Raw genomic sequence first — 416,743 nt, 5'->3', positions numbered from 1 at the left:
ACCGTCTGATGATGCACGCCAAGTCGTCGTCCCACCGCAAAGAACGACGGGTTCTCGCGGTAGGCCAGCAGCATGGCTGCCCGCGATACCCGGCTCGCCGGCTCGGTTCGAGACCGCGAAAGAGCTGTCAGCGTTTCGATCTCTTGCTCGCTCATCGCCAGCTCAATGACTCGCCGCCTTGGTGCCATGATGAAACTCCTCATTTGAATAATCTCAAACCAGGAATCCACCAGCGCACGTCAGGTTCCATCAAACGCCGCTTTCATGGAATCGGTCGTCTAGACACTGCCACCAAGCGAGGGCGAATGAACTTACGGATCTCATCACTTTCGTCAGCAATGGAACCCAGGCGTAGACAAACGAGCCCGACAGGCTCATCAGCAAACCATAGAAATACTCTTGATGCCGCGTGCCCGTACCCATCACGTCGGTCGTCAGCACCAATCCAGCGAATGCCAAGAGCGCCGCGCCCACCTGCTTTCGGGACACCTTTTCCCGAAGAAGCCACACACCGAGCGCCATCGTCCAGAATGGCTGGATATGGAATACGACAGTGGAAACGCCGATTGACGTACGTGGAATCGCGGCGAAATGGAGCGCCCAGCTAATAATCATCAGAACGCCCGTCGCGACAGCGCCGAGTAGGTCCCGTGCCTGCAGCCTGGTTTCAGCCAACCGCCCACTCAACGCGCCCCACGAAAGCAGAGCAAGAAACCCAAAAAAGCATCGAAATGCTACCGTAGTGAGCGGGTCTTGGTTCGCCTGGAGCACGAAGATGCCCACCGTCCCAAGGATCAGCCCGCCAAGCACAATAAGGATCGTGCCCTGGCGTTCCCGTGAGTCACCCGGGACGGCCAAACCGGCAGATGTTGCAAGTGATGTGAGACCCCGTGTGTCCATCGGAAAATAATGGCGCTGGATCGATATCCAGAAAAGCGAATATCTGTTACAAGTATCATTCGATAATCGAATGGACGGTGAGATGAACGATCTCCAGATTGATTGGCTTAGAACCTTCGTGGCAGTTGTCGACACGGGCTCCATCACGGCAGCATCCCGTCAGGTTTCCCGCTCCCAGTCGGCAGTCAGTATGCAACTCAAGAAGCTCGAGGAATGCGTAGGGAGTTCCTTGCTAAACCGGGGGCCACGCCACCTGTCTCTGACCCCTCCCGGCTTCGATTTACTCGCTTACGCCCGACAACTGATCGAATTGCACGGCCGCGCCCAGATCGCGATGCGCGGATCAACGGTTTCTGGGAAGGTCGCCGTCGGTGTCCCTGACGACTACGTCGCGAGTTACTTCGCGCCAATTTTGCGGACCTTCGCCAACCGTTTTGCCGAAGTAGAAATATCAGTCGTTTGCGAGCCATCGAGTTCGCTATTGCCAAGGATCGACCGTGGTGATTTGGATTTGGCACTCGTGACACGCGATATGGCGACCCGAGGGGAGCCAAATCGCGGCATATTCCTTTTCTACGAACCCTTGGTGTGGGTTGCGTCAGACCAACATGAGGCATGGCGGAAAAACCCGCTGCCCTTGGCTTTGCACGAACTGGGAAACCGCTTCCGTGGCGAAGTTTTGGCAGGCATCGCGGCACTTGGGCGGGACTACCGTGTAGTCTATAGCTCACATAACCTAACGGGACAGTTGGCGGTAGTAGAGGCAGGTTTGGCCGTTGCCGTGCTCGCACGATCCAGCGTTCCCAGCCATTTCAAGTTACTGGATACTCGCCATGGTCTGCCGGAGCTGCCTAAAATGGAGGTAGCCTTGGTTCGCAGCAAAGACTCTAAGCGCTCTGCGGCGGTCGACGCTATGCACAGCGAGGTCCTTCAAGTGTTGAATTTCCAGCCTTGATTTTCCGTGTCCGTTGGCAGCATGGCGCCAGGATGACGCCCCCGAGAGGTGCTGTGGCTCGATGGCGGCATTTTCCGATATGGCTGGATTGTTTAACCACAACTTGATCGAAGGACCATCGATAACCATGACATGATGGACCCGCTTGCCTGTTGACCAAAGCCTCAAGAAGCGTGTGAGACATGGTCGTTTCCGGGGCAACTTTCGTGATGACCGGAGACCACCCATAACGCCAGGTCAGAGCACCGCTTGCCTCCCCGCGATTGCCACGCCTTATTGAAAACGGCGTTCAAAATCACAATCTCAAAGTGATGATTGGAGCCTGACGGATGCTATACCTAACTCTCGCCCTCAGCTTTTGCATTTTAACCAGCACATACTTCGTCGGACGTTTGTACGCCGCAAAGACCCGGTTGGTCGAAAAGGCAATTGAGGAAACGATTGAGCGCAAGCTGTCGACATCCCCGATAAGCGCCGAGCTGCACCGCCTGCGGGAAGAGAACGGAGTGATGCGCAACCTTCTGATCGACATGGTGGAAAACGAGGCTTCGCTAGCCGACGCAACCACAATGTCAGAGGTGGAAAGGACACGCGCGGCAAACGCTCGAACACTCCGGCGCCGGGAGGTTTTCGGTGAGGCGATACTCGTGCTTCAGCAGACCAATGGAGGGCGACCCCCAAGCAGACAGCCGACTGAACGGGCCTAAAGGCAGGCCTGGTGTGAACGTCATCCATCCGCCAATCTAAAAGGGTGGCTCTCACTTGGAAGCCAATCGTCATACCCCGGAAGATGGGCGATAAACTGTCAGGCCTATCAGCCCGTCCAGGCGTATACGTCCGCTGGCTCTGCCACACCCTTAAGCACGAATGAACCAACATTCCTAAACCCTTTCGGTACCTGTGCTGCGAATGGCCTTGATGCCAGAAGGCTGTAGCCGACCGTATCTGCAACTTTTTCGATCCGGGCCGCTTCGTTGACTGCGCGGCCGATCGCCGTGAAATCGAGGCGGCGGGAGGCACCTATGTTGCCGTAGAAAACCTCGCCAACGTGCAGAGCGATATCGACCAACAGCTGCGGCTCCTCTTCATCGTTGCGCCTTGCATTCAGCAATTGATTGGCTTTCATGGCCATCCGAGCCGACGACAAAGCACGGCCACAAGCCTCGGAGGGATCGTCGATGTCAGCAGGGAAAATCGCCAGCAGGCTATCACCCATAAATTTGAGGATCTCGCCACCATTCTCCTCCACCGGCCCGGCGATCGCCTCGAAGTGTTCGTTCAGCCAGCCGACGATCCTCTCCGGTGGCCACCGCTCGTTCAAGGACGTGAAGTCTTTTAGATCGGCAAGCAGGATTGCTGCGTATATCGAGGCGCCATCTCCACGACGGGTCTGTCCGCTGAGAATGCGGCCACTGGTTCGCGTCCCGGTGTAGACGGCAAGCATGTCGGTCGCAACGCGGGTGGTTGCAACTCGGCAGCAAGTCAGTGCCAACGCGGGCATCAAGCGTTCGACGTCTGCAATTTGCTGTTCTGAAAATCCGCCGGGTCCATCGACTGCTATCGAGAAGCCCACGCCACCAAGGGCAGTCTCTCCAGGAAACTCCGCAAGCTTGATCAAGTACTCAGTCGCGCCGAGCTGTGCCAATTCGTCAAACAACGGAAAGCTATTGGTTTCGTTCGCCGGCAGGCTCCACCGGCCGTAGAGAAGGTTATTCGACAGCAGATGGAAGATCGGTGAGCGCTCGAACATCTCCTGTCCCGCGTCATCGTGCCCTTGGATGTCAACGGACATGACCGAGTGTGGCGACCACGCGACCGAAAATCCCTTCTGCATCGGGTCGATGGATGGCATTGCAATCGAGGCGCGGACAATCGGATAACCTAAAGCGACCAATCTTGGCCCAAGTCCCTCCATGATCTGCTCGACGCTCCGGCTGGATAGGCCCTCCCCGATGATCCAGTCGATCAGCTCCTGCAAACCCTGCACGAAAAATCCTCCATCATCGCGCATCCACCATAGGCTGGCACTGGATGCCCGGTCGAGAAGGCAAACGAAATCCAAAAGAAAAAAAGGAGGCTTTCCGACGAGGCGGGCGGTCGTAGAAGCTACCTTCGAAAGTTCTCCGCGCTTGCGGGCCTTTACCGTCGTGGAAGGCCAGAACCAGGTTTCCTCGCCTATTGCTGCCGCCTCATAGGGATGCGCGCCTCTTCGCGAGATTGATTGGCGGGTCGCGGTTTGCGAATGGCTGCGCGGTCGGCCAAAGCAAAAAGGCCGACGCGTCTTTCGCGTCGGCCCCAGTCTGCCGGTTAAGCCGTCGTGAACGGCACGGCTACGAAGGTCGTGTTATTGCCGCGCTGTATCAGCAGCAGCACTGACTTCTTCTTGGCCTTCGCAACATCCGCAACTGCGTTCTTGGCTCCACTGGCATTCTGGATTGTCTTGTCGTTGACTGACAGAATGACGTCACCGGCTTTCAGCCCCGCCGAGGCTGCCGGTTTGTCAGGCGATACGTTGGCAACGACGGCACCTTGGACGTCCTGGGAGAGGTCCAGCCGCTCACGAACTTCCGGCGTCAGGTCGACAAGTGCGACACCAATCCGCGGACCGGCTGGGATCGCCTGTTCGGAGCCTTTGGGAGCAGCAAGCTGAGCCATTCCGTCGTCGCTGCTGCCGATCTCGACCGTGAGGTCGACGCTCTTACCAAAACGCCAAACCGTAACGGTTTTCTTGTCACCAGGGGTAAGATCCGCCACGAGCTGCGACAGGTCCTTCGGTGTCGACACCGGCTTTTCGCCAACCGCCGTAATGGCATCGCCCTGCTTGATACCGGCGCGAGCGGCGGGCGAGTCTTTCGAGACGTTTGCAACAAGCGCACCAGCCGGATTTGCCAGATCGATCGCGTCGGCAACTTCCTGCGTCACCGGCTGGATCTGGACACCGAGGTAGCCGTGGTCGACGGAACCGGCGTTCTGAGAATTTGCGACAACCACCTTTGCCTGATCGGCCTGAATGGCGGATGCGGCAAATGCAGATGACGTTTCGAGGGAGATGGAGGCCGCGCCGATCATAATGGCTACGCCCAGAAGAGCCGCAGATCTGCGGCGATTGACAATGCTTGTCACGATTTCAGTCCTATTAAATTGCTTCACTGCGTAAAGCCTCTCAGTGAAGCTCAACGCTTGGCGAGGATATGAAGCCAGCCAATTATGTTTTCAAATTAAAAGTATATTACAATTTCATTGCCAATAAGTAATGTATTAAAATAATTTAATACTTGATCGCAAGCTTTTGCAACTGTAGCGATGTATTAGCCTTTAGGGAGCTGGCGCTGCATCGTCCGCCCTGGTCGCAAGGGTTTCGCCACAAGGGGGCGGTCACCTCCAAGAAGCTGCGGTCGCCGTTGACCGCGCACGGCCAAGGGCGAAATGACCTCCCGCTGCCTCCTGGTCCTGATCCGCGCTGCACGAGTTTCGCCGAATTCACGGAACCGGGACTTCCAGTCCACTCTTGATGCGGTCCATCGCGACAAACGTCCGGAAACGTTTGACGTTGTTGTTTCCGAAAAAGAGCCGCCGGGTCAGGGATTCATATGCCTTCATGGATGGTACGACGACGACGAGGACAAAATCCGCTTCGCCCGTGACATAGTAGCACTGCTGGATTTCGGGGGTCGCCGCGAATTCCCGCTTGGCGCTTTCGATTTGTTCTGCGGTCTCGCTGATCACCTCCACTTCAACGAAGATTGTGATCGGATGCCCCAGCGCTGCGGGATCGACGATCGCGACATTTGCCTTGATCACACGGGCTTCCGTCATCTTCTTGATCCGGCGCTGAACCGCTGGAGCCGACAGATTGACGGCTTCGCCGATCATTCTCTGCGGCGTGAGGTTGTCCCTCTGGAGGAGGGCGAGGATTTTGCGGTCGAAGTCATCCAAAATGATCTTCTGCGCCAGCGCACCCATACTTTTTCGCTCCCTTGACGAAACAACCTTGCAAATCAGTCCCCAATATTCAGCGCACGATGCGGAGGCAATGCAATATATTTTCCCCTCGAACCCGAGCGAGGCCCCCATGTTTCTCATAAATTCGAATAGCGCCTACAAGTCTCCACTTGACCCACGGGACGCGGAAGCTCTTGGACCGGTGGCTGCCGCGGAGGTCGAGAGGTTCCTGTCGCACCGCCAAAAAAACGCGAAGACGCCCTTGGTGTCCCTCGGCGGCCTTGCCCGCAAACTCGGGGTTTCGAGCATCCATATGAAGGACGAAGGCTTCCGGTTCGGCCTTGGCAGCTTCAAGGCGCTTGGCGGTGCCTACGCGGTGATGCGTCTTGTGCTCGAGGAGGCAAGCAAACGCCTTTCCAGGCAAGTCGATGTAACTGAACTTGGTTCACCGGAGGTCCTGGCCGTGGCAAAAACCATGACGGTTGCCTGTGCCACCGACGGCAACCACGGACGTTCCGTGGCCCAGGGGGCGCAGACCGTCGGCGCACGTGCCGTGATTTTCGTTCACTCGGGCGTCAGCGACCAACGGGTGGCGGCCATCGCAGGATTTGGCGCCGACGTGTGCCGCGTCGAGGGAACCTACGACGACTCTGTCAAGGAAGCGTCCAAGGTTGCGATCGAGCGTGGCTGGACAATCGTGTCGGATACGTCCTGGCCTGGCTATGAGCGCATTCCAAGCCTTGTAATGCAGGGCTACACCGCGATATTCCGCGAGGCACTCCGGGAGTTGCAGGACCCGCCGACCCATGTTTTCGTTCAGTCAGGGGTTGGCGGCATCGCTGCTGCGGCAGCCGGCTATCTCGCGCTTGTCATGGGGGACACACGCCCGATCTTCACAGTTGTTGATCCCGAACGTGCAGCATGCATCGTCGAGAGCGCCAGGGCCGGGCATCCAGTGACGGTTGACCACGGTGAGCCGACAATCATGGCCATGCTCGAATGCTACCAGCCGTCCCTGGTAGCCTGGCGCATCCTTTCGCGTGTGGCCGACGCGTTCATGACCGTAGACGAACACGACGCAGTCACCGTCATGAAGAGGCTGGCCCACCCGGTCGGGGGAGACCCCGCCGTCGTGGCGGGCGAAAGCGGTGGCGTTGGCCTGGCCGGATTGATCAGGGCCATCGGTGATCGGCAGATCAAGGCTCATTTGCGGCTTGGAGATCAATCGCGTGTCCTTGTGATCAACACCGAAGGAGCGACCGATCCGCTCAAGTATGAGGCGATCGTCGGGGAAACACCCGGATCTGTTTTGTCGAGAAACGCAGGGGCGGCGGCATGACTGGATCATCGGTAAATGAGGAACGCTTGCTCGGACGTCTGCGTGAACTCGGCTCCATTGGCAGAGACATGGATTGCCGCCTTGTCAGGCTCGCGGCGTCCGACGCGGACAAGCACGGCCGGGATCGCTTGATCGCCTGGATGCAGGAAGCCGGGCTCGATGTCGCAGTCGATCGCATCGGCAACATCTTCGGCATCTGGGCGCCGATACAGGCCGACGATAAAGCAAAACCGCTGATGCTGGGGTCTCATATCGATACTGTGATCAATGCAGGGGTGTTTGACGGCTGTTACGGTGTCCTTTCGGGACTGGAAGTCGTAGAAACTCTGAAATCGGAGGGCTTCAATCCAAACCGACCTATCGCGATTGCTGCATTTACCAACGAAGAAGGCGTGCGTTATGCGCCTGACATGATGGGGTCGCTGGTCCATGTCGGCGGACTTGATGTCGATGAAGCGCTTGCCACCGTAGGCACCGATGGCTCTGTCCTTGGTGAGGAGCTTGCCAGGATTGGCTATGCCGGACCACATCAGCCCGGCTTCCTGCAACCGCACGCCTATATCGAACTCCACATTGAACAAGGGCCGATCCTCGAGCGCGAGGAGACCACGGTTGGGGCCGTCGAGAACCTGCAGGGCATTTCCTGGCAGCGAGTAACCATCGAGGGAGATGCCAACCATGCAGGCACGACGCCCATTTCGCTGCGCCGCGATGCCGGCTTGGCAGCAGCGCGCATCATCACCTTTCTGCGCGACCGGGCGAAGGCCTCTAACACCCCTACGGTCGCCACAGTCGGGTGCATGGAGTTCGAGCCGAACGCAATCAACGTGATCCCCTCGAAAGCGACTTTCACGGTTGACCTGCGCGATCCCGATGAGGAGAAACTGTTGGCGGAAGAAGCTGCCTTGGCAACATACCTCGATACGGTTGCGGACGATGAGCAGGTCACAATCACCACGAAATGTCTGGCAAGATTTCAGCCGGTGACTTTCGACAGCGGCATTGTGGCGGCGGTCGTGGAGGCTGCGACGGCCCGCGGATTGAAATCGAAAAGGATGACCTCAGGTGCAGGGCACGATGCTCAGATGATCGCCAGGATCGCACCCTCGGGGATGATTTTCGTACCCAGTATCGGCGGCATCAGCCATAACCCCAAGGAATTCACGCCCAACACCGATCTGGTCGCAGGAGCCAATGTGTTGCTTGACGTGGTCCGCAATCTCACCGCACCGGAGAACTGATCTCATGACCGACATTGAGACGCTCCATGCCGAAATGAGCGAGTGGCGGCGACACCTCCATGCCAATCCAGAATTCGGTTTTGCGGAGCAAGCCACGGCTGCGTTTGTCGCCGACAAACTTAGAGCATTTGGCCTCGATGAGGTCGCCGAAGGCGTCGGTGGTACCGGGGTTGTCGGAACCCTCAAGCGAGGGACCGGCAACCGCGCCATCGCCTTGCGAGCCGACATGGACGCCCTGCGCATTACCGAGCAGGGTGACATGCAACATAAATCCCGCAACTGCGGGCTCATGCACGCCTGTGGTCACGACGGTCACACCGCTATGCTCCTCGGAGCCGCGAAGATGCTTGCCGCAGAAGGCGGTTTCGACGGGACGGTCCGCTTCATTTTCCAGCCGGCCGAGGAATGGGGCAAAGGCGCACTCGCGATGATGTCCGATGGTCTTTTCGAGAAATATCCGTTTGATGAAATCTATGGCATCCACAATATGCCGGGTCTTCCTGTTGGCTATTTCGAGACAAAACCCGAAGAATTCATGTCGGCGGAGGACAATTTCGAGATCACGCTCAAGGGCGTCGGGGGACACGCCGCCCGACCGCACTGGGGCAGCGAAGTCCTGGTCGCCGCCTGCGCCATCGTTACCAATCTGCAGACGATCGTCGCGCGGCGCATCGACCCGGCCGACATCGGCGTCGTATCCGTCACTGAGCTCATCACCGACGGCACCAGGAATGCCCTGCCCGGCATGGCACGCATTCTCGGTGATGCCCGCAGCTTCCGCAGGGAGATCAGCGAGCGCATCGAGCAGCAGATGCGGATTATCGCGCAAGGCACTGCGCTTGCCTATAATGTCGAGGCCGATGTCCGTTACACGCGTGAATTCGTTCCACTTATGAACGACACCGCCTTGGCTGCCGAAGCCATGGCCGTGGCGGTGGAATTATATGGCGCGTCGAACGCAAGGGTCGCATCAAAACCGATGACGGGATCAGAAGATTTCGCGCAGTTCCTCAGCCGGGTGCCTGGGTGCTTCGTCTTCCTCGGCAATGGCGAGACATCGGCTCCGCTCCACAATCCGAATTATGACTTCAATGACAACGGCCTTGTCCATGGCATGCGATTTCATGCAGCAATAGCGCGTCGACGCCTAGCAAATTGACCAAAGCGACGGCAGTTGCAGGCAAATTTTCGGCATCCAGGATCTAGCGCCTTGCCACAGAAGACGATCATCGCAACGTGCGACGAAGTGACGTTGGTCCGCCGGTCTTTCTGGGCCCAACGCGGGCGACCTCAATCTCAAAATCGAGCCAAGTACCCTGCGGTCGTTCTCTGCCTGGACCGCGAAAGGGTCGGTGAAAAGTGCGCTTGCGCCATGTGCGAGGTACGATGAACCCGGCGCGCAATTTTCTCGCCCGTTCAAGTCGGCTCGCTTCCCTTTCTCACCAATTCGTCACCGAGCCATCCCGGCGTTTCAGATGAGGCGCCTCCCAGAATTCAAAGCTCTGCCTGGCAATCAACTCCTCGTTCACTTCGACCCCCAGGCCGGGCGCATCGGAAACTGGATAGCAGGCAGCCTCAAGCCGTGGCTGGACCGGAAAGAAGTCAGAATTGTCAAAACCCAGATGCGTCTCCGCGGGGCTCGCCCGCGTTTCCAACCAGGCAAAATTCGCAACCGCGGCGCAGAAGTGGATCGTGGCAGCCGTGCATACCGGGCCGAGTGGATTGTGAGGCATCATGTCGACATAGTGAGCCTCGCTCCAGCCGGCGACCTTCATCGATTCAGTCAGACCGCCGACATTACAGACATCAAGGCGATTGAACTGGTGAATGTCGCGCTCGATGAAGGGCAGGAACTGCCACTTCGACGAGAACTCCTCGCCGATCGCAAACGGAACATCGGTCATTCGACGCAGCGCCTCGTAGGCGCCCGGTGTTTCGTCGCGGATTGGCTCCTCGAGGAAGTCCAGTGTGCCCTTCGGCATCTTCTGGCAGAAGCTTGCAGCTTCAGCGACCGTCAGGCGGTGGTGATAGTCGATGCCTAGCACGATTTCCTCGCCCAGTGTTTCCCGAGCTTTGACGCACCATTTCGCTGTCATCGCGATATGTTCGCGGGGCTCGTAAATCTCCTTGTGCTCGTGACCCGAGGGCGAAAGTCGCATGGCCCTCCATCCATGCTCGACCAGCATCTGTGCCTGCTCGATCATCGCTGGCCCCGGCTCCGCGAAGGTCGTCGCAAAGGTTGGTATCCGGTCGCGCTGCTTGCCGCCGAGCAACTCGTAGACGGGCACGCCAAGCGCTTTGCCCTTGATGTCGTGGAGCGCGATGTCGATCGCCGAGATCGCAGCCTGCAATACGCGACCGCCCTCGAAATACTGGCTGCGATACATCTCCTGCCAGAGCGCTCCGATCTTGAACGGGTCGCGGCCACGCAAGAATTCCGCATAATGTTCCAGCGCACCGACGACCGCCTTCTCGCGGCCGGAGAGTCCACTTTCGCCCCAGCCGAAAATCCCGTCATCGGTCTCGACCTTCACCAGAAGCTGGTTGCGAATGCCAACCTTGACGGCGTAGCTCTTGATTGCTGTGATCTTCATGTCCGTTCTCCGGTTACCAGTGCCAGAGCGTGCCGTCTTCGAGACGGTTCACAGGCAGATAGGCGCGCTGATATGGATATTTCTCGGCAAGCTTTTCATCGATATCGACACCGTGGCCGACCGCATCGCCCGGATGGAGATAACCGTCATCCAGGCTCCAGGCACTCGGGAACACCTCAAGGATTTCCGGCAGGTAGCCCGAATATTCCTGGATGCCGAAATTCGGCACCCAGAGGTCGAGATGCAGGTTGGCGCCGAGGCAGATCGGCGACATGTCCATTGCGCCGTGGCAGGCAGTGCGGACATTGTAGACGCTGGCGAAATCCATGATGCGCCTTTGGGCGGTCACACCGCCGGCATGTACCGTGGTCGTCCTGATGTAGTCGATCAGCTGCTCTTCCATCAATAACCGCGCGTCCCAGATGGTGTTGAAGACTTCACCCACGGCAAGCGGTGTCGTGGTGTGTTTGCGGATCAGACGGAAGCCCTCCTGATACTCGGCCGCCACCGTGTCTTCCAACCAGAAGAGCCGTGCAAATTCGAGGTCTTTACCCAACCGCGCCGCTTCGATCGGCGTGAGGCGATGGTGGCTGTCATGCAGGAGCTCAATGTCCCAGCCATGCGCCTCGCGGACCGCCTTGAAGAGTTCGGGAACATAGCGCAGATATTTCGACGTCGACCATGTTTCTTCGTGGGGAATGGCATCGTCTGCAGCGTTGTTGGTGACCGACTTCTTGCCGGTGCCATAGACGTCGGGCAGGCCGGGAATGCCGACCTGAACACGGATCGCCTTGTAGCCCTGCTCTATCCGCTTGCCGACCGCTTCGACCGCTTCGGCAATATCAGTGCCCTGCGCGTGTGTGTAGCACAGCACCTTCTCGCGGCTGGCGCCGCCCAGCAGCTGGTAAAGCGGCATGTTGGCGGCTTTCGCCTTGATGTCCCAAAGTGCGGTATCGATACCGGCGATCGCCGCCATCGTCACAGGACCGCGGCGCCAATAGGCTCCCTTATAGAAATACTGCCAGATATCCTCGATGCGGCTTGGATCGCGGCCGATGAGCAATGGTGCAAGATGATCCTGAAGATAGGCTACGACGGCCTTTTCACGACCGTTCAGAGTGGCGTCGCCGACCCCTGTCAGCCCCTCGTCGGTGAAGATCTTGACGGTGACGAAATTGCGTCCGGGCGAGCAGACAATGATTTTGACGTCGGTAATTTTCATGACTTATCCGTTGGCTGAAACTGTACGTGCGGGGTCGTAGCGGAACCGGTTGTGGATGCGCCGGTTGCGCGGGTCGGGATGAGGAATGGCGGAGAGCAGCGCGCGGGTATAGTCATGCGCCGGATTGTTGACGACCTGATCGGTGTCGCCCGCCTCGACGATCTTGCCGCGATACATCACAGCAACGCGGTCGCACATGTAGCGGATAACCGACATATCGTGCGAGATGAAGACGTAGGAGAGACCGAGCTCGTCCTGCAACTTCATCATGAGGTCAAGCATCTGTGAGCGCAACGACACATCGAGTGCCGAGGTTGCTTCATCGGCAACAATCAGCCGCGGCTTGAGCGCAATCGCCCGCGCAATACCGATACGCTGTCGCTGACCGCCGGAAAAAGCATGCGGGTAGCGTTCACGCCAGGCCGGTTCGAGGCCGACCTGCTGCATAAGTTCCGAGACCCGATCATCGAGGGATCTGCCCTTCACGCCAGCGAGCTTCAGCGGCTCGGCAATGATCTGGCCGACCGTCTTGCGTGGGCTGAGCGATCCGACCGGGTCCTGGAAGATCATCCGGATATCGTGGCGAACATCCTTCAATGTCGTTTTGTCGGCCGAGCAAAGATCGACCGTGCTGCCGTCAGCGCGGCGGTAATTCATAGCGCCGGCTTGCGGATCGTAAATGCGCAGCAAGCAACGTCCCATTGTCGTCTTGCCCGAGCCGGATTCACCGACGATGCCGAGGGTTTCACCGGCACGAACGATCAGCGACACGTCGTCCACTGCCTTCAGGCCGGATGGGAAAGTCAGCGAGAGGTTCTTGACCGCGAGTAGCGGCGGCGCGCCAACGGGGATTTCGGATCGTGTCAGCCGAACTTCCGCCTTCTTCTCCAACTTGACGACCGAACCGATCAGGCGGCGCGTGTAGTCGTCCTTTGGTGCGTGGAAAATCTGCTCCACGGAGCCACGCTCCATCACCTTGCCCCGATACATCACCAAGACTTCGTCGGCGATTTCGGCAACGACACCCATGTCGTGGGTAATGAAGAGCACGGCCATGCCGTGGCTGTGCTGCAGTCGTTTGATCAGATCGAGAATTTCGGCCTGGGTGGTGACGTCGAGTGCTGTCGTCGGCTCATCGGCGATCAGAACCTGGGGATTGCAGGCGAGCGCCATGGCGATCATGACCCGCTGGCGCATGCCTCCTGAGAATTCGAAAGTGTAGCGGTCGATTGCGGTTTCAGGGCGCGGTATTTCGACCTGGCGCAGCAGCTCGAGAACGCGGTCGCGCTGCGCCTTGCCGCGAACGCCGAAATGTATGCGCAGCGCTTCGCCGATCTGCGCGCCGATACGATGGACGGGCGACAGTGAACTCATCGGCTCCTGGAAAATCATGGCGATCTCCTTGCCGCGAACGCCGCGAATTTCCTTGCCGCGCGGGTCGAGCTTGGCGAGATCCACCGATGTGCCGTCTCCCCGCGTCAATACGATCGAACCATCCTCGATACGACCGGGTTTATCGACGATCTGCAGGATGGAGCGCGCCGTAACCGACTTCCCGGATCCGGATTCGCCGACAACACAGAGTGTCTTTCCGCGTTTCAGCTCGAAGGACACGTCGTCGACCGCCTTGAACAGACCCGTGCGCGTCGGGAAGTAGGTTTTCAGGTTGTCGACCTTGAGGAGTGTATCGTTGTTCATGGTCATGACACCGACTCGTAGGGATCTGCGGCATCGCGGAGGCCGTCGCCGAGGAAGTTGAGGGAAAGCACCGAGATGACAATTGCGGCAGCCGGCGTGAACAGGAGCCAGGGCGCTTGAGCGACCGCACGGATGTTCTGCGCCTCCTGAAGGAGCACGCCCCAGGAAATGATCGGCGGCTGTAGACCGACGCCGAGGAACGAGAGTGCGGTTTCAGCCAGGATCATCGAGGGGATCGCCAGCGTCAGCGTGGCGATGATGTGGCTCATGAAGGACGGCACCAGATGGTGGAAGATGATGCCGAGCTCGCTCATGCCGTCGAGACGTGCGGCAATCACGAAGTCCTCATTGCGCAGAGAGAGAAACTTGCCACGCACCTCCCGCGCCAGGCTCGTCCAGCCAATCAGCGAAACGATCAGGGTGATGACGAAATACGTCCTGAGCGGTGGCCAGCCAACGGGGATTGCTGCCGCCAGCCCCATCCATAGCGGGATCGTTGGGATCGAGCGCAACAGCTCGATGAAACGCTGGATGGCGATATCGGCCCAGCCCCCGAAAAATCCGGATATGCCGCCGATCGTGACGCCAAGGATCAGGCTCATGAAGACGCCGACAAGGCCGATCGAGAGGGAGATCTGTGCACCATGGACCACGCGCGAGAAGATGTCTCGTCCGAGGCGATCTGCGCCAAAGATGTACATGCTGTCTCCCGGCATCGGGTTGGTGAGGCCAAAGAGCTTGGTCCTCATAGGGATGAAGCCGAGGAGAGTGTATGGTTGCGCCGCAGGTACGAAAAAGCCGACCGGGATCGGCTTGGCAGGATCCGGGGTGAACTCACGCCGCATGGATTCTGTGTTCAACGTCATCTTCAGCTGATTGACGTGTGGGCGCAAGGAGCCGTCCAGCAGAAGCGATATACCCTGTGGAGGGGCGTAGGTGAAACGCGCATTGGTCGCGTTGGGATCGAACGGTGCGATGAAATCCGCGAAGGCAGCGACGAGATACATGAACACGATGACGACAAGGCTTGCCAGAGCGATCTTGTGCTTCTTGAATTTCAGCCAGAAGAGCCGCCATTGGCCGGCAACGGCAATATCACTGCGGTGAAGGTCGATCGATGTGCCGGTCTCCGGCGGGAGCTGAGTGATGTCTGTCATTGGAACCGGATCCGCGGGTCAGTGATGGCGAGCAGGATGTCGGAAATCAGCGTGCCGATGATGGTAAGCACCGAAATCAACAGGATGAGCGAGCCAGCGAGATACATGTCTTGTGCAAGCAAGGCGCGCAGCAGCAGCGGTCCCGTCGTCGGCAAGCTCATGACAACCGAGACAATGATCTCACCCGAAATAACGGCGGGCAGGATCCAGCCGAGCGTCGAGATCAGCGGATTGAGTGCAAGGCGCACCGGGTAGCGAATGAGAAGCTCGAATTCGGACATGCCCTTGGCGCGGGCCGTCGTCACGTAGGGCTTGGACAATTCGTCGAGCAGGTTGGCGCGCATGATGCGAACGAGTGCTGCAAGCGAGCCGAGGCCGATGACGAGCACAGGCAGCCAGACGTGTTTGGCAAAATCGCCAAGCTTGGCAAAACTCCAGGCCGCGTCGACGAAAGCGGGCGAAAACAGGCCGCCGACACTTTGGCCGAAATAGGCCGACATGACGTACATCGCCGAAAGCGCCATCAGGAAGTCAGGCACGGCCAGAAAGAAGAAGGCAAGGAAGGTCGCGGAATAGTCGGAGATCGAATACTGGCGCACGGCCGACAGGATGCCGATCGGAATGGCGATCGCCCATACGAAGCAGAGCGTCAGCAAGGACAGGAGGAGAGAGAAGCCAAGGCGGCCCCAGATCAATTCGGTGACCGGCTTGCCGAGCTCGAATGAAATCCCGAAATCGCCATGCATGAGGATCCCGGCCATCCATTTGTAATATTGGAAATACATCGGTTGATCGAGACCGTAGCGCTCACGCATGGCGGCAACCGTGCCCTCTTCGACCGCCCCACCCTGGCTTGCCCAGTCGGCCATCAGAGTCGTGAGATAATCACCGGGCGGGAGTTGGATGATGACGAAGGCGATGATGGAAACGGCAAGGAGTGTCGGTATCGCGAACACCAGCCGTTTGGCGATATAACGGAGCATGATTTCTGACCGCTCGATAGGATCGAAGGGGCGGACCGGGGGGAAGTTTCCCCGCCGGCCCGGAGGAGTTTAGTTAGCCGGCTTGTCGAAGTACCACTGGGTCAGCGTCGGGGCCGGATGCCAGAGATTGCCGGTGATCGGAATGCCGTTGACGACATTCTTCAGGTTCTTCGACACCATCATGTATTTCGGCATGGGGCGCGAAATGCCGATGTTGAGGAAGTTGTCAGCGGAAAGACTGAGGAATTCCTTCATCTTCTCGCGGCGATCGTTGTCGCCTACGGCAGCGTTGACCTTGTCGTAGGCTGCCATGAGAGCCTTGATCTCGGCTGGAGGTTCCTCGCCCGTGGCGTGGTTCGAATACCATTCGCTCCACTTCATCGCGAAGAAGATGTCTGCCTTCTGGAACGGCATGTAACAACGCGGGTCGGTGTAGACTTCAGACAGGCCGCCAACGCAGTTCCAGATATAGGCGTCCTGCTCGTTTGCTGCCCACATGGTGTTCAAGCGAGCGCGATCCGTGGTCCGCAGCTGGATGTCGAGCCCGACGTCCTTGGCGTATTTCTGCACCATCTGCATCACGTCGGGATAGGAGAGCCCGAAAACGTCCGCCACCATGAAGTTGATGGTGAAGCGCTTGCCGCTGTCGTCGAGACGGAAACCTTCCGCGTCTTTCTTCGGCATGATCTTGTCGAGCATGTCGTTGGCAAGCTTCGGATCAAATTCCGTGTATTGCTTGGCTTCACGCTCGTTGAAAAGCTCGTGCTCGGGCTGCGTCGCCACCTGCGCCGGGGCGCCCTGGCCGACATAGACGAGATCGATAATCTCCTGTCGGTTGATTGCGTGGCTGAGCGCGATGCGGAAATCCTTGTTCTGGAAAAGCTTGCGCTTGGTGTCGTCGGTCGAGTTGAGATTGAGCAGGATGACGGCATCATTCGCCGGCAGGTCCTTCACGTCGACAAAGCGATAATTGCCGCTTTCCTGGCCATCGAAGAGCACCGACTTGAAGGTCGAATTATTGATGTGGCGGAACGCGAAATCGAACTCGCCCGAGGTCATCTTCAGCGCCATCAGCTGTGGGTCGTCGAGCTTTGCCCAGGTGACGCCGTCGATATAAGGCAGCTGGTTGCCCTCAGGATCCACCTTCCAATAGTAGGGATTGCGGGTCGCGACGACGCGTTCGCTGTCGGCATAGGGTACCGTCAGGATCCAAGGGTTCATCGTTGGCAGCTCAAGGTTTTGCCAGTAAGGCGGCTGGAAGGTCAGGGAGACCTTCGAGTTGAACAGCGCCACCCAATCGCCTGCAGCCGGATTGGCTTTCAGCAGAGCGGGGATGCCGTCCTTGTTATACTTCTCGTGGAACTGGCTGAGGTAGTGCTTGGGGTAGATGACCGGCAGATGACCCTGGCCGTAGGCGAGTTGCTGCAGGAACAGGCCATAGGGGCTGTCGAATTTGAATTCGACTGTCAGGTCGTCGATCTTGCGCACTTTTACCGGTTTTCCCGCGACCGTAAAGGTCGGGTTCTTGGCCGGCGAAAGCGCGTCGTTCATGAACACGTCTTCGTACCAGAACATGATGTCGTCGGCCGTGAAAGACTGGCCGTCGCTCCACTTCAGCCCCTTGCGAAGCTTGAAGGTATAGGTGGTGGCATCATCCGATGCGGTGAATTCCTCCGCCAGCGAAGGTATCACCTTCTGCCAGGTCGGATCCCAACGAACGAGCAGTTCATTGGCGATGGTGCGGGTCAGATTGTACTGGTCGCCATTGGCGAGAATGGTGGTGCGCAGCGTGCCACCGTATTTGCCTATTCCATCAACCATAGCTTCGACGAAGGGATGCTCAGGAAGGCGATCGGCAACGGCTGGCAGCTTGCCGGCCTTCACTTGCTCGTCGAGCATTGGCGCCTGTTTGAAATCCACCGCAAAGGCAGGAGCAATCGCTCCCAAGAGCGCCGCACTCAACAACCCCGTCGATAGGACGAGGCCACGCAGCTGTTGCTGGTAACCCATTCTTTTCCTCCTGATAACCGGCCCTCTCCGCCGACTGAAAACGAAAGCCAGGTCGGCTATCGCGTGGAGCGAAAACTTTCAGATCGTACATTATATGTCAATCGGAATGTACAAACAATTTGAAGAGGTATTGGCAAACCGGGGGAAAGTGTATTAAAAGCAGTCTTATGACCACGATAACGCGAATGCCCCAGACAATGCCTGACGGTGACGAGTTGACCGAGGAAAATGGCGCGTCGATCTACGAGCGCCTGCGCGATGACATCATCCATGGCCGCGTCAAGGCTAACGAGCGCCTGAAGGTCGCCGAGCTTGCCGCGCGTATGGGCACCTCCACCAATCCGGTGCGAGAAGCATTGCAGCAGCTGCGCGGCGAGGGTTTCGTGGTCATGATGCCCAATCGCGGCGCCCGAGTGCGGCCGATTGACGAGGAGTTCGTCAGAGATATCTGCGAAATAGAGGTGTTGATCGAGCCGGCGCTGACGCGCTGGTTTGTCGGGGTTGCGACGCGAGAAGATGTCGATGAACTGGAGCGCATTCAGGCCGAGATCGAAGCCCTGAATTTTTCGGATGAGCTGAAACACTCAAATCTGGACATGCAGTTTCATCGGCTGATGTACGACCGGCACTACAACAGGCACGCTGTCGATCTCTGGATTCGCCATCGTCAGATTTTGTGGGCGATAAGTCGCGGCTTTCCCACCTCCCTAAGCCGCCAGTCGAACGTTCTTGAGGAGCATCGCGAGCTCATCGGATGCATCAAGGAGCAGGATGCGGACGGGGCGGCGAACGCTATTGCCAAACATGTTGGTGGATCAGGACGGCACATCATCGAGCGCATGCGGCTCAACAAGCAGCGGTCCTGATTTGTCCGAAGCTCGCGCAATCGCACCGGGCCGGGGCCGTCATGGTTGTCGCGCCTTTCGATGATGGGAAATGGCCCTCTCAGCAATTGCGATCGGGGCGCTGACCTTGTCCACGCGCCGGCCGTTCGTCGCCTTGCAGCAGACCATGGCTGTGGCTCATGATGCGAGGCGCCTTCCGCAATACAGGGCAAGTCCTTGATGCACGCGTGATCACGAGATAACGTATACCTCACCGAAAACATTCCTGAAGTCCAATGTCATCGAATTCCGACCGGGTAGACGTTGCCCATCGCACTCTCCGACAGGCCATAATCGAACAGGCGCTGAAAGCCGGAACCAGGCTGCCAGAAGACGAGATTGGCAGGCACTTCGCAATGAGCAGAACCTTGGTTCGTGCCGTGCTGGCGAAACTGCAGGCCCAGGGGCTCGTCGACACCTACCACAAGCGAACTGCCACGGTTGCCCAGCCGAGCCTCGACGAGGCGCGCAATGCCTTTGCTGTTCGGCGCGCGCTTGAACGGGAGGTGATGAAGGCGGTGATCGCGCGTTGGAGCCCGGTAGTCGAGAAGATCCTCTCCGATCACGTACAGGAAGAAGAGGCCGCCCATGCCAAGGGGGATGTGCGCCTCTCGACCCGGCTAGCCGGCGAATTCCACCTCAAGCTTGCGGAACTCTCGGGTAATGCGCTGCTCGAACGATATCTCTCCGAACTCGTATCCCGCTGTTCGCTGATCCTGGCCATGTACAGCCGGCCGCACTCAAGCGAGTGCGCCATCAGCGAACATTCCGGACTGATCGGCGCGCTCAAGAAGGGGGATATCGCTGCGGCTGAGCATCTGATGGACGACCACCTGTCATCGGTTGAAAGCAGGGCCCTGCTCGAAGACGATACCGCGGCGGAGCTGGATCTCGGCTCGATCCTGTCGCGCTTTTCCGCCCGTGGCAGCGGTTAGGCTGCCGCTTTTTCAATCATGTATACATGATTGTGCATTTTATGTAGACGTTCGAAACCGGCGACGACACGCGTGTGCGGGATGGTGTCAGCGGCTTTCCTCGAACGAATCCAAATATCTAGCCACTCTGTGCGGCCCGGAAACTTTTTCCGATACAATCTGGCACCATTGTTGCATACATGATTACGGATATCATGTAGCCAAGAAGCGGGTGGATATGCCAAGATGACGACCTGGAATCCGGACCTGCCCGAGCCGGTCGCCGCCGAAATGAAGGCCGCAGAAGCGTCGATCATCAGCGGCAAACTGAAGCCGTTTGGCGGCGAGACCAAGGACCAGAAAGGCACGGGTAAAGTGACCAAGGGCCAGGAACTGGCGGATGCCGATATCAGGGGCATGACCTGGCTGATCGAAGGCGTGCAGGGCGCCTCCCCGATCCCGCCGGCGAGGTTATTGATGATACAACAAAGAAATCAAGGGAGATCCCGGTGACCGAAACACTTTTTACAAACGCCAAGCTCGCCGACGGCACGCTCAACGACATTCTGGTCTCCAACGGCCGCATCTCTACCATTGCTGCTGCTGGGTCGAGCCCCGGCTCTGCGCGCACGCTCGATATTGCCGGTGCGCTTCTCGTTCCGGGCTTCGTTGAGGGCCACATCCATCTGGACACGAGCTTCTACGGCGACAAGTGGATCCCGCATAAACCCTGCACCAACGGGTTTGACGTGCATGAGCGCGTCGCCTTCCAGGCCGAGAACCTGGCAGCCGCCGCACCGATGGACGAACGTGCCCGCAGCCAGCTCGACCTGTGCATTTCGAACGGCGCGCTGCAGATGCGCAGCCATGTCATGGTCGATGGCTCGGTCGGGCTGAAATCGCTCGAAACCATCCTGGCCGTCCGCGAAGAATACAAGGACATCATCGACATTCAGCTCGTGGCCTTCCCGCAGAGCGGTATCCTGAAGAGCCCCGGCACGCGTGACCTGATGGACGAGGCGATTGGCATGGGAGCCGATCTGGTCGGCGGGCTCGATCCGCTGTCCTTCGATCGTGATATCAAGGGGCATCTCGACGTGGTCTTTGGAATTGCCGAAAAACGGGGTGTCGATGTCGACATACATCTCCACGATGCCGGGACGATGGGGGCCATGACGATCGAGGAGATCTGCGCGCGGACCGCAGCACTCGGCATGCAGGGGCATGTCGCCGTCAGCCACGCCTACGGGCTTGGGGACCTCGCCCCGGATGCCGCAAAGAAGATCGCCGCTGTCATTGCAGAAAGCGGCGTCTCGATCATGACCAACGCTCCAGGAAATCACAATTTCCCGCCGGTCGCATTGCTGCGGGCCGCCGGCGTCAATGTTTTTTCAGGCAATGACAATATCCGCGATTCGTGGTGGCCCTTCGGCGATGGCGACATGCTCCGTCGGGCAGAGATCATCGCCTATCGCTCCGGCTTCTATACCGATACCGAGCTCTCCGCCGCTTTCGATGTGGTTACGACAGGAGGCGCCAAGGCGCTCAATCTTGAAGGCTATGGCATCGCCGTCGGCGCCAAGGCTGATTTCGTGACACTCGCCGCCGACCATATTCCAGAGGCAGTCGTCGCCGTCCCCAAGCCGCGACGCGTCTTCAAGCAGGGTCGGTTGGTGGCCGATAACGGCGCAGTGGTCCGCTGATGCAACTTTCAAGCAGGCAGACCAAAACGGGCGGCGCGCGATCGCGTGATGGCATGGTGACAACACCGCATTGGCTGGCGAGCGAAGCCGGTGCCCGGGTGCTTTCACGCGGCGGGAATGCGATCGAGGCGCTGGTCGCGGCTGGAGCAGCACTTTCGGTCGTCTACCCGCATTTCTGTGGCCTCGGTGGAGACGCCGTCTGGATGGTCTCCGACGAGGCCGGCGATGCACGGACGTTCCTCGGCATAGGGCAGGCGGCAGATGTTGCCGTCCCCGGCAACACGATCCCATTGCGCGGCGCTGCCTCGACCTTGACCACCGCCGGCCTGGTCGACAGCTGGGACAAGGTGCTCAGCTATTCCGCAACCGCTTGGGGTGGCACCGAGAGCCTGTCGGGATTGCTGGACGATGCGATCGCCCTGGCCGGAAACGGTTATGCCGTGAGCGCGTCGCAGGCATTCTGGTTCGATTTTCGCGCCGCCGAATCCGTCGCGTGGCCGGGATTTCGCGACCTTTTCAGACGGGACGGCATCCAGTGCCAGCCGGCCCTGGCGAGGAGCCTCGAAGCGATCGCCAGCAACGGCGCCCGCGAATTCTACGAGGGGGCGCTCGCCGGCCGCATCGCAAGCGGTCTTGCTGCCGCCGGCTCGCCGCTTACTGCTGCCGATCTTGCAGCGACAAACACCCAGGTCGTTGCGCCCCTGCGACTATCCTATGGTGAAACAGTGCTTTTGGCGCCGCCACCCCCGACCCAGGGCGTGACCACACTCGCTATCATGGGCGTGCTCGCTCATCTGTTACCGGCAGACAAGGCGGTCGACAGTGCATCCTATTATCACCTGCTGGTAGAGGCGGTGAAACAGGCATTTCGCGACCGGCATCTGATTGCTGATCCGGCATTCGGTCACGATGCCTCCGGGGCACTCCTTAATCCCGATCGACTTTCCGGGAAGGCCGCCGCAATTGACCCCAGCCGTGCTGCCGCCTGGGCGCATCCCTATCGGCAGGGCGACACGTCCTTCCTGGCCGCGGTCGATTCCAGGGGGCGGGCAGCCTCGATGCTTCAAAGTATCTATTTCGATTGGGGCAGCGGCGTCCTTGCCGGCGATACAGGCATTCTCTGGCAGAACCGCGGCGCCGCCTTCAGCATTGATCCCATAAGCCCGAACCGCTACGGGCCTGGAAAGCGTCCATTCTACACCCTCAATCCCGGCCTGGCGCTGAAGGGCGGCCGCCCGCATCTGGTTTATGGCACGCAAGGTGCCGACGGTCAGCCGCAGACGCTGGCACTGCTGTTGAGCCTCCTCATCGACCATGGCCTTGATCCCCTGGCGGCCCTTTCCAGGCCACGCTTCCTGCTGGGCCGTACCTTTTCCGATAGCCGCGACAACCTGAAGATCGAGGAGAATATTGGCAGTGAGGTGATCGCGGCGCTTGCCTTGATGGGCCATGAGGTCACGACCATCGCTCCGCTCAGTCCGCTCGGCGGTCAGGCAGGTATCATCCGCATCAGTGGTGACGGCATGTTGGAAGCAGCTCACGACCCTCGCAGTGACGGCGGGGCAATCGGCCTATGAGCACTGCAAGCGACAGTCCGCTCGACCTGCTTATCCGCAATGTCCGGGTGAAGGAGCATGGCGGACTCGTCGATATCGCTGTTCGCGGCAACCGGATCGTAGCGATCGAGCCCGGGTTTCGTTGCGAGGCCGTCGAGGACTTCGAAGGCGATGGCGCTTTTGCGTTTGGTGGATTCGTCGACACGCATGTCCATCTGGACAAGGCCTGCATCCTCGATCGTTGCTCGATCTGCGAGGGAACACTTGCTGAAGCCGTGCGACAGACCTCCAGCGCCAAGGCAGACTTCACCGAGGCGGACGTCTATGATCGCGCCGCCCAGGTCGTCGAAAAGGCGATCTCGCACGGCACTGTACGGATGCGAACCTTCGTCGAGATCGATCCGCGCGCAGGCTTTCGCTCCTTCGAGGCAATCAAGCGCATCAAGACGGAATACGCTTTTGCGATTGATATTGAAATCTGCGCGTTCGCGCAGGACGGTCTCACGAACGAGCCTCAGATGCTGGACATGCTCGAGCGGGCGCTCTCAGAAGGGGCTGATCTCGTCGGTGGCTGCCCCTACACTGATCCCGATCCAGTCAGGCATGTGGACCTGATCTTCTCCCTCGCTGTCAGGCACGGAGTCGCAGTGGATTTTCATCTCGATTTCCATCTGGATCCCGGCCAGAGCGATTTGCCGGCTGTTATTGCGGCCACAGAGCGCCATGGCTGGCAAGACCGGGTCGCAATCGGCCACGTCACCAATCTTTCGGCCATGCCGCTGGCCGATGTCATTCATATCGCCGACAAACTTGCTGCAGCGGGCATCGCGCTTACCGTTCTTCCGGCGACAGATCTTTTCCTCACTGGCCGCGGGCACGACCGACTGGTGCCGCGGGGCGTCGCACCGGCGCATGTCATCGCGCGGCGGGGCGTCGTCACCTCAATCGCCACCAACAACGTCATGAACCCTTTCACTCCCTATGGCGACGCCTCGCTGATCCGCATGGCAAATCTCTATGCCAATATCGCACAGCTTTCGCGGGACGACGACATGCGCTCGGTTTTTGAAATGGTAGGGCAATCGGCAGCGAGGCAACTCGGCGTTCCGCACGGCCTTTGGGTCGGCGGTGACGCGACCATCGTGCTTGTCGATGCGGTCGGCCCGATGGCGGCTGTGCGCGAGGTCGGCCGTGTCCTCGCCGGCTGGAAGAATGGCCACATGAGTTTCAACAATGGTCGAGCTCGGATCCGCAGACGTTCACTTGTGTGAACGCGGTACCAACGCCGACCGTGTAACCGTCTTGTGCCTGTGTGGCTCTGAGCCTGCTGGCCTGCAAACAAATCAGACGGAGGGTTCAAGGGGACGCCGTTCCGGCGCCAATGTGCCAGCCATTGAATCACAGTGAAATTGACGCTATATAACGTCAGTATCAATGGCATGTATGGGAGTTTTGGATATCATGGGTCTTGCTCGGTATGCAGACGGCGGCCTGTTCTCGCCCCGCAAGATCGCGCAAGCATTGCGCACGACCAGCGAGGAAATCGCGCTGACCGCTGGACTTGGCAAGGATGCCATCCAGCGTAAGGATCGCATTCGTTCCGACAAGACGCAGCGGCGACTACGCGAGGTCACAGAAGTCATCAACAAGGTCGAGCCCCGGTTCGGTTCGGCTCTGATGGCTTATGCCTGGTATCGCTCGGAGCCTTTGTCGGGATTTTCTGGTTTGACGGCAATGCAACTGGTGCGTGATGGACGCGCGAACGACGTCCTTGACTACATCGATGCAGTCGATGCGGGCGTTCACGCCTGACTTGCCGATGCACTTTAAGGGCACCCTTTATCGCGCGCTCAACCCGATCTACGCGCAAGACGCGTTGTCCGGGCGTGGAGCGGAACTCTATGGCGGACGGTTCAACCGAAAAGGAACCCCGGCGCTCTATACGTCTCTTTCCGTAATTGCCGCGCTACGCGAGGCCAATCAGGTCGGCAGCTTGCAGCCGACCACGCTGGTATCTTACGACGCTGTCATTGAGCGTGTTTTCGACTGCCGGGACGAGGTTGCTCTGCGAAGCGAAGGAATGGACGCCAGCATGCTTGCTGATCCGGCATGGCGCGATCAAATGAGGAAACACGGGGAGGCATTGACGCAGGCGTTCGCCCGCGCACTCAGCCAAGCGGGTTTTCACGGATTGCTAGTGAGGAGTTTTGCGCACGGGGCAACTGACAATGATCTCAACCTTGTCCTCTGGCAATGGAGCGTCGCGTTACCCAGTCGGGTGACGCTCATCGACGACGAACATCGTCTGTCGCCTTAGCTAGGCTCAGCTGATCGCAATCGCATTGGTGTATGACTTGAACGTCGCAACGTTCGATCGGGCTCAATAGCGGATCCGCCGCCAACCGGCTTCAGGTCTTCTGTCGGCCATAGAGCAAAAGCATGCTCACGATCACTACGCCGTAGATCAGCTGGCGACCCGCTTCTTCAATTTGCATTACCGAGAGGATCGACTGCAGTAGGGTAATAAGGATCACACCTGCTACCGTACCGAGGTAGGTCCCTTTTCCACCAAGTACATGGGTTCCACCAAGGACCACGGCCGCGATTGACGGCAGAAGATAGGCGTCGCCCATCGACTGTGAGGCTTTCGACGCATAACCGGCCAGCAAGACTCCACCAAGTGCGCTGAGCGAACCCGAGATGACAAAGGCGATCATGGTAACACGCCGGGTATCGATGCCCGACATATAGGCCGCCCGTTCGCGGTTTCCGATCGCATAGAGCGATCGACCGAAGGTCGTTCTGGTCAACAGGAAAACCGCCAGTATGCCAACGGCAAGCCAGACAAGAACGCCGTTGGGGACAGAGGGGATGGTGTATCCGGTCGCGAGAAATCGCATCGCCCGAGAGGCAGAATCCTGCGGCGAGAACCCGCCCGTGTAGACGACCATCAGTCCCTGCACGACGGCGTTGGTCGCAAGCGTGATGATCATAGAGGGAATGCGCAGGTAGGCGACGGCAAGTCCGTTGACCAGACCAATCGCTGCCCCGCACGTAATTCCGAATGGAATTGCCAGGAGTGATCCACCTGCGCCATAAGCCGTCGCGGCACAGGCCATCATCGCGCCAGCGGTCACGGTCCACGGAACGGACAGATCAATCTGCCCGAGCAGGATTACCATCATCATCCCCGTCGCGATCACGCCGAGGAAAGAGGCCACCTTCAACTGTTGCAGGAGGTAATCGGGCGAGAGAAAATTCGAAGAATAGATCGATCCGCCAAGCAGCAGGAGCAGGATGCAACCGAAGGCGATCGCCACCGCGGGATCTCTTCCCCGCAGCCGACGAGGAATGATTGAATGCCGCATGCCGAAAGCATCTTCGCTCATTGGAACCATTCCAGTCGATTGCGTACACGGGCCAGCCCGATCGAGCCAATGCCGATCGCCAGCATCAACACGATGCCCTGGAACAGAGGCTGCCAGAGTGGGTCGAGATCAAAGACGAAAAGAAGATCGCCGATCGTGCGGAAGGCAAGCGCCCCGAACACGGCGCCGACGGCACTGCCCTTTCCCCCCGCCAGAGACACGCCTCCAAGGACAACTGCGGCAATCGAGTAGAGCGTGTAAGCATTGCCGCTCGCAAAGGCCGCCTCGCCTGTATAGGAAAAGAAGGTGAGATAAAGTCCGCCAATGGCCGACAAGAGCCCCGCAAGGGCATAGGCCAGAAGCTTAGCCCGCTTGAGCGGCATGCCAGACATATAGGCAGCATATTCCGAAGACCCGGCGGCGTAGGCTGCGCGCCCATAAACCGACCTGCTGAACGGGATCCAGACCCAAAGTATCGTGGCAGCGAGAACGATCAGGCTGGTGGGCAACACCCCGAATATCTTGGAGGTAAAGACGTCAGCAAGTGTCTCGTTAACAGAGCCGCCCGGCGTTGGGCGCAAAAGTAGCGCAAGCCCGAAAAAGATAGCACTGGTGGCGATTGTCGTGACGATCGGCTGCAGTCTGCCGAAGATGATGATCAGACCGTTCAAGGTGCCGCAGGCGAGACCCGCCGCCAGCACGGCGACGATGCCGAAGCCCGTCTGCAGCGGTGTGCCGACGACAAGCCAGGATGCGAGACAGTTGCACAGAACCAGAACCATCCCGGCCGAAAGGTCTATGCCCGCCGTGATCACCACGAGACATTGCGCCATCGCGACGAAGGCGAGGAGCGTTGCCTTGTTGGACGCTGTCTGCACAACGTTTGGTGTGAAGCCGGCTGGATGGTTGGAAACATAGATGGCGAACATCACCACAAAGAGGGCCGCGGCAAGAAGCGTTCCTTTATGAAGCTCGTACCGGAATCGCCATTCACCGACCTTTCCCGTGTTCACAGTGTTGGCCCCCGCTCCACCTGTTTGCCAGCGATGTTCAACGCACTGCCAATCAACGCGCGCTCGTTGATATTGTCACCTTCAAGCATGCTGGCGATCGTGCCGTCGTACATCACAAGGACTCGATCACAGCAACCAATCAGCTCGTCGTAGTCGGTGGAATAGAAGATAATTGCCGCGCCACCGTCCGCAAGCTTTCGCAGCAGCTGGTAAATCTCCTGTTTGGTCCCGACGTCGATGCCGCGTGTGGGATCGTTCAACAGTATGATCCGGGGCTGGTTCATCAGCCATTTGGCAATGACAACCTTCTGCTGGTTTCCACCGGACAGATTGCTGACCGGCATGTCGATGTTCGCCGCTTTGATGGCAAGGAGCTTCAAGAGTTCGTTAACGCAAGCGGCCTCTGCGCCGCGATCGATGACACCTTTCCGCGAAACGCTGCCAAGGGCTGCTATCGAAAGATTCTCCCGCACTGTCATGGGCAGCATCAACCCCTCGGTCTTTCGATCTTCCGGGATGAGAGCAATGGAGGTTGCCTGCGACTTCGCCTCCTTGGGACTGGTCAATCGCACACTGCGACCATCGATCCGCACGTCGCCCCTGACGTCGCGAAGCACGCCGAAAAGCGCCAGCAGGAGCTCGCGTTGACCCTGCCCGTCCAGGCCGCCCACGCCCACAATTTCGCCCGGGCGCGCATCGAATGTAATGTCAGTCAGACGATCCCCCCAGCACAAGCCAGAGCAGGAAAGGACGGGCGGCCTCGAAATCTCGACGCCCGGCTTGGCTGGAAACACACTTTTGTATTCCCGACCGATCATCAGCTCAACAACCTGCTGATCGGTCTTTGTCCCGGCCTTGTAGGATTCGATGCTACGCCCGTTCCGGAACACGGTACAGTCGTCGGCGAGTTCTGCAATTTCATGCATGCGATGCGAAATATAGACGAGCGCCAATCCCTCCGATCGCAGTCGCTTCAGGACACTGAAGACCTTGTCGACATCTGACTTGCTCAAGGCGGAGGTCGCCTCGTCCAGGATCATCAGCCGAGGGCTGCGCGCGAGAGCCTTGGCAATCTCGACCATTTGCCGACGGGAAAGCGGAAGGTCCTTGACCAGCGATGACGGATGAATGTCGAAGGCGCCGGCGCGCGAAAGCGCCTCCTCGGCGATCCGTCGCTGGGCGCCGCGGTCGATCATCCCGAAACGCGTGGGCGGATTGCTGATGACGATGTTGTCGGCGACCGAAAGGTCGGGAATGAGCGACAGCTCTTGAAAGACCGAAACGATCCCTGCCGCATTCGCCACCGCAGGCGACGAGAAAGATACCGCCTTGCCATCCAGCAGCATTCGGCCGTCGTCGGGTGCCGTCACCCCGGCCATGATTTTGATCAGCGTCGATTTTCCTGCACCGTTCTCGCCGAGGACGGCATGGATCGCGCCGGGTCGAATTGCAATATCGGCTTCGTTGAGGGCTATGACGCCGCCGTAGCGTTTCGATATGCCTTCCATGCGCAACAGTGGTTCTGACAAGATCACCCTCCCATCGGGTGCATTTCGCCTGTGACTGCGAGCACGCATGCCCGCAGTCAATCCCATGAGCACTTGCTGCTATTGGTTTTCCTTGGTCTGCCCCATGATTTCTTGCGCCGTGAAATTGATGCCGCAAGTTGGGAAGGAGTTGCCGACGAAAAAGTTGTCGGACTGGTCAGGGTAATAGTCCTGATCCTTCTTAAAGTCGGGATGCGACACGAGTGCCGTCGGCAACTTGACGGCTTGCGGGACCACTTGGCCCTCAAGAGCTGCGATGGCAGTCTTTATGGCGACAGCAACCTGAGCTGGCCCTGTCCCGGCTGACGAGCAAACTAGCCCCTCGCCCGCATGAGCGGCGCAAAGCTTTCGGAAGCCATTTTCGGTCTCGCCGCCGAACGGAACGAAGGGGTGCTTCGCGTCGATCATCGCCTGAACGACACCGGTGTCGCCACCCTGGGCGGTAATCCCGTCAAAGGGTCCATTTGTCGCTATAGCATCTGCTGTGGCCTTCTGGGCAACGCCGTCATCCCATTTGCCGACGACTTCGGTCACGTCGAACTTCTTGCCGGAGGCTGCCAGTGTTTCCTTGATGCCATTATGGCGGTCGGTATCAACGGACGTGCCAGCGACACCCCTGACTTCCAAAATCTTGCCGCCGTTCGGCAGGTGTTTGACAAGCCACTCGGCCCATGTGACACCAAGGCCCTTCTGATCGACGTTGACGTTGATCGCGTCTTTCGTGTCCAGTGTGTTGTCGAATGCGACGAGCACGACGCCAGCTTCCTTGGCTCTCTTGATCACGGGGCCAAAGGCTGTCGGGTTTTGGGCATTGACGACGATCGCATCATAGCCGGCGTCGATGAAGTTGTTGATCGCTGAAATCTGTGCCGGCACGTCTTCTCCGGTTGAGACAACCTTGAACTCCTTCAACTTCGCCTTGACGTCCGGTTGCGCCGCATAGGCCTTTGCGGTCTGGACCATCTGGATGCGCCATGTGTTGGCAATGTAGCCGTTGGCGAGCGCGATGCGGTAAGGACCTTCCTTTTTCGGATACTGCAGAAACTGAGTATCGGAAGCCCAAGGCGTCATGCAGCCTGGATCTGCTGCTGGTCCGTTCACAACTTTCGGTTCTGCATATGCAGCGCCGCACAACAGCGCAAGGATCGGTGCGGAAACCGCAACGCGCGCAGAATTCGCTTTCACGTTTTTAAGCATGGATGTCCTCCTCCAGAGGCGGACGCAGCCGCCCTCCAATATTCTTAACCTCCAGTATTGTCATTGGTACGCTTGGCCCGAAAAGGCTCCACCCTGCCCTTTGCGGAACGATCGAAACGTTAACATACATGACAGCGCTGTCAAATTCTATTTGATAGCGCTGTCAATTGTGGAGTATCACTTTGTTATGCTTGTTTCTCGCTGCGCTGTGACCTTTTGTATTTGGACAATGCTTTAATGCGCCGAATAACTCTCGACGATGTTGCGAGCCTGGCGGGTGTCAGCCCGATCACGGTTTCGCGCGTGCTCCGGAAGCCGGCCACGGTCTCGGAAACCTTGCGGCTGCGCGTTATCGAGGCCGTCCAAAAGTTGGGCTATGTGCCGAATGTGGCGGCAAGCAGACTTGCCTCGTCGCGCACCCACACGATCGGCGTGATCGTCCCGACGCTCTATAATGTCATCTTTGCGGAATACCTGTTTGCGCTGCACGAAGTTCTAATCGCTGCAGGTTTCCAGGTCGTCGTGGTCAACAGCAGATACTCGGAAGTGGAGGAGGAGAATGCGATCAAGGCGCTCCTTGGTCAGCGGGTGGAAGCGATCATCATTGCAGGTATTCACCATACGGCACTGTCACGCCAGCTTTTGGTCCAGGCGCGACTTCCGGTTGTGCAAACTTTCGAATTGTCCGACGATCCAATAGATCTCAACATCGGCATGTCACAGGAGCATGCGGGCCACGTTGCAACCCGCCATCTCATTGATTGCGGGTTCCGACGGATTGCGTTCCTGACAGGCAATCTCGACCATCGCGCCCAGTCACGCTTTGACGGGTATCACAATGCGATGCAGGAAGTTGGCCTGAAAAGTCTGGAAATGATTGCGCATAGACCGCGCCACAGTTCGGTGGCGCTCGGATCCGAGCTCTTTGGCGAGATGGATGACCGCGGCGATCTGCCCGAGGCGATATTTTGTACGGACGACAACCTGGCTCTTGGCGCAATGCAGGAGTGCAGGAAGCGACGCATCCGCGTGCCGGACGATATTTCGATTATCGGTTTTCACGACCTCGAATTCTCAGCCTGCGCAGCACCGTCCCTTTCCTCGATCGCCACCCGCCGTTACGAAACCGGCAGGCTTGCTGCCGAGAAGGTTCTCCTGGCGCTCGATGCAGCAACAAAATCCGGACCCGAACAAATCGACATGGGATTCGCGCTTGTCGTGCGCGAAAGCACTTCTAGCGACCTTGTCTTCACGAACCGGACGAGCAATTCGAGTGCCGGCGCGATCAGGCCACCCAACGAGGGCGAGCAGTCCGACGATTGAATCGATGCAAATTGCATCCCAACGCCGTTTTCGGGTTTTGCAGCAGTTGGCCCGTTACGGCAACTGATCGAGCTATAAGGTCTTGGCAGAAACTTATAACGGCAATCCGAGCGGACTTGCCAACGAGAGGCCGCGGCGCGGATACGGAACGTCAACAATGAAAGAGATCGACATCAGCTATCGATTCATGTTCGCTGAGCTTACTCAGCGAACGCTCGACGCGCAATTTGTGGCGGATTTCCCGTTGGAGGGATGGTTGCGTGAGGGGGCATCGCCACGCAGGAAGAGCGAGGCGATGCTCAACCTTGGGCTAATGAAGAGCACCAGCCGTGGGCGCATTGACATATGTGACAGGCGCTCCGGGAAACCGAGCAATCAATATCCGGGTCAGTTCCTCCTGAGTGCGATGACCGCGATTGAAGAGGTCGACTGCCGCGCTGCAGATTACTTCCGACGTTCTGTCATCTGGTTTGGCCCGGTAATGTCGGTACCAGGATTGAACGGACAGCGAGAGCACGGCCAAATCGGCTTCGAGGATACACGAGACTAGCATTCCTTACCTCCCCCCAAGAGTTACACGAGCTGCTCGGCCAGAACCTGTGCGAGCATCTCCAGGCTCCGGCCAGTTCGAGTGGCGACCGTCAAGGCGCGCCCGGGCGCTCATTGCGACGTGATGGTCTGTCGTCCGTCGCTCGCAAGATGCGCAACAATCGCGCGCCGGATTTCGCTAATCGTATCGAAGACCATGTTGTCCAGATCAATGACGCTGAACCGGACAGCGATGAACTTCAGACGAGTTTCTACGGGAACAGCGATCCCGACTTCCTGACCATTGAAAACGACAGCCTGTTTCTGCATGACAAACCCCGAGGCACACACCATCGCGCGGACCATAAGCAATTTTCGGTGATGGATTTACGACGGGTCAGACCGACGGTGCGGCTCGATATCGGGTTGAAACGCGATGGCGCACCCGCTGCACAATTGCGAATAAAGAAACGCTCGGACGCAATGTCTTATCCTCCTCAAGCGTCGTCAACCAACACTGAGTGCAAGTACCAAATTTTGATATTGGGCACCTCTCCCATAACAAGACTTATTCGAGAAAAGTCAGATAAGCAACTGAAATAGTGTAATTTTTAGCGGGTTGAATTATATGATAATTGCCGCATCTGCGAAGCAGAAATGACGTACGTGCGTCCAAGTGCGGTGGCAATATTGTCGGAGCGGCCGTATGTGTCACCGCGTCACCGAGCAAAACTGCTTCCTGAGGGCGCGACGCGGATTGAGCTCCCGAAGGCTCCCGTAGTCTTGCGGATCGCCGGCAACTTGTGCTGAGCTAAAATGCAGACGCACCTACCAGTATTGACGAAAGTCACCCGTGGCTGACTGTAGCAGTGTGAGCGGATATCGGCCGGGGTGATGGACAAGCGCAGTCATGTTGATTGGCCGGTCCCGCTCGTCAAAGGCGATTTGATCGACAGTGAGCACGGCCGAAGGTGACGGGAGTTCGAGCATCGCAGCTTCGGCTGGATCCGCCAGTCGCGCACTGAGTGTCGTTTGCCCCCGCCGCGGCTGGATACCGTAGACTTCGCGCAGCTCGGTATAGAGCGAGCGATTTGCGACCGTCCAGTCCATGCCGGTCAATCCCGGCGCGCGGGAGGCCGCTATCCAGTCGGTCTGGAGGACGACCGGCACGCCGTCAAGTAGCCGCAGGCGCGACAGCACGATCACATCCGATCCGGGAGGCAAGAGCAGCGGCCGGGTGATGTCAAGCGACGCCTTTACGACCTCCATCGCAAGCAGGCGATGTCCGGGCACGCGACCACTTGCCAGTGCGGTGCTCGTAAAGCTTCTGAGGACCTCGAGTTCAAATCCTCCTCCATTTTCCGCAACATACAAGCCCTTGCCCGGCTGACTTTGAACAACGCCCTGGCGGATCAGTTCGCGCACCGCATGCCGCACCGTGATGCGACTAACATCGTAAAGTGAAACGAGTTCACGTTCGGAGGGCAGCTTGCCGCGCAATGGCACCTTCCCTTCCCGGATCGTAGCCAGCAAGTCTTCGTAGACCTGCTGATGAAGCGGACGAGGGTCGGCCCGATCGATTGCCGCATGCCTCTTTCGCGCTGCCACCGGTTCACGGGTCTTCACGTTGCGTTCGCTCCCTTGGTCGGTGCTTGTATTTGCTTTTGCATCTTTGCCCACAAGGGACAAAAGAGTCCAGTTGACATGACTGGTCATAACCAGTCCTACTAGGTCAGGAACCAGAGAGTTCCGCACCGCTCAAGTGTGATAAAGACAGGAACAGCCCATGTTGAAGAAATGCCTTACTGCAGTTGCAGTCTATGCCGGCCTATGGGCCAGTGCCGCGCATGCGGAAAGCATCTCCGTATTCTGCGCACCAACCGAATTCGAACTTTGCACCAAGGTTGCCGACGCCTGGAAGACAAAGACAGGCAACGAAGCAAAAATTAACAAGATGCCGGCTCTCCTCGACGACGCGATCCCGCTCTATCAGCAATTGCTGGCGGCAAAGTCCAAGGATATCGACGTTCTGTTTCTCGACGTCATCTGGCTCGGGATGTTCAAGGCCAACCTGCTTGATTTGAAAACCATGATTCCTGCGGCCGACCAGGACAAGCATTTCACTTCCACGCTCAACGCTGCCAAGCTGGACGGCAACCTGGTCGCGATGCCTGCCTACATGGACGTGGGCCTGATGTTCTATCGCAAGGATCTCCTGGAAAAGTATGGCAAGCAGCCTCCCAAGACCTGGGATGAGCTTGCTGCGACCGCAAAGGAAATCCAGGACAAGGAGCGCGCCGCCGGCAACGCCAAGATGTGGGGCTACGCCTGGCAGGCAAAGAGCTATGAGGGCCTGACCTGCGATGCGATCGAACTCATTGCATCAAATGGCGGCGGCACGATCATATCCGACGACGGCAAGGTTACGATCAACACGCCGCAAGCCGCCGAAGCCATCGAGAAGGCCAGAGGCTGGATCGGTTCGATCAGCCCGGAAGGCGTTCTGAACTACGATGAGGAAGCGTCACGGGCAGTTTTTGAATCCGGCGACGCGGTATTCCATCGCAATTGGCCCTATGTCTGGGGTACATCGCACAAGGAAGGCAGCTCGATCATCGACAAGGTTGGCGTCATGCCGCTTCCGGTTGGCAAGGAAGGCCAGAAGTCCAGCGGCTGCCTGGGGCCCATGTATTATGGCGTCTCGAAATACAGCGCCAAACCTGAGGTCGCAGCCGACTTTGTGAACTTCATCACGGGTCCGGAGATGCAGAAGATGCGTGCCGTGGAGGCGACCCTCAACCCTTCGATCCAGTCGCTTTATAGCGATCCGGAGGTGCTGGAAAAAATTCCGTTCCTGAAAGACAACCAGCAAGCCTTCGCCGATAGTGCGGTCCGTCCGTCCGGCTACACCGGCACCAGCTACAACCGTGTCTCTCAGGCCTTCTATCGCGCCACCCATGACGTGCTGTCGGGCAGTGGCGATGCCAAAGACAGCTTTGCATCGCTGGCCAAGCGCCTGGAAAAGCTCAAAGAAAGCCGCTGATTGAAGGAAAGTTGCGGGAGCCTCAGCTCCCGCAACCTTTGCAGCCGGCGCTCTGTGCCGGTCGAGCCCCCATGCGCAAGCCAAGGTGAACGATGGCATCGGTTTCGATGGAGTCCGTTTCGAAGAGTTTCGGAACACACAGTGTCATTCATGATGTAGACTTGAAGATCGACGATGGTGAATTCGTTGTCTTTGTCGGCCCCTCCGGATGCGGAAAATCCACGCTGCTGCGCATCGTGGCGGGCCTGATCTCAGCCTCGTCTGGAACGGTCAAGATTGGTGGCGACGATGTCACCGATGTCCCCGCTTCGAAGCGCGGTGTTGCCTTTGTTTTTCAATCCTATGCGCTCTACCCGCATATGACGGTGGCGCGCAACATTGGTTTCGCACTCGAGACCATGGGCATCCGACGCGATGCGATTGCTCAAAAGGTGCAACAGGTCGCGCGTATGCTCAAGGTTGACCATCTCTTGAGCCGGCGACCGAGAGAGCTGTCTGGAGGTCAGCGCCAGCGCGTGGCGATTGGACGGGCATTGGTGCGCCAACCCGAGATTTTCCTGTTCGACGAGCCGCTTTCCAATCTGGATGCGGACCTGAGAATGGAAATGCGCATGGAGATCGCCAAGCTTCATGACGATCTCAAGACGACGATGATCTACGTCACGCACGATCAATCAGAAGCCATGACGCTTGCAGACCGGATTGTTGTCCTCAATCACGGCAGAATAGAGCAGATCGGCACACCTTCGGAGCTGTATCGTCAGCCCGGCAATCGGTTTGTTGCGGGTTTTATCGGCAGTCCGCGCATGAACTTCCTTGCCGTCGAGACACAGCCAGAGCATGACGATGAGCACATCGTCGGCCCGGGCGGCCTGGCAATTGGGCGATCGCCAAGCGATGCAATTCCGGTTGCCGAGATAGGCATTCGGCCGGAGGCGTTGCGCCTGGTACCAACGGGAACCGGGCGTCTCGATTGTATGCTCGAGCGGGTCGAAGACCTCGGACACGAACACTTCGCCTATTGCCGGGTAGGGAGCGGCACACTCTGGGTTGTTCGCCTGCCCGCGGCACCAGATACCGACGCTATCGGCAAGCCGGCTGCACTGACTTTCGACGATCATTCGCTGTTTTTCTTCGCCGCCGACGGCAGACGACTTTTGCCGTCGGCCGAACCATTCGGTGTCAGGAGCGCTCTATCATGAGTGCACGCCTTGCCCGCCGCGATCACCTTGCTGCCTGGCTCTTCCTCGTGCCGGTCATTGCCTCAATGCTGCTTGTCGCCGTATGGCCGTTAGGACGGACATTCTTCTTCGCTTTTACGGACGCCTTTCTCGACGATCCCAGCGTCTACTCCATGGTGGGCATCGACAACCTCATCGAGGTTTTCAATGACCACACCTGGTGGCTTGCCGTCAGGAACACACTGACCTTCACGGTCATCTCGGTGGCAATTGAAACAGCGCTGGGATTGGCTATCGCTCTCCTTATCAACGAGGCCATACCCGGCCGGGGACTTGCCCGCGCTGCGATCCTTGTCCCGTGGGCCATTCCGGTCGTGGTGTCCACCAAGATCTGGGAATGGATGTTGAACGACCAGTTCGGTGTCATCAACAAGCTACTGGAAGCCCTTGGGTTCATCGACCATGGTGTGGCATGGACTGCGAGTGGTTCGCTGATCATGGGGGTGGTCATTTTCATTGACGTATGGATGACGACCCCTTTCATGGTTTTGCTCATTCTCGCGGGCCTGCAGATGATCTCCCAGGAAATATTCGAAGCCGCCGAAGTGGACGGCATTCCTGCCTGGAAACGCTTCTGGTCGATCACCCTCCCGATGCTGCGACCCGCGATAGGAGTAGCCGTGTTGTTTCGCACACTCGATGCCCTGCGCATGTTCGACCTTTCCTACGTTCTGGCGGCCAGCAATGAAAAGGTCATGACAGTGTCGATCTACGCACGCGACCGTCTGATCAGCTTCCAGGAACTCGGTGTCGGCTCCGCGGCCTCGACCTGGGTTTTCCTGTTGGTTGCGCTGGTCGCGATCATCATCATCGGCGCCTTGCGCCTCGACAGGGCAGCGGGGCATTGATCATGACCGACCTTTTTCTTGTACGCCCGGCCCGAAAGTCGAGCGCCTATTACAGGGCCCGGCGCCAGGTGTTGCGGGTACTGCAAATCCTTGCCCTATCGCTGGTGCTGATCTACACGCTGTTTCCCTATTACTGGGCCTTCGTTTCGTCGACGAAACAGGGCGCGGCACTCTACCGTTCGGTCCTGCTGCCAGCGCTCGACTTCACCTATTACCGGGAGTTGATCAACAACCCGGTGTTCATCGGATCACTCCTGAACTCCGCCTATGTCGCCGTGGCAACGACCTGCCTGTCCCTTGTGATCGGTATCAGTGCGGCCTATGCGCTCGGACGCATCGACTTTCCGCAGCGTCGGGCTGTTTTGATGATTATCCTGATGATCTCGATCTTTCCGCAGGTGGTCGTGCTTTCGGGCATGTTTGAGCTCATCAACTGGCTCGGGCTCTTCAACCGTCCAAGCGCGCTCATTCTGACATACCTTCTGTCAACGGTGCCGTTTACGACGTGGATTCTCACAACCTTCATTCGCGAGTTCCCGCGCGAGTTGGAGGAGGCCGCGATCGTTGATGGTTGTTCGCACCTTCGTATCCTCCTGAAGATACTGCTGCCGCTGATGGGACCGTCACTTGCAAGCACGGGCATCCTCGCCTTCATTCTTGCATGGAACGAATTCCTCTTTGCCTTGACTTTCACGCTGACGGACGAAAATCGCACCGTGCCGGTCGCGATCGGATTGATCGCCGGCACCAACCGTTACGAATATCCCTTCGGACAGATCATGGCTGCCTCGGTGACAGTCACGTTGCCGCTGATCGCGGTCGTGCTCATTTTCCAGCGGCGCATCGTTGCGGGGCTGACGGCCGGTGCCGTGAAGGGATGACGATAAAGGGACCAATTACATGGATATGCTTGTCAAGCTCTACGATCTCAAACCGGACACCTCCCTCGATGCGAAAATGGAACGGCAAGGTGTCACGATCCGTCGCGTCTTGCCGCCTGAACTGAAGGCTTTGACCGATTGGATTACGCCCCGCTTTGGAGCCGGGTGGTCTTGCGAAGCGACCACGGCTGCAATGCGGCAGCCGCCGACGTGCTTCATCGCAATCCAGAACGGAAGACTGATCGGCTTTGCCTGCCACGACGCAACAGTGAAGGGCTTCTTCGGCCCGACTGGCGTCGATAGTGCAGTCCGTGGCCAGGGGGTTGGCCATGCGCTGCTTTTGACGACGTTACTTGATATGTATGCACAAGGGTATGCCTACGGCGTCATCGGTGGGGCAGGACCCATGGACTTCTACCGCCGAAGCGTTGGCGCCGTTCCGATCGAAGGATCCGTCCCTGGAATATACAGGGGCATGTTGGCCGAGGCAGAGCCAGATGAAATCTCGCAATCGCACGGCCAACCTTCATAGATGCGCGCCCAAAGTCCTTGAGCGGCTCATGCAAGCCAGGGTGTGGGCCGCCCCAAGGTTACATGAACTCCCTTGAACTGGGAATATTCGTCGAAGCCATAGCGGCCAAGTTCGCGTCCCAGTCCGCTCTTCTTATAGCCACCGATCGGCAGCTCCGGCGTCCCGTCGATAACACTGTTAATCCAGCAGCGACCAGCGCGAATGCGGCGGATACTTTGCAGCGCGTTTTCGAGGTTGGTTGACCAGACGCTCGCTGACAGGCCGAATTCGGTACTATTGGCAAGTGCGATCGCCTCTTCGGCTGTCTTGAAGGTCAGTGTTGAAAGCACGGGCCCAAAAATCTCCTCACGAGCGATCGACATGTCCGGCTTGACGCCTGCAAAGACCGTCGGTGGGTAATACAGTCCAGTCCCCTTGCCTACCCTTTCGCCGCCAAGAAGCAGTTCCGCGCCGGAGGCAATCCCTGCCTCGACGTAAGCATGCACCTTTTGTGCATGCGCCTCCGAAATCATCGCGCCGATCTTGGTGCGCTCGTTCAACGGATCCCCGAACGTGACGTTCCGTGAAATGCCGAGCAACCGATCCATCAAGGCATCCCGGATATCCTCCTGAACCAGCAGCCGGCTCCCGGAAATGCAGCATTGGCCGGCATTGTGATAGACGCCGTAAGCGATGCCGTCGGCCGCCGCCTCGAGGTCCGCATCGGCAAAGACAATCTGCGGCCCCTTGCCCCCAAGCTCCAGCCCCACCCGCTTGACGCTACGAGCGGCGATTTCACCGAGCTTCTTGCCAACGCGCACGGAACCAGTGAACGCCACCATGTCGATGCCTGGATCCTCCGCGAGCACCTGGCCAGCCGGATCGCCAAAGCCTGTGACAACATTGAAGACCCCGTCCGGAATGCCAGCTTCGCGCGCAAGTTCCGCCATGCGGATCGAGGTGCCGGAGGTGAATTCCGAGGGTTTCAGGACGACCGTGCACCCAGCGCCGATCGCCCACGGCACGCGCTCCGAGGCAATGATGAAGGGAAAGTTCCACGGCGTGATGATGCCGACGACGCCTGCCGGTTCGCGCAACACGAGGCCAAGCCGGTCGTCGCCAATATTATTGTGCGTCTGTCCCTCAAGCGCCCGGGCCTGGCCAGCTGCATAGGACCACAGATCCGCGCAAAATCCGATCTCGCCCCGAGCCTGGGCGATTGGCTTGCCGACCTCGAGGCTCTCGATCAGCGCAAGTTCTTCCTGGTGGGCAAGAATGAGATCCGCCACCTTGAACATCAGTCGCGACCGCTCGGCGCCCGACATGCGCGGCCAAGGACCGGTGTCAAACGCCCGCCGCGCTGCTGCGATTGCCAAGCGAACGTCGTCCGCCGACGCTTCCGGCCATGTTGCGACCACGATACCGGCATGGCCGGGGCTCACCCGATCGATGGTCTTGCCCGAGGCAGCATCAACAGACTTGCCATCAACGAGCATGCGGTAACGATATTTGGATCCCAGCCGCGGATCACTGGAATCAGGCGCGATAAAGTTAGACAGCATCATTTCTCCCCGGCCAGACATCACGGTCGGCCTTTTCATCCGCTTCCGGTCTTCAATGACCCGGACGCATTGGTTTAAGTCGTATGGCGCAGCATGGAATGGCCCCGCTGCTCTAGTCCTGACGTGCAACCACCGGCAGCGAACCGTCGTCGTGCAGGCGGCCCTCAGTCTGTCGAGCTGCTGCCACGAGGCGGCGCTGTGCCCGGATCGCATGCCATTGCTGGTCGATAAGGACGCCGATGAGGATCACGCCACCCATCACGGCAAAGTTCAACGACGACGGGATGCCGAGCAAGTTCACAAGGTTCTGCAATTCCTGAAGCAAGACTGTACCAAGCACGACACCGACGATCGATCCCTCGCCGCCGCGCAGCGAAAACCCGCCAAGCACGGCAGCGGCGATGGCATAGAGCTCGTAAAACTGTCCATGGCTCGCCGGTGAGATCGAGCGCGTATACATGGCAAAATAGATCGCCGAGAGCGCCGTGAGCAATCCGCAGATGACATAGGCCGACATGATCATTCGGCCGGTCCGGATGCCTGAATAACGGGCCGCTTCCTCGTTCTTGCCGATTGCGTAAAGATAACGCCCGAAGACGGAGCGGTGCAACACCACCCACATGACCACCGTGATGATGGCGAGCGCAATGAAGGTGTTTGGAACACCATAGAAGCGGCCCGCGGTCAGGAATTCGAGGTCGGGGAAATTCTGGCCGAAGGCAAATCCCGCCGTCCCGTCGGCAGTATAGAAGCGCGCGGCCCCACGATAGATCAGCAAGCCGCACAAGGTGACGACAAAGGGTTGCAGATTGAGCCTGGTAATCAGCCAGCCATGAATGGCACCGATGACCGCCCCAAGCACGAGGATGAGCGGCAGCGCCAACATCCAGGACATGTCCTGGACAGCAATGAAATCGATGAAAAGGACGCCAAGAAGCGCGACGAGCGAACCCACGGAAAGCTCGATGCCACCGGTAATGATGACAAAGGCCTGGCCGATCGAAAGGATGCCAAACAGTCCGATCAGGTTGGCGGTGTTCGCCAGGTTGATCGGCAGCAGGAAGCGCGGATTGATGATGGCGACGACGATGCCGACGACGACAATCAAAAGCAGCAGTCCAAGGTCTTTCTTGATCATTCGAGATCCGTTCCCCGATACCTATGATGGCCGCAGCCGCTATTTTACTCTCTTGCCGACGGCAAGCAAAAGGACGCTTTCCTGGCTGAAGTCATCCTCTTCCAGAATCCCGGCGATCTGGCCCTCATGCATGACGGCAATGCGGTCGGAAACGCCGATCACCTCTTCCATGTCGCTTGAGATCATCAGGATGGCGACGCCAGCATCGGCAAGGGCCCGCATCAGCCCGTAAATTTCATTCTTCGCCCCGATATCGATGCCGCGCGTTGGCTCGTCGAAGATCATCACCTTCGGGTTCATCGATAGCCATTTGGCAAGCACCACCTTCTGCTGATTGCCGCCCGACAGAGTGCCGGTCCGGGTCGAAACCGAGGGCGCCTTGATGCCAAGGCGAGCGCGTTGCTTTTCAGCCGCCGCCGTTTCCCGGTCGGCAGACAGCATGTGGCGGTTGGCAAGATTTGGAAGGTCGGCAAGGGTAATGTTCTGGGCAATCGGGAAATCAAGAAGAATGCCGTTGCGCTTGCGATCCTCCGGCACCAGGAAGATCCCGCGAGCCACGGCAACACGCGCGGAGCCGACCGCGATTTGCTGTCCGTCCTGCAGAATGGCTCCGCCGTAACTCCGGTCAATGCCGAAGAGCACCCTTGCAAGCTCGGTGCGCCCCGAGCCGACAAGGCCGGCAAGTCCGAGGATTTCTCCATACCTGATGTCCAGATCGACAGGGCGGGATGGATAGGCCTCGGTGCGCACGCCGCTTGCCGTCAGCGCAACCGAGCCGGGCGCGCGTTGCGGTTTGGCGGTGCGCGCCGCAAGCACCCGGCCAATCATCAGCTTGACCATCTGGTCGTGCCCGATCTCGGCCTTTGCAAGCGTACCGGCGAGCGTGCCATCGCGTAGCACGACCACGCGGTCGGCGACGCGCTCGACCTCGTGGAGGCGATGCGAGATGAAAATGACGCTGATGCCATCTGCCTTCAGCGACTTGATGATGCTCAAAAGCCGCTCGGTTTCGGCCAAGGGAAGGCTGGATGTGGGCTCATCGAAGATGACGAGCCTCGCGTTGATCGACAATGCCTTGGCGATCTCCACCATCTGCTGCTCGGCAAGCGAAAGCGACGCCACGGGCGTGTCGGCGGAAAAATGCGCCCCCACACGCTTCAGGAGCGGCCTTACCATCTCCCTCAGTCGATCACGATCGACGAGCTTGAGAGGCCCGGCCTTCAGTGGTTCGCGGCCCAGGTAGATATTGGCGGCGACGTCGAGGTTTTCGAAGAGATTGAGTTCCTGGTGGACGAAGGCGATGCCGGACGAGATGCTCGATTCCACGGTAAGCGAACGAAGCTCCGCCCCGTCGAGCAGGATCGTGCCCCGGTCGGGCGCGATCACGCCGCCGAGGATCTTCATGAGCGTCGACTTTCCTGCCCCGTTCTCGCCGACGAGGCCGATCACCTCGCCCGGCATGATGTCCATTGACAGGCCGTCAAGTGCGACGACGCCCGGATAAGTCTTGCCCACACCGGAAAGCGAAAGGAACGGTGTCGCGGGCGCGTCCGGTGACGGGATATCGGAGCTGTGGTTCATCGCCTGTCCATGGCTGCTAAATGCTGTCGGCACAACACGTCACTTGCGGCGGCGACTGGCACCACCGCCGCAAGGAAGGATTACTTGCCGGCCATGGCCTTCAGGTTGGCGGCATACTTGTCGACATCATCCTTGCCGATGATGACGGTCGGGATGATGATCAGACCGTTGGCTGGAACGCCAGACTTGTCGCCCTTGAGATAGGCTGCCATCAGCTTCATGCCCTGATAGGCCCATTCGAACGGCTGCTGCACGACGGTCGCCGCAATTGTGCCTTCCTTGACGCCACCAAGCGTGATCGGATCGTCATCGAAGCCGACGACGGTGATCTGGCCTAGTTTGCCTGCGTCACGCAGCGCCTCATAGATGCGTGGCGTGTTGTAGGAATAGAAGCCGACCATGCAGGTCACGTCGGGGCTGGCAACCAGCGCATCCTCGACGTTCTTCTTGGCACGGGTCTGGTCGATGTCGTCGCCGCGAACGTCCGTCAGCTCGATCTTCGTTCCCTTCAGCCCGTCCTTCATGCCCTGGATGCGTTCCTTGGCATTGTCGGCGCCAAGAAGTCCGACGAAGCCGATGCACTTACCGCCATCAGGCATTGCCTTCTTGGCGATTTCAGCGGCCTGCTTGCCAGCGTCGACGTTGGACGAGCCGATATAGGCAACACGGTTGGTCTGGGGCGCGTCGCTGTCGGTGGTAAAGAGTGCAGTCTGCGAACCGATCTTGTTCAGGCCGTCCGTCTGGGTCTTAGGATCGACGGCGGAAACCATGACGCCTTTGACGCCAGCGCTCACAAGGTCTTCCATCAGGCGCTGTTGAACGGCGACTGACGCCTGTTCAGGATATTTCAGCTGCATGTCGTAGTCTGGCATCTCGCCCTGGGCCTTCTTCACGCCGGCCTCGGCAGCCTTCCAGAAGTCGGAAGCCCCGTTGACCACGAAGGCCAAGGTCGGCTTGTCGGCGGCATGGGATACCGCAACAGGCGCGGCACTCAGCATCAATCCGGCGAAAAACAAGGCTGCATTGCGTTTCAGCTGATTCATAATACACCTCCCGAAGGGCCGCAGTAGCAAGGGCCCGATTGCAACTTGCGGCCGGCCGGATGCGCGCCCCCTCCTAGGGCGGTCGCGAAGCGACGAATGGCATAGGGTTCCGATCGCTCCATGACGGTATACAAGAATTTTAATTAGTAAATAGTATTATCAATGCAGATCAAAACATTTCATAGAATGGCAGCGGAAATGCATTTTCGCGTTCGGATATGGCCAGCAGCGGCGCACAAGTATGTCACTTCATGCGATTGCTAACGCAGACTGATCAGTGGTAATATTAATTACCAATGGTGAGCAAATTAACACCTTGACCAAATATGGGTAACGGACCTCCACGGATGCGAAAAACCAAGATCTTGGACGAACACGAGCCCGCGGCAAGGAAGCCTGCACGCAACCGAAAGGCCGCTCGCCCCGAGCGCGTGACAATGATGGATATTGCCAAGGCGGCCGGTTGCTCGCAGGCGGCCGTTTCCTTCGTGCTCAACAACACGCCCGGCACCCGCATCTCGCAGTTGACCCGCGAGCGCGTGTTTGAGGCAGCGCGGGCACTTGGCTATATGGGAGCGACATATGCAACGCCGACCTCTTACTCGGGCCTGGACAATGTGATCGGGTTTGCCGTCGACCAGCTCGCGACCAGCCCGGAAGCAATCGTTGCGATTGAAGGCGCGCGGCAAGCCTCATGGAACGCCGGCAATGTCCTGTTGGTGACGCAAACGCTCAGCGATCCCGTCATGGAGCCGAAGGCCATAAAAGCGTTGACGAGCGGCGGCATATCGGCGCTCATCTACATGACGATCTATACGCGCGAGGTTGAGCTTCCCGCCTATTTTTACAAGCTCAACATCCCGACGGTGCTGCTCAACTGTTATACGGCGGATTACGCCTTCCCTTGCGTTGTGCCGAGCGAGATTGCGGGAGGACAGAGTTCCACCCGACATCTGATCGCCCATGGACACCATCGCATCGCCACGATCACCGGCGAAATCTGGATGCAGGCTGCGCAGGATCGTCTAACCGGATATCGCCGCGCGCTCGCGACAGCCGATATTCCCTTCGATCCCGAACTGGTCATCGAAGGCGACTGGTCGGCCAGCGCCGGCTATGCTGCGACAATGAAGCTGCTGGCTCTGAAGGAGCCGCCAACAGCGATCTTCTGCCAGAATGACAGAACTGCGATCGGGTGCTACGAAGCCCTCAAGGATGCGGGTCTTCGCATTCCCCAGGACATGTCGGTTGTGGGTTACGACGACGAAGACATATCGCGACATCTCGTTCCCCCGCTGACGACGTCTGTCCTTCCCCATCTCGCCATGGGCCAATGGTCGATCGAACATCTCAATCCGGAAAGCCTTCCTGGCAAGAAGCGGTATCCGATTACGAAGCTCGAATGCTCTCTCGTCAAACGTCACTCTGTCGCGGCACCTCCGGTCAAAAGGGCAAAAATCCACCACAGCGAGCAAAATGCGCAATAGCGCAGTCGGCGGTGCAATCCCAGCAAATGTGGTCAGATACCTTCACCCGCTCACATAGGCTCCTCATCGAGGCGGTTATTGCGCGACGACAGCCACGCAATCCCCCGGTTTGACCAACCCTGGAAAGTGGCGGGCGGTGAGGATACCATCCATCTTGCGACGAGCTCGACAGGCGCTTCGCCGGAACGGGCAAGTTCCTGTCCGGTTATGGACTGTCTGCCGGTCCCGGTCCGGCTCCGGCTTCGCCGTTGCCGATCTCGACCGGTTGAAACAGGTTCCCAATCTCGTTGCCGACACCACCACTTAAGCCGTACACCAACATCGTCAGGTTTCCGGCTCAGGCCCGCCGGCGCAGCAGCCTGGCTTCTGCCGCACCGGCGAGCCTGTTGAGTGAAAACCCGACAAGGCCGAGAATGATGACGCCGACCATGACCAGTGCCATGTCGAAGCGCTCGCGTCCAGCAATGACCAGACCGCCGATGCCTGGACCGACCGCAAGGAAATACTCCGCCCCGACGGTCGCCAGCCACGAATAGATGAGGCCGAGATGGATGCCGGTCGCGATCGCCGGGAGAGCTGACGGCAGGTAGATCCTGGCAACGCGCTGCCAGGGTCGAAACCGCAGCGCCCGACCGACCTCCACCAGCTCTGAAGGCGCGTCCTTGATACCGTCATAAGTGTTGAGGGCGATGGGAATGAAAGCTGCAAGAGCGACAAAGACCACCTTCGCCTGCTCGCCGAAACCGAACCACACCGAAATGAGCGGTATCCAGGCAAGCAGAGAAATTTGCTTCAGGCCGTTGAAGGTCGGCATGACCAGCCTGTCTCCGATCCTCGTCACGGCAACGAGCGTGCCGAAACCGACGCCGAGGACGCAGCCAATCAAAAAACCTGCGATATTGCGCAACAGACTGGCTGTGAGCTGGCCCGTCAGACCATTGTCGATGATCTCGCGCTTGGCGGTCAGGACGACATCTTCGATCCCTGGCAGAAAGCGGGGATCAACGAGCCCGAGGCGGCTGGAGGCCTCCCATACAGCGAGAAGAAGAAGAGGAAGGGTGAGGCCACGTCTGATAGGGACAAGCCTCGTTGACGCTTCGGCCATCGTCAAAGTCCTTCTTTCTTCCAGCGCTGGATGAAGACCTCGGCGCCATTCAGGCCCTTGTCCATGGCAAAGCCTATGAGGCCGATCACGATCATCGCGATGATCACGGTATCAAGCCAGAACATCTGTCTTCCCCACACGAGCAGGTAGCCGAGCCCTTCGGATGACGCCAGGAGCTCGACCCCGACAAGCGAAGTCCATGCGTGCGTAAGGCCATAGCGGATACCGGTAAAAATGGAAGGAATTGCGCCCGGCAGTACGATCAGGCGAAGCGTCTGCCACCGGCTGAAACGCAGTGCCTTGCCGACTTCCACGTATTTGCCGGGAACACTGCGGATGCCGGAGAAGGTATTGAGCGTGATCGGCACGAGAGCGCCCTTGGCGATGATGATGATCTTCAGTGTCTCCTCGATGCCGACCAGCAGCATCAGAAGCGGGATCCATCCAAGCGTCGGGATCTGTGCGAAGGCTAGGAACGTCGGCTTGATATAGTCTTCCAGGCGCGCAGACAGGCCCATGGCGATGCCGAGACCCAATCCCAACCCCGCGCCGATGGCGAAGCCGAAGACAACGCGGCGCAAGCTGACTGCGGCATGGTAAAGCAGCTCCCCGCTCATGATCATGTCACCGGCGGTCTGCAGTACATAGGACGGCGCCGGAAGGATCTGCTCTGGCAGCCAGCCTCTCGCGGAGGCGAGCCACCAGAGGGCAATCAACAACATGGGAAGAAGCAAGGCCGAGAGCGAAGAGAACCGTCCCTTGAAAAACCTGCGCGCGTTCGGGATGCCGTCATCACCGGCGATTTCAAGAGGGATTGCCATCAGCCTGCTGCTCCAATGCTCTGCTTACGAGGCGACCGGCTTGCCGTCAGCGCCATAGGCTTGCCAGAAGTGCTGCAGGTTGAGCCGTTCAATGGCGCTTTTGAGGTAGCGAGGTTCGAACCAGCCCTCAAGATCGACATCACGGCGGATGAGGCCGAATTCCTTGCTCTTCGCCGCCTGCTCCTTGTATTGCAACACAAGCAGGTCATCGATCAGCGGCGAGTTGCGGTAGGCGAGCGTGTCACCCTTGAAGTACTCCTCCAGAATTGGAACTGGCGTTCCCGACTTGTGCCACAGCTCGAGAAGTGCGGTGCGGTTCGGCTCGTCCGACGACCATTGCGCCGCCTTGACGAAAGCATCGACGACCCGCTGGGTTATGTCGGGATGGGCATCGATGAACGCCTGGCGGCCAATGACGCCGGCATTGCGGCCGAAGCGCGGATCGTCCCCCTTGGTGGTATAGATGATATCGGCTGCACCCTTGGTGGCGAGGTTGATCAGCTGCGTATCGCCGAATGCGGCGTCGATGTCCTTGCTGGTCAAAGCAGCAACCGTGCCTGCGCTGTCGAGATTGACGACCTGAACGTCGCGCTCCGTCAACCCATTGGCCTCCAGCACCTTGATGGCAGCCAGATGACCGTTCGTGCCGCGCTGGAGGGCTATCTTGCGGCCCTTCAGATCCGCGATAGATTTAATGCCGCTATCTTTGGCGACGGCGAGATAGAGCGGCTTTCTCGCTCCGCTTGCCAGGAGATACCTGGTCTTCAGCCCGTTGGCACGGCCGATCAACGAGGGAAGATCACCCTGGTAGGCGAAGTCGAGCTGATCATTCGCAAAGCCTTCGTTGACGGCAGGGCCTGCGCCCTTGAAGAAGGTCCATTCAATCTTGATGTCCGGATCCTTGGCAAATTCCTTCTCCAGAAATTCGCCCGCCCGGGCGGTCGCGGCAGACGTGCCTTCCGCGTAAGGACGATTGTCGACGCCAATGGCGGCATAGCCGACATGAATGACCAGCGGTTCCTCGGCGTGGACCGTGGCCGGGGCGGTCGCGAGCATCAGTGCGAGGCCGGCGACCACGCGTGGTAGAAATGCGCGTTTCATAGTTTCTCTCCGTTTTTTGAAGCTTATCTGGCGAGTGCGACTGCACGTTCGACGTGGCTGCCGTCATCGGCTGATTTCAACCCCTTGGGCTGCGTGCTTTCGCCCGTCGCATGAAGGCTCTTCAGGACCCGATCGCGCACCTTGGCAATATCGCTGGATGTACGCCGGCGTGGGCGCGCCAGCTTGACCGGAACCACTTCGCGGATGCGGCCAGGACGCGGCGACATGACGACGACGCGATCCCCGAGATAGACCGCCTCTTCCACGTCATGCGTCACCAAAACCATCGTGATGTTTTCCTTCGCCCAGATCTCCTGCAGCTCGTCCTGCAGGCGTGCCTTGGTGATGGCGTCGAGTGCCCCGAAAGGCTCGTCGAGCAGAAGGACGTTCGGCCGGCTGACGAGGCCACGGGCAATGCCGGCACGCTGCGCCATTCCCCCGGACAATTGATGCGGGTAGACATTGGCAAAACGGGAAAGCCCGACAAGCTCCAGATGTTCGCGCACAAGCTCGGCCTTTCGCGCCTTGGTCAGCTTGCTGTTCAGAAGGCCAAGAGAGACGTTTTTCTCGACCGTCAGCCAGGGGAAGAGGCGCGGTTCCTGGAAGACGATGCCCCGATGAAGGCTGGGTTCGACCACTTGCTCGTCCGCATGGCGGATGGTGCCGGATGTCGCGATATCCAGGCCTGCGAAGAGACGCAACAGCGTCGACTTTCCGCAGCCGCTGGCACCGACAACAGTGACAAACTCGCCCTGGGCAATATCCAGATTGATGTCGTCGAGCGCGATCAGCGGCTCCCCGTCGATCTGGAACTGCCGGGTTATGTGCTCGGCTGTGAGATGGGGGCGGTTCATGTCGATCACCCCTACTCTGCCGCGGCCTGAACGCGCGCCGGGTGCCGGGGTGTGCTAAGGCCAAGATTTTCGCGCAACGTCCTGCCCTGGTATGCAGTGCGGAACAATCCGCGGCGCCGCAGTTCCGGCAACACGAGCTCCACGAAGTCCCTTAGTCCGACGGGCAGATGCGGCGGCATAACATTGAAGCCGTCTGCCGCCCCGGTCGTGAACCAGTGCTCCATCTCATCCGCGATCCTGCTCGGCGTGCCGACGACCTGCCAATGGCCACGCGCGCCTGCGATCCTCAGATAGAGCTCGCGGATCGTCAGGTTTTCGCGCCTTGCAAGATCAAGAAGCAACTTTTGCCGGCTCTTGCTTGCGTTCGTGTCCGGGAGGTCCGGGATGGGACCGTCCAGGGGATATTTCGAGAGATCAACGCCACCGGTCATGCCGTTCAACATCGACAGGCCGACCACCGGATGTATGAGATCCTGAATTTCCTGGAATTTCGCCTCAGCCTCTGCCTGTGTCCGGCCGACGACCGGGAAGATCCCCGGCATGACCTTCAACTCTTCCGGCCCGCGTCCGTATTTGGCAAGTCGGTTCTTGAGATCCTTATAGAAGCCGCGAGCATCCTCGATTGTCTGATGCGCGGTGAAGACAACCTCTGCGGTACGCGCGGCAAGCTCCTTGCCCGGTTCCGACGAGCCTGCCTGTACGAGCACTGGCTGACCCTGAGGCGCGCGGGCGACGTTCAGTGGCCCGCGAACCTTGAAGAATTTGCCCTTGTGATTGAGGATATGCTGCTTGTCCGGATCGAAGTAGATGCCGCTTTCCTTGTCGCGCAGGAATGCGTCGTCCTCCCAGGTGTCCCACAGTCCGCGCACGACATCGGCAAACTCTTCGGCCCGCTCGTATCGCTCCGCATGTGCATAATGCTCATCACGACCAAAATTATGCGCTTCGTGCTCGCTGGACGAAGTGACCAGGTTCCAGCCGGCTCGGCCGCCGCTGATGTGATCGAGCGAGGCGAATTTCCGCGCGATATGGTAGGGCTCGTTGTATGAGGTGGAAGCTGTAGCGACAAATCCGATGTGCTTGGTCACCGCCGCCAGAGCCGACAGCAAGGTAATCGGCTCGAACTGCGCCACATAGCGGACAGCTGTCCTGCTTAATGCCTCTATGTCCGTCCCGCGCGTTCCAACGCCGTCAGCCATGAAAACGAGATCGAATTTCGCCGCTTCAGCCAGCTGCGCAAGCTCGATGTAGTGAGCAATATTGGAACCGGCGTCCGCCTGCGCTTCCGGGTGGCGCCACGCGGCCACGTGATGGCCCGTCGGATAGAGGAAGGCGCCAAGTTTGAGCTGTGGTCGCGCGGCACTCATGTGTGTCTCCTTGGTGAGGGAGACGATAGGCTAGCAGCAACAATTAATATCTATAGAAATAGTATTCTATTTCCTGTGTCGTTGCGAGATTTTTGCCGCGTGCAATGGCGCCTTTTGAATGACGACGTTCTGCCGTGGCACCGGTCGGAAAGATATTGCGTCGATAGCGCCGCTGGCGCAATTGTCGCCTTCGAAAAGAATTTCTCTACGTAAAATCAATCAGATATTTCGGGACCTGAAAGCCAGCCAGCGGCGAGCGGGCGCAGAAGTACCTGCGCCTGGGCCATTGCGGCGCTCTCCTTGGCTTCGAGTTGACCGACGGCCGCGAGGCCGGCCGCCGCTTCATTGACAGCCTTCAACTGCTCTATCCCGTCGCCGATACGGTGACGCGGGCTTTTTTGCGACAGGGACGGGGGCTAGTTCCGTGCTCGGCAGGTTCGTCCATGAACCATCAGCCATGTATAGGGGGCGGCGTCCCTGCCCCGGACAGATCCGGACCAGCATCCATTTTTGCACCTGAGGTGCAAATGCGATGGCTTGGAAGCCGGTCGTTTAGCGTGACGACTTCGCAGTATCTTCCGAAATGCGCATGTCCTTGCAGGGACCGGCCGAGCGGCGCTCGATAATGCGCGAGGCGATATTGATGCGGCGAGCGGGGTCGCCTGGTCGCCGCGGCGTCTCGATGCGCTCAAGCAGGAGGCGCAGGCCGACCGCCCCACACTCCTGACCCTCCATTCGCACGGTGGTTAGCGGCGGCGAGATTTGTGTTGCCGGGGAAAAGTCACCGAAACCGACGACAGAGACGTCGTCGGGAATGCGATAACCCTGACCGAGCAATTCGGAGACAACGGTCAGGGCAAGACCGTCATGGGCACAGAAAAACGCCGTCGGCCGCACGCCGCTCTCCTTCAGCGCGCGAAAAGCATCGGCGAAGGCCCCCTGTTCGTCGAACTGCATCACATGAAGCGCGACATCGGGATGACTTTCGGCGATCTCGCGAGCGCCATAGAAGCGCTCACGGCGTCCCCTGTATCCGGGCGCACCGGACACGTAGGCAATCGAGCGATGGCCGAGATTGATCAGATACTGAATGACCGCCTGGCCTGCCTCATGGTCCGTGCCAGTGATCTGATCGGCCTGCTCCAACGGGTCGATCCAGCCGAACCGGACGATCGGAATGCCGGTCGCCGTGGCAGCCGCAATCGCCTCGCGATCATGGGGGCCGACGAGAAGCAGCCCGGCGCAGGCAAGGGCCAGATCTTCCAACTGACGAGCGCTATGCGTCCAGTGCACGCGCAAACCCATGCCGAGCCTTTGGGCTTCGCCCTGCATTCCATTCTGGACCTGCATGTAGAGCTCGCTGTTGACTGGATCGAGATCGTGAAAAACAACGGCGATATCGTTGGAACCCGCCTGGGCCGCCGGTTTGGCATAGCCAAGACGTACGGCCATCTCGCGAATGCGCTCGCGCGTTTCCTCGCTGACGCCGCTCTTGCCCGCCAGTGAACGCGAGACCGCATATTTCGAGAGGCCTACCTCCCGCGCGATCGTCTGCAACGTTACTCGTCCCCTGCTCCCCACTCCGCACCTCTGCGTTGTCGTTCCATCTTCGCTTCGCCTACACTGCCTCAGCTGAAAAAGCAAACTTCATCGATAACGAAACATAACGCTTTACCTAACAGTATCCAAGTGTAATCTTCCCGTCATCCAAGCCTGGGAGCAGAACAACAATAAAGGGGCGCGGATCTTTGGAGGAGATATCCATGATCAAGCTGAAACGTCGTGCGTTTCTGGCCGGGACCTCGGCCGTTCTGATTTTGCCTGCACTGCCGGCGCTTGCGACCGGCTACACGGAAGCGGACGTCCTCAAGGAAAAGGTTTCGAGCGGCGCGCTGCCACCGGTCACGGATCGGCTGCCGGCAAACCCGCTCGTCGTAAAACCGGTAGAAAGTGTCGGAAAATACGGCGGCGACTGGAATATGGCACTGGTCGGCGGTGGATCGCTCTCCATGCTCTTCCGCTATCAGGCCTATGAGCCGCTGCTTCGTTATACGCCGGATTGGTCAGGCGTCACCCTCAACGTCGCGGAAGCCTTCGATGGCGATGCCGAATCCAAGGTCTATACGATTCGCCTTCGCAAGGGCATGAAGTGGTCGGATGGCCAGCCCTATACGACGGCCGACGTCAAGTTCTGGTATGATACAGTCCTGACGGACAAGCGCGTCGCCGTTACCAGCCAGGGCCACTGGAAGACAGCCGGCAAGCCGGCCAAGCTTGAAGTGGTCGACGAACAGACCTTCAAGGTGATCTTCGAAAAACCTAACGGTATGTTTCCGCTCCAGGTGGCCTGGGCCAACAACGACCACACGACCCGCTGTCCGAAACACTATCTCGAACAGTTCCATATTGACTACAATCCGAAGGCCGACGAACTCGCCAAGCAACGCGGTTTCGAAAGCTGGATCGCAGCCTTCCAGGCGGCGTCCGGGTTTCAGGATGACAACGCATTCTTCCTCAATTCCTCGAAGAAGCCCTGCCTCAACGCCTGGATGTTCACAACCGCGCCCGGCGAAAATACCGAACGCGTCATTGCTGAACGCAACCCCTTCTATTGGAAGGTCGATACCGCGGGCAATCAATTGCCCTATATGGACCGGATCGTCTACCAGATGGTGGCGGATCCGCAGGTATTGCTTCTCAAGGCCATGCAAGGCGAGATTGACCTGATGGACCAGTACATCGCGACGCCGAATAATAAATCGGTGCTTTACGATGCCCGTGAGCAGGGCGGCTACGACTTCTACACGCTTTCCTCGACAGAGGCCAACGTGATGAACTTCATCTTCAACCTGAACCATAACGACGCGACCAAACGGAAGCTTTTCCGGAACAAGGACTTCCGCGCGGCTCTTTCGACGGCGCTTGATCGCCAGACGCTGATCGATGCCGTCCTCGTCGGCCAGGGTGCGCCGGCCCAGCCCTCGATCAAGCAGGGAGATCCGCTCTATAACGAGCAGCTCGCCACGCAGTTCACCTCGTATGATGTCGACAAGGCGAATGCCATGCTCGACCAGATCATACCGAAGCGCGATGACCAGAACTTCAGGTTGGACGACCAGGGTCGGCGCCTGACGATCATCTTCGAGATCGACCAGGCTCGTGCGATCTTCCTCGATCTCTTCCAGTTGGTCATCCCGATGTTCCAGGCAGTCGGTATTGATGCGCAGATGCGCACGATGGACCGGTCGCTTTGGGAAACACGCGTCCGCCAGGGCCGCGACTTCGATGCCACGGCCCACCAATTCGGCGCCAATGGCGGTGTCGCCGCAATGCTCGACCCGCGCTACTACGTGCCGACGGATTCAAACGCGATGTATGCCCCGGCCTGGCAGCTCTGGTATCTCGACCGAAACAATGAAAATGCCGAAGAACCGCCGGAAGAGACCAGGAAGCTGCTCGAGCTTTACGACAAGCTGAAGGCGACCGCCGACCCCGCAGGTCAGCAGGAAGTCATGAAGAAGATCCTGCAGGGTGCTGCCGACAACTTCTACGTCTTCGGTATTTCGCAGCCCCCGGACGGCTACGGCATCGTCAAGAACAACATGAAGAATATCACGCGGACCATGCCGAATTCCTTCGGTTGGCCCACACCCGCTCCCACCATGCCGGAGCAATTCTACAAGGCCTGACGGTCTTTCAGGATCAGACATGTATCCGACGCCGGCCGACCTGGGCCGGCGGCAGATCCCTCGTTGACTTTTTGCCAAACGATTGGATGAACCGATGCTCGACGCCAGAAGACAAAACACCGGAACGCTCCGGACACCGGACTGGTTCAAGGACGCGACCCGGTGGACCCAGCTGACCTTCGTCGAGGACGACCCCGAGAAGTACGACCCCGCCTTCTGGGTCGACGTCTTCAAGCGCACGAGATCCAATGCAGTCTGCCTTAGCGCCGGCGGCTACATCGCCTACTATCCGAGCGAAGTGCCCTATCACTATGTCAGCAAATATCTCGGCGACAAGGATATCTTCGGCGCGCTCGTCGATGCGGCCCGCAAGCTCGACATGCATGTCATGGCTCGTGTCGACCCACACGCAATCCATGACGATGCCGCCAGGGCCCATCCGGAATGGGTGATGATCAACGCCGACGGGACGCCGCGCCGCCATTGGGCCTATCCCGATGTCTGGGTGACCAATGCCTATGGCGACTACAATACCGTCTTCATGCCCGAGGTCGTCAAGGAGATCGTCCGCAAATACGATATTGATGCGGTCTTTGCCAATCGCTGGCAGGGGCATGGCGTCGACTATAGCGAAGACAGTGCCCGCCGCTTCAAGGACATGTTCGGCCATGACCTGCCAAAAAAACCGGATGCGGAAGATCCGGCTTGGCAGGCCTGGGTTCAGTGGCGCCGCCGGGTCCTCACCGACATGATCGCCCAATGGGACGATGCGGTAAAGGCGATCCGCCCGCATGCGAGCTTCATTCCGAACATGGGCGGTGCCTCGCTGATGGAATTCGACCTGTCGGTCATTGCCCGGCATTGCCCCTTCCTCGTTGTTGACCACCAGGGCCGCAAGGGCCTGGAACTCGGCTGGTCGGCCGGACGCAACGGCAAGCGCATCCGCGCCACCTTTCCGGATCGTCCTGTCGTCCTCATCACCTCCATCGGTCCGGAGGAGGAATATCGCTGGAAGGATGCCGTCACGTCCGGCGAGGAGATGCAGCTCTGGATCAATGACGGCACAGCGCATGGCCTCTATGCCTGGTTCACCAAGTTCAACGGGGTGGTCCCGGACGAGCGCTGGGTCGAGCCTGTCGCCGACGCCTTCGCCCTGCAGGCGGCAGTCGAGCCCGTGCTCGAAAGCATGAAGCCCGCCGCCGAAATCGCCGTCATCGACCCCTCCACGACCTTGCGCCACTGGGCACCGGAGGAGCGGCCCAACGCCGAAAAGCACGATCTCGGCTTCTACCACGCCCTGGTCGAGGCCCGCCTGCCCTTCGAGCTTCTCTCGGACCAGGTTCTGACGAAGGAAAATCTCGACCGTTTCAAGCTCATTATCCTCGCCAACGCCTCCTGCCTGTCGGACGAGCAGAACGCTGCGATCCGCGCCTATGCCGAACGCGGCGGCAGCGTGATCGCTTCCTACGAGACCTCGCTGCGCGACGAAACCGGCAGGCAGCGCCAGGAATTCGGTCTCTCCGAGTTGTTCGGCGCCAAATTCGTCTCCGGACCGCGTGGCATCGTCAAGAACACTTATGTGGCTCTCTCCGGTGATCATCCGATCAACGAAGGCTACGAAGGCGCCGAACGCATCATGGGCGGTACACGGCTTCTCCACGTCGAGGCCACGAACGGCTCCAAGACCCCGTTCCTCTACGTGCCCGACTTCCCGGATCTGCCGATGGAAGAAGTCTATCCGCGCAAGGCGCCGGAGGGTGCCGCGGTCATTGCGCGCGAGACAGGCACGGGTGGCCGCGCAGTCTATATTCCCTGGAACATCGGCGAAATCTTCTGGGAGGTCTTTGCCGTTGACCATGCCCGGCTGATCGCCAATGCCGTCCACTGGGCACTCGGCAAGACGCCGCGCGTCACTGTCATGGGTCCTGGTGTCGTTGATCTGGCCCTTCGTGAAAATTCCGACGGCATCGCGCTTAGCCTCTTCAACCTCACCAATCCGATGATGATGAAGGGACCGATCCGCGAAAATTACCCTCTGGCGGCGCAGACCGTTTCGGTGGAAATTCCTGCCGGCAAGTCAGTGGCGCGGGCCTGGCTCGTCGTTGCCGACCGTGCCGCAAACGTCAGCGTCAAGGATGGCCGTGCACAGGTGGAGGTGCCGGGGATCGAGCGGCTGGAGGTGCTGCACCTCTCCTGGAAATGAGGTGCAGCGCGCAGAGGAGCGCTTTCGGCCGCTGCCGGCCGGGAGCGGATGAATATCCGACGAAGGCGCAGGGGCGCTCTCAACGGGAGGAGATACATTCCGATGCTTGGCTATATCTTCAGGCGCGTGCTGTACATGATACCGACCCTGTTCGGCATGTCGCTGATCTCGTTTCTGATCATCCAGCTACCGCCGGGTGACTATCTCACCTCGATGATCGCGACGATGAGTGACAGCGGCCAGGCCGTCGATCCGGCGCAGATCGAACGGTTGAAACAGATCTACGGCTTCGACGACCCCTTCTACGTCCAGTACCTGAAATGGATGTGGGGGATTATCAGCCGCGGCGACTTCGGCTGGTCCTTTGAATGGAACCAGCCCGTCTCGGGCCTGATCTGGGCGCGCATGGGCTCAACGCTGGTCATCTCGCTGCTGAGCCTCCTCTTCGTCTGGATCGTATCACTGCCGATCGGAATCTATTCTGCCGTGCGCCGCCATTCCATCGGTGATCACGTCTTCACTTTTTTCGGCTTCATCGGGCTTGCCGTGCCAAACTTCATCCTGGCGCTGACGCTGATGTATATTGCCTACAAGTATCTTGGCCTGAGTGTTGGCGGGCTGGTCTCGCCCGAATATGCAGAGGCACCCTGGAACCTCGCCAAGATCGGCGATTTTCTCACCCATCTCTGGATTCCGATCATCATCATCGGCGCATCCGGAACGGCGGCGATGATTCGCATCCTGCGCGCCAACCTGACGGACGAACTGCACAAGCCTTACGTCATTACCGCCCGCGCCAAGGGCCTGCCGGAATACAAGGTCATCCTCAAATATCCCGTTCGCATCGCGCTCAACCCCTTCGTGTCGGCGATCGGTTGGGTGCTGCCGCATCTTGTCTCGGGCGTGACGATCACGGCTATCGTTCTCAACCTGCCGACCTCTGGCCCCCTGCTTTTCCGGGCGCTGGTCGCGCAGGACATGTACCTCGCCGGCAGCTTCATTCTCCTGCTCTCCGCGCTGACCCTCGTCGGCATGCTTTTGTCGGATCTGCTGCTTGCGCTGCTCGATCCGCGCATCCGGTTCGATTGAGGAGAAGCCGATGAGCACGCACGAAACGTTCGGAACCCATACCGGCCCTCTTCATATCGTTGCCGATGGTCCGTCGATCAGCCCACTGAAGCAGGGCAAGACGGTCTCGACCGCCGCAGTCGGTCCCTGGCGGTTGATCGCCGGCAAGCTGATCCGCCAGAAGGTGGCGATGGTCGCCGGCGTTATCATTCTCCTGCTTTATCTCGTCGGCCTCTTCGCCGAATTCCTGGCCCCCGGGCTGCCTTCGACCTCCAGGCCGCAATTTACCTATGCGCCGCCGCAGGGCCTGAGTTTCTTCGTGACGAGGCCCGACGGCAGCTCCGAGTTCAACTTTCATGTGAAGGGCTACAAGGTCGAGATCGACAAGGTGGCGCTCAGGCGCACCTTCGTCGTCGACGATACGAAGGTCGTGCCGATCGGCTTCTTCGTCAAAGGCCCGGCCTACAAGCTCTGGGGCCTCATCCCGATGAGCAGACGACTGATCGGTCCGATCAACCCGAACGATCCAATGTATCTCCTCGGCGCCGACCGCCTCGGCCGCGACGTGCTCTCGCGGCTGATCTACGGCACCCGCGTCTCCATGTCCATCGGGCTTGTCGGCGTTGCCATGTCGCTGATCCTGGGTGTCGTACTTGGCTCGATCTCCGGCTTTTTCGGTGGCTGGGTCGATACACTGATCCAGCGCATCATCGAGGTTGTAAGTGCCATGCCGACCATTCCGCTCTGGCTTGGACTCGCGGCGGCGATCCCGCTGACATGGTCGCCGGTCAGTGTCTATTTCGTCATCACGATCATCGTCTCGCTGCTCGGCTGGACAAGCCTTGCCCGCGAAGTGCGCGGGCGTTTCCTGGCCCTGCGCAGCGAGGATTTCGTGACTGCGGCAAGGCTCGACGGATCAAGTGAAGCGCGGCTGATCTTCCGCCATATCCTGCCATCGCTGACGAGCCATATCCTCGCCGTCGTGACGCTCGCCGTGCCGACGATGATCGTCGCGGAAACATCTCTCTCCTTCCTTGGCATCGGTCTGAAGCCGCCTGTGGTCAGCTGGGGCGTGCTGCTGCAGGACGCTCAAAACATCCGCACGGTCGCCACCGCACCCTGGCTGTTGATCTGGCCGTCGCTGGCAGTGGTCGTCGCGGTGCTCTCGTTCAACTTCTTTGGCGACGGCCTGCGCGACGCCGCCGACCCCTATGACAATTGAGGAGGAAGCAATGACCGACCTTCCCGATGACGTTGTCCTGTCCGTCGAAAATCTCTCGATAGATTTTCGGCTGCGCACCCATATCCTGCACGCCGTCGAAAATGTGAGCTTCCAGCTCAAGCGGGGCCAGACACTTTGCCTCGTTGGTGAAAGCGGCTCCGGCAAGAGTGTCACCGCCCGCTCGCTGCTGCAGATCGTCGATAGCCCCGGACGGGTCGTCGGCGGCCGGATCCTGCTTCGCAATGGCAGCGCCATCACCGATATCGCGACGCTTTCACCTGGCAGCAACGCCATGCGGGCAATTCGCGGCCGACGCATCGGCCTGATCTTCCAGGAGCCGATGAGTTCCTTGTCACCGGTTCACACTATCGGCTCGCAGATCGTCGAAGCCGTACGCCTGCACAGCAACCTCGACAAGGCGGCGGCGCGCGCCCGTACAGTCGAACTGCTGCGCCAGGTCGAAATCCCGAATCCCGAAAAGATGGCCGATCGCTATACGTTTGAATTCTCGGGCGGCATGCGCCAGCGCGCCATGATCGCCATGGCACTTGCGGGCAATCCCGATATCCTGATCGCCGACGAGCCGACGACGGCGCTCGACGTCACGACCCAGGCTGAAATCCTCGATCTCATCAAGCGCCTGCAGGTGGAGCGTGGCATGGCGATGCTGCTTATCACCCATGACATGGGCGTGGTCGCCGAAGTCGCCGACGAGGTCGCTGTCATGCGTTTCGGAAAGATCGTCGAGCGCGGCCCGGTCGACCCGATCTACCATGCGGCGGAACATCCCTATACGCGCCAGCTCCTCGCCTCGACAGTCAAGCTCACCCATCACGTCGAAGGCAGGTCGCCGGCAATCGCGCTGTCGGCTGAGGCGCCGAAGCCGGTCCTTTCGGTGCGCAATCTCGGCAAGACTTTTGGCTGGCACGGCAACGCCAACACGCTTCGTGCCGTCGACGACGCGCATTTCGATCTCTATCCGGGCGAAAATCTCGGCATTGTCGGCGAAAGCGGCTCCGGCAAGACAACGCTCGGCCGGCTCATCCTGCGCACTGTCGAACCGACCACTGGCAGCGTCATCTACCGCGGCAAGGGCGGAGAGGAGGTCGAGGTCACGAAGCTCGGCAAGAAGGAACTGCGCGGGTTCCATCGCGAGGTACGGTTGGTCTTCCAGGACCCCTTCGCCTCGCTCAACCCGCGCATGACGGTAAAGGAGGTGATCGGCGATCCCCTCATCGTCAACGGGCTCGCCAAGGGCAAGGCGCTGGAACAACGGGTCGCCGAGCTCATGCGGCTCGTCGGCCTCGATCCATTGGGCATGGAGCGCTATCCGCATGCGTTCTCCGGCGGTCAGCGGCAGCGTATCGGCATTGCCCGCGCACTGGCGCTCGATCCGCGCATCATCATCGCCGACGAGGCGACATCGGCGCTCGATGTCTCCATCCGCAGCCAGATCCTCGATCTGCTGCTCGATATCCGCCAGCGCCTGAACCTCAGCTTCATCTTCATCTCGCACGACATTTCCGTGGTTCGCTACTTCTGCGACCGCGTCGCCGTCATGCATCGCGGCAGGATCGTCGAACTCGGCGAAGCCGAGCAGATTTGCACCGCTCCGCGGGAAGCCTACACCAAGAGCCTCATCTCCGCCGTTCCCAATCCCGATCCACGCGACAAGCGCATGTTGCACCGGCATCGTTTCATCGCGCCTGCCAATGCATAAGGACCTTCCAGTGCCGAAATTCTCCGCCAATCTCTCCTTTCTTTACCAGGAACTTCCCTTCCTCGACCGCTTTGCCGCCGCCGAAAAAGACGGCTTCTGCGCGCTCGAATATCTCGGTCCCTACGCCGAGCCGAAGGAGAAGGTCGCAGACGCCCTGAAGGCAAGCGGTCTGAAGCAGGCGCTCTTCAACGTGCCCTCCGGCGACTGGGCTGGCGGCGAGCGCGGCATTGCCTGCCTGCCTGATCGCATCGACGAATTCCGCAACGGCGTCGCGCTCGCACTCGATTATGCCAAGGCTCTCGACTGCCCGCAGGTGAACGTCATCTCCGGTCTCGTGCCGAAGGGTGCCGAACCCCAAGTGCTGGAGAGGGTTCTGGTCGACAATCTGAAATATGCCGCCGCACGCGCCGCCGATGCCGGCGTGAAGCTGCTGATCGAGCCGATCAACCTGCGCGACATGCCCGACTTTTTCCTGTCGACGACGGAACATGCCGAACGGATCCTCGACAAGGTCGGCTCCGGTAATCTCTACATCCAGTACGATTTCTACCACATGCAGATCATGCAGGGTGACCTGATCCCGACCTTCACGCGGCTGCGTGACAGGATCGCGCATGTCCAGATCGCCGACAATCCCGGCCGCAATGAACCGGGCAGCGGGGAGATCAACTACCGTTTCATCTTCTCTGAACTCGACCGCCTTGGCTACGACGGTTGGGTCGGCTGCGAATACAAGCCGAAGGCCACCACCAGCGAAGGCCTCGGCTGGATGAAACCCTATCTCGAGTCAGGCGAAGTGGACATGATATGAATATCGGATTTATCGGACTGGGTGTCATGGGCCGCCCGATGGCGGAGCACCTGATCGATGCCGGCCATACTCTGCATCTGAGCCGAGTGAAGGAAAACTCCCAAAAGCTCGTCGCCAGGGGTGGCAAGTCCGCAGCCAGCGCAAAGGCGGTAGCGGAAGCCTCCGACATCGTCATCCTCATGCTGCCGGATACGCCCGATGTTGAGGCGGTGATTTTCGGTCCAGACGGCGTGGCATCAGGCCTGACCGAGGGCAAACTCGTCATCGACATGAGCTCGATCTCGCCGGTGGCCACCAAGGCTTTTGCCCGTCGCATCGAGGCACTCGGCTGCGACTATCTCGACGCGCCCGTTTCCGGCGGCGAAGTCGGCGCCAAGGCCGCCTCCCTGACGATCATGGTCGGCGGTCAGCAGCATGTCTTCGAGCGCGCTCGACCGCTGTTCGAGAAGATGGGCAAGAATATAACATTGATCGGTGGTGTCGGCGATGGCCAGACGGCCAAGGTCGCCAACCAGATCATCGTTGGACTGACAATCGAGGCGGTTGCTGAAGCCCTTCTCTTTGCCCGGTCCGCCGGTGCCGATCCGGCCAAGGTTCGCTCTGCTCTGATGGGCGGCTTTGCTTCCTCACGTATCCTCGAGGTACATGGCGAACGCATGGTCACGGAAGCCTTCGAGCCGGGGTTCCGCATCCGTCTGCACCGCAAGGACATGACACTGGCCGTCGACGCTGCCCGCGCCCTTGACCTCTCGCTACCGAACACCGCTGCAACGCAGCAACTGATGAACGCCGCGATTGCCAATGGCGACGGCGAGCGTGACCATTCCGCCCTCATCCGAACGCTCGATCTTCTTGCCGGAGGTCCGCGCTAAAGGAACCGCTCAAAACCAACCCCGGACATCATCGTCGTTTGCCCTGACCGGAGCGGGTCTCCGGACGCCGAAGGCATGTCCGGACGTGATTGAAAAGGACAGGACAATGCTCAGAAACGATATCCAGTTCCCTTATGGCGCCGTCTATTTCCGCAAGTCCAACCCGCCCCCCGAAGATTGGGAGCGCGACTACACGACGGCCCGTGAAGACGGCCTCAATATCTTCCGCCACTGGTTCATGTGGAGCGCGATCGAAACCGCACCCGGCATCTACGACTGGGAGGAATACGATCGCCAGATGGACCTTGCCGCAAAGAACGGGATCAAGACGGTCATTGCCGAACTGATCCATGCCGTGCCCGACTGGGCGGTGCGCAAATACGCCGATGCGCTTCAGGTCAATGCCGACGGCACGAAACTCGGATCCTACATGGGCGTCTCGGCGGCAACCGGCGGCTTTTCCAACAATGGCGGCGGCGCGGGCGCCTTGACGCTCAATTGCCCGGAGGTGAAGGAAGCGGCCGGCAAATTCCTGACGGCGCTTGCCTCCCGTTACAAGGATCATCCAGCGATCTACGGATACGATGTCTGGAACGAGTGCAACTATTCCGCCGATGTCGATTACAGTTCCTACGCCAAGGCTGCCTTCCGCATCTGGCTGGAGAAGAAATATGGCAGCCTGAAAGTGCTGGCGAAGGCGTGGAATCGCTATAGCTATGCCGATTGGGCGGATATCGAGCCGCCGGCTCATATGGCGCCCTACCCCGAATGCATCGACTGGCTGCAGTTCAAGCGCGACAATTTCTACGACCAGATGCAGTGGCGCATCGACACCATCCGCGCCGTCGACCAAAAGAACGTCATCGCCGCACACGGCATCTCCGGCTCGATCCCCAACATGGCGTCGAACGGCTGCGACGACTGGCTTGCCGCCTCCAAGGTCGAGGTCTACGGCTTCACCTGGATCCAGGCCCGCAAGGGCACTGAGCCCTGGAAGACCTGGTACGGTGTTGACATCAATCGGGCCGCGGCCCGCGGCAAGCCCTTCTGGCACGCCGAGCGTCAGGGCGGGCCGCTCTGGCTGCAGCCCCAGGTGATCGGTCGCGACAAGGAGGACGGCCGCGTTGCCGAGCCCGAGGATATCCGCATCTGGAGCATGACTTCGCTTGCCGGAGGCGCGCGCGGCGTGCTCAACCTGCGTTGGCGCCCACTGCTCGACGGTCCGCTGTTCGGCGCCTTCGGCGCCTATGGCATGGATGGTTCGCGAACGTCCCGCTCGGACATGCAAAGCGCCATGGCAAAATGGGCGAACGACCCGGCGCGAGCCGCTCTCTGGGAAGCCAAGCCGATACGCGGCGAGATCGGCATCCTCGTCGTGCGCGAGACCCAGGAATGGGATTATCTGCTGAATTACGACCGCAAGGAAAAGCCCTATCCGGAGGCCATGTGGGGCGCCTATCGCGCCTTCCTCGACAGCGGACTCCAGCCGGACTGGGTACACATCGACGATATCGACGCCTATGATTTCCTCTATTTCTCCTACCCCATCATGTTCACCGCGAAACAGGCGGACCAAATGAGAGCCTGGGTGGAAAAAGGCGGTACGCTGATCGCCGAGGCGTGTCCCGGTTATTTTGGCGATCGCGGTCGTGTGGGCACCGTGCAACCGAACCTTGGCCTCGACGCGGTCTTTGGTGTGCATGAGGAAACAGTCGAGTTCATGCCCGATATCGGGGACCGCATCCATTTCGACATGGACGGCCTTCCGGTTGACGGCGGCGGCCTTCTGCAATCCTACCGCCTGACCGGCGGTACCGGCCGCGGCCATTTCACGGACGGCCGCCTTGCCATCGTCGAGAACAGATACGGCAAGGGCCGAACGCTGTTGATCGGTACCAATCCCTCGGTCGCCTATTACCGCACCGACGGAAAGAAGAACGGCGCATTCTTCGCCACCCTGCTGGCCTGGAGCGGCCGCGCGAAGCACGTGACACTCGATAACAGCAATCTTTTTGCCAGAGTACACAAGGGTGAGAAAGGCAGCTTCCTCTGGCTGGTCAATCCAACACGGACATCTCAGTCAACGAGAGTGAAGCTCGCCGAAGGCCTGGGCCAGCCCGACTTCGCCGGACCTGTCTGGCCGGTCGACCAAATCCATGGTGACGGCAATATCGAGGTAGCGGCTCGTGACGTGTTGATCCTGCCTCTCCGTCCGAATTCCGTTTCGCAATGGTAGCCGGGTCATTGGCTACCGCGGGTCGGCCAGCAGTTCGAGGAAGTCGCACGGTTGGCCTGTTGTATATCGGCCCATGACGATCTTGCCCCCGCGTCTTTTCGCTGGTCGGAAGGACGCGCCGGTGCCCTATCGAACATCGGCGCGATCGCCGTCCTTCTCTACGACCTATAGTCTGGCGCCGTCACATCAAGTCTGCGCTTGAGGCTTTCCAGGTGCAAGCGGGCGCTTTCTGGGTCGCCTTCCCGCATCTGCTTTGCAGTGGCAGCGGCAATTTCCGGCTTCACCGGCAGCAAGGGTCGTCCTGTGCTCATGGCCTTCAACTGAGCCTCCGCCGCCCGCTCGAGATAATAGAGATCGTCCCAGGCCTCCGCGATGTTAGGCGCGCAGACCATGACGCCATGGTTTTTCATGAAGAGAATATCCTTGTCGCCAAGAACGGTTGCCAGACGATCGCCTTCCCGCTCATCGAGCGCAAGACCGTGATAGTCCGTGTCAACCGCGGTGCGTCCATAGAACTTCAACGCGGTCTGTCCGGCCCAGACAAGCGGTTCCCCCTCGATCATGCTGAGCGCCGTCGCATTCGGCATATGGGTGTGAAATGCCGCGCCAATGCGCGGCGCCATCTTGTGCAGGCGGGCATGAATGAAAAAGGCCGTCGCCTCCGGTTCACCATCGCCGGACAGCACATTGCCGTCGAAATCGCAAATCAGGAGACTGGAGGCCGTTGCCTCCTCGAAGGCCCAGCCGAGCCGGTTGACAAGAAAGAGGTCGGCATGTCCCGGCACGAGAGCGGAGAAATGATTGCATATCCCCTCTTCGAGGCCATGCCGTGCGGCTGCCCTCAGACAGGCGGCCAAATCCACGCGCGCCTGCCATACCTCCTGCGTGTCGAGGTCGGTGTTTCGCAGTATTGCCGGCGCCGACTGTCCGCGCTTGAGTTCATGGGCCATGACAAAATCTCCCTAAAAACAATTGGCCCTATTCCATCCAGCCTGCGGCGGAAAGCAAGTCGGGAAGCTCGTCAAGTCGGGCAATAATTGCGTCTGGCGCGTAGTGGGCAAGCGGCTTGCGGCCGGTTCCGCGGTCGACCCAGACCGTTTTGAAGCCAAGCTCCCTCGCCGCAGCGAGATCGAGATGAGGGCTCGCACAAACATGAACCAGTTGTTGCTTTTCGACACCAAGCTCTTGCCAGGCATATTGGAATATCTGTTTTGTCGGCTTGTAGGCTCCGGCCTGCTCCGCCGTGATCACCCGATCGACCCAACCGCCGAGTTGCGCGACATTTCCGGCTATGATCGCATCGTCCGTATTGGAGATAATGGCAAGTTTGAACCCCGCCGCCTTCAGTCTGGCCAATGTCTCAACCACCTCTGGAAAGGGCGGCATGCGGCTGATGGATGAGGTGAGAAGATCCGCGTCGCCGGGCGATACCTCGAGGGAGAATTCCTTCATCGCGAGCGCAAGTGCGGCCGCGCTTACATCCTGGAACGAACGGTGTGGGCGCTCCGTCTCGAGCCGATGCTCGTGCCGGTCGTACACGGCAATGAAGGCATCCCGGTCGATTGATCGCCTATTTCCTGCGAGAATCCTGTCCATTGCCGCAAGCAACCCTTCGTCCCACTGGATGAGGGTGCCATAGCAATCGAAGGTCAGCCATTCCGGGTGCGGTCCTGAAAATGTCATCTCGGTCTCCTGGTTGTTTCCAAGCAGGATTGACATCTGGCGCGATCATTTGGAAATTAAATGTCACCATATTTATTATTGGAAATTCAAATGAGCTTCGGTTTCGACCTCGACCTTCTGCGCACTTTTGCCGCCGTCGTCGAGACAGGCGGGTTTACACGGGCGGCTGAGCGCGTTCACCTCACGCAATCAACGATCAGCCAGCAGGTCAAGAAGCTCGAGACCAATCTTGGACGCACGCTTCTCATCCGCGACCGCGCCTCGGGCCGTGTGCGAACGACGGAGGAGGGTGAACTGCTGATGAGCTACGCCCGGCGGATACTGTCGATCTTGGCGGAGGCAGACGAAGCTCTGGGCCGCTCGGTCCCGGTTCCGAAGACCGTGCGGCTCGGCGTTCCGGAAGACTTTGCCGGGCGGCGGATGATTGACCTGCTCTCCGGCTTTGCGCGGACCACTTCACATACGAGGCTCGATACGATCAGCGGCTGGAGCTTCGAGTTGCGAAGGCTTCTTCAAGCGGGAGAGCTCGATCTAGCCCTTATCAAGCGCGAGCCGGGCGATGGCAGCTGTATTGCCAAGTGGGAGGAACCGCTAAGTTGGGTGGGTAGCCGAACCCTTTCCGGCGGGACCGATCCGATTCCGCTTGCGGTGTTCCCACCCGGGTGCATCTATCGCGAAAGGGCCATCCGGGCAATTGAGGAAAGCGGACGACGTTGGCGTATCGCCTATTCGAGCCAAGGCCTGATGGGAGTTCAGGCGGCCGTTGCATCCGGCCTCGGCATCAGCTTGCTTCCGGTCGATGCGATACTGCCCGAGCATCAGCCGTTGAACGGTGCTGACGGTTTTGCGCAGGAACCTGCGTCCGAACTTGCGCTGATCGCGGCCACAAGGAAGCTGGAACCGGCGGTCAAGGAGACGGCCGATTTTCTGATAGCGAACCTGACCGCGCTGAGGCGAAGCACCAAAACGCCGATCGCCCGCGTGAACTGATTTCGGCCCTGATTGCTGGGAGCACACACAAGGCCGTTTCGCAATGACCAAAACCCCGGCAACGTCGCACTTTGCTGCGCAGGATCGAAGACGTTTCAACTAGCAAACAAGCTCGAACACCTCGATCTGTTCGAAGCGGCCCTTGGCTTGCGCCAGTCCCAGAGACCGAAAACGGAACGCGTCTCCTGCCTTTGCGCTGATCGCCCCGCTTGCGAGGATAGAGGTGCCGAACTGCTTGTTCATGCCTTCCAGACGGGACGCCACGTTGACCGTATCGCCCATAGCCGTGTACTGGCGACGGGTCCGCGCACCAACACTGCCGACAACCGCCGGCCCGGTATGAAGACCGAACCGTGTGATGAATTCCGGGCGCCCCGAGGCTCGGTTAGCCATATTGAATTCGTCGATCGCCGCCTTTAGTGCCAGGGCGCAACGACAGCCGTTCTGCACGTGTTGAGGATCCGGCACCGGTGCGTTCCACATGCCGAAAATCGAGTCACCCAGATATTGGACGATAACTCCGTTGTGCTGCTCCACGATATCGTTCATCAACTGAAAATAGGACGAGAGCAGCGCAGTAACGCTTTCCGGCGAATACTGCTCCGAAATTGTCGTAAAATCCCGGATGTCGGTAAAAAGCAGGGTGACGTCCTGACGCGAGGCAACCGCGGTTTCGACTTTCCCGGCGCTGACGATCTTGCGTACAAGTTCCCGCGGCACATAGAGAGAAAAATTACGGATCGCGTCACGTGCTGCGGCAAGTGCGTTTGCGAGAATGTTGATCTCGGCGATCATGGAGCGGTAGGCTCCTTGTCCCTTGAAATCCAGATCCCCAATCTGCCTGGCTTCGGCAGCCAGAGAAAAGAGCGCATTGCTGATGAGCCGCGCGACGACGAGCGCTGCCACAATACCCGCAACAAGAACGGCACCGGCAATCATCAGTGTCTTGATCAGCAAGCGGTTGCTTGGACCGACAAAATCGTCGACAGGTGCCGCAATGACGAGCGTGTTGCCCTTGAGTAGCCCGGAAAACTCGACCGGCGAGATCTGGGCCATGTATGGCACCCCCGCAACCGAAAAATGCGCCACGCCTCCCCTGGTGCCGGCTTCCGTCAGCAGCAGTTGCCTGACTGCGTCGAAAGCCGGATCCCCTGAATACGGTGCAGCAACTTCATCGCGCGACGTATTGGAGAGCGTTTCGAGGATTAGAGCCATGATCGTCGGGTCAGAGTGGACGATCAGGCGCCGGTGATCGTCGAAAACATAGCCACGTGCATGTGCCGATATTGCTTCCTCGTTCAGCAGGCTGCTGATGGTTTCCAGAAGCACGTCTGCGCCCGCCACGACGCGCCTGTCCTTTTCCATCGGCGTGGCGAGGTCAGGCTCAGTGACTGCGTCGCGGCGGTGACATACGGGCCAACCGAGGCGGGCCCATCTTTTGCAACGGCAGCGCGATACCAGAGCCGTTGCCGAGGGTCGTAAGTCACGTTTTTGCTGTCGCGCTCGGCGAGCAGGTTGCCGTTGACATCCAGGAACCTCCAGGCGGACGTCATCCCTTCAGCGGATAGCCCAATGGTGATCAGCGCAAATGCTGTGCCGGACGGTGCTGAAAGGACTTGGCTCCATTTCGGATTGGTGAGGACACTGGCAGCCTGAATAAAGGAACCGTCCGGATAGCCGGCATACAAGCTGTCCAGTTTCGGTGACCCCTGCAGCGCCTTCAGCAGGAAGTCGCGCTTTGCGTCGAGCTCCGCCGGCGGCGCCGATACCATTGGTGCCAGGGCGGAGCTTGTCTCGATGGCGGAGTAGCCGCTGTCGAAGACGCTGCGATAGTGATCGAGCGCATGCAAGCTCAACAGCCGCATCTTCTCCTGCGCGGCATCGATCGCGGATGACCGCCCATCTTGGTATGTAAGCCACATCAGCGGCGTGCAGACGCTTACGAGCAGGAGTACGATCACGATGCTGAGGTGCAGGCGTAGCGGCTGGGACCAGGGCATCTCGGGATCGCTTCGCGAGGAAGACACTTTCACTTCCTCCACCTCAGGCCAACCTTTCTAAATCCTGTCGTGTCTTTGCCCTTGGCCATTCCTGAGGTCGCCGTATCCGTTTCACGGCCTTATCTTTCACCGATTTCGGGCCTGAGCAAGATGGATCGGCCACAGCTTCTCAGGCGTTCTTCGCGGTGGCGAATGTTATGCTCGCGTCACTCACATTGGCAACGTGTGAATAGGCTGCCTGCCCGGCCGCCGCCACATCTCCACGCATGATCGCCGTCACGATGACATCGTGCTCATCATAGGATTTGGCCAGGCGGCCGGGCAGGCGGAACTGCGCCCGGCGGAACGGTGCCAGTCGTGCGCGGGTTTGCGTCGCCAATTCGAAGATGTGCTCGTTATGGGCCCCACGATAAAGGCGAGTGTGAAACTCCGTGTTGTGCGCAGCATAGCCTTCTTCGGCTCCAGCGTGCACCAGTTTTGCCGAGGCCCGATGCTCGAGTTCGAGGGAGCGCCGCTCATCGACCGTCATGCGTTCGGCCGAGAGCCGTGCGCAGATGGCCTCCAATTCCGACATCGCCTCGAACATCGAATGCAGATAAGTCTCCGTCACGTTCGCGACGACGGCACTGCGGTTGGGCTCACGATCGACCAGCCCCATGGCGCCAAGTTCGCGCAGCGCCTCCCGGACCGGCGTGCGGGAGACATCGAAGCGGGCGGCCAGCGAGATCTCATCCATTCTCTCGCCGGGAACGAAAAGGCCGGTCACAATCATATCCGCGATGGCGCGAACCATCTGCTCGACGGTTGTGCCCGCCCTGATTACCTGCCTGCGCTTGATCTCTGCCACGATCCTGATTCTTGCTGCATCAACTGCATACAGATGCGGCCAGTTTGCCGACAAGTCAATTATCTTCTTGTTTCTAGAGGCATGGTGTTCCCCAGCGAGCTTTTGTGAAGGGCCAGACGACAAGGCGGATGAGTGAATAGTAATCAAAGACTAAATTTTGGTCATTCTGGCGGTAAAACTGCATACAGTTTGGACAAGCAAAACAGTGCGGCCAATATTGGTTACGATAATTCAATAACTTAGAATATGGCACAGTCATTGCATACACTTTTCTGCAACGTTTTTTTTCGAACCGGCCCTGGCCGCAAGGAGCATTCCGATGACCAAACTCCTTTCCATGAACCGCCGCCACTTCCTGCAGGTTTCCGCCGCCGGAGCACTCGCCTTGACGCCAGGCCTGCTGTCGGGCCGCGCTCTCGCCCAGACCGCACTCACCGTCGGCTTCATCTATGTCGGCCCCAAGGACGACTACGGCTACAACCAGGCCCATGCCGAAGGGGCGGCGGCGCTGAGGGCCCTGCCGGGCGTTACGATCGTAGAAGAAGAGAATGTCCCCGAAACCGTCGATGTCCAGAAGACGATGGAGTCGATGATCAACCTCGATGGCGCGGCACTGATCTTCCCGACGTCGTTCGGCTACTTCGACCCGCATATGCTGGCGATGGCGGCAAAGTACCCGGATGTGCAGTTCCGCCATTGCGGCGGCCTCTGGCAGGAGGGCAAGAACCCTGCAAACACGGGTTCGTATTTCGGCTATATCTTCCAGGGCCAATACCTGAACGGGGTCGCGGCTGGCTACACGTCGAAAAGCAAGAAGCTCGGCTTTGTCGCGGCCAAGCCCATTCCGCAGGTGCTGCAGAACATCAACGCCTTCCTGCTCGGGGCACGCTCGGTCGATCCCTCGATCACCTGCCAGGTCATCTTCACGGGCGAATGGTCGCTTGCCGTCAAGGAAGCCGAAGCGACCAACGCGCTGATCGACCAGGGCGCGGATGTTATCACCTGCCATGTCGACAGCCCGAAGGTTGTTGTCGAGACGGCAGCCGGTCGCGGCGCCTTCGTCTGCGGCTACCACGCAAACCAGAGCCCGCTTGCTCCTGAAAAATATCTGACCGGCGCCGAATGGGCGTGGGGCAACGTCTACACCGATTTTGTCAAGAAGGCCCAGGCCGGCGAGAAGCTCGGCAATTTCGTGCGCGGTGGCCTCAAGGATGGCTTCGTCAAGATGAGCCCGCTCGGACCTGCCGTGCCAGCCGAAGGACGGACGAAGTTCGACGCAACGCTCGCCGAAATGATGACCGGCAAGTTCTCCGTCTTCAAGGGGCCGATCAAGGACAACAAGGGCAACGTCGTCGTCACGCCCGACAAGAGCTATGCCGAAGATGCCATCGAGCTCGAGAGCATGGCGTATCTCGTGGAAGGCGTCGTCGGATCCACGGCCTGATCCGGAGGGAGAAGCGTCATGACAGTCGAGGCGAATACCTCAGCAATAGCCATCGCTTCCCAACGATCGTCCGCAGTAAGACCCATCCTTGAGTGGGTCGCACGGCGCGCAGAACCTGTCGTCATCAGTTGCGGCGCGATCCTGATCGGGCTGGCGCTCTTCTCCATCTTCATTCTCGTGATCGGCAAATCGCCGGTCACCTTGTTCCAATTGATGTACACAGGCGGCTTCGGCAGCTGGTTCTCGATCCAGAACAGCCTCAGCCGGGCCGCCCCCATTCTCCTGACGGCGCTTTGCGTCGCCTTGCCGGCGCGTCTCGGGCTCGTCATCATCGGCGGCGAGGGCGCGGTCGTATTGGGTGGCGTTGCTGCGGCGGCGGCCGCATTGCCGTTAGTCGGAACGCTGCCCGCCTTCCTTGTTCTGCTGGTGATGGCGGCGGCGGCGATGCTCGTTGGCGGCATCTGGATCGGTCTTGCAGGCTTCCTGCGGCACTATCGCGGGGTCAACGAGACCATTTCCTCGCTGCTGCTCGCCTATATCGCCATCGCCCTCATGAACCAGTTCGTCGAAGGACCACTGCGCGATCCGGCGAGCCTTAACAAACCTTCCACCACCCCCCTGCCCGCTGAATACATGCTCGGCAAGATACCCGGAATGGATGTGCACTGGGGGCTCGCAATCGGCGTCGTCGCCTGCATCATCTCGTGGGTGCTGATCGAGGTCACGAGCTATGGCTTCGCGGCGCGCATCGCCGGCGGCAATGTTCGCGCCGCGCAGATACAGGGGTTGCCGGTCGGCCGCCTGATCGTCGGCTTCACGGCGATCGCCGGCAGCTTCGCCGGTCTTGCCGGCATGATCGAGGTCGCCGCCGTCCAAGGCAGCGCCAATGCCTCGCTGGCGGCGGGCTACGGTTATACCGGCATCCTCGTCGCCTTCCTGGCGCGGCACAATCCACTGGCGATCATTCCGGTCGCCTTCCTGCTTGGCGGCATCGATGCGTCGGGTGGCCTCATCCAGCGCCGGATGGCCTTGCCTGACGCAACGGTCCTGGTGCTGCAAGGCACGCTATTCGTCGTCATCCTCTTTTGCGAGACCTTCTACGGTCGCTTCAAGATCTTCAATCCCGACCTCTGGAAAAGGAGCCCATGATGGAAGCGAGCGGCATCGGCATCTGGGGTGTACCCCTCGCCATCTTTGCGGGCGCGATCCGCGTCTCGACACCCTTCATCTTCGTCAGCCTCGGCGAGACCATCACCGAACGCTCTGGCCGCATCAACCTTGGCCTCGAAGGTACGCTGGTCTTCGGGGCGATGACGGCCTACGCGGTCGCCGTGCTGACCGGCTCGCCCTGGCTCGGCGTGCTGGCGGCCATGGGCTCCGGCACCGTCTTCGGCCTCGTGCACGGATGGATCTGCAAGTGGCCGAAGGTGAACGACATCGCGATCGGCATCGCGATGATGCAATTCGGGCTGGGACTGGCCTTCTTTCTCGGCAAGCCCTTCATTCAGCCGGCAGCACCGCATCTGCCGTCGATCCCGCTCGGTGCGTGGTCCAATCTTCCGCAGGTTCAGGCGGCACTGAACATCAATGTGCTCTTCATCGTGGGCGGCGCGCTGGCACTCTTCCTGTGGTGGGGGTTCAAGAAGACCCGTGTCGGTCTCGTATTGCGCGTTGTCGGCGACAGCACCGATGCGGCACGGGCGATGGGGATCGATCCGGATCGTGTCCGGCTGCTCGCCACCGGCGTCGGCGGATCGCTCGCCGCCTTGGGCGGGGCCTATCTCTCGCTCTACTATCCCGGCTCCTGGAACGAAGGCATTTCTTCCGGACAGGGCCTGATGGCGGTGGCGCTGGTGATCTTCGCGCGCTGGAACCCGATCGGCTGCTTCCTGGCCGCCCTTCTCTTCGGCGGCGCGGGCGCACTGGGTCCCGCCTTGCAGTCGGTCGGCGTCACGCAGGGCTACTACCTGTTCTATGCGGCTCCCTACGTGCTGACGCTCGTCATCCTCATTGCCACGTCCTCACCAACACGTTCGCTTGCCGGTGCCCCCGGCGCATTGTCGCTCACGAAATAGGGGATCTGCCATGAATGGTCTCGGCGGCCTTAACAAATCCGAACATGGCGTCGGTATCGGCCTGGTCCAGCTTCAGCTACCCGTTACGGTCACCAGGGAGGACCTTGCAAGGCAGACAGAGGTTATCGTCGACCTCGTCGGCAAGGCCCGTCGCAACCAGGCAGGCATGGATCTCGTCGTCTTCCCCGAGTATGCGCTGCATGGCCTGTCGATGGACATCAATCCCGAGATCATGTGTTCACTCGACGGGCCGGAGGTTGCTGCCTTCAAGAGAGCCTGCCGCGAAAACCGCATCTGGGGCTGTTTCTCGATCATGGAATTCAATCCGGATGGGATGCCGCACAATTCGGGCATCGTCATCGACGACAGAGGCGAACTGAAACTCCATTATCGCAAGATGCATCCATGGGTGCCGGTCGAGCCCTGGGAGCCTGGCAACTTCGGCATTCCGGTGATCGAGGGACCGAAAGGCGCGAAGCTCGCACTGATCATCTGCCATGACGGGATGTTTCCGGAGATGGCCCGGGAGTGCGCCTACAAGGGCGCGGAGATCATGATCCGGACAGCGGGCTATACCGCTCCGATCCGCGACAGCTGGAAGTTCACCAACCAGTCAAACGCCTTCTGCAATCTGATGGTGACCGCCAGCGTCTGCATGTGCGGTTCGGACGGCACGTTCGACTCCATGGGCGAAGGCATGATCTGCAATTTCGACGGCACGATCATCGCCCACGGCACGTCCGGTCGCCCGAACGAGATCATCACCGCCGAGGTCCGGCCTGACCTGGTGCGTGAGGCGCGGCGCAGCTGGGGCGTCGAGAACAATATCTACCAGTTCGGCCATCGCGGTTATGTCGCCGTCGCCGGTGGCGCGGGGGACGCGCCTTACAGCTACATGCACGATCTCATCGCGGGCCGGTACCGGTTGCCCTGGGAAGATGAGGTCAAGGTCGTCGACGGCACGTCCTGCGGCTTCGACAAGCCGGCGCGGCGCTATGGCGAAACTTTCAAACTTGCGGGCGAATAGGAGAAGACGATGGATGCGATGGTCGAAGCCAGGGGACACTACATCAATGCCGATCCCTATGCCTGGCCCTACAACGGCGCGCTGAGGCCGGACAACACGGCGCTCGTCATCATCGACATGCAGACGGATTTCTGCGGTCAAGGAGGCTACGTCGATCATATGGGCTATGATCTTTCGCTCGTGCGCGCACCGATCGAGCCGATCAAGCGGGTCCTTTCGGCCATGCGCGCCAAGGGCTATCACATCATTCACACCCGGGAGGGTCATCGGCCCGATCTCGCCGACCTGCCGGCGAACAAGCGCTGGCGCTCGCAGCGTATTAACGCTGGCATCGGCGACGCCGGCCCTTGCGGCCGCATCCTCGTTCGCGGGGAGCCGGGCTGGGATATTATAGACGAGCTGAAACCGATCGAGGGCGAGACGATCATCGATAAGCCCGGCAAAGGCTCTTTCTGTGCCACGGATCTGGAGTTGATCCTCAATCAGAAGCGGATCGAGAACATCATCCTGACAGGCATCACCACCGATGTCTGCGTTCACACGACGATGCGCGAGGCCAACGATCGCGGCTTTGAGTGCCTGCTGCTCGAGGACTGCTGCGGCGCCACCGACTATGGCAACCACCTCGCAGCTATCAAGATGGTGAAGATGCAGGGCGGCGTATTCGGATCTGTGTCCAACGCGGCTACCCTGATCGAGGCCCTTCCCTGATGCCCTCCTTGCGTGCTCATGTCTTTCGCGTCCCGGCAGGCAGTCCTGATGATGTTTCCGGTGTCGAAGCCCTGTTTGCCGGCCGAGTTGACGCCTCCGACGTGGTCGCCGTGCTTGGCAAGACCGAGGGCAACGGCTGCGTCAACGACTTCACCCGCGGCTACGCCACACGCAGCTTCGAGCGGCTGTTCGATGAGCAGAATGTGGAAGGCGTCTCAATCGTCATGTCCGGCGGCACGGAAGGCGGGCTCTCGCCTCACTGGACCATCTTCACGCGCAAACAGGTCGAGGAGCCCGGAGAAGGGGCTCTGGCAATCGGCGTGGCGCGCACCCCTGCCCTGCCGCCTGAACAACTCGGCAGGCGAGAACAGGTCCGCGTGGTGGCGGCGGCGGTTAAAGCCGCCATCCGGGATGCCGGGATCGAGGACACCGCCGATGTCCATTTCGTACAGATCAAATGCCCGCTGCTGACCTCTCAGCGGATTGCCGATGCGGAATCAGCCGGCAAGACGACGGCGACGCGCGATACGCTGATATCAATGGCGCTGTCACGCGGCGCGTCGGCACTTGGCGTTGCCGTTGCACTTGGCGAGGTGGATATCGACGCCATCGACGACAGTGAAATCTGTAGCCGCTTCGATCTCTATTCCCGATGCGCCTCGGCTTCTTCAGGCGTCGAGCTCTTGGATCATGAGGTCATTGTACTCGGCATGAGCGCAAAATGGTCCGGGCCTCTCACCATCGACCATGCCGTCATGCGGGACGCGATAGACACTGGATCCGTCCGCGCTGCCTGGGATCGTCTGCCGGCGGAAGGAAGGCTCTCGGCCGTGCTGGCCAAGGCCGAACCGGATCCGTCCGGTCACGTTGGTGGCAGGCGCCATACCATGCTGAACGATTCCGATATTGCCGGCACACGCCATGCCCGCGCGTTTGTTGGCGGCGTGCTCGCCGGCGTCTTCGGCATGACCGACTTATACGTATCGGGCGGTGCCGAACATCAGGGACCGCCAGGTGGCGGGCCGGTCGCAATTATCGTCGAAAAAGGAGACCTGAAGTGAGTATCGTACGCGACACGCCTCTTCCCCAGGCTGGCAAGGCCGTCGGCATCCAGACGCTCGACATGACGATGCGGTTTGCCAGCTTCACGGCGCTCGACCACGTATCGATCGATATCCCGGCCGGAACCTTCCATGCGCTCCTCGGGGAGAACGGCGCCGGCAAGTCAACGCTCGTCAAGTGCATCATGGGCTTCTACCATCAAACCTCGGGTTCGCTCTCGGTCGATGGGCGCGAAGTGGCGATCACCTCTCCCAGGGATGCGGCAACCTATGGGCTCGGCATGGTCTACCAGCATTTCACGCTGGTGCCGTCGCTGACGGGCGCCGAAAACCTCGTCATCAGCCGGGCTGCCGTGCCCGCGGTGATCAACTGGGCCAAGGAGCGCAGGGATCTTGCAGCCTTCATGGAGCACATGCCGTTCAAGATTCCGCTCGATCGCCCCGTCAGCGAGCTGGCCGCTGGCGAAAAGCAGAAGCTCGAAATCGTCAAGCAGCTCTATCTCGGCCGCAGTTTCCTGGTGCTCGACGAACCGACATCCGTGCTGACGCCAGCCGAGGCGGACGAAATGCTCGGACTGGTGCGCGGCATGACCGATCGCGGCGAGCTGACCGTGCTGATGATCTCACACAAGTTCCATGAGGTTACGAAGTTCGCCGACGCGGTTTCGATCCTGCGGCGCGGCAAGCTGGTCGGCGGCGGAGGGGTCGACCAGCTGTCGGCCGCAGAGATGGCATCGATGATGATCGGCGACGTCAAGCTCGCCCAGCTCGACACACGCGTGCCAGTGTCTGAGATGGCAAAGCCTGTTCTCAAGGTGGAAAAGGTCAAGGCACCGGATCGCTCGGGGTTGAAAACCATTGAGATCGAGACCCTGACGGTTCGCTCCGGTGAAATCGTCGGTATCGCCGGCATATCGGGCAACGGCCAGAAGGAGCTGACGGAGATCCTGGCCGGCCAGCGGCCGACCGAGTCTGGCAGCGTGCTGGTCAATGGCGACGCCTACGGCGCGACCCGGCCGGAGACGCGCCGGAACAATGTGCGCTTCATTCCCGAGGAGCCCCTGCACAATGCCTGCGCGCCCCGCATGACGGTCAGCGAAAATCTTGCCTTCCGTACATTCGATCTCAAAAACGACGGAAAAGATGCGATCTGGCTCAACAAGGGCAGGATGAAGAAACGCGCGACGGATCTGATCACCGATTACAAGGTCAGGACCGCTTCCTCCGCCTCGCCGATCGCAGCCCTTTCCGGCGGCAATGTGCAACGCGCGGTGCTGGCGCGTGAACTGACCGGCGAAGTCGATCTCCTGATCGTCGCCAATCCTTGCTTCGGCCTCGATTTCTCAGCTGTCGCGGAAATCCGCGCCCGCATCATGAGGGCGCGCAACTCCGGTGCGGCCGTGCTGCTGCTGTCGGAGGATCTCGACGAACTGTTGGAGATGTCCGACCGGATCATGGTCATCTCGGACGGCAAGCTGGTCTACGAAACCCCGGCGCGCGCTGCCGATATCTCGGTCATCGGCGCGCATATGGCAGGACATCACTGATGCCAGACATCAAGGCACAACCTTTTGCCTTTCCGGCCAGGCCCGACCAACTGGCACTGATCGTCATCGACATGCAGCGTGACTTTGCCGAGCCAGGCGGTTTCGGCGCAAGCCTCGGCAACGATGTCAGCCGCATCACCAGGATCATTCCCGACGTCAAACGGCTGATTGAGGGATTTCGCGAGGCCGGCCTGCCTGTCATTCACACTATGGAGTGCCACAAGCCGGATCTTTCGGATCTGCCTCCCGCCAAGCGCAACCGCGGCGCTCCAACCCTTCGGATCGGCGATGACGGGCCGATGGGACGGATCTTGATTGCCGGAGAGGCTGGCACGGCGATCCTGGCGGAGCTCGCCCCCGTCGACGGCGAAATCGTGATCGAGAAGCCGGGCAAAGGCGCATTCTACGCGACCGAACTCGGCGACATCTTGAAAGCGAGGGGCATCAGCCAGCTTGTCTTTGCCGGCGTCACAACCGAGGTCTGCGTTCAGACGACCATGCGCGAAGCCAATGATCGCGGGTACGAATGCCTTCTCGCCGAAGAAGCAACCGAGAGCTATTTTCCCGAGTTCAAGGATGCCGCCATCGCCATGATCCGCGCCCAGGGCGCGATCGTTGGATGGACTTCACATGTGGACGACATATTGGAGGCGATTGGTCATGCCTGAGACGACACGCGAGCTTCTGACGCTAGGTGGCTGGAAAGAGCTAACTTTCTCTCCATTTCGTGAGGACGTTACGATCCACTGGATCCGCCCTTTCGAAAACGATCAGCCGGGGGTCGCCCTTTTGAAATACGAGGCCGGAGCCTCCGTGCCGCGGCATCGACACGAGGGGCTCGAAACCATCCTGGTCCTGGAAGGCACACAATCCGATGAGGCCGGCGACTATGGGCGCGGCAGCTATGTCGTGAATGCGGCTGGAACCGAGCATTCCGTCTGGAGTGACACCGGCTGCGTGGTGCTGATCCAATGGGATCGGCCCGTAAGGATACTGGAAGAGGAAATAGCATGACCGGCGCACCGGCTTTCGACATCGCATCGCTGCACGCATTCTACGCTTTGGGTGGAAGCCCCGACACGATCATTGGCCGGGTGTTTGCGCGCCTGGCCGAAGTCAACGATCCTGGTATCTTTCTTCATCTCTCAGATCGCGAAGCGCTGCTTGCCGAAGTGGAAGCGCTGGGTCCGTTTGATGCCGAGGCCAAGCCGCTCTGGGGCATCCCCTTTGCCGTGAAGGACAACATCGATGTCGCCGGCATGCCGACAACGGCTGCCTGCCCTGACTATTCCTATGTAGCGGCTGTTGATGCGACCGTCGTTCGCTTGCTCAAGCAGGCCGGGGCCCTCGTCATCGGCAAGACAAACCTTGACCAGTTCGCAACAGGCCTCGTGGGCGTCCGCTCGCCCTACCCGATCCCTCGCAACGCCATCGACGCCAACCTCGTTCCCGGTGGCTCCAGCTCCGGCTCGGCCGTCGCCACCGCCCAAGGGATCGTCAGCTTCGCGCTCGGAACGGATACGGCCGGCTCCGGCCGTATCCCTGCGGGACTTAACAACATCGTCGGCCTCAAGCCGAGCGTCGGCGCCCTTTCGACGGCGGGGGTCATACCGGCCTGCCGCACGCTCGACTGTGTTTCCATATTTGCCCTTACCGTCGATGATGCATGGCGTGTCTTCGACACCACCGCGCGCTACGACGCGGCGGATGCTTACTCGAAGGATGTAGCCGCATCCGGCTATGGTTCTCTTCCGCCGGTCCTGAGCATCGGGGTTCCTTCAAAGGCAGACCGCCAGTTCTTTGGCGACGCCCGCATGGAGGCTTCGTACGAGGGCGCGCTCGCGATGTTGACGATGCTCGGTCATCGCGTGGTCGAAGTGCCGTTCGGAGATTTTTACAAGGTTGCCAATCTGCTCTACGAGGGCGCCTGGGTGGCGGAACGCTATGCCGCGGTGAAGGCCTTCTTCGATGCCAACGAAACGAGCTTCCATCCGGTCACACGCAAGATCTATGGTGGCGCGAAGGCGCTGAGCGCAGCCGATGCCTTCAATGGTCTCTACGCCTTTCAGGCTCTGAAGCAGACAGTGCAGCCGATCATCGATTCTGTCGATCTCTTCTGTGTGCCGACGGCCCCGAGGCACTATACGCTGGCCGACCTTGCTGCCGAACCGATCCGCGAGAACTCGCGGCTTGGGACCTATACCAATTTCGTCAATCTGCTCGATATGTGCGGGATCGCCGTGCCGACTGGCAAGCGTGGCGACGGCCTCCCGGCGAGCGTGACCCTGTTGGCACCGTCCGGACGGGATGGCCTGGCGGCCTCCCTTGCCCGAGAGATCCACCAAGCAGCCGGTGTCAGTCTGGGAGCGACAAGCTGGTCTCTGCCACCGACTTTTCCGAAACCGGCGAGAATTGATGAGGATGGGATGATCGATCTCGTTGTCGTCGGTGCGCATCTCTCCGGCATGCAACTAAACGTCCAACTGCGCGACCTCGACGCCGTGTTCTCTCGGCAGGCGCAGACATCGGATTCCTACAGGCTCTATGCCCTTGCCGGCCAGGTGCCCGCCAAGCCGGGGATGATCCGTGTCGAGGCCGGCAGAGGCGGCCGCATCGACGTGGAAGTCTGGCGCTTGACGCCCGCTGCCTTCGGGCAATTCGTGGCGGCAATACCCTCGCCGCTTGGAATCGGCTCAATCAGTCTGTCAGACGGAACTGTGGCTAAAGGCTTCCTTGTTGAACCCGCAGGGATAACAGGGGCCACCGACATCACCAACTATGGCGGCTGGCGCAACTATGTGGCGGCGGACACCGACCGGAGAGCGCGAAGCGCAGGCTGATCAATCCCGGCAATTGTGAATCGCAGTGCCGGGGAGTTCTCACCATCTGTTACGGCAGCGCCAGCTGCCAAGATAACCGGCTGCGTTGCCACGACGCCAATGCGGCCGCGCTCTGGCTCCGTTTCTAGGGTAACCGCGGTCGGTTCAACCGGCAGCAATGATCTTGTGGCCACGGGCGCCCCGCAATTGCTGCGGAGCAACAACGATTGCCACTTGCAATGTTTAGAAAAATAACTATCACTAAACATATTGCTAAACATGAGAGTTGAGGAGTTCATGTAGGCATTCTCGCAAATGGGTGAACTTGCGCGGTCGGCGGGGAGCCGGCCTTTGGTTCTGGGAGGAACTTATGCAAAAGAAATCGAAAGCCCTTCTCGGGCTGGCCTCGGCGTTCATCATCTCGTCGGCGCTGCCCAATCTCGCCAAAGCCGACCAATTGACGCTCTGCTGGGCCGCATGGGATCCGGCAAACGCACTGGTCGAGCTCTCCAAGGATTTCACCGCCAAAACCGGCACTGAAATGAAGTTCGAGTTCGTACCGTGGACGAGCTATGCAGACCGCTTCCTCAATGAACTGAACTCCCATGGCAAGCTCTGTGACCTGATCATCGGCGACAGCCAGTGGATCGGTGGCTCGGCTGAAAACGGCCATTACGTCAAGCTCAACGACTTCTTCGACAAGGAAGGCATCAAGATGGATGACTTCGTGCCGGCGACGGTTGTCGGCTATTCGGAATGGCCGAAGAATACGCCGAACTATTGGGCGCTGCCCGCCATGGGCGATGTGGTCGGCTGGACCTACCGCAAGGACTGGTTCGAGCGGCCGGAACTGCAGAAGGAATTCAAGGCAAAGTATGGTCACGATCTCGCGGCGCCAAAGACCTACGACGAGCTGAAGCAGATCGCCGAGTTCTTCCAGAAGCGCGAGATCGATGGCAAGACTGTCTACGGCGCCTCGATCTATACGGAGCGCGGCTCTGAAGGCATCACGATGGGCGTGACCAACGTCCTCTACGACTGGGGCTTCCAGTACGACAATCCAGACAAGCCCTACGAGATGGAAGGCTTCGTCAATTCGCCCGATGCGGTCAAGGGACTGGAGTTCTACAAGGCACTCTATGACTGCTGCACACCGCCCGGCAGTTCCAACGTTTACATGGTTGAATCCGCCGACGCCTTCAAGTCCGGTCAGGTGGCCATGCAGATGAACTTCGCCTTCACATGGCCGGGTCTCTACAAGGATGAGAAAGTCGGTGGCGACAAGATCGGCTTCTTCCCCAACCCGGCGGAAAAGAAACATTTCGCCCAGCTTGGCGGACAGGGTATCTCGGTCGTCTCCTACTCCGACAAGAAAGACGCGGCACTGCAGTACATCAAGTGGTTCGCCCAGCCTGAAGTGCAGGCCAAGTGGTGGCAGCTCGGCGGCTACTCGTGCCTGAAGTCAGTTGTGAACGCCCCAGACTTTGCGTCCAGCCAGCCATATGCCCAGGCATTCCTGGACTCGATGGCGATCGTCAAGGATTTCTGGGCCGAGCCGAGCTACGCAACCCTCCTGCAGGACATGCAGAAGCGCGTTCATAACTATGTCGTGGCCGGCAACGGCACGGCTCAGGAGGCGCTCGATGGCCTCGTGAAAGACTGGACCGAAGTCTTCAAGGACGACGGCAAGATCTAGTGTCCGGCTGGACGCAAAACATTCTTGCCAGAATGGCGGCCCGGATCGCCAAGACTGCCGGGCCGCCACGTGTCTCACATACGCAAAGACCAGGTGACACCTTGAACATTTCATCTTCCTCCATGGTCGAAAAGGCAGCTGACGCGACAGCGAGGGCGACGCCGATATCAGTCGCACGCCGTGTCCGGGGACTTTCCGACCGAGCGATTGCCTGGTTGTTCATTGCACCGGCCATCATCCTGCTTCTCGCCATCAACATCTTCCCGCTCATCTGGGCGATCTATCTGTCGTTCACGAACTATCGTGCCAACCGCCCGAATGCGCCTGTTCTGAACGTCGGATTTAGCAACTACCAGCGTGTCCTGAACGACCCCGATATCTGGCAGGCCATGCAGACGACGGCGCATTTCGTGTTTTGGACGATCCTGCTGCAGACGGTTATCGGCTTTACGCTCGCCTATCTGATCGACCGCAAGTTTCGTGGCCACGCGTTCTGGACGACGCTCATCCTGATACCGATGATGCTGTCTCCGGCTGTTGTCGGAAATTTCTGGCGCTTTCTCTACGAGCCGCAGATTGGTCTTTTTGCCTACGCGGTTTCGCTCATCACCGGCATTCCGACCGCCGACATCCAGATGCTCGGCAGTGTCACGCTGGCGCCTTGGGCCATCATCATTGTCGATACCTGGATGTGGACGCCTTATGTCATGCTGATCTGCCTCGCGGGCCTGCGATCCATCCCGGACTACATCTATGAGGCAGCCGAGGTCGACCGCGCCTCCCCCTGGCGGCAATTCTGGTCGATCACGGTGCCGATGGCCTTGCCTTTCATCATGCTCGCCGTACTGTTCCGCGGCATCGAGAACTTCAAGATGTTCGACATGGTTACACTGCTGACCGGTGGCGGCCCGGGTTCGACCACGGAAGTGGCCTCGATCACCTTGAAGCGCACGGCCTTCGAGAGCTGGGCGACAGGGCGGGCGTCTGCCTTCGCCATTATCCTCTTCGTTGCCGTGTTCGGCCTCGCCAACATCTACGTCAAGGCACTCAACAAGGTGAAGCAACGATGAGCTCCGTCACCTCAGCCCATTCCGTCGTCGAACCGAGCCGGGCCAACAAGCGGATCGCCGGCACCATCGTGATCCTTTACGCCCTGATCACCATGATCCCTCTCGTCTGGATCTTCCTGACCAGCATCAAGTCCCCGCCGGACTCCATCAGCTATCCTCCGAAGATCATCTTCACCCCGACGCTGGAAGGCTACTGCAACCTCCTGACAACAAGGACGCGGCAGACGCCGGAATATATCGCCTCCCTGCCCGCGCCGACCGGCACCTGCGACGAGGTCACCCGCAAGCGCAACATGGTGATCGCCGGTCCCTCGAATTTCCTTCCGCGCTTTGCCAACTCGCTGGTGATTGCCTTCGGCTCGACATTCCTGGCCGTCTCATTGGGAACGCTGGCCGCCTATGGCTTCTCGCGTTTCAGGGTCCCCCTTGCCGACGACCTGTTGTTCTTCATCCTGTCGACACGCATGATGCCGCCGATCGCCGTCGCCATCCCAATCTATCTCATGTACCGGGAGCTTGGCCTTTCCGACACGGCGCTGGGCATGATCCTGCTTTACACCGCGGTCAACGTCTCTCTTGCAGTCTGGCTCCTGAAGGGCTTCATCGACGAGATCCCACGGGAGTACGAGGAGGCAGCGATGATCGACGGCTACACGCGGCTGCAGGCTTTCTGGAAAGTCGTCCTGCCGCAAGCAACGACCGGCATTGCCGCCACCGCGATCTTCTGTCTGATCTTTGCCTGGAACGAGTATGCCTTTGCGGCACTGCTGACATCGGGCGAAGCCCAGACGGCACCGCCCTTCATTCCGACCATTATCGGCGAAGGCGGTCAGGACTGGCCGGCGGTCGCGGCGGGAACAACGATCTTCCTGATCCCGATCCTCGTCTTCACCATTCTCCTGCGCAAACAGCTCTTGCGTGGCATCACCTTCGGAGCGGTCCGCAAATGACCCACCTCGTAGAAACACCGCGCCGCCCATCCCACCCGAAGCGCCCGTTCTTTCTGCGTCGCGGCCCAATGGAAAACATCGCAACCGCGTTGATTGCCATCGGCTTTCTCATGCTCTTCCAGCCATTCCTGTTGGTGCTCTACACCTATTCGCTGGTGACGCTGCTCGCAGGCACGGCCATGTTCATCATCGTCTCGAAGTTTCCGGAGTGAACCATGGCGGACATCAGAATAGAAAATCTCCGCAAGCAGTTCGGCAGCTTTGTCGCTGTGCAGGATTCAAGCTTCACCATCCACGACGGCGAATTCCTGGCACTGCTCGGTCCGTCCGGTTGCGGCAAGACGACGACGCTGCGCATGATCGCCGGTCTGGAACTGCCGACCAGCGGCAAGATCTATCTTGACGGCGAAGACGTCACCTTCAACCGCGCCAGCGCGCGCGATATCGCTTTCGTCTTCCAGCTCTTTGCGCTCTACCCGCATATGAACGTGCGCAAGAACATCGGCTTTCCGCTGCTGTCGCAAGGCATGCCGAAGGCCGAGATCCGCCAGCGCGTCGAGGAAACCGCGCGGCTGTTGCAGATCGATCATATCCTTGACCGATCGGTCTCCGGACTTGCCGGCGGCGACCGGCAGCGTGTGGCGCTCGGGCGCGCCATCGTACGCCGTCCCAAATGCTTCCTGATGGACGAACCGCTCGGGACGCTCGACGCCGAATTTCGCGAGGTCATGGTTCACGAACTTCGTGAACTGCACAACCGCATTCAAGCGACGACGGTGTACGTCACCCATGACCAGCATGAGGCGATGGCGATGGCCGACAAGATTGCCGTCATGAACCATGGGGTCATCGAGCAATTCGGTACGCCCCAGGAAATCTACAGCAAGCCCGCCACCATGTATGTCGCCGATTTCATCGGCTCGCCGTCGATGAATTTCATGCGCTTCACCTCGGGGCTGCAGACGGGCGCGCGATCCGTCTCGCTGCATGGGGTCGATGTCGCCGTTCCCGAGGTGCACCAGGACCTGGCCGAGGCCGAATTGGCACTCGGGGTTCGGCCTGAGCATATTCGCCTGAGCGATACGTCGCCCTTGAGGGGAGCGGTTTATGGCAGCGAATACCTCGGGACCAATCAGGTCGTGACGATCGAGACGTCGAGCGGCGTCATCAAGGCGCGAGTTCCGGCAAACCGCAACTTCCGGATCGGCGAGACGGTCGGTCTTGACTTCAATTCGGCCAAGCTCGCGCTGTTTGACTGCCAGTCGGGCCGCGCCATTGCTTCGGCACTCTACTCGGAGGCCGAGCATGGCTGACATCGTCCTCAAGGGCCTCGACAAGCGTTTTGGCGATACGCAGGCTCTGTCTGATCTCAACCTTTCCATCCGCGATGGCGAGTTCGTCGTCCTGCTTGGGCCGACCGGTGCCGGCAAGACAACGACGCTGCGCCTCATTGCCGGCCTGGAAAGACCGGATAGCGGTCGCATCGAGATCAATGGTCGCAACGTCTCGGGCGAAGCGCCCGCCGAGCGCGACGTTGCCTTCGTCTTCCAGCAATATTCGCTCTATCCGCACATGACGGTTTACGACAACCTCGCCTTCCCGCTGCGAGCGCCTGTGCGCAAGCTGGGGGCTGAAGAGATCGACCGTCGCGTGCGCGAAATTGCGCGTATGGTCCGGATCGACCACAAGCTCGAGAACCGTTCGACGCGTCTGTCGGGCGGCGAAATGCAGCGTGTCGCGATCGGCCGGGCGTTGGTACGTCGGCCCGCCATCTACCTGATGGACGAACCCCTCTCGTCGCTCGATGCGAAGCTGCGCGCCGAACTGCGCCTGGAACTCAAACGGATCCAGAAGGAACTCGGTTCCACGTTGCTTTACGTGACCCACGACCAGGTCGAAGCCATGACGATGGCGGATCGGATCGGCATTGTTGCTGGAGGCAGGCTGTTGCAGGTCGGAACGCCGCGTGAAATCTACGGCAATCCCACCAGCCTCGATGTCGCTGCCCGGCTTGGCCAACCGCATATCAACCTGCTGCCCGCCGATCTCCTGCCAGGCGCCCATCCGCCGCCAGGTACCAGGACGATCGGTGCGCGAACCGAGCATCTCGATATCATGGTCGAAAAGAATGCCAATGCCGAAATCGACTGGATCGAGCACCTTGGCGACCAGAACCACCTTCACATCCGGGTGCGCGACCACAAGCTCGTCACACTTGCCGATCCATATCTCGCAATCCGGCCGGGTGATCGAATCAGCCTCACGTTACGCGATCCGCTCTATTTCGACGCCAGCGGCCAGCGTCTGGGCTAGAATTGAACGATACAAAACACACTGCATAAAAGACGGGTCTCTCTCCATGAAACATTTCTTCAATCGCCGGGAAACCATTGTTACCGAAGCCCTCGATGGTCTGCTCCTGACAAGCAGTGCCGGTCGGCTTGCCCGTCTCGATAGCTTCCCCGACATCAAGGTGATCCTGCGCGCTGATTGGGATAAGTCGAAGGTCGCGATCATCTCCGGCGGCGGCGCGGGTCACGAGCCCTCGCATGCCGGTTTCGTCGGCAAGGGCATGCTGACAGCGGCTGTATCGGGCGAGATCTTTGCTTCGCCGAGCGTCGATGCCGTGCTGACGGCCATCCGTGCGGTAACAGGCCCCAAGGGCGCCCTGCTGATCGTCAAGAACTATACGGGCGACCGGCTCAACTTTGGGCTCGCTGCCGAAAAGGCCCGCGCCGAAGGCTTCGATGTCGAGATGGTGATCGTTGCCGACGATATTGCGATCCCCGGAATCAACCAGCCCCGTGGCGTTGCCGGTACCTTGTTTGTACATAAGATCGCCGGCTACCACGCCGAAGCAGGAGCCGGCCTGAAGACGGTCGCCGCACAAGCGGCTGCCGCAGCCCGAGATATCGTTTCACTCGGCATGTCGCTTTCGACCTGCAGCGTTCCCGGTCAGGCGCATGAGGATCGGCTCGGCGCCAATGAAGGGGAGCTTGGCCTCGGCATCCATGGCGAGCCCGGTGTCGAGCGGATCGCCTTGCAGCCGGTTGTCGACCTTGTCGCGACGATGACCGAGCGACTGGCCGCAAGACTGGATGGTGCACATGACCAGGCACTCTTGATCAACAACCTTGGCGCCGTGCCGCCGCTTGAGATGGGCGTCATTGCCAATGCCGTGTTGTCCTCGCCGGTCACGCGTCGCGTGCGCCTGATCGTCGGACCGGCACCGATGATGACCGCGCTCAACATGAACGGTTTTTCGCTTTCGCTCATTCGGCTGGACGCTGCTCGCGAGGCCGCGCTGAAGGCGGCAGTCGGGCCGCATGCCTGGCCACCCGTCGCCGAACGGCACGACATCGCCATCGTTCCCGCCCCGGATAAGATATCTGGCCGGGATGAAGTGGCCTCGGCTAGCAATGACAGCCGGAGCCGTCGCCTTTTGACGGCGGTCTGCGAGCATCTGATTTCCCTCGAGAGCGAGTTGAACCGCCTCGATGGCCGCGTCGGTGATGGCGATACCGGGTCCACCATGGCAACAGGGGCGCGCAGCGTTCTTTCCCGCATCGACACACTGCCACTCAAGGATGCTGGCGCCACCATGGCCTCGATCGGCGAGATCCTGAGTACGAGCATGGGCGGTTCCAGCGGCGTACTGCTCTCGATCTTTTTTACGGCTGCCTCCAAGGCCATGGCGGAAAAGGCTGATATAGCCGCTGCCCTGCTTGCCGGGCTCGATCGGATGACGTTCTATGGAGGTGCCGGCATCGGCGATCGTACCATGGTCGACGCGCTGGCGCCCGCACTCGCGGCCTTGGCATCAGGTGATGTCGCGGCCGCGGCGAAGGCTGCGGCTACCGGTGCTCAATCGACAAAGGCGATGCTGAAGGCGAGGGCCGGCCGGGCCTCCTATGTCGGTGAGAAGGATCTGGAGGGAGTGCCGGATCCGGGGGCTGTCGCTGCGGCGGGCGTGTTCGAAGTCGTTGCAGCGCTGGCATGAATTGGCGATTGGAGGATATCGGATGCAGGCAGAACCGGTTCTTCTTACGGGATTGATCGAGACTTGCCGGGCAACGATTGCGGCAAACAGCGAACATCTCTGCGCGCTTGATCGGGCGATTGGGGACGGTGACCACGGAACGAATATGCGCCGTGGCTGCGACGCAGTCAGCGCCGAGGAAGCCTCTGTTGCAACTCTTCCCCTGCCCGACGCGCTTGAAAAGATCGGACTGACGCTCGTTATGAACATCGGTGGAGCGGCCGGCCCTCTCTATGGCACACTGCTCATGGAGATGGGTCGCGAGCTCCGTGCATTGCACCAGAACCAAGATTTTCCAGCGGTACTGAGGCAGGCAATTGATGCGGTCGCCCGTCGTGGCCGCTCGCATGCCGGGGACAAAACCCTTCTCGATGTTCTCTATCCGGTTCAGGACGCACTCGCGCATCGTTCATCTTTGACGGACATCGCACGTCAAGCCGAAGTTGCTGCCGAGCGGACGTCAGCCATGAGGGCGATGCGCGGACGCGCTTCCTATCTCGGCGACCGGTCAATCGGCCATGTCGATCCGGGCGCTTCAAGTTGTGCGCTTCTGACAACCGCGATCTGCCGCTATCTCGAGGAGCACCGCAGCGCATGAATGCGAAGACGCCAAACGTCGGAATTGTAATTGTCTCCCACTCGCCGCTGATTGCGCGTGGCACCGCCGATATGGTGCGGCAAATGGTGGGCGACAGCGTGCCGCTGGCCTGGTCCGGTGGCAACAGTCATGGCGAGTTGGGAACGGATGCCGGCGGAATTCTCAAAGCCATCGAGGAGGCCTGGTCGGACGCCGGCGTAGCCGTCTTCGTCGATCTGGGTGGGGCTGAAACCAACAGCGAAATGGCAATCGAAATGCTCGGCTCGCCCCGGTCCAAGCGGGTATCGATCTGCAACGCCCCTATCGTTGAAGGAGCCGTTATCGCCGCTGCCGAGGCCTCCGGTGGCGCATCACTGACCAAGGTGGTCGCAACGGCAGAGGAGCTCTCACCCTGATGAGCAGTGGATTGCGCATAGGAACCCATGAGGCCGGGCAGGTCCATGCCAGCTGCGAGACGGAGGTCGAGGTCAAGCATGGGGTCGGGCTACATGCCCGGCCTTCGGTGACGTTCACGCGGCTGGCAAAGTCGTTCCCCTGCTCCATCGAGGTCGCTGTCAATGGCAGCGACGTCTGGCTGAACGGCAAGAGCATCATCAAAATCATGGGCGCCAAGATCCGCAAGGGCTCGGTGCTTAAGATCCGCGCCGACGGAATCCTCGCCGAAGAAGCGATCCGGGCATTGAAGGGCCTCGTCGAGCGCAATTTCGATGAGGAAAAGAAGCATGGCCGCCCCGCTTAGATTGAAAGGCACGAGCGCGGCGCCAGGCGTTGCCAACGGACCGGCCTTCGTCGCCGAACCAATGGCCCCTGCCCCGTCACCGCCATCAAGCGTCTCCGGCCATGCCGAACTCGCCAGTGCAATCGACACCGCCATCCGCGAACTACAGGACCTTGGCACCGGGGCAGACCCCGAGGGCGGCGACATCGTCGAGTTTCAGATTGAGGTGCTCCGCGATCCAACGCTGACCGAGATGGCCGGCGCGCGCATCGATGCGGGTGAAAATGTAGCGTTCGCCTGGATCGGAACCCTCGATGGATACATCCGGGAACTGGAATGCTCGGAAGAAGATCAACTAAGGGCGCGTGCCGTCGACATTCTGGACATCAAGAACCGCGTCCTCTCCGTACTCACCGGAACGCCGGTCGACGACTTTCCAGCCGGGTCCATCTATGTCGGAAAGGACATGGAACCCAGCCGCTTCCTCGCCCATGACTGGTCGGCAGGCGGCGGTATCGTTCTTTTTGCAGGGAGTGCCGTCGGCCATGTCGCCCTGCTCGCCAAATCCCGGTCCGTTCCGATGGTGATTGGTACCGGCCGCTTCGCGACGGAAGGAGGGCAACACATGGGAGTCGACGGTGATTCAGGTGTTGTCATTCTAAAGACAGCCAGGGACCATGCGACGTCGACGCAAGTCAGCCGTGCGCCAACAAGCACCGCACCGCCACTCGACAGCGGAATCCTGCATACCGCGGACGGAGCGCAGGTCCTCTTGTCCATCAATGTCAATGCTCCCGACGAAATCGATGCGATCCCGGTCGCGACAACCGCCGGCATAGGGCTGATGCGCTCGGAGTTCGCGGTGACGTCGGTCGGTGATGCCGCAAACGAAGATAAGCAATTTGAGATCTATCGCCGCCTCCTGGATTGGGCGGATGGCCGGTCCGTGACAATCCGTATGTTGGATATCGGTGGCGACAAGCCGCTCTCCGGCCTCACGGAAATGTCCTCGTTGCGCGGCATTCGTCTTCTTCTTGCCCGGCCCGAGATTGCGCGTGTTCAAGCGCGAGCGCTTTTGCGCGCCGCCGTCTTCGGCAATCTTCGCATCATGCTGCCGATGGTGACATTTCCATCTGATGTCTACGATATCAGGCAGATCTATCGCGAAGAATCCAGCCTGCTCGCAAGCCGGGGTGTGCCGCACCGTATTCCCCCGATCGGCATGATGGTGGAGGTCCCGGCGGCGGCCCTCATGCTCGATCAATTCGAAAACGCAGACTTCTTTTCGTTTGGCACAAATGACCTTTCGCAATACCTCGTCGCTTCCGCACGCGAGCAGGCCGACTTTGCTCGATATCAAGCCCGCGCAGTGCCCGCAGTGCTGCGCCTGGTGGCACATGCGGTCAAGCTTGCCGGCGGCAAACCAGTCAGCATTTGCGGAGACATGGCCGGCGATCCATCCCGTATCCCTGATCTTCTGGCCGTCGGTCTGCGGCATTTTTCCGTGGCGCCAGATCGGCTTCCCACGATAAGATCGGCTATAGTCGGCCTGAATGCCGATGGGACAAGGGCAGCCGGAGAATAGGAATGGCGCGCGAAGACACCGAAGACGCCATTATCGCCTATAAGAATATTCTGGCGCAGATCATCGAAAACCGGCCTTCGGGAACCCGTCAGCGGCTGGCGACGGAACTCGGCAAGCATCGCAGCTTCGTCACCCAGATAACCAGCCCAATTTATGCGACGCCTCTTCCGGCGCGTCATCTTGCGACGATCTTCCGGGTTTGCCATTTCAGCGCCGCCGAACAGGAACGCTTTCTCGACGCTTATCAGACCGCCCATCCCGGCAAACTGCCGGAATTTGGCGCCTCGGAGAAGTTGCGTCACCTTTCCATCATGGTGCCTGACTTCGGTGACGAACGACGCAACCGGCTGCTTGAAGAGGCCATCACCGACTTGGTGCATAAGATCGCTGCAATTTCGGGATCGCCGGATTGAACGGACCATTGCGCGCGACGAGACGCTAGATGATCATCGCCTTGGGAGGGGCTTGATGAAGAAATTCATGAATACAGCGGAAACAATGGTCGCCGAAAGCCTCGACGGATTTGTGCGCGCCCATGAGGACTTCGTTGTGTTCGGAGCTGATCGCAGATTTGTCCGACGTCGTCACCTCGTTCCGGGCAAGGTGGCAATCATCTCCGGCGGTGGCGCGGGTCACGAACCAATGCATATTGGCTTCGTCGGCCGCGGCATGCTCGATGCGGCATGTGTCGGGCATATCTTCACCTCTCCTACTCCGGACCAGATCGTTGGCGCGATCGAGGAAACGGATACCGGCGCTGGCTGCCTGCTCGTGGTGAAAAACTACGACGGCGATGTCATGAATTTCGAAATGGCGGCAGAGATGGCATCGAGCCGCCACAAGATTGAAATGGTGATCGTGAGCGACGACGTCGAAACGGCGCGGACGCGGGACGGGCGCGGCCGACGCGGTGTTGCCGGTACCGTGATCGTTGAGAGACTTCTCGGCGCTGCAGCCGAAAAGGGAATGGCGCTCGCCGAATTGAAAGCCCTTGCCGGTGATCTTTCGCCCCGCATCAGATCGATGGGTGTCGCATTGACTGGCGTAACGGTTCCTCACACGCAGCGATCAACCTTTGCGCTCGGCCCGGGTGAGATAGAAATGGGCGTTGGCATTCACGGGGAACCAGGCCACGAGAGAGAGCCCTTTTCCAACGCAGATGCCATCATCACGCATCTGAGCGAAACAGTCTTCAACGAAGTCGCCCCGGTTGCGGATAAGGCATTGCTTTTCGTGAATGGACTTGGCGGTACGCCACCGGCCGAACTCTATCTCGCCTACAATACTGCCCACCGCTTCATGACGGATCATGACCTGAGGATCGTACGCTCGCTGGTCGGCACTTACGCCACCTCCCTCGACATGCAGGGCCTTTCCGTCACGCTCGCCATCCTCAGGGAGGACGAACTCCTCCTCTGGGATTCGCCCGTTGCGACGGCGGCATTGCGCTGGGGGTGCTAGGGCGGTCACCTATCGCAAGCGCGAGCCGACCCTGCCGCTACCCATGCAAACAATGGCATGCGGTGACAGGAGCGAGCTTGGTCCCACCAAACGCGTCTGGCGTCATCCAGTCGGCGTGGAGCGAACGCTCGATTGGCGGCAGTTGTCTTCTTGTCCAGCATGACGGTCTCTTGGTCGCACTGCCGAAAGCCACACCGGAGAGAATCATGGATGCCAAAGCTAAGGATGTTGCCCTTTTCAGGCCTGGTTAACAAACCCTTGTCACCTAATCTTGTACGACATTTCGAAGCGGCAGTCCGGGAGAATATGGAAGGGTGCGGAAACTATCTCCGTGTAGGCAGCATGCGATGCAGTCGCCGCGGCCAACTCGGAACTGCTGGAAAACCACGATTCTGGCTTCAGAAGGGCAACTTGGCTGGGGCGCCAGGAGTCTCGGTTGGCTTGGTGGAACACCTCGTAGGCTATAAAAGCGTCAGCTTTTTACGGGACCCGAACGTTGTGTCCGTCGAAGAAGTGCAGTCTCTCTGCCTTGGCGGCAATCCGCACCGGGGCGTCGATGGCGATTTTTGATCGGCCCGCGACACGAAAGACGACATTGTCGCCGGTCGGCAGCGTTGCGTGAACGTAGCTTTCAGCGCCGATCAGCTCGACAGCGGCGACGCGCGCCTCTGCGGTAAGGGCCGCGGGTTCTGCGCCTTCCGCCAGATAGAAATCCTCTGGGCGGATGCCGATGGTGGCGGTCTCGGCTGGAAGAAGGTCCGGGTTGCTCAATGTCAGGCTCGGATTGTCGGTCGAGAACAGGTTCATCGCCGGCGAGCCGATGAAGGTCGCGACGAAGGTTGTTGCGGGTTTCTCATAGAGCTCGATCGGTGTGCCGACCTGCTCGATCAGGCCGCCGTTCAGGACGACCAGCCGGTCGGCGAGGGTCATCGCCTCCATCTGGTCATGCGTGACGTAAACGCTGGTGGTTGCAAGTGACCTCTGAAGGCGCTTGATCTCGACCCGCATCTGTACGCGCAGCTTGGCGTCGAGGTTGGAGAGCGGCTCATCGAAGAGAAAGGCGGCGGGCTCGCGAACGATCGCCCTGCCCATCGCCACACGCTGGCGCTGGCCACCCGAAAGCTGGCGCGGCTTGCGCTCAAGGTAGGGCGCGATCTCGAGCGAAGCAGCCGCCTTGGCAATGCGCCTGTCGATCTCGTCCTTGGGCGTGTTGCGGTTCTTCAAGCCATAGGCGAGGTTCTGGCGCACCGTCATATGCGGATAGAGCGCGTAGTTCTGGAAGACCATGGCGATGTCCCTCTCGGAGGGCTCCAGCTCGTTGACCCTACGCCCACCGATCCCGATCTCGCCTGCAGAGATACGTTCCAGCCCGGCGATCATACGCAGCAGCGTGGACTTGCCGCAGCCCGAGGGGCCGACGAGGACGAGGAGTTCGCCGTCGGCGATGTCGAGCGACACGCCCTTGATCACGTCGATGCCGCCGCCATAGGACTTGCGGACGTCGTTAAGCTTGATTCCGGCCATTATTTCTCCGTTTCCACCAGACCTTTGACAAACCAGCGCTGCATGAGCACGACGACGAGGACTGGCGGGATGATTGCCAGGATCGCCGTCACCATCACGAAGTTCCACGGGGTCGCCGCATCAGCAAAATCCACCATCTTGCGCAAGCCAATGATGATCGTCGTCATGCGCGCGTCGTTGGTCACGAGCAGTGGCCAAAGATATTGTGTCCAGCCGTAGATGAAGAGGATGACGAAAAGCGCGGCGATATTGGTGCGCGATAGCGGCAGCAGGATATCGCGCATGAAGCGGAAGGGACCGGCGCTATCGATACGTGCCGCCTCGACCAACTCGCCCGGGATCGTCAGGAAGAATTGCCGGAACAGGAAAGTCGCCGTCGCTGACGCCATCAGCGGCAGCGTCAGACCGGCGTAGGTGTCGATCATGCCGAGATCGACGATCACCTTGTAGGTCGGCAGGATACGGACTTCGACCGGCAGCATCAGCGTGATGAAGATCATCCAGAAGAAACCCATGCGGAAGGGAAAACGGAAGAAGACGATCGCAAAAGCCGACAGAAAGGAAATCGCGATCTTGCCGACCGCGATGACGAAGGAAACGACGAAGGTGTTCCAGAGCATCCGCTCGAGACTGACACCGACGGTGCGCTCGACACCACCGAAGAGCGCTTCGCCGTAATTTCCGGAGAAGTGCGCACCCGGCAGCAGCGAGATCGGCGGTCGCAGGATCTCCGCCGAGCTCATCGTCGAGGCGACGAAGGTGTAGTAGATCGGAAAGGCGACGATGACGATGCCGAGGATCAGCATCAGGTGGCCGAGAAGCGTGGCCAGGGGACGTTTTTCGATCATCAGCCTGCCTCACCCATAATGAACGCGGCGTTCCACGAAGCGGAACTGGAAGGCGGTCAAGGCAATCACGATTGCCATCAGGATGACCGATTGTGCCGCCGAGGAGCCGAGGTTGAGATTGACGAAGCCATCGTTGAAGACCTTGTAGACCAGCGTTTCGGTCGCCCGTGCCGGACCACCTCCGGTAACCGCGTGGATGATGCCGAACGTGTCGAAGAAGGCGTAAACGGTATTGACCACAAGCAGGAAGAAGGTGGTCGGCGCCAAAAGCGGGAAGACGATCGTCCAGAAGCGCCGGCTGCCGCGCGCACCGTCGATCGCCGCCGCCTCGATCAGCGATTTCGGGATTGCCTGCAGCCCGGCGACGAAAAAGAGGAAATTATAGCTGATCTGCTTCCAGGCGGCTGCGACAATCACCAGCAGCATGGCCTGGTTGCCGTTCAGCAGTGGATCCCAGCCGAAGCCGTTCCGGCGCAGCAGATAGGCAAAGGTGCCCATGGCGGGATTGAACATGAAGAGCCAGAGCATGCCGGCAACGGCGGGCGCGACGGCATAGGGCCAAATCAGCAGCGTCCGATACAAGCCCTGCCCGCGCACCACCTTGTCGGCGGCGGTCGCAAGCGCCAGCGCCAGGACCATGGACAGCAACGCCGTCGCGATGCTGAAGACAACAGTTACCTGCAGCGAGTTCAGATAGTTCTCGTCAGAGAGAACCGCCCGGAAATTGGCGAGGCCGACAAAACCGCTCTTGAGTCCGAAGGGATCCTCGCGCTGCGTCGACTGGTAGAGCGCCTGGCTTGCCGGCCAGAAGAAGAAGACCACGGTAAGCACGATCTGAGGCGCGACCAGGAGATAGGGAAGGATCTTGTTTGGAAAAACAACACGCTGCAAATGAGGCTCCTGACAAACGGTAGTAACCGCCCGCGGCTTCGACCACGGGCGGCAGGTGACGTCTGTTAGTTGCCCAGGGCTTGCTGGATCGCCGCATTGCCTCGCTCGACCGCCTTGTCAAGCGCCGCTTTGGCGTCCTGCTTGCCGGCGAGCATCGCCTCGAATTCCTCGTTCATAATGTCGCGGACCTGAGGCAGGTTGACGAGACGAACGCCCTTGGAATTTTCGGTGGGCGCCTTGCCCATCATCTGCAGGATCGGCGTTTCGCGAGCAGGGTTCTTGTCATAGAAGCCGGACTTCTTCGTGTCCTCGTAGGCCGCCATGGTGACCGGCATGTAGCCCGAAACCTGATGCAGTCGCGCCTGGATCTTGGTCTGGGAGAGGAAATGGAAGAACTCGGCGATGCCCTTGTATTCCGCATCCGACTTGCCGGCGAAGACCCAGAGGCTCGCGCCGCCGGGGATCGTATTCTGCGGCCGCCCCTCGCCATCATAGTAGGGCAGTTGACCGATGCCGTAGTTCATCCCCGACTTGACGATGTCGCCGAGGCCACCCGAGGATTCCGTCATGATGGCGCATTCGCCGGAGGTGAAGAGTTGCTTTGCCTCCGAGGTCCTGCCGCCGTATCGGAAGGTGCCGTCCTTGGCGAGATCGGCGATCGCCTGGAAATGCTGGACGAAGAGTGGCGAGTTGAATTCGAGCTTCACATCCGTGCCGCCAAGCCCGTTTTCGTTGGTGCCGTAGGCGACGTTGTTCCAGGCGGCAAGGTTTTCCGTCTGGATCCAGGTCAGCCATGTTGAGGTGAGTCCGCAGGGGGCTGCGCCGCTCGCCTTGATCTTCTTGGCTGCCTCGAAGACATCAGGCCAGGTTTTCGGCGGCGTCTCCGGATCGAGGCCGGCCTTCTTGAAGACATCCTTGTTGTAGTAAAGGATCGGCGAAGAGGAGTTGTAGGGGAAGGACAGCATCGTGCCGTCCGGCTTCGAGTAATAGGCGACGATGCCGGGCAGATATTCAGACTTGTCGAACTTGTAACCGCCCTTCTCCAGCACCTGGGCAGCCGGCATGACGGCGCCCTCTGCCCCCATCATGACGCCGCTACCGGCGTCAAAGACCTGCAGGATTGCCGGTGGCTGCTTGGCGCGGAAGGCAGCGATGCCGGCGTTCAGGGCTTCCGGATAGGTGCCCTTGAACACCGGGACGATCTTATACTCGCTCTGGCTCTCGTTGAACTCCTTGGACAGCTTTTCGACGACCTCGTTATTGGCGCCTGCCATGGCATGCCACCATTGCAGTTCGGTCACCGCAAAGGCGTGCTGGGCACCGGCCGAAAGGGCCGCGGCTGCGACGGAAACGAAAAGTAGACGTTTGGACATAATTCCTCCCTGTGGTTTTGGCGATCGTCTGCGACCTTTTCCGGACGATCCTCCTCGATCGTTCCGGAAATCCTCTTTTGTCTTTTCCCGAAAGCGGCGAACTCCCGATGCAAAGCTGTGCAATCGAGGAGAACTAGGACGCTTTCGCAATCTGTCGAGCATCGGAGCGAAGATCGCCTCAAAGGCCGGCGATACTCCTCAAATCCTCGATCGCGCCTGGCGCTGCGGCAAGCACCGGGGCGCCTTTCGTGAGCATCTCGCCCTGTGTCGGGAAAGGGTGGTACCAGCCGCCCGCTTCTTTCACCAGGCAATAGCCGGCCATGCAGTCCCAGGCATGCATGTAGGGCTCGTAATAGCCAACCAGCCGGCCCGCCGCGACATAGGCGAGCATCAGCGCGCCGGAGCCGTTGCGCACGAAATTGCCGCCGGCGTCCAGCAGGCTTTCGACCATCTTCCCGACAAAGGCCGGCGCGACGTAGTTGTTGGCACCGATTCCCGTCACCGCATTGCGAATGTTGCGCGAGGGGTCGAGCGTCAGCGTCTTGCCATTAAGCGTCGCTCCCATGCCGAGTGCCGCGGCATAGAGTTCGCCGTGGCAGGGCGCGGAAATGACGCCAAGCACGGGAACGTCGTCGTGCAGAAGGCCGATCGAAACACACCAGTTCGGCATGCCGTTGACGAATGGGCTTGTGCCGTCAATCGGATCGACAACCCAGGTGAAGCCCGAGGAGCCATGTTCGAGCCCATACTCCTCGCCGAGGACACCGTCGCCCGGATAGGCTTGATGAAAGCGGGCGCGGATCAGGTTCTCGACTTCGCGATCGGCGATCGAAACGACGTCCTGGGGGTCGCGCTTGGTCTCGATGACGAGGGTTTCGCGCTTCCTGAAATAATCGAGCGCCACTTCGCCTGCCTCACGGGCAACCGCCTCCGCAAGCGCGAGACGGGCTTCGAGACCGGAGATGACATGCGACGTCATGAACTAATATCCTTCTTGTCAAAACGGGTTTGGGGTCAACCGATAATGGCGATGCCACGATTTTTGAAGCCGATCGTCACTTCCGTTCGCGGCGCGAGCGCCTGTTCGACAGCCGGGTCGACGACGAAAAGCGTACCGTTGCTCGTCTTGACCTCGTATTCGACACGGTCGCCAAGATAGGCGGCATGGGTGATCTCGCCATTGAACGATCCATCGGAGGTACGCGGCGCAAGGGTGATGGCGTTCGGACGAATGGCGAGCTGCGCCGGTCCGGTGCGGATGTTGCGGCCAGCAACCCGATGCTGTAGCCCCTCGACGCTGATCGTCGCGCTGTCGCCCTCGACGCCGACGATGTCGCAGGGCAGCACGTTGGCCTCTCCCATGAAGTCGGCGATGAAGGCGGAGGCCGGCGCGTCGTAGAGGTCGCGCGGCGCACCTGCCTGTGCGATCTGGCCATCCTTCATGACAATGATGCGGTCGGAAACGGCAAGGGCTTCGTCCTGGTCATGCGTGACATAGACCGCGGTGAAGCCGAGACGCTGCTGAAGATCGCGGATCTCGGTGCGCACCCGCCGGCGAAGGCGGGCGTCGAGATTGGAAAGCGGCTCGTCGAGCAGCAGGACCTGCGGCTCCAGCACCAGGGCGCGGGCGACGGCGACGCGCTGTTGCTGGCCACCGGAAAGCTCGGCCGGGAGGCGCTGGCCCATGCCGGCGAGACCGACCAGCTTCAGCCCCTCCTCCGCCCGCTCGCGGGCCTCCTTGCGGCGAATGCGGGAGGATTCGAGGCCATAGGCGACATTATCGAGCGCCGTCATGTGCGGAAACAGCGCGTAGGACTGGAATACCATCGAGACGTCGCGCTCGTTAGCCGGAAGGGCCGTGACATCCTTGCCGCCGATCAGGATCCGCCCGGCCGAGGGATGTTCCAGTCCGGCTAGCATGCGCAGCGTCGTCGTCTTGCCGCAGCCCGATGGTCCGAGCAGCGTGACGAGCGTACCCGGCTCGATGGTCAGCGAAAGATCAGGGATCGCTGTGAAGGCACCGAAGGTCTTGCGGACATTTTCGAAGACGACGGAGCCGGCGGCGGTGATGCTCATGCGGTTTTCTCCTGACCGAGAGGCGCGGAAGCGGCTTTACCGGCAAGCGCGACGCGGTTTTCGCGCCGCAGCCGGCGCTCGCCGACGAGAAGCTGGAAGCCGGCGATGATGACGATCATCACCAGGATAAGCGCCGAGGAATAGGCGATCGCCACGCCGTATTCGCCGTTTTCGACAAGGCCGACAATATAGGCGGTGGACATGTTGTACTTCGCGCTGACCAGAAAGATGACCGCGCTAATCGAGGTGATGGCACGGACGAAGGAATAGACGAGTGCTGCGGTGATTGCTGGCCGAAGCAGCGGCAGGATAACCCTGCGGATGGTGCGGAAGCTGTCGGCGCGCAGTGTCAGCGACGCCTCGTCGAGGCTCTTGTCGAGCTGGCTCATGGCCGCCACGCCGCCGCGCACGCCGACCGGCATGTTGCGGAAGACAAAGCAGGCAACGAGGATCAGCGCCGTGCCGGTCATTTCGAGCGGCGGCAAGTTGAAGGCCATGATGTAGCTGATGCCGATAACGGTGCCGGGAATGGCAAAGCTCATCATCAGTGCAAATTCGAAGAGGTTGCGGCCGACGAACCGCTGACGAACGATCAGATAGGCCGTCAAGAGGCCGACGGCTGCTGTCAGCGGCGCGGAGATCAGGGCGATCTCCATTGTCGTCCAGAAGGAGTTCCAGGCGACGCCCGTCCAGGCAATGCCACCATCGTCGCGCCAGCCGATCGAGAAGGCCTTCACGTAGTGCTCGACGGTAAGCGTGTTGTCGAGGCCCCAGGTGCGGACAAAGCCGCCGAAGAGGATCATCGCGTAGACGACGATGGTGAAGATCATCCAGGGAATGACGATCGCATGCACGCCGATCGAAAGTCCGCGCGGCAGGGCGATATGGGCGCCCGAATCCCCCTTGCCCGTCACGGTCGCGAAACTCTTGCCGGCGAGCCAGAAGCGCTGCGCGATGAAGGCCGACATGGTGAAGAGAAGCAGGATCATCGCAAGGACGGCGGCCCTGGACGGATCGTTCTGCGAGCCGACGACGGCGAAGAAGATCTCCGTCGACAGCACGCCATGGCTGCCACCAAGCACCATCGGATTGCCGAAATCCGCCATGCTCTCGATGAAGGCGATCAGAAACGCGTTGGCGAGACCGGGCTTCATCAGCGGCAGCGACACCCGCCAGAAGGTGCGCCAGCGGTCGGCACGCAAGGTTTGAGACGCCTCCTCCATCGAGGGGCTGACGCCTTCCACCACGCCGATGAGCACGAGGAAAGAGATCGGCGTGAAGGAAAGAACCTGGGCGATCCAGATGCCCGTCAGTCCATAGAGCCAGCGGCCCGGTTCCGCGCCAAGAAGAGTTGCCACCGTTTGGGTGACAACGCCGGCACGCCCGAAGAGCAGCGTCAGCGCCAGACCGACGACGAAGGGCGGCGTGATGATCGGCAAGATCGTCAGCAGCCTTAACCCCTTCTTGAAGGGAAATCGCGTGCGCGTCGCAACCAGCGCAAAGCAGAGGCCGAGGAGCGTCGCGCCGCTGGCCGTCAGGATCGCGAGCCAGAGCGTGCGCCAGGCGACGCCGCAGCGGTCGCCACCGACCAGGCAGTCGAGACTCCAGACGGACGCGTCCTGAATATTGGTCACGAACCCGCTCGGATCAAAGGACCCGTCGAAGGCCTGAAAGGCGCCGACGAACATGCTGCCTACCGGGTAGAAGACAAAGATTGCGACCAGCACGATCAACATGACGATGGCGCCGACAAGAAAGGCATCGCCTTTCATGACGCCGCGTTCGGCAAGCCCGAAGGAGAAGAGAAGCACGAAAACGATGCCGGCAAGGATGGCGCCGGCACCCATCGAGGGCTGCCCATCGTTGAGCGTACCGAAAAGCATTTCGCTGATCGTCCAGCTCCAGCCGGAGAAGGTAATTGCCAATCCCTGCAGCGCCAGCAAGGCAAAGCCGAGGCCACCTGCCAAGGCAAGCAGCCGACCGCGGCGGATCGGATCGGTCATCAGGCGCGCCGAGCCGCCCACGAACAGGAACGCAAGGGCGCCGGCAAGCCACCAGCGTCCGTGCATCAATATCTGCAAAACGCCAGGCGCGGCGGCAGGGTCAGCCGGAAAGCCGGAAAGCCAGCCGAAGCTGTAAAAGCCACCTTCGATCCGATACCACGGAAGGAGAACGAAGGCAGCAAGGCCGAGAAGAAGAGCGACATCGAGCCGTCGATTGCTATGTGTCATGGTCGGGTCCGCGTCTTCATCCGGTTTCAGTTGTGCCTTCGGGCCGAACATAGTCCGGCCCGGGCACGGGCGAAGTCAGATTCAGTTCGCCTTGGCGCCGATCTCCTTGTCCCAGCGCGCAAGAAGCGCCTTGCGAACATCGGGATCGCCGTATTTCGCGAAATCGTAATCGATGAGCTTGATGTCCTCGAACTTTGGCGCCTCCTTCGGCACCTCGGCGGATTTGTTGGACGGAAGCTGATAGGACTTCGCTTCCTTCATGTGCGACTGCGCTTCGGCGGAAAGCGCCCAGTCGTACCATTTCTTGGCGTTCTCAAGGTTCTTGGCGCCCTTGACGATCGACATCGAACCGATTTCGTAGCCCGTTCCTTCGCATGGCGCGACGGCCTTGACCGGGAAGCCCTCGACGGTCTGGGCGACCGCGTCGTGCATGAAGACGATACCGATGGTGGATTCACCGCGCGCGGCCGCCTTTACCGGCGCCGAACCGGACTTGGTGTATTGAGAAACATTGGCGTTCAGCTTCGAGAGGTAATCGAAAGCCTTGTCCTCGCCCATGATCTGCACCAGCGTGGCAAGCGTGTTATAGGAGGTGCCGGACGAATTCGGATTGGCGATCTGGATCTCACCCTTGTAGCTCGCATCGAGCAGGTCAGCCCAGCATTTCGGCTCCTTCAGCCCCTTCTTGGCAAGGATTTCGGAGTTGTAGCCCCAGCCGAGCGCGCCGGCATAAACGCCGACCGTGCGGAACTTGGCGCTCTCGGCCTGCTTCTTGGCCCAGTCCTGGAGCTGATCGAACAGCGGCGACTTGTATTCCTGGGTCAGGCCTTCGGCGGCTGCCTGAAGATGGGGATCGCCGGTGCCGGCCCACCAGATATCCGTCTTCGGGTTGCGTGCCTCGGCACGGATCTTCGCATAGGTCTCGCCAGCCGACAGGCGAACCATGTTCACCTTTATGTCGGTCTGCTTCTCGAACAGACCCTTCATCAGGTCGCAGACCTGCGAATCCGCCGAGCAGATGACATTGAGATCGCCGGCGGCATGAGCCGAAAAGGCAACAAAGGATACACCCGCGGCAAGCAGTGCCGCGGCCAACTTGACCGGTCGCATGATTTCCTCCTGGTTGTGACGGCGCCTCCACGCCGGTCGCTCTTGCAAGCGTGTGCAGAGCTTGCATACGGGCAAAATAACTGTCAACTCGTTTTTCGCAAAACTGTCATAAAAGTCTCGTGCAAGACCGCTTGCACGCACGTGCAACAAACGGCTAAGAAAGACCGTGCGGGAGGGAAAGGTGCGGTCGAAAATTTTCGTTAGTGCACAGGAAGTCGCCGAAAGGGCCGGCGTATCGCGTTCCGCCGTCTCGCGAACCTTCACCCCGGGAGCGAGCGTTTCGGCAGAGACGCGCGAACGGGTGCTGCAGGCGGCAGAGGAGCTCGGCTACCACGTCAACCATCTTGCCCGAGGCCTGATGCGCAACGAAAGCGGCATCGTCTGCCTTATCGTTTCCGAGGTCGCGACGCCGTATCGGTCGGCGCTGCTCAGGGAGCTGACGCTGCAGCTGCAGAATGCCGGCAAGGTGGCGATGTTCATCAACACGGATCGCTCCGACGGCAGCGTCGACCGGGCGCTGCAACAGGCCATCCGTTATCGCGCCGATGCATCGGTCATTCTTTCCGGGCTTCCCGACAAGTCGATAACGCAGCTTTGTCTGCGCAATGGCCAGCGCCTGGTGCTGATCAACCGCGACGACGATCAGCCTGGCCCGCTCCGGATCAATCTCGACGACGACGAGGCCGGCGGACGCATCCTGACCGCCTTCGTGCGGGCCGGCTGCCGCCGGCTTGCCTTTGCCAATTCCGAAGCGGGGACGCCTAGTCTCATGGGGCGCGAGCGCGGATTCGTTGCCGGCGCGCGCGCGCTTGGAATGGATGTCATCGTCGAACGTCACGGCTGGACGGGCTATGAGGCCGGGCGCGTTCTCGCCCATCGCCTGCTGACGGCCAAGGAGCGGCCCGACGCCGTCTTCTGCGCCACTGACCTCCTGGCTTGCGGTTTCATGGATGCGGCACGCCACCAGTTCGGCATATCCATTCCGGACGAACTCTGCGTCGCCGGCTTCGACGATATCGAGCAGGCGTCCTGGTCATCCTACGAACTGACGACATTCGCACAGCCGGTCGCCGAAATCGCTTCAAGGGCCGTCGAGTGGTTGACCAAGTTCGAGCGGGAGGACGGCCAAGGCGAGGTTCAGTCCATCAGGTTGAGGGCCGAACTGCTTTGGCGAAAGTCTATTCGCGCCAGGAAATCATAACACCGCTACCGGCACAGCGAGCATGCTGCGCAGACGCGCAACGTCGTCCATACCGGCTCCGGGCTGGTGCCGCGACATGACGTCCTGACCACGCCGGATGGCGAAGGTCGACAGCGACGAGGACGAGATGTGTCCGACCAGGCGAGAGGCAAGGGTCGGCCATGCCCATTGGCGCAGAACCGTCAGCTGATCACGAGATGTCCTGGCGAAACGGTTCGATATTCGCGCCGTCCAGCCTCGTATTCGACAGGCCGGATCGGGCTCCTCAGCTCCTCGACGACAGCCATTCGTTTCTGGCGGCGACGGTCCGGGTCCGGCACCGGAACCGCGGCCATGAGTTTCTTGGTGTAGTCGTGTTGCGGGTTGCCGAAGACTGCCGCGCGCGGGCCGATTTCGACGATCTCGCCAAGATACATGACCGCCACACGGTGGCTGACGCGTTCGACGACCGCCATATCATGCGAAATGAACAGGAAGGCGAGATCGAGGCTCTGCTGCAGATCGAGCATGAGGTTGATGACCTGCGCCTTGATGGACACGTCGAGTGCCGAGACACTTTCATCAGCGACGATGACCCTGGGTTTGAGTGCCAGGGCGCGGGCGATACAGACGCGCTGTCGCTGGCCGCCCGAGAATTCATGCGGGTATCGTCGTGCCATATCGGGTGTCAGCCCGACCTTCAGGAGCATGTCAGCGACAACGTCCTTTGCCTCTCTTGCTGTGCCCATCTTGTGTTCGAGGTAGGGCTCGGCAATCGCCTGACCGACGGTCATGCGCGGGTTGAGCGATGCAAACGGGTCCTGAAAGATCATCTGCACTGACTTGCGCATATCGCGCATCCCGCGCTTGTCGAGAGCGAGCACGTCGCGTCCCGCGACCAGCAGGGATCCCGAATCCGGTTCGATCAGCCGCATGATGGCGCGCCCTGTGGTCGATTTGCCACAACCGGACTCGCCGACCAGCGACAGCGTCTCGCCGGCGAAAAGGTCGAAGGAAACGTTCTCGACGGCATGCACGCGGCCGCTCAGTCGTCCAAACAGCCCCGAGTGGATGTCGAACCGCTTGGTGAGCCCCTTCACCTCAAGGATCGGCTTGTCCTTGGATACGGTGTCAGGCACTTCGACCTGCTTGTCCGTTTCACCGGTTGCGGTGTTGACAACAGGAAAGCGCAATGGCCGGGCATAGGCCTGCATTGATCCAAGCACCGGGACGGCAGACAGCAGGGCGCGGGTGTAGGGATGCTTTCCGCGGTGGAAGATGTCGGCGGTGGCACCGGTCTCCACCTGCTCACCGCGATACATGACGACTGTGCGGTCGGCAATTTCGGCAACGACGCCCATGTCGTGAGTGATGAACAGGACCGAGGTCCCCTGCTCGTCCTGCAGCATCTTGATGAGATCGAGGATCTGCCCCTGGATCGTTACGTCGAGTGCCGTCGTCGGTTCGTCGGCGATCAAGAGCTTTGGCTTGGAAGCCAGAGCCATGGCGATCATCACGCGCTGGCGCATGCCGCCGGAGAAGCGATGCGGGTATTCATCGAAACGAGATGCGGCGGACGGGATGCGGACCTTTTCCAGCAACCGGATCGTCTCCGCCTTCGCGTCGGCCTTCGACATCGCCTGGTGGCACAGCAATGCCTCCGAGATCTGGTCGCCAATGGTAAAGAGCGGATTGAGGCTCGTCATCGGTTCCTGAAAGATCATCGAGACGTCGTTGCCGCGGACCTTTCGCATCTCATTTTCTGAAAGTGACAGCAGGTCGCGGCCGCCCAGCATGATTTTGCCCTCGATGCGGCTCGAATCGGGCTGCAGGAGCCGCATGATCGAGAGCGACGTGACACTCTTGCCCGAGCCGCTTTCGCCGACGATCGCGACCGTTTCTTGCGGTGCCACAGAGAAGGAAACATCCCGCACGACGGGTTTTAATCCGCCATCCACCAGAAACGAGGTGGTCAGGTTCTGGACAGACAAAACCGGATCGACGGACCTTGCAGTGCTTGTCTCTGTGGCGCTCATGATCGTTCCCTTCCTTCTATCGTTTGTCGCCTGTCGGTCCTCAGTCCGGCCAGCGCAGCATGCCGTCAAAGCGATGCTTGCTGCGGTTTTCGAACGGGGTGGCGATGATTTCGTTCGAGGCACGAGCCTTGTTGAGCTCTTCTGCAAGACGGACGGCGACGATCTCTTCGTGGCCAGGGTGCAGGTTGCAGGGATCGAGATAGAAATGCTGATGCTCGACCTCATGGTCGCGCACGATGACCGGCGGGTTGCCTTGCGACAGAGCGGCAGCGAGATCCCAGGCGGTGATGTGGGCCTCCGTCGGCGATATCACCACCCGCAAGCGGTCAAGCGGATTGTTGGTAGGATCGGGCTCGATCAGTGCCGTCACGCCCGGGCGATCGTCCAGTTCGTTCTTCCAGAGGTTCAGGCAGGCGGTCTCACGTTCCCGGATGGCCGCATGATCGCGCTTTTCCCAAGCTTCTAACGCAGCCATGACGCCATAAACGCTTTCCTTGCCGACTTTCATGCCGCGGCCGATCCCCATGTTCTGCAGGAAGGCGCTGCGCACCAATTCCTTCTTGCCAGCGACGATGCCGGAGGTCGGACCGCCGAGGAACTTGTGGCCGGAGTAAAGCGCGATATCGGCTCCTTGCGCCAGGAAGAGCTTGAGATCGTATTCGGAGGCCGCATCAACGATCACCGGAACGCCCTTCGCGTGGGCGATCTCGACAAATTCGCTAAGATGAAGCAAGCCGTAGTCGACAACATGATGCGACACGACATAGACGGCTGCCGCCGTTTTCTCGGTAATGGCATTTTCCATATGGAAGCGATGCGTCGAGGTTGCCTGCCCAATCAAGACGACCTTGCCCCCGGCGAGGCGAATGGCCTGATCAACCGGCGCGCCGTAACTGACAACATGGCCCATCTGCACGAGGACTTCGTTCTTCTCGGGAGAGACATCGGGCAATTTCTCGATGGCCAGGAGATTGTCGCCGGTGATGGCGCCGGCGACGGCGAGGCTTATGCCGGCCGAGCACGATGCGGTGACAAAGCCAGCTTCACCACCAGTCAGCCGTGCGATGACGCTGCTTGCCTTGCGTTGCAGGTCGTTGATCTCGACGAACTGCGGCAGGATCGCTGCCATCGCCTCTATCGCTTCCGGCACGACGATCGATGCGCCGAGGCTTGTCATGGTGCCGGACACGTTGATGACCGGGCGCAGGCCGATCTTGGTGCGGATATCATCGGACATTCTATTTCTCCAGAGTGGCGGCAGGTTGCAGATTGCCATCGACAGTTATGCCATAGTAATGTAATAGCTTCTCGTTATCAGACGAGGAGCGTAGAATTGGACACCAAGAGCTCATCCGCAGCCCCCCTCCATGAGGCCGCATCGATCGAGGCGGCCGACCCTAAAGGCGCGCGGCGCTCTCGCGTCAGCGGTATTGACCGTGCCTTGCAGGTAATTGATTATCTTTACGAAACCGGTTCTCCAGCGGGTGCTTACGCAATTGCCAAGGCAGTCCGGGCTCCGCTTTCCACCGTCTACGTTATCATCGACGACCTGGTCGAAAAGAACATGCTGGCTCGCAACTCGGATGGGTCGATCTGGCTTGGTTCGCGCCTCTATCATTATGGCCTCGCCTATGCCCGGTCGCTGGACTTCATGAGCGTTGCCACGCACGAGATGCACGATCTCTGCCGGCAAGCCGGCGAAACCGTGCAGGTCTGCGGTCGCGACGGCGATTACATGCTTGTGCTTGCGATGGCGGACGGCCCAAGCCATTTTCAGGTTGCCTCGCGTGTCGGCACGCGCGTGCCATTGAACTGGACGGCGTCCGGCAGGCTTCTTGTCGGCCACCTGCCCGAGAACGAGCGGGTAGAATTGTTCAAGCGCTGCGCCCGCACCTCGCCGACCGGGCGCGCTGAGATCGATGCGCGCACGCTTTCCGATGCCGCAGGCAAGGCTTTCGGGGAGCGACTGTCTATCCAGGTCGCCGAGTCGGACTACGCGGTTGCCTGCATCGCGTCGCCGGTCTGCGACCGGGAAGGCCAATGCGTTGCCACCATTTCGATCGTCCTGCCCGAACAGAAGGTTCTGTCCGACGAAAGCCATTACACCGAACAGGTGCGAGCTTCGGCGGAGCGGATCGAGAAGTTGATGGGATGGCGCAACCACTGACCTGACCTCCTCAGTCGTTGAGCGAGACGATCGCCTCGATCTCGACAGTGATGTTGCCTGGCAGGGAGCCGAGGCCAACGGCGGAGCGAGCATGCTGGCCGGCCTCGCCGAAAACCTCGATAAGGAGGTCCGAGCATCCATTGATGACGCTCGGATGGTTTTCGAAGTGCGGCACGGCGTTGACCATGCCGAGCAGCTTGACCACCCGCTTCACCCGGGAGAGGTCGCCGAGCGCATCATGCATGACGGCCAGCAGGTTGATGCCGGTGAGCCGTGCATGCTGATAGGCTTCTTCCGTGCTCACTTCGCTGCCAACCTTGCCGGCGTGCAGATGACCGTCCGCTTCCCGCGGGCCCTGACCCGACAGATAGAGGATGTTGCCTTCGCGAACATGGGTAATGAAGTTGGCGATGGGCGGTGGAGCTGATGGCAGCATAATGCCGAGCGCCGCGAGGCGCTCGTAGGGTGTCTGTACCGCTGCTGCGGCCTCTGCTGGGGACGTGTCCACGTCTGCTCCTATCATGCGGTTTGGACCTTCCGTTCAGCGCCACGAATAGCCGTGGCTGTGACGGACGAGCTTGCGGGCACGCGGAATATAGCGGCTGGCCGCGATCGCCTCCGATCCGATCACCGCGTATCGCGGGTCAAACAGCTTCTGCAGGCGGGAAACGTCGCCGTTGGAGTCGGTCGCTTCGAGATCGGCATCGATGAGATCGAAGATCGTGAAATCCGCCCTCTCGCCAACGCAAAGACGGTTTTCCATCGACAGCTTGATGACCGAGGCCGGTGCGTGCGTCACACCCTCCACGACCTTGTCGAAGGGCATGCCGACGGACAGGAGCTTCGACATGGTGGTCGCGAGATCCCAGACCGGGAAATTCATCGAATGACCATGCAGGTCGGTCGAGATGGAGAACGGCAGAAGGCCGCGTGCGATGGCTGCTTCCGCCACCTTGAAGGAGAAGGATGCGCCGCCATGGCCAATGTCGAGGCGAATACCTTCGCCAGCGCAACGTTCGGCGAGATTGAAGAGGTCCTCGTCTTCCATGATGCTCGACCCGGCCTTGCCGTTGAAGCAATGGGTAACGACGTCTCCGGGACCGAGGATCTCAAGCACTTCATCATAAAGCGCTGGCGGCTCGCCGACATGGACCATCATCGGGATCTTGAGGATCTTGGCGATCTTCTTGCCGAGCTTGACAGGCGTGACACCCCAGGAACCGGTGATGACATGGCTCGCCCGTACCTTCAGGCCGACGATGTGTTCGCTGTTCTCAGCATAGCATTCGAGAATGCGGTCGAGGTCGATGTCACTGATATCGCGCAGTTCGGCAACGCGGTTGCAGGCGACAAGGCCGATCGAGCCAAGATTGAGGAAAGCCTTGATGCGCTCTCTCGACGGCTCGATGATATATTCGCGGAAGCCGTGGAAGTTGGCTTCCCCCGCTGATCCGGCATCAACCAGCGTCGTGACGCCTCGCTCGGCGCCGCATTCCGACGGACGGATCGAAATGTCGGTGCCGCCATGCCAGATATGGACGTGAAGATCGACCCAGCCGGGCGAGATCCAGGCTCCGTTGGCGTCGAGGCGCGCGGCATCTGCTGGCGCGGCAAGCGTCGGGCCGATTGCGGAGATCCTGCCGTCGGCGCCGACTAGGATGTCCGTCGTGCTGCTGGAGGGGAAAGCCGCGCCGAAAGCCATAGGCTTTACATTGGTGATGAGGAGCGGCTTGCCCGCTTTTTCACCGGTCATTCTAAATGTCCTTTCGAAGTCTTGGATCGAGCATGTCCCGGAGACCGTCGCCAACCATTTGCAGCGACAGTACGGAGAGGATGATGGCGAAGCCCGGGAAATAGGTCATCCAGTCGGCCTGGCCGATATATTGACGGCCGGCTGCGATCATGGTTCCCCAGGTCGGGATTTCAGGGCTGACGCCGAGGCCGAGGAAGGAAAGTCCGGCTTCGGCCAGCATGGCGCTGGCAAACAGGAAGGTGCCCTGCACCAGGATCGGCGACAGAAGATTGCGAAGCACGTGTCGCGTCATGATATGGAAGGTGGAAATGCCGAGCGCCTGCGCCGCCTCCACATAGGGTAGCTCGCGTATGACCAGGGTCGAGGCGCGAACGATACGCGCCAGGCGCGGCGAGTAGACGATCGACAGGGCAACGATGACCGTCGTCAGCGATGGCCCGAGAGCTGCGACAAGCGCGATAGCCAGGAGAATGTCCGGAAACGACATCATCGCGTCGATCAGGCGGGCGATCGGCGTATCGAGTTTCTGGAAGAAGCCGGCAAGCAGACCGAGCGTGACGCCGATCAACGCGGAGAGCACGACAACGGCGGCGCCAACCAACAGCGACAGCCGCCCGGCATAGATGGTGCGTGAAAACACATCGCGGCCGAACTCGTCGGTGCCAAACCAGAACATTTCACTCGGCGGCTTGAGCCGGTTGACGATCGACAGCTTCGAGGGCGAGTACGGCGCAATCCAGGGCGCCAATGCCGCCAACAGCACGAAGATGGTGAGCACGATGATGCCGGCGGCGACCGTCTTGCGTCTCAACAGGCGGCGAAGGAATTTGCTGCGCTCGGCTGCGGCGGGACTCTCGGTGGTGGTTAAGATATCAGCCATCAGTAGCGCACCCTTGGATCGACCAGCAGATAGAGCATGTCGATTGCGAAATTGATGAGGACGTAGAGGCCGGCAATGACCAGCAGTGCGCCCTGGATGACGGGGTAGTCGCGTCTGAGAACGGCAGAGACGACGAGATTGCCGACCCCCGGAAGGCCAAACACGGTCTCCGTTACAACAGCACCTGAAATCAGCACGGCGGCAGTGAGGCCAAGCACTGTCAGGATCGGGATCAAGGCATTCTTCAGCGCATGCTTGAGGACAACCTTGCGTTCGACCAGCCCCTTGGCGCGCGCGGTGCGAATGTAATCGTCGCCGAGCACATCAAGCATCGAGGCGCGCGTGAAGCGCAGGATCAGCGCCGAGGAGACAAGGCCGAGGGCGAAGGAAGGCAGCGTAAGGTGGTACATGCGCTCAAGAAAGGACGCGCCGGGGCCGCCGTATCCGGAGACAGGAAACAGGTTCAGGCGCACGGCGAAGAACTGCATGAGAATGAGTCCGAGCCAGAAGCTCGGGATGCTTGCGGCCAGCATGGCGGTGGTTGTCGACAACTGATCTATGAACGAGCCGCGTCGGTAGGCGGCATAGATGCCGATCGGCAGTGCCACGACACTTGCAATCAGGAGCGAGAAGATCGTCAGGAAGAAGGTCGGTTCTGCGCGTTCGAGAAGCGCCGAGGTCACCGGCATGTCGAGGAAGATCGACTGGCCAAGATCCCCCTTCAGAAGCTGTCCTATATAGAAGAAGTATTGAACAACGATCGACTGGTCGAGACCGAGGCGCGCGCGCAATTCGGCAACGTCCTGTGTGGTTGCATCAGGGCCGAGCATGACTGCGGCGGGGTCGCCGGGCGTCACACGCACGATCACGAAGACAATCGTGACGACGAGAAACATCACAACGATCATGCCAAGAAGGCGCTGAAGGATGTAGCGTATCATGGAAAGCGGCTCCTGTGTCCAGGCAGAGCACGATCGTGGACGGATGCCGGCCTCAGGACCAGCACCCGGCACGCGGGGTTACTTCTTGATCGATGCGTTCCAGAAGTACGGCCAAGGGGCGGGATCGACACCCTGAAGCTTCGTTGACATGGCCGAGACGGCGTTGAAATCGCCAATCTTCATGAACGGCACCTCGTCGTACATCGTCTTCTGGACCTTGGCCCAGAGTTCAACGCGCTTCATTGGGTCGATCTCGGTGGTGAACGCATCGACGGCACTCTTTCGCGCCGGCGTGTCCCACCATCCAGGCGAGCTCGGAGACAGGGAGCCGATCAGGGCCGGTTCCGGAAGGAACGGGCTGTGGCTGATATAGATGTCCCACAGCGCCTTGTCGGTGCGGCGCTGTGTCAGCGTCGCCCAGTCGACGACCTGGAGGTCCACCGTAAAGCCCGCCAGCTTCAGATATTCGGCCGCCACCTGGGCCATCTTGTAGTGGAACTCGTACTGGCGGCTGGTCAGGATGCGGATGGGCTCAGCGTTGTAGCCTGCCTCCTTGGCGGCCGTGGCTGCGCCTTCCGGATCCGCGACATTATAGTTGCCTTTGACACCTGCGTCCGTGCTCCAGGCGAAGTTGCCAGGATAGACGTTGCCATCCGCTGCGTAGAAGTCCGTACCGCCGAAGGCGGCTCCCATCATGTCTTCCATGCTGAGCGCCCGGCGGATTGCCTTGCGGATCGCAACGTTCTTTGTAACGCCGGCAGCGGTGTTAAAGACGAATACCGGATAGCCAAACGGCTTCAGGAGCAGCGGCTGGGTTGCCGTTGAGGACTTTAGTTTGTCGTAAGATTCGACCGGCAGGGAGTCAATATAGTCGTATTGGCCAGAGATGGCGGCCTCGACGCGGGTGTTGGCATCCGGCACCGGTACGAAGCGGATTTCGTCGAGATACTGATGGCGGGCGCCGCCATAACCATCACTGTCGCCGGAGCGCGGCTTGTAGTCATTGAAGCGGACGAGCTGGATATATTGGTCAGCCTTACGCTCCTTCAGCATGTATGGGCCGGTGCCGATGAAGTCCGTCATCGTGTCGGCCTGCTTTTCCGCGGGAATGATGATCGCAGCGGAGTTGTTGAAGGCAAGCAGCGAGACCAGTGGAGCGTAGGGCTGTTTCAGCTTGATCGTGACGGTCGATGCGTCGGTTGCAGTGATCGATTCGATAAAGCCAGCAGCCTGTTTCCCGCGCGAAGCAAGCTTGGTCCAACGATTGAGCGAGGCAACGACGTCGTCTGATGCCATGTCGCTGCCGTCATGAAACTTGATGCCCGTGCGCAGCTTGATCGTGTAGGTCTTCCCGTCGGCGCTGACCTCAGGAAGGCTTTCGGCCAATAACGGCGTTACGGCCCACTTCTTGTCGAACGTATAAAGCGTCTCGAAGATATGCTGTGTGACGATACCGACAAGGTCGGCTGTCGACGTCATCGGATCGAGTGTCGGCGGTTCGCCAATCGTAGCGACATTGATCACGCCGCCTTTTTCCTGCGCCAGCAGAAAAGACGGCGTTGCGATCAACGCCGTGGCGACAATGAATGCGAGCTTCATTCTCATATCTATCTCCCGTTTTGTTCCACAATTATGTTATATGCACTTTTATAACAGAATACATGGAGTGATGGTGGTGTCAATGGCGGGACGCGACACGAGTAGCGTGAATGCGTTCGGGAAGGTGAGCGGAGCAAGTCGACGGACGCCGGCAGTTGGAACCAGAGACCCGGCTGCGCCGACCATCAACCGGTACACTGACGCCGCAAGAGGCTTCCTGCGTCATATTGGGGAAGGTGGGCACTTTCTTACCGGAGGTGCAGCAACGCGATGCTTCCGTGCTCTTGGCTTCGTTACAAACCTATAATATCGGATTGCAAAAGCCATAGGATAGATAATGAGCGGAACGGGAACAATCACACCATATTCCGGCGATCTCGTCGCAGGCGCCGTCGCGCAGATCTCTTCTCTCATCCGCGAAAGCAGGCTGAAGCCAGGGGATCGCCTACCCTCCGAGGCAGCCCTGACGGAAAGCCTCAGCGTGTCCCGTACCGTGGTCCGTGAAGCTCTGCGTTCGCTTGCTGCCATGCGTCTGATCGATCTCGGCGCCGGCAAGAGGCCCACCGTCGCTGAACTTGACGACAGTTCCATCGCCATGACCTTCCGACATGGCCTGTTCACCCACCAAATCGACATCCGTCAGATCTATGACGCACGCCGCACCATCGAGGGGCGTACGGCAACACTTGCGGCGCTGCTGCGCACAGAGAAAGAGGCGGACGAGATCCTCGGCTTCGCCCGCGCCATGCAGAACCGCCTCGACCAACCGGCCGTCGTCATGGAAAACGACCTCGCCCTCCACCTGGCGATCGCGCGCGCCTCGAAAAACCCCGTCTTCGCCCTGATGATAGGCGCCTTTCAGGGCGTGATCGTCGAGTGCTGGCCGATCGGTTGGAAGGTGCGTGCTACCGACGACGAACGCGAAGCCATGAACCGCCTGCATCTCGACCTTGCCGAGGCGATCGCCGCCTCCGATCCTCAGGTGGCCTCGACGATCATAGACCAGCATTTCGACCAGAGCCTCAGGGCTCTCGCCCGTGGCGGCCTGACCTGAAAACAAAACTGGAGTTCCCATGAAAATTACCCGTCTCGAAACGGTGCGTATCGCCGAGCGCCCCAATCTTCTTTGGCTGCTGGTGCACACCGACGAGGGCCTCACTGGCCTCGGGGAAACCTTCTTCGGTGCAGAAACGGTCGAAGCCTATATCCACGAATACATCGCGCCGCGCGTCATCGGACGCGATCCACTGGAGATCGACCGGCTCGCGGCCGATCTCGTCGGCTATCTCGGCTTCCGCTCGTCCGGTGCGGAAGTGCGCGGCAATTCCGCCTTCGACATCGCGCTCTGGGATCTGTTCGGCAAGGCAACTGGCCAGCCGATCGCGCAGCTGCTCGGCGGCTTCACCCGAAAGGAGATCCGGACCTACAACACCTGCGCCGGCACCGAATACATCAAGAAGGCGACCGGCCAGACGACGGCAAATTACGGTCTCGCCGAAGGGCGCGATTACGACGACCTGAATGGCTTCCTGCATCGCGCCGACGAGCTGGCCCACTCATTGCTGGAAGAGGGCATCACGGCCATGAAGATCTGGCCCTTCGATGCGGCAGCGGAGAAGACACGCGGGAACTATATTTCCATGCCCGACCTCAGGGAGGCGCTCATACCGTTCGAAAAGATCCGCGCCGCCGTCGGCGACCAGATGGACATCATGGTCGAATTCCATTCGATGTGGCAGCTCTTACCGGCGATGCAGATCGCCAAAGCACTGACGCCATATCAGACCTTCTGGCACGAGGATCCGATCAAGATGGACAGTCTTGCCAGCCTGCGGCGATATGCCGAGGTTTCGCCGGCCCCGATTTCCGCTTCGGAAACGCTGGGCTCGCGCTGGGCGTTTCGCGACTACCTCGAGACCGGCGCGGCCGGCGTGGTGATGCTCGATATCAGCTGGTGCGGAGGCTTATCGGAGGCGCGCAAGATCGCGGCGATGGCGGAAGCCTGGCATCTTCCTGTCGCGCCGCATGATTGCACCGGCCCCGTCGTCCTGTGCGCCTCCACTCACCTTTCGCTGAATGCGCCGAACGCGCTGGTGCAGGAGAGCGTGCGCGCCTTCTACCGAACCTGGTATCGTGATCTGGTGACCGCCCTTCCCGAGGTCCGCAACGGCATGATAACCGTGCCGCCCGGCGCGGGTCTCGGCATGGAACTCAATCCGGAACTCGAGCGAGCCTTCACGGTCAGCCGCAGGATCTCCGACCGAGAGAGCATCTGACATGCCGCCGGGAAACGGCGCCGATTCGGGGAAATCGATGACAGACATGAGTGAGACAGACGGGACCGGTAGTAGCTTTATATTGGTCGCCGGACCAGCGGCGATGCTGCTCGGGATGTTGATGTTTGCGCTGAACGACGCAATGGGGAAATGGCTGGTCGCCAATTATGGCCTCGGCCAGGTGATCCTGATCCGCAGCCTGGCCGCGTTGCTCATTCTTTCGCCCTTCATCTGGCGCGGCGGATGGAAGCCAATCACGCAGGCGGAGAGACCGCTGATGCAGGCGCTACGCGTCCTCTTCTCGACCCTGGAGGTGTTCTGCTTCTACTATGCGGTCACCTATCTGCCGCTTGCCGACGTGATGACCTATTGGCTGGCAGCCCCGATCTATGTCGCCGCTGCGTCACCGCTCCTGCTTGGTGAGAAGGTTGGCTGGCGACGCTGGACGGCGATCTTCGTCGGTTTCGTCGGCGTCGTCATCACCCTTGAACCGTCAAGGGCAATGTTCACCATGCCGGCCTTCATTTCGATCGTCGGCACCTTCGCCTTCGCCTTCATGCTACTGTCGGGCCGCAGCCTGCGTTCCACGCCGGACAAGACGCTGGTGCTTTTCCAGCTAGGCGGCGCCGGTCTTGCCGGGCTTATCATCGCCCCGATCGACTGGACGCCGCTAACCTCCGTCCCGGAAATCGCCCTGCTTTGCCTTCTGGGCGTCGTCGCCATGGGCGCCCATATGCTCGTCAACCGCGCGCTTAAGATCTCCGACGCTGCGACCGTTGCGCCGCTTCAGTATACGCTTCTTCTCTGGGCGATCGTCTTCGGCTGGATGTTTTTCGGCGACATACCGCGCCCCACCATGATGGTCGGCGCGAGCCTGATCATCGGATCCGGCTTGTTCATTTTCTTCCGTGAACAGCAGTTGAAGAAGGGCCGGTCCGATCGTCCGCCTGAGGTCCCCTGAGCGAATATGCCCTCGAATGGCAAAAGGGCCCGTGGCTGACGCCGCGGGCCCTTTTTTGAACTCAGGCCTTTCGCTTACTTACGGATCTCGGCGAGCTTGGCGAGAATGCCGTCGACGACGGGGGCGCCGATCTCGGCCTTGTGCTTTTCGTAAACGACCATGGACTTCTCGCGGATGCGCGCCTGCTCTTCCGCAGAAAGGACGTTCACTTCGAGGCCGGCAGCCTTGATCTTCTCGAGCGACTTCTTGTTCAGGTCGCCGATGACCTGACGCTCGACATCACGACCAACGGTGGCGCACTCTCGCAGAGCCGCCTGCTCGTCGGGAGTGTAGGTGTCGAAGATAGCCTTCGAAAAGAGGAAGAGGAACGGCGTGTAGGCGTGGTTGGTCTCGGTGATGTACTTCTGCACTTCGAAGAACTTCGAAGTGTCGATCGTCACATAGGGGTTTTCCTGAGCGTCGATCGTCTTGGTTTCCAGAGCGGAGAAGACCTCGCCGAAAGCCATCGGAGTGGCGTTGGCGCCAAGGTTCTGGAACGTGTCGAGGAAGACGTTGTTCTGCATGACGCGAACCTTCATGCCCTCGAAGTCCTCCCACTTGGTGACGGGATGCACCGAGTTGGACAGATTGCGGAAGCCGTTTTCCCAGTAGCCGAGGTTCACGAGGCCGACGGCCTCGAGCTTCTTGTTCATCATCTCGCCGAAGTCGCCGTCAAGAACCTTGTAGGCTTCCTGGGCGTTGGAGAACAGGAACGGGAGGTCAAAGACGCCGAGCGACGCTTCGATGCCGACGAGCGGGGACGATGAGGTGACAACGGCCTCCTGAACGCCCGAGCGAAGGGCCTGGGTTGCCTGCAGGTCACCGCCAAGCGCGCCGCCCCAGAATGCCGTCAGCTTGAGCTTGCCGCCCGACTTGTCGTCCAGGCACTTCTGCATCGCGTCGATGCCGTTGCCGACGGGGTGGTCGGCATTGATGCCGTTTGAAACGCGAATGGTGCGTTCATTGAATTCAGCGAAGGCCGGCGCCGACATCGTGCATGCCAATGCGATGGCGGTGGTGGTCAAAAGCAATTTTCTCAAAACTTATCCTCCCATGGATTGCTGAGTGAGACGGTTTGCGGGCTGTCAGTGCAGCCAGCGGGCAGGCACGATCACCAGGTCCGGGAACAGGACCAGGAGAAAGAGCACGATCGTTTGCGCCGCCAGGAACGGCCAGACTCCAGCCGTCACCTTGCCGAGCGGTATTCGGCCGACGCCGCTGACGACGTTGAGGACAACGCCAACCGGCGGGGTCAAAAGGCCGATGCAATTGTTCATGATGAACAGCACGCCGAAGTAGACCGGGTCGATGCCCGCCTGCTTGATGATCGGCATCAATACAGGGGTGAGGATCAGGATCGTTGGCGTGAGGTCCAACGCTGTACCGACGATCAGTACAAGGATCATGATCACGAACATCAGCAGAATCGGATGGCCGATCAGTGGTTTGATGAGGCCGGTAATTTCGGATGGAATGTTCGCAGCGGTGATTAGCCAGGCCGAAACGAGTGCGGCACAGACCAGGAACATGATTACCGATGTCGTCTTCGCCGCCTGCAGGATCACGTGCGGGAGTGTTTTCGGCGTCAGCTCCCGATAGATGAACATGCCAACGAAGAGAGCATAGGCGGCGGCAATAACCGCCGCTTCCGTCGGAGTGACGACGCCCGCCTTGATCCCGCCAAGAATGATGACCGGCATGCCAAGTGCCCAGAGTGCCCGGCCCGTCACCTGAAGGCGTTCCTTCACCGGAGTCCGCGCAAGCGGCTCGACCTTGTCCCGTCGCACCACGATCAGCCAGGTGGCGACCAGGGCCAAGCCCATCATGAGGCCGGGCACGACGCCCGCCATAAAGAGCTGCGTGATCGAAACGTTGGCAGCGACGCCGAATACGATGAAGGCCATCGATGGCGGAATGACCGGCGCGATAATGCCGCCTGCGGCGATGAGGCCCGCAGAGCGCGGGATATTGTAGCCGGCCTTGGCCATCATCGGAATGAGGATGGCGGCGAGCGCGGCAGTGTCGGCGGCGGCGGAGCCAGAAATGCTGGCCATGATAAGCGCGGCCACGATAGCCACGATGCCGAGGCCGCCTCGAATGTGTCCGACCCAAGAGATGGCGAAGTCGATGATCCGCCGCGACAGGCCCCCGGCGTTCATGAGTTCGCCGGCAAGAATGAAGAAGGGGATGGCGAGCAACGTGAAGGTGTCTGCCCCCGCGATCATGTTCTGGGCGATGATCTGGGTGTTGAACATACCCATATACCACATGAGCACGACGCCGCAGAACATAAGCGAAAATGCGACCGGCACTCCGATCGCCATGGCTCCGAGAAGGGAGCCAACGAAGACGAAAAGTGTCATCAGCTGCGCTCCGCCATCTGTTCAAGAGTGAGGTTTTCGCCAGCAAAAGCCTCGATTTCCTCCTGTGTCGCACGACCGGCAAGCAGGCGGACGAGACGTTCAAGCGCAATGATTGTGCAGCCGGCGCCGGTGAAGAAGCCGATGCCGTAGACAAAGCCCATCGACAGGCCGGTGACGGGCGCCTTCATGCTCCAGTTGATTGGAAACTGCTTCCAGGTACCCCAGAAGAAGATCGCCGAACAGGCGATGATCACCAGGTTGCTCAGGACCATGCAGACGATGCGGCCCTTTCGGCCGAGAAGCGCGACCAGCGTTTCGACACCCAGGTGACCGTGTTCGCGAAATGTCACCACGGCGCCGATGAAGGTAACCCAGACGAAGAAGTAACGCGCAAGTTCGTCCGACACGGTAATGCCGGAATTCATCGTGTAACGCATGACAACGTTCACGAAGACCATGATCGCCATTCCCGACATCAGGACGATCAGCAGGATTTCGAGAACCCTGTAGAATAGATCGATTGCCTTTTGCACTCGTTCCCCTCCCCATTAGTTTTACAAGAGGCCGCGCGTGGCAGGACTCCGCACGAGAGCACCGAGAAGCAAGCTTCCGTCAGGCGGAAATGCACAGCAGGCGCCATGAACGGCGTTCGACCATCCAAGCCCGACCCGAAAGGGCTGCACCGCGTCTTCCGGCAAAACAGGTACGGCTAGCGAATGCTTGGCCACCAAGTCATTCCCCCTCTTGAATGTCTCCCAGGCGGCAAACCTCCTCCCGCCTTGCCTTATTGTCAGGATGTCTGACAACGCCTCGCCAGCCTTTTAGTCAGACTCGGGTTTGCTGTCCAGCGCCCAAATGGCGGGTTCGTCAAAAAGCCCCTACGAACGACGTTCGTGCCACCATTTCCACAGGCGTTGGGCGATACTTGCAACTTGTTTGGTCAAGCACGATCAATAGGTCTCAAGCGTCAGGTCGAGGCGCCTCGCCGCTCCCAGCAAGTGCATCTTCATCGCCTCCCTCGCCCGCTGCGGATCCCGGCTTGCAATGGCGTCGCGCACGACGGCATGTTCCTCGATCGTCACCTCGACAATTTCCTCAAGGACGGCGGTCGCCCGCGCCGCATTGATCGCGAGGCTAATGCGCTCTGCGATGAACCCGATAAAGACCGAGAAGTACTCGTTCCCAGTGCCAGCGGCGACCGAGCGATGGAACGCAAGGTCGGCGACGATGCCCTCCGCCGTCCACTTTTGCGCGCCGTTCATGCTCGCGAGCGCCTCGTCGATGCGCGCAAGATCGCTTGCCGTATGGTGCAGCGCAGCCAGGCCCGCCGCCTCGATCTCCAGCGGTACACGCAACTGAAAAAGGTCGCGGAAACTTTGGCGATTGGCAAGGTCGTCCTGCTCAATGCGGATCGTGCGGGCCTGCGGCTCGGTTACGAAGGCTCCGACACCCTGGCGGGTTTCGACCAGCCCTTCGTTGCGCAGCTGGGCGATCGCCTCGCGCACCACGGACCGGCTCACGCCGAGCGCCTTGGCTAAAAAATGCTCGGTCGGCAGCTTTTCTCCGGGACGCATTCGACCCTCGGTGATGTCGCGGCCAATCTGATCGGCAATGCGTGCCGGAAGATGTTCAGTTCGCCTGATATGTCCGAATTCCATGGTCGATACGCCCCGCCTGCTCCACGTCACCTTGAGGTTGTCTATCAATCCATCGCGAAACTCAATTGGCAACCAGGGTTCATCCGAAGATCCGGATCGATCGCTGTCTTCGCCGCGGCAAGGAGCTTGCGCCGAACCTCGGAAAGACGCGTGTCGAAGTCGGACCGCTTCAACCGACCAATGCCATGCTCGGCACTGATCGAGCCGTGATAACGGTCAAGCACTTCGTTGATAATCGTCTTCGCCTTGTAGATCCGCGCATCGATCTCACTACGCGGAAGATCGCCCGGAGGCAGCACATTCAGGTGGACGTTGCCGTCGCCGACATGGCCGTAGGAGACACAGACGCATTCCGGAAGCGCGTCATAGACAGCCTCTTGCGCATCGCGCACGAAATCGGCAAGGCGCGACAGCGGAACGGAAATGTCGGTGCGCAAATGCGGACCGCGTTTGGCCTGTCCCTCGTTCATGCCCTCTCGGAAAAGCCAGAGATTGCGCGACTGCGTCTTGGACGTGGCGACCACACCGTCGATCACCAGACCGTCACCCATGACTCCTTCGAGAAAGCGCTGCATCAAATCCGACACGTCGACCAGCCCTGAGCCGGAGACTTCAATGAGCGCATACGCCGCGTAATCCCCTGACATTGGCACAGTGAGGTCCGGCATGGCCTCACGTGCCAGCGTGAAGGCAATCGGCGGCATGAACTCGAAGGCCGACAGAAGGTCGCAGCAGTCGCGACGGGCGCGGCGGTAGAGTGCGATCACGTCATCGAGTGCATTCAATCCAACAAGGGCGGTGGCCACCTGATCTGGCATCGGCACGAGTTTCACGGCGACCGCCGTGATGATCCCGAGCGTACCTTCAGCTCCGATGAACAATTGCTTCAGATCAATGCCGCGATTGTCCTTGCGCAGCGTTGACAATCCGTCGAAAACGGAACCGTCAGGCAGAACCACTTCCAGTCCCAGCACCAGTTCGCGTGTCATGCCGTAGCGCAGGACATTAATCCCACCGGCATTGGTGGAGACATTGCCGCCAATGCGGCAGGACCCCTGTGCTCCGAGCGCGAGGGGGAAGAACAGTCCTACTTCCTCGACCTTTTCCTTGAATTCGGACAAGATAGCGCCTGCCTCGACGATTGCCGAGAAATCGTCGGCATCTATGCGGCGGGTCGTATTCATGCGCTCGAGACTGAGCACGATCTGACTTTGAGGTGCATCCGGAGTAGCACCTAGCACCAAGCCGGTGTTTCCGCCCTGTGGCACGATCGCAACGCCGAGTTCGGCGCAGACGCGCACAGCTTTTGCGACATCGTCAGTGGAGCGCGGACGAAGGACAGCGATCGCTCCGGTGGTCACATCCCCGTGCCAGTCGCGACAATAGCGCTCCACCTCTTCCCCGAGGAGGACCATATCCGCCCCGAGGGCAGCCACGAATTTCTGCTGATATGACAGGATACTCACGCTTACGTGTTTCCTTTCGGCCGGGGCGCTCCAGGGGCCAGTCCGAAGCCCAGGCAACCTGTGCGTGACGCAACTATTCTGTTTCCAACTGCATCATATACGGTTATCAGACAACCTTACAATGTCTTTTTCCGACTGAGTGGTTTGCATATTCGTCGGAAGGGGACCGAAAGCATGGAGGAGGTAATCACATGCACATCCTGATCATTGGCGCTGCCGGCATGGTTGGTCGCAAGCTCGCGGCACGTCTTGCAAAGGACGGAAACCTTGACGGCCGTGCCATCGAGGCGATGACGCTGATCGACGTCGTTACCCCGGAAGTGCCAGCAGGCTTCACCGGCAAGGCTGTCCTCGAGAGCGGCGACGTTTCGGCCGCCGGCGAAGCTGAGCGCATCGTTGCCAAACGGCCGGACGTGATCTTCCACCTCGCCGCCATCGTGTCAGGTGAAGCCGAACTCGACTTCGACAAGGGCTACCGCATCAACCTCGACGGCACCCGTCACCTGTTCGACGCGATCCGTGTCGCCCACGTCCAGGATGGTTACAAGCCTCGTGTCGTCTTCACCTCGTCAATCGCCGTCTTCGGTGCACCGCTTCCCTATCCGATCCCGGACGACTTCCACACGACGCCGCTGACGAGCTACGGCACCCAGAAGGCGATATGCGAACTCTTGCTGTCGGACTATTCGCGTCGCGGCTTCTTCGATGGCATCGGCATCCGCCTTCCGACCATCTGCATCCGTCCGGGTATGCCGAACAAGGCTGCCTCCGGTTTCTTCTCGAACATTCTGCGCGAGCCGCTGGTCGGCCAGGAAGCCGTACTTCCGGTCTCCGAGGACGTCCGCCACTGGCACGCCTCGCCGCGTGCAGCCGTCGGCTTCCTGATCGACGGCGCGACAATTAGCATCGAAAAGGTCGGCCCGCGGCGCAACCTTTCCATGCCTGGTCTCAGCGCCACTGTTGGCGAACAGATCGAGGCTCTGCGCCGTGTCGCGGGCGAGAAGGCCGTGTCACTCATCCGTCGTGAGCCTGACGAGATGATCATGCGCATGTGCGCTGGATGGGCACCCGGTTTCGAGGCGAAGCGCGCCATCGAACTCGGCTTCACCGCTGAGACGTCCTTCGACCAAATCATCAAGGTCCACATCGAGGATGAACTGGGCGGCACGCTCTTATCTTAGATAACGACGGCGTTCTGGCGCGCTCTGTTTTCCTGGCCGCCTGCCTCATCGGCGCGCCCTCCGTTGAAGGCGGCTTTCCTTGTTCCGGCTGGACCCGTGACGGCCCGCCCGGGCCGAAGCCTTGGCGACCGACGGCGCGCGTGGCGGCAATCGCATGGCCGAGAAGGTCGTCACCTACTGTAAGGCCATGTGGAAACGGATGAAGCCGCACCATCCGGAGCTATTCCGCACCGATACGCCGAATCCGTGGCACGGCGTGACGGTGAAGCGCCGGAAGAAGCTGACCAAGGGCCATGTAGACCGGGAAGCGGTCTATCAGTTCGCCGATGGCGCGATCGAGAAAGGGCGTGGGGAGTTGGCAGCCGCCGCAGTGCTGGCCTTCGAGTGGCTGATGCGACCATCCTCCAGCGGCGCCGGCTATGCGCCCTGGACCGGCTGCCGGGCTTCCGATGAACCGGACAGGATCCGCCTGAAACACCGGAAGACGGACGAGCTTGCGCTGCACCCTCTCGAATTCGTCGACGAGGACGGCAGTCTCGTGAAGCTTTACGAGGATGCGGAGGCGGTTCTGAGCAAGACGCCGCGTTATGGCACATCGATCGTCTGCAAGAAGAACGGCGTCCTTTTCGGCGACGGTACGTTCCTGGCTCACGAGGTCCGCGAGATGGCGGATCTGCTCCGGAGTGAAGGAAAGCTCGATGCACCGTCCTTCAGCCTGGACAAGTGCAGGCATGGCGGCATGACCGAATTAGAAGAGAGCGGGCTGACCGAGGGACAGGGGCGAGTGCTGTCAAAGCATAAGACGGCAGCGGCTTATCGCGGGTACGCCAAAGAGACGGAAAAGCGCGTTCTGGAGGCTACGAAGAAGCGTTTTGGCCATTCTGAACAGCCGGAATTTCCGAATAAACACAATGGTCAAAAAACGAAAAAAGAAGCCTGAAGGCTCTTATTCAGAATGATCGTTGATTTTGTTGGAAGTGCCGTGGATTTGTAGTCCTCTGCGTCACCACTCCGCCACGAGGCCTCACGCGGTCGAATAATCAAACCGTGGCAGCCGTTTAGAACCATCCTAGAGAAATCGCAAGAGGGTTCATTCTGAATAATGTCCTTTTTCCATTCTGAATAAGCGTATCCGGAACGTTCTTCCACAGGAGAGAATCTGAGGGCCATCCATCACATTATAAAAGCGGCGAGACCCACCCCATTGGAGGCGCGACGCGTCTTTCATCCGGACAGTTGCCATCAGGAACAACTTGTCAGCCCCGCGGTTTCTCCAGAACAAATCGCGGAGGTTCGTCATGCGTGCTCGCATCCCCCCAGCATTCATTATGGCACTGACGGTCGTCACGCCCGCACTGGCACAGTCTCTCCCTGAAGAGGCAGGTCCGTCGCTCGGCTGGAAGGACTCTACATCTCAGCAGGAGAGCATCACAAACCCAGGTGGTTTCGGAAAGTCCCGAAGCATACAGGCAATCGACCCTAATCGGACCGACTCTACCGGCAAACTCGACTGCAGACAGCAGAAGGACGTCAGGACCGAGAGAGGAAGTAGGGTCAACAAGAACATGGATTGCGTGCGCTAGCCTGCGTGCTCAGCCGCCACCTCAAACACCGCCGCATTATCCTGAACCTCCCGCAGCCCCTTATAGGACGCATGGCGCAGCTTGCCGTCGTGCGTCCAGGCACCGTACTCGATCTCGGCAATCAATGTCGGCTGTACCCATACGAGGTTCTTCCGCCTCCCCTCATATTTTACGGGTGGTGTCTTCTGCTTGATCCGGTCCATCGTCTTTCGAAGGTATTCGGCGCTGCGCTCGTTGAAGCCCGTGCCGACAGAACCGACATAGATCCAATCATCGCCCTTCCGAGCGGCCAGCAACAGGCTACCAATCCCCGATCGCGCCACCGTGGAGTGCTCGTAGCCCACGACTATGAAGCTGTCTGACTGCGTGCACTTGACCTTGATCCACTCGCCGAACCGGCCAGAGCGATAAGGGGCGTCCTTGTACTTCGCAATGATGCCTTCGAGACCATGCTCGCAGGCCGCTTCGAAGATATCGCGCCCGTCGCCATCAATGGTCTGAGATAGACGGATAGCGCCCTGCTCGTTCTTCAGGAGGGATTGGAGGAAATATCGCCGAGACGTCAGTTCCAGGCTGCGGATATCGTGGCCGTCGAAGTATAGCAGGTCGAAGGCGAACATGATGGCGTCGCCGGCAGACAGCTTCCCTCCCCGGCCGCCCAGAGAGTTCTGCAGCTTGCCGAAGTGTGGCCGCCCCTCCTCATCGAGAACGACTGCCTCGCCGTCGAGGATGGCGGTCCCGACGCCGAGATGTTTGGCAGCATCCTCAATACCGGGAAAGCGATGCGTCCAGTCATGCCCGCCGCGGGTGAGAATACGGACTTGGCCGTTGTTCAGGTGGACTGCGATCCGATACCCGTCCCATTTGATTTCATAAAGCCAATCCGGCCCGACTGGCGGTCGCGGCTTTAGCAGCGCAAGGCAAGGCTCAACGCGGTCAGGCATTGGATCAAAGGGAAGTCGCGGCTGCGATGGGTCGCGCGGCTTTCGTGCACGCGAACGAAGCGGCTTTTCGTCTGCCAGGAGAGGCTTGGAAGGCGGTGATTTGGCCATCCGGTGATTAAATAAGGGAAAGCTTACAAAGACAATTAACCCGATATGACGATGGGCGGGGATAGGTGGTTGACCGGGGCTTAACGCCGCGAGCCCCAAGGCCACATATCTCTGCGCTCGGGCGGGAGCAGGAACCAAAATCCTCGACAACATGCGGCTGTCGGCAACCTCTTCAAGGAGAGGCGCTATGCGCATGGCCTATTACCCCCGACTTCATCTGGCATGAACTCCGATACTCCTGCGTAAAATGCCAGAAAAGCGGCTCAACGGCTGCGGCGGATGCCCTCGGCCGCTACGGCAACAAGCCCATGCCGGAACTGCGCTATGACTTTGCCAAGGCTCGCGGCCATAGGCCTCAGTCCTTGAGTGTCTTGGCCGCCGTATCCGCCTCTTGCTGAAGGCGCATGGCCTTTAGCTGCGCGGTCTTCTCATTCCTCGCTCTGACGACGGGGTCGATTTTCGAGTCCATGCCAGTGCGGGAAAGAAATTGTGTCTGGGTCAACCCGAATTCGGCTTCCGCGCGTTCTCGGCTTTTGCTCATCCGTTCATTCATTATTGGATTCCTACGGTTGTGAAGTTATGAAACCACTGTCCTTCCGGCTGCTATTTAAAGTCCGCCAGCGTAAGAACGATCAGGTTTTTGGGTTTTGACGTGTACATGCGCTCGGCCACCCCAAGAATTCTAGCTCGAAGCCTGTCAAATGCCGCGAGACAGTCGCGTTCCGACGTCGCCATCTCGCACGGTCCATTTGCCAATACGTCGATATCGACGAAGAAGCGAATTTCGAACATGCCATCGTGACCGAGGAAGCGAACCCGCCTCGTGGACCCGTCATAGCTTCTGGCTCGGTTGGGAAACACAATTGCCACGGAAGACCTCCCAATCTCCTGGTCGCGAAACAGGCGCTGTCTACGAGGTGCCAACAACTACCTCAGACCCGAGGCTGCTGCATCGGGGCCGCGTTTTTTAAAGCCTTGCGCCTACCAGAAGACACCCTTGAACGTGAGATAGACAATGAACGCGAGGCTTATTGCTGGTGTCGATTTGACGAGAAATTCCAAGTAGCGAAACCGTAGAGCGGCTCGCACGAGATTGTCCTTGGAGAAGAAAATAGAGGCGGAAGACATGCCGTCCTCCTTTGTTGGGGTGGAACGCTTGCTGCGTCCACACCGGGCAGCGCCCGTTTCAGAAGCTGCCTATATTCTACAAGTGGTGTGCCAACAGAACAATTGCAATGCCTATCTGCATTCTTGGTCGGCAAAACGACGGTGCATCTTTAATCATGCTGCGCTATAGGGTGTGAGCCGAATTGACTCGCTATTGTCCTGCCTATGTGACCAACTGCTTATTGCCCGGTCGTAGTTCTGTTCCTGGGATCGACCTCTGAGCTTTTTGGAGTCCGCTTCCACCCCTTAGCGGACTCCTTCTGCGAATGGTGCTAGGGGGGCGCCTATTCGGCCTTTTGGGCCAGCCACTGCTCTTTACTCATTCCGTGCCGTCGGGCTGATCGATGGCGAATGCCAAGCCACACTCGTCGGCCCCATGCGCTGCAAGCGTGCATAAGGGTGCCCGCTTGATGGTGAGGCATTTGTCGCGAGACTGAGCGCGGGCGGAAGGCTTCTGGTCTCGTCAGATGCGGTCCGGTGGTGGATCGAGATCCAAATCGAAGGGTCTTGAATCTCGAAAATCGACAAACCATCTCGTTTTCCGTCCACTTCAACAGAGGAGGAAAACTGAAATGACCGGGAGATTTCATCGGCACGACGAGCCGTTGACGTCGGAGGATCTATCGAAATGCCAAGCTGCCCTTGAGCAGTACTGTCGTCAGAACCACATTGAAGCTGCGTCCGATGAGGGCCAGCGAGCGGCCTCAATCATTATCGAACTCTATCGGCAAGGCATCCACGACGAGCACCAGTTGAAGCTGCTGGTAGACGCTGCGCGCGGATATCGCGCTGGCTGAAACGGAACAAGGCGCTCGTACATACGTTCCCTCGTACAGATCGCGCCAGATCACCCTTCTATGGCGCGACCTTTCCGTCGAAGAACTTGCCCCGCCGGCAACACCGTGCGGGGCTCTTTTATGGGAACATCGATATGCCTAGCTACAATGCGCGGAACAAAGATTGAAGTCGCTCGTTAAGAACGCGGAACGGCATTGCCCCTCCTTGCTGCTCCTACTCAAACTCAAACTGCCCAAGAGCCCCGCTTGGCCTCCACTCCGGCGGGGTCTCTTTTTGTCTAATGGTGGATTGTCGCGGTGTCGCGGGTGGAACCGTTAAGATTTCACGTGCCGCCTCTTGAGCTGGCGCGCACCGAATATTAGATTCGTCTTACGTTGTCGTTGTAAGAAAAGGAGGAAAAAATGACGACGTCAGATGTTCTCTGGAATATCCCTGTTAACGTTCGACTCCAGAATGGCACCGAGAAGTCTTTTCAGAGTGTTCACGACACCTTGGACTTCCTCGAAAATGAATGGCCCACCCCCCGCGGAGCCTATCACGATGCAGCGGTCATTAGCTGTCGAAAGGCCCTCAATCACCAGACGCCACCCGCGGTCAGCAAGGAACTCTTTCTTGCGGCATGTCTAGAGGCTGGCCTTGCGGCTCGAAACACGATGCGACCAGATAGCCATCACTCTTCACCGACAGTTCATCGAAGGCTTATTGCCAGACCGCGTAGTTGATCCGCTGAAATGGCGTGCCTATTCCCGTTTCGCTGTCGACCCCTGCCCCGCTTGTGCCCAGGCGGGGTCATTTTTTCCGCGTAGACCCAAAAAATACGACATTTTACGAATATCTTTTCGGTGCGGGAGAGGTCATCGTGGGCGGGCATCGAACACGGATTTGACGGCCGCGGCGCAGGGTCGAAAGGTCCTTGGCCAAGGGCTGCGTAGAATCGGGCCTTGGCCGAACCCTTCTTCCAACAATACCTGAGTAGCGTGAGACATCTAGAAAACAAAAAAGGCCGGGGCGAAACCGCACCGACCTTCCTCACATCGCTACTCATACCAGTGCCAGTACATCCGTGGTCAAAAGCAGAAAAAGCGATCGCGGCAATTGCGAGCGACAGATGCTTTCCAGCGCTCATTAGCAATGCCGATGGAACCCATATAGGTACCCGCTGCACAAAGCGCAATCGCAATTTTTGGTTTTATAAAATATATCTTATAAAAATAAAACTTGCACAATTTACATTGCATCCGCAGTCGCGCTCAGGCATGCTCATTTCGTCAGCAGCCAATGTTACGGGCGCTGCTGCATCAGGGCTTTCAGCCCTCGCCCCAAATGGAAGGAGGACCGAAAGTGTCTTCCGAACGCGGCTATATCTTACATTCAAAAGACCTCACAATGCTGCAAGACGTCTTAGATGCGGCTGGATACAACTCCGCCAGAAGCGTTGCCCATCCTGAGCGGTACAGCGCTGCAGCGAAGCTGCTTATCGAACGTTTCCAACGCGGTATGACGTCCGCCTACGACCTATCCAAGGAACTGGAAAGGTGTTTTGGCAAACCAATGTCGGCGAAGTCTCCGCCAAGTTTCCAGCGGACGCGCGCCTCCATTCAGGGGCGACCACCCGGTTAAAGCATCCGAGGAACCACAGAACTTCTCCGGCTTTGCGATGTAGCAGGCCGGGATGAAATAAGGCGAGTTAAGATGAGGATTGTTTTGCCACACGCTGGCTGTGATGACCATCCTGGAATGCGGAATCGGAGACATTGTGTCGATACCGGGTTGGGTGATCTTGGTCGTTGAACGAAACCGGGTGCCGCATACCATTGCATCCGCAGACGACGCTCTAGATATGCTTTTTAGGAACTGGCCCGTTACGAACGGCCGCGCCTTCTTCTCGGCACTTGAGGCCTGCGCCGGTACGGTGACGGGCGCAACTACGCAGAAAGACGCGCACTCCGCGTTCCTTGCCGCGGCCCTTGCTGCAAAGGTAATAGTCCGGCTCGCCTAGGCACCGTTCCATTGATGAATACGACTTTTGCGCTAGTGTCTTTCTGTTCTTTGTTTTGGTGCATCCTTCTAGTTGTTCCCCAATTGTGCCCCGCTAGGTCGCGGGGTTCTTTTTTAGGCAGGTTTATCGGACGCGCGGTCCATCCAATCCAGCGGGCGTTGGTGGGCCCCTATTGCGTTTCCAACGCTGCCAAGGGATGTACCGGCAGTTGTTTTTGAGATGCATGCATCGAGGAAGTCCGGGTGACACCCCTCGTTCCGGCCTTTCTTTTTCCGCGACCCTCGTGCGAATAAGGCGTATGATGTGTCGTTGGACCAGATGCACGGCACGGTCCGATTGAGAGACCCCCTCAGCGCTCTTGCCATTATCGGAGGAGCGTTACCATGCAATTCCCCTTCAACAGATTAGATGACATAGAGGTTGAAGTTCTCACCTCCGTTATCAGCGAATGGTGCCGAGCCAACCAAACCGACCCGGAGAGCGAGTGCGCGCGCGCTGTAACCGCCACAGCACTCGACCTGATGGAGGCCGGCTTCAACACCCGCGAAAGCCTGTCGACTGCGCTCGCCAATGCATTGGCGCCTGGCACTGGATCGGAGGCAGGAGGGTCTTTGTGGCGTTGAGATCAGCCTGAAACTGGTGAAGGGTATCGCTCGTCTCGGATACCTGCTTTTGCAGATCGGAAACGTCCCTCGTCAGGCTCACCCAGATCCCGCCTGCCGTAGCATTCAGGGCAGATAAAAATGCGTCGGGTCGCCGAGCGAAGTTGAGTGGAACTGTCGCAAAATGGGTAATGGCGGACGGTAAAGTGGCGTCTTCGATCCCGAACCCGCCGGTGCCGAACGTCCCTGGTCCAGTAGCTTCACCTTTCGCCCGTACCACATTCCGGTTTATCAGATTAGTGACCGTTGGAACATTGCTCGAATTGGTGATGATGCGGGCGCAAAGCATGTCGTCATAGGTGCTGTCGAAGGTCTCGATGGTTTCGGCGAGTGTGGACGGGTTGTAGACCACGCTCGCGAGTCCTTGAGGGCGAAACCGTCGGTCGGACTCCAACGAAGGTGATAGGTCTTGCTCGGATCAGTCGCGAGGTCCGTTTGAACCGACGTGATTGGAAAGATGCCACGGTGCTGGAAAGTCACGCCGGCAGGAATGCGGATCTGACGTGTACAAAGGAAGCTGTTACGACCTCGACAGAACTTCGGCCAGTCTCAGCCTGCGCTAGATGCCCAATGGCGACTTCGGAGACAACGGCAACCTGATCGCCGACATCAACGACCGGCGCCGGATATTCCTTCGGTGCCGGGACCGAATGAATGCCAGGGTCGATCTGGATCACCTCCGCACTGGCGGGCGCGATCGCGATGGCGCACAGCATGACGGCCGCGGCGAGGCAGCCGATGGTTGAAAACCAAATGATCGACGCCTACGTGTTTGGCGCCCGCGATCTCATCGTTTTTCTGGCTTTCATGGTTTTTTGGAGCGGGCTTTCAACGAAGCCGGGAAGCCATGCGATGAGGCGTGTAACTCACGACAACCATCTGCCTTTAGGGTTCCCTGAAACGAAAGGGACCGCCCAAATGCAGACAGCCTCTGACATTCTCAAATTTCTTGGCACGGCGTTCAGGTAGAAGCATCGGGGCAATTCGCCATCGCCGCCATTCTCCTGATAGCTATCGCCGATATTTTTAACCAGCGGACGCCGCGATGAATCGTGGGCCGCAGCGTTCTCGCTGGTCACGAGGTACATTTTTCCTATCGCGGAAGGTGGATGGTCTCCCTGCTGGGCCGCGAGTATTCCCTTTGCCGTTGGCAAGGTCCGACAGATTTCTCTTGCTATTCAGCGGCCAATGACAGCTAGGTCTGTTCTCACGAGGAGACTGCGCAAATGGCCAAGGGTCAGGTACGAGGCAACGAGGAAGCCAGGAAGCCTAAGCAGGACAAGGCCGCTCACAAAAGCGCCCCGCCCACTCTGGGTTCTCAGGTCAAGGACAGCCAAAGCGGCTTTAAGAAGAAATGAGATACGGGAAGGCGATCGACAGCGCGAGCGCTCCCCGTCTCATTGGGTGAACAGCGAATAAATGGGCCCTTAAACTGGCGAAGCGGGTACCTCACCACTTTCGCCGGGGCGGTCTGCAAGTACCATAATCAAAGCATCGCGCTCTGGTCCGAACGGGCGCCGCGTTAAAAACGAACTGAGGGTAGTTGTTGTTTCATGACCGCCCGAAGAGGGGTTCCCTCGATGAACGACGACCTCTGTATCAGTCACCTCGTCGCGGCCCAAAAACCACCGATCACCATTGGTGCTTGAGGCAAATTCTCGTAGATTTTCCAAGTTGACGCTCCTTCTTTGAAGAAGGAACTAGAGCTATACAGCGGGATTGCGACAAAATACTTCGTAACATCTGATTGCAAGCCGAGAAGCAACTTCCCGATCTCTGTCTCGCTGTCTGCGACTCAGAAGGTCGTCATCTCCGAGTAGTCGACGTGGACCTCTCCGATCTCCTCGCCCCGCTCGTCGTTGATCTTCTCAAAACCGTCCTCAGAGTCATCCTTTTACCAGGCTATTGGCGTAAGCGGCCAAAACGTAGACCCGGAAGCGTGGTGATGGTCCCTGTCGCCCTGCCGCAATACACCTCATTCAAGAAACTAGCGAGCGGTGCGACCGGCTATTACTGGACCTGCCCTACAATCTATCGCAAAGCCGATTGCCCACGTCGTCTCCCCAACTATGTCCGAACAAGACATAGAAGCTCTGGTCGATCATCTGTCACAGAACCCTGATGCAGGAGGGTTTTACCGATCGCAGTAGGAGAATGACAATGAGCAAGAAGGTATTCGATCAAATCGCAGAGGGCTTGAATGAGGCTTTGGCCGTTGCTCGCGACGAAGCCGAACCTTACAAGCTCCATGTGCCGGCCGAGATCGATGTCAAGGCCATACGTGTGCGCACGGGTCTGACGCAGAAAGATTTCGCGTCGACGTACTCAAGCAGTGGGAACAGGGCCGTTCGCGGCCTGTGCAGGCGATGAGGGCATATCTCCTTCTGATCAATTCTGAGCCGCACAAGATGGTTCAGGCTCTCAGGGAGATCAATATCGCATCGCACGACGTCCCTATGAGACGCGCTGCCTGCTGAGTAAGCTGGGCAATACACAACCAATTAGGAACGAGTCATACCCCGCCTCCTGGCGGGGTATTTGTTTTAAGGCCGATAGCGACTTTTCGCTCTTCCCGTTGGCTCGTCGATCTTGCTGGACAACACCTCTACTCGGGTAGCGATCTTGTTGATGGTGTCGAGGACCTTATCCAGCTTGCCGCCGAAGGACTCAACGACGCGATCAATCCGCTTGTTTGAGCGATGCTGGTCTTGTTCTCGCTGACCTTGTCAAGCATTTGAGACTGCTGGTACTGAAGCGGAGCAATCTGGGTATTCATCCCGTCCATGGTCACTTGGTAGATCTTCTCACGCTCCTTGCGATCGTGAGCTTCGCGGTCGAACCGGTCTGCAAGCTCGCGCTGAGTTTGCTTCAGATCGTGCACGGTGTTGTTAAGATTGGCCCATACCACGCCGATACCCGCCGCGTTCACCATGTATGCCAATGGTGAGAACAACGGCAGAACCAAGGATGACAACCAAGGCCCGCCAGTCGAAGCCAGAGAAGGCAGCAAGACCGAACGAACCGCCACCGAATGCCGTGCTAGCCCAGCCGAGGATGTTGGATTTCTTCCTTGTCCACCGCGACCGGTACAGTCTCCTTCTCCTCGACGACAGGAGCCGCGGAGAATGCCGCCATCTTCGTCGAGACACTTGGGAGGGCCAGAAGGGCTCTATGCAGTGTCGCGCCGAATGCTGCCTTACCACGGGCCCTACGCCACGACGGCCTGGGCAAGACTATCAGACCCTGGCGAACGGCTTGACTATATCCTCCTCGAACATCCGGAGGCCTCTAGAGGCCTCCGTTCCTGTCGTTCGAGGCTCCTTGTATGCAGATGGGAGGGCAGGCTCCTGCAGCCGAAGCCCGGGCCCAGGCCTGTCCCGGCATGCCCTCCCAAGGACGCCTTCAACACGTTCACATCGGCGGCACGATACCGTGGGTGCCGACAACGACGCGAAGAGTGGACATCGAGCCGTCGGCAGCCCGTTCTGACGGAATGAACACTGTTGCACCGCTCTTGATGTCGCTCTCGGTCGCCGGAGCGAAGGTGACGACGGGCGTGCCGTCCGGGATGGAGATTTTCTTCTCACCGCCCTTGTACTTTACCGTCACGGTTCGGCTGTCGACCGATTTGACCGCATCGGCCACGGTCGCGTTGGTCATCGAACTGTTCGGCTTCAGGTCCCAGGCATAACTGCCCTCGCCGGTGCCTTTCATGGCGGCAGGGAATATCAGCACTTCGAGTGCGCCATCACCACCGTCGGCGGTGGGCAGGGACGCGATGCCGACAAAATCGCCTGGCTTGATGTCGTCAATCGACGCCTTGGCGACACTCGAAACCTTCCAGCCATCCTTGAGCATGATCTTGGCATCGGTGCCTTCGCGTGTCTTCACCGACAGCGTGCTGCCCTCGAGGCTTTCGACCGTGCCACGGACGCGGATCGGGTCCGCAGCCTTTGCCGAAAAGCCCACGGTGACAGCCATCAACGCGCCTGCAAGCAACGCAAAGCCGGTTTTGGAAATGGGGGACATCTGCTCTTCCTTCTTGAAACCCTGACATCGAAACGACCGGCGGATGCGGGTTGAAACCGTCGGCTTCCTCGAGGCGCTGCCATCAGGCCGGCCCCGCGAACATCAAATTCCGGCGTACCATTCGTAGCCGCGGTCTTCCCAGAAACCCCCATTGCCGCCATAAAGACCAGACAGATCGGCAAGCGCCTCGATGCGCATGAGGTATTTTGCATGCTTGTAACCGAGCTGACGCTCGACCCGGAGCCTGAGCGGCGCGCCATGCGGTACCTCGAGGTCCCGGCCATTCATCGCATAGGCGAGGATGGTTTGCGGATGGAAGGCATCGACGAGATCGATGCTCTCGTAATACCAGCCGCTGTTGTCGAGTGTTTTCTCGTATTCGTCGGCGCAATGGAAAACGATATAGCGCGCCTCTGGCTTCAGGCCGACCTGATGCAACAGGGCGCCGAGCGGAACGCCGGTCCACTGGCCGATGGCGCTCCAGCCCTCGACGCAGTCGTGCCGGGTGATCTGGGTTTTCGACGGCATCGCTTTCAATGCGGCGAGCGAGAAAGCCGCCGGACGCTCGACCAGACCGCCGACCTGCAGCTGCCACGTCTGGAACCTCCGGCCGAGCAGCTCCTGATATTGCGCCCCGTCCGGCATGCTCGTGCCATTGGCTCGAAAGGTCGGCGAGATGTCCGCCATGGTGAATTCCCGCGCGAGTGTATCATCTCCGATCAGCAGGCGTTGCGTGCGCATCGTCAGGCCCTCGGCGATCTTCAGGACCGACTGCACTTTCGGGTTTTCGACCAACATGTCGCAGCCGCTGAGACCAAGCGCCGATGCGCCAAGCGTCGAGCCAATCAGAAATCGGCGGCGGGTTATGAGGCGGCTCATGGCTTTGGCTCCGTCTGGATGGCGTAGCGACCGGTGATCATCGAACGCATGTTGTTAAAGACGCCGGACACCAGAACCATCGCAACGTGGACGACAACGAAGGCAACGAGTGAGCTGGCGGTAATGAAATGCAGCGTCCGGGCCGACTGACGACCGCCAAAAAGATCGATGAGCCATGGTGCGAAAGCATCGAACCCCGGTGACATGGAGAGGCCCGTTGCAATCATCAGCGGCAGAGCCACGAAGATTACCAGCAGATAGGTCAGCTTCTGAAGGACATTGTAGCGGCGGGCTTTTTCGCCCCTGGGGAAACGCAGTCGGGCATGGTCGACAATCTCCTGAGCCAGATGCGCGGGCGCCAGTTCGTCGGTCGTCGGCAACAGGTCGCGGCGGAAATGGCGGGTAAGAAGACCGTAACCCAGGTAGACCAGGCCGTTGACGACGAACAGCCATGCAAAGAAAAAGTGCCACCGGCGCCCGGTTGCGAGATCCTGGTAGCTCGGGAGCGTGATCCAGGCGGGGAACCCGCGCGCCGTGGGTTCGCCATCGACATTCGATACCCCGAGCGTTCCGGTGGTGTCGAAGGAAAGCCCGCCGACGCGAGTGACACCCCGGATGGCATCCCCCTCTTCCACCGCCTCGAGGGAGAGGAAGGATGGATCGCTGTCAGCACCATATTGCCCCCAGTAAAGGGCCGGATGGGCATTGAAGATCTGCAGCCCGCTGAACAGCAGGACCGTCATGCACAACACGTTAAGCCAGTGCGACAGGCGCACAGTCAGGCTGTGGCGACGGATCAGCCTTCGTCCGCTCGTCATGCCAAGATCAGCAGTTTCCATTGATCGCGTCCTCACAGCAGTCGTCATCTTGCTATACGGCGCCACCCCCGCCGGAGTTTCACCGGCAAAGGCGCCACCTGATCACTTCATCGCATCGCAGCTCTTCATCATTTCGGTCTTCTTCATGCTGTCCTTCTCCATGCCGGCCTTGTGCATGCAGTCGGCCTTGCTCATGCCCATCTTCATGCTGTCTGTTTTCATGGAGCCGGTCTTCATGCTGTCCATTTTCATCGTGTCGGACTTCTTCATCGTGTCCGTGCCCGTCTGTGCGCTGGTCCCGCCAGCGGCAAGGAAAAGACCGAGAAAGACCGTGCCTGCAGTGACGGCGAAAGGACGAATGCTCATGCTGGTTCTCCCAGGTTGCGTGGTCGCCGCAGGATGCGACGACGGTCACATCGGCTCCTTCGTCCGCAGCGCTGACCGGTTACAGGCATCACGGTCATGTGATCGTGAAATTTCTATCGCTTCAGTTTTCTCGCTTTTCCATTCGCCCGCGTGTAACGGTTTCCTCATCCGGCCGTATGAGTGCTCATAGACATGAAGCAATTGACCGAGCCCGAGCTGAAAGCCCTGATGCTCTTGTCCCTCGATGGCGACGAGGCGGCATATCGCTGTCTGCTCGAGATGCTGCGGCATCTGCTTGCAAGCTACTACACGCGACGGCTCTACCGCTCAGCCTCGGCCGACGTTGAGGACCTTGTCCAGGAAACACTGCTCGCCCTGCATCAACGCAGGATCACCTATGATCGGGGCAGGCCGTTCACGGCATGGTTCTTCACCATCGCGCGCCACAAGCTGGTGGATCACCACCGCAGGACGGGTGGACGTTCCTATCTCGGACTGGAGATGGTCGAAGACATGGTGGACGCCTATAGCGAGGATGCGATCGCCGCGGGCATGGATATCGACCGGCTACTGAAAAGCCTGCCGGCATGGCAGGGCGAGATGATCCGGGATGTAAGGCTCAAAGGACATTCCGTCGCCGAAACTGCGGCAAGCAGCGGGCGCAGCGAAGCCACGGTCAAGATCAGTGTGTTCCGCGGCATACAGGCAATGGCGGCGAAATTGAAAGGCGAAGGTAAGTGACGACCGATGACCTCATCAACGCTTTGGCAAGAGACCTGCGGCCGGTTTCGCCGGGTGCGCTCGGGCGGCTGCTGGCATTGGCTCTGGCGCCTGGTCTTGTGCTGTCGGCGGCCCTGATATTCTTTGCGCATGGCTTGAGGCCCGACCTGTCGACAGCGCTTCATCTGCCGGCCTTCTGGGTCAAGTCCTTCTATCCGCTGTTGCTGGCGCTAACCGGCATCGGCGCGCTGATGATCGTCGCTCGACCGGGTGGCGTTCCACGCAGCTGCGGTATTGCCGCTCTTATCATCTACCTGATCCTGGTCGCACTTGGCCTGTGGCAATTACATGCATCTCCGGCAAGCGACTATCCGGCATTGATATTCGGCATTTCCTCCTGGTTTTGCCCGATAATCATCCTTGGTGCGGCCCTTCCGGTCTTCGCCGCCAATATCTGGTTCCTGCGCCGCGCGGCCCCGACCCATCTTCGTCTGGCGGGATTTGTCGCCGGCATCACGGCTGGGGCCGTCGGTGCCTGGACCTATTCCTGGGGCTGCATCGAAAACGGACTGCCTTTCGTAGCGCTCTGGTACACGCTCGGCATCGTCCTGTGCGGTATCCTCGGCGCGTTGACATCGCGGTCGCTACTGCGCTGGTAAGCCAAGGCAGACTGGAGGTTTAGGAAACTTCTTAGTGCGATGGAACCGGCGAGAAGCAATCGCGCGGGGGCTTAACAGGAATTCGAAGGCTCCAGATCGGCCCCGGGCAAGCGCTGCACCGCTATTCCTGCGTCTGTGTGTGCGGCGAAGGAAAACTGCCGCAACTTAATCCCGGCCTTTGAGCGAGACATGGCCCAAAAGCAAAAAGCCTGCCGCGGGAGGAGGTGCGGCAGGCTTTTCGAAAAGAACCGAACAGCGACTGGGAGGAGGAGTGTCGCTGTTCCTTCAGACGTCCCTGGGAGGAGATTGGCCGTCTGAAACTCGAAGCTTTGCGGGAGGAGGTGCATTGCTTCGACAGCTCCAACACTACATCGTTCGGCGGCAGTTTCCATGTCTTATGTTGCACTGCAGCTATGCAAATAGTGCAAGCTGGTAAGACTGGCGATGAGTACACGGCCTGAACCGACCTCGGCTATCGCGACCGACGCAAAAACGCCCGCGTTACCAGCGGGCGTCGGGCAGTCTTGGAGATGGAAGGTGTGCGCGGTCAGCGGGCGACCGCTGCGCGGGCAACGCTGCGGATGTCGGCGCGGTCGATGCCAAGGTCCTGCAGTTCGCGGCTGGACATACGGCCGAGTTCGTTAACAGTCTGACGGAACTTGCGCCAGTTGTTGAAAGAGCGTGCTACGTTCATGATAATCCCCTTTCCTGAGGGCTAATGACGTCAGCAACCTTGCTTGGCTCCGGCGTCGTTTCGATGGTTGAGATATAGGTGGTTCAATCGGTTTAAAGCAGTGACAATACCTCACCTCACCTATGCGTGTGATGCATAGGATGATCTTTCGCTTTCAGAATATGCTTGGTTTTTAACCCCATGGGCGAGCCCGTTTCGCTGGAAGACGCCAGGCACGATGGTCGCTTTTTCAGGCCGCCGAGCCAGCTGGCAAATATGCCTGCTGCCCATTAAAGAGGCTGCGCGCCCTGATCGACTGTCCTCGGCTCCTCATGCCAATCTCGGTTCGCAAAATCGGTGGAAGTGATCCTGTGGGAGTGCTCGAAGGGCGCTCCTTGGACCACGCCGGAGGCTCCCGCTGTCCGCTGACGAGGTCAGCGATCTTCGTGGACATGAAGCCTGGTTGAATTGCCCTGGCGGTGACCGGCTACGGCGCGGTTTTCTCCTCCAGGACATACCGGAAGTCACAATGTGTCGCGCCTTGCATGATGGTCTGCGTTCGAGACATTTTGATGCGGGCATCGTAGCCTTTGCAGAAGACGGCATCCCGGTTACAGGACAGGAGATGGCCTATGTGGCCGAGCCCCATCTCGCGGTAGGTTTCGGCATAACGACAGCGCAGGACGTTGTAGTCAAACACCTTGTCATCCGCCCGCACGACCTCGATTTCAAGCGCGTCATCTTGCGTCCAAAGGCTTTGCAGCGCCTGAAACGTCAACAGACTGGTGCCTTCCTCCGTCGCGTCTGCGAATTCACGGGCGGCCCGCATCGCCGCCTTGCTTACAGCCGCATCGATGATCGCCTGTGCCTCCGCTTCGCCCAGCCGCTGCCTCAACTCATCATAGATCGGCGCGATAATGGCCGCTTCGATCTTGCGCCGCTGGAGGATGCCCATTGGTTTTGGCGCTTCTGCAGTCGCTGGGTCCGGGCAACTTGTCTCTTCATTTGGAAAATCCGACATGCCGGGTGCCCTTTGCTTCGTCTGTCTAGGGTGGTGGGCGCAACCTTGCCACACGCTGCCAATCACGTTCAAGGCTCGATGTGGCAGTCAGGGCAGCGTCGAGCGCTGTACGTGGCAATGAATGTGCGCGGTTTCGCCATCGGTTCTGTAAAGCGCTGCGCGCGATTTCCGCGGCAACGACAAAAATTCAAGACGGAGCGATTGCCGATGCCGTCCGCGGTGCCGTCATGACCAAGGCCTACCTCGCCGTCAAGCTCTTGCAAGTGCTTGCAAATCTTGACGCGACGGTGCTCTCCTGGTTTGGCTGCCCCTTCCCCCGATGATACTGAAATTACTCGAGTGATGGTATCAAGGGCAGTTTTCGGGCGTCAGCGTCAGATGAGGTGGGAAAGGAGCAGGCTCATCGCAGCTTCAGGCCGCAAATGGCGTATGGCGGACCTGCGGCAGACTACATCCGCGTTTGAAGCCCGAGCACGAACTTCCGGAGCACCGCCGTCGCGGTGTTTGGCTCGGCCTACTCGCAAATAATACTCTGCTAATATGATGTGGCCTGCGCCAGAAACCCATGTTAGGTTTTTGCGAGAAGCAACGGAGCAGGACATGGGCATCTTCGATAATGTGATTTCCGGGCTGACTGCGCTTGAGGCAAGCATCGCAGCGATCAACGCGAAGCCGCTTCTGGTCGATGCGCAATCGATTCCATCGCGGATAAGCCTGCGAAGTCGGTCGCGGTCGAATCCCGGCAAGGGCGGAAAACGCAAGCGAGCTTCGTCAAAGAAGCCCGCCGAGGCCCGTCGCTCCGATTAGATCTGGCCAGCCCAGGTGTTTGCCTGACGGCAGTTCGAGCACTTACCCAAAGTGTACCCATGTCGTGTACGCATGTCGTTTGCCCTCGCTATTTTGATCTATAACGAGGCGCGTAAAGCGAGTAGATTTCCGATACATGGGCATCCTCGACGTTGGTGATCGTTCGTATCGGCAGTCTATCCGCGATTGGCTTCGTCGCCTCGAAACGAGCGATGACGCCAAGGCGATGGCGGTGCAGGCTGCTTTTATGGCTGTCGACATAGCCATCCTCGCGTTTTTCGTCCTCGGGCCCTATCTGCGAACGGGACCGTCATACCTGATCATCGATTACGCGATTGCGGCGTGGATCATTCTCGAGATGGTGGCGCGCGCAGTCGCAGCCCCCTCAGTCGGCGCATGGGTCGTTCGACCGATGACATGGGTCGACCTGATCATTCTGGCGACCCTGCTCTTCCCGTCCCTTCTCTTCAATTTCGCCTTCCTCCGGGTCATGCGCCTCTGGGCGCTCGGCCGTAGCCCCCTTCTTCTGGCAGGATTGCGTCGGATTGGTTGCAGCGAATTCGTTGAGGTTCTGCGCGCGATCCTGAACTTCCTGGTCTTCCTCTTCCTGATCACGGGATTCGTTTACACGTCGTTCTTCTACGACAGAAATGGTGAGGAAGGATTCGTCGACGCCCTCTATTTCACGGTCGCCACTGTCACAACGACCGGCTTCGGCGACATCACGCTGCCCGGAACCCTCGGAAAGCTCACGTCGGTGGTCACCATGATCGTCGGCGTCTCGCTTTTTGTACGGCTGGCGCAGGCGGTCGTGCGTCCGCACAAAGTCACGTTCCCGTGCCCCAGATGCGGCCTGCAGCGGCACGATACCGATGCCGTGCACTGCAAGGCCTGTGGGGAGGTGCTGAATATCCCCGACGAAGGAAACTGAAGGGACTTACCGATGGCAGGGTTTCGAGGCGGATTTCGACCCCGGGGCGACATGCGGGCGATGAGTGTCCGAGAAAGGACGAGACGAGGTCAGTCCGAGGCGATCTCGATCGAGGAGAGAAGCGTTGAGCGGGCGGTCTTCAGATGCTCGGCGCAGGCATGCCGCGCCTGTTTGAGGTCGCCACTCTGAAGGGCAGCGATATAGGCCAGATGTTCCTCGACCGCGACGTGATTGCGCTGTCGCTCGTCTTTCTTGCTCCATTGATAGTGATAGTGGAAAATGACCGACATCACGCCCTGGATGTTGATGAAGAACCGGTTGGGGGCGACGCCGTGGACCAGCTTATGGAACCGGTGGTCGAGATCGGAGAAATCGCGGTAGCGCCAGCTGATTTCGGCCAGCATCTCCCGATGCTCCTGTTCGAGGAACGCAAGCGTGCGCCATGCGGCATGGTCTGGCGGTAGCGCCATGAAGCGCTCCACTGCCCGGATTTCCATGAATTCGCGCATGTCGAAAAGCTCGGCCACGAAGTCCACCGTCAAACCGAGGGCCTTCCAGCGTCCGCTACTCTGCCGCTCCAGCAGGCCGAAATGGCTGAACGTGTTGAGGCATTCGCGGATGGCAGACGTGGAGACCCCAAACTGGCGGGCTAGATCGAGCGCATTGATGCTCTGGCCAGGACTGCAATCGGGCCCCACCATCCAGGTCATGAACTTGCGCTCCACGATCTCCGCGAGGGGCCCGAGATCAGTGCCTGCCTGATAGTCCTTGGCGCACGGCAGGCGCAAGAGCACTTTGGAGCGCCCGTCGAGCGCGACGATACCGCAGCTCGAAAGCTCCGCGAGCACGGCGCGCAGCGTCGTCCGGCTGACGCCGAGTTCGGCCGCCAGGACCGGCTCAGACGCCAGCTTTGATCCCGGCGACTTGCGTGCGAGTACGTCAAGACATTGATTGAGCGTCCGTTTGTAAAGCGTGTTCGTCTTCATGCCGCCCCCCCGACGCTTTGTCTTTTACAATGATTTTTTTATAAAAAAAACAGATTGCCCGCCCAAATAATGTCTTTTATACAAAAAAAACAGACTAGCTGTGTGGAAGGAGGAGTTCATGCACGCGGACAATGGATGCGAAGCGCATCCTCACACCCTTTTCTGTTGCTGTCCTCTACTGGGCACCGGCCGCCTCCCGGTGTTCGGCCTATGACGGGGCTCATCCTTCAATTCGGCACGAGCCGCTTCCTTCAGGCGCATGTGGATCTGTTCCTGCACGAGGCACGGGAAGCAGGTCAGGACGTGCCATCGGTCGTCATCGTGCAGACCTCGGGCTCTGCCGAGCGGGCCGGTCGGCTTGCGGCCTTTTCCGATCCGGCGGGCTTTCCTGTCGTTCTTCGCGGCCTTGAGAACGGCATGGCCACCGAGCGTCGCGTGGCGGTGAAAAGCGTATCGCGCGGCCTTTCGACCGCCGGCGGCTGGGCCGAGATCGTCGATCTCTTCGCTCACGAAGCCGATTTTGTGGTCTCCAACACCGGTGACTCAGGCTATGCGGTCGCTCCCGGCGAGGCGTCCACCGGCCTTTTTGCTGACACGCCGCTTGTGTCGTTTCCCGGCAAGCTCCTTCAGCTTCTCCATGCCCGCTGGCAGCGCGGCGGGCGTCCGCTGACGGTGCTGCCCTGCGAACTCGTCAACCGCAACGGACCGGCGCTAAGGGCCATTGTCTGCGACCTTGCGGCGACGGCCAGCGCCTCAGCGGATTTCCTGAGGTTCCTCGACCAGGAGGTGGTTTTCGCCAACACCCTCGTCGATCGCATCGTCTCCGAGCCGCTGCAGCCCGCGGGCGCGGTGGCTGAGCCTTATGCGCTCTGGGCGATCGAGCGGACGCCGGGCCTGCGCCTGCCCTGCACGCATCCGTCCATCGTGCTGACGGACGACCTCGAACCCTACGAGCGGCTCAAGCTGCATATTCTCAATCTCGGCCACAGCGTCCTCGCCGATATCTGGCAGCGCGACGGACGTCCGGAGCATGAGACCGTTCGTGCCATCCTGGCAGACCCTGCCGTCAACACCCGCCTCGACGCGATCTATCGCGGCGAGGTCTTGCCCGGATTCTCCGCACGCGGGATGGAGGATGCGGCGCGCGCCTATGTCGCCACCACCATGGACCGCTTCCGCAATCCCTATCTCGACCACCGCATCGCCGACATCGCTGGCAATCACGCGCTGAAGGTCGAACGGCGTATCGCGGCCTTCCTCGACTGGGCCGGTACGCCAGCGCCGGTTCTTTCCTCGATCGTTTCCCGGCAGAAGGCGACGGCATGAGCTATACATTCGACTTTTCCGCCCTCCTGCCGTACTGGCCGGTGTTCCTGCAGGGGGTCTGGCTTACGCTGAAGCTTTCTGCGCTCGCAACAGTCCTGGGTTTCGTTGTCGGCACGCTCTGCGCCATCGCGCGGGCGGACGGTCCTTCCTGGCTGAAATTTCTGGTAGCGGTCTACGTCGAGACGATACGCAACACACCGCTGCTGGTGCAGATCTTCCTGGTCTATTTTGGCTTCGCCTCGATGGGCTTGAAGGTATCGGCGAACACGGCAGCCGTCGCAGCCCTTGTTGTCAATGTCGGTGCCTATACCTGCGAGATCGTGCGGGCGGGCCTCGAATCCATTCACAAGTCCCAGTTGGAAGCCGCCGAATGTCTTGGGCTGACGCGCACCCAGACCTATTGGCACGTCATCGTGCGTCCTGCGATCGAGCGTGTCTATCCGGCACTGACCAGCCAGTACGTACTGCTGATGCTCGCCTCGTCGATCACATCACAAATTTCCGCCGAGGAACTGACGGCTGTGGCAAACCGCATCCAGTCTGACACGTTCCGCTCCTTCGAGACCTATATCGTCACGGGCGCTCTATACATCGCCTTGTCCTTCGTGGTGCGGGTAGCCTTCATCTTGTTCGGCCTCGTTATTTTCCCCCGTCGGCGCAAGCTGGGCACGGCCATCTGAGGAAGGAACAGGAGATGTCGCTCACGCCCGTCCACATCGAATTCATCGCCGTCGGGGTGCTCTGGACCATCGGTCTTTCAGCAATCGGCTTCATCGGGGGTTCCGTCCTGGGCTTTTCCATGGCGCTCGCCCGGATTTCGCCAAGCCCGCTGCTGCGGCGACTTGCCAGCGGCTATATCCAGATCGTGCAGGGCACACCGCTGCTCGTCACGCTCTTCCTCTTCTATTTCGGCCTTGCCGTCATCGGCCTCGATAGCCTGCCGGCCATTGTCGCCGCCGGCCTTGGCCTTGTCATCTACTCTTCTGCCTTCCTTGCGGAAATCTGGCGCGGCTGCCTGGAATCTGTGCCGAAGACCCAGTGGGAGGCGGCCGAATGCCTGGCGCTCAGCCGCTGGCAACGCATGACCCGGGTGATCCTTCCGCAGGCCATGCGCATCGCCACGGCGCCGACCGTCGGCTTCCTCGTGCAGATCGTCAAGAACACCTCGCTGGCCTCGGTTGTCGGCTTCGTCGAACTCGCCCAGGCCGGCAAGCTTGTCAACAACACGATCTTTGAGCCTTTCACGGTGTTCATCGTCGTCGCCGCCTTCTACTTCGCCATCTGCTACCCGCTCTCGGCCTGGAGCCGCAGCCTTGAAAGGAAACTCAATGTCGGCCGTCGTTAGCCTCAGCAACGTGCACAAAAGCTTCGGGGCCGTGAAGGTCCTGAAGGGGGTCAGTTTCGATATCGGTGCCAGCGAAGTGATCGCGGTGATCGGTGCTTCGGGCTCAGGCAAGTCGACTGCGCTACGCTGTGTCAACGCACTCGAGACCATCGACAGCGGTGAGATCCTCGTTTGCGGCCACAAGGTCCACGACGCTGCACTCGATCGGCGGGCGCTGCGTCGCGACGTCGGCATCGTCTTTCAGAGCTATAACCTCTTCCCGCATCTGACGGTGGCACAAAACATCATGCTCGCGCCTTCCTGCGTGAAGAACATGGGCAAGGCTGAAGCGCGCGCGCTTGCCGAGCAGGTGCTGGCGAAGGTCGGCCTCCTGGAGAAGGCCGACAATTACCCCGAGCAACTTTCCGGCGGCCAGCAGCAGCGCGTCGCCATCGCCCGTTCGCTCGCCATGCAACCGAAGCTGATGCTCTTCGATGAGGTGACCTCGGCACTCGACCCGCAGCTCACCGGCGAGGTGCTTCGCGTCATGGAGGATCTCGCCCGCGCGGGCATGAGCATGATCCTCGTCACCCACGAAATGGCCTTCGCCCGCAAGGTGGCGAGCAAGGTGATCTTCATGCACCAGGGCAAGGTTTGGGAAACAGGCCCCGGCGCGATGCTGGATAATCCGCAGACCAAGGAACTAAGCGAGTTCCTGAGCAACGGCCTCTAATTCGATCGAAATGTCTCAAGGAGGAGATTAAATGATGAAACGCAGAACCCTGATGACCAGCGCTTTGGCGCTCGCTCTCTTTGGTGCCGTCCCGGCAATAGCCATCGCCGATACGCTTGACGACATCAAGGCACGCGGCACGTTGCGCGCGGCCATCGACCTCGGCTCACCGCCCTTCGGCATGCAGGACGCCAACATGCAGCCGACGGGCTCCGAGGTGGAAAGCGCAAAGCTGCTCGCCGATCACCTCGGCGTGAAGCTCGAAATTATCGAGGTGACCAGCCCGAACCGCATTCCCTTCCTGCTCACAAACAAGGCCGACGTGGTCGTCGCTTCGCTCTCCATCAGTGAGGAACGCAAGAAGGTGATCGATTTCGCCGATCCGCACGGCGTCATCCAGGTCATCGCAGCTGCTCCGAAGGGCCTTGAGATCAAGGGCTTGGAAGAACTGGTGGGCAAGGATGTCGCAACAACCCGCGGTACGACCAACGACAAGGTAGCCACAAGCCAGGCAACGGGAGCCAACATCGTGCGTTATGACGACGACGCGACCCTCGTCACCGCACTCGTCTCCGACCAGAACAATATCATGATCTCCGCTCCGCAGATCATGAATGCCGTCAACGAGCGCCGGACGAACGACCCGCTCGAGGTCAAGTTCGTGCTCAAGGTCAATCCCTATGCCGTTGGCCTGCGCAAGGGCGACGATGCGCTGAAGACGGCGGTCAACGACTGGGTCAAGACCGATCTCGCCAACGGAAAGCTGAACGAGATCTACAAGAAGTACAACAACGTCGACCTGCCGGCGGAAATGCCGAAACCGTAAGCGGACAGCGGGGCGGCCGACCCACGGTCGCCCATGCACCTCCCTCGTCCGGTCGGGCTGCCGACTGATGATGAGGCGTAAGGACCTTGTCGATATGCCCGGCGGCTCTGTGGTGCCGTCCAAACCTTCAGACAATCAGGATGAACTTCATGAAAGCGCTTCTCTGCGAAGAACCCGGCCGTCTTTCGCTTGTCTCCCGTCCGGCACCCGCACGTGGCGCTGGCGAGGTTCTCGTGCGCATCCGCCATGTCGGCATCTGCGGGACCGATTTTCACATCTTCGCCGGCAAGCACCCCTTTCTCGAATACCCGCGCGTCATGGGCCACGAACTTTCCGGTACGGTCGAGGAAGCCCCTGAGGGCAGCCGTCTCAAGACGGGCGAACACGTCTATATCGTGCCCTATCTCTCCTGCGGTACATGTCATGCCTGCCGGAAGGGGCTGACGAATGCCTGCCAGTCGATCCGCGTGCTGGGCGTGCACTGCGACGGCGGCATGGCCGAATATGTTTCGGTGCCCGAGGCCAACGTGGTGCCGACGGGCGGTATCGCGCTTGAAGATGCGGCGATGATCGAATTCCTGGCGATTGGCGCGCACGGCGTCAAGCGCGGCGCGATCAACGCCGCCGACCGCGTGCTCGTTACCGGATCCGGTCCGATCGGCATGTCGGCAATCATTTTCGCCAAGACGCGCGGAGCGCATGTGACTGTCATGGACACGCGCGCCGACCGGCTCGCCTTTGCCACAGACCGGCTCGGCGCTGACGCTGCAATGCTCGCCGATGCCTCCGCCGAGGCGGAAGCGGAGCGCCTGACCGGCGGCGACGGTTTCGATGTGGTGATCGACGCGACCGGGAGTGCCGGCCCCATCGAGCGGGGTTTCGGCTTCCTTGCCCACGGTGCGCGCTATGTGCTGCTCTCCGTCGTACGGCAAGACATCACCTTCTCCGACCCTGAATTCCACAAGCGTGAGGCGACGCTTCTGGCCAGCCGCAATGCCCAGCCGGACGACTTTGCCGAGGTCGTGCGCCAGATCGAGGCCGGCAAGGTGCCGACCCGTGCCCTCAATACGCATCGGGGACGCCTGGAAGATGGCGCTTCGCTGCTGGTGGAATGGGCCCGTCCCGAGGCGGGCGTCATCAAAGCGATCCTGGACGTCTGAAAGCATCGACGAATTTCAAGCGAGAGCTCGGGTCCCCGACGGGCTGTCGCCGAAGCATCGAATGCCTGCGACAGCAGCTGTCAGGCAGCGACAAGATCATGGGCGCAACCGCATTGGACTGCGTCGCAGTTGTATCTGCGACCTGACAGGTGCAGAGTACGCAATGAATAGCCGGAGATAAAAACCGGCCATGTGTTTCAACCCGTGAACAAGCAGCCGCGGACCATGGAACTCGTACTCGCCACCGGATTGATCGTCTTCAAGGTCGCGTTGCTGATTGCGATGCTGCTGCTGCTGCCTCTGCCTCTCACCTGGCTGGAACGCAAGATCGCCGGACACATGCAGCAGCGGATGGGGCCGATGCGGGTTGGGTGGCATGGGCTGCTGCAGCCTATGGCGGACGGAATCAAGCTTCTGACCAAGGAGGACCACATTCCCGCCGAGGCCGATCGCTTGCTGTTCAAAATGGCTCCCATCCTGGCGCTCGCTCCGCCCTTTGTCGTCTTCGTCGCGATCCCCTTCGGCGAATCCGTCTCGGTGCTCGGCAACGAGATTTCCCTCTATGTCTCCGACATGAATGTCGCGCTTCTCTTCGTCTTCGCGGTGCTTGGGATCGAGGTCTATGGCGTTATCTTCGGTGGCTGGGCGGCCAACAGCAAATACGCCGTCCTCGGCAGCCTCAGGACTTGCGCGCAGATGATCAGCTACGAGATCCCGATGGGGTTCGCGGTGATCGGCGTGGTCATGCTGGCGCAATCCATGAGCCTGTTGGAAATCGTGCGTGCGCAGGCCGATGTGTGGAACATCGTTTACCAGCCGATCGGCTTCTTCGTGTTTTTTGTCGCCGGCCTGGCCGAGGCCCAGCGCATTCCTTTCGACCTGGCGGAAGCGGAAGGCGATCTCGGTGCCGGGTTCCATACCGAATACAGCGGCATCCGGTTTGCGTTGTTCATGGTGAGCGAATATGCCATCGTCCTTTTGGTGTCGGTCCTGGCGGTGATCCTCTTCTTTGGCGGCTGGAACGGCGCGCTCATCCCCTTGCCACCGCTCCTGTGGTTCGCGCTCAAGGTCGCATTCTTCGTCTATATGTTTATCTGGTTCCGTTTCACCTTCCCACGCTACCGCTACGACCAGCTGATGGCGATCGGATGGAAAGTCTTGCTTCCTCTCTCGATGGCGAACATAATTATCACGGGTCTTGTCTTCCTTTAGGGGCCAGAGCGGCTCGGTAGTGAGGCAGCGATGTCGCACGCGCAGGACAGAATTGGCACATGGATCGGCTGGGCGTTCTTCGCCGACCTGGCGAAGGCTTTGGCTCTGACCTTCGGTTACATGTTTTCCAAACCGGTAACCATGCAGTACCCGGACAAGGAAAAATGGCTTCCCTATTCACGCTACCGTGGGCATCACTTCCTGAAGCGTGACGAAGAGGGTGAGATCAAGTGCGTGGCCTGCGAACTCTGCGCGCGCATTTGTCCATGCGACTGCATCGAAGTCGTCCCCTACGAGGATGAGAAGGGCAAGCGTCATCCGGCGAAATTCGAGATCGATACGGCACGGTGCCTCTTCTGCGGCCTGTGCGAGGATGCCTGTCCAGCAGACGCGATCGCGCTTGGCCAGCAATACGAATTCTCCAGCTTCTCTTCGCGCGAGCTTGTGATCGGGCGTGACGATCTGCTTGCCAAGCCGGGCAAGGCAGCGACTGGCGGCAGCGTGGTGGCTGCGCGCCTCAGTGTCGAACCGAAGGTCCTGGTCGAGACCGGCGGGCGGCAGGGGTACAATTGGTGGCGTAATATCCGACGAACGTGAAAATGCGCCAGCCGTCAAGGCAAAGCGCGCAGAGAGGAGGCCCACATGCATGTGCGCCAGATCTTGAACAGCAAGTCTCCCGAGATCGTCTCGGTTACACCCAACCACACGATGGTGGAGGTCCTGAGGTTGTTTCGAGAAAACAACATCGGCTTCGTTATCGTCGCCCGTTACCCGGGGGAATGCCTCGGAACGGTGTCTGAGCGGGACTGCTGCAATGCCGTCGCCAAATATGGCACCCAAGCACCCGCCATGCGCGTCAGCGAGATCATGAGCCAGCGTGTGGCGACCTGCTCCACAGACGATTTACTGCCTCTCGTGATGGCGATCATGACCGAGCGGCGGACGCGCCACGTTCTCGTCATGGAAGGCGACAACATCGCCGGCATCGTCAGCATCGGCGACGTGGTCAAGTACAGGCTCGAGGAAGCGATGCGCACGGAGCAGGATCTGCAGGATTACATCTGCGGGGTCAGCTATCATTGACAAGGCACGCCAGGGCTAGAGCGGATCATTGCTTATCGGAATCGGTGCGCGATTCCCATATGTGGAACGGCTCTGCGGTCAAGGTGTTCAATCGTTGATATTCCGAGGGCTGGTGCGCCCATATGTCCGGCCTTTTCGCGCAGCAATTGGGCTACTGGCCTTGATGACGTTCGCGACTGGAGTGACCTAAACAAATCAGCGAGCTCGAAGCACGTTGGGAATCACGGTCTTGATCCAATCCGGATGTCTTTCCTCGGGGTCATCATTGATCTTGCACCTTGGACTTCAGCTTGTCAGCGACGACAAGCGATCTGCACTCGGTCCTAGGCGGCCATTGCTTCGTTCGCCGTGCTGTGGAATTGCCCCCCTCTCACTAGAAGAGCCCAAACAATGCGCGCCATCTTGTTGGCCAGCGCAATGGCGGCGACCTTGTATGGCCTGCGCCTCAGCAACTCAGTCAGCCAAGCTGAGACCTTTGCGCCTCGACGTGCGTGCTGGATAACGGCGGACGCCCCCACAACCAAAAGAGATCGTAAGACCGGGTTTCCCATTTTTGAGATTCTTCCCAATCTGGTTTTCCCACCTGTGGAATTTGATTTCGGGGTCAGGCCTATCCAAGCCGCAAAATGACGCCCAGACTTGAAGGCCTTTGGGTCGGGTACAAATGCCGCGATGGAGCTGGCAGTGATTGGACCCACACCTGGAATTGAGGTCAGCCGGCTCAATGTCGCATCCTGTCGGCTTTCGCGGATCATGTGCTTCTCCAACTTTACGATCTCCGACGTGTAGGCCTCTATCTGATGGGTCAGGGGCAACAGGGCGATGCGGGCCAAGGGTGGCAAGCGGGCATCATCCTCGTCACGGACGATTGCGGCAAGGTCGTCGACCTTGCCCACACCTCTGGATATGGTAATGCCCAGCTCGGTAAGATGACCGCGCAAAGCGTTGATCGTTTGGGTGCGCTGTCGAACCAGCAGGTCCCGTGCCTTCAAGAGCATAGCCGTCGCTTGCTGGTCGACGGTCTTGAGCGGCACGAAACGCATCGACGGTCGGCCTACAGCTTCGCATATCGCCTCAGCGTCTGCCGCGTCATTCTTGCCTCTTTTGACATAGGGCTTCACGTAAGCAGGTGGGATCAACCGAACTTCATGTCCGAGAGCCTTGATCTCTCGTGCCCAGTAATGAGCGCCTCCGCATGCCTCCAATCCAACGACACACGACGGGATCTTCCTGAAGAACTTCAAAACCTCAGAGCGTCGAAGCTGCCTACGAAGGTTTGTCGTCCCTTCGTTGTCTACCCCATGCAACTGAAAGACTTGTTTGGCCGTGTCGAGACCGATTGTCGTGATCAAAGTCATAAGAACGCTCCAAGCTGTTTACCGAACAGGATGCTCGGCCTCTTTTCAGGATAGGGTGGGAGCAGCGCCGTTCCACAACATCAAATCAGCAGATTTGTGATTCATCATGGATGCTGGAATGGAGGCCAGCATCCATGACGCGACCCTATTCGAATGATCTTCGTGAGCGAGTCGTTGCAGCGGTTGTGGACGGTCAGAGCTGCCGGGTGGTGGCGGAGCGGTTCGACATAGCTGTCTCATCCGTGGTGAAGTGGTCGCAGCGTTATCGGACCACCGGTAGTGTGTCGCCCGGCAAGATGGGCGGCCTCGCCGACGTGTGCTAGAGCCGCACCGCGCCTTCATCGTCAAGCAGATCGAGCAGACATCACATCTGACGCTACATCGGCTGAAGGATGAGTTGGCCGCCCGCGGCGTGAGCGTCTCCCACAATGCCATCTGGCAGTTCATGCGCCGCGAGGGCTTGAGCTTTAAAAAAAACGCTGTTCGCCCTTGAGCAGGGCCGCGTCGACATTGCCCGGCGCAGAGCCCGCTGGAAAACCTGGCAAGAGCGCTTCGATCCGAAGCGGCTCGTCTTCATCGACGAGACCTGGATCCGCACCAACATGGCGCCGTTACGCGGGTGGGGGCCGAGGGGCAAAAGATTGCGCGGCTTTGCCCCGCATGGCCGCTGGCGCACCCTGACCTTCCTCGGCGCCCTACGCTGCGACAAGCTCACTGCTCCCTGCGTCTTCGACGGTCCCATTAATGGCGAATGCTTCCACGCCTATGTCCGCCAGCAGTTGATCCCGACCCTCAAACCTGGCGACATCGTCATCCTCGATAATCTCGGCTCTCACAAAGCCAAGGCCATCCGCGATGCCATCAGGGCCGTCGGCGCCAGGCTATGGTTCCTGCCGAAATATTCCCCCGACCTTAATCCGATCGAGCAAGCCTTCGCCAAGATCAAGCACTGGATGCGCCAGGCTCAAAAGCGAACCATCGAGGAAACGTGGCGCCATCTGGGCTTACTCGCCGACACCATAAAGCCAGAGGAATGCGCCAACTACTTCTCAAATGCCGGCTACGCTTCCGTCAAAACATGAAAGGCTCTAGAGGCGGCCACCGGTCCTGCCCTGGGCGTTGTCTTCGGGGCCAGGTGCGAGGACGGCGGCTGCGGTTCCATTGGCCACCCGCGCCTTTCGAACCTCCACCGGACACGGGTATTCGCCCCGCTGCATCAGGCTGTTGAGGCGCAACGCGCTGTAGTTTTCAGGAACGAACACAAGGTTCTTTGGAAAGCGCCTGTTGACCTTGAGCTTTGCAGTCAGCTCGCCCCGGGCTGAGCGAACGACAAGCTGATCGCCATCGGAAAGGTCCAACTCCTCGGCATCCTGTGCGCCCATCTCGACATAGGGGTCATCTGCGACCGTATTCAGGATTTCCGATCGTTCGGAAAGATATCCATTGTGGAACAGGCAGTTGCCGGTGACCAGCATGAGACGGGCGGATTGAGCGGAAGCAGGCGCCGGGGCGAAGAACCCGCCAGCCGGTGGCGCAAGTCCCCCTTTGGTGAACGCTCCGTCTGCGCCAAGGCCGTCCCAGTTCAAGCCCTCGTAAGCAGGAACCAGCCTGGCAATCTCGTCGAAAATCTCGCGTTGGATCGATGGTCGCAGTGAGTGGCCACGAAGTGCCGCGACGAAGTCGAAGATCGCCAGATTGCCGCGTGCCTCGCCGACGGGTTCATGGAACTTGCAGACCTTCTGGAGCCGGCCCTCATTGTTGGTGAAGGTCCCGGGCTCCTCGCCGTAACTCGCGGCCGGAAGCACCACCTCGGCCATGCCGACAGTCTCGGTGAGAAACGCATCCTGCACGATCAGGAGCTCGGCGGCACGAAGGGCCTGCTGTACGTACGCACGGTCGGGATAGGACCCAAGCGGGTCGCTTCCGGCAATATAGAGCGCGCCCATCTGCCCCTTGTCGCAGAGGCCGAGCATCCCGTCGAAATCCGAGCCGCGTTCGGACGGTATCTCAGTGCCCCAGCTCCGTTCGAGTGTTGTGTGTGTCTGATCGTCAGCGACCGGGCGCAGCCCCGGCAGTGTTGCCGGCAGCACGCCCATATCCCAGGCTCCAAGCTGGTTGGCGCGGTCGAAGAGAAACTGCATCGCCAGTCTTTTGCCAAGCAGGCGGACAAGCTGCATAAGGTTTGAGAGTTGCTGCAGTGTGTCACGTGCTGTCGACGACCTCAGGAGCTCGGCGCTGACAAGCAGTGTGACGCTCTGCGCGTTGAGCAATGCCCGCACCAGACGAGATACCTCATCGCCAATGGCCGCCGGCGATCCGCCGAGGTTCGCGGGAACGGCGCCCAGCAGGTTCGGATCAGCCGCTGCCATGAGCCCAACCACCACCCCAGCGAGACCTGGCCCCTCACCGCCCGGTGACACGCGAACGACCGCCCTGGCATCGGCGTCCAGACGGGATGGCCGGGCCGAAAGCATGAACAATCCGGTCTGTCGCCGCCGCGCAGCGTCCCGCAGGAGGTATTCGGTGACCGGGTTTTCCTCGGTCGGGTTACCACCGATGACAAGCACGCAATCGTTGCCGATCACGTCCGTCAGCGGCGCGCGGCTGTAGTGGCCGGTGACCAACGCACCGAGCGGATCGTAGGGTGTCGACCAGCGCGAGGAGCAGTCCATGTTGTTGGTCCGGAAGACCGTGCGCATCATTTTCTGGAATTGATAAAGCGTCTCGTTTGGAAGGCGTGGCGAGGCAAGCCCGCCTGCGGCCTTTCCTTCCACCGCCGAAAGGCGCCGTTTCAGGTGGTCCCCGGCCTCTTCCCAGGAAACTGCGACAAGGGCGCCATCACGGCGGACCATCGGTCGCCTGATCCTCTCCGGGCTTGTGACGAAATCGAGGCCAAAGCGCCCGCGCACGCAGAGCGTTTCGCGGTTGACCCCCTGGTCCCATTTTGAGCGCACGCGCATGAACTCGCCCTTGCGCGTGCCAACTGTCAGCTGGCAGCCGGTACCGCAATGCGGGCAGATGGTGTCGGTTTCGGCCAGATCCCAGGGCCGCGCTTTGTAACGATAGGGGAAGCTCATCAGCGCACCGACCGGGCAGACTTCGATGCAATTGCCGCATTGGTCGCAGCTCGCGAGACTGCCCTCAAACCCGGTTACGGCAGTATCCATGCCTTTCTCGACCGTCCCCAAGGCGACCGCGCCGACCACCTCCTCGCACATCCGCACGCACCGCTGGCACTGGATACAGCGATTGACATTCATGATGACGACGGGGCTCAGACGGATATCTTCGGAATGGAACACGCGTTTGGCATCGCGGAAACGGCTTTCGCGTGGCCCATAGGCCATCACCTGGTTCTGCAGTTCACACTCGCCGCCCTTGTCGCAGATGGGGCAGTCGAGGGGGTGATTGGCGAGCAGCATGTCGAGCATGGACGAACGTGTTTCGTCAATCAGCGGCGTGTTCGTTCGCACGACCATGCCGTCTGTGACCGCGGTGGCGCAGGACGGCTGCAGCTTGCGCTGTCCTTCGATTTCAATCAGGCACATCCGGCACGAGGCCAGTGGCGGCAGCCGCTTCATATAGCAGAAAGTCGGAATGTCGATGCCCAGACGCTGAGCCGCCTGCAGAACCGTAGACCCGGCCTCCACGTCCAGTGTCTGGTCATTGATCGTGACGCGAACCATGGCTTCCTCGCGGTCTTCTTCCGATGCACCCTAGTGGTACGGGCACCTGTGCTCCTTGATATGGACGGCGAACTCGTCGCGAAAATGCTTGAGCGCAGCCCGCAGTCCCATCGCCGCGCCGTCACCCAGCGCGCAGAACGTATTTCCGAAAATGCCTTTGCACAGGGCGTCGAGCTGCTCCAGATCACCGGGCTCACCTTGGCCCGCCTCGACCCGGCGCAGTACCTTCACCGCCCAGTCCAGCCCTTCGCGGCATGGGGTGCATTTGCCGCAGGATTCGTGATGGAAGAACTCGACGATCCGTGTGGCGACCTTGACCATGCAGGTCGCATCATCGATCACGATCACGCCGGCCGAGCCGAGCATCGAGCCGGCGGCAGCAAGCGAGTCAAAATCCATCCCCACGTCAAGCCCGCTCTCCGGTATGACCGGCGCCGAGACCCCGCCCGGGATCACCGCCTTGATCCTGCGTCCCGGCAACGGGCCGCCGGCGTGGCTCTCGACGAGTTCCCGCAGCGGTATGCCCATCGGCAACTCATAGAGACCGGGTTTCAACACCTGTCCGCTGACGCAATAGAGCTTCGGGCCGGGGCTCTTGTCCGGTCCGATCTCCCGAAACCACCTCGAGCCACGCATCACGATATGCGGCACGCAGGCAAGCGTCTCGACATTGTTGATCACCGTGGGGCTGGCATATAGCCCCTCGACTGCCGGAAACGGCGGTTTCAGGCGGGGCTGGGCGCGTTTACCCTCGAGCGAGTCGAGCATCGCAGTCTCCTCGCCGCAAATATAGGCGCCAGCACCGCAATGGATATGCACGGTGAAATCGAAATCGGTGCCCAGGATTTTCCGCCCGAGGTAGCCTTTATCGTGGGCCTCGGCGATCGCCTGCTCCAGGCGACGGATCGCTGTCACATACTCTCCGCGAACATAGACATAAGCGGTCTTGGCGCCAATTGCGTATGCGCTCACCGCCAACCCCTCCACGAGCTGGTGTGGGTCGCGCTCCATGATGATGCGGTCCTTGAAGGTACCGGGCTCGCCCTCGTCGGCGTTGCAGCAGAGATATTTCGGCTTGCCGGTTTGCTTCGGGACGAAGCTCCACTTCATCCCCGTCGGGAAACCGGCACCGCCTCGACCTCGCAGGTTTGCCTCTTTGACGAGGTCGATGACCTCGTCGGGGGCGTGCTCGCGCAGCGCCTTCTTCAGCGCCTGGTAGCCGCCGCCGGCTTCATAGGTCGACAACAAATGACCATCCTGGACGTTTATGTTCTTGAGGAGAACCGGCTCGAACATGGCTTTACTCTCCCGGCGGCCGCGCCGAAGCGGGCTCAATGCCTGCCGCTCGCGACACTCCTGCCCGTAGACTGTCGAGCAGTTGATTCACCCGCGCGTCATCCAGCCTGCCATGGTAGTCGTCGCCAACCTGCATCACTGGAGCCATCTCGCAGGCCCCGAGGCATTCCACGGTCGAAAGCGTGAACAGCCCGTCCGGGGTCGTTTCTCCCTTTTTGATCTGCAGCACCGTTTCAAGATGTTTCAGCAGGTTCTCCGAGCCGCAAAGCATGCAGGAAACATTGTCACAGAGCTGCAGGTGGAACTGGCCAATCGGTTCGGTATGGAAGAGCGTGTAAAAGGTCGCCAGCTCGTAAACCCAGATCCGCTCGACGCCGAGGATGTCGGCGACCTCCTCGAGCACGGGGCCTGGCAGATAACCATGTTCTTTCTGCGCGATCAGAAGCGCGGGCATTATCGCTGAGCGCTGGTTCGGATACCGCGCTGCCGCTGCTTCTATTTTTTCGCGCATGCTCATTGCATCCAGATCTCCAGTTATTTGTCCACCTCCGCCATTACCGGGTCGAGGCTACCCAACACGGCTATCATGTCGGCCAGGTAGTGTGCGTTGGTCACCCCGAAGAGCCCCTGCAGATTGACGAAGGACGGGGCGCGCACTTTCATGCGGAACGGTTTCGGCGACCCATCGCTGATAATGTAGAAGCCCAATTCACCCTTTGGCGCCTCGATCGCCGAATAGACCTCGCCCTTGGGTACGTCAAAGCCGTAGGCCGACAGGTCGAAATGCTGGATCAGGGCCTCCATCGAACAATGCACGCGTTCCTTGTCCACGGGGAACGCGATCGTCGGCATGTCGATCTGGAAAGGTCCGTCCGGCATCTGCTCGAGGCATTGTTCGATGATCGCGATGCTTTCGCGCATCTCGTCGACGCGGCACCGCCAGCGCGCATAGCAATCGCCCTCGTTGCGGGTGATGACGTTGAAGGCGAGCCTTTCATAAATTTCGTAGGGCTCGTCCCGGCGGATATCCCAGTCGACACCTGAGGCCCGCAGGTTCGGGCCACTCAGACCAAGATCGACCGCATCTCCGCCGGAGATCACGCCGATCCCCTTCGTGCGCTTGAGAAAGACCCTGTTATCTTCGAGCAATCGCTCATAGTCGCGGATCCGGTTCGGGAAGATGTCGCAGAACTCCCTGATCTTGGGCAGGAAGCCGTCGGGCAGATCCTCGCGCACTCCGCCAACCCTGCAAAAGGACGTGTGCATGCGCGCACCGGTAATCATCTCCAGCAAGTCCATGATCATTTCGCGCTCACGCATGACGTAGAGCAGCGCAGTCATTGCACCGAGATCCATTGGCAGCGCACCCGTGATCAGGAGATGACCGGAAATCCTTGCCAGTTCGGCCATCATCACGCGGATATACTGAGCGCGGATCGGCGCTTCGATGCCGAGGAGCTTCTCCACCGCCAGCGCGAAGGCCAGGTTGTTCGACGGCGGACAGAGATAGTCGAGCCGGTCCGTCAGCGGGAAAATCTGGGTGTAGGTGAAGCTCTCGGCGAGCTTTTCCGTGCCGCGATGGAGGTAGCCGATATGCGGGTCCACGCGCTCGACATACTCGCCGTCCAGTTCGAGAACGAGCCGGAGCACCCCGTGAGTGCTGGGGTGCTGCGGGCCGAGATTGAGAAGCACTTCCTTGGTGTGGATCGTTTCGCCTTGCGGCCTGCTGAGCTCGGTGACTTCGGTCATCTCAACTCTCCGGCGTAGAACGGCCTCCTTATGGGATGTCCCTGGTGGCAATGTCCGGCTGCGTCGGCGGCGGACCTTCGGCACCGAAGGGATTCAGTTTGTCCTTGTAGCCCCTCAAGGGGAAATCCTTGCGCTGGGGAAAGCCCTCGAAGCCTTCCCACATGTAGATCCGGCGCAGATCGGGATGGCCCTCGAACTTGATGCCGTACATGTCCCAGGCTTCGCGCTCATGCCAATTGGCCGTCCGCCAGATGCCCGTCACCGAAGGGACGCTTGGCGGATCACCAAGGCGGCACTTGATGCGCACGCGCCATTTGTTCTCCAGCGAATAGAGGTGGTACACGGCCTCATAGCGTGGCAGCTCGGGGTAATGATCGACGCCACAGATATCGGACAGGAAATTGAACTGCAGCGCCGGGTGCTGTTTCAGAAATCGGCAGAACTCAACGATCATTTCCGGTGGAACGGCAAAGGCATGAACGCCGTGCCTGGCGCCGAGATCCTCGATTGCGGCGTTGAAATGTTCCATGACCGGAGCGGGATTGAAAGACGACTTGACGCTCATGAGGCTGCAATCCGATCGAGAGGCGTCCCGGCAAGCGCGCGGGATTTCTTGATCTTCTCCTGAAGCAGCAGGAAGCCGTGCATCAGCGCCTCGGGTCGAGGCGGGCAGCCGGGGACATGCACGTCCACCGGCACGAAGGTTTCCGATCCCTGCACCACCGCATAGGTATTGTAGACCCCGCCCGAGATCGCGCAGGTGCCCATCGCGATCACCCAGCGCGGCTCCGGCATCTGGTCATAAAGCCGGCGCACGACGGGAGCGAATTTCCGGGTCACGGTACCGGCGATGATCATCACGTCGGATTGGCGCGGCGAAGGCCGGAACACCACGCCGAAACGGTCGAGGTCGTAACGCGCGCATCCTGCCGAGATCATCTCGATGGCGCAGCAGGCAATGCCGAAGGTCTCTGGCCACAGCGCCGAGCGTCGGCTCCAGCCGATGATGCTGTCGGCAGTCGTGAACAGCACGCTGTCGCGGATCGCATCGCCTACGCCTCCCATTCCAGCGCTCCCTTCAGCCAGGCGTAGGCGAAACCCACGATCAGCAGCAACATGAAGACGAACATCTCGACATAGCCGACCAGACCGATGTCCTTCAGGACGACGGCCCAGGGAAAGAGAAACATCGTTTCGACGTCGAAGACCACCAGCAGGATCGCCAGCATGAAGAACTGCACCCTGAAACGGCCGCCGGCGGCCTCGCCGGCCGGGTCCATGCCGCATTCATAGGCCACGTTCTTTGCAGGATAGGGATTGGATGGCCGCAGCAGTGACGAGACAAAAAGCGTTGCTCCCGTCACCAGAGCAACTCCGGCGACCATGACGAGGACTGGCAGGAATTCCATTGCAGTCATAGCCATATCGCATTGCTGCGGTCGCCCAGGGAGCGACTTTGGCAATCCTTTCTAGAATTGTCAGTGTATTCCGTCGGGTGGATCATTGCAAATTCAATAGATCAGCCGCCAAATACCGAGTGCTGGGCAAGCCTCAGAAACCATGCCGGAAACAGCCCAATTCCGATGGTGCCGGCGGCGGTAAAAGCAAGCGTGGCGCGCAACAAGGGAGACAGTGCGGGGGCGAACGCCCTTTTGGGTTCGCGCATGTAGATCAGCATGGCGATGCGGATATAGAAATAGGCCGCCACGACACTGAGCAGTACTGCGGTCACCGCCAGCATGACGAACCCTTGCTCGACCAGCGCGACAAGCACGTAGAACTTGGCGAAGAATCCGGCCGTCGGTGGAAGGCCGGCCAGTGAAAACAGATAGAGTAGCATCAATAGCGCCAGCCCGGGATGCGACGTGGAAAGACCGGCATAGTCATCGATAGTTTCGCCCGAGAAATCGCCGTTACGCATCATGATGATGGTCCCGAAAATACCGAGATTCATGAACGAGTAGATCAGCAGGTAGAGCATCACGCTGGCGATCCCATCTGCGCCGCCGGCCACCACGCCGAATAGGGCGAAGCCGGCATGGGCAATACTGGAATAGGCGAGCAGGCGCTTGAAATTATCCTGCACCAGCGCTGAGAAACTGCCGAGCGCCATCGTCGCGACAGCGATGACAGCGACGATGATCCAGGCATTTGAGGCTGCGACCAGCGGGTTGAGAAACACACGCAGAATCACGGCAAAACCCGCCGCTTTTGGTCCGACAGACATGAAGGCGGTGATGGTTGTCGGCGCTCCTTCATAGGCGTCCGGCAACCACATGTGGAACGGAACCGCGCCGACCTTGAAGACCAGCCCCGCGACAATGAAGACGACAGCAAGCAACAATCCGGTATCGGGCCGGGCACCGGTCACAGCCGCAGCGATCCCATCCAGTTGCGTCGTGCCGGTCAGCCCGTAGACCAGCGAGACGCCATAAAGGAAAATCCCGGTCGAGGCCGAGCCAAGGATCACATATTTCAGCGCTGCTTCGTTCGACCGCCGTTCTTTGCGCAGGAAGCCGGTCAGAACATAGGTGCAAAGCGCCATCAGTTCGAGCCCGACATAGATCGACAGGAGATCGATCGCCGAGGCCATGATCATCATTCCTGAAAGCGCAAGGAGCAACAGGACATGATATTCGCTGTTCCCGATGCCTTCGATCTCCGCATATTTTCTGGAAAGGAGGAGTGTCAGAATGGTGGCCAGATAAAAGACCATCTTGAAAAAGACCGAAAAACGGTCGGCGATGAACATGCCCGTGTAAGCGGGACGCAGCTCTCCGGCGAGCATGATCGTCAGGACAGCGGCCGTCAGTACCACCGCGACCGATGCCGAAAGAAGGAATTGCTCCTGCCCTTTCCGGACAAGCTGTCCGAGGATGAGGAGGATGCAGGCCCCCGTGACGACCACGATTTCGGGCAGGCTTGCTACAATCGACTGCAAGAGCGCGGCAGCAGTCATTGGACACTCCCCTCACCCTGCACATGTAGCATGAGTTGCTTCACCGAGGCGTCGATGATGCCGAGAAAGGGCTTTGGATAAAAGCCGACCCAGAGCACGAAGAGCGCCAGCGGCAGGATCGCCGCCATCTCGCGGGCGTTGAGATCGCGTATCTTGAATTTCGCACCGACGTTTGCCGGACCGAGCGCAACTTTCCCATACATGCCGAGCAGGTAGGCCGCGCCCAGCAAGGCGCCAAAGACGGCTGCCGCACCGACAACAAGGTTGGCCGCAAAGCCACCTGACAGCACGAGCAGTTCGCCCACGAAGGAATTTGTTCCCGGGAGCGCCATCGACGACAGCGTGAACAGCAGGAAAAACGCGGTATAGACAGGCGCTGCCTTCATCAACCCGCCATAATCCGCGATGCTGCGCGTATGTGTCCGCTCGTAGATCAGGCCGACGAAAAGGAACAGCGCGCCCGTCGTTACGCCGTGATTGAACATCTGGAGGATGGCGCCCTCGAGCCCGCGCAGGTTCAGCGTAAAGATTCCCAGTGTCACGAAGCCCATGTGACTGATGCTTGAATAGGCGACCAGTTTCTTGAGATCATCCTGCGCCAGCGCAAGCAGCCCGCCGTAGACGATCGCAAGGGCCGAAAGCGCCAGCATCAGCGTGGAATAATAGGCCGACGCTTCCGGTAGCATTGGCAAAGAGAACCTGAGGAAACCGTAGGCGCCCATCTTCAGGAGCACGCCGGCAAGGATGATGCTGCCTGCCGTCGGGGCCTGGACATGGGCGTCCGGCAGCCAGGTGTGGAGCGGAACCATGGGTACCTTGACTGCAAAGGCGACCAGGAAGGCGAAGAACAGCCACGACTGGATCCGGAACGGCAAATCCTGCGCTGTCAGCGCGAGGATGTCGAAGGTCTCGCCGCCATTGAAATAAAGCACGATGACGCCGATCAGGAAGAGGACGCTGCCGGCCAAGGTGTAGAGGAAGAACTTGAATGCCGCATAGACCCGGCCCTCGCCACCCCAGACGCCGATGATCAGGTACATCGGGATCAGCATCGCTTCCCAAAAGACATAGAACAGGAACAGGTCGAGCGCGCAGAACACTCCGAGCATCAGCGCCTGCATGGCTAGCAGGCTGACCATGAAGGCTTTCACCCTCCGGTCAATCGCGACCCACGAGGCGAGCACGCAGATCGCGCCAAGGAGCGCGCTCAGGAATACGAAAAGCGCACTGATCCCGTCCACGCCCAGCGCATAGCTGATCCCAAGCGCGGGCACCCAGAGGTTTCTTTCGGTGAACTGCATCGCGTGCGTCGTGGTGTCAAAACTCGCAAGCATGATGATGCAGAGGACGAGATCGAGGATGGCGATGCCCAGCGCTGTCCATCTGATGGCATCTTCGCTGCGCAGAAGCATCAGCACCCCTGCCCCGATGGCGGGCGTGAATACGATGAGGCTGAGCAGCGGCAACCCCATGAACGCCCCCTATCGCCACGCCACGGCGAGAACGACGGTGGCTGCGATCACACCGACAATCATCGCCAGTGCGTAATGGGTCACGACGCCCGTCTGGAGCCGCCGCAGCGCCCCGCCACCGCGCAGGATCGAGTGGGCGACCCCGTTCACGACGCCGTCCACGGCGACGATATCGATCCGCAGTCCTGCCCGCGCCGCGCGATTGAGGAGGGGCAGGGCTGCTGTCTCAGATGCGTTGCTCACCGCCTGCTCGTAGCGCGCGAGCGGCTTTTCGGCGAACCACATGAATGCCCGCGCGCCCTTGCGATAGAACCAGTCGGTGTCGAGGCTGATCGTATTCTCGGGGTCGAGCGCCCTGAGGAACAGTACAAAACCCAGGGCGGTAAACATCAGTATGCCGAGGCTCTCGGTGACATGGGAGCCCGTATAGGGTTCGAAATCGACCGGGTATGGCAGGAGCGCGTAGAGCGGCTGCGGAAAAACCCCGATCGCGATGCAGAGCGCCGCCGCCATGGCCATTGCCACCAGCATGTTTGCTGGCGGCTCCCGCGCCTGAAGCTTTCTGTCCGTACCGAAAAACATGTAATAGGGAAGCTTGAGCCCGGTGTGCAGGAAAGTGCCGGAGGACGCCATGGTCAGGGCCAGCACCACGAGCGCCCGATGATCCTCGCCCGCAGCGGCAATCACCATCGACTTGGTCACGAAGCCCGAGAAGAATGGAAATGCCGAGATCGCGAAAGCACCGATCATGTAGAGGGCAACGGTTACCGGCATGCTCTTGTAGAGCCCGCCGAGTTCGGTCAGCTTGCGCCTGCCCGTAACATAGATCACCGCCCCGGCGCCCATGAACAGTAGGGACTTGTAGAGGATGTGCGCGAAGGCATGACTTGTGGCCCCGTTAACCGCCATCTCGGTTCCGATCCCGATGCCGGCCACCATGTAGCCCACTTGACTGACGATGTGATAGGCCAGGAGACGCCGGCAGTCGTTTTCCAAGACCGCATAGACGACGCCGTAAAGCGCCATCGCGGTGCCAAGCCAGACAAGAAGCTCGGTTCCTGGAAAGGCACGCGCGAGCACATAGACCGCGGTCTTCGTGGTGAAGGCGCTCATGAACACCGCGCCCGTTACGGTCGCCTCGGGATAGGCGTCTGTCAGCCAGGCGTTGAGCGGTGGTACGGCAGCGTTGAGCAGGAACCCTGCAAGGATCAGGTAAGTGCCGGTGCCCATTTCCCCGATCGGTCCGAAGAGGAGCGATCCTGTTGAATGTCCATGGAGAATGATACCGCCAAGCAGGACGACGCCCCCCGTGACATGGACCATGAGGTACCGGAAACCGGCGCCGGTGGCTCGCTGCCCCCCCTGTGCGAAGACCAGATAGGCCGAAGCAAACGCCATGATTTCCCAGAACAGGTAGAGGGTCAGGTAGTCGCCGGCGAACACCACGCCAAGCGAGCTTCCGACGTAGACGAACGCCGCGACGTGCTGGCCGGGGTGAGGCAGGTGCAGGGCGTAGACCGTTCCGATCAGGGCCATGATCGCAAAAACCGTGGCGAAGACCATGCTGAGCTTGTCGACCCTGGCAATCAGGATGTCCTGCCCCAGGAACTGCGTCGCCCCATAGCTGCCCGGCTGCATTGTGACCACTGCAAGCAGGCCCAGCAGCGGGACCAGCACCAGATAGATCCTGCGAATCGGATCCTTAAGGAAAGGGATCGGCACGGCACCAAGAACGAACAGCAGGGCGGGATGGGCGAAGTCAATCATAATAGTCCTCGCGCCGCATGAGCCCACCCTGATGGCCGAGGAACTTGGAAACGAAGATCAGCAGTACACAGGATACGAATCCGTAGACGGCCGACCAGCCCGGCAGGCGGTCCCAGAGGTATTCTGCGTGTTCGCGCGGGACCAGAAAGTCCGCGATGACGATCAGAACAAGCGCAAGGTAGAACAGCCGGCGTCGCTGGCTGGCATATCTCTCCTCGCCAAAGAAATCGACCACACGCTTGATCATCTGACAACTCCTTCCGCCAGAGCGAGGAAATAGTTGGGAAAGACACCCATCGAGACAGACAGGATCGCGGTTGCGACCAACGGGATCGTCATCATCGGAATTTCCCGGACCGTTTCCGGGCTCCCCTCCGCCTCCGTCCTGAAGAAGGCGAGATAGGTCACTGGCAGGAAATAGGCGGCGTTCAGAACCGAACTCACCAAAAGCACGATCAGGAAGGCAACATCTCCCGCCTGCATAGAGCCCAGCGTCAGATACCATTTGCTGACGAAACCCGCGGTCGGGGGCACCCCGATCATGCTCAGCGAGCCGACGAAGAACGCCCCCATCGTCCAGGGCAACCGGCGGCCGATCCCGGCCATGTCGCTGATGTTGCGCTTCCCCGACGCGCAATAGATCGACCCGGCGCAGAAAAACAGGGTGATCTTGGAAAAGGCGTGCGCCGCAATATGGATGATGCCGCCGACCATGGCGACCGGCGACAGCAGAACCGCGCCGAGCACGATATAGGAGAGCTGGCTGACCGTCGAATAGGCGAGCCTCGCCTTCAGGTCGTCCCGCGTGAGCGCGTAGACAGACGCCATAAGGATCGTGAACGAGACCAGATACGCCGTGGCGATGCCAAGATGCAGACTGCCCATCAGCCCGGTGCCGAAGACATGAAAAACCACCCGCAATACGCAAAAGACGCCCATCTTGACGACGGCCACGGCATGCAGGAGCGCGCTGACAGGTGTCGGCGCCACCATCGCGGCTGGCAGCCAGGCGTGCATCGGCATCACCGCAGCCTTGGCGAAGCCGAAGAGATAGCAGAAGTAGACCACCGTCAGCAGCGCTGCAGTAGCATTAACCCCCGAAAGCAGACCACCCTCCACAAAGTCGAGCGATCCCGCAATCGAGTAGGTCAACGCCAGAGCGGCCAGAAGTGCGCTCTTCGATGCACCCATCAGGTAGACGAGGTATTTGCGGCTGCCCGTCCATGCCGCTTCGTCCTCGTGGTGATAGACGAGCGGGTAGGTAACGAGGCTGAGCACCTCGTAAAAGATCACCAGTGTGAACAGATTGGCCGCGAAGGCGCCGCCGGCGGCGGCCGCAAGGCTGCTGGCAAAGCAGGCGAAGAACCGGGTCTGCGCGTGCTCCTTCAAATGTCGCATGTAGCCGATGGAATAGATCGCCGCCGCGATCCATAGCAGCGATGAGACGGTGGCAAACACCATGCCGAGCGCGTCGACCCGGAAGGCAAAGTCAATCCCCGGCAGGACCTCGAACAGGCGCAAGTCGATTGTCCCGCCGGAAAGCACTGTTGGCGCCATCGAGGCGACAGTCGTAAACATGGCGACCGCGGCAATCGGCGAGACGGCGTCGCGGAGTTTCTCGCGGTTGTTCAAAAGGAGAATCGCAAGGGCCGCCAGACCTGGTATGGCGATGGCAAGCAGCGGCCGGATCGATGTCACCGGGTCCAAACCGCTATCCTTTCATCATCGTCACATCGTCGACCTTGAGAGTGGATTTGTTCCTCACAAAGGCGACCAGGATGCCAAGGGCGACTGCAACTTCCGCCGCGGTGATCGCGATGACGAAGATCGCGAAAACCTGGCCGCGGAAATCGCCATGCTGGCGCCCAAATGCGATGAAGTTGATGTTGACCGAGTTGAGCAGCAGCTCCAGCGACATCAGCACGACCAGGATATTGCGTCTCAGCAAGACGCCGGCCGCCCCAATCACGAAGACGACCACTCCGAGCAGGATGAACCAGGAGAGCGGAACCATTATCGCTCGTCCTTTCTCGCCAGCACGATGGCGCCGACCAGGGCGGCCAGCAGGATGACGGAGGCTGTTTCAAACGGCAGCAGATAGTCGGCGAAAAGCGCCGTGCTAAGTTGCCTGACCGTGTCGTTGCTTGATATTGCGGGGGGCAACGCAACCGAAAAGCGGCTGCTCCAGAGCACCAACGCAAGCATCTCGATCCCAAGCATGACCAGCAGCACAAGAGCGGGCAGGTTGGGGCCCGGCAAGAACCGCTGCAACACGGCTTCGCGTACATCGATCATCATGATCACGAACAGGAAGAGGACCATGATCGCGCCGACATAGACGAATATCTGGATGACGGCGGGCAGTGGTGCGTCAAGCAGGATGAAGATTGCCGAGATCTGCAGGAAGCAGGCCATCAACGCCAATGCGCTATGAACGGGATTGCGCGCCACGACCACAATGAGGGCCGCAATCACGCACACCGTCGCGAACAGAAGAAAAAACCCCTGACCCATCGACGCGACCCTCCCACGCAAACCGTCATCCAGCGCGAGATGGCCGGATTTGAGATAGTTGCGCACCTCAGGTGCATTTATAAATTGTGCCCTAGTCTCGGATCTTTCACAAGATTATTGTCATGGTGGCAGAAAGCCCGGGCCAACCCGCGTAGGGCGAACAATGCTCAAGAGAACCACTGGCCGGGGACTCACCGGTTCCGTCCCCGGCGCGCTCTGCGTCGCTGCGACGCGCCAGAAAACTCCATCTTGCCGCTGGCTCAAAGCCGAAAGCACATCATTGGAACTGGTCAAGCGCGGGTGAGCTTCGCGCAACCCATATCTGAGGCTTGACGAACGCGATATTGGTTGCACTCCAGCAAGCCTCTGGACAGCACTCGATGTGCTACAGATCCTGCTTGATCACGCCGTGATCTGGGTGTGCGTTTGCACCGCCCGACAGCAGCGTCGCGATCCACTTTCCAGATGGCGTGCCTGCGCAATAGACGATGAAGGCGATCAGAATAGGCACGCCGATGAAGGCACCGGAGATGCCCCACATGAAGCTCCAGAAGAAGACTGCGAAAATGACGGCGAAGGGGGATATTGCCAGCGACGCGCCGGTAAGGCGCGGCTCCAGATAGCTCCCGATGATGAACTGGATCACGTTGAGACTTGCGAAAATCAAGACCACGGACTGCCATTTCTCGAATTGGGCAATGGCAAACAGCGTTGGGAGCGCGGTTGCGACAAACGGTCCGAGGAAGGGGATGTAGTTGAGCGCGAATGCGATCGCGCCCCAAGCGGTGGCAAGTTCAAGTCCCGCACCCAGCGCAAACAGCCAGACCACCAGTCCGGTCAGGATACTGGCAAACGTCCGCACGGTCATGAAGCGACGCAGCTTGGCACCAATCACGCGATTGGCAGTCAGGATACGCATTCCGTGAGGTTGTGCGGCGGGAGCGACAAGGCGTTTGTTAAAGTCTTCGACCTCGAGGAGGCCGAGCATGACGAAGATGAAGACCAGCAGCGCGAAGCCGGCGAAGCTGTTCAAGCGGCCGGCCATCCCCTGCACGAAACCAACCAACCAGGCAACATCGAAACGGTCGGCCAAGGGACCAGCGACCGCAAGGCCCCGCTCCTCCAGCCAACTTGTCCAGTCGACGTAGACCGCCTGGAAACGGTCAGCATTGACGAACAGCCATTGCGCGAGCTTGCCAAACCCCCAAGCTACCGCAGACCCGATCGCGACGATAACGGTCATTGTGACGATCAGCGTTATCAGGAGGGCGACGAGCTTGGGAAGCCAGCGCTGCAGGGCGGCCTGGCATGGCCAGACCAGGGCTATGACAAAGAGCGAAAAGATCAGGGGCGCAAAGATCGATTGGGCGACATAAAGCAAAGCAAGCACCAAAATACCGGTTGCTATCGAACCGATCATGCGACCACCGCCCGCTTCCTGCATGCTCGCCCCTTGAATAGTGATAGAGTTTCCGGATACCGCCCGATGATAGCGGAGCTCGACGGCAAATTGAATACTTCGCGCAGGACTGGAATTTATCTACCGCAACTGCTGCGGATAGCTTAGAACAATGACGTGCTTCGGCTCATGCATGTTGCCACAGGAGCGACCGGACCGCTTGTCTTTGTTGTTGACCCTATTGATTAGCTTGGCAGAAGATTAGGTCGAGCCCGTGTCCTCAATCCGTTTGTCGGTCATTGTTGTCATCCTGTTGGCTCTCGTCGGTTGTGGCGGACCGCGTGCGGTCCTTGGCCTCCCGGTCGCATCATCATCAGGCGCAGAACCGCGAGCCATCGTTCCGATCTATGTCGCGACCAACCGCGCCCGATCCAATAATCTCTCCCTGCCATACTCGGCTGAGCGGTCGAAAACATTGAATTTTGCAGAAATCGACGTTGGGATTCCGCAAAACCATGTCGCCGGCCGCGTCGAGAAAAGTGGCAGGACCCCCGATCCGAGAAGACACTTTTCGGCAAGGACCTATCAACCAATTGCCGGGCGAGAGGACTTCATCCGACGGCTGAATGCGGCGCTGGCGCAGAAGGCGCCTGAAAACCGTGAGATCTTCATCTTCGTCCACGGTTACAACAACAACTTCGCCGACAGCGTCTTTCGAAACGCCCAGATCAGCTACGACTTCGATGTCAAGTCGGTCTCGTTGCATTACGCCTGGCCGTCAGGCGCGTCGGTTCCGCTTTACGTCTTTGATCGTGACAGCGCCCTTGTTGGCCGGCGGGGCCTTGCCGAAACAATCGAGATCGCAGCCGAAACCAATGCGAAGAGAATAATCCTGGTCGGTCATTCCATGGGCGCCTATGTCGTCACCGAGGCCCTGCGCGATCTCGCCCTCAGAGGGCGCACCAGTGCATTGAAGCGGCTGGGTGGCGTGGTACTTGCTGCGCCCGATATCGATGTCGACGTGTTCCTCAGCCAGCTTGACGACATTGGCGACATACCGAGGCCGTTTACAATCATCGTCTCGCGCCGTGATCGCGCGCTCGGGTTTTCCCGGCGATTGGCAGGCGGCCGTCCGCGCGTCGGCAGTGGCTCCGAGCTCGCCGTCCTTCAGGCGAGAGAGATCGCGGTCATCGATGTCTCTGCTGTTGATGGCGGTACACACAGCGTCTTTGCGAGTTCACCGACGCTGATGGACATGGTCAACAACGATACTTTGATGCGTGGTCTTATCAGAGATGACGAGCCCCCCGCCGGCCAGACAATCCTTGCCGACGGAGCATCGGTGATCGAAGGCGCTGCATCGCTGATCGTTTTTCTGCCAAGCCGCATTCTGGGCGGGATCAACCAGGCAGCCGCCAGCCAATAGCCATCGTCCCGGATTGCCGGCGCGATACGCTTGGCCCCAGGTTCGCTTGCTTCAGTAACTGCAGGGCCGATCGTTGCCAAATCCGCCACTGCACGCTGGCCGCAGCGCAAAGTCGGCATTGTGAGCGCCATAGCCGACTGACCCCGTCGTTCTGGGAACCTCCGAGCTCGTCGAACACGCCGTTGCGACGCCCGCGACGGCAAGCACTATTCCCAGGCACATCATTTTTCGAAGCGTTTTCATTGCATCCACCCCTGCGTAGCCTGCCACCAGTTGTGACAGAAACTAGTTCGCGGTGGGATCGGGGAAACGGCACGTCAGATCAACACTTCGGCATCGAACGCTGTGGCGTCTTTCTGCAGTCGTAAGGCCGCCCTTCACCAGTTTGGCACGGCGTATGCATGACCCTTGCCGGGGTTCCTTTGTCAGGAGGGAAAATGACGGCTTTGGTTACCGATATCGTCAGCGCCACTGGTCAGCTTGAAGCAGCGATTCTCGATGCGACCACTGCAGATCCGGACGTACTGGTCTGCTCCAAGTCCATGAGAGAGAAAGCAAAATTTCTCCCGCAGGTTTTGGTGGAGCACTACCCGGAACTCTTCTGGATCGAGAGCGAGCTGCGCGGCGTATTCGAAGCCTGCTCTGATGCTATTGATCGCAAATCAGTCAATCCGTTGGTCGCAAAAGCGGCAATCTCGATCGCGGAGGAATACCGGCAGGTTATCGATGAGGTGAGGCGAAACAACTGACGGCTCACGAGAGCCGGCATCAGTTCGGATTGCCTGTCACAATCGCGTCCAGATAAGCGAGACGCAGATCACCTTCATCGTGCAGCCGCGCATACGCACGGTGTCGCCGCTCAGGGTCAGTACGCCAGTGAATGTCTTCTTGCTCTCGGGCTCGACGATGCTGCCGGTGAAATTGCCGTTGCTGCCTTTGAACGAGCCTATGCGCCTTCCCGCATTATTCCCGGTTTTCATAGTAATGCAGTAGCCTTGGGCGCATTCGTCGATGGTCGCGGTGGTGCCGACTTGCGTCTTCCAGTTACCCACAACAGGCTCTTGAGCCAGAGCGGTGAAGGTCACGAGCGCCATTGGCGCGGTGATCAGTGCCAGCCTTAGTAGCATGGTTTGCTCCCCTTCTTTGGCAATCAGGGTGAGGCCGTGGGAGGCCTAAAGCGTTCTACTATACGCCCCGATGGCGCTCGGCTCCAGCGCTGCGTGCTCCCCATGCTGTCTCGGCAGGTCATGCGCCCGGGACTGGTGTCAGGCAGACCCGGGCGATTGTTGCTGTCGGCTCAGCCTTCCAGCCACCTCACCTGTTCTGGTGTGAGCTTGATGTCGAGCGCCGAGAGGCTGTCTTCCAGTTCGGCGATAGTGCGCGGCCCGATCAGAGGAATGACCGGGAAAGGCTGGGCGATCACGTAGGCGAGCGCGATATGGATCGGGCTGCGGCCGAGCTTTGTTGCCAGCTCGATGGCCTTGTCCCGGCGGTCGAAGTTGCGATCCGAATACCAGCAACGGACGATTTCTTCATCGTCATGCTTGCCGCGGCCCGCACGGTCGGTAAAGAAGCCTCGGCCCTGGCTCGACCAGGCGAAGTTCGGGATCTGCTTTGCGTTCAGCCATTTCTTCCAGTCCTCGTCGGAGGCCGCCACGCATCCAGCCCAGATCGGATCAAGCATTTCGGCAAGCGAGAAGTTGTTGGATAGGGCAGCCGGCGCCGTCTTGCCGTTCTTGGCCGCATATGCTGCAGCTTCATCCATGCGTTCGCGGGTCCAGTTCGACCCGCCGAAGATGCCGCGGATCCGACCTCGCCTGACTTCCGCGTCCATGGCGTCGACGAACTCGCCGACCGGAATATCGGTGTTGTCGCGATGCATGAAGTAGATGTCGACATAATCGGTCTTCAGTCGGTTCAACGACTGATCGAGCTGCTTGCCGATCACATCGGGATAGCAAAGTGGGGAGTGAACGCCCTTCCCGATCAGCACGATCTCGTCGCGCGGAACTTTCCGGCTCGTATGCCAATCACCAAAGATGGCCTCCGTTTTGCCGCCGCCATAGACGAAGGCCGTGTCGAAGACATTGCCGCCTGCCTCGTAGAAGGCGTCGAGGGTGAGCGACGCGGCAGCGAAATTCGGGAAGAACTCGAAGCCGAGAGTGACGACCGAAGCAGGCTTGGAAATGCCGGGAATCTGCCGCTGTGGAATACTGCTGCCGCGCCGAACGATTCCGCCTGCAAGGTTCGTGGTCCGCCTGTCTGACTTCTCGACCCCATATTCCAGGCCGATCGAGGCGCGCCATTGATCGAGAACGCGCAGGTTTCCGATGGAATCGCTCCAGCCCATGCCGGGTGCGCGGAATTCCTTTTCGCCGGCGCGGATTGCATCGCCGGCTGCGTCCACTTCAAATGAATAGAGCCAGCGGTCTTCCTTGACCTCGACGGTCTGCTGCTCGCTGCCCTTGAAGATCTCGATCCGACCGACGCCGCCCTTGTGACCGGAGGCAAACCAGAAGTCCTTGACCTCGATGCGCCCCTCCGAACCTATGATGCGCAGCGTGTTGTCCTGTTGCGCCATGATGGAGCAGGACACTTCGGCGATAACGCCGTTCGGAAATTTCAGGACCGCGGAGGCCCATTCATCGACACCCGACTGACCGAGATGACCGACACCGGAGACCTTGTCCGGTTCGAGGAACGGTTTGCCCTCGGCAGCACCCGCAATCAACCGCGCCATGGAGACCGGATAGCCGCCGACGTCGAGGATGCCGCCACCGGCGGTATCATTGGAAAACAGACGATGTTCGGGTTTGAACGAGCCCATGTTGAAACCAAAACTCGAACGGATGATCCGTACAGTGCCAATGACGCCGCTCTTGACCAGTTCGACGATCTTGGCGGTCTGCGGGTGAACCCGATACATGAAGGCTTCCCCGGCGAAGACGCCAGCCTTTTTGGCTTCATGGTAGATCGCATCGGCATCGAACGCGGAAAGCGCAATTGGCTTCTCGACAAGAACGTGCTTGCCCGACCGGATCGCCTTGATCGCCCATTCAGCATGGCCGGTATGAGGGGTCGCGATATAGATCGCGTCGATCTCTGCATCCGTCAGCAGCGCGTCATAGCCTTTGACAATCCGGGCGCCTGGGAAGTTTTCGGCAAGCCCCGGCTTTTCCGGATTGCGGGAGGCGATGGCAACGAGCTTTCCGGTGCGCGAATGGGCGATACCGTCCGCGAAGGTGCGGGCGATCGTACCCGGGCCGATGATGCCCCAACGGATCGGTTGGTCTGTGCTCATGGGAATTCCTCTTTCATTGAATAGGTCTTGGGATGAGGTGGCAGTCACCGGAGGCGGTTGCCGGCGCTGTCGAACAGGAAGCTGCGGTTGGCGCTCAGACCGACAGTCAGCGTGTTGCGATTGCCGGCCGCCCGCGATTCGGGACGCTCGATGATCAGCTGTTCGCCTGCCGCCGTGGTCGCATAGATGTAGCTGGTATTGCCGAGGTGTTCCGCGACATCGATCGTAACGGTAAGATCCGCATCGCCCTGCCCCGCGTCGACGAAGTGCTCCGGGCGCAACCCAAGCGTTACCGACTGACCAGCCTCGAGCAGGCCTGTTACCGGCATGGTCAGACGAACATTCTTGTCACCGGCGACAGCAACGGTGACGCCCGCAGCATTCCGTTCCAGGATTTCGGCCTTGAGAAAGTTCATTTTCGGCGAACCGACGAAGCCGGCAACGAACTGGTTGGCGGGATCATCATAAAGGTCGAGCGGCGCGCCCACCTGTTCGATGTTGCCGGCCCGCAGGACGACGATCTTGTCGGCGAGCGTCATCGCTTCGGTCTGGTCGTGGGTAACATAGATCATCGTCGTACCGAGCTGCTTGTGCAGTCGTGATATCTCGACACGCATCTGCACCCGCAGTTCGGCATCCAGGTTCGACAGCGGTTCATCGAACAGGAAGACCTGCGGTTCGCGCACGATGGCACGGCCGATGGCGACGCGCTGGCGCTGGCCGCCGGACAGTTGCTTCGGCCGTCGCTGCATCAACTCGTTGATCTGCAGGATGTTGGCCGCGTGCTTGACGCGCTTTTCCGTATCCTGCTTCGGGTTGCCGTTCATGCGCAGGCCGAAGCTCAGATTTTCCTCGACAGTCATGTGCGGGTAGAGCGCGTAGGATTGGAAGACCATGGCGATGCCGCGCTCGGCAGGTTCGACGTCATTGACGACCTTGCCGCCGATCTTGATCTCGCCGCCCGTGATATCCTCAAGGCCCGCGATCATGCGAAGCAATGTCGACTTGCCGCAGCCGGAAGGGCCGACGAAGACGACAAATTCACCGTCCTTCACTTCAAGATTGGCGCCGTGGATGATTTCCAGCGCGCCGAAGCGCTTGACGACATTTTTCAACGAAAGTTCCGACATCAGGCGTTCCCCGATTATTTGACTGCGCCGGCCGCGATGCCGGCGATGAAGTGGCGTTGCAGGAACACAAAGACGACCAGGATCGGGGCTGTCAGCATGATCGCACCCGCCATGATGCCTCCCCAGGACACCTTGGTCAGGCCGATCAGCGTTCCAAGGGCCACAGGCGCCGTCATCATTCCAGGCTTGGAGTTGATGAGGAGCGGCCAGAGGTAGTTGTTCCAGGAGTGCAGGAAGAGGATGATGGCCAGCGCGGCCATCGTCGGCCTTGCAAGCGGCAGGGCGATGCGGAGGAAGATTTGCCACTCCTTGACGCCCTCGACACGTGCGGCATCGAAGAGCTCGCCGGGCATCATCGAAAAGGCCTGACGCATGAAAAGAACGCCGAGGGAATTGAAGAGCGGCGGGACGATCAACGCGATCCACGTGTTTGCCAGCCTGAATTCGCGGGCCACCATGATGAACTGCGGGATGACGACGACGGCAAAGGGCAGCGTGATGGTCCCAAGAATGATGCCAATCACGATCGACCGCCCGACGAAGCGGTAGCGCGCCAGCGCCCAGCCGGCCATCGAAGTGAGAAGCACCGACAGGAACGTATAGATCGCCGCGACGCCGATGGAGATGAACATCGCGCGGAGGAAGTCGGTGTCCGCCTGCAGGTTTTTAAAGTTCTCGACGAAGTTGGTCGACGGCCAGAGAACAATCTCGGGGCTGAAGATGCCGAAATCCGACATCGTGGAGAAGACGAACATCATCCATAGCGGAAACAGCCAGATGAGGGCGAGCGGCGTCAGGACGGCATGAAGAGCGATCTGTCGCAGCAGCAGGGATTGAGACTTCGATCTCATTTGGGTTCCCTTCCGATCCAGAGGTTGAGCAGCGAAATCGCCACCGCCAGAGCTGCCATCGTGTAGGCGACAGCGGAGGCGTATCCGAAATTGAGAGAGCGGAAACCTTCACGATAAAGCAGCAGGCCAAGCGTTTCGGTTCCACCGCCCGGGCCGCCGCGGTTGGTGATCAAGAATGGCTCGGTAAAGAGCTGCATCGTGCCGATGACCGACAGGATGACGCAAAACAGGATGATCGGTTTCAGGAGCGGCAGGGTGATGTGGAAGAACTGCTGTGTCTTGCTGACGCGATCGAGCGTTGCTGCCTCGTAGACGTCGTCTGGAATGGATTGCAGGCCGGCAAGTATGATGATCGCGTTATAGCCAGCCCAGCGCCACGTCACCGCGATGATGATCAAGGCCATGGCGGCGTTGGCATTGTCGAACCAGGAGACCGCCGGGAGGCCAACCAAGGTGATGATCTTGTTGATGATCCCGAAATCGAAGCTGAACATCAGGCGGAAGACTGCGGAATAGGCCACTTCGCCGACGACGACGGGTGCGAAAAACGCAAAGCGAAACAGGGGCCGCGCCTTTAGAAGCGGGGAGTTCAGCAGGACAGCCATGACGGTCGCAATCGTGATCATGACCGGCACCTGGATGACCAGGATGATCAGCGTGTTGTAGAGCGCGTTGTAAAAGGCAGGGTCACCAATGAGACGACCCCAGTTAACGCCGGGACTGAATTTCCAGGGGTTGACACGCGTATTCTGAAACGAGGTCAGAAACGAACTGATGATCGGCCATATCCAGAAGGTGGCAAATACCAAGAGATAGGGCGCAAGAAAAGCGTAGGCGTTCCGGTTCCGGATCGGCATTCTATTCTCCTCACAGACGAGACGAGCCATCCCTGAGGATGGAGGCCGGGCGCCAAGCGACGCCCGGCACCGTTACTCATTTCGCAAGGGGAAGACCGGTCGCCGTCGCGATCTGTTTTGCGGCGTCGTCAAGCGCGGCCTTCGCATCAGGATAGCCGCCGGCGAAGTACTTGGTCTGCGCTGCCCTGTAGATCGAGTCCGCATCCGTCTGGAACGGCGTCCCGCGGCTTGGAACGATCTTCGGCAGGGTCGAAAGGATATCGGCCCATACCTTCTGGTCGTGCCAGTAGGGCTGTGGTTGGTTGACGAACGGATCCTGGACTGCGGTCAACAGCGACGGGACGAGGCCGAAGGATTTCAGCATCGTCACCTGGCCCTCATTGGTGCCAAGTGCGTAGTTGATGTAGGTCCAGGCTGCTTCCTTGTTCTGGGAATTGGCAGCGATCGCAAGCGACGAGCCGCCGAGGTTCGCAGCATGCGGGCCATCGGGCGTCAGGCTTGGCATCATGTAGACGCCCCACTTGCCGGAAAGGTCGGGCGAGCCGGAGCGAATGGTGCCTTCATACCAGCCGCCATACATCTGGCTTGCCACCTTGCCAGCGGTATTGGCCTGGATCTTCTCGTCCCAGATGGCTGCCGTCAGCGTTCCGGCGTCCTTCATCTGCTTGACTTTTTCGAGTGTCGCAACGCAGGCCGGCTGATTGATGGTAATCGTCTGGCCGTCCGTTGAGAAATAGCCGCAGCCCTGCTCGTTGGAAATCATCCGGAACCATTCGCTGTCGCCGTTGAAGTCGGCTTGCGCCATGACGACGCCCGGATTGGCCGCGGAGATCTTCTTGCCAGCCGCAATGAAATCGTCCCAGGACTTGATCGTCGACGGATCAACGCCGGCCTTTTCATAGAAATCACGGCGATAGAAGACGGCCACCGGACCGGAATCCCACGGCATGGCGTAAGCGACATCACCGACTTCAAGCTCCGTGCGCTTGAAATCCGGGAATTTCGCCTGGATTTCGGGAGTGTAGCCCAACTCTTTCAGATTGGCGAAGCAGTCCGGGAAGCGGCTCCAGAAGATTTCCGCCTCGAAGTTTTCCACGCTGACGATGTCGGGCAGTCCTTCGCCACCGGCGGCGCAGGCGGCCAGCATCTTGTCGAAGACCTGCTGGTTGCCGAGATCCTCGACCGTGACCTTGATGTCAGGATGCTGCTTGTTGAAGCCTTCGAGCGTGGACTTCAGCGCCGATGCGGCGATGTTCCAGCTCCAGATGGTCAGATTGCCCGACTGCTGTGCAAAGGCAGAACCGGAAGCAAGAAGTGCGACTGCAGCGGTCGCACCGATGAGTTTGAAGCGCATTGAAAATCCTCCCTTTTCAATTGCCGTCCCTTAGCGAACGCGGCTAGACTATCTACAAGGGAGCCGCTGTCTCCTAAAAAGGGAACATGGACTTGGCGGAAAGTAAGATCGTAAGGCGGGCAGTCTATCAGCCGGGAGCGAGCAGCATCGAGGGTTTGCCGACGGCCCTTCAGATGTTTCACAACCATCCACCCGTAATGCTCATGCCTCATTGGCATGTGCAGGTCGAAGTGAATTATATCATGCAGGGTAGCGTGCACTACCGCATGAACGGCCAGAAAATCTCGATGAAGGCGGGCGATATGTGCCTGTTTTGGGGTGGGCAACCGCACCAGATGGACGATTGTTCCGAGGACGCAATCTATGCCGGCGGCCACCTGCCACTGGTCTATTTCTTCCGTATGCGCCTGCCGATCAACATCTCCAGCCGACTGATGAAGGGTGAGATCCTGTTCACCTCGGCAACTGATGCGGCCGACCTCGAGAACTTTCCGCGCTGGGTGCGCTATACCAAATCCGGCGATCCCGCCAAGGCTCAGCACGCCGTCGACGAGATGCTGTTGCGGGTAGAGCGAATCGCACTCGAACCCTATTCCATGATCCCGACCCTCGGGCCGACGGATGCCGACGATATCGAGCAATGCTACCCGCAATCGTCGCGAAGCGTGGCGCGTATGTGCGACTTCATCGCCGTCAACTTCCTGCAGGAAATCGATTCGGTCGATATCGCTCGCGCCGCCGATCTTCATCCGAAATATGCGATGAACCTGTTCAAGAAGACCACAGGCATGACGCTCAGCAAATATGTCAATCTGCTGCGTCTGTCACGGGCGCAGGCGATGCTGATGAACGATGAGGCGAACGTCTTGCAGGTCGCGATGGACAGCGGCTTCGGGTCGATCAGCGCCTTCAACAAGTCGTTCCGCCATATCGCCGGGATGTCGCCTTCCGATTTTCGTCGCGATGCGCGCATGGTCACGCAGTATGCGCCCTAGTCCGTTGCCTCACAGATTTCGTGTCGTGGCAAACACATTGTAGACAAGCTCGGCGGAGGCCGACAGTTCACGTTCCTTGAGCTTGATGAGGCCGAAACCCGGAACGGAGATGTCTCCCTCGATCTGCAGCGCCTTGACGAGACCATGCCTCTCGAGGAGCGCGGCAACAGGCTCGGCGAAGATGCCAAGACGCTGGCTCTGCAGGATCAGCAGCATGGTCAGGAGCGCATCAGAGGTCGAAACGACGCTGGCCGGTACGATGCCATGGCGCCGGATGAAATCATCAATGACCTGCCTGAGGAACGAGCCATGCGGCTGCAGCACCCAGCTCTGGTGCCGGAGGTCGTCCTCGGTGACGACAGGTTTTGCCGAGAGCGGATGATCCACCGCCACGATGACGCGCAGCGTCTCCTGGCCAACAGGCAGATAATCAAACCAGAGTGGGTTCATGCCGCTCGGAATTCGGCAAACGGCAAAGTCGAGCCTCCTGCTCAGCACGTCCTCGAGCAGCACGTCGCTGCTTCCTACAGCGATGCTGATGTCGATTGTCGGATGGGTCTGGAAGATGCGTTTGAGCGCGGGGGCGACATAGTCGGCGGCTGGCGTCATGATCGTTCCGAACGCGACGCTGCCGCCCTGCCCGGCTGCGGCGACCACCATTTCGTATTCGGCGCGCTGCGCCTCGGAGATCAACATCTTGGCGTGGCGAACGATCACCTCTCCTTGAGGGGTGGGGATAAGTCCACGGTTGTGTCTCTCGAAGAGCTGGTGTCCGGACATTTGCTCCAACTCGTTCAATGTCCTCGACAGTGCCGGCTGCGAGACGCCGAACATTTCTGCAACGACACCGAGCTTTCCGTGCTCGCTGAGCGCCACGAGCATCTTCAGGTGGCGTAGCCTGAAACCATCCAATCCCATGCTTGCCTCACTTGATATAAGGAATTTGCATATCAAAATGCGAAAGACTGATTATACATTCCTGTATCGATCAGCTAAGTGCATGACAACAACGGCGTCAAAGCAAGGAAATTCATCGTGGTTGAGAAAACACCTTCCCCGAATCAGAACGCAGTTCAAGAGCAGGACGGATCGCGTCAGCTTCGCTCGAAGGCCTGGTTCGACAATCTCGCAAATCCCGACATGACCGCGCTCTACCTCGAGCGCTACATGAACTTCGGTCTCAGCCAGGAAGAGCTGCAGTCGGGTCGGCCGATCATCGGTATCGCGCAGACGGGCTCTGACCTGTCGCCCTGCAATCGTCACCACATCGAACTCGCCAAGCGCGTTCGCGAAGGCATCCGTGACGCTGGCGGTATCGCCATCGAGTTCCCGGTCCACCCGATCCAGGAAACCGGCAAGCGCCCGACGGCGGGCCTCGATCGCAACCTTTCCTATCTCGGTCTCGTCGAGGTTCTCTACGGCTACCCGCTTGACGGCGTCGTTCTGACCATCGGCTGCGATAAGACGACGCCGGCCTGTCTGATGGCCGCGGCAACCGTCAACATTCCGGCGATCGCGCTGTCGGTCGGCCCGATGTTGAACGGCTGGTTCCGCGGCGAACGCACGGGCTCGGGCACGATTGTCTGGAAGGCACGCGAAATGATGGCGCGTGGCGAAATCGACTATCAGGGCTTCGTCAAGCTCGTCGCATCTTCCGCGCCCTCGACCGGATATTGCAACACGATGGGCACGGCAACCACGATGAACTCGCTTGCCGAAGCACTCGGTATGCAGCTGCCGGGCGGCGCCGCCATTCCGGCCCCCTATCGTGACCGTCAGGAAGTTTCCTATGAAACCGGCCTGCGAATCGTTGAAATGGTTCGGGAAGACCTGAAGCCTTCCGACATTCTGACCAAGGAAGCCTTCATCAACGCGATCAAGGTCAACTCCGCGATCGGCGGCTCCACCAATGCTCCAATCCATCTCAACGCACTTGCCCGCCACATCGGCGTCGAGCTGACGGTCGACGATTGGCAGACCTACGGCGAGGAAATCCCGCTGCTCGTCAACCTGCAGCCGGCTGGCGAATATCTCGGCGAGGACTACTATCACGCCGGTGGCGTTCCCGCTGTCATGGGCGAGCTGATCAAGCATAACCTCCTCAACACCGGTGCAATGACCGTCAACGGCAAGACTGTTGGCGAGAATTACACCACGGCGACGATCGAAGACGACAAGGTGATTCGCCCGTTCGAGCGTCCGCTTAAGGAGCGCGCCGGGTTCCGCGTCCTGCGCGGCAACCTCTTCTCGTCGGCAATCATGAAGACGAGCGTGATCTCGCCCGAGTTCCGTCAGCGTTATCTCTCCAACCCGAATGATCCGGAAGCCTTTGTTGGCCGCGCTGTCGTCTTTGACGGACCGGAAGATTACCATCACCGCATCGACGATCCGTCACTGGCAATCGACGCTTCAACGGTCCTCTTCATGCGCGGCGCCGGCCCGATCGGCTATCCGGGTGCGGCCGAAGTTGTCAACATGCGCGCTCCGGACTACCTCCTGAAGCAGGGGATCAGTTCCCTGCCCTGCATCGGCGATGGTCGCCAGTCCGGGACGTCCGGATCGCCCTCCATCCTCAACGCTTCGCCAGAAGCGGCAGCAGGCGGTGGGCTTGCGCTCCTCAAGACCGGCGACCAGGTTCGTATCGATCTCAAGAAGGGGAGCGCCAACATCCTCATCAGCGACGAGGAGCTCGCCGAACGCCGCAAGGCGCTCGAGGCGGCCGGGGGCTACGTCTATCCGGAAAGCCAGACGCCCTGGCAGGAAATGCAGCGTGCCTGCGTTGGTCAGATGGAAACCGGTGCCGTGCTCGAGCCTGCCGTCAAGTATCAGCGTATCGCTCAGACGAAGGGCATTCCGCGCGACAACCACTAAGTCGTTGGCGCGCGGGCGAGAGCGCGTGGCGCCGAAGACAGTCTGATCGAGTACAATGGGCGCGACGCTTTCTCCCGCATCGCGTCCATTTGCGTTTCCGGTCGAGAATCCTTGGTTTTGACCTTGTCGTCAGGCACCGATTGTGATCGATTTTCACGGCCGCTGGGTTGGAGGGCGGCCGGTTCGTTTTTCATTTTGAGCGCGTCCATCGCTCGCGTGACGGAACATGACGATGTCTTATACTCTTCTGGACTCTGCTGCCGCCGGTGGCTTGTTTGTAGGTCGTGCCTGGAACCCTGGTGTCCAAGGGCCGAGCCTCGTGGTGGTTCGGGATGGCCAGGTAGTGGATATCACTTCCAAGAACGTGCCGACGCTGAGCGCACTTCTGGAGCAGGCCGACGCCGCAGCAGTTGCCCGTAATGCACAAGGCCCTGTGCTCGGCACGCTGGAGGAGATCGCTGCCTCGGGCATCGGCACACCCGACCTGTCGCGCGTTCATCTGCTTGCTCCGGCTGACCTTCAGGCTATTAAGGCCTGCGGCGTGACGTTTGCCCAGTCGATGATCGAGCGGGTCATCGAGGAGAAGGCCGCCGGAAACCCGGATCGTGCAGCAGCCATCCGGGAGCGCGTCAGCACGCTCATCGGCGGTAGCCTCAACAACCTGAAGGCCGGGTCGCCGGAAGCTGCCAAGGTCAAGCAGGCGTTGATCGAGGAAGGCATGTGGTCACAATATCTCGAGGTTGGCATCGGGCCCGACGCCGAGGTGTTCACGAAGTCGCCGGTGCTTTCTTCTGTCGGCTGGGGTGCCGATGTTGGTCTGCATCCGATCTCGACCTGGAACAATCCCGAACCCGAGATCGTGCTTGCAGTGAATAGTCGCGGGGACATCAAGGGTGCAACGCTTGGCAACGACGTCAATCTGCGCGACGTCGAGGGCCGCTCGGCGCTTCTGCTCGGCAAGGCGAAGGATAACAATGCTTCCTGCTCGATCGGCCCGTTCATCCGTCTGTTCGACGAGACCTTTGGCCTCGATGACGTGCGCAGCGCAGAGCTCGACCTCAAGGTTACCGGGACTGACGGTTTCGTCCTTCACGGCAAGAGCTCGATGTCGAAGATCAGCCGCGACCCGACTGACCTCGTCAAGCAGACCTGCGGCGCCCATCATCAGTATCCGGACGGCTTCATGCTGTTTCTGGGAACGCTGTTTGCCCCAACGCAGGATCGCGATGCGCCGAATCAGGGCTTCACCCACAAGGTTGGCGACGTCGTCGAAATCTCTTCGGCGGGTCTCGGCTCGCTCGTCAACACGGTGAGGCTTTCGACCGAGTGCCCGCCCTGGAGCTTCGGGATTACGGCCCTGATGGCAAGCCTTGCAAGGCGCGATCTGCTGTAGGTTTTGAAGACGCGGTGCGCCAGGCGCCGCTGAAATCTTGCGCCGGACGGGCAGGCTACCTGTTCCGGCGCAACTGATCACATATATGCTTCTAAAACAGGGCCGAAGCGTTGAGGATGCCATGAAGAAGAGAGCTCTTGTACTGGTTGGAGCATTCCTTCTTGCTGCATGCACGGCTACGAAGGATTTTTCATCTCCCGGCCTCGAGCCGATCCCCGGCAGTGTCACCTATGGCGGTCAGCCACGCACCAAGCTGACGAAATCCCCGCCCGGATCGACGTTCCCCCACAACTTCATAGATCAGTGGGGTCGACAAGTGGATGAAACCTACATGATACAGCCCGACAGGTCGTTGAAGATCGTCCACAGGGAGTTCCGGCCAATTCGCTTCAACCGGTGAGCAATGTTGACGCGGGCCTTAGCGAAGGCCGTAGCCTGGCGGTCGTTGTGAGCGAGCCTTCGCCGCATGTTCAGGCTGGAGTCACATTCTTGTCAGATGATATTACCCAACTAGGAAGAACTACCAATTGAATTTGGCCCATGCCTAATACACATTTATGGGAGTGCTATGCCGGAGATCGAGCGATGATCGCCACGCCGGCCCGGTCATGGAAACGCGTATGATGAATGCAAAGACACCAAATGCCATCGATACCTATGTCGGTTCTCGCGTGAGGATGCGCAGGCAACTCCTAGGTCTCAGTCAGGAAAGGCTAGCCGACCAGATCGGTGTTACGTTCCAGCAGGTGCAGAAATACGAGAAGGGTCTGAACCGGATCGGTGCCAGCCGGCTGCAACGGATCGCCGAGGTCCTGAGTACGTCGCCGAGTTTCTTCTTCCAGCAGAACGAGTCCGAGCCAGTGAGCCTCGTTGAGACGAATGTCGCGGCTGACCCCGTCGCCGAATTCCTGCATTCGAAGGAGGGGCTCGCACTTAACCGCGCGTTCCTGAAGATCACCGATACGCAGCTGCGCGAAAAGATCGTCGCCCTGGTCAAGGCCATGGCGCAGGCGCAGGAAGGGCGTGACGTATCAGGTGAGCGAGGAAAACACGGCGAAACCTTCGCCTGAGCAATCAGGCTCATGTGATGTAGGGCCGGCCGGCATTATGCAATTTTGCCTGTCATCCCCGTGCGTTGTTCGGGCGGTCGGGCAACTCATGCTCGCTCTTCCCAAACCCTTGCAAGCTCAACCAGAGTGGCGACGGCCCTTTCCATGTCCTGCCTGCTGATCCATTCGCGTGGTGAGTGGAAGGCGTGCCCGCCTGCAAATATGTTCGGACATGGCAGTCCCATGAAGGAGAGACGCGAACCGTCCGTTCCGCCTCGAATACTGCCGCGAACCGGTGACATTCCGGCACGGCGGATCGCTTCGATGGCGTTGTCGACAATCTGCGGGTGGCGATCGAGAACCACCTTCATGTTGCGATACTGCTGCTTGACGGCGAACGTGTAAGACGAGCCCGGATAGTCCTTCATCACCTCCCGCACGATTGCTTCGAGACGCTTCTCCTTGTCGGCGAGGCCGCTTTCTTCGAAGTCCCGGACAATGAGGCTGATAGCCGCCTTTTCCATCGATCCGCTCAGACCGGTCGGATGGATGAAGCCTTCTCGTCCGTCGGTCGTTTCCGGTGCGATATTCCTCGGCAACCGATCTATGATCGCACCGGCGATCTTGATGGCGTTCTCCATTCTTCCCTTGGCAAAGCCTGGATGGATGGCGACGCCCTCGATGGCAATTTCCACACCGTCGGCCGAGAACGTCTCGTCTTCTATGTGTCCGGCTGTCTCGCCATCCATCGTATAGGCAAATTGCGCACCAAGCTTGGTCAGGTCGACCTTGTCAACGCCGCGACCGATCTCCTCATCGGGCGTGAAAAGCAGCTTGATCGTTCCGTGCCTGATGTCGGGATTATCCATCAGGATTTGCGCCGCCGTCATGATTTCGGCGATACCGGCCTTGTCGTCGGCACCGAGCAGCGTCGTCCCGTCGGTTGTAACGATATCGTTGCCGATCTGGTCATTGAGCGCCGGATTCTCAGTAACGCGAATGACCTGCTTCTGGTCACCGGAGAGCTGAATGTCGCCGCCGCCATAGTTGTGGAGGACTTTTGGCGTCACATTCGTTCCCGTGAAATCTGGTGCCGTGTCCATGTGCGAGCAGAAGCAAATGACCGGGACTGTCTTGTCGGTATTCGACGGAAGGGTCGCATAGACATAGCCATTCTCGTCGAGGTGAGCATCGGACACGCCAATCTCCAGCAACTCGTCCACGAGCAATCGACCAAGGTCCTTCTGCTTGGCTGTCGACGGCTGTGTTGGTGATCCCGCATCCGATTGAGTGTCAATAACGACGTAGCGGAGGAAACGATCGAGGACAGTGTCGGTCATGGCGGCTCCGGTTTGTGTTTGGCGACGCACGGGTATAGCCTTCCAGGACAGGTCTTGAATAGTGGCCTTCGACGCCCATGTTCGACCGCAGGCCGGCGAAACCAGGGGGGCTGCCGTCCAGCGAATGCCAGTGTCAGACCTAAGTCCAATGGAACCTTGAGACGTCCGACTTAGTTCCTACGCCGTAACGCAAAAATCTATTATGGTTGGAGTGGAAGATGAGAAAAATTATCCTGGTTGGTGCATTTATGGGCGCGTTGGCCTCGTGCACCGCGACCGAGAAGGGAACGGCGATCGGTGCCGGTTCGGGAGCCATCATCGGCGGCGCAGTCAGCAATAGCTGGGAAGGTGCGGCCATTGGTGCCGTGGCCGGCGGCGTGGCGGGTGCCCTGATTGGACGCTCTACCGAACATCGCGGCTACTGTGTCTATCGTGACCGGTATGGCCGCAGGTATGAGGCACGCTGCTAGGCGCATGCCCGATGACCGCCTCCTCCTCAAGAGGCGGTCATTTCCATCATGTCCTCGCTAGTGGGCACTTTGTTGTTTTGCCCGCGCGACGATCTGCGTCGGGTTGACGAACTGCAGCGCGAGAACCAGCCAGAACAGTGTCGTGACCATGTAGACCACCGCCATCGCATCGATGGACTGGCCCGCCCGGACGCCTGACGCAAAGACGGCATAGTAGAGGGAGACGACGAGCGTTTGGGTCGTGGGGCCGGCAATCAGGAAGGTGAGCTCGAACATCGCGATGGTTCGAACCAGAACCAAAAGCAAGGCAGCCAGCATTCCCGGCAGGAGCAGCGGTAGCAAGATCCGCAGAAAGAGGCTTGTCGTTCCTGCACCGAACACGCGTGCTGCCGCTTCGATGCGCGGGTCGATCTGCTCGATGAAGGGGATCATCACCAGGACCACAAAGGGCAGCGAAGGCACGATGTTGATCAGCACGACACCCCAGAATGTGCCGCCGAGGCCGAGCCGATAGAGAACGGTTGCGAGCGGGATACCGTAGGTCAGCGGCGGGATCAGCAACGGCAACAGGAACAGCAGGACGACAAGGCCCTTTCCGGGAAAGTTGCGCCGCGCAAGCGCATAGGCGGTCGTGACGCCCAGAATTCCGGAAATGATGACGACGGTGAAAACGATCTCGAAGGTGACGAGAACGACGCTGGAAAGCTGAAATTCCTTCCAGGCACTGAAGTACCAGCGTGTCGTCCAGCCGGCCGGCAGCCATGTGCCAAGCCAGCGCGTCGCAAACGAATTGACAATGACGGCTGCGATGACGGCAAGCAGGTTTAGCACAAAAAGGACGGCTAGCGTCCAAATGGCGAAACGCCAGATCTTCGAGGTGAGGCCCTGATCTCGGATCATGATTAGCCTTTCGTGCCGCCGGCGGGGCCGCGGTAGAAGAGTGAGCGTATGGCGAGAACCGTCAGCACGACAGCGAGCTCAACGGCACCCATGATGAGCGCGATCGCCGAACCGAGCGAATGATCATATTGCTCGAAGGCGGCCTGATAGGCGGCAATGGAGATGACACGCGTCGGCCCTGCCGGCGCACCCAGAAGCACGGCGGAGGGAAAGACAGCGAAGGCCTGGACGAAGGCAAGGCAAAAGGTGACCGCTAGGCCCGGAACCAGAAGCGGCAGGAAGACGCGGAAGAAGCGCTGCCGTGGCCCTGCGCCCAATGTTGCGGCTGCCTGTTCAATCGCGGGATCGATACCGGTGACGTAGGACAGCGTGAGCAGGAAGGCAAACGGAAAGCCGGTGATCAGCAGCGAGGCAAAGACGCCCCAGTAATTGTTCGTCAGCTTCACGGGCGTGTCGAGGATGCCGAGCAGCAGGAGCGTATGATTGAACCAGCCGCGCGGGCCGAGAAAGGTCAGCAGTCCGTCGGCCACGAAGACCGTGCCAAGGGTGATTGGCAGGACGAGAATGGTCGTCAGCAGACGCTGTCGGCGCATCAGGCGCACGCGCAGGGCAACCGGCACCGCGAATGCGAGGTTGATTATGGTTACCGGCAGGGCCAGCCACATGGTCGCAGCGATCGTTTGGTACTGGAACGGATCGCTGAAGAATTTCGTGTAGTTGGCATACCAGGCGCCCTCTTTCGGCATGAGTGAATCGGCCAGGCCGTAGAGGAAGGGGTAGACGAACAGCGCGATCATGAAGATCAGGCCTGGCAGAAGCAGCAGCGTCGTGCCGTCAAGCCCACGAGCGGCAAGTCGAGTTTGCAGCGAGGGTTGGTTCATCCGGCCGCCCCCGAAAAGACCAGGGCCCGACCGGCAACCGGCTGCAGCCTCGTCGATGCGCCGCGACCCAGCGGCTCGTCCGCCCGGAAATAGAGTTCCGAACCGTCGCCTGCCCGCGCCATGCCGAAGAATGCACGTCCGCGATACTCCATGCTGCTGACGGTGGCGGCGATCCCCTCGCCGTTGGACGCGACAAGATCCTCCGGACGGACGGACAGGATGGCTGCATCACCTGCCTTGAGGGGCGAACGCATCGTGCCGACGAGGCGAGCGCCGGCGACCTCGATCTCAGCCTCATCGCCGGACACGCGCGTAATGCGGCCCGGTACACGGGTTCTGAAGCCCATGAAGTCGGCGACATCAACGTTGACCGGCCGCTGGTAGAGATCCTGGGGCGAACCGATCTGCTCGATATGACCCTGGCTCATGACTACGATGCGGTCGGCAAGCGACAGCGCCTCGTCCTGGTCATGCGTGACATAGATGGTGGTGGACCCGATCTGGTCGTGGATACCGCGAATTTCGGCGCGCATTTCAAGCCGGAGCTTTGCATCAAGATTGGATAGCGGCTCGTCCATCAGGACGATTGGCGGGCGAATGACAATGGCGCGCGCGATTGCGACGCGCTGCTGCTGCCCGCCAGAGAGCTGGCCCGGCAATTTGTCGGCTTGGCTTTCGAGGCGAACCAGAGCCAAGGCATCGCGAACGCGCTGGTCGGCCTCGGGACCCTTTATGCCCTGCATGGCAAGCCCGAAGCCGACGTTCTTTCGGACAGTCATGTGTGGAAACAGGGCGTAGCTCTGGAAAACCATCCCAAAGCCGCGGCGCTCCGGTTCGAGCTGGTCGATGCGCGTGCCACCAAGGCGGATTTCGCCGCCCGTCAGCGCAAGCAAGCCGGCAATGCAGTTCAGCGCGGTTGACTTGCCGCAGCCGGATGGACCAAGCAGCGCCACGAACTCGCCGGGCTCGATCGCAAGATCGATGCCATTCAAGGCGTTGAACGCCCCGAAGGCGCGACGCATTCCGTCGAGTTCCAGGCGCGCGTTCTTGCGCGTCGATGCTGCGGCATTCGATACCGAGGTCAAACCAATCTCCATCTGCAGAATGAGGTGGCCGGCCGGGGACGAAATCCCGGCCGGCTGATGTTGTTCGATCAGCCCTTCTTGGCGCCGATCTTCTCGTCCCAAATGCGGAAGGCTTCGACCAACTGCTTCGGCTCCAGGGGAACCTCCAGGGGATTGTTGGCGATCCAGTCGGTATATTCCGGTCGACCGAATTCCTTCAGGGTGTCCTGGCTTTCCTGCGGCGCCATATCAATTGTGACGTCCTTGACGGCCGGACCCGGATAGAAGTAGCCGGCGTCGTAGGCGATTGCTTGCTGCTTGGGCTGCAGGACGTAGTTGAGGACGTCGATTAGCACGCCGATCTTCTCGTCGGACACGCCCTTCGGGATCACTGCGTAGTGGGCGTCGGTGACCCAATGGAAGCCATCGAGCTTCTGCACCTTCGCTTCAGCCGGAACGATGCCGAGCGCCCGGGGATTAATGTCCCATCCGGTCGTCGAGACGACGATGTCGCGGGTTCCCTCGCCAAGCTCCTTCATCACCTGGCCAGTGCCGGTCGGATAGTATTCGATGTGTTCGCCGAGTGCTGCGAGATAATCCCACGTCTTTGACCAGCCCTTGGCGGGATCGCGCGGGTCGCTGTCGCCGAGCAGATAGGGCAAGCCCATGAGGAAGGTGCGGCCGGGGCCGGAATTGGCAGGGCGAGCGTAGATGAAGCGGTTCTTGTTGGCCTTCGCCCAGTCAAGCAGCTCCTGCGCCGACTTTGGCGGCGTGGGCACCTTGTCAGGCATGTATTCAATGAGGGGACCGGACGGGTAGTAGGTGACGACGACGCCCTGATCCTTGGCAAGGGCCTGCATCTTGAAGGCCTGCGGCTGCAGGATTTGCTCGAGGTTGGGAAGCTCGGATTTGTGCGCTCCGAGATCGATCCAAAGTCCCTGGTCGAGGCCGGCCGAAAGTGCATCCGTGCCTGTCAGTACGAGATCGATATCGACCTTGCCGGCTGCCTGCTGCGCCTTGATCTTGCCAGGGAGTTCCGGCGCCGGTGCCTTTGTGAAGGCGAAGCTCGAGACCCATTCCGGCTTCTCCGCGGCATAGGCCTCGAACATGCCCTGCGTGAGGGCGAGGTTGCCGGCGACATCCGCGATCGTGATGGTGACTGGACTTGCCGGTTTCTTGGCCTGTGCAAAGACCTTCAACGGCAGCATGCTCGCGACGGCCGCGCCTGCGGCGGTGCCGACAAATGTTCTGCGGGTGACTTTCATATTGTTTCTCCTCCTCTTGTTGCCGGGCACCGCAAAACGTGGTGCTGCGCGTCCCCGAACCGATCGTTGCAGGGATCGGCACCTTCTCTTAGATGCGTGAAACATCTGAAATGATTGCCGAAAACACCATTCCTCCCGGTGCAGCTTGGCAGTCGCGATAAATTGATATACTAGTATTCACGAACGAGTCAATGTCAGGGCCGCACGTAATGCAGGCAACAGGTGTTTCCATTCCCGCGACCTTGCCTTCCGGGGCCGAGAGGCCGGCGAAGCTTCGTCGCGTGACGACCGCAGATGCCATCTACGACAGGCTGTACGCCGACATTCTTGCTCTGCGTATGCGACCGGGAATGCAACTGCAGGAAAAGCGCATTGCCGAAGAGTTCAACGTCAGCCGCACACCGGTGCGTGAGGCGCTGCTTCGACTGTCGGAAGGCGGGCTTGTCGATATCTATCCGCAATCGGGCACCGTCGTGTCGCGCGTGCCCGTCGCGGCCATCCCGGAGGCAGTCGTCGTTCGCAAGTCGCTTGAGGGTACCACGGTGGAACGTGCGGCCGAGATCGCGACAGCTGCCGATATCAGTCGCCTGGATGGCATCATCTCACGACAGAGATCACTGGCCGCACTCGGCGACCCCTCGGCGTTTCACGAAGAGGATGAGGCGTTCCACGAGGCGATTGCCAGCATTGCCGGATATCCTGGGATCTGGACGATCCTCAAGACGGTCAAGGTGCAGATCGACAGGGCGCGTCGGCTGACGCTGCCGGTTCTTGGCCGGATGGACAATGTCGTGCACGAACACGAACTCATTCGCGAGGCGATTGCGGCCCATGATCTTCAAGCAGCGCGCGCGGCAATGATGCATCACCTCAGCGCCGTCATACCCGATGTCGCCGAGCTTCGAACTCAGTATCCAGATTACTTCTGCTGAGCCGATCAGCGGACAACGACAAGACAATCCCAAGGAGGAAGTGCATGCGCCAGGGTTGGAGATGGTTTGGGCCTGAGGCTCCGGTGACACTTGATGAGGTGCGCCAGACCGGAGCGACGAATATTGTTTCGTCCCTGCATCAGGTTCCGATCGGGCGCGCGTGGACTGAGGCTGAAGTGCGTGAGCGGCAGGCGATGATCGAAACCACGCCGGCTGGGCGCTCGAGCCTCACATGGTCCGTCGTCGAGAGCATCCCCATTCCCGATGCGGTCAAGCGCAATGGCGGGCGGGCAAAGGCGGAAATCGAGGCCTGGATTGCCAGCCTGGAAGCTGTTGCCGCCTGCGGTATTCCAATTGTTTGCTATAACTTCATGCCCGTCGTCGACTGGACGCGCACCGAACTCGACCATGTGATCGATACCGGTGCCACCGCCATGCGCTTCGATCACGAGAAGTTTGCTGCCTTCGATCTGTTTGTACTCCAGCGCGCAGGTGCCAAGGAACAGTACAGCGCCGAGGATGCGGCGCGGGCGCGCGAAGTGTTCGACACGATGAGCGAAAGCGAAATTGCGGAGATCACCCGGATCATCACATCTGCCCTGCCCGGCTCTACGACCGAGCCATTGACGATCCCGCAGTTCCGCGAAAAACTCGCCGCCTATGCCGGGATCGATGCCCCCAGGCTGCGCCAGCACCTCATTGAATTCCTTCAAGCGGTGACACCGGCTGCCGAAGCGCGTGGGGTGAAGCTGACGCTGCACCCCGACGATCCGCCGCGCTCGCTGTTTGGCCTGCCGCGTATTGCATCTACCGAGGATGACTATGCCGCACTCTTCGATGCCGTGCCCTCTAAGGCAAATGGCATGTGCTATTGCACCGGCAGCCTCGGTGTTCGTGCGGACAACGACCTGGCCGCAATTGCCCGGCGCTTTGCTGCCCGGATCCATTTCGCGCATCTGCGGGCAACCAGACGCGAGGGCGACGGCCGTACCTTCCATGAGAGCGCCCATCTGGAGGGTGACGTTGATATGGTCGCGGTCCTGAAGGAGCTTGTGGCGGAGGACCGGCGGCGCCAGGCAGACGAAACGATCGTTTTCCGTTCCGACCATGGTCATCGCATGCTCGACGATCTCAACAAGAACGTGACGCCAGGCTACCCGGCAATCGGGCGTTTGCGCGGTCTGGCCGAGCTCCGCGGCATTCTCCATGCGCTGGGGGCGGCGCCGTCGTGACGGTGGCCGCATCGCATTGAGGATCTTTTAAAGCGCTTGTTGTGGGGGTGAAACGGCGGATCGTCCGGCACGTGGCATCTCACGCATCGGGAACAAACTTGGGCACGGCTCATTTCTTTTCTTGCAGAGAGGAGAAACGACATGACGTATGACCCCAATGATCCCAACCGCAATCCCGACACAGATCACGATCTGCGCACGCCACCGGTGCATCGCAGCTCGAGTGCCTGGATCGGATGGGTTGCCGCGATCGCTGTGATCCTCGTTGCGGCGTTTGCTATCACGGACTGGTTCGACCGGCCGGGTACCGACATGACCCCGACGGCTTCGACGACTGAAACTCAGCCGGTGAAGCCGCCGGTAGCGCCCGCCGCGCCGTCCAGCGAGCCGGTAACGCCAGCCCCGGCCAATCCTTCGACCGGCGGCACGACACCGCAATAACCATGGCCGGAATCGGGAGCCTTCCCGTTCCTCGGGGGCTCCCGAGTTCTGATGCACTCTGGTCGGTTTCAGCCGGCCGCGGCTCTCCTGGCCACGGCCTGGGTCGCGACCGATAGGGCGTGTTGTCCGGCTCCCCGGAGCCAGGTACACGCACCATCAGTGTGTCGCTGCGCGCTTTCTGGAGGCGGCAAGGATGTAGTCGTCAGCAATATCGGCGATTGCCATTGCGATTTCCGTCGACGAAAAGCCGTCGAGTTTGTCGCCCTGGATGATCAGATAGACGGCTTGCTCGATCTTCTCCCTGCAGGCGGAAAGCCTGTCGGCGTGACTGATTACTATAGGACGTAGTTCCATTGCCCTCTCCGGTCGTTCTTGATCTGTGTTGAATGCTGACATTGGTTAAGCGGTGCACCTGTTGACAACCGAGACGCTGTCGCAGACGCCCACCCATCGCTCAGTTCAGCGAAATGGCTTTGCCGCCAATCATCTCCGCTGGAGCGATCGGCGATCGAAGCTTCAACTTAACCGTGCCTCGACCATAGTCGCAAAAGTTCAAAGCGGCTCGTGAAATCGACGTGACACGACCATAAATTGAATCGCCAAAAATATGTACCGCCCAGGGTCAGTGTTGTGCTGCATCAATACTGTTGCTTGAGCGCTTTGACCTTGGTCTCATTTGCGCGACAGGGATAAATTCGCAACGGCGGGGGAAAAATTTGGGCGATCAGCAATTAGCTTCTTGAAATAATTTACTCTCGGTTGTATTTTTTCAGAGTTCAAAGATAATGCCAGTCTGACACGAGGAAACGGTGAGCGCCATGAAGGCCAAGACTCCAAACGCCATTGATGCCTATGTGGGCGAGCGTGTTAGGTTGAGGCGGAAGCTACTTGGCATGAGCCAGGTTAGCCTTTCAGAATCGCTTGGGATTACGTTTCAACAGCTCCAGAAATACGAAAAAGGTGTCAATCGCATAGGTGCGAGCCGGCTCCAGCGGATTGCGGAGGTCCTTGGCGTGCCTATTGGCTTCTTTTTCGATGAAGAGGGGGCGCATACGGCAGGTCTGCAGTTGAGCGCTGAGACCGATGAAGTTGCGCATTTCATCGCCTCGAAGGAGGGGTTGGCGCTAACGCGCGCCTTTATCGCGATCGAAGATCCGAACATTCGTCGAAAGCTGTTGGCGCTTGCAAGGAGCCTTGGCTCCTCGCAATCGGTCACGGATTCGCATGAGGGCTGGGAACGCGCGGACGAAACACGAGGATAGGCGGTGCTGCACCTCCAGACATTTGGCGAACTGCGGCTGACAGATGAAGCGGGCCATGCAGTCGGCTATCCCGCCAAGGCACTGTTGACGATGGCGTATCTCTTCACGTGCAAGGGTCATGCGCTCACACGCCAAGAGGTGGCTTCGTTTCTGTGGTCGGATGCCGAAGCCGATCAGGCCGGTCTCAATCTGCGAAAGCTGATTTCCCGTATTCGACAAATCGATGACAGCCTTGCCGCGCCACTTCGGATCACCTCGGCCTCCGTCGAACTGCGGGCGGAACTCCTGACCGTTGATATTGAAATACTCGATGAGGCAAAATCGCCGATGGACAGGCTGAAAGCGAGTAGCGATCTGCTTCAGCGTGAATTCGTCGGCAATGTTCGCTCAGCCAGCAAAGCGGTCGACAACTGGATCGCGCGGGAGCAGCGAAGCCATAGGGCCAAGTTGCGCCAGACACTCCTCGATGCGGGCTCGGCTGCTCAGTGTGCCGACGATTATCGCGCCGTGTCGGGCGCTGCTTTGCAGCTCCTGGAACAGGACCCGGCCGATGAGCAGATCCGGGCGATCCTCCGCGGGCTGCCGGGAGTAGCCGACCCGGACCTACTGCCTCGGGGCGAACGCCAAGCGAGAAGCTATTTCGTGTCAGCGGAGGCGCAGAATGCGACCACCCCTGAGGCGGAGCTTCGGGCCGCTTCGAGCCTGCCGCGGCTGGTTCTGCTTCCGCCAACGTCCCAGGGTAACGTCGTTGGTCTGTCGCTTGCCGCCGCGCTGATCGAAGATGTCACGATCGAGCTATGCGGCCTCCGAAACATTTCCATCGTTGCGCCTCACACTGCGGAGCAAATCCGTCGTGACTCTGACAAGGCGGCCATGATTGCCCGCCACTCGATCTCCTATCTTCTCGATACAAGATTTTCGGGCGAAGGCCTCTATGCGCAACTGGTCTATTTCCCGACGGACGAAATCATCTGGGCCGTGCGATTTCCCATGACCGCGGCAACGCTGCCAACCCAGCGACGGCTCATGGCCCAGCACTTGTCATTATCCGTCGTGGATGAACTTGCCAGGAATGAGGAAGCCCGACTTAGCCTGGAGGCGAACCCGCAGGCATATCACTCCTACCTTGTCGGCGCGAGCCTGATGGGCAAGCTGACCTTGCCGCACATTCGCAGGGCGAGAGCGGCCTTCAAGGAGGCGTTGAAATATAACAAGGATTTTTCACCAGCGTTTACCGGCCTGGCGCGGACTTACACCAGCGAATGGCTGGTAACGGCGCAGGGTAACGAAGAGCTCTTGGGCCTTGCTGAGCAGAGTGCGTTGAAGGCCATCGAGCGGGACGAGGCTTTCGCCGGCGGCTATCGCGAACTCGGCGTGACAAAACTCTATCTCGGCGACGTCGATCAGAGCGTGGCGGCGCTCAGCCACGCGGAAGAATTGAGCCCTCATTTCGCCGACGTGATCTATAGCCACGCCGACACACTTGTTCATGCCTCGCGTCCCAAGGAGGCATTGGCCAAGATCGAGAAGGCGATCTCGCTCAACCCCATTTCGCCTGACAGCTATCTTTGGTGTGCCGCAGGCGCGAGCTACTTCCTCGAGCGCTACAACGACGCCATTGCCTATGTGGAAGCCATGAAGGACAAGGAGCCGGCTTACCGCATTGCTGCTGCGAGTTGTGCAATGATTGGCGATCGCAGGCGGGCCCAGTTTTATCGGCAGCGTGCGCAAGCGCTGAACCCGGTCTTCGACCTGGAAAAATGGCTTTCTGTCATTCCGTTCAAGGAACAATGGCAGAAGGATCTCTATAGAGAAGGGCTTTTGAAAGCTGGATTTTGACACCAACGAAAGGAACCGTCATGTCAAGGGCAGTAGTATTCGGGATTGCAGGGGATGCGAAACTTTGGATTGCCGACCTCGATGCGGGGACCGTCAAGCCACTCGATGGGGCAACCGGTGATCTGGCGAAGGTCGCGGATTTGCGCAAGGCAGGTGCGTCCATCGTCAAGAAGGTGGATTTCGCGATTGCGGTTTCTTCGGCGAAAGCGGCGTTTTCCGGTCACGTCGAGCCGAACCCCTGACCAACATCAAGCTGGCCGCCTATTCCGACCGCACGGTTCCACCCTCTGAGACGCTGGCCCGAACCGCGCCACTACTCGCAAACTTTGGCATAACACGCGTGGCGCGCCACACCGGCTTGGACAACATCGGCATCCCGGTGTGGTGCGCCTATGTCCCCAATGGGCGTTCGATCGCGATCGCCCAGGGCAAGGGTCTGACCGACGACGATGCCAAGGCTTCGGCCGTTATGGAAGCGCTTGAGCGCGTCGTTGCCAACAGGCCGACCATTGCAACGCTTTGCGCCTCGGCGAACGATCTGCGGGAGGAGGGATTCCCTTTTGACACGCTTGCTTGCCTGATTGGTCGGCATGAGGACGACATTCGGCTCGATGAACAGATTGACTGGGCGCTTGGCAAGGATCTCCTGACCGATCGGGGCGTGTATGTTCCCTTTGAGGCGGCACTTCTGGACCGCACCCGCCGCAATCGCTTCTGGATGTCTTCCGATGGTCTTGCCTCCGGCAATACGATGGAAGAGGCCACCCTGCACGGACTCCTTGAGCGTGTCGAACGCGACGCATTTTGCCTCTGGCAGGTTGGCGCCGTTGAGGATCGGCTTTCGCGCTGCATTGATCCGGCAAGCTTCGAAGATCCGTGGCTCGATGACCTCGTTCGAAAGATTGAGGCGGCCGGTCTTGTCGTTCGCCTGTTCGATATGACAAGCGATATAGCTGTGCCCTGCTTCACGACCGTCCTCGGGCCCGCGGAGCGACGGGGCAACAATATTCGCTTTGTCGAGGTGACGGGAGGAAGCGGTGCGCATCCCTCCCCTGTCCGCGCGGCCATTCGGGCAGTAACAGAAGCCGTTCAGTCGAGGATAACATACATCAGCGGCGCCCGCGACGACCTGTCGCCGGACCAGTTTCAAAGGCCTGTGCCTGCGGAGACCTTGCGTGCCCTCGATGCCATCCCAGTCGCCTGGAGCGCTGCTGCGCGGTGCGATGACAAACCGAACCTCAACAGGATCCTCGATGCCTTGCGGGAGCGACAGATCGCGCCAGTGATCGCGCTACCACTCAGCGACCCCGCCTTCCCCTTCCATGTCGTCAAAGTCTTCGTTCCAAGCCTCGAAAACCCCGAGGGCGCGCGGGCGCGTCGCTTTGGCGCCCGCGCGATCGCAAAGGCGCTGTTCTCATGAAAGTCATCTTTGTTGGGCCGAGTCTCCCGGACGCAGCGACGCTGGCAGGAGATGGGGTCACCGTCTATCCGCCCGCCGTTCAAGGTGACGTGTTGGCCGCAGTGCGAAGAGGCGCCCGAGTCATCGGCATCGTCGATGGCGGTTTCGAATACACCGCGCCTGTCTGGCACAAAGAGATCCTTTTTGCACTCTCACGGCAGGTCCGTGTGTTCGGTGGTGCAAGCATGGGGGCGCTTCGCGCGGCGGAATGTAATGTCTTCGGAATGGTCGGCGTTGGCCGGATCTACGGCGAATATGCCTCGGGAGCGACGGTGGACGACGCCGATGTAGCGCTGCTGCATGGCCCCATGGAACTCGCATATCGGGCGTTGACCGTGCCGCTGGTGAATGTCAGGTCGACACTCGATAAGCTGGAGGGTCGGCAGATGCTGACGCATGAACTTCGCGTAGCGCTCGAAGTCGCTGCTGGCGATTTGTTCTTCAAGGAGCGGACTTGGAGGGCGATTGTGGCAAATGCGGATGTTTCCACCGATCGGCAGGAACTCCTGTCGTTGCTGCGATCGAACGAGGTCGATCAGAAACGGGCGGACGCTCTCGCTCTGCTGGACGCTGTCCGAACGGCGGACGACGACTGCTCCACCCCGGCTGAGTTGGCGTGGCAATTCAACGAGACCTTTGTCCGCTCGGAAGAGCGATAATTTGGAAGCCGCCTCATTTAATGCAACAATAAAGTGTGTCACGGGGTTTTCACGGGCCTTTTGCGCGCACACTGAATATTCTCCAATGGTTCGAGGGAGAATAGATATGAGTGCAGCATCGGCAAACGGATCGGTGGTACTAGACGGCGGTGAGCGATCTTCTGAGGACTTGGATGAGCTCGTCGCACTGGCGCGTATGATCGCCTACGCGAAATATGCCGCTGAAGATGCCGATGTGGTGGGGGCTATGGACTACCTTGGCATGGCGCTGAATGAAGTTCTGCGTGAGATTGGGCCCGGTCCGCATGAGGGCCTGGCGGACGTGATGGCGTCCAACGCGGCGACGTGCCTGAATTGACATGAATTGAGGGGACGGTGGGGATGGGGCCGGCGCGCTGCGTCGGCCCTATTTCAGTTTCTTGGAATAGACGCAGAGCTTTTCGGAGTGTTCATAGTCGTTGCTTTTGTAGTACTCCGCAACGCCGCCCGTACTGCGCGAGACGAGCCAAACGTGGACATAGCCCATTGCGCGAGCGTCCTCCTCCAATGTGCGCAGGAGGCGGGAGCCTATCCCCCTGCGCTGGTACCGTGGCCTTATCGCTATTTCCGCGACGTGGATCCCGCGTCCCATGACAGAGGTGTGCGGCAGGCCGAAGGCGAAGCCAACGGGTCGTTCGGCATCGAACGCGGCCACCGCCAGGCACATCGGCGTCGTTGTCAGTTCGTCTATGCGTGAGATTGCGTTCTGAAGGCACCACTCCTCGTGCCAGGGCGGCCTCGCGTAGGCTTCGACGATGATGTCAGCATTGAGGAGTGCCTCATCCCGGGTCACGCGTCTATAAATTATCGGCATTCATACACTGTCGCCATCACCGCGCACGACACGCTTGATGGCGCCTTCCTGTTCACTCCGCCCCAAAGCGTTAAAGCATAGGCCATACGATCCGTGTTGTGACTTCATCGTGACACGCGTTTTGCGCGAAACCCCGGAGCGACCTGCAAGCCAGTGCGATGGGCCGGGTGCCGCCCGGCACAGAAAGGCGCTTCGTGAAAGACTGAGCGCCTTTTTCCTTTTGACATTTGCTGTTGCTCGCCCGAAACAGCGTATGATGTGGCGCGAGGAGAAACCGCAGATGAACGATAATGTCATTCAATTCCGTCGACGAAAGCCGCCCCGGCCACCCCGGCCTGGCCTTCGCAAGCTCGCGATCGCCGCAGCAATTCTTGCACTGTTCGTTGCCGCGTGGGGGTATTTCACCCTGTTCAGCCCGCCGGTCTGACATCGCGTCGCGCTGGCGCGGGTTGGCGTTTGACGCTGGTAGCACAAGAACATGGCCCGATGTGCAGGCCGCATCGTTCGGCAAAACTCTCTCATCCAGGCATTTGATCTGAGGCAAGGCGCGCTAGTCTTTTAAAGGGAGTGGTGCGCAAAACTCGTGCGGGCCGCATAGTTTCGCCCGAACCGCCATGTCATGAGAACCGCACATATCGCGGAAGCGAGAGATTCCAATGAAATTGCCCGTAATTGACAATATCGATCGAAAGATTCTCCGATTGCTCCAGAGCGAGGGTGATCTCAGCCACGCCGCGCTGGCCGAGCGGGTCGGGGCATCGAGCGCGTCATGCTGGCGCCGCATCAGGGCGCTGGAGGCGGCGGGCATGCTGGGGCGGACTGTCAGGCTCGTGAGCCCCGAAGCCGTTGGCCGTGGGCTGACCGTGTTCTGCCAGGTGCGAATGAAGACGCATGATCCGGCTGCAAGAGATGATTTCGAGCGATTCGCAGAGAGCCATGAGGAAGTGCTTGAATGCTATTCGATGTCGGGTGATTGGGACTATCTGTTGCGCGTAGCCGTCGCCGATGTCCAGGACTACGAGCGTCTCCTCATGCAGGGTATTCTGACGCACCACGCAGTGGCGACATCGTCGTCGCATTTCGCCTTGAAGCGGGTGAAGTACTCCACTTCGGTTCCAGTTTGAGCCGGTCGCTTTTCTCTGGTTACTCCGGCGAGGCGTGTTGTTCCCCTCAGCAATGTTCGGACCTTGGTCCTAGGAGGGCCGGACTAACGTCCAGTGGTGGTCAAGGAAAGGTCTGATGTCAACGATTGCGAATTGACGGTCGGGTCGACCCGTGGGCAAAATTGGCAAGGGTTGATCGGCTAGCATTTGCAATGCCGCGCGGTTTTTATCTGGGCCCCAGCCCAAGATGGCTGACAGCGCCGGCTGGCTGGATCGCGACCAGGAAAACCATGGAATGCAAGGAATTGTGATGCTCTCACGACGTAGTTTTGTTGTGGCTCTATGCTCGATGTCAATCGGTCTGTCGCTCGCGGCAATGCCGTTCAAGGTCGCGGTTTCGGGCGGCTCGTTCAAGCTCAGTCTCCAGGCTGCCGAGGCCGCCAAAGGCGGCAACGGCAATGGAAACAGCGGAGGCAACGGCGGCAACGGCAATGGAAACGGCGGAGGCAATGGCGGCGGTGGCGGCAACGGTGGCGGAAATGGCAACGGTGGCGGAAACGGCGGTGGCAATGGTAATGGGCATGGCGGGGGAAACGGCAACGGCGGAGGGAATGGTAACGGGAACAGCGGCGGCAAGTCCAATGGTAGCGCCACGACCGGAAAAGGCTCGACGGTTGATGTTGATGCGGACAACGCGTCAATGGAGGTCCGCCACCGTGACGGCATGAGCGAATTCATCCGGAACGGCCGTTACATCATGAAAGACGCCCGTGGACGCACGATCGTCAATCGGCGGGCAACCTCAGCAGATGAGGCGCGCCTTGAATCCTTCATTCACTGATTGCCCCGCCCGTCGGTGGCATCGCGCAGCGCTATAGCCGCTTCCGTTCGGTTGGCGACGCCGAGCTTTGCCATGATCTGCGTCATGTGATGTTTAACGGTCTTTTCGTGCAGATCGAGCTGCCTTGCGACGTGCTTGTTGCTCAAGCCGGAGGCGACCAGCTGCAGGACCTGCAGCTCACGGGCGGTCAACGCCTCCAGGGCCGATGGTGTTTTCGGTGCGGGTGAAGAGCGGCTGGAAAGTAGCCGCGCAGACAGCGCCGGCGCGACATAGCTTTCACCAGCTGCCACGCTGCGGATAATCTCTGCAAGCGCCCTTGAACCAACCCCCTTCAACACATAGCCCTTTGCGCCGCTATTCAATGCCGCCGTAACATCATCGCTGGATTCGGAAACCGTAAGCATGACAATCTTTTGTGATGGTACGGTTGTCAGAATGGGAAGGATCGCGTTCAACCCGCCGCCAGGCATGGAAATGTCCATGAGCAGGACATCGGGCTGGAGGGTTTCGGCGACCCTGATTGCATCGTCCTTCGTGCTTCCTTCCGCGACAATCTGAAATCCATCTATCTCGGACAGGCTCCGGGATACCCCTTCCCTGAACAATGGATGGTCATCTATGACGGCGACGCGAATTCCTGCTGTCATGACTGGGCAATCTCCTCGCTGCTGAGCGACATGCTGACTATGGTACCTTGTGCGGATGTTCGGAGCTGGAAGGTGCCGCCCAGGCTTTCAATCCGCTCTCGCAGTCCTGCAAGGCCAAGGCTGGCAGGGCCGACATCGTCGGGATCAAAGCCGGGGCCGCCGTCGGAAACCTCGATGCTGATGCGGTCACCTTCCATGCGTTGCACGACCCGTTGTTCTTTGCCGCCGCCGTGACGGTAACCGTTGTTCAACCCTTCCTGCACAAAGCGATATACGCAGATCTTGGCGGAGGGCGAAAGATTTTCGGGCGTCTCCGCTACCGATAGTTCAACGCTTGAGCCGGTCCGCTGCTCATGCGCGCGCACACTGCGCTCCAGTATCTCCGTTAGTGTTGCGGCTTCGATCTGCGGCAACACCAGCCCATTGCAGATGGTCCTGATCTCATGCATTGCCTCGTCCAGGCTTTCCTTGATGGCTGCAATTTCACCCTCGCGCCTGGATGCCGGTGTTGAGGGATCGACCAGCGCATTGCTGTCCAGGCGCAATGAGGCAAATGCAACAAGCTGCGCTGGTCCGTCATGGAGATCTGCACCAATGCGCCGCAGGTGGCTTTCGTTGAGGGCTGTGGCGCGTTGGGACGCACGCTGGACGCGCCTGCGCAAGGCCTGGTTCTGGGATAGCAACGCTGAAAGGTCATCCACGCGCCGCCTTAGAGCATGCCGCTGATCATCGATGGTTCGGCTGCCTCTCAACGCGATCGCCGACAACACGATAAAGAATGCAAGCGTGAAGGCGGCGACGGCCATCCAGCTGTGCAATCGCGCCTCATTGAGGCTGCGCTCGAAATCATTGGCTATTTCATAGAATTCGGACACGGCGACAACCTGTCCGGACCATGGCTGCAGAACGGGGTTGTAGATTTCGAGCAGGGGTTTGCCGCTCGCCCGCTCGACCTCGTCTTCCGCATCTTCCAGACGATTGAACTGGGCGACCATCGTGCCAGAAAAGGCCGCCTTGAGGTCGTCGCTCAACTCGAAGCGCTTTCCTTGCATGGTTTTGTCGTTTGAATAGAGAACCGTGCCGTCCGCGCGCCAAAGCCGGAAGGAGATCAGGCGGTTTCCAAGCGCCCCCTGCTCCAGCGTCTCGTCTAGCGCGCGGGAAACACTATCGTCGAGCTCTTGGGCCGTCAGCATGTCAGGCAGGAGGGGGGCAATCACACTGTCGACGTAGAGGGCGGTGGATGCCGCCGAGTTGCGGGTCACCGCGTCTTCGATCAGACTGCTCACGAATGCGCCGACCAACACCATCGCCACCAGCGACACGGCGCCTCCTGTGAACAGGAACTGCCTGGCCAATGATTGCGAATTCCATCGTTTTATGAGTTCACGGGGCCGCACGAGATGTCTCGGGATCGGCCGCCAAAATTGCGTGGCGGCACTTTAGTTGTTTCGATCGTAACCTAGCTTCATCCCGCGGCGGGTCAAACGATATCGCCTCGCAGCCCCCAGGTTTCGGACCTTTGGTCTTTTGTGGATAGGACCTTGGTCCTATCTGCTGAAGCAAAGGTCTGACCTCCATGGAGCCGGCGCGCGACGCGGGCTATCGTCGTTGTGATTTGGAACGCGGCGTGTCCGCGTCAGGCCGGAATGCCTCCTTCTTGCCCGCCGCGAGGAGCCAGGCTTTCCGTCCGTACGAACAACGGCAAAGCGGTTTTGAACCGGAGGTTGATATGAGCATTTCCAGCATTCTTGGACGCAGCGTCATTGCGCTGACAATTGCGGTTGTACCCGCCGGTGGCGCCTTTCTCGGTTTGGAGGGTATCGCCTACGCAAAAGGCGGTAACGGGAATGGCAATTCCGGCGGCGGCAACGGCAATGGGGGCGGTAACGGAGGCGGCAACGGGGGCGGCAACAGCAACTCGGGCGGCAACAGGGGCAACGGTGGCGGGGGGAGCCACACGGGCGGCAATTCCGAACACGGGAAGAAATCCGATACCGTTGGCTCACACGGCTCGCATGCAAAGAGTAAGGACGACACCCGGAGAGATCACCCGACGTTGAAGTCGTTCTTCACACACGAGAAGAAGGCGGCAACGACGACCAGGACCAGAACCGCCACAACGACAAGAACGAAGGCCGCCAAATCCGAGTTTGCCGGGCTGAACTCGCTGAACAGGAATTACCACGCCTACTTGCATTCGAACGATCCGCGAATGGCGGCGGTTTCGGCCTATGTGATGGCCTATGCGGAATTCGAGGCCGAGAATGGGCCGGATGCCATCCCTACGGACCCTGCTCTTAGCGACGAAGCCCTTCGCGAAGCACTCTCGAGCTTTACCAAGGGCGGCGAAGTGAGTGACGGGGCTCTCGAGCGAGCAAAGGACATCTTGGGCGTAGGGCCCGCCGTTGGCAAGATTGATCAGGTTCGTGACACTCTTCCAGTGGAGGAGCCTGCGCCGGAGCCCGTCGAAAGCGCGCCTGTGGAGGATGAGGCGCCGCCACCGCCGGTGACGGTCATCGTCGAGCAGCCCTGACGCTTTCAAAACTTGGCCACCTCACGGACACAACGCGCCGTGCGGTGGCCCAAAAATGCAGGTTGCACCAGCCACGGGCTCGGCAACCACTACTTAGATCGAGCCAAGGATGGCTCGGACGGGGCAGCGCCGCCGCTCTTCGCCGCCTGTTCCAAGGCGCATCGGTGCCTTCTGAACCTTCACCTTCTTGATCCGGGATTGCTTCTGTCGCGCTAAAGGCGTGTCTCTCAAGGCAGTTCCTTTCGCCGTTTGTGGACAGCTACAGGCGGAATCGGTCCTTTCCACCTTCTCATGTAACTCGACGGCGGCCGGCCGCGGCACGGCTGGGTCAACCTCGTTCTCATATGTGCGGCCTCCGTCAGCCGACCACATAAGGGAGCCAGTGACGGGTTTGCCGAATCTCGCGAATCGAGCTAGTTCTGTAACTACGCAAAAAGAGCGAATTATCGCTATAGAGCGAAACAATTATTGAATTAACTGTTCATCAACCGTATCGGCGCTTAGGCTATTGGAACGAACTGAGGAAAGAATCGTGAATCGCCACTTAAGCAGCCTCGACTTCATGCAGAGCTTTTCCACCAAATTGGAGCTCGCCCTGCAGAATCTTTCGATGGCACAGTATCCACCGGACGCGCGCCGCGAGATGCGGAAATTTTCCTCGTCGGAAGTCGCAGCGCTCCTGGATGTCTCGGAAGCCTATATCAGGCAGATCGTTCTGAAGGACAAGGGTCCCTCGCCCGAGACGACGTCAAACGGCCGCCGCATGTACACGCTCGAGCAGATCCTCGAGTTGCGACTGATGCTGGCCGGAAAGGGTCGCAAGAAGTGGATGAACCCGCGCCGTGTCGAGGGCGAGGAATGCCAGATCATTGCGGTCACCAATTTCAAGGGCGGCTCCAGCAAGACATCCACGACCATTCATCTTGGTCACTACCTGGCGCTCAAGGGCTACCGGGTATTGGCGGTCGATCTCGACCCGCAGGCGTCGCTTACCAGCCTGCACGGCGCGCTTCCGGACTTCGATCCGCGCGAGGACGAAACGCTCTATGCGGCCATTCGCTTCTCGGATCCCAAGCCGACGAAATCGCTGGTCCACACCACGCATATTGCCGGCTTCGACGTGATCTGCGCCGGGCTCGACCTGACAGAGTTTGAAACGGCTGTTGCTCTCGAGATGCGCAAGAATGGCGGCACGAGCTTCCTTCTGCGGGTATCTCAGGCCCTCGAGCAGGTTGCGGATGACTATGACGTAATCCTGATGGATTCCGCGCCTTCCCTGAACTTCCTTACTCTGTCGTCGCTGACCGCGGCCACCGGCGTCATCATACCGGTCCCGGCACACATGCTGGACGTCGATTCGACGGGGAAATTCCTCGAGCTTGCCTCGTCCTACATGCAGATCTTGAGCGAGATGGGGAGTTCGGCCCAGTGGGATTTCGCGAAGTTCCTCGTGACGAAATTCGAAGCCAACGATCACCCGCAGGCCAACATGACTGCGTTGATGCGACAGGTCTTTGGCGAAGACCTGCTGTTGAACATGGTGACGAAGTCAACGGCTGTTGCTGATGCATTGACGTGGAAGCAGAGCCTCTATGAGGTGCAGCGTTCGCGCTTCTCGGCACCGAAAACCTATGACCGCGCAATGGAATCGATCAACGCGGCCAATGCAGAGATCGAGAAGTTGCTTTGGGCAGCATGGGGGCGCGAATGAGCCGCAAGGATTCGCGCGGCATGTTTGCCAATGTGCTCGGTCAGCTTGAGCAACCGAGCGCAGCGCCGGCCGCCAAGCCGACAACATCTCCACACCTTCTCAAGGTCGCCGCTGGCGTCAGGCAGATACAGGAAAAGGGCGAGGTTCTCGACAGGCTCCTCAAGGACGGCGACCATATTGTCGAGGTCGACCCCGATGACGTTGCTCCCTCCTCGATTCCCGACCGCTTCGATGGCGCCTATGACGATGCGGCCATTGATGAGATTGCGACGTCCATCAGGGAGCGTGGGCAGATTGTCCCTGGCTTGATCAGGCCGCACAAAGGTGATGGGCTGCCATACCAGATCGTGTTCGGAAGACGGCGTTTGGCTGCCGTCAAAGTGCTTGGACTGAAATTCCGCGCTATTGTCCGCGAACTCAGCGACGAAGAGGCGATCGTCTTCCAGGGTGAAGAAAACGCCAACAGGAATGACCTTTCCTTTATCGAGAAGTGTGCATTCGCACTGTCACAGGAGCAGGCGGGATATCGGCGCGACGTAATCTGCGCGTCGCTGGCGACAGGAAAGTCGCACGTGTCGGAGATGCTGCGGATTGCAACGGCTATCCCCCGAGATGTTCTGCTGGCGATCGGCTCGTCACCGGAGATCGGTCGTCGCAGATGGATCGAGTTTGCGGATGCCTTTGCCAAGCGCCAGGACGGGGTGGCGCGCGTCAAGCAATCGCTGAGCGAGGACAAGCTCGTCGCCGGGAAAGATCGCTTCGCTGTCGCATTGGGTGCGCTGAAGGCTGAGGAGGCGCCGGCTGCCGCGCGGCCTTCCGTCACCGAAATACGCGCAAATGGCTTTCTTCTGGCGACCGTAAGCTACGCGAAGACCGGCCCGAAGATGAGCTTCACCAAGGCTGTTCCGGATAGTTTCGTAGACTTTTTGAACGATCGTATGGAGGCGCTTCACAGCGAATTCGTGCAGTCAATACAACGCAAAAGCAAAGGATAACGCCGCAAAAGAAAAAAGCTCCCGAACGTTGCCGTAACGGAAGCCCTTCTCATAGGTTAGCAGCTAGAGAATCGCATTTCCGGGAATCCCTGTCAAGTGTGGGCACCAATCTGGTGAGTGGATTTCTTTTGCCTTCAACAAGGTGAAGGTGATGGAAACAGGAAGTGTGACGACGCCCTTTGGGCAGCGTCCGATGACGCTTGGCATGCTCGCGAGCCAGAAGGCAGCAAGCGAGCTTCAGGCTGATCAATCGGTCGACAAGTGGAAAATCTACAGGTCCCTGTGTGCAGCCAAGCCCTTGCTTGGAGTGACGGATCGCGCGCTTGCCGTCCTCAATGCACTGCTCAGCTTTTATCCGAAGAACGTCCTGTCGGAGGAAAACGGCCTGGTGGTCTTTCCGTCAAACGAACAGCTTTCGCTGCGCTCACACGGCATGGCGGAGCAGACGATCCGCCGCCACCTGGCGGTCCTGGTCGAATCGGGATTGATCATCCGCAAGGATAGCCCAAATGGCAAACGCTATGCCCGCAGGGCGAAAGAGGGTGAGGTCGCAGAGGCATTCGGCTTTTCATTGGCGCCGCTGATCGTGCGTGCCGAGGAGATCGAACGCCTCGCATCGGAAGTGGCGGCCGAGCGGCTACATATGCAGCGACTGCGTGAGCAACTCAGCCTTTGCCGCCGCGATGTGGCCAAGCTCATTGAGACCGCGATGGAGGAGCAGCTGGCAGGAGATTGGGAAACCGCGTTCGCCTATTTCAGGGAGCTGGTAGGTTCCATACCACGCACGGCGACGGCCGAGCAGCTTTCAACTGCACTCGAAACGATGGAAACGCTGAGAGACGACATCACTAGCAGACTGGAAACATTGCTAAAAGCAAAGAAACCGAGCGGCAATCACGATCAAAATGAGCGTCACATACATAATTCAAACCCCGACTCTACTTTTGATCTTGAACCAGCTTTCGAAACGAAGCAGGGGGCAAACTCGGAACTCATGATTGAGCCGAAAGCCGTGGCGTCGACGCGGAAACAGAAAAGTGACGCCGGACGCATAGCCAGGGTTCAGAGCGAGGCGGCCAACGATCGCCCGGACCTGAAATCCTTCCCCCTCGGGCTGGTCCTCCAGGCTTGCCCCGACATGGTGAGCTACGGCCCGAGTGGTTCGATTGCAAACTGGCGAGACTTGATGGCGGCTGCGGTTGTTGTGCGGGGCATGCTCGGTGTAAGCGAGTCGGCCTACGAGGAGGCCGCTGCCACGATGGGACCCGAGAACGCCGCCACGGTCATGGCGTGCATCCTCGAACGTGGCGGGCATATCAACTCCGCGGGTGGTTATCTGCGAGACCTGACCCGTCGCGCCGAACGAGGTGAATTCTCGATCGGTCCGATGTTGATGTCGCTGGTGCGAGCGCGCGGCGGCGGAACACGTCGGGCGGGATAGCACGTTCATGCAAGCCTGACATTGTTTCGCTGCGGGTTTGGCCGGCCAACCGCGGCGCAATCTCCTCCAAGGTTTCTATGCTGTACTCGTCCGTCTCCTTCGGAAACTTGGCGACGGAGAGATGGCCGTGTTGGTCGATGACCGACGCCTTCGGCCGCGCACCTCCGAGGGAGGTGCCGGGCGCGAAGATGAGTTGAAGGTCTTCGTCGGTTTCCTCGTCCCGGAAAATCCGCTCGGTGAGCTGAAGCAGGCGGCCAAGCTCTACTCGGGCCGGCCCGCGGCTCTGACAGGTGCCTGGAAGATATCGTCGCCGATCCAGCGAAACCGCGGCGCGCCGAGCGCGTCTCATCTGCGACCCCGATCAGGTAGTCGCTTTCCGCGAGCGTGCGCACGGCGCGGCCCTCGCGATCGGCAAAGCGATGCTCGGTGCGCTGCATGAGGCGGCGGCCCCACGTATCTGGCGAGGAGTCGCCGATCGAGCCGAAGGTTGCTAAATTAGTCCGACAGGAGGAGCGAAGGCGCCACGCGTCATTGCAAGCGCTGGCTCCATCGAGAAGCGGTGCGAATCCTCAAGCCATGTATCTTCGTACTCGAAAAGAATTGTTTCCGCGCCGCGAACGCGATTGCTCCTCGCCAATCCGATCGGGCGCGTGCGACCAATCAGATCGATGTGCACCTCGAAGTCAGCCAGCGTGGGGCGATCCGGTTGGCCGCTTAAGATGAACGCGCTTGGGCAGATCGGCACTGGCCAATGCCTGTCCAACAATGTCGTTGCTGATGTCGGCGATTTGCCCCAGACCTTCGAGCAAACCGAGGGCCTGAAGGGCGCCAGCATAGATGCCGATGCTGACATTGGTGTCGCCGGCTTTGACCCTTTGCAGGGTAGAGCGGGATGTGAAAGCACGCTGCGCCACGACCGCCATTGTCAGTTTGCGACGGCGGCGGGCGTCGTGGATATCCGCGCCGAGCTTCCGCAGGCCGCGGCGCACGGCCGCTGGTGGGTTATGGGGAGTAGGCATTTGAAACCTTCGCGCAACAGATTGGAAGGATATGTAGCACGAAGATTACAATTTTTCGGGCCGTGATTGGAATCTGTCGTGGCGTTTCCCGGCAGTGGAAACTACCTGGGTGAGGTTGGCGGACGTCTCACCCTAATTTACAAACTGCCTGCAAGTTGATCGCCGACCACATAAACCGCTGCATTATCCTACACCTCGCGTAGCCCCTTGTAGGACGCGTGTCTCAGCTTGCCGTCCTGTGTCCGGGCGCGATACTCGATCTCGGCAATTAGCGTCGGCTCGACCCATAGGAGGTTCTTTCGACGCCCGTCCTATTTCACCGGCGGCGTCTTGCGCTTTATGCGTTCGAGCGCCTTACGGCGTGATCAAATTGGCATGGTTCGCGATCGTCCTTCATCCACAGACTGCCGCGCAATCGAATGTGCGAAGACCTGGGCGGTGTCGACGGCAAGTGCCCTTGAGGGGAAAAGGGCGACATGGGGCGCAAATCGCCTCGCCCAGTCTAACGCGGCGTGTCGACCGCCGCCCCGATTGCGATCAGGTCCTTGGCAAGGGCTTCCGGGGAACGCTGGCCGCCAGGCCAGTCGAATAACCGGATGTCTGCAGATCGCGAGGTTCTGCTTGAGGTGAGCAGAGGGACGCGTCGCTGTCAGGCGAGATTGGGAGGAGATACGGGCACTCGTCTGGATCCGGAAAAAAATGATCAACCGCTTCATGAGCGAGGCAGTTGCCATTCGGCCCTGCCCGTGGTCTCGGGCATTCGTTGGGGCGGAAGTGGCAAGTTCCTTTGTCCTCTGGATGACCGAGCCGTGTCGTCATCGGTTCCGCGCTCCCCGTTTCGTTCCACCAGGCAATGTGGGGCCCATGGCACTGCATGAGGCGGGCCTCAGGCAGCGTCCGAGCTTTGCAGCGCGGCTGCGACCGAACGGCACAGGCGGATAAACATATATTGCCAATATATCTTAGGATGGTTACGTGACCTTTGTCGACGGACCAAATTTTGGAGATCATGATGACGCAAACATTGACCGAGGCCACGAAGGCAATTGTCCGCGCAACAGCGCCTGCCCTCGCAAGTCACGGGACTGAAATCACGGCGGCCATGTATAAGCGGCTGTTTGAGAATGCCGAGGTCCGCAACCTGTTCAACCAGTCGAACCAGGGAGAAGGCGGGCGCCAGACGAAGGCGTTGGCGCAGGCGATCCTCGCTTACGCCCAGAACATTGACAACCTGGCCGTACTCACCTCCGCTGTTGAACGGATCGCCCAAAAACACGTCGGCCTGCACATCCGGCCCGAGCATTATCCCCATGTAGCGACGGCCCTCCTGAATGCGATCAAGGATGTCCTCGGCGAGGCGGCGACGGATGAGATCCTCAATGGATGGGGCGAGGCCTTCTGGTTTCTGGCCAATATTCTGATCGAACGTGAAGGACAGATTTATAATAGTCTTCAAGCGTCCGAAGGCGGCTGGAATGGATGGAGGCAGTTTGCCGTCGTGTCAAAGCGCCCGGAGAGCGACATCATCACATCGTTCGTGCTGCGACCGGTTGATGGCGGGGCGGTGATCAGTCATCGGCCTGGTCAGTATCTGACATTTCGGTTCGATATTCCGGGTCTTCCTCCGCAGCATCGAAACTACAGCATTTCTTCTGCCCCCAATGCCGAGAGCTACCGCATCTCGGTCAAGCGAGAGACGCATGGGCTGGTATCAAGGTTCCTTCATGATCAGGTTGAGGAAGGCGCGGTCATCGAGGTTGCCCCTCCTACGGGAGATTTCCATCTGCCGACTGGGCAGGAAAGGCCCGTGGTGTTGCTGAGCGGCGGTGTCGGTCTGACGCCGATGGTGAGCATGCTGGAGACCATTGCAAACGATGGACGCAACGTTCCCGTGCATTACGTCCATGGTGCCGAGAACGGTCGTGTCCATGCGATGGGATCGCACGTCCGCGATATTGCCAAGGACCGGGAGCATCTCAAGACGACAATTTTCTACGGAAGCCCGCATGCGCAGGATCAGAGGGGCGTTCACTTCGACCACGATGGCCTCATCACAGTTGAATGGCTGGCAAGGAACACGCCGATCGCAGAGGCCGACTTCTATCTCTGCGGCCCGCGGCCCTTTCTCGCCGTCTTTGTGAACGGGCTCGCAAAGGCCGGTGTCCCGCAGGATCGTATTCACTACGAGTTCTTCGGTCCGGCCGACGAACTCGCTGCTGCATAGGTTTTCGGAAATGCAAGGCGACCGGCGACGGCCGCCTTGCTATTTGATATACGTTGCCGATATCTTTTATGCGATTGCGCCGATTTTTCCGGGAGGATCTGGTGATGCGTTTGACCGTTTACTCCGACTACGCGTTGCGGCTCATGATGTATCTTGCGCTCAAGGGAGAGCGGCTGTCGACGATTGCGGAAATCGCCGAAGCCTATGATATTTCAAAGGCGCATCTGATGAAGATCACCCACGAACTCGGGCAAAAGGGCCTGATCGACACTGTACGAGGTCGTCACGGCGGCATGCGGCTCGCACGTGCCGTCGAACAGATCGGCGTCGGTGAGATCGTGCGGGCCTGCGAACCCGACTTTGCGATCGTGCCGTGCATGGAAATTGGTACCGAGATTGTCTGTGTCGTGCAGCCTGCGTGCGTATTGAAGAGGGCGCTCGCTTCGGCGGCTGCGGCATTTCTCGATGTGCTCGATGGCTACACGCTTGCCGACCTGACGCGACCAGCCGTACCATTGCGCCGCCTGCTCGCGCTGCCGGAGGCGGAAGCCCACGCAGGGCACCCGGGATGACAACAGGATCGCAAGGACCGATTGCTCGGCAGAAGCACTCCGGATTATATCGCCATCGTCGGACGGGACGGCATCGCCATGGCGGCGCAAGGCTGCAATAACCCGACGACGCTTGGTCTCGACCACGCGGCCTTCATCGATGCAGTCGTGGGAGCTTGTCGAGTGCTATGCTCAGCTGGAAGGCCGGCAGCATCACCCTCACCTTCGCGGACCGTTGGGGCTCGACGTCGAGAAACGTCTCCCGCGGCATTGTTTCAGAGACGAAATTTACGCCTGGCGAGATCGCGTGATCACCAGATCTTCGGCTTCTTCTTGGCTCATATTGAGCACCGTCCTGCCCGTTTCGTAGCTGAAGCCATTGCGGCCGAAGGCCGCCATTTCCTTTGCGCTGCGCTCCCGATCGACATCGCCACGACGAAACGGTCCGAAGCCACGCTTGCGCGCAAAATGCACGGCTGCGAGCAGTTCATCCGCCTCATCAAGTGCGGCAGTAATGACTTCTTGATCGACGCCCTTTTGTGTAAGGGTCTGAGCGATGCGCCGTTTCGAACGGCCACTGCGAACACCAGAGCGCGTGCTGATCTCGGCATAGCTGATATCGTTCAGGCCGCCATTATCATAGGCGAAGGTCACGGCCGATTCTGCAACCGCTCTGAGCTGCATTTCGGTGATGTTTTCGAATTTGTCCTTCGCCTTCCGGATGATGGCATCGTACAGCTGTCTTTCGGTCATCATTCGCCGCTCGAGCCGATAGATGGTGGAGTTTCGGGCCCAACTCAGCATCCGTGCACTGGGAACGTCTGATGGTGCTTCATCATTGCTCACGATTCAGTCGCGCCCTTGGAGCTCACCTGTGAGAGAAGCCAGGTCGTGAACGCCACGCCGAGGGCATGTTCGCGCTTACCGTCTGGCATCACGACATAATAGCTGTTTTCCGTCGCCATCGGCCGGTCAAAGACGATTTGCAGCTTTCCAGCACTCAACTCTTGTTCGATGAGATAGAGCGGTAGAAGCGCGAACCCCATCGCCATCGTAGCCGCCTCGATGATCATCGAAAACTGGTCGAACCGATTGCCGCGATAGGAAGGATCTGCGACGACGTCGCAAAATTCGAACCATTGGCGCCAGAGTCGCGGGCGTGTAGCGAGGTGCAGCAGGGGCCTGCGCATGAGGTCGGCCGGGGTTGCAACTGGATCCGCTTGTAAAAGGGTTGGGCTGGCAACGGGAACGATCTTCTCGTCGCAAAGGAAGGTGCAGGTCGCCCCTGCCCAGATTGGCTGGCCGTAATGGATGGCGAGATCGACGTTTTCCTGCTCGAAATCGAAAGGCTCGGTGCGCGATGCTATGTCAACGAGGGAGCCGGGATGGGCAGCCAGGAAGTTCGGCAGCCGAGGCGTCAGCCAACGACTGCCGAACGTCGGCAAGGTCGCAATCGAAAGCGTCGCAGTCGCATCGGCGCCCGATGCCGCACGGATCATCATCTCTTCTGTCTGATGGAGGAGCCGCCTTGCCTCAGGCAGCAGCCTTCGTCCGGCTTCCGACAGGATTGCCCGCTGGCGGACGCGTTCAAACAGAAGGACCCCCAACTGGGTTTCCAGATCCTTGATCTGGCGGCTGATGGCGCTTTGCGTCAGATGAAGTTCAAGAGCGGCGCGCGTGAAATTGCCGTGTCGGGCGGCAGATTCAAAAGACTGCAGCGTTGTCAGGTCGGGCGTCAGCTTTCGGGGCAAAGTCATTCCAAAACCGCATCATCTAAGCTTGATTTATTGTTATTCATGTACTCCACGCGCGATATGATCGCAATCCAGAATGAACTCTTCCAACTATGGCGCGTGAGGCAATAAATGTTGACCAGAAGTTTCGTTTCCTCCTGCAGCATCCGCTCTGCATTCTCGGCGGCAATGTCGGCCATGTATCGCACCGAGGTGCCCGCTTACGGCACCCTGATGGACATTGTTGCAAAAGTGAATGAGGCCACGCTTGCAGCCGATCCAGCCCTCAGGCGCAGGTTGGAAGAAACGGATTGCCTCGAGCGTGTTTCCGAAGAGCGCCACGGCGCCATCCGTCTCGGAACTGCCGACGAACTTGCGATGATGAGACGCGTCTTTGCCGTCATGGGCATGTTCCCGGTCGGCTATTACGATCTCAGCGAGGCAGGCGTACCAGTCCATTCCACCGCTTTCCGCCCGGTCGGCGATGTAGCGCTGAAGCGCAACCCTTTCCGTGTTTTCACCTCGCTACTGCGCCTCGACCTGATTGCCGACGAAGAACTGCGCGCCGAAGCCGAGACGGTCCTGCAGAAGCGTCATATCTTTACTGCTGGCGCCATCGAACTGACTGAAAGGGCCGAGCGCGAGGGCGGTCTAGGCGAGGACGATGCCAAGCGCTTCGTCGCAGAAGTGCTGGAGACTTTCCGCTGGCATCATCAGGCGAACGTTGATCTCGCCATGTATAGGCGCTTGCATGATGCGCACCGGCTTATAGCCGACGTTGTCTCGTTCAAGGGACCGCACATCAATCACCTGACGCCCCGCACGCTTGATATCGACGACGTGCAGCGGCTGATGCCGGAATATGGCATTGCGCCGAAGGCAGTTGTCGAAGGTCCGCCGAGCCGTCGTTGCGCGATTCTGCTGCGGCAGACGTCGTTCAAGGCCCTCGAGGAAGCCGTCTCTTTCAAGGATGCTGGCGGGAACTGGCAGCAGGGCACGCATACCGCGCGTTTTGGGGAGATTGAGAGCCGCGGTATCGCCCTGACACCGAAGGGCCGCGCCCTCTACGACAAGCTCCTGACGGATTCGCGCAAGGTCGTGCGGCCCGCAGCCGATGGCTCGAACGCTGCGGCTTACGAAAAAGCACTCGCCGAGGCTTTCGCGCCTTTCCCGGACAGCTGGGCCGAAATTCGCGACCAGGGTCTTGGCTACTTCAGCTACTCACTCACGCCGAAGGGTCGGAGCGCGATTGCCTCGGCTGATGCCAGTGTCGATCAACTTGTGGCGGAAGGCCTCATCTGCTTCGACCCGATTGTCTACGAAGACTTCCTGCCCGTCAGTGCGGCGGGCATCTTCCAGTCCAACCTCGGGGACGAGGCTGCGCAGGAGTTCACTGCAAGCCCCAATCAGCAGCGCTTCGAGCGGGACCTCGGCGCCTCGGTTCTCAACGAATTCGATCACTATGCTGATATCGAGGCGCAATCAATCGCCGAATGCCAGGCCCTTCTGACCGCGGCGCAGGCGGCCGAGTAGGCCAACAGACCGAACCAGCAACCATTCAAAACGTCAAAGAGTGCACAAATGACCATCGCAGCAAGAACAGTGAATGTGGCCCACGAAGCCGTCGGGCTTCTCGACAAGATCGGCGTCGACAAGGCGCTCTACACCGGCGGCGACCTGGCCTCCTACAGCCCGGTCACGGGCGAGCAGCTCGCGGCTTTGAAGACAGACAGCCAGGACGCGGCGGGCGCCAAGATCGACAAGGCTGCGCGTGCATTCCAGACCTGGCGCCTTGTCCCGGCGCCGAAGCGCGGTGAGCTTGTCCGCCTCCTGGGCGAAGAGTTGCGTGCCGTCAAGACGGAGCTTGGCCGACTGGTATCGATCGAAGCCGGCAAGATTCCGTCCGAAGGCCTGGGGGAAGTACAGGAGATGATCGACATCTGCGATTTCGCGGTCGGTCTTTCCCGCCAGCTCTATGGTCTGACCATCGCAACCGAACGGCCGGGGCATCGAATGATGGAAACCTAGCATCCCCTCGGTGTTGTCGGTGTCATCTCCGCCTTCAACTTTCCTGTCGCAGTCTGGGCCTGGAACGCTGCTCTGGCGCTGGTCTGCGGCAACGCGGTCGTCTGGAAGCCTTCCGAAAAGACGCCCCTGACCGCACTTGCATCGCAGGCCATCCTGCAGCGCGCCATTGCCCGCTTCGGTGATGCGCCAGAGGGTCTGAGCGAAGTGTTGATCGGCGACCGTGCGATCGGCGAGGTCCTGGTCGACCATCCGAAGGTGCCGGTGGTTTCGGCGACGGGTTCCACACGTATGGGACGGGAAGTCGGTCCTCGACTTGCTCGCCGCTTTGCCCGTTCGATCCTGGAACTCGGGGGCAACAATGCCGGCATTGTCTGCCCGTCTGCCGATCTCGACATGGCGCTGCGCGCAATTGCCTTCGGGGCAATGGGCACGGCCGGCCAGCGCTGCACGACACTTCGCCGCCTGTTCGTCCACGAGAGTGTTTATGATCAACTCGTACCGCGCCTGAAAAAGGCCTATGCCAATGTCTCTGTCGGCAATCCGCTTGAAAGCACGGCTCTGGTCGGTCCCCTGATCGACAAGCTTGCCTTCGACAATATGCAAAAGGCGATCGGCGAGGCGAAAGCCCATGGTGGCACGGTCAACGGCGGTGAGCGCGTCGCGATGCCCCACGACAAGGCCTATTACGTCAAGCCGGCGCTGGTGGAAATGCCGTCGCAGGTCGGGCCGGTGCTGGAAGAGACCTTCGCGCCGATCCTCTACGTGATGAAATACTCCGACTTCGACAGCGCTATCGAAGACCACAATGCCGTCGGCGCGGGGCTTTCCTCGTCGATCTTCACGCTGGACCTGCGTGAAGCGGAGCGCTTCCTGTCAGCCGATGGATCCGATTGCGGTATTGCAAACGTCAACATCGGAACATCAGGCGCTGAAATCGGTGGCGCATTCGGTGGCGAGAAGGAGACCGGTGGTGGCCGCGAGTCCGGTTCGGATGCGTGGAAGGCCTACATGCGCCGTGCAACCAACACGATCAACTATTCCAAGGCTCTGCCGCTGGCGCAGGGCGTTTCCTTCGAGATCGAATAGGTGTTGCCATGACGATCGATGTGAAGATTGAAGAGGCGGGCTTTCGTCCCGCCTCGAGGATATCTGCCATAGGCGTCTCGGAGATCCTGCAGATCGGGGCGCGCGCCGCTGCCATGAAACGGGACGGCAAGCCGGTTATCATCCTTGGAGCCGGTGAGCCTGATTTTGAAACGCCAGACCATGTCAAGCAGGCTGCATGGGACGCAATGCAGCGCGGCGACACAAAATACACGGCGCTCGACGGCACGCCGGCGTTGAAGGAAGCAATCCGCACCAAGTTTCAGCGCGAGAACGAAGTTTCCTTCGAGGTTGGCGAGATAACCGTTGCCACCGGCGCCAAGCAGATCCTCTTCAACGCGATGATGGCAACCGTCGATCCCGGCGACGAGATTATCATTCCCACGCCCTACTGGACGTCCTATTCCGATATCGTTCAGATCTGCGAAGGCAAGCCAGTGCTTGTCCCATGCGATGCCGAGAGCGGCTTCCGGCTGACCGCCGAAAAACTCGAAGCGGCGATCACGCCGCGGACGCGTTGGCTGCTGCTGAATTCGCCGTCCAATCCGTCCGGTGCGGCCTATAGCGCAAAGGACTATCGCCCGTTGCTGGATGTACTGCTCAGGCATCCGCATGTCTGGTTGATGGTCGACGATATGTATGAGCACATCGTCTATGACGATTTTCGGTTCGTCACGCCGTTGCAGCTGGAGCCGCGCCTGCGTGAGCGCACGCTGACGATCAACGGCGTCTCCAAGGCCTATGCGATGACCGGGTGGCGTATCGGCTATGCAGGTGGCCCGAAGGCGCTTATCAAGGCTATGGCCGTGGTGCAGAGCCAGGCAACGTCCTGCCCATCTTCGATCAGCCAGGCTGCCGCCGTTGCCGCACTCAACGGGCCGCAGGATTTTCTTGCCGAGCGAACGCAGAGCTTCAAGCGGCGCCGCGATCTCGTCGTTTCCGGTCTGAATGCAATTGATGGTCTCGATTGCCGCGTTCCCGAGGGCGCCTTTTATACCTTCTCCGGATGTGGCGGCATTCTCGGCCGGACTGCCCCAGGCGGCCGCAAGATCACGTCGGACAGCGAGTTTTGCGCCTATCTGCTCGAGGAGGCGAATGTCGCTGTCGTTCCGGGCTCGGCCTTCGGCCTGTCGCCGTATTTCAGGATCTCCTACGCTTCAGCGGAAGCGGACCTGAAGGAAGCCCTGGAGCGAACCGCAGCGGCTTGCAGGCGGCTCGGCTGATTGTCTGAGCGAGAGAGGGGCGCCATTTTCCCGCCACAAGGCAAAGTGAATTGAGTTTGGCTTTCGTTGCCAGGCAGACAACGCAAAAGCGCCCGGATCATTTCCGGGCGCTTTTTCTTGTCCGCTTTGATCGGACGATCAGCCGGCGATCTTTTCGCCGTACGCCTTCTGCGCATAGTGGTGGCCGAAGCGGCTGTCGAGGAATGCGTCGAGACCAATATCTTCCTGGCGGATGAAACCCTTGCCAGGCAACTCACCCTTGGCCAGCATGTCGAGCACGGCGCAGATGCTGCAGGCGGTGGTGATCTGGATCGCACTCATCATGCGGCCGGCGACAACAGCGCTGTAGACCTTGTTGGCATAGGTTTCCTGCACGAGACGGCCGTTCTTCCAACCGGACACAGTGACGAAGACGATGACGACGTCCTGCATCGTGGACGGCAAGGCGTGCTCGAGGATGTCCTTGAGAACTTCGCGGCGATGACGAAGGCCGAGGTCGCTCAGCAATGCCTTCATGATCGCGGCGTGGCCGGGATAGCGGATCGTACGATAGTTCAGCGTGCGAACCTTGCCCTTCAGCGTCTCACACAGCGTGCCGAGACCGCCGGAGGTATTGAAGGCCTCGTAGGTTACGCCGTCGAGGGAGAACTCTTCCCGCTCTTCCAGAGCCGGCACTTCGATGAGCTGGCCGTCGACGATCGCCTCGCAGGGCTCGATGTACTCGTTGATGACGCCGTCGGTGCTCCAGGTCAGGTTGTAGTTCAAGGCATTCGAGGGATACTGCGGCAAGGCGCCGACGCGCATGCGAACACTGTCGAGCTTGTCGAAGCGGCTCGCAAGATCGTTGGCGACGATCGAGATGAAGCCCGGCGCCAGGCCGCATTGCGGTATGAACGCGGTGGATGCACCGGCGGCAATGGCCTTGACGCGGCGGGTGGATTCGACGTCTTCGGTCAGATCGAGGTAGTGCACGCCGGCTTCGGCCGCAGCCTCGGCGATGGCAATCGTCAGATGGAACGGTGCGGCACTCAGCACGGCAAACTTGCCGGAAAGGAGTTTGACCAAGGCTGCGTGGTCGGCAATGTCCACTTCCGCCAGGCTGAGCCCGGCGTTGGCCTCCATGTGATCCAGCTGTTGCTTGCTGCGGTCGGCAAGCGTGACGTGGTAGTCGCCGGAATGGATGAGAAGACGGGCGATCGTCGAGCCGATCTTGCCAGCGCCGATGACGACAATGTTTTTCATATGCGTTCCCTCATATTGGTTCGAGAAATCTTTATGCCCCCTTTATTCCTGTCGGTTTGGTTGATTCACAGCGCGAGAATGATAAAATCGACCGGAATTCTTTGGCATATCGCCGTCTGGATTGATCAATATGACGATGAGTGACAAGGATCGGCAGCTTCTGTCGATTCTCAGCGAAAACGCCCGGATGCCGACCGCCATGCTGGCCCGCAAGCTCGGCCTGTCGCGCACAACAGTGCAGGCCAAGATCGAGCGCCTGGAGCGCGACGGCGTCATAGCAGGCTATGGCGTGCGGCTATCGGATAACTTCGAGAGCGGTCAGATAAAAGCCCACGTGCTGATCACCCTTGCTGCCAAGGCGCTCGGACGCGTCACCCAAGAGCTGCAGGCCATTGCGGACGTCCGCTCGGTCCATTCGGTCAGCGGTAGCTTCGACATGATCGCAATCGTGGCCGCCGACTCGATCAGCGAGCTCGATACCGCCATCGACAAGATTGGGGATATCGACGGCGTGGAGAAAACCCTCTCTTCGATCATCCTGTCGACGCGCATCAACCGCTAAGGGGCACCTGCAGTTCGGACTCGGCCTGAATGTCGGAAGCACTAGACGCGGTAGGTGACGGCCGCCCCGGTGAGACCAGCACCGGCTGCTGCAAGAAGAAGGGTTTCACCCTCCCTGAGAGGCCGGGCGGCTGCATCCAGCGACAAGGTGAGCGGGATCGTCGCGGCGGAAGAGTTTCCGAACCGGTCCAGCGAGCAGACGGTCCGTTCGGGCCCGATCCCGAGATTGGTTGCAACTGCCTGAAATATCCGGACATTGGCCTGGTGCGGTACAAATCGGGTGATCGCTGCAGCTTCCACGCCAACCATGTCGAGCGTCCGCTGCGAGGCGGTGCTCATCATCTCGACCGCCCGGGAAAACACCTCACGCCCGTCTCGCATCGTCATCAGATAGTCCGTGGCGACGCGCCCCGGCGCGAAGGGCTTGTTGCTGCCGCCGGCGACAATCGAGATCAGGTCGTAGTTGCTGCCCTCGGAGCAGAGTTCAGTGCCGAGAATTCCGATGGAAGGATCGCTGGAGGGCGTCAGCACGACTGCGCCCGCCGCGTCAGCAAACAATACGCAACTGGCTCGCTCGGCCGGATTGATGCGGCGACTGAGAATATTGGCGGCAACGACAAGAACCGGCCTCCCCTGGGTGCGAACGAAAGCGTCGGCCAGTGTCAGGGCATAAAGAAAACCGGAGCAGGCGCCGGCCAGGTCGATCGCGCCACAGTGCTCTAGTGCAAGCCTGTGTGCCACGAGTGGCGCCGTCGGTGGCAGCAGCTGATCCGGCGTGGAGGTTGCCAGGAGCATCAGGCCGACCTCGGATCGATCGATCCCGGCGTTGTCGAGGGCCATGGCTCCGGCTTCGGTGGCGAGGCCGCTGAGGGTGTCGCCCTCTTCTGCCCAGTATCGGGTGCGGATCCCGGTGCGACGCTCGATCCAACCGGTTTCGAGCCCGAGGGATTGCTCGATTTCGGCGTTTTCGACACAGCGACCCGGAACAGCGTGCCCAAAGCCTGCGATGCGCGCGGAGCGGACCTTCGTCATGCTGCCGTTCCGATCAGTTTGTCCGCTGCCTCGTCTATGGCGTCATAAAGGCGATCGATTTCGGCTTCCGACACGCAATAAGGTGGCATGAGGTAGATGACGTTTCCAAGTGGGCGGATGAGGAGGTTGCGGTCGCGGAAGAAGCTGCGCAAGTGCGGTCCTATGTCGGCTAAATATCCTTCCGAGCGGACAGCCATGTCCAGCGCCGCAATGGTGCCGGTCTGGCGGACGTTCATGAAGCGCCGATCATTGGCAAAGCGTCGCAGCGCCTTCTCGTGCAGGGCAGTGAGGCGATCTATGCGCGCCTGAACCGGCTCGTTTGCCCAGATCTCCAGGTTGGCGACCGCTGCCGCGCATGCAATCGGGTTGGCAGTGTAGGAACTCGAATGGAAGAAGGTCTTGCGGCGGTCGGTGGAAACATGCGCGTCAAAGATCTCGCTTGTGCAAAGTGTGGCAGCGAGCGGCATGGCGCCCCCGGTCAGTCCTTTTGATGTGCAGAGGATATCCGGACAAATACCTGCCTGATTGCAGGCAAACAGGGTGCCTGTCCTGCCCCAGCCGGTCATCACTTCGTCTGCGATGAAAAGCACATCGTGGGAGCGGGCGATCTCCCTGAGCTTGCCGAGCAAGGATGGCTCGAAGATCTTCATGCCGCCGGCGCCAAGTACCAGTGGCTCAATCAACAAAGCCGCGACCTGACCGGAGCAACAAAGGAGGTGAAAGGCATCAAGCGTCTGTTGCTGCGAACCGGGCTCCGGAAAGGCAAGTCGATCGACGCCAAACAGCAGAGGCTCGTAAGCGGCATTGAAGACGCCCCTTTCGCCGACGGACATCGCTCCGATCGTGTCGCCATGATAACCGTGCTCCATGACGACGATCCGATCGCGGCGCCTGCCGGTGTTGTGGAAGAAGCCAAGCGCCATCTTCAACGCAACCTCGACCGCCGTCGACCCGCTGTCCGAATAGAAGACGTGCTCAAGCCCGGCCGGACTTACCTTGATCAGACCACGGGCGAGGTCTTCGGCAGGGGCATGCGTGTATTCGGCGAAGATGACCTGGTCATAACTGTCAGTCGCACGGCGGATCGCCTCCATGATCGTCGGATGCCGATGCCCGTGGGTGATGACCCACCATGAGGAGATCGCATCAAGAATGCGACTGCCGGCTTCGTCGATCAGATAGGCGCCTTCCGTCTCTATGACCTTTTTCATCGGCGGCTCGAGGCCGTGCTGTGTGAATGGATGCCATACAGGGGAGCGCGTCATGACTTTGAACTCCGAAAGACCGACACATCGAAGCCGCGATGAAAGGCTGCCATCAGGCCGTCGTGGGTAAGCGGGTTGGTCGGCTCCAGCCGTCCCAATTCCCGAGCACCACTCATGTGGATGATGATCCTCTGGGTGTCGGCGTTTTCCTTGCCCATAAAGGCAATGCCGAAGATGGGCACACATCGGCGCTGCAGCGCTTCTACGGATAGCAGCGTATGGTTGATGGTACCGAGCGAGGTTCTGGCGCACAGGATGACGGGTGCCTGCCAGCGAGCGAAGATATCGGCAAACAGGATTCCTGATGTCAGTGGAACGAGAACGCCACCAGCGCCCTCAATGACAAGCGGATGCGGGAGCGCCGGCAGTTCAAGCGCGCCGGGTTCGATCGTCACGTGATCAAGCGCTGCTGCGTGGTGGGGGGATGCTGGTGTCTTTAGCCGGTAGGCCTCGGGGAGAATCCGTTCGGCCGGAACATTGCCCAGTCGGGCGACCGTTTCTGCGTCGGTCTCCTCGTCCAGTCCCGACTGGACAGGTTTCCAGTAATGCCCTTTGAGTGCGCAGGTTAATGCAGCAGCGAAAACAGTCTTGCCGATGCCGGTGTCAGTGCCGGTGACGACGAAGCGCGACGTCATTGCTGCTCCTTTCGCATGACAACGGCCAGCCTCTCGAACAGCCGCGAAATTGTCTCCGGTTCGACGTTGAGGGTGATGGAGATGCGCAAACGCGCCGTGCCCTCTGCCACGGTTGGTGGGCGGATGGGTCTGACGTCGAAACCCTCGGTCCGCAAGCCTTCGGCGATCCGCACCGCGCGACGATTGTCGCCAACAAGAATGGGGAGGATCTGTGAGCCGCTGGATTGCATCCCGATCGTCCTTTCCATCTCGCGATTGGCAAGAGCGACAAGTCCGGCGAGCTTGTCGCGTCGCTCCGGTTCATCGTCGAGGGCTCTCAATGCCTCCCGGACTGTCGCAGCCATCAGCGGGGATGGTGCCGTTGAATAGATGAAGTTCCGGGCGCGATTGACGAGGAAATCGCAGAGGACTGCCGGCGCAAGGACAAGCGCGCCCGACGCACCAAGCGCCTTGCCGCAGGTGTGCAGGGTTATGCAGTTTTCTGGATGTCCCAGCCGCTCCGCCAGGCCGCGTCCTCCCTTTCCGAAGACCCCCGTCGCATGTGCCTCATCGATGACGAGGAAACCATCATGGAGCCTGGCAAGTTCGGCCAAATCGCGAAGCGGCGCGCGATCCCCGTCCATCGAGTAGAGACTTTCGACAGCGATCCAGGGTCGGCCCGTGCCGCCGGCTTTGCGCCATGCTCGGATGGCGTCGGCGACGGCGCTGACATCGTTGTGCGAGGTCGCGATCGATGCCGCCCGGCTGGCAGAAATCCCTTCATGAGCGCTGGCATGGATGAGCGCATCATGAACGATGATGTCCTGGCGCTGAGGCAAGGTTGAGAACAACGCCACATTGGCAGCATAACCATTGGCGAAGTAGAGCGCCCGTGCTGCCCCGAAATACGCGGCAGCCTCCCGCTCCAGCGCGTCATGCTCCGGGTGATTGCCGCGTAGCAGGCGCGAACCCCCGGCCCCCACTGCCACGCCGCGGTCCAATGCAGACCGAAGCGCATCTCCTAGCCGCTGCGATTGCGCAAGACCAAGGTAGTCGTTCGAGGCGAAATCCGCGCCGGAAGCGGCGACAAGGCTGCGGCTCCTTCCCTTGCGATCAAGGCCAGCGAGCTTGCGCTCATAGACTGCAAGGCCCCCGGCACTCACTCTGCCCGTTCCAGCTGTTCGGCCTTCAATCCCAGGCGGCGAAAGAGAGCCGTGTCGTGATCCTCACCGGGATTGTCCGCTGTCAGGAGGGTTTCGCCCACAAAGATGGAATTGGCGCCCGCAAAGAAACAGAGCGCCTGCATCTCGTCCGACATATCCGTTCGTCCCGCAGACAGGCGAACGTGGGATACGGGCATCAGGATGCGTGCCAGTGCAACCGTCCGAACGAACTCGATTGGATCGATCGGCTTTGCATTGGCGAGCTTTGAGCCGGGGATCGGGATCAGCATATTGATCGGAACGCTCTCTGGCGGCGCCGGAAGATTGGCAAGCGTGACAAGCATCGAGATCCGATCTTCTGTCGTCTCGCCCATTCCGAGAATGCCGCCGGCGCAGACCTTGATGCCGGCCTGGCGGACATTGGCAAGGGTATCAAGGCGATCTGCGAAGGTCCGGCTTGTGATGATCTCGCTATAGAAGCGCTCCGAGGTATCGATGTTGTGATTGTAATAGTCGAGGCCGGCATCCGCGAGCCTTGCCGATTGCTGCGGGGTCAGCATGCCGAGCGTCATGCAGGTCTCCATCCCGAGCGCCCGCACGCCCTCGACCATCGCGACGATCGAATCCATGTCCCGGTCCTTGGGGCTGCGCCAGGCGGCGCCCATGCAATAGCGCGTTGCACCCCCTTCCCTCGCCTTTCGCGCTTCGGAAAGTACGCGGTCGACCTCCATCAGTTTTGAAGCCTTGAGGCCGGTCGGATAATGGGCCGACTGGCTGCAATAGCCGCAGTCTTCGGCGCATCCGCCGGTCTTGACGGACAGGAGACGGCTCATCTGTACGGCATTGGGATCAAAATTGGCTCGATGGATGCCGTGGGCGCGAAAGAGAAGGTCGTTGAAAGGCAAATTATAGATAATTGTGGCGTCGGATGCGGTTAGATGCCCCCTGCTGCCTTTCATTGCGGCTGGACAGTCGGTATAAGGCTGCATTTGACTAAAACCTTTGCGCTTCGGGATATCAAGTCATAGATAGAAATCAAAATTATCTATAATAATTTCATACGACATTAGGCAAGTGCGTTTTTCAGTTTGTTCGCCTGAGGAAGCTTGGCGATCCGACTCAGGTGCTCCTGTGTCGGCTAGCGCCTGATTGGCTGACAGGCTTCGCGTTTTCGATGCCACTCTCAGAAATCAGGCTGCATTCCAGCGCGCAACAGGGATTGCGATCGCTCGGCCGATGCGCGTCGCTATTGTCCGAGCTCGGAGCGCAGGCTACCGCTGAACAGGAAACGCGCGGGGAGCAAGTGAGAACGGAGGCTAGCCGACGATTGCAAATCGCTCGCGAGCGGCATGCTGCATTCGCCGCGACGGGCCGCCGATCCATTGCACATGCCGCTCCAGCGCGGTCACGGCATTCTCGACCTTGCCGGCGCGAAGAAATGCGAGAATGCTGCGGTGGTCCGTATCGATTCGCGGTTCCCAGTCGGTGAGCCAGGTGGCGAACAAGAATCGGGCGCTCGCCGCATGCAGGTCGTCAATGGCAGAAAGCAGACGCGGCATTTCGCAGGGTTCGAGGATGAGCTTGTGAAACCTGCGATTGGCCTCTTCCCAGGTGCGAACGTCGCGCGCATTGTCGCCGTCGATCGTTGCCTGTTCGGCCTGGTCGAGACGCGAAGGCGTCAGGTGCTCTGCCGAGTGGCGCAGTGCAAGGCCCTCGAGGGCGGCGCGCATCTTTGCGACCTCCTGCACCTCCTTTAGATCGAATGAGGCAACACGAACGCCGCGGCGCGGTTCGCTGACGGCAAGGCCTTGCGCCTCCAGACGGCGCAGGGCCTCGCGCACGGGAACGTGCGAGGATCCGAATTCCTCGGCTATGTGGTCCTGCTTCAGTTTCGAGCCGGGCGGCAAGGCGCCCGTCACGATGCGCTCTGCGAGCGCGCGACTTATGCGTCCGGCTATCGTGTCGTCGTTATGAATAGTCATATTTTAGAGATAGTTCCTGGGCTCGATGCTGTCGAGGTGCGTATCACCGACTGTTGTGGATTTGTAGGTTGGCCCTGCGGCGGTTCCTGGCGGTTTTGACGCCATGCGGCAACGGTTGCAAAGTTCCGGCACGAAGATCGGCAATGCCAGGCCCTGATTGTTTGTCCATTCGACACCAAAGGTGGGGTCATCGCTGCGGAAGTTGTCTGGCCATGACGCGGGACAATCTCTTATTCGTCCAACGCCTTCTTGCAATGATTGTGTTGGATGCAGGGAAGCGCGGGACGACCGAAGGGTTCCTTGTCGGATATCGGGGTCACGGTCGGGCGTTGTCGCCAGGGTCCGTTTCGCACTGCGCGGTGAAGGCTTCCTCGTCGTTGGCGGTAACAGCCGCCGGCGCAGGCTTTGCGGCGTTTGCCTGTAGTCGGGGGACGCCACGCTCGGACGGCGGGCCGTGCCGGGCGGCGATGACATTTCGTCCTGGAAATGAAGACTTGGACACGCCAGATGGCGCGCTCGTGCGTATGATGGTGGCTTCACCGTTGCGTTTGCGGAGATTTTCTTGCCGATGAGCGGCGCGCGGGCTTGCGTCGTCTGAACGCCGCGACATGGCGGGCTGACCTCCTGTGGTCATGTCGGCACTGTGATTTGCGCGTGGTTGGTGTTGCACCTGCTGTCGCCTGTGTGAGGGCGTCGCACTTCGGGGGTGCGCGGGCCAGGCGTGAGGGCGGCCGCGTTACCCACAGGCGTTCGAGCGCCGGGCAAGATGAGAGGGCTTTTCGCGAAGAGCCGAGGTGGTGAGCGACAATGCGGTCGGCGCCTTCGGTGACGGTGGGTTGGTGCATGCAGGATGATTGACCGTTGTCGCAGGGCTTGGCTCGGACATGAACGGATCTGCGAATGGCCTTGCCAAGGCGCTGGGAGCTGTCTTCCTGTCTGGCGCTCGCATTGGCCGGAAGACCGTCCGGGGGGCAGCATCAGGAGATGCCCTGACCATCGGTTGCTGCCAGCCTCGCAGAGTCCGGGTTCGAGCGGAGTTCCCCGCGGGGAACAATGGGCCAGATGACGTGTCGTGCCGCTATCCACCGGCGCGAGGGGAAGTATCAGTTTGAAAGGAATCCTTGGCGGTGTCGCAGGGCTTTGCTCGGACATGAAGGGATCTGCGAATGGACATGCCAAAGCGCTGGGAGCTGTCTGCCTGTCTGGCGCTCGCATTGGCCGGAAGACCGTCGGGGAGCGGCATGAGGAGATGCCCTGACCATCGGTTGCTGCCAGCCTCGCAAGGTCCCGATCAAGCGGAGTTCCCCGCGGGGAACAATGGGCCAGATGACTGGTCGGGCGGCTATCCACCGGCGCGAGGGGAAGTATCGGTTCGACAGGAATCGTTGAGCGTCGTCGTAGGGCTTGCCTCGGACATGAAGGGATCTGCGACCGGAGTTGCCAAGTCCCTCGGCGTTGCCTGCCTGTCTCGCGCTCGCATTGGCCGCAAGATCGTGGGGACGCAGCATCAGGAGGTGCCCTGACCATCGGGTTGCTGCCAGCCTCGCAGGGTCCCGACCATGCGGAGTTCCCCGCGGGGAACAGTAGGGTCAGATCATTTGTCGCGCCGCTGATCCACCGGCATGAGGCGCAGAATCATTTCAGAATAGCCGCGCCGTGATTGGTGTGCCTTGGTGACAATTCCCGATGATCGGGCGATTGTTGTTGACAAAGCACGGTCTTGTCCGAGATTCTGTGGGCAGGTTTCAGCATTTGCGCCGCTCGCTGGAAGCGGCGCAAGGACATTTTTCTGGATGCCGCAGCCGTCATTGAGGCAATTTCAGCAGCATCCTTCGGCATTGGCTTCCCGCCCTGCAAATAGCATGTAGCGGAACCAAACGGGTCGTTGGCTGCCGTAAGTGAAAAAAATGTACAGTTGGTCAATGATTTAGCGGCGGCGCAACGACTGTGTCAGCAGACGCTGCGAAACCGATCAACGCATGTGGAGAGCACCTTTTCCCCCGGTCGTTTCCACCAGTTCGCTGCCGAAAAGATTTCGACTTCCTGCGCTCCATGATAACCGGCAGCCTCGATGGAGCGTCGGATCCCCTTGAGATCGATCACGCCGTCTCCCATCATGCCGCGGTCCAGCAACAGGTCCGTGGTCGGAACCAGCCAGTCGCAGATGTGGTGTGCCAGGATCCGGCCCGACGCCCCGGCTCGGGCGATTTGTTGCTCGAGCTTTGGGTCCCACCAGACGTGATAAACGTCGATGGCCACACCGACGCCGTCGCCGAGCAGGTCACAGATATCGAGTGCCTGCTCAAGTGTGTTCACGCAGGCGCGGTCGGCGGCATACATCGGATGCAGCGGTTCGATCGCAAGTGGTATGCCGGATGCGCGTGCGTGCGTAAGGATCGCTCCGATCCCGTCTGCAACCATATCGCGCGCGTGGGCGACATCCCTGGACCCCGCAGGCAGGCCGCCGACGACGAGAACCAGGCAATCGGCGTTGAGAGCAGCTGCCTCATCGATCGCCCTCTTGTTGTCGTCGATTGCTGCAGCTCGCCCCGCAGCATCCGCAGCGGGGAACATGCCCCCGCGGCAAAGCCCGGTCACCTGCAGTTGGTTGTCGGCGACGATCCGGGCAGCTTCCGACAAGCCGATCGCATGCACCTGATCACGCCAGGGAGCGATCGCAACAATATCCTGCTTGAGGCAGGCCTCGACCGCCTGCTTCATGTCGTACTGCTCTCGCACCGTCGCGAGGTTGATGGAAAGGCCATTGACTGCCATTTTTGATATTCCTCCCTCACCTCGCGATGCGAAGTGCATGCCGTGATTTTCAGATGCCTGCAGTCGCCAGGATAGTCTTCATCCGGGTGACGGCGAGATCCGGATCCCGCAGGACGCGGGCCTCGTCGGCAAGTCGGAACAGTTCCGCCAGATGCACCATCGAGCGCGTGCTTTGCTGGCCACCCAGCATCTGGAAGTGGTTCTGGAAACCATTGAGGTAGGCCAGGAAGACAACGCCCGTCTTGTAGAACCGCGTCGGTGCCTTGAAGATGTGCCGTGAAAGCGGGACGGTCGGCGCCAGGATCTCGTGGAATCCGGCGAGATCGTCTGCGCCAAGCTTCTGCAGGGCAGCGCTGGCCGCGGGCGCGATGGCATCAAAAATGCCGAGCAGGGCGTGTGAGTATCCTTTCTCGTCGCCGGCGATAAGCTCCGCGTAGTTGAAGTCATCGCCCGTATACATCTTGACCGCCGGATCAAGCTTTCGACGCATGACGATCTCTTTCTCCGCGGAGAGGAGGGAGATCTTCACGCCGTCCACCTTGGTTGCGTGGTCATTGATGATGGCAACGGCCGTTTCCATGGCCTGCATATCATCACGCGAACCCCAATAGCCGGCGAGCGCAGGATCAAACCTTTCGCCAAGCCAATGGATGATCACCGGCTGCCGGACCTGCCGCAAGATGCGATCATAGACACGCACGTAATCCTCGGGGCTCTTGGCGGCGGCCGCAAGCGCGCGGCTTGCCATGAGGATGATCCGGCCGCCCTGCCCTTCGACGTAGGCGACCTGCTCCTCATAAGCGTGGATGACATCATCGATGCTAACGCCAGGGCCCGGTGGCAGATGGTCGGTGCCGGCGCCATAGGCGATGAGGGCATCCGGGCGCCGGCGCGCTGCCGATTGGACATTGGCGATGAGTTCCTTGGCGCCAGCCCAGTCGAGCCCCATGCCGCGTTGGGCGGTGTCCATCGCCTCGGCAACGCCGAGGCCGAGGTCCCAAAGATACTCGCGGAATGCAACGGTACGCTCCCAGTCGATGTTGCGGTCGAGCCATGGATCGTTGTCCGCCAATGGATCGACGACCACATGAGCGGCCGCGTAGGCGACACGGTTGAAGGCATGGCCGCCGGCCGGGCGTTCCGGCGTGACAAGCGGTGCGTTGGCGATGGCATAATCCTCCAGCGAGCCGCCGGAGACGGGAAGACGAAGTGACTTTGCCATGGCCGTCATGCAACCTTGCGGACTGATGTATCGGCGAGCGAGGGAACGTCCACCCAGCGACGTTCCTTCCAGCTCTGGTGCGCCAGTTCCGCAAGCTGAACACCCTTGGCGCCCTCGCGCAGCGTGAACCTCCACGGCGCGTCTTCGACGACGTAGCGCAGGTAGTCTTCCCACTGCGCCTTGAAGCCGTTGTCGAAAACCTGGGTTTCCGGAACCTCGTCCCATGTCCTGTAGAAGTCGATCGTCTGCGGCTGATCGGGATTCCAGACAGGCTTCGGTGTGTTGACCCGATGCTGCGTCCAGCATTTGGTCAGACCGCAGACGGCCGAACCATGTGTTCCGTCGACCTGGAAGGTCACGAGGTCGTCACGACGCACGCGAACCGCCCAGGAGGAGTTGATGTGGGCGACGATGCCGCCGTCGAGTTCAAAAGTCGAATAGGCTGCGTCGTCGGCATCTGCCCTGTAGGTCTTGCCGTTCTCGTCGACGCGGCTCGGGATATGGGTGGACGCGTAGCAGCTGACGGCCTTGACCTCGCCGAAGAGGTTGTCCAGCACGTAGCGCCAGTGCGGCAGCATGTCGAGGATCATGCCGCCACCATCGGCCGCGCGATAGTTCCAGGATGGACGCTGAGCCTTCACGCCCCAGTCACCCTCGAATACCCAGTAGCCGAACTCGCCGCGTACCGAGAGTATCTTGCCGAAGAAGCCGCTGTCCTTGAGCAGGGCGATCTTGCGCAGTCCCGGCAGGTAGAGCTTGTCCTGCACGACACCATTTTTGACGCCGCGCTGTTCGGCAAGCGTCGCAACGGAAAGCGCCTCCTCGAGAGTCTCCGAGATCGGCTTTTCGCAATAGACATGCTTGCCGGCCTCGATTGCCTTTTTGAGGAGCGAGACGCGCATTTGCGTCGAGCCTGCGTCAAAAAAGATCCTGTTGTTCGGATCCGCAAGGGCGCTGTCGAGATCAGTGGTCGTGCGCGTCAGGCCGTGCTTGCGGGCAATGGCCTCGATCTTGTCGGCATTGCGTCCGACGAGGATCGGATCGGGCATCAGGCGGTCGCCGTTGGAAAGCTCAAGGCCCCCCTGCTCGCGGATCGCGAGAATGGAGCGCACCAGATGCTGGTTATAGCCCATGCGGCCGGTGATCCCATGCATGATAATGCCAAGCGAAATCGTCGCCATCTGCGTCTTCCTCCCATAAATAACTATTTAGTTACATAAGTGCCATGTGCTCCCCATGCTGTCAACCCGGCCCGTTGCTGGCGACCAGAAATCGGCGCCGGCGCCGGCGCCCGCAACGTTCCTGAAGCTCGCTCTTGTCCCGTTGCAACGCCTGCGCACAATCACGCGGATGGGTCCGACCGTCGGGATGCAATCTGCTGGATATAAATGGCGGAACCGCTTATGCGGTAAGCAAGGTGATTGTTCAGAACGCTCGCAAGTCAGGCCCATGAAGGCAATTTCAGGCACCAATCTCGAACAGGCAAAATCGCACAACCGACGCGTCGTGATCGAAGCGGTCCGGACGAATGGCCCGTTGTCGCGGGCGGCCCTCTCCCGGTTGACGGCGCTCAGCACGCAGACGGTATCGAACATTGTCGAAGAACTCGAACGGTCCGAGTTGCTGAAGGCCGAAGCCCCGGAAAAGGCGGCGCGTGGGCAGCCGATCACGCCCTACTCGATCAATCCGGACGGTGCCTACTCCATTGGCCTGGAGCTGGAGCGGGATCGTGCCGTTGGCGTGCTGACCGATCTTTCGGGACGTGTCCGTGCCAGGATCGACAAGCCCGTCGACAGGCCGACGCCGACCGAGGCGATGCCGATCCTCGGTGGTATCGTTGACGAACTGCAACGGAACTTTCGCTTCGATCGCGCTCGCCTGCTGGGTGTCGGCATCGCAATGCCGGGGCGGTATGCGGCCGAAGGGGTGACATCGCTGAGCCCGGTGACGCTTCCCGGCTGGCAGGGTTTCCCCGTGGCCCCGGAACTTGCCCGACTTGTTGGCGTCCCGGTTCTCGTCGAGAACGACGCCACCTCTGCTGCGATCGGCGAGCGGCTCCACGGCGTCGCTCGGGGCTTGAGCAGCTTTGTCTATCTGTTTCTCGGCGGGGGTATAGGGGCCGGCATGTTTCTCGACGGCCATCTCTACAAGGGCAGCCGCAACAATGCCGGCGAAATCGGCCATATGATCGTGGTGCCGGATGGGCTGGCCTGCGTGTGTGGCAAGCGTGGTTGCCTCGACCGCTATGTCTCGCTCGGCGCAGTCTACGAATATCTCGACATTGGCGACCCCAGACAGCACGACCCTGAAACTATTGCCGCCTTGATCGCGCAAGGGGACAGTCGGATTGATGCCTGGGCAGAGGCTGCCGCGAAGCCCATGCGTCAGACAATCGATGTTCTGGAATTGGCCTTCGATCCGCAGACGATCGTGCTTGGCGGTTCGATGCCCCCGTCACTGCTGCAGCGCCTCGCTCGTCAGCTGGATCCGTTGCATACCCCGGTCAATCCCGGGGAGGAACGAAACCTGCCGCGCATCATGATCGGTGCGACCGGCAGGGACACGGCGCTTCTGGGCGCCGCGGCACTGCCGATCTTCTCGGAAACGAACCCGCAGTTCGATGTCCTTCAAAAACCTCTGGGCTGACAACCTCACGGATAGGCGTACAGGACCGGCATCAATCCCGCGACTGCCTTGAAGCGCTCCCAGGACTTGTCCGCGGGCTTCGTCCAGGCGCTCTCGGCAAGTGCCGAGATCCTTGGAAACACCAGGCGGTCAAAGACCGCGCGATCGGTCATCGGCTCCGACCAGATGCAGGCCTGGATGCCACGCAGCTTCTTTTTCTGCTCGTCGCTCCAGCCTTCGACCGGGTCGAAATTGTAGAGCTTCTCGGGCTCCGACCACCCGGCCCAGCTGGCGCCCGGCTCGTCCCAATCCGGGCTGTTTGCCATGTCGAGATAGTAGACCTGCCCAGGGCAGACGACCATTTCGTAGCCCTCACCGGCCAGCGCCGCCGAAACTTCGACACTGCGCCAGCCGCAGAGATAGCTCTTTGCCTTGTCGATGACATTGCCATGCGCTGCCTCTTCCCAGCCGCCGGTGATGCAGCCCTGCTCGGCGAGGAACTTCTGGATCCGGGCGAGGAAAATCGACTGCAGAACCGCGGCTCCCGATCCGTCTATGTCGTCGGCGCCGTGAGTATTGGTGATGACGTTGAGCCGCTTGGCATGTGCTTTAGCCACTGCATCTCCGCCAATCTCGCGCAGACGCGCCAAGGCCTCCGGCGAACCCGACCAGGCGCCGAGGGGCACTTCATCGGCGCCGATATGGATCGTCTTGAATGGAAAGAGCTCGATCAATTCGCGGAAGATCGTTTCCAGAACCTCGTAGGTCTTCTCGCGTGCCGGGTTCAGGCAGTTGTCGGGGAAGCCCTGAACCGAATGGTAGCTCCCGGCTTCTTGCGGGTCGCGAAGTTCCGGGATTGCCTGTTGCATCGCATAGCAATGTCCAGGGACATCGATCTCCGGCACGACCTCGATGCCGAGCTCCTTGGCGTGCGCGACGATCTCGCGTACCGCCGCCTTGGTGTAGTAACCGCCGGTGCGGGCCGCGCCAGAGCCGAGAAGCGGCGGAATGGGAAGGCCGTGTCCCCGCCAGGCGCCGACTTCGGTCAGGGCAGGATAGGCGTCGATCTCGATCCGCCAGGCCTCGTCGTCCGAGAGGTGCCAATGGAAGCGGTTGACCTTGTTCCAGGCGAGGATGCTGAGCAGCTTCTTGATTTCAGCCTTGCCGTAGAACTGACGGGCAACATCGAGATGAAGGCCGCGCCATCCCATGGATGGCTCGTCGCGGATCTCGCCTTCGACCGGAAAACGGAAGGCGTGCGGATAAAGGTGCGCACCACGCCAGACCTGGCCAAGCGTGATCAGGCCATAGAGCAGGCCGGTCTGCGTGCTCGCGGAAATGTGTACGATCTCGCTCGAGAAGGACACGCGATAGGCTTCTGGCGCCAGGCCCTCGACGACGTCAAGCATCACGGGCATTCCGCCTTCCGAGGCAGGACGGACGATCCCTTCGACCGCAAAGAGCTGTTCGACGAGGCCGGTAAAGGCATTTGCCGCGGCAATGGCCGGGGGATTGCCGGCATTGAGCGCAAAGCCGGGAGGAACCGAGCGCTTGCCAGATACCGACACCACGTCAGCCCACGGGACGATCGCGACAGGCACAGGCGGATTGACCGGCACGGGATAGATTTCTGCGCCACGCTTCAATGGGGCATTGTTGGCAAGCGAGCGGGTCGGCTCGACAGATAGTGCAAGCGTGCCGCCGTCGGCGAACGCCACATAGGCACCGGTTGCCCCATCCGTCCAATGCTGGAACAGCCAGCTGAGAGCGGAGATGGTCAGCGTCCAGGTCTTGCCCGCCTCAAGCTCGAAATTCTCGGGCGGAAGAAATTCGGTGAAATTTGATAGCCGGCGGCCGATCGTGCCCCCCTCGATGTGAACAGCCGGATCCACCCGTCCCGGACCGCTGATGCAGAGGGTGAAGTTGGCAAGGGAATTCGATGAAAGGTTCTTGAGGTTGAGCGTGTAGGCCTGGTCTCGTTCGTCCGAAGCGGGCAGCCATGAGGTTTCGAGCCGCAGGGCGGGTTGGCGCTGTATCGACATCATCATCTCTTGATAGGGTTAGGGATTATGTTGTTCCGATTTGATCAATCAATTTGATTTAATCAGCTTGCGTTGGCGATCGTCAATCGGCAGAAGGAATTATTGCGCGCCCGGCAACGGCCCGTGTGCCAGGCGCCACGAAGGGGCCGTCACCCGCTGCAAGTGGTGAGATACAACTTGCAGCGTGTGATATCGTGATGTCGGTTAGACCGCCTTTGCCGCGTCCGGATGGGCAGCCTTGAACGCCGGCAGTGCGTTGCACGCGTCGACAATGCGAACGACGCGAGGAAACGCCGACATTTCGATACCCCAGCGACGGGCGTTGTAGACCTGCGGCACCAGGCAGAAATCCGCCATCGTCAGTGTGTCTCCAAATGTGTAGCGACCGGTCGTCGGCTCATCGAGCATCTGTTCCACCGCGTGCAGTCCGCTGCCGATGAACCTGGTCATCCACTCGGCTCGGGCGCCCTCCTCGCCAGTCAGGTGAGCGACGTGCGCGACGACATTAAGGTTGCAGATCGGATGAATATCCATGGCAACGGCATAAGACAGCGCCCTCACCCGCTGCCGCCCCACGGCAGTATCGGGCAGGAACCCGCTTTCGGGATAGGTCTCGGCAAGGTATTCGATGATGGCCAGGGATTGGGTGAGCGTGCGTCCGCCGATGCGCAAGGTGGGGACCAGACCCTGGGGATTGATTTTCAGGTAGTCAGGATCCTTGTGGGCCAAGGCAAGCAGGTCGATCGGGACGGTCTCGAAGGCAAGCCCAAGCACATGAAGCGCGATGCGGACCCGGTAGCTGGCCGAGGAGCGCCAGTAGTCGTAGAGCACGATCCCGGTCATTGCCGCTCGTCCCCGGCGTAACGCTGTACGGTCTGCTCGATCGCGCCGAAAATCGATGCACCGTGCTTGTCCTTCATCTCGATGCGAACCCTGTCGCCGAAGTGCAGGTAAGGCGTTTTGGGGCCTCCGTGCTCAATGGTCTCGATCATTCTGATCTCGGCGATGCAGGAATAGCCGTCTCCGCCTTCAACGATCGGCTTGCCGGGGCCGCCGTCACGCTTGTTGGAAACCGTGCCTGAACCGATGATCGAGCCTGCCGCCAGCGGGCGTGTTTTCGCCGCGTGCGAGACGAGCTGTCCGAAGTCGAACGTCATGTCTCTGCCGGCGTTGGCGCGGCCAAACGGAATGCCGTTCAAGCTGACGAGCAATGGAAGATGGACCCTGCCGTCCTTCCAGGCGTCGCCGAGTTCGTCCACTGTTACGGCGACGGGCGAGAAAGACGACGAGGGTTTCGACTGGAAGAAGCCGAATCCCTTGGCGAGCTCATCGGGAATGAGACCGCGCAGCGACACGTCGTTCACGAGCATCACGAGCCGGATTGCTTCATGTGCCTGCCGAGACGTTGCGCCCATCGCAACGTCATCGACGATGACGGCAACCTCGCCTTCCATATCGATGCCGAAGCGTTCATCGGCGGCAAGGATCGGGTCGCAAGGGGCGAGAAAGTTGTCGGAGCCGCCCTGGTACATCAGGGGATCGGTCCAGAATGTCGTCGGCATGTCGGCATTCCGCGCCCTTCGCACCAGCTCGACATGGTTGACGTAGGCCGATCCGTCCGCCCACTGGTAGGCGCGTGGCAGTGGGGAATGAACATGTCGCGGATCAAAGGGCTCGGATGGCACTGAGCCGGCTTCGAGGCTTTCGGCGAGGCGGGTAAGTTTTGGCGCGGTTGCCGGCCAGTCGTCCAGCGCTGCCTGCAGGGTGCGGGCGACCTCGCCCGCATCGGCAAACTGCGTCAGGTCACGGGTGACGACGATCAGTCGACCGTCGCGCGAACCGTCTTTGAGCGTGGCAAGTTTCATGTGATCCTCCGCGTTCGAGCCTACTTGATGCCAGGCGTCCCATCGAAACGGCGCTCCAGACCGTCCCAGCAATCAATATAGTCATCCTGCAGCGTCTCCAGTTCCGCGGCGTATCTTGTCAGCTGCTGCGGGAAGCGCGTCTCGAACATGAACGCCATCGTGTGATCGAGCTTGACCGGCTTCAGCTCGGCGTTGGACGCTTTCTCAAAGCCGGAGGCATCCGGCCCATGAGGCAGCATCATGTTGTGCAGGCTCATCCCGCCTGGGACGAAGCCCTTTTCCTTGGCGTCGTATTGTCCATGGATCAGCCCCATGAACTCGCTCATGATGTTGCGGTGATACCAGGGCGGTCGGAACGTGTGCTCGGCAACGAGCCAGCGGGGCGGAAAGATCACGAAGTCGACATTTGCCGTCCCTTCTTCACCACTCGGCGCTGTCAGGACCGTGAAAATCGACGGGTCCGGGTGATCGAAGAGAATGGCCCCGACCGGGGAGAAAGTCCTCAGGTCATATTTGAAGGGGATGTAGTTTCCGTGCCAGGCGACGACGTCGAGCGGCGAGTGGTCGATCTCGGTCACATAGAACTTGCCGCACCATTTCACATGCACGCGGCACGCCGTCTCCTTGTCCTCGAAGGCGGCGACCGGCGTCTTGAAGTCGCGGGCGTTCGCCAGGCAGTTGGCGCCGATCGGTCCACGATCCGGCATGGTGAACTTCGCTCCGTAGTTTTCGCAGATGTAGCCGCGCCACTCGGGCCCGTCGCCGAGACGTGAAACCTTGAACATCATCCCACGGGGGATGAGGCAGATTTCCGCCGGTTCGAGCTCCATGACGCCCATCTCGGTGAAGACGCTGATGGCGCCAAGTTGCGGAACAATGAGCAGTTCCCCGTCGGCATTGAAGAAATAGTCATCCACCATGTCCGCATTGAAGGCATAGGCATGCGCGGCCATCCCGACCTGGGTCATGACGTCGCCGGCTGCCGTCATCGTTCGGATTCCGGCAAGAAAGTCGGCGCTTACCACTGGAGCCGGGATCGGATCCCAGCGCAATTGACCAAGTGGCAGGGAGTGATCGTCGAGACATGGCGCCGATTTCCAGAAGGGGTAGCTCGCATTGGCGAAGCGGCGCGTGTGGCGAACGCTTGGCCTGATGCGATAGAGCCAGGAACGCTCGTTTGTTCCCCTCGGAGCCGTGAATGGCGAGCCGGACAGCTGCTCGGCATAAAGGCCATAGCTGCATTTTTGCGGGCTGTTCTGGCCCTGCGGCAATGCCCCTGGCAGCGCCTCCGTCTCGAAGTCGTTGCCGAACCCCGGCATGTAGGCCAGCTTGCTGGTCCCCGCCCGCGCACGGGAACCTGGTGCTTCGGTGGTGTCCATGCTTGCGTCTCCTCCGTCTATATAGTTACAAACGTAACCGTCGATTTTGTAACTATCAAGGAGCAGCCATGGAGAGTGGATTTGAGCTCGACGGCTTCATTCCCTACCGGCTCAATCGGGCGTCGGAACTCATCAGCCTGTCATTCGCGCGCCAGTACAAGCAGGAGTTCGATCTGACCCGGCCCGAATGGCGCACGCTTGCCGCACTCGGCAGTGTCGGCGTGATGACGGCAAAGGACATCGGCGCCCATTCACACATGCACAAGACCAAGGTGAGCCGGGCCGTCCATGCGCTTGAGCAGCGCCATTGGCTGAAGAGAATTCCGAGCTATACAGACAGACGTTTCGAAGAGATCGAACTCACGGCGCTCGGGCGCGAATACTACCGCAGGATCACAGTCCTTGCGCACAAGTACCAGGAGACGGTGTGCCTGAAGCTTGGCGAAGAGGCGATCCGCCACCTCGACCTCGCGCTTTCGGCGATCGAGGCTTCCGCAGGACTGCGGCGCAAATCGAAATGAATCTATGAGCCGCTGAGCGGGTAGCCTTCGAAGTGCTTCAACGTGTTGAGCACGATCGAGGTTTTCACGTGCTGGACGGATTCGTGCGGCAACAGAACGTCGTTGACGAACCGCGAAAGGCCCGACAGGCCGCGCGTCGCCACCTTCAGGTGATAGTCCATCTCGCCCGTCAGCGCATAGGCCTCCAGGACCTCTGGCAGGCCGTTGACCAATTGCTGAAAGCGGCGGGCATTGTCGCGATTATGGGTTGCCAGCGTGACCGAGATGACGACCAGCAGATTGAGCCCCAGCCTGTCCGGATCGAGATTTGCCTGATAGCCGCGGATGAAGCCCTCTGCCTCCAACCGCGTTCGCCGTCGCGAGCATTGGGAGGCCGAGAGGCTGATGCGTTCGGACAGTTCGATATTGGTCAACCGTCCGTCTCTTTGAAGTTCGGCGAGGATCTTCAGGTCGAAACCATCCAGCTGCTCAGACATTGTACGATTATCTCGTCCTATGCACATTCCGTGCGGATTTTTGGCCATAAGCCACCATAATGCAAGCACATTGCACAAGAACAGGTCCATAATTTGCATCCAGCTGGCTACAGCCTCAGGAGGAGAAAATGGGCCCCTATCCGCACGACGCACCGCCGTCTCAGATCACCGTTGACAATCCTGCCGGCACGGACGGGTTCGAGTTTGTCGAATTCGCACATCCTGCGCCCGAGAAGCTGGCGGAACTGTTCAACCGTATGGGATATCGCGCCGTCGCCAGGCACAAGAGCAGGAACATCACGGTCTGGCGTCAGGGCGACATCAACTACATCGTCAATGCCGAGCCGGGCAGCCATGCCATGCGCTTCGTCGAGGATCATGGGCCCTGCGCGCCGTCGATGGCGTGGCGTGTCGTCGATGCCAAGCATGCCTTCGACCATGCCGTTGCCAGGGGCGCGACACCCTACGAGGGCAAGGACAAGACCCTCGACGTGCCAGCGATCGTCGGCATTGGCGGCTCGCTTCTCTACTTCGTGGAACGCTACGGCGCGAAAGGCTCGGCCTATGATCTCGAGTTCGACTGGCTGGCCGAGCGTGATCCGCGGCCCAAGGGCGTCGGCTTCTTCTATCTCGACCACCTGACCCATAACGTCTATCGCGGCAACATGGACAAGTGGTGGGACTTCTATCGCGAACTCTTCAAGTTCAAACAGATCCACTTCTTCAATATTGACGGCCGGATAACGGGGTTGATGAGCCGTGCAATCACCTCTCCCTGTGGCAAGATCCGTATTCCTCTGAATGAATCGAAGGACGAGACCAGCCAGATCGAGGAGTACCTGAAGAAGTACAGAGGCGAAGGCATCCAGCACATTGCCGTCGGAACCGACGCCATTTACGAGGCGACCGACAAGCTTGCCGAAAACGGCCTGCGCTTCATGCCGGGTCCCCCGGAGACCTACTACGATATGTCACGCGAGCGCGTTCATGGACATGACGAGCCGATCGAAAGAATGGCCAGGCATGGCATCCTGATCGACGGCGAAGGGGTGCTCGACGGCGGCACGACGAAGATCCTGCTGCAGATCTTCTCGAAGACGGTGATTGGTCCGATCTTTTTCGAGTTTATCCAGCGCAAGGGCGACGAAGGTTTCGGCGAAGGCAACTTCCGGGCGCTTTTCGAATCGATCGAAGCCGACCAGATACGCCGCGGTGTCATCAAGCCCGCTGCCGCCTAGCGGAAATGAACTTGTGAATTAGTGGCCGTCGGGGGCAACAGCCTCCGGCGGCACTGTTTCCAGCAGGCTCTTGCGGTGGAAGATGAACAGGCCGGCGACGACGATGATCGTGCCGCCTGAGATCACATAGAGATCCGGAACGTCGCCGAAGAACAGATATCCGAGCGCAATCGCCCAGATCAGAAGGCTGTATTGCAGCGGCGCCAGCAGGGATGCCGGGGCGAGCTTCAGCGAACGCGTGATCAGAAGGTGCGCACAGGATGCAACGACGCCGAGGGCGAGCATGCCGGTGAGCTCGACCGGGGTTGTTGGCTGCCAGGCGCCGATGGAAAGCACCGCCCCGACGACGAGTGCGGCGACCATCTGCCAGGTAACAAGGGTCGTGTCACTGGTGTTGCGGAGGTATCGGTTGAGCACCAGGGCCATTGAAAAGGACAGGCTGCCGACAATGCCGAAAAGCGAGGGCAGCGACAGCATCGCCGAGGACGGACGCAGTGCGATCACCACGCCGCAGAAGCCGACGAAGACCGCAAGCCAACGGCGCCAGCCAATCCGTTCGTTGAGGAAGAAATGCGAGAGCGCGGCGACATAGATAGGTCCGGCCATGTAGAAGGTCATGACGTCAGCGAGCGGCAGGTAGGCGACGGCAGCGTAAAACAGGCCGACATCGAGTGTTGCGAAGAGCACGCGAAGAAACTGCAGCCCCTTCTGCTCTACCCTGAACAGTTGGGCTGGGCCCTGCCTGGCAATCAGGGGTCCCAGGATGATGAAGCATCCGAACGAGCGGATCAGCAACACCTGGCCGACAGAGAAGTTCGTCACGAGCCACTTGCCCATCGCGTCATTGAGCGCGAAGAGAAAGTCCCCGAGAAGCATCAGAACAACGCCCAGTAGCACGAAGTTCTTGAGGCCGGTCGCGGTAGGCTGCGGTTGCATGTCGGAATTCCTGTTGCCGGTCGCCGCATCGCGGCAGCCGGCGGCGTCGCGCATATCAGCAGGAGTGTCAAGCCACGGCAGAGGGCTATTCGGTCTTGCCCCGCAGCATTTCGATGATTGCAGAGAAATCGCGCGCGCCATTCCCCTGCTTCTCAAAAAGCGCATAGAGCTGGGAAGCTTCGGCGCCGAGCGGCGTCGAGGCGCCGGTCGACAGTGCCGCCTCCTGCGACAGGCGCAGGTCCTTCAGCATCAGCGCGGCCGCAAAACCAGGCTTGTAGTCATTGTTCGCGGGCGATGTCGGAACCGGTCCCGGGACAGGGCAATAGGTGCTGATCGACCAGCATTGTCCCGACGAGGTCGAAGCGACGTCGAACAGCGCCTGATGCGAAAGACCGAGCTTTTCGCCAAGCGCGAAAGCTTCGCAGACGCCGATCATCGAGATGCCAAGGATCATGTTGTTGCAGATCTTCGCTGCCTGCCCTGCGCCCGCGTCCCCGCAATGGACGATTTTCCTGCCCATGGCTTCCAGGACCGGCTTTGCCTTCGCGAACGCCTCGTCCGATCCGCCGGCCATGAAGGTCAGTGTGCCGGAAGCTGCCCCGCCCGTGCCGCCGGAAACAGGTGCATCGAGGGAGAGGCAACCGGCATTGCTTGCCATGGCATGCGCCTGGCGGGCGCTGTCGACGTCAATCGTGGAACTATCGATGACAAGCGTCCCGGCGGCGATGGAGCGAAGAATGTCCGTCCAGGCACTGAGCACATGCTTGCCCTGCGGCAGCATCGTCACGACGATCTCGGCGTTTGAAACCGCCTGGCTGATATGGCTTGCCGCCTTCACCCCGTGCTCTTCCGCAGCCTGCAGGACGGGGGCGGCGAGGTCAAAACCGGTGACGTCATGACCAGCCTTGACGAGGTTGGCGGCCATCGGTCCGCCCATGTTGCCAAGCCCGATAAATGCAATCCGTGCCATGCCGTTCTCCTCCTATCTGTTGTCCGCCAGGATCATCGCAGCTGCCTTTTCGGCAATCATGATCGTCGGCGAATTGGTATTGCCCGACGTGATGGCCGGCATCACGGAGGCGTCTGCAATCCGGAGCTTCGCCAACGCCCGGAACCTGAGGCGAGGATCGACGACACTTTCGCGATCGGAACCCATCCGGCATGTTCCGACAGGGTGGAAAATCGTCGTGCCAATATCTCCGGCTGCCTGCGCCAGTTCCGCGTCCCTTTGGTAATTCGGGCCAGGCCTGAACTCCTCGGGCCGGAACCGCGCAAAGGACGGCTGCGCGACGATCTTGCGTGTCATGCGTATCGCGCGAATAGCTATGTCGCGATCTCGTTCGGTCGAGAGATAGTTCGGACTGATCGTCGGCTGGAGAGCAAAATCCGGGCTCGCCACATGGACCGAACCGCGGCTTTCGGGTCTGAGGTTACAGACGCTCGCGGTGATGGCAGGAAAAGGGTGAACTGGATCGCCGAACTTGTCGAGCGACACCGGCTGCACATGGTATTGAAGGTCCGGCGTCGCCTTGTCGGGGCCGGAGCGGGTGAAGATGCCAAGCTGGCTTGGCGCCATTGCCATCGGCCCGGAACGTCTGATCAGATATTCCAGGCCGATCTGAGCCTTGCCGATGAACCTTGTTGCCTTCTCGTTCAGCGTCGCAACGCCGGTGACCTTGTAGACCATACGAAGCTGCAGGTGGTCCTGAAGGTTCTCGCCGATGCCTTTTACCTCGGCAATGACCTCCACGCCCGCGCTTTTCAGCACCTCGCCTTGGCCCAGACCGGACAACTCCAGGATGTGTGGCGAACCGATCGCGCCCGCCGCGAGGATCGTTTCCCTCGTCGCGTAGGCGCGCTTGGTCGTGCCCGCATGCTGATAGTCGACGCCCGTGACGGCGCCCTCCTCGATCAGCAGCCGGCGCGCCTGCGCCTTCGTCAGAACCGTCAGATTGCCTCGCCGCATGGCCGGACGCAGGAAGGCCTTGGTCGTATTCCAGCGAATGCCGGACCGCTGGTTGACGTCGAAGTAGCCTGATCCCTCGTTGTCGCCGGTGTTGAAGTCGGGCGTTTCCGGAATGCCGGCCTCCCTGGCGGCGGCCTGGAACGCATCGAGTACCGCCCAGCGAACGCGGGCTTTTTCCACCCGCCACTCGCCGCCTGTCCCATGCATCTCGGTCTCGCCGCGATAGTAGTCCTCCGATTTGCGGAAGAACGGAAGCACGTCGTCCCAGCTCCAGCCCGAGCATCCCATCTGCCGCCAGAGATCATAGTCGCGTGCCTGGCCGCGCATGTAGATCATGCCGTTTATCGAGGATGAGCCGCCGAGCACCTTGCCGCGCGGATAATTGAGGGCGCGCCCGTTCAATCCCTGCTGCGGAACCGTCGTGAAGCACCAATCGGTGCGCGGGTTGTTGATGCAATAGAGATAGCCGACAGGAATATGGATCCAGTGGTAATTGTCGTTGCCACCGGCCTCCAGCAGCAGAACGCGCGTGTTGTGATCTTCGGACAGCCGGTTGGCGAGAACGCAGCCGGCGCTGCCGGCACCAATGATGATGTAGTCGAAGCGATCCATGCAAATACCACCCGCAGGTTAGCGGCGGTAGACGAAGCCGAGCTTCCGACCGAGACGCGACGCATAAAACTCGCCGATGATGCCGCGGCGGAAGATCAGCACGCATACCATGAACACGATGCCCGTGATGATCGTCACCGGGAATTCCGATGTTGCAAGGTAGTTCTCCAGCGTGACGACAAGGCCCGCGCCAAACAGCGGACCGATCAAGGTACCAATACCGCCAAGCAGGGTCATCAGGATCACCTCCCCCGACATCTGCCAGGCGACATCGGTCAAGGTCGCGAACTGAAAGACGAGGGATTTTACTGCCCCGGCCAGGCCCGCGAGTGCCGCCGACATCACGAAGGCGCCCAGCTTGTAACGGGCGACGGAATAACCGAGCGATATCGCCCGCTGTTCGTTCTCGCGGATCGATTTCAGGATCATGCCGAACGGCGAATTGATGAAGCGCCAGATAATCAGGATGCCGACGACGAAGACGGCCAGCACGAAATAATACATGTTGGTCGAACTATTGAGATCGAGGACGCCGAACAGCTGGCCGCGCGGCACGGACTGGATACCGTCCTCGCCATGCGTGAACGCCGCTTGCAGGCAGAAGAAGAAGAACATTTGCGAGAGGGCAAGCGTAATCATCGCGAAATAAATACCCTGACGGCGGATCGCGAAGAAACCCATGACGAGGCCGAGGACGGCGGCACCTGCGACGCCGACCAGGATGCCGAGTTCCGGCGAAAACCCCCATTCCTTCACGGCATGGGCGGTAAAATAGGCAGCCCCGCCGAAGAAGGTCGCATGACCGAACGACAGCAGGCCGGTATAGCCGAGCAGCAGGTTGAAGGCGCAGGCAAACAGCGCAAAGCACAAGAGCTTCATCAGGAAAATCGGGTAGAAGAAGAACGGCGCCAATAGCAGAAGCAGCAGGCCGATGATCAGGAATGCCGCCTGTACCGATAGCGCGGTGCGGCTTTTTTCCGGACGGATGGTTTCGGTGATCTCTGTCATCGTCAGGCATCCCGGCCGAAGAGGCCCGCGGGCCTGATGAGAAGAACAATTGCCATGATGACGAAGATCACGATGTTGGAAGCCTCCGGATAGAAGACCTTGGTCAGGCCTTCCGCGATGCCGAGTACATAACCGGTGATGATCGCGCCCATGATCGAGCCCATGCCACCAACCACGACGACGGCGAACACGACGATGATCATGCTGGAGCCCATCAACGGCGACACCTGATAGATCGGCGCGGCCAGTACACCCGCAAAGGCTGCAAGACCGGCTCCAAGTGCGTAGGTCAATGTCAGGAGAACCGGCACGTTGACGCCGAATGCCTGGACGAGCGTTGCATTCTCGGTGGCGGCCCTGAGATAAGCGCCGAGCTTTGTCTTCTCGATCAGGAGCCAGGTGCCGAGACAGACCACAAGCGACACGACGACCACCCAGCCGCGATAGATCGGCAGGAACATGAAGCCGAGATTGACGGCGCCGGCCAGGGCAGCGGGTTGCGCGTAGGGTTGGCCGGATGAGCCGTAGAGGTAACGGAAGGTGCCTTCGACCGTCAAGGCAAGACCGAATGTGAAGAGCAGCCCGTAGAGCGGGTCCAGATCATAGAGCCGACGGAGGAACAAGCGTTCGATCACCGCGCCGGCCAATCCGACGATCACGGGGGCAAGGATCAGCGATGGCCAGTAACCTATGCCGGCATAGGCAAGCAGAAGGTAGGCGGCGAAGGCGCCGAGCATGTATTGCGCGCCGTGCGCGAAATTGATGACGCGCAACAGGCCGAAAATGATGGCGAGCCCGAGGCTCAAAAGCGCGTAGAAAGAGCCGTTGATCAGACCGATCAGCAACTGGCCCATGAACGCCTGCAGGGGAATGCCGAAGATCATTGTCATTCAGATCACACTCCCAGAACCTTGTGCAGCGTATCCATCCGCTGGGGCAGCTCGCCCACCGGGAACTCCGAAACCATCTGCCCGTGATCCATAAGATAGAAGCGATCGGCGATCCGGCTAGCGAAACGGAAATTCTGCTCGACAAGCAGGATCGTCATGCCCCGCTCCTTCAATTGCCTCAGCACTTCGCCGATGCGCTGGACGATGACGGGCGCCAGCCCCTCCGTGGGTTCGTCGAGCAGGAGCATGCGAACACCGGTGCGCAAAATGCGGGCGATTGCCAGCATTTGCTGCTCGCCGCCCGACAGCTTCGTGCCCGCACTGTTGCGGCGCTCGTAAAGGTTTGGAAACAGCTCGTAGATCTCCTCGACCGTCATGCCGCCCGGGGCAACGACTGGCGGCAGCATCAGATTCTCGGACACCGTCAACGTCGAGAATATGCCGCGCTCCTCCGGCACGAAGCCGATACCGCGATGCGCCGTCTTGTGTAACGGCACCTGCATCATGTCTTTACCTGCGAATGTCAGCTTGCCTTTGCGGGTGCGGACGATGCCGGTGATGGTGCGCAGTGTCGTCGTCTTTCCAACGCCGTTGCGGCCAAGAATGGTAACTGTCTCACCCTCGCCGACCCGCATGTCGACACCGTGCAGGATGTGGCTTTCGCCGTACCAGGCGTTGAGCCCCTGGACGTCCAGAAGTGTCGCCATCAGCCCTCCTCCGAGCCCATGTAGGCCTGGCGAACCCGCTCATCGGCGCTGACGGTCGCATAGTCGCCTTCGGCAAGGATTTCGCCACGCTGCAGCACGGTCACATGCTGGCAGATGTTGGCGACGACGGACAGATTGTGCTCGACCATCAGGACGGCGCGGTCGCGCGCCACCTCGCGGATGAGAGCGGAGACGACGCCGACATCCTCGTGCCCCATGCCGGCCATCGGTTCGTCGAGAAGGAGCACTCTTGGATCAAGTGCCAGGGTCGTTGCGATCTCAAGGACGCGCTTGCGGCCATAGGAAAGATCGGCGGCGATGGCCTCGCGCTCCTTGAAGAGGCCGACCTTCGCAAGCAGCTGTTCGGCGCGATCGTTCAATGCGTCGAGTGCTGATAGTGGGCGCCAGAATTGCGTCGACAGCTTGTTGGGCCGTTGCAGCGCTACCCGCACATTGTCGAGAACGCTGAGATGTGGAAACACGGCCGAGATCTGGAATGATCGCACCAATCCCATGCGCGCCACCTTGTCGGGTGCCGTTCTGGTGATATCCGTACCCATCAGCGTGATGGTGCCCGATGTCGGTTGCAGGAACTTCGTCAGCAGGTTGAATACCGTCGTCTTTCCCGCACCGTTGGGGCCGATCAGGGCATGCACGCTCGCGTCATGGACGTCCAGATCAACATTCTTGACGGCAGTGAAGCCGCCGAAGTCACGACGCAGACCGCGAGCGGAAAGGACCACCCGCGGCATGGCGTTCGATTGGGTCGCGGAAACCGCCATCGCCTAGTTCACCAGGGCGCAGCCGCTCTTGGCGGGATCGATATAGGCTTCCTTGCCCGGAATGGTCGCGAGAACGTTGAAGTAGTCCCACGGTTCCTTGCTGTCGGCCGGCTTCTTGACCTGCAGCAGGTACATGTCGTGGATCATGCGGCCATTCGGGCCCACGGTGCCACCGCGAGCGAAGACGTCGTCGACGGGCAGTTCGTGCAGCTGCTTGGCAACGGCCTCGGTGTCGTCGGTGCCGGCCTTGTCGATCGCCTTGAGATACTGGAGCACGGCCGAATAGGTACCGGCGTGGATCATGTTCGGCATCTTGCCGGTGCGGGCGAAGAACTTCTTGCCGAATTCGCGGCTCTTGTCGTCGAGGTTCCAGTAATAGCCTTCCGTCAGCGTCAGGCCTTGCGCTGCCTCGAGCCCCAGGCCATGAACTTCGGCCAGTGTGAAGAGCAGTGCCGCCAGATGCTGGCCACCCTGAGTGATGCCGAACTCGGCAGCCTGCTTGATGGCGTTGGACGTATCAAGGCCGGCATTGGCAAGGCCGATCACCTTGGCGCCGGAGGATTGTGCCTGCAGCAGGAAGGACGAGAAATCCTGGTTCGACAGGGGATGGCGGACAGAACCGACGACCTTGCCGCCGGCGGACTTGACGAAATCGCTCGTCTGCTGCTCCAGGGAGTAGCCGAATGCGTAGTCGGCCGTCAGGAAGAACCAGCTGTCGCCGCCTTGCTTGACAAGCGCACCGCCAGTGCCGACGGCAAGCGCATGCGTGTCATAGGCCCAGTGGAAGCCGTAGGGCGAACAGGCCTTCCCGGTGAGATCCGTGGTCGCGGCCCCGGTGACGATGTTGATCTTCTTCTTTTCCTTCGCGATCGCCTGAACCGCGAGCGCCACCGACGAGGTGGTCAATTCCATGATCGCGTCCACTTGCTCCGTGTCGTACCACTGGCGGGCAATGTTGGAGGCGATGTCAGGCTTGTTCTGGTGGTCGGCGTCGACAATCTCCACCGGCACGCCAAGCACCTTGCCGCCGAAATCCTCGACCGCCATCTTGGCCGCCTCGACGGAGGACTTGCCGCCGAAATCAGCGTAGACGCCGGACTGGTCGTTCAGGATGCCGATCTTCACCTTGCCGTCGGATGCACCATCGGCAAGCACGGCAGTGCTGCTTGCAAGCAGGAATGCCAGCGACGCAATGAGATTCTTTCGCATATGTCTCTCCTCCCAGAGATTGGCCAGAACGCGGATCTGTTCAAATTTGGCCAGCCGCCCTCCTCAAGGCCGCCAGCGCATGCCCCCACGATCATGGAATTGCACCAATCAGGCAAGGCCGCTTTACAACTAATTCCAAACAGTATCTGTTCGTTTTTGAACAGAACTGTTGGTCTGTCGCGGTTCCCCAATGAATGCAGATCGTTAGGGCGCTTTCGTTGGAACCTAGGGCGGAAGACGACGAGGTGCAGGCTGGGGTGCATTAGACGAAAGACCAATATCGAACGGCTGGATGATGCAGGCGCCGATTTGGGGGATCCGAATGAACAATCCGCCGCAATTTACCTGGGATGACCTGCAGTTCTTTCTCGCGGTTGCCCGCACCGGACAGCTGTCGACTGCGGCGCGGCAATTGCGCAGCAGCCACGCCACCGTGTCGCGCCGCATCGACCGGCTGGAGTTTGCGCTCAAGGTCAAGCTCTTCGAACGCAACGCTCGCGGCTATGTGATGACGGCGATGGGCGCCCGCTTCGTCGAAACCGCCGAGAAGATGGAGCAGGAGACCGAACGGTTGCGAGCCGACCTCACCGATGGCGCAACGACCCAACGCGGCGTGGTACGCCTCAGTGCGCCCGAGGGCTTCTCCAATTTCTTCTTCGCGCGTGTGTTGCCGCAGTTCGTCGCAAGGCATCCGAATTTGTCGCTCGAACTTGTGACGATCCAGCAGATCATGTCGCTGTCGCGCAAGGAGGCCGATATCACCGTTGTTCTCGATGAGCCGAAGGGCGGACCGTATTTCTCCGACAAGCTCACCGACTACCACCTTCAGGTCTATGGCTCGCGCGACTATCTCTACCGAAGCGCGCCCATCACCTGCCGCGACGACCTCCTGGGGCACCCGTTCATCAGCTACATAGAGGAAATGATCTTCGCCCCTGGCCTCGACTATCTTGGCGACGTGCATCCGCGCATCAAGCCCCAGTTCCAGAGTTCGAGCATCTTTGCGCAGCTGACGGCGACCAGAAACGGTCTTGGGCTTTGCGTGCTTCCCTATTTCTTCGCAAGTCGCTACCCCGAACTCGAGCGGGTTCTCCCTGAAGAAGTCGATCTCCGACGGCACTACTGGATCACCTGCCATCGCGATCTTCGCCAGTCGCCGCGGGTGCGTGCGGTCATCGATTTCCTGCGCGAGGCGGTGACCGGCGAGGATGTCAGGTTCATCCCGCCCTGGGTGAAGCGATAAGGCGCCACCGAGCAGTGTTCTTGGCGAGTTGACCCATTCGACGGCCGGGTCTATGCCCGAAGGATGTTGGTGCCAGCAGGTAAATGAGGAGAAGTGACCATGCAGCATACCCGCGAGATCTTTGATTGGGCCGATCCGTTTCGCCTTGTCGAGCAGCTGACCGATGAGGAGCGCATGGTGCAGGAGACGGCGCAGGCTTATGCACAGGACAAGCTGGCGCCGCGCGTGCTCGAAGCCTTCCGTCACGAGAAGACCGATCCGGAGATCTTTCGCGAAATGGGCGAACTCGGACTGCTCGGGCCGACGATCGCGCCGGAATATGGTGGGGCCGGCCTGGGCTACGTCGCCTACGGTCTGATTGCCCGCGAGGTCGAGCGCGTCGACAGCGGCTACCGCTCGATGATGAGCGTGCAGTCGTCCCTCGTCATGGTGCCGATCGATGCCTTCGGCTCCGAGGCGCAGAAGCAGAAGTACCTGCCGAAGCTTGCGACCGGCGAGTGGATCGGCTGCTTTGGCCTCACCGAACCCAACCACGGCTCAGATCCGGGCTCGATGGTGACGCGGGCGAAAAAGGTTGATGGCGGCTACAGCCTGACCGGTGCCAAGACCTGGATTTCCAATGCCCCGATCGCCGACGTATTTGTCGTCTGGGCCAAGACCGAAGACGGCGTCATACGCGGCTTCATCCTCGAGAAGGGCTGGAAGGGCCTGTCGGCGCCGGCGATCCACGGCAAGGTCGGCCTGCGCGCCTCGATCACCGGTGAGGTGGTGATGGATGAGGTGTTCGTACCGGAGGAGAACCTGCTGCCCAACGTCTCGGGCCTCAAGGGCCCGTTCACCTGCCTGAACTCCGCCCGCTTCGGCATTGCCTGGGGGGCGCTCGGCGCTGCCGAGGACTGCTATGCCAGGGCACGTCAATATGTGCTCGACCGCAAGCAGTTCGGCCGGCCGCTGGCTGCCAACCAGCTCATCCAGAAGAAGCTCGCCGACATGGTGACCGAAATCGCGCTCGGCCTGCAGGGCTGCATCAGGCTCGGCCGCATGAAGGAGGACGGGCACCCGCCCGTGGAACTGACCTCCATCGTCAAGCGCAATTCCTGTGGCAAGGCCCTCGACGTCGCAAGGCTGGCGCGTGACATGCTCGGCGGCAATGGCATTTCCGACGAGTTCGGCATTGCCCGCCATCTCGTCAACCTCGAGGTGGTCAACACCTATGAGGGGACCCACGACGTCCACGCCCTTATCCTCGGCCGCGCCGTCACGGGCATTGCCGCCTTCGCCAATTGAAACACGTAAACCATCGCGCAAATTGAAACCTGTGCGACAATGTGCAAGCTTCCGATGACCGCGCTTAAATTGTGCGCGGCATGGGGGATTGCACATGCTTTTGCTTCTTGCATTTCTGATTGGAATTATCGCGGGTCTCAGGGCCATGACGGCGCCTGCCGCCGTTGCCTGGGCGGCTGCTCTCGGCTGGCTTGACGTTTCGCAGACGCCGCTTGCCTTCATGGGATATCGTTGGGCCCCATGGGTGTTCACCTTGCTCGCTGTGGTCGAACTGATCACCGACCAGCTGCCCTCGACCCCGTCCCGCAAGGTTCCGATGCAATTTGCCGCCCGCTTGATCATGGGCGGGCTGGCGGGCGCCACGATCGGTGTTACCGGCGTCTCACTCATTGGCGGACTGATTGCGGGCGTCGTTGGCGCAGCGATTGGCACGTTCGGTGGAGCGGCGGCTCGTGGTAAACTCGCCGCCGCCTTCGGCAAGGATACACCGGCAGCGCTGATCGAGGATGCGGTTGCGATCATCGGCGCGCTCATCATCGTGGGAGCAGTGTGATGCCTAGTTTCGACGCCATCGTCATCGGGGCCGGCCAATCCGGTCCCTTCCTCGCCGCGCGCATGGTCGCCAATGGCATGAAGGTGGCGTTGATCGAACGAAAGTTCCTGGGCGGCACCTGTGTCAATGCCGGCTGCATGCCCACCAAGACGCTGGTGGCAAGTGCCCGTGCCGCCCACATGGCGCGGCGCGGCGCGGACTTCGGGGTGGTGCTTCCAGGTGGCGTGGGCATCGACATGACCGTCGTGCGCAAACGTGCCGAAACCGTGACGATGAACGCCCGCAACGGCCTGATCAACTGGTTCGCCGGAATGGACGGCATGACCGTCATCTATGGACATGCCCGTTTCCAGGACACCCACAGCGTGACCGTCAACGGCGAGATCCTGACGGCCCCAAGGATCTTCCTGAATGTCGGCGCGCGGCCGACCATCCCCGCCATGCCCGGGATTGGCGACATAGACTACCTGACAAGCACCTCGATCATCCATCTCGACCGTCTTCCAAGGCACCTTGCTGTCATCGGCGGCAGCTATATCGGGCTTGAGTTCGCGCAGATGTATCGCCGGTTCGGGGCTGAGGTGACGGTGATCGAACGCGGGCCGAAGCTTGCCTCGCGTGAGGATGCCGACATTTCAGACGCGATCGCTGACATCCTGCGCTCGGAAGACATTGCCGTACATACGGATGCCGACGGGATCGGATTTGCCAATACGGCCAACGGCATCAGCGTCAGCATCGGCAATGGTCAGCCGGCCATTGAGGCGAGCCACGTGCTGGTTGCCACCGGGCGCACGCCGAACACCGACGACCTCGGTCTTGACAAGGCAGGCGTCGCCACCGACCGGCGCGGTTACATCACCGTTGACGACAAGCTTGCCACCAATGTCGAGGGGATCTTCGCGCTCGGCGATTGCAATGGCCGAGGCGCCTTCACCCACACATCCTACAATGACTTCGAGATCGCTGCCGCGAACCTTCTCGACGGCGAGGATCGCAAGGTCAGCGATCGCATTCCTGCTTATGCGCTCTATATCGACCCGCCGCTCGGTCGCGTCGGGATGACCGAGAAGGAAGCACGGGCGTCGGGCCGCACCATCATGATCTCCACACGGCCGATGAGCCGTGTCGGCCGCGCCAACGAGCGCGCCGAGACCAAGGGCTTCATGAAGGTGATCGCCGATGCCGAAACGCAGCAGATCCTGGGTGCTGCAATCCTCGGGATCGAAGGTGACGAGGCGATCCACGGTTTCATCGACGCGATGAATGCCAAGGCGCCCTATCCGGTGCTGAAATGGGCGGTGCCGATCCATCCAACCGTGTCAGAACTCATTCCGACATTGCTCGGGGATCTGAAGGCGGTCTAGCAAATCGCCGCGGCGGCCGGTCTGGGGTGAGAGCCGCAATCGATGATCTCACCCCCACTCAAAATCGGTTACGTCGTCGCGGAGGAGTGAGGTGCGCCACCCGATATCCCTCATGACCACAGTGGGCGGACGCCCGGGCAATGCGGGCAACATCGTCCCCTGCCCGTGATCGCCTCAGGCCGCCGCGACCAGATGCCGATCGCCGATGTCCGTCAGCTGATTGTAGACCGGCTGGTATCCGAGCGGCCGGATCGGGCTTTTGATCTCGCGGGCTGCGGCGTCGTAAAGCCGGCGTTCGCGGCGAGGATCCGGAACCGGCACTGCGCTGAGCAGCTGGCGCGTATAGCTGTGCCGCGGGTTTTCGAAGATCTGCCGGCGGGTTCCCACTTCCACGAACTGGCCCATATACATCACCGCGACACGGTGACTGATCTGTTCCACCACGGCCATGTCGTGGGAGATGAACAGATAGGCGATGCCGGTCTCGTTCTGGATATCCTGCAGTAGATCAAGAACCTGCGCCTGGATCGACACGTCGAGCGCCGAGACGCTTTCGTCCGCGATGATGACCTTCGGTGACAGCGACAAGGCGCGCGCAATCGAGATGCGCTGGCGCTGGCCGCCTGAAAATTCGTGCGGATAGCGGTTGATCTGATCCGGCGACAGACCAACCCGGCGGAACAAGTACTCCACCCGGTCCTTGAGCTCGGACCCCTTGGCAAGGCCATGGATTACCAACGGCTCGGCCACGAGATCGCCAACGCGATAGCGCGGATCGAGCGAGGCATAGGGATCCTGGAACACCATCTGCACGTCGCGGAGGATCGGCTTCATCGCCCGGCGACCGAGTCCGCTCGTCTCCTGTCCCTTAACCCGGATCGAGCCTGTCCACGGGATCAGGTTCATCAACGCCTTGCCGGTCGTCGACTTGCCGCAGCCGCTTTCACCGACCAGCGAGAGTGTTTCGCCCTTCGCGATCTCGAAGCTCAGGCCCTCGACCGCATGGACGCGGCTCACCGGACGCTGGAGAATGCCGCCCTTGATGTCGAAACGCACGGTGAGATCCCTCACCTCCACCAGCGCCCCGTCGGTCCGTGCCGCAGCCTCCGTGGTCGCGGAGGCAGGAACGGCGGGGATCGGTTTTGCTCGCTTCGGCGTGTCGATGCCGTGCATTTCCCCGAGCGTTGGAACCGCCTCGAGCAGCATCTGCGTGTAGGGCGCGCCCGGTTTTTCGAAGATGTCGTGCACGGTGCCGTATTCCACGGCTTTGCCATTCTTCATCACCAGGACATGGTCGGCCATTTCCGCGACGACGCCCATGTCGTGGGTGATCATGATCACCGCCGTTCCATGCTCCTTCTGCAGGTGGCGGATCAGGCTCAGGATTTGCGCCTGGACGGTTACGTCGAGCGCCGTGGTCGGTTCGTCGGCGATCAGGATATCGGGGCCTTGCGACAGCGCGATCGCGATCATCACACGTTGACGCATGCCGCCTGAAAGTTCGTGCGGGTATTGGCTTAACCGCCGTGCCGCGTCTGAAATCTGCACTTGTTCGAGAAGCCGCAGGGCCTCGGCCATGGCTTCGGCATGGCTCATCGGCCGTTGCGCCGTGATCGCTTCGACGAGCTGGCGCCCGATCGTCAGCACCGGATTGAGCGAGGTCATCGGCTCCTGGAAGATCATTCCGATTTCCTTGCCGCGCAGCTTGCGCAGTCCCTCGTCGTCGAGCGCGAAGACATCACGGCCCTTGAACAGCGCCACGCCGGAAGCGACCCGCGCCATCGGCTTCGGCAGCAGCTGGATCAGCGACAGTGCCGTCATCGACTTGCCGGAACCGCTTTCGCCGGCGATGCACAGCGTTTCGCCACGCATGAGATCGAAACTCAGGCCGTCGACGACGGTCTTCGCGCCCATGGGGGTCGCCACCTGTGTCACGAGATCGCGAACAGAAAGTAGCGGTTCTGAGGATGTCTTGTGCGTCGTCGTCATGGCTTGCGATCAATAGGGGTGAAAGAAGCGGAGCCGCGTCTGAAACGCGGCTCCGCATGGCTTATTCGAACACGATCCGCGGGAAGTAGAACGACACGACCCAGTTCGGCATGTCGACGATTTCGCTGATGCGCAGGTCGCCGCAGACCGAGCAGAGCATATAGGCGTCGTCGGCGGAGAGGTTGTAGAGCTTGCCGAGCAGATCGACCATGTTGGAAACGGCGGCCTTGGCCCCATCCATCAGGTCCGCTCCGATCCCGGTCGTCACCTCGTAGCCCTTGGCGTCGAGATGACGGGTCACCGGGCCGGGCGTGGTGAAGCGCGGCATGGACAGCTTGGCGCCCTTGACGAGATCCAGCGTCACCGTGAGGTTCATCTGGCTTTCGATCGCCGTGCCGCAAACCTCGCCATCGCCCTGTGCAGCGTGCGTGTCACCGATCGAGAACAGGCCGCCAGCGACTTCAACCGGCAGGTAAAGCACAGAGCCGGAGGACAGGTCCCGGATGTCGAGATTGCCCCCCACCCGCCGCGGCGGAACAACCGAATGACGCCCTTCTTCCGCCAGCGCCAGCCCGATCGTGCCGGCGAACGGTTTCAACGGCACGCGACCGTTCTTGCCGAACATAGCCGGCTCCATGCTGACGGGATCGTATTTCCATACCGTCAGGGCCGGGCTGGTGAACTGATCCGCCAGAAGTCCGAAACCCGGAATGATCCCCGTCCAGCCGAAGCCGGAAGGCTCGAACTCGTGGATGGTGATCTTGACCGCGTCCCCGGGCTCGGCCCCGTCGATATAGACGGGACCGGTGACCGGATTGACCTTCGAGAAATCCAGCGTCGCGACATCGGCCGCGGTGCTGTTGGCATTGAAGTGCCCGCTGCCGCTATCCATGCATTCGAAGCGGATCGTCGAGCCCGGCGCGACTTTCTCGACGGGCGGGATCGAACGATCCCACCCGAAGTGATGATGCGCGCCGTGGATGGTGTAGTTACAGTTATTGCACATCTTTGGCGTAAACCTGCTCGTAGTTGATGGGGATGTGGACTGGATCGACGAAAATCGCGTCCGGACCACCGAGCCGCTCGGAGCGGATGGTGAATCGCTGCTCGTTGAAGACTGGTGCCCACGGGGCATCCTTCATGATGTCGAGGAAGATCGACCGCCAGGCTTCCTCGCGCTCAGCCTTCTTGGCCGGATCGGTGATCGAATCGGCCGCGGTTGCGCGCTCTTCCAGTGCCTTGTTGCAGTAGTAGGACCAGTTCCAACCACCCTTGACCGCGCCCGAGCAGCCGAGGATCGGGCCGTAGAAGTTGGACGGATCCGGGAAGTCGGCGATCCAGGCCATGCCGCCCGACCAGACCATCGGCGCCTGGTCCGGCTCACCGCCGGCGGCAATGACATTGGCCTGGGCCAGCGATTTGATTTCAGCCTTGATGCCGATGGCGGCGAGATCCTGTTGGATCGCCTGGGCGATGCGAGGCTGCGGGTCGGTGTTGTAGACGTAGAGTTCGGTTTCGAATCCGTCCGCCAGACCGGCTTCAGCCAAAAGCTTCTTGGCGCCCTCCACGTGGTACTTGTAGCCTTCGAAGTCCTTGGCGAAGCCCGGCATGGTCGGCGGCAGAGGCTGGTTCGCAGGAACGGCGCGGCCGTTGATGATGCGTATGATGCGATCCTTGTTGATCGCCATGTTGACGGCCTGACGCACCTTGACGTTGTCGAAGGGCTTCATCGTCGTCTTCATGGTGACGTAGCCGGTGTGCAGCTGACCGCCCTCGACAATCAGCTTGGCATAGGTCGGGTCGTTCTTCACCTCGAGGAACTTTGCCGGCGGAATGCCGTCGCCGGCGACGTCGACCTCGCCTTTCTGCAGGCGCAGAAGTGCCACAACCGGCTCCTGGCCAACCTCAAAAGTGATCTGGTCGAGCTTCGGAAGGCCAGCGTTCCAGTAATCCTTGTTGCGCTCGAACACGAGCTTCTGGCCGAGCGTCCACTCGCCCAGCTTGAACGCGCCCGTACCGACCGGATGCTTGCCGAAATCGGCGCCCCATTTTTCGACTTCTTCCTTCGGGACGACAAAGGAGAAGTTGATCGCCATGACGTGCAGGAAGGTGGCGTCCGGACGGGTCAGTTCGAACTTGATCGTGTAGGGATCAACGACAGTGACGCCCTCCAGCGACTTGGCCGAACCGTCGGCCATCTTGTCGAAGCCCTTGATCGAGCCAAAGAAGCCGGCGCCGGGGCTCTGGGTCGCCGGGTTGGTGACGCGGTCCAGCGAGTATTTCACGTCCTCGGCAGTCATTTCGCGGCCGTTGTGGAACTTCACGCCCTTGCGCAGCTTGAAGGTGAAGGTCTTGCCGTCGTCGGAGATGGTGTAGTCCTCGGCGAGATCTTTCCGAAGTGTGGAAGTGCCGGGTTCGTAGTCCATGAGACCGTCGAACAGGCTCTTGATCATCGACCAGTTCTGCCAGTCATAGCCGATGGCCGGATCGAGCGTCGACACGTCGTCCTTGTAGGTCACGACCATCTGGCCGCCCTGCTTGATGTCATCGGCGTGTACCGCCGTCATGCCCGCTGCGGCAATGGCAAAGAACGCCACGCCTGCAAGAAGTGTCTTACGCATTTGCAATTCTCCTCTGGTTTTTTTGTACCTGTTCACGTTATCCGCCGACGATCGTCAGCGAAGCTTGATGCGCGGATCGATCATCGGGGCGATGAGGTCCGCCATGAGATTGCCGACGACAATGGCCATGGCCGAGACCAGCGTGACTCCCATGATGATCGGAATGTCCACCCGCTGGATCGCCTGCCAGGCAAGCTGGCCGATACCGGGCCACCCGAATACGCTTTCGACGACGACGATGCCCGACATGAACATCCCGATGTCGATGCCGATCATCGCGATTACCGGCAGAATGGCGTTGGGCAGCGCGTGGCGGAAAATCACGGTGGCGCGGCCAAGCCCCTTGGAATGAGCCGTGCGGATGAAATCCTGGCGCAGCACGTCGATCATCGAGGAACGCATCATGCGCGCATACCAGCCCGCTCCCAGCACTCCGAGAGTGAGTGAGGGCAGCACAAGATGCGCGAAGGTGCCGTAGCCGCCGATCGGAAACCAGCCGAGTTGCACGGAAAAAACGTAGAGCATCAGGATGCCGATAACGAATTGCGGCGCCGAAACGCCGACGAAGGAAAGCAGCATCAGCCCGTTGTCGAGCCCAGAGCCACGGCGCAGCGCCGAGACGAGACCCATGGCGATGCCGAGAATGAGTTCGCAGGTGATCGCCCCTGCCATCAGAAGCAGGCTTGCCGGCAGGCGCGAGGCGATCAGCTCCACCACCTCGGTTTTCTGCAGGTAGGAGCGGCCGAAATCGCCGTGCAGCAGTCCGGTCGCATAGCGCAGATACTGCTGGTAGAATGGCAGGTTGAGCCCGAGCTGCTGACGGATGCTTTCCACTGTCTCGGCCGTCGCGCTGCGCCCGGCGATCTGGCGGGCCGGATCGGCCGGCAAAAGGTAAAGCAGCACGAAGGTGACCAGACTGATGCCGACCAGAATGAGCGCCGATTGCAGCAGGCGGCGGGCGACGTAGGAGATCATCAGTGGTGCCCCTGCTGAGTCGGGTCGAGGATGTCGCGCAGGGCATCGCCGACGAGATTGAACGCGAGCGCGAGCAAGATGATCGCAAAACCCGGAATGAAGACGAGCCAGGGCGCGCTGGTGAAATAGGTCTGGTTCTCGAAAATGATGTTGCCCCAGGAGGCGGTCGGCGGCTGGACGCCGATGCCAAGGTAGCTGAGCGTCGCCTCGAGCAGCACCGTCGTTGCAATGCCGAGCGTCGCATAGACGACGATAGTCGATACCAGATGCGGGAAAATGTGGCGGGTGAGGATGCGGAAAGTCCCCGCTCCGAGTGCCCGTTCAGCCTCTACGAAATCCCGCTCGGCAAGCGAACGTGTTTCCGTGTAGAGCACGCGGGCGATCTGCACCCAGTTGACCATGGCGATCACCATGGCAACGATCAGGAGGCTCGGGCGGAAGATCGCCGCAAGCACGATGGCAAGCAACAGCGCCGGAAATGCCATCATCAGATCGGTGAAACGCATCAGCACAGTACTCACCCAGCCCTTGAAATAGCCGGCAGTGATACCGACCGCCGAGCCGATGAGGACGGAAACGCCGTTGGCGATGACGCCAATGATCAGCGAGGTTCGCGCGCCGTAGATGATGCGGCTCAGGAGATCGCGGCCGACCAGATCGGTGCCGAACCAGAACTGCGCGTTCGGCGCGAGCGGCGCGCCCTCGAGCGTCAGTCCTTCGAAGAACTGTTCATCCGGATTGTAAGGAACGATCCATGGCGCAAACACTGCGGCGAAAACGATCAGTGCAATGACGATCAGCCCGAAAACGGCAAGTTTGCGCTTCAGGAGGCGGCGAAAGACGCCAGGTGTCGGGGCAACAGGAACGGAGATGGCGACCTCAGCCACGGCACTTGCCCTCGTTCAACCCGGTTTTCTCCAGAATGATTTGAGCGACCTCGTCGATCGTTCGGCGTTCGTCCATCGCGCGGCGGCGAAGAAGCGCATAGGCGGCGTTGGCCGGCAGCCGCTCCCGCACCATCAAGATCGCGGTGGCCTCGGCAAGGTTTTCCCGGTTCGCCAGGCGTTCGGAGAGCGTTGCGACCTCGCTTGAGAGCGACTTGCGGCGTTTAAACGCATGCGTGGCAATGACCAGCGCGCTATAGACGCCCGAGCTGCCGATCGGCTTCAGCAGCTGCGCGTCGGCGCCGTGGCTGACGGCCCAGGTGATCCGTCCCGGCGCTTCGCTGCCGATCAGGGCGATCGTCGGAATGGGCGCCTCGCCGGCGCTCCAGGGAAACTGCTCGTCATAGCCCATGTCTGCGTCGAACATCAGCACGTCGAAATCCTGAAACGACTGTTCGGCCGCAAGCTCCGGCCAGACGGTCACGGCACTGACGCCGATGCGCGCGAACTGGCGTTCCAGCGCCTCGGTATTGGCGTGTTGGCGGTGCAGGATCAGCGCTCTTAGGCCTTCGAAGGAAGGCGTCATGAAGCCATTGTTCATTAGACGAGTCTCAGCTGTGGTCGGGACGGCGTCGTCGCGGTTTCGATTGCGGGAACGGCAAGCGCCGAGCGGATGAGGAAAGGATCCGGTGCGATCGCGTCGCGTCCTTGCCGGACGATATCATAACGGCCGCCGGCAGTCGCCCGAGCGACATGCGCGACCACGTGAATGTGGTTGTTGGCCGGGTCGATCCGCAACGGGCCGAAAGGCGTTTCGACCGCGCGTGCCTTGACCGCTTCGAGCACATCGAGTGCCGCCGCTTCGCCTGCGACCTCGATCCCGGCAGCGATCAGCAGAACCGCCGAATAGGCCTGAGTGAAGAAGGCCGATATGCCGGCGGCGCGAGCGTCTGCTGGAAGTCCCGCGAGAAAGCGCGCGTTCTCCTGCGTCTCCAGCGTTTCGAAATAGGTGGCTGTGGTGTAGTGCCCTTCGGCCGCAGGCATGATCTTGACGATCTCGTTCTCACCGAGATTGCAGCTCAGCACCGGGCGACGGCCCGGCGCGAAATCGCCGTCGCGCTCGCCGAGCGCGCGATAGGCGCGCAGGAAAGCGTAGGATGACGGTCCGATCAGCGAATTGAGGATGAAATCCGGCTTTTTGCGGTGAATTTCATCGATGATACGGTCGATATCGGCGTCGCCGAGCGGAACGTGCCTTTCGCCGAGGACCTCGCCACCGGAACGCAGGATCACATCACGAGCAATACGGCATGTCTCCCAGCCCCAAATGTAGTTTGAGCCGAGGAGGAAACCCCGGCGGCCGAAGGCAGGAAGGGCGAATTCCAGAAGCGGTAGAATGTGCTGGTTGGCGCAGGCGCCGACATAGACAACATTCTCGTTCGCCTCGAACCCCTCGTAGACGCAGGGGTACCAGAGGAGTGCCTGCGTCTTTTCCAGGACCGGGATGACCTCTTTGCGGCTCCAGGATGTCGTGCAGCCGACAATATGTCGGACCTCGCCACCGCTCACCAGCTCGGCTGCAAGCGCAGCATAGCGATCGGTGTTTCCCTTCGGATCGGCAACGCTGGCCTCAAGCCGGAACGGCAGGCCGGTGCGTGCATTGACTGCGGCGATCCCAGCCATTGTGCCAGCGTAGCCCTGCTCACCCAGATCCGCGTAGGGACCGGAGCGGGAAAACAATACGCCGACCTGAACAACCGTCCGAGTGTCCAAAAAGCACCTATGAACGAAAAAACCCCCACGCGGGATGTCATCCCGGTGAGGCCGAACCGCCTGATTTTTTTCGATGTTCGGAATTGATAGCGCCCTTTGCATAGGGCCGTCAAGTATAGGCGAAAGCAAGAATTAAAGTGACGACAACCATTCTGAGAGTTCGGTTTCGGCCCGTTCCAGAGCACTGTAGTTCAAAAGCTTCCGCAACAGCGCGACGGTCACTGCCCTGGCCCTCAGATTAAAGCGGCCGTCCTCATTATCTTCAGATGAGTTTTGATAGACTTCGAGCTTTTCATACAGCTGCTGTAGCCTGTTTTGAACGCTGCGCAGAGAAAGACCGCGACGACGGGCGATCGCGCGATCCGTAAGGCCGAGCGCGATATCGACAAGGATTTCATACTCGCTATCGCTGAAGCCTTTTGCGTGACCAAGGCTCTTCTGCTGCATCCCGCGAACCTCGCGGTCAATCACGCACTGCGCCTCGATGAAAATGCTCCGCAACGCAAGTCTGAGGCGTTCGTCCGAGGCAGACTTCAGCACGTAGCCGTAAGCCGCGCCGTCGGGAACGATGCGCGATACGCCGCGTACATAAGCTTCGTCGGAATAGTTGGACCAAAAGAGAATGCGGGTATCGGGCCGCTCGTTCCAGATCGTGCGCGCAGCCTCTATACCGTTGCGGTTGTTCATCTGGAGATCCATGACGACGTGCGCGGATTTGTGGTCGCGCGCAAGTTTCTCTCCCTCTTTGCCATTTTGCGCCTCGATGACCATCTCGCATTCCGGCAGCGAGGCGCAGATAGCCTCATGCAGATAGGACCGGTGGAGAGGGTCGTCTTCGACGATCAGAACCTTCATGCTTGATTCCCCGATTGGATCGACTGGGCAGTCGTCGGTAGATGAATTGCAACGATGGTTCCAGATGCATCCCGTGCGTCCAGTATCGTGAACCTGGCCGAAATCAGCCGTGCGCGCGTTTTCATGTTGTCGATGCCCGAGCCATTACGGCGTCTCAGCTTTGCAATGCCAATGCCGTCGTCGCATACCTCGATCGAAATGCCGTCGGGCTTCCCGCTTAGAGTGACGGTGATGTGATCGGGCTGCCCGTGCCGCACGGCGTTGTTGATAGCTTCCTGCGTGATGCGGAAAAGTGCAATGCGGACGGTCGGCTCTAGCTTGTCGATGATGCCGGCGGTGTTGTCGACAAGTCGTTGCGTCACGCACAGGCCGCTATCCCGGATGGCGCGATCCAGCTGGTTTTCGACTGCCTGGGCAAATCCGAACAGCTGCAATATCGAAGGCTTCGCCTCGTCGATGATTTGACGGAGATCCTGCATGCTGTGCTGGAGGCTGCGTGCAAGCGGCTCCAGCGTTTCCCCCGAAATATCCGGCTCGCGGGTCAGCCGTTCCAGACGGCGCGACAGGCGCGTCAGGTCCGCGAGCGTCTGATCATGCAGGTCCATGCCGATGCGCTGGCGTTCGGCTTCAAGCGCCTCGGTCAGCTTGAGCGCGCCGAGACGCAAGCCTTCCTCTCGTGCCCGTGCTTCCGCCTCAACGATTGCCGACTGCTGGGCTTGCTCGGCGGCGCGCAGGGCGAAGAAATAGGGCGACAGCAGATCGGCAATGGATCGGGCGTTGGAAACGTCGTCGAGCGTGTACAACGCCGCATCATGAGCGGAACAGCTGAGCGCGCCGATAACGTCGCCCTCGACCTTGAGTGGAACGTGAATGCGGCTTCGCAGCGCCTCTTCGAGTATGGGGCGGGAGAAGGCACCATCAAAATTGAACCGTGGATCGACACAGGCGTCGTCGGTCAGAAGATAGCCGACCTCACCCCAAAGCAGGGTGCGGATCGGGCTTTCCGAGACGAGCGCCGATGGGCGGTTGCCCCACGCCGTTTCGATGCCGGTTTCGTAGGCGGTATGATATTTTCCGCCATGGGTCATGATGCATACATCAAGATGGTCATGCGGGATGATATGGGAAATCTCAGCGGCAACCGCGCGGATGGCCGACCGGAATTCCAGCTGTCCCGCCAGAAGTCGGGAAATCGCCAGATAATGGTCGAGAAGCGCCGAAGGCGCCAGCTTGAGCATAGTTTCCTCCTCGCGCGGTTCCGTGCGCGCGCCAGCTCTAGTAAGCGCCAGATGGTATGGTTGCGTCCTGCAGGATCCCGCATCAATTAGAGCAAATGCCGCAAATTGGGTGCCTCTTTCTTACTATACAGGCCTGTCGATCTATAACATTCTCCCGCTCGTCGAGAGGAGGAAACTCGACACTATTGCAAAGTTGCATCCGCCCCGGAAGTGGGGCCGCGAGCAACAGGGAGAGAGCACATGAATTTCAGAAAACTGCTTCTGACGTCCGCGGCTGTGGCCTGCGCGGCGATTCCGGTAACGGCCATGGCCGATACTTCGGCAAAAAAAATCGCACTGTCCAACAACTACGCGGGGAACTCCTGGCGTCAGGCCATGTTGACGAGCTGGGAAAAGGTGACCGGCGAAGCCGTGAAAGCCGGCGTCGTCGCTTCTGCAGATCCCTTCACGACGGCGGAAAACCAGGCAACTGAACAGGCCGCGCAGATCCAGAACATGATCCTGCAGGGCTACGATGCAATCGTCATCAACGCAGCCTCTCCGACAGCGCTCAACGGCGCTGTCAAGGAAGCGTGCGATGCCGGAATCGTCGTTGTTTCGTTCGATGGCATCGTGAAGGAGCCCTGCGCCTGGCGCATTGCCGTCGACTTCAAGGCCATGGGTGAAAGCCAGATCGATTATCTTGCAAAGAAACTCCCGAAGGGCGGCAATCTTCTCGAAATCCGTGGCCTCGCAGGCGTTTCGGTCGACGATGAGATCTCGGCTGGCATCCATGCGGGCGTGGAGAAGAACCCGCAGTTCAAGATCGTCGGTTCCGTTCACGGCGACTGGGCTCAGGACGTCGCTCAGAAGGCGGTTGCGGGCATCCTGCCAAGCTTGCCCGAGATCGCCGCCGTGGTGACCCAGGGTGGTGACGGCTACGGCGCCGCCCAGGCGTTCGAAGCCGCCAAGCGCCCGACGCCTACCGTCGTGATGGGCAACCGCCAGGATGAGCTCGTCTGGTGGAAGAAGCAGAAGGACGCCAACAACTACGAGACCATGTCCGTCTCCATCGCGCCCGGCGTCTCGACGCTGGCGTTCTGGGTGGCGCAGCAAATCCTCGACGGCAAGGATGTCAAGAAAGATCTTGTCGTGCCTTTCCTGCGCATCGACCAGGACAATCTCGAAGCCAACCTTGCCACCACCCAGGCTGGCGGTGTCGCAAACGTTGAGTATTCGCAGGCTGACGCCGAGAAGATCATCGCCGACAGCAAGTAACCGGTCCTCCCAACGCATTGCTCCGCCCGACTCGTCGGGCGGATCCTCCATTTATCGGGAGATTGAATTTTGACCGTTGAAGCTCAAGGTCCGGCCGTCGTCGAGGTCCGGGACGTCAAGGTACATTTCGGTGCTGTTAAGGCCCTGGACGGCGTAACGATCCGAATTGCCGCTGGTGAGTGTATCGGTCTCGTCGGTCACAACGGGGCGGGAAAATCAACGATCGTCAACATCATCAACGGCGGGCTGACGCCCCATGCGGGAACGGTCGGCTACGGCGGAACTGACGTTGAGCGCCATGGCATCGGCACCGCGCGCGCCAACGGCGTGCGCTGCGTTTTCCAGGAACTATCGCTGTGTCCCAATCTGACGGTGATCGAAAACACGCGAGTCATGCACCCAGAGCTAAAGGGGTGGGGCTGGCGCAGCCGCGCCGCCGACATGATCGGCAAGACGCTGGACGAGATATTTCCCGGCCATGCCATAAAATCCGAAGCCGTGGTCGGCGATCTGTCCATTTCAGAGCGCCAGATCGTCGAGATCGCCATGGCTTTTTCGACGATATCCCATCCGGCCCAGCTGGTGATCCTCGATGAGCCCACATCCTCGCTCGACGCGAGCCTTGCGGCGCAATTGCTCGCCTACGTGCGCACCTTCATCAAGAAGGGCGGCTCTATTATTCTGATTTCCCACATCCTCGGCGAAATCCTGTCCGCGACGGACCGCATCATCGTCATGAAGGATGGAAAGGTCGTAACCGAGAAACAATCCGCGGATTTCGATCATGGCAGCCTCGTCGCTACCATGGGAAGCGTGGTCAAGGCGCGCGACATGTCACCACGCCGCTCCGGTGGCGGCAAGGGGCCGCCATTGTTGACGGCTGCGCCGCGAAAGGGCAAGGGCTTGCCATTCGCCGCTTTCCCCGGCGAACTGGTCGGTCTCGCGGGGTTGGGCGGACATGGTCAGACGGATATTCTCCTTGATCTTTACCTCTCGCAAACCGGCAGCTGGCTTCGCCGTCCGAATCCCAACGTGACTTTCGTCGCGGGCGACCGCGCCCTGAACGGGGTGTTTCCGCTGTGGAGCATTTTGAACAACCTGACCATCGCCAACCTCGGTGATCTGTCCCGCAGGGGCATGGTGAGCCGAGAGAGGGAAGATGAGCTTGGCGCTTCCTGGAAGGAACGCATCGAAATTCGCACAGGGGATATGGACAATCCCATTCTCTCACTCTCCGGCGGCAACCAGCAAAAAGTGCTGTTCGCGCGGGCGCTCGCGACGAGCGCGCCGGCTGTCTTGATGGATGATCCCATGCGCGGCGTCGATATCGGAACCAAGCAGGAAGTCTATGCCATCGTAAGAGCGGAAGCGGACAAGGGACGCGCGTTCGTCTGGTATTCCACAGAGATGGACGAGGTTAGCCTTTGCGACCGCGTCTATGTATTCAACGGTGGGGTCATCGTCCGTGAACTCATCGGTGCCGACATAACGGAAGAAAACATCCTGGCCGCCTCTTTTTCGGGAGCCGCCGCATGAAGCTTCGGCTGTCTTCGGATACGATCCGCCTGGTCATTCCCGCCTTGTCGCTCACGATCCTGTTGCTTTCGGTTTTCTACCTGCAGCCCCGCGCCATGAGTTACGTCGGGCTGAACCTGCTGTTCAATCTGGCCGTGCCGATCGCATTGGCGACGATCGCGCAGATGCTGATCATGACCGTGAACGACCTTGATCTGTCGATGGGCGCATTCGTTAGCTTCGTCGCCTGCGTCTCTGCGACCGTCCTTCAATCGAATCCGCTGCTTGGCCTGCTTATTCTGATCGTCGCAATTGCCAGCTATGCTGGGCTCGGCATACTGATCCACGTTCGCGATCTGCCGTCGATCGTCGTCACGCTCGGGATGAGTTTCGTCTGGAGCGGACTTGCCGTAATCCTCCTGCCTGCGCCGGGCGGGCATGCGCCGGAATGGGCTCGCGGCCTGATGACGTCGCGGCCACCCCTCATTCCGATGGCAATCGTCGCAAGTGTCGTTATCGCGGTCGTTGCCCATTTCCTCGTCATGCGTTCCTCGCTCGGTGTGCTTTTGCGCGGTGTAGGGGGCAATGCGCGTTCGGTGGAGCGCGCCGGCTGGTCTGTTCTGACTATCAGGGGAGGCGCCTATGCGCTGGCAGCCGTGTTTGCCGTTTTCGCTGGAATAGCGCTGGTCGGCCTCACGACCTCCGCCGATGCCAACATCGCCTTGCGCTACACGCTGCTCTCCATTGCGGGAGTTATTCTGGGCGGAGGCGAGTTTGTGGGCGGCCGCGTCTCGCCGATCGGCGCCGTGATCGGGGCGCTGACATTGACGCTGGCCGGCTCTTTCCTGTCTTTCCTGCGCATCTCGCCGGATTGGCAGATCGGAGCGCAAGGTGCGATCCTGATCGTGGTGCTCGGCCTGCGGCTATTGCTGAACCGCATTGAAAAGAGGGAGAAGCGCGCATGACGACGCTTGCCATCATCGCGCGCAAGCCCTGGGTGTGGTCTTTCGTGGCCGCATTCCTGGTCTGGTTCGTCACCATCCTGTTTACCGGCGGGGCAAGCACTTTCGGCCTCAGCCAGGCCGCGCTGACCTTCGCAGCCTTCTCGATCGTCGTCGGGCTCGGCCAGATGCTCGTCATCACGCTCGGACCGGGCAATATCGATCTCTGCGTGCCGGCAACCATGACGCTTTCAGGGACGGTCGCCCTTAAGTTCATGAATGTCGAGAACTCGTTGATCGTGGCGGGGCTGCTCGTCGCGATAGGGGTGGGCGTGGCCGTCGGTATCGGGAACTATTTGCTGATCAAGTTGCTGCGAATTCCGCCAATCATCGCAACGCTGTCGATGAGTTTCATCGTGCAGTCTACGGCAATCTGGACGAATCGCGGCCTGCGTATCAAGCCGCCGGAGGCACTTGCGCGTTTCACGACGGAAACGACCTTGGGCGTGCCGAACGTGGCGATCGTTGCCCTTGTTCTGTCGGGCGTGGCTTACATTCTCCTCTACCGGAGCGTCTACGGACGCTGGATTGCGGCAATCGGTCAAAGCATCACTGCCGCTCGCATGGCCGGAATTCCCGTCGATGGCGTCCGGTTTGCGACATACATGTTATGCTCGGTCCTTGCGGCGATCTGCGGATATCTTTTGGCCAGTTTCGCCGGGGGCGCGGCGCTCAACATGGGGCAGGAATATCTACTGACGTCGATCGCGGTGGTTGTGATCGGCGGAACCGCCGTTGCGGGTGGCGATTCGAACGTTCCTGGTATTTGGGGCGCCTCCCTGTTCATGTTCCTAGTCGTCTCGATGCTCAACACCTACGGGTTTGGCGCCGGCATCCGCCTCGTCATGACCGGGGTCATTATCATTGCGGTCATCGTCATCGCCGGCGGCCGCAAGCTCAGAAACCACTGAACGCGGATTGTTCCATGCCCGATGCCTCACATTTTGAAGTCCATGATGCACGCTTCACGGCCCTGTTCGTCGGAAGTGCTCAACTGGAGGAACTCGACAGCTCATGCCGCTGGGCGGAAGGACCGGTCTGGTTCGACGACATGCAGTGTCTCTTGTGGAGCGATATTCCGAACCAGCGGATGATGCGTTGGGTTCCCGACGGCGGTGTTTCGGTTTTTCGCAGCCCGTCCAACTTCAGCAACGGCAACACGCGCGATCGCCAGGGACGGTTGGTCTCCTGCGAACATGGCCCCCGCCGTGTCACCCGTACGGAGCCCGACGGCAGCATCACCATTCTCGCCGACAGCTTTGAGGGCAAGCGGCTGAATTCTCCCAACGACGTGGTCGTGCGCTCCGATGGCACCATCTGGTTCACGGATCCCACCTACGGCATCCTGTCCGATTATGAGGGCTACAAGTCCGACCCCGAGCAATCCCGGCGCAATGTATATCGCCTGGATCCTGACAGCGGCGAACTGACAGCGGTCGTGGGCGATTTTCTGCAGCCGAACGGACTGGCCTTCTCAGTGGACGAAACCAGACTCTATATCGCCGACAGCGGTGCCAGTCATGACCCCGCGGCTCCCCGACATATACGCGTCTTTGATGTCGTGGATGGGCGGACGCTGACGAATGGCCGGGTCTTTTGCAGCATCGATACCGGAATTCCGGACGGTATCCGGGTAGACAAGCATGGCAATCTCTGGTCAAGCGCCGGCGACGGCGTTCACTGCTTCTCGCCTGACGCTACGCTGCTTGGAAAGATCAAGGTTCCGCAGACTGTCGCCAACCTGACATTCGGCGGCCCCCGCCGAAACCGGCTGTTCATCACCGCGACACGCTCCGTCTACGCCATTTATTTGACGACGAACGGCGCGCAGTGTCCCTGAACCAAAGCGTGTAAAGAGAATTGAAAGCCATCTTGGAAAATGACCATGCCGAGTTCTGACACTCCGGTGATCCTTCTCAATACGATCGACGACGTCGCTGTGGCACGTGTCATGATAAGGGCGGGCGGCCTAACGGGGATTGAGGGTCTCGTGGCTGTTGACCAGATTCCTCGCGGTCACAAGATTGCGATCCGCGACATCGCGGCCGGTGAGGAAGTTCGCAAATTCGGCCAGCCGATCGGCGTTGCAACGATCTTCATCCCACAGGGGAGCCATGTGCATCTGCATAATCTGGCGGTCGTGGAATCCGCGCACCGCCACCAGTTCAGCGTCGATATCGAAGAGACCGGTATGCTGCCGCTGGACCAGCGGCGTACGTTCATGGGCTTTGATCGCGGCGCGGGGGGCGTCGGCACGCGCAACTTTATAGGTATCGTCACCACCGTGAACTGTTCGGCAACCGTTTCCAAATACATCGCCACGCACTTCAATCGTACCGGCGGGCTTGAGGGCTTCGGCAATGTCGACGGTATCGTGGCGCTGACGCATGGCGGCGGCTGCGCGATCAATACCAAGACCGAGGGCTACCGCTACCTCACGCGCACGCTGCAGGGCTATGCCCGGCATCCGAACTTTGGTGGGATCCTGATGATCGGGCTTGGCTGCGAGACCAACCAGATCGCGCCGATCCTCGAGCACTACAAGCTCGAAGAGGGCAAGCGCCTGCGAACGATGACGATCCAGGGACTTGGCGGAACGCGCAAGACGATCGAAGCGGCAAGCGAGATGATCCGCGACATGTTGCCGGAAGTGAATTCGGCAAACCGCACGAAGCAACCGCTGTCCGGCCTCAAGGTGGCGCTCGAATGCGGCGGCTCGGATGGGTATTCGGGCATTTCTGCCAATCCGGCACTCGGCTACGCCTCCGATCTCGTCGTGCGCAATGGAGGTACGTCCGTTCTGGCCGAAACGCCTGAAATCTACGGCGCCGAACATCTTCTGACCCGTCGCGCCGCTACGCCAGCGGTCGCCGAGAAACTGCTGTCGCGGATCGACTGGTGGCGCGACTATACCGCGCGCAATGGTGCCGAACTCAACAACAACCCATCGCATGGTAACAAGCTGGGTGGCCTGACGACGATTCTCGAAAAGTCGCTCGGCGCCGTCGCCAAGGGGGGCACCATGCCCCTGAAAGCCGTTTACGAATATGCAGAAATTGTCGATGAGCCCGGCTTCGTCTTCATGGACACGCCCGGCTACGATCCCGTCGCGGTGACGGGCCAAGTGGCCGGCGGCTGCAATGTCATCTGTTTTACGACGGGCCGTGGTTCCGTTTCCGGCTTCAAGCCGGCCCCTTGCATAAAGATTGCCACGAACACCGAAATGTATGAGCACATGCAGGAGGATATGGACATCAACTGCGGTGGCATCGTCACCGGAGACGATACGATCGAGGCCGCCGGCGAACGGATATTCGAGGACATCATCGCCGTCGCATCAGGAAAGAAGACGTTGAGCGAAGTTTATGACTACGGCGACAACGAATTCGTGCCCTGGCAGGTGGGTGCAGTCACATAGGATCGATGATGCGCATGATTTGAGCAGCGACCAAAGGAATAAGCCCGACGACGGCTGCCGTTGGTGATGGACTGTTTGTGTTCAACGCTCACGGTCATCCAAACGCTCCGGCGGGCGCGTTTTGAAACTGTGCTCTTCGGCAATCTGGGATCGGGGTCGTCCACGCGGGCTGTGATCGGCACTGCGTCCGGAAACTACGCTTCTGGTCCCATATGCCGCTGCAACACATCAACTTTCGGCGTGATCTCTTGACCCTCAACCCAAACGACGAAATCAATGACGGGCTGGAAAAGTGCTGACCCGGCGCGTTTCCAAGACAGCGACGATTCGATATCGTTGTAACCGAGGTCGAGCGGGAGCTCCCTAGCTTGATCGATGTCTTGGGATCACGTTGACGGGTGTCGGGGCGCATAGTTCACGATCGGCGCGAACGCCATGGTGGAGGAGAACGATCGTCATGAATTGCCATGCCCTGCTTGTCCAACGACCGATTTGCGGACCCGGAAGGCAAAGCGGCGTTCGAGCAAGATCTATACGTGATTTCAGACGGATGCCGCCTTCATGAACCAGAAAGCGCCCCAACCGGGATCTCATGCTCCCGTCCTACCCAGCCTTGCCGATTTTCATCCGTTGAGCGCCGCTGAAACGAAGGTCGTGGCACATCTGCAGCTCGGAGACTTCGACCGATTGGGCGACGGTCTGCGGCCGGAACAGGAAGATCCCGAGCGGACGGTGCGGGCGGACCTGTTGCGCTATCTCATCCTTGGCGACGGTGCCTATCGTTTGCATGAGAAAGGGTTGCGGCTGAGCGGAGCCTGGATCATTGGCATTCTCGACCTGGAGGGGTGCCGGATACCGCGCGACATCGGTCTCAAGGATTGTCACTTCGACGCCTCGCCGGTGCTGCGCTCGGCGGTTATCGACAATCTGTTCCTGGACGGTTCGGCCCTGCCCGGCTTGCAGGCCGACAGGTTGGAGGCACGGGGAGTCCTTTCGCTTCGCGGCGCGATTGTAACCGGTGAAATCCGCCTTCCCGGCGCGCGGATTGGCGGTAGCATTGAGGCTGACGGTGTTTCGATCGCTTCGCCCGGCGATATCGCGTTCGACGCCGAGGCGTTGGAAACACGCGGTGGCCTCCTGTTGCGTGGCGCCAATGTGCGTGGCGGCATCAATCTTTCGGCGGCGCGGCTTGGGGGCGACGTCAATGCGGTCGGCGCGCAGATCGAACGCCCGGGCGAAGTCGCATTGAACGCAGACGCGATCGTGGCAGGAGGCGACCTTTCCTTGCGTGGGGCGACCATCGTCGGCGAAACGCGCCTGCTCGGTGCCCGCTTCGGAGGTGACGTCAATTGCACCTCCGCATCACTTTCGCAGCCGGACGGCAATGCGCTGCGGCTCAATCGCGCCATCATCGACGGCGCATTCTTCCTGCGACAAGGTGCATCCGTCGAGGGTGCGCTCGACCTCACTGCGACGACGATCGGCGCGATCGATGACGACCAGAGCAGCTGGCCCAAGACTGGCGACCTGCTTTTGAACCGCTGCCGGTACGGTGCTTTCATTGGAGGGCCAGCCGATGCGGCAAGCCGGCTCGACTGGCTATCGCGTCAGACGCCAGAACGGTGGAACGCGGACTTCTGGCCGCAGCCCTACGAGCATCTGTCAATGGTATTGCGCGAAATGGGCCATGACGAGGATGCCCGTGCAGTCTTGATCGCCAAGGAGCGACTGCAGCGACGTGCGCGCCGAGCGCGTGCCAAAAATCCAATCTTGCGGGCAAGCCTGGCGATTGTCGACGGTGTGCTTGCCGTCACCCTTCGTTACGGGCGGCAGCCTCTGCTGGTGCTGGTCTGGCTGATGCTCTTCTGGGCGATCGGGACGGGTGTCTTTGCATTCGCCTATCGCGACGGTGCGATGAAACCGAACAATCCCATCGTTCTGCGTTCCCCCGAATGGACGATGTGTGATCTCCCGCGAACCGAAATCCGCTACATGCCATCAACCGGACAGGACCTGGCTGGACGTGCCGCGGTCGGGGAAGACCAGCTCACTTGCTTCCGCAATCAGCCGGAAGCGGCCAGCTACCCGGAGTTCAATGCGCCAATGTACTCGCTGGATGTACTCCTGCCGGTAGCGTCCATCGGTCAAAGGGAATACTGGCGACCGGATTCGATGAAACCAAACGGCACGTTCTCCTTGAGATATTTTTTCTTCCAGTCCGTCATCGGCTGGGCCCTCAGCCTTCTGGCTGTCGCTGGTTTCTCCGGTCTGGTGAAATCACACTAAAATAGCCGGACGCGCTCGCTATCAAGGCTGAAGACGCGTGAGTTCCTCACCAAGCTGTCGCAACGGCAGCACCTCGATTTCGTTGTTGAGAGGATAGGCCTCGGACCCTGGGTAAACGACGATGCGGCGGTCAGGCTTCAGTTCCAGACAGGCGTTATGAAAGCCGCGTTCCACTTTCGGAGTGAGACTTCGCTTGATCTCGATTGCCCAACGGCGCCCGCCGGGCAGAGTGACAATGAGGTCGACCTCGGCGCCGGCAGCGGTACGATAGAAGTTCGCATGTGCGCCCACTGGCATAGCGGCATGAAGCGTTTCGATCACGAATCCTTCCCAACTGGCGCCGGCGATCGGGTGCCCGAGAATATCCTCGAGCGTTGTCAATCCAAGTAGACTGTGGAGCAGCCCGGAGTCGCGAACGTACACACGCGGCGACTTTACCAGGCGTTTGCCCGCATTGTTGTGCCAGGGTTCGAGCCGACGCACCAGAAGCAGATCCACCATGAGATCGAGATAGGAAGCAACGGTCTTTCCGTCGACGCCGAGTGCGCGGGCGAAGTCTGCCGCATTGAGAAGGCCGGATTGATGGTGCGCGAGCATTGTCCAGAATCGGCGTAGCGTTTCGGCAGCAATCTTTGGTCCAAGAAGCGGAATGTCCCGTTCCAGGTACGTTCGAATGAAATCAAGGCGCCACCGCCGGCTAACAGCATCTGTCCTGGCCAGAAGACTGTCAGGAAACCCACCCCGGTTCCACAGCGTATTGAGCTCAGTCGTGTGGACCTCGAGGCCGTCAATTGGGGCAAGCTCCAAATATGCTATCCGTCCAGCTAGGCTCTCGCCGGACTGTTTCAGGAGATCGATTGAGGCCGAGCCGAGCAACAGGAAACGGCCGCTGCGCAATCCCTTTCGCCGCCCCTTGTCGATTAGTCCACGAAGAGCCTGGAAGAGGTCCGGAAGGCGGTGGACCTCGTCGAGAATAACCAGTTTATCCTCGTGACCGGAAAGGTAGAGCTCCGGCTCGGAGAGCTTGGCTCGATCGGCGTCCGACTCCAGATCGAGATAGATCGACGGCCGCTGTTCGCCTATTTCCAATGCGAGCGTTGTCTTTCCTACCTGTCGAGGTCCCAGCAAAGCGACGGCGGGATTGGAATCGATGAGCTCAATGAGTTCTAATGTTTTTCGCCTGGGGATCATCCTTGCAATTATGGAGTTCAGATCCCGAAATGCAAGGTTAAATATCGAATTGGCAGGGAGACGTGCGATTCAGATCCCTAGGCAAGCGACAGCACGCTAACGATCTCCAGTCGTGAAGTGGCGCCAGAGCGAGTCATATCCGTGGGGCGCGTCCGCTGCGCCGGGTTGCAACGTTGTAGCAGCTCGACGCCTGCTGCACCGACCGATGGCGTGATTGCTCCTCCGCCTCAGTGAGAGGAATACCGCGATCTTCCAGATGTTCCGCTTTCAAAAACTATAGTGCTCTCTCGGCGGAGAATCCCAAAGTTCAGCTTTCCTAAAGAGTTGGATTTTCAATCCGCGGCCGCCGCAGCCGGAGGTTTGCTGTCTGGGTCGACCCGATCGACACCAAAAAGCTTACGCTTGACCGCCTCCCTGACCGTTTGAACGTATATATAGAGGAGTGGAATTATCAGGAGGCCGAGGACCGATCCGACCACCAGGCCGCCGAGAACCGTCGTGCCGATTGCCTGCCTGCTGCCTGCTCCCGCACCTGTAGCCACGACCAGCGGCACCACGCCAAGCACAGATGCCATCGCAGTCATCAGCACTGGCCTGAAGCGCTGTGACGTGCCATCGGTCGCCGCTTCCATGATGCTCAGCCCTTCCTCCCGGCGCTTCTTGGCGAACTCCACGATGAGAATCGCATTTTTGGCGGCCAGTCCGACCAGCAGCAGCAGGCCAATTTGGGCGTAGATGTTGAGGTCGATACCACCAATCAGAAGGCTGCCCAACGCTCCCAGAACGGCCACCGTCACGGACAGCATCACTGCAAGCGGGACGCTCCAGCTTTCATATTGGGCAACGAGGAAGAGATAGGTGAAAAGGATCCCCGCAATCAGGATGATTGTTGTTTGGTTACCGGCCTGCTTTTCCTGAAGCGCCATGCCCGTCCATTCGTATCCGAAGCCGGGTGGGAGCTTTTGCGCAGCAAGTGTCTCCATGGCGTCGAGCGCGGCGCCTGTACTCGTTCCCGCGGCAGCCTGTCCGTTGATCGCCGCGGACGGGAAAAGATTGTAGCGGCTGATGGAGTTGGGTCCGTAGACGGTAGAAATGGAAAGCAGTCCCTGTAGCGGAATAAGGCTTCCCGACTGGCTTCGCACTCTCAGCCGTTGAATGTCCTCGATGCGGGTTCGAAAACTCGGTTCGTCCTGAAGGCGAACCTGGTATACGCGCGAAAAAATATTGAAGTCGTCGACATATGACGATCCCAGGTGGGCTTGCAGCGTGTTGAAGATCGTGGCGGGCGAAACCCCGTAAAGCTCCGTGCGCTTCCTGTCGATATCGAGATAGACCTCGGGAACGTCGGCGGAAAAAGTGCTGAAGACACTGGTCAATGTCTTCGTCTGGTTTGCCGCGATAATCAGGCCCCTCATGACTTCGGCGAGCTCCGCCTGGCTTTGCCCGGCCCGCGCCTGAAGTCGGAAGTCAAACCCCCCCGTCGTCCCGAGACCGGGAATTGCAGGCGGATTGAACGGCACGACCGAGGCGGTCGAAATCGCGGCAAACTCGGCACGCAATCGGTCCATGAGAGCAAAGACGCTTTGATCAGCCCCCCGTTCATTCCAGGGCTTCAGCGCGGAAATGATCATTCCGGAATTGGAGCCACCGCCCCCAACCATGCTTGCGCCGGCAATTCCGATCGTATTTGCAACGCCCGGCGTGCGTTGAAGCACGGAACTGACGGCCGCAATTGTCTGCTGCGTGCGTTCGAGCGAAGCGGCGTTCGGCAATTGCACATTCATGAAGAGATAGCCCTGGTCTTCCGAAGGAACAAAGCCGGTCGGAAGGATGCGATAGAAACCGTATGTACCGCCGACGATGACAGCAAAAACCAGCGCGCTGAGGGCAAGCTTGCGGGCAAAGAGATCGAGCAACCGCAGATAAAACCGCCGTGAAGCATCCAGTCCCCGGTTCACCTTGACAAAAAACCGCGAGCGGCTCTCGGGAGTGGGGCGCAGCATCAGAACGCAAATTGCCGGACTGAACGTCAGCGCGTTGATCGTCGAGAAAGTGATCGTGACCAGGATGGTGACCGCAAATTGCCGATAGAGCTCACCGGTTATTCCGGCGAGAAAGGCGACTGGCACGAAGAGAGCGGCCAGCACCAGTGTGGTGGCGACAATCGGGCCCGTGACCTGGTCCATGGTGCGGAGTGTCGCCTCGCGGACGTCGACGCCGGTTTCGCTCATGACGCGCTGGACGTTTTCCACGACGATAATCGCGTCGTCGACGACCAGAGTGACGGCAAGTATCATGGCGAACAGCGTGATTGTATTGGCTGAATACCCCATCACGTAAAGCACGGCAAAGCCGCCTATCAGCGAAACGGGAATCGTCAACGTGGGAATGACCGTCGCACGCCAGTCCTGCAGAAAAAGGAAGACGACCGCCACGACAAGCACAAAGGTGATTGCCAGCGTAATGAAAATTTCCTCGATGGTTTGGCGAACGAAAGTGGTCGTGTCGAAAACGACCGTATATGCGACGTCGTCAGGAAACTGCTTCGACAATGTTTGCAGTTCCGCAAGGACCGCGGCCGACACGGCGAGCGCATTTGCATCCGGAGATTGATAAACGACAACAGTCGCACTCGGCTGCCCATTCAAGGTTGAGGCCATGTCGTATGATTGCGCTCCGAGCTCCACCCGGGCGACGTCGCGAAGACGGACGATCGCTCCGTCTCTGTTGGTGCGGACGATTATGTTGCCGAACTCTGTTGCATCCGCAAGCCGTCCCTGGGCCTGAACCGTCAATTGCAATTGCTGGCCTGTCGGCGATGGAGGAGATCCTAGCTGGCCGGCGGATGCCTGCGCGTTCTGGCCCTGGATGGCCGCGGTCAAGTCGGATGCCGTCACCCCAAGCGCCTGCATCCGATCGGGGTTCATCCAGACGCGCATGCTGTAGACGGGACCAAATACGCTGGCTTCCCCGACGCCCGGCAGGCGTGCGATCGCATCTCGGATATTAATCGTCGCGTAGTTGCTGATGAAGACGTCGTCCTTGGTCCCCTTTGGGGAATAGACCGCAAAACCGAGAAGCATGCTCGAGGAGCGACTTCTCACCGAGACGCCTGTTTGGGAGACCGCAGCAGGAAGGCGTGGTGTCGCCATTGCGACGCGATTTTGTACGTTGACTTGGGCAATCGCCGGGTCTGTCCCTGCCGCAAATGTGACCGTCAGACTATAGCTGCCGTTGTTGGTGCTCGACGACGACATGTAGAGCATGTCTTCGACACCATTCACCTGATCTTCGATCAGTGCTCCCACACTGTCAGTCATGACACTGGCACTCGCGCCCGGATAACTTGCCGTCACCTGGACTTCGGGCGGGGTGATCTGCGGAAACTGCGCGACGGGTATCTGAAGGAGGGAGACAAGTCCTGCGATGATCATGACGATCGCAATAACCATCGCGAACCTTGGCCGGCCAATGAACGGCGCGGAAATATTCATTGCGGCGTACCGGATGGTGACAGGACGGGAGTGGCGGAGGTCAGGTTGTTGTCATCAGGGGATATCTGAGTGACGGTCACGGCCAAGCGCTCGGAGACATTCTGAAGGCCTTCGACGATCAGCTTCTCGCCGCCTTTCAAGCCGTCGTCGACCTCCCAGTTTGCACCCACTTGCTGGGAGACTTTTATGCGTCGAAGCGCGACCTCGTTCTTTTCATCGACGAGCAGGACAAACTTGCCCTCGCGATCCTGCTGGACTGCTCCAAGCGGCACAACCGGGCGCAGTGTCTTTTCCCTTTCCGAAATTATCACCGTTACGAACTGGCCCGGGGTGAGCAGGAGATCCGGATTGGGAAACAGCGCTCGAATTGCCAGCGTTCCCGTTGATTCGTCGATCTCGTTTCCGAAAAACTCGATCTTGCCGGGTTCCTTGTACTGCTGACCGTTGGATAGTCGCAGGGTAGGCTCATACCGCTTTGCAAGATCGTCCTTGCTGGCACCTCCGGCAGCCGCACGCAGTTCAAGGATGGATCGGTCGCTGACAGAGAATACAACCCGGATCGGATCCAGCTCGACAATGCGAGCCAGTGTCACCGAACTGCCGCTGACGAAGCTGCCGACCGACAACTCGGCCGCCCCTATGCGCCCCTTGATCGGTGCGGTTATCCGGGTGTAGCTGAGATTAAGTTCGGCTTGGCCCACGCGCGCCTGCGCCGACATCACGGAAGCCTGAGAGGTTTCGACCGCGGCCTGGCTTTCTTCCAGCGTTGCACGCGATACGGTCTGTGTGTTCAGTGCCTGATTTCGCGCAAGTCGACGCTGGGCGTCAGCGAGCGTCGCCTGCGCACTCGCAAGGGCAGCCTTGGCATCTGACAGGGATATTTCCAGGGATCGAGGATCGATAAGGAACAGGTCCTGATCCTTTTGGACGACCTGGCCTTCGTCGAAAAGGCGCTTGTCCAGGAACCCTTCGATCCGCGATCGAATATCGACGGCATTAACCGCTTCCACGCGCGCGACGAATTCGTGCTTGGGCGAAACGTCTTCCACCGGAACGCTGATAACGCCAACCGATGGGGCAGTCTGTGCCACTGCACCCTGAGGCGCGGCCATCCAGGCTGCAAGCACGATCAACAGGCAGGCTGGCGGAACACGACGTGACAGTTTCATCGACCAGTCTCCAGCAGAACCGAGATGGCTTCTTCAACTCCAGGCACTTAAAAGTAGGTATCAGATCGACCGCAATTCACAAATGCTACCGTTAGTCGCTGAAATCGGCAAGTCCCGGGACATCCAGGCTTAGAACGCTGATGGCGAGCTGACGACGATGTCGTCGACAACAAGCCCTTCACCCATCCCGACTGGACCGATAAGCGGCCATGGGCCAAGGGCGACGGCAGCTTCGGCAATCCAACCGCATTCAGCAGCAGAGAAGGCGCCGTTGGGGCCAAAGGTGCGGATCAGCGCACAGGACAGGATGATCGCGAACAGGAGATGACAGGCGCCTGAAGCCGGGCCCGGCATGCTGGCTCCGGCACGCGGGTTCCTGCACGCAGGCAGAGAGCCGTGCGAGGTTTCCTTCATTGAACCAAAGCAGAAAGTGCTGTCAACCGGCTTTGCCGGCGGCATCAGGAAGCCTCAATCGGGCCGGTCCCTGTCTCGAATGCGTGGGAAGGACGGTGAAGGGCCTGGCCTGGGAGACAGCAAGCCCTTCACCAAAGGCGTGGCCCGGAGGAAGGGCTCCGCGCGCGGCCATGGCTCAAACCTGCCAATCGCGAAAAGGTTCCGTCCGGCGTGAAAAATTGTCAGCAGAGGACTGGGCGCCCCGCCATGAAAGGTTTCCTCAGCTCCCCGCGGTCTGAGCCTTGACCTGCATTCATATCCTTCGTTTCATGTTGATCTGGTCGTCCCGCAGTTCGGTCCCACAAGTAGGGCTGCCTGGCGCCGCATCGCAGGAGTATCGTGTGGGGAAAAGCACCCACATGGTTGACGCTACTCACCGTTGCGGTCGATCAAATGGCATCATCACAGGTTCGCCGAAATCAGCAACTATCAATATCGCCTATATGTTTATGCAGCATAAAACTGTATTTATCGGCCATTCTTTCGATAAATCGCGCAACAAAAGATGTTTATTTATCCCTTGACTTAGTAATTTAAATTCCAAACTATAAGCACGGTTCGAGCTTACTTCACTGATGTCCGGAGGCGATGTCGTATTACATCGGGACACATGCAGTAACTCCGAACTATGCCTGGGAGGAAGTTTCGTCTTAATCGAGGAACTTTCATGGCACCGAATAAGAGCCGGGTTTCGGCTATTTGCGCATCTCCGGGATTGCCCGAGGTCATAGGTTCTAGTTTGTTAGGAGATTCCTCGATGTGTTTCGTTGACACGAAACGCAAGGAGGAATCATTGGTCGATTTCATCGGTCGAACCCTCCCCACTGTTGTCATTTGCGAAGTGGCAAATGACGCTGACCTTGCAGTCGGCAGGGCCGTGCGTCGGCTGTCAAATGCCGAGCGGGATAGCTCGTTTAAGGTCATCTACGCAGTGGATCCCCTGATCGCGCGCCGGATCGACGAAATCTACGTCGATGGCATGCTAAACATCGTCTTCACCAACGACGACGATCAGCAGATCTACAAGGCGATATCCCTTGTTGCGCAGGGTGGCCACTACATCAGCGCGGCTGTCTTCAACAGCTTGTCGGCGCTCGATATTCGCAGTTTTCATTCCCTGATCAATAGCGCACCCGAGAGGATCGAGCGTCTTTCCGAGGGCAATCTCAGCGCCAGAGAGGAAATTGTGCTGAAGCTTTTTGCATATGGATTCAGCACGAAGGAAATTGCCGCCGAGATCCATGTGAGCACCAAAACAGTCGAGACATACAAGGCACGCGGAGCCGACAAGCTCAGCCTTTCCAGCCGGGCATCCATAGTAAAATATGGCGCATCGAGAGGCTGGTTCGACATATACAATACTTAAATCGCGCGCGTAATTAGAACGTACTATAGATGCTGCCGTCTATTCTACGGATCAATACAATTGCGCCTAAATATAAAATCGTCTTTTCGCAATTTCCCTACATTTATTCTGTTTTTCCCGACTTCATTTCTTTTGTCGCGGGCATAACATTCTCTTGCGCCTGACGAGACTCGAGACTTGCCTAAAAAACAGACGCTGCCGGATTCCGCAGCGAGAGTTTTTAGTAATCGTAAAACGGGGACATGACATGTCGAGAATAAGCATTATTGGCATCGGATATGTCGGTGCCGTTTCGGCTGCCTGTCTCGCCGAGGACGGTCACACTGTTGTCGCGGTTGATACCGATCCCTCGAAAGTGGCCAAACTCAATGCGGGTGAGCCGCCAATTGTCGAAGCTGGACTGGCGACGCTGCTGGCCCGAAACGTTAACCGTGGACGGCTCTCGGCCACGACCGATGTTTGCGCGGCAGTGGCCAATACTGACATAACTTTCATCTGTGTGGGCACACCCAGCGCCGCCGAGGGCTCAGTTGAGCTCAACTATGTCAAGCAGGCGTGCAGCGATGTTGCCGGTGCCTTGCGCAGAAAGAACTCATTCCACTCCGTTGTCCTGCGGTCCACGATTGTACCAGGAACAATGGAAGAGACCTGCATACCGATCCTCGAGATGGTTTCGGGCCTGACGGCAGGAAGGGATTTTGGTGTTGGCTATTATCCGGAATTCCTTCGTGAAGGTACAGCCATCGATGACAACTACAATCCGGGCCTTATCGTCTTTGCCGCCCTCGACTCCACGACTGAAAACGTCCTGCGCGAGCTGAACGCTAAGCTCGCCTGTGTATGCAGCGTCGTGCCGCTGTCGACCGCGGAAATGATCAAATATACCAGCAATTCGTGGCGCGCGGCCAAGATCACTTTCGCAAACGAAATCGGCAACATCGCCAAGAGCTGTGGGATCGACGGCCAGTTGGTCATGAAGGTTCTCTGCTCCGACGACAAGGTGAGCATGTCGCCCTATTTCATGCGACCGGGCTTTGCTTTTGGCGGTTCCTGCCTGCCAAAGGATGTGCGCGCGCTGCGCCATGTCGCGCATAAAGGCGGTGTTGCGACGCCAATGCTGGATTCGGTCCTTGAGGCAAACACTCGCCAAATCGAAAGAGCCGAGAGTCTCGTCCACAACAGCGGTGGCAGATCCGTCGGAATGGTCGGAATAAGCTTCAAGGCAGGGACGGACGATCTGCGGGAGAGCCCGCTTGCCGAACTCGCATCACGACTGATTTCCAAGGGCTTCGGCCTAAAGGTCTACGACCCGAGCGTTCGTGTTGCCTATCAGAGCAAGCTTGGTGGATCCGGGCGCGGCGACGGCAAGGTTCCCGACCTTAAGGAACGACTGGTTGCAAGGATCGAAGAACTGATCGACGAAGCCGACGTCCTTTTGGTCGGCAATCGCTATGAAGAGACGATCGAGCCATTGGCAAGGGCTGCCGTGGCCAAAAATCTTGTCGACCTCACGCGCCTCAGGCCGGATTTGCGGTCAGGCGGCTTCTACGAGGGTATTTGCTGGTAGGAGAGACCCGTATGCTTGTGCTTGGTCACATCCTCTACATGCTAGTGTTCGTGAGTATCGCGATTGCCGTCCCGACCCACCGGCTTGCTGAGAATGCCGGCCTGGCGCTGACAATCGGCACACTTGGAATCTGGCGCTATGGCTGGGGTGGTGTGAATTTCGCAAGGGCGAAGCTCTTCATTCACTTCGCGCATCCAGCCCGACGAGCAGCTGCAGTGAAGGAATACGAGGCAAGAAACCGACCGGCTCACGCCTTCTTTGTCGTCACGACCTACAAGGTTGATGTCGCGGTAACAGTGCGTGTCTACCGTGCGATTTTTCGGGCTGCAGCCGCATCCCGGGGCGGCGCCACTGTCGTTGCCTCTGTCGTGGACGTCGCTGACGAGCGTTTGGTTCGGCGAATTTTTTCGTTGATGCCACAAAACGCGAGAGGCGTTCATCTGATCGTTGATCGGATGCCGGCGACCGGCAAGCGCGATGCCTTAGCTGCTTCCTTGCGTATCCTTTCGAGGCAATGCCCCACCTACGATGACATTGTGGTCTTCGTCGACGGTGACAGCTGCCCACCGGAAGATGTTGTGGAGGCATGCGCGCCCTTCTTCGTTGATCACCGCCTGGGCGCTGTTACGACCGACGAAGATTGTGAAATCAGCGATTCAAGGCTCTTTCGTGACTGGTTCAATCTGCGCTTCACGCAGCGCCATATGATGATGTCTTCGATGGGGCTATCAAGGCGCGTCCTGACCCTGACCGGACGCCTGTCGATATTCCGTGCGTCTCTCGCCTGCAATGCAGATTTTATCGAGAGCATTCAGTACGACTCGCTCGAGCACTGGCGTCTTGGCAAAGTCCCCTTTGTCACCGGTGACGACAAGTCGACGTGGTTCTGGCTGTTGAAGAACGGCTATGAAATGGCCTACCTGCCCGACGTGCGCTCTGTTTCGATGGAAAGCCAGCCGAAGCCGGGGTTTGTGGGTTCCGCTGTGGCATTGATGCTGCGCTGGTTTGGCAACATGCTGCGAACCAATGGCCGAGCATTGGCTCTTGGGCCAAGACGCATTGGCTTGTTCACCTGGTGGTCGCTTCTGGACCAGCGCATCTCCATGTGGACTACCCTCTTCGGCCCGGTAGCGGTGCTCACGTCGACACTCTTTGTCAGTCCGCTCGTCCTGCCGATCTATGTCGCGTGGGTCATGTTCACGCGGTACATAAATTGCTGCCTGCTGGCGACATTCCGACCGTCCTTCCCGATATCCTATCCGTTCCTTCTTTATTTCAGCCAGATCTGTGGGGCGCTCGTCAAAAGCTTCGTGTTTTTTCGTCTCGATCGACAGAGATGGACACGTCAAACAGCCGAAGCCTCACACCGCATTCCATCCGCCTCCGAGCGCCTTCGCGGGCTCTCGTCGACCTACGTACACATCCTCGCAAGCGGGTGGCTGTTGTTCGCTGCCTTTATGATTTCAAGCGCCAAGATCTGATTTGGAGTTTCTCATGACGACATTTGATCAACGTGAACACACTGATAGCCCGCCGACAACAGACGCGGAACGCGACAGTTTGCTCGATTTTGCCGATGGCAACGAACATCCGCGCGTCAGACTGCCCTTCTCGGTGACCATCGACGGGCGATCATATGAGGGCTCCGCACTGTCCATGGTCGCGGCCCGCGTGACGGGAATCGTCGGAGCAAATTGGCCGGGCGCCCACAAATTGGCGATCTTTCGCTTCAATTTTGGGAGCTTCTGGATGTCTCTTCCAATCGACGTGACGGTTTCCGCTGCTGACAGCAAGACCGGAGCAGTTACTCTTCGCTATCGCGATCCGACCGGCCAGCACATGCCGCAACTGCGTTACATCCTGAATTCCTGGCTTGCTGGCGACCACGTCGACGTTAACGGGATGCTGGTGGCCGAAAGCAGTCTGCCGAAAGGCAAAAACACCGCACATAAAGTCGCCCAGTCTGGCTCATCGCGCCTTTCGAAATTGCTCGGCACATGCGTCGTCGCAGCCGCGTCGGCCGCGCTATTTGTCTTTGCAGCATCGGTGCTCAGTGACCGCCTTTTCGTGACGGACGTCGAGGCACCGGCGATTGCCTACAGGCAGGGTTCGACGATGACCGCAACAACGGGTGGTCAGCTTGATTTTATCGACACTCATGCCGCAGTCGGCAAGCCCGCATATTCGATCCTTGCGTCAACCGGCGTTGCGGTAACGGCTACGATGCCTTGCGACTGCGATGTTGAGACAGCCGGCCTTGCGAAGGGTGGGACCGTGATTGCCGGTCAACCGGTTCTCTTCGTCAGCGAGCCGGGAGCACCGATGATCGTTCGTACGGCCTTCACGGGCTCCGACTTCCGCCATGTTGCGGACGGCGCGAAAGTGACGATTGAAACCGCCGATGGCGTCTCCGTTCCTGCGAAGGTCGAAGTTGATCGCGAAGCCATTGGCGATGGCCAATCGGCATCGGTAGCCTTGGTTCCACTGCAACCCGTGTCCGGACTGCAGCCCGGATCACCTGTTGCCGTCCGTCTAGACGCTACCCCGCAATGGCTGCGAACCATTCGCAGCGGCATCTCGTTTGCGGCCGAGCAAACCGTAGGAGGTGCACAATGAAGCACATACATCCCCTTATTCTCTGCGGCGGATCCGGGACGCGTCTCTGGCCGCTGTCCAGGGCTCATCAGCCGAAGCAGTTTCAACCCATTAATGGCGACGGCACGCTGACGTTCTTTCAAAGCACCGTTCAGCGCCATCGCACGCAAATGTTTTCTGATCCGATCGTGTGTGTGAATGCGCGACACGTGGAAACGGTGGCCCGTCAGCTTCGTGAAATACAATGCAAAGCCAGCATCCTCACGGAGCCGGTAACTCGAAACACCGGGCCGGCCGTTCTTGCCGCTGCGCTTTACCTTATGGCAGCCGAGCCTGATGCCGTTCTCATTGTCCTCCCTTCCGATCACGTGATTCAGGGCGACCTGAACCGTGTCATCGCGCGGATGCACCGTGCGGCTTTCGATGGAATGATCGTGACCTTCGGTATCCATCCGACCTATGCGGAAAAGGGATATGGCTACATCATGGATGGCGGCGAGTTTGACGACTATCCCGGCCTTCACAGGGTTGAACGTTTTATCGAAAAGCCGAGCGTCAATGTTGCCCAGTCGCTGATTGACACCGGCTTTGCGTACTGGGCTTCCGGTATCAGCATGTTCCGGGCCGATAAACTTGTCGAGGAATATCGACGGTACGACCCAGCCACACTTGATGCAGTCACCCACGCATTGACGGCGGCTTCGCCGTTGGCGGCTGAAACCGGGCTGCTTCTGGAGGAGCATTTCTTTGCGCAGGCCGTCAGCCAGCCAACGGAAATGGCTGTGTTCGAAAAATGCAGGGATATCGCACTTGCCCCAACTGTAATCGAATGGGACGACGTAGGAGGTTGGACCTCCGTCCATTCGATCGGGTTGAAGAACGAGAGCGGCAACGTCACATCGGGCGATGTTGTCTTGCTGGACACTCGCGGTTCTCTGGTTCGCGGCAGTGATCGCCTGGTTGCCGTGGTTGGCATGAATGACGTCGTCGTCGTTGATACCGATGACGCCCTGCTGGTCACCAACAGGGCCAGTGCGCAGGATGTCAAGAAGATCGTTGAACATCTCGTTTCGCTCAAGCGTCGCGAAGCAGAAAGCCACCGCAGTCAGGTCACGGAATGGGGCGGCATGAAGACCATGCAGGCGGGTGCGGGTTTTGCAATGGATCTGCTCACGGTTGATCCGGGAAAGCAGGTGACCCTGATTGGGGAAGAAGGCGTGTCGCGGGTGCTCGTGGTGATCCGCGGCAGCGTCAGCGTCAATGGCAACCGGTCTCAGGAACAGCTCACCGCCGGCTTGTCGGCGATGATCGATTCGGCAACGAGCGTAACGCTTTTCAACCATGCAGATGGTGCTGCTGAGATCGTCGAGATCAGCTGTGGAACGGTAATGGCCGGCGTCGTCGCGCCATCTCTGACACAGTTCGCAACCGGCGTGAGGATGGCCGACTATGCCTAGCTGGTTGAGGGTAGCCTCCCTGGTCGGTGCGATAGCTGTGGCAACATCGTCATCGGCGACGGACGGCGGATCTGCACAGAAGCAGCAACCGCTCCTGGCCCTGGTAAAGGATGCCCGGGACCTCTCCGTTGCGGCGCCTGATGTCTTCCAGCGCGCTGCAGCCTTTGGCGATGTTCACGCGCTTCCAGCACTCAAACAGCCAGACAGCGTCCCTGCTTCAAGTCGCCAGAAGAGGATCAGCCGATCTGCCGTCGACATTCTTGTGCGCCGCATCGGTCCATCAGCCGGCGCCGGTTTCATGGAGACGGTTCTGGCTGCGCAGCCGCCTGACGGGATCGGTGCGATCGTCATCGAGAGCGGCTCGTTCCGGCTTGGCGATGTCAGGCGTGAACTGGAAGCGCTTGGCCACGCCGGACATCTCGAAGCAACGCCCGGTGGATACATTGCACATACGCCAATCTTCATCTGGAATGGCGCAGAGTTGAAGATAACGCCCGGCGAAATTCTCAGGATGGACAATGCCAAGGGCGCGTTCATGGTGAACGCCGGTTCGCTCACGGTTGATCATGCAACATTGCAAGGCATTGGCCGGGGCGCGTCGACATTTCGGGCCTTCGTCCTGACCACCTTCGGCGGCACCACGACAATTGATCGCAGCAACCTCGTCAGCCTTGGCTTCGACGCGTCAGCTGAAACCGCAGGCATAGCATTTGCCCGACAGCAATTTGCGAATGCCGCCAGGCCTTCGATCGTGCAAGGCAGTCTGTTCCAGGATGTCGCGGGCCTCAGCCTGATCGACGTCAACGGTTTGAATATTCTGGGTAATCGCTTCATTGACAGCCCAACGACGGCAATCATCCTCAGAGCTGCGCGCGACGTGCACATCGCCGGCAATATTATCGTCGGCGACCGCGGCTCGCATGGCATCAAGGTGATGAGCAGTTCGAGCGGCGTCACGATCAATGACAATCTCGTCGTGGGCGGTGCGGGCAACGGAATTTTTGTGACCGACGGCGCGACGTCGGTCGCGATCTCCAACAACATCGTTGCCCTGTCGGCACTGACCGGCATCGGTGTTGATACTGCAGCCTGCGTCACCGTGCAGCAAAACGCCGTCATCAACAATGGTTCCAAGGGTGTTGCCATACGCACGGCGCTTCACAGCCACGTTCGTCAAAACCACCTCGCAGGCAATGGCTTTGCGGGCCTTTCGGTCGACGACCAGTATCACGGCATGCCGCTCGAAGTATCCCGCAATGCGTTTAGCGAAAACCGAGCGGGCCTGGCTGGGTCAGGGGTCGGATCCGTGGTTCTGGTGGGAAATGATTTCGACAGGCAAATGCCGCGCCTCGGCGTCGGGGAATTTGCCGGTAGCGTCGGCCAGTTGCTGGCCTTCGACGCGTCAAGGCAGCCTGGCGAATTTCGCCTTGCGGGAAAAACAATCGACAACCAGCCAGCTCTCGCGGCGTTTTCCGCTGTCGACCTTGCTGCCTGCGCAGGAAAGGAGGGATGAATCAAAATGGTATTCTCCTCCGAAGTCTTCCTGTTTCTCTTTCTGCCAGTTTTCCTGGCGGTCTATTATTTGACGCCCATGCGGGGCCGCTCCGTCACGATCCTTTTGGGATCCTATGTCTTTTACGCGTGGTGGCGTATGGACTTCCTTCTTCTTCTGTTCGGAACGACCGTCTGGGTTTACACCTTTGCGATCCTGGTCGAGCGCAATCTCGGTAGCCGCCATGCCAAGCTCTTCCTAACCATCGGGATTGCCGGGTGCCTGGCTGTGCTCGGCATCTTCAAATACCTGAATTTCTTTATCGACAGCTTCGCCCAGTTGATGGGAACCGATGCGGACGGCCTTGGCGTGCATTGGCGCCTCATCCTTCCGATCGGCATCTCTTTCTATATCTTCCAGTCGATCAGCTATCTGGTCGACGTCTATCGGCGTGACACGCCTGCAACCCGCAATTTCATCGACCTGGCCGCATACAAGGCCCTCTTTCCGCAGCTGATAGCGGGCCCCATCTTGCGCTTCAGGGATCTCGCCGGCCAGTTCCAGTCGAGGCAGCATACGCTCGAGAAGTTCACGGACGGCACGTCCCTGTTCGTCATAGGCCTTGCAAAGAAGGTGCTGCTTGCCGATCCCATCGCGCCCATTGCCAACACCGTTTTTGCAAGCTCGCATCCGACCATGGCCGAGGCCTGGCTCGGCGCGATCGCCTACGCGATGCAGCTGTATTTTGACTTTTCGGGATATAGCGACATGGCAATCGGCCTCGGGCTGATGATCGGTTTCCAGTTCAGACCAAACTTTGACAATCCCTACATCAGCCGCAGCATAACCGAATTCTGGCGTCGCTGGCACATCAGCCTGTCGAGCTGGCTTCGCGACTACCTTTACATTCCGTTGGGCGGCAGTCGGCTCGGCCCGACGCGCACCTATGTCAATCTGGTTCTGGTCATGCTGCTTGGCGGCCTGTGGCATGGAGCAAACTGGACGTTCGTGCTTTGGGGTGGATGGCACGGCGGATGGCTTGCGCTTGAGCGTGCGACTGGCTGGAACAGGGTCGCCGACACAAGGTGGATCGCCCTGCCAGGGACCATGCTTGTCGTGTTGCTAGGCTGGGTGATGTTTCGCGCCGACAGCGTGGCCGATGCTTTTGCCCTTTATGGCGGCATGCTCGGTCAAAACGGGCTGGGAATTCGTGCCGACACGCTTCTCGATGTCACCCATGAGGCAATGCTGACGCTCGCCGTCGCATGTTTCGTGGTGGCCATCGAGCCGATGATGGGATCGCTCAGGCAGACAAACATTGCAGCACCGGCAGGTGACGGCGCCGCCGTGATGCGCCAGCCGATCGTCATGCCGCTGCTGCTTTCCTTGCTCGCCACGGTCACCATTCTGAAGCTCGCGGAATCCAGCCAGACTCCCTTCCTCTATTTTCAATTCTGAGGGTGGTGCCATGTTTGAACGCGCAATACCGATTACAAAATTCCTGCTTCCCGCCTTGCTGTTCGGCTATGCGGCCTTCGCCAATGTCGACATCCGAGATAAGATTGCCGGCGCCTTTTCACGGCTGCCAACCGATGGCGGCTCTCTGAGCCACGGCATGCTCGGAGACGGGCTCGACGCGCTCTACAAGACTGAGCTTCCCCATCGGGAACTCGCGTTCGATCTGATCGGTGCAGCCAGGTACATGGTCCTTGGGGAGGGCCGCCGCGGCGTTATCGTCGGAAACGAGGGATGGCTGTTTTCGGACGAGGAATTTCGCGGTGCCGCGAGCGCTGAAGCCGGTATCAGCGACGCCACAAGGGAAATAGCCAAGATCGCGGCGACGTTGCGCACACACGGCGTACGCCTGATTGTTGTCCCGCTTCCAGCCAAGAACGATGTCTATCGCGAGCACCTTGCAGATCCTCGTTACGCCGAGATTTCCCGGGATCGCTATCTGGACTTCACGCGAGCGATGGCTTCGGCGAATATCGAGTTTGTAGACGCAAGAGCGGCGCTTCTTGAGATGAAGTCGAGGGGATCCGTTTTTCTGAAGACCGACACGCATTGGACGCCGCTTGGTGCCAAGGCCGTCGCCGACGCTACCGGGGCCAGGGCGGGTGTTTCCCCCATGGCGCAATATGCACTGAATGATGCCCCAGCCGAGGACGTGCGGGGCGACCTGGTCAAATTCGTCACCGGCAGGGCGCTTGCGGCTGCGATAGGGCTGGCTGATGAAAGCATCACACCGCAAACAGCGTCGCAAACCGGGTCCGACGCGCTAAATGACATTCTGACAGACGAGAGCTTTCCAACGGTTCTGGTCGGGACAAGTTACAGTGCCAACGAGGCTTGGTCATTCGCTTCTTATCTCGAAGCGGCACTGGGATCGAACGTCCTCAATGTCGCCGAGGTCGGTCGAGGACCGGTTTTTCCAATGCACAAGTTCTTGTCGAACGCAAACGGCACGAGTTGGCCAGAGACCGTCATATGGGAATTTCCCATCCGCTACTTGACCGATCCGGCGTTGTGGAAGTCGGACGATCTCAAGACGAAGGAGTAACAGGATGCTCAGGACCGTGAGTCTGATCGCTCTTGGCATCGCGATATCAATCGCTGGCAGCGACGCCGGCGCGGTTACCCAGTCGGGCGCGGTTACCCAGCCCAAGAACACCAAGGTCGAGACCAGGAAATCGAAAGCTGACGAACGCCGTTATCGACGCGGATTCAATCAGGGAGTAACGCGCACCGATCAGCTCAACAGCGCCCAGCTTCAGGGAATTCGCAAGCGCATGATAGGCCACCGAAAAGTGTCCTACAGGGAGCTTCAATTGTTGGCGGATCGTGGCGATGGCCTGGCGGCCCTTTACGTCGCAAAACGGCTCTCGACAAATCCCGCCCATAACGCGGATACCATCCACTACTATACAATCGCCTGCACCACCGGCAGGGCGGGTGCGGTTGCGCCGCTTGCAAGACAGCTCAAGAGCGCCAGCGATGGTGTCAGCAAGGTCCGCCTTGACCAGGCAGAGGCGACACTGCTTCAACACGCCGCGCGCAGGAACCCCGTCGCAATCGACGCGCTTGTCAAATTCTATGCCGCCGGGGAACCGTTCGGCACCAACCCGCAGGAAGCCGAACGACTGCGACGCGAGGCCGCAAAGGGTGGCGACAGCAAAGTCGCGCTTGATTTAGCCATCGCGATGATCTCGGAAGGTCTGCTGGACGAAGATGAAAAATCCGAGGCCCGCAGATATCTGGAAATCGCCGAAAAGTCACCTGAACTGAGTGTCAAGACCGTGGCCGCGGCGGTGCTCCGGCAACTCGACGCTGCGCCCGTCAACCCGATCGAGGTGAGCCAATGAGGCATCCACTGACAAAATCATCGCGGTGGCTCTGCGCTGTCCTATGCGCATTGAGCGTTCTGGTGCTGGCCCATACCGCCAAGGCGGAATCAAACTTCGGCTGTGCGAACCTTGAGACCGACAAGCAACTGAGCGTCGTGGAAGGCAGGCAGGGGTATTTTTATCGGACGATCGCGGATCTGCGAATGGAGCAGCAACTTTCCGAGCATACGGCCAGTCAAATGGCCGCACTCTCGGAGGCTCTGGAAGCAGGAGGAACGACGCTCGTTTATGTGCCAATTCCGACAAAAAGCCTGGTGATGCCCGAGTATCTGCCGCGCGAGGCGGGCGACTATGGTTTTGACTATGACGTGGCAAAGCGCGTCTATGACGATGTCATCAAGCGCCTTCGCGACCATGGGGTGGTAACGGTCGATGTTCTCGGTGCGATGAAGCGCGCAGGAGGCCAGGAGCCGCCGTTCTTTCAAGCGGACTTTCACTGGACCTCTTCAGGAGCTCGCGCAGCGGCAGATGGGATTGCGGCCGTGATCCAGCAACTTCCGGGTGTCAATGATCTCGCGAAGGCTTCATTTGAGACCAAACCCGCAGGGCGGCAGGCAATCATCTCAACGATGCGCCGCCTGCTGCAGGCAAACTGCAAACAAGCCCTGCCGTTGCCGGAAACCGATGCGTTTGCGACGACTGAGGTGGCGGCCGGTGATGCCGGGCTCGATATCTTTGGAGACGGCACTTCGAAGGGCGCTGTAGCGCTGGTGGGAACGAGTTACTCGGATCTGGCTGCATCAAACTTTGCGGGCTTCCTTTCGCAAGCGCTCTCCTCCCCGGTTACGAATTATTCGATCTCGGGCGGCAACCAGTTCGGATCAATTACATCCTATCTGACCTCGAAGACCTTCGCACAGTCGCGACCGCGCTTTCTCATCTGGGAAAACCCGATCTACAACAGTCTCGGAAAGTTTGGTGATGCGCCCCTGCTCGAGTTGAGGACGGCGGCTGGCCAGAGTTGCCACGAGATCGAGCCCGACGAGATTTCCACCGTTGGTGACAGTACTCTCGAAATAGCCCTTCAGGATGGCGGCAAAATTCCGGATTCGGCAGTCATATACGTGTATTCCGGCGATGACCGCAGTCGACAGGCAACCCTGCGCTTCCGATTGAATGACGGCCACATGTTCGAGAGCAGCATTCGGCGTGCGGACAGGATGATCTCCACCGGGCGGTATTACTTTCCTGTGCGCTACTTTGGAGTACAGGCATCGCAAAAACTGAACCTTGAGTTTGATCGCATGTCGGCGAAGGAAGTGTCGGTCGGCATCTGCAACACAAGAGGAGGATAATCTGATGGATAGGACTCGTTCCTTTGGAATATTCGCCGCAGGAACTCTTCTGGTTGCCTCAACCTATTCAGCGGGGCTGGCCCAGGACTCTGGCCTCTACGGCAAGCCTGTGGATCCGAATTCCTCCTTCATTCGAGTTCTTGACGCAAGTGCCTCTTCAGCCATCATTGCGGGGGCATCCATCGAGAATTTTAGCGATGGCGTCTCACCCTACGTCAACGTGAAGCCGGGCGAAGTAGAGATGTCCCTGGGGGCCAAGACAGCCAAGGTGACGGCCGAACCCGGAAAATACTACACATACGCCGCCCTGGCAGATGGGCAGACGAAGCTTTACACGGATGCGGTCAAGGACGATCCGTCGAAGGCACAGGTTTATCTCTACAATCTGAGCGATTTGAAAGCGGTGGATCTCGTGGTTCCGGCCGCCAAGGCCACCGCCCTGAAGGCAGTGGCGCAGGGAGAGGCTCAAAGCGTATCGCTGAGAGCACCACTCAGCTTGAGCTTTGCCATCCAGGAAGGCGGGAAGACTGTAGCGGAAACCAGCAAGGTGGATCTCAAGAGGCGCTCGGGCTTCACGATTGTTCTTTCGGGCAGCGCCGGCAACTACCGCGTCATCGCATTAGAAAATTACCTGAACCAATAGGAGATCCAATCGTGACCGGGCGTTTGCGTTTCTCAGTTCTGTGGATCAGCCATCTCGGTGTGGCAGCGGGCGTGGTTGCCGTTTTGGGGGCCGCATCCGTTGCTGCAAAGCCGGTCGCCGTTGAGTTTCTGCCTCCGGCGATCGAGTTGAAACCCATATGCGAACAGCGCTCACAGGACAGCGATGTCGTCGGTCGCTGGCTTGCCTGGGACAGAAAGGCGCTGCCGAAGCAACAGGCTTGGCTTGTTCTGAGGGAGGCTCAGCGCCTGCGCGACATCGACCCGCAACAGTATTTTCCGATCATAAAACGGATGATCGAACTTCTGCCCACGATCGACCCCGGAATGAAGGCAGACGATGTTGCCGCTGAGGAGATTACACTCTACCTGCGCGCCGGAAAGACTGACGAGCTGCGTCAGAGCAAGATGGTCGAACAGCTGATCAATCGCGCAGAGGCGAACACCCCGAAGAGCCTCTATCTTGCTGCTGAACTGATGCTTGATGGTGTAAGCGCAAAGCAGGATGAGAAGAAGGCCCTTTCCTATCTCGTGGCAGCCGCCTATGGCGGCAACCCGAACGCCCTTCTGGAGCTGGCCAAGAGAAATCTCGATGGTCAGCAGATCCAGGGCTGGAGTGTCGATCCGTCGCTGGCCGTAACGATGGCCTTTGGCGCGATGGTTGGTAAGCTCGACAACGGAATATGTGACCGCGTCACGCGCATCGCCCGGGAGTACGAAAAGGGAGAAGTGGTCGCCGCCGATCGCCGTATTTCTGAGGCTTGGTTGCGGTTTGCGGCCGATCTTGGAGATGGAAACGCAGCCTGGAATGTTGCCCGTTACCATCTCGACAGCTCCGAGATTACCAAGGACAACAATCTGCTGATCCACTATCTCCAATTTGCCGCTGACAAGGGCGTGGTTGCCGCGCAGTCTGAACTCGGGCACCTCTATGAGGTTGGGGCGATTGTTCCAAAGGATCTGGCCAAGTCCGAGTATTACTATCAGCTTGCCGTCGCCGCGGGTCATCGAAACAGCCTGATCAAACTCGCAAATCTCTACGAAGACACCGATCTGCAAGGCGCGCGCGAAAAATACCGCCACGCATTGAATGAACTCGCTGCACTCCCGGACCCACCAGGCTGGACTTTTGCCAAGCTTGGCAATCTCGCCATCGAGGAAAGCGGCTACTGGCGGGCAGAGAAAACAGCGACCGACTTTTTCGAAAAGGGCGCCGAGCGCCGGGATATGACATCAATCCGCAGTTTGGCTCTGATCCGTCTTCAACACAGTGCCACCGACGGTCAGTTCGACGAGGGCATAAATCTGCTTCTCGAATTGCTTGATAGCTATGGCCGGACGGACACGATGGCCGACCTTCGAGATGCCTACCTTTGCCATGCCCCCGACGGTCCGCAGATCGAGAAGGCCCAATACTGGTCGGCGAATGCAAAAGAGGCACTCAATGCCGGGTGGTCCGTCAAGACCATTGGAGATCTTGTCGAGCATCCGAGCACCGCCGAAACGGCGAGCCTGCAGTCGGGCGCCTTGAACGGGCAATCCAATTTCATCGCCGGGTACCTCTGGTATCTCAAGACGTCGAAGGCTACCCCGGAGGCGATCGGCGAATGGGAAAAACGCGTCGCGCAAAATCCCGACGCGAAGACTGCCTACGCAGTTCTAATGCTGCAGGCGGACGACGGCGTAGACAACAAGAAAGCTGCCTTGAAAATGCTGCTTGAAGCGGCGCAAGCCGGCGGCCGGGGCGCAAAGACAGCCGCCGCCGATCTTATCCTGACCTCTTTTGGTCAAGACGCGAAACTGGTGAAGACGGCGGGAGATTTCCTTCATGCCGAAGCGGCAGGCGGATCGGGAGCCGCCATGCAGCTTCTTGCAACAAAGTCGGGCCCGTCGACATCGGCTGCCGACGTCTACCGGGAGTATAGCGACGCTATCGAAGCCCGCGGTGATACGGAGGCAATGATCTTTGCGGCCGGACAGGTTTCCGACGTCGAACAAAAACGGAGCTATCTTGCCCGGGCGGCGGGTAGAATCGATTGCTCTTTCGACTCGGCACTTTCCATGGCCAGCGCCTATTTCTCCTTCAATCAGGCGGCGGACGCCGTCAAATGGATGACGGTTGCAGAGGCGTTTTCTGCAGGAAAGCCGTGGAGATCAAGACTGCTCGGCGAGACGTTCCAGCGGATCCCACAGCCCGATATGCAGACCAATGCCATGCGGCTGTTTGAAGTCGCGGCCTTGGGCGGCGACGCAAAGGCCCAGCAGTATCTGCTGAAGGCCTACCTGGACGCCGCGGGCCCCAATTACTCCCAGGAAAAAGCGGTCGACCTGATGGTGGCCACGATCAGCAAGGCTTCGCCTGCGCAGATTCTTGACAGCTTGTCGCGGCTTGAGAGGTCACACAAGGCCATACAACAGCAGGTGTTGGCGCGCGTGAACCTGGCGACACTGTTTCACGATGCTGCCGCAGCTGGCGATCCCGTTGGCATGAGGGAATTTGGCAAGCTCCAGCTTGCCAGGATGGACGGACCCGAAGACGCGGTGGTCGCCCAGGATATGTTCCAAAAGGCAGCCGGCAAAGGTGACGTCGAAGCAATGGTGCTGCTTTCCAGAAATTACGCGTTCGGTATCGGCACCACCCCATCCCTCTCGCTGGCCAGGACGTGGCTCGAAAAGGCAGCAAACCTGGGCAACAAGGAGGCGAAGGAAATGCTCGTTGTCATGACAATGAAGGCCAATTGAAATGCAAACCATGCGGTTTTGGACACCATGCGAAGGTCGGGTCAATCGGCGCCGAAAGTGGCAGTTGCCATCTATCATCATGACAATGGGCCTGCTTGCTGCACCGCCCTACGCGCTGGCGGCCGTAAAGTGCCCAAGCGTCGGAAAACCTGTGGTCAGCCTGGAGTTGGGCAGCCGATATGAAAGCAATGACAAGTCTCGTTCCGACATCGACGAGAATGCAGACGCGGCCGTCGACAAGGCGTTGAAGCCGATCGACGTCTATGTCAGGAGCCTGGCAAATCTTTCCGACCAGTCGCCGAAGGCTTCGACGCGGGACGAAACGAACCGCTGTTTGTATCGTGCGCTATCGAGTTGGGCGGATGCCGGCGCACTTTCCGACCTCGGCACGCTCAATGCCAAGCTTGCGATCTCGCCGCGAGTGGCAGGAATGGCCATATCCTACTACGACGCAAAGGCCGTCACGCCGCCCGACGACGAACAGAAGAAGGCGATCGAAACCTGGCTTCAGTCTCTCGGCGTGGAGCTCATGACATTCTTCGACGAAGACGCGCCGAAAATGGCTTCGCGAAACAATTTACGGGCCTGGGCAGGGCTCGCCGTTGGCCAGATCGGCGTTGCAACCGACAATGACCAGCTTTCCAGTTGGGGCGCAAAAACGAATGAAATGGTTATATGCTCGGCAGACGATGACGGCGGACTGCCCTTGGAGATGAAGCGGGGCGACAAGGCGCTCCATTACCAGCTTCATGCGGTGGGTCCTCTTGTCGTCAATGCGGCACTCCTCAATGCGAAGTTCAACGACAGTTTCAGCGTGTGCCAGGGCAAGCTCGACCGGATCGTTGATTTCACGCTGTCCGCACTGCAGAAGCCAGAGCTGGCTGCGGCCAAGGCAGGCACGGAACAGACATTTTCGACTGGCAAGGAAAAACTCGAACCCTTCCAGATCGCATGGCTGGAACCCTATCTGAAGTTTCGGCAAAGTGAGAAAGCGACACGGCTCGCCGAGCGCTACCGGCCGCTATCCAATTCGAACCTCGGCGGAAACTTGACGAGTCAGTATTCCGCGAAGTCGAAAAAATGAGTGCAGGATAGCTGGAACGCCCTGCTTTACCACGACTGACGGCCAAAGGCGGGGGCTTGCAACCTATCCTCAACAACCAATCAATAGGGAGGTCGCGTTGAAAAAGCACCTGGCATTTGGGATCGCGTTCAGTGCCGTGGCCGCACTCACCTTTAATCCGGTTCTTGCTGCTCCGCCCACTGCCCCGCAACAACAAAGCGGATATGTTGCGCCTGACAGTCAATCCAGGCTCAGTCCGAAGGCCTGCGCAAAGCTGATAGCAAAAGCGAAAAACTCAGGCAAAAGTAACGAAATCATATTGAGAAGAAAGATGCGGCTTGAGGCACGAGGCTGCGTTTTCTGACGTCGGTCAGCGGCCATGTTTTCCGCGATCTGCGGTGTGAGTATCCAGCGGCCGGCCCCTGTCAGCAAGGCGTTCTGGCACGCCCGCTGATGCGCCACCCTCCCCTCATGTGGACCTGATGGTGCCAAAGGCGTAAGATGCCACCAATGCTGAGGGGCTCTCCGAAGGACGCACGCACGTGGCTATCTTCATGGACCGGCATGATCTTGCGGGGACATCCGCCGAAGATATAGCCGAGGCGCATCGCAGGGATCTGGCTGTCGAGGATCGGTATGGGGTGAAGTTCCTCACCTATTGGTATGACCAGCGGCGCGGAACGGCGTTTTGCCTGATCGATGCGCCGGACGCCGAGACCGCGCAATGCGTGCATCGCGAGGCACATGGATTTATCGCCGGTGAAGTGGTCGAGGTGGCATTGTCGGCGGTCGAGGCATTCCTTGGGCGCATTCACGAGCCCGAGCAGAAGGCCGGCCAGCCCGGGGCCGAAAGGGATGCCGGGCACAGGGCGATCCTGTTTACCGATATCGTGGGCTCGACGGAGATGACATCACGCCTTGGCGACCGCATGGCTGCGGAACTGGTGCGAGCGCATGATGCGATCGTGCGCCGTTGCCTGGCACAATGCGAGGGTCGGGAAGTGAAGCATACCGGCGACGGGATCATGGCCTCGTTCGTTTCGACGCACGCTGCCGTTGGCTGTGCCATGAGCATCCAGCGCGAATTCACCAGCTATAACAGCGGAACGCCGGAGCCCATTCACGTTCGTATCGGCCTTGATTGCGGCGAGCCGATCGAAGACAGCCACGATCTCTTCGGCTCGACTGTGCAGCTCGCCGCTCGGCTCTGTGCGGCAGCCGGAGTCGATCAGATACTCGTATCGGAGAATATCTTCAGGGAGCACGGAGCCTCCGATCTATTCGCCAACGCATCGCGCCGACGTCTCAAGGGCTTTTCGAAGCCGGTGCTGGCATTCGAATGCGCCTGGAGCGACGCCGAGGGAGTTCGGTCGCAGTAGGTAAATCGCAATATCGATGTCGGCGCCGCGCAGGTTCGAGCCGAATGAACGCAACAGAGCCTGCGAAAACGGCGCCCTACCCCATCACGATCTGCAGCTTCACGTCACTCGGACGCGCTTCGACGGCGCGATCGAAGGCGGCAATGGAATCCTCGAAGCGGAATGTCTCCGAGATCAGCGGCTTGAGATCGACACGACCGGAGCCGAGCAGCGCAATCGAACGCTCGTATTGGTGTGCGTAGCGGAACACGGTCTCGATGCGGATTTCCTTTGTCGAGGCCGTCGAGACATCGAAGCCGATGGGATTGACCGGCAGACCGACGGCGACGATGACACCGCCCGGACGGGGCAGTTCCATGATGGTTTCCCAGGCCTTTGGCGAGCCGGAGCATTCGAAGATCACATCAGCGCCCCAGCCATCCGTCAGGCGTGCCACTTCTTCGACGAGGTTCCTCTCGCGGATATTGACCGGGATGACACCCTGATATTGGGCGGCAATGTCGAGCTTTGGTTGGGCCAGATCAGCAACGACAGCGCGAGCACAGCCACCGGCAAGAGCGGCAATCGCCACCATCGTGCCAATCGGACCGGCACCAAGCACGACAGCCGTATCGCCGGGGCTGATCTTCGCCTTGGCTGCGGCCTGCATGCCGACCGCGAAGGGCTCGACCATGGCGCCTTCGGCGAAGCTGACGCCATCAGGAAGCTTGTAGGTATAATTGGCCGGATGCACGACTTCTGATGTCAGCACCCCGTGGACCGGCGGAGTGGCCCAGAAGGTTACGGCCGGGTCGACATTGTACATTCCAAGGCGACTCGCCTTGGAGTTGGGGTCGGGGATACCGGGCTCCATGCAGACGCGGTCGCCGACTTTCAGATGCGTGACGCCGGCGCCGACCTCGACGACGGTGCCGGCCGCTTCGTGTCCGAGCACCATCGGCTCGTTGACGATGAAGGGACCGATCTTGCCATGGGTGTAGTAATGCACATCGGAACCGCATACCCCGACCGTGTGGATCCTGATCTTCACCTGTCCCGGGCCTGTCTCCATTGGCAAATCAATGTCGCGAAGCGCGAGTTCATGCTGGCGCTCGAGCACCAGCGCGCGGACTTTGGCCATTTGTGTGTTTCCTTCCCGGTTGGCGCCCGCTCTTGTCTGGGCGCGGCGGCTTTGGCCGGACTATATGATCCGAAGCCTTCGCATTCAATCCGATCTTGAAGGCTTTTGCTCAATAAAAGTTCAAATGCTCACTTGCTTGAGATCGGATCAGCCGGGACCTGACGCGATTTGTCGCTGACGATGGTCCACCGGGAACCCCCGATCAATTCATTAACTGGGCGCTTGCCTGAATTTTCCTCGATCAGTGGTTGGAAGCTTGGGTGATCTTTATGCGGTGCTTATATCTGTAGTCGTTTATCACGCTCGAACCTTTATCCCGTCTGAGCCTATGAACGCGGAGCCAAGGCGACCCACGAAACCGGCTGGCAACAGCGACAGTCCTGGCTGATCCCCAGACCCGCCCGCACGAACGACAAGAGAGACTTCATGGAACTTTCGATGATCATCCGTCCCGAGCACACCTTCATCGGCGTGTCGGTGGCGACGAAATGGAAGGCGTTGGCGAATATTGCTGAGAAAGCCGCAATCGCCTTCCATGTCGAGGAGAGGAAGATAATCCAGGCTCTGGAGAGCCGTGAGAGCCTTGGATCGACGGGGATCGGCAATGGTGTCGCCGTGCCGCACGCTGTCGTCGAAGGGCTGACACATCCGCGTGGCTTGCTCGTGCGCTTTGCGCGGCCACTCGATTTCGAGGCCGTCGACGACGTGCCGACAGACATTGCCTTCGCGCTTCTGTTTGGCGAGGCCAACCGCGGCGAGTATCTGAACGTGCTGGCGGCTATCGCGCGCCAGCTGCAGGCGCCGGGGGTTCTTGCAGCCATGCGCAAGGCCAGGACCGTCGAAGAACTCTATTCTGATTTCCTGGCGGATTCGCGTCTTTGAGGAACCGGTAGATCGCTCCGATTTGGCTCGGTGTGCCAAAGCCGCAGGCCAGGCTGCCGCCCGGACCCGGCAGACAGGATCGCACCGAATGCCTCTCGACCATGGTTCGCCTCGTTGCTGGCGACAGCTTCGGGTTCTCGCCGCTCGGCGGACCTGCCAGCCGGTGCATCCGATCCGATTCCGGCAGTATCGATGAGGATAAGCGCCCGCAGACGGGCCGTGTTGCGGGGTGCACTGAAGGTTCGGCGTGCCCGAGGGAGCAAGTCCATTTCCAAAGTGCCTTCCAAATGGGATGCCATTCCAGAGTTGAGGGAGGAACAGAAACATTCTTCGTTTCATTATACGACTGACTTGGTAGAGTTTCGGCCATCAACGAAGGAGGTTTCCATGCAGTCCATAAGGATCACACGGCTTCTCGCGGCTGTGGCGCTGGCGGGCAGCGTCGCAATCGGGGCTGTCGCTCCCGCACTCGCGGATCAGACGCTTCTCAACGTATCCTACGATCCGACGAGAGAACTGTATAAGGATTTCAACACCGCCTTCGCTGCGAAGTGGCGGAAGGACACCGGTGAAGCGGTCACCGTCAAGGCTTCTCATGGTGGGTCCGGCGCACAGGCGCGTTCTGTCATCGACGGGCTTGATGCCGATGTCGTAACCCTTGCCCTCGAGGGCGATATCGACGCGATTGCCAAGAAGACTGGAAAGATCCCTGCCGACTGGAAGACCAAGTTCCCGAACAACTCGACGCCGTACACCTCCACGATCGTCTTCCTTGTGCGCAAGGGCAATCCGAAGGGCATCAAGGACTGGGCTGATCTGGTGAAGGATGATGTCCAGGTCATCACGCCCAACCCGAAGACGTCGGGTGGCGCGCGCTGGAACTTCCTGGCCGCCTGGGCATGGGCCAAGCAGGCCAATGGCGGCGATGACGCCAAGGCACAGGAATATGTAACAAAGCTCCTGCAGCATGTCCCGGTACTCGACACCGGTGCGCGCGGCGCAACAACGACCTTCGTGCAACGCGGCCTCGGCGACGTCCTCCTTGCCTGGGAGAACGAGGCCTATCTCTCCCTGGAAGAACTTGGTCCCGATCAGTTCGAGATCGTCACCCCGGCATTCTCGATCCGCGCGGATCCGCCGGTCGCCGTCGTTGACGGCAACGTCGACAAGAAGGGCACCCGCAAGCTCGCTGAAGCCTATCTGAATTATCTCTATTCGGACGAAGGCCAGAAGATTGCTGCCAAGCACTTCTACCGGCCGATCAAGCCCGAAGCTGCCGACAAGGCAGACATTGCGCGCTTCCCGAACCTGAAGCTGGCGACAATCGACGATTTCGGCGGCTGGAAGGACGCGCAGCCGAAATTCTTCGGCGATGGCGGCGTATTTGACCAAATCTACAAGCCGGCACAATAATACGTCGCATGAAAGCATATAGCCCCACGCGGTGGCGGTTCAGACGGCCGAGTGTCATTCCAGGCTTTGGAATGGCGCTCGGCCTTACCTTGACCTGGCTCACCCTTCTGATCCTCATTCCGCTTTCGGGCCTTGCCTGGCGGTCGAGCGAGCTCGGCTGGACAAAATTCCTGGCCATCGCCTTCGATCCTCGAACGCTGAGTGCTCTTCGCATCAGCTTTGGAACCGCCTTCGCAGCCGCCTGCCTCAATGCCGCCTTCGGCGTCGTTCTGGCCTGGGTGCTCGTGCGCTACCGCTTCCCTGGCAAACGCATCATAGATGCCATGGTCGATTTGCCGTTTGCATTGCCGACCGCCGTGGCCGGTATTGCGCTCGCAACGCTTTATGCGCCGAATGGCTGGATCGGCCAGTTCCTGACACCGCTCGGCATCAAGATCGCCTTCACGCCGCTTGGTATCGTCATTGCCCTGGTCTTCGTCGGCCTTCCCTTCGTTGTGCGGACGGTCCAGCCCGTCATGGAGGAGATCGACAAGGAGGTGGAAGAAGCTGCCGCAACGCTTGGCGCCACGCGTCTGCAGACGATCTTCCGCGTTTTGTTGCCGGGCCTCGCCCCACCTGTCCTGACGGGTTTTGCGCTCGCCTTCGCCCGCGGCGTCGGCGAGTATGGCTCGGTGATCTTTATTGCCGGCAATCTTCCGTTCCGGTCGGAGATTGCGCCGCTTCTGATCGTCATCAAGCTCGAAGAATACAATTATGCAGCTGCGACGGGCATCGCGGCCGTGATGCTGGTCATCTCGTTTGCCATGTTGCTGATCATCAACCTCATCCAGAGCTGGAGCAGACGGAGATATGGTTATGGCACTTGATACCAGCGCTCCGACAAAGCTGCGCTCCGCCGTTACCGAGCACCGGTTCGCGCGGTGGACGCTGATCCTTGTCTCTCTCACTTTCCTGACGCTGATCCTGCTTCTGCCCCTGGCAGCCGTTTTCGTCGAAGCCTTCCGCAAGGGGGCGGGACCGTTCCTCGAGGCGCTTCAGGACGAGGAGACCTTTTCCGCCATTCGCCTGACCCTCATCGTCGCGGGTGTCAGCGTGCCTCTCAACCTGTTTTTCGGAGTGGCGGCCGCCTGGGCGATTGCCAAGTTCGAGTTCAAGGGCAAGGCTCTTCTGACAACGTTGATCGACCTGCCCTTTTCGGTCTCGCCGGTCATTTCGGGCCTGGTCTTCGTCCTGTTGCTTGGTGCCAATACCTATCTTGGTCATTGGCTGAGCGCCTACAACATCAAGATCCTGTTTGCCGTTCCGGGGCTCATTCTCGCGACCATGTTCGTCACCTTTCCCTTCGTGGCGCGCGAGCTGATCCCCCTGATGCAGGAACAGGGGACGGGTGACGAAGAGGCGGCGATATCGCTCGGGGCCAGTGGCTGGCAGACCTTCTGGCATGTGACCTTGCCGAACATCAAATGGGGTCTGCTCTACGGCGTGCTGCTCTGCAACGCCCGCGCCATGGGCGAGTTCGGCGCCGTTTCTGTGGTCTCCGGTCACATCCGGGGACAGACGAACACCATGCCGCTGCAGGTGGAAATTCTCTATAACGAGTACAATTTCACCGGCGCGTTTGCCGTCGCCACCCTGCTTGCCTTGCTTGCGCTCGTGACCCTTGTTTTAAAGACGCTGCTCGAGATGCGATACAGCGAAGAAATCGCCGCCAGCCGACGGCACTGAAGGAATTAGAATGGAAGTTCGCGTACAAAACCTGCGCAAGGAATTCGAACGCTTTCCGGCGCTGCACGACGTCTCGCTGGACATACACTCCGGCGAACTGATTGCGCTTCTCGGACCGTCCGGTTCCGGCAAGACGACCTTGCTGCGTCTTATTGCCGGTCTCGAGAGCCCGACGGAAGGGTCGATCTATTTCGGCGACGAGGATGCATCGAAGAAGACCGTGCAGCAGCGCAATATCGGCTTCGTGTTCCAGCATTATGCCCTCTTCCGGCATATGACCGTGCTCGACAATGTCTCCTTCGGCCTGAAAGTGCGCGATGGTAAGCGGCGTCCGCCCAAGGCTGAGATCCGCAGGCGGGCTCTGGAGCTTCTCGACCTCGTTCAGCTCTCCGGCCTGGAGAAGCGCTATCCGGCCCAGCTTTCCGGCGGCCAGCGTCAGCGCGTGGCGCTTGCGCGCGCCATGGCGGTTGAGCCGAACGTGCTTCTGCTTGACGAGCCCTTCGGCGCCCTCGACGCCCAGGTGCGCAAGGATCTGCGCAAATGGCTGCGCGAGATCCATGATCGCACCGGCCACACCACCGTCTTCGTCACGCACGACCAGGACGAGGCGATGGAGCTTGCCGACCGCGTGGTCGTCATGAGCCAGGGCGCGATCGAGCAGGTCGGAACACCCGACGAGGTATACGACAACCCAAACTCTCCCTTCGTCTTTGGCTTTGTCGGACAGTCGAACTGTCTCGACGTGCGGGTCAATGGCGGCGAGATCTGGTTCGAGGATCGGCCGCTCGGGCTGAAGGTAGAGAGCGAAGCGGATGGAGACGCCCAGCTTTACTTCCGGCCGCACGATATCGAGTTGCGGGACGGCTGCGGCGGTTGCATCGCCGGTCTGCTGACGACAAGCCGGCGCGTTGCCGGCACGCGCCATATCGAGGTCGACATCGGCAAGGGACATCCGCCCATCGAACTCGAACTGTCGCCTTCGCAGGCAGGGGCGCTAGATCGGACGCGGATCGCCTTCAGACCGACACGGTGGAAGTTGTTCCGGCCGGCTTCATAGTGACAGTCCACTCGCTCGATAACGGTACGAATCAGCATGCCGCGCGGGCCGATTTCGGTGGTTGCATCCGCCTGGCGGTCATTACCGGCGATGGTAGATCTCTTTGTTTTCGGTGGGCGGCAGGAGTGCGAATCACCCTGCGCAGCCGGGCGAAAGGCCCCCAAATCAAATTGTGATACTAATTGGGTTTGAAATTTACCTGAAACGCAGGTAAAAAAGCGATCACTTAATCGAGAAGGGCTTACTACTCTAAATAGGGGGCACCTGACATTGAGGGCGCATACATCGTTGGGAAAATCTCTCGCCGGGATTTTGCTCGCGGGCGTGGCTGCTGCAGGCTGCACGACCGCACAGCAACCGGCTTCGAAGGTGGTGAGCGACGCCACCAAGCCCAGGAATGCGGCGCACGCGGCGCAATCATCCAAAGTTACCTTCAATTATACGGCCAAGGATCGCGATTGCCTGAAGCGGGCAATGTACTTCGAATCCGAGCATTCTGATCGCGACGGCTACATGGCGGTCGGAACCGTGGTCATGAACCGTCTGACGTCGGGCGCCTATCCCGATTCAATCTGCGGTGTCGTTGCCCAACAGAGGCAGTTTGCACCTGGCGTGATGACGCGCGAGGTCGAGCCTGTGGCCGAGGTTGAACTGGCAGACGCCGCTGACGCAATCTTGCGTGGCGAACGGCATCCGGGCGTCAAGGACGCGATGTTCTTTCACACGGACGGTCTGACGTTTCCATATCGCAACATGCACTACGTGACGATTGCCGGCGGCAATGCGTTCTACGAGAAGCGTGGCCGGGACGGCGCGCTGCAGACGCCAGCACCCTTGCCCGCATATGAAGTTGCAATGAACTATCTGCCGGGCCGCAGCATGATGCCGGCGCAGTTCGAGGCGCTTGTTCCGACGACGGTCCCTGTGCCGATCCCGATGCCCGGGACGGTGGCGACCTTGGGAACGGAACCGGCTCCTCCGGCACCGACGGAAGCTGTCGTGCCTGTCAGCACCGACGCGGTGATACCAGTCGCCATTCCGACGCCGAGGCCGGACTTCGATAACGCCGTTCTGCGCGGCAGCCTCGCCCACGGCTGAGGCTGTTCGCCCTACTTCGCCCTGGTTCCATCGGCATCGAAGACGTGCAGATGCTGTGCCGGGAACGACACGTTGATTGTCGGGCCGGATGTCAACGCGGCCCGGTCGAGCGTGAAGATCTTGAATGGCAGGCCGTGCAGCGACAGGTGCAGGATGATGCCGAAACCGGTCGGCTCGACCAATTCGACGTTCGCGTTCAGACCGCCTTCGCTGGTAATCACAACATGCTCCGGACGAATGCCGAGCGTGACTTTGGCACCGTTTGTCAGCGACAGCGGCGCAGCGAGCGGGACAACCGTTCCGTCCTTCAGGCGGACCCCGCCGTCTGTATAGGTCGCGTCCAGGAAATTCATGCCTGGCGAGCCGATGAAGCCGGCGACGAAAAGGTTGGCGGGAGTATCGTAGAGTTCGAGCGGGCTGCCGACCTGCTGCACGACACCGCCATGCATGGCAACGATCCTGTCGGCGAGCGTCATCGCCTCGATCTGGTCGTGCGTGACATAGATCGAGGTCGCCTTCAGGTCGCCATGCAGTTTCTTGATTTCCGCGCGCATCTGTTCGCGCAGGCGCGCGTCGAGGTTCGACAGCGGCTCATCGAAGAGGAAGGCTTTCGGCTGGCGCACGATGGCACGGCCCATGGCGACGCGTTGGCGCTGGCCGCCCGAAAGCGCCTTCGGCCGGCGTTCGAGCAGCGGATCGAGGCCGAGCTTGGAGGCGGCAGCACCGACGGCGCTGGCGATCTTTTCCTTGGCGGTTTTGCGAAGCTTCAGGCTGTAGCTCATGTTGCCGGCGACATTCATGTGAGGATAGAGCGCGTAGGACTGGAACACCATGGCGATGTCGCGGTCCTTCGGATGCAACTCGTTGACGCGATTGCCGGCAATGCGGATCTCGCCGCCGGTAACGTCCTCGAGGCCAGCGATCATGCGCAGCAGGGTGGACTTGCCGCAGCCCGACGGGCCGACAAGCACGACGAACTCGCCGTCCTTGATCCTGAGGTCGACGTCATGCAGCACTTTGACGGGGCCATAGGCCTTCTTGACGTTCTGGATATCGATCGATGCCATTTTGATTAACCCTTGACCGCGCCGGCCGTCAGGCCCTGGACGAGATAACGCTGGATGAGCAGGAAGAAGAGACCGGCCGGGATGAGCGCGAGCACGCCCGCCGCCATCATCTGCCCGAAATCCACGGAGAATTTGGAAACGAAGGTCAAAAGCCCGACCGGGAAGGTCGCCGCGTCGTTGCCGTTGATCAGCATGAGGGCAAAGAGCAGTTCGCTCCACGCAGCGGTGAAGACAAAGCCGAGCGTTGCGGCGATGCCGGGCAACGTCAGCGGCAGGATGATTTGCCGGAAGGCCGTAAACTGCGTTGCGCCGTCGATCATCGCTGCCTCCTCGAGATCCTTCGGAATGCCGTCGAAGAACGACTGCATCAGGAAGGTGGCAAAGGGCACGTTGAAGGCGGTGTAGACGACGACGAGACCGGTCAGGCTGTTTGTCAGGTGCAGTGGCGTCAGGATCTTGAAGATCGGCGCAACCAGCATGACAAGCGGGAACATCTGCGTCAGCAGCATCAAGGCGACGATCCAGTACTTCGCCCGGAAGTTGAAGCGTGACAGGGCATAGCCCGAAAGCGAAGCGCAGATTGTCACCACGACGGCGGTCGAGGCCGACACGATCAGGCTGTTCTTGAAGAAGGTCGGGAAGGCACTGTGCTGGATGACGAAGGAATAATGCTCAAAGGTCGTCCGTGAAGGCCACATCCGGACGCCTTCCGTATAGAGCAGGTCGTTCGGCGTCACCGACACCTTGAGGAGCCAGAACAGCGGAAACAGCGCAAAGACGATGTAGCAGAGAATGGCCAGGCGATGCGCAATGGTGGGGAGAAGGGATCGCTTCATGGCATCAATCCTTGTTCAGCAGGGTCTGCCGCAGCAGGATGATCAGCATCGAGTAGGCGAGCAGCAGGACGAGCAGCACCAGTGCGATTGCCGAGGCATAGCCGAAGTCCAGCCGCTTGAAGGCCTGCGTGAAGATGTAGCTCGCGACGATCTGCGTCCGGTCGGCCGGTCCGCCGCCGGTCATGACGACGATCAGGTCGGCGAAGTTGGAGACCCAGACGGTGCGCAGCAGCACGGTGATGGCAATCGTCGGCGCGAGGAAGGGCAAGGTGATCGAACGAAACCGCTGGAACCAGCCGGCGCCGTCGATGGAGGCTGCCTCATAGAGATCGCGCGGGATCGCCTGCAGTGCGGCAAGCAGGGTGATCGCAAAGAACGGGATGCCCCACCAGACATTGGCGATAATCGGTCCCCACATCGCATGGTGCGGATCGGAGAGGATGTTGGCAGGCTCGCTCATCAGCCCCAGCGCAAACAGCCAGTGCGGGATTGGCCCGATCACGGGATTGAATAGCCAGGCCCAGTTCAGACCGGCGAGGAAGGATGGGACAGCCCAGGGCAGAAAGACCAGAGCCTGCACGACACCCCTGCCCCAGAACGGCTTGTCGAGCAGAAGCGCGAGGATGAGGCCGAAGATGAACTGCAGCAGGACGGAGGCGCCCGTCCACAACAGCGTATTCTTCAAGGCACCGTAAAAAGCGGCATCTTGCGAGAGTGCACGGAAATGGTCGAGCCCGATGAAGCCGCCCGAAAAGGGATTGAGCAGCTGGATGTCACGAAACGCGTAGGACACCCCGATCACCAGTGGCACCAGCATCACCGCAATGATCAGGACCAGCGATGGCGCACTGTAGAGATAGGGTTCGGAGGCATCGGCGACGCGCTTCAGCCAGGGGCGTCTGTCCTGGCGCCTTTCCAGCGTATCGGCAGTCATGGTCATCAGACAAAATCCGTTTTGCGGCGCTTGTTGCGCCGTCGCAAGACAGGGAAGGAGGCGGCGGACAGGTCCGCCGCCGGTGGTCCGTTACTTCTTGGCGAGGAACTTCTGCTGTGCCTTGGTCAGATAATCTGCCCACTGGTCAGCCAGTTCCTTCGGCGTGATGTCGCCGAGAAGCGCCTGCTGGGTCGTCTTGATCGCGAGCGAATCCTTGAAGAAGGCGAACTCTTCGAGGTAGGTCGGCATCACGGTCGGAACAATATTCGGATCGGCCAGCTCCTCGAACCAACCCTTGAACTGATCGCCCGCATAGAAGGGATCCTTCTCGGCCGAGGTATGAACCGGAAGTGCGCCCGTCCGCTTGTTCCACTCGATGTTGCCCTCAGGCGATTCAAGTGTCTCGATCAGCTTCCAGGAGAGATCCTTGTTCTGGCTGGTGGTGAACATCGACCAGCCGGCAAAGCCGATCGTCGTGAAGCCCTTGCCGCTCGGGCCGACCGGCATCTTGGTGACGCCGAAATCTTCCGGCTTCATGCGCTGGGCAACCGCGATCAGCGCGTCCGGATCCTGGTCGAGCATCGCGCAGGTGCCTGAGTAGAAGCCGGCGACGGTTTCATTGAAGCCCCAGTTGACGCTGTCCTTCGGCGTCAGGCCCTTCTTGTAGAGATCGACAACCCATTCGAGACCCTTTGCCCAGCCTTCGCTGTTCATGGTCGAGGTGCCGTCCTCGTTGAAGAACTTGTTGGAGCCCGCCATCGTCGCGCCGAACATCACCCAGCCGTTCAGACCGCCCGGACCACCGCGCAGGCAGTAACCGGACTTGCCCGGGAGCTTGGAGACCTTTTCGGAAGCTGCGACGAAATCGTCAAGCGTCTTCGGCGGCTCGGAAACGCCGGCTTCCTTGAAGAGGTTCTTGTTGTAGAACAGCGCACGCAGGTAGAAGCCGTAGGGCAGCATGTAGGCGGTGTTCTTGACGTCGCGGCCGAGTTCAAGGGCGCGCGGCGTCAGGCCCTTGGTGTGCTCCCATTTGGCAAGGTAAGGCTCGAGGCTTTCGAGCATGCCGTTGTTGGCATAGAGCGAAAGCCAGGTGTCGGGCATTTCCATCACGTCTGGCGTGTCGCCGGCCGAGACCATGGTCGCGAACTTCTGGAAGGCTTCGTTCCAGGGCAGCGAGATGATGTCGACCTTGGTGCCGGGGTTTGCAGCCTCGAACTTGCCGACGATCGATTTCAGGGTCTCGGTTCGTTCGGGGCTGGTGATGACCTCGACCAGTTTCAGCGTGGTATCGGCGAGCGCCGTACCGGCCATCATCGTGGCGAGTAGAGTGGCGGTGATCAGTCTTTTCATGCTTGCTCCCCCTTTTCAGGTTTTTCAGGTTGTCAACTCAAGAGGCGACCGCCAATGCCGCCTCGATGTCCTTCCACAGCGCCTCAGTTCCTTCGAGGCCGACGTGAAGGCGTACTGACCGCGCATGGATCCCGAAGGTATGCGCGGAATTCGGTTGCGCCTTCTGCTGAAGGACGACCTCGCCTGGTACGATCAGGCTTTCATGCCCACCCCAGCTCACTCCCAGTTTGAAGAGCTTGAGGTGATCGGCGAAGGCGCGGATATCGACGCCCTCGCGGAATATGAAGGAAAACAGGCCCGACGTGCCGTTGAGGCCAGCCGGAAGCCGGTTGGCAAGGCCCGGATGGCAGACGGTCTCCACCACGTCGAGTTCCTGCAGGCGCCTGGCGATCGTCATCGCGGCCGCCTCATGCGCCCGCATACGGATCGGCAATGTGCGCAGGCCACGGATCAGAAGCCATGCGTCAAACGGCGAGAGCTTGCCGCCAAGATAGGGGTAGGCTTCTGCCTTGATGCGGGCGATCATCTCCTTCGAGCCGGCAACGACACCGGCCACGACGTCGCTGTGGCCGCCGAGGTATTTCGAGGCCGAATGGATGACGATATCGACGCCGAGTGAAATTGGCTGCTGGAAGTATGGGCTCGCCCAGCTATTGTCGATCATGGTGACAACGCCATGCTTCCTGGCAAGGGCCGCGAGCGCGCCGACATCATGGGCTTCCATCACCCAGCTCGTCGGGCTTTCCATGTAGAAGACCTTGGCGCCGGGCAGCGCCTTGGCTACAGCCTCTTCATCGCGACCATCGACATAGGTCACCTCGACCTTCATGCGCTTCAGGATCGTGCCGAACAGGCGGAAAGCATCGGGATAGACGTGCTTGACGGCAACGATCCGGTCGCCCGGCTCGACGAAGGAGAGCACCGCCGAGGAAATCGCTGCCATGCCGCTTGCAAAGCCGAGCGCATCTTCAGCGCCCTCGAGCTTTGCCAGCATTTCCTCGAACATGCGAACCGTCGGGTTGAGGCCGCGCGTATAGATCGGCCGGACCTTTTCGCCCCGATAGGAGGAGATCATGTCGTCATAGTCTGAAAAGGTAAAAAGCGACGTCTGAAAGATCGGTGGCACGACGGCTTCGGCGAAGTTTCCTTCGTCGTGTGCTGTGATGAGCGAGGCAAGATCGAACGCGTCTGCGCCGTTGTTCATTTCGACATTTCCTTGATATCTTCCTCGACGACCCCGAGGATCTTCAGTGTCTCTTCACGCGCGGCCTCGGCGTCCCGGGCAGCGATCGCGTTGAAGAGCGTGCGGTGAAAGGGAAACGAGCGGCGGGCGAAGTCCTCGCGCTCGAAGGGATGCTCCCAGAACTGCCAGAATGTCTCGCGCATCTGCTCGAGAAGCTGGCGGAAAAGCGGATTGTGGGTGGCATCGTAGATCGCCAGATGGAAGGCAAGGTCTTCAGGCCCCGACGTGCCCTTCTCTATGTGGACGCGCTCCATCTCGTTGAGGTTCTGCTCGATCAGGATGAGATCCTTGTCGGTCCGCTTGCGTGCGGCGACCATGCAGGCCTCGCACTCGATCCCGCGACGCACCTCGAGCGTTTGCAAAAGAGCGTTACGCAGATGGCCGGTGTCAAGCGACAGCGGCATATGGATTGTCGCCTTCGAAACCGGTTTCAGCAGGTAAGTTCCGCTGCCCTTTCGGGTTTCGATGACGCCGAGCGCCTGGAAATGACGGATCGCTTCGCGGATCGTCGAACGGCCCACCATCAGCGCCGCCATCAGCTCGCGCTCCGCCGGCAGGCGATCGCCTGCCCTCAATTGCGCGCTCTGAACATACTCGGCCAGTGCGTCGGTCACCTGACGTGCCCGATCCATGGCCGGAAGCGGCCGGATAACCGGCCTGTCGCTGCGTGGTGCCTTCATGGTTCCCCAGAATTCTTATAGGCAGTCGACCTGAAATTGGTCTGACATCTTAGCATTTCCAAAAAGCTGCGGAAACGTCAAGGGCAAGTCGGAAGTTAAAGAGCGGATTCTAGATTCTCCCAAGATACGGATCTCGGAAATCGAGGTCGTGGCGAAGGTCAGCGACCCTTACACAAACCTTTAAAAGGCAGACCTCACAGCAGAGGCTGAAGGCGCGTGTCAGTCCTTGCCCACCGAGCGGTGCAAACCCGCCGTAGAGCTACGGCCGACTATCCGACGGGTTATCAAGCACCGCCAGTTCAGCCTCGGTTGGAACCTCGTTTATCTCGAACATCCTTCGTGGGCGTTCCCGCCATTGCTCCAAGTCGCCCTCACTCCGCAGGACAGCGGCAACCATCGCCGCGGACGTCCGCTTCGTCCTTCGCCATCGGCCATATATTGAATGACCTCACACCGAAACGTCGCGCGCGAAAACCCGGAGAAAGAAAACCACAGCGCCTGCTTGACTAGTAGCAAGTTCCAGCGTCCTTGCAGTGTCGGTATCGCCTGAACGATTGCGACGAATTCTCGCAATAACGCAGCAACCGCCACACCTCATAGGCAGAAATCAAAAGGGGTGCTGCGAGAAACTCTGCCGAGTACTCGAAGTAGGCCCTCCGTTCCTTGCCGAGTACGGCCCGCGCTACCAAACCGGAAACGGATCTTCGAGTGCGCGGATCCGCACTTGCCAGACACTGGTCCAACGCGCCGCGAACGCCTGTCTCGTCCATGCCCACCCCGATGAACACTAGCTCCTGCCGACGATCACCCCAGGGGCTGTCCCAGTGGCTCTCCAGACGCTGACGGCGACCCGCAAGCCCTCGCGGTTGGCCAGCAAATGGTTGAGGAGTGCCGTCTTGCCAGCCCTGAGAAAACCGGCAAGCTGTCACCGGCAGTCTTTTTGTGCCTTCCATAGGCATCCCTTCGATGTCGGCATTTGCGACGACGGCTTGCCGCGGCAAGAACCTGCATTGCATTCATTGCATCCGAAGTCGGCCTGTCACTTCGGCCGACCCATCAGGCTGCGAGTTGCGGCCGGAAGACTACGTCGGCCCAGTAATTCGCCGAATCATAGGTGCTGGTCGGGAAGAGACCCGCGGTCGCGGACCCGCCATAGCTGTAGACGCCGTTCCCGCCCGCGGCGGCACTTGAAAGGGCCGTCAGAGGACCGTTGGTGACGCCACTGGCAAAAAAGCCGTCGCTCGCCACATAGGCACCGGTCGTGTGGTAGGACGCCACATAGGTAGTGTTGGCGGTGATGGTGACCGGCGTTGCGAAGTTCACCGTCTGCCAGCCGCTGCCGGTGGTGCCGGAATAGGTGGCGGTGGCNAGCTTGGTGCCTNCNGTNGTCCACAGNTCGACGACGTTCTGGCCNTTGTCGTTGGCGCTGCGGTAGAACTTGATNCCGGTNATNNNNCCGGCAACGTTNGCCTGGAACTTGACGCCGAGTTCGAGTTGCNNGNNNTCNTTNAGGTTCGTCTGCGCCGGCGTGCTGGTGGCACTGAACAGGCTGTAGGTGGTGGGGGCTGCGGCCGTATTGATGCTGAAGGTCTCGCTGGTGGCGAGGCCTGCAATGTCGGTTGCCGTTACCTTGATGTCTGACGCGCCTGATGTCGTCGGCGTGCCGCTGAAGGTACGCGTCGAGGCATTGAAGCTCAGCCAGGTGGGAAGAGCCGTGCCGTCGGCAGATGTTGCCGTGTAGGTCAGCGTGTCGCCGCTGTCGACATCGGTGAAGGTACCGGCCGGCAGCACGAAGGAGAAGGCAGTGCCGGCCGTGGCATTCTGGGTGGCGGTCTGGGCCGCCAGAACAGGGGCGTCGTCGGCACCGTGGATGGTGATCGTCAGCGAGGCCGTGGCGGTGGCGCCTGCGGCGTCACGCATGGTGTAGCTGAAGACCTCGTTCAGCGTGTTGGTCGATTGCCGCAGCGCCTGCACCGCGGTGTTGGTCTCGTTGATTGTATAGCTATAGGCGCCTGTCGCATCGATGAGCAGGCTGCCATAGGTGCCGGCAAGCGCGGTGCCGAGCGTTCCTGTCGTCGCGCCGAAGCTGACCGCCGTGACGGTCTTGGTGTCGTTTTGATCCGGATCGGTGTCGTTGGCAAGCACGTTGCCGCTGGCGACAGAACCACCCGAGCCATTGGCAATGCCGCCCTTCTCGGTCGCATCGCCAGCGTCGGCAACCGCCGTCGGCGTCGTGTTGCCCGCTATCGTCGTGGTAATATTGAAGGTCTCGCTGGTGGCAAGGCCGGCAATGTCGGTTGCCGTCACCTTGATGCCTGACGTGCCTGTTGCCGTCGGCGTACCGCTGAAGGTCTGCGTCGCGGCGTTGAAGCTCAGCCAGGTGGGAAGAACCGAGCCGTCGGCAGATGTTGCCGTGTAGGTGAGCGTTTCGCCGCTGTCGACATCGGTGAAAGTGCCGGCCGGCAACGCGAACGAGAAGGCGGTATTGACCGTGGCATTCTGGGTGGCGGTCTGGGCCGCCAGAACCGGCGCGTCGTCGGCGCCGTGGATGGTGATCGTCAGCGCGGCCGTGGCGGTGGCGCCGGCGGCATCACGCATGGTGTAGTTGAAGATCTCGCTCAGCGTGTTGGTCGACAGCCGCAGCGCCTGCACCGCGGAGTTGGCCTCGTTGATCGTATAGGTATAGGCGCCAGAGGCCGCGAGGACGAGACTGCCATAGGCGCCGTTGAGTGCGGTGCCGAGCGTGCCTGTTGTCGCGCCGAAGGCGATCGCCGTCACCGTCTTGGTATCGCCGGCATCCGGATCGGTGTCGTTAGCAAGCACGTTGCCGCTGGCGACAGAACCACCCGAGCCATTGGCAACACCGCCCTTCTCGGTCGCATCGCCGGCATCGGCAACCGCCGTCGGTGGCGTGTTGTTTGCCGTTGTTGGATTGAATAGAACATCGACCCAGTAGTTCTCACTGTTGAAGGTGCTGCTCGGAAAAACACTGGCCGAATTATAGGTGTAGACGCCGGCATTCGTCGGCGCCGTGAGTGATCCATTTGTTACGGAAGAGGCAAAATAGCCTCCCGTCGCCACATAGTGTCCGTAGTTGGTGTGATAGGAGACCACATAGGTCGTGCCAGCGGTGATCGCGACCGGGTTGGAAAAGCTGGCGGCCTGCCAACCGACCCCTGACTCGTTGGTGAAGGTGACCGTTGCCAGCCTGGTACCTGTGCTCGACCACAGCGACCCCGTGTGTGGTCCGATGTTCAAATCGCTCTTGTAGTACCGCACGCCCGTGACTGTGCCTGCCACTGAGGATTGGAACTTCATTCCAACTTCAATAGCGTTGCCATCGACATCAGGCACGATGGGCGGAACGGCCGAAGCGGAAAAGAAGTTGTTGCCGGTTACCGTCACGGTTCGGCCGGTACCGGGGGTTTCGAGATTGAGGCTGTCGTCCACCGCCCGGGTCTTGATGGTGAACGTACCGGCTGTCTGCGCGACCCAGCTATAGGTCCAGCTCTCGTCTCCAACGGCCCGGTGCCACGTTGTCCCGCCATCGGTCGACACCTCGACGGCAGCGATGACGCCGCCGACGTCGGATGCGGTTCCGCTGATGGTGATGGCGTTGCCTACCTTAAGAGGGGTCCCGTCGTTCGGCGCGGTGATCGATGATACTGGTTTTGTCGTATCCGTCGACTGCGTTGCTGATACCAGGCCGGCCTCCAATGTGCCAGGCTGGATCCCCATGTCCGCCAGCAGGTTCACCATGGCCTGCTTGACCCGCGGATCGACCGGCGTGGCCTCGAGATCGTGGTTCTGATCGAGTCCCCATGCCCAGTAAACCGTGCCGGCGCCGAACACCAGGGCGCCGCTAGGAGCTCGGTAAAGCGTCAGATTGTGCGTTGCGGTGGCAGTCCCGGTAACGGTGCCGTAGTCCAGTAGATATTGGTCCACAGGCAAGGTGGTCGACGACAGTTCGATCAGTCCGGCGGGACGCCAGCCATTATCGGGTGACTGATCCCATTCATATCCGAGATAGTTCTGCTGGAGCGTGGCCGTCTGGCCAGGTTGCAGGTTTGCCACGCTGGTATCGCGCCAGAAGCGCAGATTGGCGTCGTCATACGGGATGGTGATCGAATCGCTTCGGTACGAGTCGACCTGGAACATGGTGCCGGTCAGCGCGTTCTCCGGCCGCCCTCCCCCGACAGCGGTCGGGGAGACGAACCGTGGATCCCGGTAGGTTCCGGTCCATTGGTTATTCGGATCGATGGGGCCGGCCCTGGTCTCCTTGTAGCACACCAGGGTGCGATACGCTTGGGCGCCGGAACTGATGCTCGGAGCGAAGCGCGTCTCCCAGTAGACCTCGTTGCCGCTCCAGAAGCAGAGGTTTACACCAGCATCCCGCGCTGCCTCGACGTTGGTGCGTTGTTGTCCCGACCAATACTCGTCGTGGCCGACGCTCAGGAACATCTTGTGGTTCTGAATCAGGCTGCCGAGGCGATCGGAGTCCATTCCGGCCATGTAGGAAACGTCATAGCCATTCTTTTCCAACCACTGGATGGCTGGGTATTCGACACCGAATATATAATCCTGTGGTCCGGCCGCCAGGCCGCCGCCCCTCGTGGTGATCGGGCGATTGTAGCTAACCGCGTATGCGCGCCCTGGGGACGAGTCGCCCCCCGGCCCGTTGCCCTGGTATAAATTGGCCCCACCCCAGGGATTGTAGGCCTGCCAGGTCTCATCCGACGTTTGGAAGAGGACGTCGCTGTGGCTGCTGTCGTCGCGCACGATGAACGGGATTTGGTTCTCGCCGAAGGTACCATCCTGACGCACGAGCTTCGCGATGTAGATTCCCGACGTTGCGTCGGCCGGAATTGCCCAGGACGCTGAAACCGACCAGTTGCCGGCGTCGACCAAACCGGTGGTGCTGTCGCGCAACGCTGTAGGCTGGTTCTGGACGCCCGTATGCTGAATGGTGTCAACCTTGCGTGCTCCCATGCCGCCGTAATAACCGAGGCGATAGATGTCGATCCGATAGTTGTTGGAATTGGTGTTGATCTTGAAGCTGACGGTCTGGCCCCGATTGATGCTGATGTCGGTGGCGAACCCCTCGATGTTCGAGCTACCGGCTCCCGTGATGCCCCATTCGCTCTCCGGATTGCCCTGCTTCTGGTTTTCCGCGACAATCGCATTGGTGGTGGCGGCCGCCGCCGCCAGACTCTGCGTCGCTGCGCTTTGCGTGCCCACCGGTTCAGTCGCCGAGCCGGAAAGGATATTCACACCCTTGGAGGTTGCGCTTCCCGCTCCGATCTCCCCACGGCCTGGCAATGGCCCGTTCGAGACTGTTGAGCCCGTCCACTTTGTTGTTCCGTGCCAACCTGACAAGGGCGAAAGGTCACGGTTCGGAAGCGGGTCGCTGACAGACGCGCCAAATGTTCCCTTGCCGGTCGGTACATAGTCCGATCCCTCGGTCCGCCTGGTTCCGGGCAGTTGGCCGTCATGCTGGAGCATGCCGCCGCCTTGCGCCCAATCGAGCGTTCGCGTCGGAGAGGTATGGTAGCCGCCGATGCCAAACGCCAGGAATGAGTGCGATCCGTGAACACTCGCCCGCGCTGACGGGGTCGATTCAGGGGTGACGACCTTGCCGGAAGCGGACCCGCTCCCTACACTAATCGAACCTGGTCCGGACGCTGTCTGCGCAGCACCGTCAACAGCAAACGGCTGATGTGCGACAAAGTCACCGCGTTGAACTCCGGCTCCGCAGATCGTTGCGAAACTATCGGCCAACGACCGCAGCGTGGTGTCGTTATCGACCTGGCCGTGAGCGTCGCAGACCACCCCCGTCGACCGATCGTCATCCTCATTGACCGCGATGGCGTTGACGGGACTGTCGGAGGCAGTGCCAGACTTGATCGCATCGGTCGTTTGTGCGGCCAGCGCGAGTTGATAGTTGTTATCTCCCCTACAGGCGGTGTTGCGAAGCTTTGCCTTTCGGCCCGCTAGCCACCGGGGAGTCAACGAATCCAATAGCATTGAGCGAGATGCCCAACGGAGAGCTTTGCGATGCATGGCATGCCCCCTCGCGAAAATCTACCAATGTGCAGATTGTCGAATCATAGCCGAAGAAGCGCAAAATACCTTGTACGCCTTTCGAGCTAAATCGGGCGATCACCTTTTGGCCAATAAGGACTATACCGCTCTCGCGTGACCGAGAGACGCCGTTGGAGGCGTCAGCGACGCCATGCAGGCGTTTTATGAGATCGTCAGAGAAGCGGGTCATGTCGACTAAGACCACGAATGGACATGGTTTTCGAGGTTGAAGCCTCCCTCGCCTTCCATGACGATGATGTGACCATCGCTGCACTTTTTAGGGATATCAAACATCGCAGGATGCAACTGGCCCATCCGATCCTGATCGCTGGTCCAACTCTCCGGCAGGAGCAGCCGTAAGCTCACCGGGGAGCCTCGTCGCGGTCAGCGAACACTCGAGCTTGGGATGGCAGAACTTACCGAGGGTGAGCAGGAACGCGTCAGGATGGCCATGCGACCGGGCGAGAACGAAAGGAAGTGCGGCGCCAGGACGTTTGCTGCGATTCTAGCCCGCGAGAGCCAGGAGTTAAGCGCCGAGCTGTCAAGGACTGTTCCTGCCTTTGGCGGTCTTGCAAGGCTCCGATTTGCTTCCCCTCTACAGAGGCATAAAATTGCCAAAGGGCTGTCCGGAATGCTCGGACAGCCCCTTTATGGCTAGTTTGCAAGCAGATCGTTGACGCGGGTTTCGGCGTCTGTGAGCGCCGCATCGATCTCCTTTTGGCCAGTGATCGCAGAAGCGATCTCTTCGCCGATGATGTCGTTGACCGCGAACTGATGACGAACCTGTGCAGGCAGAGGTTTTGCGACGTTTGCGATGCTGAGGATCGTGGCGCGATGCGGCAGCGCCTTGAACTCCGCTGAATCAATGACCGCCTGCTGCGCCGGAAGGTGACCGGTCCGGGCCCAATCGAAATTGTGATCGGCCATGAACTTCAGGAACTTGCCGATTGCCGCAACCTGCTGAGGGGTACGATCCTTCTTTGTCATCGCCCAGGAGTGGCCATCCGACCAATAGGCCGGTTCACCACCGAACACCGGAGGATATGGATAGACCGCGTAGCCGTTGGTGAGCGCGTTGTCGGCCTCTTTCGACAGGGCATCGAAGTCACCCACAACCCAGGTACCATTCAGAAGAACACCACCGTCCCCCTTGGTAAAACCGGACAGGGATGCAGCATAGTCCTGGTCTTTCGTGGTCAGATCCTGATCGTAGATGTCCTTGAACAGCTGGACGATCTTCTTGGCTTCAGGTGTGTTGAGTTTGACATGGGTCGGATCTGCGAAGAAGTCGGACTTCATCTGGGTCAGGTAGATATAGAGGGCGCGATAGAACGCACCCTTTTCGTTGGCCATGCTCTGAACGAGATAGGGCTTTCCGGTCTTTTCCTTGAACTGCTTTGCCTGTGCGAGCAGTTCATCGGCCGTCTTCGGCAGCACCGGCGTTCCGTCATCATTGACCAGACCCGCCTTGCGGAAATAGTTCATGTTGATGTGCCACAACATGGTGTGGGAATCGATCGGCAGGCCGAATATCTGGCCCTCCTTCGTCACCCCTTCCCTGCCCGCCGCGGTGAAAGTGGAAGAATCCACGCCGGCAGCCTTTAGTACCGCGTCCAGAGGCTCAAGAAGACCCTTCGACTGATAGTCGGACAGGACGGATTCATGGATGGTGACGACATCTGGCGGCTCGCCCGATGCCAGCTGCGCCGTCAGCTGGTCGTAACCAGGCCATTCGACGGTGTTCACATTGATCTTGATGTCGGGATTGTCGGCAACGAACTTGTTGATCTGCGACGTGATGATACCGCACTCGCCTACAGCCTTGCTGACGTCGGTGTTGGTTCCCCAATCGGCGTCGCAGGCTCCGAAGAACCGCTGAACCGTAATCTCGACCGGATCAGCGGCCAGAGCCGGCCACGACGCCATGGTCAGCGTCGCCGCCAGTAAGATATTCCTCATGCCAATCTTCATTGCAATCTCCTCCTATTGCTTGCGAAAATGCGCGTTGAAACCGGATTGTCAGATCATGATCGTCATCGCACTGCGTAACCCGAAACCGCGGTGACGATGTATTTCTGGAAGAACAGGTAGACAGCGAGCGTTGGCAGGCCTGCGAACACAGCCTGAGCCATCAGGAAGCCGAGGCCCTCAGTCTGGGCGAAGTTCATCTGCATGGAAGCAATGCCGGTCGTGATCGTGTACATGTCCTTCTTGGTCGCCGAGATGAGCGGCCACAGATAGTCGTTCCAGGCACCGAGGAAGGTGAACACACCGAGTGTCGCCTGGGCCGGGATGGTAAGCGGTAGAAGAACCGTCCAGAAGATCTTGAAGCGCGACGCGTTGTCGAGCAGTGCTGCCTCATCCAGTTCCTTGGGAATCTCCCGGAAGTACTGCGTCATCAGGAAAACACCGAATGGCGCAGCCAAACCGGGCAGGATCAGGCCAGGATAGGTATTGTGCAGTCGCAGCATGCTGAAGATCTGATGACGTGCGACGATCACTGCCTGCTCCGGCACGGCAAGGCCGAACAGAACGATGACAAACAGAATGTCGCGCCCCGGAAACCGCAGTCGCGCGAAACCATAGCCGGCAAGCGACGACAGGATCAGCACACCGAGCGTCATCCCCGACGAAACGATGAGACTGTTCAAGAACCAGCGGAAGACATTGGATCCGCCAAACACGTCTGCGTAGTTCTTGATCGTATACGGAACGTGGAAGACCGAATTCGTATCCAGCTTCAGTTCCGCATTGAGCTTGAACGACAGCCCGACGACCCAAAGGATCGGCAATAGCATGATCAGGCCGGCTGCCACGACGGCAAGAAGGATGATCCTGTCTCCCAGGGATTTTCCGACAATGCCGGAGCTCGTGCGGTTCATCGATTTTCTCCCTGCCGGTTGGAAAGGAAGTACTGCAGCATGCCGGCCATCAGGATGATCGCGAACAGGACCTGCGAGGTCGCAGCGCCCATGCCGACATCGAAGCGGGTGAAGGCAACGTCGTAGATGTAAAGGACAATCGGTCTCGAAGCATTGTTGGGGCCGCCCTGCGTCATCAGCTGGGCCTGGCCGAATACCTGGAACTGAAGCACGCTTTGAATGATCAGCACGAGCAGGAATGTCCGACGTATCGACGGAAGCGTAATGCGCCACAGCGTCTTCCAGCGCCCGGCATTGTCGAGCGCAGCCGCTTCATAAATCTCGCCCGGCACCTGTTGCAGTGCGGCCAGAAACAGCATCATCGGCAAGCCTACGCCCCACCAGACCGTCGCGATCGCAACGGCCGGAAGCGCAAGACGCGCATTGCTGAGAAAGGTAACCTGCGGCAGACCGAACCAGCCGAAGATATTGGAAAGCAGGCCAATGTCGGGAATGAAGACGATGCGCCATATCAGCGTCACCACTGTAACCGACAGCACGGACGAGGCAAAGAAGACGGCGCGCATCACCGAGGCGAAGCGTGTCTTGCGATTGAGCGCCAGTGCGAGTGCAAGACCGAAGACTGCGAGAACCGGTACGGTCAAGACAACGAAATAGAGCGTGTTCAGAACTGCGCCACGGAAAATCTTGTCGCTGAAGAGGCGCGTATAGTTTGCAAGCCCCACAAACTTGCCGGGGCCGAACAGGTCAGCCTTCGTCAGGCCAAGCCAGAAGCCCCAAAAGAGCGGAATGACGAGCAGGCAGACGAAAACAAGCACGAAAGGCGCAACGAACAAGCCGTTTCGCAATCGGGATTCGTTCATGTGGATGGCCTGGCTCATCACGCTGCCTCCGCGGTGTGATAGCCGCGGCCGGCCGCGTCAAAGAGGTGGGTCCGGCGGCCGTCGAACGTCAGGGCCACGGCAGCGCCTGGCGCGAGTTCGCTGTCTCCCTTGGCTTCTGCCACCAAAAGCGAGTTATCTGCGATGCGAGCATAGACGAGCGTGCGATCTCCCAGCCGTTCGATGACCTCGACAACGGCATCCGTGTCGCCGGTGCCGGATCGCCCGATCGAAATGGCTTCAGCGCGGACACCCATCGTATAGTCACTGGCCGGCGCCAGTTCTTTGATTGGAACCGCCGTATGGACAGTCGTTCCGTCGGTTAGGCGAACAAAATCGCGGTCCAGTTTCACGGGCAGGAAGTTCATGGCAGGAGAACCGACGAACTCGGCGACGAAACGTGTCGCAGGTCGTGCATAAATCTCCATTGGCGTGCCGACCTGTTCGATGCGGCGATTGTTCATGACCACGATCCGGTGTGCGAGCGTCATCGCCTCGATCTGGTCATGCGTCACGAAAACCATCGTTGATTTGACGCGGTTGTGAAGCTGCGCCAGCTCGACGCGCGTTCTGACACGGAGTGCGGCATCAAGATTCGACAAGGGCTCGTCGAACAGGAAGGCTTGCGGCTCCTTGACGATCGCGCGGCCGATGGCCACGCGCTGACGCTGGCCGCCGGACAATTGCCCCGGCTTGCGATCAAGCAGCTTGTCGAGAACAAGAACGTTTGCCGCCTCCGTTACCCGGCGAGCGATTTCCGTTTCGTGGACCCCGATGTTTCGCAAGCCGAAGGCCATGTTGTCGCGCACGCTCATATGGGGGTAGAGCGCATAGTGCTGGAACACCATGGCGATACCGCGCTCGCCCGGCGGCAGATGATCGATGCGTTTGCCGTCGATGCGTATCTCGCCGCCGTCGATGCTCTCCAGCCCGGCAATCATTCGCAGCAAGGTGGATTTTCCGCAGCCGGATGGGCCGAGGAAGACCATGAACTCGTTGGAATTGATCGTCAGGGACAGGTTGTCGATGACCTGCACCGCACCGTATTGCTTGCTTATGTTCACCAGTTCGATGAGCGCCACGTATTCCTCCGCTGATTGAGTTCCAGAGCCTGCCGCTTGAGGCCGAGCGCCGTTTTCCGCGCCCGCCTCAGGTCGTTCATTTGCTCTGATTGACCGTCGCGATCATGGCATCGAACAAGGCGGCAGCGACCGGATCGGTACCGGCCGGGCCGTTCGTCAGCCGGAAGGTCGTTGCAACGAGATTGCCGCGCCCGACACGTCGTTCAGCGATGGTGACCGCCGGTTTGTGAACCCAACCGATGACCAGCCCGCCGTGGACCGGTCCGGCATACTCGAAGGTGCGGAAGCCCGTCATGACATGATGTGGAACAACCTTCTCGAAGGACAGGTCGAGCAACGGACCACCCGGCAATAAAGCAAACGCACCTTTACGTCTGATCCAGCTGAAGTTGGCAATCCAGTCGCCACGCCACAGCGTACCTTCACGTGCGATCAGTCCGATTCCTGGAAGCTGCTGGTCGATACCAACAGGCATATCCCGTTCATCGATCGTCATCTCGCGATAGAGCTTTTCGCCTTCGGGAATGTCCTTGCGCAGATTGCGGTGCGTGGGAATGCTGCCATCGGCGATCACAAGATAGCGTGCCCCGTGGCGCATTGCCTCAATGTCGCTCTCATCAAGGGCATGCGCCAGATTGACCTCCGCTTTATCAGGCTCGGAGACCGGATAGCCCAGTGTCTCTGCAAAAGCGCGAAGCGCCGGATCCTTCGAAGCGATGCTTGGCAGGTTGGCTCGGCTGCGTTTTGCGTACAGCGCGATATCGAGAACATTGGTCGCAAGCCGCCGTCCGCTGGACATGACCTCAACTTCGATGCGAAGCATGCGATTGACGTCGGTTTCCGGCATTTGCATCTGCACGATGCCGACGCTTGCCACCGCGTTGGCACCCGTTGCTGGCAGTGCCCGCTCGCCGTCCTGCCCGTAGCTCCAGCGGATCGTTGCGCCATCAGGAATGGACGCGCCACCGGTCGCCACCGAGAGATCCACCTCCAGCAGTTCGCCGGCGTAGGCAGACCAGGCATTCGGGCGGGCGATCACGACGATGTCGCTATTGATGCTCGCGAAGTCGTCGTGGAAGACACGCGGATTTCTGTTGATGTCGAGAAGGCCGTTTGCCTCCCAATGAACGTCCGTGAATTCGGTGATGACGTAGCCGACGATCTTGGGATGGGCGCGCATCACCTCGATTTCATATTTGAGGTTCGCGAACTGGTACCATTGCGCAGCCTCGATGAACAATCCGAAGTCCTTGAAGACTGTGTCCAGATGGAGCGCGCGGAAGCGCTTTTGAACGCCATGCGGATAGGCGACGCCATCACCCCATGTCGCACCGGTTTCCATCCAGAAGGGCTCGGAACCATCTTGCAGAAGGAGTTTCGAGGGATCGGGCAAGCCCCACACGCCAAACTCGGAGACGATGAGAGGCTCTTCGCCTCGCCACTGCGCATCGCCAAGACCAGAATAGGTCCACGCTGCGCCCTCGGCGAATTGCCTGGTGATGTCGTCCCACTCTTCGCGTCGTTCCGGAATGGAGCGGTAGTAGTGGTAGTCATTGAGGTCCGACTTCACGTGGAAGTTCGGGAAGCAGGCGGAATTGTCCGAAACAAGACGGCTCGGGTCGAGCGTCTTCAACCAGTCGTAGGTCTCGGCGAGCCACTGGCGATGATCGGCGTTCTCGACGATACGGGTTCCCCAATCCTCATTGATGATCGTCCAGGCGATGATCGACGGGTGATGGCCATCGCGCCTGACGATTCCCTGCATGGTCTCGCGCATTCGCCTGGCCGAGGCATCGCTGAAGGTCTGGACGTTCGGAATTTCGGTCCAGATCAAAAGACCGATACGGTCCGCCACATCGTAGTAGCGCGGGTCGGGAACCTTGATGTGGATGCGCAGCGTATTCAACCCAAGTGCCTTGGCCTTGCGCGCCTGGTCCTCGAGGAACTCAAGCGAAGGCGGCGTGCAGATGCCTTCGGGATAGTAGTCCTGATCAAGTGCGGCACGCATGTAGAGCGGAGCACCGTTGAGGAAGAGCTGGCCGCCCCTGGTCTCGATGGTGCGAAACCCGAATGTAACCGAAGTCGCATCGACGATTGCGTCTGCGACCGAAAGACTGATGTCGGCACGGTAAAGCTGCGGTGCATCAGGCGACCAGGACTTCACCTCGCCAACAACGACGCTCAAGGTGCGACCAGATCCCTTTGCCGCGGCCTCCAGGGCTCCGTCCGGCCCGTAGACAGCGACGCGCACCTCAGCGTCTGCCGCGGATGCGGAAAGGTCCAGATCGAAGCGAACGGCACCAGAGGAAAGGTCTGCCCTTACATCGGCATGCTTGATGTGGCTGGTATCACGCGCCTCCAGCGTCACCGATTGCCATATGCCGCCGAGAGGGCCGTACCAGCTTTGCTTGCCATGCGGAATTTCCGCAAAGGGAAACTGCGGGTACCTGGTCGCGTCGGCGCTCGGAAGCGTAACCGAGACCTCGATCTCATTTTCCGGTTTGAGGATGCTGTTCGGAATCGTCAACGAGAACGGAAGGTAGCCCCCTTCGTGGTTGCCGATAGGCTGACCATTGACCGAGACTTCAGCAAAATAGTTCACCGCGCCGAAGTGAAGGGAGATGTCGCGTTCTGCCCATTCTTTCGGCAGGAAGAACTGTCGACGGTAGCTTGCAGTGCCGAACGCGTCGCGAAGATCGGCAAATTCGGATTGCCAAACGGATGGAACGGAAATCGAGCGCCAGTCGGCATCCCCTTCGAATTTGAACTGCCAGAGGCCGTCGAGTGTCATTCGCTTGCGCGCGTCCTGGGATAGCGGCAAAGCGGGCGTGACAGGGGCGGTCATGTACTCTCTCCCTTGCGAATTATGTTATTAGTTATATTATTAGTTATGGGTACAGAGAATATAACTACCTGGCAAGCCGGAAAATTCGGGACCCGCAAAAGCCACAGTGGACGGTTGTCGGAAAACTGGGTTTTCTATAATTTGATGAATGGGATGGGCCGATCGATGAAGTGGGACAAGCATTGACCAAGCGTGCAACCATGGTTGACGTTGCACAGCGTGCAGGCGTCTCACAGGCAACGGTGTCGCTGGTATTGAACGGGGTCAGCAATCCCCGCGTTTCAGAGGTGACCCGATCGCGCGTCGTGGAAGCGGCCGAAGCCCTTGGTTATCGCAAGGGCCCTCGACACAATGTTCCCGAGCATCGGCGACCCGTTATCGGGCTGCTGCTCGATGAAGTCAGCACAACACCGTTTGCCATGCCCTTCATCGAGGGCGCGCGCGATGAAGCGGCCCTGCAGGATATCCTGATCGCAACCTTCTGCACGCGCTCCGATCCCAAGATCGAGAGCGCGGCTCTCGATCTGCTTCAGGAATTGAACGTTATCGGCATTCTTTATACCACCCTGACGACCCGACAGATCGTTGTTCCGGAACGGCTGAACGACATCCCCACAGTTCTCGTGAATTGCTATGAGAAGCATCGGCGTCATCCCTCGGTCGTTCCCGGCGATATCGCCGGCGGGCATGCGGCGACCGAGGCGCTGCTGAAGGCGGGTCATCGAAGGATCGCTCACCTGAAGGGCGAGGACTGGATTGAAGCTGCCAGGGATCGCGAAAAGGGATACCGGCAAGCGCTGACCACATGGGATGTGCCCGTCGACGAAGACCTGGTATTGATGGGAGGATGGACCGTCAATGGCGGCCGCGAACTGACCCTCAAATTGCTTGATCGGAAAGACCCGCCGACTGCCATCTTCTGCTTCAATGACCGAATGGCCGTCGGCGCATATGATGCCATCAAAAGCCGCGGCCTGCGTGTGCCCGAAGACATCTCCGTGGTGGGATTCGACGATGAGGATCTGGCCTCCTACATGGTGCCACCACTTTCAACGGTGCTGTTGCCCCATGACGAAATGGCGCGATGGGCCGTCGGCGCCCTCCTTGACCACAACGAGGGTATTTCATCCCACCGAACCACCCAGAAGATCAAGCTCGAGTGCCCATTCGTTGAACGCGGTTCGATCGCAGCCCCTCAGTCTTGATGCGGTTGATACAATGCCCCGTCGTTTTTGACCTTGGAAGAGGATCATTGTCGGTCCACCGTGAAACGGATCATGTCGATCAGGAATCGCGGGATGTCGCGCGCCCTGGCGCGTGCGCGCGCCCCGTGATTTTCCTGAAGTGGTTCGTTTGTCAGCGTTCAGCAAGCTTGAAACTCACGCATCGTCGATGCCGGGCGGCGGCAGGTGATCTGGTGGGTTCCCCGGACCGCTTACTCAAAGCCGAGGCGCTGGGCTCCCTGGCGGAACAGCGCCTGGTCAGTCGGCGGCAAATGGAATGCCGAGATGAAATCGTTCAGCCGATAGGCGGGGTACCGATCGTGTATCATGGCGAGGTAAGACTTCCCCTCACTCAGCCGTCCCGCGATCGACAGGCAAAGTGCGGCGATCGCCAGAATATGAGCGTGAGCATTCGGACGGGCGGCGGCCTTGACGCCCCAGTCCGCGGCATCCGCGAAGCTTCCGAGGCGCACGAGAGCCAGGGCGCGGCTTGCAAGCATGCCGAAGAGCAGCGGGTCGAAAGGACTGAGAGCGCGGGAGTGATCGGCCGCCAGGATCGCGGCGCCCGGATCACCGGACTGGGATTGAACGAAAGCGAGGGAGTAATGCGCGATCGCGAAACTGGGGCTCAGTTCGACCGCCTGTTGCAGCTCGCTGACGGACTGATCGTGCAACGCTCTCAACCATAGCGCCCGGCCCATGGCGAGATGTGCCGTCGGGTCGCGATCATCGACCATCATGCTCTGGCTCGCTGCTCGATAGGCAAGCTCGGCCTCGGCGTCGCGATCCGCCCAATGCTGGAAGGCACTCTGGAAATGGGTGAAGGAAAGCCCCGCATGCGCACGGGCAAACGTCGGGTCGAGGCCAATCGCCCTTTCGAAGAAGCGCTGGGCTTGCTCGTTGTCGCTCTTGGTAAAGCGATACATGTGCCAGAGCCCCCGGTGGTGGGCCTCCCAGGCGTCGAGAGAGTTCGGCGCCTTCAGGAGGGCACGATTGCTCTCGATCGTTTCGACTTCGCGCTCGATCGAGACGACGATCCTGCTGCCGATTTCCTCAAGGAGGAGGAAGGTATCGGCCACAGGGCGCTCGAAGACCTCCGTCCAGGCGATGCGCGCTGTTCTTGCCTCTGTCAACTCGACGCGAAGGATAATGCGGTCGCCGACGCGCTGAAACGATCCGTCGACGACGTAGTCGACGCCGAGCAGCCGTGCTGTCTCGTCAACCGTGTGGTGCCGGTCCCTCAGCGCAAACATCGTGCCCTGCGCGATTACATGGAAAGAGCGCAGCTTCGCGAGCCGTGTGATAATGTCGTATGCCAATGCATCGGACGGCCCGCCGGGAACGGCCACGGCCGACAGCTCATTGAACGGCATGATCGCAATCGATGCGCGCCGCGGCTCCTTGAGCAAGCTTTCGGTTTCGAGCGGAGACGATGCAGCCACAACGCTGGCGCCTGGGCGCTGCTGCCGGAAGGTTTCGTCTGTCTGGGTTCTGGCCGTCTGCCAGGCGTCGCGCAAGGATCGCTCGTTGATACCCTCGGCATCAAACAGCTTCGCGGTCGCTTCCAGATGCTCCTCGCCTTCCCGAAAACGACCCGCCTTGGCAAGGGACATCAATAGCAATTCGTGCGGGCGAAGGTCGAAGGGCGCAAGCTGGATCCAGCGATCGAGATAGGTTTGTGCCTCTTCGGGCGGGAAACGCTGCACCATATGCTCGAGAAGGGCTGCATTGATGTCGCGCAGCCGACGACGTTGCGACAGCAGCCATGTTTCGAATGCCGGGCTACGCTCGACGCTCGATCCTTCGTGAAAGTCCCCGGCAAACAGGGCTGCCACGGACCGCAACTGGCTGAGTGACTGCGTCTTGAATCCATGCTGATAAGCCGCAGTCGCCTCGATCGCATCGATAAAGCAGTCCGACAGATCCAGTCTGATGGTGTCGCCCTTCGTGATGACGCGTTGTTCCCCGATCAGCGTGCGAATCTTGCTCAAGCACCATCGCAACTCGCCGCGCGGATCGTCAGGGATATCCCACAACAGATCGCAAAGCTGCGCCCTGCCGCAGGGCCTCGGTGAAAGCGCAAGGTAGGCCAGAAGAGATCGCACCTTCCGGGAGCCGGGGAGCTTCAGATCGACGCCCTCTCGCCGGATCGCCATCGGGCCGAGCAGTCGGATCTCGAGCGGGCCTCCGGGTTGATTTAAGTCCCCGCCGCCCGATTCCACGCTCATTCCCACGCCAGCTGCCACGCCGACCCCCACTATCCCTGTCTAAGCCAGAGACCGCGGCACGACACGTGCCCAACCACGGTTGCCATAGACGCACCATGAGGCTGATCAATCTGACCCAAGGAGAAAACAATGTCCACATCTGCGGCCGTCGCCAGTAATCCTCAGCCCGCCGTCGATTTCAGCGTGCTCAAGGCCAGGCAACAAAGTGCATGGTCCTCGGGCGACTACGCAATCGTTGGGACGACTTTGCAGATTGTCGGGGAAAGCCTCTGCGAAGCGCTCGATCTGCGCGCCGGTTCGAAGGTGCTTGACGTTGCGGCCGGCAACGGCAACGGCGCGCTTGCCGCAGCCCGACGCTGGTGCGAGGTCACGGCAACCGATTACGTCTCGGCGCTGCTCGAACGCGGCAAGGAGCGCGCAAAAGCCGATAGGCTGCCGATCGTCTTCCAGGAGGCCGATGCGGAACATCTGCCGTTTGCCGATCAGTCCTTCGACAATGTGCTGTCGATTTTCGGGGTGATGTTCACGCCCGACCAGGAGCGCGCTGCATCCGAACTCATTCGGGTCTGCAAAAGCGGCGGCTCGGTTGGCCTTGCGAACTGGACCCCTGACGGTTTCATCGGGCAGATGTTCAAGACGATCGGCAAGCATGTGCCGCCTCCGGCAGGTGCTCGCTCGCCGGCGCTCTGGGGCTCGCGGGCACGGCTTGACGAATTGTTCCCGAAAGCGGTCGCGTCGATCGCGGCGACGCCCAGGCAGTTCGTGTTCCGCTACAAGTCACCGGACCATTGGCTCGAGGTCTTCCGGACCTATTATGGTCCCGTGCTGAAAACATTCGCCGCCCTTGACCCGGCGGCGCGAGATACACTGACCGACGACCTTTTGGCGCTCATGGAACGCTTCAATCGCGCCGATGACGGCACTGTGGTCGTGCCAAGCGAATATTTGGAGGTCATCGTCACGAGGCTCTGAACACAGGCTTCCGACACTAGCCGGGCATGGGCTTTAAATCCCGATGCTCGGCCGTCAGGTCGAGCGTGTTGTTTTCGAGCCAGGCGATGCCGCCCGCTTGGAGTTGGAACAACGCTCTGATCTTGGAAACGAAAGCCCGGCTGCTGGCAAGACTGCCCCTGATTGGAGAGGAGACTCAACCAGGATTTCGCGCGTTTGAAATCGCGCCTGGGGGCAACATGACACCGTCTGAGTTTAGCGCGGCCGTGGTGGTCGCAAGAATGTCGGCAAGCGACATTCAGGAACTGCTTGGCATTGACGAACGAACCAGAAGCCAGCTTGCCTCTGGAGAGAAGCCTGTGCCTCGTTGTGTCGCCTTGTGTCTGTGGCTCATGGCTGCCTATGGCGTTTCCATTCTGGAGGCTCGTGTCCTTGCGGAGGATCCTCGTGTGGCCACGTCGCCCTGAACTGCATCGCTGCGGTCTTTTTTCTGCTGGCTGATGTCAAACCTGACGCCCGCGCATTCCGGTGCTCTCTGTGAACGATCGAGAGCGTCGTCCTGGCGGCGGCGCGATCTCCCCATGGTGCATTTGTGATTTTCGTCTGCTAGGCTGCATGAAGCAACGACTACCGGAGACGGGTCGCCCCGATACGCATCGGCAAAAGCGTCCCGGCATACCCGTGTTTTGGGGAGAACGGATTGAATGTGGCGATTGGCTCGCGTTCTGTTTGGCATCGCTGTTGTTATCGGGCTTGCAGCGCTTCTCTGGTTTGCGACGAAACCGCCGCCACTTATCGTTCAAGGTGAAGTATCGGCCAATCGGGTTGATATCAGCCCGCGTGTTTCCGGCCGGATTGCAAAACTCGATGCCGATGTCGGTGATAATGTCCAGGGCGGCGCGGTAATCGCGGCACTCGAGAGCCCACAGCTCGTCGCGGCACTTCATATGGCCGAGGCGGCTCTTGCCGTCGCCGAAGCAGATCTTGTCCGCGTTAACAGCACCCGTCCTGAAACGATTGCCGCCCGGAAGGCCGAACTGGCCGCGGCCGCTGCCGACGTCACCCTGTACCAGGAGGATTTCGATCGTCAGGCAAAGCTGATCACGACAGGCGCCTCTACGCAATCGCGCGTGGACGAAACGACGCGTAACCTCGAAGCCGCCATCCGCAAGCGCGAGTCGGCTGAAGCCAATCTCGACCTGGCGGTCGCGGGAGCCAGCAAGGAGGAAAAGGCACTCGCAGCAACCCAGGTGGAGCGGGCAAGATCGTCGCTCAAGCAGCAGCAGGTCGACATTTCGGAGTTGACGATCCATGCGCCGATTTCCGGCCAGGTGACGACGCGCGTGGCCGAACTCGGTGAGAATTTCTCTGCGGGCGCTCCGCTATTTTCGCTGATCGACCTCGAGAACCCATGGTTCACATTCAATCTGCGTGAGGACCTGTTGAAGGGCATGAAGGTCGGCGATGGATTCGATGTAACCGTGCCGGCCATGGGTGACGCAAAGATCCCCGTCAAGGTCACGACGATCAATGCACAGGGCCAGTATGCGACCTGGCGAGCCACGCGAGCGACCGGCGATTTCGACCTTCGCACCTTCGAGGTGCGGGCGAACCCGGTCAATCCCGTACAGGGCTTGCGTCCCGGCATGAGTGCGATCGCGTCATGGCCACCCGCGGGGCACTGACATGATGGCGAAGGGGCGGCTGCGCCCCGGCTTCCTTGTTGTCTTCAGAAGGGAATTTGACCGGTTTTCCCGGCGCCGGCTGCTGTTGTTGCTGACCACCGTCCTGCCACTGTTGCTGATGGGAGTGCTTGCCGTCGTTTTCAGCGCCGGGCTTGCCACGCGGCTGCCCATCGCGGTACTCGATCTGGACGGCACGGACCTCTCGAGGACAATCGTCCGCACGGTCGATGCGACGCCGGATACGGCCGTTACACGTCGCGTGAGCGATCTTGCCGAAGGCCGGCAGTTGATCCTGTCGGGCGACGTACGCGGTCTGTTGATGCTCCCTCGAAACCTCGAGCGCGACGTCTATGGTGGTCGCCGGCCGGAAGTTGCCTTCTTCTACAACACGCAAACAATGACATCAGGCAATCTCGTATTGCGTGGCGTCAATTCAGCCGTGCCGGCAGTTGCTGCAGGCATTCGCCTGTCGCTGCGCACGGCGGAGGGACAACCGCTCGAAGCGGCGCAGGCCGCACTGGCGCCGATCCCTGTCCAGGTCAACCCGCTGTTCAACCCGACGCTTAACTATGCGCATTTTCTGCTTGCAGCTTTGCTGCCGAGCGTCCTGCAGGTCATCGTCGTCACGACAATGGCTTATGCCGTGGGGCTCGATGTCGAGACCTCCCATCGTCTCCGCGTACTGAGGCGTTTGGGCGGCGGGTTATGGCCGGCGATGGCTGGCAAGATCTTGCCCTACACCTTGCTTTTCCTGGTCGTCCTCGGCATCGCGGACTGGGTCCTTTTCGGCGTCCTCGACATGCCCTTGCGCGGCAATCGCTATCTGCTGATCCTGGCTGGCATCCTCTTCATTCTCGCCGACCAGTTCATCGGCGTGCTGCTTGCCTTGCTGCTTCGACCGATGGCCAGCGCCATCAGCATCGGTACTTTGCTGATGGCGCCGGCCTTCGGTTTCATGGGGATCGGGTTTCCAAGGATCGGCATGAATGCTTTCGCCTATCACTGGGGGCAGATGATCCCGGGTACCTGGTATCTGATGGCACGCATTGACCAAACCATAAGAGGGACGCCGATCTATCTCTCCTGGACGCCGATTGCCGCCCTTCTTTTCATGGTGTTGCTGTTCGCGAGCCTTACCGCCCTCAGGCTGGAGGTCATCCGCGCACGTCGCCGGCCTCTTCCCATCCAGCAGACGACAGTCGAAGGAGCCTCGGAATGAGGGCGATTCTGACAGTCTGCCGTATTGAAGTGGCGCGTATTTTCTCGCTGAAGCCGGCTTTTGCGGTCCTCATCGTCGCGTCCGTCATTTACGCGGGGTTTTATCCTCAGCCTTACCGCACGGAAGCATTGCGGGATGTGCCGATCGCGGTCGTCGATCTAGACGGGACAGATAGCAGCCGTGAACTTGCTCGGCGCGTCGACGCCTCAGCCGACGTCGCGGTGCGGGCGGCCTTTCCCGATCAGGCCAGCGCAACGCAAGATGTTTATCGACGCAACCTCCACGGCGTGCTTATCATCCCTCAGTTTTTCGAGCGGGATCTGCTTCACCATCGCCAATCACCGGTCGCGCTCTATGCCGATGCCAGCTACTTTCTGATCTATCAGCGCCTGTCCGGCGGCGTGACCGCCGTCGCGCGTAGCATGGGCGCCGAAGTGGAGACGGCAAGACTCATTGCCGCCGGGGTGGATCCCGTGCTTGCGGCGGCCGCCGCCGACCCGATGCCGTTGACCGCGGTTACGCTCTTCAACCCTCAGGGCGGCTATGCAACCTACATTCTCCCCGCCGCCTTCGTTCTGATCCTTCAACAGACACTCTTGATTGGTGTCGGGTTGCTCGGCACCTACAGAAACGATGAGCTCAGCGCCGAAATCGCAGTGACGGCCGGCCCAGCCGCGGTCGTTGGCGGGAAGCTGCTCGCCTATCTGATCCTCGAAGCCTTCATCATGTCATTCTATTTGATCGCGCTCCCCTACCTATACAATATTCCGCGCCTGGGAGCGCCGCTCCCAATATTCGTCTTCGCTCTGCCCTTCGCGCTTGCCGTCAGCGCTCTGGGTCTGGTGCTCGCCGGCCTGTTTCGGGATCCGCTGACCGTGCAGCTGGTGTCGGCTGCCCTGGGGATACCGTTCTTGTTTCTGGCGGGCTTTTCCTGGCCGACAGAAGCAATTCCCCCCTTCCTGCATGCTGTGGCAACATTGCTGCCAAGCACCTCGGCAATAAACGGGATGGTTGCTGTCTCACAGATGGGCGCCTCCATTCCGGATGTTCGCCAACCCTTCTTGATACTGTGGGCGCTGGCGGCCGTTTACACAGCCATCGCGATCCTGCTCGAAGGCAGGAGCAGGCGGTCGATGGTCGTGTCATGACAGTGCTCAATCCAGGACCGGGTCCGGCGCCGGGACTTGTCCGACATGGGACGATGAAGCGATGAATACCGCCTTTTGGACCGATCCGATTGTCCAGCTTTTCGTTCTCGCCGTTCTGGCCTGCTGCTCAGCCGGCTGGTCGCGGGCATCCCGTCTGGCGGCTGATTGCCCACATCGTATTCCTGGTCGCCCTGACGGCGCTGCTCCTTTACCACGGCATCCAGCCCTATGCGCCGGACACTCAGGCCGGAGATGTATCACGGCGGATTTTCATGGGGCTCGCCAAGGCCGTCTGGTGGATCGGCGGAGCGATGGTGCTGATCAGTTCGGTGCGCCTTTTCCTCATTTTTGAACGCAAGCCACGGGAAGCGCGCCTCCTGCAGGATCTGGTCGTCAGTCTCATCTATCTGGGAACCGGTCTTTCCCTTATCGCTTATGTGTTCAACGTTCCTGTAGGCACGTTGATTGCCACGTCAGGCGTGTTCGCGATCATCCTCGGTCTCGCATTGCAAAGCACGCTGAACGACGTCTGTATCGCCATGAATCTCGGCCGTCCCTACTCTCTCGGCTCCACCTCATCGACGTCTTGACGATGCCGTAAAGACTATGGCCGCGGTTTGTCGGCGAAATGCTTGATCGCGTATTCCGCAACACGCTGGTTCGACTGCCTTGCGTCATCGAGCCAGAACGGGAAGAGTTGCCACTGGTGGATCATGCCAGGCCAGATTTCGGTCTCGACGTCGACTCCGACCTTTCGGGCCTTTTCAGCCAGCCTTAGCGTATCGTCCAACAATGCCTCGCCCGAACCGACCTGGACAAGCAATGGTGGAAACCCGGTCAGGTCGCCATAGAGGGGCGACACCATCGGATCAGTGGGTGAGCGTGTTCCGAGATAAGCCTTGCGCATGAGATCGAGTTGAGCGGCGTCGATCAGTGGATCGGTACTTGCGTTGGCCGTCAGCGATGCGCCTGTTGCAGCCAGATCCGTAACGGGGCTCATCGCCACGACGGCCGCAGGCAACGGTCCCTTGACCCGCATCTGCCTGAGCGTGGCTTCGATCGCGAGGTTTCCGCCGACGGATTCGCCGACGACGACGACATTGCTGGCCTCATAGCCGGAACCAAGCAGCCACCGGTAGGCTGTCAGCGCGTCGTCGATTTGTGCGGGATAGGGGTTATCAGGTGCAAGCCTGTAGTCGATGAGAAGCACGTCGGCGGACGCCGCCTTTGCCAGTGCGCCCGCGATTGCCCGGTGCGTGCGCAACGAACCGCCATAAAAGCCGCCGCCGTGGATATAGAGAATGGCGCGCTTGCCGATCGGATGATGCAGCCTTGCTGGCCAGATGAGCTGCGCTTCGACACCATCGGCATCCACCGGCCTGATTTGCACGCGCGTCGGCTCGGGGGTGGCTTCCATCATGTCTTCGAACGCGTTGCGCCGATCGCGAAGGCTGTCGGCCTTCGCATAATAGTGCTTCCATGTTTCGACGAGCTTGCGGACCTGGTCCTTCGAAACCTGCGTCTGGACCGGCGTATCCCCGGCGCTGGTGGGCGACATCGAGAAGGCGACGGCAAGGCTTGCGACCAGACATGTTTTGGTCAATCCCGCTATTGAGCGCATGATCGCCGCGGACGCAAGCCCGCGCGATATGTCGACCCGCCGCCGCAAAATCTCCATCACAAGCACCGCGAAACCTCCGATTCAGGACATCTGTCGAGACAGGTGAAACCTGCCACGACCACGGGCCCTGTCAAGCTCGTCTTGGTTTAGGAGGCGACCCTTTTCGGCGTGTGAAAGTAATGCCTCTGTCGTATGCCGGCTAGGCTTTGGCCGCGAGTTCTTCCACGCGCTTCAGATTGACCACGGCCTTTACCGGCAGGTGATCGGAGGCAATGCGGGCAAGCGGCGTGTCGTGCGTCTCGACTGCTGTCACAACCCCCTTGCGATTTGCCATGATGCGATCAAGCGCGAGAACGGGAAGTCGTGCTGGAAAGCTCGGCACGGCGAGCGGCTGCGGGCCAAAGGCGGATTGGAACGTGTGCAGCGATGAGCGGTCACCAAGCCGCCACTCATTGAGATCGCCGAGCAGGATGGTCGGGACTTCACGCTTGTCGGCCATCAGTTCGACCAGCATCTTGGCCTGCTGTGCGCGCGAATGGCGAAGCAGGCCGAAATGGGCGGCGATGATGCGCAAGGCCCCGCCGTGTTCGAGATCGAGTTCGGCGACAAGCGCGCCGCGCGGCTCAAGCCCGGGGAGGTTGATCTGGTGTACGTCACGGACGAGGCCACGCTTGAAGAGCACGACATTGCCATGCCAGCCGTGAGCCTTGGCCATGCCGTTAACCGGCACCGGGATCAGTCCGGTCTCCCGTTCCAGCCGGCCGAGATCGAGAATGCCGGTACGCTCGCCAAACCGGGTGTCGGCTTCCTGAAGCGCAATCACATCGGCATCGATTTCGTGGATGACCCGGCTGGTGCGCTCCGGATCGAAACGACGATCATTGCCGACACATTTGTGAACGTTGTAAGAGGCAATCAAAGTGCCGTCCGAGCGCGGCTTCTTCTCCGAATGTGCTGCATCCAGTCGCTTTTTTCGATTGCGGATCGATGCGAGGATGTTTGAGGGCAGACTGTCCTTTTTGGCATGCATCGGAGTTTGCTCGCGCTCCGTTGGTCGAAGTGGTTTGATCCGGAGTATAGGCCGGCTATTGAAACTTGCCACGCCTTTAGGCCGAAGAAATCCGCTACAAATAAGGCGATCCGAGCCAAAGAACCTTCTCAAGCAGCCGGACAGCGAAAGGTCGCGCACGCAGCCCCTGCAACGTAACCGGCGACGCCGATTTGATGGCCTCGTCGATATGCTCGTCAATCTCGTTGGCAAAACCTTCATTCAGTACTTCCAGGTCGACCTCGAAATTCAGCCGCAGCGATCTCGGATCGAGATTGGATGATCCGACATAGGACCAGACCCCGTCGATCGACAGCAGCTTGGAATGGCTGAAGGCCCCGCTCGAGCGCCAGATGCGGCAATAGCTGGTGAGGATCTGGTCGAACTGCGCGGTCATCGCCCGGTCGACCAGGACGAGGTTGTTGACGGAGGGAACGACGATATCAACCTCGACGCCACGTCGTGCGGCGGTCGCCAGTGCGCTGATCAGCTCCCGGTCCGGGAGGAAATAGGGCGACATGATGCGGATCGATTTGCGCGCAATGGAGAAGGCACCCATCAGCATCTTGTGGTTCGTCTCGATGCTTCTGTCGGGCCCGGACGCCACGACGCGCATGAAGACGGGATCCCCCGGTTGGCGCTCGGGCATCGCGGTTCGCCATGCTTCCCCTTGCAGGATCTCGCCCGTGGTGAAGCGCCAGTCTTCGGCAGCAACGTTGAAGAGGTCGGCAACAACCGGCCCGGTAACACTGAAATGGGTGTCGCGCGCAAAGCCCTCCCCTGCTATTTCGCGGGTAAAACCTGCCCGGATGTTCATGCCCCCGGTCAGCGCGATGCGGCCATCGACGATGAGGATCTTGCGGTGGGTGCGCAGGTTCGCATAGGGCAAACGCAACCCCATGATAACGTTGCCGTTGAAGACCGAGACCGTGACGCCGCCATCTGCAAGATATCCGAGTATGCTCGGCACCGAATAGCGGGCGCCGACCGCATCGATCAGCACGCGCACCTCGACGCCCCGCTTGACTGCAGCAATAAGGGAATCGCCGATCCTCAATCCGATCGGGTCGCGGTCAAAGATGTAGGTCTCAAGCAGAACACTGCGGGCCGCACTGTCGATTGCCGCCTTCATCGCACCATAGCAGTCGTCGCCGGTTTCCAGCATGTCGATCGTGTTGCCGGTTGCGAGCGGAACGCGGGCGACGCGGTCGCCGAGTGTCTGGAGGGCAGCGAAACGCCGGCCAAAGCCGCTGATGACGATATCCGTGTCGGCGTCGAAGCTTTCAAGCTCATCGAGGTCTGCGTCGGGGATCAGCGCATCGCGCCGAAGGCTGAGCGAGGCGCGCCGGATTCGATTGATACCGGCGATCGCATAGAGCACAGCACCGACGATCGGTGAGAGGATGATCACCCCGACCCAGCCGATTGCGGCGCGGACCTCTTCCTTTGTCATGGCCGCGTGGATTGCTGCCGCGGCGCCCATGGCGAGCGAAACAACGAATAGAATATGCGGCCAGTAGGTCGACATGAGATAAAACATTGAGTTGAACTATAAACACAAAGCTGCAGTGTTCAATTGCGCACTCATGGGCATGAAGCGTGCGGTCTCGCCGGCGCAAAACCTGTCGTCGGCAAGCAAAAAGCACGCACTGCCTAGCAGCCGAATGCTGCGATGCGGGATTTATTTTTGCAGTGTGTCAAAAATTGCTTGAAACCGCACGATTACTCTGGAACTCTGAGGCCAGTATCGCGTTAGACCACGGGCCTCACTGACTGGAGATCGGCGATGACAGAAACTCGCGAAGAGTGGATCAGGAAGCGTGCCTATGCGCTTTGGGAAGAGGAAGGGCGTCCAACGGGACGAGATTTCAAACATTGGGAACAGGCCCGTGCCGAACGCCAAGCGCTCGAAGGGTCTGCTGCATCCCCGGATGGCAAGGAAGTGAAGACGCGCAAACGCACCGCCTCTGCTTCCAACGCAAATGGCGCCATAAAGGGCTCCGCCCCCAGAAAGACAGCTGGCCGCAAATCGGCCTGATCGCTTGCTTCCATTTCTGCGACGGGCATCACCATGACGCCCTTCGTCACATGATTGCATTGCTTCTGCCCTATTGATTTCCAATGGGAACGAAAGGTGCGTCACGGGAAGAATAAGCATGACTGCGGATGACGCCGACCTCGCGGAAAAAATGCTGCGGCGACAATCCGCGCTGGAACCAAAATCGAATTTGGAAGTTGATAGATTCGTCGTAGCGGATTGCTGCCTCCGCATCGCGCCTTGAGGGTAAAATGACCGCTCTTGTCATTGCCGCGTTAGCCTATCTGGCCCTCGCCCTGATCCTAGTCTATGCGATCGACAATCTCGTTGCACTGTTCTTTCCGGATGCGCATTCTGCCATGTCGGTGCATTTTCCCGCCTTTGAGAAGATGATGGCGTTGTCGCGCAAATATTATCGCAAGTAAGCGACCTCGTCGGCGCACTTTCCTTCAGCTTCTGCCCCTTTGGGTTTGCGAGAACGTTGGAACTTTTCGAGCGTCAGTTGGTTGCCCTTTGCTCTGTCAGAAAAGGAGCCAGACATGCCAAGAGGCGACAAATCCGCTTACACGGACAAGCAGAAAAGAAAAGCCGAACATATCGAGGAAGGCTACGAAGACCGCGGCGTTTCCACCAAGGAGGCCGAACGGCGGGCCTGGGCGACGGTCAACAAGGAGAGTGGTGGCGGCAACAAGTCCGGCTCCGGTCGTGGCAAGCAAGATACCCACGAGGCATCGGAAAAGGGTGGGCGCAAGGGCGCCGCCGCCTCCGCAGCGCGTTCTGCAGCAGAGCGCTCGGCTTCGGCCAAGAAAGCAGCAGCGACGCGCAAACGCAACGCGCAGCACGCGCATCACTGATCTCCAGCAAGCCACCAGGAGGGGCCTCATGGCATATGAACTGTACTATTGGGATGGCATTCAAGGTCGCGGCGAGTTTGTCCGCCTGGCCCTGGAAGAAGCCCAGGCGGACTATGTCGATGTCGCCAGGCAATCCGGGCCCGCGATGGGAACCGGAGCGATGCTGGACCTGATGAGGAGCAAGCGCCAGCCCCACATTCCCTTTGCGCCGCCGTTTCTGAAGGACGGCGAGTTCATCGTCTCGCATGTCGCCAATATTCTCTCCTATCTTGGCCCAAAACTTGGCCTCTCGCCGGAAGATGAGAAACTGCGCTGCGTCGCCAACGGACTGCAACTGACCATCACGGACCTGGTGGCGGAGGTGCACGATACGCACCACCCGATTGCGACCTCCCTTTACTATGAGGATCAGAAGGAGGCGGCGAAAGCCCGCTCCGCCGCCTTTATCAGCGAGCGCATTCCAAAGTTCCTCGGCTACTTCGAGCAGGTGCTGCAACAGAACCCTCGAGGGCCGCACCATATCGTTGGCGATGCTCTCAGCTATGTCGACTTGTCGCTGTTTCAGGTCATCGAGGGCTTGCGATATGCCTTTCCAAAAGCGATGAATGCCTGTGCGGCCGACTATCCGGGGCTGATCGCGTTGCACGATGCCGTCGCCAGGCGCCCGAACATTACCGCCTACCTACAGTCGGACCGCCGGCTTGCCTTCAACGAGGACGGAATTTTTCGGCACTATCCGGAGCTTGATCTCGTGCCATAGCGGATATGGCATTGCCCCGGGTTGAGGGAGGCTGATAAGCTCCCTGCAACTCGCCCCAAACCATCCCGTCACATTCCCGGAGGCTATCGCTGCCATGGCAAATCTTGCTCAATTGCTTGCATCCATCAAAATCCCGGACCTCGCCGGCAAGGCGGTGCTGATCACCGGCGCCTCGACCGGTATCGGTGCAGCGCTCGCCCGCGCCTTTGCCGCGCAGGACATGAAGGTTGGCATTCATTACAATGCGAGCCGGGAGCCCGCCGAAGCGCTTGCCGACGAAATCAGGGCAGCCGGCGCAACCGTGCATCTCGTTCACGGCGACGTGTCGAAGGAGGGCGAGACGGAGCGTGTCGTCGAAGAGACGGCCAGAACCTTCGGGCATCTCGACGGGCTGGTAAACAATGCCGGCGGCATGCTCGGCCGCAAGCCAACCGCCGAATATACCGACGAGCACTACATGAAGGTCATGGATCTGAATGCCCGCTCGGTTCTCGCTGCAACGCGCGCTGCCCATCCATGGCTGAAGAAGCAGGGCGGCTTCATCATCAACACGACCTCGATCGCCGCCCGCAACGGTGGCGGCAATGGTGCCGTGCTCTATGCGGCATCGAAGGGTTTCGTCTCGACGATCACGCGCGGCCATGCCAAGGAGTTCGTTCCCGACCGCATTCGGGTCAACGCGGTGGCGCCGGGCGTCATCGCCACGCCGTTCCATGAGCGCTACACCAACGACGAACAGATGGAGCTCCAACGCAAATCCATTCCGATGGGTTTCGTCGGCACACCGGAGGATTGCGTCGGCGCCTATCTCTTCCTGGCATCGCCGACGCTTTCCGGCTACATCACCGGCCAGATCATCGAGGTCAATGGCGGCCAGCTGATGCCCTAAGCGTGGGCTTGCACAAAGAAAAACGGCGCGGACGATCTCCACGCCGTTTTCGTTCTGCGATGAAAATCAGACGCGCTCGAGCGCGATGGCAATCCCCTGCCCGACGCCGATGCACATGGTCGACAGCGAGTAGCGCCCACTGGCTTCCCGCAGTTCCATTGCAGCCGTCCCGGTGATGCGCGCGCCGGACATGCCGAGCGGATGGCCAAGCGCGATGGCGCCGCCGTTGCGGTTCACACGGCCGTCATCGTCGGCTACGCCGAGTTCGCGCAGAACCGCCAGACCCTGCGAGGCGAATGCCTCGTTAAGTTCGATGACGTCGAACTGATCCTGCGTCATGCCAAGCCGTGCCATCAGTTTGCGCGATGCCGGGACCGGGCCGATACCCATGATGCGCGGCGGCACGCCGGCAGCCGCTCCGCCGAGAATGCGGGCGATCGGTGTCAGTCCATACTTTCTGGCAGCAGCTTCGCTGGCAATGATCAGGGCGGCAGCGCCGTCATTTACACCGGAGGCATTGCCTGCCGTCACTGTCCCGCCCTCCTTCTTGAAGGGTGTGGCAAGCTTGGCAAGCGCTTCCATTGTCGTCGCGCGCGGATGCTCATCCTTCTCCACGACGACAGGATCGCCCTTGCGCTGGGGGATGGTGACGGAGGTGATTTCCTTTGCCAGCCGGCCATTGGCCTGCGCGGCCGCGGCCCTTGCCTGGCTTCGAACCGCAAAGGCGTCCTGATCCTGGCGCGAGACCTTGTAGTCCTCGGCGACGTTCTCGCCGGTCTCCGGCATGGAATCGACGCCGTATTGCTTCTTCATCAAAGGATTGATGAAACGCCAGCCGATCGTCGTGTCGTAGATCTCGGCGCGGCGGGAGAATGCCGTCTCCGCCTTCGGCATGACAAAGGGTGCGCGCGACATGCTTTCGACGCCGCCTGCAATCATCAGTTCGGCTTCGCCTGCCCTGATGGCGCGGGCAGCCGCGATGATGGCGTCCATGCCAGAACCGCAGAGGCGATTGATGGTCGTACCTGGCACCGAGACCGGCAGGCCCGCCAGCAGCGAGGACATGCGAGCGACATTGCGGTTGTCTTCGCCGGCCTGGTTGGCGCAACCGAAGATCACATCGTCAACCGCTTCCCAGTCGACATTGCCGTTGCGCTCAATCAGCGCCCTCAACGGCACGGCGCCGAGATCGTCAGCGCGAACCGCTGACAGCGAACCGCCGAAGCGCCCGATCGGGGTGCGGATATAGTCACAGATATAGGCTTCGGTCATCAGGCTTCTCCCTTAGAGTTCCGGGACGACGAGATCGGCAACCGGACCGTCGATGTAGAGGGGCGCGCCGGTCATCGCCTGCAATTCCTCGACCGTCATGGCGGCAAGCTTCTCGCGCAACACGAAACGGCCTTCCACAATGTCGATCACGGCATGGCTCGTATAGACGCGGGTGATGCAACCGACGCCGGTCAGCGGGAAGGTACATTTGTCGACAAGCTTCGGCTCGCCGTTCTTGGTGACGTGCTCGGTAATGACGCAGACCTGCTTGGCGCCGTGCACGAGATCCATGGCGCCACCGACCGCCGGCACGCCCTTGGCGCCGACCCTCCAGTTGGCGAGATCGCCATTCTGCGCCACCTGGTAGGCGCCGAGGATCGCGACGTCGAGATGACCGCCGCGAACCATGGCGAAGCTGTCGGCATGGTGGAAGAAGGCCGAGCCGGGCTTCAACGTCACCGGCCGCTTGCCGGCATTGATGAGATCCCAGTCCTCCTCTCCGGCGGGCGGTGCCTCGCCGAAATCGAGGATGCCGTTTTCCGTATGGAAAATCGCCTGGCGGCCTGGCGGCTGATAGCGTGCCACCATTTCCGGAAAGCCGATGCCGAGGTTCACATAGGCACCGTCGGCAATGTCCTGGGCTGCGCGCCATGCGATGCTGGCATTGGAAAGCTTGATGTCTTCGCGGGTGTTGATGATGCTGATATCGACGGTCATTGATAGACCACTCCGGCTCGAACGAGCTCTTCTTCCTGGGCGGGATTGGCGACCTCGACGACGCGGTCGACGAAGATGCCGGGGGTGACGACATGCTCGGGGTCGATGCCGCCGGCGGGAACGATGCTGGAAACCTGGGCGATGGTCTTGCCCGCCGCCATGCACATCAGCGGATTGAAGTTGCGCGCCGCCTTGTTGTAGGTGAGGTTTCCGTGGGTGTCGCCAAGATGGGCCTTGACGATGGCGAAATCCGCCTTCAGCCAGCGTTCCTGCACATAATGCCGGCCGTCGAATTCAGCGATGACTTTGCCCTCGGCAAGTTCGGTGCCGTAACCCGTCGGCGTGTAGAAGGCCGGGATGCCGGCGCCGCCAGCGCGGATGCGCTCGGCAAGCGTTCCCTGCGGCACCAGCTCCAGCTCGATCTCTCCCGCAAGATACCTGTCCGTGAAGGCGCGCGGGTCGGACGAGCGCGGAAAGGAGCAGATCATCTTCCTCACCATGCCGGCGTCGATCATCGCGGCAATCCCGATGCGGCCGTTGCCGGCATTGTTATTGATCACCGTGAGGTTCCTCGGCCGCTTGTCAATCAGGGCGTGGATCAGCTCGATCGGTGCGCCCGACCCGCCGAAGCCGCCAATCATCACGGTCGCTCCGTCTCCGATTTCGGAAACGGCCTCAGCCGTGCTCCCGATAGTCTTGTCCATGCTGGATCACTCCTTGCCGGCGAGATGCTCCTCTGCGCCCTTCACCGATGGATAAAACGCGCAGGCAGGGCGGGCAAGGCATTTTGTGCGGTATTTGACATTTGTTCGTATATCGCACAAAACAATGCGGCCACAGTATTCTGACCGGGATCCAGCAGTAAGCCCGCGAGCAAAGGAGGAACCATGCGCGAAACTGATTTTGTCAGCGGCTTTGCCAGAGGACTGAAGGTCATCGAGGCGTTCGAGGAGACCCGCCAGCGGCTTTCGATCGCCGACGCCGCGAAGCTGACCGGCCTCGACCGTGCCACGGTGCGCAGGTCGCTCCTGACGCTGGCCGAACTCGGCTATGCCGAATATGACGGCAAGTTTTTCGCCCTGACGCCCAAGATCCTGCGGCTCGGGCACTCCTATCTCTCGGCAACGCCCCTGCCCGTCCTCATCCAGCCGCATCTCGATCAATTGTCGGAAAAAGCCGGGCAGAGCGCATCCGCCTCCGTGCTCGATGGCACGGAGATCGTCTATATCGCCCGCGCTTCGCAGCGGCGTGTCATGTCGATCAACCTGACGCCGGGCAGCCGCCTTCCCGCCTTCTGTGCCTCGATGGGTCGCGTCCTGCTGTCAGCGCTGCCGGAGGCCGAGGCAAGGGCAGTCCTTGCCCGCACCAACCTCAAGCAAAATACGCCAAACACCAAGACCGACGTCGAGGACCTGATGGCGGAGTTTCGGCGTGTGCGCGATCAGGGTTACGCCGTGATCGACCAGGAACTGGAAATCGGCCTCTGCTCCATTGCAGTTCCGGTCGAGAACGATCGCGGGCAGACGGTGGCGGCAATCAATATCGGCGCACCGGCCGCACATGCACCAGCCGCGGAAATGCCGGCTCGCTACCTGCCGCTCCTCCGAGAGACACAGAAGGCGCTCCGCCTCGTGCTGCGCTAGACACTAAGCTTCGCACGCTCCGCCATGCGCCATGATCGAGGCGTCTGGCCAGCCTGTTTGAGGAAGAAGCGCGAGAAATAGGCGGGGTCTGAAAACCCGAGCCTGTAGGCGATCTCCTGGACGCTGCCAAAGGTGAAGACCAACTCGCGTTTTGCCTCATCGAGGAGCTTTCGGGCAATCAACTCATGCGCACCGTAACCGCTCGTGGCGCGCACGATCCGGTTCAGGTGGGTCGGCGAGATGCCGAGCGCCCTGGCATAGAAAGCTGCCGGCTGGTGCGATTTGAAATGCCGCTGGATCAGGCCGTGCAGCAGCTCCATGCGACGTTCATTCTCGTCGGCGGCCGCCTCGTCGTCCTGTCTTTCAGAGGAGAGACGCGCGGTCAGCAACAATGCCGACGTCAGGTAGGACTCGAGCAGGTCGTTGCGCCCGCTTTTGCGCTGCGCGAATTCGCGTCCGAGCCGCTGCAGGCAGGCAGCCACGTAGCGCGCCTCCTCATCGTTCATGTCAAGCCTCGTCAGATGCGGCGATGCCATCCACTCGCCGAGGCGGCTGCGGTCGCCGGGGATGGCCTTCAGATGCGAGCTCAACACCGTGATGACGAAGCCGTCGATGTCCCTGGAGAAACGAAAACCGTGATCGAGGCCGGGGGGAACGGTAATGACCGACTGACCTTCGATCGGGTGCCAGGCGCCTGAGAACATTGCCTCGCCGGAGCCGCTATCGATGTACAATATCTGAAAGAAACTATCGTGGCGATGCGGCCGGATCTCGAAATGATGCAGGCTGCTGCGGGTTGGAATTGTTTCGCAGTGCAGCCAAAACTCCGGCTTTTTGCCGGTATTCTCGCCGTAGAGCTCGTAGGTCGGCACAATCCTTACCATTCCTGCCTCCATCACCCGATGTTCGCTTTGTGCAATTTCATGATGGATTTGTCCATTGTTGATGGCGCCCTGCCCGGTCAAGATTTGACAAAAGACAAGTGCGGGAGGACACCATGCGCACCAAGGTAGCCATCATTGGCTCCGGCCCTTCAGGGCTTTTGCTTGGCCAGTTGCTGACGGAAGCCGGCATCGACAACGTCATCCTGGACCGCGTTGGCAAGGATTATATCCTTGGCCGCGTACGTGCCGGCGTGCTGGAGGAAGGAACCGTTGGACTTATCGATGAGGCAAAGGCTGGCGCGCGCATGCATGCCGAAGGTCTCTCGCATGACGGCTTTTCCCTTGCCTTCGACGGGCGCGACCATCGCATCGACCTGTTCGGTCTGACCGGCGGCAAGCGCGTCATGATCTACGGGCAAACGGAAGTCACCCGCGACCTGATGGAACGACGCGAGGCCAGCGGCGCGCTGACAATCTACGAGGCAGCGAATGTCACGCCGCACGATTTCGATGGAGCGGCCCCTTATGTCACCTACGAAAAGGACGGTGCCACGCGCCGCATCGACTGTGATTTCATCGCCGGCTGCGACGGTTTCCATGGCGCCAGCCGCAAGGCGGTTCCCGAAAAATCGCTGCGCACATTCGAGAAGATCTACCCCTTTGGATGGCTTGGAATTCTGGCCGAGGTCGCTCCCGTCAGCCATGAGCTGATCTATGCCAACCACCCGCGGGGATTTGCGCTCTGTTCCATGCGCTCGGAGCATCGCAGCCGCTACTACATCCAGTGTCCACTCGATGAAAAGGTCGAGGATTGGAGCGATGACCGCTTCTTTGACGAACTTCGCCGCCGCCTGCCTGCGCATCATGCCGATGCGCTTGTGACGGCGCCTTCCTTCGAGAAATCGATCGCACCGCTTCGCTCCTTCGTTGCCGAGCCGATGCGCTTTGGCCGCATGTTCCTTGTCGGCGATGCCGCCCATATTGTTCCGCCGACCGGTGCGAAAGGCCTCAATCTCGCCGCGAGCGACGTGCATTATCTGTTCTCGGGCCTGATCGAACACTACCAGGATCGTTCGAACGCAGGCATCGACACCTATTCCCAAAAGGCACTCGCCCGGGTTTGGAAGGCGGTCCGTTTCTCCTGGTGGATGACAACGATGATGCACCGGTTCCCCGATACCGGTGATTTCGACCAAAAGATTCAGGAAGCCGAACTCGACTATCTGACGCATTCACGCGCAGCTTCGACCGCGCTTGCGGAAAACTACGTCGGCCTTCCCTACTAGTTTCCCTTCCGCCATCCACGGAAGGGTGCACGGAGAGCGGCGGTGGTTCATGCGTCCCACCGCTGCTCGCCCATCGATCGGCACCCCTGTCGGCTGGCAGGCTTCTGGCGTCAGACCTTGCGGAATTCGAGTTCGTAGACAACTTCCTCGCCGTTCTTTGGATCGACACCAGGGGCGCCGCTGATGACAAGCCTGTTGCCGTCGATGGAGAACGGCCGGATCAGGTCGCTGACGCCCCAGGCCGGATTCCAGCTCGCATCGACATGGTGCACCACGCGTCCATTCTCGAAGGTATAGGTTCCGGCATAGGCGAGCATGGAATCGAACAGCGCGACCTTTTCGGCGTCCGTCGGGACTTCGCCCTTGAGTGCCGGTCGCTCTCGGCTGACGACCACAGCCATCACCCGGCCATCCGGGTGATAGGAAAGATATCCGACAGGGTCGGGCCCCATCGCATTCGTAACCACCCCGGTCGCAACAGCACGGCGCGTCCAGGATACCATTCTCCATGTTCCATGTAATGCGGCTGCACTTCCCATAATGTGGCTCCCACGCGCAGTTGCACGAGCTGGACGATACCACGCAGGCCCTATCCGCAACAGCGTCGCTAGGTCTTGGTGGCAACCTCCATCGCCGCCTCCCGCAATGTCTGCATGAGGATCGAAAGCGGCAGCGAGGGGATGGCGTCCGTGCGCATTGTCAGGCCAACCGGTCCTTTTGTTTCGCTGGTGTCAATCGGCAAGACTTCCAGGAGGCCGTCGGCGACATCGGTTGCGACCACACCTGTGGAAATGATCCAGATGGCGTTGCTCGACCGCACGAAGGCGCGGCCGAAGGAGTCAGACACCGTTTCGATCTGGTTCGGCAGACTGGCGACGCCATTGGCAATCAGGAAGCTCTCCACGAACGGGCGAATGATCGAGGCGCGCGTCGGCATCAGCACGGTATATTCACCGAGCTTCGCAAACAGCGACTGGCGCGATTTCAGCAGCGGATGGCCGGCACGAACGGCAAAGACGACCTGTTCGGAGTAAAGATGCTCGAAGGAAAAGCCGGCCATCTTCTCCGCGCCGGCAAGCCGCCCGACGACGAGATCGAGGTCGCCGACGCGCAGCTGCTCCAAGAGCACCGCATTCTCTCCCGTCACGATCTTGATGCGGCTCCAGGTGTTTTCCTTGAGGAAAAGCTCCATGGCACGCGGCATGATCCGCGTCGAAACCGTCGGCAAGGCGCCGATGCGGATCGGCGGCGCCTCGCCGAAACGCTCCTGGGATACCGAATCAAGGCCCTGGCGCAAGGCCGTGAGCGCTGCTCCCGCATGGCGGAGAAAGACGTCGCCATAGCGGGTAATCTTGATGCCGCGCCCGTCGCGCTCGAAGACCGCAACGCCAAGCACCTCCTCCAGTTCGCGGATCGTCTTGGTCACCGCGGGCTGGCTGACATTGAGCAGTTCGGCTGCCTTCATCACGCTTTTCTGGCGCGCGACCTCGACAAATGTCTGTAGATGACGAAACTTCACCCGACTGTCGATCATGGGTTTCATAACTCCGGAGTTATCGAAATGCCACGAAATATCATTTTACCTAACCAGACTAAACATCCAATTTGATCCAGGGTCTGTGTCGGACCCTCTCGTCAAGTCGAGTGCGACTTGCATGGGGACCGGCACGGAGAGGAGATTTGCCGTGCAGTTTGCCCATATCAATGACATCGCGATCCACTACCAGCTGATCAGCGGCTCCGCTGACAAGCCGGTCATCGTCTTTGCAAATTCGCTTGGCACCGATTTTCGCATCTGGCGCGACGTGATCGTGCGACTGGCCGGGGATTACGCGATCATTGTCTACGACAAGCGGGGCCACGGGCTTTCCGATGTCGGCCAGGTTCCCTATTCGATCGACGATCATGCTTCCGATCTTGCCGGGCTGCTCGATCTTCTCGCGGTCAAGCAGGCCTTCATCTGCGGTCTTTCCGTGGGCGGGCTGATTGCTCAGGCGCTCTACAAGGCGCGGCCCGACATGGTGCAGGGACTGATCCTGTGCGATACGGCGCACAAGATCGGCACCACCGAAAGCTGGAATGCACGGATTGCAACCGTCGCCAGCAAGGGTATTGCGAGCATTGTCGACGGCGTCATGAAGCTCTGGTTCACGCCGGCTTTCCGGCGACCGGAGAACACGGCCTATCACGGTTACAGCAACATGCTCGTGCGCCAGCCGGTGGAAGGCTACCTTGCCACCTGCGAGGCAATCCGCGATGCCGACTACACGGACGCCGCCACCAGGATCAGCGTTCCGACGATCTGCATTGTCGGTGATCAGGACGGTTCCACGCCGCCCGATCTGGTCAAGTCGACGGCAAGGCTCATTCCGAACGCCCGCTTCGAGATCATACGCGACGCGGGCCATATCCCTTGCGTCGAGCAGCCGGAAGCGCTGACGGCAATCATCCGCGCATTCATCGATTTCGCATTGCATGGAGAAAAGAGCTCATGAGTGAACTCCACCAGCCGTCGAAGCGCTTCGAGCAGGGAATGGCGACGCGCCGTGCCGTGCTGGGCGATGCCCATGTCGATCGCGCCGAATCAAGCTCGACCCCGTTTGACAAGCCGTTCCAGGACCTGATCACGGAAGCGGCCTGGGGACATGTCTGGTCGCGCCCGACACTGACGCGCCGCGAGCGGTCGATCGTGACGATCGCGCTTCTGGCAGCACTTGGCCAGGACGACGAGGTGGCGATGCATGTCCGCGCCACCGCCAACACCGGCGCCTCGCGCGATGATATTTGCGAGGCGTTGCTGCACGTGGCGATCTATGCCGGCGTTCCCGCCGCCAATCACGCCATCAAGATCGCCAAGCATGTTTTCGAACAGATGGACGCCGGCAAGGCGGCCTGAAAGGCATAGGATGTCCGATCTTCCCAACCGCATTCCCGAAACCGGCGCATTCTTCGCGCGAGACCGCGAATGGCATGCGCCTGCCTTCACCCCAGGCTACAAGACCTCGGTCCTGCGTTCGCCGCAGCGCGCGCTGTTGTCGCTCGACGGAACGATTTCGGAAATCACAGGGCCGGTCTTCGGCCACTCCGTCATCGGTGAGCTCGACAACGATCTGATCCACAACTTCGCCAGGCCGGGCGAAAGTGCCATCGGCGAGCGCATTATCGTCCACGGCCGTGTGCTCGACGAACGTGCACGCCCGGTACCCGGTGCCCTTGTCGAGTTCTGGCAGGCCAATGCCGGCGGGCGCTATCGGCACAAGAAGGAAACCTATCTCGCCGCCATCGATCCGAACTTCGGCGGATGCGGGCGCTGCATCACCGATGAGCATGGTCACTATGCGTTTCGCACGGTTCGCCCGGGAGCCTATCCCTGGCCCAACGGCGTCAACGACTGGCGCCCGGCCCATATCCACTTCTCGATCTTCGGCCATGGCTTTTCCCAGCGTCTGATCACGCAGATGTATTTCGAGGGTGATCCGATGATCTGGAAGTGTCCGATCGTCGGCACGATCCCCGACAAGCGCGCCATCGAGCAATTGATTGCGCCGCTCGACTGGGGCAACACGATTCCGATGGATGCGCGCGCCTACAAGTTCGACATCGTTTTGCGCGGCCGCCGCTCGACGATGTTCGAAAACCGCATGGAGGGGAACTGATGGTTCAGGAACTCGGCTATCTCAAGGAAACGCCCTCGCAGACGGCAGGCCCCTATGTCCATATCGGCCTGACCCCGAACTTCTGTGACATCAAGGGCGTCTATGAAAATGACCTCGGAACGGTGATGGTCAACGACAAGACGCTTGGCGAGCGCATCACGGTAACAGGCCGCGTTTTTGACGGTGCCGGTGCCCTGGTGCGCGATGCAGTCATCGAAATCTGGCAGGCCGACGGCGCCGGCCTCTATAACAGCCCGTCGGAGATGCGGGGCACGGCAGATCCGAACTTTACCGGCTGGGGCCGTTGCCCGACACGCGCCGAAGACGGCGTTTTCACCTTCGACACCGTCAAGCCGGGCCGCGTTCCCTTCAAGGACGGCCGCAAGATGGCGCCACACATCACCTTCTGGATCGTCGCACGCGGCATCAACATCGGCCTGCATACGCGCATGTATTTTCCAGAGGAGGCCGAGGCCAACAAGGCCGACCCGCTGCTTCTGCGCATCGAGCACCGGGAGCGCGTCGACACGCTGATCGCCCAGCGTGACGGATCGACCTATACTTTCGACATCCGGCTGCAGGGCGACCGGGAGACCGTGTTCCTCGATATCTGACCGCAGGGACTTGCGTTAAGGCCATTGCAGGCGCAGTTGTCGGTCGCAGCAAGAAAGACACCGATGACCATCTCAGCCTTTGATCACCCGTTTCTGTCCGGCCTGCTCGGCGACGAGGAGACGGCTTCGTATTTCTCCGCGGCGGCAGATATTCGCGCCATGCTCGCGTTCGAAGCAGCACTCGCCAGGGCCGAGGCCGGGCACGGTCTGATTTCGCATGAAGCGGCACGCCATATCGGCACGGTCTGCGCAACGTTTGAGCCGAATGTCCTCAATCTGAGAACGGCCACAGCCCGCGACGGGGTTGTCGTTGCCGATCTCGTCAAACAGCTGCGCGAGGCAGTCGGGGAGCCGTACTTTGATTGCGTTCACCTCGGCGCCACGAGCCAGGATGTCATCGATACCAGCCTGATGGTTCGCCTGAAGGCAATCGCGTTCCTGTTTTCAAATCGGCTTTCGAAGCTTGCCAAGGTGTTCGATAGTCTCGACGCGCAGTTCGGGAAAAGCGCTTTGATGGGGCGGACCCGCATGCAGGCTGCGATCGCGATCACAGTCTCTGATCGTCTTCGCGCCTGGCGCGCACCGCTTGCCGGTTATCGGGACCGGCTGACCGAGCAGGGCTTTCCCCTGCAGTTCGGCGGGGCAGCCGGTACTCTCGACAAGCTTCAGGATCTTGCCCCGGCCGTGCGCTCAGCCCTTGCCCAGGAGCTCGGCCTCTCAGACACGCCGCAATGGCAAAGCCAACGCGCGGTCGTCGCGGATTTCGCCGATCTGCTGTCGCTCATCAGTGGCAGCCTTGGCAAATTCGGGCAGGATGTCGCGCTTCTGGCGCAGGCGGGCGATGAGATCGAGCTATCAGGGGGTGGCGGTTCGTCCGCAATGGCGCACAAGCAAAACCCGGTCGCAGCCGAAACGCTCGTTGCTCTGGCGCGCTTCAATGCGACGCAACTCTCCGGCATGCATCAGTCGCTGGTACACGAACAGGAGCGATCGGGCGCGGCGTGGACGCTGGAATGGCTCATTCTGCCGCAAATGGTCATGGCGACCGCCACTTCGCTTCGCCTGGCGCTTGAACTGGCCGGCAATATCACGCGAATTGGGCACAAATCATAACCCCTCAGGTATGATTTTTGCCGTTTATTTCATTTTACATTACCGTTTTGAATGAGACACTATCGCCAAGGCTTTAGCTGTGAACTAAAGCGGCGGCGTAGGAGTGCGCCATCGTCAATGGGAGGATTTATGAAACGGTTTGTTCTGGCCGCCGTTGCGGCAGTCGTCATGAGCACAGCGGCCTATGCCGATACCATCAAGGTCGGCGTCGTCGGGCCGTTCTCTGGTCCGTTCGCCCTGCAGGGCAAGAACTTCAAAGCCGGTATCGATGCCTACATGGCGATCAACGGCAACAAGGTCGGCGACAACACCGTCGAAGTGATCTATCGCGATCTGCCCGCGGCCGATCCGGCGCAGTCGAAGGCGCTGGCGCAGGAGCTGGTCGTCAAGGAAAAGGTCCAGTACCTCGCGGGATTCTATTTCACGCCTGACGCAATGGCCGTGACGCCGATCCTGAAGCAGGCGAATACGCCGCTCGTCATCATGAACGCGGCCACATCGGCAATCGTCACCAAGAGCCCGCTGGTGGTGCGCACCTCGTTTACCACGTGGCAGACCTCGACGCCGATCGCCAAGGTTGCCCATGACGCCGGCGTCAGCAAGGTCATCTCCGTTGTCAGCGACTACGGTCCGGGCGTCGACGCCGAGAATGCCTTCAAGGCGGCCTTCGAGAAGGAAGGCGGTCAGGTCGTCGAGGCGATCCGCATGCCGCTCTCGACCAACGATTTCAGCCCGATCATGCAGCGTATCAAGGATTCCGGCGCGCAGGGCGTTTTCGCCTTCCTGCCATCCGGTCCGACGACGCTCGGCTTCGTCAAGGCCTACAATGAAAACGGCCTCAAGGCTGCCGGTATCAAGTTCTTTGCGCCAGGTGACCTGACGCAGGAATCCGATCTTCCCGCACTTGGCGATGCTGCTCTCGGCATCCAGACAACCTTCCATTATGCCGTCTCGCATGATTCCCCGGAGAACAAGGCGTTTGTCGAGGCTGCAGCCAAGGCAATCGGCAGCAAGGCGGAACTGTCCTTCCCCGCCGTTGGTGCCTATGACGGCATGAACGTCATCTACAAGATGATCGAGGCGACCGGCGGCAAGCAGGATGCAGCCAAGGCAGTCGAGGCCGTCAAGGGCCTGACGTGGGTCAGCCCGCGCGGTCCGGTCTCGATCGATCCGGAAAGCCGCCATATCACGCAGAACATCTACCTGCGCGAAGTCACCAAGGCCGATGATGGCACCTATTACAACAAGGAAGTCCAGACGTTCGAAAAGCAGGGCGACCCTGGCCTTGCGGCTGCGAAGTAACGACCTCTGACATCTGTAGCGGACCGGGATGCTTGCGGCGCCGAGCGCGCTCTCAGCACCGCAATGCCGGCCCGCTCCAACAGCATCGGGATAGCCTCATGCAAACAGTCTTCAGCATTGCCGTCGATGCGCTTGCCTATGGCATGGTGCTGTTCGTCATCTCGATCGGTCTGTCAGTAACCATGGGATTGATGCGTGTCGTCAATCTCGCCCACGGCGCCTTCGCCATGATCGGCGGTTACATCGCGTCCTATGCCGCGCGCGATCTCGGGCTTGGCTACGGTGTTGCGGTGATCGCCGCTGTCGTTGGGACCGTCATCATCGCAATTCCTGTCGAACGCTTTCTCTACAGGCGGATTTATGGGGCGCCAGAGCTGACGCAGGTGCTGATGACGATCGGCATTACCTTCTGCATCATCGGCATTGCCAACTACGTGTTTGGTCCAACCCTGAAGACGATCCCGCTGCCATCGGGACTGCAGGGCTCGGCGGACCTTGGCTTCCGAACCATCCCTGTCCACCGCCTGTTTGCTATCCTGTGCGGTCTCGCAGTCGCCGGCGGACTTTGGTATGCGATCGAAAGGACCAGCTTTGGCGTGAAGCTGCGCGCCTCCGTCGACAATGCGTCGATGGCGGCAGCACTCGGGGTGCGCACCGAGATCATCTATGCGCTAAGCTTTGCCGTTGCCGTTGGCCTTGCCGCATTCGGCGGGGTTGTCGGCGCCGAACTGCTGCCGGTCGAACCCTACTACGCACTGCGCTATATGGTGACCTTCCTCGTGGTCGTTTCGGTCGGCGGTGCCGGGTCTATCCCGGGCGCATTGATCGCCTGCCTCGTGCTCGGCGGCATCGATACGACAGGACGCTACCTGATGCCGGAATTCGGCGAATTCTTCTTCTACCTCGCGGTCATTGCGATCATCTGCATCTTCCCGCGCGGTCTTGCTGGAAGGACGAAATAGAAATGGCCGCCGTCATGAACACCGAAGCAGGCGTTTCCGCCTCTGCCCGCCGCCACCGATCGCTCGGCCGTGATGCGGCAGGCGCTGTGGCGATCCTGGTCGTTGCCGTTATCGGCTACTTCCTGTTTCCGGATAATCTTGCGCTGCTTACCCGCATCGTCGCGGTCGCTCTGCTTGTTCTCTCGCTTGACCTTGTCACGGGCTATTGCGGCGTCGCGACGCTTGGACACGCGGCTCTCTTCGGTTCGGGCGCCTATGCTGCAGGTATTCTCTCGGCGCATTATGGCATCAATGATCCGCTGCTGATGACCCTTGCGGGCATCGCTGGCGGCGCTGTCGCGGGACTGATCAGCGGTGTCATTATCCTGCGTGGCCATGGCCTGCCGCAACTCGTCCTGTCGATCGCGCTCATCCATCTCTTCCACGAGTTCGCCAACAAGGCATCCAGCTGGACCGGCGGGAGCGACGGTCTGTCGGGGATCTCTGCCGACCCGATCCTCGGATATTTCGAATTCGATCTCTATGGCCATACAGCCTACGTCTTTGCGATTGTCCTGCTGCTCATCGTCTTTGTGCTTCTGCGTCTCATCGTGCGCTCGCCCTTCGGCATGCTTTGTCGCGGCACAAAGGAGGATCCGTTGCGCATCAAGGCCATGGGGGCCTCGCCAAAGGCTGCCCTGATGAAGATGTATGTGATCTCGGGTGCGGTCGCCGGCGTCGGTGGGGCACTTAACGCCATCACCACACAGGTCGTTGGCCTCGACAGTCTCTCCTTCACCCTGTCGGCGGAGTCACTGGTCATGCTCGTTCTTGGTGGCACGGGCTCACTGTTCGGCGGGCTTTCCGGCACGGTGATCTTCATGCTCTTCGAGGACTATGTCTCGGCGGCAAGTCCATTCCACTGGCTGACCATGGTGGGCGCGCTATTGATCGCCGTCGTCTTGTTCGCACCGAAGGGGCTCTACGGCTCCGCCGCAGCCTTCTTTAACCGCAGGAAGGAGGCGGGACAATGAACGCCGTCTTCGAAGTTGCCAACCTGAAGAAATCCTTCGGCGGCCTTGCCGTGACAAACGATGTCTCGCTGTCTATGGCGCCGGGCGATCGCGTGGCGCTGATCGGACCGAATGGTGCTGGCAAAACGACCTTCGTCAATCTTGTGACCGGCAACTTGCAGCCCGATTCCGGCGATGTCCGGCTTGCGGGCGAGACTGTCACCAAAGTTGGTGCCAATGGCCGTGTCAAGCGCGGCCTGGTGCGGTCCTTCCAGGTTACCCGGCTCTTCCTCGAGATGACGTCGGCCGAGCATGTCGCCCTTGCCATCCTCCAGCGTCAAGGACGCACGGGGCGCATGTTCGGGAATTTTCTTGCCATGCCCGATGTGATGGATGAAGTCAGCGAGCTGCTCAGTACGCTGGGGATCGCCCACCTCATGCATCGCAAGGTGAACGAGATTGCGTACGGCCAGCAGCGGCTTCTGGAAATCGCCATTGCGATGGCCCTGCGGCCAAAGGTGCTCCTGCTTGACGAGCCGGCCGCCGGCGTTCCCCAGAGTGACACCGGTCGCATCGAGCAGGCGCTCGCCGACCTGCCCGCCGATCTCGCTGTCTTGATGATCGAGCACGACATGGATCTTGTTTTCCGTTTCGCCAAGCGCGTTGTCGTTCTCGCGGCTGGCACGATCATCTTCGATGGATCGCCCGCCGACGTTACCAAGGATGCCCGCGTTCGCGAGGCCTATCTCGGGAGCTATGCCAATGCCAGCCACGCCGCTTGAGGTCGAAAATCTGTCCGCCGGTTACGGGCCGACACGTGTTCTGGAAGGCATCTCATTCTCCGTTCCATCAGGCGCGCGCCTTGCCGTTCTAGGCCGCAACGGAATGGGCAAGACCACCCTTCTTGCGACGCTCGCCGGGCAGACCAAACGCTACGACGGCACGATCCGGATCGGTGGTGCCGACGTGACGGCCATGCCAAGTGCGTCACGAGCGCACAAGGGACTGGGCTATGTTCCGCAGGCGCGCTGCATCTTTCCGACATTGACGGTGGAGGAGAACCTCTTCGTCGGCCTCAAGGGCCGGCCGAAGAGCACGCTTGAGGAAGCCTATGGCATGTTCCCGCGCCTGAAGGAGCGCCGCCGCAATCTTGGCAACCAGCTTTCGGGCGGCGAACAGCAGATGCTGTCGACGGCACGCACGATCCTTGGTCGTCCGTCGGTGCTTCTGCTTGACGAACCGCTGGAGGGCCTGGCACCCGTCATCTGCGAGGAGCTCATGGCTGCGTTCGCCGAGCTCGCGAAGACCGGCGACATGACGATCCTGCTGGTTGAACAACGCATCCAGAGCGCGCTTGATTTTGCCGACCATGTGATCGTGCTGGAGCGCGGGCGCCTCGCCTGGGCCGGCACGCCAAAGGCGCTGTCGGACGATCACGCGGCTGTCGAGCGCTTGCTTGGCGTGGGCGGTCTGCATTAGGCGGACAACCAGGGGGGCACGATCGTCCTGCCCAGTGGCCAAACCGCCCGCGGGCGCTCTCATACTATTGACGGAGAAGCATTCAATTGTATTCCGGCAGTCGAGAAACCATCTAATAGACAAGAAAAGTGGGCCATGCCGTCTCCCATCTTGTCAGGCGTCATCGTCCGTTTACGGAAAACAAACCATAAGCAGTTGCGTTCTGACGTGAAAACCGATTGCTTAGAAATATCTACCATTCTGCTCGCAGCTGGTAGAAACGGCACGAAGGATACGGGTCGCCGACAAAACTCAACGCTTCGCTTGTTCGTCAAAGTATGATTACCATGGCGCAGAGAGGTCGGCCCATTTTGAAGACGCGATGAGTAAAGATCTGTTTCAGGTAAAGTTTTGGGGCGTTCGCGGCAGCATCCCGGTCTCGGGCCCCGAATTCGATCGCTATGGCGGCAACACCTCGTGTATCGAAATCCGCTGCGGTGAACACCGGATGATCTTCGACGCCGGATCAGGCGTGCGCGAAGCCGGGCTTGCCATGCTCACCGAGGATGTCAGGGATGTCGACCTGTTCTTCAGCCACTGCCATTACGACCACATCATCGGCTTGCCCTTCTTCAAGGCCATCTACTATCCGACGATCGACCTGACGATCTGGTCGGGCCATCTCGACGGCAAGATGAGCACGCGCGAGATGATCGAGCAGTTCATCAGCCCGCCGTGGTTCCCGGTCAAGACCGACATCTGCCAGGCGACGATGAGTTTCCGCGACTTTCATGCCGGTCAGACGCTGGAGCCGCGGCCCGGCGTCAAGATCAAGACTTTCATGCTGAACCATCCGGGTGGTGCGATCGGCTACCGCATAGAATGGCAGGGGCGCTCCGTCGCCTTGATCTACGATATCGAGCATATCCCCGGCGTTTACGATCCGGTTGCGCTTGAAATGATGAAGGACGTCGATCTCGCCGTCTATGATTGCACCTACAACGAAGACGAGATGCAGCGCTTCAAGGGCTTCGGCCATTCCACCTGGCAGCATGGCATCGAACTGGCCAAAATGGCGGGTACCAGGCAGTTTGCCTTGTTTCACCATGCTCCATCGCGAACCGACACGCAGCTCGAGCAGATGGAACAGGAGGCCCAGGCCGCATTTCCAGGAGCTTTCGCCGCAAGGGACAATCAGGTCCTCGAAATCTAGTCCAGCAGATCGCGCGCCGACATCCAGGCGGCGCCCGGATGGTTGCCGGTCTCCTGGAAGAGGCGGGTCAGGAATTTCCACTCCGAGGGGCCGTGCACCAGATGGTGGGTGAGAATGCCAACCGGCTCATCGTCCCTGGAAAAGCGTGGCTTCAACTCCGCGACCAATTCCGCGACCAGATCGGCATGCGGGCGGTTCCCACGCTGTCCGCGCTGGTTTACGACGTCGACATGCGTGTTCAACAGGCGGATCGGGCTGTGAGCCGTGGTCCTGCCGAATATCGACAGCGCATCAAAACCCTGTGCTCCAAGCAGCGGGATGAGCTCGGCGCTAATCCTGTTCCAGGGCGGCACGAGCATTGGAACGAGCCTGGGGCCGTAAAGGCCTTGAAGGGTGACAAGGCCATCGCGCAATTCGCCGAGCACGAGGTCCGCCGGCCGATGGCGGCCAAGCTCCTGTTTCTTTTCCTCCGAACCGGCATGGTTTGCATGTGACCAGCCGTGAACGGCGACAAGGATATGGTTTTCGCGTAACAGGCGCGTTGCCAGTGCTTCGCCGGTCGAGGCTGGAATGACGGCGATGGTCAGCGGGACGGAAGCTTGACCTGTGATCGCGAGCAGGCTCTCGAGTGCGTCGGTCGGCTCGATCGCATCGTCGTCGCGAAGCCAAAGCCGTGCCCTTCGACCTGCCTGCTGCCAGCGGTCGAGTTCCTGTCGGAGGGGCAGCCAGATCTGATCGTCGCTCATGCTTCTCGTCTCACGTAAGTCCGCAAAATGGTGTCGAGGGCCTTCGCCGCGACCTTGAGCGAACGTTCTTCCAGAACGAATTGGCGCGCGCTTGCACCCATTGTCGAGCGCCTGCCGGGATCGTCGAGCAAAGCCGCGATTGCTGCGGCAAAGCCAGGCAGATCGCCGTCGGCCGTCAGATAGCCGGTCGTGCCGTCGATGACCACCTCCGGGACACCCGCCGTCCTCTGGGCGACCACCGGTAACCCGGCTGCCTGCGCCTCCAGATAGGCAAGCCCATAGGCTTCCCCGCAACCCGGCCACACATAGATGCCGGAGCGGCTGAGTTCAGCAGCGATTTGTCCGCCATTCAGCTCTCCGAGCAATTCAATACGGCCCGGTTCGAAGGCGCCAAACAATTGCTCCACGTCGGCCCGCATCGCCCCATCACCGGCGATCGCCAGTGTCCAGGCACGATCGCCAAGCAGCCTCAGAGCCTTGGCCAGCATCGTGTAGCTCTTGATCTTGTCGCCGCTGCGCATCATCGCGACGGCGATCAGACGTTGTGGCTTTGCCTGATGCAAGGCGGTCTCGAAAAACGCAGTGTCGATGAAGGGCTTGAGTACGGCCAACGAGCCGGTCGGCAGGACTTCTGCCAGCCCCGCCCTGTCGCGTTCCGTAAGAGCGATGTTGACGGCCGCGTTACGGGCTCCGTCCACAACCAGTTTCTGCAGCGGTGCCCAATCGGTGGCGTCCCGCTTCGCCGAATAGGATGCCTCGGCCGTGACGTAGGGAATGGCGAACTCCCGGCAGAGCGTCGGGCCGAAGAAATCGGGTGACTTGTAGTAGGGATGGTAAGAGAACCAGAGATCAGGGCGCAGCCCGCCTGACCAGTCCTTGCGCAGACGTTGCAGTTCCGCTTGTGCCGCCGGCCATAGCCCGGCGGCACCCTCGGCGGTCGCAGCAAAACTGCGAAACTCCGAGACGACCTCGACGGAATGTCCGGCCAGCTCCAGAGCCTGCATGATGAGGCGCGCCATCAGACGGTCACCTGACGGAACGGGATGGTTCGGGGACTTCAACGGTGCATAGAATGCAACCCGCATCAAAGCGCCTCCGTGGACACACACTGTTTACAATCGATGTCTGGGCTTGCCACGAGAAATTCCGCTATTGTCGGCTTCCTTAGGTTTTGCTGATAGCATGTGAAAGGCGATCACAATCAGAGACGGCGGCAATTCCACCTCAATTCCGTCCTCTCTATTGTATTTGTCATTTGGTATTCAAGAACGGGAATGAATGGCGACGGTCGCTGCCACCAGTATTTTTTCAGAGCGGACGATCAGAAGAGCTCGGCTTGGTTCCGGCCTCGTCATGTTTCTTTTTGTCCTGCTGCATCTGTCCAACCATGCGCTGGGTCTGATCTCCGTCCCGGTTGCCGACGATGGGCGGACGCTTTTCCTGGCGATCTGGCGCAACCCTGTCGCAACCGTCGTCTTCTACGGCGCCGTCCTCGTTCACATCACGCTGGTGCTGAGGGCGGTCTACAGGCGCCGTAGCCTTGTCATGCCGGCGGGCGAGATGACCCAGATCGTGCTCGGGATCGCGATCCCGCTGCTATTGATCGACCATGTCATCGGCACGCGGATCGCCCATACGCTGTTTCACTACCGGGACGACTACGAGACGATCGTTCGGTTGCTGTGGATTACCTCTCCTGGCAACGGATGGCGCCAGATCATCGCACTGCTTGCCGTCTGGATCCATGGCTGTATCGGCCTGCATTTCTGGCTTCGCTACCGGCCTTGGTACGACACCATCGCCGCCATGCTTCTCGCGGTCGCGATCCTCTTGCCGGTGCTTGGCATACTCGGCTTCATTGAAATGGGAAGGACGATCGCGGAGCCGGCCTATGAGGGCATGGTCAACACCGACCGCTATCTCGAGAATCTCAACACGCGCTATTACTCGAACCCTGAGGCTCAACGCCAGCTTACCATGATCCGCGCCGGCCTCTACGGCTCGTTTTCGGGCGCGCTTTTGATCGTCGTCGGCGCGCGGACATGGCGACGGTGGAGGGAGCGGGTCAATCAGATCACAGTGCGCTATCCGGGTGGCGAGGCGATCAGCGTGCCGCGCGGCTTTACGGTTCTGGAGGCAAGCCGGCTCGGTGGTTTGCCGCACTATTCCGTCTGCGGCGGCAAGGGCCAATGCTCGACCTGCCGCGTCCAGATCCTTGGCCGATACGAGGATCTGCCGCCGCCCGACAAGCTTGAGCAAACGACGCTGAAGAGGATCAAGGCAGCACCCGATGTGCGGCTTGCCTGCCAGCTGCGGCCAAATCATGATGTAACCGTCGCACCACTGCTCGTCGCGGCGCCAGAGGCGACATTGCCGCCAAACGCACAGGAAACCAGCCCCGGACGCGAGCGTGAGATTACGGTTCTCTTCTGCGACATTCGCCACTTCACGTCACTGACGGAAATGCGCCTGCCCTTCGATATCGTATTTTTGCTCAACCGCTATTTCGCCCTGGTTGGAAACGCCGTTGAAAAGGCAGGCGGCCGTGTCGACAAGTTCATCGGTGACGGCGCCATGGCGCTCTTCGGCATCGGCAGCGCGCCTGAAGAGGCATGTCGCCAGGCGCTTGCCGCGGCAGCGGCCATCGTTCGCGACATCGAAAAGCTCGGCGTCGAGCTTTCGGACGAACTATCCATGCCGCTTCACATTGCCATCGGAATTCACACGGGGCCCGCCGTCGTCGGAACGCTGGGCTATGGTCGGGTGCGCAGCCTCACCGCGATCGGCGACACCGTCAATGTTGCAAGCAGGCTGGAGACCGCAGCCAAGGAATTCGATGCAGCCATCGTCATTTCCGACGCGGTCGCAAGCCTTTCCGGGGCCGACACGGCGGGTGTGGAAAGCCGTGAAATCAGCGTGCGCGGTCGCGCCCTGCCCTTGAAAGTCTATGTGATTCCGAGCGACAAGGCCGCTGAACTGATCGAAGGAAAAGACGCATGACGAGCCGCGGCTGGCTCAACACCAAATTCTGGCAGAAACGGCTGCGAAAGGCGCGCAACGCTGTCGCAAAAAGGTTCTTCAATACTCGCACCGGCAGGCGGTTGCTGATCGAGAGCATCGGGCCGCGCGTCGTGTCGATGACGGTCGATGCTGGTGATCATCTGATGACCTTCTCGCCGTCCGACTACATTGGGCGCAAGGTCTTTCGAAAGGGGCACTTCGAGCGCGAGCATGTGGACCGCCTGATTGCGGTGCTGCGTGAGCGCGGGCTCATGCACGGGCGCCATCTTCTGGAGATTGGCGGCAACATCGGGACGCAGACCGTCTATTTCGCACTGAGCGGCGCCTACGATCACATCGTCAGCATCGAGCCCGATCCGCGCAACTTCCCCCTGCTGCAGACCAATATCCGCCAGAACAGGCTCGATCAAATGGTGACGCTGGTCAACTGTGCCGCCGGGGCGACGGCTGGCGAGATCGACTTCTTCATGAATGCCGACAATCACGGCAAGAGCAGCGCGTACCGGAAAAGTGCAAGCGACCAGAAAACGAGCGTCCCGGTCAGACCGGTGACCGAGATCCTCGATGAGCTCTCCATCGATCCCCTCGATATCGGCCTCGTCTGGATGGATATCGAGGGCTATGAGCCTGTCGCCTGCGCCTCGATGGCACCGCTCCTGTCGCGCCGCGTGCCGCTCTACATGGAATTCACGCCGCTCTTTTACGGACCGGAACAGACCCGCGATTTCATCAGGACGCTCGCCGGCTACTACGAGGATTGCCTGGTCTTCTTCGAGGAGGAAGAACAGGAGATGAAGGTCGTCAACCTGCCGGGCAGCATCGAACAGTACGACGTTTTGTTTCTTCCCTGATTATTTCCGCCGATAGAGATAGTAACGGCCTTCCTTGACCCCCGCCGGTAGCTCGAGCGGTTCCAGTTCCGGGCGATCCAGCGGCAGACCGCTGACCGCGATGCCATTCTTGGCAAGCACGCCTGCCATGAGTTGCGGCAGCCAGGTCAATGTGACAGCATCGATATCGTCATGCCCGGTGCCGATATCGGCATGGGCGAGTGCCGCTCCGATCCCGACGAAGGCCTGGCCGGATTCGCGGATATCGCCGGTCACCATATTCTCCGCCGGGGGTGTCGAAGACGAATAGGAGCGAACGTCGCGGTCGAAGGCAATGATGCGACGATCCGGAAAATGCTCGCGCAGATGATCATAGGTGCGGCCATTGCCAAGGCCGAATTCCAGAACCGGCCCCTCGGTGCCGTTCACCAGCTCGACGATCGCATTCAATATGTCGCGCTGAGCCGTCAATCGGCGGATGAAGCTGTCCAGGCGGCTCATCTATGTTCTTGTCCATTCAATCGTTTTTCGAAAGCGGTGCTAGCACATGAAACTGTATGAAGTCGATTGCCGTAGATGGGAAAATGGCGTTGCAGTTACAGCATGGGTCTGTGCTAGGCTTCTCAGATGAACGACATCTCGAATGAAAGATTCTTTGCCGACGTACCCGTTTTCACCGATTTCGAGCGGGTAACCGATACGAGCAATTATCACCCGCTTCCCGACGGCTGGTTCCTGGCCCTTGCCGACATCGTCGGTTCGACGCAGGCGATCGCCGCCGGCCGCTACAAGGACGTCAACATGGCGGGCGTCAGCGTCATTTCGGCCGTCCTGAATGCGGTTGACAAGGGCGACTACCCATTCGTGTTTGGCGGCGATGGTGCCGTGGTTGCGCTGCCGGGGAACCTCGAGAATGCGGCGCGAAGTGCACTGGCGGCAACGCAGCGATGGGTAGAGGAGGAAATGGGCCTGACGCTGCGCATTGCGGTCGTACCGCTTGCCGATATTCGCAAGGAAGGCCTGGACGTTCGCGTCGCCCGTCACGCCGCCAGTCCCTTCGTCACCTATGCTATGTTTGCCGGCGGCGGAGCCAGCTGGGCCGAGCGCCAGATGAAGGCCGGACGCTACGGCGTCGAGCCTGCAACGCCAGGGACGCGGCCGGATCTGACCGGTCTCTCCTGTCGTTGGAGCCCGATTGCGGCGCATAACGGCGAGATCGTCTCCATTATCGCCGTACCAACCGAAGGCGGGCGGGCCAGTCCGGAGTTTCGCAAGCTCGTGATGGACGTCGTGGCTATCTCTTCAGAACAGGGCCGTGGCGGCCACCCGATTCCTGCCGATGGCCCTGAATTTGCCTTTTCGATGAAGGGCGTCGATCGTGAGGCACGGGCAACCGCACTGCCGGGAAAGAGACTCCTGCGGAAGCTGATCATCCTGTTGCAGATCGCGCTTGTCGTCGCACTCCACAGACTGGACATCAAGCTTGGCCGTTTCGACGCCCGGCGCTACACCCAAGACGTCTCCGGAAATTCAGATTTCCGCAAGTTCGACGACGGGCTGAAGATGACGATCGACGTCGATGCCGGCCATCTTGGCCGTATCCAGGCGCTCCTCGAAGAGGCGAAAGCAAAGGGCATTGCCCGTTACGGCCTGCACCGGCAGTCCTCGGCGCTGATGACCTGTTTTGTCCCGACACCGGTGTCACGCGACCACGTGCACTTTGTCGACGGTGCCAGCGGCGGCTACGCCGTCGCTGCCAGCCAGATCACGGGCAAGACACTGTCAGCAGTCGATATCACGCCTTGACGATGTGGTCGGCGAACAGCCCGAGGCGCGTGAAGACATTGCGGGTGTCTATGATCAGCGGCGCACTGTCTGCGATCACCGCATAGTCGAGCTTGTCATGGTCGGTTGCGACAAGAACTGCATCGTAGGCTTCCAGGGCCCCGGGCGTGAGATCGACCGATTTCCGGCCTTTCAAATGCTGATATTCGCGCGTCGAGGGGATCTCACCGACATGGGGATCGTGATAGTCGGCCTTGCCGCCGCGCTCTTCGATGATCTCCATCAGGCGCAATGAAGGGCTCTCGCGAATGTCGGCGACGTTCTTCTTGTAGGCGAGACCAAGGATCAGGACCCGCGAGCGGCTGAGTGCCTTGCCGGCCTTGATGTCGAGTGTTTCGGCAAGTTTGCCGACGACATAACGCGGCATTGCCGAATTGATCTCGCCAGCGAGCTCGATAAAGCGGGTCGGCAACTCGTATTCGCGGGATTTCCAGGTGAGGTAGAAGGGATCGATCGGAATGCAGTGACCGCCAAGGCCCGGGCCCGGGTAGAAGGGCATGTAGCCGAAGGGTTTGGTCTTGGCCGCGTCGATCACTTCCCAGACATCGATTCCCATGGCGGCGTAGACGGTCTTCAGCTCGTTGACGAGCGCGATGTTGACCGACCGAAAGATGTTTTCGGTCAGCTTGACGGCTTCTGCAGTGGCGTTGGAAGACACCGGAACGACGGTTTTGACCGCAGCGCCGTAGAAGCTCTTCATCAGCGCCAGGGCCTCTGCGCCATCGCCGGCGACAACCTTCGGAATCGTCGCCGTGTGATAGTGCTGGTTGCCCGGATCCTCACGCTCGGGCGAGAAACCGATGAAGAAGTCGCGGCCGGATTTCAGGCCGGTTTTCTCCAGGATGAGCTTGACGACATCATCCGTGGTGCCCGGATAGGTCGTCGATTCCAGCACCACAAGCTGGCCAGCACGCAGATGGGCAGCAATCGACCGTGAGGTTGCCTCCACAAAGGAAAGGTCAGGATCGCGATGCTTGGTGAGCGGCGTCGGAACACAGATGACAATGACGTCGCAGGCCGCAAGCCCGGCAAAATCCGTCGTGGCCGAAAAGCGCTGGCTGTCAATTTCGGCTGCGAGGTCGTCGCTTGCGACCGCATCGATATAGGAACGCCGCGCATCCAGGGCGACGATCTTGTCGGGGTCGATGTCAAAGCCAGTGACAGCAAAGCCGCTGCGGGCAATGGCGATTGCCAGCGGCAAGCCGACATAGCCGAGGCCTATGACACCGGCTCGGGCATTGCGGGTTTCGATCTTGTTTGAAAGGACGTCGTAGGTGGAGGAACTCGCCACGGCAGGTCTCATCATAGTGCTGAAGGTACCTTGATCTAATGTAAGAGCGCACCAATTGAAACCCGCCGCCAAATCGACGTCCGTTGATGTAACCGCGAAGACTCGCGCTGCGGCTGTGCCTCGCCCCTCCCGCAGTCCCGACCAGTGTGACCAAAAAGGCGCGGATGCCCCAAGAGATTTCATTGCAGGGTCAGAAAATGCGCAGATACCATTGTTTGGGATTGGCCCCGTGCCTATCTAGATCGAATAACGAACCACGAGAAAGGACTGCCTATCCTACCCACTTTATCAAGGGTTTGACAGGTGCCGCTGCCGGGCTCCCGGCAGATCGTTGACACAATATTACCGCTCGTCCATCCTCCTTCCCGCCCTGCGCACGGCGTTGCTGCAGGCAGGGTTGCCGACGCTTTTCAGGAATGGGCGTGCTTTATGAGGATACTACCAAGAATGGGCACGATCGAATCCAGCGTCTCCTCTATTTTGTTGGATCGGGTCGCTGAATGGCTGACGAATTCGTCGCTGGCCGGAGATGACCTCGAAAGCATCGTTCGCGGATTCTGCGAGCGTATTGCGGCGGCAGGGCTGCCGATCGCGCGCGTGCATCTGACCTTTTCGATGCTGCACCCGCTTTACGACGCGTTGAGCTTTACATGGCGACGTGCAAGCGGTGTCACGATCGAGGGTTATCGCCATGCCGCCGGGCAGAAGCCGGACCGCTTCCTGCAGAGCCCCTACTACTATCTCCTGGACAACAACCTCCAGCACATCCGTCGCCGGATACCGGCCGACGGCCCAGCCGAATTCCCGGTCTTCCTCGACCTGCGCGATGAGCGCATCACCGACTATCTGGCTTTCGTCCAGCCATTCGGCGATGGCTCCGTCCAGGGCATGATGGGCTCATGGTCGACGGATAGCCACGCCGGTTTCTCCGACGACATGATCGATGCGCTCTTGCGCATGCAGAACCATCTTGCCGTTGCCGCGAAGATGGCGGTCTTAGGCAAGCTCGCCAACAACATGCTCACCACCTATCTCGGCGGCGATGCGGGCAAGCGGGTGTTGAATGGCCAGATCCGCCGTGGCGACGGCGAGACGATCCGTGCGGCTCTCGTCATGGGCGATATGCGCCAGTCGACAGTGTATGCCGAAAAAGAGGGGCGGCAGGCCTACATCGATACGCTGAACCAGTTCTTCGACGCCATCGCTGCGCCATTCAACCGCAATGGCGGTGAGATCCTGAGCTTCCTCGGCGACGGTTTCCTGGCCGTCTATCCCTGTGGCCGGCACAAGGATCCATCCAAGATTGCCTGTCAGGCAGCCCTTTCCGCCGTCCACCAGGCGCAAGCCCGTGTCGCGGAATTGAACCGGAAGCGACTGGATGCCGGCCTTACCAAGGTTTCCTACGGGATCGGCCTGCACGTCGGCAACGTCATGTTCGGCAATGTCGGCCTCAAGGATCGCCTGACGTTTTCGGCGTTCGGCTCGGCCGTCAACGAGGTCCAGCGCCTGCAATCGCTGACGAAGAAATATTCGAGCGAGGTCATCGCAAGCCAGGCCTTTGCCGGCTACTGCGGCGGTGAGTGGCGCACGCTCGGCGAGGAAAAGCTCCGCGGCATCCGCCAAAAAGTCACGGTCTTGCAGCCGCATGTGCCAGCGCCCGTCCTGCATGTCGAGGAGAATTTCCGCGAGGTCGCACCGGCCGCACTTTCCGAGGCGGAACAGGTCATTCTGCTTCATCGCGATGCTAGAAAGCAGGCCAAAAGGCCAGCCGTGGAGGAATTCATTCAGTGAGGATGCCGGCGACCGATTTGGCCGAGATCTAATCTTCCCCAGCCTGTAAAATGCCAGGGTTTTCACGTGTCCGTCATCAACTGGACACCCCGATTGCGGTACGATAGTGTGCCTTAACGGGAACATGGAAAAACTGGGGAATTTCATTGGTATGGCGTCCGCCTCGGATCTGTTGCGCATCGAGAACCTCGACGTTACTTTCTCGGTTTTCGGCGATCGCCTGCGCGTCGTAAAAAACGCGAATATCCGTATTTTGCCGGGCAAGGTCACTGCGCTCGTCGGAGAATCCGGCTCAGGCAAATCGGTCATCAGCCAAAGCATCATGGGCATCCTGCCAAATCCCGCAACGGCCGAGGGGCAGATCCTCTTTACCGACCCGCTGGATGGCAAGACGACAGACATTCTTCGCTATTCCCGCGACAGCGAGCAAATGCGTGATCTGCGTGGCCGCCGCATGGCGACGATCTTTCAGGAGCCGATGACCTCGCTGTCGCCGCTCCACACCGTCGGCAATCAGATCAGTGAAGCACTCCTCATCCACACGGAGGCCGACAAGAAGGAAGCACGCGAAAAGACCGAGGAGATGCTGGGTCTTGTCGGCTTTGCCAATCCGAAGCGCACCTTCGACATGTACCCCTTCGAGCTCTCGGGCGGCATGCGCCAGCGCGCGATGATCGCAATGGCGCTGATCTGCAATCCGGCGCTCCTGATTGCCGACGAGCCGACGACGGCGCTCGACGTGACCATACAGGCACAGATCCTGGAGCTGCTGCGCGACCTGCAGCACAAGCTCGGAATGGCGATGCTGCTGATCACGCATGATCTCGGCGTCGTTGCCAACATGGCCGACGAGGTGGTGGTGATCTATCATGGCGAGATCATGGAGGCGGGACCGGTCGAATCGATCTTCCGCAACCCGCAGCATCCTTACCTCAAGGGCCTGATGGCTGCCGTGCCGCATTTCGACATGAAGCCCGGCGAACGTCTCAAGGCGCTGCGCGACGTGCCCGTCAACCTCGAGTCCCTGATCGGCAAGAAGAAGGTGAAGGCCGAAGGGCCGGAGATCCTGCTTTCCGTCAATAACCTCTCCAAGACCTTCAAGACCCGCAATCGCGGCCTTTTTGGAACGCGCGAAGCTGCGCTCGTTCATGCTGTCGACGATGTCAGCTTTGACATCCGCCGAGGGGAATGCCTGGGGCTCGTCGGCGAATCCGGCTGCGGCAAGACGACGGTCAGCAAGATCTTGATGCGGGCCGTGAGGCCTGATGGTGGCTCGGTGGTCTTCAATGACGGCAAGGACGTGATCGATGTCCTGTCTGCTTCCGGCGACGATCTGCAGGAACTGCGCACCAAGATACAGATGGTGTTCCAGGATCCGGTCTCGTCCCTGTCGCCGCGCATGACCGTGCGCAATATCCTCAGCGAGCCGCTGGAGATCCATGACCGCGGGGATAGCGCCGAGCGAAAGCAGAGGGTAGAGGCTCTGATGGGTGCGATCGGCCTCGACCGGCGCTATCTGAACCGTTACCCGCACAGTTTTTCCGGCGGGCAGCGCCAGCGCATCGGCATTGCGCGCGCGCTGGCACTCGGGCCAAAGCTCATCATTCTCGACGAGCCTGTATCGGCCCTCGACGTTTCCGTCCAGGCACAGATCCTGAACCTGCTGAAGGACCTGCAGAAGGATCTCGGGCTGACCTATCTGTTCATTTCGCACAATCTGGCGGTCGTCGACTACATGGCCGACCGCATCGCGGTGATGTGCAAGGGGCGCATCGTCGAGATTGCCCCCCGCGAGATCATTCTGCGCGATCCGGTGCATCCCTATACGAAGTCGCTCCTGGCGGCGGTCCCCTTCCCCGACCTCAACCGTCCGCTCGATTTCGAGGCGCTGCGAAGAAACGGCGCCGCAGACAAGCAGAACTGGGGCATTACCTTTACGGCGGAGCATGATGATGCGTCCGAGCTCGCCTACGCTGATCTCGGCAACGGCCATCTTGTGCGCGCCCGCAAGGGTGCAGACGCAAAGGAGCTTCGCTCATGGTAACGCGGCGCACGTTTCTCGGTGGTCTTATCGGTTCGGCAGTGTTGCCCTCCGCTGTCAAGGCGGCGGCGGATCGCGATATCGAGCCCGAATTCTTGAGGGATTGGCTGCGCGCAGGGCGCATTCCACCCATGGTCGATCGCCTGCCGACGCATCCGCGGATCGTCAATATGAAGGATACGGGGCGCATGCCGGGCGTCTATGGCGGCACGGTGCGCACCATCATCGGCAGCCAGAAGGATATCCGCTACATGACCGTCTATGGCTATTCGCGCCTGGTCGGTTACGACAAGCAGCTGATGTTCCAGCCTGATATTCTCCTGGGTTTCGAATCCAAGGATGACACGGTCTTCACCTTCTATCTGCGCGAAGGTCACCGCTGGTCCGACGGCGCACCCTTTACGGTGGACGATTTCCGCTACTGGTGGGAGGACGTGATCCTCAACAAGGACCTGACACCTGGTGGTGGTGCGCTCGAGTTGCGACCCCATGGCACATTGCCGAAATTCGAAGTGCTGGACGCTTTGACAGTTCGCTACACCTGGGAGCGACCCAATCCGATGTTCCTGCCGGCGCTTGCTGGCCCTCTGCCGCTCGTGATCTTCGGGCCGGGGCACTATCTCAAGCAGTTTCACAAGAAATACCAGGACGATTTCCGTATTTCGGCGCTGATGAAGGAAAACCGCGTCAAGAAGTGGGCGGATCTGCACATCAAGATGTCGCGTTCCTCGCGTCCTGAAAATCCGGAACTGCCAACGCTCGATCCCTGGCGCAACACGACGCCTCTGCCGGCCGACCAATTCGTGTTCGTGCGAAACCCGTTTTTCCATCGCATCGACGAGAACGGGGTACAACTTCCCTACATCGACAAGTTCATCCTCAACGTCAGTTCATCCTCGATCATCGCCGCCAAGGCGGGCGCCGGTGAATCCGACCTGCAGGCCACTGGCGTCGACTTCAACGATTACACATTCCTCAAGGATGCCGAAAAGCGGTTCCCCGTGAAGGTCAACCTGTGGAAGCAGGTGCGCGGATCGCGCGTGGCGCTCCTGCCGAACCTCAACTGCGCCGACGAGGTCTGGCGCAAGCTGTTTCGGGAAACTCGCTTCCGCCGGGCGCTGTCGATGTCGATCGATCGGCATGAGATCAACATGGTTGCCTTCTATGGTCTCGGCAAGGCAAGCGCTGATACCGTTTTGCCCGACAGCCCTCTCTTCAGACCCGAATATGCGGAAGCCTTCATTGCTCATGATCCCGATCAGGCAAACAAACTCCTGGACGAGCTCGGGCTGGCGAACCGGGGCGCCGATGGCATTCGGCTGTTGCCGGATGGTCGCCGTGCCGAAATCACCGTGGAGACCGCTGGCGAAAGCAACCTCGACACCGACGTTCTGGAACTGGTGCGTGATCATTGGTTCGAAGTCGGTCTTGCTCTCTACACCCGCACCTCGCAACGCGACGTTTTCCGCAGCCGCGCCATGAGCGGCACGATCATGATGTCGATCTGGTACGGCATCGAGAACGGGGTTGCTACCGCGGACATGTCTCCGGGGCAGCTTGCGCCAACCGTCGACGATCAACTGCAATGGCCGCTTTGGGGGATGTATCACCTGTCGGCCGGGCAGGAAGGCAGCGCCCCGGACCTCGAGGAAGTGCAGCAGCTCGTCGCGCTTCTCAAACAGTGGGGTGATACCACGAGATTCGAGGAGCGAGAGGTGATCTGGCATCAGATGCTAGCGCTCTATACACAGCAGGTCTTCTCGATCGGCCTCATCAACAGCACGCTGCAGCCGATCGTCCGATCCGCCAGATTGCAGAACGTGCCGGATGAGGGCCTCTATGGTTTTGACCCGACATCCTATCTCGGCCTCTACATGCCGGATGCCTTCTGGTTCAAGGAGGCTTGAGGGATGCTGAAATACATCCTCTGGCGCATTGCTGCGATGGTGCCGACTCTGTTCATCATCTCGGCGCTGGTCTTCACCATCATCGAACTTCCGCCGGGCGACTTTTTCGAAAGCCAGATCGCGGAACTGCGGGCGCAGGGCGAGAGTGCCAACCTGCAGGAAATCGAAGAACTCAGGATACAATACGGTTTCGACAGGCCCGAGATCGTCCGCTACTTCTTCTGGGTCGGCGGCATGCTGCACGGGGACTTCGGCTATTCGTTCGAATACCAGCTGCCGGTCTCGGAAGTCGTCGGTGATCGTCTCTGGCTGACGATGCTCGTTTCCTTTTCCACGATCCTGCTGACGTGGTTGATCGCCTTTCCGATCGGGATCTATTCGGCGACCCATCAGTATAGTTGGGGCGACTACGGGCTGACCTTTCTGGGGTTGCTCGGCATCGCCATCCCGAACTTCATGCTGGCCCTGATCCTGATGTACTTCGCCAACATCTGGTTCGGCGTCTCGATCGGCCACTTGATGGACCAAAGGTTCCTGAACGAGCCGATGAGCTGGGAAAAGGCGCGGTCCATTCTTTCGCATCTGTGGATTCCGGTCATCATCGTCGGCACCGCGGGGACGGCCGGCATGATCCGGCGGCTTCGCGCCAATCTGCTCGACGAGATGCAGAAACAATACGTCGTCACCGCCCGTGCCAAGGGGCTTCACCCGCTTCGCGCGCTCGTGAAGTATCCGCTGCGCATGGCTCTCAACTTCTTCGTTGCCGATATCGGATCGATCCTGCCTTCGATCATCTCAGGGGCGGAAATCGTCGCCATCGTGCTGTCGCTCGAGACGACGGGCCCCATGCTCATCAAGGCCCTGCAGAGCCAGGACATGTATCTTGCGGGTTCGTTCCTGATGTTCCTCGCCTTCCTCAACGTCATCGGGGTGCTCGTCTCCGATATCGCACTTGGCTTTCTCGATCCGCGTATCCGCCTGCAAGGCAGGAGCACCAAATAGATGTCGCCCTTGCCACCGCCCGGCGCGCCGATGCCGCATTATGTTTCGACCGCACCCTTCGATCCCATGGCGACCGAGGGGATGACGTCTGCGCAATCGCGCATCCACCTTGCCTCGCAGAAGCAGTTGATGTGGTGGAAGTTCAAGCAGCACCGGCTGGCACTTGCCTCCGGCATTTTTCTGCTTGCGCTCTACTCCATGATTATCGTCGTCGAGTTCATTGCGCCCTATGGGCTGCACACCAAGAATGTGGACTTCATCCATTCCCCGCCACAGCGCGTGCATTTCTTCCACGATGGCAAATTCGTCGGCCCCTTCGTCTACGGGCGCTCCATGTCGCTCGATCTCGACACCCTCCATCGGCTTTACTCCGACAAGCCGGATGAGGTGCAGCCGATCCGCTTCTTCTGCCGCGGCGATTCCTACAAGTTCTGGGGACTGGTCAAATCGGATCTTCACCTGGTTTGCCCGGCAGTCGGCGGGCAGATGTTCCTGCTTGGCACTGACCGCCTCGGCCGTGACGTGCTGTCGCGCATTCTCTACGGCGCCCGCATTTCGCTGACGATCGGCCTGATCGGTATCGCCATCAGCTTCTGCCTCGGGATCGTCATCGGCGGATTGGCAGGCTATTGGGGCGGCGTCTTCGATCTGATCGTCCAGCGCCTGATCGAAGTCCTTCAGTCGCTGCCAAGCCTGCCGCTCTGGATGGCGCTGGCTGCGATCATGCCTGTCACGTGGAGCCCCATCGTCATCTATTTCGGGATCACGGTCATCCTCGGTATCATCGACTGGACTGGTCTTGCGCGAGCCGTGCGCTCGAAGCTCTTGGCCCTGCGTGAAGAGGATTATGTCCAGGCAGCCCAGTTGATGGGCGCCAGCACGCCGCGCATCATTGGCCGACATCTTGTTCCAGGCTTCATGTCCCACCTGATCGCCTCTGCCACGATCTCGATTCCCGGCATGATTCTCGGTGAGACGGCGCTCAGCTTCCTTGGCCTCGGTCTGCGCCCGCCGATCACCAGCTGGGGCATTCTGCTGACAGAAGCAAAGAGCGTAAGCGTCATCGCCTTCTATCCGTGGTTGCTTTTTCCGATTATACCTGTCGTTCTGGTGATTTTGGCGTTCAACTTTCTGGGAGACGGCTTGCGCGATGCGGCAGATCCCTACAAATAGCGGCCAGCCCGGCGGAGCACTGCTTTGTCTTTTGACGGCCAGCAAAAAACCGGCGGTGCTCGTATGATCCACAGCGCAGAAGGATTGCCCATGGCACGGCGCCTGGAAGATGCCCGTATCCTCATGTACAGCCACGACACGTTCGGGCTCGGCCATTTGCGCCGCTGCCGCGCGATCGCTCATGCTTTGGTCGAGGATTATCGCGGGCTTAATATTCTGATCATCTCCGGAGCCACGATTGCCGGCGCGTTCGACTACCGGGCGCGCGTCGACTTCGTGAAGATCCCGAGTGTCATCAAGCTTCGCAACGGCGAATATACGTCGATGGCGGGCCATATCGATCTGCATGAAACGCTGAAGATGCGTGAGTCGAGTATTCGACACACAGCCGAAACCTTCCAGCCCGACATTTTCATCGTCGACAAGGAACCGATGGGACTGAAGGGCGAAGTCGAGGAGACGCTGGGCTATCTGAAGGCGCAGGGCACCGTTCTGGTGCTTGGCCTGCGCGAGATCATGGATGCGCCGCATCTGCTTGATGCCGAATGGAAGCGGAACGGCATCATGCAGAAGATCGACCAGTATTACGATTCCATCTGGGTCTATGGACCGCCTGATTTCTACGATCCGCTGATCGGACTGGACGTGCCGGCAAGTGTGCGCAGAAAGATGGATTTCGTCGGATTTCTCCAGCGCAGTGTCTCGACGAGCAAGACCTCGATCAATGCGCGCACGGACAACTACATTCTGGTCACGACCGGCGGTGGCGGCGATGGGTCCGATCTCGTTCACGATGTCATGAACGCCTATGAGCAAGACCCTTCCCTGCAGCAAAAGGCGCTTGTCGTGCTCGGCCCCTATATGCCGGCTGCCGAGCGCTCCAAGCTGGTGGCCAAAGGGTCCCGCATTCCCTACATAGAGGTGATCGAGTTCGACAATAATATGGAAGAGCTGATCGTGGGGGCCACCGGCGTTGTGGCCATGGGTGGCTATAACACCTATTGCGAAATCCTTTCGTTCGACAAGCCTGCACTCATTGTTCCTCGGGTGAAACCACGCGAAGAGCAGCTGCTGCGCGCCAGGCGAGCAAGCGAACTCGGACTGATCGACATGCTGCTGCCGGACCAGTCGGGAGATCCCAAGGTGATGTCCGAGGCCCTGAAACGACTTCCCGAACGCGCACCGCCGTCCAAGAGCGGCTGTACCTTGCAGTTGCAGGGCCTCGATCACATTTCGCAGACGGTCGGACATTGGCTGGATGGCCGGGGGCCGCATCTGTCCGTCGTCGGGGCCGAGTGAAGAACAAGATCTTGTCGAAGCGTCGTAAGATTCTCGTTGTGCTGAAAGGCTACCCGCGCCTTTCGGAGACATTTATCGCCCAGGAACTGCTCGGCCTGGAGAAGGCCGGTTTTGATCTGACCTTGATCTCGATGCGCCGGCCAACCGACAAGAAGCGGCATCCCGTGCATGACGAGATCAGGGCACGCGTCGTCTATCTGCCCGAGTATCTTCACGAAGAGCCGATCCGCGTGCTGAAGGGGCTGTTTGCGAGCTTCCGTCGGCCCGGGATCAAGGCTCTCTGGCAGCGCTTCCTCAAGGACCTCCCACGTGACATCTCTCGCAACCGCTTCAGGCGGCTTGGACAGGCGATGGTGCTCGCACGCGAATGGCCCGATAGCGGTGAGTGGCTGCACGCACATTTCATCCACACCCCTGCCTCCGTGACCGAATATGCGAGCATCCTCACCGGTGTGCCCTGGACCTGTTCGGCCCATGCCAAGGACATCTGGACATCGCCGGACTGGGAGTTGCATGAGAAGCTTGGCAGCGCCCGCTGGACGGTGACCTGCACGCGAAGCGGCTATGAGCACATGCGCACCTTGACCCCCCGCAAGGACGCCGTGCATCTGAGCTATCACGGTCTCGATTTGGCGCGTTTCGGGCATTTCGGCGGCCAGCGATCGCAGCGCGACGGCAGCAACCCGGCGGACCCTGTCGTCATTCTCAGTGTCGGCCGTGCCGTCGAGAAGAAGGGCTACGAGACGCTGCTCAAGGCACTCGCACTGCTGCCCGGCGACCTGAACTGGCGTTTCGAGCACATCGGCGGCGGCGACAAGCTGCCGAAGCTGAAGGCGCTTGCTGCGGATCTCAATCTGACGGATCGGATCAGCTGGAAGGGCGCACTCGCACAGGAAGACGTGCTCGATCACTACCGCCAGGCCGATGTTTTCGCACTTGCCTGCCGGATTGCATCCAATGGCGATCGCGACGGCCTGCCGAATGTATTGGTGGAGGCATCGAGCCAGCGCCTGCCCTGTATCTCGACGTCGGTATCCGGCGTGCCGGAGCTTCTTGTGGACGGTGAAAACGGCAGGCTCGTGCCACCCGAGGATCCTGCGGCGTTTGCGGGGGCACTCGAGACACTGATCCGCGGTCCTGCCTTACGGTCGCGGCTGGGAGATGCGGCCGAAAGACGCGTGCGCGAGCATTTTGACCACGAGGTGAGCATCACCGAGCTCGGCCATCTGTTTGAACAGGAATGGCAGAAAGCCTCATGAACGCGCCCCGGGTCTTTTTCTATGTCCAGCATTTGCTTGGCATCGGGCATATCGCCCGGGCAAGCCGCATCGCGAGCGCGCTCGTCAGCGACGGTTTCGACGTCACTGTCGTGACGGGTGGGCTGCCGGTTCCAGGTTTTCCGGGAGACGGCATCAGGACGGTGGCTCTTCCACCGGTCGTGGCAAGCAATGCCGGTTTTTCCGGACTTGCGGACAGCAATGGTGTTGCCGCCGACGAGGCGTTCCTCAGCAAACGCCGGGATCTGCTGCTCGAAGCCTTCCATGATACAGCGCCCGACGTCGTCATCATCGAAGCGTTTCCTTTTGGCCGCCGGCAGATGCGGTTCGAGCTGCTCCCGCTTCTTGATGCAATCGAAGAGGCGCATCCACGGCCGAAGCTTTTCAGCTCGGTGCGCGATATCCTGCAGCAGAACCGGAAGCCCGGGCGCGACGAGGAGACCGTGGCGCTGGTCAGAAATCATTTCGACGGCGTCCTGGTGCATGGGGATCCGAGCTTCGTTCGCCTGGAAGATACCTTTCCCCTGACGGCGGAGATTGCCTCCAAGCTTCTCTATACCGGCTTGGTGGCGGCCCCGCGGGCGGCTGATCCTGAAGAGACCTTCGACATTGTTGCATCCGCTGGTGGCGGAGCCGTCGGCCTCGACCTGCTTCGCGCGGCCAATGGCGCGGCCGCGATGTTGCCGGCGAACCTGCGGTGGCTGCTGATCAGCGGGCCGAACCTTCCCGAGGCCGACTTCGCCAGCCTTTCGAAGGCAACGCCCTTGAACGTTACGCTGACCCGGTTTCGCAAGGATTTCCCATCGCTGCTGCGCGGCGCGCGTGTTTCCATCTCGCAGGCGGGCTATAATACTGTTGGCGATCTGCTTCAGACCGACTGCCGGATGATCCTCATTCCCTTCGTTGCCGGTGGAGAGACGGAACAAACGGTCCGCGCGGAACAGCTGCGGGCACTCGGGCTCGCGGATATCCTGCCGGAGGCCGGTCTGACGCCCGAAATCGTTGCCAATGCCGTCACAACGGCACTCGCAAAACCGCGGGCAGCCTCGGCATTGCTCGATCTCGGGGGGGCCGGCAAAACGGCATCAATCATTCGGTCCATGATCGGGTGAAAGCCTCGCACTTTGCAAAAATGATGTGATATAAACAACGTCCCGGCGAGAATCGGCATGACGATGGAAATCCGATGCGCCTTGTTTTCGTTATGAGATCCGGCGGTCCGGTTGCATGATCCTGTTTTCGGCATTCCCTTTGACTTCGCCGCAGGTTCACTGCCCCCAGATTTCCCAGGCAACTGACGGTTAGCAATGGAAAAAAGCCTCGCGCGTTACATCTGGTCGAACACGCGGCTGCAGCAGCTCTGGATTTTGACAGTCGTTGCAGTCTCGATGATCCCCTACTTTCTGTCCTTCGACCTGCCGAAGCAGATCGTCAACGGACCGATTCAGGGCAATGGCTTCGAGGGCGAAGGCGCAACGCAGACGTTCATGCGGTTATCCTACACCTTACCGGTCATCGGCGAGGTAGAGTTCTTCAAGGGCCTCCAGCTTGACCGCCTGCAAATGCTGATGGGGCTCAGCCTCGTCTTCCTCGCGCTGGTCGTCCTGAACGGCCTCTTCAAATTCTACATCAACACCTACAAGGGACGGCTTGGCGAGCGCATGCTGCGCCGCATCCGCTTCGAGTTGATCGATCGGGTCCTCCGCTTCCCGCCGTCGCATTTCAAGCGCGTCAAGTCCGCCGAGATCGCAACGATGATCAAGGATGAAGTCGAACCGATGGGCGGCTTCACGGGGGATGCCTTCGTTTCGCCGGCCCTGCTCGGCGGTCAGGCGCTGACGGCGCTCGCCTTCATCATCGTGCAGAATTTCTGGCTCGGGATGATTGCCGCGGCGATCGTCGGCGTGCAAGCGGTGGTGATCCCGCGCATGAGAAAGCGCCTGCTCGAGCTTGGCCGCCAGCGTCAGCTGACAGCCCGCGAGCTGTCCGGACGTGTCGGCGAAATCGTCGACGGCATCGGCACGATTCACGGCAACGACACATCGAATTTCGAGCGTGCCGACATCGCCACCAGGCTCGGGCTGATCTTCTCGATCCGTTATGACCTCTACCAGTGGAAGTTCCTGGTCAAGTTCCTGAACAATTTCCTCGCCCAGGTCACTCCATTCCTGTTTTACGCAATCGGCGGCTATCTTGCGCTGCAGGGGCGACTGGACATCGGCCAGCTCGTTGCGGTCATCAGCGCCTACAAGGATCTGCCAGGTCCGCTCAAGGAACTGATCGACTGGGATCAGATGCGCCAGGACGTGCAGGTCAAGTATCAACAGGTTTACGAGCAGTTCAACGTCGAGCCGCTGATCGACGGCAAGATACAGGACATCTCGTCAGAAACGATCGGCGCCCTGACGGCTCCGCTGGTGGTCACAAACCTGACTGTGAGCGACGATAGCGGCGCGCGGCTGGTCGACCACGTCTCGGTCGAAATCAAGCCCAACGAAACGGTCGCGATTGTCGGCCCGAACTCGAGTGGTGCCGAAGCCTTCGCGGAAGCCCTCGGCCGGCTTGTGTGGCCGGATTCCGGCCGCGTGACGATCGATGGCCATGACCTTCTCGATCTGCCTGAATCCATTACCGGCCGGCGCATGTCCTACGCCTCCGCTGACGCCTACTTCTTCCACGGAACGCTCAGGGACAATCTGCTTTACGGCTTGAAGCATGCGCCCTTGCGGGAGCCGCAGTATGACGGCAAGGAGGCTCTTGAAGCCAAGTGGCATGCCGAGGAGGCCGTCAAGGCCGGCAACCCGACAATGGACATCAACAGCGACTGGGTGGACTACCAGGCCGCCGGCGCGACCGGCCCCGAGGATATCCTGACGGCAATCCGTCCTGTGCTCGATGCGGTCCTCATTTCACAGGACATTCTCGACCTGGCGCTTCGATCGACCGTCAACACGAGCGTGCATGTGACGCTTGCCGGACATATCGTCGATCTGCGTACGGCACTTCGCAAGCGCATGCAGGAGTCGGAGCTCGGCAATATCGTCGTGCCGTTCGATTTCGATGCGTTCAATCCGCAAGCCACTGTCGGCGAGAATTTGCTCTTCGGCTCGATGAAACGGCCGATGATGAACAATCGCCGGCTGGCGGCTCACCCCTATTTCCAGGCGCTCTTCCGCGACACCGGCCTCAGCGACGATCTCTATGCCATGGGTCTGGAGATCGCGGAGAATGCCGTTGAACTCTTCCATGATCTGCCGCCGGATCACCCGTTCTTCCAGCAGCTGACCTTCATGACGGCTGACGATATCCCGACCTATCAGGCGCTGCTGCAGAAATTGCAGAGCCGACGGTTTGATGATGCAACGCCCGAAGAGCGCTCTGCAATCATCCGTCTCAGCTTTGCCTATATCGAGCCGAGGCACCGTTTCGGTCTTCTGACCGACGCGCTGATGGCCAAGATCGTGAGCGCCCGCAAACAGTTCCATGAGAATATTCCGGATGATCTTTCCGCCGTCATCGAGCGGTATGATCCGGAGGACTTCATCTCCTCGGCAAGCCTGATGGACAACGTCCTGTTCGGGCGCATCGCCTATCAGCAGGCTGACGCGTCCGACCGCATCCGGGCAATCATGGGCGAACTCTTCGACTCTCTCGAACTCTTCGACGACGTCTTGTCGATTGGGCTTGAGTTTGATGTCGGTTCTGGCGGCAAGCGCCTGACGATGGCGCAACGGCAGAAGCTGAACCTTGCCCGTGCGCTTCTCAAACGGTCTGACTATTTTGTCTTCAACCGGCCGTTATCCGCGCTCGACCAGCGTGTTCAGGATCAGATTACCCGAAATGTGGTCCAGGGATTGCACAAGGAAGGCGAACGGCCGGCCATCATCTGGGTGCTTTCGAACGCAAAACTTGCGGAATTGTTTGATCGAATCCTGCTGTTTGACCGCGGTGCGCTGGCCGAAGCAGGCAACTTTCCGGAGCTTTCCGAACAAAACGGTATGTTCAAGGAACTGTTATCGTAATATCCTAAAGAGGGACAATAAAGATGGTGCCCCCTTGCGAGGTGCCACGGTCAAGCGTCGCGCACCGGAAAGCGTGACGGGGGTAGTACGTAATGTTGTTGAGAGACGAAGTCGAAATGCTGCGGCGGGTGCCGATTTTCTCGCGAATTGCACCTGCAAAACTCAAATTGTTGGCCTTCACTTCTGATCGCATGACATACAACGTCGGGCAGGATCTCTTCCATCAGGGGGATCCGGGGGATGCAGCCTATGTCGTTCTGTCAGGAACGGCCGACATTCTTGTCCACTCACCTGCAGGTGACATCAAGGTCGCCGATGTGGTGCCCAACTCCATCGTCGGTGAAATCGCCATATTGTGCGACGTCTCGCGCACCGCGACGATTCGCGCCACCTCGCCGCTGGAAGTGTTGCGCATCAGCAAGGAGCACTTCCTGAAATTGCTGAGCGATTTCCCCGAAATGGCTGTCGAGATCATGCGCGTGTTGGCAGACCGTCTGAACCATACAACAGCGGAATTGACCGCAGCGCGCGCGGCGAAGCAGCCGCAGGTAGCCGCGATATAGCGATTTCATCATCTCTGGATGCAAAGGCCTGCCTACAGAAACCTGAGGCAGGCCCTTGCTGCTTTTCGTGACTTTGGAACAGATCCTGTTCAATCCGGGTCATATCTGCAGCCCCGGTAGTTTGCGCATTCTGCAGGTGTCCAGACGCTGCTGGGGTGCGTTCGCGGCACAGCGAACGAACCTCGTAAACCAGCGCAGCGACGTGTCGAGCTGGTCGCGGATCGCTCTCAGCTTCGGCCGATCGGGGTCGCGATCAGCACATCGTGGTCAACGCTCGCCAATATCATCCTCCGCCCTTCGTATTCCGCAAGCCGATGCAATAGGCGGGGATCCAGGACTTCGACGGGTGCGAACGCCCGCCCGTGTTTTAGAACGGACGGCGTTCACTTTAAATTGGCCGGACCATGCGTCAAAGATGGTCGCATGAGCGAGCATGTTACCGACAGCGCCCTGATTGACCGCTTGCGCGGGACGTGTACTTCGAGGGAAGCGGGTGTCTCGCTTGCGTGCCGCACGGCGGTTGGAAATAACGACGTTCCGACCCTTGCGCCTTACCGGCAGGACCGCGCCGTTTTTCTGGGATGAAGCGATGAACGGCAGGTTGTTCCTTCTTGAATGTTGAGAAAGTGTTGGCGGCGATCCTCAAATTGGCGAGGTTGTCGTTATGGACAACCTGTCGTCCGCAAAACAGCCGATGTGCGCGAGGCTGCCGCGCGCGCTGGGATCACTCATATTTTCCGCTGCTTTACTGGCCCGATCGCAATGCCATCGAAAGCCTGTTCGCGAAATTGAAAGCCATGTTGCGGGCCGGGCGGAGCGTACGGTAGATGGTTAGGGAACGCGGTTGGCGCGATCCCCATTCCCGTTTGCAGATTGCACAACCTACTTCAGAGCTGCAGGTTGGAGACCCGGATTGAACAGGGTCTTTTCTACTCGCGCTGTTCGAGCGCCCTGCTGAAGGCCAATGCCGCAAGCGTGCAGACCGCGCCGGACAGCAGGTAGTAGCCAACGAAAGGCAGACCAAAGTGGCTGGACAGTGTCAGCGCGACGAGCGGGGCAAAGCCGGCGCCGACGAGCCAGGCAAGGTCGGAGGTAAAGGCCGCACCGGTATAGCGATAACCTCTGCCGAAGCGCGACGAAATCGAGCCGGTCGCCTGGCCAAAGGACAGTCCGAGGACGCCGAAGCCGATGATCACGAATGCACTCTGTCCCCCGGAGCCGGCTGCCATCAGGAGCGGACCGACAAAGCTGAAGATCGCAATCAGCACGGCACAGATCGCAAGCTGCGCACGCCTGCCGATGAGGTCTGCGATCATGCCGGAGACGACGATCGCGACGAGACCGACCACGGCGCCAATGATCTGCACGACCATGAAACCGCCGATCGGCTGAGTTCCGTAAAGATACACCCAGCCCAGCGGGAAGATCGTCACCAGGTGGAACATCGCGAAGCTCGCGAGCGGCACGAAGGCGCCGAGCAGGATGTCGCGACCATGGATACGCACCACGTCGCGGATCGGTGCCGCCTCGAGCTCGTGCTGTTCCAGTGCGGAGCCGAATTCGGGCGTCATGACCAGACGCAAACGCGCAAACAGCGCAACCACATTGATCGCAAAGGCGACAAAGAATGGATAGCGCCAGCCCCAGCTCAGGAAGTCCTCACTGGACAGATTGGCGATGAAATATCCGAAAAGCGCGCTTGCCAGCGCAAAGCCGATCGGGGCACCGAGCTGCGGGATCATCGCATACCAGCCGCGGTGGTTTGGCGGGGCGTTGAGTGCCAGCAGCGACGCCAGGCCGTCCCATGCGCCGCCAAGCGCAAAGCCCTGCCCGAGCCGGAACAGGGCAAGCAACGCGATCGACCAGGCTCCAATCTCGCTGTAGCCTGGCAGGAAAGCGATCGAAGCTGTCGAGCCCCCAAGCAGGAACAATGCAATGGTCAGCTTGGCGCCGCGGCCATAGAAACGGTCGATGGTCATGAATACGAGCGATCCCACCGGGCGCGCCAGAAATGCGAGCGAAAAGATCGCAAAGGAATAAAGCGTTGCCGTCAGTCGATCGGGCGCGAAAGGAAAGACAAGCTGAGGGAAGACCAGCACGGATGCGAGGCCATAGACAAAGAAATCGAAAAATTCGGACGCGCGCCCGATGACGACGCCCATCGCGATACTGCCTGCTGATATCGGCTTGTCGGCATGAATTCGCCGCGCGTCCTGCTCCATCGATGTGGACGATGGTCCGTAGTGTGTTGTGCCTGCCATTAAATGCCTCCCTCGTTGAGGCACCCTGTGGCAAAGCGCCTCACCAGCGATCTTGATCAAACCACTGCGCTTATCAAGTCCGATCGACACAAATAGTTCATCATCCGGCTTGAAAATCAGATGTGGATGAAAAATCACGGTCATGCCGCGAAATCGGTCTGCAAAAGACTGGCATGATCGGCGTGTGCGGATATATTAGCCCCTCAAAATAGATTGTGCGCAAGAATCCTTCGAATTTTCCTCAGGATTTTGACATCCTGCGCCACGTGCCTTATCCCGCAGTGCGGCATTTCTGCTGCACTGCGACCAAACACCTCATGTTGCTATCAGGTACGGTGCTTTAGTCGCGGTCTGGACGAAACAACAAGAGCATAGAGACGTGCAAAAACTGCCAAAGTTTTCCCGCCATCTCCTCATTCTGCCCCTGCTTCTGACGCTGGCGGGATGCAATTTGGTGGTCATGTCGCCTTCGGGCGATATCGCCATGCAGCAACGCGACCTGATTATCGTGTCGACGGTTTTGATGCTGCTGATCATCGTTCCGGTGATCTTCCTGACGCTGCTGTTTGCCTGGCGTTATCGCCGTTCCAATACGGCTGCCACCTATGATCCGGAATGGCACCATTCCACTCGTCTCGAAGTGGTCATCTGGTCAGCACCGCTGGCCATCATCATCGCGCTCGGGGCCATCACCTGGATCAGCACGCACAAGCTCGACCCATTTCGTCCGCTCGATCGGATTGACGCCGAGCGCGCCATCCCGGCCAATACCAAGCCGCTGACCGTCGAAGTCGTCGCACTCGACTGGAAATGGCTGTTCTTCTATCCCGAACTCGGGATTGCGACCGTCAATGAAATGGCAGCGCCAGTCGATGTTCCGATCAGCTTCAGGATCACCTCCTCGTCGGTCATGAATTCCTTCTACGTGCCTGCGCTTGCGGGCCAGATCTATGCAATGCCCGGCATGGAGACCAGGCTTCATGCCGTCATCAACCAGGAGGGCATCTTCGACGGCTTTTCGGCCAACTATAGCGGCGCGGGTTTTTCCCACATGCGCTTCAAGTTCCATGGCGTAAACCAGCAGGGCTTCGACCAATGGGTTGCGCAGGTCAGGGAAAAGGGAACTGCGCTCAACAGGGATACCTATCTCAAGCTCGAACGGCCGAGTGAGAGGGAACCGGTGCGTTACTTCTCGATCGTCGACAAGGATCTCTTCAACGCGATCCTCAACATGTGCGCGGCCCCCGGTCAGATGTGCATGAACGAAATGATGCACATCGACCGGATGGGTGGCGGCGGCAAGGAAAGCGCCGAAAATCGCGAGAAGCTGCTCTACGACAACCGCCACTCCGATCAGGCCGGTGGTGGTCACGAGACGCCTGCGGGCCAAAGCCCCGATGCCAGCGAAATCAAGCCGGCAGACGCTCAAAACGGCGCCGGCCAGTCTGGCGACACGCAGACGATGCCAGGAATGCAGCATGACGGGCACACAATGCCCGGCATGGACCACGGCACCGGCAGCGACCCGGCGCCTGCGCAATCAAACAGCAATTAGACCTGGCGCTTTGCGTCGATACGACATCAATGAACGGGTTCATCCATGTTTTCCAATCCTGACCTCCTGAAGTTCATCTTCGGTCGGTTGACCCTAGAATCGATCCCCTATCACGAGCCGATCCTGGTCGTGACCTTTGCGGCAGTCGCACTTGGCGGCATCGCGCTTCTGGGTGTTGTTACCTATTTCAAGCTTTGGGGTTATCTCTGGCGCGACTGGCTGACGAGCGTCGATCACAAGAAGATCGGCATCATGTACGTCATCCTGGCGCTCATCATGCTGCTGCGCGGCTTTTCCGACGCGATCATGATGCGTCTGCAACAGGCAATCGCGTTCAACGGATCCGCCGGCTACCTGCCGCCGCATCACTACGACCAGGTCTTCACGGCCCATGGCGTCATCATGATCTTCTTCATGGCCATGCCGTTCGTCACGGGCCTGATGAACCTCGTCGTGCCGTTGCAGATCGGCGCCCGCGACGTTTCCTTCCCGTTCCTGAACAATTTCTCGTTCTGGATGACGACCGCCGGTGCGATCATCATCATGATCTCGCTCTTCGTCGGCGAATTCGCCCAGACCGGCTGGCTTGCCTATCCGCCGCTGTCGGGAGCCGCCTATAGCCCGGGCGTCGGTGTCGACTATTACATCTGGGGTCTGCAGGTGGCCGGTGTCGGCACGACGCTATCGGGCATCAACCTGATCGCGACGATCGTGAAGATGCGCGCACCCGGCATGAGCTTCATGAAGATGCCGGTCTTCACCTGGACCGCGCTCTGCACCAACATCCTGATCGTCGCGACCTTCCCGATCCTGACGGCGACGCTGGCGCTGCTGTCGCTCGACCGTTACGCCGGCACGAACTTCTTCACGAATGATCTCGGCGGCAATCCGATGATGTATGTGAACCTCATCTGGATCTGGGGCCACCCGGAGGTCTACATCCTCGTGCTGCCGGCATTCGGCATCTTCTCGGAAGTCGTTGCCACCTTCTGCGGCAAGCGTCTCTTCGGCTACGCCTCGATGGTCTACGCCACCTGCGTGATCATGATCCTGTCCTACCTCGTCTGGCTGCACCACTTCTTCACGATGGGTTCGGGTGCCAGCGTCAACTCCTTCTTCGGCATCACCACGATGATCATCTCGATCCCGACAGGGGCGAAGATGTTCAACTGGCTGTTCACGATGTACAGGGGACGCATTCGCTACGAAGTGCCGATGCTGTGGACGCTCGGCTTCATGGTGACCTTCGTCATCGGCGGCATGACCGGCGTTCTGCTCGCCGTTCCGCCCGCCGACTTCGTGCTGCACAATTCGCTCTTCCTGATCGCCCACTTCCACAACGTCATCATCGGCGGCGTGGTGTTCGGCCTGATGGCTGGCGTCACCTATTGGTTCCCGAAGGCGTTCGGCTACAAGCTCGATCCGTTCTGGGGCAAGATGTCCTTCTGGTTCTGGCTGATCGGCTTCTACTTCGCCTTCATGCCGCTCTACGTGCTCGGCCTGATGGGCGTCACGCGCCGCGTGTCGCAGTTCGAAGATCCGTCGCTGCAGATCTGGTTCATCCTTGCCGCCTTCGGCGCCGTCCTGATCGCGATCGGCATCGCCAGCTTCATCATCCAGCTCGTCGTCAGCTTCTTCAAGCGCGAGGAGTTGCGGGATACGACCGGTGATCCCTGGGATGGCCGCACGCTGGAATGGTCGACCTCGTCGCCGCCGCCGGACTACAACTTCGCCTTCACGCCCGTCGTCCACGACCATGATTCCTGGTACGACATGAAGGCGCGCGGCTATGCCCGTCCGCTGGAAGGCTTCAAGCCGATCCACATGCCGAAGAACACCGGAACCGGTGTCATCCTCGGCGCGATCAGCGTCGTGCTGGCATTTGCCCTCATCTGGTACATGTGGTGGCTGGTCGTGCTTTCGTTCGTCGCCATGATCGCCGTCGCGATCGGCCATACCTTCAACTACAATCGCGACTTCTATATCCCCGCCGAAGAAGTCACGGAAACGGAACGCAAGCGTACCGCGCTGCTTGCCGAGCAGGTGTAAGACCATGAGCGATGCTGTGATCGACAAGGCAGACAAGCCTGAATTCTACCTCACCGAGGAGCACCATCCGGAAGGCAGCACAATGCTGGGCTTCTGGCTCTACCTGATGAGCGACTGCCTCATCTTCGCGGTGCTGTTTGCAACCTTCGCCGTCCTCGGCCGCAACTTTGCGGCCGGTCCTTCGCCGGCCGATCTCTTTGATCTGCCGCTGGTGGCGATCAACACCTCGATGCTGCTTCTGTCCTCCATCACCTACGGCTTTGCGATGCTGCAGATGGAGCGGCAGGAGAAGGGCGCCACACTCTTCTGGCTGGCCATTACCGGCCTCTTCGGCCTGGCCTTCCTTGGGATTGAACTCTACGAGTTCTCGCACCTGATCCACGAGGGCGCAGGTCCAACCCGCAGTGCCTTCCTGTCCGGCTTCTTCACGCTGGTCGGCACGCATGGTCTGCACGTCACCTTTGGTATCGTCTGGCTGATCACCCTGATGGTGCAGGTGTCGATCCGTGGCCTGATCCCGGAAAACCGCCGCCGCCTGATGTGCCTGTCGATGTTCTGGCACTTCCTTGACGTCGTCTGGATCGGCGTCTTCTCCTTCGTCTATCTTATGGGAGTCCTCGGATGACCTCTAACGCACCAGTAACCGAGGACGCCCACGAAGCCCATCATGGTCACAGCCATGGTCATGTGGCCGCCCACGGCACCTTCAAGAGCTATATGATCGGCTTCGTGCTGTCGGTTATCCTGACAGCGATCCCGTTCTGGCTGGTCATGGCCGGCGTCTTCGAAAATCCATCGGTAACGGCCGCATGGGTCATGGGGCTCGCGGCCGTCCAGATCGTCGTTCATATGATTTTCTTCCTTCATATGAACCCGCGCTCGGAAGGCGGCTGGACGATGATGGCGTTGATCTTCACGCTTCTGCTCGTCGCCATCGCGCTGGCCGGCTCGCTCTGGGTCATGCATCATCTGAATACGAACATGATGCCGATGAGCCCGGAAATGATGAAGAATATGCCCTAAAGGCAGGAGCGGGCGGCGGTGACGCCGCCCGCCAAGGTTTTCTGGCAATGGCCGACATCCCCTCCGAGAAAGCACAAAGACAGCATACTGCCGCTGGGCTTGCGATATTCTGCGGTCTCATGCTGGTGCTGATTGCAGCACTGCTTGCGCTTGGTGTCTGGCAGGTCGAGCGGCTTTCCTGGAAAGAGGATCTGATTGCCCGCGTCGATCAGCGCGTCGATGCGGAGCCGGTTCCCGCGCCAGTGCGCGCACAGTGGGGACAGGTCAGCCGCGCCAATGACGAATATCGCCATGTGACAGCCGAAGGGATCCTGCAAAACGACAGGGAAACGCTGATCTACGCGTCGACGTCGCTCGGGCCCGGCTATTGGGTGATCACCCCGCTCAAGCTGGCCGACAGCACCTCGATCCTGATCAACCGCGGTTTCGTCCCGACGGAAAGGCGCGATCCGGCAACACGCAGCGAAGGGCAGATTGCAACCCCGGTGAAAATCGCCGGACTGCTGCGGATTACCGAGCCTGGAGGCACGCTGGTCAAGTCCAATGATCCGGCCAATGATCGCTGGTATTCACGCGATGTCGCCGCGATCGCCGATCGTCGCGGCGTGGCAGATCCCGCCCCCTACTTTATCGATACTGATGCGACGCCAAACCCAGGCGGCCTGCCGGTCGGTGGGCTGACGCAGATCGCCTTCCCCAACAACCATCTGGTTTACGCGATCACCTGGTTTGCGCTTGCGGTCATGGCCATCGGACTGCTCGCTTTCGTCGTCCGCGGCGAGTTGCGCGCGCGTCGATCCTGATCAGACGGCCCTGCTCCGGGGATAGAAGCGCTCAGCCATATGTTCGCCGACCGCATAGGCCTGGCTGACGATCTCGGGTACGAGGTCGATGTCAGGCAGACTGCCGAGGCCGAGGGGCCCGACGGCAAACAGTCCATCGACCGTTGATCCATCCTCAAGGCAGGGCTGGCCCCGCTGATTGACGGCAAGCCCGAGCGACAATTCGTCTGCCAGGGCCAAACCTCCGCTCACAAGGCTTGCCAGCAATGGCGAGGTCAGTTGCGGCGCGCGGCAGCGACAATCCAGGATACGCTCGGCATGAACGATCTCGTCGGTGTGGGAGCCGGCGGGCCGGAAGAAGAGACCGCTCAGGCCCTGCCGACCCACGATGCCACGGCGCAGTACGGTATTGCCACTGACGAGCTCGCTTTGGAGACGGGCGTAGATGGCCTCCGGCAATCGGTTGCGGTGGCTGTCATAGATCGCCCGCAAGTGCCGGTTGAACTGATGCTTCTGATGGGCTGGCAGCGCGCGCCACAGAGAGCGGGCGTGTTTGCGCAACCCGTTCATGACTGATTGCCAGCTTCTGCCTTCGTGCTCTGCCTCGCGGCAGGCCGTGCGGATGAAACGCAGGATGTCAGGGAGGTTTGTTGGCAGCGCGTCGGCCGGAAAAACCGGGTCGGCGGAGTTCGGCGTATGGCTCTGCGGCAGGAAGCCATGTCGGGAAAGGATGGTAACCTGCCCCGCGTAGCCGGCGTCGCGCAATTGCAGGAGCTGATCGACAACCCTGATGCCGCTGCCGAGAAGGACCGTGTGTGGGCGCGCGACCAGGCGCTGGGCTCTCACCTGCGACGGCTCCTGCTCAGTCTCCTCGGTTTCCGGCAGGCCATAGCCAGTGGCCAGTATGACGGTGTCGAACAGGGGATTGGCTGGATTGGCGCTTTCGAGGAGGAAACGGTTGCCGTGGCTCTTGCGGATCGCCACAACCGGTTCATGGCACACCTGAACCGTAATGTCTTTGCGGGTGGACAAGGCTTCAGAGAAGCGCTGGTAGACGTAGTCGCTGAAAATGTCTTTCGGCACGAAGATCTGGCGAAATCCCGGGATCGCCGCAGGTACGGCGGCGCGGAATTCCGCGTTGCTACAAAGCCAGTCGTTGAAATCATCCGTATCGCCCACGGAGACGGAAAGATCGCGAACACGCGTATTCAGGATCGTCGAGGTCCGCGCCGACGAGAGTGCCTGTCCTCCGCTCACCGAAGAGTTGGGGTCGAAGAGTTGCAGATGAAAAGGCAGGCGCACTGTCTTCATCAGCGCGATCGCCATCATCATTCCGGAAAAGCCGCGGCCGACAATGGCAAAACGCGGCATGGCGGAGATCTTTGCTGCCGCCGCTGACTTCGAAGAAAACAGGCCTTGAACCGTCATCTCAACTCCCTTGCGACCGTCTGCGCATCGTGTCTCGATTGGTTTCAACGCGGGAAAAAACGCTCGCGCGTTGCGCTGGTTCACGCGGTTTTGAACCGCCCTATAGTCTATCAAACTGGTCGTGTATCAAAGCGCCAAAAGATGATTTAGGCAAGCCTTTGTTCCGAGTGCCAGCATCTGGAGCGGATAAGTGTCTGAAACCGTTTTGACATTTCAAGACGCCATGGGCGGTCAAAATGGTGCGTCCTTGTCCCTGTTGCACTCACGATAAAATAACCAGTTGGTGAATTCTTGACTTGAAGGGCCGAAAGGAATCGGCAAAAGTAAGGGCGCTAATCAATCCCTTCATGGATTCGACGTCTTTCCGGACCAGCGTCCGACCACACCTCTGTTTTGGAATATGACCGTGAGCAGCAATGCTTTAACACGCACGACGAAGCCATCCGCTTCGATGGCGAAGGCGACCGCGGCAGGCTGGGGCAAGGGCCTCTTTACGCTCGTCCGCATCACCGTCATGGCGTTCCGCCATCCCTGGCAATCCGGTTTCGCCATCGGCGCAACCCTTGTCGCCTCGACCTTCCAGCTGATGATCCCGCGTCTGCTCGGTCGGGCGGTCGACCACACGCAGGTTGCGATGGAAGGCGGCCAGGCGGGACAGATCGCACAGGATGCGCTGCTGACCACGGCGCTGATGCTGCTCGGCGCCAGCGTTCTGCGTGGCATCTTCACGATGATCCAGAACTACTACAGCGAGAGCGTCGGCCACCACATGGGCTACGAACTGCGTCTTGCCTGTTACGAGAAAATCCAGCGCCTTTCCTTCAGTTTTCATGACAGCGTCCACTCTGGCGATCTGATCACCGTCGGTCTGCTCGACCTCGAAGGCGTGCGCATGTATTTCTCGACAGCGCTGGTGCGTATGGTGCTGTTGACCACGCTGATCGGTATCGGCGCCTACATGCTGCTTTCCACCGATGTCGTCCTCGGCTTGCTTGCCTTGAGCTTCGTGCCCTTCGTTGCCTGGCGTTCCTCGGTCACGCAGTTGCGGTTGCGCGCGACGTGGCTCGACCTGCAGGAGCGGCTGTCGGTGCTGACCCGGATCATGGAGGAAAATCTCGGCGGCATCCGCGTGGTCAGGGCCTTTGCCGCGCAGGCGCACGAGATGATGAAGTTCGAGGGCGCTTCCAAGAACGCCTTGGCGCTCGCCCACCAACGCGTCGGCATCCGTGTCATCAATACCAGCGCCATGACCTTCTCCTTCTTCGCTGCCATGGGCCTCGTCCTCTGGGTTGGCGGCGGCAAGGTGATGGCTGGCGAGATGACGGTCGGTACGCTTACGTCGTTCCTGACCTTCATGACGATCCTGCAGATGCCTGTCCGCCAGCTCGGCCTGATGGTCAACGCTTTCGCCCGCGCCTCCACCTGCGGCACCCGGCTGTTCAACCTGCTCGACCTCGAAATTGCCGTGCGGGATGCCCCTGACGCCAGGGATCTGGCGCTGACCGATGGGACGCTTCGCTTCGAGAATGTAAGCTTCGCCTATCCGAGCTCACCGATGCACGAGGTCCTGAACAACGTCTCCTTCGAGGCAAAGCGCGGCGAGACGATCGGCATCGTCGGGCCGCCCGGCAGCGGGAAGTCGACGCTTGCGCATCTGATCCCGCGCTTCTACGACGTCACCACGGGCAAGATCACCATTGATGGACAGGATATCCGCAAGGCGACGCTGCAGTCGCTTCGTCGTGCGGTCGCCGTTGTCCAGCAGGACTCCTTCCTGTTCACAACCTCGATTGAAAACAACATCGCCTATGGCGACCCCTGGGCAAAGGAAAGCCGCATCGAGCGCGCGAGTGAAAGTGCCCAGCTGCACAACTACGTGCTCGGCCTGCCGACCGGCTACGGCACGGTCGTTGGAGAACGCGGTGTGTCGCTCTCGGGAGGACAGCGCCAGCGCCTGTCGATCGCCCGTGCCCTGATGTTGAAACCCGCCGTCATGGTCTTCGATGATTCAACGGCGGCCATCGATGCGGCCACCGAACAGCGCATTCGCTCCGCGATGCGCAAGTACGCGGCTGATCGCGTGACCATCATTGTTGCGCATCGCCTGAGCTCGCTGATGCATGCCGACCAGATCCTGTTCTTCGAGAACGGGGAAATCGTCGAACGCGGCACGCACGAGGAGTTGCTGGCCGCGGGCGGGCGCTACAAGGCGCTCTACGATCTGCAGGTACGGCCGGGCGATGAGGCGCTTAGCGCCTAGGGAGGAATGAAATGGCCGAGGAACTGGAAACCGAACGCTCCGACGTTCGCGAGGATGGGCGCCGACCGCCGCGCGCCGTCGTTGGCTCGCATCGCATTGAAGAGGAGATGTTCGGCAAGGCCTTCGACGGCAACATCATCAAGCGCATCTGGGCGTTCGTGCACCCATACCGCAGGCAGGTTCTGCTATCGGTCGCTGCCGTCCTGACGTTCACGGCCATGCAGCTGCTGATCCCGCTGATCATCCGCTACGCGATCGATCACGGCATGCAGCCGGGTGGAAGTCATCAGGCGCTGACCTTCGCGATGATCGCCTTTCTCGCCGCGATCCTCATCAACTACTGCGCCAGTTACTGGCAAGAGACGCTGGTGGGCAACGTCGCGGAAGAGGTGCTCTTCGACATCCGCAAGGCGATGTTTTCGCATCTCCAGCGGGTTTCGCTCTCCTTCATGGACAAGACCGAGGTCGGCCGTCTCATGTCGCGCCTGCAGGGCGACGTCAATTCGATGCAGGAGTTCCTGGAAACGTCGGTCCTGTCTGTCGGCGATATCACGCTTCTGTTCGGCATCGTCTTCGTCATGCTCTATCTCGACTTCAAGCTCGGTCTTCTGACGCTCTCGGTCCTGCCGATCCTGTTTGTCGTTCGCCTCTTCTGGCTGCCGCTGGCGCGCAAGTCCTTCATGGCAGCACATGAGACCAATTCCGTTGCCGCAGGGGCGCTGGCCGAGGCCATCCACGGCGTGCGCGCCGTCCAGAGCATGGATCGCCAGGGCGTCAATTTCACGCTCTATGACGACAAGGCCAGGGCAAACCTGAAGGCACACCTGACGGCAGCGCGCTATGCCCAGGTGATGGTGCCGATCGTGGATTCCCTGACCGGCGTTGCCATGGCGCTTGTCATTGTCGTTGGCGGTGCACGCGTTCTCAATCAGGCGCTCGATGTCGGCGTGCTCGTCGCTTTCCTGTTTTACATCCAGCGCTTTTTCGATCCGATTCGCTCGTTGACGCTGCAATATTCGGTGATGCAGCGCGCCATGGCCTCCGGACAACGACTGACCGAGGTTCTTGATGTTCCCGTCGAAATCAGGGATGCGCCTGACGCAAAGGAGCTTTCCGCCGATATGGATGGCTCCGTCGAGTTTCGCGATGTGGTTTTCGGCTATCATCCCAAGCACCCGGTCCTGAAGCATGTAAGCTTCAAGGTGAACCCAGGCGAAACCGTTGCGCTTGTCGGGCCAACCGGTTCCGGCAAGTCGAGCTGCATGTCGCTGATCCATCGCTTCTACGATGTTCAGCAGGGACAAGTCCTGGTCGGCGGGCATGATGTGCGCGACCTGACACAGGATTCGCTCGGCAACCAGATCGCTATGGTTCTCCAGGAGCCGTTCCTGTTTACGGGCACGGTGTTCGAGAACATTCGCTATCACAAGGTGGAAGCGACACGCGAACAAGTCATCGAGGCGGCCAAGGCGGTCGGCGCTCATGACTTCATCATGCGCCTGCCGCAGGGCTACGACAGCATGCTCGGCGAGCGCGGCGGCAATCTCTCGCTCGGCCAGCGCCAGCTTTTGAGCTTTGCCCGTGCGCTGGTTGCCGATGCTAAAATCCTGGTGCTGGACGAAGCAACCGCCAATATCGACAGCTATACCGAGATGCTGATCCAGAAGGCGCTCGTCAAGCTGCTCGAAAACCGAACAGGGCTGGTCATCGCACACCGCCTCGCCACCATCAGAGAGGCGGACCGCATCATCGTCCTGCAGAATGGCGAGCTGATCGAAAGCGGTAACCACCAGCAGCTGATGAAAAACCGCAAGCTCTATTCGCGGCTCTATAACCTGAACTACGCGTCCTTTGACGATATTCCGGATGCCGTGCTCGAAGAGACGACGGCGAACGGTTCAGCGACTTAAAATCAAGCCTTCCAAGCAACGTCACTATTCGAAGAGGAGAATCTTCCATGGATTACCGCAAGCTTGGCCATAGCGGAGCAATTGTAACCGCCTACTGCCTCGGCACCATGACGTTCGGTGCGGAGGCCGACGAAGCTTCCTCGCACAAACTGCTCGACGATTACTTCGCCTGGGGCGGAAACTTCATCGACACAGCCGACGTCTACAGTGCCGGCAAGTCGGAAGAGATCATCGGGCGATGGCTGAAGGCGCGCCCGAGCGAGGCAAAGCAAGCCGTGATCGCGACCAAGGGACGGTTTCCGATGGGGTCAGGTCCGAACGACATCGGCCTTTCGCGCCGCCACCTGAACCAGGCGCTTGACGCCTCTCTTTTGCGCCTCGGCGTCGAGCATATCGATCTCTATCAGATGCATGCATGGGACGCACTGACCCCGATCGAGGAAACGCTGCGCTTCCTCGACGACGCTGTCTCTGCCGGAAAGATCGGCTATTACGGCTTCTCCAACTATGTCGGATGGCAGATCGCCAAGGCAACCGAAATCGCCAAGGCACGCGGCTACACTCGTCCGGTAACGCTGCAACCGCAGTATAATCTGCTGGTGCGCGACATCGAACTGGAAATCGTCGCGGCATGCCAGGATGCCGGCATGGGTCTACTGCCGTGGTCACCGCTCGGCGGCGGCTGGTTGACGGGCAAGTACCGGCGCGACCAGACGCCGACGGGCGCTACCCGCTTGGGGGAGAACCCGAGCCGCGGCATGGAATCCTACGCCCAGCGGAATGCGCAGGAGAGGACATGGGCGATCATCGAGACGGTAGAGGCGATCGCCAAGGCCCGTGGTGTCAGCATGGCACAGGTCGCCCTTGCCTGGACGGCAGCGCGACCAGCGGTAACATCCGTCATTCTCGGAGCCCGTACGAGCGAGCAGCTCGCAGACAATCTCGCTGCTGCAAAGCTTCTGCTTTCCGAAGAGGAAATGACGAAGCTTAGCGATGTCAGCCAGCCGCATGTGGCCGACTATCCCTATGGGGCTGGCGGCACAAACCAGCGCCATCGCAAGATCGAAGGCGGGCGGTAGGATTGGTGGGCGGCCGGAATTTTCCGGCCGCCTTGTTCTTCAGAGGCGCACGCCGCTCGCGTCGTCGAAGAGGTGCAGTTGCGACGGATCGACGGTCACGCCGACCGTTTCGCCTGCGCGTGCTGTTCCCCGGCCCGTCTCGACGATCGTCAGCTCGGGGATTGTCGCCGCCGTGACGAAGGTGGATGAGCCGGTGGATTCCACCACGGCGACAGGCACATCGAAGGTGCCCTGCCCCGGTGCGGTTACGCCGATGTGCTCGGGACGAATGCCGGCAGTCACCTTGCGACCCGGCTGGATCTGATGGTCGATCGCGATCTTGTGCTTCACGCTGCCGAGATCGATGGTCAGGCTCCTGCCGTTTTCGCCTGCTACCGCAGGGATGAAGTTCATGGCCGGTGAGCCGATGAAACCTGCAACGAACTTGTTGGCGGGCTTGTCGTAGAGATCGAGAGGCTTGCCTTGCTGCTCGATCACGCCTTCGCGCATGACGACCACATGGTCGGCCATTGTCATGGCTTCGATCTGGTCGTGGGTGACATAGACCGAGGTGGCATGCAGACGGTCGTGCAACGCCCGGATTTCCTTGCGCATGTGAACACGCAGTGCGGCATCGAGGTTGGAGAGGGGCTCATCGAACAGGAATGCTTTCGGATGGCGGATGATGGCGCGGCTCATTGCAACGCGTTGGCGCTGGCCGCCGGAAAGCTCGCGCGGGTAACGCTTCAACAGATGCGACAAGCCAGTTGTAGCAGCGACCTCCTCCGCCGCCTTTTTGGCTTGCGCCTTGGCGACGCCGCGAATGCGCAGGCTGTAGGTCAGGTTCTCCTCGACGGTCATGTGCGGATAGAGCGCGTAGGACTGGAAGACCATGGCGACATCGCGCTTGCGCGGCGGCACGTTGTTCATCAACTCGCCGGCGATCTTCAACTCACCCTCAGAGATACTCTCAAGGCCTGCGAGCGAACGAAGCAGTGTGGACTTGCCACAGCCGGACGGACCGACGAGTGCAACGAAGGTACCCTTTGCGATCGACAGGTTGATGTTCTTCAGGGCATGAAACGCGCCGTAGTGCTTGTTGACGCCGCTGAGCTCGATCTGATTGGTCATTTAAGGGCTCCAGAGGTGAGGCCGGATACGATGCGGCGCTGCAAGAGAACGAAGATGGCGAGGATCGGCGTCACATACATCGTGGCGTAGGCCATGATGTTGTTCCACTCGTTGGTGTTCGGTCCCATGAAGGAGTTGAGACCGACACTCGCCGGCTGAAGCTCGGCAGCCTGGATCATCGACTTCGAGTAGACGAACTCACCGAATGCCTGCATGAAGATGAGGATCGCGCTCACGAGGATGCCATTGCGGGCAAGCGGCAGCACGATGCTGAAGAAGGCACCGACGCGGCTGTTGCCATCGACCAGCGCGGCCTCCTCGAGTTCCATCGGCACCGCCATGAAGGTGGCGCGCACCAGGACGACGAAGAAGGGCATGCTCTTGGCGGCGATCGCGAAGATGACGGCAAGGCGCGGATAGTCGAGCATGCCCAGTTGCGAGAAGCCGACGAAGATCGGGGTCACCATCAACGATGCCGGCAGGACCTGCAGCATCAGGATCATGAACAGACCGATATCGACCCAGACGTTGCGGTAGCGCGCCAGAACATAGGCGCAGCCGACGCCAAGAACGGTGATCAGGGTAACGGCGCCGACGGCGATGACCAGCGAGTTCCAGAGATACCGGCCCATGCCGCGGCTTTCCCAGACATAGCCGAAGGTTCCCCATTGCGGGTCGCCCGGCCAGAAGCTCGGGGGCGTTGCGAACATCTCGGACCCGCCCTTGAGGGCCGTGATGTACATCCAGTAGAGCGGGAACAGATAGATCGCTGCCATGAGGATGGCGATCACGAGCATAAGGCGGTTGCGTGTCGTATCGCTCATCCGCGCACCTCATGACGTGTGGAGCGGACATAGACGACCGAGGCGAACATGACGAAGATGATCATGATGACGGAGATGGTCGCGCCCTTGGCGAAATCATACTGGCGGAAGGACAGGTCCCAGGCCCAGTACTGCGTGACGTTGGACGAGTTGTTCGGGCCGCCCGAGGTGATGGCGGCAAAGAGATCGAACTGCTGCAGCGTGAAGATCAGCCCAAGTGCGATGATGGCGCCGATCGTGGAACGCATCATCGGCAGTGTGATCGTCCAGAAGCGTTGCCAGGCATTGGCACCGTCGAGTTCGGCGGCTTCATAGAGGTCACCGGGGATGCCGGACAGGCCGACCGACAGCAGGATCATGTTGAAGGCAGTCCCCAGCCAGACATTGGCGATGATGACCGCATAGAGCGAAAAATGCGGATCGGAGCGCCAGAAGATGTTGCTACTAATGATGCCGCTCTCCTTCAGGATGAAGTTGAGGACGCCGAAATCGCCCGAGAGAATCCAGTTCCAGATCGCTCCGACGACAAGGCCGGGCATGACCCAGGAGACGAGAAACAGGCCGCGCAGCCATGAGGCGCCGGGGAAATTGACCCAGAAGAACAGCGCCAGGCCAAATCCGATCAGAAACTGACCTGCGATCGAGCCGACGACGAAGATCACCGTATTGCCGAGGATCGGCCAGGTTTCCGGCTGGGCAAAGAGATCGGTATAGTTCTTGAAGCCGACGAAGGGGCGCGAGAAGGTTCCGAGGCTGAACATGTCAACCTCCTGGAAGCTCATCACCACATTGTAGATGAGCGGCAGTCCCGCCATCAGGAACAGGAAGGCCAGCGGAAAGGCGACCAGGGTGATGTCGAAGCCGCGGCCGTCTCTGACGCTTGAAAGAATCCGTTTCATCGATCCTCCGATACTCCGAACGGGGCTGCCTGAAGCTTGCGCTGCAAGACAGCCCCTGCCGGGAGGAAATGGTAGGGATGGCCCGAAAGCCATCCGGTTATGCAGAGTGGATTAGCCGAGCACAGCCTTGATCTTGTCGGCAGCCTGATCGAGCGCGTCCTTCGGGCTCATCTGGCCGGTCAGGGCAGCCTGGATTGCGTCCTGGATCGCCTTGGAGATCTTCGGCCATTGCGGATTCGGGCCGCGAGGCTTGGCGTATTTCAGCTGTTCGATGAAGACCTTCAGCGCCTCATCCTTGAGCTTCTCGCCGGTTTCCGGGATGGTGATGTCGGAACGGGCCGGAAGCTGGCCGTAGTTCTTGAACATCTTGTCGTCCTTCGAGGCAAAGAACTCCAGTGCCTTGAAGGCTTCGGCCGGATGCTTCGTGCTGGAGAAAATAGCCCAGTTGAAGTCGCCCATTGCCGAGGAACGCTCAGCGCCTTCCTTCGGAACCGGAAGCAGGGCAACGCCCCAGTCGAACTTCGCCTCCTTGGTCATGCGGTCGAGTTCCCAAGGACCGGAGATCGCCATCGCGGCATTGCCGGAGTTGAAGGTGCCGGTCGAATCCCACTGGCCGCGCGTCAAGGTGTCCGGAGAAGCAAGCTTCTCGTCCATGATCGTCTTCCAGGTTTCAAGGGCCTTGACCGCGCCTTCGGCATTGATGTTCTGATAGCCGCCGCCCGCCATCTGGGCCCAGGGAAGGAACTGGAAGGTGCCTTCCTCGTTTGCCTTGGCCGAGAAGGCGAGACCATAGACGTTCTTTGCGGGGTCGGTCAGCTTGCGGGCATCCTCGACAAGCTCGTCCCAGGTCTGCGGCGGCTTGTTCGGGTCGAGGCCCTTCGCCTTGAACATGTCCTTGTTGTAGTAGAGCGCGATCGTGTTGGTCGCCTTCGGCACGCCGTAGTACTTGCCGTCCCATTCGACCGACTTCAGCGGACCTGGGAAGTAGTTATCCGGCTTGATGACCGAGGATCCCTTGATCATGTCGGTAATGTCGAGGAAGGCCCCGCGCGAAGAGAACATCGCGTGCTCGGGGTTGTCGACGGCGATGATGTCAGGGGCCTGGCCGGTGGCATAGGCGCGCATGGCCTCGGTGACGACATCATCGAACTGGATCAGACGATATTCGATCTTGATGCCATTGTTCTGGGCGTTGAATTCCTTGACGAGGTTCGGCGCCGGCTGGATGTCCTTGTCCAGCGACCAGAGGGTCAAGGTGACGTCTTCGGCCTTGGCGGCCAGGCCGAAGAGAGAAACGCCTGCGAGCGCCAAGGCGCCGATCATTGCAAACTTGCGGATACCCATAGTTCTCCTCCTTTGTGGTTATCCTGTCGGAAGCCGGCGATTCCTCCTCGCCGGCCGCGATGTCATCAAACCGGATCGACGACGAAATCGGCGCCCCGGGCATGCTTGAGATGGTTCAGCGCATAGACCTGACCGGTCATTTCCAGCGCGTCGCGATAAACCGGGTCGTGCCAGCCTTCGATATCGATCGAACCGGACCAGCCGGCAAGCCGCAATTCGGAAATGATGTCCGTCCAGTTGCTGTCGCCGAAGCCCGGCGTACGCATGAAGACGAATTTCTCCTTGCCGAAAATGCCATGTTCCTTGATGACGTCCCAGCGGATCGTCGCGTCCTTGCCGTGCACGTGGAAGATCTTCTTGGCCCACTTGCGGATCTGCGGCAGCGGCTCGATCAGATAGACCATCTGATGGCAGGGCTCCCACTCAAGGCCGATATGATCGTCCGGCGTTTCGTTGAAGATCAGTTCCCAGGCATCCGGGTTGTGCGCGATGTTCCAGTCGCCAGTCGCCCAGTTGCCGTCCATGGCGCAGTTTTCGAACGCGATCTTGACGCCCTTGTCGGCGGCGCGCTTTGAAAGCTCGCTCCAGATTTCCTTATAGCGCGGCAGGCTGTCGGTCAGCGGCTTGTTGCGGATTCGACCGGTAAAGCCGGCAACGCAGGTTGCGCCGAAATGGTGAGCATTGTCGATGCAATCCTTCCAGCCCTGCAGCGTCTGCAGGTCGATGTCGGTCGTTTCCAGCGGATTGCCGAACATGCCAAGCGTCGAGATCGTGATGTCACGGTCACCGATGGCGTCGCGTGAGCGTTTGCCGAGTTCGGCCAGATCCTGGCCGTTGGTCGTCTGCCAGAAGAAGGGTTCGAAGCTTTCAAAGCCCATATCGGCAATCTGGCCGATGCGCTTGTCGGCGCCGCCCTTAGAGGCGCTGACCATGGTGCCGATACGAATGGACTTGGCGGGGTTGCTCACAATCGCTTTTCCTTATGCTGAAATTTCGATGCGCTTGCCGGTCTTGGCGCTTTCGATCGCGCCGAAGACCATGGCGAGGCTTCTGATATTGTCGGAGCTTGCGGTTTCGGGCCGCTTGCCTGTCTTGATCGCCTCGACGAAGCTTGCAATGACGCTGGCATGGCCGTGCGTTTCTTCTTCGTGCGCGGGCTCGGGAACGTTTACGGGCGTAAAGCCGTGCAGGAGGCCGGGATCCTTGCCGGCGACAGCTGCATTGAATACCTCGCCGCCATCCCAGGTCAGCATGCCCTTCGAGCCGACGAGACGCCATTCGCTTTCCCAGCTCGTGCGCTCACCTTCAGCGCACCAGGAGCCGCGATAGGTGAAGACCACGTCGTCGGAAAATTCGAAGGTGGCATTGGCGGATGCGCCGTGCTTGTACCAGGATCCGGTCGGATTGCGTTCGACGCAATAGACGGCAAGCGGCTTCTTGTCAGCGACATAGCGTGCTGCGTCGAAGGTATGGATTGCCATGTCGAGCAGAAGCACATTGTCCATCTCCTCGCGAAAGCCGCCGAAATGCGGGCCGAGGAAGAAGTCGCAATGGATGGCGGTCAGGTCACCGATCGCCCCGCTCTCGACGAAGCGGCGCATGCGGCGGACACCGGAGATGAAGCGGCGGTTCTGGATGATGGCGTGGATCTTGCCGGTCTCGGCGGCGAGATCGATCAGCGCGGCTCCTTCTGCAAGCGAGGTCGCCATCGGCTTTTCGCTGAGAACATGGCAACCTCCCTTCAGCGCCGTCGAGACGACATTGAAACGGGCTGTCGGTATGACGACGTCGAATACGATGTCGGCCTTGGTCCTGGCGATGACGTCGGCAAGATCGCTGCCGATGACAGCGCCCTCAAGACCGAACTCGGCGGCAAGTGCTTCAGCGGCTGCCGGATTGACATCGACGAGGCCCTTGACCTCGATCGCGGCTGCAAGAGCCGGGGTTTCCTTGATGGCGCGCAACCAGCCTTTTGACATGGCTCCGCACCCGCATAGAACGGCATTCAAAATCACGATTTCCTCCGGTGGATCGTTTCCGGTTTTCCTCCCGAAACGCATCCCGTAAACGTTTACGATACTAAGCGGAAACGTTTCTTGGTGTCAATAGTGGTTCAAACAGTGCGAAATGCTGCGGGAAACACCTGCAAACCTAGGGCTTTAGATAAATACGTGCTGCACCGCAGCACGAGAAAAACCTGACTGATTTCGCCCGGGTAAATGGCTTCGGACCTGCGCTTGTCCGGCCCGCCCGTTCCCGATGCGAGCGACCAGAGAGGACATCGCTATGCCGAGTGCCGACAACCACGATCAGCGCAAGGCCCAAGACCAAGAGGCAGAGCGCAAGCATCACGCTGAAGAGAAGTCAGCAGATGACAAGCGGGCGGTTAAGGAGCCTGAGAGCGATAGCCGTGAGCGTCAGGCAGGCAAAATAATTGGCAACGGGTAGGCGCTCGTAAGCGCGGCCTGAGCTCACCATCGATTGATATCGCGCTCTCTGTCTTCAACCGCGTATCGCATCGCCTGCTCTCTACTGCACCCCAGCCTTTGCATGTGGTGGTCGAGGAGCGACTGCCGCTGCCCTTCTGCCATGACCGCAAAGACCGCTCTGAAGCGCCTCTCGCTCTCTGACAGGCCATCCAATGGTATCGTAGCAAGGAGCACCCTCTGGAGCAGCGGCGCAAGCAAACAAAAGGCGAAGAAGCCGATACCTGCGCCAACAACAGCAGCCATCACGTATTGCATTGCGACCCTCCAGCAACCGAGGAGAGTATCGGCAAAGTCTAATTCTGCGACAAGCTGCAACGTCGAAGAGGCTTACCGTCGCCCTAATGGCGAGGTTCGAATCGAGCGGATACACCCACGGAGTGGAGGACGAGGGGTGGTTTCAGTCCCTGGTGCCTCATCACAGAAAGCATGGATCCTTCCGCATCTGCGCAGCAAGGCCGGGGAGCATCGCTTGGCTCTTGCCATAGCCGGACTTCCCTGTGGATCTGTCAGTGATGTAGTTGCGGGCAGCATCGAGGACGCCCCCCACCAGACAGAGGAACTCGAATAGATGACGCCAGCCGTGATTGGGGGGCAACTCGGGCCGCTTGATCTGGACCTCATCGCGCAGCCACTCAGAGATGTTGGGCTGTGAGCGGGGAGGAAAAATGCGGGCGTTGTCCGGTCCGGGCAGACCGAGAACCAACTTTATCAGCCCCTCTTTCAGTAACTCGGGATGGATGGGAACTCGACGTTCACGGCATCGCAAGACCCATGTGCACCACCTTTGTGTACCAAGAGGGATGGCGCAAAGTGCAGCAAGATCAGATCGTTCAACCATTTCAAGGAGAAGGAATGGTGGGCGATGAGAGACTCGAACTCCCGACATCCTCGGTGTAAACGAGGCGCTCTACCAACTGAGCTAATCGCCCTCGCGAAATCGGTCCCGTTTGGTCCGCCGCGTCGGTGGCCGTGATTTATGCGGATCGTGGCGAAACCGCAAGAGCGTTTGTGAAGATTTTTTTATTTTTTCGGAAGTGCTTTGCAGGGCTCGAACCACTAGGGGCCAACCAAGCCGATGCGCGGTGGCAAATACCGCCTGCACTGGAAAGCGATGAGCAGGGCCCTCCGACCACGCTGGAGACTATGCCTCCAGCGAAAAGGCGTCGCTCTCGCCCGGGACGAGCTCAAGGGGCCAGATCGTGTTGCGGGCACCCCTGGGATAATGCTCGGCGTAAGCCGGCATCGTCGCGAGCAAGGTCTCGGCGAGCTCGACGCCGAGATCGCGCAGTGACATGCGGAAGCAGGTTAGCGATGGCTGCAGAAATTTTCCGCGAGGTTCCTCACGAAAGCCGATAACGGCCAGATCTCGACCAGGAACGATGCCCGCCTCGTTCATGCGCCGGTAGAGACCGATCGCCATCAACTCGTAGATCAGAATGATGGCCGTCGGCTTTCTGTCGAGCCGTAGCATCTCATGACCGGCCTGATAGCCGCCCTGCTCGCTCGATTTGACGCGGATTACCAGCGACGGATCATAGGCTATTCCGTGGCGCTCCAGTGATTGGCGATAGGCATCGACGAATATATAGCCGAGGTTGATGTCATTGGATGGCGCCGCGATCGCGATACGGCGATGTCCCTTCGACACGAGACGATCGACAGCGCAGGCTGCAACGCCCTCGAAGTCCAGATCGATCCAGGGGTGGCTTCCGCCGGACGTGCTGCGGCCAAGCGCGACGAAGGGGATCTTGGCCTTCACCAGAAGATCGATGCGCTTGTCGACCCGCTGCGTCGCCGAGATGATCATCGCATCGACGATGCGTCGCGCGACCATTCGCTTGAGGTATTCATGCGGATCCTCGTCGTTTGGGCACGGCAACATCAACAGATCAAGTTTGTGACGGGACAGCACACTCTGCAGGCCGCCAGTAACGCCGAGGAAGAAGTTGTCGCTGTTTTCGACCGTTTCCTTGCTGGACTCGATCATCAGGCCGATGACATTGGTCGTACCCTGTCGGAGGCTCCGGCCGGACTGGTTCGCCACATAACCCAGCTCCTCTGCCGCCGCGAGCACGCGCTTGCGGGTCTCCTCGTTGACGTCGGGCCTGTCGTTCAGCGCACGCGAAACGGTCCCGATCGAAATGTCGAGATGCTTGGCGAGTTGGCGAATTCCCTTCATTTGCGGCAATCTTCCTCCCGGATTGAACGCGTCAGTTCCCTATCTGCCATACAAAAACGTTTCCGGAAAGCGCGATTGCAACCCGCAGCCGTAGCGTCAATTCTTGCTCAGGCAGCGGTCGACAGCGTTACTATCGCTGCCAAAGCGCCGGCGGCGGCTCCGACGGATTTCGCCATGGCGTCTGGCAGTCGCGCGTGTCGTGACGGCGACAGCAGTTGAAGTAATTCCGAAAGGCCGGCGCCAACAATGCAACTGATCGTAATCAGCACCGGAGACTGCGAATAGCCAAGCACAAAGAAGAAGGCCATCGCCGCGAAAGCAAGGCTTCTGTCAAGATTGACGTGAGTGATCGTCCGCGGACGCAGCCTTATGGGAGCGATCGTCACGAAGAGGATGAAGACAAGCAGTAGCCATGCAATTGCTTGGGCAACGACGACGAAGGTCAGCCTGCTGGCAATTTGGTCGGACACGTCGGACATCCTGTCATCGCCGGTTTGCAAGAAAGTGCAAACTACAACTATGCGAAGAAAGTGAAAGCCTCAAGAATACCGTGCATCTGCAAAACCCTCGGCATCTCTTGAAGAGCACCGTCCTTTCGTGAAAGGCAGTCATCAACATCCATCGCCAGCAAATATTCAGCGAGGTGTCATTCAGATGACTGCACGCTCGTTCTCAGGCCAGTAGACGTCCGTCATCTGTAGAGGAATTGCTCCGAATCGGAGAGTGCGGGAAAGCCGTGGGCGGAACGGACGTATCGCGTTCGCACCTTGCAAACACTTGCAAAGGCTGACGAGCTAGTAGGCGTTGTGGCGGCCAATCACAGTGCCCATCGTCATGAAGACTATTTTCAAATCGAGCCACAGTGACCAGTTATTGATGTACCAGATGTCGTGACGAACGCGGTCAGCCATGCGATCCACGGTCGGAGTTTCGCCTCGGCACCCGTTGATCTGGGCCCAGCCTGTCAGGCCCGGCTTGACGTGACGGCGGGACGCGTATTGGGCAATAAGCGATCCGTAAAGGTCATCGTGCGCTAACGCATGCGGACGCGGGCCAACCACCGACATGTCACCTCGAAGTACGTTCCAGAATTGAGGGAGTTCATCCAGACTCGTCGATCGAATGAAGCCGCCAACTCGGGTGACGCGAGGATCATTGCGTGTCGCCTGGCGCACGTCAGCGGCATTTTCCATGACAGACATGCTACGAAACTTGAGGATACGAAAAGTCCGGCCGTTGTATCCTTTTCGAGACTGCACGAAGAAAATCGGTCCCGGACTGTCGAGCTTGATGGCGACGGCAACCGCAGCGCAGATCGGGAACATGACCACCAGCGCCGCGATCGAGAAGGCGATATCGAACGCTCTCTTCAGCCCGCGTTCGTAAAGCTCGAGCGGTGGGCGGTGGGTCTGAAATACGCGCCGTTCTCCGACAGTCTGCGCGAAGCCCTCGACGACATCACCGACCACTCCGCCGAACATGACGTTTACCGGCACACAGAACTGGCGCAGGGTGTTCAGACACTCCTCGAGTGCCCGCAAATTGCCGTAGTCGCTCCAGGCAACCAAGACCTCGTCGACTTCGCCTATGCCGCTCTTCACATAAGCGTCGCTCGTGGAAGCCAGCGAATGATCACCTTCGGAAATTCGCATCGTGTGCTCTACGGAGAGACCGCTGAGGGCGGCACGTTCAACGACCGGTTCCGTCGACATCGTGCCTGGGCAAACAAGCAGGACCCGGCGGGTGCGGAACGCGGCACGCGCGATCGCCATGCTAAGGTGGCGATACCAGAGCAAGCGCAAAGCCACCAGTCCGCCCAAAGAGAGGGCCGCACTTGTGACGATTGAACCCAGCGATATCGCCATGTCGATCTTGAGGAACAGGATGACCGCGAGAAGGAAGAATAGTGCGGCCGGGAGAAACGCGACGATCAGTAACAACTGGCGGCGGAAGGAGAACATCTCGCTCGATCGATAGGCGTGGACGCTGAACATTGCCAGTACGAAAACCGTTGCCACAAGCAAACCGATCCCGATGTAGCGCAACGGGTCAGCCAGGGTGCCGTAGGTCATCTGCTCATAGAACAAATGCCCTGCGGCGCTTGCCGCAAGGAGGACGACAAAATCGAACGCCGCTGCGATGCAGGTAATCGCTATGCTGTGGAAGCCGAACCATTTCCGGTCGCTCTTGACGGAAAGATGCGGGCCCCAGTTCTGTTCGACTGGAATGGTCATGAAGCACACCCTCAACCCTGCCGTATAGTTAGCATGGGTTAAACGTGTCCAACAATTATCCTCAGATACGCCTTATTGCGTAACGTTAAGACAATTCCTGAATATATATCGAAACACGGAAAGTATAGTGTCGTAATACGCAGCGCAGATTGTATTTTTCGAATGGGTTTCTATTAATTTGTATTTGTGCCAGTCGGTCAATCCAGATCTGTTGTTTTCAATCGGCTCACTTTCGCCTGTGGTTATGTGAGATTGGCTTTAGGTGCGCCTAATTCGTCGCCGACCTGCGCCATGTTTGCCGAGCGGAAGCCAAGTCGTTGGTGCCGGGCAACCCGCCGGCCCCGCCTATCTCGGCACGTCCAGCTTGTTGACAGCGAACTGATAGTTGCTACCGGTGCCCGCGCGGGTGACCACCAGCTTGCGTGTCCTTGTTGTGATACGCGCAAAATTCCCGTCCGTCGTAATTGACCGTGCGATCGAAATCTTGGCGGAGTCTATTCCTGGGAATTTTTCCGGGCATGCCTTGCCACCGATGCCATACATGCGCGTGCCGCCTTTTTCGTAGCGCTGCAAAATGGGCCGGCCGCCTGGGTCGGCAAGAACCTTGCAGCCTGGCGCGTTTGGTACCGGGATCATCCGATACCAGGGGCTGTCGCCGAAAGCGCTGGGCACGGATAATGACAGCAGGGCGGAGGCGACAAGAGATAGTCTCAGCATGGTCCGGCTCCTTCGTTGTCAACCCTGCAAAGCTATATTAGCAATCGCTGAGCGACAAGATTCATCCGGGTTTCGGAAGAGATCCTGGGGGCTTGCAGGTGTCCCTACCCTTTCACGGCGCCGGCGGTCATTGAGCCGGAAATCTGCCTGTACATCACGAGACCGAGCACCGCAGGCGGCAGCGCGCCGAGCATCATGACGGCCGATGCGGTTCCCCACTGCACCCCACCCCCGCTGGCGGCAAAGAAGAAGGAGGCGCCGACGGTCATCGGAACGGCCTGGCTGGTCGTCAGCATGAGGCCAAACAGGAACTCGTTCCAGGCGGTGATGAAGCCGAAGATGAAGGTGGTCACCAATGCCGGCCTGACGACGGGCCGGATGATCATCAGCATCACTTGCCAGGAGCTGGCACCATCCACCTTCGCTGCTTCGTCAAGTTCCAGTGGCACGTCGGAAATGGCATTGACCATGATGACGAGCGCAAGTGGCGTATTGACAATCGTCAAGATCAGGCCCAGCCCAAGCCGCGTATCCAGGAGGCCAAGCCATTGATACATCATATAAAGCGGGATCGCGAAAATGATCAGTGGCACGGCCCGCAGGTTGATGATGACAGGCAACAGGGTGCGTTTGCCCGCCTCGCTTCGAGCAATGGCATAGGCCGCCGGGAAGGCCAGAAGGATCGCAAGGCTCGTTCCGATGAGCGAGGCAATCGTACTGTTGAAAAGATACGAGTAGATATTGAACCGATCCGTGTGTGTCAGAACCCGAAGGTAGTTCTCAAGTGTCGGCTGGCTTATCCAGAGACCGGGATTGATTGACAGTTCACTCGCGCTCTTCAACGAGGTGACGAGTGTAACGATGACCGGAAAGTTCATTGCGAGCGTAGCAATTGCAAAGACGAGCCAACGAGCAGTGTTCAGCATCGCTATGTCCTCCTGCGACCGGCAAGCCAGTTGAGAGCATAGAGCACCGCAAGCGAGGCGACGAACAGCATGACGGATGCCGCAACCGCCTTGCCGATGGCGCCCTCCTTGAAAAACGCCTGGTAGATGTAGATCGAAAGCGATGTCGTTGACCCCCCGGCGCCACTGCCGGTCAGCGCATAAACGTTGTCGAATACGCGAAAGCCATCGATGAAGCGGATGAAGAAGGCGATGACGAGTGTGGGAAGCATCAGCGGCAGTTCGATCCACCACAGGATCTTGAACCAGGGGGCGCCGTCGAGCGCGGCCGCTTCCCGCACATCGAGCGGTATCGCAACGTAGGCCATATGAAAGAGCAGAAAGGCAAACGGCGTCCACTGCAGCGTTTCGACGACGATCAGCGTGCGAAAGGCATTATTGATGTCGAGGAAGGCCGGGCTGTCACCGAACCACAGGAAAAGATAATAGGGCACCGGCCCGGCAAACTCATGCAGCACAAGCCGATACATCAGGCCGATCATGGCGGGAGCCACCATCAATGGCAGCATCAACGGCGCCATCAGAAACGATCGCTTCGCAAGCAGTGGCGCAAGGAAGATCGCAAGGAACAGGCCGATCAGGCATTCGGCAAGCGCGGTCAGGATGCCGAAGCGCATCGAGAAAAATACAGCCTGCCAGAACTCTCGGTCTACCAGCACAGATGCGTAGTTGCTAAGCCCGCTGAGGCTTGGACTGCGCAGGTTCTCGAAGCTGACGGTAGAGACCGAGTAGATGAGGTTGACGAGCGCAGGAAAGCCCAAAAAGAGAAGCAGGAACGCCACAAGCGGTGCGAGATAAGCTCTGCCTTCGGCACGTTTTACAATAGCCATTATGGTCCGCCGGGTGTGCCGGCGCCAGGTGAAACCTGACGCCGGGCTCGTCCTACTTCTTCAGGAGATCCTGCATGCCCGTCTTCACATGGGCAAGCGCGTCGTCGAGGCCCTGTTGGCCCGCCCAGTAGCCCGTGAATTCCTTTGCCTGAAGTTCATAGACCGACAAGGCATTGGCGGAGGTGGCGCCGTTCATCACATAGCCATACTTGCTCGCGAACTCGCCGAGTTTGACGAGATCAGGACGCTCGCTGGCGACCTTGGCGACGACGTCGGGCGAAAGGGCCGGAGAACCACCGCTTTTGGCATAGAGAAGTGCGGCATCCTCGCTTGCCAGCCATTTCAGGAACTTGGTCGCACCTTCCTTGTTCTTGGCATTCTTGTTAAGGCCAAGCCCGAGGCCGTGGATGTGATCCGCGCGGCCGTCGGGGCCAGCGGGCGGCGCGACGATGCCGGTCACTCCGGCAACGGCCGGCGACTTTTCAGCGTTGGTCAGATCGGCCGCTGCTGCATTCCATTGCAGCGCAGTTGCAGCCTGGCCCGAGCCATAGGCGGCATTGGTCTCGGCGTACTCGTAGCTCAGCGAATCCTTCGGGGAAGCGCCTGCATCATAGAGCTTCTTGTAGAGCTCGAGGCCGGTTTTGTACGCATCGGAATCGACCGTGATCTTGCCGTCCTTGTCCATCCAGTTGCCGCCGTAGGAGCGTGGCAGGGATTGGAAGACCATCATGTTGAAAAGCAGGTTCTTCATCTGCAGGACAGTGCCGTAGCGCACGGGACTTGCCGAATTCGCCTGCTTGCTGAAATAGAGCGCGGTTGCTGCCCAATCGTCCCAGGTCCAGCTGTCGGGATCCTTCGGCTGGAGTTCCTTGCCGAGGTACTTCTCAGCGATTTCCCCGTAGGTCTTCTTGGCCGCCTCGTCCTTCATCAGGGCGTCGATGAGATCCTTGCGATAGTACATGAAGTGCAGGGAGAGGTCTGTCGGCACGCCATACTGCTTGCCATCGAACTGCATCGTCTTGAGGACAGATTCACCAAACACCTTTGCGGCGTCCGAACCCAGTTCGACAGGCTCCATGTAAGGCGCGTAACGGCCGATCGAATAAGTGGCAACCAGATTGACGTCGAAAGCATCGGAGCCGGCGGCCATGTCGGCCTGCAGCTTGTCAAAGAAGCCATCGCGGTTGAAGAACAGCAACTGCACCTTGTCGGCGTCGCTGATGCCGGCCTTAGCATTGTAGGCTTCGACCGTAGCTCTGAGCGCGGTTTCCTCCGAGCCACCGGGCCAGCCGAGCACCGTTACAGTCGCGTTTGCAATACCCGGCAGTGCCACGCTCGCAAGGAGCGCAGCCAGTGCCGGAAGAGACCTTGTTATGGATTTCATCGTCGTTCCCTTTCTTTTATCGGGTTTCATGCCATTCGCTCGCCGCTACTTGCCCTCACCAGCAAGATCTGCAGCGCCAATGATACCGGCGCGGCGGCCGAGCTTTGCAGCCACCAGACGCGGAGTGAACCGAGGCGACATGCCAGACAGCTGGCTGCGCATCAGGTCGAGATAGCCTTCCGCCAGGCCGATGCCGCCGCCGATCACGATCACATCGGGATCGAACATCAGCTGGATATCCCGGCAGAGCGTCGCGGCGCGATTGGCCGAAAGGGACATGATATCGGCTGCCCACGTTTCACCGTTGCGCGCGCGCTCAAAAACCTCGACGGCGTCGATCGGGTGGCCGGTCTTCAGGGCCTCGCTCGCAATCCATCTGCCGGACGTCTGATCTTCAAATGGAGCCTGCCCCTGCGATGGTGACCGGATCAGGCCAAAGTGGCCGGCAAGCCCCGACAGCGGCTTGCCGTTGACGACAATCCCTCCTCCGATACCGGTCGAGATCGTCAAAAAGACCAGATCATCACCTGATCCCGCCCCGAACCTGTACTCGCCCCAGGCTGCAGCCTGCGCATCATTGACGGCAAAAGCGGGCTTGCCAAACAGTGCAGCGACGCGATCGACCAGAGGGTAGCGATCAGGAATGGAAAGCGTTGCCGGATTGAGCGCCGACCAGCGGCCGCCTTCAATGAAGCCGGTCACTGCAATCCCGATCCGTTCGTATCGGTTCCGCCAATTTGCGGTACTCTCGGCCACCTTTGAGAGCCAGGCGTCCGGTCCAGCGTCGCGCGCGGTCGGAACGACGATCTCTTCCAGAACTGTACTGCCGCTGACGAGTGCTGCCATCGTCTTGGTGCCGCCAATGTCGATGGAGAGGACGGTTTCGCGGTTTGCGTTATTATAGGCCTTGGCGATCGCCTCATTGAACCATGAGGTCACATGCTCGGTGCGGGTAATGGCAGAACCAACGACGACCGCAAACGCCCCCGCTTGCGCGGCCGCCAGAGCCTGCTCCGGAGAACGGATGCGACCTTCGGCGATGACATAGGGCGTGAGCTGTCGCATCGCCGCGATGAGCTCAATGTCCGGGTCCACGGGTTCCGGTCCGCCAACATATCCTGAGAGTGTAGTGCCAACGAAATCGACGCCTGCGGCAAGGGCCCGCCTGGCGTCGTCGAGACAGGAGCAGTCCGCCATCGTCAGCTTGCCCCTCGCCTTGACGATGCGGACCAGTTCCTCCACCGAAGCCGGGCGAGGCCGATCCGTCGCGTCAAAGGCGATGACGTCGGCACCAGCATCGGCAAGCGCCTCGGCGTCGGAGACGAAAGGTGTAATGCGGACCGGACTGTCTGGAAGATCCCTCTTGACGATGCCGACAATCGGAGCGGAAACGACGGGACGAACAGCTTTCACATAGGCAACCGACTCGATCCTCAATGCCTTGGCACCGGCGTTCAGTGCCGCTTTCGCAAAGCCAGCGACGAAATCGGCACGATCCATCGGCCCGCCGGGAACCGGCTGGCAGGATACGATAAGGCTATTCCTGATGTCTTCCCGTTGCACTCGTGACACTCCATTTCGGTATCACGATAAAAGGAAAATACCAGATTACAACCAGTTTGTATCTGGTCTTATCGCTGAAGCTCGAAGACGAAGTCGTAGACGTCACCTTTGTAGCGTGTCTCGCAGTATTCCACGATCTGCTCGTCAGGCAGGAAGCACCGTCTTTCGGTCATCAGGAGTGGTGCACCCACCTCGCAATGAAGATGGCGCGCGTCTTCGCTGGTTGCTGCTCTCGAACGCATGCGCTGGATTGCCCGTTGCGGCATGAAGCCACGCGCCTCAAGCGCTTCGTATAGTGAATCCCGGACCAGATCGGGCGAGGGAAGAAAGCGCGTCGGCACGGTTGACGTTTCGACCGCTATAGGTGCGCCATCCGCTGTGCGGACGCGTTTCATGCGGATCACATTTGCATTGGCTGACAGCCCGAGCGCCATCATCTCCGTTGGCGAAGGTCGGCTTATGTGCTTGGAAATCCACACACATCCCGCCACCATGCCGCGAGCGCGAATATCTTCCGAAAAACTCGTCAAGGTCGACATCGACTTCTCGACGCGCGATCCGACCTCCGTCTTGAAGCCGTGGCGGCGATTGAGAAGACCCTCTTCCTCGAGCAATGCCAGGGCTTTGCGAACCGTCACACGTGAGAGTGACAGGCTCTCGGCAAGTAACCGCTCGCCAGGCAGAACGGCGCCGGCCTTCACGGCATTGGAGCGAATGGCAGCTTCAAGGGCCGATTTGAGCCGCTTGTAAAGCGGTACATCGGGCGCCGTCAGGCTCAGTTCCTTGGCTACAAGTTCGATCAAGCTCATATCAGGCATGCTTGTCCCCGTAACAGATCGATCGCCAAAAAGATTCTTGGAAATCGCCATCTGGAGCTATACTGGTATTATTCCGGTCATGCAATTGCTCTCGAATCATGATGGCGCTGCACCTCTTAAGGTTCTCCGGAAGCCCCGCCTGAGGGTAGAAGGGTGATTGCGACCGGCGCCCGTTGCTGCGGCGGATCGCCCGGCGATTGACCGTCCTGACGCAGTGGCTCGAAAATAGCTTGTCTCTGCCAGTCCGGATACGCGAATGGCGAACGAGGCAGGTGCGCAGAAGCTTACAATGACAGCGCGGCTATGATCTATGCCGTCAGGCGGCGGGCAGAGAGCACCTGTCGGCGCTCCCACCATACAAGCATGAGGCTGGAGGCGACGATGAGGACTGCGCCTGCCACGACATTGACGGTCGGGACTTCCGACCAGATCAGATAACCGTAGAGAAAAGCCCAGACGAGGCCGCTATATTCCATCGGCGCAAGCGTTGATGCCGGGGCATGGCGGAAGCCCTCATAGAGCAGATACTGGCCGGCTGCAGCGACAATGCCGAGACCGATCATCAATGCCCAACCGAAAAGATCCGGCGTCTTCCACAGCCATGGCAGCATCGCGCCGCAGGCGACAACGAACAGGAAGCTTGTTGCCATCATCTGGTTCAGCGTGCTTTCGGTGCGGCTGACAAGACGAACGAGGACGGTGCTCCACGCCCAGCAGAAGCCCGCGAAGATGACCATCCCCGCCGGCACGAGACTTGGCGCTTCTGCCGGATTGGCGGCAAGCAGCACGCCGGCGAACCCGCCGATGCACGCGAGCCAGCGCATTGGCCCGACGTTTTCCTTGAGAATGAGGATCGACAGCGCCACGACCATGATGGGCGCTGAGAAATACATTGTCGTGATCTCGGCGAGACCGAGATGGCGTGCAGCCGTATAATAGGCCATCCATGCCGAAAGCATGAGCCCCGCCCGCAACAGCAGCGATTTCCGGTGCGGGCTCTTGAGTATTGACGGATGGCGCAGCCGGCGGACCATGATGCCGGCGATAACAACAATCATGATGCTGCGCATGAAGAGGATCTGCGGAACGGCGTAGTCCGCCACGAGCCACTTCACGACTGCGTCCTGGATGGCAAAAAGAGAATAACCCGAACATGCGAGCGCAATTCCGACGAGCGGGCTCGGGGCGTGGTCAGGGGATCGTTGGAGCATTGGCCTGCGGCGGGAGTTACGTCTTGTGCGTGACGCCTATCAAGAAGCTCGCCTCGTGACAATCGCAAGAAATCATAATGCAAAGCTGCGTCGGCCTATGCCGTCGTGGCCCTTCCTGGATACACTGACGCGCTGCCTGATGTGGGAAGAACCTCGCATCGGGCCTTGCCTCGCGGGCGCAACTGCGGTGTATCATGCGCCGTCTGACGCAAGGCAGAAGGGTGAGTGTGATGAATGAAGGCAAGTCGGCGCTTTACTTGGCGGCGTCGTGGGCATTATGGCCCGCGCTTTTTGCGGCTGGATTGATCGGGGCGGGTTGGGCTTTTCACACAGAGGCACCGCTGTTGTGGTTCAACGTCGTCTATCTGACGATCGTGGCCGCGATCGCAGGGTTCGAGCGGCTGATGCCTTATGAACAGGAATGGCTGAAGCATGATGGCGAAACATTCAACGACATCGCACATACGCTCCTGACAAAGGGGGGCGTGCAGCTTGCCGCGGCGATCGGCGCGTCCGCCCCGATGGCGATTGCCACCGTGGTACAGCCGGCGGTCACGTCGCCAACATCAATATGGCCGGATCACTGGCCTGTCGCCTTTCAGGTCGTGCTCGGACTGATCATCGCTGAGTTCGGCCTCTACGTTGCGCACCGCGCCGCGCACGAGTTTCTTTCGCTGTGGCGGTTTCATGCCCTGCATCACAGCGTCGAGCGCCTCTGGGTCGTCAATACCGGCCGCTTTCACGTTGTCGATTCGCTCTTCAAGATCGCGCTTAGCCAGATCCCACTCTATCTCTTGGGCGCGCCCTTGCCGGTCTTTCTCTGGACCAGTGCCGTAACAGCCTTCATCGGCCTTCTCACCCACTGCAACATCGATGTCAGGACAGGTCCGCTCGACTGGATTTTCAGCACACCCCGATTGCATAGATGGCATCACTCCAGGGTGTTGGCCGAGGGCAACACCAACTACGGCGAAAATCTCGTACTGTGGGATCAGATATTCCGTACTTATTTCAATCCTGCGCGCAGACCGCCTGTGGAGATCGGCATCAGCGGACGGGTTGCCGAGGGTTTCCTGGCGCAACTCGTGCAGCCCTTTTCCTCCAAAGGGTTCAGGCAGATCCTGGGGCGGAAACCACCATCGCTCAAGGGTTATCCTGCGAGTGGCGCGTCTCGGCAGGCGCGTTACGATCCGCACGCTAGTCCCGAGCTCGAGTAGACTTGTCATTTCGCGTGTGACTGTCAGTTGCCAATGATCGGGCGCACAGGGCTCAATGCGGCTTTAAGCGCTGCCCGATGGCTTTGACTCCGAACAGATCGAATGGCCTCTCCCGTGGCGACCCCGACCCTGAACAAGGCTCGACGTACGAAGCCGTTGCGCGCATTGAAGTCGCGCAGTCGACTGGTCGTCTGCACCGCAAAGAGGAATGGATTTCCCTTTGTGTCTCCACCAATATGCATTGCTCTGGCGCGCGGCTCATACAGGACCGTCAATCCTTGCATGCGTATGCGGCGCATGTAGTCGACCTCCTCGCTGTAGAGGAAAAAGCGTTCGTCCCAGTCGCCGACTAGTTGTCTTGCTTTCGAAGAAACCATCAAAATGGCACCGGTTGCCCAATCGACCGGCCCAGCAACCTCGTAACTCCTGGAATCCGCGACAACTTCTCCGATTCCGAGCCTGCTTGATATACGGCCTCCAAGTAGTGCTTCGCTCCAGGCTGTTAGTATCGATGGTTCCCGTCGCAACGACAGGGAAAGACTTCCGTCCTGATTCAGGATCCGCGAAACGACGACACCGACTTTTGGATCTTGCAGCCCCTTTGACATGATGGCTGCTGTCCCATGTGCAAGCTGCAGATCCGGATTGAGAATGAGGATATCCCATTCGGGCGGTACGATTGCAGCGCCAGCATTGATACCGGCGGAGTAGCCGCCGTTCCTGCCGGTTTCGATAACGCGCGGGCCGATCGGATGCGCTTTGGCTATGGCAACGGAATCGTCGCGCGAATTGTTATCAACAACGATGACTTCGAAACGGGCAATTCCGCTTAAGCCGGCGTCCAGAGAGGAGAGAAGATTAGAAAGCACGCCTGCGCTATTGTAGGTCACAGTGATTATGGCAAGCGGTCTCTGTGTAGCCGCATCGTCTTGCCATGTCCGGCGGCTATTGGCGTGACCGTTTAATACCGAGGCGCCCATGTTGCTTTTTACTCCGGTCATCGGGAACTGTAACAACAACAAATATAACCAGAAGCTTGCTTTACGTCTATTAATGCCTGAATACGTCTATTTCGGTAATGCATTCAAAATGTACTCTCGACGATTAAAATGAGATAGCTGTAATTCTAGTGAACGCACCGGATGGGCGATTGCGAACTTGTCATTATAAAGATGATAATGTTAGTATAATACAAAGAAAGCCAAGTATAGACCGCGTAAGGAATGACAAAGGCTCTTGGAACCCGGTGAGCTGGTCCTGAGCCCAAGGGCGTGAATGCGTCGCGACACTAATAGGTAAAATCGTTTGCGAGTAACAATCAATGACCGGAAACGCCGATCTTAAAGAGCCGCCAAAGTCTCGCCGTCACGCTCAGTTGGATCCAATTTGCTGCAAAGTGCTTTTGACTAAAGCTAAGGGTGGCTTTGGGAATCGCATGCTGTCCGCGGTTACTGGCATAGTGCTGGCTGAGTTGGGTGGACGCGTTCCAGTAATTGATTGGCGCGATGGCATGTATGGTCCTGCCGGGGTGAACGTTTATCCCCTGCTTTTCAATGATCCAGTCGGAATTGACCCAGGGCGTTTTGACGATGAATGTGACGTGGCGCCGGCACTATGGTCTGGCCAGCTATCTAGCCATCCTGTTGATATTGTGAGAGAAAGGTTTCCTCGCAGCCATAGCAATCCATTCATCTACCGAAAACTGTCTATTGACCTTGCTGGTCTGGATCCGCCGCAGTCTGTAGGCGTGTTTTGGTCATATCTTCCAAAGCTGTCACGTCTTCGCCGACGGATGAGGCACGATCTGCGTTTCGCAGGTCGGCCGCACAACGATATTATGCACGAAAAGCTGAAGCATCATTTCAGCCCAGTAGGGCCTGTGCTGGAAGCGGTTGAAGGGCTCTTTGCCAATCGCGCCTGCCCGGTGATCGGGGTGCATATTCGCTTTACAGATCGCAAAGTATCCGTTCCACGTATCGAGCGCGAGGTGCGACGGATACGGGAACGCATTCCAGACTCTGATATTTTCCTAGCTACCGACAATGCCGAAGTACAAGCAAGGGTAATGGCAGCTTTCCACCGGGTATTTGTAGTCGACAAATCTTTGGCAGTTGATGGTCGTCCTCTGCATGTGGCGGCAGACAGTTTCGATGATCCGCTGCGGGAAGCTCGCAATGCCCTGATTGACATGTGGGCCCTCTCCCGATGCGATTGGTTGGTGCATTCGAGTCAGTCTACCTTCTCAGTGACCGCCGCACTTATTGGCAGGATACCCGAAACCCGCCAAGTCGACATAGACGGTAGGAACCCCAAGGTGCTACTTAAACGCTGGTTTCAGTCCTTCAGCTGAGCCCCGGCATCATGCCGCGCGATCGGAAATCGGTCCGCAAATAGCAAATGCGCCCGTAGCGGTACCAACATTAGGTGGCTATCAGGTTTTCCGTATCTCTCACTGCGGCGGCCATGTTTAGGAATTTCGATAGTCTGCGTTGTACAACGGGTCCACCGAGCTGCAAGAAAAGCGACTAGTCTGGCTATCTGCAACGCGCGACGGCACGATCGTGTCCCAGCAGATGGTGTAACTGGCGGGAGATAGCAAAGCCGAGTGCCCGCGCGCTTTTCGTTGCGCTGTAGCGGGTGATCGGCTTTGCGGGCGGCCATCAGTGTTTTCCGCTAGGGTCGGGTTGTTCAAGACCAACCTGACGGAAAGACCACCGATGACCAATGACATGATGAACGTGCGCTCCCTCGTTGAGAAGAGCGCGGATGCAGATTTATTGCGTGAGATGATTGGTTTTGCGGCCGAGC

Annotated in this window: 376 protein-coding genes, 1 tRNA gene and 9 pseudogenes; 192 read left to right on the top strand and 194 right to left on the bottom strand. The window is 59.9% G+C overall.

The window, feature by feature from the left end; genetic code table 11:
* Nucleotides 1-188, bottom strand: a pseudogene (locus RHIBUN_RS35110) (IS630 family transposase); the annotation flags it as partial.
* A gap of 61 nt (nt 189-249) precedes the next feature.
* Nucleotides 250-900 carry a DMT family transporter gene (locus RHIBUN_RS0104050; protein ID WP_025658569.1) on the bottom strand — a complete coding sequence of 217 codons (651 nt, stop codon included), beginning with the start codon at nt 898-900 and terminating at the stop codon, nt 250-252.
* 82 nt (nt 901-982) lie between these two features.
* Between RHIBUN_RS0104050 and RHIBUN_RS0104045 the strand changes: the two genes are divergently transcribed.
* Nucleotides 983-1,855, top strand: coding sequence for a LysR family transcriptional regulator (locus RHIBUN_RS0104045; protein ID WP_025658568.1), 873 nt, complete (start codon nt 983-985; stop codon nt 1,853-1,855).
* Nucleotides 1,856-2,669: 814 nt separating this feature from the next.
* Here the strand turns inward: RHIBUN_RS0104045 and RHIBUN_RS0104035 are convergent.
* The 3 genes from RHIBUN_RS0104035 to RHIBUN_RS0104025 all read right to left on the bottom strand — a co-directional run bounded on the left by RHIBUN_RS0104035 (nt 2,670) and on the right by RHIBUN_RS0104025 (nt 5,818).
* Entirely contained in the window at nt 2,670-3,842 is a 1,173-nt protein-coding gene (locus RHIBUN_RS0104035) for an adenylate/guanylate cyclase domain-containing protein (RefSeq protein ID WP_025658566.1), read from the bottom strand.
* A 320-nt stretch (nt 3,843-4,162) separates the two neighbouring features.
* The gene (locus tag RHIBUN_RS0104030; RefSeq protein WP_156932671.1) at nt 4,163-4,978 is read right to left on the bottom strand and encodes a PDZ domain-containing protein; all 816 of its coding nucleotides are present in this window, start codon (nt 4,976-4,978) and stop codon (nt 4,163-4,165) included.
* Nucleotides 4,979-5,335: 357 nt separating this feature from the next.
* Nucleotides 5,336-5,818: an Lrp/AsnC family transcriptional regulator gene (locus RHIBUN_RS0104025; protein ID WP_025658564.1), complete on the bottom strand. Its 483-nt coding sequence runs from the start codon at nt 5,816-5,818 to the stop codon at nt 5,336-5,338.
* Nucleotides 5,819-5,927: 109 nt separating this feature from the next.
* Between RHIBUN_RS0104025 and RHIBUN_RS0104020 the strand changes: the two genes are divergently transcribed.
* From RHIBUN_RS0104020 to RHIBUN_RS0104010, 3 genes are read left to right on the top strand one after another with little or no spacing between them, the layout of a single operon-like run.
* A complete protein-coding gene (locus RHIBUN_RS0104020; protein ID WP_025658563.1) occupies nt 5,928-7,136 on the top strand; it encodes a diaminopropionate ammonia-lyase in 1,209 nt (402 codons plus the stop codon).
* Nucleotides 7,133-8,377, top strand: a complete 1,245-nt coding sequence (locus RHIBUN_RS0104015) for a Zn-dependent hydrolase (protein WP_025658562.1) — start codon at nt 7,133-7,135, stop codon at nt 8,375-8,377. Before RHIBUN_RS0104020 ends, RHIBUN_RS0104015 begins: the two co-directional genes overlap by 4 nt.
* A gap of 4 nt (nt 8,378-8,381) precedes the next feature.
* Nucleotides 8,382-9,536 (top strand): amidohydrolase, encoded by a 1,155-nt coding sequence (locus RHIBUN_RS0104010; protein WP_025658561.1) that lies wholly within the window; start codon nt 8,382-8,384, stop codon nt 9,534-9,536.
* A 280-nt stretch (nt 9,537-9,816) separates the two neighbouring features.
* On the opposite strand, the gene RHIBUN_RS0104005 is transcribed toward RHIBUN_RS0104010, so the two are convergent.
* From RHIBUN_RS0104005 to RHIBUN_RS0103980, 6 genes are all read right to left on the bottom strand, one after another.
* The gene (locus RHIBUN_RS0104005; protein WP_025658560.1) at nt 9,817-10,971 is read right to left on the bottom strand and encodes a mandelate racemase/muconate lactonizing enzyme family protein; all 1,155 of its coding nucleotides are present in this window, start codon (nt 10,969-10,971) and stop codon (nt 9,817-9,819) included.
* 13 nt (nt 10,972-10,984) lie between these two features.
* Nucleotides 10,985-12,193, bottom strand: coding sequence for a D-mannonate dehydratase ManD (manD, locus tag RHIBUN_RS0104000; protein WP_025658559.1), 1,209 nt, complete (start codon nt 12,191-12,193; stop codon nt 10,985-10,987).
* A gap of 3 nt (nt 12,194-12,196) precedes the next feature.
* Complete coding sequence (locus tag RHIBUN_RS0103995; protein ID WP_025658558.1) at nt 12,197-13,897, bottom strand: ABC transporter ATP-binding protein; 1,701 nt, start codon at nt 13,895-13,897, stop codon at nt 12,197-12,199.
* The gene (locus RHIBUN_RS0103990; protein WP_025658557.1) at nt 13,894-15,048 is read right to left on the bottom strand and encodes an ABC transporter permease subunit; all 1,155 of its coding nucleotides are present in this window, start codon (nt 15,046-15,048) and stop codon (nt 13,894-13,896) included. Before RHIBUN_RS0103990 ends, RHIBUN_RS0103995 begins: the two co-directional genes overlap by 4 nt.
* The gene (locus RHIBUN_RS0103985) at nt 15,045-16,031 is read right to left on the bottom strand and encodes an ABC transporter permease (protein ID WP_025658556.1); all 987 of its coding nucleotides are present in this window, start codon (nt 16,029-16,031) and stop codon (nt 15,045-15,047) included. The genes RHIBUN_RS0103990 and RHIBUN_RS0103985 overlap by 4 nt, the downstream gene beginning before the upstream one ends.
* 69 nt (nt 16,032-16,100) lie before the next feature.
* Complete coding sequence (locus tag RHIBUN_RS0103980) at nt 16,101-18,041, bottom strand: ABC transporter substrate-binding protein (RefSeq protein ID WP_025658555.1); 1,941 nt, start codon at nt 18,039-18,041, stop codon at nt 16,101-16,103.
* 185 nt (nt 18,042-18,226) lie between these two features.
* Between RHIBUN_RS0103980 and RHIBUN_RS0103975 the strand changes: the two genes are divergently transcribed.
* The 8 genes from RHIBUN_RS0103975 to RHIBUN_RS0103940 all read left to right on the top strand — a co-directional run bounded on the left by RHIBUN_RS0103975 (nt 18,227) and on the right by RHIBUN_RS0103940 (nt 25,415).
* Nucleotides 18,227-18,907, top strand: coding sequence for a GntR family transcriptional regulator (locus RHIBUN_RS0103975; protein ID WP_245271625.1), 681 nt, complete (start codon nt 18,227-18,229; stop codon nt 18,905-18,907).
* Nucleotides 18,908-19,161: 254 nt separating this feature from the next.
* Nucleotides 19,162-19,860 carry a GntR family transcriptional regulator gene (locus tag RHIBUN_RS0103970; RefSeq protein WP_025658553.1) on the top strand — a complete coding sequence of 233 codons (699 nt, stop codon included), beginning with the start codon at nt 19,162-19,164 and terminating at the stop codon, nt 19,858-19,860.
* Between the two features lie 225 nt (nt 19,861-20,085).
* Nucleotides 20,086-20,352 carry a hypothetical protein gene (locus RHIBUN_RS0103965; RefSeq protein WP_025658552.1) on the top strand — a complete coding sequence of 89 codons (267 nt, stop codon included), beginning with the start codon at nt 20,086-20,088 and terminating at the stop codon, nt 20,350-20,352.
* Nucleotides 20,349-21,542 carry an amidohydrolase family protein gene (locus RHIBUN_RS0103960; protein ID WP_025658551.1) on the top strand — a complete coding sequence of 398 codons (1,194 nt, stop codon included), beginning with the start codon at nt 20,349-20,351 and terminating at the stop codon, nt 21,540-21,542. The genes RHIBUN_RS0103965 and RHIBUN_RS0103960 overlap by 4 nt, the downstream gene beginning before the upstream one ends.
* Nucleotides 21,542-23,119 carry a gamma-glutamyltransferase gene (locus tag RHIBUN_RS0103955; protein WP_025658550.1) on the top strand — a complete coding sequence of 526 codons (1,578 nt, stop codon included), beginning with the start codon at nt 21,542-21,544 and terminating at the stop codon, nt 23,117-23,119. Before RHIBUN_RS0103960 ends, RHIBUN_RS0103955 begins: the two co-directional genes overlap by 1 nt.
* Nucleotides 23,116-24,369, top strand: a complete 1,254-nt coding sequence (locus tag RHIBUN_RS0103950) for an amidohydrolase family protein (RefSeq protein ID WP_025658549.1) — start codon at nt 23,116-23,118, stop codon at nt 24,367-24,369. The genes RHIBUN_RS0103955 and RHIBUN_RS0103950 overlap by 4 nt, the downstream gene beginning before the upstream one ends.
* A 190-nt stretch (nt 24,370-24,559) precedes the next feature.
* A complete protein-coding gene (locus RHIBUN_RS0103945; protein ID WP_025658548.1) occupies nt 24,560-24,910 on the top strand; it encodes an antitoxin Xre/MbcA/ParS toxin-binding domain-containing protein in 351 nt (116 codons plus the stop codon).
* A 7-nt stretch (nt 24,911-24,917) separates the two neighbouring features.
* Entirely contained in the window at nt 24,918-25,415 is a 498-nt protein-coding gene (locus RHIBUN_RS0103940; RefSeq protein WP_025658547.1) for an RES family NAD+ phosphorylase, read from the top strand.
* Nucleotides 25,416-25,506: 91 nt separating this feature from the next.
* Here the strand turns inward: RHIBUN_RS0103940 and RHIBUN_RS0103935 are convergent, their stop codons facing one another.
* From RHIBUN_RS0103935 to RHIBUN_RS0103920, 4 genes are all read right to left on the bottom strand, one after another.
* A complete protein-coding gene (locus RHIBUN_RS0103935; protein WP_025658546.1) occupies nt 25,507-26,487 on the bottom strand; it encodes an ABC transporter permease in 981 nt (326 codons plus the stop codon).
* Entirely contained in the window at nt 26,484-27,479 is a 996-nt protein-coding gene (locus tag RHIBUN_RS0103930) for an ABC transporter permease (RefSeq protein ID WP_025658545.1), read from the bottom strand. The genes RHIBUN_RS0103935 and RHIBUN_RS0103930 overlap by 4 nt, the downstream gene beginning before the upstream one ends.
* The gene (locus RHIBUN_RS0103925) at nt 27,476-29,014 is read right to left on the bottom strand and encodes a sugar ABC transporter ATP-binding protein (protein WP_025658544.1); all 1,539 of its coding nucleotides are present in this window, start codon (nt 29,012-29,014) and stop codon (nt 27,476-27,478) included. The genes RHIBUN_RS0103930 and RHIBUN_RS0103925 overlap by 4 nt, the downstream gene beginning before the upstream one ends.
* Nucleotides 29,015-29,086: 72 nt before the next feature.
* Nucleotides 29,087-30,223, bottom strand: a complete 1,137-nt coding sequence (locus tag RHIBUN_RS0103920) for a sugar ABC transporter substrate-binding protein (protein WP_025658543.1) — start codon at nt 30,221-30,223, stop codon at nt 29,087-29,089.
* 237 nt (nt 30,224-30,460) lie between these two features.
* On the opposite strand from RHIBUN_RS0103920, the gene RHIBUN_RS0103915 reads away from it, so the two are divergent.
* Complete coding sequence (locus RHIBUN_RS0103915) at nt 30,461-31,546, top strand: LacI family DNA-binding transcriptional regulator (protein WP_025658542.1); 1,086 nt, start codon at nt 30,461-30,463, stop codon at nt 31,544-31,546.
* A gap of 310 nt (nt 31,547-31,856) precedes the next feature.
* Here RHIBUN_RS0103915 and RHIBUN_RS37190 read toward each other — a convergent pair whose 3' ends face one another.
* From RHIBUN_RS37190 to RHIBUN_RS0103900, 3 genes are all read right to left on the bottom strand, one after another.
* Complete coding sequence (locus RHIBUN_RS37190; RefSeq protein WP_084659636.1) at nt 31,857-32,099, bottom strand: hypothetical protein; 243 nt, start codon at nt 32,097-32,099, stop codon at nt 31,857-31,859.
* A 107-nt stretch (nt 32,100-32,206) separates the two neighbouring features.
* Nucleotides 32,207-32,404, bottom strand: coding sequence for a hypothetical protein (locus RHIBUN_RS37100; protein WP_025658540.1), 198 nt, complete (start codon nt 32,402-32,404; stop codon nt 32,207-32,209).
* Nucleotides 32,405-32,902: 498 nt separating this feature from the next.
* On the bottom strand, nt 32,903-33,682 hold the full coding sequence (locus RHIBUN_RS0103900) for a GntR family transcriptional regulator (protein WP_025658539.1): 780 nt from the start codon (nt 33,680-33,682) through the stop codon (nt 32,903-32,905).
* 178 nt (nt 33,683-33,860) lie between these two features.
* On the opposite strand from RHIBUN_RS0103900, the gene RHIBUN_RS0103895 reads away from it, so the two are divergent.
* The 5 genes from RHIBUN_RS0103895 (at nt 33,861) to RHIBUN_RS0103875 (ending at nt 38,619) form a co-directional block, all read left to right on the top strand.
* Nucleotides 33,861-35,117, top strand: a complete 1,257-nt coding sequence (locus RHIBUN_RS0103895) for an ABC transporter substrate-binding protein (protein WP_025658538.1) — start codon at nt 33,861-33,863, stop codon at nt 35,115-35,117.
* A 92-nt stretch (nt 35,118-35,209) separates the two neighbouring features.
* Nucleotides 35,210-36,319 carry an ABC transporter ATP-binding protein gene (locus RHIBUN_RS0103890; RefSeq protein ID WP_025658537.1) on the top strand — a complete coding sequence of 370 codons (1,110 nt, stop codon included), beginning with the start codon at nt 35,210-35,212 and terminating at the stop codon, nt 36,317-36,319.
* Complete coding sequence (locus tag RHIBUN_RS0103885; protein WP_025658536.1) at nt 36,316-37,206, top strand: sugar ABC transporter permease; 891 nt, start codon at nt 36,316-36,318, stop codon at nt 37,204-37,206. Before RHIBUN_RS0103890 ends, RHIBUN_RS0103885 begins: the two co-directional genes overlap by 4 nt.
* Nucleotides 37,207-37,208: 2 nt before the next feature.
* Nucleotides 37,209-38,087, top strand: coding sequence for a carbohydrate ABC transporter permease (locus tag RHIBUN_RS0103880; protein WP_025658535.1), 879 nt, complete (start codon nt 37,209-37,211; stop codon nt 38,085-38,087).
* 19 nt (nt 38,088-38,106) lie between these two features.
* Nucleotides 38,107-38,619 (top strand): GNAT family N-acetyltransferase, encoded by a 513-nt coding sequence (locus tag RHIBUN_RS0103875; protein ID WP_025658534.1) that lies wholly within the window; start codon nt 38,107-38,109, stop codon nt 38,617-38,619.
* A 26-nt stretch (nt 38,620-38,645) separates the two neighbouring features.
* Here RHIBUN_RS0103875 and RHIBUN_RS0103870 read toward each other — a convergent pair whose 3' ends face one another.
* The 4 genes from RHIBUN_RS0103870 to RHIBUN_RS0103855 form a co-directional block, all read right to left on the bottom strand.
* A complete protein-coding gene (locus RHIBUN_RS0103870) occupies nt 38,646-40,160 on the bottom strand; it encodes an aldehyde dehydrogenase family protein (protein ID WP_025658533.1) in 1,515 nt (504 codons plus the stop codon).
* A gap of 112 nt (nt 40,161-40,272) precedes the next feature.
* Entirely contained in the window at nt 40,273-41,298 is a 1,026-nt protein-coding gene (locus RHIBUN_RS0103865) for an ABC transporter permease (protein WP_025658532.1), read from the bottom strand.
* Between the two features lie 39 nt (nt 41,299-41,337).
* Nucleotides 41,338-42,879, bottom strand: coding sequence for a sugar ABC transporter ATP-binding protein (locus RHIBUN_RS0103860; RefSeq protein ID WP_025658531.1), 1,542 nt, complete (start codon nt 42,877-42,879; stop codon nt 41,338-41,340).
* Between the two features lie 80 nt (nt 42,880-42,959).
* Nucleotides 42,960-43,922, bottom strand: coding sequence for a sugar-binding protein (locus tag RHIBUN_RS0103855; RefSeq protein WP_025658530.1), 963 nt, complete (start codon nt 43,920-43,922; stop codon nt 42,960-42,962).
* 437 nt (nt 43,923-44,359) lie between these two features.
* Here RHIBUN_RS0103855 and RHIBUN_RS0103850 point away from each other — a divergent pair, with 437 nt between their 5' ends.
* Entirely contained in the window at nt 44,360-45,409 is a 1,050-nt protein-coding gene (locus RHIBUN_RS0103850) for a LacI family DNA-binding transcriptional regulator (RefSeq protein WP_037214841.1), read from the top strand.
* Between the two features lie 337 nt (nt 45,410-45,746).
* On the opposite strand, the gene RHIBUN_RS0103840 is transcribed toward RHIBUN_RS0103850, so the two are convergent.
* The 7 genes from RHIBUN_RS0103840 to RHIBUN_RS0103810 all read right to left on the bottom strand — a co-directional run bounded on the left by RHIBUN_RS0103840 (nt 45,747) and on the right by RHIBUN_RS0103810 (nt 52,238).
* Nucleotides 45,747-46,514, bottom strand: coding sequence for an ABC transporter permease (locus RHIBUN_RS0103840; protein WP_025658528.1), 768 nt, complete (start codon nt 46,512-46,514; stop codon nt 45,747-45,749).
* A gap of 2 nt (nt 46,515-46,516) precedes the next feature.
* Nucleotides 46,517-47,335, bottom strand: a complete 819-nt coding sequence (locus RHIBUN_RS0103835) for an ABC transporter permease (RefSeq protein WP_025658527.1) — start codon at nt 47,333-47,335, stop codon at nt 46,517-46,519.
* 24 nt (nt 47,336-47,359) lie between these two features.
* Nucleotides 47,360-48,436: an ABC transporter substrate-binding protein gene (locus tag RHIBUN_RS0103830; protein ID WP_025658526.1), complete on the bottom strand. Its 1,077-nt coding sequence runs from the start codon at nt 48,434-48,436 to the stop codon at nt 47,360-47,362.
* 23 nt (nt 48,437-48,459) lie between these two features.
* On the bottom strand, nt 48,460-49,290 hold the full coding sequence (locus RHIBUN_RS0103825) for an ABC transporter ATP-binding protein (RefSeq protein WP_025658525.1): 831 nt from the start codon (nt 49,288-49,290) through the stop codon (nt 48,460-48,462).
* 11 nt (nt 49,291-49,301) lie between these two features.
* Nucleotides 49,302-50,657 (bottom strand): LLM class flavin-dependent oxidoreductase, encoded by a 1,356-nt coding sequence (locus RHIBUN_RS0103820; protein ID WP_025658524.1) that lies wholly within the window; start codon nt 50,655-50,657, stop codon nt 49,302-49,304.
* A 215-nt stretch (nt 50,658-50,872) separates the two neighbouring features.
* Nucleotides 50,873-51,016, bottom strand: coding sequence for a hypothetical protein (locus RHIBUN_RS36285; RefSeq protein ID WP_156932669.1), 144 nt, complete (start codon nt 51,014-51,016; stop codon nt 50,873-50,875).
* Nucleotides 51,017-51,209: 193 nt separating this feature from the next.
* Nucleotides 51,210-52,238, bottom strand: a complete 1,029-nt coding sequence (locus RHIBUN_RS0103810) for a LacI family DNA-binding transcriptional regulator (protein WP_025658523.1) — start codon at nt 52,236-52,238, stop codon at nt 51,210-51,212.
* A 182-nt stretch (nt 52,239-52,420) separates the two neighbouring features.
* On the opposite strand from RHIBUN_RS0103810, the gene RHIBUN_RS0103805 reads away from it, so the two are divergent.
* The 8 genes from RHIBUN_RS0103805 (at nt 52,421) to RHIBUN_RS0103770 (ending at nt 64,478) form a co-directional block, all read left to right on the top strand.
* Complete coding sequence (locus tag RHIBUN_RS0103805; protein WP_025658522.1) at nt 52,421-54,346, top strand: ABC transporter substrate-binding protein; 1,926 nt, start codon at nt 52,421-52,423, stop codon at nt 54,344-54,346.
* A 94-nt stretch (nt 54,347-54,440) separates the two neighbouring features.
* Nucleotides 54,441-56,549, top strand: coding sequence for an alpha-amylase family protein (locus RHIBUN_RS0103800; RefSeq protein ID WP_025658521.1), 2,109 nt, complete (start codon nt 54,441-54,443; stop codon nt 56,547-56,549).
* 102 nt (nt 56,550-56,651) lie between these two features.
* The gene (locus RHIBUN_RS0103795; RefSeq protein ID WP_025658520.1) at nt 56,652-57,638 is read left to right on the top strand and encodes an ABC transporter permease; all 987 of its coding nucleotides are present in this window, start codon (nt 56,652-56,654) and stop codon (nt 57,636-57,638) included.
* Nucleotides 57,639-57,648: 10 nt separating this feature from the next.
* Entirely contained in the window at nt 57,649-58,839 is a 1,191-nt protein-coding gene (locus RHIBUN_RS0103790) for an ABC transporter permease (protein WP_025658519.1), read from the top strand.
* 10 nt (nt 58,840-58,849) lie between these two features.
* Nucleotides 58,850-60,559: an ABC transporter ATP-binding protein gene (locus RHIBUN_RS0103785; RefSeq protein ID WP_025658518.1), complete on the top strand. Its 1,710-nt coding sequence runs from the start codon at nt 58,850-58,852 to the stop codon at nt 60,557-60,559.
* 10 nt (nt 60,560-60,569) lie between these two features.
* Nucleotides 60,570-61,370 carry a 2-oxo-tetronate isomerase gene (gene otnI / locus RHIBUN_RS0103780; RefSeq protein ID WP_025658517.1) on the top strand — a complete coding sequence of 267 codons (801 nt, stop codon included), beginning with the start codon at nt 60,570-60,572 and terminating at the stop codon, nt 61,368-61,370.
* Nucleotides 61,367-62,242, top strand: a complete 876-nt coding sequence (locus RHIBUN_RS0103775; RefSeq protein ID WP_025658516.1) for a 2-hydroxy-3-oxopropionate reductase — start codon at nt 61,367-61,369, stop codon at nt 62,240-62,242. The genes otnI and RHIBUN_RS0103775 overlap by 4 nt, the downstream gene beginning before the upstream one ends.
* A 106-nt stretch (nt 62,243-62,348) precedes the next feature.
* Nucleotides 62,349-64,478 carry a beta-galactosidase gene (locus tag RHIBUN_RS0103770; protein WP_025658515.1) on the top strand — a complete coding sequence of 710 codons (2,130 nt, stop codon included), beginning with the start codon at nt 62,349-62,351 and terminating at the stop codon, nt 64,476-64,478.
* Between the two features lie 158 nt (nt 64,479-64,636).
* Here the strand turns inward: RHIBUN_RS0103770 and RHIBUN_RS0103765 are convergent, their stop codons facing one another.
* Both RHIBUN_RS0103765 and RHIBUN_RS0103760 read right to left on the bottom strand, forming a co-directional pair.
* Complete coding sequence (locus RHIBUN_RS0103765) at nt 64,637-65,428, bottom strand: aldolase (RefSeq protein ID WP_025658514.1); 792 nt, start codon at nt 65,426-65,428, stop codon at nt 64,637-64,639.
* 28 nt (nt 65,429-65,456) lie between these two features.
* Nucleotides 65,457-66,161: a haloacid dehalogenase type II gene (locus RHIBUN_RS0103760; RefSeq protein WP_025658513.1), complete on the bottom strand. Its 705-nt coding sequence runs from the start codon at nt 66,159-66,161 to the stop codon at nt 65,457-65,459.
* 90 nt (nt 66,162-66,251) lie between these two features.
* Here RHIBUN_RS0103760 and RHIBUN_RS0103755 point away from each other — a divergent pair, with 90 nt between their 5' ends.
* Nucleotides 66,252-67,151, top strand: coding sequence for a LysR family transcriptional regulator (locus RHIBUN_RS0103755; RefSeq protein WP_025658512.1), 900 nt, complete (start codon nt 66,252-66,254; stop codon nt 67,149-67,151).
* A 99-nt stretch (nt 67,152-67,250) separates the two neighbouring features.
* Here RHIBUN_RS0103755 and RHIBUN_RS37185 read toward each other — a convergent pair whose 3' ends face one another.
* From RHIBUN_RS37185 to RHIBUN_RS0103745, 3 genes are all read right to left on the bottom strand, one after another.
* Nucleotides 67,251-68,495: an adenylate/guanylate cyclase domain-containing protein gene (locus RHIBUN_RS37185; RefSeq protein WP_245271624.1), complete on the bottom strand. Its 1,245-nt coding sequence runs from the start codon at nt 68,493-68,495 to the stop codon at nt 67,251-67,253.
* Nucleotides 68,450-69,178 carry a hypothetical protein gene (locus RHIBUN_RS37180; protein ID WP_245271623.1) on the bottom strand — a complete coding sequence of 243 codons (729 nt, stop codon included), beginning with the start codon at nt 69,176-69,178 and terminating at the stop codon, nt 68,450-68,452. Before RHIBUN_RS37180 ends, RHIBUN_RS37185 begins: the two co-directional genes overlap by 46 nt.
* Nucleotides 69,179-69,320: 142 nt before the next feature.
* Complete coding sequence (locus RHIBUN_RS0103745; protein WP_025658511.1) at nt 69,321-69,998, bottom strand: GntR family transcriptional regulator; 678 nt, start codon at nt 69,996-69,998, stop codon at nt 69,321-69,323.
* Nucleotides 69,999-70,317: 319 nt separating this feature from the next.
* Here RHIBUN_RS0103745 and RHIBUN_RS0103740 point away from each other — a divergent pair, with 319 nt between their 5' ends.
* From RHIBUN_RS0103740 to RHIBUN_RS0103630, 23 genes are all read left to right on the top strand, one after another.
* Nucleotides 70,318-71,442 carry a BMP family ABC transporter substrate-binding protein gene (locus RHIBUN_RS0103740; RefSeq protein WP_025658510.1) on the top strand — a complete coding sequence of 375 codons (1,125 nt, stop codon included), beginning with the start codon at nt 70,318-70,320 and terminating at the stop codon, nt 71,440-71,442.
* 18 nt (nt 71,443-71,460) lie between these two features.
* Nucleotides 71,461-72,591, top strand: coding sequence for an ABC transporter permease (locus RHIBUN_RS0103735; protein ID WP_025658509.1), 1,131 nt, complete (start codon nt 71,461-71,463; stop codon nt 72,589-72,591).
* Nucleotides 72,591-73,517, top strand: coding sequence for an ABC transporter permease (locus RHIBUN_RS0103730; protein WP_025658508.1), 927 nt, complete (start codon nt 72,591-72,593; stop codon nt 73,515-73,517). Before RHIBUN_RS0103735 ends, RHIBUN_RS0103730 begins: the two co-directional genes overlap by 1 nt.
* A gap of 10 nt (nt 73,518-73,527) precedes the next feature.
* Entirely contained in the window at nt 73,528-74,544 is a 1,017-nt protein-coding gene (locus RHIBUN_RS0103725) for a formamidase (RefSeq protein ID WP_025658507.1), read from the top strand.
* Nucleotides 74,545-74,553: 9 nt separating this feature from the next.
* Nucleotides 74,554-75,255 carry an isochorismatase family cysteine hydrolase gene (locus RHIBUN_RS0103720; RefSeq protein WP_025658506.1) on the top strand — a complete coding sequence of 234 codons (702 nt, stop codon included), beginning with the start codon at nt 74,554-74,556 and terminating at the stop codon, nt 75,253-75,255.
* The gene (locus tag RHIBUN_RS0103715; protein ID WP_025658505.1) at nt 75,255-76,316 is read left to right on the top strand and encodes a ring-opening amidohydrolase; all 1,062 of its coding nucleotides are present in this window, start codon (nt 75,255-75,257) and stop codon (nt 76,314-76,316) included. Before RHIBUN_RS0103720 ends, RHIBUN_RS0103715 begins: the two co-directional genes overlap by 1 nt.
* Nucleotides 76,313-77,863 carry an ABC transporter ATP-binding protein gene (locus RHIBUN_RS0103710; protein WP_025658504.1) on the top strand — a complete coding sequence of 517 codons (1,551 nt, stop codon included), beginning with the start codon at nt 76,313-76,315 and terminating at the stop codon, nt 77,861-77,863. The genes RHIBUN_RS0103715 and RHIBUN_RS0103710 overlap by 4 nt, the downstream gene beginning before the upstream one ends.
* Complete coding sequence (locus tag RHIBUN_RS0103705) at nt 77,863-78,531, top strand: isochorismatase family cysteine hydrolase (protein ID WP_025658503.1); 669 nt, start codon at nt 77,863-77,865, stop codon at nt 78,529-78,531. Before RHIBUN_RS0103710 ends, RHIBUN_RS0103705 begins: the two co-directional genes overlap by 1 nt.
* Nucleotides 78,524-78,877 (top strand): cupin domain-containing protein, encoded by a 354-nt coding sequence (locus tag RHIBUN_RS0103700; RefSeq protein WP_025658502.1) that lies wholly within the window; start codon nt 78,524-78,526, stop codon nt 78,875-78,877. Before RHIBUN_RS0103705 ends, RHIBUN_RS0103700 begins: the two co-directional genes overlap by 8 nt.
* Nucleotides 78,874-80,703 carry an allophanate hydrolase gene (atzF, locus tag RHIBUN_RS0103695; protein ID WP_025658501.1) on the top strand — a complete coding sequence of 610 codons (1,830 nt, stop codon included), beginning with the start codon at nt 78,874-78,876 and terminating at the stop codon, nt 80,701-80,703. Before RHIBUN_RS0103700 ends, atzF begins: the two co-directional genes overlap by 4 nt.
* Nucleotides 80,704-81,052: 349 nt before the next feature.
* Complete coding sequence (locus RHIBUN_RS0103690) at nt 81,053-82,378, top strand: ABC transporter substrate-binding protein (RefSeq protein WP_018855614.1); 1,326 nt, start codon at nt 81,053-81,055, stop codon at nt 82,376-82,378.
* Between the two features lie 101 nt (nt 82,379-82,479).
* Complete coding sequence (locus RHIBUN_RS0103685) at nt 82,480-83,448, top strand: sugar ABC transporter permease (protein ID WP_025658500.1); 969 nt, start codon at nt 82,480-82,482, stop codon at nt 83,446-83,448.
* Nucleotides 83,445-84,398 (top strand): carbohydrate ABC transporter permease, encoded by a 954-nt coding sequence (locus tag RHIBUN_RS0103680; RefSeq protein WP_025658499.1) that lies wholly within the window; start codon nt 83,445-83,447, stop codon nt 84,396-84,398. Before RHIBUN_RS0103685 ends, RHIBUN_RS0103680 begins: the two co-directional genes overlap by 4 nt.
* Nucleotides 84,395-84,610: a hypothetical protein gene (locus tag RHIBUN_RS0103675; protein ID WP_025658498.1), complete on the top strand. Its 216-nt coding sequence runs from the start codon at nt 84,395-84,397 to the stop codon at nt 84,608-84,610. Before RHIBUN_RS0103680 ends, RHIBUN_RS0103675 begins: the two co-directional genes overlap by 4 nt.
* A 3-nt stretch (nt 84,611-84,613) precedes the next feature.
* Entirely contained in the window at nt 84,614-85,711 is a 1,098-nt protein-coding gene (locus RHIBUN_RS0103670; protein ID WP_025658497.1) for an ABC transporter ATP-binding protein, read from the top strand.
* Nucleotides 85,704-86,711 carry an ABC transporter ATP-binding protein gene (locus RHIBUN_RS0103665; RefSeq protein WP_025658496.1) on the top strand — a complete coding sequence of 336 codons (1,008 nt, stop codon included), beginning with the start codon at nt 85,704-85,706 and terminating at the stop codon, nt 86,709-86,711. The genes RHIBUN_RS0103670 and RHIBUN_RS0103665 overlap by 8 nt, the downstream gene beginning before the upstream one ends.
* Nucleotides 86,712-86,757: 46 nt before the next feature.
* A complete protein-coding gene (locus RHIBUN_RS0103660) occupies nt 86,758-88,398 on the top strand; it encodes a dihydroxyacetone kinase subunit DhaK (RefSeq protein WP_025658495.1) in 1,641 nt (546 codons plus the stop codon).
* A 22-nt stretch (nt 88,399-88,420) separates the two neighbouring features.
* Nucleotides 88,421-89,035, top strand: a complete 615-nt coding sequence (dhaL, locus tag RHIBUN_RS0103655; RefSeq protein WP_025658494.1) for a dihydroxyacetone kinase subunit DhaL — start codon at nt 88,421-88,423, stop codon at nt 89,033-89,035.
* Entirely contained in the window at nt 89,032-89,430 is a 399-nt protein-coding gene (gene dhaM / locus RHIBUN_RS0103650) for a dihydroxyacetone kinase phosphoryl donor subunit DhaM (protein ID WP_018855606.1), read from the top strand. The genes dhaL and dhaM overlap by 4 nt, the downstream gene beginning before the upstream one ends.
* Nucleotides 89,430-89,774: an HPr family phosphocarrier protein gene (locus RHIBUN_RS0103645; protein ID WP_025658493.1), complete on the top strand. Its 345-nt coding sequence runs from the start codon at nt 89,430-89,432 to the stop codon at nt 89,772-89,774. The genes dhaM and RHIBUN_RS0103645 overlap by 1 nt, the downstream gene beginning before the upstream one ends.
* Entirely contained in the window at nt 89,758-91,338 is a 1,581-nt protein-coding gene (locus tag RHIBUN_RS0103640) for a putative PEP-binding protein (RefSeq protein WP_025658492.1), read from the top strand. The genes RHIBUN_RS0103645 and RHIBUN_RS0103640 overlap by 17 nt, the downstream gene beginning before the upstream one ends.
* Before the next feature lie 2 nt (nt 91,339-91,340).
* Nucleotides 91,341-91,751 (top strand): hypothetical protein, encoded by a 411-nt coding sequence (locus RHIBUN_RS0103635; protein ID WP_025658491.1) that lies wholly within the window; start codon nt 91,341-91,343, stop codon nt 91,749-91,751.
* Nucleotides 91,752-91,806: 55 nt separating this feature from the next.
* On the top strand, nt 91,807-92,799 hold the full coding sequence (locus RHIBUN_RS0103630; RefSeq protein WP_018855602.1) for a dihydroxyacetone kinase subunit DhaK: 993 nt from the start codon (nt 91,807-91,809) through the stop codon (nt 92,797-92,799).
* A gap of 480 nt (nt 92,800-93,279) precedes the next feature.
* On the opposite strand, the gene RHIBUN_RS0103625 is transcribed toward RHIBUN_RS0103630, so the two are convergent.
* The 8 genes from RHIBUN_RS0103625 to RHIBUN_RS0103585 all read right to left on the bottom strand — a co-directional run bounded on the left by RHIBUN_RS0103625 (nt 93,280) and on the right by RHIBUN_RS0103585 (nt 102,852).
* On the bottom strand, nt 93,280-94,323 hold the full coding sequence (locus RHIBUN_RS0103625) for a sn-glycerol-3-phosphate import ATP-binding protein UgpC (protein WP_025658490.1): 1,044 nt from the start codon (nt 94,321-94,323) through the stop codon (nt 93,280-93,282).
* The gene (gene ugpE / locus RHIBUN_RS0103620; RefSeq protein ID WP_025658489.1) at nt 94,323-95,171 is read right to left on the bottom strand and encodes a sn-glycerol-3-phosphate ABC transporter permease UgpE; all 849 of its coding nucleotides are present in this window, start codon (nt 95,169-95,171) and stop codon (nt 94,323-94,325) included. The genes RHIBUN_RS0103625 and ugpE overlap by 1 nt, the downstream gene beginning before the upstream one ends.
* Before the next feature lie 9 nt (nt 95,172-95,180).
* Nucleotides 95,181-96,062 (bottom strand): sn-glycerol-3-phosphate ABC transporter permease UgpA, encoded by an 882-nt coding sequence (gene ugpA, locus RHIBUN_RS0103615; RefSeq protein WP_018855598.1) that lies wholly within the window; start codon nt 96,060-96,062, stop codon nt 95,181-95,183.
* Between the two features lie 65 nt (nt 96,063-96,127).
* Entirely contained in the window at nt 96,128-97,438 is a 1,311-nt protein-coding gene (gene ugpB / locus RHIBUN_RS0103610; protein ID WP_192240256.1) for a sn-glycerol-3-phosphate ABC transporter substrate-binding protein UgpB, read from the bottom strand.
* Nucleotides 97,439-97,613: 175 nt separating this feature from the next.
* Nucleotides 97,614-98,414: an inositol monophosphatase family protein gene (locus RHIBUN_RS0103600; RefSeq protein WP_025658487.1), complete on the bottom strand. Its 801-nt coding sequence runs from the start codon at nt 98,412-98,414 to the stop codon at nt 97,614-97,616.
* Between the two features lie 35 nt (nt 98,415-98,449).
* Nucleotides 98,450-99,511, bottom strand: coding sequence for an ABC transporter ATP-binding protein (locus RHIBUN_RS0103595; RefSeq protein ID WP_025658486.1), 1,062 nt, complete (start codon nt 99,509-99,511; stop codon nt 98,450-98,452).
* Nucleotides 99,508-101,742 (bottom strand): iron ABC transporter permease, encoded by a 2,235-nt coding sequence (locus RHIBUN_RS0103590; RefSeq protein WP_025658485.1) that lies wholly within the window; start codon nt 101,740-101,742, stop codon nt 99,508-99,510. Before RHIBUN_RS0103590 ends, RHIBUN_RS0103595 begins: the two co-directional genes overlap by 4 nt.
* Nucleotides 101,743-101,823: 81 nt before the next feature.
* Nucleotides 101,824-102,852, bottom strand: coding sequence for an ABC transporter substrate-binding protein (locus RHIBUN_RS0103585; RefSeq protein WP_025658484.1), 1,029 nt, complete (start codon nt 102,850-102,852; stop codon nt 101,824-101,826).
* Between the two features lie 181 nt (nt 102,853-103,033).
* On the opposite strand from RHIBUN_RS0103585, the gene RHIBUN_RS0103580 reads away from it, so the two are divergent.
* Nucleotides 103,034-104,053: a LacI family DNA-binding transcriptional regulator gene (locus RHIBUN_RS0103580; protein WP_025658483.1), complete on the top strand. Its 1,020-nt coding sequence runs from the start codon at nt 103,034-103,036 to the stop codon at nt 104,051-104,053.
* Nucleotides 104,054-104,235: 182 nt separating this feature from the next.
* Here RHIBUN_RS0103580 and RHIBUN_RS0103575 read toward each other — a convergent pair whose 3' ends face one another.
* Nucleotides 104,236-106,068, bottom strand: a complete 1,833-nt coding sequence (locus RHIBUN_RS0103575; RefSeq protein ID WP_025658482.1) for an ABC transporter ATP-binding protein — start codon at nt 106,066-106,068, stop codon at nt 104,236-104,238.
* Between the two features lie 40 nt (nt 106,069-106,108).
* Entirely contained in the window at nt 106,109-107,305 is a 1,197-nt protein-coding gene (locus RHIBUN_RS0103570; protein WP_025658481.1) for an aminotransferase class V-fold PLP-dependent enzyme, read from the bottom strand.
* A gap of 144 nt (nt 107,306-107,449) precedes the next feature.
* Here RHIBUN_RS0103570 and RHIBUN_RS0103565 point away from each other — a divergent pair, with 144 nt between their 5' ends.
* Nucleotides 107,450-108,235, top strand: coding sequence for an IclR family transcriptional regulator (locus RHIBUN_RS0103565; RefSeq protein WP_245271629.1), 786 nt, complete (start codon nt 107,450-107,452; stop codon nt 108,233-108,235).
* Between the two features lie 10 nt (nt 108,236-108,245).
* On the opposite strand, the gene RHIBUN_RS0103560 is transcribed toward RHIBUN_RS0103565, so the two are convergent.
* From RHIBUN_RS0103560 to RHIBUN_RS0103540, 5 genes are all read right to left on the bottom strand, one after another.
* Complete coding sequence (locus RHIBUN_RS0103560) at nt 108,246-108,758, bottom strand: RidA family protein (protein ID WP_037214761.1); 513 nt, start codon at nt 108,756-108,758, stop codon at nt 108,246-108,248.
* A gap of 18 nt (nt 108,759-108,776) precedes the next feature.
* Complete coding sequence (locus RHIBUN_RS0103555) at nt 108,777-109,988, bottom strand: amidohydrolase/deacetylase family metallohydrolase (RefSeq protein ID WP_025658478.1); 1,212 nt, start codon at nt 109,986-109,988, stop codon at nt 108,777-108,779.
* Nucleotide 109,989: 1 nt separating this feature from the next.
* Complete coding sequence (locus tag RHIBUN_RS0103550) at nt 109,990-110,868, bottom strand: ABC transporter permease (protein ID WP_025658477.1); 879 nt, start codon at nt 110,866-110,868, stop codon at nt 109,990-109,992.
* Nucleotides 110,868-111,809 (bottom strand): ABC transporter permease, encoded by a 942-nt coding sequence (locus tag RHIBUN_RS0103545; RefSeq protein WP_025658476.1) that lies wholly within the window; start codon nt 111,807-111,809, stop codon nt 110,868-110,870. The genes RHIBUN_RS0103550 and RHIBUN_RS0103545 overlap by 1 nt, the downstream gene beginning before the upstream one ends.
* Before the next feature lie 78 nt (nt 111,810-111,887).
* Nucleotides 111,888-113,414 (bottom strand): ABC transporter substrate-binding protein, encoded by a 1,527-nt coding sequence (locus tag RHIBUN_RS0103540; protein WP_025658475.1) that lies wholly within the window; start codon nt 113,412-113,414, stop codon nt 111,888-111,890.
* Nucleotides 113,415-113,745: 331 nt separating this feature from the next.
* On the opposite strand from RHIBUN_RS0103540, the gene RHIBUN_RS0103535 reads away from it, so the two are divergent.
* The 3 genes from RHIBUN_RS0103535 to RHIBUN_RS0103525 are packed head-to-tail and all read left to right on the top strand — an operon-like array spanning nt 113,746 to nt 116,645.
* The gene (locus RHIBUN_RS0103535; RefSeq protein ID WP_051420029.1) at nt 113,746-114,462 is read left to right on the top strand and encodes a FadR/GntR family transcriptional regulator; all 717 of its coding nucleotides are present in this window, start codon (nt 113,746-113,748) and stop codon (nt 114,460-114,462) included.
* A gap of 19 nt (nt 114,463-114,481) precedes the next feature.
* Nucleotides 114,482-115,684 carry a mandelate racemase/muconate lactonizing enzyme family protein gene (locus RHIBUN_RS0103530; protein WP_025658473.1) on the top strand — a complete coding sequence of 401 codons (1,203 nt, stop codon included), beginning with the start codon at nt 114,482-114,484 and terminating at the stop codon, nt 115,682-115,684.
* Nucleotides 115,685-115,730: 46 nt separating this feature from the next.
* Complete coding sequence (locus RHIBUN_RS0103525) at nt 115,731-116,645, top strand: DMT family transporter (protein ID WP_051420031.1); 915 nt, start codon at nt 115,731-115,733, stop codon at nt 116,643-116,645.
* 74 nt (nt 116,646-116,719) lie between these two features.
* Here RHIBUN_RS0103525 and RHIBUN_RS0103520 read toward each other — a convergent pair whose 3' ends face one another.
* The 5 genes from RHIBUN_RS0103520 to RHIBUN_RS0103500 form a co-directional block, all read right to left on the bottom strand.
* Nucleotides 116,720-117,724 carry a TRAP transporter substrate-binding protein gene (locus RHIBUN_RS0103520; protein ID WP_025658471.1) on the bottom strand — a complete coding sequence of 335 codons (1,005 nt, stop codon included), beginning with the start codon at nt 117,722-117,724 and terminating at the stop codon, nt 116,720-116,722.
* 45 nt (nt 117,725-117,769) lie between these two features.
* Entirely contained in the window at nt 117,770-119,047 is a 1,278-nt protein-coding gene (locus RHIBUN_RS0103515) for a TRAP transporter large permease subunit (RefSeq protein WP_025658470.1), read from the bottom strand.
* Nucleotides 119,047-119,580, bottom strand: a complete 534-nt coding sequence (locus RHIBUN_RS0103510) for a TRAP transporter small permease (protein WP_025658469.1) — start codon at nt 119,578-119,580, stop codon at nt 119,047-119,049. The genes RHIBUN_RS0103515 and RHIBUN_RS0103510 overlap by 1 nt, the downstream gene beginning before the upstream one ends.
* 417 nt (nt 119,581-119,997) lie before the next feature.
* Nucleotides 119,998-120,705, bottom strand: a complete 708-nt coding sequence (locus tag RHIBUN_RS0103505) for a FadR/GntR family transcriptional regulator (RefSeq protein ID WP_025658468.1) — start codon at nt 120,703-120,705, stop codon at nt 119,998-120,000.
* Nucleotides 120,706-120,749: 44 nt separating this feature from the next.
* Nucleotides 120,750-122,120: an FAD-binding oxidoreductase gene (locus tag RHIBUN_RS0103500; protein WP_084659635.1), complete on the bottom strand. Its 1,371-nt coding sequence runs from the start codon at nt 122,118-122,120 to the stop codon at nt 120,750-120,752.
* Between the two features lie 242 nt (nt 122,121-122,362).
* Between RHIBUN_RS0103500 and denD the strand changes: the two genes are divergently transcribed.
* Nucleotides 122,363-123,352: a D-erythronate dehydrogenase gene (gene denD, locus RHIBUN_RS0103495; RefSeq protein WP_025658466.1), complete on the top strand. Its 990-nt coding sequence runs from the start codon at nt 122,363-122,365 to the stop codon at nt 123,350-123,352.
* 121 nt (nt 123,353-123,473) lie between these two features.
* On the top strand, nt 123,474-124,292 hold the full coding sequence (locus tag RHIBUN_RS0103490) for a hypothetical protein (RefSeq protein WP_025658465.1): 819 nt from the start codon (nt 123,474-123,476) through the stop codon (nt 124,290-124,292).
* 639 nt (nt 124,293-124,931) lie between these two features.
* Here the strand turns inward: RHIBUN_RS0103490 and ligD are convergent.
* The 4 genes from ligD to RHIBUN_RS36745 form a co-directional block, all read right to left on the bottom strand.
* Nucleotides 124,932-125,987 carry a non-homologous end-joining DNA ligase gene (gene ligD / locus RHIBUN_RS0103480; RefSeq protein ID WP_025658463.1) on the bottom strand — a complete coding sequence of 352 codons (1,056 nt, stop codon included), beginning with the start codon at nt 125,985-125,987 and terminating at the stop codon, nt 124,932-124,934.
* A 355-nt stretch (nt 125,988-126,342) separates the two neighbouring features.
* Nucleotides 126,343-126,528, bottom strand: coding sequence for a hypothetical protein (locus RHIBUN_RS0103475; protein WP_245271622.1), 186 nt, complete (start codon nt 126,526-126,528; stop codon nt 126,343-126,345).
* 62 nt (nt 126,529-126,590) lie between these two features.
* Nucleotides 126,591-126,857, bottom strand: coding sequence for a DUF1488 domain-containing protein (locus RHIBUN_RS0103470; RefSeq protein WP_025658461.1), 267 nt, complete (start codon nt 126,855-126,857; stop codon nt 126,591-126,593).
* Between the two features lie 111 nt (nt 126,858-126,968).
* Nucleotides 126,969-127,115, bottom strand: coding sequence for a hypothetical protein (locus tag RHIBUN_RS36745; RefSeq protein ID WP_198021127.1), 147 nt, complete (start codon nt 127,113-127,115; stop codon nt 126,969-126,971).
* A 611-nt stretch (nt 127,116-127,726) separates the two neighbouring features.
* Between RHIBUN_RS36745 and RHIBUN_RS0103460 the strand changes: the two genes are divergently transcribed.
* From RHIBUN_RS0103460 to RHIBUN_RS0103455, 3 genes are all read left to right on the top strand, one after another.
* Nucleotides 127,727-127,951 (top strand): hypothetical protein, encoded by a 225-nt coding sequence (locus RHIBUN_RS0103460; protein WP_025658460.1) that lies wholly within the window; start codon nt 127,727-127,729, stop codon nt 127,949-127,951.
* Nucleotides 127,952-128,353: 402 nt separating this feature from the next.
* Nucleotides 128,354-128,674 carry a DUF982 domain-containing protein gene (locus RHIBUN_RS35090; protein ID WP_084659626.1) on the top strand — a complete coding sequence of 107 codons (321 nt, stop codon included), beginning with the start codon at nt 128,354-128,356 and terminating at the stop codon, nt 128,672-128,674.
* A gap of 1,001 nt (nt 128,675-129,675) precedes the next feature.
* Nucleotides 129,676-129,951, top strand: coding sequence for a DUF982 domain-containing protein (locus RHIBUN_RS0103455; RefSeq protein WP_051420028.1), 276 nt, complete (start codon nt 129,676-129,678; stop codon nt 129,949-129,951).
* A gap of 534 nt (nt 129,952-130,485) precedes the next feature.
* Here the strand turns inward: RHIBUN_RS0103455 and RHIBUN_RS36280 are convergent.
* Nucleotides 130,486-130,965, bottom strand: coding sequence for a hypothetical protein (locus tag RHIBUN_RS36280; RefSeq protein WP_025658458.1), 480 nt, complete (start codon nt 130,963-130,965; stop codon nt 130,486-130,488).
* A gap of 302 nt (nt 130,966-131,267) precedes the next feature.
* Between RHIBUN_RS36280 and RHIBUN_RS0103440 the strand changes: the two genes are divergently transcribed.
* The 3 genes from RHIBUN_RS0103440 (at nt 131,268) to RHIBUN_RS33060 (ending at nt 132,983) form a co-directional block, all read left to right on the top strand.
* Nucleotides 131,268-131,582: a hypothetical protein gene (locus RHIBUN_RS0103440; protein ID WP_156932668.1), complete on the top strand. Its 315-nt coding sequence runs from the start codon at nt 131,268-131,270 to the stop codon at nt 131,580-131,582.
* A gap of 257 nt (nt 131,583-131,839) precedes the next feature.
* On the top strand, nt 131,840-131,971 hold the full coding sequence (locus tag RHIBUN_RS37875; RefSeq protein WP_280949561.1) for a hypothetical protein: 132 nt from the start codon (nt 131,840-131,842) through the stop codon (nt 131,969-131,971).
* 802 nt (nt 131,972-132,773) lie between these two features.
* A complete protein-coding gene (locus RHIBUN_RS33060; RefSeq protein ID WP_245271621.1) occupies nt 132,774-132,983 on the top strand; it encodes a hypothetical protein in 210 nt (69 codons plus the stop codon).
* A 235-nt stretch (nt 132,984-133,218) separates the two neighbouring features.
* On the opposite strand, the gene RHIBUN_RS0103425 is transcribed toward RHIBUN_RS33060, so the two are convergent.
* From RHIBUN_RS0103425 to RHIBUN_RS0103405, 5 genes are all read right to left on the bottom strand, one after another.
* Nucleotides 133,219-133,641, bottom strand: coding sequence for a hypothetical protein (locus tag RHIBUN_RS0103425; protein ID WP_156932667.1), 423 nt, complete (start codon nt 133,639-133,641; stop codon nt 133,219-133,221).
* Nucleotides 133,642-134,024: 383 nt separating this feature from the next.
* The gene (locus RHIBUN_RS0103420) at nt 134,025-134,594 is read right to left on the bottom strand and encodes a hypothetical protein (protein ID WP_245271628.1); all 570 of its coding nucleotides are present in this window, start codon (nt 134,592-134,594) and stop codon (nt 134,025-134,027) included.
* 150 nt (nt 134,595-134,744) lie between these two features.
* Nucleotides 134,745-135,521 (bottom strand): molybdopterin-binding protein, encoded by a 777-nt coding sequence (locus RHIBUN_RS0103415; RefSeq protein ID WP_025658453.1) that lies wholly within the window; start codon nt 135,519-135,521, stop codon nt 134,745-134,747.
* A complete protein-coding gene (locus tag RHIBUN_RS0103410; RefSeq protein WP_025658452.1) occupies nt 135,518-136,360 on the bottom strand; it encodes a cytochrome b/b6 domain-containing protein in 843 nt (280 codons plus the stop codon). The genes RHIBUN_RS0103415 and RHIBUN_RS0103410 overlap by 4 nt, the downstream gene beginning before the upstream one ends.
* Before the next feature lie 81 nt (nt 136,361-136,441).
* On the bottom strand, nt 136,442-136,705 hold the full coding sequence (locus RHIBUN_RS0103405) for a hypothetical protein (RefSeq protein ID WP_025658451.1): 264 nt from the start codon (nt 136,703-136,705) through the stop codon (nt 136,442-136,444).
* Between the two features lie 192 nt (nt 136,706-136,897).
* On the opposite strand from RHIBUN_RS0103405, the gene RHIBUN_RS0103400 reads away from it, so the two are divergent.
* Entirely contained in the window at nt 136,898-137,446 is a 549-nt protein-coding gene (locus RHIBUN_RS0103400) for a sigma-70 family RNA polymerase sigma factor (protein WP_025658450.1), read from the top strand.
* Entirely contained in the window at nt 137,443-138,084 is a 642-nt protein-coding gene (locus RHIBUN_RS0103395; RefSeq protein ID WP_025658449.1) for a DUF1109 domain-containing protein, read from the top strand. Before RHIBUN_RS0103400 ends, RHIBUN_RS0103395 begins: the two co-directional genes overlap by 4 nt.
* Before the next feature lie 547 nt (nt 138,085-138,631).
* Here the strand turns inward: RHIBUN_RS0103395 and RHIBUN_RS35075 are convergent.
* Nucleotides 138,632-138,778: a DUF1127 domain-containing protein gene (locus RHIBUN_RS35075; RefSeq protein ID WP_018855572.1), complete on the bottom strand. Its 147-nt coding sequence runs from the start codon at nt 138,776-138,778 to the stop codon at nt 138,632-138,634.
* Between the two features lie 466 nt (nt 138,779-139,244).
* Entirely contained in the window at nt 139,245-139,712 is a 468-nt protein-coding gene (locus RHIBUN_RS0103380) for an L-2-amino-thiazoline-4-carboxylic acid hydrolase (protein WP_025658447.1), read from the bottom strand.
* 666 nt (nt 139,713-140,378) lie between these two features.
* Here RHIBUN_RS0103380 and RHIBUN_RS0103370 point away from each other — a divergent pair.
* Nucleotides 140,379-140,585, top strand: a complete 207-nt coding sequence (locus RHIBUN_RS0103370; RefSeq protein WP_025658446.1) for a hypothetical protein — start codon at nt 140,379-140,381, stop codon at nt 140,583-140,585.
* A 136-nt stretch (nt 140,586-140,721) separates the two neighbouring features.
* Nucleotides 140,722-141,516, top strand: coding sequence for an ion channel (locus tag RHIBUN_RS0103365; RefSeq protein ID WP_018855569.1), 795 nt, complete (start codon nt 140,722-140,724; stop codon nt 141,514-141,516).
* An 89-nt stretch (nt 141,517-141,605) separates the two neighbouring features.
* Here the strand turns inward: RHIBUN_RS0103365 and RHIBUN_RS0103360 are convergent, their stop codons facing one another.
* The gene (locus RHIBUN_RS0103360) at nt 141,606-142,502 is read right to left on the bottom strand and encodes a GntR family transcriptional regulator (RefSeq protein WP_025658445.1); all 897 of its coding nucleotides are present in this window, start codon (nt 142,500-142,502) and stop codon (nt 141,606-141,608) included.
* 210 nt (nt 142,503-142,712) lie between these two features.
* On the opposite strand from RHIBUN_RS0103360, the gene RHIBUN_RS0103355 reads away from it, so the two are divergent.
* From RHIBUN_RS0103355 to RHIBUN_RS0103315, 9 genes are all read left to right on the top strand, one after another.
* Nucleotides 142,713-143,828: a D-mannonate oxidoreductase gene (locus RHIBUN_RS0103355; protein ID WP_025658444.1), complete on the top strand. Its 1,116-nt coding sequence runs from the start codon at nt 142,713-142,715 to the stop codon at nt 143,826-143,828.
* Nucleotides 143,825-144,508 (top strand): amino acid ABC transporter permease, encoded by a 684-nt coding sequence (locus RHIBUN_RS0103350; protein WP_025658443.1) that lies wholly within the window; start codon nt 143,825-143,827, stop codon nt 144,506-144,508. The genes RHIBUN_RS0103355 and RHIBUN_RS0103350 overlap by 4 nt, the downstream gene beginning before the upstream one ends.
* Before the next feature lie 14 nt (nt 144,509-144,522).
* Nucleotides 144,523-145,173 carry an amino acid ABC transporter permease gene (locus RHIBUN_RS0103345; protein ID WP_025658442.1) on the top strand — a complete coding sequence of 217 codons (651 nt, stop codon included), beginning with the start codon at nt 144,523-144,525 and terminating at the stop codon, nt 145,171-145,173.
* Nucleotides 145,157-145,885, top strand: a complete 729-nt coding sequence (locus tag RHIBUN_RS0103340) for an amino acid ABC transporter ATP-binding protein (RefSeq protein WP_025658441.1) — start codon at nt 145,157-145,159, stop codon at nt 145,883-145,885. The genes RHIBUN_RS0103345 and RHIBUN_RS0103340 overlap by 17 nt, the downstream gene beginning before the upstream one ends.
* A gap of 34 nt (nt 145,886-145,919) precedes the next feature.
* Nucleotides 145,920-146,711, top strand: coding sequence for a transporter substrate-binding domain-containing protein (locus tag RHIBUN_RS0103335; protein ID WP_348625965.1), 792 nt, complete (start codon nt 145,920-145,922; stop codon nt 146,709-146,711).
* Nucleotides 146,712-146,860: 149 nt separating this feature from the next.
* A complete protein-coding gene (locus RHIBUN_RS0103330; protein WP_025658439.1) occupies nt 146,861-147,871 on the top strand; it encodes a zinc-binding alcohol dehydrogenase family protein in 1,011 nt (336 codons plus the stop codon).
* Nucleotides 147,872-148,096: 225 nt separating this feature from the next.
* Complete coding sequence (gene nuoH, locus RHIBUN_RS0103325) at nt 148,097-149,083, top strand: NADH-quinone oxidoreductase subunit NuoH (protein ID WP_025658438.1); 987 nt, start codon at nt 148,097-148,099, stop codon at nt 149,081-149,083.
* Between the two features lie 30 nt (nt 149,084-149,113).
* A complete protein-coding gene (locus RHIBUN_RS0103320) occupies nt 149,114-149,680 on the top strand; it encodes an NADH-quinone oxidoreductase subunit I (RefSeq protein ID WP_025658437.1) in 567 nt (188 codons plus the stop codon).
* Nucleotides 149,681-149,725: 45 nt separating this feature from the next.
* Nucleotides 149,726-150,166, top strand: a complete 441-nt coding sequence (locus tag RHIBUN_RS0103315) for a CBS domain-containing protein (RefSeq protein WP_025658436.1) — start codon at nt 149,726-149,728, stop codon at nt 150,164-150,166.
* Nucleotides 150,167-150,489: 323 nt separating this feature from the next.
* On the opposite strand, the gene RHIBUN_RS0103310 is transcribed toward RHIBUN_RS0103315, so the two are convergent.
* Nucleotides 150,490-151,524: an IS110 family transposase gene (locus RHIBUN_RS0103310; protein ID WP_025658435.1), complete on the bottom strand. Its 1,035-nt coding sequence runs from the start codon at nt 151,522-151,524 to the stop codon at nt 150,490-150,492.
* Between the two features lie 134 nt (nt 151,525-151,658).
* Between RHIBUN_RS0103310 and RHIBUN_RS35070 the strand changes: the two are divergent.
* Nucleotides 151,659-152,606: pseudogene (locus RHIBUN_RS35070) on the top strand (IS630 family transposase).
* A gap of 6 nt (nt 152,607-152,612) precedes the next feature.
* On the opposite strand, the gene nuoG reads toward RHIBUN_RS35070, so the two are convergent.
* The 15 genes from nuoG to RHIBUN_RS0103225 form a co-directional block, all read right to left on the bottom strand.
* Complete coding sequence (nuoG, locus tag RHIBUN_RS0103295; RefSeq protein ID WP_025658433.1) at nt 152,613-155,210, bottom strand: NADH-quinone oxidoreductase subunit NuoG; 2,598 nt, start codon at nt 155,208-155,210, stop codon at nt 152,613-152,615.
* A 30-nt stretch (nt 155,211-155,240) separates the two neighbouring features.
* Nucleotides 155,241-156,506: an NADH-quinone oxidoreductase subunit NuoF gene (gene nuoF, locus RHIBUN_RS0103290; protein ID WP_025658432.1), complete on the bottom strand. Its 1,266-nt coding sequence runs from the start codon at nt 156,504-156,506 to the stop codon at nt 155,241-155,243.
* A gap of 4 nt (nt 156,507-156,510) precedes the next feature.
* Nucleotides 156,511-157,023 (bottom strand): NADH-quinone oxidoreductase subunit NuoE, encoded by a 513-nt coding sequence (gene nuoE, locus RHIBUN_RS0103285; protein ID WP_025658431.1) that lies wholly within the window; start codon nt 157,021-157,023, stop codon nt 156,511-156,513.
* A gap of 17 nt (nt 157,024-157,040) precedes the next feature.
* Nucleotides 157,041-158,255, bottom strand: coding sequence for an NADH dehydrogenase (quinone) subunit D (gene nuoD, locus RHIBUN_RS0103280; protein WP_025658430.1), 1,215 nt, complete (start codon nt 158,253-158,255; stop codon nt 157,041-157,043).
* A gap of 28 nt (nt 158,256-158,283) precedes the next feature.
* Nucleotides 158,284-158,820 carry an NADH-quinone oxidoreductase subunit C gene (locus RHIBUN_RS0103275; RefSeq protein WP_025658429.1) on the bottom strand — a complete coding sequence of 179 codons (537 nt, stop codon included), beginning with the start codon at nt 158,818-158,820 and terminating at the stop codon, nt 158,284-158,286.
* The gene (locus RHIBUN_RS0103270; protein ID WP_025658428.1) at nt 158,817-159,320 is read right to left on the bottom strand and encodes an NADH-quinone oxidoreductase subunit B; all 504 of its coding nucleotides are present in this window, start codon (nt 159,318-159,320) and stop codon (nt 158,817-158,819) included. Before RHIBUN_RS0103270 ends, RHIBUN_RS0103275 begins: the two co-directional genes overlap by 4 nt.
* Nucleotides 159,308-159,673, bottom strand: a complete 366-nt coding sequence (locus RHIBUN_RS0103265; protein ID WP_025658427.1) for an NADH-quinone oxidoreductase subunit A — start codon at nt 159,671-159,673, stop codon at nt 159,308-159,310. Before RHIBUN_RS0103265 ends, RHIBUN_RS0103270 begins: the two co-directional genes overlap by 13 nt.
* A gap of 101 nt (nt 159,674-159,774) precedes the next feature.
* A complete protein-coding gene (locus tag RHIBUN_RS0103260; protein WP_025658426.1) occupies nt 159,775-161,214 on the bottom strand; it encodes an NADH-quinone oxidoreductase subunit N in 1,440 nt (479 codons plus the stop codon).
* Nucleotides 161,211-162,686, bottom strand: a complete 1,476-nt coding sequence (locus tag RHIBUN_RS0103255) for an NADH-quinone oxidoreductase subunit M (RefSeq protein WP_025658425.1) — start codon at nt 162,684-162,686, stop codon at nt 161,211-161,213. Before RHIBUN_RS0103255 ends, RHIBUN_RS0103260 begins: the two co-directional genes overlap by 4 nt.
* A 9-nt stretch (nt 162,687-162,695) precedes the next feature.
* Nucleotides 162,696-164,453, bottom strand: coding sequence for a Na(+)/H(+) antiporter subunit D (locus RHIBUN_RS0103250; RefSeq protein ID WP_025658424.1), 1,758 nt, complete (start codon nt 164,451-164,453; stop codon nt 162,696-162,698).
* On the bottom strand, nt 164,446-164,700 hold the full coding sequence (locus tag RHIBUN_RS0103245) for a hypothetical protein (protein WP_025658423.1): 255 nt from the start codon (nt 164,698-164,700) through the stop codon (nt 164,446-164,448). Before RHIBUN_RS0103245 ends, RHIBUN_RS0103250 begins: the two co-directional genes overlap by 8 nt.
* Nucleotides 164,697-166,160: a monovalent cation/H+ antiporter subunit D family protein gene (locus tag RHIBUN_RS0103240; protein WP_025658422.1), complete on the bottom strand. Its 1,464-nt coding sequence runs from the start codon at nt 166,158-166,160 to the stop codon at nt 164,697-164,699. The genes RHIBUN_RS0103245 and RHIBUN_RS0103240 overlap by 4 nt, the downstream gene beginning before the upstream one ends.
* Nucleotides 166,161-166,164: 4 nt before the next feature.
* Nucleotides 166,165-166,467: an NADH-quinone oxidoreductase subunit NuoK gene (gene nuoK / locus RHIBUN_RS0103235; RefSeq protein WP_018855546.1), complete on the bottom strand. Its 303-nt coding sequence runs from the start codon at nt 166,465-166,467 to the stop codon at nt 166,165-166,167.
* Nucleotides 166,467-166,967, bottom strand: a complete 501-nt coding sequence (locus RHIBUN_RS0103230; RefSeq protein ID WP_025658421.1) for an NADH-quinone oxidoreductase subunit J — start codon at nt 166,965-166,967, stop codon at nt 166,467-166,469. Before RHIBUN_RS0103230 ends, nuoK begins: the two co-directional genes overlap by 1 nt.
* A 385-nt stretch (nt 166,968-167,352) precedes the next feature.
* Nucleotides 167,353-168,411 carry an AI-2E family transporter gene (locus RHIBUN_RS0103225; RefSeq protein ID WP_025658420.1) on the bottom strand — a complete coding sequence of 353 codons (1,059 nt, stop codon included), beginning with the start codon at nt 168,409-168,411 and terminating at the stop codon, nt 167,353-167,355.
* A gap of 229 nt (nt 168,412-168,640) precedes the next feature.
* Here RHIBUN_RS0103225 and RHIBUN_RS0103220 point away from each other — a divergent pair, with 229 nt between their 5' ends.
* The gene (locus tag RHIBUN_RS0103220) at nt 168,641-169,792 is read left to right on the top strand and encodes an alpha/beta fold hydrolase (RefSeq protein WP_025658419.1); all 1,152 of its coding nucleotides are present in this window, start codon (nt 168,641-168,643) and stop codon (nt 169,790-169,792) included.
* Nucleotides 169,793-170,193: 401 nt separating this feature from the next.
* Nucleotides 170,194-170,541 (top strand): hypothetical protein, encoded by a 348-nt coding sequence (locus RHIBUN_RS0103215; protein WP_245271620.1) that lies wholly within the window; start codon nt 170,194-170,196, stop codon nt 170,539-170,541.
* Nucleotides 170,542-170,577: 36 nt separating this feature from the next.
* On the opposite strand, the gene RHIBUN_RS0103210 is transcribed toward RHIBUN_RS0103215, so the two are convergent.
* The 6 genes from RHIBUN_RS0103210 to RHIBUN_RS0103185 all read right to left on the bottom strand — a co-directional run bounded on the left by RHIBUN_RS0103210 (nt 170,578) and on the right by RHIBUN_RS0103185 (nt 177,285).
* Nucleotides 170,578-170,919 carry a DUF2147 domain-containing protein gene (locus tag RHIBUN_RS0103210; protein ID WP_025658417.1) on the bottom strand — a complete coding sequence of 114 codons (342 nt, stop codon included), beginning with the start codon at nt 170,917-170,919 and terminating at the stop codon, nt 170,578-170,580.
* A gap of 170 nt (nt 170,920-171,089) precedes the next feature.
* Nucleotides 171,090-173,093, bottom strand: a complete 2,004-nt coding sequence (locus RHIBUN_RS0103205) for an aldo/keto reductase (RefSeq protein WP_025658416.1) — start codon at nt 173,091-173,093, stop codon at nt 171,090-171,092.
* Nucleotides 173,094-173,137: 44 nt separating this feature from the next.
* Entirely contained in the window at nt 173,138-174,223 is a 1,086-nt protein-coding gene (gene ugpC, locus RHIBUN_RS0103200; protein ID WP_025658415.1) for a sn-glycerol-3-phosphate ABC transporter ATP-binding protein UgpC, read from the bottom strand.
* A 14-nt stretch (nt 174,224-174,237) separates the two neighbouring features.
* On the bottom strand, nt 174,238-175,074 hold the full coding sequence (locus RHIBUN_RS0103195) for a carbohydrate ABC transporter permease (protein ID WP_025658414.1): 837 nt from the start codon (nt 175,072-175,074) through the stop codon (nt 174,238-174,240).
* Nucleotides 175,071-175,931 carry a sugar ABC transporter permease gene (locus RHIBUN_RS0103190; RefSeq protein WP_025658413.1) on the bottom strand — a complete coding sequence of 287 codons (861 nt, stop codon included), beginning with the start codon at nt 175,929-175,931 and terminating at the stop codon, nt 175,071-175,073. The genes RHIBUN_RS0103195 and RHIBUN_RS0103190 overlap by 4 nt, the downstream gene beginning before the upstream one ends.
* A 76-nt stretch (nt 175,932-176,007) precedes the next feature.
* A complete protein-coding gene (locus tag RHIBUN_RS0103185) occupies nt 176,008-177,285 on the bottom strand; it encodes an ABC transporter substrate-binding protein (RefSeq protein WP_025658412.1) in 1,278 nt (425 codons plus the stop codon).
* Between the two features lie 86 nt (nt 177,286-177,371).
* Between RHIBUN_RS0103185 and RHIBUN_RS0103180 the strand changes: the two genes are divergently transcribed.
* Nucleotides 177,372-178,280, top strand: coding sequence for a helix-turn-helix domain-containing protein (locus RHIBUN_RS0103180; RefSeq protein ID WP_018855535.1), 909 nt, complete (start codon nt 177,372-177,374; stop codon nt 178,278-178,280).
* A gap of 9 nt (nt 178,281-178,289) precedes the next feature.
* Here RHIBUN_RS0103180 and RHIBUN_RS0103175 read toward each other — a convergent pair whose 3' ends face one another.
* The gene (locus RHIBUN_RS0103175) at nt 178,290-179,198 is read right to left on the bottom strand and encodes a LysR family transcriptional regulator (RefSeq protein ID WP_025658411.1); all 909 of its coding nucleotides are present in this window, start codon (nt 179,196-179,198) and stop codon (nt 178,290-178,292) included.
* Between the two features lie 117 nt (nt 179,199-179,315).
* Here RHIBUN_RS0103175 and RHIBUN_RS0103170 point away from each other — a divergent pair, with 117 nt between their 5' ends.
* The 4 genes from RHIBUN_RS0103170 (at nt 179,316) to RHIBUN_RS0103155 (ending at nt 183,614) form a co-directional block, all read left to right on the top strand.
* Nucleotides 179,316-181,151: an IlvD/Edd family dehydratase gene (locus RHIBUN_RS0103170; protein WP_026371556.1), complete on the top strand. Its 1,836-nt coding sequence runs from the start codon at nt 179,316-179,318 to the stop codon at nt 181,149-181,151.
* Between the two features lie 232 nt (nt 181,152-181,383).
* Complete coding sequence (locus tag RHIBUN_RS0103165; protein WP_025658409.1) at nt 181,384-182,544, top strand: fumarylacetoacetate hydrolase family protein; 1,161 nt, start codon at nt 181,384-181,386, stop codon at nt 182,542-182,544.
* Between the two features lie 121 nt (nt 182,545-182,665).
* On the top strand, nt 182,666-182,944 hold the full coding sequence (locus RHIBUN_RS0103160; RefSeq protein WP_025658408.1) for a hypothetical protein: 279 nt from the start codon (nt 182,666-182,668) through the stop codon (nt 182,942-182,944).
* Nucleotides 182,945-183,167: 223 nt separating this feature from the next.
* Nucleotides 183,168-183,614: a helix-turn-helix transcriptional regulator gene (locus tag RHIBUN_RS0103155; RefSeq protein ID WP_025658407.1), complete on the top strand. Its 447-nt coding sequence runs from the start codon at nt 183,168-183,170 to the stop codon at nt 183,612-183,614.
* 86 nt (nt 183,615-183,700) lie between these two features.
* Here RHIBUN_RS0103155 and pepT read toward each other — a convergent pair whose 3' ends face one another.
* A complete protein-coding gene (gene pepT, locus RHIBUN_RS0103150; RefSeq protein WP_025658406.1) occupies nt 183,701-184,933 on the bottom strand; it encodes a peptidase T in 1,233 nt (410 codons plus the stop codon).
* 218 nt (nt 184,934-185,151) lie between these two features.
* Here pepT and RHIBUN_RS0103145 point away from each other — a divergent pair, with 218 nt between their 5' ends.
* The gene (locus RHIBUN_RS0103145) at nt 185,152-185,403 is read left to right on the top strand and encodes a YMGG-like glycine zipper-containing protein (RefSeq protein WP_018855528.1); all 252 of its coding nucleotides are present in this window, start codon (nt 185,152-185,154) and stop codon (nt 185,401-185,403) included.
* A 57-nt stretch (nt 185,404-185,460) separates the two neighbouring features.
* Here RHIBUN_RS0103145 and RHIBUN_RS0103140 read toward each other — a convergent pair whose 3' ends face one another.
* From RHIBUN_RS0103140 to RHIBUN_RS0103125, 4 genes are read right to left on the bottom strand one after another with little or no spacing between them, the layout of a single operon-like run.
* The gene (locus RHIBUN_RS0103140) at nt 185,461-186,303 is read right to left on the bottom strand and encodes an ABC transporter permease subunit (protein ID WP_025658405.1); all 843 of its coding nucleotides are present in this window, start codon (nt 186,301-186,303) and stop codon (nt 185,461-185,463) included.
* Nucleotides 186,304-186,305: 2 nt separating this feature from the next.
* Nucleotides 186,306-187,184, bottom strand: a complete 879-nt coding sequence (locus tag RHIBUN_RS0103135) for an ABC transporter permease subunit (protein WP_025658404.1) — start codon at nt 187,182-187,184, stop codon at nt 186,306-186,308.
* Complete coding sequence (locus tag RHIBUN_RS0103130) at nt 187,181-188,281, bottom strand: ABC transporter ATP-binding protein (RefSeq protein WP_037214821.1); 1,101 nt, start codon at nt 188,279-188,281, stop codon at nt 187,181-187,183. Before RHIBUN_RS0103130 ends, RHIBUN_RS0103135 begins: the two co-directional genes overlap by 4 nt.
* A gap of 56 nt (nt 188,282-188,337) precedes the next feature.
* Nucleotides 188,338-189,513, bottom strand: coding sequence for an extracellular solute-binding protein (locus RHIBUN_RS0103125; protein ID WP_025658402.1), 1,176 nt, complete (start codon nt 189,511-189,513; stop codon nt 188,338-188,340).
* A gap of 209 nt (nt 189,514-189,722) precedes the next feature.
* Between RHIBUN_RS0103125 and RHIBUN_RS0103120 the strand changes: the two genes are divergently transcribed.
* The 3 genes from RHIBUN_RS0103120 to RHIBUN_RS0103110 all read left to right on the top strand — a co-directional run bounded on the left by RHIBUN_RS0103120 (nt 189,723) and on the right by RHIBUN_RS0103110 (nt 192,118).
* Nucleotides 189,723-190,445, top strand: a complete 723-nt coding sequence (locus RHIBUN_RS0103120; RefSeq protein ID WP_025658401.1) for a GntR family transcriptional regulator — start codon at nt 189,723-189,725, stop codon at nt 190,443-190,445.
* 44 nt (nt 190,446-190,489) lie between these two features.
* Nucleotides 190,490-191,677, top strand: coding sequence for a mannonate dehydratase (gene uxuA / locus RHIBUN_RS0103115; RefSeq protein ID WP_025658400.1), 1,188 nt, complete (start codon nt 190,490-190,492; stop codon nt 191,675-191,677).
* A gap of 141 nt (nt 191,678-191,818) precedes the next feature.
* Nucleotides 191,819-192,118 carry a hypothetical protein gene (locus RHIBUN_RS0103110; RefSeq protein ID WP_025658399.1) on the top strand — a complete coding sequence of 100 codons (300 nt, stop codon included), beginning with the start codon at nt 191,819-191,821 and terminating at the stop codon, nt 192,116-192,118.
* Nucleotides 192,119-192,274: 156 nt separating this feature from the next.
* On the opposite strand, the gene RHIBUN_RS0103105 is transcribed toward RHIBUN_RS0103110, so the two are convergent.
* Nucleotides 192,275-192,472: a hypothetical protein gene (locus RHIBUN_RS0103105; RefSeq protein ID WP_018855520.1), complete on the bottom strand. Its 198-nt coding sequence runs from the start codon at nt 192,470-192,472 to the stop codon at nt 192,275-192,277.
* Between the two features lie 464 nt (nt 192,473-192,936).
* Here RHIBUN_RS0103105 and RHIBUN_RS0103100 point away from each other — a divergent pair, with 464 nt between their 5' ends.
* The 6 genes from RHIBUN_RS0103100 (at nt 192,937) to RHIBUN_RS0103075 (ending at nt 197,695) form a co-directional block, all read left to right on the top strand.
* Nucleotides 192,937-193,380, top strand: coding sequence for a helix-turn-helix transcriptional regulator (locus RHIBUN_RS0103100; RefSeq protein ID WP_025658398.1), 444 nt, complete (start codon nt 192,937-192,939; stop codon nt 193,378-193,380).
* Nucleotides 193,381-193,383: 3 nt separating this feature from the next.
* Complete coding sequence (locus RHIBUN_RS0103095; protein WP_025658397.1) at nt 193,384-195,219, top strand: peptide antibiotic resistance protein; 1,836 nt, start codon at nt 193,384-193,386, stop codon at nt 195,217-195,219.
* Between the two features lie 20 nt (nt 195,220-195,239).
* Nucleotides 195,240-195,461 carry a hypothetical protein gene (locus RHIBUN_RS0103090; RefSeq protein ID WP_025658396.1) on the top strand — a complete coding sequence of 74 codons (222 nt, stop codon included), beginning with the start codon at nt 195,240-195,242 and terminating at the stop codon, nt 195,459-195,461.
* Nucleotides 195,462-195,472: 11 nt separating this feature from the next.
* Nucleotides 195,473-196,639 (top strand): YcaO-like family protein, encoded by a 1,167-nt coding sequence (locus RHIBUN_RS0103085; protein ID WP_198021130.1) that lies wholly within the window; start codon nt 195,473-195,475, stop codon nt 196,637-196,639.
* On the top strand, nt 196,636-197,337 hold the full coding sequence (locus tag RHIBUN_RS0103080; RefSeq protein ID WP_025658394.1) for a TfuA-like protein: 702 nt from the start codon (nt 196,636-196,638) through the stop codon (nt 197,335-197,337). The genes RHIBUN_RS0103085 and RHIBUN_RS0103080 overlap by 4 nt, the downstream gene beginning before the upstream one ends.
* Before the next feature lie 106 nt (nt 197,338-197,443).
* Complete coding sequence (locus RHIBUN_RS0103075; RefSeq protein ID WP_025658393.1) at nt 197,444-197,695, top strand: hypothetical protein; 252 nt, start codon at nt 197,444-197,446, stop codon at nt 197,693-197,695.
* A 48-nt stretch (nt 197,696-197,743) separates the two neighbouring features.
* Here RHIBUN_RS0103075 and RHIBUN_RS0103070 read toward each other — a convergent pair whose 3' ends face one another.
* Nucleotides 197,744-198,190 (bottom strand): GNAT family N-acetyltransferase, encoded by a 447-nt coding sequence (locus RHIBUN_RS0103070; protein ID WP_025658392.1) that lies wholly within the window; start codon nt 198,188-198,190, stop codon nt 197,744-197,746.
* A 280-nt stretch (nt 198,191-198,470) separates the two neighbouring features.
* Here RHIBUN_RS0103070 and RHIBUN_RS36740 point away from each other — a divergent pair, with 280 nt between their 5' ends.
* The 3 genes from RHIBUN_RS36740 (at nt 198,471) to RHIBUN_RS0103055 (ending at nt 200,134) form a co-directional block, all read left to right on the top strand.
* Nucleotides 198,471-198,617: a hypothetical protein gene (locus RHIBUN_RS36740; RefSeq protein WP_198011797.1), complete on the top strand. Its 147-nt coding sequence runs from the start codon at nt 198,471-198,473 to the stop codon at nt 198,615-198,617.
* Nucleotides 198,618-198,846: 229 nt separating this feature from the next.
* Complete coding sequence (locus RHIBUN_RS0103060; RefSeq protein WP_018855511.1) at nt 198,847-199,314, top strand: Lrp/AsnC family transcriptional regulator; 468 nt, start codon at nt 198,847-198,849, stop codon at nt 199,312-199,314.
* A gap of 328 nt (nt 199,315-199,642) precedes the next feature.
* Nucleotides 199,643-200,134, top strand: a complete 492-nt coding sequence (locus tag RHIBUN_RS0103055; protein WP_084659633.1) for a hypothetical protein — start codon at nt 199,643-199,645, stop codon at nt 200,132-200,134.
* On the opposite strand, the gene RHIBUN_RS0103050 is transcribed toward RHIBUN_RS0103055, so the two are convergent.
* The gene (locus RHIBUN_RS0103050) at nt 200,128-200,781 is read right to left on the bottom strand and encodes a response regulator transcription factor (protein ID WP_025658390.1); all 654 of its coding nucleotides are present in this window, start codon (nt 200,779-200,781) and stop codon (nt 200,128-200,130) included. The genes RHIBUN_RS0103055 and RHIBUN_RS0103050 overlap by 7 nt on opposite strands.
* Entirely contained in the window at nt 200,778-202,178 is a 1,401-nt protein-coding gene (locus tag RHIBUN_RS0103045) for a sensor histidine kinase (RefSeq protein WP_025658389.1), read from the bottom strand. Before RHIBUN_RS0103045 ends, RHIBUN_RS0103050 begins: the two co-directional genes overlap by 4 nt.
* Before the next feature lie 332 nt (nt 202,179-202,510).
* Between RHIBUN_RS0103045 and RHIBUN_RS0103040 the strand changes: the two genes are divergently transcribed.
* From RHIBUN_RS0103040 to repC, 4 genes are all read left to right on the top strand, one after another.
* On the top strand, nt 202,511-203,314 hold the full coding sequence (locus tag RHIBUN_RS0103040; RefSeq protein ID WP_025658388.1) for a hypothetical protein: 804 nt from the start codon (nt 202,511-202,513) through the stop codon (nt 203,312-203,314).
* A 532-nt stretch (nt 203,315-203,846) separates the two neighbouring features.
* Complete coding sequence (gene repA, locus RHIBUN_RS0103030) at nt 203,847-205,025, top strand: plasmid partitioning protein RepA (RefSeq protein WP_025658386.1); 1,179 nt, start codon at nt 203,847-203,849, stop codon at nt 205,023-205,025.
* Nucleotides 205,022-206,020: a plasmid partitioning protein RepB gene (repB, locus tag RHIBUN_RS0103025; protein ID WP_025658385.1), complete on the top strand. Its 999-nt coding sequence runs from the start codon at nt 205,022-205,024 to the stop codon at nt 206,018-206,020. Before repA ends, repB begins: the two co-directional genes overlap by 4 nt.
* 151 nt (nt 206,021-206,171) lie before the next feature.
* On the top strand, nt 206,172-207,461 hold the full coding sequence (gene repC, locus RHIBUN_RS0103020; RefSeq protein WP_025658384.1) for a plasmid replication protein RepC: 1,290 nt from the start codon (nt 206,172-206,174) through the stop codon (nt 207,459-207,461).
* A 37-nt stretch (nt 207,462-207,498) separates the two neighbouring features.
* On the opposite strand, the pseudogene RHIBUN_RS37175 reads toward repC, so the two are convergent.
* The 3 genes and pseudogenes from RHIBUN_RS37175 to RHIBUN_RS35060 all read right to left on the bottom strand — a co-directional run.
* Nucleotides 207,499-208,152, bottom strand: a pseudogene (locus RHIBUN_RS37175) (type II toxin-antitoxin system HipA family toxin); the annotation flags it as partial.
* On the bottom strand, nt 208,145-208,480 hold the full coding sequence (locus tag RHIBUN_RS0103005) for a helix-turn-helix transcriptional regulator (protein ID WP_025658381.1): 336 nt from the start codon (nt 208,478-208,480) through the stop codon (nt 208,145-208,147). The gene RHIBUN_RS0103005 and the pseudogene RHIBUN_RS37175, both read right to left, overlap by 8 nt.
* A gap of 188 nt (nt 208,481-208,668) precedes the next feature.
* Nucleotides 208,669-208,839, bottom strand: a pseudogene (locus RHIBUN_RS35060) (ATP-dependent DNA ligase); the annotation flags it as partial.
* A gap of 653 nt (nt 208,840-209,492) precedes the next feature.
* Between RHIBUN_RS35060 and hmpA the strand changes: the two are divergent.
* The 3 genes and pseudogenes from hmpA to RHIBUN_RS37965 all read left to right on the top strand — a co-directional run.
* Nucleotides 209,493-210,704: an NO-inducible flavohemoprotein gene (gene hmpA, locus RHIBUN_RS0103000; RefSeq protein ID WP_025658380.1), complete on the top strand. Its 1,212-nt coding sequence runs from the start codon at nt 209,493-209,495 to the stop codon at nt 210,702-210,704.
* A gap of 104 nt (nt 210,705-210,808) precedes the next feature.
* Nucleotides 210,809-211,276 carry an Rrf2 family transcriptional regulator gene (locus RHIBUN_RS0102995; RefSeq protein WP_025658379.1) on the top strand — a complete coding sequence of 156 codons (468 nt, stop codon included), beginning with the start codon at nt 210,809-210,811 and terminating at the stop codon, nt 211,274-211,276.
* 18 nt (nt 211,277-211,294) lie between these two features.
* A pseudogene (locus RHIBUN_RS37965) lies at nt 211,295-211,506 on the top strand (LacI family transcriptional regulator); the annotation flags it as partial.
* Between the two features lie 37 nt (nt 211,507-211,543).
* On the opposite strand, the gene recX reads toward RHIBUN_RS37965, so the two are convergent.
* Genes recX through RHIBUN_RS36735 form a run of 3 tightly spaced genes read right to left on the bottom strand, consistent with a single transcriptional unit; the run spans nt 211,544 to nt 213,188 of the window.
* Nucleotides 211,544-212,101, bottom strand: a complete 558-nt coding sequence (recX, locus tag RHIBUN_RS0102985; protein WP_025658378.1) for a recombination regulator RecX — start codon at nt 212,099-212,101, stop codon at nt 211,544-211,546.
* Nucleotides 212,098-213,012 carry a LysR family transcriptional regulator gene (locus tag RHIBUN_RS0102980; protein WP_025658377.1) on the bottom strand — a complete coding sequence of 305 codons (915 nt, stop codon included), beginning with the start codon at nt 213,010-213,012 and terminating at the stop codon, nt 212,098-212,100. The genes recX and RHIBUN_RS0102980 overlap by 4 nt, the downstream gene beginning before the upstream one ends.
* Entirely contained in the window at nt 213,009-213,188 is a 180-nt protein-coding gene (locus RHIBUN_RS36735; protein ID WP_018855496.1) for a hypothetical protein, read from the bottom strand. The genes RHIBUN_RS0102980 and RHIBUN_RS36735 overlap by 4 nt, the downstream gene beginning before the upstream one ends.
* On the opposite strand from RHIBUN_RS36735, the gene RHIBUN_RS0102975 reads away from it, so the two are divergent.
* From RHIBUN_RS0102975 to RHIBUN_RS0102965, 3 genes and pseudogenes are all read left to right on the top strand, one after another.
* Nucleotides 213,121-214,521, top strand: coding sequence for a VOC family protein (locus RHIBUN_RS0102975; protein ID WP_025658376.1), 1,401 nt, complete (start codon nt 213,121-213,123; stop codon nt 214,519-214,521). The two genes, RHIBUN_RS36735 and RHIBUN_RS0102975, sit on opposite strands and share 68 nt — an antisense overlap.
* Before the next feature lie 48 nt (nt 214,522-214,569).
* Nucleotides 214,570-216,102, top strand: a pseudogene (locus tag RHIBUN_RS33040) (aldehyde dehydrogenase family protein).
* Between the two features lie 8 nt (nt 216,103-216,110).
* On the top strand, nt 216,111-217,343 hold the full coding sequence (locus RHIBUN_RS0102965) for a pyridoxal phosphate-dependent aminotransferase (RefSeq protein ID WP_025658375.1): 1,233 nt from the start codon (nt 216,111-216,113) through the stop codon (nt 217,341-217,343).
* Between the two features lie 138 nt (nt 217,344-217,481).
* Here the strand turns inward: RHIBUN_RS0102965 and RHIBUN_RS0102960 are convergent, their stop codons facing one another.
* Nucleotides 217,482-218,585, bottom strand: a complete 1,104-nt coding sequence (locus RHIBUN_RS0102960) for a saccharopine dehydrogenase family protein (RefSeq protein ID WP_025658374.1) — start codon at nt 218,583-218,585, stop codon at nt 217,482-217,484.
* A 130-nt stretch (nt 218,586-218,715) separates the two neighbouring features.
* Here RHIBUN_RS0102960 and RHIBUN_RS0102955 point away from each other — a divergent pair, with 130 nt between their 5' ends.
* Nucleotides 218,716-219,147, top strand: coding sequence for an Lrp/AsnC family transcriptional regulator (locus RHIBUN_RS0102955; protein WP_025658373.1), 432 nt, complete (start codon nt 218,716-218,718; stop codon nt 219,145-219,147).
* Between the two features lie 41 nt (nt 219,148-219,188).
* Here the strand turns inward: RHIBUN_RS0102955 and RHIBUN_RS0102950 are convergent, their stop codons facing one another.
* From RHIBUN_RS0102950 to RHIBUN_RS0102895, 11 genes are all read right to left on the bottom strand, one after another.
* Nucleotides 219,189-220,178 (bottom strand): beta-ketoacyl-ACP synthase III, encoded by a 990-nt coding sequence (locus RHIBUN_RS0102950; RefSeq protein WP_025658372.1) that lies wholly within the window; start codon nt 220,176-220,178, stop codon nt 219,189-219,191.
* Complete coding sequence (locus RHIBUN_RS0102945) at nt 220,175-221,443, bottom strand: adenosylmethionine--8-amino-7-oxononanoate transaminase (RefSeq protein WP_025658371.1); 1,269 nt, start codon at nt 221,441-221,443, stop codon at nt 220,175-220,177. The genes RHIBUN_RS0102950 and RHIBUN_RS0102945 overlap by 4 nt, the downstream gene beginning before the upstream one ends.
* Complete coding sequence (gene bioD / locus RHIBUN_RS0102940) at nt 221,440-222,078, bottom strand: dethiobiotin synthase (RefSeq protein WP_025658370.1); 639 nt, start codon at nt 222,076-222,078, stop codon at nt 221,440-221,442. The genes RHIBUN_RS0102945 and bioD overlap by 4 nt, the downstream gene beginning before the upstream one ends.
* On the bottom strand, nt 222,075-223,220 hold the full coding sequence (locus RHIBUN_RS0102935; RefSeq protein WP_025658369.1) for an 8-amino-7-oxononanoate synthase: 1,146 nt from the start codon (nt 223,218-223,220) through the stop codon (nt 222,075-222,077). Before RHIBUN_RS0102935 ends, bioD begins: the two co-directional genes overlap by 4 nt.
* Complete coding sequence (gene bioB / locus RHIBUN_RS0102930) at nt 223,217-224,179, bottom strand: biotin synthase BioB (protein WP_037214818.1); 963 nt, start codon at nt 224,177-224,179, stop codon at nt 223,217-223,219. Before bioB ends, RHIBUN_RS0102935 begins: the two co-directional genes overlap by 4 nt.
* Before the next feature lie 357 nt (nt 224,180-224,536).
* Nucleotides 224,537-225,202, bottom strand: coding sequence for a GntR family transcriptional regulator (locus RHIBUN_RS0102925; RefSeq protein ID WP_025658367.1), 666 nt, complete (start codon nt 225,200-225,202; stop codon nt 224,537-224,539).
* Between the two features lie 316 nt (nt 225,203-225,518).
* Complete coding sequence (locus RHIBUN_RS0102920; RefSeq protein WP_025658366.1) at nt 225,519-225,812, bottom strand: hypothetical protein; 294 nt, start codon at nt 225,810-225,812, stop codon at nt 225,519-225,521.
* Nucleotides 225,813-226,837: 1,025 nt separating this feature from the next.
* Nucleotides 226,838-227,041: a hypothetical protein gene (locus RHIBUN_RS36270; protein ID WP_156932665.1), complete on the bottom strand. Its 204-nt coding sequence runs from the start codon at nt 227,039-227,041 to the stop codon at nt 226,838-226,840.
* 111 nt (nt 227,042-227,152) lie between these two features.
* Complete coding sequence (locus RHIBUN_RS0102905; RefSeq protein WP_025658365.1) at nt 227,153-227,977, bottom strand: sugar phosphate isomerase/epimerase; 825 nt, start codon at nt 227,975-227,977, stop codon at nt 227,153-227,155.
* A gap of 49 nt (nt 227,978-228,026) precedes the next feature.
* Nucleotides 228,027-229,199 (bottom strand): dihydrodipicolinate synthase family protein, encoded by a 1,173-nt coding sequence (locus RHIBUN_RS0102900; RefSeq protein WP_025658364.1) that lies wholly within the window; start codon nt 229,197-229,199, stop codon nt 228,027-228,029.
* Between the two features lie 5 nt (nt 229,200-229,204).
* Nucleotides 229,205-230,380, bottom strand: coding sequence for a Gfo/Idh/MocA family oxidoreductase (locus RHIBUN_RS0102895; RefSeq protein ID WP_025658363.1), 1,176 nt, complete (start codon nt 230,378-230,380; stop codon nt 229,205-229,207).
* 268 nt (nt 230,381-230,648) lie between these two features.
* On the opposite strand from RHIBUN_RS0102895, the gene RHIBUN_RS0102890 reads away from it, so the two are divergent.
* Entirely contained in the window at nt 230,649-231,845 is a 1,197-nt protein-coding gene (locus RHIBUN_RS0102890; RefSeq protein ID WP_025658362.1) for an ROK family transcriptional regulator, read from the top strand.
* A 5-nt stretch (nt 231,846-231,850) separates the two neighbouring features.
* Here the strand turns inward: RHIBUN_RS0102890 and RHIBUN_RS0102885 are convergent, their stop codons facing one another.
* The 4 genes from RHIBUN_RS0102885 to hmgA all read right to left on the bottom strand — a co-directional run bounded on the left by RHIBUN_RS0102885 (nt 231,851) and on the right by hmgA (nt 237,110).
* Nucleotides 231,851-233,872, bottom strand: coding sequence for a family 20 glycosylhydrolase (locus RHIBUN_RS0102885; protein ID WP_025658361.1), 2,022 nt, complete (start codon nt 233,870-233,872; stop codon nt 231,851-231,853).
* A 198-nt stretch (nt 233,873-234,070) separates the two neighbouring features.
* The gene (gene maiA, locus RHIBUN_RS0102880; RefSeq protein WP_025658360.1) at nt 234,071-234,709 is read right to left on the bottom strand and encodes a maleylacetoacetate isomerase; all 639 of its coding nucleotides are present in this window, start codon (nt 234,707-234,709) and stop codon (nt 234,071-234,073) included.
* Entirely contained in the window at nt 234,706-235,731 is a 1,026-nt protein-coding gene (locus RHIBUN_RS0102875) for a fumarylacetoacetate hydrolase family protein (RefSeq protein WP_025658359.1), read from the bottom strand. The genes maiA and RHIBUN_RS0102875 overlap by 4 nt, the downstream gene beginning before the upstream one ends.
* Before the next feature lie 20 nt (nt 235,732-235,751).
* Nucleotides 235,752-237,110 carry a homogentisate 1,2-dioxygenase gene (gene hmgA, locus RHIBUN_RS0102870; protein WP_025658358.1) on the bottom strand — a complete coding sequence of 453 codons (1,359 nt, stop codon included), beginning with the start codon at nt 237,108-237,110 and terminating at the stop codon, nt 235,752-235,754.
* Between the two features lie 68 nt (nt 237,111-237,178).
* Between hmgA and RHIBUN_RS0102865 the strand changes: the two genes are divergently transcribed.
* Entirely contained in the window at nt 237,179-237,631 is a 453-nt protein-coding gene (locus RHIBUN_RS0102865) for a MarR family winged helix-turn-helix transcriptional regulator (RefSeq protein WP_018855473.1), read from the top strand.
* A 2-nt stretch (nt 237,632-237,633) separates the two neighbouring features.
* Here RHIBUN_RS0102865 and RHIBUN_RS0102860 read toward each other — a convergent pair whose 3' ends face one another.
* Nucleotides 237,634-238,107: an Lrp/AsnC family transcriptional regulator gene (locus RHIBUN_RS0102860; protein ID WP_025658357.1), complete on the bottom strand. Its 474-nt coding sequence runs from the start codon at nt 238,105-238,107 to the stop codon at nt 237,634-237,636.
* 128 nt (nt 238,108-238,235) lie between these two features.
* On the opposite strand from RHIBUN_RS0102860, the gene hppD reads away from it, so the two are divergent.
* Complete coding sequence (hppD, locus tag RHIBUN_RS0102855) at nt 238,236-239,345, top strand: 4-hydroxyphenylpyruvate dioxygenase (protein WP_025658356.1); 1,110 nt, start codon at nt 238,236-238,238, stop codon at nt 239,343-239,345.
* An 18-nt stretch (nt 239,346-239,363) separates the two neighbouring features.
* On the opposite strand, the gene RHIBUN_RS0102850 is transcribed toward hppD, so the two are convergent.
* The 8 genes from RHIBUN_RS0102850 to RHIBUN_RS0102815 form a co-directional block, all read right to left on the bottom strand.
* Nucleotides 239,364-240,281 (bottom strand): DMT family transporter, encoded by a 918-nt coding sequence (locus tag RHIBUN_RS0102850; protein ID WP_025658355.1) that lies wholly within the window; start codon nt 240,279-240,281, stop codon nt 239,364-239,366.
* Between the two features lie 85 nt (nt 240,282-240,366).
* Nucleotides 240,367-241,251 (bottom strand): 3-hydroxyisobutyrate dehydrogenase, encoded by an 885-nt coding sequence (gene mmsB, locus RHIBUN_RS0102845; RefSeq protein WP_025658354.1) that lies wholly within the window; start codon nt 241,249-241,251, stop codon nt 240,367-240,369.
* A 12-nt stretch (nt 241,252-241,263) separates the two neighbouring features.
* Nucleotides 241,264-242,859 (bottom strand): FAD-dependent oxidoreductase, encoded by a 1,596-nt coding sequence (locus tag RHIBUN_RS0102840; protein WP_025658353.1) that lies wholly within the window; start codon nt 242,857-242,859, stop codon nt 241,264-241,266.
* An 18-nt stretch (nt 242,860-242,877) separates the two neighbouring features.
* Nucleotides 242,878-243,867 carry a branched-chain amino acid ABC transporter permease gene (locus RHIBUN_RS0102835; RefSeq protein ID WP_025658352.1) on the bottom strand — a complete coding sequence of 330 codons (990 nt, stop codon included), beginning with the start codon at nt 243,865-243,867 and terminating at the stop codon, nt 242,878-242,880.
* A 2-nt stretch (nt 243,868-243,869) separates the two neighbouring features.
* Complete coding sequence (locus tag RHIBUN_RS0102830) at nt 243,870-244,757, bottom strand: branched-chain amino acid ABC transporter permease (RefSeq protein ID WP_025658351.1); 888 nt, start codon at nt 244,755-244,757, stop codon at nt 243,870-243,872.
* A 5-nt stretch (nt 244,758-244,762) separates the two neighbouring features.
* Nucleotides 244,763-245,464, bottom strand: a complete 702-nt coding sequence (locus RHIBUN_RS0102825; protein ID WP_025658350.1) for an ABC transporter ATP-binding protein — start codon at nt 245,462-245,464, stop codon at nt 244,763-244,765.
* Entirely contained in the window at nt 245,464-246,246 is a 783-nt protein-coding gene (locus RHIBUN_RS0102820; RefSeq protein WP_025658349.1) for an ABC transporter ATP-binding protein, read from the bottom strand. The genes RHIBUN_RS0102825 and RHIBUN_RS0102820 overlap by 1 nt, the downstream gene beginning before the upstream one ends.
* A 3-nt stretch (nt 246,247-246,249) precedes the next feature.
* Complete coding sequence (locus RHIBUN_RS0102815; RefSeq protein WP_018855463.1) at nt 246,250-247,455, bottom strand: ABC transporter substrate-binding protein; 1,206 nt, start codon at nt 247,453-247,455, stop codon at nt 246,250-246,252.
* A gap of 322 nt (nt 247,456-247,777) precedes the next feature.
* On the opposite strand from RHIBUN_RS0102815, the gene RHIBUN_RS0102810 reads away from it, so the two are divergent.
* From RHIBUN_RS0102810 to RHIBUN_RS0102795, 4 genes are all read left to right on the top strand, one after another.
* Nucleotides 247,778-248,698 (top strand): LysR family transcriptional regulator, encoded by a 921-nt coding sequence (locus RHIBUN_RS0102810; RefSeq protein WP_025658348.1) that lies wholly within the window; start codon nt 247,778-247,780, stop codon nt 248,696-248,698.
* Between the two features lie 99 nt (nt 248,699-248,797).
* Nucleotides 248,798-249,985: an acyl-CoA dehydrogenase gene (locus tag RHIBUN_RS0102805; RefSeq protein WP_025658347.1), complete on the top strand. Its 1,188-nt coding sequence runs from the start codon at nt 248,798-248,800 to the stop codon at nt 249,983-249,985.
* Nucleotides 249,986-250,079: 94 nt separating this feature from the next.
* Nucleotides 250,080-250,538 (top strand): membrane protein, encoded by a 459-nt coding sequence (locus tag RHIBUN_RS0102800; protein WP_018855460.1) that lies wholly within the window; start codon nt 250,080-250,082, stop codon nt 250,536-250,538.
* Nucleotides 250,538-251,905, top strand: coding sequence for an FAD-containing oxidoreductase (locus tag RHIBUN_RS0102795; protein WP_025658346.1), 1,368 nt, complete (start codon nt 250,538-250,540; stop codon nt 251,903-251,905). Before RHIBUN_RS0102800 ends, RHIBUN_RS0102795 begins: the two co-directional genes overlap by 1 nt.
* Before the next feature lie 174 nt (nt 251,906-252,079).
* Here the strand turns inward: RHIBUN_RS0102795 and RHIBUN_RS0102790 are convergent, their stop codons facing one another.
* The 9 genes from RHIBUN_RS0102790 to RHIBUN_RS0102750 form a co-directional block, all read right to left on the bottom strand.
* Entirely contained in the window at nt 252,080-253,894 is a 1,815-nt protein-coding gene (locus tag RHIBUN_RS0102790; protein WP_037214734.1) for an ABC transporter ATP-binding protein, read from the bottom strand.
* A 61-nt stretch (nt 253,895-253,955) separates the two neighbouring features.
* Complete coding sequence (locus tag RHIBUN_RS0102785; RefSeq protein ID WP_025658344.1) at nt 253,956-254,900, bottom strand: acetamidase/formamidase family protein; 945 nt, start codon at nt 254,898-254,900, stop codon at nt 253,956-253,958.
* Nucleotides 254,890-256,515, bottom strand: coding sequence for an ABC transporter substrate-binding protein (locus tag RHIBUN_RS0102780; RefSeq protein WP_025658343.1), 1,626 nt, complete (start codon nt 256,513-256,515; stop codon nt 254,890-254,892). The genes RHIBUN_RS0102785 and RHIBUN_RS0102780 overlap by 11 nt, the downstream gene beginning before the upstream one ends.
* Nucleotides 256,516-256,569: 54 nt before the next feature.
* Entirely contained in the window at nt 256,570-257,490 is a 921-nt protein-coding gene (locus tag RHIBUN_RS0102775; RefSeq protein ID WP_025658342.1) for an ABC transporter permease, read from the bottom strand.
* Nucleotides 257,490-258,377, bottom strand: a complete 888-nt coding sequence (locus RHIBUN_RS0102770) for an ABC transporter permease (protein ID WP_025658341.1) — start codon at nt 258,375-258,377, stop codon at nt 257,490-257,492. The genes RHIBUN_RS0102775 and RHIBUN_RS0102770 overlap by 1 nt, the downstream gene beginning before the upstream one ends.
* Nucleotides 258,370-258,975 carry an ANTAR domain-containing protein gene (locus tag RHIBUN_RS0102765; RefSeq protein WP_025658340.1) on the bottom strand — a complete coding sequence of 202 codons (606 nt, stop codon included), beginning with the start codon at nt 258,973-258,975 and terminating at the stop codon, nt 258,370-258,372. The genes RHIBUN_RS0102770 and RHIBUN_RS0102765 overlap by 8 nt, the downstream gene beginning before the upstream one ends.
* Nucleotides 258,975-260,147 (bottom strand): transporter substrate-binding protein, encoded by a 1,173-nt coding sequence (locus RHIBUN_RS0102760; protein ID WP_037214814.1) that lies wholly within the window; start codon nt 260,145-260,147, stop codon nt 258,975-258,977. Before RHIBUN_RS0102760 ends, RHIBUN_RS0102765 begins: the two co-directional genes overlap by 1 nt.
* Nucleotides 260,148-260,279: 132 nt before the next feature.
* Entirely contained in the window at nt 260,280-261,002 is a 723-nt protein-coding gene (locus RHIBUN_RS0102755) for a response regulator transcription factor (protein ID WP_018855451.1), read from the bottom strand.
* Nucleotides 260,999-262,240 carry a sensor histidine kinase gene (locus RHIBUN_RS0102750; protein ID WP_025658338.1) on the bottom strand — a complete coding sequence of 414 codons (1,242 nt, stop codon included), beginning with the start codon at nt 262,238-262,240 and terminating at the stop codon, nt 260,999-261,001. Before RHIBUN_RS0102750 ends, RHIBUN_RS0102755 begins: the two co-directional genes overlap by 4 nt.
* Nucleotides 262,241-262,480: 240 nt before the next feature.
* On the opposite strand from RHIBUN_RS0102750, the gene RHIBUN_RS0102745 reads away from it, so the two are divergent.
* The 7 genes from RHIBUN_RS0102745 (at nt 262,481) to RHIBUN_RS0102710 (ending at nt 271,717) form a co-directional block, all read left to right on the top strand.
* Entirely contained in the window at nt 262,481-263,497 is a 1,017-nt protein-coding gene (locus tag RHIBUN_RS0102745) for an ABC transporter substrate-binding protein (RefSeq protein ID WP_018855449.1), read from the top strand.
* 69 nt (nt 263,498-263,566) lie between these two features.
* The gene (locus RHIBUN_RS0102740; protein WP_025658337.1) at nt 263,567-265,033 is read left to right on the top strand and encodes a sugar ABC transporter ATP-binding protein; all 1,467 of its coding nucleotides are present in this window, start codon (nt 263,567-263,569) and stop codon (nt 265,031-265,033) included.
* Nucleotides 265,030-265,977 (top strand): ABC transporter permease, encoded by a 948-nt coding sequence (locus RHIBUN_RS0102735; protein ID WP_025658336.1) that lies wholly within the window; start codon nt 265,030-265,032, stop codon nt 265,975-265,977. The genes RHIBUN_RS0102740 and RHIBUN_RS0102735 overlap by 4 nt, the downstream gene beginning before the upstream one ends.
* Nucleotides 265,974-266,924 carry an ABC transporter permease gene (locus RHIBUN_RS0102730; protein ID WP_025658335.1) on the top strand — a complete coding sequence of 317 codons (951 nt, stop codon included), beginning with the start codon at nt 265,974-265,976 and terminating at the stop codon, nt 266,922-266,924. Before RHIBUN_RS0102735 ends, RHIBUN_RS0102730 begins: the two co-directional genes overlap by 4 nt.
* A 14-nt stretch (nt 266,925-266,938) precedes the next feature.
* On the top strand, nt 266,939-267,853 hold the full coding sequence (locus tag RHIBUN_RS0102725; RefSeq protein ID WP_025658334.1) for an SMP-30/gluconolactonase/LRE family protein: 915 nt from the start codon (nt 266,939-266,941) through the stop codon (nt 267,851-267,853).
* A gap of 45 nt (nt 267,854-267,898) precedes the next feature.
* The gene (locus RHIBUN_RS0102720; protein WP_025658333.1) at nt 267,899-269,431 is read left to right on the top strand and encodes an altronate dehydratase family protein; all 1,533 of its coding nucleotides are present in this window, start codon (nt 267,899-267,901) and stop codon (nt 269,429-269,431) included.
* Between the two features lie 561 nt (nt 269,432-269,992).
* A complete protein-coding gene (locus RHIBUN_RS0102710) occupies nt 269,993-271,717 on the top strand; it encodes a hypothetical protein (protein ID WP_025658332.1) in 1,725 nt (574 codons plus the stop codon).
* Between the two features lie 21 nt (nt 271,718-271,738).
* Here RHIBUN_RS0102710 and RHIBUN_RS0102705 read toward each other — a convergent pair whose 3' ends face one another.
* The 4 genes from RHIBUN_RS0102705 to RHIBUN_RS0102690 all read right to left on the bottom strand — a co-directional run bounded on the left by RHIBUN_RS0102705 (nt 271,739) and on the right by RHIBUN_RS0102690 (nt 277,925).
* Nucleotides 271,739-272,908 (bottom strand): ATP-binding protein, encoded by a 1,170-nt coding sequence (locus RHIBUN_RS0102705; RefSeq protein ID WP_025658331.1) that lies wholly within the window; start codon nt 272,906-272,908, stop codon nt 271,739-271,741.
* Between the two features lie 332 nt (nt 272,909-273,240).
* Nucleotides 273,241-276,402, bottom strand: a complete 3,162-nt coding sequence (locus RHIBUN_RS0102700; protein WP_025658330.1) for a multidrug efflux RND transporter permease subunit — start codon at nt 276,400-276,402, stop codon at nt 273,241-273,243.
* Nucleotides 276,399-277,571 carry an efflux RND transporter periplasmic adaptor subunit gene (locus tag RHIBUN_RS0102695; RefSeq protein ID WP_025658329.1) on the bottom strand — a complete coding sequence of 391 codons (1,173 nt, stop codon included), beginning with the start codon at nt 277,569-277,571 and terminating at the stop codon, nt 276,399-276,401. The genes RHIBUN_RS0102700 and RHIBUN_RS0102695 overlap by 4 nt, the downstream gene beginning before the upstream one ends.
* Before the next feature lie 129 nt (nt 277,572-277,700).
* The gene (locus tag RHIBUN_RS0102690; protein WP_025658328.1) at nt 277,701-277,925 is read right to left on the bottom strand and encodes a hypothetical protein; all 225 of its coding nucleotides are present in this window, start codon (nt 277,923-277,925) and stop codon (nt 277,701-277,703) included.
* Between the two features lie 856 nt (nt 277,926-278,781).
* On the opposite strand from RHIBUN_RS0102690, the gene RHIBUN_RS34680 reads away from it, so the two are divergent.
* The 15 genes from RHIBUN_RS34680 (at nt 278,782) to RHIBUN_RS0102610 (ending at nt 297,044) form a co-directional block, all read left to right on the top strand.
* Entirely contained in the window at nt 278,782-279,390 is a 609-nt protein-coding gene (locus RHIBUN_RS34680) for a LuxR C-terminal-related transcriptional regulator (protein ID WP_025658326.1), read from the top strand.
* A gap of 247 nt (nt 279,391-279,637) precedes the next feature.
* Nucleotides 279,638-280,957 carry a nucleotide sugar dehydrogenase gene (locus RHIBUN_RS0102675; RefSeq protein ID WP_025658325.1) on the top strand — a complete coding sequence of 440 codons (1,320 nt, stop codon included), beginning with the start codon at nt 279,638-279,640 and terminating at the stop codon, nt 280,955-280,957.
* Nucleotides 280,958-280,968: 11 nt separating this feature from the next.
* Nucleotides 280,969-282,438 (top strand): glycosyltransferase, encoded by a 1,470-nt coding sequence (locus RHIBUN_RS0102670; RefSeq protein WP_037214730.1) that lies wholly within the window; start codon nt 280,969-280,971, stop codon nt 282,436-282,438.
* Nucleotides 282,439-282,451: 13 nt separating this feature from the next.
* Complete coding sequence (locus tag RHIBUN_RS0102665; protein ID WP_025658323.1) at nt 282,452-283,573, top strand: hypothetical protein; 1,122 nt, start codon at nt 282,452-282,454, stop codon at nt 283,571-283,573.
* Nucleotides 283,570-285,009, top strand: coding sequence for a mannose-1-phosphate guanylyltransferase/mannose-6-phosphate isomerase (locus RHIBUN_RS0102660; RefSeq protein WP_025658322.1), 1,440 nt, complete (start codon nt 283,570-283,572; stop codon nt 285,007-285,009). Before RHIBUN_RS0102665 ends, RHIBUN_RS0102660 begins: the two co-directional genes overlap by 4 nt.
* Nucleotides 285,002-286,522, top strand: coding sequence for a right-handed parallel beta-helix repeat-containing protein (locus RHIBUN_RS0102655; RefSeq protein WP_084659611.1), 1,521 nt, complete (start codon nt 285,002-285,004; stop codon nt 286,520-286,522). The genes RHIBUN_RS0102660 and RHIBUN_RS0102655 overlap by 8 nt, the downstream gene beginning before the upstream one ends.
* 6 nt (nt 286,523-286,528) lie before the next feature.
* Complete coding sequence (locus tag RHIBUN_RS0102650; protein ID WP_025658320.1) at nt 286,529-287,959, top strand: MBOAT family protein; 1,431 nt, start codon at nt 286,529-286,531, stop codon at nt 287,957-287,959.
* Nucleotides 287,960-287,969: 10 nt separating this feature from the next.
* Nucleotides 287,970-289,061: an alginate O-acetyltransferase gene (locus RHIBUN_RS0102645; RefSeq protein WP_025658319.1), complete on the top strand. Its 1,092-nt coding sequence runs from the start codon at nt 287,970-287,972 to the stop codon at nt 289,059-289,061.
* A gap of 4 nt (nt 289,062-289,065) precedes the next feature.
* A complete protein-coding gene (locus tag RHIBUN_RS0102640; protein WP_025658318.1) occupies nt 289,066-289,863 on the top strand; it encodes a hypothetical protein in 798 nt (265 codons plus the stop codon).
* Nucleotides 289,860-291,200: a hypothetical protein gene (locus RHIBUN_RS0102635; RefSeq protein WP_084659609.1), complete on the top strand. Its 1,341-nt coding sequence runs from the start codon at nt 289,860-289,862 to the stop codon at nt 291,198-291,200. Before RHIBUN_RS0102640 ends, RHIBUN_RS0102635 begins: the two co-directional genes overlap by 4 nt.
* A 4-nt stretch (nt 291,201-291,204) precedes the next feature.
* Nucleotides 291,205-291,843, top strand: coding sequence for an alginate O-acetyltransferase AlgF (locus RHIBUN_RS33030; protein WP_051420026.1), 639 nt, complete (start codon nt 291,205-291,207; stop codon nt 291,841-291,843).
* 11 nt (nt 291,844-291,854) lie between these two features.
* A complete protein-coding gene (locus RHIBUN_RS0102625) occupies nt 291,855-294,602 on the top strand; it encodes an SEL1-like repeat protein (RefSeq protein WP_025658315.1) in 2,748 nt (915 codons plus the stop codon).
* A gap of 64 nt (nt 294,603-294,666) precedes the next feature.
* Nucleotides 294,667-295,686, top strand: a complete 1,020-nt coding sequence (locus tag RHIBUN_RS0102620; protein ID WP_198021125.1) for an alginate lyase family protein — start codon at nt 294,667-294,669, stop codon at nt 295,684-295,686.
* 97 nt (nt 295,687-295,783) lie between these two features.
* On the top strand, nt 295,784-296,029 hold the full coding sequence (locus RHIBUN_RS36265) for a hypothetical protein (RefSeq protein ID WP_156932664.1): 246 nt from the start codon (nt 295,784-295,786) through the stop codon (nt 296,027-296,029).
* A 178-nt stretch (nt 296,030-296,207) separates the two neighbouring features.
* Complete coding sequence (locus RHIBUN_RS0102610; RefSeq protein WP_025658312.1) at nt 296,208-297,044, top strand: nickel-binding protein; 837 nt, start codon at nt 296,208-296,210, stop codon at nt 297,042-297,044.
* A 76-nt stretch (nt 297,045-297,120) separates the two neighbouring features.
* Here RHIBUN_RS0102610 and RHIBUN_RS0102605 read toward each other — a convergent pair whose 3' ends face one another.
* The gene (locus RHIBUN_RS0102605; protein ID WP_025658311.1) at nt 297,121-298,164 is read right to left on the bottom strand and encodes an NAD(P)-dependent alcohol dehydrogenase; all 1,044 of its coding nucleotides are present in this window, start codon (nt 298,162-298,164) and stop codon (nt 297,121-297,123) included.
* A gap of 426 nt (nt 298,165-298,590) precedes the next feature.
* On the opposite strand from RHIBUN_RS0102605, the gene RHIBUN_RS0102600 reads away from it, so the two are divergent.
* From RHIBUN_RS0102600 to RHIBUN_RS0102575, 6 genes are all read left to right on the top strand, one after another.
* Nucleotides 298,591-299,046, top strand: coding sequence for a PTS sugar transporter subunit IIA (locus tag RHIBUN_RS0102600; protein ID WP_025658310.1), 456 nt, complete (start codon nt 298,591-298,593; stop codon nt 299,044-299,046).
* A 387-nt stretch (nt 299,047-299,433) separates the two neighbouring features.
* Nucleotides 299,434-300,459, top strand: a complete 1,026-nt coding sequence (locus RHIBUN_RS0102595; protein WP_025658309.1) for a sulfate ABC transporter substrate-binding protein — start codon at nt 299,434-299,436, stop codon at nt 300,457-300,459.
* A gap of 8 nt (nt 300,460-300,467) precedes the next feature.
* Nucleotides 300,468-301,325, top strand: coding sequence for a sulfate ABC transporter permease subunit CysT (gene cysT, locus RHIBUN_RS0102590; protein ID WP_025658308.1), 858 nt, complete (start codon nt 300,468-300,470; stop codon nt 301,323-301,325).
* Complete coding sequence (gene cysW, locus RHIBUN_RS0102585; RefSeq protein ID WP_025658307.1) at nt 301,315-302,184, top strand: sulfate ABC transporter permease subunit CysW; 870 nt, start codon at nt 301,315-301,317, stop codon at nt 302,182-302,184. Before cysT ends, cysW begins: the two co-directional genes overlap by 11 nt.
* Nucleotides 302,185-302,194: 10 nt before the next feature.
* Nucleotides 302,195-303,241, top strand: a complete 1,047-nt coding sequence (locus RHIBUN_RS0102580) for a sulfate/molybdate ABC transporter ATP-binding protein (protein WP_025658306.1) — start codon at nt 302,195-302,197, stop codon at nt 303,239-303,241.
* Between the two features lie 270 nt (nt 303,242-303,511).
* The gene (locus tag RHIBUN_RS0102575; protein WP_025658305.1) at nt 303,512-304,339 is read left to right on the top strand and encodes a cell wall hydrolase; all 828 of its coding nucleotides are present in this window, start codon (nt 303,512-303,514) and stop codon (nt 304,337-304,339) included.
* A gap of 11 nt (nt 304,340-304,350) precedes the next feature.
* Here RHIBUN_RS0102575 and ugpC (RHIBUN_RS0102570) read toward each other — a convergent pair whose 3' ends face one another.
* From ugpC (RHIBUN_RS0102570) to RHIBUN_RS0102530, 9 genes and pseudogenes are all read right to left on the bottom strand, one after another.
* Nucleotides 304,351-305,406 (bottom strand): sn-glycerol-3-phosphate ABC transporter ATP-binding protein UgpC, encoded by a 1,056-nt coding sequence (gene ugpC, locus RHIBUN_RS0102570; RefSeq protein WP_025658304.1) that lies wholly within the window; start codon nt 305,404-305,406, stop codon nt 304,351-304,353.
* Between the two features lie 5 nt (nt 305,407-305,411).
* Nucleotides 305,412-306,242 carry a carbohydrate ABC transporter permease gene (locus RHIBUN_RS0102565; protein ID WP_025658303.1) on the bottom strand — a complete coding sequence of 277 codons (831 nt, stop codon included), beginning with the start codon at nt 306,240-306,242 and terminating at the stop codon, nt 305,412-305,414.
* 4 nt (nt 306,243-306,246) lie between these two features.
* Nucleotides 306,247-307,182: a sugar ABC transporter permease gene (locus tag RHIBUN_RS0102560; protein WP_025658302.1), complete on the bottom strand. Its 936-nt coding sequence runs from the start codon at nt 307,180-307,182 to the stop codon at nt 306,247-306,249.
* Between the two features lie 84 nt (nt 307,183-307,266).
* Nucleotides 307,267-308,526 (bottom strand): sugar ABC transporter substrate-binding protein, encoded by a 1,260-nt coding sequence (locus RHIBUN_RS0102555; protein ID WP_025658301.1) that lies wholly within the window; start codon nt 308,524-308,526, stop codon nt 307,267-307,269.
* Between the two features lie 37 nt (nt 308,527-308,563).
* Complete coding sequence (locus tag RHIBUN_RS0102550; protein WP_018855411.1) at nt 308,564-309,730, bottom strand: PLP-dependent transferase; 1,167 nt, start codon at nt 309,728-309,730, stop codon at nt 308,564-308,566.
* Nucleotides 309,727-310,449 carry a FadR/GntR family transcriptional regulator gene (locus RHIBUN_RS0102545; RefSeq protein WP_025658300.1) on the bottom strand — a complete coding sequence of 241 codons (723 nt, stop codon included), beginning with the start codon at nt 310,447-310,449 and terminating at the stop codon, nt 309,727-309,729. Before RHIBUN_RS0102545 ends, RHIBUN_RS0102550 begins: the two co-directional genes overlap by 4 nt.
* Nucleotides 310,450-311,131: 682 nt before the next feature.
* A pseudogene (locus RHIBUN_RS35055) lies at nt 311,132-311,294 on the bottom strand (GTP-binding protein); the annotation flags it as partial.
* A pseudogene (locus tag RHIBUN_RS36260) lies at nt 311,285-311,402 on the bottom strand (GTP-binding protein); the annotation flags it as partial. The pseudogenes RHIBUN_RS36260 and RHIBUN_RS35055, both read right to left, overlap by 10 nt.
* A gap of 103 nt (nt 311,403-311,505) precedes the next feature.
* Nucleotides 311,506-316,509, bottom strand: a pseudogene (locus tag RHIBUN_RS0102530) (N,N-dimethylformamidase beta subunit family domain-containing protein).
* A 228-nt stretch (nt 316,510-316,737) separates the two neighbouring features.
* Between RHIBUN_RS0102530 and RHIBUN_RS36255 the strand changes: the two are divergent.
* Nucleotides 316,738-316,890 (top strand): hypothetical protein, encoded by a 153-nt coding sequence (locus RHIBUN_RS36255; RefSeq protein ID WP_156932663.1) that lies wholly within the window; start codon nt 316,738-316,740, stop codon nt 316,888-316,890.
* Nucleotides 316,891-317,184: 294 nt separating this feature from the next.
* On the opposite strand, the gene RHIBUN_RS0102515 is transcribed toward RHIBUN_RS36255, so the two are convergent.
* The 5 genes from RHIBUN_RS0102515 to RHIBUN_RS0102495 all read right to left on the bottom strand — a co-directional run bounded on the left by RHIBUN_RS0102515 (nt 317,185) and on the right by RHIBUN_RS0102495 (nt 324,220).
* Nucleotides 317,185-318,501, bottom strand: coding sequence for an extracellular solute-binding protein (locus RHIBUN_RS0102515; RefSeq protein ID WP_025658296.1), 1,317 nt, complete (start codon nt 318,499-318,501; stop codon nt 317,185-317,187).
* A 62-nt stretch (nt 318,502-318,563) separates the two neighbouring features.
* Nucleotides 318,564-319,412 carry a carbohydrate ABC transporter permease gene (locus tag RHIBUN_RS0102510; RefSeq protein WP_025658295.1) on the bottom strand — a complete coding sequence of 283 codons (849 nt, stop codon included), beginning with the start codon at nt 319,410-319,412 and terminating at the stop codon, nt 318,564-318,566.
* On the bottom strand, nt 319,409-320,293 hold the full coding sequence (locus RHIBUN_RS0102505) for a sugar ABC transporter permease (RefSeq protein WP_025658294.1): 885 nt from the start codon (nt 320,291-320,293) through the stop codon (nt 319,409-319,411). The genes RHIBUN_RS0102510 and RHIBUN_RS0102505 overlap by 4 nt, the downstream gene beginning before the upstream one ends.
* A complete protein-coding gene (gene ugpC, locus RHIBUN_RS0102500) occupies nt 320,293-321,375 on the bottom strand; it encodes a sn-glycerol-3-phosphate ABC transporter ATP-binding protein UgpC (protein ID WP_025658293.1) in 1,083 nt (360 codons plus the stop codon). Before ugpC (RHIBUN_RS0102500) ends, RHIBUN_RS0102505 begins: the two co-directional genes overlap by 1 nt.
* A 76-nt stretch (nt 321,376-321,451) precedes the next feature.
* Nucleotides 321,452-324,220, bottom strand: coding sequence for a glycoside hydrolase family 2 (locus RHIBUN_RS0102495; RefSeq protein ID WP_025658292.1), 2,769 nt, complete (start codon nt 324,218-324,220; stop codon nt 321,452-321,454).
* Between the two features lie 182 nt (nt 324,221-324,402).
* On the opposite strand from RHIBUN_RS0102495, the gene RHIBUN_RS0102490 reads away from it, so the two are divergent.
* On the top strand, nt 324,403-325,425 hold the full coding sequence (locus tag RHIBUN_RS0102490) for a LacI family DNA-binding transcriptional regulator (RefSeq protein WP_051420024.1): 1,023 nt from the start codon (nt 324,403-324,405) through the stop codon (nt 325,423-325,425).
* Between the two features lie 230 nt (nt 325,426-325,655).
* Here RHIBUN_RS0102490 and RHIBUN_RS0102485 read toward each other — a convergent pair whose 3' ends face one another.
* Nucleotides 325,656-327,671 (bottom strand): transcriptional regulator, encoded by a 2,016-nt coding sequence (locus tag RHIBUN_RS0102485; protein WP_037214726.1) that lies wholly within the window; start codon nt 327,669-327,671, stop codon nt 325,656-325,658.
* Nucleotides 327,672-327,800: 129 nt separating this feature from the next.
* Here RHIBUN_RS0102485 and RHIBUN_RS0102480 point away from each other — a divergent pair, with 129 nt between their 5' ends.
* The 5 genes from RHIBUN_RS0102480 to RHIBUN_RS0102455 all read left to right on the top strand — a co-directional run bounded on the left by RHIBUN_RS0102480 (nt 327,801) and on the right by RHIBUN_RS0102455 (nt 333,264).
* The gene (locus RHIBUN_RS0102480; protein WP_025658289.1) at nt 327,801-328,643 is read left to right on the top strand and encodes a methyltransferase domain-containing protein; all 843 of its coding nucleotides are present in this window, start codon (nt 327,801-327,803) and stop codon (nt 328,641-328,643) included.
* Between the two features lie 683 nt (nt 328,644-329,326).
* Entirely contained in the window at nt 329,327-330,307 is a 981-nt protein-coding gene (locus RHIBUN_RS0102470; protein ID WP_025658287.1) for an efflux RND transporter periplasmic adaptor subunit, read from the top strand.
* A 1-nt stretch (nt 330,308) separates the two neighbouring features.
* Nucleotides 330,309-331,526, top strand: coding sequence for an ABC transporter permease (locus tag RHIBUN_RS0102465; RefSeq protein WP_025658286.1), 1,218 nt, complete (start codon nt 330,309-330,311; stop codon nt 331,524-331,526).
* The gene (locus RHIBUN_RS0102460) at nt 331,523-332,674 is read left to right on the top strand and encodes an ABC transporter permease (RefSeq protein WP_025658285.1); all 1,152 of its coding nucleotides are present in this window, start codon (nt 331,523-331,525) and stop codon (nt 332,672-332,674) included. Before RHIBUN_RS0102465 ends, RHIBUN_RS0102460 begins: the two co-directional genes overlap by 4 nt.
* 89 nt (nt 332,675-332,763) lie before the next feature.
* Nucleotides 332,764-333,264, top strand: a complete 501-nt coding sequence (locus tag RHIBUN_RS0102455; RefSeq protein ID WP_025658284.1) for a mechanosensitive ion channel family protein — start codon at nt 332,764-332,766, stop codon at nt 333,262-333,264.
* 14 nt (nt 333,265-333,278) lie between these two features.
* Here the strand turns inward: RHIBUN_RS0102455 and RHIBUN_RS0102450 are convergent, their stop codons facing one another.
* The 3 genes from RHIBUN_RS0102450 to RHIBUN_RS0102440 all read right to left on the bottom strand — a co-directional run bounded on the left by RHIBUN_RS0102450 (nt 333,279) and on the right by RHIBUN_RS0102440 (nt 336,883).
* A complete protein-coding gene (locus RHIBUN_RS0102450) occupies nt 333,279-334,232 on the bottom strand; it encodes an alpha/beta hydrolase (RefSeq protein WP_037214799.1) in 954 nt (317 codons plus the stop codon).
* 262 nt (nt 334,233-334,494) lie between these two features.
* A complete protein-coding gene (locus RHIBUN_RS0102445; protein WP_025658282.1) occupies nt 334,495-335,325 on the bottom strand; it encodes an endonuclease/exonuclease/phosphatase family protein in 831 nt (276 codons plus the stop codon).
* Nucleotides 335,326-335,419: 94 nt separating this feature from the next.
* Nucleotides 335,420-336,883, bottom strand: coding sequence for a phospholipase D-like domain-containing protein (locus tag RHIBUN_RS0102440; protein ID WP_025658281.1), 1,464 nt, complete (start codon nt 336,881-336,883; stop codon nt 335,420-335,422).
* A gap of 246 nt (nt 336,884-337,129) precedes the next feature.
* On the opposite strand from RHIBUN_RS0102440, the gene RHIBUN_RS0102435 reads away from it, so the two are divergent.
* The 5 genes from RHIBUN_RS0102435 (at nt 337,130) to RHIBUN_RS0102410 (ending at nt 339,884) form a co-directional block, all read left to right on the top strand.
* Nucleotides 337,130-337,381, top strand: a complete 252-nt coding sequence (locus RHIBUN_RS0102435; protein WP_025658280.1) for a DUF2934 domain-containing protein — start codon at nt 337,130-337,132, stop codon at nt 337,379-337,381.
* A 251-nt stretch (nt 337,382-337,632) separates the two neighbouring features.
* Complete coding sequence (locus RHIBUN_RS36725; protein ID WP_198021124.1) at nt 337,633-337,806, top strand: hypothetical protein; 174 nt, start codon at nt 337,633-337,635, stop codon at nt 337,804-337,806.
* A gap of 114 nt (nt 337,807-337,920) precedes the next feature.
* Nucleotides 337,921-338,235 carry a hypothetical protein gene (locus RHIBUN_RS0102420; RefSeq protein ID WP_025658279.1) on the top strand — a complete coding sequence of 105 codons (315 nt, stop codon included), beginning with the start codon at nt 337,921-337,923 and terminating at the stop codon, nt 338,233-338,235.
* A 28-nt stretch (nt 338,236-338,263) separates the two neighbouring features.
* Complete coding sequence (locus RHIBUN_RS0102415; protein WP_025658278.1) at nt 338,264-338,995, top strand: glutathione S-transferase; 732 nt, start codon at nt 338,264-338,266, stop codon at nt 338,993-338,995.
* 94 nt (nt 338,996-339,089) lie between these two features.
* Complete coding sequence (locus RHIBUN_RS0102410) at nt 339,090-339,884, top strand: SDR family oxidoreductase (protein WP_025658277.1); 795 nt, start codon at nt 339,090-339,092, stop codon at nt 339,882-339,884.
* A 66-nt stretch (nt 339,885-339,950) separates the two neighbouring features.
* Here the strand turns inward: RHIBUN_RS0102410 and pcaF are convergent, their stop codons facing one another.
* Genes pcaF through RHIBUN_RS0102395 form a run of 3 tightly spaced genes read right to left on the bottom strand, consistent with a single transcriptional unit; the run spans nt 339,951 to nt 342,577 of the window.
* The gene (gene pcaF / locus RHIBUN_RS0102405) at nt 339,951-341,156 is read right to left on the bottom strand and encodes a 3-oxoadipyl-CoA thiolase (protein WP_025658276.1); all 1,206 of its coding nucleotides are present in this window, start codon (nt 341,154-341,156) and stop codon (nt 339,951-339,953) included.
* A gap of 12 nt (nt 341,157-341,168) precedes the next feature.
* The gene (locus RHIBUN_RS0102400) at nt 341,169-341,873 is read right to left on the bottom strand and encodes a CoA transferase subunit B (RefSeq protein WP_025658275.1); all 705 of its coding nucleotides are present in this window, start codon (nt 341,871-341,873) and stop codon (nt 341,169-341,171) included.
* The gene (locus RHIBUN_RS0102395) at nt 341,870-342,577 is read right to left on the bottom strand and encodes a 3-oxoacid CoA-transferase subunit A (RefSeq protein WP_025658274.1); all 708 of its coding nucleotides are present in this window, start codon (nt 342,575-342,577) and stop codon (nt 341,870-341,872) included. Before RHIBUN_RS0102395 ends, RHIBUN_RS0102400 begins: the two co-directional genes overlap by 4 nt.
* A gap of 183 nt (nt 342,578-342,760) precedes the next feature.
* On the opposite strand from RHIBUN_RS0102395, the gene RHIBUN_RS0102390 reads away from it, so the two are divergent.
* A complete protein-coding gene (locus RHIBUN_RS0102390; protein WP_025658273.1) occupies nt 342,761-343,516 on the top strand; it encodes an IclR family transcriptional regulator C-terminal domain-containing protein in 756 nt (251 codons plus the stop codon).
* Here RHIBUN_RS0102390 and RHIBUN_RS0102385 read toward each other — a convergent pair.
* A complete protein-coding gene (locus RHIBUN_RS0102385; RefSeq protein ID WP_025658272.1) occupies nt 343,513-344,400 on the bottom strand; it encodes a helix-turn-helix domain-containing protein in 888 nt (295 codons plus the stop codon). The two genes, RHIBUN_RS0102390 and RHIBUN_RS0102385, sit on opposite strands and share 4 nt — an antisense overlap.
* Before the next feature lie 113 nt (nt 344,401-344,513).
* Between RHIBUN_RS0102385 and pobA the strand changes: the two genes are divergently transcribed.
* Nucleotides 344,514-345,686 carry a 4-hydroxybenzoate 3-monooxygenase gene (pobA, locus tag RHIBUN_RS0102380; RefSeq protein WP_025658271.1) on the top strand — a complete coding sequence of 391 codons (1,173 nt, stop codon included), beginning with the start codon at nt 344,514-344,516 and terminating at the stop codon, nt 345,684-345,686.
* Between the two features lie 110 nt (nt 345,687-345,796).
* Here pobA and RHIBUN_RS0102375 read toward each other — a convergent pair whose 3' ends face one another.
* Both RHIBUN_RS0102375 and pcaQ read right to left on the bottom strand, forming a co-directional pair.
* The gene (locus RHIBUN_RS0102375) at nt 345,797-346,225 is read right to left on the bottom strand and encodes a lipocalin-like domain-containing protein (RefSeq protein ID WP_025658270.1); all 429 of its coding nucleotides are present in this window, start codon (nt 346,223-346,225) and stop codon (nt 345,797-345,799) included.
* A 68-nt stretch (nt 346,226-346,293) separates the two neighbouring features.
* Complete coding sequence (gene pcaQ / locus RHIBUN_RS0102370) at nt 346,294-347,220, bottom strand: pca operon transcription factor PcaQ (protein ID WP_025658269.1); 927 nt, start codon at nt 347,218-347,220, stop codon at nt 346,294-346,296.
* 151 nt (nt 347,221-347,371) lie between these two features.
* On the opposite strand from pcaQ, the gene pcaD reads away from it, so the two are divergent.
* The 11 genes from pcaD (at nt 347,372) to RHIBUN_RS0102315 (ending at nt 356,996) form a co-directional block, all read left to right on the top strand.
* Nucleotides 347,372-348,181 (top strand): 3-oxoadipate enol-lactonase, encoded by an 810-nt coding sequence (pcaD, locus tag RHIBUN_RS0102365; RefSeq protein WP_025658268.1) that lies wholly within the window; start codon nt 347,372-347,374, stop codon nt 348,179-348,181.
* Nucleotides 348,178-348,582, top strand: a complete 405-nt coding sequence (gene pcaC / locus RHIBUN_RS0102360) for a 4-carboxymuconolactone decarboxylase (RefSeq protein ID WP_018856638.1) — start codon at nt 348,178-348,180, stop codon at nt 348,580-348,582. Before pcaD ends, pcaC begins: the two co-directional genes overlap by 4 nt.
* Before the next feature lie 10 nt (nt 348,583-348,592).
* Nucleotides 348,593-349,342 carry a protocatechuate 3,4-dioxygenase subunit beta gene (gene pcaH / locus RHIBUN_RS0102355; RefSeq protein WP_025658267.1) on the top strand — a complete coding sequence of 250 codons (750 nt, stop codon included), beginning with the start codon at nt 348,593-348,595 and terminating at the stop codon, nt 349,340-349,342.
* Nucleotides 349,342-349,956, top strand: coding sequence for a protocatechuate 3,4-dioxygenase subunit alpha (gene pcaG / locus RHIBUN_RS0102350; RefSeq protein ID WP_018856640.1), 615 nt, complete (start codon nt 349,342-349,344; stop codon nt 349,954-349,956). Before pcaH ends, pcaG begins: the two co-directional genes overlap by 1 nt.
* Before the next feature lie 63 nt (nt 349,957-350,019).
* Nucleotides 350,020-351,069, top strand: a complete 1,050-nt coding sequence (locus RHIBUN_RS0102345) for a 3-carboxy-cis,cis-muconate cycloisomerase (RefSeq protein ID WP_025658266.1) — start codon at nt 350,020-350,022, stop codon at nt 351,067-351,069.
* A 129-nt stretch (nt 351,070-351,198) separates the two neighbouring features.
* Nucleotides 351,199-352,371, top strand: coding sequence for an ABC transporter substrate-binding protein (locus RHIBUN_RS0102340; protein WP_018856642.1), 1,173 nt, complete (start codon nt 351,199-351,201; stop codon nt 352,369-352,371).
* Nucleotides 352,372-352,469: 98 nt separating this feature from the next.
* Nucleotides 352,470-353,333 (top strand): branched-chain amino acid ABC transporter permease, encoded by an 864-nt coding sequence (locus tag RHIBUN_RS0102335; RefSeq protein ID WP_025658265.1) that lies wholly within the window; start codon nt 352,470-352,472, stop codon nt 353,331-353,333.
* Between the two features lie 2 nt (nt 353,334-353,335).
* Entirely contained in the window at nt 353,336-354,346 is a 1,011-nt protein-coding gene (locus tag RHIBUN_RS0102330) for a branched-chain amino acid ABC transporter permease (RefSeq protein WP_025658264.1), read from the top strand.
* Complete coding sequence (locus RHIBUN_RS0102325) at nt 354,343-355,107, top strand: ABC transporter ATP-binding protein (protein WP_025658263.1); 765 nt, start codon at nt 354,343-354,345, stop codon at nt 355,105-355,107. The genes RHIBUN_RS0102330 and RHIBUN_RS0102325 overlap by 4 nt, the downstream gene beginning before the upstream one ends.
* Entirely contained in the window at nt 355,088-355,804 is a 717-nt protein-coding gene (locus tag RHIBUN_RS0102320; RefSeq protein WP_025658262.1) for an ABC transporter ATP-binding protein, read from the top strand. Before RHIBUN_RS0102325 ends, RHIBUN_RS0102320 begins: the two co-directional genes overlap by 20 nt.
* A gap of 361 nt (nt 355,805-356,165) precedes the next feature.
* Complete coding sequence (locus tag RHIBUN_RS0102315; protein ID WP_025658261.1) at nt 356,166-356,996, top strand: MBL fold metallo-hydrolase; 831 nt, start codon at nt 356,166-356,168, stop codon at nt 356,994-356,996.
* On the opposite strand, the gene RHIBUN_RS0102310 is transcribed toward RHIBUN_RS0102315, so the two are convergent.
* Nucleotides 356,993-357,742, bottom strand: coding sequence for a polysaccharide deacetylase family protein (locus RHIBUN_RS0102310; RefSeq protein ID WP_025658260.1), 750 nt, complete (start codon nt 357,740-357,742; stop codon nt 356,993-356,995). The two genes, RHIBUN_RS0102315 and RHIBUN_RS0102310, sit on opposite strands and share 4 nt — an antisense overlap.
* Complete coding sequence (locus RHIBUN_RS0102305) at nt 357,739-358,827, bottom strand: glycosyltransferase family 4 protein (RefSeq protein ID WP_025658259.1); 1,089 nt, start codon at nt 358,825-358,827, stop codon at nt 357,739-357,741. The genes RHIBUN_RS0102310 and RHIBUN_RS0102305 overlap by 4 nt, the downstream gene beginning before the upstream one ends.
* Before the next feature lie 193 nt (nt 358,828-359,020).
* Here RHIBUN_RS0102305 and RHIBUN_RS0102300 point away from each other — a divergent pair, with 193 nt between their 5' ends.
* On the top strand, nt 359,021-360,742 hold the full coding sequence (locus tag RHIBUN_RS0102300) for an adenylate/guanylate cyclase domain-containing protein (protein ID WP_025658258.1): 1,722 nt from the start codon (nt 359,021-359,023) through the stop codon (nt 360,740-360,742).
* Nucleotides 360,739-361,614, top strand: a complete 876-nt coding sequence (locus RHIBUN_RS0102295) for an FkbM family methyltransferase (RefSeq protein ID WP_025658257.1) — start codon at nt 360,739-360,741, stop codon at nt 361,612-361,614. The genes RHIBUN_RS0102300 and RHIBUN_RS0102295 overlap by 4 nt, the downstream gene beginning before the upstream one ends.
* Here RHIBUN_RS0102295 and RHIBUN_RS0102290 read toward each other — a convergent pair whose 3' ends face one another.
* Nucleotides 361,615-362,094, bottom strand: coding sequence for a class I SAM-dependent methyltransferase (locus RHIBUN_RS0102290; RefSeq protein WP_025658256.1), 480 nt, complete (start codon nt 362,092-362,094; stop codon nt 361,615-361,617).
* A 126-nt stretch (nt 362,095-362,220) separates the two neighbouring features.
* Between RHIBUN_RS0102290 and RHIBUN_RS0102285 the strand changes: the two genes are divergently transcribed.
* Nucleotides 362,221-363,399, top strand: coding sequence for a DUF3095 domain-containing protein (locus tag RHIBUN_RS0102285; RefSeq protein WP_025658255.1), 1,179 nt, complete (start codon nt 362,221-362,223; stop codon nt 363,397-363,399).
* Here the strand turns inward: RHIBUN_RS0102285 and RHIBUN_RS0102280 are convergent.
* Entirely contained in the window at nt 363,389-364,744 is a 1,356-nt protein-coding gene (locus tag RHIBUN_RS0102280; RefSeq protein WP_198021123.1) for a nucleotide sugar dehydrogenase, read from the bottom strand. The two genes, RHIBUN_RS0102285 and RHIBUN_RS0102280, sit on opposite strands and share 11 nt — an antisense overlap.
* Before the next feature lie 432 nt (nt 364,745-365,176).
* Here RHIBUN_RS0102280 and RHIBUN_RS0102275 point away from each other — a divergent pair, with 432 nt between their 5' ends.
* The 10 genes from RHIBUN_RS0102275 to RHIBUN_RS0102230 all read left to right on the top strand — a co-directional run bounded on the left by RHIBUN_RS0102275 (nt 365,177) and on the right by RHIBUN_RS0102230 (nt 379,804).
* Nucleotides 365,177-366,520 carry an adenylate/guanylate cyclase domain-containing protein gene (locus RHIBUN_RS0102275; protein ID WP_025658253.1) on the top strand — a complete coding sequence of 448 codons (1,344 nt, stop codon included), beginning with the start codon at nt 365,177-365,179 and terminating at the stop codon, nt 366,518-366,520.
* Nucleotides 366,521-366,671: 151 nt separating this feature from the next.
* Nucleotides 366,672-368,564 carry an ABC transporter ATP-binding protein gene (locus RHIBUN_RS0102270; protein WP_025658252.1) on the top strand — a complete coding sequence of 631 codons (1,893 nt, stop codon included), beginning with the start codon at nt 366,672-366,674 and terminating at the stop codon, nt 368,562-368,564.
* Entirely contained in the window at nt 368,558-370,468 is a 1,911-nt protein-coding gene (locus tag RHIBUN_RS0102265) for an ABC transporter substrate-binding protein (RefSeq protein WP_025658251.1), read from the top strand. The genes RHIBUN_RS0102270 and RHIBUN_RS0102265 overlap by 7 nt, the downstream gene beginning before the upstream one ends.
* Nucleotides 370,469-370,471: 3 nt before the next feature.
* Nucleotides 370,472-371,470 (top strand): ABC transporter permease, encoded by a 999-nt coding sequence (locus RHIBUN_RS0102260; RefSeq protein ID WP_025658250.1) that lies wholly within the window; start codon nt 370,472-370,474, stop codon nt 371,468-371,470.
* Nucleotides 371,471-372,643 (top strand): ABC transporter permease, encoded by a 1,173-nt coding sequence (locus RHIBUN_RS0102255; protein ID WP_025658249.1) that lies wholly within the window; start codon nt 371,471-371,473, stop codon nt 372,641-372,643. It begins immediately after the preceding gene.
* A 90-nt stretch (nt 372,644-372,733) separates the two neighbouring features.
* Nucleotides 372,734-373,942, top strand: coding sequence for a glycosyltransferase family protein (locus RHIBUN_RS0102250; protein ID WP_025658248.1), 1,209 nt, complete (start codon nt 372,734-372,736; stop codon nt 373,940-373,942).
* Between the two features lie 11 nt (nt 373,943-373,953).
* Nucleotides 373,954-375,201 carry a glycosyltransferase gene (locus RHIBUN_RS0102245; RefSeq protein ID WP_025658247.1) on the top strand — a complete coding sequence of 416 codons (1,248 nt, stop codon included), beginning with the start codon at nt 373,954-373,956 and terminating at the stop codon, nt 375,199-375,201.
* A complete protein-coding gene (locus RHIBUN_RS0102240; protein ID WP_025658246.1) occupies nt 375,198-376,331 on the top strand; it encodes a glycosyltransferase in 1,134 nt (377 codons plus the stop codon). Before RHIBUN_RS0102245 ends, RHIBUN_RS0102240 begins: the two co-directional genes overlap by 4 nt.
* 195 nt (nt 376,332-376,526) lie before the next feature.
* Nucleotides 376,527-379,241: an ABC transporter ATP-binding protein gene (locus tag RHIBUN_RS0102235; protein WP_025658245.1), complete on the top strand. Its 2,715-nt coding sequence runs from the start codon at nt 376,527-376,529 to the stop codon at nt 379,239-379,241.
* Nucleotides 379,242-379,333: 92 nt separating this feature from the next.
* Nucleotides 379,334-379,804 carry a Crp/Fnr family transcriptional regulator gene (locus RHIBUN_RS0102230; protein ID WP_025658244.1) on the top strand — a complete coding sequence of 157 codons (471 nt, stop codon included), beginning with the start codon at nt 379,334-379,336 and terminating at the stop codon, nt 379,802-379,804.
* Between the two features lie 929 nt (nt 379,805-380,733).
* Here the strand turns inward: RHIBUN_RS0102230 and RHIBUN_RS0102225 are convergent.
* Complete coding sequence (locus RHIBUN_RS0102225) at nt 380,734-382,065, bottom strand: MFS transporter (RefSeq protein ID WP_025658243.1); 1,332 nt, start codon at nt 382,063-382,065, stop codon at nt 380,734-380,736.
* A 379-nt stretch (nt 382,066-382,444) separates the two neighbouring features.
* On the opposite strand from RHIBUN_RS0102225, the gene cyoA reads away from it, so the two are divergent.
* From cyoA to RHIBUN_RS0102200, 5 genes are read left to right on the top strand one after another with little or no spacing between them, the layout of a single operon-like run.
* Complete coding sequence (gene cyoA, locus RHIBUN_RS0102220) at nt 382,445-383,620, top strand: ubiquinol oxidase subunit II (RefSeq protein WP_025658242.1); 1,176 nt, start codon at nt 382,445-382,447, stop codon at nt 383,618-383,620.
* A gap of 45 nt (nt 383,621-383,665) precedes the next feature.
* The gene (gene cyoB, locus RHIBUN_RS0102215) at nt 383,666-385,669 is read left to right on the top strand and encodes a cytochrome o ubiquinol oxidase subunit I (protein WP_025658241.1); all 2,004 of its coding nucleotides are present in this window, start codon (nt 383,666-383,668) and stop codon (nt 385,667-385,669) included.
* A 4-nt stretch (nt 385,670-385,673) separates the two neighbouring features.
* The gene (cyoC, locus tag RHIBUN_RS0102210; protein ID WP_018856668.1) at nt 385,674-386,294 is read left to right on the top strand and encodes a cytochrome o ubiquinol oxidase subunit III; all 621 of its coding nucleotides are present in this window, start codon (nt 385,674-385,676) and stop codon (nt 386,292-386,294) included.
* Entirely contained in the window at nt 386,291-386,692 is a 402-nt protein-coding gene (cyoD, locus tag RHIBUN_RS0102205) for a cytochrome o ubiquinol oxidase subunit IV (RefSeq protein ID WP_025658240.1), read from the top strand. The genes cyoC and cyoD overlap by 4 nt, the downstream gene beginning before the upstream one ends.
* 47 nt (nt 386,693-386,739) lie before the next feature.
* On the top strand, nt 386,740-387,495 hold the full coding sequence (locus tag RHIBUN_RS0102200; protein ID WP_025658239.1) for an SURF1 family protein: 756 nt from the start codon (nt 386,740-386,742) through the stop codon (nt 387,493-387,495).
* Here the strand turns inward: RHIBUN_RS0102200 and RHIBUN_RS0102195 are convergent, their stop codons facing one another.
* The gene (locus RHIBUN_RS0102195; protein ID WP_025658238.1) at nt 387,496-388,902 is read right to left on the bottom strand and encodes an FAD/NAD(P)-binding protein; all 1,407 of its coding nucleotides are present in this window, start codon (nt 388,900-388,902) and stop codon (nt 387,496-387,498) included.
* Between the two features lie 451 nt (nt 388,903-389,353).
* Between RHIBUN_RS0102195 and RHIBUN_RS0102190 the strand changes: the two genes are divergently transcribed.
* From RHIBUN_RS0102190 to RHIBUN_RS0102180, 3 genes are read left to right on the top strand one after another with little or no spacing between them, the layout of a single operon-like run.
* A complete protein-coding gene (locus RHIBUN_RS0102190; protein WP_025658237.1) occupies nt 389,354-391,162 on the top strand; it encodes an ABC transporter ATP-binding protein in 1,809 nt (602 codons plus the stop codon).
* A gap of 11 nt (nt 391,163-391,173) precedes the next feature.
* Nucleotides 391,174-393,072, top strand: a complete 1,899-nt coding sequence (locus tag RHIBUN_RS0102185; protein ID WP_025658236.1) for an ABC transporter ATP-binding protein — start codon at nt 391,174-391,176, stop codon at nt 393,070-393,072.
* A gap of 47 nt (nt 393,073-393,119) precedes the next feature.
* Nucleotides 393,120-394,151: an aldo/keto reductase gene (locus RHIBUN_RS0102180; RefSeq protein WP_025658235.1), complete on the top strand. Its 1,032-nt coding sequence runs from the start codon at nt 393,120-393,122 to the stop codon at nt 394,149-394,151.
* A gap of 39 nt (nt 394,152-394,190) precedes the next feature.
* Here the strand turns inward: RHIBUN_RS0102180 and RHIBUN_RS0102175 are convergent, their stop codons facing one another.
* The 19 genes from RHIBUN_RS0102175 to RHIBUN_RS0102080 all read right to left on the bottom strand — a co-directional run bounded on the left by RHIBUN_RS0102175 (nt 394,191) and on the right by RHIBUN_RS0102080 (nt 412,718).
* Nucleotides 394,191-395,261: an ABC transporter ATP-binding protein gene (locus tag RHIBUN_RS0102175; RefSeq protein ID WP_025658234.1), complete on the bottom strand. Its 1,071-nt coding sequence runs from the start codon at nt 395,259-395,261 to the stop codon at nt 394,191-394,193.
* A complete protein-coding gene (locus RHIBUN_RS0102170; protein ID WP_025658233.1) occupies nt 395,258-396,085 on the bottom strand; it encodes a carbohydrate ABC transporter permease in 828 nt (275 codons plus the stop codon). Before RHIBUN_RS0102170 ends, RHIBUN_RS0102175 begins: the two co-directional genes overlap by 4 nt.
* On the bottom strand, nt 396,082-396,984 hold the full coding sequence (locus RHIBUN_RS0102165; RefSeq protein WP_018856679.1) for a sugar ABC transporter permease: 903 nt from the start codon (nt 396,982-396,984) through the stop codon (nt 396,082-396,084). The genes RHIBUN_RS0102170 and RHIBUN_RS0102165 overlap by 4 nt, the downstream gene beginning before the upstream one ends.
* A gap of 111 nt (nt 396,985-397,095) precedes the next feature.
* A complete protein-coding gene (locus tag RHIBUN_RS0102160; RefSeq protein WP_025658232.1) occupies nt 397,096-398,328 on the bottom strand; it encodes a sugar ABC transporter substrate-binding protein in 1,233 nt (410 codons plus the stop codon).
* A gap of 65 nt (nt 398,329-398,393) precedes the next feature.
* Nucleotides 398,394-399,296 carry a sugar phosphate isomerase/epimerase gene (locus RHIBUN_RS0102155; protein ID WP_025658231.1) on the bottom strand — a complete coding sequence of 301 codons (903 nt, stop codon included), beginning with the start codon at nt 399,294-399,296 and terminating at the stop codon, nt 398,394-398,396.
* A gap of 12 nt (nt 399,297-399,308) precedes the next feature.
* The gene (locus RHIBUN_RS0102150) at nt 399,309-400,343 is read right to left on the bottom strand and encodes a Gfo/Idh/MocA family oxidoreductase (RefSeq protein ID WP_025658230.1); all 1,035 of its coding nucleotides are present in this window, start codon (nt 400,341-400,343) and stop codon (nt 399,309-399,311) included.
* Nucleotides 400,344-400,799: 456 nt separating this feature from the next.
* Nucleotides 400,800-401,072 carry a hypothetical protein gene (locus RHIBUN_RS0102140; protein ID WP_025658229.1) on the bottom strand — a complete coding sequence of 91 codons (273 nt, stop codon included), beginning with the start codon at nt 401,070-401,072 and terminating at the stop codon, nt 400,800-400,802.
* A gap of 160 nt (nt 401,073-401,232) precedes the next feature.
* Entirely contained in the window at nt 401,233-401,520 is a 288-nt protein-coding gene (locus RHIBUN_RS0102135; RefSeq protein ID WP_025658228.1) for a hypothetical protein, read from the bottom strand.
* 150 nt (nt 401,521-401,670) lie between these two features.
* A tRNA-Val gene (locus RHIBUN_RS0102130) sits at nt 401,671-401,746 on the bottom strand.
* A 212-nt stretch (nt 401,747-401,958) separates the two neighbouring features.
* Nucleotides 401,959-402,996 carry a LacI family DNA-binding transcriptional regulator gene (locus RHIBUN_RS0102125; RefSeq protein WP_025658227.1) on the bottom strand — a complete coding sequence of 346 codons (1,038 nt, stop codon included), beginning with the start codon at nt 402,994-402,996 and terminating at the stop codon, nt 401,959-401,961.
* 107 nt (nt 402,997-403,103) lie between these two features.
* Nucleotides 403,104-403,475, bottom strand: a complete 372-nt coding sequence (locus RHIBUN_RS0102120) for a hypothetical protein (RefSeq protein ID WP_025658226.1) — start codon at nt 403,473-403,475, stop codon at nt 403,104-403,106.
* Between the two features lie 315 nt (nt 403,476-403,790).
* Nucleotides 403,791-405,230, bottom strand: a complete 1,440-nt coding sequence (locus RHIBUN_RS0102115; protein ID WP_025658225.1) for an exopolysaccharide biosynthesis polyprenyl glycosylphosphotransferase — start codon at nt 405,228-405,230, stop codon at nt 403,791-403,793.
* A gap of 345 nt (nt 405,231-405,575) precedes the next feature.
* The gene (locus RHIBUN_RS0102110; RefSeq protein WP_025658224.1) at nt 405,576-405,947 is read right to left on the bottom strand and encodes a hypothetical protein; all 372 of its coding nucleotides are present in this window, start codon (nt 405,945-405,947) and stop codon (nt 405,576-405,578) included.
* A 104-nt stretch (nt 405,948-406,051) separates the two neighbouring features.
* Entirely contained in the window at nt 406,052-406,873 is an 822-nt protein-coding gene (locus RHIBUN_RS0102105) for a carbohydrate ABC transporter permease (RefSeq protein WP_025658223.1), read from the bottom strand.
* 2 nt (nt 406,874-406,875) lie between these two features.
* Entirely contained in the window at nt 406,876-407,742 is an 867-nt protein-coding gene (locus RHIBUN_RS0102100; protein WP_025658222.1) for a sugar ABC transporter permease, read from the bottom strand.
* Between the two features lie 52 nt (nt 407,743-407,794).
* Complete coding sequence (locus RHIBUN_RS0102095) at nt 407,795-409,126, bottom strand: extracellular solute-binding protein (RefSeq protein WP_025658221.1); 1,332 nt, start codon at nt 409,124-409,126, stop codon at nt 407,795-407,797.
* A gap of 45 nt (nt 409,127-409,171) precedes the next feature.
* A complete protein-coding gene (locus tag RHIBUN_RS0102090) occupies nt 409,172-410,689 on the bottom strand; it encodes a putative N-acetylmannosamine-6-phosphate 2-epimerase (protein ID WP_025658220.1) in 1,518 nt (505 codons plus the stop codon).
* A gap of 68 nt (nt 410,690-410,757) precedes the next feature.
* A complete protein-coding gene (locus RHIBUN_RS0102085) occupies nt 410,758-411,507 on the bottom strand; it encodes a GntR family transcriptional regulator (RefSeq protein ID WP_025658219.1) in 750 nt (249 codons plus the stop codon).
* A 308-nt stretch (nt 411,508-411,815) separates the two neighbouring features.
* The gene (locus RHIBUN_RS0102080) at nt 411,816-412,718 is read right to left on the bottom strand and encodes a DMT family transporter (protein WP_025658218.1); all 903 of its coding nucleotides are present in this window, start codon (nt 412,716-412,718) and stop codon (nt 411,816-411,818) included.
* Between the two features lie 230 nt (nt 412,719-412,948).
* On the opposite strand from RHIBUN_RS0102080, the gene RHIBUN_RS0102075 reads away from it, so the two are divergent.
* Nucleotides 412,949-413,935 carry a sterol desaturase family protein gene (locus RHIBUN_RS0102075; protein WP_025658217.1) on the top strand — a complete coding sequence of 329 codons (987 nt, stop codon included), beginning with the start codon at nt 412,949-412,951 and terminating at the stop codon, nt 413,933-413,935.
* A 23-nt stretch (nt 413,936-413,958) separates the two neighbouring features.
* Here RHIBUN_RS0102075 and RHIBUN_RS0102070 read toward each other — a convergent pair whose 3' ends face one another.
* Entirely contained in the window at nt 413,959-414,915 is a 957-nt protein-coding gene (locus RHIBUN_RS0102070; protein ID WP_025658216.1) for a glycosyltransferase family 2 protein, read from the bottom strand.
* A gap of 341 nt (nt 414,916-415,256) precedes the next feature.
* On the opposite strand from RHIBUN_RS0102070, the gene RHIBUN_RS35045 reads away from it, so the two are divergent.
* The gene (locus RHIBUN_RS35045; protein WP_084659605.1) at nt 415,257-416,285 is read left to right on the top strand and encodes a nodulation protein NodZ; all 1,029 of its coding nucleotides are present in this window, start codon (nt 415,257-415,259) and stop codon (nt 416,283-416,285) included.
* Nucleotides 416,286-416,743 lie beyond the last annotated feature (458 nt).

The organism is Rhizobium sp. IBUN (genome assembly GCF_000510625.1).
Lineage (GTDB): Bacteria > Pseudomonadota > Alphaproteobacteria > Rhizobiales > Rhizobiaceae > Rhizobium > Rhizobium altiplani.
This window is presented reverse-complemented; position numbering and strand designations above follow the sequence as displayed.

What these genes read in the sequence shown, in the direction of transcription:
- RHIBUN_RS0104050 (WP_025658569.1), bottom strand. Translation starts at nt 900, where the DNA reads ATGGACACACGGGGTCTCACATCACTTGCAACATCTGCCGGTTTGGCC.
- RHIBUN_RS0104045 (WP_025658568.1), top strand. Translation starts at nt 983, where the DNA reads ATGAACGATCTCCAGATTGATTGGCTTAGAACCTTCGTGGCAGTTGTC.
- RHIBUN_RS0104025 (WP_025658564.1), bottom strand. Translation starts at nt 5,818, where the DNA reads ATGGGTGCGCTGGCGCAGAAGATCATTTTGGATGACTTCGACCGCAAA.
- RHIBUN_RS0104020 (WP_025658563.1), top strand. Translation starts at nt 5,928, where the DNA reads ATGTTTCTCATAAATTCGAATAGCGCCTACAAGTCTCCACTTGACCCA.
- RHIBUN_RS0104015 (WP_025658562.1), top strand. Translation starts at nt 7,133, where the DNA reads ATGACTGGATCATCGGTAAATGAGGAACGCTTGCTCGGACGTCTGCGT.
- RHIBUN_RS0104010 (WP_025658561.1), top strand. Translation starts at nt 8,382, where the DNA reads ATGACCGACATTGAGACGCTCCATGCCGAAATGAGCGAGTGGCGGCGA.
- RHIBUN_RS0104005 (WP_025658560.1), bottom strand. Translation starts at nt 10,971, where the DNA reads ATGAAGATCACAGCAATCAAGAGCTACGCCGTCAAGGTTGGCATTCGC.
- manD (WP_025658559.1), bottom strand. Translation starts at nt 12,193, where the DNA reads ATGAAAATTACCGACGTCAAAATCATTGTCTGCTCGCCCGGACGCAAT.
- RHIBUN_RS0103995 (WP_025658558.1), bottom strand. Translation starts at nt 13,897, where the DNA reads ATGACCATGAACAACGATACACTCCTCAAGGTCGACAACCTGAAAACC.
- RHIBUN_RS0103990 (WP_025658557.1), bottom strand. Translation starts at nt 15,048, where the DNA reads ATGACAGACATCACTCAGCTCCCGCCGGAGACCGGCACATCGATCGAC.
- RHIBUN_RS0103985 (WP_025658556.1), bottom strand. Translation starts at nt 16,031, where the DNA reads ATGCTCCGTTATATCGCCAAACGGCTGGTGTTCGCGATACCGACACTC.
- RHIBUN_RS0103980 (WP_025658555.1), bottom strand. Translation starts at nt 18,041, where the DNA reads ATGGGTTACCAGCAACAGCTGCGTGGCCTCGTCCTATCGACGGGGTTG.
- RHIBUN_RS0103975 (WP_245271625.1), top strand. Translation starts at nt 18,227, where the DNA reads ATGCCCCAGACAATGCCTGACGGTGACGAGTTGACCGAGGAAAATGGC.
- RHIBUN_RS0103970 (WP_025658553.1), top strand. Translation starts at nt 19,162, where the DNA reads ATGTCATCGAATTCCGACCGGGTAGACGTTGCCCATCGCACTCTCCGA.
- RHIBUN_RS0103965 (WP_025658552.1), top strand. Translation starts at nt 20,086, where the DNA reads ATGACGACCTGGAATCCGGACCTGCCCGAGCCGGTCGCCGCCGAAATG.
- RHIBUN_RS0103955 (WP_025658550.1), top strand. Translation starts at nt 21,542, where the DNA reads ATGCAACTTTCAAGCAGGCAGACCAAAACGGGCGGCGCGCGATCGCGT.
- RHIBUN_RS0103950 (WP_025658549.1), top strand. Translation starts at nt 23,116, where the DNA reads ATGAGCACTGCAAGCGACAGTCCGCTCGACCTGCTTATCCGCAATGTC.
- RHIBUN_RS0103945 (WP_025658548.1), top strand. Translation starts at nt 24,560, where the DNA reads ATGGGTCTTGCTCGGTATGCAGACGGCGGCCTGTTCTCGCCCCGCAAG.
- RHIBUN_RS0103940 (WP_025658547.1), top strand. Translation starts at nt 24,918, where the DNA reads ATGCACTTTAAGGGCACCCTTTATCGCGCGCTCAACCCGATCTACGCG.
- RHIBUN_RS0103935 (WP_025658546.1), bottom strand. Translation starts at nt 26,487, where the DNA reads ATGAGCGAAGATGCTTTCGGCATGCGGCATTCAATCATTCCTCGTCGG.
- RHIBUN_RS0103920 (WP_025658543.1), bottom strand. Translation starts at nt 30,223, where the DNA reads ATGCTTAAAAACGTGAAAGCGAATTCTGCGCGCGTTGCGGTTTCCGCA.
- RHIBUN_RS0103915 (WP_025658542.1), top strand. Translation starts at nt 30,461, where the DNA reads ATGCGCCGAATAACTCTCGACGATGTTGCGAGCCTGGCGGGTGTCAGC.
- RHIBUN_RS37190 (WP_084659636.1), bottom strand. Translation starts at nt 32,099, where the DNA reads ATGCTAGTCTCGTGTATCCTCGAAGCCGATTTGGCCGTGCTCTCGCTG.
- RHIBUN_RS37100 (WP_025658540.1), bottom strand. Translation starts at nt 32,404, where the DNA reads ATGCAGAAACAGGCTGTCGTTTTCAATGGTCAGGAAGTCGGGATCGCT.
- RHIBUN_RS0103895 (WP_025658538.1), top strand. Translation starts at nt 33,861, where the DNA reads ATGTTGAAGAAATGCCTTACTGCAGTTGCAGTCTATGCCGGCCTATGG.
- RHIBUN_RS0103890 (WP_025658537.1), top strand. Translation starts at nt 35,210, where the DNA reads ATGGCATCGGTTTCGATGGAGTCCGTTTCGAAGAGTTTCGGAACACAC.
- RHIBUN_RS0103885 (WP_025658536.1), top strand. Translation starts at nt 36,316, where the DNA reads ATGAGTGCACGCCTTGCCCGCCGCGATCACCTTGCTGCCTGGCTCTTC.
- RHIBUN_RS0103880 (WP_025658535.1), top strand. Translation starts at nt 37,209, where the DNA reads ATGACCGACCTTTTTCTTGTACGCCCGGCCCGAAAGTCGAGCGCCTAT.
- RHIBUN_RS0103875 (WP_025658534.1), top strand. Translation starts at nt 38,107, where the DNA reads ATGGATATGCTTGTCAAGCTCTACGATCTCAAACCGGACACCTCCCTC.
- RHIBUN_RS0103870 (WP_025658533.1), bottom strand. Translation starts at nt 40,160, where the DNA reads ATGCTGTCTAACTTTATCGCGCCTGATTCCAGTGATCCGCGGCTGGGA.
- RHIBUN_RS0103865 (WP_025658532.1), bottom strand. Translation starts at nt 41,298, where the DNA reads ATGATCAAGAAAGACCTTGGACTGCTGCTTTTGATTGTCGTCGTCGGC.
- RHIBUN_RS0103860 (WP_025658531.1), bottom strand. Translation starts at nt 42,879, where the DNA reads ATGAACCACAGCTCCGATATCCCGTCACCGGACGCGCCCGCGACACCG.
- RHIBUN_RS0103855 (WP_025658530.1), bottom strand. Translation starts at nt 43,922, where the DNA reads ATGAATCAGCTGAAACGCAATGCAGCCTTGTTTTTCGCCGGATTGATG.
- RHIBUN_RS0103850 (WP_037214841.1), top strand. Translation starts at nt 44,360, where the DNA reads ATGATGGATATTGCCAAGGCGGCCGGTTGCTCGCAGGCGGCCGTTTCC.
- RHIBUN_RS0103840 (WP_025658528.1), bottom strand. Translation starts at nt 46,514, where the DNA reads ATGGCCGAAGCGTCAACGAGGCTTGTCCCTATCAGACGTGGCCTCACC.
- RHIBUN_RS0103835 (WP_025658527.1), bottom strand. Translation starts at nt 47,335, where the DNA reads ATGGCAATCCCTCTTGAAATCGCCGGTGATGACGGCATCCCGAACGCG.
- RHIBUN_RS0103830 (WP_025658526.1), bottom strand. Translation starts at nt 48,436, where the DNA reads ATGAAACGCGCATTTCTACCACGCGTGGTCGCCGGCCTCGCACTGATG.
- RHIBUN_RS0103825 (WP_025658525.1), bottom strand. Translation starts at nt 49,290, where the DNA reads ATGAACCGCCCCCATCTCACAGCCGAGCACATAACCCGGCAGTTCCAG.
- RHIBUN_RS0103820 (WP_025658524.1), bottom strand. Translation starts at nt 50,657, where the DNA reads ATGAGTGCCGCGCGACCACAGCTCAAACTTGGCGCCTTCCTCTATCCG.
- RHIBUN_RS0103805 (WP_025658522.1), top strand. Translation starts at nt 52,421, where the DNA reads ATGATCAAGCTGAAACGTCGTGCGTTTCTGGCCGGGACCTCGGCCGTT.
- RHIBUN_RS0103800 (WP_025658521.1), top strand. Translation starts at nt 54,441, where the DNA reads ATGCTCGACGCCAGAAGACAAAACACCGGAACGCTCCGGACACCGGAC.
- RHIBUN_RS0103795 (WP_025658520.1), top strand. Translation starts at nt 56,652, where the DNA reads ATGCTTGGCTATATCTTCAGGCGCGTGCTGTACATGATACCGACCCTG.
- RHIBUN_RS0103790 (WP_025658519.1), top strand. Translation starts at nt 57,649, where the DNA reads ATGAGCACGCACGAAACGTTCGGAACCCATACCGGCCCTCTTCATATC.
- RHIBUN_RS0103785 (WP_025658518.1), top strand. Translation starts at nt 58,850, where the DNA reads ATGACCGACCTTCCCGATGACGTTGTCCTGTCCGTCGAAAATCTCTCG.
- RHIBUN_RS0103775 (WP_025658516.1), top strand. Translation starts at nt 61,367, where the DNA reads ATGAATATCGGATTTATCGGACTGGGTGTCATGGGCCGCCCGATGGCG.
- RHIBUN_RS0103770 (WP_025658515.1), top strand. Translation starts at nt 62,349, where the DNA reads ATGCTCAGAAACGATATCCAGTTCCCTTATGGCGCCGTCTATTTCCGC.
- RHIBUN_RS0103765 (WP_025658514.1), bottom strand. Translation starts at nt 65,428, where the DNA reads ATGGCCCATGAACTCAAGCGCGGACAGTCGGCGCCGGCAATACTGCGA.
- RHIBUN_RS0103760 (WP_025658513.1), bottom strand. Translation starts at nt 66,161, where the DNA reads ATGACATTTTCAGGACCGCACCCGGAATGGCTGACCTTCGATTGCTAT.
- RHIBUN_RS0103755 (WP_025658512.1), top strand. Translation starts at nt 66,252, where the DNA reads ATGAGCTTCGGTTTCGACCTCGACCTTCTGCGCACTTTTGCCGCCGTC.
- RHIBUN_RS0103740 (WP_025658510.1), top strand. Translation starts at nt 70,318, where the DNA reads ATGACCAAACTCCTTTCCATGAACCGCCGCCACTTCCTGCAGGTTTCC.
- RHIBUN_RS0103735 (WP_025658509.1), top strand. Translation starts at nt 71,461, where the DNA reads ATGACAGTCGAGGCGAATACCTCAGCAATAGCCATCGCTTCCCAACGA.
- RHIBUN_RS0103730 (WP_025658508.1), top strand. Translation starts at nt 72,591, where the DNA reads ATGGAAGCGAGCGGCATCGGCATCTGGGGTGTACCCCTCGCCATCTTT.
- RHIBUN_RS0103725 (WP_025658507.1), top strand. Translation starts at nt 73,528, where the DNA reads ATGAATGGTCTCGGCGGCCTTAACAAATCCGAACATGGCGTCGGTATC.
- RHIBUN_RS0103720 (WP_025658506.1), top strand. Translation starts at nt 74,554, where the DNA reads ATGGATGCGATGGTCGAAGCCAGGGGACACTACATCAATGCCGATCCC.
- RHIBUN_RS0103715 (WP_025658505.1), top strand. Translation starts at nt 75,255, where the DNA reads ATGCCCTCCTTGCGTGCTCATGTCTTTCGCGTCCCGGCAGGCAGTCCT.
- RHIBUN_RS0103705 (WP_025658503.1), top strand. Translation starts at nt 77,863, where the DNA reads ATGCCAGACATCAAGGCACAACCTTTTGCCTTTCCGGCCAGGCCCGAC.
- RHIBUN_RS0103700 (WP_025658502.1), top strand. Translation starts at nt 78,524, where the DNA reads ATGCCTGAGACGACACGCGAGCTTCTGACGCTAGGTGGCTGGAAAGAG.
- atzF (WP_025658501.1), top strand. Translation starts at nt 78,874, where the DNA reads ATGACCGGCGCACCGGCTTTCGACATCGCATCGCTGCACGCATTCTAC.
- RHIBUN_RS0103690 (WP_018855614.1), top strand. Translation starts at nt 81,053, where the DNA reads ATGCAAAAGAAATCGAAAGCCCTTCTCGGGCTGGCCTCGGCGTTCATC.
- RHIBUN_RS0103680 (WP_025658499.1), top strand. Translation starts at nt 83,445, where the DNA reads ATGAGCTCCGTCACCTCAGCCCATTCCGTCGTCGAACCGAGCCGGGCC.
- RHIBUN_RS0103675 (WP_025658498.1), top strand. Translation starts at nt 84,395, where the DNA reads ATGACCCACCTCGTAGAAACACCGCGCCGCCCATCCCACCCGAAGCGC.
- RHIBUN_RS0103670 (WP_025658497.1), top strand. Translation starts at nt 84,614, where the DNA reads ATGGCGGACATCAGAATAGAAAATCTCCGCAAGCAGTTCGGCAGCTTT.
- RHIBUN_RS0103665 (WP_025658496.1), top strand. Translation starts at nt 85,704, where the DNA reads ATGGCTGACATCGTCCTCAAGGGCCTCGACAAGCGTTTTGGCGATACG.
- RHIBUN_RS0103660 (WP_025658495.1), top strand. Translation starts at nt 86,758, where the DNA reads ATGAAACATTTCTTCAATCGCCGGGAAACCATTGTTACCGAAGCCCTC.
- dhaL (WP_025658494.1), top strand. Translation starts at nt 88,421, where the DNA reads ATGCAGGCAGAACCGGTTCTTCTTACGGGATTGATCGAGACTTGCCGG.
- dhaM (WP_018855606.1), top strand. Translation starts at nt 89,032, where the DNA reads ATGAATGCGAAGACGCCAAACGTCGGAATTGTAATTGTCTCCCACTCG.
- RHIBUN_RS0103645 (WP_025658493.1), top strand. Translation starts at nt 89,430, where the DNA reads ATGAGCAGTGGATTGCGCATAGGAACCCATGAGGCCGGGCAGGTCCAT.
- RHIBUN_RS0103640 (WP_025658492.1), top strand. Translation starts at nt 89,758, where the DNA reads ATGGCCGCCCCGCTTAGATTGAAAGGCACGAGCGCGGCGCCAGGCGTT.
- RHIBUN_RS0103635 (WP_025658491.1), top strand. Translation starts at nt 91,341, where the DNA reads ATGGCGCGCGAAGACACCGAAGACGCCATTATCGCCTATAAGAATATT.
- RHIBUN_RS0103630 (WP_018855602.1), top strand. Translation starts at nt 91,807, where the DNA reads ATGAAGAAATTCATGAATACAGCGGAAACAATGGTCGCCGAAAGCCTC.
- RHIBUN_RS0103625 (WP_025658490.1), bottom strand. Translation starts at nt 94,323, where the DNA reads ATGGCCGGAATCAAGCTTAACGACGTCCGCAAGTCCTATGGCGGCGGC.
- ugpE (WP_025658489.1), bottom strand. Translation starts at nt 95,171, where the DNA reads ATGATCGAAAAACGTCCCCTGGCCACGCTTCTCGGCCACCTGATGCTG.
- RHIBUN_RS0103600 (WP_025658487.1), bottom strand. Translation starts at nt 98,414, where the DNA reads ATGACGTCGCATGTCATCTCCGGTCTCGAAGCCCGTCTCGCGCTTGCG.
- RHIBUN_RS0103595 (WP_025658486.1), bottom strand. Translation starts at nt 99,511, where the DNA reads ATGAGCATCACCGCCGCCGGCTCCGTCGTCTTCGAAAATGTCCGCAAG.
- RHIBUN_RS0103590 (WP_025658485.1), bottom strand. Translation starts at nt 101,742, where the DNA reads ATGACACATAGCAATCGACGGCTCGATGTCGCTCTTCTTCTCGGCCTT.
- RHIBUN_RS0103585 (WP_025658484.1), bottom strand. Translation starts at nt 102,852, where the DNA reads ATGCGACCGGTCAAGTTGGCCGCGGCACTGCTTGCCGCGGGTGTATCC.
- RHIBUN_RS0103575 (WP_025658482.1), bottom strand. Translation starts at nt 106,068, where the DNA reads ATGAGCGCCACAGAGACAAGCACTGCAAGGTCCGTCGATCCGGTTTTG.
- RHIBUN_RS0103570 (WP_025658481.1), bottom strand. Translation starts at nt 107,305, where the DNA reads ATGTCCGATGATATCCGCACCAAGATCGGCCTGCGCCCGGTCATCAAC.
- RHIBUN_RS0103560 (WP_037214761.1), bottom strand. Translation starts at nt 108,758, where the DNA reads ATGATAGGAGCAGACGTGGACACGTCCCCAGCAGAGGCCGCAGCAGCG.
- RHIBUN_RS0103555 (WP_025658478.1), bottom strand. Translation starts at nt 109,988, where the DNA reads ATGACCGGTGAAAAAGCGGGCAAGCCGCTCCTCATCACCAATGTAAAG.
- RHIBUN_RS0103550 (WP_025658477.1), bottom strand. Translation starts at nt 110,868, where the DNA reads ATGGCTGATATCTTAACCACCACCGAGAGTCCCGCCGCAGCCGAGCGC.
- RHIBUN_RS0103545 (WP_025658476.1), bottom strand. Translation starts at nt 111,809, where the DNA reads ATGATACGCTACATCCTTCAGCGCCTTCTTGGCATGATCGTTGTGATG.
- RHIBUN_RS0103540 (WP_025658475.1), bottom strand. Translation starts at nt 113,414, where the DNA reads ATGAGAATGAAGCTCGCATTCATTGTCGCCACGGCGTTGATCGCAACG.
- RHIBUN_RS0103535 (WP_051420029.1), top strand. Translation starts at nt 113,746, where the DNA reads ATGAGCGGAACGGGAACAATCACACCATATTCCGGCGATCTCGTCGCA.
- RHIBUN_RS0103530 (WP_025658473.1), top strand. Translation starts at nt 114,482, where the DNA reads ATGAAAATTACCCGTCTCGAAACGGTGCGTATCGCCGAGCGCCCCAAT.
- RHIBUN_RS0103525 (WP_051420031.1), top strand. Translation starts at nt 115,731, where the DNA reads ATGAGTGAGACAGACGGGACCGGTAGTAGCTTTATATTGGTCGCCGGA.
- RHIBUN_RS0103515 (WP_025658470.1), bottom strand. Translation starts at nt 119,047, where the DNA reads ATGACACTTTTCGTCTTCGTTGGCTCCCTTCTCGGAGCCATGGCGATC.
- RHIBUN_RS0103505 (WP_025658468.1), bottom strand. Translation starts at nt 120,705, where the DNA reads ATGGAATTCGGACATATCAGGCGAACTGAACATCTTCCGGCACGCATT.
- RHIBUN_RS0103500 (WP_084659635.1), bottom strand. Translation starts at nt 122,120, where the DNA reads ATGGTCCTCCTCGGGGAAGAGGTGGAGCGCTATTGTCGCGACTGGCAC.
- denD (WP_025658466.1), top strand. Translation starts at nt 122,363, where the DNA reads ATGCACATCCTGATCATTGGCGCTGCCGGCATGGTTGGTCGCAAGCTC.
- ligD (WP_025658463.1), bottom strand. Translation starts at nt 125,987, where the DNA reads ATGGCCAAATCACCGCCTTCCAAGCCTCTCCTGGCAGACGAAAAGCCG.
- RHIBUN_RS0103475 (WP_245271622.1), bottom strand. Translation starts at nt 126,528, where the DNA reads ATGAGCAAAAGCCGAGAACGCGCGGAAGCCGAATTCGGGTTGACCCAG.
- RHIBUN_RS36745 (WP_198021127.1), bottom strand. Translation starts at nt 127,115, where the DNA reads ATGTCTTCCGCCTCTATTTTCTTCTCCAAGGACAATCTCGTGCGAGCC.
- RHIBUN_RS0103460 (WP_025658460.1), top strand. Translation starts at nt 127,727, where the DNA reads ATGACCGGGAGATTTCATCGGCACGACGAGCCGTTGACGTCGGAGGAT.
- RHIBUN_RS35090 (WP_084659626.1), top strand. Translation starts at nt 128,354, where the DNA reads ATGACGACGTCAGATGTTCTCTGGAATATCCCTGTTAACGTTCGACTC.
- RHIBUN_RS0103455 (WP_051420028.1), top strand. Translation starts at nt 129,676, where the DNA reads ATGACCATCCTGGAATGCGGAATCGGAGACATTGTGTCGATACCGGGT.
- RHIBUN_RS0103440 (WP_156932668.1), top strand. Translation starts at nt 131,268, where the DNA reads ATGCCAGGGTCGATCTGGATCACCTCCGCACTGGCGGGCGCGATCGCG.
- RHIBUN_RS37875 (WP_280949561.1), top strand. Translation starts at nt 131,840, where the DNA reads ATGGCCAAGGGTCAGGTACGAGGCAACGAGGAAGCCAGGAAGCCTAAG.
- RHIBUN_RS33060 (WP_245271621.1), top strand. Translation starts at nt 132,774, where the DNA reads ATGAGCAAGAAGGTATTCGATCAAATCGCAGAGGGCTTGAATGAGGCT.
- RHIBUN_RS0103420 (WP_245271628.1), bottom strand. Translation starts at nt 134,594, where the DNA reads ATGGCTGTCACCGTGGGCTTTTCGGCAAAGGCTGCGGACCCGATCCGC.
- RHIBUN_RS0103415 (WP_025658453.1), bottom strand. Translation starts at nt 135,521, where the DNA reads ATGAGCCGCCTCATAACCCGCCGCCGATTTCTGATTGGCTCGACGCTT.
- RHIBUN_RS0103410 (WP_025658452.1), bottom strand. Translation starts at nt 136,360, where the DNA reads ATGGAAACTGCTGATCTTGGCATGACGAGCGGACGAAGGCTGATCCGT.
- RHIBUN_RS0103405 (WP_025658451.1), bottom strand. Translation starts at nt 136,705, where the DNA reads ATGAGCATTCGTCCTTTCGCCGTCACTGCAGGCACGGTCTTTCTCGGT.
- RHIBUN_RS0103400 (WP_025658450.1), top strand. Translation starts at nt 136,898, where the DNA reads ATGAAGCAATTGACCGAGCCCGAGCTGAAAGCCCTGATGCTCTTGTCC.
- RHIBUN_RS35075 (WP_018855572.1), bottom strand. Translation starts at nt 138,778, where the DNA reads ATGAACGTAGCACGCTCTTTCAACAACTGGCGCAAGTTCCGTCAGACT.
- RHIBUN_RS0103380 (WP_025658447.1), bottom strand. Translation starts at nt 139,712, where the DNA reads ATGGGCATCCTCCAGCGGCGCAAGATCGAAGCGGCCATTATCGCGCCG.
- RHIBUN_RS0103370 (WP_025658446.1), top strand. Translation starts at nt 140,379, where the DNA reads ATGGGCATCTTCGATAATGTGATTTCCGGGCTGACTGCGCTTGAGGCA.
- RHIBUN_RS0103365 (WP_018855569.1), top strand. Translation starts at nt 140,722, where the DNA reads ATGGGCATCCTCGACGTTGGTGATCGTTCGTATCGGCAGTCTATCCGC.
- RHIBUN_RS0103360 (WP_025658445.1), bottom strand. Translation starts at nt 142,502, where the DNA reads ATGAAGACGAACACGCTTTACAAACGGACGCTCAATCAATGTCTTGAC.
- RHIBUN_RS0103355 (WP_025658444.1), top strand. Translation starts at nt 142,713, where the DNA reads ATGACGGGGCTCATCCTTCAATTCGGCACGAGCCGCTTCCTTCAGGCG.
- RHIBUN_RS0103350 (WP_025658443.1), top strand. Translation starts at nt 143,825, where the DNA reads ATGAGCTATACATTCGACTTTTCCGCCCTCCTGCCGTACTGGCCGGTG.
- RHIBUN_RS0103345 (WP_025658442.1), top strand. Translation starts at nt 144,523, where the DNA reads ATGTCGCTCACGCCCGTCCACATCGAATTCATCGCCGTCGGGGTGCTC.
- RHIBUN_RS0103340 (WP_025658441.1), top strand. Translation starts at nt 145,157, where the DNA reads ATGTCGGCCGTCGTTAGCCTCAGCAACGTGCACAAAAGCTTCGGGGCC.
- RHIBUN_RS0103335 (WP_348625965.1), top strand. Translation starts at nt 145,920, where the DNA reads ATGAAACGCAGAACCCTGATGACCAGCGCTTTGGCGCTCGCTCTCTTT.
- RHIBUN_RS0103330 (WP_025658439.1), top strand. Translation starts at nt 146,861, where the DNA reads ATGAAAGCGCTTCTCTGCGAAGAACCCGGCCGTCTTTCGCTTGTCTCC.
- nuoH (WP_025658438.1), top strand. Translation starts at nt 148,097, where the DNA reads ATGGAACTCGTACTCGCCACCGGATTGATCGTCTTCAAGGTCGCGTTG.
- RHIBUN_RS0103320 (WP_025658437.1), top strand. Translation starts at nt 149,114, where the DNA reads ATGTCGCACGCGCAGGACAGAATTGGCACATGGATCGGCTGGGCGTTC.
- RHIBUN_RS0103315 (WP_025658436.1), top strand. Translation starts at nt 149,726, where the DNA reads ATGCATGTGCGCCAGATCTTGAACAGCAAGTCTCCCGAGATCGTCTCG.
- RHIBUN_RS0103310 (WP_025658435.1), bottom strand. Translation starts at nt 151,524, where the DNA reads ATGACTTTGATCACGACAATCGGTCTCGACACGGCCAAACAAGTCTTT.
- nuoG (WP_025658433.1), bottom strand. Translation starts at nt 155,210, where the DNA reads ATGGTTCGCGTCACGATCAATGACCAGACACTGGACGTGGAGGCCGGG.
- nuoF (WP_025658432.1), bottom strand. Translation starts at nt 156,506, where the DNA reads ATGTTCGAGCCGGTTCTCCTCAAGAACATAAACGTCCAGGATGGTCAT.
- nuoE (WP_025658431.1), bottom strand. Translation starts at nt 157,023, where the DNA reads ATGAGCATGCGCGAAAAAATAGAAGCAGCGGCAGCGCGGTATCCGAAC.
- nuoD (WP_025658430.1), bottom strand. Translation starts at nt 158,255, where the DNA reads ATGACCGAAGTCACCGAGCTCAGCAGGCCGCAAGGCGAAACGATCCAC.
- RHIBUN_RS0103275 (WP_025658429.1), bottom strand. Translation starts at nt 158,820, where the DNA reads ATGAGCGTCAAGTCGTCTTTCAATCCCGCTCCGGTCATGGAACATTTC.
- RHIBUN_RS0103270 (WP_025658428.1), bottom strand. Translation starts at nt 159,320, where the DNA reads ATGGGAGGCGTAGGCGATGCGATCCGCGACAGCGTGCTGTTCACGACT.
- RHIBUN_RS0103265 (WP_025658427.1), bottom strand. Translation starts at nt 159,673, where the DNA reads ATGACTGCAATGGAATTCCTGCCAGTCCTCGTCATGGTCGCCGGAGTT.
- RHIBUN_RS0103260 (WP_025658426.1), bottom strand. Translation starts at nt 161,214, where the DNA reads ATGACTGCTGCCGCGCTCTTGCAGTCGATTGTAGCAAGCCTGCCCGAA.
- RHIBUN_RS0103255 (WP_025658425.1), bottom strand. Translation starts at nt 162,686, where the DNA reads ATGGGGTTGCCGCTGCTCAGCCTCATCGTATTCACGCCCGCCATCGGG.
- RHIBUN_RS0103250 (WP_025658424.1), bottom strand. Translation starts at nt 164,453, where the DNA reads ATGATTGACTTCGCCCATCCCGCCCTGCTGTTCGTTCTTGGTGCCGTG.
- RHIBUN_RS0103245 (WP_025658423.1), bottom strand. Translation starts at nt 164,700, where the DNA reads ATGATCAAGCGTGTGGTCGATTTCTTTGGCGAGGAGAGATATGCCAGC.
- nuoK (WP_018855546.1), bottom strand. Translation starts at nt 166,467, where the DNA reads ATGGTTCCGCTCTCCTGGTTCATCCTGCTCGGAGTGGTCGTCTTCGTG.
- RHIBUN_RS0103230 (WP_025658421.1), bottom strand. Translation starts at nt 166,967, where the DNA reads ATGGGTCAGGGGTTTTTTCTTCTGTTCGCGACGGTGTGCGTGATTGCG.
- RHIBUN_RS0103225 (WP_025658420.1), bottom strand. Translation starts at nt 168,411, where the DNA reads ATGCAGGAAGCGGGCGGTGGTCGCATGATCGGTTCGATAGCAACCGGT.
- RHIBUN_RS0103215 (WP_245271620.1), top strand. Translation starts at nt 170,194, where the DNA reads ATGACCCTTGCCGGGGTTCCTTTGTCAGGAGGGAAAATGACGGCTTTG.
- RHIBUN_RS0103210 (WP_025658417.1), bottom strand. Translation starts at nt 170,919, where the DNA reads ATGCTACTAAGGCTGGCACTGATCACCGCGCCAATGGCGCTCGTGACC.
- RHIBUN_RS0103205 (WP_025658416.1), bottom strand. Translation starts at nt 173,093, where the DNA reads ATGAGCACAGACCAACCGATCCGTTGGGGCATCATCGGCCCGGGTACG.
- ugpC (WP_025658415.1), bottom strand. Translation starts at nt 174,223, where the DNA reads ATGTCGGAACTTTCGTTGAAAAATGTCGTCAAGCGCTTCGGCGCGCTG.
- RHIBUN_RS0103195 (WP_025658414.1), bottom strand. Translation starts at nt 175,074, where the DNA reads ATGAGATCGAAGTCTCAATCCCTGCTGCTGCGACAGATCGCTCTTCAT.
- RHIBUN_RS0103190 (WP_025658413.1), bottom strand. Translation starts at nt 175,931, where the DNA reads ATGCCGATCCGGAACCGGAACGCCTACGCTTTTCTTGCGCCCTATCTC.
- RHIBUN_RS0103185 (WP_025658412.1), bottom strand. Translation starts at nt 177,285, where the DNA reads ATGCGCTTCAAACTCATCGGTGCGACCGCTGCAGTCGCACTTCTTGCT.
- RHIBUN_RS0103180 (WP_018855535.1), top strand. Translation starts at nt 177,372, where the DNA reads ATGGACTTGGCGGAAAGTAAGATCGTAAGGCGGGCAGTCTATCAGCCG.
- RHIBUN_RS0103175 (WP_025658411.1), bottom strand. Translation starts at nt 179,198, where the DNA reads ATGGGATTGGATGGTTTCAGGCTACGCCACCTGAAGATGCTCGTGGCG.
- RHIBUN_RS0103165 (WP_025658409.1), top strand. Translation starts at nt 181,384, where the DNA reads ATGTCTTATACTCTTCTGGACTCTGCTGCCGCCGGTGGCTTGTTTGTA.
- RHIBUN_RS0103160 (WP_025658408.1), top strand. Translation starts at nt 182,666, where the DNA reads ATGAAGAAGAGAGCTCTTGTACTGGTTGGAGCATTCCTTCTTGCTGCA.
- RHIBUN_RS0103155 (WP_025658407.1), top strand. Translation starts at nt 183,168, where the DNA reads ATGAATGCAAAGACACCAAATGCCATCGATACCTATGTCGGTTCTCGC.
- pepT (WP_025658406.1), bottom strand. Translation starts at nt 184,933, where the DNA reads ATGACCGACACTGTCCTCGATCGTTTCCTCCGCTACGTCGTTATTGAC.
- RHIBUN_RS0103145 (WP_018855528.1), top strand. Translation starts at nt 185,152, where the DNA reads ATGAGAAAAATTATCCTGGTTGGTGCATTTATGGGCGCGTTGGCCTCG.
- RHIBUN_RS0103140 (WP_025658405.1), bottom strand. Translation starts at nt 186,303, where the DNA reads ATGATCCGAGATCAGGGCCTCACCTCGAAGATCTGGCGTTTCGCCATT.
- RHIBUN_RS0103135 (WP_025658404.1), bottom strand. Translation starts at nt 187,184, where the DNA reads ATGAACCAACCCTCGCTGCAAACTCGACTTGCCGCTCGTGGGCTTGAC.
- RHIBUN_RS0103130 (WP_037214821.1), bottom strand. Translation starts at nt 188,281, where the DNA reads ATGGAGATTGGTTTGACCTCGGTATCGAATGCCGCAGCATCGACGCGC.
- RHIBUN_RS0103125 (WP_025658402.1), bottom strand. Translation starts at nt 189,513, where the DNA reads ATGAAAGTCACCCGCAGAACATTTGTCGGCACCGCCGCAGGCGCGGCC.
- RHIBUN_RS0103120 (WP_025658401.1), top strand. Translation starts at nt 189,723, where the DNA reads ATGCAGGCAACAGGTGTTTCCATTCCCGCGACCTTGCCTTCCGGGGCC.
- uxuA (WP_025658400.1), top strand. Translation starts at nt 190,490, where the DNA reads ATGCGCCAGGGTTGGAGATGGTTTGGGCCTGAGGCTCCGGTGACACTT.
- RHIBUN_RS0103110 (WP_025658399.1), top strand. Translation starts at nt 191,819, where the DNA reads ATGACGTATGACCCCAATGATCCCAACCGCAATCCCGACACAGATCAC.
- RHIBUN_RS0103105 (WP_018855520.1), bottom strand. Translation starts at nt 192,472, where the DNA reads ATGGAACTACGTCCTATAGTAATCAGTCACGCCGACAGGCTTTCCGCC.
- RHIBUN_RS0103100 (WP_025658398.1), top strand. Translation starts at nt 192,937, where the DNA reads ATGAAGGCCAAGACTCCAAACGCCATTGATGCCTATGTGGGCGAGCGT.
- RHIBUN_RS0103090 (WP_025658396.1), top strand. Translation starts at nt 195,240, where the DNA reads ATGTCAAGGGCAGTAGTATTCGGGATTGCAGGGGATGCGAAACTTTGG.
- RHIBUN_RS0103080 (WP_025658394.1), top strand. Translation starts at nt 196,636, where the DNA reads ATGAAAGTCATCTTTGTTGGGCCGAGTCTCCCGGACGCAGCGACGCTG.
- RHIBUN_RS0103075 (WP_025658393.1), top strand. Translation starts at nt 197,444, where the DNA reads ATGAGTGCAGCATCGGCAAACGGATCGGTGGTACTAGACGGCGGTGAG.
- RHIBUN_RS0103070 (WP_025658392.1), bottom strand. Translation starts at nt 198,190, where the DNA reads ATGCCGATAATTTATAGACGCGTGACCCGGGATGAGGCACTCCTCAAT.
- RHIBUN_RS36740 (WP_198011797.1), top strand. Translation starts at nt 198,471, where the DNA reads ATGAACGATAATGTCATTCAATTCCGTCGACGAAAGCCGCCCCGGCCA.
- RHIBUN_RS0103060 (WP_018855511.1), top strand. Translation starts at nt 198,847, where the DNA reads ATGAAATTGCCCGTAATTGACAATATCGATCGAAAGATTCTCCGATTG.
- RHIBUN_RS0103055 (WP_084659633.1), top strand. Translation starts at nt 199,643, where the DNA reads ATGTCAATCGGTCTGTCGCTCGCGGCAATGCCGTTCAAGGTCGCGGTT.
- RHIBUN_RS0103050 (WP_025658390.1), bottom strand. Translation starts at nt 200,781, where the DNA reads ATGACAGCAGGAATTCGCGTCGCCGTCATAGATGACCATCCATTGTTC.
- RHIBUN_RS0103040 (WP_025658388.1), top strand. Translation starts at nt 202,511, where the DNA reads ATGAGCATTTCCAGCATTCTTGGACGCAGCGTCATTGCGCTGACAATT.
- repB (WP_025658385.1), top strand. Translation starts at nt 205,022, where the DNA reads ATGAGCCGCAAGGATTCGCGCGGCATGTTTGCCAATGTGCTCGGTCAG.
- repC (WP_025658384.1), top strand. Translation starts at nt 206,172, where the DNA reads ATGGAAACAGGAAGTGTGACGACGCCCTTTGGGCAGCGTCCGATGACG.
- RHIBUN_RS0103005 (WP_025658381.1), bottom strand. Translation starts at nt 208,480, where the DNA reads ATGCCTACTCCCCATAACCCACCAGCGGCCGTGCGCCGCGGCCTGCGG.
- hmpA (WP_025658380.1), top strand. Translation starts at nt 209,493, where the DNA reads ATGACGCAAACATTGACCGAGGCCACGAAGGCAATTGTCCGCGCAACA.
- RHIBUN_RS0102995 (WP_025658379.1), top strand. Translation starts at nt 210,809, where the DNA reads ATGCGTTTGACCGTTTACTCCGACTACGCGTTGCGGCTCATGATGTAT.
- RHIBUN_RS0102980 (WP_025658377.1), bottom strand. Translation starts at nt 213,012, where the DNA reads ATGACTTTGCCCCGAAAGCTGACGCCCGACCTGACAACGCTGCAGTCT.
- RHIBUN_RS0102975 (WP_025658376.1), top strand. Translation starts at nt 213,121, where the DNA reads ATGTTGACCAGAAGTTTCGTTTCCTCCTGCAGCATCCGCTCTGCATTC.
- RHIBUN_RS36735 (WP_018855496.1), bottom strand. Translation starts at nt 213,188, where the DNA reads ATGGCCGACATTGCCGCCGAGAATGCAGAGCGGATGCTGCAGGAGGAA.
- RHIBUN_RS0102965 (WP_025658375.1), top strand. Translation starts at nt 216,111, where the DNA reads ATGACGATCGATGTGAAGATTGAAGAGGCGGGCTTTCGTCCCGCCTCG.
- RHIBUN_RS0102960 (WP_025658374.1), bottom strand. Translation starts at nt 218,585, where the DNA reads ATGAAAAACATTGTCGTCATCGGCGCTGGCAAGATCGGCTCGACGATC.
- RHIBUN_RS0102955 (WP_025658373.1), top strand. Translation starts at nt 218,716, where the DNA reads ATGACGATGAGTGACAAGGATCGGCAGCTTCTGTCGATTCTCAGCGAA.
- RHIBUN_RS0102950 (WP_025658372.1), bottom strand. Translation starts at nt 220,178, where the DNA reads ATGACGAAGGTCCGCTCCGCGCGCATCGCAGGCTTTGGGCACGCTGTT.
- RHIBUN_RS0102945 (WP_025658371.1), bottom strand. Translation starts at nt 221,443, where the DNA reads ATGACGCGCTCCCCTGTATGGCATCCATTCACACAGCACGGCCTCGAG.
- bioD (WP_025658370.1), bottom strand. Translation starts at nt 222,078, where the DNA reads ATGACGTCGCGCTTCGTCGTCACCGGCACTGACACCGGCATCGGCAAG.
- bioB (WP_037214818.1), bottom strand. Translation starts at nt 224,179, where the DNA reads ATGAAAGGCAGCAGGGGGCATCTAACCGCATCCGACGCCACAATTATC.
- RHIBUN_RS0102925 (WP_025658367.1), bottom strand. Translation starts at nt 225,202, where the DNA reads ATGACTATTCATAACGACGACACGATAGCCGGACGCATAAGTCGCGCG.
- RHIBUN_RS0102920 (WP_025658366.1), bottom strand. Translation starts at nt 225,812, where the DNA reads ATGTCGCGGCGTTCAGACGACGCAAGCCCGCGCGCCGCTCATCGGCAA.
- RHIBUN_RS36270 (WP_156932665.1), bottom strand. Translation starts at nt 227,041, where the DNA reads ATGCCGAAGGATGCTGCTGAAATTGCCTCAATGACGGCTGCGGCATCC.
- RHIBUN_RS0102905 (WP_025658365.1), bottom strand. Translation starts at nt 227,977, where the DNA reads ATGGCAGTCAATGGCCTTTCCATCAACCTCGCGACGGTGCGAGAGCAG.
- RHIBUN_RS0102900 (WP_025658364.1), bottom strand. Translation starts at nt 229,199, where the DNA reads ATGGCAAAGTCACTTCGTCTTCCCGTCTCCGGCGGCTCGCTGGAGGAT.
- RHIBUN_RS0102895 (WP_025658363.1), bottom strand. Translation starts at nt 230,380, where the DNA reads ATGGCGACGATTTCGCTTGGCATTATCATGCATGGGATCACCGGCCGC.
- RHIBUN_RS0102890 (WP_025658362.1), top strand. Translation starts at nt 230,649, where the DNA reads ATGAAGGCAATTTCAGGCACCAATCTCGAACAGGCAAAATCGCACAAC.
- RHIBUN_RS0102885 (WP_025658361.1), bottom strand. Translation starts at nt 233,872, where the DNA reads ATGATGATGTCGATACAGCGCCAACCCGCCCTGCGGCTCGAAACCTCA.
- maiA (WP_025658360.1), bottom strand. Translation starts at nt 234,709, where the DNA reads ATGACCGGGATCGTGCTCTACGACTACTGGCGCTCCTCGGCCAGCTAC.
- RHIBUN_RS0102875 (WP_025658359.1), bottom strand. Translation starts at nt 235,731, where the DNA reads ATGAAACTTGCCACGCTCAAAGACGGTTCGCGCGACGGTCGACTGATC.
- hmgA (WP_025658358.1), bottom strand. Translation starts at nt 237,110, where the DNA reads ATGGACACCACCGAAGCACCAGGTTCCCGTGCGCGGGCGGGGACCAGC.
- RHIBUN_RS0102865 (WP_018855473.1), top strand. Translation starts at nt 237,179, where the DNA reads ATGGAGAGTGGATTTGAGCTCGACGGCTTCATTCCCTACCGGCTCAAT.
- RHIBUN_RS0102860 (WP_025658357.1), bottom strand. Translation starts at nt 238,107, where the DNA reads ATGTCTGAGCAGCTGGATGGTTTCGACCTGAAGATCCTCGCCGAACTT.
- hppD (WP_025658356.1), top strand. Translation starts at nt 238,236, where the DNA reads ATGGGCCCCTATCCGCACGACGCACCGCCGTCTCAGATCACCGTTGAC.
- RHIBUN_RS0102850 (WP_025658355.1), bottom strand. Translation starts at nt 240,281, where the DNA reads ATGCAACCGCAGCCTACCGCGACCGGCCTCAAGAACTTCGTGCTACTG.
- mmsB (WP_025658354.1), bottom strand. Translation starts at nt 241,251, where the DNA reads ATGGCACGGATTGCATTTATCGGGCTTGGCAACATGGGCGGACCGATG.
- RHIBUN_RS0102840 (WP_025658353.1), bottom strand. Translation starts at nt 242,859, where the DNA reads ATGGATCGCTTCGACTACATCATCATTGGTGCCGGCAGCGCCGGCTGC.
- RHIBUN_RS0102835 (WP_025658352.1), bottom strand. Translation starts at nt 243,867, where the DNA reads ATGACAGAGATCACCGAAACCATCCGTCCGGAAAAAAGCCGCACCGCG.
- RHIBUN_RS0102830 (WP_025658351.1), bottom strand. Translation starts at nt 244,757, where the DNA reads ATGACAATGATCTTCGGCATTCCCCTGCAGGCGTTCATGGGCCAGTTG.
- RHIBUN_RS0102825 (WP_025658350.1), bottom strand. Translation starts at nt 245,464, where the DNA reads ATGGCGACACTTCTGGACGTCCAGGGGCTCAACGCCTGGTACGGCGAA.
- RHIBUN_RS0102820 (WP_025658349.1), bottom strand. Translation starts at nt 246,246, where the DNA reads ATGGCGGTTTCCGCGACCCAATCGAACGCCATGCCGCGGGTGGTCCTT.
- RHIBUN_RS0102815 (WP_018855463.1), bottom strand. Translation starts at nt 247,455, where the DNA reads ATGCGAAAGAATCTCATTGCGTCGCTGGCATTCCTGCTTGCAAGCAGC.
- RHIBUN_RS0102810 (WP_025658348.1), top strand. Translation starts at nt 247,778, where the DNA reads ATGAACAATCCGCCGCAATTTACCTGGGATGACCTGCAGTTCTTTCTC.
- RHIBUN_RS0102805 (WP_025658347.1), top strand. Translation starts at nt 248,798, where the DNA reads ATGCAGCATACCCGCGAGATCTTTGATTGGGCCGATCCGTTTCGCCTT.
- RHIBUN_RS0102800 (WP_018855460.1), top strand. Translation starts at nt 250,080, where the DNA reads ATGCTTTTGCTTCTTGCATTTCTGATTGGAATTATCGCGGGTCTCAGG.
- RHIBUN_RS0102795 (WP_025658346.1), top strand. Translation starts at nt 250,538, where the DNA reads ATGCCTAGTTTCGACGCCATCGTCATCGGGGCCGGCCAATCCGGTCCC.
- RHIBUN_RS0102790 (WP_037214734.1), bottom strand. Translation starts at nt 253,894, where the DNA reads ATGACGACGACGCACAAGACATCCTCAGAACCGCTACTTTCTGTTCGC.
- RHIBUN_RS0102785 (WP_025658344.1), bottom strand. Translation starts at nt 254,900, where the DNA reads ATGTGCAATAACTGTAACTACACCATCCACGGCGCGCATCATCACTTC.
- RHIBUN_RS0102780 (WP_025658343.1), bottom strand. Translation starts at nt 256,515, where the DNA reads ATGCGTAAGACACTTCTTGCAGGCGTGGCGTTCTTTGCCATTGCCGCA.
- RHIBUN_RS0102775 (WP_025658342.1), bottom strand. Translation starts at nt 257,490, where the DNA reads ATGATCTCCTACGTCGCCCGCCGCCTGCTGCAATCGGCGCTCATTCTG.
- RHIBUN_RS0102765 (WP_025658340.1), bottom strand. Translation starts at nt 258,975, where the DNA reads ATGAACAATGGCTTCATGACGCCTTCCTTCGAAGGCCTAAGAGCGCTG.
- RHIBUN_RS0102755 (WP_018855451.1), bottom strand. Translation starts at nt 261,002, where the DNA reads ATGAAGGTTCTGATCGTCGAAGACGACCCTCTCCACCGGTCCTATCTG.
- RHIBUN_RS0102750 (WP_025658338.1), bottom strand. Translation starts at nt 262,240, where the DNA reads ATGCTCAAGCTGGCGCCTTCGGCGCTTCTCGACCATTATCTGGCGATT.
- RHIBUN_RS0102745 (WP_018855449.1), top strand. Translation starts at nt 262,481, where the DNA reads ATGAATTTCAGAAAACTGCTTCTGACGTCCGCGGCTGTGGCCTGCGCG.
- RHIBUN_RS0102735 (WP_025658336.1), top strand. Translation starts at nt 265,030, where the DNA reads ATGAAGCTTCGGCTGTCTTCGGATACGATCCGCCTGGTCATTCCCGCC.
- RHIBUN_RS0102730 (WP_025658335.1), top strand. Translation starts at nt 265,974, where the DNA reads ATGACGACGCTTGCCATCATCGCGCGCAAGCCCTGGGTGTGGTCTTTC.
- RHIBUN_RS0102725 (WP_025658334.1), top strand. Translation starts at nt 266,939, where the DNA reads ATGCCCGATGCCTCACATTTTGAAGTCCATGATGCACGCTTCACGGCC.
- RHIBUN_RS0102720 (WP_025658333.1), top strand. Translation starts at nt 267,899, where the DNA reads ATGCCGAGTTCTGACACTCCGGTGATCCTTCTCAATACGATCGACGAC.
- RHIBUN_RS0102710 (WP_025658332.1), top strand. Translation starts at nt 269,993, where the DNA reads ATGAACCAGAAAGCGCCCCAACCGGGATCTCATGCTCCCGTCCTACCC.
- RHIBUN_RS0102705 (WP_025658331.1), bottom strand. Translation starts at nt 272,908, where the DNA reads ATGATCCCCAGGCGAAAAACATTAGAACTCATTGAGCTCATCGATTCC.
- RHIBUN_RS0102700 (WP_025658330.1), bottom strand. Translation starts at nt 276,402, where the DNA reads ATGAATATTTCCGCGCCGTTCATTGGCCGGCCAAGGTTCGCGATGGTT.
- RHIBUN_RS0102695 (WP_025658329.1), bottom strand. Translation starts at nt 277,571, where the DNA reads ATGAAACTGTCACGTCGTGTTCCGCCAGCCTGCCTGTTGATCGTGCTT.
- RHIBUN_RS0102690 (WP_025658328.1), bottom strand. Translation starts at nt 277,925, where the DNA reads ATGCCGGGCCCGGCTTCAGGCGCCTGTCATCTCCTGTTCGCGATCATC.
- RHIBUN_RS34680 (WP_025658326.1), top strand. Translation starts at nt 278,782, where the DNA reads ATGTGTTTCGTTGACACGAAACGCAAGGAGGAATCATTGGTCGATTTC.
- RHIBUN_RS0102675 (WP_025658325.1), top strand. Translation starts at nt 279,638, where the DNA reads ATGTCGAGAATAAGCATTATTGGCATCGGATATGTCGGTGCCGTTTCG.
- RHIBUN_RS0102670 (WP_037214730.1), top strand. Translation starts at nt 280,969, where the DNA reads ATGCTTGTGCTTGGTCACATCCTCTACATGCTAGTGTTCGTGAGTATC.
- RHIBUN_RS0102665 (WP_025658323.1), top strand. Translation starts at nt 282,452, where the DNA reads ATGACGACATTTGATCAACGTGAACACACTGATAGCCCGCCGACAACA.
- RHIBUN_RS0102660 (WP_025658322.1), top strand. Translation starts at nt 283,570, where the DNA reads ATGAAGCACATACATCCCCTTATTCTCTGCGGCGGATCCGGGACGCGT.
- RHIBUN_RS0102655 (WP_084659611.1), top strand. Translation starts at nt 285,002, where the DNA reads ATGCCTAGCTGGTTGAGGGTAGCCTCCCTGGTCGGTGCGATAGCTGTG.
- RHIBUN_RS0102650 (WP_025658320.1), top strand. Translation starts at nt 286,529, where the DNA reads ATGGTATTCTCCTCCGAAGTCTTCCTGTTTCTCTTTCTGCCAGTTTTC.
- RHIBUN_RS0102645 (WP_025658319.1), top strand. Translation starts at nt 287,970, where the DNA reads ATGTTTGAACGCGCAATACCGATTACAAAATTCCTGCTTCCCGCCTTG.
- RHIBUN_RS0102640 (WP_025658318.1), top strand. Translation starts at nt 289,066, where the DNA reads ATGCTCAGGACCGTGAGTCTGATCGCTCTTGGCATCGCGATATCAATC.
- RHIBUN_RS0102635 (WP_084659609.1), top strand. Translation starts at nt 289,860, where the DNA reads ATGAGGCATCCACTGACAAAATCATCGCGGTGGCTCTGCGCTGTCCTA.
- RHIBUN_RS33030 (WP_051420026.1), top strand. Translation starts at nt 291,205, where the DNA reads ATGGATAGGACTCGTTCCTTTGGAATATTCGCCGCAGGAACTCTTCTG.
- RHIBUN_RS0102605 (WP_025658311.1), bottom strand. Translation starts at nt 298,164, where the DNA reads ATGGCCAAAGTCCGCGCGCTGGTGCTCGAGCGCCAGCATGAACTCGCG.
- RHIBUN_RS0102600 (WP_025658310.1), top strand. Translation starts at nt 298,591, where the DNA reads ATGGAACTTTCGATGATCATCCGTCCCGAGCACACCTTCATCGGCGTG.
- RHIBUN_RS0102595 (WP_025658309.1), top strand. Translation starts at nt 299,434, where the DNA reads ATGCAGTCCATAAGGATCACACGGCTTCTCGCGGCTGTGGCGCTGGCG.
- cysT (WP_025658308.1), top strand. Translation starts at nt 300,468, where the DNA reads ATGAAAGCATATAGCCCCACGCGGTGGCGGTTCAGACGGCCGAGTGTC.
- cysW (WP_025658307.1), top strand. Translation starts at nt 301,315, where the DNA reads ATGGCACTTGATACCAGCGCTCCGACAAAGCTGCGCTCCGCCGTTACC.
- RHIBUN_RS0102580 (WP_025658306.1), top strand. Translation starts at nt 302,195, where the DNA reads ATGGAAGTTCGCGTACAAAACCTGCGCAAGGAATTCGAACGCTTTCCG.
- ugpC (WP_025658304.1), bottom strand. Translation starts at nt 305,406, where the DNA reads ATGGCATCGATCGATATCCAGAACGTCAAGAAGGCCTATGGCCCCGTC.
- RHIBUN_RS0102565 (WP_025658303.1), bottom strand. Translation starts at nt 306,242, where the DNA reads ATGAAGCGATCCCTTCTCCCCACCATTGCGCATCGCCTGGCCATTCTC.
- RHIBUN_RS0102560 (WP_025658302.1), bottom strand. Translation starts at nt 307,182, where the DNA reads ATGACCATGACTGCCGATACGCTGGAAAGGCGCCAGGACAGACGCCCC.
- RHIBUN_RS0102555 (WP_025658301.1), bottom strand. Translation starts at nt 308,526, where the DNA reads ATGAAAAGACTGATCACCGCCACTCTACTCGCCACGATGATGGCCGGT.
- RHIBUN_RS0102550 (WP_018855411.1), bottom strand. Translation starts at nt 309,730, where the DNA reads ATGAACAACGGCGCAGACGCGTTCGATCTTGCCTCGCTCATCACAGCA.
- RHIBUN_RS0102545 (WP_025658300.1), bottom strand. Translation starts at nt 310,449, where the DNA reads ATGAAGGCACCACGCAGCGACAGGCCGGTTATCCGGCCGCTTCCGGCC.
- RHIBUN_RS36255 (WP_156932663.1), top strand. Translation starts at nt 316,738, where the DNA reads ATGGACATGGTTTTCGAGGTTGAAGCCTCCCTCGCCTTCCATGACGAT.
- RHIBUN_RS0102515 (WP_025658296.1), bottom strand. Translation starts at nt 318,501, where the DNA reads ATGAAGATTGGCATGAGGAATATCTTACTGGCGGCGACGCTGACCATG.
- RHIBUN_RS0102510 (WP_025658295.1), bottom strand. Translation starts at nt 319,412, where the DNA reads ATGAACCGCACGAGCTCCGGCATTGTCGGAAAATCCCTGGGAGACAGG.
- RHIBUN_RS0102505 (WP_025658294.1), bottom strand. Translation starts at nt 320,293, where the DNA reads ATGAGCCAGGCCATCCACATGAACGAATCCCGATTGCGAAACGGCTTG.
- RHIBUN_RS0102495 (WP_025658292.1), bottom strand. Translation starts at nt 324,220, where the DNA reads ATGACCGCCCCTGTCACGCCCGCTTTGCCGCTATCCCAGGACGCGCGC.
- RHIBUN_RS0102485 (WP_037214726.1), bottom strand. Translation starts at nt 327,671, where the DNA reads ATGAGCGTGGAATCGGGCGGCGGGGACTTAAATCAACCCGGAGGCCCG.
- RHIBUN_RS0102480 (WP_025658289.1), top strand. Translation starts at nt 327,801, where the DNA reads ATGTCCACATCTGCGGCCGTCGCCAGTAATCCTCAGCCCGCCGTCGAT.
- RHIBUN_RS0102470 (WP_025658287.1), top strand. Translation starts at nt 329,327, where the DNA reads ATGTGGCGATTGGCTCGCGTTCTGTTTGGCATCGCTGTTGTTATCGGG.
- RHIBUN_RS0102465 (WP_025658286.1), top strand. Translation starts at nt 330,309, where the DNA reads ATGATGGCGAAGGGGCGGCTGCGCCCCGGCTTCCTTGTTGTCTTCAGA.
- RHIBUN_RS0102460 (WP_025658285.1), top strand. Translation starts at nt 331,523, where the DNA reads ATGAGGGCGATTCTGACAGTCTGCCGTATTGAAGTGGCGCGTATTTTC.
- RHIBUN_RS0102450 (WP_037214799.1), bottom strand. Translation starts at nt 334,232, where the DNA reads ATGTCGCCCACCAGCGCCGGGGATACGCCGGTCCAGACGCAGGTTTCG.
- RHIBUN_RS0102445 (WP_025658282.1), bottom strand. Translation starts at nt 335,325, where the DNA reads ATGCATGCCAAAAAGGACAGTCTGCCCTCAAACATCCTCGCATCGATC.
- RHIBUN_RS0102440 (WP_025658281.1), bottom strand. Translation starts at nt 336,883, where the DNA reads ATGTTTTATCTCATGTCGACCTACTGGCCGCATATTCTATTCGTTGTT.
- RHIBUN_RS0102435 (WP_025658280.1), top strand. Translation starts at nt 337,130, where the DNA reads ATGACAGAAACTCGCGAAGAGTGGATCAGGAAGCGTGCCTATGCGCTT.
- RHIBUN_RS36725 (WP_198021124.1), top strand. Translation starts at nt 337,633, where the DNA reads ATGACCGCTCTTGTCATTGCCGCGTTAGCCTATCTGGCCCTCGCCCTG.
- RHIBUN_RS0102420 (WP_025658279.1), top strand. Translation starts at nt 337,921, where the DNA reads ATGCCAAGAGGCGACAAATCCGCTTACACGGACAAGCAGAAAAGAAAA.
- RHIBUN_RS0102415 (WP_025658278.1), top strand. Translation starts at nt 338,264, where the DNA reads ATGGCATATGAACTGTACTATTGGGATGGCATTCAAGGTCGCGGCGAG.
- RHIBUN_RS0102410 (WP_025658277.1), top strand. Translation starts at nt 339,090, where the DNA reads ATGGCAAATCTTGCTCAATTGCTTGCATCCATCAAAATCCCGGACCTC.
- pcaF (WP_025658276.1), bottom strand. Translation starts at nt 341,156, where the DNA reads ATGACCGAAGCCTATATCTGTGACTATATCCGCACCCCGATCGGGCGC.
- RHIBUN_RS0102400 (WP_025658275.1), bottom strand. Translation starts at nt 341,873, where the DNA reads ATGACCGTCGATATCAGCATCATCAACACCCGCGAAGACATCAAGCTT.
- RHIBUN_RS0102395 (WP_025658274.1), bottom strand. Translation starts at nt 342,577, where the DNA reads ATGGACAAGACTATCGGGAGCACGGCTGAGGCCGTTTCCGAAATCGGA.
- RHIBUN_RS0102390 (WP_025658273.1), top strand. Translation starts at nt 342,761, where the DNA reads ATGCGCGAAACTGATTTTGTCAGCGGCTTTGCCAGAGGACTGAAGGTC.
- RHIBUN_RS0102385 (WP_025658272.1), bottom strand. Translation starts at nt 344,400, where the DNA reads ATGGTAAGGATTGTGCCGACCTACGAGCTCTACGGCGAGAATACCGGC.
- pobA (WP_025658271.1), top strand. Translation starts at nt 344,514, where the DNA reads ATGCGCACCAAGGTAGCCATCATTGGCTCCGGCCCTTCAGGGCTTTTG.
- RHIBUN_RS0102375 (WP_025658270.1), bottom strand. Translation starts at nt 346,225, where the DNA reads ATGGGAAGTGCAGCCGCATTACATGGAACATGGAGAATGGTATCCTGG.
- pcaQ (WP_025658269.1), bottom strand. Translation starts at nt 347,220, where the DNA reads ATGATCGACAGTCGGGTGAAGTTTCGTCATCTACAGACATTTGTCGAG.
- pcaC (WP_018856638.1), top strand. Translation starts at nt 348,178, where the DNA reads ATGAGTGAACTCCACCAGCCGTCGAAGCGCTTCGAGCAGGGAATGGCG.
- pcaH (WP_025658267.1), top strand. Translation starts at nt 348,593, where the DNA reads ATGTCCGATCTTCCCAACCGCATTCCCGAAACCGGCGCATTCTTCGCG.
- pcaG (WP_018856640.1), top strand. Translation starts at nt 349,342, where the DNA reads ATGGTTCAGGAACTCGGCTATCTCAAGGAAACGCCCTCGCAGACGGCA.
- RHIBUN_RS0102345 (WP_025658266.1), top strand. Translation starts at nt 350,020, where the DNA reads ATGACCATCTCAGCCTTTGATCACCCGTTTCTGTCCGGCCTGCTCGGC.
- RHIBUN_RS0102340 (WP_018856642.1), top strand. Translation starts at nt 351,199, where the DNA reads ATGAAACGGTTTGTTCTGGCCGCCGTTGCGGCAGTCGTCATGAGCACA.
- RHIBUN_RS0102335 (WP_025658265.1), top strand. Translation starts at nt 352,470, where the DNA reads ATGCAAACAGTCTTCAGCATTGCCGTCGATGCGCTTGCCTATGGCATG.
- RHIBUN_RS0102330 (WP_025658264.1), top strand. Translation starts at nt 353,336, where the DNA reads ATGGCCGCCGTCATGAACACCGAAGCAGGCGTTTCCGCCTCTGCCCGC.
- RHIBUN_RS0102325 (WP_025658263.1), top strand. Translation starts at nt 354,343, where the DNA reads ATGAACGCCGTCTTCGAAGTTGCCAACCTGAAGAAATCCTTCGGCGGC.
- RHIBUN_RS0102320 (WP_025658262.1), top strand. Translation starts at nt 355,088, where the DNA reads ATGCCAGCCACGCCGCTTGAGGTCGAAAATCTGTCCGCCGGTTACGGG.
- RHIBUN_RS0102315 (WP_025658261.1), top strand. Translation starts at nt 356,166, where the DNA reads ATGAGTAAAGATCTGTTTCAGGTAAAGTTTTGGGGCGTTCGCGGCAGC.
- RHIBUN_RS0102310 (WP_025658260.1), bottom strand. Translation starts at nt 357,742, where the DNA reads ATGAGCGACGATCAGATCTGGCTGCCCCTCCGACAGGAACTCGACCGC.
- RHIBUN_RS0102305 (WP_025658259.1), bottom strand. Translation starts at nt 358,827, where the DNA reads ATGCGGGTTGCATTCTATGCACCGTTGAAGTCCCCGAACCATCCCGTT.
- RHIBUN_RS0102300 (WP_025658258.1), top strand. Translation starts at nt 359,021, where the DNA reads ATGGCGACGGTCGCTGCCACCAGTATTTTTTCAGAGCGGACGATCAGA.
- RHIBUN_RS0102295 (WP_025658257.1), top strand. Translation starts at nt 360,739, where the DNA reads ATGACGAGCCGCGGCTGGCTCAACACCAAATTCTGGCAGAAACGGCTG.
- RHIBUN_RS0102290 (WP_025658256.1), bottom strand. Translation starts at nt 362,094, where the DNA reads ATGAGCCGCCTGGACAGCTTCATCCGCCGATTGACGGCTCAGCGCGAC.
- RHIBUN_RS0102285 (WP_025658255.1), top strand. Translation starts at nt 362,221, where the DNA reads ATGAACGACATCTCGAATGAAAGATTCTTTGCCGACGTACCCGTTTTC.
- RHIBUN_RS0102280 (WP_198021123.1), bottom strand. Translation starts at nt 364,744, where the DNA reads ATGATGAGACCTGCCGTGGCGAGTTCCTCCACCTACGACGTCCTTTCA.
- RHIBUN_RS0102275 (WP_025658253.1), top strand. Translation starts at nt 365,177, where the DNA reads ATGGGCACGATCGAATCCAGCGTCTCCTCTATTTTGTTGGATCGGGTC.
- RHIBUN_RS0102270 (WP_025658252.1), top strand. Translation starts at nt 366,672, where the DNA reads ATGGCGTCCGCCTCGGATCTGTTGCGCATCGAGAACCTCGACGTTACT.
- RHIBUN_RS0102265 (WP_025658251.1), top strand. Translation starts at nt 368,558, where the DNA reads ATGGTAACGCGGCGCACGTTTCTCGGTGGTCTTATCGGTTCGGCAGTG.
- RHIBUN_RS0102260 (WP_025658250.1), top strand. Translation starts at nt 370,472, where the DNA reads ATGCTGAAATACATCCTCTGGCGCATTGCTGCGATGGTGCCGACTCTG.
- RHIBUN_RS0102255 (WP_025658249.1), top strand. Translation starts at nt 371,471, where the DNA reads ATGTCGCCCTTGCCACCGCCCGGCGCGCCGATGCCGCATTATGTTTCG.
- RHIBUN_RS0102250 (WP_025658248.1), top strand. Translation starts at nt 372,734, where the DNA reads ATGGCACGGCGCCTGGAAGATGCCCGTATCCTCATGTACAGCCACGAC.
- RHIBUN_RS0102240 (WP_025658246.1), top strand. Translation starts at nt 375,198, where the DNA reads ATGAACGCGCCCCGGGTCTTTTTCTATGTCCAGCATTTGCTTGGCATC.
- RHIBUN_RS0102235 (WP_025658245.1), top strand. Translation starts at nt 376,527, where the DNA reads ATGGAAAAAAGCCTCGCGCGTTACATCTGGTCGAACACGCGGCTGCAG.
- RHIBUN_RS0102230 (WP_025658244.1), top strand. Translation starts at nt 379,334, where the DNA reads ATGTTGTTGAGAGACGAAGTCGAAATGCTGCGGCGGGTGCCGATTTTC.
- RHIBUN_RS0102225 (WP_025658243.1), bottom strand. Translation starts at nt 382,065, where the DNA reads ATGGCAGGCACAACACACTACGGACCATCGTCCACATCGATGGAGCAG.
- cyoB (WP_025658241.1), top strand. Translation starts at nt 383,666, where the DNA reads ATGTTTTCCAATCCTGACCTCCTGAAGTTCATCTTCGGTCGGTTGACC.
- cyoC (WP_018856668.1), top strand. Translation starts at nt 385,674, where the DNA reads ATGAGCGATGCTGTGATCGACAAGGCAGACAAGCCTGAATTCTACCTC.
- cyoD (WP_025658240.1), top strand. Translation starts at nt 386,291, where the DNA reads ATGACCTCTAACGCACCAGTAACCGAGGACGCCCACGAAGCCCATCAT.
- RHIBUN_RS0102200 (WP_025658239.1), top strand. Translation starts at nt 386,740, where the DNA reads ATGGCCGACATCCCCTCCGAGAAAGCACAAAGACAGCATACTGCCGCT.
- RHIBUN_RS0102195 (WP_025658238.1), bottom strand. Translation starts at nt 388,902, where the DNA reads ATGACGGTTCAAGGCCTGTTTTCTTCGAAGTCAGCGGCGGCAGCAAAG.
- RHIBUN_RS0102190 (WP_025658237.1), top strand. Translation starts at nt 389,354, where the DNA reads ATGGCGAAGGCGACCGCGGCAGGCTGGGGCAAGGGCCTCTTTACGCTC.
- RHIBUN_RS0102185 (WP_025658236.1), top strand. Translation starts at nt 391,174, where the DNA reads ATGGCCGAGGAACTGGAAACCGAACGCTCCGACGTTCGCGAGGATGGG.
- RHIBUN_RS0102180 (WP_025658235.1), top strand. Translation starts at nt 393,120, where the DNA reads ATGGATTACCGCAAGCTTGGCCATAGCGGAGCAATTGTAACCGCCTAC.
- RHIBUN_RS0102175 (WP_025658234.1), bottom strand. Translation starts at nt 395,261, where the DNA reads ATGACCAATCAGATCGAGCTCAGCGGCGTCAACAAGCACTACGGCGCG.
- RHIBUN_RS0102170 (WP_025658233.1), bottom strand. Translation starts at nt 396,085, where the DNA reads ATGAGCGATACGACACGCAACCGCCTTATGCTCGTGATCGCCATCCTC.
- RHIBUN_RS0102165 (WP_018856679.1), bottom strand. Translation starts at nt 396,984, where the DNA reads ATGAAACGGATTCTTTCAAGCGTCAGAGACGGCCGCGGCTTCGACATC.
- RHIBUN_RS0102160 (WP_025658232.1), bottom strand. Translation starts at nt 398,328, where the DNA reads ATGGGTATCCGCAAGTTTGCAATGATCGGCGCCTTGGCGCTCGCAGGC.
- RHIBUN_RS0102140 (WP_025658229.1), bottom strand. Translation starts at nt 401,072, where the DNA reads ATGCAATACGTGATGGCTGCTGTTGTTGGCGCAGGTATCGGCTTCTTC.
- RHIBUN_RS0102125 (WP_025658227.1), bottom strand. Translation starts at nt 402,996, where the DNA reads ATGAAGGGAATTCGCCAACTCGCCAAGCATCTCGACATTTCGATCGGG.
- RHIBUN_RS0102120 (WP_025658226.1), bottom strand. Translation starts at nt 403,475, where the DNA reads ATGTCCGACGTGTCCGACCAAATTGCCAGCAGGCTGACCTTCGTCGTC.
- RHIBUN_RS0102115 (WP_025658225.1), bottom strand. Translation starts at nt 405,230, where the DNA reads ATGACCATTCCAGTCGAACAGAACTGGGGCCCGCATCTTTCCGTCAAG.
- RHIBUN_RS0102110 (WP_025658224.1), bottom strand. Translation starts at nt 405,947, where the DNA reads ATGCTGAGACTATCTCTTGTCGCCTCCGCCCTGCTGTCATTATCCGTG.
- RHIBUN_RS0102105 (WP_025658223.1), bottom strand. Translation starts at nt 406,873, where the DNA reads ATGCTGAACACTGCTCGTTGGCTCGTCTTTGCAATTGCTACGCTCGCA.
- RHIBUN_RS0102100 (WP_025658222.1), bottom strand. Translation starts at nt 407,742, where the DNA reads ATGGCTATTGTAAAACGTGCCGAAGGCAGAGCTTATCTCGCACCGCTT.
- RHIBUN_RS0102095 (WP_025658221.1), bottom strand. Translation starts at nt 409,126, where the DNA reads ATGAAATCCATAACAAGGTCTCTTCCGGCACTGGCTGCGCTCCTTGCG.
- RHIBUN_RS0102085 (WP_025658219.1), bottom strand. Translation starts at nt 411,507, where the DNA reads ATGCCTGATATGAGCTTGATCGAACTTGTAGCCAAGGAACTGAGCCTG.
- RHIBUN_RS0102080 (WP_025658218.1), bottom strand. Translation starts at nt 412,718, where the DNA reads ATGCTCCAACGATCCCCTGACCACGCCCCGAGCCCGCTCGTCGGAATT.
- RHIBUN_RS0102075 (WP_025658217.1), top strand. Translation starts at nt 412,949, where the DNA reads ATGAATGAAGGCAAGTCGGCGCTTTACTTGGCGGCGTCGTGGGCATTA.
- RHIBUN_RS0102070 (WP_025658216.1), bottom strand. Translation starts at nt 414,915, where the DNA reads ATGGGCGCCTCGGTATTAAACGGTCACGCCAATAGCCGCCGGACATGG.
- RHIBUN_RS35045 (WP_084659605.1), top strand. Translation starts at nt 415,257, where the DNA reads ATGACCGGAAACGCCGATCTTAAAGAGCCGCCAAAGTCTCGCCGTCAC.